The sequence below is a fragment of the Azospirillum tabaci genome, from assembly GCF_014596085.1.
Taxonomy (GTDB): domain Bacteria; phylum Pseudomonadota; class Alphaproteobacteria; order Azospirillales; family Azospirillaceae; genus Azospirillum; species Azospirillum tabaci.
On the sequence record NZ_JACCJY010000001.1, the window covers coordinates 56,265 to 498,884 of the forward strand.

A 442,620-nucleotide genomic window follows, 5' to 3' on the forward strand; every position below is an offset into this window, starting at 1 on the left:
AGGACCACGCAACGCCTCTGGACAGACCCGCGCCCGGCGCAACCCGCAATTGATGGGATTATCGTCCGGATGGTGCCCGACGAGTCCAAAGGACTCAGGGACGGGCACGCCCGAGCGTTATTCCCCCTCCGACGTGGTGGTGCGGCGGCGCAGTGGAACACCATACAATTCGAGCCTATGGCCGAGCAGTTCATAGCCAAGTTCGCGGGCTATGACTTCCTTCAGCCGTTCGAGATCTTCATTTTGGAACTCCACCACCTTTCCGGATTCGAGATCGATCAGGTGATGATGGTGCTCCGACCCGGCTTCCTCATAGCGGGCGCGGCCGTCGCCGAAGTCCAGCCGGTCGATGACGTTCGCATCCTCGAACAGGCGCATCGTCCGGTAGACGGTGGCGATGGAGATGCGCGGGTCGATGGAGGAGGCCCGGCGGTGCACCTCTTCCACGTCGGGGTGGTCGGCGGCCTCCGACAGCACGCGCGAGATCACGCGGCGCTGGTCGGTCATCTTCAGCCCTTTCTCGATGCAGAGCTGTTCGAGGCGCGAAGGCATGGAAGTCCCCTTGTTGTCGTCTCATTGGCGCGCGTGACCCGGCCCGTATGGCCCCGGCCGCGCGTTGGCCGCCGTCCCTCCCCGGCACGGCCACCCGAAAGCCCGAGCACCATACTGTGATTCGGAACCATTCACAAACGCCGACGTTTGGTGTCGGCTTACGGAAAGGGCGCGCGCCATGATGACCCTGGACATCCACCACACCACCGTCTACCGCTACGCCAACCCGGTGACCTTCGGCGACCATCGCCTGATGTTCCGGCCCCGCGACAGCCACGATCTGCGGCTGATCGAAACGGGTCTGGTGATCAGTCCGCCGCCGGCCTCCGTCCGCTGGCTCCATGACGTCTTCGGCAACTCCATCGCGGTGGCGAGCTTCGACCAGCCGGCGACGGAGCTGCGCTTCGAAAGCCACATCCGGGTCGATCACTACCCCATGGGCGAGTTGGAATTCCCGATCGAGGACTACGCGCGCTCCTATCCCTTCAGCTATTCCGCGGAGGAGGTGCCGGATCTGGCGCTGACCACCCAGCGGCACTACCCGGATCCCGATCATCTGGTGGACGAGTGGGCCCGGCAGTTCGTGACGCTGGGCGAGGGCGGGCCGCCCGACACGCAGGAGATGCTGGTGTCGATGACCCGCGCCATCAAGGAGACCTTCACCTATCAGGCCCGCGACCTGGAGGGTACCCAGAGCCCGGTGGACACCCTGACGTGGAAGAGCGGCTCCTGCCGCGACTTCGCGCTTCTGATGATGGAGGCGGTGCGATCGCTGGGCTTCGCGGCGCGCTTCGTGTCCGGCTACCTCTACGATCCCGCGCGGGACGGGCAGGAGGGTGCGATGACCGGCGGCGGGGCGACCCACGCCTGGGTCGAGATCTACCTGCCGGGCTGCGGCTGGGTGGAGTTCGACCCGACCAACGGCATCGTCGGCGGCAAGAACCTGATCCGCGTCGCCGTCGCCCGCGACCCGTCGCAAGCGGTGCCGCTCGGCGGCTCCTGGACCGGGGCGCCGGCGGATTTCCTCGGCATGACGGTGGATGTGCAGGTCACCGCGACCGGCGGGGCGGGTGCCGGAAACGCCCCGCAAAACCCGATGCCGGCGGCTGGCACCGCCTGATACGGCAACCAATTGCAAACGAACGTCTGACAGAATGGAGGGTCCGGGGCTGCTTCGGTTCCGGACCGACCGTCCCATCCGACAGACGAGGCTGCGTCACCCCGTGCTCGATTCCGATCCGACCAGTCCCGCCCCCAGCGGCACGCCGGAAGCGGAGGCCGCTCCTCTGGTGGCGGCCCTGCTGGCCGTCTATGAGCCGCCCGCCGGGCCGGATTCGCCCTGCCGCGCTCTGCGGGACCGGCTTGCCGCCCAACCCGGCCTGCCGGCGCTCGCCGTGACGGCGGAGGACGGGCGCGTTCTGGGACTGGTGGACCGTCTGACACTGGCGGGTCTGGCCGATCCGGAGACTCCGGCGCGGACGGTGATGGACACGGCGCCGCTGCTGGTCGATGCCAGCCTTCCACTCTGCGAGGTCGCGCGGCGGATCATGCAGGACAAGCCCGGCGCCTTGGCCTCCGGCTTCGTCGTGCTGGAGAACGGGCGTTACCTTGGCATCGGTTCGGGGCTGGACCTGCTGGCGCGGACGGACGAGCAGATCATCCAGCGGACCCGCCAACTCGACGAGGCCCGCCGCGTCGCGGAGCGCGCCGACCGGGCCAAGACCGCCTTCTTCGCCTGCATGAGCCACGAGATCCGCACCCCGCTGAACGCCATGATGGGCTTCGCGGAACTTCTGGAGAAAGAGGTCCTGGGGCCGATCTCCAACCCGCTCTACCGCGACTACGCCCGCGACATCGCGGAAAGCGGCCGCTACCTGATGGACCTGATCAACGACCTGCTCGACCTGTCGAAGGCCGAGGCCGGGCGGCTGGAACTGACCGAATCCGCGGTGGATGTGCTGCGCGTCGCCGTGGGCAGCGCCCGCCTGCTCTCCGACCGCGCCGCGCGGGCCGGGGTCGGCATCGACACGGACCTGCCGCCCGATCTGCCGCCGCTGCGCGCCGACGAGCGCAAAGTGCGGCAGATGCTGTTGAACCTCTTGTCCAACGCCGTGAAGTTCACGCCGCCCGACGGGGTGGTCACGCTGTCCGGCCGCGTGGCGGCGGACGGGACGCTGTGCCTGTCGGTGCACGACACCGGCATCGGCATGACCGCCGACGAGCTGGAAAAGGCGCTGGAGCCCTGGGGCCAGATCGACAGCGCGCTGGGCCGCAACCACATCGGCACCGGCCTGGGCCTGCCGCTGACCAAGCGGCTGGTGGAACTTCACGGCGGCCGGCTGGACATCGACACCGCCCCCGACCGCGGCACCACCATGACGCTGGTATTCCCGGCCGAACGGGTGGGCGGGTAGCGTTGCCCCCACCCCGGCCCTCCCCCGCTGCGCGGGAGAGGGAGATCCAGTCCCCTCCCCTGTAAAGCGGGGGAGGGTTAGGGAGGGGGCGGCCCTTACGCCAGCCCCTTCTCCATCGCGCTGGCCAGACGGCGGGCGAAGGCGGCGGGGTCGGGCAGGGCCTCGCCTTCCACGATGCGCGCCTGGTCGAGCAGCAGCCACGCCGCGTCGTCCAGCGAGGTCGCCGCCCCGCTCGCCTTCGCGCGCTCGGCGAGGCGCTTGATCAGCGGATGGGCGGGGTTGACCTCCAGGATGCGCTTGGCCGCCGGAGCGTCCATGCCGAGCTGCTTGTGCTGCTTGAGCAGGCGTTCCAGGTGCATGTCCATGTCGTTCTCGTCGGCGACGAGGCAGACGGCGCTGTCGGTCAGGCGCTCCGACGGGCGGACGTCCTTCACCGCGTCCTGGAGCGTCAGCTTCAGAAGCGCCAGCAGGTCGGTCAGCTCGCCTTCGGAGGCCTTCTCCTCGGCGGGCTTCTCCTCGCCGCCCTGGATCTTGCCGAGATCGGCGCCGCCGCGGGTCACCGATTTGAAGGGCTTGTCCTGGAAGCTGCCGACCGACGGCACCCAGAACTCGTCCACCGGGTCGGTCAGCAGCAGCACCTCGACGCCCTTGGCCTTGAAGCCTTCGAGCTGCGGGCTGCGCTTCAGCGTCTCGATGTCGTCGCCGCTGATCGTGAAGATGGCCTCCTGGCCCTCCTTCATGCGGCCCAGATACTCCTCCAGCGAGACCAGACCGTCACTGGCGGTGCTGCGGAAGCGCATCAGCTTCAGCAGATCGTCCCGGTGCTCGTAGTCGTCGTAGAGGCCTTCCTTGAGGACGGCGCCGAAATTCTCCCAGAAGGCCGCGTATTCCTCCGCCTTCTCGGTGTCGCGGGCCTTCTTGCCCAGCTCCGACAGGACGCGGCGGGTGATGCCGGCGCGGATCTTCGCCAGCATCGGGTTGTGCTGGAGCATCTCGCGGCTGATGTTCAGCGGCAGATCCTCGCTGTCCACCACGCCGCGCAGGAAGCGCAAGTAGGGCGGCAGCAGACCTTCCGCCGAATCGGTGATGAAGACGCGCTTGACGTACAGCTTCACCCGGTGGGCGCGCTTGGGGTCGAACAGGTCGAAGGGCTTGCTCGACGGCACGAACAGCAGGTTCGTGTATTCGATGGCGCCCTCGGCCCGCCAGTGCAGGGTCAGCCACGGGCTGTCGAAGGCGTGCCCGACATGGTGGTAGAACTCCGTGTACTGCTCCGCCGTGATCTCGTTCTTGGAGCGCATCCACAGGGCCGACGCGCTGTTCAGCGACTTGGCGTCCTCGCCTTCCCCGAAGAGGATCGGGATGGCGATGTGGTCGGAATACTTGCGGACGATGCCGGAGAGGCGGTGCTCCTCCAGATACTCGTCGTCGCCCTCGCGCAGGTGCAGCCGGATCTGCGTGCCGCGCGGCAGGTCGGCCACGTCGGAGATGGTGAACTCGCCCTTTCCGTCCGACAGCCAGCGCCAGCCCTGCGTCTCCCCGGCCTTGCGGGTCAGCACCTCCACCCGGTCGGCGACCATGAAGGCGGAATAGAAGCCGACGCCGAACTGGCCGATCAGGTTGACGTCCTTCTTGGCGTCGCCTTCCTTTGCGTTGTCCTTCAGGGTGCGCATGAAGGCGGCGGTGCCGGAGCGCGCGATGGTGCCGAGGTTCTCGACCAGATCCTCGCGGTTCATGCCGATGCCGTTGTCGGCCACGGTGAGGGTCCGCGCCTCCTTGTCCACGATCAGCCGGACCTTCAGGTTCGGGTCGTCGGCGGACAGTTCGGGCTGCGTCAGCGCGGCGTAGCGCAGCCGGTCGCAGGCGTCGGAGGCGTTGGAGACCAGCTCGCGCAGGAAGACTTCCTTCTCGCTGTAGAGCGAGTGCGCGACGATGTCGAGCAGGCGGCTGACCTCGGCCTGGAAGCTGAGCCGTTCCTCGGTCATGGTGTCATCCTTGATCGTTCTTGTTGGTGATGGGCTTGTTGGTGGGCTTGCCAATGGGTCCGAAGGACGGCGCAGATATGTGGGAGCGCGCCGCCCCATGCAAGAGCGATCGGCTGGCGTTGCCGTGGAGTTTCGCAACCGGAGTGGTGGGTTGAGGGAAGTAATGCCCCCACCCTGACCCTCTCCCGCTAAAGCAGGGGAGGGGACTAAGATTCCCTCTCCCGCGAAGCGGGGGAGGGAAGGGGCCCGCGGCGAAGCCGTGGGAAGGGTGGGGGCAAGACCCCCCAAGCCTCAGCGCTTCTTGCCCTGGATCGGCTCCGGCTCCGGCGCCGGCTGGCCCATGTTCATCATCGCGCTCATGTCCGCCCCGTTCAGCAGGAACTGGCCGGTCTCGGTCACGTCGATCTTGTAGCTGCGCACGTCGTTGCCGGCGTCGTCCTTGGACGCCTGCCCGAAGGCCTGGAGCATGGCGATCACGCCCAGCGCGTTCTGGGTGCTCTCGTCGGCCTTCTTGCCCGGCTTGGGCTGCATCGCCTTGGCCGCCGCGTCCAGACCGCGCAGCAGCACGGTGCTGCTGCCCACCGCGCCGAAGGCGGAGTTGGCCGCCATGCGCATGGCGCCGGTCATGGTGCCGGAAGCCGCCGGGGTGTTGACGACGAAGCGGTCGATGCGCAGTTCGGTCCCGACCTCCGCCATGGCGCCCATCAGTCGGTTGCCGATGGCGGCCACCGCCGCCTCGTCGGTCCCGTCATCCGCCAGGGCGGCTTCCTCCTCGCCCTCGCCTTCTTCCTCCTCCTCCTCGCCCGCGGCGGCCTGGGTCTCGGCCAGCGTGGCGAGGTCGGCGAAGGCCCGCCAGAGCGAGGCGGTCGGCAGCTTCGCGGTGCTGATCTGGATGTCCAGCTTGTCCGGCATGAAGGCCTTCGGCGCCACCTCCGGCTCCAGCGTCAGGCCGCTGGACTCGATCCCGAAGGTGGTGGAGGCCATCGGCTTGTCCAGGTCCTCCGCGCTGCCGCGCAGGACGAGCTGACCGAGGGCGAGGCGGGTGCCGTCCTCCGGGTTCAGGGCCGTCAGGCCGGACAGGCGGACGCGCCCGCTGGCGCCGCCCATGAGGCCCTGCATCAACGGGATCAGCTCGGCCGCCGGGGGCTGGGTGCCGGCCAGGGCGTGGGTCTGGGTGAGCCGCTGCATGGCGTCGGCGCGGGCGAGGTCGACGCGGGTGTAGGTGCCTTCCATCGTCAGGCCGCCCAGGTTCAGCACCTCCTTCTTCGTCTCGTCGAGGAAGCGCAGGTTGCTGACGGACAGAGCGCCGGGACCGCTCCACAGCGGGGTGCCGGCGGCGGCGGTGCCGTCCGGCTTCAGCTCTCCGGCGACGGTGATCGCGCCGATGGTCAGGGCGCTCTCGTCCTTCTTGCCCTTCTTGCCCTTGCGGTCGCTGGTGACCGACAGGTCGCCAAGCTCCGCGTCCATGGACAGCGCCGTCTCGTAGGCGCCGGACCACAGGGCGCTGATGCGCTGGCGGCCCAGCTTGACGGTGGCCGACGGCTTGCCGTTGTCCAGGATGGCGACGCGGTCGGGCAGGGTGGCGGTGACGGCGTGCGTGTTGCCGTCCTGGGGTTTCACCGTCAGGTGGATGGTGCCGATGTTGGCGGTGGTGCCGTCGTCCGACACCGCGGTCAGGGCGGGCAGCGCCACCTTGTAATGGTCGCCCGCCGGGGTCGCCACCGGCTCGCCGGTCCAACGCAGCTCGGTCGCGTCGCCCTCGCTCTTGGGGAACCAGCGGGCCAGCCCGTCCTTCAGCGCGGCGGCGAGCGCCCTGGCGCCATCCTCGGTCACCGGAGGCGCCTCCGCGCGGGCGGTGGCGGGCGGCAGCGCCAGGGTTGCGAGCATCAGCGCGGCGGCGAGCGGACGGGCGGGAATACGGCGCATGAGGAATCCCTTAGGGTGGAGCGCGCCAGGGTAGACGGGATAACCGGCGCCCGTCCATCGGCCCGAGGTTTTATACCATTCCCGGAAGAGTTTGGCCTTGGATGGGCATTGCAGCACGGCACGGCCGCCCTGACGCTTGCATTGCCGGTCCCCAGGCCCAAAACTTACGCTTATGACCTCTGTCCTTTCTTCGTCCGGGGGCGGTCTGGGTGCGGGTGGCCGGGTGGTCGCCGTGCTTGGGCCGACCAACACCGGGAAAACCCATCTCGCCATCGAGCGCATGCTCGGCCACCGGACGGGGATGATCGGCTTTCCGCTGCGCCTGCTGGCCCGCGAGAACTACGACCGCATCGTGTCGATCAAGGGCAGGAACGCCGTGGCCCTGGTGACGGGGGAGGAGAAGATCCTGCCGCCCAGCCCGTCCTACTGGGTGTGCACGGTGGAATCCATGCCGCTCGACCGGGCGGTGGACTTCCTGGCGGTGGACGAGGTGCAGCTCTGCGCCGATCCGGAGCGCGGCCACATCTTCACCGACCGGCTGCTCAACGCGCGCGGGCTGGTCGAGACGATGTTCCTCGGCTCCGACACGGTGCAGCCGCTGATCCGCCGGCTGGTGCCGCGGGCCGAGTTCATCAGCCGGCCACGCTTCTCGCAGTTGACCTACGCCGGCTACCGCAAGCTGACGCGCCTGCCGCCGCGCTCCTGCGTCGTCGCCTTCTCGGCGACCGACGTCTACGCGCTGGCCGAGATGATCCGGCGCCAGCGCGGCGGCACGGCGGTGGTGCTGGGGGCGCTGTCCCCGCGCACCCGCAACGCCCAGGTCGGGCTCTATCAGGCGGGCGAGGTGGACTATCTGGTGGCGACCGACGCCATCGGCATGGGGCTGAACATGGACGTCGACCATGTCGCCTTCGCCCGCATCGTGAAGTTCGACGGCTTCGCCCCGCGCCGCCTGCGCGCGCCGGAGGTGGCGCAGATCGCCGGGCGCGCCGGGCGGCACATGCGCGACGGCACCTTCGGCACCACCGACGAGGTGGGGGAGCTGGAGGCCGACGTGGTCGACCGCGTCGAGAACCACCAGTTCGAGACGATCAAGACGCTGATGTGGCGCAACAGCAAGCTGCGCTTCGACACGCCGGGCTTCCTGCTGAAGTCGCTGGAGGAGCGCCCGCCGATCCCCGAGCTGCTGCGCGCCCGCGACGCCGACGACCATCTGGCGCTCCAGGCGCTGGTCCGCGACCATGAGGTGATGGACCTCGCCAAGGGCCGCGACAACGTGCGCCTGCTCTGGGAGGTCTGCCAAGTCCCCGACTTCCGCAAGGTGCTGTCGGACGCCCACACGCGGCTGCTCGGGCAGATCTTCCGGCAGCTGCGCACCGGCATCGGGCGGCTGGACGAGGACTGGGCGGCCAAGCAGATCGCCCGGCTCGACCGCACCGAGGGCGACATCGACGCGCTGGTCGCCCGCATCGCCCACATCCGCACCTGGACCTACATCTCCAACCGGCCAAGCTGGCTGACCGACCCCGTGCACTGGCAGGCGCGCACCCGCGCCATCGAGGACAAGCTGTCCGACGCCCTGCACGAGCGGCTGACGCAGCGCTTCATCGACCGCCGCTCGGCCACGCTGGTGCGCACGCTGAAGGACGGGCGGGACCTGATCGGCGGCGTGCGCGCCGACGGCGAGGTGGTGGTGGAGGGCCACCCGGTGGGCCGGCTGGAGGGCTTCCGCTTCGTCCCCGACGCCCCGGAGCGCTCGGAGGAGGCCAAGTCCCTGCTGACCGCCGCCCGCCGCGCGCTCCGCGAGGAGGTGGCGTCCCGCCTGCGCGCCTTCGAGCAGGAGCCGGACGACGTCTTCGCCCTCGGTCCGGATGGGGTGCTGACGGCGGACGGGCTGCCGGTGGCCCGGCTCGGTCCCGGCCCGTCGGTGCTGACCCCGGCGGTTCTGCCCTTCGACGAGGGTCTGCTCGACCAGGGGCAGCTCGACCGCGTGCGCGTCCGCTTGGAGCGCTGGCTGAAAGACCGTGTCGCCGCCCGGCTGCGGCCTCTGCTGGCGCTGCGTGACGCGGACGATCTGACGGGAACGGCGCGTGGGCTGGCTTTCCAGCTCGTCGAGAACATGGGGGCGATGCCCCGCGCTCCGGTCGCCCCGCTGGTCGAAGGGCTGGAGAAGGCCGACCGCAAGGCGCTGTCCCGCCATGGGGTGCGGCTCGGCGTGTCGCACCTCTACCTGACGGCGCTTGCCAAGCCGGGGGCGGTGGAGTTGCGCGGGCTGTTGTGGGCGGTGAAGCACCGCCTGCCCCTGCCGGTGCCGATCCCGCCGCCGGGCCGCGTCTCGGTGGAGGCGACGGGCGCGCCGCCCGCCTTCTGGGAGGCCATCGGCTATCCGGCGGCCGGGCCGCGGGCGCTGCGCGTGGACATGCTCGACCGGCTGGAGACCGAGCTGCTGACCGCCGCCAAGGAGGGGCGGGCGGTGGCCGAGCCGGCGCTGGCCCAGATGATCGGCGCCAAGCCGGACGAGCTGGAGGCGGTGATGAAGGGGCTTGGCTACACCCGCTCCGTGGCGGAGGATGGGGCCGTCTCCTGGCGCCGCCGCCGCAACCCGCGCCACAAGCCCCGCCGCGAGGCCCCCGTCAACGCCGACCACCCCTTCGCCAAGCTGCGACAGCTTTCGGGAATTGGATGAGAAACGCGATTTTTCTGGTCACGATTGCCCCCGCCCTGACCCTCCCCCGCTTCGCAGGGGAGGGGATAACTCCCTCCCCTTCCCAACGGGGGAGGGAAGGGACCCATGCGCAGCATGGGAAGGGTGGGGGTCCCGCATGACCGACCTCGACGACGACGATCTCCCCGACTCCGGCTCCGACCCCACCCCGGCGGGCCGGCTGCGGATCGACAAGTGGCTGTGGTTCGCGCGCTTCTTCAAGACGCGCAGCCTCGCGGCGAAGCTGTGCAACGGCGGCGGCGTGCGGGTGTCCGGCACGGTGGTCGGCAAGGCGCATTACGCCGTGAAGCCCGGCGACGTCCTGACCTTCGCGCAGGGGCGGCACATCCGCGTCATCAAGGTGATCGCGCTCGGCAGCCGGCGCGGCCCGGCGCCGGAGGCGCAAGCCCTCTACGAGGACCTCGCCCCGCCGGTGCGCGAGGAGGCGATCCAGGATCCCTACCGCGCGCCACCGGCCCCGCGGGAGCCCGGCGCCGGACGCCCGACCAAGCGCGACCGCCGGGCGCTCGACCAGCTGTACGGAGAGGAGTAAGCCGGAACCGCCGGGGAAAGCGGCGGTGAAGCGTGGGCGGGGCCATTGCCAATCGGGGATCGCAACCTCATCTGCGCAAAATAATCCCGCAACGGCCGACTTTTTCGGAGCCCGCCGCCCCCATGCTCGAACTGTTCTCCGACCCGCAGGTCTGGGCCAGCCTCCTGACGCTCACCGCGCTGGAGATCGTGCTCGGCATCGACAACATCATCTTCATTTCGATCATGGCGGCCAAGCTGCCGGTCCACCAGCAGCAGAAGGCCCGGCAGCTCGGTCTGGCGCTGGCGCTGATCACGCGGCTGCTGCTGCTCGCCTCCATCTCCTGGGTGGCGACCCTGACGGAGCCGCTGATCAGCGTGCTGGGCATGGACTTTTCGGGCCGCGACCTGATCCTGCTCGGCGGCGGCCTGTTCCTGCTGGCCAAGGGCACCGTCGAGATCCACCACACCGTGGAAGGCCACGAGGAGGGCAGCGCCGCCCCCAAGGTCGCCAGCTTCGGCGCGGTGGTCGGGCAGATCATCGTGCTGGACATCGTCTTCTCGCTGGACAGCGTGATCACTGCGGTCGGCATGTCCAACGACCTGCCGGTGATGGTCACCGCCGTCGTCATCGCCATGGCGGTGATGCTGTTCGCCGCCCGCCCGGTGGGCGACTTCGTGAACCGCCACGTCACCGTGAAGATGCTGGCCCTGTCCTTCCTGCTGCTGGTCGGCGTGGCGCTGATCGCCGACGGCTTTGGCTTCCACATCCCGAAGGGCTATCTGTACTTCGCCATCGCCTTCTCGACGCTGGTCGAGGCGCTGAACCTGATGGCCGCCGCCCGCCGCAAACGGAAGAGGGCCGAAGCGCACTGACGCTCCGGCCCACTTGCCAAGGCTTGTCGACGGGCCGCCCCTTCGCGGGGGCGGCCCGTTCGCCGTTTGGGGTTCAGGTCCGCATCAGACCGTCGCGGAACTCCACCTCCTCCACCAGATGCTCGTAAGCGAGCTTGAACAGGTCGCGGATCGAGACGATGCCGACCGCGCGCTTGCCCTGGGTGATCGGCAGGTGGCGGTAATGCTTCGACTGCATCAGGGTCAGCGCCTCGATGGCGTCCGCGTCGGGCGGCAGGGTGTCCGGGTTGCGGGTCATGATCGCCGACACCTCGGTCTCGAAGGCGTCGATCTGGGTGGAGAGCACCTTGTTGTTCAGGTCGCGCTCGGTGACGATGCCGACGAGGTCGCCGTGGTTCACCACCAGCACGGCGCCGATGTTCTTCTCCGCCATCAGCTTCGACACGGTCAGGACGGAGGTGTCCTCCGTCACCAGGATGAGTTCCTGCGACTTCACCACGTCCGGAACCAGCTTCCGCTTCATCATTTCCCCCATTTTGTAATTTGTTTACAAACTTACGCTCTGTAGGGAAACAATAGCAAATATCGCGGTTGCAAAACTGCGGCAGAAAACCGCACCTCGGGCGAGGTGGTCCGGATTGGGGATCGGGCGGGGGTTCAGTTGCGGCGCAGGACGACGGTCAGGTTGTTGGCGGGCATTTCCACCAGCTCGGCCAGGGTGAAGCCGGCGGCGGCACGCTCCACCGCGTCGAGGTCGCGCACGCCCCAGGCGGCGTTGCGGGCCTTCAGGTCGGCGTCGAAGGCGGCGTTGCTGGGGGCGCTGTGCCGTCCGCCGCGCGTGAAGGGGCCGTAAAGCAGCAGCGGACCGCCCACCGGCAACAGGCGGGCGGCCCCGGCGAACAGGCCGAGCGCCGCCTCCCACGGGGCGATGTGGATCATGTTGATGCAGACCACCGCGTCGGCGCTGCCGACCGGCCAGTCGGCAGCGGCGGCGTCGAGGTCCAGCGGGGCGCGCAGGTTGGGCAGCGCCGCCGCGGCGGCCCAGGCGCGGATGCTGTCGCGCAGGCCCGGGTCGGGGTCGCTCGGCTGCCAGGTCACGCCGGGCAGCGCCGCGGCGAAGGCGGCGGCGTGCTGGCCGGTGCCGCTCGCCACCTCCAGAACCAGACCTTGGGGCGGCAGAACGCGGCGCAGCACCTCCAGGATGGGAGCGCGGTTGCGCTCCGTCGCGGGGGCGTGGCGGCGGGACTCCTCGGGGTGCAGCGGATCGAACATGGGGGGAGGCTACCCGCGCCCGGCGCCCAGGGCAACCGCGGCGGGGCCGGAGCGTCCGGCCATCCAGGCCCCGGCGGCGAGGAGAAGCGCACCGGCCAGCACCGCGGCGGCCGCCCCCAGTAGGGCGGAATCGAAGCTGCCGGTGCGCGCCACCACCAGCCCCGCCGGCACCGGCCCGATGATCTGCCCCAGCCCGTAGACGGCGGTCAGCGCGCCGATGACGCGGGCCGACGCCCCGCCCGACAGGTGCCGCCCCAGCGTGAAGGACAGGGTGACGATGCCGACGAAGGTTCCGCCGAACAGCACGGCCGACAGCACGGCCGCCGCCGGAGAGCCCGTGATGGGCAGCAGGATGCCCACGGCCTGCACGACATGGGCGAGGATCAGCGCCCGCCAGAGGCCGAGCTTCCGTCCCGCCGCCGCCCAGACGATGCCCGACGGCATGGCCGCCAGACCGGTGACCATCCAGGCCGCGGCGCCGAGCTGCGCCGTCTCCGGCATGGTCTTCAGGATGGCGACCAGGAAGGTGCCGGTGACGATGTAGCCGGCGCCCTCCAAAAAATAGGCCAGCGTCAGCAGGATCATGGGCGCGGAGGGAGGGGCGGAGGGGCGGGTCGACGATCGGGCGGCGACGGTGTGGCCGGGCTCGCGCGGCGGGTCGCTCACCCACAGCCAGGACAGGGTGCCGAAGCCCAGGCAGGCCAGCCCCAGCCACAGCCAGTCGCCCCGCCAGCCCAACCGGTCGCCCATCACGGCGACGAACAGGCCGCTCGACGCGATGCCGAGACCGACGCCGGTGTAGAGCCAGCCGGTCCAGGACTCCCGCCCGGCGCGGGCCAGTGCGTCCAGCGTCATGGCGATGCCCAGGATGAACAGGCCGGCGCTGGCCAGCCCGGAGACGAAGCGCAGCGCGGCCCAGGCCGCCAAGTCGTCGGTGAAGCCCATCCCGGCGGTGGAGGTGACGCTGGCGATCAGCGCGGTGCGGAAGACGGCGGTGCGCGCCGCGCCCTGCGGCACCAGCCCGACGCCCAGCGCTCCCAGGAAGTAGCCGAGATAGTTCAGCGAGGCGAGCAGCCCCGCGGCGTCGGCGCCCAGCCCGGTGGCCGCCTGCATCGCCGGCAGGATCGGCGTGAAGGCGAAGCGCCCCACCCCCATGGAGATGACCAGCACCAGCACGCCGCCGATCAGCACCCGGACCATGCTTTCCTCCCACAGGCTCGTGTTTTTCTGTGCGCTCATCCTCGCGCGGTGGAACCCTCATTTCTAATGATTTGTTTCGATGCTATGCTTCACTATGAGTGATGGGATGCGTCCGGATCGGGGGAGGGGAGCGATGGACCTCGCGGGCCTGCGGGTGGTGAAGGCGGTGGCGGACACCGGCAGCGTCAGCCGGGCGGCCGAGACGCTGAACTGCGTCCAGTCCAACGTGACGGCGCGGCTGAAGCGGCTGGAGGAGGATCTCGGCGTGCCGCTGTTCCTCCGGCTCAGCCGCGGCATGGCCCCGACGCCCGCCGGGCGGGTGCTGGCCGACTACGCCGACCGGGTGCTGCGCCTCGTCGCCCAGGCGCGCGACGCGGTGGCCGACGCGGCGGGGCGGGGCGGGCGGCTGTCCGTGGGCACCATGGAGACGACCGCCGCCGTGCGGCTGCCGCCGATCCTCGCCCGCTTCCACGCGGAGAATCCGGACGTCGATCTGACCATCGTCCCCGGCCCCACCGAAACCATGCTGGGGGAGGTGTTGGCCGGGCGCATCGACGGCGCCTTCGTCTCCGGAGCGGTGGAGCATCCGGAACTGGTCAGCCAGCCCGTCTTCGAGGAGGAGCTGGTGCTGGTCGAACCCGCCAGCGGCATCACCAGCGAGTCCGGACGGAACACCCTGCTGGCCTTCCGGCGCGGCTGCGCCTACCGCGCGCGGGCCGAGACGGCGATGCGCGAGGCCGGGCGGGTTCCCTACCGCGTGATGGAGTTCGGGGCGCTGGAGGCGATCCTGGGCTGCGTCGGCGCCGGCATGGGCGTCACCGTCCTGCCCCGCGTCGTGGTGGAGCGGGAGCCCTGGCGCGGTCTGTTCGCCACCCGCCCGCTGCCGCCGGAACTGGCGCGCATGCCCACCCGTTTCGTCCGGCGTGTGGATTCCATGGAGACGGTGGCGCTGCGCACCTTCCTGGAGGCGGTCATGGAGGGGAATTCGGAGGGTGGGGCTGCGTCGCTTGCGCCCACACAACCGGCGGGGTTGATCCCGTCTCGGGCGGCGTGCTAGGCAAGCGCCGCGGTCGGGTCATGGTCCATTCATGCCCTCAACCGCGCCCACGCGCGAGCACGTCAGTCGAAGCGTCCATCGAAGCGACTCGAACCCCGGCGCGTGAACACCGCCGGAACTGGCGAGAACAGCGGAGAACGAATCATGCCCTACGTCGTGACGGAAGACTGCATCAAGTGCAAGTACACCGATTGCGTCGAGGTCTGCCCCGTGGATTGTTTCTACGAGGGCGAGAACATGCTGGTCATCCACCCGGATGAGTGCATCGACTGCGGCGTGTGCGAGCCGGAGTGTCCGGCGGAGGCCATCGTGCCGGACACCGACGGCCGCGCGGAGAAGTGGATGGAGCTGAACCGCGACTACGCGGCGCAGTGGCCCAACCTGACCCGCAAGAAGGATGCCCTGCCCGACGCCGACGCCATGAAGGGCGTGGATGGCAAGTTCGAGAAGTTCTTCTCCCCGAAGGCCGGCGGCTAAGCTGAGTCGGGACTATTGCTGCGCATGGCGTTCTTTTGTCGCCATGCAAAAACGACAGGTCGGCCATCGGCGGGCAACGTCAGAATCCGGACGGCTGCCCGCGCGTAGCCTTTGTAACCCGGCCGTAACATCGCTATAATACGCGCCCGGAGCCGGCCTCAGCGTCATTGCCGGATTTCCCATCGACCAAGGGCTCAGTGCAACAGTGCGCGGCGTGGAGGACCCCATCCCCACGGTGTGTCGTTGTCACCGGGCCTTTTTCGCCCCCTCCACCGGGGCGGCAAAATGGCGCGATCGCGAGAAGTGAGAGCCAACCCAAATGTCGAACAAGCTTGACTTCGAGGCCGGTGACTTCGTCGTCTACCCGGCCCATGGCGTCGGTCGGGTCGAGGGAATCGAGACCCACAGCATCGCTGGCATGGATGTTCAGCTCTACGCGATCACGTTCGAAAAAGAGCGCATGACGCTCAAGGTTCCGGTCGGCAAGGCCAAGGCCGCCGGCCTGCGCCGCCTCAGCACGAAGGACCGCATCAAGGTCGCCCTGGAGACGCTGCAGGGCCGTTCGCGCGTCCGCCGCACGATGTGGAGCCGCCGCGCTCAGGAGTATGAGGCCAAGATCAACTCGGGCGACCCGGTGGCCATCGCGGAGGTCGTGCGCGACCTGTACCGCGGCGCCGACCAGTCCGACCAGTCTTACAGCGAGCGCCAGATCTATCAGGCCGCCCTGGAGCGTCTGGCCCGCGAACTGGCCGCCGTCGAGAAGATCGACGAGACCAAGGCCACCGAGCGGCTGGAGCTGGTCCTCAAGAAGGCCGCCTGACTTTGGATGAGAACCCTCTCCCGCCCCGGGAGAGGGTGCCTGCGAAGCAGGCGGGTGAGGGTCGCACGAGGATCGGGGTGCTTATCCTTGGTGGCACCCTCACCCTCCCACCGCTTCGCGGCGGGTCCCTCCCTCTCCCGGGACGGAAGCGGGAACCGGTTTCCGATTGTGATGTTGACGATGAAGGCGCGGCGCTTTGGCCGCGCCTTTGTCTTAAGTTTTCGTCTTTCGCCGGGTCCGCGCGGCGCCTACACTCCCGCCCCCGGCCTGTTCTGGGCCGGTCCGTGACCGCTGGATGGGGTGAGCGTCTCCGGCATGTCTGAAGCGCAGAAATTCATCGATCTCCGAAACCCGCGGCGCATCTGGGCCGTCGGCTCGATCCACGCGCAGACGGACCATCTCCACGCCGTGCACGAGGTGATCGCGGCGCGCTTCCTGCCCGGCGACCGGCTCGTCTATCTCGGCAACATGGTCGGCTGGGGCGAACGGGTTCTGGAGACGGTGGACGCGTTGCTGGCCTTCCGCACTTGGCTGCTGAGCTGGCGGGGCATGGAGGCCGGCGACATCGTCTATCTGCGCGGCGCGCAGGAGGAGATGTGGCACAAGCTGCTCCAGCTCCAGTTCGCGCCCGATCCGCAGCAGGTTCTCGACTGGATGACCCGCCACGGGGCGGGGGCCACGCTGGCCGCCTATGGCGGCACGGTGGAGCAGGGCATGGCGGCCGCCCGCGGCGGCACCATGACGCTCGGCCGCTGGACCCAGGGGTTGCGTCAGGCGATGCACGCGCAGCCCGGTCACGAAAATGTGTTCAACACCCTGCGCCGTGCCGCCTACTGCACCGGCCCGGAGCCTGGGGAGGGCGGCGTGCTGCTGGTCAGCGCCGGTGTGGACACCCGCCGCCCGCTGAACCACCAGGGCGACGCCTTCTGGTGGGGGGCTCCCGGTTTCGCCCAGATGTCAGAGCCTTATGGTGGTTTCGCCCGCGTCGTGCGGGGCTACGACCCGGCCCGCAAGGGTGTGGCCGTGACCGACCGCGTGGCGACCCTGGACGGCAATTGCGGGTTGGGTGGGCACCTCGTTTGTGGATGCCTGTCGCCTTCGGGTGAGATCCTGGACCTGTTCCAGGTCTGACCCATCTCCCTTTTTCCTTAACCGTCTTACCCATCCCTTCGGCCTCCGCCACCGAATCCCTTCCGGTGCGGATGATCCGAAACGTCTTGTGCTGCGTATGACGTGCAACAGGGCGAGGGGAACGGCTGTTGTCCCAACCGTCGGCAATCCGAGGCGAACCGGCCCCGGTGAACCGACGGATCATTGGACCTGAGGGGGCCTGTCCCTTCGGACTCCGCAGCACAGGGCACGAGCAGCCTGAAACGCGGCCGCCCAGACGGGAAGGAAGGGACGTATGGCTTACATCGACGATCCCGAGACTCAGCGCGCGAACCTGAGTTTCATCAAGGCCTCCATGCGTGAGCCTCTGCTGACGCGCGACCACGAATTCGATCTGGCCCGCAAATGGCGCGAGGGCGGCGACGAACGGGCCCTTCACGAGCTGGTCCGCGCCTACACCCGGCTGGTGGTGGCGACCGCCGCGCGGTTCCGCAATTACGGCCTGCCGATGGGCGACCTGGTGCAGGAGGGCAATGTCGGGCTGATGCAGGCGGCCAGCCGGTTCGAGCCGGACCGCGAGGTTCGTTTCTCGACCTACGCGGCCTGGTGGATCCGCTCGGCGATGCAGGACTACATCCTGCGCAACTGGTCCATCGTCCGCACCGGCACCACCGCCGCGCAGAAGTCGCTGTTCTTCAACCTGCGCCGCCTGCGTGCCCGCATCGAGAGCCTCAGCCAGGGCGGCACCGGTTCCGGCAACGGCCTGACCAAGGAGGGGCGGGAGTGGATCGCCGGCGAACTCCAGGTCGACGTGACCGAGGTGGAGGCGATGGAGATGCGCCTGTCCGCGTCCGACCAGTCGCTGAACTCCCCGGTCGCCGACGGCTCCGACGAGGATTGGCAGGACTTCCTGGCCGACCAGCGCCCTTCGCCGGAGGAGGTGGTGATCGGCATGCGCGACAGCCGCACCCGCTCGCAGTGGCTGGCCGAGGCGCTGGGCGAACTCAGCCCGCGCGAACGCACCATCATCCAGGAGCGCCGCCTGCGCGAGGAGGGCGCCACCCTGGAGGAGCTGGGCCGCGAGCTGGGGGTGAGCAAGGAGCGCGTGCGGCAGCTTGAACATCGCGCGCTTTTGAAGCTGCGCCAGTCGATGCTGAAGCGGGTGGAGGGGTTCGGGGATCTGCTGGCGGACGCGTAGCAGACCGCTTGCCCCCACCCTGGCCCTCCCCCGCTGTCGCAGGGGAGGGTTAGGGAGGGGGCAGGTTGCGGTGGGGCAAAGCCGCTCTACGCCTTCTCCTCCTCCCGAACCGCCCCCGCACCATCTCCCCCGCCATCGCCATCCAGAGTCACCCGCCACACCTCGGTCGTGCCGGTGCGTCCGCGGAGCGTGCGGTCGCCGACGCAGTCCAGCGGGGCGGCGCCGTCGCCCTGGAAGGCGGTGGCGGCGCTGGACAGGACGATGACCTCCTCGTCCCCCTGCAGGGCGGAGGCCAGCTCCTCGATGCGGGCGGCGACGTTCACGGTGTCGCCGACGATCGTGTAGTTGATCCGGCTCACCGAGCCGATGTTGCCGACCACCACCGGCCCGGAATGCAGGCCGATGCGCACGCGGATCGGCGGCAGCCCCTCCGCCGCGCGGCGACGGTTGCCCGCGCGCACGGCGCGGGTGATGGCGTGGGCGGCGCGCAGCGCGCGGGCGGCGTGGTCCGGCTGCTCCTCCGGCGCGCCCCAGAAAGCCATGATGGCGTCGCCGATGAACTTGTCCACCGTGCCGCCCTCCGCCTCGATGCAGTTGGCGAGCAGGGTGAAATGCTCGTTCAGCAGGGCGGCGGTGTCGGCGGCGCCCATATGCTCGGCCATGCGGGAGAAGCCGCGGATGTCGGTGAACATCACCGTCACCTCCCGCTCCTCCGACTGGAAACTGGTCAGGCCGCCGCGGCGGTGCATCAGCCGCAGCACCAGAGCCTTCGGCACATAGGTCTCGAACCAGCGCAGGCCGGCGACCATGGCGTTGAAGGCGCTGTTGGCGCGGGCCAGCTCGCGCAGGCGCGAATCGGGCAGTTCGGCGATCTCGCGGAACTCGAAGGTCCGGACGCGGTCGGCGGCCTCGGCCAGGTGGGCCACCTGGGTGCTGATGCGCCGCCCGACGATCAGCGCCACCGCCACCGAGATCAGCAGGATGCCCAGCCCGGCGAGGCCGGTGGTGTAGAGGCGGCGGACCTCCGCGCTGGCCTCGTTGGCGCGGAAGCTGATGCCGATGATCCAGTCCTGCTGGCCGTAGCCGGCCATGCTGCGCATCAGGAACAGGTAATCCTCGTCCAGCACGTTGACGATCCGGCCCTCCACCCGCTTCTTCAAGGCGTCCACCGGCTGGCCGGTCTGCCAGAGCGCCGCCAGCGCCGGGTCGGCCACCTGATCGATGCGCGGCAGGGGCGGGCCGTCGGTCTTGGTGGAGAAGTCGAACTTCATGCCAGCCAGCGACGGGTGGGCCAGCACATGCTGCCGGTCGAACAGGACGAAGGCGTTCAGCCCCTGCTCCACATAAAGCGTGGACAGGAAGCGCGACAGGTCGCCCAGCGACACGCCGACGACCACCTGCCCCAGATAGACGCCGTTGCGCCGCACCGGCTGGAACAGGGTGACGAAGCTGGTCCCCGCCTCCTTCGACCACAGCGGGTCGGCCCAGACGGCGGTGGTGCGGTCGGCGCCGTTGCGCAGCTCCGGCCCCAGTTCCGGCTCGTGGCGCAGATCCTCCCGCCCGATGTGGAGCTGGTTGCCCAAGCGGTCGGCGCGCAGGCCGGTGCGGTTGGGATGGAAGAAGGCGATGCCCGTGACGTCCGGCGCCCCGGCCAGCGCGCCGCGCAGCGTGTCCTGGAGCGAGCGGGAATCGGCGGGGTCCAGCTCCCCCCGCTCCATCAGTCCGGCCACGAAACGGGCCATGTCCCGCGCGGGGTTGAGCTGGTTGCGGATGCGCACCTCCACCCCCGACAGGGCGAGGTCGGCGCGGTCGTTCAGCAGCGTGAAGGTGTTCCGGCTGGCGCTGACGAGGCCGAGCACCAGAACGCTGGCCACCGCCAGCAGCATCAGCGACCCGAAGCCCGCCACCAGCACCGCCGCGATGGGCAGGCGCAGGCGCGGGCGGCCCAGCGCGGGCGGACGCGTCCGGCGCGCACCACCCTTTTTGCGCACGGCCTCCTTCAGCCCGGAGACGCGCAAGCCGGTTCGCAGAAAACGCCGTTTGGTGGGGTGGTCAGCCATGGCGAGAAGCCTACAGGACGCACGCGGCCATCGGCAATCGGCCATCGCGCCGCGTCCTGTAACGGTCACCCCGCCTTCAACCCGGCGTTTGTCAGCCGGTGATGATCTTCACGTGGCGTCCGGGCTCGATCGGCGTGCCCGGCGGCAGATCGTTGATGATCCGGAACAACTCCTCCGCGTAGGGCTCCCGCGGCATCTGGCGGACGAAGCCCTCCACGCTGTCGCCGGGGCGGGCGGTCAGCACACGGATTCGCCGGGGCTGGTAGGACGCGGCTTCCTGCCGGGTCAGCCGGCGGAAGCTGCCGGCGGTCTGGCGGAAGTCCGCGTCGAAGCGGGACAGCGCGCCGCCGGGGGCCAGGAAGGTGAAGCGGTAGAGGGTGCCGGAGTCGGCGCGGATGGCGACCAGCCGCACGTCCACCGCCCCGGCGTCGGTCTTGCCCTGGGTCAGTGCGGTGGCCGCCGGCATGCCGTTGACGGTGAAGGATTGCAGCCCCTGCAACGGCGCCCCCTGCGCCCAGGTGCCGGTCAGATAGGCGGCGGGATCGCGCCCGCCCGGCGCCTTGCCGCCGTCGAACACGATGGCGCCGCCGTTGGGACCCTTGGCGATCACCTGCTGCGCCCCATTGAGCAGGCTGTAGCCCTGCGGCACGTCGAAGGCGATGCCCAGCTGCGGGTGGGCGAAGGTCCGGCCGCGGACGAAGCCGTTCTCCGGGCTGTCGCCGTAGATCACCCCGTCCATCGCCGCCATGTAGGGATCGACGGGCCGCGCCCCGCGGGGCAGCTCGCGGGCGATGGCCGCCGCCTCGTCGACGCGCGACGCGGTCTGCGGGTGGGTGGCGAAGAAGTCGAAGCCGCCCTCGGCCGCGCCCTTGCCGGAACGCAAGCCGGAATATTGGGTGTCGCGGCGCATGGTCTCCAGGAAGGTCGCCATGGCGAAGGGGTCGTAGCCGGCGCGGTGCAAATACTCGATGCCCAGCCGGTCGGCCTCCGTCTCCTGGCCGCGGGAGTAGCGGGCGAGCAGGGCGGTGCCGCCGATGTTGGCGATCTGCGCCAGCTCCGGGCTGCCCAGCACGAGGCCGATACCGGCGGCGAGCAGACCGGCGATGGTCTGGTTGGTCTGACGCTCCTGGCCATGGTGGGCGATGACGTGGCCGATCTCGTGCCCCAGCACGCTCGCCACCTCGGCCTCGTCCTTGGCGAGCGCCAGCAGGCCGCGGGTGATGTAGACGTAGCCGCCGGGCAGGGCGAAGGCGTTCACCACGTCGCTGTCCAGAACGGTGAAGGTCCAGGGGCCGGAACGGTCGGTCTGGGCGGCCAGCCGGTTGCCGATGCCGGTGATGTAGGCCTGCAGCCGCTGGTCGGGATAGGCCCCGCCATACTGGGCGAGGATCTTGGGATGCTCCTGCGCGCCGATGGACTCCTCGCTGCCGCCGAGCAGCTGGGCGCTGGCCGGGGCGCAGGCCGAGGTGAGCAGCAGGACGGCCAGCCCCGCGGCGGCGATCCGGCGCAGCGGAGACAGGGAAGACGGCTTGCGTTCGGTCGTCGGTTCGGGCGTCATGAGTCGTCATATCGGAAAGGGGCTCGCAGAGATCAAACTCCCCGCCCGGCCCGCCTGTTCCACGGCTTCCCACCTTCCCCCGCCATGCCGCGCCGCATTCCTTCGCTGATGCTGTCCGCCCTGCTGCTGCTGGCGAATACCGCCGGGCCGCCGGAACTGCGCGTCGCCGCGGTGACCGACGGCGCCACGCTGCTGCTGGAGGACGGCCGCAGCCTGCGTCTGGCCGGCATCGAGCCCGCAGCACCGCCCATGGGGGCGGAGCCGGGCCAGAGCTGGCCGCTGGCCGAGGCGGCGGCGAGGGCGCTGGCGGAGCTGGCCCTCGGGCAGCGCCTGACGGTGCGGGGGGAGGCGCGGACCGACCGGCACGGGCGCCTGCTGGCCCAGGTGGTGCGCGGCGACGGGCTGTGGCTCCAGGGCGAACTGCTGGCGCGCGGCCTTGCCCGCGTGCACACCCGGCCCGACGCCCGCGCCCTGGCCCGCGAAATGCTGGCGGCGGAGGCCGGCGCGCGGGCGGCCGAGCGCGGCATCTGGCGGACCCGCGCCTACGCCGTGCGTGCCGCCGACCCGGACGCGCTGCGCCGGGACCGCGACAGCTTCCAGATCGTCGAGGGGCGGGTGCTGCGGGTGAGCAAGGCGGGCGGCGACGCCTATCTGGACTTCGGCGAGGATTGGAAGACCGACGTCACCGTGCACATCGGGCGCGCCGCGTTGCGCGAGTTCGTCGCCGCCGGCATCGACCCGCTGTCCTACGAGGGCCGAGTCGTCCGCGTGCGCGGCTGGGTGGGCTTGCGCGCCGGCCCGCTGATCGAGGCGACCCATCCCGAGCAGATCGAGCGTCTGGACGGCCATGGCCCACCCGTCCGCGCCGCACAGCATGATTCAGCCCCGCCGCCGGATGTCGCCGATGACGAGGATGAGGAGTGAGCCAGTGGCGGAGGCCGGACCGGCGCCCTACACTCGCTGCGGACCGGCACCGGGAATGATTGGGCCGGATTCCTTGGATCGGCTACTCTGTGGGCCGGACGATCCGGCCCGGACTGACAGGACCCCTTCATGCCCCGCAGCGAGCTTTTCCCGCCCATCGACCCCTACCAGACCGGCTTCCTGCCCGTGGACGAGATCCACACCCTCTATTGGGAGCAGTCGGGCAACCCGCGTGGCGTGCCGGTGCTGTTCCTGCACGGGGGACCGGGGGCGGGCGCCTCGCCGACGCACCGGCGTTTCTTCGATCCCGGCCATTACCGCATCGTCGTGATGGACCAGCGCGGGGCGGGCCGCTCCACCCCGCTGGGCGAGGTGCGGCGCAACACGACCGAGCTGCTGGTGGAGGACGCCGAACGGCTGCGCCGCCATCTGGGGATCGAGCGCTGGCTGCTGTTCGGCGGAAGCTGGGGATCGACGCTGGCGCTGGCCTACGGGCAGACCCATCCGGAACGCTGCCTGGGGCTGATCCTGCGCGGCATCTTCCTGATGCGGAAGGCGGAGGTCGACTGGTTTCTCTACTCCATGCGCACGATCTTCCCGGAGGCCTGGGCCACCTTCGCCGGCCACATCCCGCCGGAGGAGCGCGGCGACCTGCTGGAGGCCTATTGGCGGCGGCTCAACGCGCCGGATGCGGCGACCCGCATGGCGGCGGCGCGGGTGTGGAGCATGTATGAGGGCTCCTGCTCCTCGCTGCTGCCCTCGCCGGAACTGATCGCGACGAGCGCGGAGGACACCCACGCGCTGGGCCTCGCCCGCATCGAGGCGCACTACTTCCGCTCCAACCGCTTCACCCCGGAGGACAGGCTGCTGCGCGACGTGCACCGCATCCGGCATCTGCCGGGGGCGATCGTCCAGGGCCGCTACGACATCGTCTGCCCCATCGCCAGCGCCGACGAGTTGCGCCGGGCCTGGCCGGAAGCCGATTACCGCGTGGTGCCCGACGCCGGCCATTCCGCCATGGAACCGGGCATCCGCGCCGCCCTGGTCCAGGCGACGGAACGGTTCAAGGAGTACCGGTAACGAAGGGGCGCGCCGGACCCCTCATACCTCTCCCGCGTTCGCTCCCCCTTGCGTTGCGGCGTGGCCGCGCGTATAACCCTGCGCTCCAACGGGCGGCGAGGCCGGGTCCGAGACCCAGGGCATGCCCAACCGTCAGTCGGGAACATCCAACGCAAGGATTGAAAATGCCCAAGCTGAAGACGAAGAGCGGCGCCAAGAAGCGCTTCAAGGTGACCGCGTCCGGTAAGGTGCGCGCCCAGGCGGCCTTCAAGCGCCACTGCCTGGAGCAGAAGAGCCCGAAGATGAAGCGCAACGCGCGCGGCATGATGACCCTGGCCGAGCCGGACCAGAAGATCGTGCTGAAGAACTGGCTGCGCAACGCTTGATATCGTAAGGGAATCTGAACCATGGCTCGTGTTAAGCGCGGCGTCACCACGCACGCCCGTCACCGCAAGATCCTGAAGCTCGCCAAGGGCTACCGGGGCCGCAACTCCAAGAACTTCCGCATCGCGATCGAGAAGGTCGAAAAGGCCCTTCAATACGCGTATCGCGACCGCCGCAACAAGAAGCGCGATTTCCGCGGCCTGTGGATCCAGCGCATCAACGCCGGTGTGCGCCAGTACGGCCTGACCTACTCGCGCTTCATCAACGGCATCAAGCTGGCCGGCATCGAGATCGACCGCAAGGTCCTGTCGGATCTGGCCGCCCGTGAGCCGGAGGCCTTCAAGGCCATCGTCGATCAGGCCCAGGCCGCTCTCGCCTCCAAGGCCGCCGCCTAAAGGGTTCGCCGCGAAAGCGGAAACCCCGGTCCGGCGCCGGACACGAAAGAAGGGAGCCGTGCCTCTGGGCCGGCTCCCTTTTTCTTTACGCTCGCACTTCCTTATGGCTCGCGGGAAATGACATGCTCGATGCGCTGAAAGACGAACTCCTGTCGCAGGTCAACGCCGCTGGCGACCTCGCGGCCCTCGAAGAGGTGCGGGTCACCGCGCTCGGCAAGAAGGGGCGCATCACCGGCTTCATGAAGGAGCTGGGCGGCCTGTCGCCCGACGAACGGCGCGAGCGCGGCCAGCAGCTCAACGCGCTGAAGGACGAGATTGCCGCCGCCATCGACGGCCGCAAGGCCGACCTCGCCCGCGCCCATCTGGAGGCCCGCCTCCAGGCCGAGCGCATCGACGTCACCCTGCCGGTCCGTCCGGAGACCGAGGGGCGCATCCACCCGATCAGCCAGACCATCGACGAGATGGTGGCGATCTTCGCCGAGATGGGCTTCAGCGTCGCCGAGGGGCCGGACGTCGAGGACGACTTCCACAACTTCACCGCCCTGAACTTCCCGCCGGGCCACCCCGCCCGCGACATGCACGACACCTTCTATCTGCCGGATGCCGGCGACAAGAAGATGCTGCTGCGCACCCACACCAGCCCGGTGCAGGTCCGCACCATGCTGAACAAGAAGCCGCCGATCCGCATCATCGCGCCGGGCCGCACCTACCGGTCCGACTACGACATGACCCACACCCCGATGTTCCACCAGATCGAGGGGCTGGTCATCGACGAGGCGACCCACATGGGGCACCTCAAGGGCTGCCTGATCGAGTTCTGCCGCGCCTTCTTCGACGTGGACGACCTGCCGCTGCGCTTCCGCCCCAGCTTCTTCCCCTTCACCGAACCGTCGGCGGAGGTGGACATCGGCTGCTCCCGCAAGGGCGGCGAGCTGAAGCTCGGCAACTACGGCGACTGGCTGGAGATCCTGGGCTGCGGCATGGTGCACCCCAACGTGCTGGAGGCCTGCGGCATCGACAGCACCAAGTACCAGGGCTTCGCCTTCGGCATGGGGATCGAGCGCGTGGCGATGCTGAAATACGGCATCCCCGACCTGCGCACCTTCTTCGAAGCCGACCTCCGCTGGCTGAAGCATTACGGCTTCGTGCCGCTCGACGTTCCCAGCATGGCCCAGGGCCTGACGCGCTAAAGGAGCCGGACCCATGAAGTTCACGCTGTCCTGGCTGAAGGACCATCTGGAGACCGACGCCACGCTCGACCAGATCGTGGAGAAGCTGACCGCCCTCGGCCTGGAGGTCGAAGGGGTGGAGGACCGTTCGAAGGAGCTGAAGCCCTTCCGCGTCGCCCACGTCGTCTCCGCCGAGAAGCACCCGGACGCCGACAAGCTGCGCGTCCTGGTCGTCGACACCGGCACCGAGAAGCTCCAGGTCGTCTGCGGCGCGCCCAACGCGCGGGCCGGGCTGAAGGGCGTCTTCGCGCCGGAGGGGGCCTACATCCCCGGCTCCGACATCACGCTGAAGAAGGGCGTCATCCGCGGCGTCGAGTCGAACGGCATGATGTGCTCGGAGCGCGAGCTGAAGCTGTCGGAGGAGCACAACGGCATCATCGAGCTGCCGGAGGACGCGCCGGTCGGCGTCGCCTACGCCGACTATGCCGGCCTGGGCGATCCGGTCATCGACATCAGCCTGACGCCGGACCGTGCCGACTGCGCCGGGGTGCGCGGCATCGCCCGCGACCTCGCCGCCGCCGGTCTGGGCACGCTGAAGCCGCTGGCGGCGGAGCCGGTCAAGGGCGCCTTCGCCAGCCCGTTCGGCGTGACCATCGAGGCGCCGGACGCCTGCCCGATGTATGTCGGCCGCTATTTCCGCGGCGTGAAGAACGGCCCGTCGCCGAAGTGGCTGCACGACAAGCTGGTCGCCATCGGCCTGCGCCCGATCTCCGCGCTGGTCGACATCACCAACTTCATCACCTTCGACCTGTCGCGCCCGCTGCACGCCTTCGACGCCGACAAGGTCAAGGGCGGCATCGTCGTCCGCATGGCCCGCGAGGGCGAGACGCTGGCGGCGCTGAACGGCAAGGAATACGTGCTCGACCCGAGCATGACGGTCATCGCCGACCATGAGCGGGCCGAGGCGCTGGGCGGCATCATCGGCGGCGAGGCGTCGGGCTGCACCGAGACGACGGTCAACGTCTTCCTGGAGGCGGCGATCTTCGACACCGTGCGCACGGCGCAGACGGGCCGCAAGCTGGGCATCGAGTCGGACGCCCGCTACCGGCTGGAGCGCGGCGTCGATCCGGCGGCGGTGGTGCCGGGGATGGAGCGCGCCACCCGCCTGATCCTGGAGATCTGCGGCGGCGAGGCCTCCGACCTCGTGATCGCCGGCGAGGAGCCGCAGTGGCGCCGCACCCTGACCCTGCGTCCGGGCCGGGTCGCCGCGCTGGGCGGCGTCGAGGTGCCGCGCGACGAGCAGACCCGCATCCTGATCGACCTCGGCTGCGAGATCGTCGGCGAGGACGCCGACGGTGCTTTGCGCGTCGTTCCGCCCTCTTGGCGCGCCGACATCCACGGCGAGGCCGATCTGGTGGAGGAGGTGCTGCGCATCCACGGCTTCGACGCCATCCCGGCGACTCCGCTGCCGCGCGACAGCGTGCTGACCCGTCCGGCCCTGACCACCAAACAGCGCCGCGTCGGGCTGACCAAGCGCACGCTGGCCGTCCGCGGCCTGTCGGAAGCCGTCACCTGGTCCTTCATGGCCGGTCCGGTGGCGGAGCTGTTCGGCGGGGTTGGCGAGGGGCTGACGCTGGTCAACCCGATCAGCGCCGACCTGGACGTGATGCGCCCGTCGATCCTCGGCAACCTGATCCAGGCCGCCGGGCGCAACGCCGACCGCGGTTACGCCGACGCCGGTCTGTTCGAGGTCGGCCCGGCCTTCCGCAAGCCGTCGCCGGACGGGCAGGACATCGTGGCCGCCGGCATCCGCGCCGGCAACGCGGTGCCGCGCCACTGGGCGGAGAAGGCCCGCGGCGTCGATGCCTATGACGCCAAGGCCGACGCGCTGGCCGTGCTGGAAGCCGCCGGGGCGCCGGTGACCAACCTGCAGGTCACCACCGACGCGCCGGGCTGGTACCATCCCGGCCGCTCGGGCGTGCTGCGCCTCGGCCCGACGGTGATGGCCCGCTTCGGCGAGATCCACCCGACCGTGCTCGGCACGCTGGGCGTCAAGGGGCCGGTGGTCGGCTTCGAGGTCTTCCTCGACGCCATCCCGCTGCCCAAGAAGAAGGGCGGCACGGCGCGTCCGCTGGTCCAGCTCTCGCCCTTCCAGCCGCTGGAGCGCGACTTCGCTTTCGTCGTCGGCAAGGATGTCGAGGCCGACAAGCTGATCCGCGCCGCCAAGGGCGCCGACAAGGCGCTGGTCAAGGACGTGACGGTCTTCGACGTCTATCAGGGCGCGAACCTGGAGGAGGGCAAGAAGTCCGTCGCCCTCTCCGTCACGCTCCAGCCGACCGAGCGGACCCTGACCGAGCCGGAGATCGAGGCCATCGGCCAGAAGATCGTCGCCGCGGTCGCCAAGGCCACGGGCGGCAGCCTGCGCAGCTGACGCCGGCGCATCCAAAGGCTGCGGACCCGGAAAAGGGTTCAATTTCGTAAGACAAAGTTCGGGCCTCCGCCGCAAGGCGGGGGCCCGTTGTTTTTCTATATCCGGATGGAACGGCTCCCGATACGGACAGTTCAAAGGATTGTTCCGGAGTCGACACGTCTGGATTGGCAGAGGACGGTGTGGTCCAATGTTTGGGCCGCGTTTCGGTGCAGCATCCGGACGCGCCGCATATGCGCTTTTTCAGAGTTGAATGGAGTTGGTCCATCAGATAAAGCGAATGAACATAAGTTTGCAAATCATGCGTCCGTATTGTCCCGATGCTACACAGCGCGGGCTATAAATTTCAGAAATGGAATGTTTTCTTTCCACGATACATGACAGCATTCTAAAAAATTTGTCGGGCTGATATTTCGATTTTTTTAATATTTTTTCGTTCTTTTTTGAGTTGGTCATGTTGGAAACGGCGCGGGGTGCCCTGGCTCCGCCGCCCTCAGCTCTGGTGAAAAATCCAATGGTGAGCTTAACGAACGACAACGCCAAAACCGCTTCCGTCCTCGCCATGACCGGGGATACCGGCAATGGTCCGGTGGGAAGCGGCGGCGCGTTCCGCCGCGAAGACGGCGATGGAGGAGCCCCGGACGAGGCAAGCCGGCTCGTCATCGTGGTGGACGATGACCGGTCGATCGTGGAAGGTCTGGCGCTGCTTCTGGAGGCCTGGGGGTATGACGTGCTGACCGCCCTGTCGCTGAACGAGTTGGCGCAGCGGTTGCCGCAGGCGACGGGCCGTCCGGGGCTGGTCCTGGCCGATCATTTCCTGCCGGCCGGCGGCACGGGCGCCCAGGCGGTGGAGATGGTGCGCGCCCATGTCGGCGCCCCGGTGCCCGCCCTGATCCTGACCGGCGACACGATGCCGGAACGTCAGGCCGAAGCCGCTGCCCTGGGCTGCCGGCTGTTGCACAAGCCGGTGCAGATCGGTCCGCTGAAGGACATGGTGGACACGCTGATGAGCGGCGCCGGCTGACGACGCCCACCGGGATGGAGCGCCGGCGTCACTCCCGGCGCAGGCTGCCGGACACCGCCAGGAAGGCGTCGACCACCACCGGATCGAACCGGCTGCCGGACAGGCGCCGGATCTCCGCCACCGCCACGTCATGGTCCAGCGCCTTGCGGTAGGGGCGGTCGCGGGTCATGGCGTCGAAGCTGTCGGCCACCGCGACGATGCGGGCGCTCAGCGGGATGGCGTCGCCGCGCAGGCGGTCGGGATAGCCGGTGCCGTCCCAATTCTCATGATGCGACCGGGCGATCTCCGCCCCCAGATGCAGATGGGTCCGTCCGTCGGAGCGCCGGCTGGCGCGGTCCAGCAGGTCCCAGCCCATGGTGGTGTGGGCCTGCATGACGGCCCGCTCCTCCGGGGTCAGCGGCCCGGTCTTGCCGAGAATGGCGGGGTCCAGCGTGGCGTTGCCGACGTCGTGGAGGATGGCGGCCAGACCGACCGACTCCAGGAACACCGTGTCGAGAATGGCGGGATGGCGCCCCTCCTCGGCCAGCCGGCGGGCGATGCGGTCGGTCACCAGGGCGATGCGCGGGCCGATTTCGGCGTCCGCGCTTGGATGACCGGCGCGTTCCGCCAGATCGGCCATGGCGATGACCGTGTGCTCCTGGCTGCGCCGCAACTGTTCGTACAGATGCAGATTGTCGAAACCGACCGAGATCTTTCGGCAGAACACCTCGATCAGGTTGCGGTCGAGGTCCGACAGGGGCCGGTCGGAACTCAGATAGACCACGTTCTCGCGGTCGTTCGGCGTGCGGATGTAGAGCGTGCAATGGTCGGCGGCGTAGCGGTTGCCGCGCGACTCCAGGCAGCGCTTCACCTCCGCGAGAACGGCGGGCTCCACATGGTTGGCCGCCGGCTCGTCGATCAGCGTCTCGAACCGGCCGGAACCGGCCAGGACATACAGCCCATCCGCCGCGCCGCTGATGACCGGTCCGCGCTGCACGCACAAAATGGCGTCCGGCCCGACGCCGAGGATGCCGGACAGCTGCGTCAGCACGCCGGCGGCGAACAGCTTCATCGAGCGCGCCTGGAACAGCGACGACGACGCCTCGATGATCTTCTCCAGCCCGCGCCGGTTCATCTCGATCGCCATGATGTCCTCGTAGGAGCGCAGGGCGGCGACCGTGGTGGTGAACAGCTGCTGGGCGGTGAGCTGAGTCTTGGCCTTGTAGTCGTTGATGTCGTAGTCGAGGATCACCGCGCGCTCCGGCGCCTGGCCGGGCTGGCCGGTGCGCAGGATGATGCGGACGTGGCGGTTCTTCAGCTCCTCCCGGATGTGGTGGACGAGCTGCAACCCGGCGTCGTCGGTTTCCATCACCACGTCCAGCAGGATGATGGCGATGTCCTCCTCCCGCTCCAGGATCGTCCGTGCCTCCGCGGCGGAATAGGCGGAGATGAACTGGGCGGAGCGGCCCTTGTAGGCGAAATCGGCCAGGACGAGCTTGGTGATGGAGTGCACCTCCGGCTCGTCGTCCACGATCATCATCTTCCACCGGTTCCCGGTGGCCGGCGACCCGGTCTCGCCGTTGCCGTCGCCGTCCTGGTCGTCCAGAAAGAGGAACTCGTCGTCGGAGTCGGTCATGGGCAAAGCCTGGGGCGGAACGGGCGGGGAGCAAGAAAGATTAACACGGCACGGTCGCGCCCGCCTACCGCAACGATCGATGCATTTTCGACGAAAAATCCCAACAATTTACAAGGAACGCCGGGTTCCTTCCGCCTGATGGAAAGCGGCGCGGGGATCAGAAGGTTTCCAGCTCGATTACCCAGCAGTCCATGGAGCGCTGCGCCAGCGCGCCGCAGACATTGTCCACCTGCGTCCGGGTGAAGGGGCCGACGCCCATCTGGTAGGTGGTGCGGGCGCCGCGGAAGACCGGCCAGACCATCGGCGGCAGGTCGCGGTAGGCCGTCCCCGGGCCGTAGGTGAACTCCTGCCAGGCGCGCAGCCCCTCGGCGTGGCTGACATATTCGCCGAGCCGCGCGGCGAACAGCGCCCCCGGCTCGATCGGCGGCATGCCGGGCAGCGGGTAGGGGGCGACAACCCCGATCAGACCCTCCGCCGTGGCGACCGCGCGAGTCCGGCCGGGCATGCCCAGCGTCACCCGCCCGTTCGCGGAGTCGATCAGGCTGACCACATCGCCCTTGCGCAGGGTGAAGCTGCGCCGCTTCTTGTTGTCGAGGATCTCCGTCGCCTTGATGGCGTCCGCCGCGACGACATAGCCCTGGGCCGGCACCTGGGCGGCGATCTCCCACGCGCTGCGCGGCACCACGGCGGCGCTGCGGTGGATGACCGGCGGCTTGCCGGTCGAGGGGGGCGATCCGCCGGCGTTGGCCCCGCCAGCGGTAGCGCCCATGGCGGCGGTGATGGAGCGCGACACCATCAGCGCCGGGTCCAGCGAGTCGGAGGGGACGTAGCCGATGGGCTGGCCGCCGATGGCGACCTCCGTCCAGCTGGTGCCGCGGGGCGTGCCCAGCGCGTTCAGCGCCTTGCCGCGCGGCAGGGTCTGGATGATCCGGGCGTCGGCGTTGGGGCCGATGCGCACCTCGATGTCGCGGTTGAGGACCACCTCGCCGGTCAGCGGCGCGCCGATGGCGACGGGGCTCTGCGCCAGGGCGGCGTCCGGGGCGAACCACATCGTCGCCGCGGCCAGGATCAGCCGCAGCGCCAGGGCGCGGAAAGCGGTGGTGGAACGCGTGCGCACGGCGGTTGGCCCCCATGGAGGAGCGTCCATTTTGCATCGGTCCGGCCCGCCGGGGCAACCCGGCGCGTGCGCGCCGGGGCGGATGTCACGGAACGGACGTTTTGGAACGGCGGGGCCGCTCAGACCGCGCGATCCCCGCCCTGGCCCCCACCCTGCCCCCCGCCTACCAGATCGTGGATGGCCTCGGCCAGCAGGCGGACCGGCTTGGCGGCCATGCCGGGGGCGCGGTGCAGCGCGATGTCGATGTCCGGCAGGTCGGGGAAGCCGTCCGCCGCGGTCAGCCGGCGCAGGCTAGGCGGGACGGTGCACTCCTCCATGGCGGTGACGCCGAGCCCGCCCAGCACGGCACCGTGCACCGCCACCACGCTCTTGCTGATGAAGGCGACGCGCCAGCCGCGCCCGATGCCCTCCAACGCCGCCACGGCGAGGTCGCGCGCCACGCAGCCCTTGGGGAACAGGGCCAGCGGCAGCGGGTCTTCCCGCTCGATGGGGGTGGCGTCGGTGGAGCGCGGCGGGGCGACCCAGGCCACCGGTTCCCGCCGGACCAGCTCGCCGCTGCGGCTGTCGGGATGGCGGGTGACCAGAGCGAGGTCGTAGCGGCCCTTGTCGATCTCCGCCACCAGATCGGGGCTGTTGTCGCAGATCACCTCCACCGGCACGTCGGGGTAGGCGGCGGCGAAACGAGCGAGCACGCCGGGCAGCAGCATGGTGGCGTAATCGTCCGGCGTGCCGATGCGCACGCTGGCGATCGAGGCGGGCCGGCGCATCAGGGCCAGAACCTCGTCGTTCAGGGTCAGCATCCGCCGGGCGTAGGTCAGCAGAAGCTCGCCCTCCCGGGTGAGGTGGACGCTCTTGGTGTCGCGCTGGAAGACGCGGGTGCCCACGACCTCCTCCAGCCGACGGACCTGCTGGCTGACGGCGGCCTGGGTGCGCCCCAGCGTGTCGCCGGCACGGGTGAAGCTGCGCGCGTCGGCGACGGCGACGAAGGCGCGCAGAAGGTCGGTGTCGAGGTTGGCCGGCATGGTCACGCATTCAAGCAGAGGGGGCGCGCGGGTTCAACGCGCGGAAGGACCATCACGATCTGTGATGATCCTCATAAAGCCTATTCGTTTCCAAGATTTTTCCCGCGGGCGCAGGGTGCCCTCCGATCTTGGGAGGACGGAGCGATGGGCGTGTTCGACGCGATGAGGACGGTGGTGCTGGAGGCCGGACGGCTGGACCGCGAGGAGGAGCGCCGCCCGATGACGGTGACGGTGGCAGCACCGCCGCCCTGGCGCTTCCGGCTGCCGCGAATGCCGGCCATGCCGGTGCTGCTGCTGACGATCCTGGTGGTGTGAGCGCGGGTTCAGGTGGCGGGCGCGCCGTCGGCGGGCTTGTCCGCCGGGGCCTCGGCGGCCGGAGCAGGCGGGGTGAGGCGGATGGGCGCCGGCCCGCCGCTGTCGGGAGTCGAGGCCGCCGGAGCTTCCACAGGGGCCTCCGCGGGGGTCGGGGCGGGAAGCTCCTTCGCCTCGATCGCCTCGGCGGGCTTGGCGTCGTTTTGGGGGTCTCCCTTGGCCGCTTCCTTCACCGTGTCCTTCGCAGCGTCCACCGTGGTGGGGGCGGGCGTCGGGTCCGCGGAGTAGTCGGCGACGATGCGGGCTTGGCTGCCGGCGATGACCAGCACCTTCTGCCCGATCTCGATGGGCTTCTCTTCCCGCTGGGTGACCGACAGAAGCTCGCCGTCCGGCTTGCGGACGATGTACTCCCAGCCCGTGGTGTCGCCGGTCACATGCTCGATCGAGGTGCCGATCAGCCCGCCGATGGCGGTGCCGCCGACCGCGCCCAGCGCCGCATTGATGCCGAAGGTGCCGGACTGCGAGCCGAGCACGCCGCCCGCGGCCCCGCCGGTGACCGCGCCGACGGTGCCGTTGGTGCTGATCTTGACCTGACGGAACCCGATGACGACCGCACGCTCCACCTTGTTCGCCTGCTGCGTCGCGCTGGCGGCGTAGGTGTTCGGGGAGTAGTTCGGGGTGCAGCCTGCGAGGATGCCGGCGACCAGGGCCGCGGCGGGCAGGCCAAACATGACAGTGCGCGTCACGGGACATCATCCGTTTGGAAGCCTGATCGCGGTGATAGGCGATTCCGTGCGGGGAGTCATTCGACTTTTTGTGGGCTCTGGGCTGCTGGGCGGACAAAAAGAAAGCGGGCCTTCTCAGACCCGCCTTCCGTCATGCCGCCGCGAGGCCGTGGCTCACTCGTCGCCCATCTTGAGGGCGGCGATGAAGGCGCTTTGCGGGATTTCGACCTGGCCGAACTGGCGCATGCGCTTCTTGCCTTCCTTCTGCTTGTCCAGCAGCTTGCGCTTGCGGCTGATGTCGCCGCCGTAGCACTTGGCCGTCACGTCCTTGCGCAGCGCGCCGATGCTCTCGCGGGCGATGATCTTGCCGCCGATGGCCGCCTGCACGGCGATCTTGAAGAGCTGGCGCGGGATCAGCTCCTTCAGCCGCTCGCAGAGCTGGCGGCCGCGGCGCTCCGACTGGGAGCGGTGGACGATCATCGACAGCGCGTCCACCGGCTCGGCGTTCACCAGGATCGACATCTTCACGAGGTCGCCTTCCTCGTAGCTGTCCATCTGGTAGTCGAAGCTGGCGTAGCCGCGGCTGATCGACTTCAGACGGTCGTAGAAGTCGAAGACCACCTCGTTCAGCGGCAGGCGGTAGACCAGCATGGCGCGGGCGCCGGCGTAGGTTAGCTCGATCTGCTGGCCGCGCCGCTCGGTGCAGAGCTGGAGAATGCCGCCCAGATACTCGTCGGGCAGCATGATGGTGGCCCTGATCCACGGCTCGTCGATGCGGTCGATCTTCATCACGTCCGGCATGTCGGCCGGGTTGTGCAGATCCATCACCGTGCCGTCGGTCATGTAGAGCTTGTAGACCACCGACGGCGCGGTGGTGATCAGGTCCAGGTTGAACTCGCGCTCCAGCCGCTCCTGGATGATCTCCAGATGCAGCAGGCCGAGGAAGCCGCAGCGGAAGCCGAAGCCCAGCGCCGCCGACGTCTCGGCCTCGTAATGGAAGCTGGCGTCGTTCAGCTTCAGCTTGCCCAAGGAATCGCGCAGCCGCTCGAAGTCGGCGGCGTCGACCGGGAACAGGCCGCACCACACCACGGGGATGGAGGGCTTGAAGCCGGCCAGCGGCTCCGCCGCCGGGCGGCGGTCCTCGGTGATGGTGTCGCCGACCTTGGTCAGCGTGATGTCCTTGATGGCGGCGGTGATGAAGCCCATCTCGCCCGGCCCCAGCTCGCCGGTCAGCAGCGCCTTCGGGGTGAAGACGCCGACGCGGTCGACCTCGTGGGCGCTGCCGGTGGACATGAAGCGGACCTTCTGGTTCACCTTCAGCCGCCCGTCCACCACGCGCACCAGGATGACCACGCCCAAATACGGGTCGTACCAGGAATCGACCAGCAGGGCCTTCAGCTCGGCGTCGGCGTTGCCCTTGGGCGCCGGCAGGCGCTGCACCACGGCTTCCAGCACGGCGTCGATGTTCAGGCCGGTCTTGGCCGAGATTTCCACGGCGTCGGTGGCGTCCAGGCCGATCACGTCCTCGATCTGCTGCTTCACGCGGTCGGGCTCCGCCGCCGGCAGGTCGATCTTGTTGAGGACCGGGATGATCTCGTGGTTGTTGTCGATCGCCTGATAGACGTTGGCGAGCGTCTGCGCCTCCACACCCTGCGAGGCGTCCACCACCAGGATCGAGCCCTCGCAGGCGGCGAGGCTGCGGCTGACCTCGTAGGCGAAGTCGACGTGGCCCGGCGTGTCCATCAGGTTCAGCGTGTATTGCTGCCCGTCCTTGGCCTTGTAGAGCAGGCGGACGGTCTGCGCCTTGATGGTGATGCCGCGCTCGCGCTCGATGTCCATGCTGTCGAGCACCTGCTCGCGCATCTCGCGCGAATCGAGGCCGCCGCACTGCTGGATCAGACGGTCGGCAAGGGTCGACTTGCCGTGGTCGATGTGCGCGATGATCGAGAAATTGCGGATGTGCGAAAGGTCAGTCATCGGTGCCCGGAGCCCTGGTTTGGGGCGGAACATAGGGCGGACGGACGATGCGCGCAATGGAGAAGGGTGACGGCCCGGCTAGCCAACGTTGGTCGCGGCTTGCGGCACGGCTCCTCTCGCGTCCCTCTTCCGGGGGGCTGCCGCACGGCAACCATGCCGCGCGCCGGCCATGCATAGCGCCGCCAGGGGCGCAGTGCGGCGTCCGGCCTTTTCCCTTTACCGTCCCGCGCCGGCCATGGACTATGGCGGCGCGAAGCGTGCCCTTGGGGGATCATTCATGAAATGCGCGGTGATCATCCCGGTCGGGCCGGGGCACGACGGCTTGTCCGAAGAGGCGGCGGCCTCCGTCGAGGCGGCGTTCCGTAGCGACCAGGGCCCCTTTTCGGACGTGATGATCCTGCGCATTCCCGACCCGTACGGCGCGATCGGCCGCTCGCGGTGCCGGAACTTTGGCGTCGAACACGCCATCCAACACGGCGCGGAGTGGGTCTTCTTCCTGGACGCCGACGATCTGATGGATCGCAACGGCTTCGCGGCGGTCCGCACCCATGTGGCGGACTTCGACGCCGTCTTCGGGATGATCGCCGAGCAGTGGTACGGGTCGGACGCGGTGAGTCTGCGGGACAAGCAGGTGGGGGCGACCACCCTGCTGAGCGACATCCTCCTGAACGATCCGTATCTGACGCTGCAGATGGGGCATTTCGTCCGCGCGCGCGTCGCGCGATCCATCCCGTTTGACGAGGCCATGGATACCGGCGAGGACTTCAAATACTACCTGGAGCTCTGGCGGACGCACAAATGCTGCAAGATCGGGCAACCGCTCTTCATCAACCGGCGCGGGGCCCACTCCACCGGGCCGCGCTCGGCGGACGGCGGACGGTGGCGCCACGCCGTGACGCGGGTGTTCGGCGACTTCTTCCGCAACCACCCCATCGTGATCAACTTCGTGGTGTCCGGCGTGAAGGTCGGCTTCGCCATCGCCAATCCGTTCGACATGATCCACCGCCACTACCTGCGGCGCATGTTTTTCGAACAGGAGGAACTGAATTATCTGCGGGACCTCGTGCCTGCCGGATCGTCGATCCTGGAGATCGGCGCCAACGTCGGGAACCACGTCGTCTATTACGGTCTGTTCATGGCGCCGCGCCGCATCATCGCGGTCGAGCCCAACCCGGCGGCCCTGCATTTCCTGAAGAAGAACGTGGAGGTCAACCGGCTCGACCCGGCGACGGTCACCGTCCTGGAATGCGGCGTCGGGGACCGCGCCGGTTCCTTCGACCTGCACGTCGCCGACGAGGCCAATTTGGAGGCGGCGCGGCTGGTCCCGGCTGAGAGCGGGCGCGTCGCCGTCCACCCCATCGACGATCTCATCCAGGAGCGCGTCGACTTCATCAAGATCGACGTCGAGGGCATGGAGATGGAAACGCTGGTGGGGGCGCGGACGACCATCGCGCTCCACCGGCCCATCCTGTTCATCGAGGTCATGAACGCCAACAAGGACGCCTTCCTCGACTGGGCCGGACAGAACGGTTACCGCATCGCCGAAGAATTCCGGTACGTCAACGCCTCGAACTACGTGGCCGTGCCGGCGTGATGCCGATGGGAAAGGGGCGCCCTCACCCCACCAGCGCCGGCGCCACCGCTCGGTAAAGCTCCATGTACTCCTCGGCCGGGCCGTGCCAGCCGAAGTCGCGGGTCATCGCGTGCTGCTGCAGGACGTGCCAGCGCTCCGGCTTGCGGTAGAGGGCGGCGGCGCGGCGCAGCGTCCAGGTCAGCTCCTGGGCGTTGGCGTTGACGAACTGGAAGCCCGTCGCGCTGCCGTCGTTCACCGCGGCCGGGTTGGCGTCCACGATGGTATCGGCGAGGCCCCCGGTGCGGCGGACCAGCGGCAGGGTGCCGTACTTCAGAGCGTACATCTGCGTCAGGCCGCAGGGCTCCGACCGCGAGGGCACGAGGAACAGGTCGGCGCCGGCCTGGATGCGGTGGGAAAGCGCCTCGTCATAGCCGATGCGCACGCCGACCGACTTCGGGTACCAGGTGGCGAGGTGGCGGAAGCCGGCCTCCAGCGCCGGTTCGCCGCTGCCGAGAACGGCGAGCTGGCCGCCCCAGGCGATCCACTGCGACGCCGCCTCCAGCACCAGATCCAGCCCCTTGTGGCCGGTCAGGCGGCTGACCACCGCGGCCAGCGGGGTGTCCGCCCGGCGGTCCAGGCCGAAGGTCGCCTGGAGGTCGGCCTTGCACAGGTCCTTGCCGCCGAGGTCCGCGGCGCCGTAGCGCGCGGCGATGTGCGGGTCGGCGGCGGGGTCCCAGATTTCATAATCCACGCCGTTGAGGATGCCGGTCAGCGCCTCGGCCCGCGTGGCGAGCAGCCCTTCCAGGCCAGCGCCGTGCTCCGCCGTCTGGATCTCGTGGGCGTAGGTCGGGCTGACCGTGGTCAGGCGGTCGGAATAGAAGCAGCCGGCCTTGAGGAAGCCGACACCGCCGTAATACTCCACCCCGTCGATCCGGAAGGCGGCGGAGGGCAGGCCCAGGTCGCTCATCATCCAGGCGCCGAACAGGCCCTGGTAGGCGATGTTGTGGATCGTCGTCACCGTGCCCGGCCGGAACGGCCCGGCGAAGCGGTCGGGGCGCAGCTCCAGATAGGCCGGGATCAGGCCGGTCTGCCAGTCGTGCCCGTGCAGCACGTCGGGACGCCACCAGGGATCGAGGCCGTCCTCCGCCGCGAAGCCCGCCGCGCACCAGGAGAGGGCGGCGAAGCGTTCCGCGTTGTCGGGCCAGTCCTTGCCGTCAGGCCCCAGATAGGGGTTGCCGGGCCGGTCGTAGAGCGCCGGCGCGTCCAGCACGTAGGCCAGCACCCCGTCCGGCATCCGTCCGATCCGCAGCGTTGCCGGAGCGCCGCCAGGCAAGTCGGTGAGCGGCCCGCCGACCGGCTGCAGGTCGGTCAGCCCGTTCAGCACCGCCGGATAGCCGGGCAGCAGCAGGCGGGCCTCGGCTCCGGCGCGGTTCAGGGCGGGGGGCAGGGCGGCGGAAACGTCGGCCAGCCCGCCGGTCTTCACCAGGGGGTAGCATTCCGGCGTGACGAACAGGACGCGCATGGAGGCGGGGTCTTTCGGTTTCTTCTTGGTCTTGCTCATCGCCCCCTCGCCCCAGGGGGGCGAAGGGGGATGGGAAGGGTCAGTCCTTGGGCAGGCGGTCGATCATGTCCTGGGTGATCAGGCAGACGCCGCCCTCGCTGCGGTAGAAGCGCTTGGCGTCCAGCTCCGGGTCCTCGCCGACGACCAGCCCCTCGGGGATCACCACGCCGCGGTCGATCACCACCTTGGTCAGGCGGCAGTGGCGGCCGATGTCAACGTCCGGCAGGACCACCGCCTGATGCAGCTCGCTGAAGGAGTTGACGCGCACCTCGCTGAACAGCAGCGAGTTCTTCACCAGCGAGCCGGAGACGATGCAGCCGCCCGACACCAGGCTGTCCACCGCCATGCCGCGCCGGTTCTCGTCGTCGAAGACGAACTTCGCCGGGGGCAGCTGCTCCTGGTAGGTGAAGATCGGCCACTCGCGGTCGTACATGTTGAGCTGCGGCGTGACGTGGCAGAGGTCGAGGTTGGCCTCCCAATAGGCGTCGATGGTGCCGACGTCGCGCCAGTAGGGCTCCGACTCATGGCCGTTCAGGATGGCCGACTCGGCGAAGTCGTGGGCCATCACCCGCGCCCCGCTCGTCACCAGATACGGGATGATGTCCTTGCCGAAGTCGCGGGACGAGCCGGGTTCGTTGAAGTCGCGCTCCAGCTGGTCGTAGAGGAACTGCGCGTTGAAGACGTAGATGCCCATGCTGGCCAGCGACTTGTCCGGGTTGCCCGGCATCGGCGGCGGGTCGGCGGGCTTCTCGACGAAGTCGATGACGCGCTGCGTCTCGTCCACATGCATGACGCCGAACCCGGTGGCCTGGGCGCGCGGCACCTGGATGCAGGGGATCGTCACGTCGGCCTTCTTGGCGATGTGGTCGAGCAGCAGCGCGCCGTAATCCATCTTGTAGATGTGGTCGCCGGCCAGGATCAGGATGTATTCCGGCTCGTGGTCGCGCAGGATGTCCAGGTTCTGGTACACGGCGTCGGCGGTGCCCTGGTACCAGGCGGTCTCGCTGATGCGCTGCTGCGCCGGCAGCAGGTCGCAGAACTCGTTCATCTCGCCGCGGAAGAAGTTCCAGCCGCGCTGCAGGTGGCGCAGCAGGCTGTGCGACTTGTACTGAGTCAGCACGCCGATGCGGCGGAAGCCCGAGTTGATGCAGTTCGACAGCGCGAAGTCGATGATCCGGAACTTGCCCCCGAAATAGGTGGCCGGCTTGGCGCGACGGTCGGTCAGCTGCTTCAGCCGGCTGCCCCGGCCACCGGCCAGGACGAGTGCCACGGCGCGGCGCGGCGCCAGCCGCAGATCCCGTTTGTCGAGCATGTGTCTCCCCTTTCGGTTCTCTTTTTTGCGGTCGGCCATCCGGAAGCGTCCGGCGGACCCGTGTGGGCGGAGGCCGCTAGTCCCCGGCCCCGTCCGGCTCCGACGGTTGAGAGGGTGACCGTGCCACATTTCACGGGGGCGGGCCAATAGGCCGAGGGGAACAGGCCGGAAATAGAGGGGGGCTGCCCAACGGTTGTGCGGAATTCAGGCGCATCATTGTGCACAAAAATTAGGCAAGCGCGTGGGAAACGAGCGTGCGGCGCCTCAACAGGGGGCAACCGGCCTGCAATCCACAGGCGAATCATGCCAAGGCAAAAGGCTTTGGATGGTCTGACTTTCTGCTCAATTTCTGGGCAGCATAAGCCCGCGACTCGGGGCCTATGCTGCTTTGCGGTCATCCGAAAGGCCGCAACCACCGCGATTCCTAGCCCTTTTGGGTTGGCACGCTTCTTGAAAGCAAATCGGCCTACACGGCCCCCTCCCGCCGCCCCGTCTGTACCGGGGACGGGGCGAAACGGGCCAGAAGCATTCGAATAAAGAGGAGCCTCGATGAGCCGTCTCTTCACCCTCGCCGCGCCGACGATGGCGGCGATTCTGGGCTTGGCCGGTCTGCCTGCCGCCGCCCTCGCCCAGGAAGCGGCCGCCGCCGCGGCCGAACCCACCCTGAGCAGCGGCGACACGGCTTGGATGCTGGTCGCCACGGCGCTGGTTCTGTTCATGACCATCCCGGGTCTGGCCCTGTTCTACGGCGGCATGGTCCGCAAGATGAACGTGCTGTCCATCGTGATGCAGAGCTTCGCGATCTGCTGCCTGGTCAGCATCCTGTGGTTCTTCGCCGGTTACAGCATCGCCTTCACCGAAGGCACCCCGTATTTCGGCGGCCTGTCGAAGTTCATGCTGTCGGGCATCACCAAGGACGGCCTGTCGGGCGTCATTCCGGAGACGGTCTTCATCGTCTTCCAGATGACCTTCGCCATCATCACCCCGGCCCTCATCACCGGCGCCTTCGCCGACCGGATGAAGTTCTCCTCGATGCTGGTCTTCACGGGCCTGTGGTCGCTGATCGTCTACGCGCCGATCACCCACTGGGTCTGGGGTCCGGGCGGCTACCTGCTGGGTGACGGCGTGCTCGACTACGCCGGCGGCACCGTGGTGCACATCAACGCGGGCGTGGCCGGTCTCGTCGCCGCCATCGTGCTGGGCAAGCGCAAGGGCTACCCGAACGAGAACTTCGCCCCGCACAACCTGGTGCTCAGCCTGATCGGCGCCTCGATGCTGTGGGTCGGCTGGTTCGGCTTCAACGCGGGTTCCGCCGTGGCCGCCGACGGCCGTGCGGGCATGGCCATGCTGGTCACGCAGATCGCCGCCGCCACCGCCGCCATGTCCTGGCTGCTGGTCGAGTGGGCCACCAAGGGCAAGCCCTCGGTTCTCGGCATCATCTCCGGCGCCGTCGCCGGTCTGGTCGCCATCACCCCGGCCTCGGGCTTCGTCGGTCCGACCGGCGCCCTGGTCATCGGCCTGGTGTCCGGCGTGGTCTGCTACTGGGGCGCCACCGGCCTGAAGCGCGCCCTCGGTTATGACGACTCGCTGGACGCCTTCGGCGTGCACGGCGTGGGCGGCATCGTCGGCGCCATCCTGACCGGCGTCTTCGCCCAGGAAGCCATCGGCGGCACCGCCGGCGCCCTGGAGGGCAACGTCGGCCAGATCTGGACGCAGGTCTACGGCATCCTCGCCACCATCGTCTACTCGGCCGTGGGTTCCTTCATCATCCTGAAGGTCATCGACGTGGTGATGGGCCTGCGCGTGGACGAGGACGTCGAGCGCGATGGCCTGGACCTCGCCCTGCACGGCGAGACGATCCACTAAGCACCTTTTGCAGCCTGGTTGTTTCCTCCATGAACTTCCGCCGCCGGGGCCTCCCGGCGGCGGATTTTTCATGTCGGAGTCCGGGGACGGGTCCGCGGCGCAGGTACATCTTGCCCCCGCCCTTCCGCGCCGTGGAAAGCTGCGCGAACTGGGCCAGGAAGGCGTCCCAGGCCAGAGGACCGGCCTTCTCCGCCACCGCCTGGTGGATCGCGCCCAGGCTGGTCCGCCCGTCCACCCGCGCCAGGATCGGTCCGGCCAGACGGGGCAGGGGCAGGGGGATGACCGCGCCCATGAGTTCGGCCTCCAGCACGCCGCCGGGGGGCAGGCCCTTGGCGACCGCGCCGCCGTCCAGGTCGCGCAGCACCGGCACCATCTCCGGCCCGTCCGGGCGGGCGACCGCGCCCTCGGCGTCCTCGGGACGGACGAGATAGGCGATGTGCTTGGTCATGCTGCCGGTGACCTGCTCGGCCCAGGCGGCGCGCTCCAGCCGGGACAGGCCGTCCAGCCGCTTCAACACGCGGGGGTCCTTCAGCCAGACGGCGGGGTCGTAGCGGTAGGGATCCACTAGCGCGGCGATGGCCAGCCCGCCCGCCGCGGCCAGCTCCGCCAGTTCCGGAACGGTGAAGGGCCGGTCGCAGGAATGCAGCAGCAGGTCGTAGAGGTCGGCGTCGGCCTGTTTGTGGTCGTTGATGAAGGGGTTGCGCAGCAGCCAGTTGGACGGCGGCAGACGCTCGATCAGCCGACGGGCCAGCGCCACCTGCTCCTTGGGCGGCAGGTCGGCCGCGATGGTGCGCAGCGCCGCCTGCATGGGATAGACGCCGGTGCGCCCGTACGGCGCGTAGACCATCAGCCCGATCCCGCCGCCCGGCTTCAGCGCCCCGGCCAGCGAGCGGATGCCCGCCGCCGGCTCGTCCAGATGGTGCAGCACGCCGCAGCAGTCGATGTAGTCGAACGGCCCGCCCTCGTCCAACAGCCCGCCGAGGTCGAGCAGGGAGCCGCGGCGGAAGTCGATGTTGGTCAGCCCGCGCGCCCTGGCCCGCGCCTCGGCGATGTCCCGCGCGGCGTCGGAGAGGTCGAGATAGGTGACGCGGCCCGGATTGCCGGCGTCGGCCATCTGCTGGGCGATCATGATCGTCCCGTCGCCGGTTCCGCCGCCGGCCACCAGCACCGTGAGGGGTTTGGCGTGGTCGAGCCGACCGCCGAAGACGTTGTGGTTCACCTCGTCCAGATGGCTGGGCGATCCGGTGATCAGGCGCTTTTTCTCGTCGGCGGGGTTGCGCGCGGGATAGGGGAAGGCTTCGTACTGGGCGCGCAGGGTGTCGATGCTCATGGATCGGGCAACCGGTCAGGTGGACGGGTGCCGGACCATACCATCATCACGGGGTGGGGTGGGGAGGAAGGCCTCCCCTCCGCCTCTCATACGGCCAGCGCATGAACAGTTCCATGGTCGGCCGGCCGTATGACCCTTTCGCACATGGCTGCGCCATGTGCAGTCGGGTTTGGACCGAAGGCGTTTGATGGAAGCCATCAAACGCCTTCGGTATCACGCCAAAGGCAACCGGATCTCGGTCAGCCACTCCTCGGGGGGAAGGGTGCGGGGATTGTTCAGATATTCCTCGACACAGGGGCGGTCGGCCGGCGTGTGGCCGCTCGATGGCAGCCAGTCGCGGTAGAGCCAGCGGTAAGGGCGTTCCAGCTCCGCATAGGGACCCTTGTGGACCAGCACCGCGTGGCGGCCTCCGGCGACCTCCAGGGGATGGACGGCGCCGTCCTCGGGGATCGGTCCGTCGAGCAGCAAGGCTGCTTCGGAGCGGAGCTGGTCGGCGGGGACGGATTCCGGGTCGTCGTAATAGACCGCGAAGGCGCGCACCTGCGGCCCCATCAGCCCGCGGGCGGCGGCCCAGGCGTACAGCCGTTCAAAGGCCGTGCCGATGTCCATGTAGGGGCCGCCGTGGGCCATGGCCGCAAGGCGCAGCGGCGGCAGGTGGCGGATGGTGACGTCGTGCATGCTTCGTTCCTCGTCCGGTCGTCGATCGGGTGGAGGAACCAGACGGCCTTGCCGCCGGTAGGCGCCGGGGCTCAGGCCGTAGACCTGCCCGAAGGCGCGGGTGAACGCCTCCACGCTGCCGTAGCCGGCGCGCCGTGCGACCTGCGCCATGAGGTCGCCGCCCTGCACCAGATCCCCTGCGGCACGGTGCAGGCGCAGCCGGCGCAGCGTGTCCGCCGCCGTTTCCCCCGCCATGGCGCGGTAGATGCGGTGGAAATGATAGGGCGAGAAGCAGGCGACGGCGGCCAGCCGCTCCAACTCCAGCGTCTCGTCCAGATGGGCGGCGATGTGGTCGATGACACGCTCGATGCGGCGGCCGTAGTCCAGCAGGGTGTCGGGCTTGGTCATGGGTCCTCCATGCCGGACATCCTAGCCGAGGGCCGCTTGATCGCGCTTGCGGACCTTCAGCCCTCCGCCGGGCGGACCACGCCGACCTCCAGGCCGTTGCGGTTGGTCACCGGCTGGTTGATGAGCTGGCCGGCCCGCGCCCACTGCTCGTCCGACAGGACCTTGGTGGCGCGGATCAGGGCGGCCAGCGCGACCTCGCGGGCGCGCGGGGTGCCGTCGTCGATCTTCAGGGCGATGCCCAGCCCCTGCTTGGGCAGAACGGCGCAGCCCACGCCCTCGGCCCCGCCCTTGACCAGCACCAGACCGCCCGCCGCCTGCATCATGCCGGTGTCGAAGCTGTCCTTGCCGGCGATCAGGTGCGGGTGCGACCGCCAGGCGCGGCGGATGCGGGCCACCGCCTCGGCGCGGGAGTCGGGCAGATCCTTCGGGTCGCCGATGCGGGCCATGGCGTAGGCGATGGCGCCCAGCGGGATGCCGATGGTCGGGATGGCGCAGCCGTCGACGCCCCAGGGGGCCTGCGACAGGTCCTGGCCGGTCATCTGCTCCATCACGCCCAGGATGCGCTGCTGCACCGGGTGGTCGAAGCGGACGTAGCCCTTGGTCGGCTCGCCCTTGTGCAGGGCGGTGGTCAGGAAGCCGGCGTGCTTGCCGGAGCAGTTGTTGTGGAAGGCGGTCGGCGTCTCGCCGTGGCGGATCATCTCGTGGGCGGTCTCGGTGTCGGTCGGCAGATGCGCCCCGCACTCGTAATCGTCCACGGTCAGACCGATGCGCTTGATCCAGGCCTCCGCGATGCGGGTGTGGCGGATCTCCCCGTGGTGGGAGGAGCAGGCCAGCGCCAGCTCCTGGTCACCCAGCTCGTAGGCGTCGAGCGCGCCCGTCTCGACCAGCGGGATCGCCTGGATGGCCTTGATGGCGGAGCGCGGGTAGACCGGCGCCTGGATGTCGCCCCACTGGGCCAGCACACGCCCGTCGGAATCGACGATGCAGGCGCGCCCGCGATGGACGGATTCCACCATGCCGCCGCGCGTCACCTCGACGAGGATCGGCGCCTCCGGCGGTCCGGAGAGGTCGGCGTGTCCCTCGGCGGGGGTGTGCCCCTCGGCGGAGTTGTAATGATCGGCGTGGCCGTGGTGGTCACCGTGGCCGCCGCAGCAGGAGGAATGGTCGTGGCTCATGGGTGGAGAGCTTGCCTCTCTCGGGGGCGCGAGGCAAGGTGTCGCACCATCGGACCCGCCGGATCACGGCTGATTCGCGCTATGTGCGGGCCGAAACTACGAGTGATTGTGCAGCCATGCGTGGATATTTCGCCATCGGGGTGGAGCGGATCAGCAAGCCGGGCAACGTCGGCAACCTGATGCGCTCCGCCCATGCCTTCGGCGCCTCCTTCTTCTTCGCCATCGACCCGGAGCCCGACCTTCACGAGGCGCGCATCGTCGACACCTCGGGTGCCGCGGAGCATCTGCCGCTCTACGTCTACGACCGGGTGGCCGATCTGGCGCTGCCCAAGGACTGCCAGCTCGTCGGGGTGGAGCTGACCGAGGACGCGGTGGAGCTGCCCAGCTTCCGCCACCCGACCCGCGCCGCCTATGTGCTGGGGCCGGAGCGCGGCAGCCTGTCCGAACCGCTGCTGGAGCGCTGCGACTTCACGGTGAAGATTCCGATGAAGTTCTGCATCAACGTCGGGGTGGCCGGCGCGCTGGTGATGTACGACCGGATGATCAGCCTGGGCCGTTTCGCCGAACGCCCGGTGCGCGTCGGCGGCCCGACCGAGCCGTTGCGCGATCATCAGCATGGCCGCCAGATCATGCGCAACCCGGAACGCCGCCGCCGCATGCGCGGCATCCCGAAGCCGGTGGTCGTCCGCGACGACGAGTGATCCGGAGAGGCTTCACAGTCCAGGAACCGCCACGCCGCGAAGGAGACGTTCGATGTCCGACCCGCTCTACGACGACCGCTTCTACGACATCCAGGAGGAAGGGTCGCTCCGCTCCGCGCAGGTCATCGCGCCGCTGGTGCTGGGCTGGGTGGGGGCGGAATCGGTCCTCGACGTCGGGTGCGGGGTCGGCACCTTCCTGCGGGCCTTCGCTGAGACGGGGATCGCGGACATCCAGGGGGTGGACGGCGACTATGTGCGCCGCGACCGTCTGCGCATCGATCCGTCCCGCTTCCGCGCCCACGACCTGTCGCAGCCCTTCGATCTGGGACGGCGGTTCGGCCTCGTCCTGTCGCTGGAGGTGGCCGAGCATCTGCCGGAAGAGCGGGCGGAAGGCTTCGTCGACGATCTCTGCCGCCATGGCGACGTCGTGCTGTTCGGGGCCGCCATCCCCGGCCAGGGGGGCAAGGGCCACATCAACGAGCAGTGGCAGAGCCATTGGGCCGGGAAGTTCCTGTCCCGCGGCTACGAGGCGTTCGACATCCTGCGGCCAATCCTGTGGGCCGATCCGTCCGTCGAATTCTGGTACCGCCAGAACACGGTGATCTTCGCCAGTCCGGATGGCATCGCCGCCAACCCGGCCCTGGCCGCCATGCGGGGGCGGGGGCTGCCGCTGTCCTGCATGGGGCTCGTCCATCCGGAACTGCTGGACCTGCACGCCCGTCAGGCGGCCCGGTCGAAGCGGGTGGTGGAGGTCTTCAACCAGATGGCCGCGCAGGGCGGCAGCTACCGCTTCGACAGGGGGGCGGACGGGTCGGTCAACATCGTGCGCATCGAGTGACGCGGTTGGACAATGATCGCTTCCTTCGCTTTTCAGCCGTGAACCCTGCCCTGGGGCTCAGAACTTCACGAACGGGTTGAGAATCAGCCCCAGCGCGCCGGTGAAATGAAGCGGCGCATCGGTCACCGCCAGGCACAGGCAGCCCTCCTCGTCGGCCACCGGGCGGTGGCGCACGGAGTCGTCGGCGACGGACAGGTCGCCGCGGGCGAACTGGCCCAGATCGTCGGTGAAGCCGCCGTCCAGCACCAGAGTCAGTTCGATCCCCCTGTGGGTGTGGTGGGGCGGCCCGACGCCGCTCGCCAGCCGCATCAGCCGTGCCTTGCCGCGGCGTTCGGAGCCGGACGCCAGCGGGATGTCGTAGCAGTCCATGCCGCGCATCAGCCGCTTCCAGGGCAGGCGTGACAGGTCGTTGCCGACGTAGCGGCGCAGCGGTTCGGGCAGCAGCGGCACCTCGGCCGGCTGGCAGACCAGCTTCGGCCTGGGTGCGCGGGGCAGGGGCGGCAGGTCGTCCAGCCGGGCGAGAACCATCTCCAGGCAGGCAGGGTCGACCTCCTCCGGCTCGATGGTCTCCAGCAGGGCGCCGCCGACCGCCTCCATCTCGGCGACGTTCAGGCGGCAGCAGGGGCACAGCGCCAGATGGGTCGCCACGATCAGCGACGCCGCCTCGCCCAGAGCGCCGCCGGCATAATCGATCAGCAGGGTGTCGCCGGGATGGTGGGTGGGCACGGTCATCGGGAGTCCCTCATGGCCTTGCGCAGCCGTTCCATGGCCAGCCGCAGGCGCGACTTGACGGTGCCCAGCGGAATGCCCTGTTCGGCGGAGATCAGGCTGTGCGGCTTGTCCTCGAAATAGGCCAGCCGCAGCAGGTCGGCCTGCTCCGGCGGCAGGGTCTTCAGCGCGGCCTGCAGCCGCCCGGCGGTTTCCCGCGCCGCCACCCCGTCGTCGGCGCTTTCCATCGGGTCGGGCACCAGCGTGGGGTCGGCGGGGTCGATCTCAGGCCGCTGCTCCCGCCGCAGCGCGTCGATCCGCCGGTTGCGGGCGATGGTGAACACCCAGGTGGCGGCGGACGCCTGGGTCGGGTCATAGGTTTCCGCGCGGCGCCACACCAACAGCATCACGTCCTGCACCAACTCCTCCGCACCGCCCGCGTCGCAGCCCTGGCGGCGCAGATAGGCCTTCAACCGGGGGGCGAAATGCCCGAACAGGGCCGCGAAGGCCGTGCGGTCGCGGTCCCGCCCGACCGCGGTCAGCAGTTCTTCGAAGGTCCGGTCGGCGCCGGCGGCTGGGGAACCGAGATCCTGCATCCACGTCTTCGGGCACGTCTTCAGGGGCACCGTCTCTGCGCGCATGGGCTTTGCGCACAGGGGCAAGCCCCGCATCACATGGTGCGCGGGGCGCCCCGCTGCAAAGCGAGTTTGGCGCTCCCCCGCGTCGTTGGCACCGTCATGCGGTCGGGCGGCGAGTGGTGGCATGGGATTCTGCGGCGTTCGGTCCGGCGTTCGATGGGCCTTCTACGCGCCCCGTAGGGTATCGGATCACCGGCTTTCGATGCGAAATCGAGCGATCGATTGCAGGACCGGCTTGCGGAACAACCCGTGACTTCGCCACCGGGACGGGGCGGCGGCCCTGGAAAGGCTCACCGAATTGGGGTAGGGTCCGCCCACTCCCGAACCCGTCCGCGAAACCATTCGAGCCTTCGCCAACCGATGTTGCCCATCCGCACCATCCGTCGCACCGCCGGCGCCGCTCTGCTTCTGGCCGGTCCGATCCTCGCCGCCACGCTCGCCGTTGCCACGGTCAACACGGCCGCCGCCGCCGACCCGCGCCTGCTGGGGACCTTCAAGGACTGGAACGCCTTCGCCTTCGACGAGGGCGGGCACAAGGTCTGCTACCTGTCCAGCCAGCCCAAGAAGAAGGAACCCGCCGCGGCCAAGCGCGGGGACATCTATGTGCTGGTGACCCACCGCCCGGCGGAAAAGGCGCTGGACGTCGTCAGCGTCGTCGTCGGCTACCCCCTCAAGAAGGACAGCGAGTCCACGGTGGACGTGGCCGGCAAGTCCTTCAAGCTGTTCACCGACGGCGAGACCGCCTGGGCGCGCGACGCCGACACCGACAAGGCCGTCACCGCCGCGATGCGCGACGCCAAGGGCAAGTCCATGGTGGTGAAGGGTGTTTCGGGCCGCGGCACGAAGACCACCGACACCTACAGCACCGACGGCTTCGCCCAGGCTTACGACGCGATCAACCAGGCCTGCGGCGTGAAGCGCTGAGCAGCGCTGCTCTTTTCACTTGGTCGCTCCTCGTTTCGTCTTTTGACTCCGGACGCTCGTGGCCCTATTTAGGGGGCCATGAGCGCCTCCAACCATGCTGCTGCCTTTGCCCTGCCGGCGACCGACGCTGACGGGCGCAAGAACCTTGTCGGCCTGTCCCGCGACGAGCTGGAAGCCGAAATGCTGTCCGTCGGCCTGGAGAAATTCCGGGCCCGCCAGCTCTGGCACTGGATCTACCACCGCGGAGCCACCGACTTCGCGGTGATGACCACGCTCGCCAAGCCGGTGCGCGAGAAGCTGGCGGAGAGCTACGCCGTGGCCCGCCCGACGGTCGTGCGCGACCTGAAGTCGGTGGACGGCACGCGCAAGTGGCTGCTGCGCATGCCCGACGGGCAGGAGGTGGAGAGCGTCCACATCCCCGAGGAGGACCGCGGCACGCTCTGCGTCTCCTCGCAGGTCGGCTGCACGCTGACCTGCCGCTTCTGCCACACCGGCACGCAGCGTCTGGTGCGCAACCTCGACGCCTCGGAGATCGTGGCGCAGGTCATGCTGGCCCGCGACGCGCTCGGCGAATGGCCGGCGCCGCCGGACGGGCGGATGATCTCCAACATCGTCATGATGGGGATGGGGGAGCCGCTCTTTAACTACGAGAACGTCGCCAAGGCGTTGAAGATCGTCATGGACGGCGACGGGATCTCGATCTCGAAGCGCCGCATCACGCTCTCGACCTCCGGCGTCGTCCCGGCCATGAAGCGCTGCGGCGAGGAGCTGAACGTCAACCTCGCCGTCAGCCTGCACGCCGTGACGGATGAGCTGCGCGACATCATCATGCCCATCAACCGGAAATATCCGCTGAAGGAGCTGATGGACGCCTGCCGCACCTACCCCGGCCTGAACAACGCGCGGCGCATCACCTTCGAATACGTGATGCTGAAGGGCATCAACGACAGCCCGGCGGACGCCCGTGCCCTGGTCAAGTTGCTGGAGGGCATCCCGTCGAAGATCAACCTGATCCCCTTCAACCCTTGGCCGGGCGCCCCCTACGAGCGTTCGACCGACCGGGCGATCCAGGTCTTCGGCGACATCGTCAACAACGCCGGCTACGCCAGCCCCGTCCGCACCACCCGCGGCGAGGACATCATGGCCGCCTGCGGCCAGTTGAAGAGCGCGTCCGTCCGCCTGTCCGCCGCCGACCGCGCCGCCATCGAGAAGGTGCTGGCCGAGAAGGACGCGGCGCTGGCCGGATAAGGCCGGACCTATCCCTGGGAGTGTTCCGTGCCTGAGTTCGCCGTCGATCCCGGCCTGATCCTGTTCCTGTTCAACGCCGCGGCGGTCTGGCCGCTGATGCGCATCTTCCGCCGGGCGGGCTTCTCGCCCTGGTGGGCGCTGGTGATCTTCGTGCCGGTGATCGGGCTGGTCGGCGTGCTGGGGCTGCTGACGATGCGGCGCTGGCCGGCGCGGGTGCTGGTCGACGGGCCGGCGCGGCCGCGCAAGGCGCGGAGGGCCGCGTGATGGAGATGCTCGAGTCCGTCGTCGCCCTGCTCAACGCCGTCTACTGGCAGCCCTGGGCGGCGATCATGTCCACCGATCCGTGGACGGCGAACCTCGTCATGGCGATCCTGCTGATGCTGAAGCTGATCTTCGGCGGGTGGGTGCTGGCCAAGGGCGGGCGCAGCCCGCTGTGGGCGCTGGTCCTGCTGATCAACGGGGCGGACATCCTGGCGATGTGGCTCTACGCCTACATCCGCTGGCCCTTCGTGGACCGGGCGCCCGCCCGCCCCGCGGCGGAGAGCACCGTTGCGGCCGACGCCGGAACGGATTGAGTGCCCCAGCCCTCTCCCCTCTGGGGAGAGGGTGGCCCGAAGGGCCGGTGAGGGGGATGTGCGTTTCGGTACGTTCGGCAGAAGCGCAACCCCCTCACCCTAACCCTCTCCCCAGAGGGGAGAGGGGACTTATGAGCGGGACCGATTGATTCGCATCGATCGTAGGGCTACTGTCCGCCACCGATATTTTTCCCCACCCGCGTGAGTAGTCCCATGAGCGGTGCGTCCGGCAAACAGATCAAGAAAGTGGTGCTCGCCTATTCGGGCGGCCTCGACACCTCGGTGATCCTGAAGTGGCTGCAGGAAACCTATCAATGCGAGGTGGTGACCTTCACCGCCGACCTCGGCCAGGGCGAGGAGCTGGAGCCGGCGCGCAAGAAGGCCGAGCTTCTGGGCATCAAGCCGGAAAACATCTTCATCGACGACCTGCGCGAGGAATTCGTGCGGGACTTCGTGTTCCCGATGTTCCGCGCCAACACCCTCTATGAGGGCACCTACCTGCTCGGCACCTCGATCGCCCGGCCGCTGATCGCCAAGCGCCAGATCGAGATCGCCAACCAGGTCGGCGCCGACGCCGTGGCCCATGGCGCCACCGGCAAGGGCAACGACCAGGTCCGCTTCGAGCTGGGCTACTACGCGCTCCGCCCGGACATCAAGATCATCGCCCCGTGGCGCGAGTGGGATCTGAACAGCCGCACCCGGCTGATCGACTACGCCGAGAAGAACCAGATCCCGATCGCCAAGGACAAGCGCGGCGAGGCCCCGTACTCGACCGACGCCAACCTCTTGCACATCTCCTACGAGGGGAAGGCGCTGGAGGATCCGTGGGTCGAGCCGTTCGAGGACATGTACACCCGCTCCGTCGCCCCGGAGAAGGCCCCGGACACCCCGACCTACGTCGAGGTCGAGTTCAAGCGCGGCGACGCCGTGGCGATCGACGGCAAGGCCCTGTCCCCGGCGGCCCTGCTGACCGAGCTGAACCGCCTGGGCGGCGAGAACGGCATCGGCCGCCTCGACCTCGTCGAGAACCGCTATGTCGGCATGAAGTCGCGCGGCGTGTACGAGACGCCGGGCGGCACCATCCTGCTGGCCGCCCACCGCGCGATGGAGAGCATCACGCTCGACCGCGGCGCCGGCCATCTGAAGGATGAGCTGATGCCGCGCTACGCCGAGCTGATCTACTGCGGCTACTGGTTCAGCCCGGAGCGTCTGGCGCTCCAGGCGCTGATCGACCAGACCCAGGAGACGGTGAACGGCGTGGTCCGCCTGAAGCTGTTCAAGGGCAACGTCACGGTCGTCGGCCGCAAGTCGCCGAACAGCCTCTACCGCATGGACTATGTGACGTTCGAGGAAGACAGCGTCTACAACCAGAAGGACGCGGAAGGCTTCATCAAGCTGAACGCGCTCCGCCTGCGCCTGGGCGCCATGGCCCGCGCGAACGTCAAGTAAGCGCAAGCAGGCTCGGTGTCTTTTGGAACGGGGGGCTCTCGCAGCCTCCCGTTTCCTTTTGGGGAAAGGCTCAGCGGTCCCAGCGCATCGCGGCGATGCGGGCGTCGCTGGTGAAGGCGGAGCGGCCGAACTCCAGTCGGATGCCCGGGAACTCGCTCAGCGCCTGGATGCCGGAAGCGCGGAGATAGATCCGCCAAGTCTGGAACGTGGCCGGCTTCGGCTCCCGGAAGGCCGCGCAGGTCAACAGCGCCAGACAGGCTCCCTTGTCCGGATCGCGCACCGAAGCGTAGCGAATGGCCTGGATGCCGGCCTGCCGCGCCGTCTCGGCCAAGCTCTGGCAGGGATCGTAATGGGTCGGGTGCGACCATGTCGCTGTGTCCTGGTCCAGGGGCGGGGCGGTCAGGTCCAATCCTTGATCCGTTCCGTAGGCAGCGCAGAAAGCCGTGTACTCATTCGGATTGGCCGGCCACGGCGTGTCGGGCGACTCCGCGAAGAACAGCAGGCGGTAAAAGGAAAGTTCGGCGACCGCCGTGCGCACGCTCTCCGCGGCGTAATAGACCCCCGGCGTTAGGCCCGCCCGCCGGAAGCGGGAACCTGTAGGGTAGGGGGCGTTGTAGCGGAACGGCGTGGACAGGAGAAAGTGAAGCCCCTGGCACTTGTTGGGAACCGGGGGCTTCGTGCCTTCGATCAACCGTTCGAGAAGGTCCTGCTCGTCCAGGGTATCGACCAGCTTAAGGGTGGAGACCTTGTTCTGGGCCTCCACCAGACGCCAGCATTCGCCTGTCAAGGTGCGTTGGCTAGAGGACAGCTCGGCGGGAGTCCAGGTAATCGATGACATGCACCAGCCCGGTTATGGTCTGGACTTTATCCAGCGGCTTGCTGTCGTCCAGCGCTGTGTTGACGTTTCTAAGCCATGCGCGGGCAACGTTCGGATCGCCGCCAACAATGGCATCAAGCGACCGATAAAGACGAATGAAGAGAATTGCAAGTTCGAAAGACTTATCGCTGGTTGACAGTGTCAGCCCATGTTTGCGCATGCGCGACACCGTAGGCTCCGAGACGCCCAAAATTCTCGCTAGGACTGTGTTGGGGATCTCAAGCTGGTCGGCGGCACGGAGGACAGCCTTGGTGACAACCTGCGCGTTGGATATCGCAGTGTTTATCGTTTGATGCGTCAGCATGGCCACCTCCTTTCTTGCGAAATCAGGATATAGCATTCTTTCCAAAGAAAGCAATGATCCAGTCGGATGACGCTCCGCACCTCTCCTCCGAAGGAGGAGAGGTGCGGAGCGTCATCCGATAGAAGCGAGCATTGGCCTCTCTTGCTCCCCCCTTTAGGGGGGAGCAAGAGAGGCCAATGCTGCGGGTCGCAGAGCCCATCTCGAGCATAAAGAAAATTTGGCGACAAAAATGTCACACATCGGAAAATTTTAAATTCGTGATGGAAGGGATGGTTTGGAGCCGCATTCAGTGCAGAGAGGAGCTTAAGAATACGCGCCTTCACCCCTCCAACCGGAAACTCCCGTCCTCGCTCAGCGTGGCGAAGGGGTTCCAGGCGACTTCCCAGGGGTGACCGTCCGGGTCGGCGAAATAGCCGCTGTAGCCGCCCCAGAAGACGTCCTGCGCCGGCTTCAGGATGCGTCCGCCGGCCCGCTCCGCCTGGGCCATCACGGCGTCCACCTCCGCCTTGCTGCGCAGGTTGTGGGCCAGCGTGATGCCGCCGAAGCCCGACGTCGGTCCGGACTCCGCCAGATGCGCGTCCTCGGCCAGCGCCTCCCGCCCGAACAGGGCGAGCGCCACGCCGCCCAGCTGGTAGAAGGTGATGGCGTCCTGGCTGACCGGGGAGGGGGTCCAACCCAACCCCTCCTCGTAGAAGCGACGGCTGCGCGCGAGGTCGGCGACGCCCAGAGTGATCAGGCTGACTCGCTGTTCCATTCAGCTGTCCTTCCGTTCGGTGGCGGGCGGCATGGCAACGGGCAGCCCGGCCTCCTTCCAGCCCTTGAAGCCGCCCTCCAGGTGGCAGACGTTCTCCAAGCCCATCGACTGCACGGTGTCGGTGGCGAGCGCCGAGCGCCAGCCGCTGGCGCAGTAGAAGACGAAGCGCTTGCCCGACGCGAAGACCGGCTTGTGATAGGGGCTGTCCGGGTCCACCCAGAATTCCAGCATCCCTCGGGTGGCCGGAAAGGCGCCGGGAATCATGCCGTCGCGCGTCAGTTCGCGCGGGTCGCGGATGTCCACGAAAAGCACGTCGGGGTCGCCGTGCAGGGACAGCGCCTGCTGCGGCGTGATCGCCTGGATGCGGCCGTTCGCTTCGGCCAGCATCTCCTTGTAGCCCTTCTTCATCGGCATGGCGGTTTCCTCCTTTTGACGCTTTGGCCGTAGTCGAACCCTTGGCGGGACCGTTGGCGCGTCTGCGCTGTTGTCATTCCACGCAACTGTGCAACAGGCCGCCCCGCCCGGTCCACCGGGAAGGGCCGTGCGGCCGGGGGAGCCCAGGGGAAGCCATGCCGATCGCCACCGACGGAATCACCGAAGCCGCCGCTTTGCCCACCGTCATCGACCCCGTCCGTGCGGAGCGGAACGAGCGCTACGTCCGCCGCCGCTTCTGGAACACGCTGCGCGCCAACCTGCATCGCATTCCCTTCCTGGAGCAGGCGCTGGCCGCCTTCTTCTGCGCGACCGACCCGCAGACGCCTTTCAAGGCGAAGGCGATCCTGATGGCGGCGCTGGCCTATTTCGTGCTGCCCGCGGACTCCATCCCGGACTGGCTGATCGCGGTCGGCTTCGTGGACGACGCGGCGGTGCTGGCGACCGCCATCCAGACGGTGCGGACCAATCTGAAGCCCGAGCATGAGGACCGCGCCCGCGCCACCCTGCGCAAGGAACAACAGATGAAGCCCCCCGAAATGAAGCCCACGGCTGGCGGCGGCTGACGGTTCACGCCTTGGCCGCGGGTCCCCGCTCGGCCCGCGACTGGGCCGCGTCGCGATGGGCGGTGTAGAGGGCGGAGGCCGCGATCACCCCGGCGCCGACCCAGCCCCACAGGTCCATCGCCTCCCCGAACAGCGGCCAGGCGAGCAGGGCGGTGAAGGGCAGGCGGGCGTAGTCGTACGGCATCATCGCCGAGGCCGGCGCCAGCTTGAAGGCGCGGGTCATCGCCAGTTGCCCCAGGGTCAGGATGCCGCCCAGCAGAACGAGCCAGCCGAGCGCCGTCCAACTCGGCCACTCCCACACGAACAGCGCCGGCACCAGCGCCATCGGGGTCAGGAACAGCCCCATGTAGGCGACCACCACCATGACCCCGTCGGAGGTCGCCAGCGCCCGCACCTGGAGCGTGGTGACGGCGGCGGCGACGCAATGCAGAAGCATGACCAGAATGGTCGGGTCCAGGGTGGCGTCGGCGGGGCGGATGACGATCATCACACCGGCCAGCCCGACCAGAACGGCGGCCCAGCGCCGCGCCCGCACCGTCTCGTTCAGGAACAGCGCGGCCCCGGCGGTGACGAAGAGGGGAATGGTGAAGCTGAGCGCCGTGGCGTCCGGCAGCGGCATGTGGGTGACGCTGTAGAACCAGCACAGCATCGCCACCAGGCTGGTCGCCGAGCGCGAGGCGTAGAGCCCCGCCCGCCCGGTGCGCAGCCGCCCCAGCCCGACCGCCGCGATCCAGGGCAGCATGAACATCAGGCTGAACAGGTTGCGGAAGAAGACGATCTCGAAGGGGTGAAGCTCGCCGCTGACGTGGCGGATCATCGCGTTGCCGATGGCGATGAACAGGGCGGCCCCCAGCATCCAGAAGGCTGCCTCCAGCGGCTTTCCCGCCATGCCGGGGCCGGTGGCGGGACCTTTGGCGGTGAGCGCGTGGGTGGGCAATCGGTCGCGTCCCTGGCGGATCGGCCTGCGGGTGGCGCTCCGTTGCCGGAAACGCCACCCCAGCGTGCATCGCTATCCTGCTCTTCGGACCGGTCCGGGTGCAAGGGACATTCGGGAGAGGATCAGCCGCCGGCCTTCAACGACTCGAGGCGGGCGCGAATCAGCGTGTATTCCGGCTCCTCCGGCTTGAACTGGGCCAGCAGGCGGGACCACAGGTCGGTGGCCTCCGCGGTCTGGCCGATGCCCGCGGCGTTCAGGCCGAGCAGCCAGAGCGCGTCGCGGTTGTCGGGCTCGGCCGCCAGCGCCTGACGGAGCGAGGCGACGGCCTCCTCCGGCATCGGGCCGGGCTTGCTGCTTCGCGGCTCCGCCGACAGCAGGGCGGAGGCGTAGGCGACCAGCACGTCGGGCCGCTGGGGCGCCCGCTCCCTCGCCTTGCGGGCAGCGTCGATGGCCTTCGCCGATTCGCCCAGGACGCCGTAGGAGCGCGACAGCCGCAGCCAGCCGTCCACGTCGTCCGGGTTGGCCTCCAGCCGGGCGGCCAGCCCGTCGACCATGCCGCGGATCATCTGCTGCTGGTCCTCGCCTTCGGACTGGCCCTGCGCTTGGCCTTGGCCCTGGCCCTGATTCTGGCCCTGGTTTTGGGCGACCGGCGGCTGTTGCTGGGCGGGCAGGGGCTCCGGCGTCACCTTGGCCGGGTCGAGGTTCAGCGCCTTGGCGGCCTGCTCGATCTGCGTCCGGACGATCGGTACCCAGGGGGCGTCGGCGTGGGACTCGGCGAGCAGGGCGCTCCAGCGCTCCAGCGCGTCCTTGGTGTCGCCGGCCTGGAAGCGGGCCAGCGCGGCGTAGAAGCGGGCGCGCGGCTCTTTCGGGTCCTTCGCCAGCACGCGGTCGAAGGTCTTGCGCGCCTCGTCCGGCACGGTGCCGCCGTTGGCCGAGATCAGGACCTCGCCGTAGCTGCCGAGAAGCTCCAGATCGTCGCCGGCCAGGGCCACCGCCTTGCCCAGAGCGTCGGCGGCCTCGGGCAGGCGGCCCATCTTGGCGTAGGCCTGGCCGAGGATGGCCCAGCCCTGCGGGTCGTCGGGGGTTTCGGCGAGCTGGGCCTTCAGCTTGTCCATCGCCGCCAGCACGTTCTTGGGCGGCCCGCCGCGCTCATGGTCGAGGTTGCGGGAGGCCAGCGGCTGCGCCGGCAGTTCCGGACGGCCCAGCTTGCCATAGACGGCCAGCGTGCCGAGCGGCAGCAGGACGGCCAGCAGGGCGGCCAGCGCCATCGCGCTGCGCGGGGCGCGGGGGGCTGCCTTGTCCTTCGCGTCATCCTTCGCAGAGCCCTTGCCGCGGTCGGCGATGGCAAGCATGCGGCGGCCGATCTCGGCGCGGGCGGCGGCGGCCTGCGCCTCGCTGATCAAGCCGCGGCCCTGGTCGCGCTCCAGCTCGCCGAGCTGGTCGCGGTAGACCTCCAGGTCGTAGGCGGCGCGCTCCTCGGCGGCTCCCTCGGGCTTCCTCAGCAGCGGCGGCACGATCAACAGCACCACGGCCGCCGTCATCGCGGCGGCGACGATCCAGAACAGCATCAGACTTTGTCCTTGCGGAGCAGGGCGTCCAGGCGCCGCCGCTCGTCCTCGGTCAGCGGGGCGGTGTCGCCGCCCGCGGCAACGGCGGCTCCCTTCCGCCCGCGCAGGTACAGGGCCGTGGCGACGCCGCCGATGGCCAGGACCACGAAGGGGCCGATCCACAGGAACAGCGTCGTCGCCTTGAAGGGCGGGCGCAGCAGCACATAGTCGCCGTAGCGGTCGGTGACGAAGCTCAGCACCTGCTGGTTGCTGTCGCCGGCGGTCAGCCGCTCGCGGACCAGCACGCGCAGGTCGCGGGCGAGCGGCGCGTTGGAATCGTCGATCGACTGGTTCTGGCAGACGAGGCAGCGCAGATCCTTGCTGATCTCCCGCGCGCGGCCCTCCAGCGCCGGGTCCTTCAGCACCTCGTCGGGCTGGACGGCGGAGGCGGCGAGCGGCGTCAGGGCGAGCAGGACGGCGAGCAGAAGGGCTTTCACGACGCGCTCCGCAGATGCTTGACCATGGGGAGGATCTGCTCCTCGACCACCTGCGGGGTCAGGGGGCCGACATGCTTGAAGCGGATGCGGCCCTGGCGGTCGAGCAGGAAGGTCTCCGGCACGCCGTAGACGCCCCAGTCGATGGACACGCGGCCGTCCAGATCGACGCCGATGCTGGCGTAGGGATCGCCGTTGCGGTTCAGCCAGGCGATGGCGTCCTCCGCCTTGTCCTTGTGGTTGATGCCGCGCACCGTCACGCCCTGCTCGCGGGCCAGCCGGGTGATGATCGGGTGCTCGGCCTTGCAGGGGATGCACCAGGAGGCGAAGACGTTCACCAGCGTGACGTCGCCCTTCAGCGTCGCGTTGGACAGCCCTTCCTTGTGGCCCGGCAGCGGCGGCAGGGAGAATTCCGGCGCCGGTTTGTCGATCAGGGCGGAGGGGATGTCGCGCGGGTCGCGGTCGAACCCGCGCAGGAAGGCCACGCCGACTCCGACGAACAGCAGCAGCGGCAACAGATAGATCAGGCGGCGCATCGGAAGCGTGTCCTTGCTCGGCGGGCGGGCTTATTCGGCGGGTTGAAGGGTGCCCTTGGCGGCGCGGCGGCGCTCCGGGGCGCCGACGCGGAAGCGGCGGTCGGACAGGCTGACCAGCCCGCCCAGCATCATCCCCAGCGAGCCGATCCAGATCCACGGCACCAGCGGGTGATGGTACAGCCGCACGGTCCAGGCCGTGCCGTTCTGCGTCGGGTCGCCCAGCGCGACATAGACGTCGGACAGCCAGGTGGTGTGGATCGCCGCCTCGGTCGTCGTCATGCGGGTGACCGGGTAGCTGCGGCGCTGCGGCGTCAGGGTGGCGATGTGATTGCCGTCGCGGGTGACGGTGAAGACGCCCTGCTCGGCGTTGTAGTTCGGACCCTGCACCGTGCCGACACGGTCGAACTGCACGGCGTAGGCGCCGACCGTGGCGTTGTCACCCGGCTTCATCGCCTTGATCGTCTCGCTCTGCCACGCCGAGGTGCCGGTCATGCCGGCGATGGCGATGCCCATGGAGGCGTGGGCGATGGTCATCCCCCAGGCGCTGCGCGGCAGGTTGACCGCGCGGTTCCAGCTGTCCTTCGCCGGGATGCGGAACAGGCGGATGCGCTCCGCGAACTCGGCGATCGAGCCGAAGAAGGCCCAGGCGGCGAGCGCGACCCCAACCAGCGCCAGCAGCGGGCCGCCGCCGTTGGTGACGTAGGCGGCGACGGCGACGCAGGCCACGGTCGCCACGCCCGCCGTCCACAGCCGGGTCAGGGCGCCCAGCAGGTCGGCGCGCTTCCAGGCCAGGAAGGGGCCGACCACCATGGCGATCACCATCGGGATGGCGACGGGGATGAAGGTGGCGTTGAAGAAGGGTGGGCCGACCGACACCTTGCCGAGGTCGAGCACGTCGAGGAACAGCGGGTAGAGCGTGCCGATGAAGACCGTGGCCGTCGCGGTGGACAGCAGCAGGTTGTTCAGCACCAGCGAGCCCTCGCGGCTGACCGGGGCGAACAGGCCGCCGGTCTTCAGGCTGGGCGCCCGCACGGAGTAGAGCAGCAGCGAGCCGCCGGTGGCGATGGCCAGCAGGACCAGGATGAAGACGCCGCGCGTCGGGTCCACCGCGAAGGCGTGGACCGAGGTCAGGATGCCCGAGCGCACCAGGAAGGTGCCCATCAGCGACAGCGAGAAGGTGATGATCGCCAGCAGGATGGTCCAGGTCTTCAGCGCGTCGCGCTTCTCCACCACGATGGCGGAGTGCAGCAGCGCGGTGCCGGCCAGCCAGGGCATGAAGGAGGCGTTCTCGACCGGGTCCCAGTACCACCAGCCGCCCCAGCCCAGCTCGTAATAGGCCCACCAGGAGCCGAGCGCGATGCCGGCGGTCAGGGTCGACCAGGCGGCCAGCGTCCAGGGCCGCACCCAGCGCGCCCAGGCCGGGTCCACGCGCCCTTCGATGAGGGCGGCGACCGCGAAGGAGAAGGCGATGGAGAAGCCGACATAGCCCGCGTAGAGGAAGGGCGGGTGGAAGGCGAGGCCGGGGTCCTGGAGCAGCGGGTTCAGGTCGTTGCCGTCGAGCGGCGCCGGAACCACGCGGATGAAGGGGTTCGAGGTGATCAGGATGAACAGCAGGAAGCCGACGCCGATCATGCCTTGGACGGAGATGACGCGGGCCTTCAGCGAGGGCGGCAGGTTGCGCCCGAAGATGCCGACCGCCGCGCCGAACACCGTCAGCATGACGACCCACAGCATCATCGAGCCTTCGTGGTTCCCCCACACGCCCGACACCTTGTAGAGCATCGGCTTCATCGAGTGGCTGTTGGCGACCACGTTCGACACGCTGAAGTCCGACACCACATGCGCCCAGGTCAGGGCGCCGTAGGCGACCAGAACCAGCAGCATCTGGGCGATGGCGGCGGGGCGGGCGACGCCCATCCAGGCGGCGTTGCCGGTGGCGGCGCCGACCAGGGGGACGCCGGACTGCACCAGCGCCACGAACAGCGCCAGCACCAGCGCGTAATGGCCGAGTTCGGGAATCACGGGCCCGATGCTCCCTAAAAGAACGGAATGAGGAGGAGTGGAGAAGCCGTCAGCGTCACGAGCTGGGCTTCTGCTCCTTCGAGTTCGCCTTGAAGTGCTCCGCTTCCTTCAGCGCGTCGGCGACTTCCGGCGGCATGTAGTTCTCGTCGTGCTTGGCCAGCACCTCGCGCGCCTGGAAGACGCCGTTGATCATGCGGCCTTCCGTGATGACACCCTGCCCCTCGCGGAACAGGTCGGGAAGCTGGCCGCGGTAGGTGACGGCGACGGTGTGCACCGTGTCGGTGACGCGGAACTGCGTCGTCACCCCGTCGGGCATCTTGCTCACGCTGCCTTCCTCGACGAGGCCGCCCAGGCGGAAGTTGCGGTCGCCGATGTCCTGGGTCTGCAACTGCGTCGGGCTGAAGAAGAAGACGATGTTGTCCTCGAACGCCGTCAGCGTCAGGGCGGTGGCCGCGCCAAGGCCCAGCAGGGCGAGGCCCAGCATGTAGAGGCGCCGTTTCTTGCGGGTCATCCTTCACCAACCTCCGCCGCGGGCGACGCCGCGGCACCGTTGCGCGCCCGGCGCCGCCGCGGCGGGCGGCTGCCTTCCAGCGCCTTCAGGGTCGTCTCGGCACCGCGCAGCGCCTTCAGCGTGGCGACCAGAAGGCCGACCATCACCAGCGCCGCCAGCCCGTAGGACGACCAGACATACGCGGCGTAGCCGCCCATCGCGAAAAACTCTGCCATCTTTGCCTCCGGCCCCGCGCCGCTCCCTGTCCAGCCCGTGCCTCAGCCCTGCGCCTCGGTCAGGCGCATCGTCTGGATCTTGCGCTGCACGATCTCCGCCCGCAGGCGCAGCAGGACCACCGTGATGAAGTAGGCGGTGAAGCCCAGCGCCATGACCAGCAGCGGGACCAGCATGGACCCGTCGATGGTCGGCCCGCCCATGCGGATGACGCTGGCCGGCTGGTGCAGGGTGTTCCACCAGTCCACCGAGAATTTGATAATCGGCACGTTCACGATGCCGACGAGAAGCAGCACGTTGCCCGCCCGCGTCCCGCGCTGCGGGTCGTCGAAGGCGTTCACCAGCGCCATGTAGCCCAGATAGAGGAAGAACAGGATCAGCACGCTGGTCAGCCGCGCGTCCCACACCCACCACGTCCCCCACATCGGCGCGCCCCACAGCGAGCCGGTGACGAGGCAGATCAAGGTGAAGCCGGCGCCGACCGGGGCGGCGGCCTTGGCGAACAGGTCGGCCAGCGGATGCTTCCACACCAGCCCGCAGGCGGCGGCGATGGCCATGTTGACGTAGACGAACAGGCTCATCCAGGCAGCGGGCACATGGATGTACATGATCCGCACGGTGTCGCCCTGCTGATAGTCGCGCGGCGACCCGATCAGCGAGATGTAGAGCCCGACGATCAGCAGGATCACGGTCGCCCCCGCCGTCCAGGGCAGGATCGCCGCCGACAGGCGCTGGAAGCGGGCAGGATTTGCAAATCGATGCATAGGACCTATGGGCCTCTGGTCGTGCTGCGGACGATATAAGCTCAGTGATGCCCCAGCGCGAGGGGTTTCGCCTTGATCTTGGTCAGGAAACATGGCCGTACACCGTGGTGTTTTCAGGACGGTGCGGCGGCCTGTCGCACTGACGGTACGACGGGTTGACGCGGCCTTTCCATGCTACGTTGGTGCAGGACGGGTGAAAAAGTCCGGCTGGCCCGGGTGAGGGAGCGAAACCGCGCTCAGTGCCGGTGCGCGTGATGGGCGTCCGGAAAGTGGGCGTGCCGGTGCCGGTGGCTGTGCGGCTCGGGGCATGAGTGTCTTGCCCCCACCCTAACCCTCCCCCGCTTCGCAGGGGAGGGAACTGCCGCCGCTTCGCAAAATCTCCCTCCCCTGTGAAAGCGGGGGAGGGCCGGGGTGGGGGCCGGCAGCTACCCGCGCGCCCGCAGGTAGGGGGTCATGCGCCACTCGGCGTAGCGGATCAGGCGCGAGGCGAGGAAGTTCAGCAGCAGATAGATGCTGCCCGCCACGATGAACACCTCGAACACCGCGAAGCTCTGCGCGATGATCTTGCGGGCGATGCCGGTGATCTCAAGCAGCGTGATGGTGCTGGCGAGCGAACTGGCCTTCACCATCAGGATCACCTCGTTGCCGTAGGCCGGCAGCATCTGGCGGATCGCCACCGGCATCACGATCCGGCGGAACAGCAGCGTGCGCGACATGCCGCAGGCGCGCGCCGCCTCGATCTGGCCCTGCGGCACCGACAGGATGGCGCCGCGCAGGATCTCGCTGGTGTAGGCGCCGGTGTTCAGCGTCAGCGCCAGGATGGCGCACCAGAAGGGCTCGCGCAGATAGACCCAGAGGAAGCTGCTGCGCACCAGCTCGAACTGGCCCATGCCGTAATAGATCAGGAAGATCTGCACGAGCAGCGGCGTGCCGCGGAACACGAAGACATAGGCGGCCATCAGCCGCTCGGTGACGCGGTTGCCGTACAGCCGCAGCAGAGCCACCGCGAAGGCCACGGCGGCACCGAACAGCAGCGCCAGCCCGACCAGTTGCAAGGTCACCGGAACGCCGCGCAGGAGGGTGGGCACGCTGTCCCACATCAGTTCCCAATTCATGGGTCAGGCCCTCCGCACGCCGCGGTTGGCGTAGCGTTCCGCCCGCTCGAATGCCACCGTCGAGACGGTGGTGAGCAGGAGGTAGAGCACCGCCGCGGTGGTGTAGAACAGGAACGGCTGGCGGGTCGACCCCGCCGCCACATGCGACACGCGCATGATCTCGGCCAGCGCCGTCACGGAGATCAGCGCCGTGTCCTTCAGGGTGAGCTGCCAGACGTTACCCAGCCCCGGCAGGGCGTAGCGCAGGGTCTGCGGCACCAGGATGCGGCGCAGGATCAGCCAGCGCGACATGCCGCAGGCGCGCGCCGCCTCGATCTGGCCGTGGGGCACCGCCTGGACCGCGCCGCGGATCACCTCGGTCGAATAGGCGCCGGAGATCAGCCCGACCGCCAGAACGCCGATGGAGAAGGCGTTCAGCTCAATGTAGCCCTCGTAGCCGAAGATCCGGCCGACGGCCATGACCGCGCCGCTGCCGCCGAAGAACAGCAGGTAGATGACCAGCAGTTCGGGGACGCCGCGCACGACGGTGGTGTAGACCTCCGCCACGCCGGTGAGGGCGAGGTGGCGGCTGAGCTTCGCCGACGCGCCGAGCGATCCGAAGACGAGGCCGAGGGCGAAGGCCGACACCGACACGGCGACCGTCATCGCCGCCCCGCCGAGAAGCTGGCCGCCCCACCCGTTCGGGCCGAAGGAGAGAAGTTCGAACATGCGCTCCGAAATGGGCTCCGAAATGGGCTCCGAACCGGGTTCCCCTCTCCCCGCGACGGGGGAGAGGGGGACATCCCTTCACATGATGGCCGGTTGCTTGATCGACCGGTTACTTGATCGAGATGTCGTAGCCGAAGTGCTGGGTGCTCAGCTTCGTGATGGTGCCGTCCTGGTTGGCCTCGGCGATGGCCTTGTTGAACAGCTCCTTCAGGTCGCCGTCGGCCTTGCGCAGACCCACGCCCACGCCCTTGCCCAGCACACCGCGCGCGAAGGCCGGGCCGAACAGGGTCATGTTGTTGCCGGCGTCGGCCTTGAGGATGGCGTCCACCGCCGAACGGTCGCCGAAGATGGCGTCGACGCGGCCGGCGGCCATGTCGATGCCGGCGTTGTCCAGCTTGTCGTAGGTGCGGACCGCCACCTGCGGCAGAAGCTTCTCCATGAAGTTCGCCTGGATGGTCGAGGTCTGCACGCCGACCGTCTTGCCCTTCAGCGCGTCGGCCAGGGCGGCGATGGCGGCCTTCGGGTCGTCCTTGGACAGGTCGTAGCGCTCGCCGGGGAAGGTCGCCTTGGCGAGCGGCGAATTCTTCATGGTGCCGAACATCGACGGCTCGGTGCCGTAGGGGCCGGCGAAGGTGATGACCTTCTCACGCTCGTCGGTGATCGACATCGCCGCCATGATGGCGTCGTACTTGCCCTGCTGGATGGCCGGGATCATGCCGTCCCAATCCTGGGCGACGATCTCGCACTCGGCCTTCATCTTCTTGCACAGTTCCAGGGCGAGGTCCGGCTCGAAGCCGATCAGCTTGCCCGACGGGTCCGTCGCGTTCCAGGGGGCGTAGGCGCCCTCGGTGGCGATGCGGATCTTCTTCCAGTCCTTGGCTTCGGCGGCGGTGCCGGCGACCGCCACAATGGCGCCGAGCGCCAAGGCCGCAACGATCTTCTTCACGGGAAAACCTCCTCTGTTCTGATGCCCTTATGGATGGCTCTTATGCTCGGGCAGGCTCTGAGGTTTACGGTTTTACAGCGCCAGTCAAGGGAATTGAGCGGGCCGTCCTCGCGCGATCGATTCAGCCGGCGCCGGACAGGTGGCGCGACAGGAACTGTCGCACGCGGTCCGATTCCGGATTGACCAGAACCCGGTCGGGCGGCCCCCGCTCCTCGATCCGGCCCTGGTGGAGGAACACCACCTCCGACGCGACCTCGCGGGCGAAGCCCATCTCGTGCGTCACGAGAATCATGGTGTTCCCCTCCTCGGCGAGCTGGCGGATGACCAGCAGCACCTCGCCCACCAGTTCGGGGTCGAGCGCGGAGGTCGGCTCGTCGAACAGCATCACCTTGGGCTGCATGGCCAGCGCGCGGGCGATGGCGGCGCGCTGCTGCTGCCCACCGGACAGCTGCACCGGGTAGGACTCGGCCTTGGCCAGGATGCCCACCTTGTCCAGCAGCTTGCGGGCGCGGTCCACCGCCTCCGCCTTCGGGACGCCCAGCACATGGACCGGCGCCTCGATGACGTTCTCCAGGATGGTCATGTGGGTCCAGAGGTTGAAGCTCTGGAACACCATGCCGAGCCGGGTGCGGATGCGGTCCACCTGCCGGGAATCGGCGGGGACGGTCTGGCCGCCGCGCGCCCTCTTCAGGCCGATGGCCTCGCCGCCGATGACGATCCGCCCCTCGTCCGGCACCTCCAGCATGTTGATGCAGCGCAGAAGCGTGCTTTTGCCGGAACCGGAGGAGCCGATCAGCGTGATGACGTCGCCTTCGCGCGCGGTCAGGGAGACGCCCTTCAGCACCTCCAGCGGGCCGAAGCGCTTGTGGACATTCTCGACGAGGACGGCTTCGGGGGCGTTGGGATTCGTGGGCGGGTGTCGGTGCATGCGGGGCTTGCTGGCGGGGAACGGTCTGGACCGCCCAACCATGGACGGTGCCGCTAGGCTAGACCGCCGGACAAACTCCCGCAACGCGGATTTTACAGGCCCCGGGGCAACCGCGCGATGGGGGAAGCCGGCGGGTTTTTCACCACAGCATCAGCACCAGAAGCTGCGGCGCCAGGATGCGCAGGCACATGGCCAGCGGGTAGACGGTGGCGTAGGCCAGCGCCGGCGCCTCCGACGCGACCACCGCGTTGGCGTAGGCGAGGCCCGGCGGGTTGGTCTGCGCCCCGGCCAGCACGCCGCAGATGCTGAGGAAGTTCAGCTTCATCACGCCGCGCGCCAGAAGCCCGGTCAGCAGCAGCGGCACCAGCGTGACGAGCACGCCCCAGGCCATCCAGGGGAGCCCGGCGCCGCTCGCCATCGTCTCGACGAAGCGGTCGCCCGACGCGATGCCCAGAACGGCGAGGAACAGGACGATGCCGATCTCGCGCAGGGCGAGGTTGGCGGCGGGCGGCATGAACCAGACCAGCGGCCCGATGTGGCCGATGCGCGCCAGGACGATGGCGACGATCAGCGGCCCGCCGGCCATGCCCAGCCGCAGCGGCGCCGGCATGCCCGGCAGGAACAGCGGGATCGCGCCCAGCAGCGCCCCCAGCGTGATGCCGACGAAGACCGGGATCATCTCCACCGTCTGCAGCCGCCGTTCGGAGTTGCCGATGATGCAGGCCGCCGCCTTGAGGTCGTCGGGCTTGCCGATCACCGTCAGGATGTCGCCGAACTGCAGCTTCAGCGCGGCGTTGGGCACCAGCTCCACGCCGGCGCGGTTGACGCGGCTGACCACCACGTCGCACGCCCCCTTGAGGTTCAGCGCGGCGATGGACTTGCCCAGCACCGGGTTGGCGGTGACGACGATGCGCTCCCACCGCAGGTCGCTGCCCTTGGTGGTCAGCCGGACGTCGGCCTCCCGCCCCATCAGCAGGCGGACCTGCTCAAGCCTTGGGCGCGGGCCGACGACGTGCAGCACGTCGCCCTCCTCCAGCCGGGTGTCCTCGCCGGGCACGCGGAGCTGGCCGCCGCGCAGCAGCCGCGACGCGCAGACCCCCAGGCTCGGCAGCATGGTGAGGTCGCCCAGCCGCACCCCGCGCAGAGCCGGGTTGGTGACGGCGATGTCCATGGTGTCGAGCGCCGCGACCTCGGCGCGCCGGGCGGCCTCGAAGGCTTTGGCCTCCTCCTGCGGGTCGATGCGGAAGGCGATCCGCACCACCGCCATGGCCAGCAGGTTTCCGGCGATGCCGAAGGGATAGGTGACGGCGAAGGCCAGGCCGGGCAGGGCCATCACCGCGGCGTCGGCCCCGACCTCCTTCAGCACCTGCTGCGAGGCGGCCAGCGCCGGGGCGTTGGTCACCCCGCCCGCGAAGACGCCGAGGCCGGAGCCCAGCGGCACGAGGTCGAACAGCACCAGGATCGCGGTCAGCAGGATGCTCGACCCGACCATCAGCAGCGCCAGCCCGTTCAGCGCCAGTCCGGACTTCTTCAGCGCCGCGAAGAAGCCGGGGCCGACCTGGATGCCGATGGTGTAGACGAACAGGATCAGGCCGAAGTCGCGGATGAACTCCATCATCTCGGCGTTCAGAGTCACCCCGGCCTGCTTGGCGAAGTGGCCGACCGCGATGCCTGCGAACAGCACGCCGCCGATGCCAAGCCCCACGCCGCGCAGCCTTATGTGGCCGAGCGCCAGCCCGAGGGCCGAGGTGACGCCCAGCATGAACACCACGCGCGCGATCGGCGGCATGGCCAGGAAGAGATCGATGAGCGCGTGCATGGCCGCGTCTCCTCACGCGAGGACAGACCGCCCGCCGATCCCGTGGGAAGCGCTCCCGCCGGACCGCCTCCTTACCAGAGGAACAGGACGATCAACTGCGGCGCAAGGATACGCAGAAACATAACCATAGGGTAAACAGTGGCATAGGCGAGGGCGGGAGCCTCCGATGCGCTCATTGCGTTTGCAAAAGCGAGCGCGGGCGGGTCCGTCATGCTGCCGGACAGGAGGCCGCAGATCGTCAGGTAGTTCTGCCGGGCGAAGGCCCGCGCGACGACGCCGACGACGAGCAGCGGGATCAGCGTCACCAACACGCCGCAGCCGATCCACAGCAGCCCGTCGCCGTGCACCAGCGTCTCCACGAAACGATCGCCGGACATCAGCCCGACCACCGCCAGGAACAGGACGATGCCGATCTCGCGCAGCGCCATGTTGGCGGCCGGCGGCATGAACCAGACCAGCGGTCCGACGTGGCCGATGCGCGCCAGCAGGATCGCCGCCACCAGCGGCCCGCCGGCCAGACCCAGCTTCAGCGGCGCCGGCATGCCCGGAATGTAGAAGGGGATGGAGCCGAGCAGCACGCCGAGCAGGATGCCGATGAAGACCGGCACGAACTCCACCTGCTGGAGCCGCCGCGCCGAGTTGCCCATCAGCGCCGCCACCCGCTGGAGGTCCGATGGTTTGCCGATGGCGGTCAGGATGTCGCCGAACTGGAGGTGCAGGGCCGGGCTGGGCACCAGCTCCACGCCGGCGCGGTTGATCCGGCTGACCACCACGTCGTAGGCGTCGGCGAGGTCGAGCTGGCCGATGGCCTTGCCCAGCACATGCTCGTTGGTGACGACCAGCCGGTCCCAGCGCATGTCGGTGCCCTTGGTGGTCAGGGTGACCTCCGCCGCCTCGCCGAGCAGGCGCTTCGTCGCCTCCAGCTTGACCCGCGGCCCGACCAGATGCACCACGTCGCCGGCCCGCAGGCAGGTGTCCGGGTGCGGCACCTGGAGCCGCCCCTCGCGCAGCAGGCGGGACACCATCACCCCCTGATCGCCGAACAGCTCCATGTCGCGCAGCGGCAGCCCCATGGCCGACCGGTTGCGCACGGCGACGTCCAGCGTCTCCAAGGTTTCCACCTGGGCGCGGCGCTTGCGCTCGAAGACCTCGGCTTCCGCCGCCGGGTCGATGCGGAAGAGGACGCGGATCAGCCCCATGGTGATGAGGATGCCGACGATGCCGAAGGGATAGGCGACGGCGTAGCCGAGGCTGGGCGTGTTGATCTCCGCCGCCGAGGCCCCGACCTCGCGCAGCATCTCCTGCGCGGCGCCCAGCGACGGCGTGTTGGTCACGGCGCCGGAGAAGATGCCCAGCACCGCCGGCAGCGGCACCCCGCCGATCTCGTGGATCGCCACCGCCACCAGCACCCCCAGCCCGACCAGCGCGGCGGCCAGCAGGTTCAGCGTCAGGCCCGACTTCTTCAGGGCGGCGAAGAAGCCGGGGCCGACCTGCACGCCGATCGTGTAGACGAACAGGATCAGCCCGAACTCCCGCATGAAATGCAGGACGTGATGGTCGAAGGTCAGACCCAGCGCCTTGGCGGCGTGCCCCGCGGCGATGCCGGCGAACAACACCCCGCCGATGCCCAGCCCCACGCCGTGCACCTTGATCTGTCCCAGCGCCAGCCCCGACGCCGCCACCACGCTGAGCATCAGCATGATGCGGGCGATGTCGGGAAGGCCGTTGAACAGGTCGATCAGCAGGGTCATGGCAGGCACCCGGTCCGGTTGAGCAGCGAGGGGGCGAAGGTGCCTATGAATGCCCGCTCCGCTCCGCCCGGGCAATGCCCTGGAATGGGAAGGGACATTCGCCGGATCAAAATTTCGCCACTTTCTGGCCCTAAACCGGAGTGAGCCTTACGGCATGAAGTGGCTGGCCGGACCCGTGAACCCCTGCGGTCCGGCCCCTAAGCGACGATCAGGGCTCCGGTTTCCGGCGCCCCCAGCCAGGCCCCGGCTGGATCGGCGGCCATCGCAAGAACCCCCTTGCGATGGCCGTTTCTTTTTGGGCCGTTTCTTTTTGGCACCCGGGCGGGCTGTGCTATAGCTCCCACCGCCCCGACCACCGCAAGAGTCCGCCCGTCGCCATGCCCGTTTTCGCCGGTTCCGCGCTGACCTGCCTCCGTGGCGACCGGCTGGTCTTCACCGGGCTGGACTTCCGGATCGCGCCGGGGGAGGCGCTGTTCCTGCTCGGCCCCAACGGCAGCGGCAAATCCAGTCTGCTGCGGGTCATGGCCGGGCTGCTCAAGCCGATCCGCGGCCAGCTCTCCTGGGACGATGTGCCGGTCTCCGACGACCCCGACGCCCACCGCGGCCGCATCCATTACGTCGGCCATCTCGACGCGGTGAAGCCGGTGCTGAGCGCGGTGGAGAATTTGTCCTTCTGGGCCACGCTGGGCGGCGCCGCCGACCCGCGGGGCAACGCGCTGAGGGCGCTGGACCGGCTGGGCGTGCCGCACATCGCCAACGTGCCGGGGCGCTACCTGTCGGCGGGGCAGAAGCGGCGCCTGAACCTTGCCCGCATCATCGCCGCCCCCGCCGCCCTGTGGCTGCTCGACGAGCCGACCGTGGCGCTCGACCGCGCGGCCATCGCCCTGTTCGAGGAGATCATCGCGGAGCACCGGGCCGCGGGCGGCATGGTGGCCGTCTCCACCCATGTGGACATCGCCATGCCCGGCGCCCGCAACCTGCATCTCGACGACTTCACCCCCGTTCTCCGTGGCGTGGACGACGAGGTCGGAGACGAGGACGAGGAGCACGCGGCATGACCCGCTTCCTGCGCCTGATCGGGCGCGACCTGCGGCTGGCGCTGCGCCAGGGGTCGGACGCCAGCATCGCCGTGATGTTCTTCGTGCTGTGCGTGGTGCTGTTTCCCTTCGGCGTCGGGCCGGAGCCGAACATCCTCGCCCGCATCGCCGCCGGGGTGATCTGGGTGGCGGCCCTTCTGGCCTCGCTGCTGTCGCTGGAGCGGCTGTTCCAGAACGACTACGAGGACGGCTCGCTGGAGCTGCTGTCGCTGTCCACCCTGCCGATGGAGGCGGTGGTGCTGGCCAAGACGCTGGCGCACTGGCTGGTGACCGGCCTTCCGCTGATCGCCGCCGCCCCGCTTCTGGCGCTGCTGCTGAACATGGACGCGGAGGGGTTCGGGGTGCTGGTGCTGACCCTGCTGGTCGGCACGCCGATCCTCAGCCTGATCGGCAGCATCGGCGCGGCGCTGACTCTGGGCGCCCGGCGCGGCGGCGTGCTGCTGTCGCTGCTGATCCTGCCGCTCTACATCCCCGTGCTGATCTTCGGCGCCGGGGCGATCGACGCCGCGCTGAACGGCCTGACCCCGCGCCCGCATCTGCTGCTGCTGGGCGGCCTGTTGGCCGGCGCTCTGCCGCTGGCTCCCTGGGCGAGCGCCGCCGCCCTGCGTCAGGCGGTGGAGTAGGGGCGGCGCCTCACGGGCCGCCGAGACGATCCTGGCACGGTCCTGGATGTCGGCACGCCGGACGGCGACGCCTGGAACGGGCGAAGGCGGATTTTAAAAGGGATGGAGGCGATCAGGCCGAAGCCGTCGTGCGACAGGGCGGTGTCACACCGCGGGGAATTCCGCCGCTTCCGGGCAAATTCCTGTGTCGCATCATTGTCTTGGGGAAATTGGTGGAGCCGAGGAGGATCGAACTCCCGACCTACGCATTGCGAACGCGTCGCTCTCCCAGCTGAGCTACGGCCCCACGCACCGTTACCGGCGTGCGGCGGATAATGGTGATGCGGAGGGAGCCTGTCAAGCCCCCTGAACGCGCCCGATAACGGGCATCAGCGGTTGCGCGCAAGGGGATAGCGCGGCCCGCCGCGCGGCACTGGACAGCACTCGCCGCTTGTGCTTAGGGTGCCCCGCAAAATCGGACAATAAAGGGACGGGCCGGGCATGATTGCGCTCTACCTGCTGATCGACACCGTTCTCAGCCTCTATGTGTGGCTGCTCATCGCTTCGGCGGTGCTGAGCTGGCTGGTGGCCTTCAACGTCGTCAACACCCGCAACCGCGCGGTCTATGTCATCGGCGACTTCCTCTACCGCATCACGGAACCGGTCCTGCGTCCGATCCGCCGCGTCCTGCCGAACATGGGCGGCCTGGACCTGTCGCCGATCGCGTTGATCCTGCTGATCTTCTTCATCCGCAACCTGATGGCGGAATACTGGCCGCGCTTCTGATGCCGGGACCTTTGGAAGCCGTGCCGTTCGAGGCTGCGGCGGACGGTGTGCGGCTGGCGCTGCGGGTGACGCCCAAGGCGTCGCGCAACGCCATCGTCGGGCTGGCCGCCACGGCGTCCGGAGGAACGGCCCTGAAGGTGACCGTCACCGCCGTGCCGGAGAACGGCAAGGCGAACGAGGCGGTGGTGAAGCTGCTGGCCAAGGCGTGGAAATTGCCGAAGACCAGCCTGACGGTGGTGGCCGGCGCCACCGACCGGAACAAGATTGTCCATGTCGCCGGCGATCCGGCCGACCTCATGCGCCGGCTGACGGCGCTGGTGGAAACAGCGAAGCCTGATACGGGGAAGAGCGATGGCTGAGGCGAAGATCATCGACGGCAAGGCGTTCGCCGCGGGGCTGCGCGCCCGCGTGGCGGAGGGTGTGGCCGCGCTCAAGGCCAGCCACGGCGTCACCCCCGGCCTCGCCGTCGTGCTGGTGGGCGAGGACCCGGCGAGCCAGGTCTATGTCCGGTCCAAGGAAAAGGCCCTAGCCGACCTCGGCATGAACAGCTTCGACCACCACATGCCGGCCGACCTCGGCGAGGCGGAGCTGCTGGCCCTGATCGACCGGCTGAACGCCGACCCGGCGGTGCACGGCATCCTGGTCCAGCTTCCCCTGCCCAGGCACATCGACACGGCCCGGGTTCTGGCCCGCATCGTTCCGGAAAAGGACGCGGACGGCTTCCACGTCGTCAACGCCGGCCTGCTGGCGACCGGCGGCGCCGGCGCCATCGTGCCCTGCACCCCGCTGGGCAGCCTGCTGCTGCTCCGCGACACGCTGGGCAACGACCTCAAGGGCAAGCGGGCGCTGGTGCTGGGCCGCTCCAACATCGTCGGCAAGCCGATGGCGCAGCTTCTGCTCCAGCAGGACTGCACCGTCACCGTCGCCCATTCCCGCACCCAGGACCTGCCCGGCGAATGCCGCCGCGCCGACATCCTGGTCGCCGCGGTGGGCCGGCCGGAGATGGTGCGCGGCGACTGGATCAAGCCGGGCGCCGTGGTCATCGACGTCGGCATCAACCGCGTGCCGCACCCGACCGAGGCGGGCAAGACCAAGCTGGTCGGCGACGTCGCCTACGACGAGGCGGTCAAGGTCGCCGGCGCCATCACCCCGGTGCCGGGCGGCGTCGGGCCGATGACCATCGCCTGCCTGATGCTCAACACGCTGGCCGCGGCCTGCCGCGCCGCCGGCGCGCCGGTTCCGGCCGAGGCCCTTGCATGATCACGGTCCACGCCCGGGTGGGCGGCCGCGTGGTCGAGCAGCCGCTCGCCCTCGGCGAGCCGCTGCCGCCCAACACGGTGTGGATCGATCTTCTCCGTCCCGACGAGGCGGAGCGCGCGCATGTCGGCGCCGTCACCGGCTGCGACCTGCCGACGCGCGAGGAGATGAAGGAAATCGAGGCATCGAGCCAGCTCTACACCGAGGGGGAGGCCGTCTACCTCACCTCCTCGGTGATCGCGCGGGCCGATTCGCCGATGCCGGAGCAGGGCGAGGTCACCTTCGTCCTGACACCCCGGCACATGATCACGGTGCGCTTCACCGAGCCGCGCTCCGTCGCCACCTTCGCCGCGCGGACCAGCCGCCAGCCGGAGCTTCTGGCCAGCGCGGAGGACGCGCTGCTGGGCATCCTCGACGCGGTGATCGACCGGGTGGCCGATGTGCTGGAACTGATCGGCGCCCGCATCGACGGGCTGTCCGCGCGCATCTTCACCGACTCGCTGAACAGCGGCGGGTTCGGCGGGGGCGGGTCCGGCGGGTCCGGACGGGCCGCCAAGAAGCCGGACGAGCTGCAGGACGTGCTGCGCGGCATCGGGCGGGCCGGCGACCTGACGCACAAGGTCCGAGACAGCCTCGCCGGGCTGGACCGGCTGGTCGCCTTTCTCTCCTCCGTCGCCGCCGGGCGGCTGACCAAGGAGCAGAAGGTCGCGCTGAAGACCCTGACGCGCGACCTGCGATCCCTGAACGAGCATGCCGGCTTCCTGGCGCACGAGGCGAACTTCCTGCTCGACGCCACGCTCGGCCTGATCAACATCGAGCAGAACGCGATCATCAAGATCTTCTCGGTCGTTTCCGTGGCGCTGATGCCGCCGACCCTGATCGCGTCGGCCTACGGCATGAACTTCCACCACATGCCCGAGCTGGACTGGGACTTCGGCTATCCCATGGCCATCGTGATGATGGTGCTCTCCGCCGTGGTGCCGCTCTGGTACTTCCGCCGCCGCGGGTGGCTTTAACCGGAAAAAGGGGTCCGCCGATGATCGTCCTGTCCGATGCCGCGCTCGACGCGCTTCTCGCCCAGGACGTTCCCTACGGCGACCTGACCACCGACTCGCTGGGCATCGCCGCCGCACCGGCGCGCATCCGCTTCGCGGCGCGCGGCGCCATGGTGCTGGCCGGGACGGAGGAAGCCGCCCGCCTGATCGAGAAGGCCGGCGGCACGGTGGCGTCCGTCCGGCCCAGCGGCACGGCGGTCGAGGCCGGGGCGCCCTTCCTGGAGGGGCACGGCCCGGCGGGCGCCCTGCACCGCGGCTGGAAGGTGGCGCAGACCCTGGTCGAATACGCCTCCGGGATCGCCTCCCGCGCCCGCCGCATCGTGGAAGCCGCCCCCGGCGTGACCGTCGCCTGCACCCGCAAGAACTTCCCCGGCGCCAAGGACCTGTCCGTCAAGGCGGTGCTGGCCGGCGGGGCGGTGATGCACCGGCTGGGCCTGTCGGAAACGATCCTGGTCTTTCCCGAACACCGCGCCTTCCTCTCCGGATCGCCGGAGACCTGGATCGCCGATCTGCGCCGCCGGGCGCCGGAGAAGAAGATCGTGGTCGAGGTCGACACGGTGGCGGACGCCATCGCCTTCGCCCGGGCCGGGGCCGACGTGCTGCAACTGGAGAAGCGGACGCCGGAGGAGGCCCGCGCCGTGGTCGAGGCGACGCGCGGCCTGCCGCGCCCGCCGGTCGTCGCGGCGGCGGGCGGCGTGACGGAGGACAACGCGGCGGCCTACGCCGCCGCCGGCTGCCCGCTGCTGGTCACCACCGCCCCCTTCTTCGGGCGCCCGGCGGATGTGAAGGTGGTTCTGGAACCGGCGTGAATGTCGTTTCAGTCCCTCTCCCGCCCCGGGAGAGGGTGCCCGCGCAGCGGGCGGGTGAGGGTCGTACGAGGATTAAAGCGCTGTTCCTTGGCGGTACCCTCACCCTCCCACCGCTTCGCGGCGGGCCCCACCCTCTCCCGGGACGGGAGAGGGGAGTCTTCAGCGGTCGCGGTTCGGGGCGATCTGGTCCACGCGGTGGGCGAAGTCGACATCGGCCTGGGTCAGGCCGTCGGCGCTGCGGGTGCACAGGATGATCTCCACCCGGCCCATGTCGTTGAACCATTCCGGATGGTGGTTCGTCCGCTCCGCCAACAGGGCGACCTGGCTCATGAAGCCCCAGGCGGCGGGGAAGTCGGGGAAATGGTAGGTCTTGCGGATCGCGTCGCGCTCCAGCACCTCCGCCCAGCCATGCAGTTCCTTGAGCGCGGTCTGCCGCTTGGCACCCACCAGCTTGTCCGACATTTCTTCCCCCCGTTGTTGGTTGGCCTGTGCAAGGCGTAACGGACACGGATCGATCGTGGGTCAAATCCGTCTTCCGGTTTAGCGCCGCTTGGCCTGGGCGGCAAGCGGCGCTACCTTCCCCCGTATGATGCGCAAACCGGCACACACCCACACCGTTCCCCCCTCCACCCCCGACCTCGAGCGGATGGCCGAGGACGCGCTGGAGACGATTCCACGGGAACTTCTGGCCCCCATCGTCAATCTGTCGATCCATGTCGAGGATTTTCCCGACGAGGAGACCGAACGCGAGATGGAGCTGGAAAGCCCCTTCGACCTGCTCGGCCTGTACCGGGGCGTCGATATGACGCGGCAGAGCGTCGCCGACCTGCGCAGCGGGCCGGACATGATCTTCCTCTACCGCCGCCCGATCCTGGACTACTGGTGCGAGACGGGCGAGGACCTGTTCGCCATCGTCCGCCATGTCCTGATCCACGAGATCGGCCACCATTTCGGCCTGTCGGACGAGGACATGGAGCGCATCGAAGCCATGGAGGGGTGAGTCACCCGTCCAGAGCGCCCAGGACATCCGCCACGCGGCGGCGCAGCGCGGGCACCAGCTCCGCGTCGAACCAGGGATTCTTCTTCAGCCAGGCGGTGTTGCGCCAGCTCGGGTGGGGCAGGGGCAGGAACTCCGGCAGATAGTCGCGCCACGCCGCCACCGTGTCGGTCATCGTCCGCCGGCGGCGGTTTCCCAGATAGTGGGCCTGCGCGTAGCTGCCGATCAGCAGGGTAAGCCGCACCCCGGTCAGGGCGGCGCGCAGCGGCGGGTGCCAGAGCGGGGCGCATTCCGGACGCGGCGGGTAGTCGCCGCCCTTCGGCGCCGTGCCGGGGTAGCAGAGCCCCATGGGGACGATGGCGATGCGGCTCTCGTCGTAGAAGGCGTCACGGTCCATGGCCAGCCACTGGCGCAACCGGTCGCCGGACGGGTCGTTCCAGGGGATGCCGCTGGCGTGCACCCGCGCGCCCGGCGCCTGCCCGACGATCAGCAGGCGGGCGGACGGGCTGCCGCGCAGCACCGGGCGACAGCCGTGCGGCAACACCCCCGCGCACAGCCGGCAGGCGCGGGCCTGTTCGAACAGGGCCTTCAGGTCACCCGTCAAAGGCTCAGCAACTCGGTTACGAAGGCCGGGACCAGCTCGGTCGCCGGGCCGTTGACGGAATCCGCGAACAGGCTGGCGCCCGCCGACGGCTCCAGGTTCAGCTCCACCGTCAGGGCGCCGGCGTTGCGCGCCTCCGCCACGAAGCCGGCGGCGGGATAGACGTTGCCGGAGGTGCCGATGGAGACGAACAGATCGCAGGCGCCCAGCGCGCGGTAGATCCGCTCCATCTGGTAGGGCATCTCCCCGAACCACACGACGTCGGGGCGCATGCCGCCCCTGCGGGTGCAGGACGGGCAGACGTCCTCCACCGACAGGTCGCCGGTCCAGTGCTCCACCTTGCTGCGGCAGTGGCGGCAGAAGACCGCGTTCAGCTCCCCGTGCATGTGGATCAGCGTGTGCGACCCGGCGCGCTCGTGCAGGTCGTCGATGTTCTGGGTGACCAGCAGCAGCTCGCCTTTCCAGCGCTGCTCCAGCTCGGCCAGAGCGATATGAGCGGCGTTCGGCTGCACGGCGGGGTCGCGCAGGCCGCGCCGCCGGTCGTTGTAGAAGCGGTGGACCAGCACCGGGTCGCGGGCGAAGCCCTCCGGCGTGGCGACGTCCTCCAGATCGACCTTGGCCCAGATGCCGTCGGCGCAGCGGAAGGTGTCCAGGCCGGATTCCTTGGAAATGCCGGCCCCGGTCAGAATGACGATGGAGTCGGTCGGTTTCAGATGGTTGGCGATGGTCATGTTGGCGGCGGTCATATTGGCGATGGTCATGGCGCCCTGGCGGGTTCGGGGAACGGCTGCTAGATCTCGGACCGGGAAAGCAGAGACGGAAACCAGAGAGGAGGAGGCCGGGATGGTCAAGGTCCTGTTCGTGTGCACGGGCAACATCTGCCGGTCGCCCACCGCGGAAGGTGTGTTTCGCGACCGGGTTCGGCAAGCCGGTTTGGAGAGCCGCATCGGCACCGATTCGGCGGGCACCCACAGCTATCACGTGGGGGAGGCGCCCGACCCGCGCAGCCAGCGCGCCGCCAAGGCCCGCGGGGTGGACCTGTCGGACCTGCGCGCCCGCAAGGTGACCGCGGCGGACTTCGCCGACTTCGACTGCATCCTGGCGATGGATGGCGGGCATCTGGCGCAGTTGCGGCGCATGGCCCCGCCGGACAGCCGGGCGACGGTCGCCCTGTTCCTCGACTACGCCCCCGACGCGCCGAAGCGCGAGGTGCCCGACCCCTATTACGGCGAGGGGCTGCATTTCACCGAAGTCCTCGACCTCTGCGAGGCCGGTTCCAAGGGGCTGCTGGAGGCGATCCGGCGGGACCGGCTGTGACGCGTGCCATGACCGGCGCGCCGGACCTGCGGGCCGAGCTGGAACAGGCGCTGGGCAGTCCGGTCCGGTCGCTCGACCGGCTGGCCGACGGGCACAACACGGCGCTGTGGGCCGTCACCCTGGCGGACGGCCGGCGGCTGGTGGCGAAGGTCGCCTCCGGAAGCGGGACGGGGCTGGAGCCGGAAGGCTTCATGCTGCGCCATCTGGCCGAACGCTCCGCCCTGCCGGTGCCGGCGGTGCATCACGCGGACGACCGGCTGCTGGTGATGGACCGCATCGACACCAGCGGCGGCATCACCCCGGCGGTGGAGGAGCACGCGGCGGAGCTGGTCGCCGCCCTGCACGGCATCACGGCGGACCGCTATGGCTTCCCGCGCGACACGCTGATCGGGCCGCTGCCCCAACCGAACGGTGAGACGGAGGACTGGAACGCCTTCTTCCGCGACCGCCGCCTTCTGCACATGGGCCGCAGGGCGCTGGAGGAGGGGCGCATCGACGCCGGGCTGATGGCCGGTCTGGAGCGGCTGGCCGCCCGCCTGCCGGAGCTGATCGGGGAGCCGGGGCCGCCCTCGCTGATCCACGGCGACCTGTGGGGCGGCAACGTGCTGGCCCGCGGCGGGCGGGTGGCGGCCTTCATCGATCCGGCGCTGCACCACGCCGACGCGGAGATCGAGCTGGCCTTCACCACCCTGTTCGGCACCTTCGGGGACGCCTTCTTCCGCCGCTATGGGGAGATCCGTCCCCTCCGTCCAGGCTTCTTTGAGCTGCGGCGGGACCTTTACAACCTCTACCCGCTGCTGGTGCATGCGCGGCTGTTCGGCGGCTCCTACGTCGGGTCGGTGGAGCGGACGGTGCGGCGTCTTGTGGGGTGAGGGGCAATGCTGGAAAGGTCAGCGCCACAGGGATTTCTGCGCCTCGGTGACGGCGTCGTAGCGGGTGATGCCGATGTCCCGCAATTCGCGGTCGGACAGGGACAGCAGGGCGTCGCGCTGGCGGCTCTGTTCGCGGAAATGGACGATCCAGGCCAGCAGCGCGCGAAGGCGGCGGGCCGGTGGCGGCGCGGTGCGGGGAAGGACGTGCAGCGTCATGGTGGCCTCCGGCGGGTGCGATGAAGCACCAGCATCCGGCCGTCCCCGCCGGTCCGCAAACGGGACCTTTTCATCGTCGGGTGAGCGGCTTTCACCCGAAGCGGGTCACCGCCCCTGGGCGAACTCCGCCCGCATCCAGGCGCGGAAGGCGGCGACCTCCGGGCGGCGCAGGCTGTCTTGGGCGGTGACCAGCCAATAGGCGCTTTTCGCGCGCAGGCGCGGCCCCATCACCTCGACCAGCTGGCCGGACGCCAGCTCCGGATCGACGGTCGGACGCCGTCCGATGATGACGCCCAGCCCGCGCACCGCGGCGTCCACCGCCATGTGGATCGCGTCCAGCCGCAACCCGCGCTTCAGCCCGTCGTCCAGCGCCGACGGCGGCAGGCCCGCGGCCTCCGCCCAGGCGGTCCAGTCCTCCGACACGTCGGCGACGTGGAGCAGCGGGACGGTGGCGAGGTCGGCGGGGCAGGCGATGCGCGCCGCCAGGGCGGGAGCGGCCACCGGGACGAGGTCCTCCTCCATCAGCTTCAGCGCGGCCAGACCGGGCCAGTCGCCGCGGCCCAGCCGGATGCCGGTGTCGATGCCGTCGCGGGGGAACTCGACCACCCGGTGGGCGGTGTCCAGCGCCACCGTGATCGCCGGGTGACGCTCCTGGAAGGCGGGCAGGCGGGGAATCAGCCAGCGCAGGGCGAAGGTCGGGGCGGCGCTGACCGACAGCCGCCCGCTGGGCGCGCGGCCCGGCACGCTCTCCGTCGCCAGCGCCAGCGATTGCAGCGCGTCGCGCACGCGGGGCAGATAGGCGTGGCCGGCGGGGGTCAGCGACAGGCTGCGGTTGCCGCGCAGGAACAGTTCCACCCCCAGCCATTCCTCCAGCGTCTGGATGCCGTGGCTGACCGCGCTGGGGGTCAGGTGCAGCTCTTCGGCCGCCGCCTTGAAGCTCTGGTGGCGGCCGGCGGCCTCGAACAGGCGCAGGGTGTTGAGGGGCGGCAGTCGGTAGGCCATGGTCCGCGCAGTCTGCGGTGCTGGTGGGTTGGCCGCAAGGGGGATATCCCGCGACCACCGGAGCAAAGAGCCCTCGCCCCCCTGGGGAGGGTGAGGGGGCCGGTGCGCTTGCAGCGCACCGCCAAGGGGCATGCTGCCCCTTGGCAATCCCCTGGCGTGAGCTTGATGCCCACGCTGCCCCCTCACCCTGACCCTTCCTCCGGAGGGGAGAGGGGATTGGTCTTGCAGTGCCCAAACAAAAAGCCCCGCCGGAGCGGCGGGGCTTTTCGATCGTCCGGGGAGCGGGGCTCAGAGAGCCTCGTCGACCCACGTGAACAGGGCGGTCTTCGGCAGGGCGCCGATCTTGGTGGCGGCGACGTTGCCGTTCTTGAACAGCATCAGCGTCGGGATGCCGCGGACGCCGTACTTGGTCGGGGTGCCGGGGTTGTCGTCGATGTTCAGCTTGGCGACGGTGACCTTGCCGCCATACTCCTTGGCGAGGTCGTCGAGCGCGGGAGCAATCATCTTGCAGGGGCCGCACCACTCCGCCCAGAAATCGACCAGGACCGGACCGTCGGCCTTCAGCACGTCCTGCTCGAAGCTGTCGTCGGTGACCTTGATGGGATCGCTCATGTGACCTCTATGCCTGGGTTCAGGGGCACCGCCGCGCCGATTTTCCACCGGCGGCGGACCCATCCCTCATCGGTGGAATTTGGCAAAATGTATGACCGACCCCCCTCACCGGTCAAGCCGGGGCGCGAATGCGGTCTCGTCAACCCAATCCGCCGCCCCGTGCAACGCGGCCGGGGGTGAAAAGTTCCCAAGGCGGACTATCGCGCGCGCCTCACTCCGGCAACTCCATCAAAGCGGGGGTATCGGTCCACAGCAGGACGCAGCGCACCGCCTTGTCCGGGTAGATGGCGCGCAGCGCCGCGCGGTAGGCCTCCATCTGGCGGACATAGACGGGCGGCACGTCCTCCGCCCGGACGGGCGGCGGGCGGTTGGTCTTGTAGTCGACGATCCACACCGCGTCGTCCTCGATCACCAGCCGGTCGACCCGGCCCGATAGGGCGCGCCCGGTCACCAGACCGACCACCTCCACCTCGGCGCGGGAGTTGGGACCGAACAGGCGGGCGAAGCGCGGGTCGGTCAGGACGCGCATCGTTTCGGATGCGATCTCATCCTGCCGCTCCGCCGTCAGCTCATGGCCGGGACGGGCGAGGTAGCGGCGGGCGGCGGCCTCCCGCGCGTCGGGCGGCAGGTCGGGCAGGGTCTGCATCAGCCGGTGGATCAGCAGGCCGCGCTTGAAGCGCGCGCCGTCGTCCTCGCCGAGCGGAGAGCGCATCGCCGGCTCGTCCCCGTCCGGGCGGGAGGGGGTGAGGGGGCGCGACGGTTCCGGCTCCTCCGGCGCGGCGGCGGTCAGCCAGGGCGGGGCGGCCTGCGCCGCCAGCACACGGCCCGCCTCGGCGCCGTCCGGCTTGGGCACGGCGGTCTGCGGGTCGGCCAGCCGCCAGCCCTCGCCGCTCCAACCGTCCGGGCAGAGGGTGGAGAAGTCGAAGGGGTGCGGCACGCCGATCTCGCCCATCGCGGCCTCGACCAGCTTGTACCAGCAGGCCTCGGACGGCTCCTTCTTGCCCTGGTAGCCGCAGACGTACAGCCGGTCCTCCGCGCGGGTCAGCGCGACGTACAGCAGGCGCCTGTACTCCTGGTCGCGGCGGCGGTTGGCGCGGGCGCGCGCCTCGGCGCACAGCGCGTCCTCCTGCGAGCGGCGGGCGGCGAAGAGCGGCACGGCGCAGCCCTCGTCCGGCCAGAGGATCGGCGGGCTCTGGGTCGGCGTGCCCAGCGTGTCGGGCAGGAAGACGATGGGCGCCTGCAGCCCCTTGGAGCCGTGCACCGTCATGATGCGTACGCGTCCGCCGCCCTGCTCCAGCTCGCGCTTGATCTCCGCCTCGCTGGCCGCCAGCCAGGCCAGGAAATTCTGCAGCGAGGGCGGTTCGGTCTTCTCGAAGGCCAGGCATACGGCCAGGAACTCGTCCAGCGGGTCCTGGGCGTCGGGGCCGAGCCGCTTGAGGATGGCGCGGCGGCCCGACCCGTCCGGATCGGCGGGGCAGGGGGCGGCCAGCAGCCCGGCGAACAGCTCGTAGGGCGCCAGGAAGTCGGTGCGGGCGAGCTGGGCGCCCAGATAGCGGCGGGCCGGGCGGTAGGCCGGGTCGTCCTCCGCCTTCGCCACCAGCGCCCGCCACAGCGTGCCGCGCCGCCCGTGGGCGAGGTCGAACAGCTGGTCCTCGGTCAGGCCGATCAGCGGCCCCTTGAGGACGGTGGCCAGCGTCAGGTCGTCTTCCGGCAGCAGCAGGAACTCGCACAGCGCCATCAGGTCCATGACCGCGAGCTGCTCGGTCAGCACCATGCGGTCCACACCGGCCACCGGAACCGCGCGGTCCTTCAGGGCGCGCACCAGCTCCGTCACGAAGGCGGTGCGGCGGCGGACCAGCACCATCACGTCGCCGGGCTGGATCGGACGCCCCCGCGACTCGAGCGACTCGCCGCGCTGGGTCCAGTCGCGGATGGTGTCGGCGATGACCGCGGCCAGCCGGGCTGACGGTGAATCGGCGGCCTCGCGCTCCACCGGCGGCGCCCAGGCGGGCGGGTCGGCGGCCTCCGCCGGCTTCACCGGGGGCCACAGCTCGACCAGCCCGGCATGGCCGCGGCGGAAGGCACGGTGGCGGATCACCGGGCTCGTTTCGGAAGCGACACCATCCTTGGCGCCGTCCAGCCGGAACACCGCGTCCACGGTCTGCAGCACGGTGGCGGTGGAGCGGAAGGAGATGTCCAGTTCCACCGCGTGCCAGTCGCGTTCGGCGGCCTTGGCGCGGGTCTGGAAATGGCGGCGCATCCGCGCGAATTCGGCGGGGTCGGCACGCTGGAAGCTGAAGATCGACTGCTTCTCGTCGCCCACGGCGAAGACGGTGCGCGTGCCGTCGTTGCTGTCGCGGGCGCCATCGCGGGCGCTGAGGCCGGCGAAGAACTCCTCGGCGATGGAGCCGACGACCTGCCACTGCTCCGGGTTGGTGTCCTGCGCCTCGTCGATCAGGATGTGGTCCAGCCCGCCGTCCAGCTTGAACAGCACCCAGGGCACGGCGGGCACGCCGTCCTTGCCGCGCAGCAGGGCGTTGGCCGACAGGATCAGGTCGTCGTAGTCGAGCAGCGCCTTGGCCTTCTTCTTCGCCTCGTAGGCGTGCAGAAGCGCCTCGGCCAGGGTCAGCAGGGCGGTGGTGGAGGCGGCGACTCCGGCCGAGCGAACCCGTTTCATCAGCGAAACGAGCCGCTCCGCCTCACGCTCCAGCGCCGTCAGGGCGGCGGGGAAGGCGGTGGCCGGCTTCTTGGTGATCAGGGTCTTGCGCGCGCCGCCCTCCGCCGTCAGGAAATGGCGGGCGTAGATCTGGAAGGCGCGCACACGGTTTTCCGCGGCATCCAGCCAGCCCTGGATGCCGACCCCGCGCTCCTCGTCGGTCTTGCTGCCGGTGGACAGCGCGCGGCAGGCGTCGCGCAGGCCGGGCACGTCGAAGGCGTCGTCGGCGCAGGCCTCGCGCAGGATCGCGGCCTCGGTGATGCCGGGCGGCACGCCCAGCGCCTCGTGAACCGCGTCCACGGCACCTTGCAGCCCGTGGACGCTGTCGAACAGGCGCTGGATTCGCCCGCGCTCGCTGGCCAGTTCGGCCAGGATGTCGGCGAACTCCTCGGCGTTCAGGTCCGCGGTCAGGCGGGCCATCGCCTTGCCGAGCGGGCTGTCGGGCGCGGCGCGCCCGGCGTGCAGCACCTCGTCCCGCGCCTCGGTCAGCAGGCCGGCGGCGGTGCGCTCGTCCATCACCTCGAAATGCGGGGCGAGTCCGGCCTCCAGCGGGAAGCGGCGCAGCAGCGACTGGCAGAAGGCATGGATCGTCTGGATCTTCATGCCGCCCGGGCAATCCACCACCTGGGCGAACAGCCGGCGGGCGATGGTCCGGGTCTCGGCGCTGGGCCGCTCGCCGCAGAGGTCGGCGAGCCGATCCTCCAGCCCCTCGTCGGGCAGGGTCGCCCAGATGCCCAACGTGCGGTTGATGCGGATGGACATCTCCGCCGCCGCCGCCTTGGTGAAGGTCAGGCAGAGGATGCGCGCCGGCGCGGTGCCGGACAGCATCAGCCGCAGCACGCGGTCGGTCAGCACCTTCGTCTTGCCGGACCCGGCGGAGGCGCCCACCCACACCGACGACAGCGGATCGGAGGCGAGCCGCTGCGCGACGTTGGGGTCCAGCGGAAGCTCGCGGACGGGGAAGTCGAGGACGGTCATGGGCGGGTCGTCATGTGTGAGGCGTTGCCCCCACCCTCCCCATGCTGCGCATGGGTCCCCTCCCTCCCCCGCTCTCGGCGGACCGAAGGTCCGCCTGTCGCGTCAGCGCAAACCTTTGGTTTGCGCGAGAGCTGGGCAGGGGAGGGCCTTGATTCCCTCCCCTGCGAAAGCGGGGGAGGGTTAGGGTGGGGGTTATGACGTGTACTCATCATCCCTCACCCCCATCGCCGCCCGCCGACCATTCCTGCACCCGCGCGAGGTGGGCGTAGTCGGTGTAGCGCGGGGCCATGGCCGGGCGGGGGCAGGAGCGGTAGGGGGTGGCGGGGTCGTCGAAATGGCGGATCAGCTCCTCCAGCCCGGCGCGGGCCTCGGCCGCCAGCGTCGCCGGGTCGCCTTTCACCGCCTTCTCCTCGCCCGGCGGATCGCCGCCGGACAGGCGCCAGAAGGCCAGCTCGGCCACCCGGTTCTTCGCGACGCCGGCGAAGCCGCCGGCCTCGGCCATGGCGGCCTCCAGCGGCAGCTGCGGGGCGAAGCCCAGCTCGATCTCGCGGGTCGAGGGCGGGGTGCCGGTCTTGTAGTCGATCAGGATCAGCCCCTCGCCGCCCGAATCGATGCGGTCGGCCTTGGCGGTCAGCAGGAAGGGGCCGGCGGGGCCGCTCAGCGTCAATTCGCCCGACACCTCGGTGGCGAGCGGCTTCAGGGTGCGGCGGCGGTCACGCTCCTGCCCGACGAACCATTCGGCGATGCGCTCGAAGCGCGGCCACCAGAAGGCCCACACGTCGGGATGGCTGTGCAGCAGCGGGCCGAAGGACTCGCGGCCCATCGCCAGCAGCCGGTGCAGCGCATCGTCGGGCAGTTGGCCGGGGAACGCCTTGACGAAGGCGTCGAGTGCGGCGTGGATGAACTGGCCGCGGTCGGCGGCGCCGGGGTCGGCGGCGATGGGGTCGAGCTTGCGCAGGCGCAGCACATGCTCGGCGTAGATGGCGTAGGGGTCGCGCATCCACTTCTCGATCTTGGTGACCGACAGCTTGCGCGGGCGGGCGGACACCGGCGGGCGCGGCTCCGGCGGGGCGACGGGGCGCACGGCGTCCGGCTCGTCCAGCCCGCGCGCCCAGGCCAGCCAGGGCTCCCCGGCCAGCTCGATCCGCCCGTCCAGACCCAGCGCGCGCAGCACCGTTTCCAGCCGCAGCAGCCAGCGCGACGGGACGGTCGGTGTGCCGTCCACCCGCTCCGCGCGGGTCAGCACGACCTCCTCCGCGCCGCAGGCGTGGGTGAAGTCGTGAGCGGACAGGCCGACCATGCGTTCCGGGCTTGGCAGGCCGAAATCCCGGCGCATCGGGCGCGACATCCAGGGATCGGCACCGGGGTCGGGCGGCCAGGTCCCCTCGTTCAGCCCGCCGAGGACCAGCAGGTCGAAATGCTGAAGGCGGGCTTCCATGGGGCCGAGGATGTAGAGGCGCGGGTGCAGGCCGAAGCGCGGGCGCACCGGGCGCATCGCCATCAGCGCGTCGAGCAACGCCGGATAGTCCTTGCCGGGAACGGCGGGGAAGCCGTCCGCGGCCTCCAGCAGCTCATGGACGAAGGTCGCGGCCTCCTCGCCGTCGTCCTGCCGCCACAGGAATTCCGACCCCGGCGCGTCGGTGCGTGAGGCCAGCGCCTCCGCGAAGGCGACGTGCGCGCGGACGAGGTCGCTGAGCGGGGCCTCGCCGAACAGCACTTCCATGAAGGGGGCGGCGAGCGTTTCGAGATTTTCCAGCCAGCCGAGCAGGGCGGCCTGCTGGTCCGGGTGGTCGAAGCGGTCGGCGGCCTTCAGCGCGGCGATCAGCCCGGCGAAGCCCTCCGCCGGGCGGGGGCCGCGCAGGACGGTGCGTTCCAGCGCGCGGGCGGAGCGGCGGAACTCCGCCGGGTCGTGCCCGCCGGCGGCCAGCGGGTGCTTGGCCAGAGCCAGCAGGGCCAGCGGGTGGGCGCGGCTGGCGGCCAGTTCGGCGGTCAGCCGCAGATAGGTGCCGACCGCGGTGTGGACCAGCGGCTGGCCCGCCGAGTCGTTGACCGCGATGCCCCAGCGGGTCAGCGCCATGGCGACCCGGCGCGCGAGGTTGCGGTCGGGGGAGACCAGCGCCGCCGTCTTGCCCGGCGTTTCCAGCGCGTGGCGCAGCAGGAGGGCGATGACCGACGCCTCCTCCTCCGCGGTCGGGGCGTCGATGCGGGTCAGCCCGTCCAGGGCCGCGGCGTCCAGCCCGTCCAGCTCCCGCCAGCTTTCCGTCGTGGCGGCGGGGCGCATGGCCTCGGCCAGCAGGCGGGCGCGGGCGGCCCGCGGCTCCTCCGCGTCGTTCCAGCGGCGCACGGCGGCGCGGTCGACCGACAGCCGGTCCAGCAGATGGGCGAGGCCGTGTTGCGGGTGCGCCTCGTCGGCGCGGATGGCGTCCCAGCTCGCCTCGTCGGCCTCCAGGTCGAGGCCGGGCAGCACGACGGCCCCCTGCGGCAGGGCGGCGACCACCGCCAGCAGGTCGGCGGAGGCCGGGATGGAGCCGGTGGAGCCGGCGGCGATGACCAGCCCCTGCGGCGGCTCCGCCCGCCAGAGCGCGGCTTGGGTTTGGAGCACGAGGTTGCGGCGCTGCGCCGGGTCGGTCAGCGCGCTGGCGCCGAGGATGGCGGGCCAGTGCTCCGTGACGATCTTCAGGAACTCCAGCGTCACCTGCCAGTGCTGGGCGTAATCCTCCGGCACCAGGGAGGCCAGCCGGTCGAAGGCGACGTTCTCCGTCCACACCGCGTCGATCAGCCGCCCCAGGTCGGCGCCCAGCCGCACCGCCTGCGCGGTGGTGGCCGACACGCCGGTCGCCTGGAGGATCAGCCGGGCCAGCATCATCTGGCGCTTCAGCCCGCTGATCGGGTCCGGCAGCTCCAGCGGCACGCCGGGCAGCTCCTCCGCCGAGGTCAGGCTGAGGGAGGCGGCGTCCAGCTCGCCCAGCGGGCTCATCCGCGGCAGCAGCATCGGCTGCCCGCCGGAGCGGCGCAGGAAGGCCTCGCGCAGCGAGCGGCAGGAGCGGCGCGTCGGCAGCAGGACGGTCACCCCGGCCAGCGCCAGCGGGTCGTTCCCCACACGGTCCAGGATGCCCGCGGCAAGCTGGTCCACGAAGGACACGCCGGTGGGAATCGAATAGACCTTGGGCTCCGCCCTGCCGCTCATGCCTGCCCCGGAAGCTGTATCGTCAGACGCGCGAGGATACTAGATGTGGGGCAATGAGACCACAAAGCGTCAAGGAATACAAAAATTCTCACAAAGTGGCCGTCGGGCGGCGGTCGGACGGCCGGTCAGGTGGTGACCACCGACACGTCGCTCATCGACAGCATCTCCTCCGTCTCGGCCAGCGCGTCGGGGGTGCCGATGTGGAACCACAGCCCGTCATGGGCGAGGCCGAAGAGGCGCCCGGCCTCCTGCGCGCGGTCCCAGATGCGGTTGGTGGAAAAGGCGCCGTCGGGGGTGTCCTGCGCGAACAGCCCCGGCTTCACGATCTGGACGCCGGCGTAGACGAAGGGGGCGATCTCCATCTCGCCGCGCCGGATCAACCGGCCCAGCGGGTCCATGTGGTAATCGCCGCGCCCCTCGTAGCCCACCGCCTTGGTGGTCGCCATCAGCAGCAGAAGCGCGTCCATCTCGTCCGGGTTCCAGTGGCGGGCCAGCCGCGCCAGCGTGGGGGAGGGGCCGTCGAGCCACAGGATGTCGGCGTTGACCACATAGACCGGGTCGGTGCCCAGCAGCGGCAGCGCCTTCTTCACGCCGCCGCCGGTCTCCAGAAGCGTGTCCTCCGGCGACAGGGTGATGGCCGGGGCGGTCCGTCCCGCCAGATGCGCGGCGATCATCTCGCCCTTGTAATGGCTGTTGACCACGGCGGAGGCCACCCCGGCCTCCTCCAGCCGGTCGAGCGCGTGGTCGAGCATCGGCTTGCCCATCACCGGGATCAGGGGCTTCGGGCGCTCCAGGGTCAGCGGGCGCATCCGCAGGCCCAGCCCGGCGGCCATCACCATGGCCTTGGCGGGGGCGGTTGTCACAGGGGGCGTCTTGGTACGGGTCTTCTTCGAGACAGGCGACATAATCAATCCGGCTCCGGAACGACAAGCTCCGCGCGGGTTCCCGGCGGCAGATGACGGGCAAACCAGTCGGCGACCGGGGCCAGTTCGGGCTTGGCGAGCTGGCCTTCCAGAAGCCGCCAGACGCGCGGCAGGTGAAGGAGATAGCCGCGTCGGCGCTGCAACGCCAGACGCACGAAGATCGCGACGATGCGGGTGTGCCGGATCGCGCCCAGCACCGCGTAGGAGCGGCGGAAGGCGTCCCAGTCCCGATCCGGAAAAGCCGCCCGGTAGCGGTCGAGCAGCACGCCCTCCAGCCCGGCGGGCAGATCGCGGCGGGCGTCCTCCAGCAGCGACACCAGATCGTAGGCGACGGGGCCGACCCCGGCGCTCTGGTAATCGATCAGCCCCGCCGCCCGCAGGCCGGGCCGGGGCAGGCGCATCACGTTGTCCACATGGTAATCGCGCAGCAGCAGCGATTGCGGCCCGGCGCAGGCCTCCGGAACGACGGCGGTCCAGGCCGCGTCGAAGTCGGACCGCGCCTTGTCAGACAGCGGTTTTCCGGTCGCCGCGGGTAGGTAGACGTCGGCGAACAGCGCCACCTGCTGCGTGAACAGGGCCGCGTCGTAGAGCGGCAGGTTCAGGCAGGCCGCCTCCTCCACCGGGAAGCGGCGGTGCAGTTCGATCAGAACGTCGGTCGCCAGCTCGTAGAGCGGGCGCGGCTCCTCCCCCGCGTTCAGCAGGCGGGTCAGGGTGCCGTCGCCGAAATCCTCCTGAAGGGCGAGCCCCGCCTCGACCTCCGCCGCCAGGATGGCGGGGACCGAGAAGCCCAGCCGGTCCAGCGTCGCGCCGATGGCGATGAAGGGCACCAGATCCTCCGCCGGGGCGGGGGTGTCGACCAGGATCAGCGTCCCGCCGTCCGGAGTCATCAGGCGCTCGTAGCGGCGTGCCGAGGCGTCGCCGGCCAGCGGCTCCCGCTTGGCCCCCTCCAGCCCGTGGCGGGCGAGGAAGGCGGCGATCTGCGACGCGCGGTCGGTCACGGCTGCTCCAGTCCGGAAAGGCCCAGTCCGGAAAGGTCGAGCGTGGTCAGTCGCGAGCCCCAGGCGCCGTGGCCGGTCAGGGTGGCGCGGCGCTCGGTCGGCCCGGCGAAGCTCATCGCGACGTCGAGACGGTCGGCGGGCAGCAGCGGACCCAGCCGGTCCGGCCATTCAACCAGCAGGACGGCCTCGGCGCGGGCCTCGTCCCAGCCCAGCTCCGTCACCTCGTCGGGGCCGGACAGGCGGTAAAGGTCGAAATGCCAGACCGGACCGATGCCGGTGTCGTAGGTCTGCACCAGCGTGAAGGTGGGGGACGGCACCTCCGCGTCCTCCTCGGTCACGGCGCGGATCAGGGCGCGGCACAGGGCGGACTTGCCGGCGCCCAGGTCGCCGCGCAGGGCCACGAGGTCGCCGGGCGCCAGCGCGGCGGCCAAGCGGCGGGCCAGCGCAGCGGTCGCCTCCTCGCTCGGCAGCGTGACGGCGCGTGTGTTGGGGGAATCGGTCAGGGTCATGTCACTGGATGCGGTTCATATCTGCGGCGGCAATCAACGTCGCGAGGCGGCCTTGCGCGGCACCGAACCGGGAGCGGGGGCGGGCTCCGCCGCCTCGATGCGGTCCTCCACCAGACGCGGGGGCTTCTTGAAGTTCATGGTGATCATCAGCGTCAGGGCGCCGTTGATGAGGTACAGCATCTTGTCGGATTCGACGGGCAAAGGAATTTTGCGCCCCATGCAATAGGACACCAGCGCCGCCGCGACCTCGGACTCGTGCAGGGTCATTGTCCGGTCGTCGCCCTCGTCCCCGGTCACCTGGATCAGCGTCTCCACCCCGCCGCCGCCGGGCTGGCCAGCGCGGTAGGTGACCGTGCCGACCGTGCCGTTGGGCAGCGGCTCGCGCATCCGGCGGCGGCGGTCGAGCACGGCCTTCACGACCTCCTGGTCGGTGAACACGAGGCAGCGCAGCTCCTTCATCGCCAGTCCTTCATCGGGGCAGCTCCGGGACGGTGGAAACGGGCAAATCCTACCCCACGGCGACCGCACGCCCAGAAGGAAATCGGCGGGACCGCACCCATTTTGCGCGCGCCGTTCGCCCTCCCCGTGCAGGGCGGGGTTGACCGGGCGCGCGAAACCGGACAATTGAAGGCGTCATCGTTCCCCCCGTTTGCACAAGGCAGCGCGTCCCATGTCGCACACCGTCCATCGCACCGACGTCGTCATCGTCGGCGCCGGCCCCGTCGGTCTCTTCGCCGTGTTCGAATGCGGCATGCTGAAGATGCGATGCCATGTGGTGGACGCGCTGGACATGGTGGGCGGGCAGTGCACCGCGCTGTACCCGGAAAAGCCGATCTACGACATCCCGGCCCACCCGGCCATCGAGGCCGCCGACCTGATCGACAAGCTGGCGGAGCAGGCCGCCCCCTTCAACCCGACCTATCACCTGGGCCAGCAGGTCGAGAAGCTGACCCGGACGGACGAAGGGCGCTGGCTGGTGGAGACCAGCACCGGCACGCGGATCGACACCCAGGCGGTGATCATCGCCGCCGGCTGCGGCGCCTTCGGCCCCAACCGCCCGCCGCTGGACGGGCTGGAGCAGTATGAAGGCACCTCGGTCTTCTACATGGTCCGCCGCAAGCAGGACTTCGCCGGCAAGCGCGTGGTCATCGCCGGCGGCGGCGATTCCGCTGTGGACTGGACGCTGTCGCTGGCCGACGTGGCGGAGAAGGTCTACGTCGTCCACCGCCGGCCCAAGTTCCGCGCCGCCCCGGAGAGCGTCGCCCGCATGGACGCGCTGGTCCGCGAGGGCAAGGTGGAGATGGTGGTGCCCTATCAGCTCTCCGGGCTGGTGGGCGAGAACGGCCAGCTCTCCGCCGTGCGCGTCGCCACGCTGGACGGCGAGGAGAAGGACCTCCCGGCCGACGCGCTGCTCGCCTTCTTCGGCCTGTCGATGAATCTGGGGCCGATCGCCGAGTGGGGCCTGAACCTGGAGCGCAGCCACATCGGCGTCAGCCTGCCCGGCTGCGCCACCAGCGCGCCCGGCGTCTACGCCATCGGCGACATCGCGACCTATCCCGGCAAGCTGAAGCTGATCCTCTGCGGCTTCTCCGAGGCGGCGCAGGCGGCCCACGCCATCCACCCGCTGGTCCATCCGGGCGAGGCGCTGCACTTCGAATACTCGACCTCCAAGGGCGTTCCCGGCGCCGAGTAAAACGGAAACGGGCCGCCGGGGAAACCGGCGGCCCGCTCCGTCAGCGGCTGACGGGAGGCAAGGGATCAGCCGCCGCGGGGGCCCTTGTCGGGACCCGGACCGGGACCATGGCCGGGGCCGTGATGGCGCGGGCCGGGACCGCCCATGCCACCGCCCATCCCATGGCCGGCGCGGCTCAGGAAGCGGTCGGCCTGCTTCTGCTGGTCGGGGGTGAGCTGGGCGTAGAGGTCGGTCGCCGCCGGGCGCACCTGCTGAAGCTGGGCGAGGCGGGCCGACATCATGGCCTCCATGCGCTCAAGCCGGGCCGGTGCCGCGGCGGGCATCGGCTGGTCCTTGTACTTGGCGCAGAGATCCTGGGTGTGCTTCTGGCTCGCCTTCGCGGTGTCGGCGAACTTGGTCCAGGCGGCGCGCTGCTGCTCGGTGATGTTCAGCTTCTTCTCGGCGAAGGCCAGCATGCCGGCCAGCCGGGCGTCCTGATCCTCGCACATCCGGGAGAAATACCGGCCGCCGTCATCACCGCGGCCCGGACCGGCGCCGGGACCCGGCTGCTGCTGGGCGAAGACCGGCACGGCGAGGCCGAGGCCGAGAACCAGCGCGGCGGTGGTCATCATAGCGCGTTTCATGGGGATGCTCCTTGTTATCGACGGGGTCTTGCGTTCCCGATGACCCCGATGATGGGCCGGCAACGTATCCGGTTGATGTCCGGCCTTCCGTGAATTGGTAACGCTGTGTAACAGCCGGCCTCCCCGTAACGTGGCGTTACACATTTCTTCTTCACCCCGGCGCCCGCGCGTCGGATCATGCGTTCCATGGACCGCACACCTCACCTGCTGGTGGTCGACGACGACCGCGAAATCCGCACCCTCCTGTCGCAGTTCCTGACGCGGCACGGCTTCCGCGTGACCGGGGCCAAGGACGGGGTGGAGATGATGCGCACGCTGGACACCGCGCGCGTGGACCTGATCGTGCTCGACCTGATGATGCCGGGGGAGGACGGGCTGAGCCTGTGCCGCCGCCTGCGCGCCGCCCCCGAGACGGCGCAGACGCCGGTCATCATGCTGACCGCGATGGGCGAGGAGACGGACCGCATCGTCGGGCTGGAAATGGGCGCCGACGACTATCTGGCGAAGCCCTTCAGCCCGCGCGAGCTTCTGGCCCGCGTCAAGGCCGTGCTGCGCCGCGCCGCCGGCCCGCCGGCGGCCGGCGGTGCGGCGGGCAAGACGCTGGGCTTCGAGGGCTGGACGCTCGACCTCGCCAAGCGGGAGCTGCGCTCGCCCGACGGGGTGCTGGTGCAGCTCTCCGCCGGGGAATACGACCTGCTGGTCGCCTTCGTGGAGCATCCGCAGCGGGTGCTGACCCGCGACCAGCTGCTCGATCTGGCGCGCGGACGGTCGGCGGTGCCCTTCGACCGCTCCATCGACGTGCAGGTCAGCCGCCTGCGCCGCAAGATCGAGCCCGACCCCGCCGACCCCACCATGATCAAGACGGTGCGCGGCGGCGGCTATCTGTTCACCCCGGCGGTGACGGGGGCCTGAGATGAGCAATCCCGGCTTGGAGGTGGGCCGCAAGAGCCGCCTGTTGGTGGCCCGGCGCTGGCTGCCGGACAGCATCGCTTCGCGGCTGGTGCTGACCGTGGTGCTGGCGCTGCTGCTGACCCAGGCGGTCAGCGCGCTGGTCTATCTGACCGACCGTCCCCCAGGGCCGCCGGCCCACAGCATGCGTGTCCTCGTCCAGCGCGTGACGGCCATCGTCCAACTCGTGGAGAGCACCCCGCCGCAGGAGCGGCGGCGGCTGGTCAAGGCGATCGACGACCCCGTGCTGCGGGTGGACTGGACCTCCGAGACGCCGCGCTTCGCCAACCAGCGCGAGGGCTTTCCCTTCGACCGGCTGCGCCGCGCCATCCGCGGCGAGCTGGACGATCCCGACCGCGCCGTGGTGGTCGAGGTCCGGCGGGAGCGCCCCATGCCCGGCCCCTTCCCGGTGGACGAACACCGCTGGGGCGCCGACGTCCGGCTGTCGGTGGGGCTGAAGGACGGGTCCTGGCTGACCTTTGTCGGCGGCGACCCGCTGGAGGGGCCGTTCCGGCTGCTGCGCTTCGCGCTGTGGATGGCCGGCATCGTCGGGGCGGTGGCTCTGGTCTCGGTCTGGACGGCGCGCCGCATGACCGCCCCCATCGCGCGCTTCGCCGACGCGGCGGAGCGGCTGGGCGTGGACGGCGAGGCGCCGCCCCTGCCCGAAGCCGGCCCCCAGGAGCTGCGCGCCGCCACCCGCGCCTTCAACCGGATGCAGGCGCGTCTGGCCCGCTTCGTCGCCGACCGCACGCAGATGGTGGCGGCGATGAGCCACGACCTGCGCACGCCGCTGACCCGCCTGCGCCTGCGCGCCGAACTGGTCGAGGACCCGGAGATGCAGCGCAAGATGCTCGCCGACCTTGACGAGATGGCGGCGATGATCAACGCCACGCTCGCCTTCGCCCGCGACGACGCCAACCACGAGCCGCGCGGCCCGCTCGACCTCGCCGACCTGCTGCAGAGCCTGTGCGACGACCGGGTGGACGCCGGGCACGAGGCGGCCTACGAGGGGCCGGCGCACGCGACGGTGGACGGGCGCCCGGTGGCCCTGCGCCGCGCTTTCGCCAACCTGATGGACAACGCCATCGCCTACGGCGGCGGCTTCACCGTGCGCTTGCGGCCCGCGGAGGGGGAGTTGCGGGTGGAGATCGAGGACGGTGGCCCCGGCATCCCGGAGGAGGAGTTCGAGAAGGTCTTCGCCCCCTTCTACCGACTGGAGCGCTCGCGCTCCCGCGACACCGGCGGGGTGGGGCTGGGGCTGGCCACCGCCCGCACGGTGGTGCGCGGCCATGGCGGCGACATCGCGCTCTCCAACCGTCCGGAAGGGGGGCTTCGGGTGACGGTGACCCTGCCACGGTGAGCCTCATGGACCTCGCTTGGGCATCAATTCCGGAAGCTTTGCCCCCACCCTAACCCTCCCCCGCTTTCGCAGGGGAGGGGACGGACGCCGCTTCGCTTCTTTCTCCCTCCCCTGCGTCAGCTCTCGCGCAAACCAACGGTTTGCGCTGACGCGGTAGGCGGACCTTTGGTCCGCCGAGAGCGGGGGAGGGGCGGGGTGGGGGCAACCGTGGCCTCTGTTCAGGCTCCGGAATGCACCGCAACATCGGCGGGGCATCGGCGGTTATTGGTGCAGGATCGTCTTGACCGGAGACCGTCGCCGTGCCGCAGATCGACCGCACCCCCGCGCCCGTGGACAGCCGCCCCCATGTCGTGATCGTCGGCGCGGGGTTCGGTGGGCTGGCCTGCGCGGAGGCCCTGGGCGGGACGAACATCCGCGTCACCATCATCGACCGGAACAACTATCACCTGTTCGTGCCGCTGCTCTATCAGGTCGCGACCGCCGCCCTGTCGCCCGCCGACATCGCCGAGCCGATCCGCCGCATCGTCAGCCGCCACCCCAACATCGACGTGGTGATGGGCGAGGTGACCGGCGTCGACCGCGCCGCCAAGCGGGTGGAGCTGGCCGACGGCAGCTTCGTCCCCTACGACCGGCTGGTGCTGGCCACCGGCTCCTCCTACAGCTATTTCGGGCACGACGACTGGGCGGAGATCGCTCCCGGCCTGAAGACCATCGAGAACGCCCGGCGGATCCGCGCCCGGCTGCTGATGAATTTCGAGCAGGCGGAGATGTGCGAGGACCCGGCCCGGCAGAAGGCGCTGATGACCACCATCGTGGTCGGCGGCGGCCCCACCGGCGTGGAGATGGCCGGGGCGGTGGCCGAGCTGGCCCGCTTCGCGCTGGCCCGCGACTTCCGCCGCATCGACCCGCGCACCGCCCGCGTCCTGCTGGTCGAGGCCGGGCCGCGCATCTTGTCCACCTTCCCCGACGACCTCGGCCAGTACGCCCGCCGCAAGCTGGAGGAGCTGGGCGTCGTCGTGCTGACCGGGCAGGCGGTGGAGAGCATCACCCCGGAGGGGGCGACGGTCGGCGGGCGCTTCATCCCGGCGGGAGCCATCGTGTGGGGCGCCGGGGTCAAGGCGTCGCCCGCCGGGTCCTGGCTGGGGGTGGAGACCGACCGCAGCGGGCGCATCCCGGTCAACGCCGACCTGTCGGTGCCGGGCGTGCCGGACGTCTACGCGCTGGGCGACACGGCGGCGCTGGCCGGCGACGACGGCAAGCCGCTGCCCGGTCTGGCCCAGGTCGCCAAGCAGCAGGGCGAGCATCTCGGCGGCGGGCTGGAGGCCAGCCTGCTGCGCGGCCAGCCGCTGGAGCCCTTCCGGTTCCGCAACCGCGGCAACACCGCCATCGTCGGGCGCAGCGCCGCCGTCTTCGATTTCGGAACGCGCAAGCTGAAGGGCTGGTTCGCCTGGGTGCTGTGGGCGATCGTCCACGTCTATCTGCTGGTGAACTTCCACAAGCGGGTGCTGGTCACCATGCAGTGGCTGTGGCGCTGGGCCACCTACCAGCGGGGCGCGCGGCTCATCACCACGGACCGGCCGGTGTCGGTCGCGGAGTCCGTCACTTCACCCCACGGGCGGGAGGCAAAACCCTTTGACCCGCGCCCCTTTCCGGAAATGAAGCGCGGCCAGGGCTGAGTCGGGAGGTCAAGGTTCAGGAGGCGGGCGGGAGCGGCAGGACGCAGCGGAAGCGGGTGCCGTGGCCCGGCCACTCCTCGACCTCCAGCCGCCCGCCGTGCAGCTCCATGACGTTGCGCACCAGCGACAGGCCGAGCGCCGCGGCGCCGCGCGGGTCGTTGCGGTCGTAGCGCGAGGGCATGGCGGCCTCGCCCGGCCCGGCGCCGCTGCCCACGGTCAGCACGAGGGAACCGGCGGTCCGCTCCCCGGACAGCAGGATACGGCGGTCCGCCGGCGGATGACGGATGGCGCCGACGACCAGGGTGAACAGCGCCTGCTTCAGCCGCCGCTCGTCGCCCTCCACCTCGCCCAGCGACGACGGGGCGGTGAGGTCGAGGCGCAGCCCCTCGCGCCGCGCCCATTCGCGGGTCAGCTCGCCCACCGTCTCCAGCAGGTCGGGCACGTCCACGGTGCCGCGGTCCAGCGTGGTCACCCCGGCCCCCAGGCTGGTCATGTCGACCACGTCGTCGATCAGCTCCAGCAGCCGCTCGCCCGCGTTGAGGACGCCCTTCACATACTCGATCTGGCGCGGGTTCAGCTCGCCGAAATACTGGTTCGCCAGCACCTCGGCGAAGCCGATGATTCCGTTCAGCGGGTTGCGCAGATGGTGGGAGACGTTGGCGATGAACTCGCTCTTCAACTGGTCGGCGGCCTCCAGCGCGGCGTTGGAGGCGCGCAGCGCCTGCTCCAGCCGGGCGCTGTCGGTGACGTCCAGATAGCTGTTCAGCACCGCCCCGTCGGGCAGCGGCAGGGTGGAGAACTCCACCACCGACCCGTCCGCCCGCTCCAGCCGGCCCGAGCGCACGGCGCGTTCCAGCGTCGCGCCGATCATCTCGTCCTTCAGGCTGTCCCAGTCGCCGCCATTCTCCAGGAAGGGCCGCATCCGCTCGAACAGGCCGGAGATGTGCGGCTCGCCCAGCAGGTCGTCGTCGTCCAGGTCCCAGATGCGCGCGAAGGCCGGGTTGGACAGCTTCAGCCGTCCGTCGCCGCCGAACACCGCGATGCCCTCGGCCAGATTGTCCAGCGTCTCCTGCTGCACGGCGATCAGCGTGTTGTAGGAGGATTCCAGGGCCAGCGTGTTGGTCACGTCCTCCAGGATCTGCATCAGCCCGCCCAGCGGGTGGGGGGCGGCGAGGCTGCGCAGCGTCGTGCCGTCCGGCAGGTGCATCAGCTCCTCGACCGGCTCCAGCAGGCGGGTGTAGCGGCTCAGCCGCTCGCGCTTGTAGCTCTGGTAGTCGGCGTATTCGGGCAGGCGGCGGCGGGTGCGCAGCTCCTCCAGGATCTCGCCGTGGGTGGGCTGGCTGCGCAGCCAGGACTCCTCCAGGTCCCACAGCCGGGCATAGGCCTGATTGAAGAAGGTCAGCCGCGTGTCGGCGCCGAAGATGGCGATGGCGGCGCCCAGCCGCTCCAGCACCTCGGCATGGGCGGCGAGATGGCGGCTCAGCTCGCCGCGCATCTCCTCCACCGCCGTGACGTCCAGCGCGTAACCGACGACCAGCGTGCCGCCGCCGTCCGGGGCGGGCAGGGGAGCCTCGGTGACCTCCAGCAGGCGCCGCTCCGTGCCGATGACGGCGGAGACCCGTTCCGACTGGGCGACCCCGCTGTGCAGCGCCCGCTGCGCCAGGGAGCGCCCGGCGCCGTCCGCCGTCAGCTCCCGGCCGCTCTCCGTGACGGCGGCGGGATCGGAATCCACGGCGCGGGCATAGGCGCGGTTGCACCAGGACAGCGTCTGCCCGGCGCCGCGCAGCCACACCGGCAGCGGCAGGGCGTCCACCGCCGCGCGCAGCTCGGCCAGCGCCGCTTCGGCGTCGCGCCGCCCGCGGGTCTGCCCCTCCTGTTCAGCACAACGGTCGGTGATGTCCTCCAGCCAGACCACGTCCTGATGCCCGGCGTCCTGATGCCCGGCGCCACCCGTTCCGCTGGACGGCCCGGCGGCCCGCCGCCCGCTCAGCAACAGGCGCCGCCCGTTGCGGGTCGTGGCCTCGATTCGGAAGCCCTCGCCCCCGGCGCGCAGGCGGCGGACGGCCTCGGCGATCCGGGGGGCGTCGGCATCGGCGAAGGCACCCGCGATGTCCTGGCCCGGCGCCGCGCCAAGCAGCCCGGCGCAGCCCGGCGCCGCGCTGACGGCGCCTCCGGCGTCCCAGGCGCACCAGGGGTTGGGGGAGGCGGCCAGAAGGGCCTCCAGACGCGCCACATCGGCCGCCAGCCGGTCGCTGCGGCGGCGTTCCTTGCCGGTCCAGTACAGCCCGCCGAAACCGGCGGCGCCAAGGACGCCGGCAAAGCCCAGCATGGCGGGCGAGCCGGAGGGCCCGGCCATCAGGCCGACTCCCACCGCCAGCCCCAGCGCGGCAAAGGCATATGATCGGGTCAGGACGCTCACGCGGGTGAGACTAGTCCACGCCTCCCGGCGGAGCAAGGCGGGCCGGCGGTGGTGCCACTTTCGGGGTGGTGCGGCCCTTTCTCCCGGCTACACCGCCTCCCCGATCCGCAGGGCTCGGATCGCCGTTTCCACCGCCGGATAGGCGGCGCGCACCGCCTCCAGCGCCTCCGCCGCCCCATCCGGGTCGCCGCGGTGGGCGGCAAGCTCCAGGGTGGACGCGCTGCGGCCCAGCCACTCCGCCCCCGCCGTGCGGGCTGCCCCGGCCAGCGTGTGGGCGGCGCCGCGCAGGGCCTCCAGGTCGTTGCGTTCCAGGGCGGCGGCGGCCTCGTCCAGCAGCGGTCGGGTGGTCTCCAGGAAGAAATCCAGCATGTCCAGCGCCATCCCGTCGAGCGCGCCGAAGGTGGTGCGGACATGGTCGAGGTCCAGCGCCCGGTCCGCCGCCCCGGCGGCCTCCGCCGCGGGCGGCTCCTCGGGGGCCGCGGCGCTGCCCTCGCCGAACGCCCGGTTCAGGGCGGCGGCGAGCTGCCTCAGGGTCACCGGCTTGGCGATGTAGTCGTCCATGCCCGCGGCGGTGCAGCGTTCCATCTCACCGGCCAGGGCGTTGGCGGTCATGGCGATGATGGCGGTGCGCGGGCGGGAGCCGACAGCCGATTCGGCAGCCGAACCGGGGGCCGAACCGGGGACCGACTCGGCGCTGCGGATCTGGCGCGACAGCTCGTAGCCGTCCATGCGCGGCATGTGGCAATCGGTGATCAGCAGCCGGTAGGGCCGCGCCCGCCAGGCGGTCAGCGCCTCCAGCCCGTCGCCGGTCAGGTCGGCCTCGAAGCCGAGCTGGCGGAGCTGGCGCAGGATCACTTGCTGGTTCGTCGGATGGTCCTCCGCCACCAGGATCATCGGCGGGGCCGTGGCTTTGCCGGGCGCCGCCATATCGAGGGTGCCCATGTCGCGGGCAGCCGGACCGCCGTCCGCCGCGGGGGAAGGGGAGTCGGCGTGGCGCTCCGGGGGAACCGTGCGCCCGGCCAGGACGGCCAGACGGCGGAACAGGGCGTCGCGGCGGATCGGGCGGCCGAGATGGTCGTGGCGCGGCGGGTGTCCCATGGACGGCGCGCCGCCCTCGCCGTGGTCCGGTGGGCAGTCGCTGGCCTGCTCCCGCCCGTCCACCAGATGCAGCGTGGGCGGCGGGCGGACCCCGGCGGCGGCGATGCGGGCCAGCACCGCCGGCGCGGGCAGCCGCGGGTTGGGCGCGCCGGGCGCGTCCTCCGGATGGTGCTCCAGCAGGCCATCGGAGAGGACCAGCAGGTCGGCGTCGGCCATTGTCAGCAATTCCACCGCCTCGTCCGCCGTGGTGGCGTCGGCGACGGCGGCGCGCTTGTCCTCCAGCGCGCGGATCAGGACGGCGCGCTGCACCGGGTCCGGCTCGGCCACGATGATCGACAGGCCGGACAGGTCGGTGTCGTCGCCGGGGACCGCGCGCGGATCGCCCGGCGCCAGATCGACCGTGAACCAGAAGGTGGCGCCGCAGCCCGGCGCCGACTCCACCCCGATGCGCCCGCCCATCATCTCCACCAGACGGGCGCAGATGGCCAGCCCCAGCCCGGTGCCGCCGAAGCGGCGGGTGGTCGAGCTGTCGGCCTGGCTGAAGGGCTGGAACAGGCGGGCTTGGCCGGCGCTGCTGATGCCGATGCCGGTGTCCTCGACCGAGAAGCGCAGGCGCAGCCGGTCCGACCCGGCGATGGAGGGCTCCAGCCGGGTGCGCAGGACGACCCGGCCGGCGTCGGTGAACTTGATGGCGTTGCCGGTGAGGTTGAACAGGATCTGGCGCAGCCGCCCGGGGTCGCCGCGCACCGCCGTGGGCACCTTGCGGTCGAGGTCGCAGACGAGAAGCAGCGCCTTCTGGTGGGCCTGCGGGGCCAGCAGCTCGGCCACCCCCTCCACCAGTTCGCGCGGGTCGAGGTCCATCTCGTCGAGGTCGAGCTTGCCGGCCTCGATCTTGGACAGGTCCAGGATGTCGTCGATGATCCGCAGCAGCGCCGTCGCGCTGTCGCGCACGGTGGTGACGAGTTCGGTCTGCTCCGCGTCCAGCGGGGTCAGGGCGATCAGCTCCAGCATGCCCAGCACGCCGTTCATCGGGGTGCGGATCTCGTGGCTCATGGTCGCCAGGAACTCCGACTTGGACCGGGCGGCGACCTCCGCCTGGTCCTTGGCCTGGCGCAGGTCCTCCTCGGCGCGCTTGCGGCCGGTGATGTCGTAGCTCCAGGCGAGGATCGCCGGCTCCCCCTCGAACTCCGTGCGCTGCAGCGTCTGGAGCGCCCAGACGCGGCTGCCGTCGGGCCGGTCCACCGCCACCTCGACGTCGCGGGCGACCAGCCCGGCGCCGTCGTGCAGGGGCGCGCGTCCCCGCAGGGTGGCGCCGGGCAGGGCCAGCGCGTGGCGGCGCCCGACGAAGGCGTCCGGCGGCAGCCCGGCCAGCTCCGCGGCGCGGGCGTTGGCGAAGGCGACGGAACCGTCGGGCCGACCGATCGACACGCCGACCGGGCTCTGCTCCAGGATCGCGCGCAGGCGGCGCTCGCTGTCCGACAGGGCGTGCTCGCGCGAGCGGATGGTGGCGACGAAATAGTGCAGGGCGCGCGCCATGTCGGCGATCTCGTCCTGCCCGTGGGTGGGGATGGCGACGGACCGCCCGGCGGCCGACGCGGTCATGGCCGTCTGCAGCCCGCGCAGCCGCCGCACCACGTTGCGGTGGATGTAGAGGAAGATGCCGAGGGCACCCAGGATGGAGACCACGGCCATCGCCAGGATGGCGTTCTTGCCGTCGCGGATCACCCTCTCGAACTCGCCGGAGCGCGCGGCGATGTCCTGCTCGATGGCCAGGAAATGGTCGGACACCGCACCGACCAGCCGGTCGGAGACGTTCTGGTTGCGGGTGATCGATCCCTTAATGGCGCGGGCCAGCCCGATTTCCGTCAGACGGCTGGTGAACAGGTTGTGCTCCCCCAGCCCCAGCGCCTCCAGCTCCCGGTACAGCGGCTCCAGGTCGAAGGCGGGACCCGAAGGCAGACCGGAAACCGCCTCCGCCGCGCGGTCCATCGCGGCGCGGTAGTCCTGCCGCAGCCGGTCCACCCGCGCCTCGTTGTCGGCGCGTGAGGCGGCGAGCATCAGCAGGATGGCGTGCTGCGCCTCCGCCGTCCACCGGTCGACCCGCCGTTCGGTGTCCTGGGCCTCCTCCCATTCCGTCATGCTCCGGGCGGCGGGGGGCTTCCCCCGCAGCCATTCCTCGGCGTCGCGGATGCGCTCGGCGAGCTGGATCAGGCGGCCGACCAGCCCGCCCGTCTCCGCGGCGGCGGCGAGCTGGCGTTCCACCTGGGTGTTCAGCGTCATCAGGTTGGCGACCAGCTCGTTCTTGCGGCGCTGCAGCTCGGCCACGTCGGCCACGTCGGTGCCGCGGTCGCGCAGGCGGGTCATCAGGTCTTCCAGCAGGGCGATCTGGTCGCTCAGCCGGGCCATCACCGATTCGCGCACCGACTGGCTCTGCACCGCCACCAGCGCCGGGGCGTTGGCGGCCAGCGTGCCGCTCTGCTGGGCCAGCTGCGAGGCGTTGACGAGGCCCGGCACCTTGGCCGTGGCGATCTGCTCGAACCCCTGGTGGAAGCGGCCGAAGAGAGACACGGCCACCACGCCGGTGGCGGCGGTCAGGCCGGCGATCACGGTCAGACCCGCCAGGATGCGAAACGCCACGCCCAGACGGGGAAGCCGCATGCCCGTGCCTCGAATTTTTGTCGTCCGCTTGAGATAACACGGGCAATCGGCCGGGCGCAATTCACACCCCCTCGCCGCAATCGGACGCTGCGCAAGGGGGCACCGGGCGGGCTTGACCCGCGCCGGTTGCCGGACCAAAGCTGACCGTGGGTGGCAAAGAGGGGGTGGCCGATGGACGGGGTCCGGTCTTTCGCGCGGGGCGCGGTGGTCGCCGCGGTTCTGGCGGCGGCGTTGGGCGCGCCGTCCGGCGCTCCGCGGGCCGAGACGCTGGAGGACGTGCGCGAGCGCGGGCTGCTGCGCTGCGGCGTCTCGTCCAGCGGGGCCGGTCTGGCGACGGTGGACGACAGCGGGGACTGGCGCGGCTTCTTCGTGGACATGTGCCGGGGGCTGGCCGCCGCCGTCGCCGGCAAGGCCGACCGGGTGGAGTTCGTGGAAACCAACTCCGAGAACCGCTTCGCCATCCTGCGCAACGGCGAGGTGGACGTGGTGATGGAGGGGACGACCTGGACCCTGCAGCGCGACGCCACCTTCGGCATCGATTTCCCGGCGGTCTACCTGTTCGACGGCCAGGGATTCATCGCGCACCGCGCCCAGGGCGTCGCCCGCCTGTCCGATCTGCCGGCCGGCGCCTCCGTCTGCGTGATCGAGCAGACCACCACCCTGCGCAACCTGGAGGATTGGATGGCCCGCACCGGCCTGCGCTTCCGGCTGAAGCGGGTCCGCTCGACCGAGGGGGCGCTGTCCGCCTTCTTCAACCACCATTGCGACCTGTACACCAGCGACCGCATCGGCCTGCACGCCCAGCGCCTGCTGAAGGCCCCCGACCGCGACGATTACGTCATCCTGCCCGAGGCGATCTCCAAGGAGCCGCTGGGGCCGATGGTGCGCCCGGACGAGCGGCGGTGGTTCGACATCGTGCGCTGGGTGTTCCTGGCCACCGTCCTGGCGGAGGAGAAGGGCATCACCGCCGCCAACGCCCCGCGCCTGAAGGAGGAGTCGCAGGACCCGGAGGTGCGCCGGCTCCTCGGGGCCGCCACCGGGGTCGGCTGGGGGCTGGGGCTGGACGACGATTGGGCCTTCCGCGTGATCACGCAGGTCGGCAATTACGGCGAGATCTTCGATCGCCATCTGGGGGCCGCCTCGCCGCTGGGCATCGACCGCGGGATGAACGGGCTGTGGATGAACGGCGGCCTGCACTACGCCCCGCCGCTGGGGGGATGAGGGCGAACGGCGATGCTCTGCCATGCCGCCCTGCCGGCCATGCCGCATCGCCTCATTGCCTTCGCCCCGGCTTTTCCCATGTTGTGGGCATGTTCGGCGAAAGGTTCGGCGAACGCTTCAAATCCGGGCGAACCGCCGCTATGGTGGCGCCTTCCGGGCGCCGCGCGGCCCGCTTCAGGCAGTTTCCCAGGCCATGACCAGACCCAACACCTTCCGTTCCGGTCCCGACGAGCGCGGGCATTTCGGCATCTATGGCGGACGCTTCGTCGCCGAGACGCTGATGCCCCTGATCCTTGAGGTGGAGAAAGCCTACCGCGAGGCCCGGGCCGATCCCGCCTTCGAGGGCGCGATCCGCGAGCAGCTCAAGCAGTATGTCGGCCGCCCGAACCCGCTCTACTACGCCGAACGCCTGACGGAGAAGCTCGGCGGCGCGAAGATCTACTTCAAGCGCGAGGAGCTGAACCACACCGGCGCGCACAAGATCAACAACTGCATCGGCCAGATCCTGCTCGCCCGCCGCATGGGCAAAAAGCGGATCATCGCCGAGACGGGCGCCGGCCAGCACGGTGTCGCGACCGCCACGGTCTGCGCGCTGTTCGACATGCCCTGCGTGATCTACATGGGCGAGACCGACATCGCCCGCCAGCAGCCCAACGTCTTCCGCATGAAGCTGCTGGGGGCGGAGGTGGTTCCGGTGACCTCCGGCGCGCGGACGCTGAAGGACGCGATGAACGAGGCGCTGCGCGACTGGGTCACCAACGTCGCCGACACCTACTACCTGATCGGCACCGCCGCCGGCCCGCACCCGTACCCCGCCATGGTCCGCGACTTCCAGTCGGTGATCGGCGACGAGGTGCGCGTCCAGATGCAGGAGCTGGAGGGCCGCCTGCCCGACAGCCTCGTCGCCTGCGTCGGCGGCGGCTCCAACGCCATCGGCCTGTTCCACCCCTTCCTCGACGACCCGTCGGTGCAGATGGTCGCGGTCGAGGCCGCCGGCCACGGCATCGACAAGGGGCCGTTGGCCCACGCCGCCTCGATCACCGGCGGACGCCCCGGCGTGCTGCACGGCAACCGCACCTACCTGCTGCAGGACGAGGACGGGCAGATCCTGGAAGGCCACTCCATCTCCGCCGGCCTGGACTATCCGGGCGTCGGGCCGGAGCATTCCTGGCTGCACGACATCGGGCGCGTCGAGTACGTCTCGGCCACCGACCAGGAGACGCTGGACGCCTTCCAGCTCTGCGCCCGCACCGAGGGCATCATCCCCGCGCTGGAATCGGCGCACGCGCTGGCGGAGATCGTGAAGCGCGCCCCGAAACTGCCCAAGGACCACCTGATGGTGCTCTGCCTGTCGGGCCGCGGCGACAAGGACATCTTCTCCGTCGCCCAGCATCTGGGAGTGAAGCTGTGAGCGCCCTCAACGACAAGGCCGTCGACAATGGCCGCATCGCCCGGCGGTTCGCCGCGCTGAAGGCGGAGGGCCGCGCCGGCCTCGTCACCTTCATCACGGCGGGCGACCCGGATCTGGAGACCTGCCGCGCCGTCCTGCACGGCCTGCCCGCCGCGGGCGCCGACCTGATCGAGCTGGGGCTGCCCTTCTCCGACCCGATGGCCGACGGCCCGGCGATCCAGGCGGCCAGCCTGCGCGCGCTCCACGCCGGGACGACGGCGCGCAAGACGCTGGACCTCGTGCGCGGCTTCCGGGCGACGGACGCCGACACGCCGATCATCCTGATGGGCTACTACAACCCGATCCACGCCTATGGGGTGGACCGCTTCCTGGCCGACGCCATCGAGGCCGGGGTGGACGGGCTGATCGTCGTCGACCTGCCGCCCGAAGAGGACGAAGAGCTGTGCATCCCGGCGCTGAAGGCCGGGGTGAACTTCATCCGCCTGGCGACGCCGACCACCGACGAGAAGCGCCTGCCGGCGGTTCTCCAGAACACCTCGGGCTTCGTCTATTACGTGTCGATCGCCGGCATCACCGGCACGGCCAGCGCCGACAACGCCGCGGTGGGCGCCGCGGTGGACCGTCTGAAGAGCCGGACCGACCTGCCGGTGGCGGTCGGCTTCGGCATCAAGACGCCGGAGCAGGCGGCCAACATCGCCCGCGTCGCCGACGCGGCGGTGGTCGGCTCCGCCATCGTCACGCGGCTGGCCGACGGGCTGGACGCGGACGGCAAGGCCCGTCCGGGCCTGGCCGAGGATGTGCTGGGCTTCGTCCGGGAACTGGCCGGCGGCGTGCGCGGCGCGCGCGCCTGAGATCGCCGGGCTGAGAGCGCCGGCTGAGCGGGATATCAGGAAGAATTCGATGAACTGGCTTACCAACTACGTCCGCCCCAAAATCCGCGCCCTCTATGCCCGCAAGGAGGTTCCCGACAACCTCTGGCACAAGTGCCCGAGCTGCGAGGCGATGCTCTTCCACCGCGATCTGGAGGAGAACCTCAACGTCTGCCAGCATTGCGGCTTCCACATGCGGCTGGACCCGGTGAAGCGGCTGGCCTCGATGTTCGACGAGGGCGATTATCAGTCGGTCGAGCTGCCGAAGTCGGTGGTCGATCCGCTGAAGTTCCGCGACCAGAAGCGCTACACCGACCGCCTGAAGGAGGCCCAGACCAAGACGGGCCGCCACGACGCCATCGTCGTCGGCTCGGGCCTGATCGGCGGGCAGCCGGCGGTCGTCGCGGCCTTCGACTTCGGCTTCATGGGCGGCTCGATGGGCATCGCGGTGGGCGAGGGCATCCTGGCCGCCGCCCGCACCGCCATCGCCCAGAAGGCGGCGCTGATCGTCGTCCCGGCGTCGGGCGGCGCCCGCATGCAGGAAGGCATCCTGTCGCTGATGCAGATGCCGCGCACCACCATCGCGGTGGAGATGGTCAAGGAAGCGGGCCTGCCCTACATCGTGGTGCTGACCGACCCGACGACCGGCGGCGTCACCGCCTCCTTCGCGATGATCGGCGACATCCACATCGCCGAGAAGGGCGCGCAGATCGGCTTCGCCGGCGCCCGCGTGATCGAGAGCACGATCCGCGAGACCCTGCCGGAAGGCTTCCAGCGCTCCGAGTATCTCCAGGAGCACGGCATGGTGGACATGGTCGTCCATCGCCGCGACCTGCGCCCGACCCTGTCGCGCGTCCTGACCCTGCTGATGCAGCCGGTCCTGGCCGTGGCGCCGGAGGCGCTGCCGGTCCCGCCGGCCGCCGTCCAGACGGAGGAGCCGCGCAGCCAGGCCGAGGCCGCCGACGAGACGCCGGCCCAGGCCGGCGCCGAGAGGGCGGGCGCCGAAAGGGCCGGCTCCGAGCAGCCGGCCTGATCCCGCGATGTCGCTCGCCGATCCGGTTCTCGACCGGCTGAAGGGCCTCCACCCCAAGGTCATCGACCTGTCGCTGGACCGCGTGCACCGGCTGCTCGCCGCCCTGGACCATCCGGAGCGGCGCCTGCCGCCGGTGGTCCATGTGGCGGGCACCAACGGCAAGGGCTCCACGCTGGCCTTCCTGCGGGCGATGCTGGAGGCCGCCGGGCTGCGGGTGCATGTCTACACCTCGCCGCACCTCGTGCGCTTCCACGAGCGCATCCGGCTGGCCGGCACATTGATCGACGACGACCGGCTGGCCGCCCTGCTGGAGGAGTGCGAGGCCGCCAACGGCGGCGGACCCATCACCTTCTTCGAGGTGACGACGGTCGCCGCCCTGCTCGCCTTCGCGCGGGAGCCGGCGGACGTGGTTCTGCTGGAAACCGGGCTGGGCGGGCGGCTGGACGCCACCAACGTGGTGGACCGCCCGGCGGTCACCGCGATCACGCGCATCTCCTACGACCACCGCCAGTTCCTCGGCGACACGCTGGAGGCCATTGCGGGCGAGAAGGCCGGCATCTTCAAGCCGGGCGTCCCCGCGGTGATCTTCCCGCAGCCCGCGGAGGAGGCCGCCCGTACCCTGGCCGTTCGGGCCGAGGGGATCGGCGCGCCGGTTCATGACTGGTCGGTCACGCCGACCGACGGCGGTTTCCGCTTCGAAAGCGCCCGCCGCCGCATCGAGCTGCCGCTGCCGGGGCTGGCCGGGGCGCACCAGATCGTCAACGCCGGTGTGGCGCTGGCCTGCCTGGACCATCTTCCGGTCCTGGTGGACGACGCGGCGGTGCGCCGCGGCCTCGCCGCTGTGGACTGGCCCGCCCGCCTGCAGCGGCTGACCCGCGGTCCCCTGGCCGACGCGCTGCCCGCCGGCTGGGGCCTGTGGCTGGACGGCGGCCACAACGACTCGGCGGGCGAGGTGCTGGCCGTCCAGGCCGCGCGCTGGGCGGAGGAGGAGCCGGAGCGGCCCCTGCTGCTGGTCTACGGCATGCTGGCGAGCAAGGAGCCGCGGGAGTTCCTGGGGCCGTTGGCGCCCTTCGTCACCGCCGCCCGCACCGTCGCCATCCCCGGCGAGGAGGCGTCCCTGACGGCGGAAGACACCGCCGCGGCCACCCGCGCCTGCGGCATCGCCGACAGCGCGGCGGCGGCGGATGTGGCGAGTGCGCTGGAAAGTCTGAAGGGGCGGGTTGGTGGACCGGCCCGCGTGCTGATCTGCGGCTCGCTCTATCTGGCGGGCACGGTCCTGGCGGAAAACGGCTGATTCAAGGGGACGGGCAAGCGGGGCCTCAGCGCCCCTGCTTGCCGTCCAACTCCAGCATATTGCGCAGCGCGGCGAGGGTCTTGCCGAGCGTGCTCGAATCGTCCTTGGCGGATTTCTTGGCGGACCCGCTGCCTTCGGACCGCCTGCCATCGCCGGGCTTGGGCTTTTCCGGTTCATTCAGCGGGACCGGCTCCACGAGGTTCAAAGGTTCGTCGGCATCGTCCGGTTCCGATTCCGGCTCCGGCGCGCGGAGCGGCAGCGGCCTGAAGCCGGGCAAGCCGTCCGCGTCGGGGCGGGGGGGCGCCTCGCTTTTCCAGGCCGGGCTTGGCGGTTCGTCCAAATCGCCTTCCGCCTCGACGAGCGCGCGCAGGGCGCGCAACGCCTCTTCCATCTCCTGTTCCTGGGCGGACTTGCGCAGCACGGGGGCGCCATCCTCGTCCGGCTCGTCGTCCCGATCCGCCCTATCCGCGTCCTCGCGGTTCCAGAAGGCGTCGTCGGCGTCGGCTTGCCAGTCCTCCGCGCCGTCCTCCTCCGGACCGTCATCAAGATCAACATCGACATCGTCGGCCGGCTTGCGCGACCGTCCGAACAGCGGAGTCACCACGCCGCCGTCGCGGTCGTCCTTACCCTCGTCCTCGTCCTCGTCCTTGTCCTTGTCCTCGTCGCGGTCGGCGGCGGCCTTCTGGACCATGCTGCGCAGGGCGGCGATGGTGCGGTCCAGCGGTTCGCTGCCGGTGGGGGAGGGGTCGCGCTCCCGGGCGCGCTCCCAAGGGGGCGGGGTCTTGTCCGGGTCGCGGATGGCGAAGCCCAGAATGTCGTCGTTGGACGGCTCCGCCTCATCGGGGGCGTCGTCGGTATCGTCGCGAGGGGCGTCTTCGTCCGGATCGGCGTCCTGTGGGGTACCGATGGCCTCTTTGATCGAGAAAGCGGACAGCGAGGGAGGCGGCGGAGACGCAGCCTCCTCCAAGCGGGGGGCGTCGCCGCGGCCGTCCAGGATGCTGCGCAGCGCTGCGATGGTGCGGTCGAAGGAGCGGGAGGCGTCGTCGTCCGGATCGTCCGCAACCGCCGGGCGGCTCGTCCGGGTGGGTGGAGTCGGCGGTGGGGCGACGGCCTCGACCCGATCCGCTTCGTCGTTCTCGCCGTCATCCTGATCGGCGTCCCGGTCCAGAAGAGTCCAGCGGCGCGGGCTCCAGTCCTCGTCGTCGTCGAGATCCGTCCCGCCGTCGTTCCGCTCCGCGTCGTCCGCCGCGTCGTCGTCATGGCCGGCGAGATCGGCGAGCGACACCGGCTCCCACAGTGGGCGACGGCCCGACTCGGGAGCGGCGCCACCGTCCGCGGCCAGCCGCTCCAGTTCCAGATCCAAATCCAAATCCGGATTTGGCGCGACGGGTTCGACCCGAACGGTCGAGGGTGGGAGGGCAGGCGCCCGCAAGGCCGGGGCCGCGTCCTCCGCGTCCGGCTCGTCCATCGGTTCGCCGCGGCTCCGCACCGCGTCGAGCAGCCCCTGCAGGGCGGCCAGCGGTCCGGCGAAGGACGGCGCTTCCTCCATGGGCATCGCCGTCACGGGCGTGGCGAAGGGCGGGGGGGCCGGACGGCTTTCGGTGTCGCGGGAGTTGCAGCGCGAGCAGCGGTAGTGCGGGGCGATGGACAGGACGGGGTAATTGGGTCCGAACCGCCGGTTCATGTCCGCGCGCGGCAGCACGCCCTCGTGCCCGCAGGCGCGGCAGCGGACGTGCACATCGACCTCGATGTCGCGCAGGTAAAGCATGCGTGCCATGGGCGCAGTATACGCAGCGGCGTGCCCATGCCCAGCGGATTCGCCGGCCGCTCCACGCGCTGCGCTGGTGCCGGCGGTGACCTTTTCGGTCGGCCGTCCCGACGGGGTGCCGGAGACGGGCCGGAGACGGATGGTTGGCAAGTCGTGGCGGAGCCGCTATGTTCAGCGCCGTGGCCCCGTAGCTCATCTGGATAGAGCGACGGTTTCCTAAACCGTAGGCAGCTGGTTCGAGTCCAGCCGGGGTCACCACCTCCTCCTTCCGCGACCGGTTCCGCAGTCTGCTGAAGGGCTTTCTCATGACTGTACCCCTGTTGCAGGACGCCATCCTCGTCACCGGTGCCGGCCGCCGCGTCGGTTTGCATTTGGCCGAGCGGATGATGGCGCTGGGGCACCCCGTCATCGCCCATTATCGGACGCCCACCGACGAGCTGGAGCGGCTGCGCGCCGCCGGGACGGTCTGCCTGCAAGGTGATCTGGCCGATCCGGACGGCGGGCCGCGGCTGGCCGAGGCGGTGCGGGCCGTGGCGGGCAGCCTGCGGGCGGTGATCCACAACGCTTCCGCCTTCGAGGTGACGGCGGCGGACACCGCGGACGCGCTGCGGCAGCTCGACGTCTTCCACGCCGTGCATGTGCGCGCGCCCTTCGCGCTGAACCGCGAGCTGGCGCCGCTGCTGGACGCCTGTTCGGCGCGGCGGGCCGACATCGTCCACATCACCGACATCTACGCCGACAACCCCAACCCGGCCTTCGACGCCTACTGCGCCAGCAAGGCCGGGCTTCAGAACCTCGCGCTGTCCTTCGCCAAGCGGCTGGCCCCCAAGGTGAAGGTCAACGTCGTCCAGCCGGGGCCGATCCTGTTCAAGGAGTGGCACGGCCCCGAGGCGCGGGCGCGGGTGCTGTCAGAGACGCTGCTCGGCGAGGAGGGCGGGGTGGAGGCCATCGGCATGGCGGTGGAGGCCATCCTCCGGAACCACTATCAGACCGGCGCCGTCGTCGCGGTGGATGGTGGCCGGCGCCTCGCCTAACCGGGGCGAGCCGATGCGGCAGCCCGGCATGGCGGCGGCGCACAGGTCGCCCCGCGGCGGTGGAACCGGCTTCCCGGTCAGCAACGCGGCGATCTCCGCGAAGGGAGCGGCCAGATAGGGGTCCGGGCGCAGGGCCGTCAAGCCGTCCGCCGGGACGGAGCGGCCCACCCGCCCGATCAGGTCGATGTCGGCGGGCCGGTCACGCGTCTTGCAGCAGGGGTGCGCGCGGTCGCGGCCCAGCGCCAGCTCGATCCCCACGCACAGCCCCTTGCAGCAGGCGGGGTCCAGCGCGCTCGGCACATAAGCGCAGTAATTGACGAAGGGATGGGCGCTCGCCATGCCGACCGGTGCCGTGCGGTAGAAGCGGCTGAGCAGGACAGAGCCGAACAGATCGGCCAGACGGGCGGCGATCCGCGCCGCGTTCCGGTCCGGCTCCACGTTCGTTCCGATCCCCAGGATATAGCCGTCCGGCGGCAGAAGGGCGGATGGGACCGGAATCAATGCGTCCATAAGCGTTCCGTTGGTCGGGATGTGCATAGGAAAGATGTGAAAAGCCGGACAGAAACGATGATGCCGAGTCGGTGCGAGCTGATCATTTCGCGAGGCAAATATGAACGAATTTCGACGCACCTTTCTGTATGTGAAATTTCGATGGCTGATTTTTACAGAATTTTCGTTGGATCGTCCCTAGAAAGCAATCATGATAAAGGTTGCATGGCCGAATAGCGGACGGTTAGCCGATATGGTGGATAGAGTTGTTTGCCGTCTTGTCGCTCTGACGTTGTTTGTACTTGCCGGCGCGGCGAGCGCCGGGACGCTGCCGGAGCCGACGGAAAAGCCGATCCTGGTCGTGTCGGGCCAGATCGGGGCGACCAATCGCGATGGTATGGCGGTTTTCGACCGTCCCATGCTGGAAGCGCTGGGCATGGTGGCCTTCACCACCGCCACCCCCTGGTACAAGGAGAAGGTGACCTTCGAGGGCGTGCCGCTGGCCCGCCTGATGGAGCGTGTGGAGGCGCGCGGCGAAACACTGACCGCGACGGCGCTCAACGACTACACCGGTGAAATCCCCATGGACGACGTGCGGAACCGCAAGGTGATCCTGGCGATGAAGCGCGACGGGGCCTACATGCCGGTCAGCGACAAGGGGCCCCTGTTCATCGTCTATGATTTCGACCATGATCCGGAAGCCAACCGGCAGAAATATTTCGGACGTTCCGTCTGGCAGGTTGCCCGGCTGACCGTGAAGTGAAGGCACCCCCTGTGAGTTCGCCGATCGAGACCGCGCCGAAAGGGAGCACGCGGCTGTCCCGCCTGCTGGGCTGGGCGTCGGAGGACCGCGCGCGCCGCCTGGGGCTTTGGCTGGCCATCCTGACCGGCGGATTCGGACTGGCCGCCGCCTACCTGTCGCTGCTGGTGGTGAATTACGGCGAGGCGCTGCGCGGCGCCGCGCCGTACAACTTCGCCTGGGCCGCCGGCCAGACGGTGGGCGAGGTGACGCGCCTGGAGCAGCGCATCCTGGCCAGCGCGCTTCCGGGCACCAAGATCGATGCGGAGGAGGTGCAGCTCCGCCTGGACATCGTGCGCAACCGCATCGCCGTGCTGGGGCGGGGGCAGGCCTCCCTCTTTGTGGACCGCTACCCGCAGCATCGCCGCACGGTGGCGCGGCTGGAGGAGGCGCTGGACGCCGTCGCCACGATCCTGGACGGGCCGCTGCCGCCGGCGGAGAAGGCCCTTGCCGCCCTGGCGGTGCTGGAGCCCGTCGACCGTGAGCTGAACGCCTTCGCTTCCGTCGCCTCCCAGTTCGGCGGGGAGCTGGTGGATGAGGGGCACGACCATCTGCTCTACCTGCACGGGCTGTTCTCGATGCTGGCCGCCGGTCTGGCGGTCTGCGGCGTCCTGTTCATCACGGTGCTGCTGATCCAGAACCGGACCATCCGCCGCGCGCACGACCGGATGGAAGCGATGGCCGGCGCCCTGCAAACGGCCATCGCCCAGGCGGAGGAGGCCAGCCAGGCCAAGACCCGCTTCCTGGCCACCATGAGCCACGAGCTGCGCACCCCGCTGAACGCGATCATCGGCTTTTCGGAGCTGATCCGCGACGATGGCGGCGTCCCAGAGGACGATCGAACCGGCGCCGGCAGGAGCGCGCCGGGAGGCACGAAGGAAAACACCCGCCGGGAACACGCCCAGTATGCGGGCTACATCCTGGGCAGCGCCCGGCACATGCTGAGCCTGGTCATCGACATCCTGACGGTCGCCCAGATGGAATCGGGCCATGCCAGCCTGACCTTCGAATCGATGGACCCGCGCAAGGTGGTCGGCACTGCCATCGCCACGGTGCTGGGCACCCAGGCGGGGCGCGGCCGGACGATCCGGACGGCGGCGGGGGCGGTCTGGCCGGTGCTTCAGGCCGACGAGCGGGCGGTGCGGCAGATGCTGCTGAACCTGCTGTCCAACGCGGTGAAGTTCAGCTCCGCCCCTTCGGCGATCGAGGTGCAGGCGTGGCTGGACCCGCAGGGCGGCTTCGTCATCGCCGTGCAGGACCAGGGCATCGGCATGACGCCGGAGCAGATTGAAAAGGCCGCTCAGCCGTTCTATCAGGCGGAGGACGGCGCGACCCGGCGTTTCCAGGGGTCGGGTCTGGGGCTCAGCATCGTGAAGAGCCTGATGGAGGCGCATGGCGGCCGGCTGCTGCTGGAAGGCGCGGCGGGGGCCGGCCTGCGGGCGTCCCTCCATTTCCCGGCGGAACGGGTCGGCGGGCCGATGCCGCGTCCGGAGCCGGCAAGCCAGCTTTGAGATCAGTGTTGAGACCCGCCGGCGTCAACCTCGCCGGACACGGGAAGCCGGACATGGGAAGAAGAAAGAAGGGATCGGGTTTTATGACGGTGCAGGCAAATGTTCTCGCCCTCGTGCAGGAGGCGATGGAGGCGCGCCGGTCGAACGAGGCGCTCGACACGCCGCTGGACGCCATGGGCGAGGCGGCCATGATCGACGCCGCGGCGCGGAAGGTCGAGGAGTTGCTCGACGTGCTGCGGATCGACCACCGCAACGACCACAACACCCGCGACACGCCGCGCCGTGTCGCCAAGATGCTGGTGCGCGAGCTTCTCAAGGGCCGCTTCGCGCCGCCGCCCGAACTGACCGAGTTCCGGAACGCCGAGGAATTCGACCATCTGATCGTCACCGGCCCGATCGCCGTGCGCTCCACCTGCGCGCACCATCTGATGCCGATCTACGGCACGGCCTTCATCGGCATCCTGCCGGCCAAGGGCGGCAACATCCTGGGCCTGTCCAAGTACGACCGGATCGTCGATCACTTCGCCGCCCGCTTCCAGATCCAGGAGGAGCTGGTCAAGCAGATCGGCAACTTCATCGTCGAGGCCACGCGGCCCCGCGGGCTGGCCGTGCGGATCAGCGCCGTGCACATGTGCAAGACCCACCGTGGCGTGCGCGCCGGCCATGACAGCCGCATGGTCAACAGCTCCTTCCACGGCGAGATGCTGGAGTCGCGGGAGCTGCGCGAGGAGTTCCTGAGGGAGTGCGCGACGCTTGAGCGTTCCGCCCGCTGAGCGGACCGTCCGATCCGCCCGGAGGGGCGCGGAGCGCCTGCCCGCCATGACGGGCGCGGAGCGGCGGTCCGGCATCGCGGGGGCGGCGCTGCTGATGGCGGCGTCGCTCGCCCTGGTGCTGACCGCCGGGGCGCTGGCCCGCGAGCTGGGCGCCCGCTACGGAGCGGCGGAGGTGCTGTTCCTGCGCTTCCTGCTGTCTCTGGCGGTGGTCGCCCCGGCGGCCGTCGCGATGGCCGGGCGGCGCGTCCTGTCCGTCACCCGGCCGGGCGGTCACGTGGTGCGGGCGCTGAGCGGGGTCGGGGCGGCGCTGATCTTCTACGCGGCGACCCAGCATCTGCCCTTCGCCGACCTGGTCGCCCTGTCCTACGCGGCCCCGCTGTTCGTGGTGCTGCTGTCCGGCCCGGCCATCGGGGAGCGGGCGGGGGCGGCCTCCGCCGTCTGCGTCGTGCTGGGGATGGCCGGGGTTTTCCTGATCGCCCCGCCGACGCGGCTGGAGCCGTGGAGCCTCGCCATGCTCGCCATGGCCTTCCTGAACGCGGTCTGCATCCTGGCGACCCGGCGGACCGTCCAGGCCGACGGGCCGGCGGCCACCGGGCTGGTCTTCGTGCTGGCGGGGTGCCTTCTGACCGCCCCGGCGGCTCTGCTGACCGGCTTCCGGATGCCCGATGCGGCCGACCTGCCGGCCTTTCTGCTGTTGGGCCTCGCCGCGGGGGCGGCCATCCTGCTGAACGCCGCCGCCTTCCGCCGGGCGCCCGCGGCGGTGCTGGCGCCCATCGACTATCTCGGGATCGCCGCCTCGGCGGCCATCGGCTTCCTGTGGTGGGGCGAAAGCCCGTCGCCGGCGGTGCTGGTGGGCGGGGCGCTGATCGCCGCGGCCGGGCTGGGCACGCTGTGGGTCGGCGCGCGGCGGCCGGGCTGACGCCGCCTGTTCCATCACAACTCGATCAGCGCGTAAGGCCTCCCCGACTCCTTCTCGATGGTCTGGGCGACGTTGTAGACCGGCGTGCCGCGCAGGGTCTTGCCGGCGTAGCTGCCGTGGTGGGCGTGGCCGTGGACGACCGCCTGGACATGGAATCGGTCGATGGTCTCCGCCAGACGGGATGAACCGAGGAAGGGGTAGATCTCGGTCGGCTCGCCGCGCACCGTCTCGGCGATGGGGGCGTAGTGCAGGACGACCATCGTCCGCTCCGTCTCCAGCTGGCGCAGGGCGCTTTCCAGCCGCATCGCCTCGTTCACCGCCTCGTGCACGAACTGCTTGATCGCCGGTTCGCCGAAGGCGTCGAGCATGCGGTTCTCGAACCCGCCGCCGAAGCCCTTCACACCGGCGAAGCCGACGCCGCGGATCTCCACCGGGTTGCCGTCGAGGAAGCGGACGCCCGCCTGCTCCAGGATGCGCTGAAGCTCCTCGACATGGCCGCATTCGTGGTCGTGGTTGCCCAGCACGGCGACCACCGGGATGCCGATGGCGCGCAGGTCCTCGGCCAGCACCTCGGCCTCGCGCGGCTTGCCGTGGTTGGTCAGATCGCCGGCCAGCGCCAGCACGTCCGCCCGGTTGGCGATCTCCTGGAACAGCTCGCGGTAGGGGTGGGTGGAGGTTTCCCCCACATGGATGTCGCCGATGGCGGCGACCTTGATCGTTCCTTCAGCCCGAATGTGTTCAGCCATGCTTCGTTTCCTCGCCGACGACGTCGGCGAACCCCCAGTCCGTGACGTCGATCCGATAATCCTCGCGCGAGAAAAGCCGCCCCCGGCAGATGCGGGTCTGCGGCACCGGCAGCTTCGCGCGCTCGTTCAGCCGGTCCAGAAGCTCCTGCAACAGCCAATCCGGGATGTGGTCGCGCTCCGTCGGGTAGATGAAGCGGAAGTTCAGGACGTGCATCAGCAGCACCTCCCAATACTGCTCCATGTGGCCGAGCAGCCGTTTCCAGTCGATGTGGGCGTGCTGCTTCAGGATCATGTGGGCGACGTCGGGGCCGTCGTACTTGTGACGCATCTGCACGAACGCCTTGGAGAAGACCATTTCCGTCGGCGGGATGAGCTGCACGTCGGCGCCGCAGACCAGCGCGCGGTGATCCTCCTCGAACCAGCGGTCGTTGACCGGGTTGATGGCGGCCGCGGAGTTGAAGATCACGTCGAAGAACAGGTCGTCGTGCAGGACCTTGCCGATCCAGCGCTCGTCCTCGATCTCCGTCCCGAAGCCGCGGTCCTGGAAATGCGCGAGGATGCGCGGGAAGTCGCCGCCCCGGCAGAAGATGTCGATGTCCTTGGTGGGCCGGGTGATGCCGGTGTAGGCGCTGAGCGCGTAGGTGCCGCCCAGCAGGAAAGGAATGCCGGACTCCTTCAGGACCTTCAGGCTCTCCGTGTAGAAGGCTTCGGCCTCGGCCGAAACATTCGCACGGCCTTCGCGGTTGCCGTCCATCGCACCCCCTCTCCTCCGCTGTCGTCTTTCGCGCCTTCAACAGGAGGAGTGGGCGAAACGGCACCGACGAATGGTGCCGGTGGCGGGAAAAAAGCGGGCAAGGGCGGGCGGAACCGCCGCGCCGCTACACCGGTTGAGGGTGGTATTGCTGATGGGGAGGCAACCGATGGCACGACATCCGATCCCACAGGGGCTTTTGCTCGCCGCCGGCCTCGTGCTGTGCGGTGCCGGTCCCGCTCTGGCGCAGGGAAGCTGCGCCGCGCTGGTCGACCGCTTCGCCGCCGAGAACAACCTGTCGGCCAGCCCGCCGCCGGTCGCGACGCCGCCGGGAAGCTCCGGCTCCACCGCGGGGGACGGGGCGTTGCCCGATGGAGGTCTGGGCGGCAGTTCCGGGGCGACGCCGGACCAGCTCGCCCGCTCGGGCGGGGTGGTGGCGCCGCCGGCATCGGGCGATCAGGCGGTGATCGAGCCGCCGCGCACCGGCGCTCCCATGCCGACCGCCCCGGCGGTGCGGCCGGACGCCGCGCCGAACAGCGGTTCCTCGATGGAGGGTGGGTCGATGGGGCAGGCGGCGCGCAACGCCCAGATCGAGTCGCTGGTGACCGCCGCGCGCTCCGCCGCGAAGGACGGCAACGAGCAGCTCTGCATGGAGTCGCTGGACAAGGCGCGCGGGCTGACCCGTGCCGCGCCGGGCGCGACGGGTGGCACGTTGGGCGGGGGCGGCTGATGGCGACGGCGCGGATGATGGCCGAACCGATGGCCGCCGACTTGAGCGTTGCCGGCCCCCTTCCTCCTTCCCCGCCGACTCCCGACATGCCGGTGCCGCCGCCCGGCATGCCGGACATGCCCGGCGACCCGTCGCGCCCGCCGATCAAGGAGCCGCCGGACGCGATCCCCGTCCCGCCGGAGGAACCGCCACCCAATCCCGAGCGGCTGAACCCCGAGCGACTGATCTGAGGCCGCCCGTCCGGGAGAAAAATGGCACCAGGGCCGCGGGAGCGCGAAACGGCGCTCCTGCGGTCTTGTGATTCGCGCGGGGAAAGGCGATGTGTTCTGTCGGGCACCGGAGGCCGGTGCCGAGTCGCCTTTTGGAGTTCAGTGGGTCTCATGCACCGTCAACCCCCGCGCCAGCACGTCTACCGCCAGCCCGTCGTCCTCGGCACCCAGGTTCAGGCCACCGTCAAGTGGTACGATCCCAACCGCGGCTTCGGCTTTGTCAAATTCGAGGACGGGTCGCCCGACGCCCTGATCCCCGCCGCCATCGTCGCCACCGCCGGTCACGAGTCCCTGCCGGACGGCGCCACCGTCGTGGTGGACATCGTCGAGGGGCGCAAGGGCAACCAGGTCTCCGCCCTGCATTCCGTGGACACCTCCACCGCCGCCCCGGCCCGCCCGGCCCGTGCCCAGGGTCCGCGCCCGTCGTTCGGTGAGCGGGGCTTCGGCGACCGCAACGACCGTGGGGGTGACCGCGGATTCGGCAACCGTGGTTTCAACGATCGGGGTGGGGATCGTGGCGGTGATCGCGGCGGCGACCGCGGGTTCGGTGGCCGGGGCGACAGCCGTGGCTTCAATGACCGCGGTGGCGATCGCGGCTTCAGCGACCGGGGCGGCTTCGGCGGCCCGCGCCGTGCGGCGGGCGGCCCGGCCACCCAGACCGAGGGCACCGTGAAGTGGTTCAACGCCACCAAGGGCTTCGGCTTCATCGCCCAGGACGGCGGCGGCCAGGACGTGTTCGTCCACATCAAGGCGTTGGAGCGCTCCGGCCTGCAGGGGCTGAACGACGGCCAGCGCGTCCGCATCTCCGTCCGCCAGGGCGACAAGGGTCCGGAAGCCGTCTCGGTCGAAGAGGCGTAAAGCTTCAGCCCACCGAAGGTGGGCCTCCGAAGGTAAGGTGTCATTCGGCCCAGTTGAACGGCGGCGCAAAGCCGCGCATCGTGGCGGGGCCGGGACGGCGGTGCGACGGCGCGCCGCCCCGGCCCGACACGACCAAGAGAGGACGTCCAGTGGTTCCCGTCACCTGTCCGACCACGCCCTTCGATGGCCAGAAGCCCGGCACCTCCGGGCTGCGCAAGGCCGTGAAGGTCTTTGAGCAGCCGCGCTATCTGGAAAACTTCGTCCAATCCATCTTCGACTGCGTCGACGGCCTGTCCGGCGCCACGCTGGTGATCGGCGGCGACGGGCGGTATCACAACCGCACCGCCGTGCAGACCATCCTGCGCATGGCCGCGGCCAACGGCGTCGCGCGCGCGGTCGTCGGGCGCGGCGGCATTCTGTCCACCCCGGCGGCCTCCTGCGTCATCCGCAAGCGCGGCGCCATCGGTGGCGTGATCCTGTCGGCCAGCCACAACCCCGGCGGCCCGGACGGCGATTTCGGCATCAAGTTCAACGCCGCCAACGGCGGCCCGGCGCCGGAGTCGATGACCGACGCCTTCTTCGCCCGCTCCAAGGCCATCACCGAATACAAGACGCTGGAGACGCCGGACCTCGACCTCGACCGTCTCGGCGAGACGGCGCTCGGCGTCATGGCGGTGGAGGTCATCGACCCGGTGGCCGACTACGCGGAGCTGATGGAATCGCTGTTCGACATGGCGGCGATCCGCAAGCTGTTCGCGTCGGGCTTCCGCATGGTGTTCGACGCCATGCACGCGGTCACCGGCCCCTACGCCACGGAGATCCTGGAGCGCCGCCTGGGCGCCCCCGCCGGCACCGTGATCAACGGCACGCCGCTGGAGGATTTCGGCGGGCATCACCCCGACCCGAACCTCGCCCACGCGGAGGAGTTGGTCGAACGGCTGTTCGGTCCGGACGCGCCGGACTTCGGCGCCGCCTCGGACGGTGACGGCGACCGCAACATGATCCTGGGCCGCAACGTCTTCGTGTCGCCCAGCGACAGCCTGGCCGTGCTGGCCGCCAACGCCACCCACGTGCCGGCCTTCAAGGGCGGGCTGGCGGGTGTCGCCCGCTCGATGCCGACCAGCCGGGCGGTGGACCGGGTGGCGGCCAAGCTGGGCATCGCCTGCTACGAGACGCCGACGGGCTGGAAGTTCTTCGGCACGCTGCTCGACGCAGGGCGCATCAACCTGTGCGGCGAGGAGAGCTTCGGCACCGGCGCCGACCATGTGCGCGAGAAGGACGGGCTGTGGGCCGTCCTGATGTGGCTCAACGTGCTGGCCGCCCGCGGCCTGTCGGTGGCCGAGCTGATGGCCGAGCATTGGGGCACCTACGGGCGCACCTATTACGGCCGGCACGATTACGAGGCCATCCCGCAGGAGGCCGCCGACGCCCTGATCGCCGAATTGCGCGGCACGCTGTCCTCTCTGGCGGGCACGGCCCTCGGCGGGCGCACGGTCGCGGCGGCGGACGAGTTCGCCTACACCGACCCGGTGGACGGCAGCCGGTCGGAGCGGCAGGGCCTGCGCGTCGGGTTCGAGGACGGCTCGCGCATCGTCTACCGCCTGTCCGGCACCGGCACGTCGGGCGCCACGCTGCGCGTCTACTTCGAGCGGTACGAGCCGGTCGGCGGCGAGCATGGGCTGGACGCCCCGGTCGCGCTGAAGCCGCTGGCCGATCTGGCGGCGGAACTGGGCGGCATCGAGCGCCACACCGGGCGCACCAAGCCGGACGTCGCCACGTAACGGCGTGACCTGAAGAAAGGCCCTTCCTCCCGCGGCGGAGGAAGGGCCTTTTCTTTTTCAGAACACCGCCTGGAGCAGGCCCAGCGTGCGCCGCTTGGCCAGGGCGGCGCTCGCCGCGTCGTAGCTGGCGCGCTCGTCGCAGTTGAAGCCGTGGCCGGCCGGGTAGAGGTGCGTGATGGCGCCGGGGTGGCGCTGGCGCAGCTCCTCGGCCACCGTCACGGGAATGGCGTGGTCCGTCTCCCCGAAATGCAGCAGCACGGGCGTGCGCGGAACCTCGTCCAGCCGGTTGCCGATGCCGCCGCCGTAATAGGCGATGGCGGCGCGGACCGGCAGGCGCGACGCGGCGGCCCAGGCGATGGTGCCGCCCCAGCAATAGCCGGCGATGGCCGCCCCCTCCGCCCCGCCGAGATGGGCGAGTCCCGCCGCCACATCGGTCAGCGCGTCCTCGACGCTGACAGCACCCATCAGGTCACGGCCGCGCTGAACGCCGGCCTCGTCGTAGGGCAGCTCCACCCCGCGCTCCGCCCGGTCGAACAAAGCGGGGGCCAGCGTGCGGTAGCCGTCGGCCGCGTAGCCGTCGCAGACGCGGCGGATGTGGCCGTTGATCCCGAAAATCTCCTGGACGATCAGAAGCCGCCCCTTTTCCGCCCCGACGGGCCGGGCTTCGTAGGCGGTCAGCCGGTGCCCGTCGGACGCCGTCAGGTGCGTCCAGGCGCCGGTCGTTCCGGTGGTCGTTCCGGTCATGGCTGGTCTCTTCCTCCATTCGTTCCGTGCAGGGAAGATAGCAGCCTGACGCCGGGTGTCATCCGCGACCGACCGGCCCATATCCCCTAGGACCGTCATCCCGTCACTGGAGCCGCCCGATGTCCGCCCCCGCCGACCGTTCTCCGACCGCTGGACCCTTCGACCTGACGCCGCCGACGCCGGACCAGCGCGCGGTGCTGGTGGAGCGCCTGTCGGACGAAGAGCGGCACGTTCTGCTCAGCCACGGGACGGAGGCGCCTTTCTGCGGCGGCCTGCTCGACAACAAGAAGCCGGGCACCTACGCCTGCCGTCTCTGTGGTCTGCCGCTGTTCCGCTCCGGGACGAAGTTCGAATCCGGCACCGGCTGGCCCAGCTTCACCGCGCCGTACGAGAACGCCCACCTGAAGCTGGTGCAGGACAACAGCTACGGCATGGTGCGGGTGGAGACGCTGTGCGCCCGCTGCGGCAGCCACCAGGGCCACGTCTTCCCGGATGGCCCACCGCCGACCGGCATGCGCTTCTGCATCAACTCCGTCTCGCTGGCCTTCCTGCCTGAGGGGCAGGCGCTGGCCAGGAGCGTTCAGGATTGGGTGGAGGAGGGGGCGGCGTTCTAGCAGACGCTTGCCCCCACCCTAACCCTCCCCCGCCCAGCGGGGGAGGGGACTGCCGCCGCTTAGCGAGTATCTCCCTCCCCCGCCCAGCGGGGGAGGGCCGGGGTGGGGGTAAAAGCCTCCCCCGATCGTCCCGTTTCACTGGATACCCCCTTCATGCCAACCAACGACACATCCCACTCGCCCATCTCCGTCCTCGACCTCGCCCCTGTGCCGGAAGGAAGCACGCCGGGCGACGCCTTGCGCAACACGCTGGACCTCGCCCGCCACGCCGAGCGGCTGGGCTATCGCCGCTACTGGCTGGCCGAGCACCACAACATGACCGGCATCGCCAGCGCCGCGACCTCGGTCGTTATCGGCCATGTGGCGGCGGGCACCACGACCATCCGCGTCGGCGCCGGCGGCATCATGCTGCCCAACCACTCGCCGCTGGTCATCGCCGAGCAGTTCGGCACGCTGGAGGCGCTGTTCCCCGGCCGCATCGACCTCGGCCTGGGCCGGGCGCCCGGCACCGACCAGATGACGCTGCGCGCCCTGCGCCGCGACCCATCGGTGGCGGAGCAGTTCCCGCAGGACGTGCTGGAGCTTCAGGCCCTGCTCGGTCCCGTCCAGCCGGGCCAGCGCGTGCAGGCGGTGCCCGGCGCCGGCACCGAGGTGCCGCTGTGGATTCTCGGCTCCAGCCTGTTCGGCGCGCAGCTGGCGGCCGCCTTCGGCCTGCCCTACGCCTTCGCCTCGCACTTCGCGCCGGACGCGCTGATGCGGGCGCTGCAGGTCTATCGGGAGAATTTCACGCCCTCGGCGCAGCTCGACCGGCCCTACGCCATGGTCGGGGTGAACGTCGTCGCCGCCGAGACCGACGCGGAGGCGCGCCGCCTCTTCACCTCCGCCCAGCAGAGCTTCGCCCGTCTGGTCCGCGGCACCCGCGGCCAATTGCCGCCGCCCATCGACGACATCGAGAGCTTCTGGTCGCCGCTGGAGAAGGCACAGGCGATGAACATGCTGTCCCGCTCCATCGTCGGCTCGGCGGAGACGGTGCGGCACGGCCTGGCCTCCTTCCTCGCCGAAACCGAGGCCGACGAGATCATGGTGGCCTCGGCCATCCACGACCACGCGGCGCGGGTGCGCTCCTACGAAATCCTGGCGGAGGTCCACCGGTCGCTGCGGGCCGCGGCCTGACGCGCTCCAAATTGGGGGAGAGGCCCGGCGCAACCGCACAGCGTGCTTCGCGGACTGCGCCATGGACCGCGCCGGAGGAGAGCCCTATCGTCTGTGGCCCGGCGTCGCGTGACGCGGTTCACAGAGATGGAGAGGGGATATGGCCGAGTTTCCCCACGCCAGCAGGGTCAACGTGACGCTTGATCTGCCACTCGACGTCTATCGGCGTCTGGAACAGCGGGCGCGCTACATGAGCATTACCGTCGAGGCGCTGCTGAAGACTATTCTCGCGCAGCAGCTCTACGACTCCAGTCTTCGCAATATGGATTAGTTCATTGTTGTGAGGCGGCGCGCACGGCGGAGTCGAGGTCGCCGTGACTCTCCAGAAGCGCCGCCAGCCCGGCCTCCTCCAGCGCGCCGCGGATCGGGTCGGGCACCGCCGCCAGCACGATCCGCACCCCCGCCCGCCCGCCCGCGTTTCCCGCGCCCGGCCGCGCCTGCCGCACCGCCAGCAGCAGCGAGCGCAGACCCGCCGGGGTCAGCTGCGTCACCGCCGACAGGTCGAGCACCAGCCCGGCCGGCGCCTTTGCGGGCGCGTCCGGGGCGGCGGCATCCGATGCGGCGGGGGCCAGTGCCGCGATCAAACGCGCCTCGAACCGGGGGGCGGCGGCGCTGTCGATCGGACCCAGCGGGCGCAGGATCGTCACGTCGCCGCGGACCTCTTCCGCGATTTGCATCAAACCCTCCGATTTCCCCATCCGGCCGGGCCTGCTATACCTCCTCCGGCGGGGGATTTCCCATCACACGGATCATCATACAGCAGAGCGGCGGCGGGGGCATGGAATCGGACGGACGCTTCGGCGGCGGGGCGGGCCTGCGGGACGGCGGAGAGTTTTCCGCGGAGTCCGGCGGTGGGCCGCGCGCGCTCCCGGCCTTCCTCGCGGCGGGGCCCGCCGTGGCCCCGGAGGACCGCCCGAAGGCGGAGGCGCCGCCGGACCAGCCGGCGCGGCTGCGCGGCGCGCTGAATCCCCTGCTGGCCGCCGCCGGGCCGTTGCTCGACCTCGCCGGGGCGCTGCGTGAACGCTCGGGGCACGAGAACCCGGAGGGGCTGCGCGACGCCATCCTCGCCGAGGTCCGCCGCTTCGAGGAGGAGGCCGCCGCCATCGGCGTCCCGCCGGAGGAGGTGCGCGTCGCCCGCTTCGCCCTGTGCACCATGCTGGACGACGTGGTGCGGGCGACCCCCTGGGGGGCCCGCTGCCGCTGGGCGCGCGAGGGGTTGGCGGTGGTGGTCGATCCCGGCGCCGGCGGGCCGGACCGCTTCTTCGACCTGCTTGACACCATGCTGAGCGATCCGCGCCTGCACCGGCTGGAGCTGGAGCTGTTCTACGCCTGCCTGTCGTTGGGCTTCGAAGGCAAATTCCGCGACAAGCCGCGCGGCGCCCATGACCTGGCCCATCTGCGGGACGAGCTGTTCCGCGTGCTGCGCCGCCTGCGCGGCGAGCGGGAGCGCGCGCTGTCGCCGCAATGGCGGGGCGTCGCCGAACGCTTCCGCCCGCTGGGGCACGTCCTGCCGCCCTGGCTGGCCGCGGTGGCGGTGGCGACGCTGCTCGGCGGGCTGTTCCTGAACCTGTCGGCCTCGCTGGGCGGCCGGGCGGACGCGGTGGTGAGCCGGCTGGGCGCGCTGCTTCCCGACCGGCCGCTGGAGCTGGTCCGCGCCGTTCCGCCGCCGCCGCCCAGCGCGGGTCCGGCGCTGGCCGTCCGCGTCACCGCCCTGCTCCAGCCGGAGATCCGTTCCGGCGCCGTGGCGGTGCTGGCCGGCGACGACGGGGCGCTGGTCATCCGCATCGAGGGAGCGGGGATGTTCGCCACCGGCAGCGACGCGATCCGCGCCCGCTACCGCGCCGTGGTCGACCGCGTCGGGCAGGCGCTGGGTCCCGAGGCGGGGCGCGTGGTCGTGGTCGCCCACACCGACGACCAGACCCCGCGCGGCGGCGGGCTGCCGACGCCGGAGGCGCTGACCGAGGCGCGGGCGGTGGCGGTGCTGAAGATCCTGGAGCGCACGCTGGGCGCCGAGCGCCTGACCGCCGAAGGGCGGGGCGAGCGCGAACCGCTGGCCCCCAACACCACGCCGGCCAACCGGGGCGCCAACCGGCGCGTCGATGTCCGCCTCTACCCCGAATAGGCCGCGGCCCATGCGCGAAGCATCTCCGCACACCCGCTCCAAGACGTCCCAGGGCAGAGCCCGCCGCGCCGACCCGGCGATGGCGCCGCGCCTGCGCTGGTGGACCACGCTCGCGGTCGCCCTGTCGGTGGGGCTGCTCGGCTGGGCGGTGATGCCGCTGCTCGGGTTCGGCGGCCTGGCCCGCCTGCTGCCGGCGCTGGTCCTGCTCGGCCTGTGGTACGCGCTGAACCGGCACGAGGACGGCCGGCAGAGCGCCGCCAACGCCCGCTTCGTCGAGGCGCTGGCGGCGTCGCGCGACCCCGAGCTGAAGGCGTCGCTGGACGAGCTGGGCACGGTGCGCGAGCGGCTGGACGCGGTGATCGACCGGCTGAAGACGCAGCGCTTCGGCGCGCGCTGGGGCGGCCAGTACCTCTACCAGCTTCCCTGGTATCTGGTGATCGGCGCCCCCGGCTCGGGCAAGACGACCGCGCTGGCCAACGCCCGGCTGGGCGCGGCGCTGGGCGGCGGGCTGGACGGCATGCCGGTGCAGAATCTGGGCGGCACCCGCAACTGCGACTGGTGGTTCACCGACGAGGCGGTGCTGATCGACACGGCGGGCCGCTACACCACCCAGGACAGCCGCCGGGCCATCGACGGCCGTGTCTGGTCCGGCCTGCTCGACCTGTTGAAGGAGCACCGCCCGCGCCAGCCGGTGAACGGCGTGCTGCTGACCATCAGCCTGACCGACCTCGCCGGCTGGAGCGACGCGGAGCGGCACAACCACGCCATCACCATCCGCCAGCGGCTGGGCGAGCTGCGCGCCCATCTCGGCATCCGCGTGCCGGTCTATCTGCTGTGCACCAAGGCCGACCTCGTGGACGGCTTCACCACCTATTTCGACCCGCTGGACCGGGCGGAGCGCGCCCAGATCTGGGGCATCACCTTCCCGGTGGAGGACCTGCCGCCCGGCCCGCTGGCCAGCTTCCACGCGCAATACGCGGCGCTGCTGCGCCGGCTGGAGGAGCGGCTTCCCGAACGGCTGCACCAGGAGCCGGACATCCAGCGGCGCGGCGACGCCTTCGCCTTCCCGCTGCGCATGGCGGCCTTCGAGGCGGCGCTGGCCGACCTCGTCGACACCGCCTTCACCGCGGAGGCCGAGGAGGCGGTGCCGCTGCTGCGCGGCATCTACCTGACCAGCGCCACCCAGCCCGGCGCCTCCGCGGAATCGCCGGCCCAGACCTTCTTCCTGGAGCGGCTGCTGCCCGAGGTGGTCTTCCCCGAGGCCAACATGGTCGGGGTTGACCGCGCGCTGGAGCGGGCGCGGCGGCGGCGCCACGTCTGGGCGCTGGGCGGGACGGCGGCGGCGGGCCTGCTGCTCGGGCTGGCCGGGCTGAGCAGCCACCGCGCCAACGAGGCGCTGCTGGCGCGGGCGGAGGCCGCCGTGGCGGTGGCGGAGGAGCGGCTGCGCGTCCTCGACACCCCGCCGCGCTCGCTGACGCGGGTGGAGGATTCCGACTTTCTGGCGGTCCTGCCGGCGCTCGACGCGCTGCGCGCCCTGCCGGCCGGCTGGACCGAGCGGGCGGAACGGCGGGCGTCCCTGCTTGGCTTCGGCCTGTCGCAGGGGGAGCGCGTCGGCCTGCCCGCCGAGGACGTCTACCGGCGGGCGCTGCGCAGCGTGTTCCTGTCGCGCATCGTGCTGCGGCTGGAGGAGCAGCTGCGCACCGGCTGGGCGCGGCCCGACCTGCTGCGGCAGAGCCTGCGCGCCTACGCCATGATCGGCGGGCGGGAGCCGCTGGACCCGGCGGTTCTGGCCGAATGGCTGGCCGCCGACTGGCAGCGCACGCTCCCCGGCGCCGCCCATGAGGCGGAGCGCCGGGCGCTCGGCGATCATCTGGCCGCTCTGGTGGAGGCCGGCTTCGCCCCGGTGCCGCCGGACGAGGCGCTGGTGTCGCGCGTCCTCGACGTGCTCGGCCAGCCGGCCTCGCCGGCTCCCCGTGTGCTCAACAACGGCGGGGCCGGCTGATGAGCCCCGGTTTCGCGGTGGGCTTCCATGGAAAGGTGCCGGCGCGCGGCGATTTCGTGGGCTATGGCCTGCCGCGCGGCGTGTTGCTTCCCTGGGACGCCTGGCTGACGGAGGTTCTGGACGCGGCGGTGCGCCAGCTCGGCTCGCCCTGGGAGCGGCTGTTCCAGTCGGCCCCGGTCTGGCGCTTCGCCCTGTCGCCCGGCCTGTGCGGGGAACCGCCGCTCGCCGGCATCATGATGCCCAGCGCCGACCGGGTGGGGCGGCAGTACCCCTTCACCATCGTCGGCACGCTGCCCTACGGCACCGACCTCGCGGTGGTGCCGGTGGCCTGCCTGCACTGGTTCACCCGCGCGGAATCCATTGCTGCCGACGCCTGCCGCGCCGGGGCCGACGTGGACGCCCTGCCGGCGCGTATGGCGATTCTGGGCCGCCCGGAGCCCAACGGCGCCGACCCCACCGTCGCCACCGTGGTCGAGGAGCGCGTCGGCCCGTTGCCGCCCCGCGCCAGCCTGTGGTGGAGCCGCGGCGGCGGGCGGGTTCCGCCCTCGGTCCTGACCTGCTGCGGCCTGCCGCGCTCGTCCCGCGCCGCCGCCTTCATCGACGGCGCCTGGGAGCGGCGGGGCTGGGACGATCTGGACGGGTAGGGGATAAGGTTCAAGCGTCGAGCCCCCCTCCCGACCTCCCCCCGCTTCGCAGGGGGAGGAGAAGAGCCCTCACCCCCCCAAATTCACGATCTCCACCCGGCGGTTCTCCGCGGCCTTCGGCGTCTTGGGCAGCAGCGGTTCCCGCGCGCCCATCCCGGCGGTGTCCAGCCGGTCGCGGCGCACGCCGTGCCGTTCCGCCAGATAATCCGCCACCGCCTCGGCCCGGCGCTGCGAGAGCGCCCGGTTGGCCGCGTCGCCGCCCACCGCGTCGGTGTGGCCGACGATGCGGAAGCGGGCGGTTGCCGCCTCCGGCGCCGTCATCACAGCGCCGATGCGGTCGAGCACCGCCCGCGATTCCGGGCGGATGCGTGCCGAGTTGAAATCGAAGCCGATCCGGAAGGCGGCGCGCAGCCCGGCCTTCAGCGCCGCGACGGGCGGGTCCGGCGGCGTCCCCGGCAGGGCGGGCACGGCAACGGGGGCGGGAGTCGATGCGGAAGCCGATGCGGGAGCCGGTGGCGATGCCGCCGCGACGGGCGGGGGCGGCGGGCGCTTCATGACGATGGGCGGGCAGCCGGGTCCCGCGGCGCCGAACAGGGCGGCCTGGATCTCGCACTCGCTGGGGTTGGGGCCGAGCGGGACGGCGGGTCCCGCCGCCGATTGCGCCAGGGCCGCGCCCGCGGGAAGGGCCAGCCCCAACACCAAAAGCCCGATTGTTGGGAACATCCGCGTTTGCATGCCCGCATTGTCCCAGGCTTGGGGGCGGGGCGTCAAATTCCGCGTGGAACAGTCGTGCGTGCCTCTGTACGATCCCGGTCCGATCTTTCGTTTGCGGTATGCGGGAGGAAACAAGAATGAAGTCGATGAAGGCGCTGTTCGCCGGTCTGGCGCTGGCCGCCATGGTTCTGCCGGGCGTGGTCGCCAACGGCGCGGCGGCGGCCGACTACAAGGCCGAGTACAAGCTGTCCACCGTGCTGGGCAAGCCGTTCCCCTGGGGCATCGGCGGCGACCGCTGGGCCGAGCTGGTCAAGGAGAAGACCAACGGGCGCATCAATGTGAAGATGTATCCCGGCTCCGCCCTGGTGAACGGCGACCAGACCAAGGAATTCACCGCGCTGCGCCAGGGCGTGATCGACATGGCGGTGGGCTCCACCATCAACTGGTCGCCGCAGGTGAAGGAGCTGAACCTCTTCTCGCTGCCCTTCCTGATGCCCGACCACAAGGCGATGGATGCGCTGACCCAGGGACCGGTCGGCAAGCAGCTGTTCGACCTGCTCGCCACCAAGGACGTGGTGCCGCTGGCCTGGGGCGAGAACGGCTTCCGCGAGGTCTCCAACTCCAAGCACGCCATCAGCAAGCCGGAGGATTTGAAGGGCCTGAAGATCCGCGTCGTCGGCTCGCCGCTCTACCTCGACACCTTCACGGCGCTGGGCGCCAACCCGACGCAGATGAGCTGGGCCGACGCGCAGCCCGCTCTGTCCACCGGCGCCGTCGACGGGCAGGAGAACCCGGTCGCCGTCTTCACCGCCGCCAAGCTGCCGACGCTCGGCCAGAAGCACCTGACCCTGTGGGGCTACGTCGCCGACCCGCTGATCTTCGTGGTCAACAAGGAGGTCTGGAACAGCTGGTCCAAGGAGGACCAGGAGGCGGTGCGCGCCGCCGCCGTCCAGGCCGCCGCGGAGGAGGTCGCCATTGCCCGCAAGGGCATCACCGCCCAGGACGACAGCCTGCTGAAGGAGCTGGCCGGCCAGGGCGTGGCGGTCGTGCAGCTGACGCCCGAGCAGCAGAAGGCGTTCCAGACCGCCACCCGCGCCGTCTACGACAAGTGGGCCAAGACCATCGGCCCCGACCTCGTGAAGGCCGCCGAGACCTCGATCGCCGGCCGCCAGTAAACCCGCCCGGCGCCCGTCCGCTTCCGCTCCGGCGGCCAACGGACGGGCGCCATTCCTTTCCAAAGTCCGTTCCAGCCCGCCCGTCCCCGTCCAGAGAACCCGTTCATGACCGAAGACCCCGAACTGACGCGGCGCGAAGAGCCGCGCCCGCGCGTTCCCATCCGGATCGAGGAGGCGCTGGCGGCGCTGGCCATCGCGGCGATGGGGGCGATCACCTTCGCCAACGTGATCACGCGCTATCTGACCAACATCTCGCTCGCCTTCACGGAGGAATACGCCATCGCCCTGATGGTCGTGATGACCATGCTCGGCGCCTCGGTCGCGGTCGTGCGCAACCACCACATCCGCATCACCTACTTCGTGGACCGGCTGCGCCCGGTCATGCGCCGCCGGGCCGAACTGTTCGCCATCGCCGTGACGGCGCTGGTCTTCCTGGGGCTCGCCGTCTACGGCTCGCGGATGGTCTGGGACGAGTACCGGTTCGAGGAGACGTCGCCCGGTCTGGGCGTGCCGCAGTGGATCTATTCGATCTGGCTGCCGGTCCTGTCGGTGGTCATCGTGCTGCGGGCGCTGGGCCGCGGCATCCGCGTCGCGCGGGGGGACGAACAATGATCACCGCGCTGCTGTTCGGCGGTTTCTTCGCGCTGCTGATCGCCGGCGTGCCCATCGGCGCGGCGCTGGCGCTGGCCGGGGCGGTGGTGATCGGTGTCGCCGGCCTCGGCATCATGTCGCTGCCGACCACCGTCTACACCGGCATGGCGAAGTACCCGCTGCTCGCCATCCCCATGTTCGTCCTGACCGGGCTGATCTTCGAGCGGTCGGGCGTGGCGGAGCGTCTGGTCAAGTTCGCGCTGGCCGTGATCGGCAAGCGGCAGGGCGCCCTACCGGCGGTCGCCATCATCGTGGCGATGTTCATGGGCGGCATCTCCGGCTCCGGCCCGGCGACCTCCGCCGCGGTGGGGGCGGTGATGACCGCGGCCATGCTGCGCGAGGGCTACCCGCGCGCCTTCACCGCCAGCGTCATCGGCGCCGCGGCGGCGACGGACATCCTGATCCCGCCCTCCATCGCCTTCATCATCTACAGCGTGATGGTGCCGCAGGCGTCGGTGCCGGCCCTGTTCGCGGCGGGCATGATTCCCGGCATCCTGGCCGGTCTGGCCCTGGTCATCCCGGCGGTCTGGATGTCGCGCCGCAACGGCTTCGGCGAGGTCGCGCGGGAGGGCGAGACGCGCCCGTCGATCTGGAAGACCTTCAAGGAGGCGATCTGGGGCCTGATGGCGCCGGTGGTCATCCTGGGCGGCATGCGCGCTGGCCTGTTCACCCCGACCGAGGCGGCGGTGGTGGCCGCGGTCTACGGCCTGTTCGTCGGCTTCTTCATCTACCGGACGCTGACCCTGCGCACGGTCTACGACGTGCTGGTGGAGTCCGCGGAAATCTCCGCGATCATCCTGATGGTGGTGGCCCTGGCCGGCGTCTTCGCCTGGGCGACCGGGACGCTGGGCGTCATCGACCCCATCGCCCGGGGGATCGTCGATCTCGGCATCGGGCAGTACGGCGTTCTCGCCCTGCTGATCGCGGCGCTGGTGGTGATCGGGATGTTCCTGGACGGGGTGTCCACCTTCCTGATCCTGCTGCCGATCCTGGTGCCCATCGCCAACCACTTCAATTGGGACTTGGTGTGGTTCGGCGTGATCCTGACGATGAAGCTGGCCATCGGCCAATTCTCGCCGCCCATGGCCGTCAACCTGATGGTCACCTGCAAGATCGCCGGCACCACCATGGAAGCCACGGTGCGCTGGGTCGGCTGGCTGATCCTGGCGATGTTCCTGGCGCTGGCCGCGGTGGTGGTCTTCCCCGGGCTGGCGCTCTGGCTGCCGCGCAGCCTGGGCTACTGAGCGCGACGGACGCGGGGGCGCCTTCCGCGTCCCCGCGCCTCAGCTCTTCCGGCGGGTCGCCAGCAGGATGCCCGCCGCGATCAGGCCGATGCCGGCGGCGTGGTAGAGGTGGGGCTGCTCGCCGAGGAACAGGATTGCGAGGATGCTCCCGAACACCGGCATCAGATGGATGCACATCCCCGCCGTGTTGGCGCCGACCAGCGCCACGGCGCGGTTGAAGCAGAGATAGGCGGCGATCGACGGGAACAGCGCCACATAGGCGACCGCCCCCAGCGCCGTCGGGGTGATCGGCATGGGGTTTCCGCCGGCGCTTTCCCACAGGTAGAAAGGCAGCAGCATCGCCGCCCCGCCCGCGAAGGTAACGGCGATGAAGCTGAGCCCATGCACCGCCGGGCGGCGGCGCAGCAGGGCGGTGTAGGCGGCGTAGCCGAGCACCGCCGCCAGCACCCACAAATCCCCGGCGTTGAGCTGCAGTCCGATCAACACCGCCGGGTCGCCCCGCGCGATCAGCGTCAGGGCGCCGGCCAGCGACACGGCGATGCCCACCCCTTGCAGCGGGGTCACCCGGTCGCCGAACAGGGCCAGGCTCATCAGCACGATCAGCACCGGCATGGAGGACTGCATCATCACCGCGTTCAGCGCCGTGGTGGTGTGCAGCCCGACATAGAGGAAGGTGTTGAAGACGGCGATGCCCAGCGCCGACAGCAGCAGGACGACCGGCCATTGGGCGGCCAGCGCCCGCGCGTCGTGCCGCAGGTGCCGCCACGCGAAGGGCAGCACGAGCAGCATCCCCAGCGTCCAGCGCCAGAAGGCCAGCCCGACCGGCGGCACCTCGCCCGATACCGCGCGGCCCAGGACGGCGTTGCTGGACCAGAACAGCGGCGGCAACATCATCAGGAGCCACGCCTGATCGAACAGGCGGCGGCGGGCGGGGGTGGTGTTTTCGCTCACGGCTGGCGACTCATTGGACTGGACGCGTCAAGGCGGGTTCCGCGGCTCAGCCGCGGCGGCGCGGGGAGGCGAAGGGCGAAAGGGGAGCATCGCCACGCGGACCGTCGCCACGCGGGCCATCCGACCGGAAGCTCTCGCTGCGGAACGAGCCTTCGCGGCGCGGGCGGTCGCCGCGGGGACCATCACCGCGAGGACCATCGCCACGGGGGCCGCGCCCCTCGCCGCGGGGACCGTCGCCGCGGCCTTCGCGCGGCGGCTTCGGCGGCTGGCGCATTTCCACCTCCAGCTCGGCGATGCGCTTCACCAGCGCTTCACGGATCGCCGGGGCCGCGTGGGACTTCAGGGTGGCGAGCTGCTCCTTCAACTGCTGGAGCTGAAGCTGCTTCTGCTCCCGCGTGCGCTTGATGGCGACGTTGTCGGAATGCTGGCCGTCGAAGGCGCGCATGAAAAGGTCCTCGTTGCAGAAAATAAGACACCCGCCGTGGCGTCCCAGCGGACGCCCGGTCGGGGAGCGCGGAATATTGGAAAGGCACCGGCGCCAAAGCAAGCCGGGAGTTTGCTCCGCCTGTGCGATAAAGCGGTTGACGGCGGCGGCCCGGATCACTCCGCACCGATCAATCCACTGGTGAACGCCGGCTGCGGAACAGCGCCACCGCCTCATCGAGATAGCGCGACAGGTCGGCGGCGGCCTCCGCCGGCCCGGCGCGGCGCGACCCTTGCACGTGGGCCTCCGCGGCGGCGGCGGCCAGGGCGGCGGGATCGGTGGCCAGAGCGGCCAGCCGCTCGACGAAGGCGTCATAGTCGGGGTGGATGAAGCGCGGACCGACGACGCTGGCGACGTCGCCGCCGGGAAGCGACAGCGGCACCGCCCCCGCGGCCAGGGCCTCGGCGGCGCTGGCGCCCCCGCCGGTCCGCCGGGGATTTACATAGGCGTCGCAGACCGCCAGCAGGGCGCCCATGTCCGACACATAGCCCAGGCACCGCAGCCGTGCTGCATGGCGTGACGCGGCCAGCCGCCGGGGCAGGGCGTCGGAGTGCCCGGCGAAGACGGCGACGGCGCGCGGCACGCGGTCGAACAGCGCCTCCAGCATGGCGAGGAAGGCGCCGTCCACCTCCTTGTCCAACCGGTTGCTGACGACGGTGCAGACGAAGGCGCCCTCATCGAGCCCGAAGGCGGCGCGTGATCCTTCTTTCCTCGGGGTGGCCCCGGCCAGCGAATGCAGGAAGCGGAAGGGCCGCCAGGAGCGGGCCAGCAGCCCGTGGTTGGGTGCCGCTCCGCCACCGAAGTCCAGCACGATGTCGGCCAGCGAGAGGGTGGCCCCGCTGGTGGTGGGGATGCACAGGGTGGGGCGCGCCCCGGCCATCAGGTCGGCCACGACGCAGGACCCGCCGAGCGACAGCACCGCGTCCGGGTCGAGCGCTGCAATGGCCTCCAGGAACCAGGCGATCTTGCCGGGGCTGACGCAGGGCGCGACGGAGGACAGCATCCGATAGGCGCGCCCATCCGCCTCGATCCGCTGATCGCCGGTGAAGGCGGGCTCCACCGACGCCGCGAAGGAGGGCACGAACAGGCTGTGCACCTCCGCCGGCATGATGTTGGTGTTGAGGATCACCACCTCCCGCCCGCAGCGATCCTCCAGCAGGGCGGCGTAGGACAGCAGGTCCCGCGACGGCTGGTGGCGCAGCGACAGGAACTGGTTGGTCATCAGCACGACCCGCCCGGTGTCCGCTCCCCCGGCCCGGCGGGCTGGCGGGACGACGGCCTGACGGCGGCGGATCTCGTCGAGGATGCGACGGTAGAAGGGGAATTGCCGCTCCTCGAAGAAGCCGGGGCGGCTCGCCGGGTTCATGCGCATCAAAAAGAGCTGGCGCCCGATGCCGGCGTGGATGTGCAGCAGACCTTCCAGCCCGGATTGCGCGATGTTGCCCTCCACCGCGTCGAGCAGTTCGTCGTAATAGCGCAGGTCGCCGGAGACGGCGGCCATGGCCGACAGCAGCAGGACGGTGTCTGCTCCCCGCGCCAGCCGGGGCAATTCCCGCGCCGCCCGTGCCCGCTCGGCCTTGGGCCGGTCGAGAAAGGTCTCGCAGAGCGTCTCGATGGCCTTCAGGTCGTGCCCGCTCGTCACGGGCCGGCGCAAGGCGGCGGCGAGGTCGGTGAGGGTGGACGGTTGGGACATCGGCCTTGCTGCGGAAAGCGGCGCGATGAGTCATGCCACACATGGAAAGGCCCCGGAAGGCGTTACCTTCCAGGGCCTTAGAGTGGTGCCGCAGCAGGGATTTGAACCCCGGACCTACTGATTACGAATCAGTTGCTCTACCCCTGAGCTACTGCGGCGTCGACGTCGGTGCGTCGTGGGCGCGGAAATTAACCGGGGGGGCGGACCGGCGCAAGCGCTTTTTTGGGAGATGGATAAAATTATCCTTTCTGGCGGATGACGTCCAAAAAGGGGTCGGCATAACGCTCCAGTTTGCGGGCGCCGACGCCGGGCAGGCGGGCGAAGGCGGCGCGGTCCATCGGGCGCGTCGCGACCATCTCCAGCAACGTGCTGTCGTGGAAGATCACGTAGGGCGGCACCCCCTGCGCGCGGGCGAGTTCCGTGCGGCAGTCCTTCAGCGCGTGCCACAGCGCGTCGTCGGCGGGCGACAGGGCGCCGCGCGCGCCGGCCCGCGACACGCCCTCGCCGGACAGGCCGCCGGCCAAGCCGCCGGAAGGAGCGGAGCCGCCGCGGGAGACGTGGCGGCGCAGCGCGTCGTGGACGCCGCGGCGCTTCTCGACGACCGGGTCCTTGCGCAGCTTCACCGTCTGCTGGCCCTTGATGACCGGGATGCCCGCGTCGGTCAGCCGGAAGCCGCCATAGCCCTCCAGATCGACCGTCAGGTAGCCGGCGGCGACGAGTTGGCGGTAGACCGACTGCCATTCCGCCTTGGACAGCTCCTTGCCGCAGCCGAAGGTCTTCAGCGCGTCGTGGGCCTGCTGCGCCACCTTCTCCGTGGAATTGCCCAGCAGCACGTCGATCAGATGCCCGGCGCCGTAGCGCTGGCCGGTGCGGTAGACCGCCGACAGGGCCTTCTGCGCGGCGACGGTGCCGTCCCAGGTCTCCACCGGCTCCAGGCAGGTGTCGCAATTGCCGCAGGGCGCCTCCAGCGTCTCGCCGAAATAGTTCAGCAGCACCTTGCGCCGGCAGGCCGAGGTCTCGCAGAAGCCGAGCAGCGCCTCCAGCTTGGAGCGCTCGACGCGGCGGTGGGAATCGCCGGCCTCCGACTGCTCCAGCATCTGGCGCAGGCCCACCACGTCGGCCATGCCGTAGCTCATCCAGGCGTCGGCGGGCAGGCCGTCGCGCCCGGCGCGGCCGGTCTCCTGGTAATAGGCCTCCAGGCTCTTGGGCGGGTCGAGATGGCAGACGAAGCGCACGTTCGGCTTGTCGATGCCCATGCCGAAGGCCACCGTCGCCACCATGACGATGCCCTCGCCCTTGATGAACAGGTCCTGGTTCGCCTCCCGCACCTCCGACGGCAGCCCGGCGTGGTAGGGAAGCGCCTCCCGCCCCTGCTGATTCAGCCAGTTGGCGGTGTCCTCCACCTTCGCCCGCGACATGCAATAGATGATGCCGGCGTCCTCGGGGTGGTTCTCCCGCAGGAAGGCCAGCATCTGCTGGCGCTCGCTTTTTTTCGGGACGACGCGGTAGGTGATGTTGGGCCGGTCGAAGCTGGACAGGAAGACGCGGGCCTCGGTCAGGCCCAGCTTGTCCTTGATCTCCGCGCGGGTCTGCGCGTCCGCCGTGGCGGTCAGCGCGATGCGCGGCACGGTCGGGTGCCGCTCGTGCAGGACGGAGAGCTGGAGATACTCGGGCCGGAAATCATGACCCCACTGGCTGACGCAATGCGCCTCGTCCAGCGCGAACAGGGCGAGTTTGGTGCGGTCCAGCAGGTCGAGGAAGCGCGGGGTGACCAGACGCTCCGGCGCCACATAGACGAGGTCGATCTCGCCGCGGACCATGGCCCGCTCCACCTCGCGCGCCTCGGCGGCGTCCAGGGAGGAGTTGAGGAAGGCCGCCCGCACGCCCAACTCGCGGAGCGCCGTCACCTGGTCCCGCATCAGCGCGATCAGCGGGGAGACGACCACCGTCACGCCGTCGCGCACCAGCGCCGGCACCTGATAGCACAGCGACTTGCCGCCGCCCGTGGGCATGAGGACGAGCGCGTCGCCGCCACGGATGACGTGGGCGATGATGTCGGCCTGCTGCCCGCGGAAGGCGGAATAGCCGAAGACCGACCGCAGAACCTCCAGGGCGGGGTTGCCGTCAGGGTTCTGGGCCGGCTCCGACGGAGGGGCCTTGAGATTGAAGAGCGAGTCCACGCCGATGCGGTTCAGATGCGGGTCCGTCTCTGGACGATTCAGAATCTGGTGTTCGGGTCAAAATCTGGTGGCCGGGATGCGATCCCGAACGCGACGGCTATGATGTGGCACAGATCACCCGATTCGTGAAGTCGCAATCCGGAAAGAGCGTGGGGACAAGGGTGGCGCATCGCGTGACGCGGGAAAACGGTGGCGCGACTGCATCCGGTCGCGTGTAAGGTGAAAGCGGCGGGTGGAATAGGCCACCCGCCGTTTCGAAAGGAGAAAGAGGCATGTCAAAAATGCCCTTTTTCCTGGTGCTCCAGTGGCGGCGATGGCGGATCGAAATCCGCATCACCGTTGGCTAGGCACTAGGAGCGTGCCGATGGGTGTTCACAGCACCTGCCGGCCACTCCCGACAAGGTAGCGCAATTCCCCCGCGTTGCAAATCCCCAACCGGTTACAACAGGTCGCGCAGCATCGCCACCAGCGGCACGTCGGCGGGGGGCATGGGGTAGTCGCCCATGCGGTTCGGGTAGACCCAGGCGAGCTTTTGCCCCTCCCGCGCCATCACGTCGCCTTCCCAGACGCGGCAGACGAACAGCGGCATCAGCAGGTGGAATTTTTCGTAGCTGTGCGAGGCGAAGGTGAAGGGGGCAAGGCAACTCGCCGCGGTGTCGATGCCCAGTTCCTCCTTCAGTTCGCGGACCAGCGCGGCCTCCGGCGTCTCGCCTGCGTCGACCTTGCCGCCGGGAAACTCCCACAGCCCGGCCAGCGACTTGCCGGGCGGGCGCTGGGCCAGCAGGACACGGCCGTCGGCGTCCACCAGGGCCACCGCGACGACCAGCAGGGTCGGCAGGGAACCGGGGACCGGGGTGGAGGAAGGGTCGAAGCAGGCCGGCATCACGCGGTCTCCTGGGTGAGAAACCGCCAGCGTCCGGCGGTCAGTTCGTAATGGTCGGCGGCGCCCTGCGGCGTGAAGCCGACCGTCTCCAGCACGCGGCGGGAGCGGTGGTTGTCCGGGGCGATCCGCGCCCACAGGCGGGGCAGGCCCAGCGCGAAGGCGGCGGGAACGACGGCCCGCAGCATCTCCGTGCCATAGCCGATGCCCTGATGCGGCCGGCCCAGCCAATAGCCGACCTCGCCGTCCGCCAGGATCACCCCGATGCCGCCCACCGGTCGCCCATCGTCCTTAATAAGGACCGCAAGCAGGTCGAGCGACACACGCTCCGCCCGGTTGCGGGCGGCCAGGGCGACCCAGGCGCGCCCGTCCTCCGGGCCGTAGGGATGGGGAACGCGGGCAAGCCAGCGCGCCACCTCCCAGTCCCCGATCAGCGGCACGAAACGCTCCACATCCTCCATGCGGAAGGGGCGGAGCGTCAGCCGCGCCGTGTCGAGGCGGTCGGGCAGGGGCGCGCCGGTCATGACGTCAGGGTCGGTCTCGGCTCCGGTCTCAGCTGCGGTAGGAGCCGTTGATGTCGATGTAGCCGTGGGTCAGGTCGCAGGTCCAGACGCGGGACTTGCCGGTGCCGATGCCCAGGTCGATGTGCACGTCGATCTCCTGGCCCTTCATGTGGGCGGCGACCGGCGCCTCGTCGTAGCCCGGAACTTCCATGCCTTCGGCGCAGATCAGCGTGCCGCCGATGGTGATCTTGATGAGGTCGCGGTCGGCCCGCTCGCCGGCCCGTCCGATGGCGGCGACGATGCGGCCCCAGTTGGCGTCCTCGCCTGCGAGCGCGGTCTTGACCAGCGGGGAGTTGGCGACGGTCAGGGCGATGCGCTTGGCGGCGGCGTCGCTCTCGGCGCCGACCAGCGTGATGGAGACGAACTTGGTCGCCCCCTCGCCGTCGCGCACGATCTGCAGTGCGAGGTCGAGCATCACCTCTTCCAGCGCCTTGCGGAACGCGGCCAGCTCCGGCGCCTGGGCGTCGGTCACCGGGGCGTTGCCGGCCTTGCCGGTGGCGAACAGAAGCAGCGTGTCGCTGGTCGAGGTGTCGCCGTCCACCGTGATGGCGTTGAAGCTGCGTTCGGTGAACTCCGACAGCATGGACTGCAGCGCCGGGGCGGCGATGGCCGCGTCGGTGAAGATGAAGCCCAGCATGGTCGCCATGTCCGGGGCGATCATGCCGGAGCCCTTGGCGAAGCCGCTGATCGTCACCGTCGTCCCGCCGATGGCGACCTGACGGGTCGAGCCCTTGGCGAAGGTGTCGGTGGTCATGATGGCCCGCGCACCGGCTTCCAGCGCCGCCGAGTCGTCCTTCAGCGCCGGGACCATGCCCGGCAGGACCTTGGCGATGGCGTCGGCGGCCAGCGGGATGCCAATCACGCCGGTGGAGGCGACATAGACCTCGTCGGTGGCGCAGCCGGCGATCGTCGCCGCGGCCTCGACGGTCGCCTGGACGGTGGCGTCGCCGGCCTTGCCGGTGAAGGCGTTGGCGTTGCCGGCGTTGACCACGACCGCGCGGGCCGAGCCGCGGGGCAGGCTGTCGCGGCACCAGATCACCGGGGCGGAGCAGGTCAGCGACTTGGTCAGCACGCCGGCCACCGTCGTGCCCTCGTCGAGCACGGCCAGCATCAGGTCGTCGCGGCCCTTGTATCGGATGCCGCTGTTGGCGGTGGCGATGCGCACGCCCGCCACGGGCGGGAGCGTCGGGAAGCCGGCGGGTGCCAAGGGGGAGACGGTCGTGGCCATGGGGACGGGCTCGCGGTTCTGGTGGAGCGGGGGGTGTCGGGGGTGTCAGGTGCTTGCCCCCTCCCTTACCCTCCCCCGCTTCGCAGGGGAGGGGACCAAACTCCCTCCCCTGCGTCAGCGGGGGAGGGCCGGGGTGGGGGCAACCGGTGCCGGGCCTTAGTTCTTCTTCGGCTCTTCGGCCTTGGGCGCGGCCGGGGCCGGCTCTTCCTTCGGCATCGGCGAGCCGTCGAGCTGGAAGGTCTCGACCTTGGCGACCTTGCGCAGATCGTCGACGACGTTGGTCACGATGTCCTTGCTGAGCTGCTGCTCGAGCTGCGGCTTGACCTCGTCCAGGGACGGCTGCGGCTGGGTGCGCTTGTCCTCGACCTTGATGATGTGCCAGCCGAACTGCGTCTTCACCGGCTCCTTGCTCACCTCGCCCTTCTTCATGGCGAAGGCGGCGTCGGCGAAGGGCTCGACCATCGTGTCCTTGGTGAAGTAGCCGAGGTCGCCGCCCTGCTCGGCGGCCACCGGGTCCTTCGACTTCTCCTTGGCGAGCTTGGCGAAGTCGCCGCCCTTCTTGAGCTGGGCGATGATCGCCTTGGCCTCGTCCTCCTTCTCGACGAGGATGTGGCTCGCCTTCACCTCTTCCTGGGCCGGGTTCTGCTTCAGGAAGGCCTGATAGGCCTCGTCCAGCTTGGCCGGGGTGATGCGCGACTGCACTTCCTTCTGGATGTAGGCGCGCTGCACCGCGCGCTCCTCGGCGCGCTTGATCTCGTCCTTGACCTCCGGCGTGCCGGCGAGGTTGGCCTTGTAGCCGGCCTCGGCCACCAGCTTGGAGTTCACGAGCTGCTCGATCACCGCCGGGTAGATCATCTCCAGCGGCATCTGCTGCACCTGCGGCGGAAGCTGGGCGACCATGCGCTGGACGTCGGAGCGGTGGACCGCCTCGCCGTTGACGCGCGCCACCACCGGATCGGCGTCCGCTGGGGCCGGGGCGGCCTGCGCGGCGGGAGCGGGCGTGGCCGCGGGAGCCGGAGTCGGCGCCGGAGTCTGGGCGTGGGCGGCCAGCGCGAGGCCGCAGGCGGCCATCGACAGCAGGGCGGCGCGGAACACTCGATTCACCATGGAGTCTTTTCCTTCCGGCGGATGTGTCTTGTCACGGTCAATGGCATGACAGAACGTCTTATGATTGGCGGCGGCCGTTGATTGGCGGTGGCTGTGCGGACGATCCGGCCCCGCGCCCGAATCCGCGGGGGATTAAGCATGGGTTCGCGGCGCGGGGCAAGCGGTCGTGATGCGCGGCCGTGACGCCTTGCTTCGGCGTCTTGCTTCGACCGTGTTCAAGGCGATATGGCGGCGGAACGGTGGTGCTTCCAGGGCGCGCTACACGCCGATCCACATCCCCGGCAGGGCCGGCACCCCCGCGATGCACGCCGCAAAGGGCCGGGCAAAGGGGCGGGTCTCGTTGACAGAAACTTGCTTCGGGCCTATGTGAGACCGGTCAAAAAGCCGGCTTCACGACGTTCCACCCCCGAGGTTTTCATGTTCGGTGCTCTCGCCCGCAAGATTTTCGGCACCGCCAACACGCGCACCGTCAAGGCGCTGCAAAAATCCGTCCAGCAGATCAACGCGCTGGAGCCCGAGTTGGCGGCGCTCTCCGACGACGCGCTGCGCGCCCGCACCGACTGGCTGCGCGGCCGGCTGTCGCAGGGCGAGACGCTCGACGCCATCCTGCCCGACGCCTTCGCCACCGTGCGCGAAGCGGGCAAGCGCGTGCTGGGGCAGCGGCACTACGACGTGCAGCTGATGGGCGGCATGGTCCTGCACCAGGGCAAGATCACCGAGATGCGCACCGGCGAAGGCAAGACGCTGGTCGCCACGCTGGCCGTCTATCTGAACGCGCTGGAAGGCAAGGGCGTCCACGTCGTCACCGTGAACGACTATCTGGCCTCGCGCGACAGCGCCTGGATGGGGCGGATCTACGGCTTCCTCGGCCTGACCACCGGCTGCATCGTGCACGGGCTGGACGACGATGAGCGCCGCGCCGCCTACGCCGCCGACATCACCTACGGCACGAACAACGAATTCGGCTTCGACTATCTGCGCGACAACATGAAGTTCCGGCTGGAGGACATGGTCCAGCGGCCCTTCAACTTCGCCATCGTGGACGAGGTCGACTCGATCCTGATCGACGAGGCGCGCACCCCGCTGATCATCTCCGGCCCGTCCACCGATTCGTCGGAGATGTACGTGCAGGTGGATCGCCTGATCCCGCAGCTGACGCGGGACGACTATGAGATGGACGAGAAGAACCGCACGGTCAGCCTGTCCGAGGCCGGGCAGGAGCATATGGAGCAGCTTCTGTCCGAGGCCGGGCTGCTGAAGTCGGGCGGGCTCTACGACATCCAGAACGTGGCGCTGGTCCACCACGCCCAGCAGGCGCTGCGCGCCTACACGCTGTTCCAGCGCGACAAGGACTACATCGTCAAGGATGACAAGGTCATCATCATCGACGAGTTCACCGGCCGCATGATGGAGGGCCGCCGCTATTCGGAAGGCCTGCACCAGGCACTGGAGGCCAAGGAGAAGGTGACGATCCAGCGCGAGAACCAGACGCTCGCCTCCATCACCTTCCAGAACTACTTCCGCATCTACCCGAAGCTGGCCGGCATGACCGGCACGGCGATGACCGAGGCGGCGGAGTTCGCGGAGATCTACGGCCTTGAGGTCGTGGACATGCCGACCAACGTGCCGGTCCAGCGCAAGGACATGGACGACGAGGTCTACCGCAAGGCGTCGGAGAAGTACGACGCGATCATCGACCTGATCGAGGATGCCCGCAAGCGCCAGCAGCCGGTGCTGGTCGGCACCACCTCCATCGAGAAGTCCGAGCTGATCTCCGAGCTGCTGAAGAAGCGCGGCATCCCGCACAACGTGCTGAACGCCCGCCACCACGAGCAGGAAGCCTACATCGTCGCGCAGGCCGGGCGTCCGGGCGCCGTCACGGTCGCCACCAACATGGCGGGCCGCGGCACCGACATCCAGCTCGGCGGCAACGTCGAGATGCGCATCCAGATGGAGCTGGCCAACCTGCCGGACGGGCCGGAGCGCGACGCCAAGATCAAGCAGATCGAGGCCGAGGTGGCCGAGGCGCGCGAGCTGGTCAAGCAGGCCGGCGGCCTCTACGTCGTCGGCACGGAGCGGCACGAGAGCCGCCGCATCGACAACCAGCTGCGCGGCCGTTCGGGCCGCCAGGGCGATCCGGGTGCCTCCAAGTTCTTCCTGTCGCTGGACGACGACCTGATGCGCATCTTCGGGTCGGAGCGCATGGACGGCATGCTCCAGCGTCTGGGCCTGAAGGAGGGGGAGGCGATCATCCACCCCTGGATCAACAAGGCGCTGGAGAAGGCCCAGACCAAGGTCGAGGCCCACCATTTCGAGGTCCGCAAGAACCTGCTCAAGTTCGACAACGTCATGAACGACCAGCGCAAGGTCGTCTATGAGCAGCGCCGCGAGATCATGGACACGGAGGACATCGCCGAGACCGTCCTGGAGATGCGCCATCAGGTCGTCTCCAACATGGTCAATAAGGCGATCCCGCCGAACTCCTACTCCGAGGCCTGGGACATCGCCGGCCTGCACGAGGAGGTGAACCGCCTCCTGGGCATGGACCTGCCGGTCGCCGACTGGGCCAAGGAAGAGGGCATCGCCGAGCCGGAGATCGAGGAGCGCGTCCGCGAGGCCGCCGACCGCAAATACGCGGACAAGGTGGAGACCTACGGCGCCGAAACGATGCGCCACGTGGAGAAGAGCCTGCTGCTGCAGATCCTCGACCAGGAATGGAAGGATCACCTGCTCCAGCTCGACCATCTCCGCCAGGGCATTTCCCTGCGTGCCTACGCTCAGAAGGACCCGCTGAACGAGTACAAGCGGGAAGCCTTCGAGCTGTTCGAGACCATGCTGTCGACCCTGCGCGAGCAGGTGACCGCCGTGCTGATGCATGTCGAGATCCGCATCGCCCCGCAGCCGGAGGAGCTGTACGCCCGTCCGCCGCAGGAGATGCACGAGGGCCGCGACGATCCGGCGCTGGCGATGGCCGAGGCCGGAGCCGGGGCCGCTCAGGGCTACCCGCCCGCCGACGCGCCTCTGCCCGCCGGCATGGTCCGTCGCGAGGCCGCCGCCTCGGTGGTGCCGGGGGCCGACCCCAACGCCTGGGCGAACACGCCGCGCAACGCGCCCTGCCCCTGCGGCTCGGGCCAGAAGTACAAGCACTGCCACGGCAAGGTCGGGTAAGCGCCGCCGCGAAGAACGCCGTCCGGGACGTTCCGGAAGGGGCCGGGCCGCAGGGTCCGGCCCCTTTCCTTTTGCGGCCCTGGAAACTTCGGCTGGGCTGTGGCGTTCTTCCGATCGACAAGCGGGAGCGCAGCCATGTTGCAGGAATTCAAGACCTTCATCAGCCGCGGCAACGTCGTGGAACTGGCCGTCGGCATCATCATCGGCGCGGCCTTCACCGGCATCGTCAACTCGCTGGTTAAGGACATGCTGATGCCGCCCATCGGCTGGGTCATGGGCGGGATCGACTTCTCCAACTACTTCCTGAACCTGTCCGGCGGCCATTACGAGAGCCTCGCCGCGGCGGAGGCGGCGGGGGCGGCGACCATCAACTACGGGCGCTTCATCAATGCCCTGATCAACTTCTTCATCGTGGCGGGGGCGCTGTTCCTCATCGTGCGTCAGGTCAACCGCCTGCATTTCCTGAACGATTCCAAGCCGAAGGCGCCGCCCCGCCAGGAGGTGCTGCTGGAGGAGATCCGGGATGCGCTGCGCGCACGGCAGGCACCCGCCCCGGGGGACACAACTCGACCGGGGGCGTGAAAGAATCTTCTTGGATTGTGCAGCGCAACCCATTATGTAAGGCGTCTTGATCGCTGGAGGCTCGCGCGTCTCTTGAGCGAGACGCGCTTTGATATTGCGGGACGGCCTTCCTTGGGACCCGGTCGCCCGTTGCTTCGGACAGACGCCTCTCCCTCTTCCGACCTCCTCCCGGCGAAAACGCCGGCGTTCCACCGCTCACCATCCTGGTGCGGCGGCCGTGCGCCGTCTTGGTCCTGAGGAAAGGTTACCCTACTTGTCGTCCATCGAAATCACCGCCGCCGACGCCCTCGTTGTCGAGACCGTTGCCACCGAGGCCTCTGTCACCGAGACCGCCGTCGCCGACGAAACCGTGACCGACACCACTGAAACCGTCACCCCCAACGCTTTCGCCGGGCTGGGCGTCCACCCGCTCGTCGTGAAGGCGCTTGAGGCGTTCGAATACAACACCCCGACCCCGGTCCAGGCCGAGGCGATCCCGCCGGCCCTGGAAGGCCGCGACATCCTGGCGACCGCCGAGACGGGCACCGGCAAGACCGCCGCCTTCATGCTGCCGGCCCTGACCCGCACCGTCGAGCTGCCGCGCCTCGGCGTCGCCGCCCCGCGCGTGCTGGTGCTGGCCCCGACCCGCGAGCTGGCCAAGCAGGTCACCGACGCGGCGCGCAAGTACGCCAAGTTCATGAAGTACAACATCGTGGACGTGGTCGGCGGCATGCCCTACCGCGACCAGCTCCGCCTGCTGTCGCGCGCCGTGGACGTGATGGTCGCCACGCCGGGCCGCCTGCTCGACCACGTGTCGCGCAACCGCATCGACCTCAGCGCCGTCGAGGTGCTGATCCTGGACGAGGCGGACCGCATGCTGGACATGGGCTTCCTGGACGATGTGGAAACCATCGCCAAGTGCTGCCCGGACAACCGCCAGACGCTGCTGTTCACCGCCACGCTGGACCGCCGCATGGCCCAGCTCGCCGGCAACCTGCTGCGCAACCCGGTGCGCGTCGCCGTGGAAAGCGCGACCACCTCGGTGAACGTCGAGCAGCGCCTGCACCATGCCGACGACATGGACCATAAGCGCCGCCTGCTGAAGCACTTCGCGGACCTGCCCGAGGTCGGCAAGGCGATCATCTTCGCCGCCACCAAGCGCGACGCCGATGCGCTGGCCGAGGAGCTGAGCGACGCCGGCCACGCCGCCGCCGCCCTGCACGGCGACATGGACCAGTTCAAGCGCAACCGCACGCTCCAGCGCCTGCGCACCGGCCAGGTCCGCCTGCTCGTGGCGACCGACGTGGCGGCGCGCGGCATCGACGTGCGCGACATCACCCACGTCATCAACTTCGACCTGCCGCGCTCGGCGGAGGACTATGTCCACCGCATCGGCCGCACGGGCCGTGCGGGCGCCTCGGGCGTGGCGATCTCCTTCGCCGCCCGCGCCGACCGCGACGCCCTGTTCCGGATCGAGCGTTACACCGGCACCCGCCTCGACATCCACGTCGTTCCGGGCCTGGAGCCGCAGCGTCCGTTCCAGACCGGCGGCGGCGGTCGTCCGGCGGGTCGTTCGGGTGGCCGTCCGGGTGGCGGCAACGGCGGCGGCTACAACAAGAAGCCGTGGGTGCGCAACGCCAACGGCGGTGCCGAGGGCGGCAAGCCGAACGGCGCCCCGGGTGGCCGTCCGCAGGGCCGTCCGATGAACCGCAACGAGCATGGCCGCAGCGACCATGCCCGCAACGAGCACGGCGGTCATGCCCGCCGCGACTCCCAGGGCGGCAAGCCGGCGCACCGGGCGTCCAAGTGGTAACAGCGGTTCGCCGCTGACATGAAAAAGGCGCGGTCCCTCGGGATCGCGCCTTTTTTCTTGGGCCGGTGGTTTTCACGGGCAAGTCGGGGCATGGCGGGCAAGATTTTTCACGGATTTCACGGAATCTTTATTAACAATAATTAATAAAAACCACGCGTCCCTCGCGCGGAGCACCAAGGGGACGGTGGAACGATCAATAAAAATCCGTGCATTCCGTGAAATCGTCCGTGCAATCCGTGCGGCGTCTTGTCCCCCGCTCCCGCGCTTTACAGACCCGCGATCCCCCACAGCAGCAGCGCCACCAGCAACGCCAGGATCAACCCGGCCACGGCGTAGACCGCCAGCGCCCGCCCGATGTCGGCGGCGGTGGCGCGGGCGCGGCCCTCGCCGATCCAGGGTTCGGTGATGACCACGCCGCCGTCGCGGTGCGGCCCGCCCAGCGCCAGACCCAGCGCGCCGGCCATCGCGGCGGTCGGCCAGCCCATGTTGAGGGAGGCCGCCTTGCCGCCGTCCCGCATCATCGTGCGGAAGGCGCCGCCGGCCCTCGCCCCGGCGAAGGGCGCGGCCAGCGCCAGGAGAACCGCCGCCAGCCGCGCCGGAATGGCGTTCAGCGCGTCGTCCAGCCGCGCCGCGGTCTGGCCGAAGCGCGCGTGCCGCACGCCGGCGTGGCCAAGCGCGGTGTCGGCGCCGTCCACCACCGCCCAGACCAGCAGGCCGGGCACGCCCAGCAGGGCGTAGCCGAAGACCGGGGCCACCAGCTTGCGGGCGAAGCCCTTGGCAGCGGCTTCGATGGCGGCGCGGGCGATGCCGTGCTCGTCCAGGCTGAAGGCGTGGCGGCGGGTGAGGGGAGCGACGGCGTCCCGCGCCGGGGCGACGCCGCCCTTGTCCAGGGCACGGCGCACCGCGCGCACCCGCGCCCAGGCGCTCCGCCCGCGCAGGGTGGCGAGGATCACCGCCAGTTCCAGCAGCCAGCCGCGGCTCTGCGCGCCGATCCGCTCGACGATCAGGCCGACGGCGACGGCGGCCAGCACGAGGGCCAGCACGACGAGAGCGCCGCGCAGCAGGCGGGCGGTCTTGCCGCGCTCCATCCGGTTCAGCCGCCGGTCGGCCCAGGCGCAGACGCGTTGCGCCAGCGCCGTCGGGTCGGGAAGGACGCGTCCGATCCAGTCGCCGGCGGCGGCGTCGATGGCCAGGGCCAGCAGCAGCAGGAACAGCGGCCCCGGACCGTTCAGGGGGGCGGCGCCGAGGACGGAGGTGAGCAGGGCGTCGCCCATCGCGGCCTCAGCGCGCGCCGGCCTGGCGCAGCATGTTCGCCACGCGGGCGTTGCGGCTGTCCTGCGCCCAGCTCAGCGTCGTGCGGCCGGTGAAGTCGGAGCGGTCGGCCTGCGCTCCGGCCTTCAGCAGCCGCTCCACCAGATCGACGCGGCCGAAGCGCGCCGCGGTCATCAGCGGGGTGATGCCCTGGCGGTTGTCCTGGTCGACCTTGGCGCCCTTGGCCAGCAGAAGGTCCACCGCCTCCGGCGCGTCGGCCTCCACCGCGTAGTGCAGCGGGGTGTTGCCGGACTTGTCGGCGCGGTTGGGGTTGGCCCCGCCGTCCAGCAGAAGCCGCACCAGCTCCGGATGGCCGTTGCCGATGGCCACCAGCAGGACGGGGCGCCCGCTGGCGTCGACCTGATTTGGGTTCTCCCCCTTCAGCAGCAGCAGCCGCAGCGCGCTGGCGTCGTTGGACGTCACCGCCTTGACCATGGAGGGGCCTTCCAGGAGGTTGATCTGGGCCAGGGCCGGCGCGGCGACGGGGGCGGTCAGACCGAGGGCCAGCAGGCTGAGCATCAGCAACCGTTTCATGGCGCGTCCTTTTGTGCGATCCGTGTGTGATCCGTCTTTCGGCCGGGGATACTATCCAGTTTGGCCCGGTTTGGCGACGGAGACCCGCTGCAATGGAGCCGCCCATGGTCCGCAACCCGCTCGCCCGCCACATCGCCCTGTTCCTGGCGGTGAAGGCTGCGCTGATCGCGCTGGGCCTGTGGTGGTTTTTGGGGACCATGCCGGAGCCGCGGGGCGTGGTGACCCCGCCCGCCGCCGCGGGAAAGCCCTGACGCGGCTTGCTCTCCCGGTGGGAACCTCCGCTCGGCGCCCATGGTTGAAGCTCAACCGGGAAGCGCAACAGGGGACGACCGCCATGACCTTCGAAAACGATGTGAACGCGAACCGCTCCGGCGGCAATCTGCGCGGCGCCGTGCGCGAGGCCGTGGGCATCTTCGCCAGCCGCGACGCCCTGCAAAAGGCGGTCGACGAGTTGACCCTCGCCGGCTTCCAGCGCCATGAGTTGAGCGTGCTCGCCAACGACCAGACCATCCGCGACCATCTCGGCCATGTGCCGCAGCGGGCGGAGGACATCGCCCACGATCCCAACGCGCCGCGCCAGTCCTACGTCTCGCCGGAGGACGTCGGCAGCGTGAAGGGCGTGGCGGTCGGGTTCCCCGCCTATGTCGGGGCGATCCTGGCGACCGGCGCCGTCCTGGCGACCGGCGGCACGGCGCTGGCCGCGGCGGCGGCCGCGGCGGCGGCGGGCGTGGGCGGCGGGGCAATGGGCTCGGTCATGTCGAACTGGCTGACCGACAAGCGCAACGAGCCGATGCTCCAGCACCTCGACAAGGGGGGCATCCTGCTGTGGGTCAATCTGGCCGACGCCGGGCGGGAGCAGCAGGCGCTGGAGATCATGAACCGCCACGCCGCCCAGCCGGTGGAGGTGCATGAGGTGGCGCAGGCGGGCTCCGAGGGGTGAGCGAGGGGGCGTCCAGGCTCCGTTGACTCAGGTCATGGCCTTCGCGGCGGGCTTCCCCTATACACGGGCGGTCTTCCAACCGGAGGTCCGCCTTGGACGCCCATTCGGCCCTGTCGCTTCTCGAAGCCGGCCTCAACCAGTGCGCCGTCGTCATCGACCGCGACGGCGGGCTGCTGGTCGCGCTGCTGACCGCGGGGCTGGTCGGGGGATCGACCCATTGCGCGGGCATGTGCGGCCCCTTCGTCCTGGCCCAGGTCACCGCCCGGCTGGAGCAGGTCCCGGCCTCGCGGATGAGCGAGTTCCACCGGCTGGCCGGGGCGGCGGTGCTGCCCTACCATCTGGGGCGCGGCACCACCTACACGCTGATCGGCATGGCGGCGGCGGCGGTCGCCGGCCATGTCGGGGCGCTGCCGGGTCTGAAGTGGCTGTCGGTGGCGCTGCTGGCCTTCGCGGCGCTGTTCTTCCTCGGCTATGCGGTGAAGGGGCTGACCGCCTGGGTGCCGAGGCTCGACGGCGCGGTGCAGCGCTGGTGGGGCGACCGGGTGTCCCGGCTGGCCCGGCCGCTGTTCGGCAACCCCACGGGCTGGCGCGGCTACGCGCTGGGGCTGGCGCTCGGCTTCATCCCCTGCGGTCTTCTTTACGGTGCGGTGGCGGTGGCCGCGGCCAGCGGCAGCGCGCTGACCGGGGCGCTGGGCATGGCGGCTTTTGCCCTCGGCACGCTGCCGAGCCTGCTGGCGGTCGGCCTCGCCGGGCATCTGGCGGGGCGCACGTGGCGCTCCGCGGTCGCGCGGGCGGCGCCGGTCATCATGGTGGTGAACGCCGGGGTGCTGGGCTGGATGGCGATCCGGATGATCGGGTGAACGCCTTCCCGCTCTGGATCACTGAAGCCTGTCCGCCGACCCCTTCAGCGCCTCGCCCAGCGGGATCTCCCCACAACCGGGCTTGAGCGGCTGCTGCTGGCTCTCGTGCGGCGACCAGCCGGCCAGATAGAGGATCTGGAAGGTCGCCTCGATGCGCCCGTCCGGCTCGGCGTAGCGCTCGGCGTAGCGGCGGGCGGCGTCGAACAGCAGGGCGCGGGTGGCCGGCACCTTGCGGCGGGCGAGGACGGCGTTGGTCTCGCCCATGCCGCGCAGGTCGTGCATCAGGCGGAAGGCGTCGCTGTAGGTGACGGTGATGACGTCGCTGTCCACCACCGGCAGGGCGAAGCCGGCGCGCTGCATCAGCCCGCCGACGTCGCGGATCTCGGCGAAGGGCGACACGCGGGGCGACACGCCGCCGGCCACCTCCATCTCCGCCTCGTACAGGCAGCGGCGCAACTCCAGCAGCGTTTCCCCGCCCAGCATGGCCGCGCAGAAGAAGCCGTCGGGCTTCAGCGCCTGCCGCACCTGGACCAGCGCTCCCGGCAGGTCGTTGACCCAGTGGAGGCTGAGGTTGCTGACCACGAGATCGAAGGTCTCCGGCACGAAGGGCAGGAACTCCTCGTCGGCGGCGACGGCCAGAGGGCCGGCCCGCCGGGCGAAGCCAGGGGAGAGGTCGCAGGCGACCAGCGTCTCGACGCCCTTGCGCCCGCGCAGCGTCCGCCCCATCACCCCGTCATGGGCGCCGAGGTCGAGCACGGTGGGAAAGGGCCGGGCCACATCCTCCAGCCGGTCGACGAGGCGTTCGGCCACCTCCTCGAACAGGAAGGCGTGCTCGGCGAATGTGGGGACGGCGCGGTCGCGGCGGCGGCGGACGAGCGCGCGGTCGAAGACGGTCATGCTGTCGGGCGTGGTCATGCCCGCAATATAGCCCAGCCCTGGCGGGCTACAACCATCGGCGAGAGGGCGGGGCTGTGCTATGGTCGGCCCCGAACGTCGCGGGAGCTTGTCCATGGGCATCGAGGAAGCCATCGGAGCCACTTATGAGGCGCTGATCGTCATCATCAAGATCACCACCCCGGTCCTGGTGGTCACCACGGTGCTCGGCATGCTGATGACCATCTTCCAGCAGGCGACCAACGTCAACGAATCGACGCTGCAACAGGATCTGAAGATCTTTGCGACGCTGGCGCTTCTGTTCATCACCGGGCCGGCGATCTACATCGCGCTGCGCGACTACACCTTCGTCATCTTCGACCGCATCGCCGGTCTGAACTGAGGGACGCGCCGCCATGGCCCTTCCGCAGCGGCTGGCGACCAAGGTTTTAGGGGGAATTCTCGACACGCTGCTGCCGCCGCGCTGCCTGTGCTGCGGCGGGGCGGTGGACCGGCAGGGCGGGCTGTGCGCGCCGTGCTGGAGCGGACTGACCTTCATCGCGCCGCCCCTCTGCGCCTGTTGCGGCACGCCCTTCGACTTCGCGCTGGAGGGGGAACCGCTGTGCGGCGCCTGCATCGCCGAGCCGCCGGTCTTCGCCCGCGCCCGCGCCGTCCTGGCCTATGACGACGGCAGCCGCCCGCTGGTCCTCGGCTTCAAGCACGGTGACCGCATCCACGCCGCCGGGGCCTACGGCGCGTGGCTGGCCCGCGCCGGGGCGGAACTGCTGGCCGACGCCGACCTGCTGGCCCCGGTGCCGCTGCACCGCCTGCGGCTGTTCCGGCGCCGCTACAACCAGGCGGCCCTGCTGGCCCAGGCGGCGGGCCGGCAAGCCGGTCGCCCGGTGCTTCCCGATCTGCTGGTCCGCCGCCGCGCCACTCCGTCGCAGGGCGGGCTGGACCGCTCGGGGCGGCGGCGGAACGTCAAGGGGGCCTTCGCGGTCCGGCCGGGACTGGAGCCGCGGGTGGCCGGCAAGCGCATCGTCCTGGTGGACGACGTGCTGACCACCGGGGCCACCCTGTCGGAATGCGCGCGGGTGCTGCTGCGCGCCGGAGCGGAGCGGGTGGACGCGTTGACCCTGGCGCGCGTCGTCAAGACGTGAGCCGTGAACGTGAGCCATGAAAACGTAACGGGTGACGCCGTGCGGCGGTTGATCTTATAACCGTTCAAAACAGCCAAGGAGCCCACGCATGGCCGACGTCGTCATCTACACCACGCCCTTCTGCCCTTATTGCTCGCGCGCCAAGCGTCTGCTCGACAGCAAGGGGGTGGCGTATGAGGAGATCGACCTCTACATGCATCCGGGCCGCCGCGAGGAGATGGTGCAGCGGGCCGAGGGGCGCATGACCGTGCCGCAGATCTTCATCGACGGGAAGCCCTACGGCGGCTCCGACGATATCCACGCGCTGGACCGCGCCGGCAAGCTCGATCCGATTCTGGGAATCGGGGGATGAGCGGCGTCCTGAAGGCCGCCTGCGTCCAGGTCAACGCGGGCACGGAAATCCTTCCGAACCTTCAGGCGGCGGGCGATCTGGTCCGCCGGGCGCGCGACGCCGGGGCGGACTTCATCGCCCTGCCCGAGAATGTCAGCATGATCGTGCAGGGACGCGCCAAGGTGCTGGAGCGGGTGAAGCCGGCGGACGAGCATCCGGCGATCCCCTTCTTCGCCGATCTGGCGCGGGAGACCGGGGCCTGGCTGCTCGCCGGGACGCTGGGCGTCCTGCTCGACGACGGGCGGGTGGCGAACCGCAGCCATCTGTTCGACGCCGAGGGGCGGACCGTCGCCCACTACGACAAGCTCCACATGTTCGACGTGGACCTGAAGGGCGGGGAGAGCTACCGCGAATCCGCGACCTTCCGGCCCGGCGACCGCGCGGTCCTGGCCGCCACGCCCTGGGGCGGGGTGGGCATGACCGTCTGCTACGACCTGCGCTTCGCCTATCTCTACCGGGCGCTGGCCCAGGCGGGGGCGTCGATCCTCACCGTGCCGGCGGCCTTCACCGTGCCGACCGGACGGGCGCACTGGCACACGCTGCTGCGCGCCCGCGCCATCGAGACGGGCTGCTTCGTCCTGGCCCCGGCCCAGACCGGCAGCCACGACCAGGGGCGGCTGACCTACGGCCATTCCCTGATCGTCGCCCCCTGGGGCGAGGTGCTGGCCGACGCGGAGGAGGCGGTGGGCTTCGTCCTGGCCGAGTTGGACATGGCCCGCGTCGAGGAGGCCCGTCGCATGGTGCCGGCCCTGACCCACGACCGGACCTTCACGCTCGACCGGGTCGGCTTCTGAGCGGCCGTTACGTCGGCAGGGGGCGGGGCTCCGGGTCGCCGTCCAGGCCGTTCCCGGCCTCCAGGTCATTGACCGCACACAGCCGCTGCACCACCGCCGCCTTGGGCGAGGCGACCTCGCCATGCTCGTAGGCGATGACCTGGAGACGGCCGTGCGCGACCTCCAGAAGCTCGCCATTGCGCAGCAGGAAGGCGGGGGAGGCGGGGCGGCCGAAGCGGGCGTTGCCCAGCGCGAAGGTCTCGTAGAGCAGCAGGCCGCCCGGTTCCAGCGCGTCGAGGATGGCGGGGAACAGCGGGCGGTGCAGGTAGTTGGTCACCACGATCGCGGCGAAGCGGCGGTCGCGCAGCAGCGGCACGGGAGACCCGTTCTCCAGATCGGCCTCCACCAGCTCCACCCCCGCCGTCCCGGACAGGTCGGCCACCCCGCGCAGGTCGCGGTCCAGCCCGGCCACCGGGTGGTTGCGCGCCTGGAACAGCCGCAAATGCCGCCCCGACCCGCAGGCGAGGTCGAGGACCGGGCCGCCCGCCCGCACCAGCGGCGCGAAGCGCGCGACCCAGGGAGAGGGCGGGCTGATCGCGGCGTGGGGCGATCCGGCGGAGGACGGGGTGGACAAGGGATGGATGCTCCCGCTCATGTCGTGACGCGTGTTTGACCGCGACGCCGGGGTCGTGCTGAACTGGCAACCGGTCCCTGACCATATACCATGACCATCCGGTCTTCTCACCTTGGAGCATCCGACGGGGACATGATCCTCTTCGTTCTGAAATGCACGGCCGACCACCGGTTCGAGGCCTGGTTCCGCAACGGCGACGCCTACGAGACGCAGGCCGCCGCCAAAGCCATCGCCTGCCCGGTCTGCGGCGACACGCACATCACCAAGGCCCCCATGGCCCCGCGCATCGCCAAAGGCGGACGCGCCAAGGACGATGCGGCCCGGGACGGCGGCACGCCGGAGGCGGCGCCCACGGCGGGTGGCGCCGTGGCGGCCCCCAAGGCTTCCCCGACCCCCGAAACTTTGCCCGTGCCGGCGGAACTGCGCGAGCGCTTCGCGGCGGAGGTCATGCGTCAATTGACGGAAATTCGCCGAACGGTTGAAACGAACTGCGATTACGTCGGGGATCGCTTCGCCGAGGAGGCGCGGCGCATCCATTATGGCGAGACCGATCCGCGCGGGATCTATGGCGAGGCCACCGACAAGGAAGCGGAAGAGTTGAAGGAGGAAGGTGTGACCTTTGGTCGCATACCTTGGCTTCCGCGGACCAATTCTTAAGCCTAAGCCTCACGATATTTCGTGCATCCCTTGCCCTTTCGCTGCCATGGGTTTGTGAGCGAGCCTCCGGAACAACGGCCGCGGGCTGCGTCAAGCCGCTTTTTAGCGGTTGGCCTGCATCAAAGTTGTTGACGGGATAGTTCGTTACAAAGACCATATGGTCCGAGTGTCTAATATGACCTTGCAAAAATCGCTCGGCACTCGCGAGGGGACGCACTATGAAAGAAAACGCTCAGAGGATTCTCGCGAATCCTAAGTTTCAGGAGCTGGTGCAGAAGCGTAGCGCATTCGCGTGGACGCTTTCGATCGCCATGCTCGTCATCTACTTCGGCTTCATCCTGCTGGTCGCCTTCGGAAAGGGGTTCCTGGGTACCCCGATCGGCAATGGCGTGACCACCTGGGGTATCCCTGTCGGCCTCTTCACCATCATCTCGGCCTTCGTCCTGACCGGCATTTACGTGCACCGGGCGAACGGCGAGTTCGATGAGCTGAACCGGCAGATCATGGAGGAGTCGAAGTGATGCGTTCGCTGGTCAATCGTGTGGGCGTCGCGGCCGTCGCGGCCAGCGCGCTCATCCCCGCGTCGGTGCACGCGGCGGCGGTCGAAGGCGCGGTTCAGAAGCAGGCGACGAACTTTTCGGCGATCGTCATGTTCCTGATCTTCGTGCTGGCCACGCTCGGCATCACCTACTGGGCGGCGCGCCGCACGAAGTCGGCGAAGGACTTCTACGCCGCCGGCGGCGGCATCACCGGCTTCCAGAACGGCCTCGCCATCGCCGGCGACTACATGTCGGCGGCGTCCTTCCTCGGCATCGCCGGCCTCGTCTACACCTCCGGCTTCGACGGCCTGATCTTCTCGGTGGGCTGGCTGGTCGGCTGGCCGATCATCCTGTTCCTGGTCGCTGAGCGCCTGCGCAACCTCGGCAAGTACACCTTCGCCGACGTGGCCTCCTACCGCTTCCAGCAGACCCCGATGCGCACGATGGCCGCCTGCGGCTCGCTCGCCACGGTGACCTTCTACCTGATCGCCCAGATGGTCGGCGCCGGCAAGCTGATCCAGCTGCTGTTCGGCATGGACTATCTGTGGGCGGTGGTGATCGTCGGCGTCCTGATGATCGCCTACGTGACCTTCGGCGGCATGCTCGCCACCACCTGGGTGCAGATCATCAAGGCGGTGCTGCTGCTGTCGGGCGCGTCCTTCATGGCCTTCGCGGTGCTCGCCAAGTTCGGCTTCAGCCCGGAGGCGATGTTCTCCACGGCCGTGCAGGTCCACCCGAAGGCGACCGCCATCATGGCGCCGGGCGCCCTCATCACCGACCCGATCTCGGCGATCTCGCTGGGCATGGCGCTGATGTTCGGCACCGCCGGCCTGCCCCACATCCTGATGCGCTTCTTCACGGTGTCGGACGCCCGCGAAGCCCGCAAGTCGGTGTTCTACGCGACCGGCTTCATCGGCTACTTCTACATCCTGACCTTCATCATCGGCTTCGGCGCCATCGTGCTGCTGCTGGCCCCGGACGCCACCGGCGCCTATCCGTTCCTCGACGCGGCCAAGCTGGCGGCGGCGGGCGGCAAGCCCAACCCGGCGATGATCATCGGCGGCTCCAACATGGCGGCCATCCACACCGCGCACGCGGTGGGCGGCGACCTGTTCTTCGGCTTCATCTCGGCGGTGGCCTTCGCCACCATCCTCGCGGTGGTCGCGGGCCTGACGCTGGCCGGCGCCTCGGCCGTGTCGCACGACCTGTACGCCTCGGTGATCGCCCGTGGCCGCGCGTCGGAGCATGACGAGATCCGCGTGTCGAAGATCACCACGGTGGTCATCGGCATCGTCTCGATCTTCCTCGGCATCGCCTTCGAGAACCAGAACGTGGCCTTCATGGTCGGCCTCGCCTTCGTGATCGCGGCCTCGGCGAACTTCCCGGTTCTGCTGATGTCGATGTTCTGGGGCCGTATGACCACCCGCGGCGCCGTTCTCGGCGGCTGGATCGGCCTGATCTCCTCGGTGACGCTGCTGATCCTGGGCCCGACCGTGTGGAAGTCGGTGCTGGGCAACCCGGCCGCCATCTTCCCGTACGACAATCCGGGCGCCTTCACGATCCCGCTGTCGTTCCTGGCGATCTGGTTCTTCTCGATCACCGACAACAGCAAGGCCGCGCAGGACGAGCGCGAGGCTTACAAGGCCCAGTACATCCGGTCGCAGACCGGCCTGGGCGCCGAAGGGGCCTCTGCTCACTAATGCGAATGGTCGCACCCGCCTTCCGCAGATGAAGGGGCTGGTGTAATCTTCAAGGCGCCTCAAGACAGCGGTCTTGGGGCGCCTTTTTTATTCACCCGCCGGTTCGTGGAGCGGATTTTGTCCGACGCCTTCGATTTCTCCGTCCCACCTTTCGACCGCCTGACCCCGGACCAGCGGCAGCGGCTTTCCGCGGCCCTCGACCTCGGCGTCTACGCCCGGGACGGCGTGATCCTGAGCCGGGACGAGCCGGCGGACTGCCTGTTCGTGGTGCGGCAGGGGCTGGTCCACGAACGCCGGGGCGGCGAGGTGGTGGCGGTGCATGGCGCCCACGACAGCTTCGACCTCCAGGCGCTGTTCTCCGACGGGCAGGCGCGCAGCTTCGTCGCGGCGGAGGACACGCTGTGCGACTTGGTGCCGCGTCCGATCCTTCTCGAGCTGGCGCACGAGAACGCCGCCTTCGGCGCGGTGATTCAGCAGGAGTTCGCGGACCGGCTGAGCGCGCTGGCCAACGAGCGGTCCAACCGCGAAACCGCCGCGCTGACGATGGCGCGCATCCGGCAGGCCTATCTGCACCCGCCGGTCTTCGTCGAGGCCGGGGCGTCCTTGCGCGACGCGGCGGCGGCGATGAAGCGGCACCAGGCGAGCAGCGTGTTGGTCCGCGACGGCGGTCCCGGGAACGGGGACCCTGGGAACGGCGGGCGCGTCGGCATCCTGACCGGCACCGACCTGCGCGACCTCGTGGTGCTGGAGGGGCGCCCGGTGGACAGCCCGGTTGGGCCGCTCGCCCGTTACGAGCTGCTGGCGCTGGACCGCGACGATCTGCTGTTCAACGCGCTGATCCTGATGACCAAGCATTCGGTGCGCCGGCTGGTCATCACCGAGCAGGGCGAGGTCGTCGGCCTGCTGGAGCAGACCGACCTGCTGGCCGTCCTGTCCAACCATTCCCAGGTCGTCGCGCTCAAGGTCGACCGCGCCGCCACGCCGGAGGATCTCGGCCGGGCCAGCCAGGACATCGTCGGGCTGATCCGCACGCTGCACGGCACGGGCGTCAAGGTCTCCTTCATCGCCGACCTCGTGACCGAGCTGAACCGCAAGATCTTCCGCCGCCTGTTCGAGCTGCTGGCGCCGCCGGACCTGCTGGCCAATTCCTGCCTGATCGTGATGGGCAGCGAGGGGCGCGGCGAGCAGCTTCTGAAGACCGATCAGGACAACGGGCTGATCCTGCGCGACGGCTATGAATGCCCGACGCTGCCGCAGGTGACCGACGCCTTCACCCGCCATCTCGTCGAATTCGGCTACCCGCCCTGTCCGGGGCGCATCATGGTGTCCAACCCGGATTGGACGCGCCCGCTGGCGCTGTACAAGGATTCCCTCTTCCACTGGATTCACCGGCCCGACGAGGCGGCGCAGATGAACCTCGCCATCTTCTACGACGCGGCGGCGGTGGCCGGTGACGCCTCCCTGCTCGCGGAGGCGAAGGGCTATCTGCTCGGCCGGCTTCAGGACAACCAGATGTTCTTCACCGCCTTCGCCCGCCCGGCGCTCGCCTTCGACACGCCGTCGGGCCTGTTCGGCGGCCTGTTCGAGCGGCGCCGCAACGAGGCGGTGGACATCAAGAAGGCCGGCATCTTCCCCATCGTCCACGGCGTCCGCGCGCTGGCGCTGGAAAAGCACATGGCGGAGACCAACACGACCGAGCGCATCTGGGCGCTCGCCGACAAGGGCGTTCTCGACCGCGGCGTGGCGGGCGAACTGGCCGATGCCTTCACCTTCCTGTCCACGCTGCGGCTGAAGGCCGGCCTGGACGGCAGCGTCTCCGGCACCCAGACCGACAACCTCGTCCGCACGGAGTCCCTGGGCAAGCTCGACCGCGACCAGTTCAAGGACTGTCTGGCGTTGGTGAAGAAGTTCAAGGAACTGCTCGCCTACCACTTCCACCTGAACCATTGACCCGCCGGACGCGCGGGGAGAGGAGGCGGCATGCCGACCGAGACCATTGCCAGCGTGGTCGCCAACGGGGCGGTGGCTGCCGCCCCCTTCGCACCCCCCGTTGCTGAAACCGTCAGCCTGCTCGGCGAGCATCCTGACCGCGCCCTGCTGCGGTCGGGTGAGGAGAGCGGGGAGCGGGTGGCGATCCATTGCGAGGCCACCTCCTTCGACGCGGCCACGGCGGATCTGCGCAGCGTCGCCGCTCTGCGCATCCGCGGCAGCCGCGTCCTGACAAGCCAGCGCCTGATCCTTTCCTTCTGGCCCACCGAACCGGCGGAGCCCGCGCTGTCCCGCCTGCTGGCCTTCATCGGCAACCGGCCGCTGGTCGGTTACTACCTGGACTTCACCGTGGGGCTTCTGGACCGGCTGGTGCAGCCGATGGTGGGCATGGCCCTGCCGAACCAGCGCATCGAGGTGTCCAGCCTCTATTACGGACGCAAGGCCAAGGCGCCCGGCAAATACGCGGTCGACCTGAGGCTGGACAGCATCCTGCGCGATCTCGACCTGCCGCCGCGCGCCGGGGAGGACGCCTATGCCAGCGCGCTCGCCGCCGCCATGGTCTATCTGCGCCTGGAGCCGCCGCGGCCCTGACAGTTCATCAAGCCGCTTTTGTCTGGGCTTTGGAGAGGGTGGGCACCGACACGATGAAGCGGGTGCCCGGTCCGCCGTCCGGCTGGCGGTCGATGGTCACCTGCGCCCCGGCCTGCTGGGCCAGCGCCCGGACCAGAACCAGCCCCAGCCCGCTCTGGCGCTTGTCGTTCGCGCGGTTCTGGGAGGCGGACGGATCGGGCGGCAGGCCGGTGCCGTCGTCGCGCACCACCATTCGCATGCCCTCGCTCCCCTCCGGCAGCAGCTCCACGCTCACCGTGCCGGGATGGCCGAGGGGGAAGGCGTGGAGCAGCGCGTTGGACACCAGCTCGCTGGCGATCAGGGCGAGCGGGGTGGCCTGATCCACGTCCAGGCTCCAGGGCTGGGGGGCGTTCACCGTCAGCCGCGCGCCGGTCGGGTTGGTCGAGCGGACCAGCCCGTCGCAGAGCTGGCGCAGATAGTCGGCGAAGTCGATGCGCGCCGGCTGGTCGGAGCGGTAGAGCAGCTCCTGCATCAGGCTCATGCACTGGATGCGGCGCAGGCTTTCGTCGAAGGCGCGGCGGGCCGGCTCGTCGATGCGGGCGGCCTGAAGGCGCAGCAGGCTGCAAATGACCTGAAGGTTGTTCTTCACCCGGTGCTGCACCTCCTTCAGCAGGACCTCCTTGTCGGTCACCGCCGTTTCGAGCTGGGCGTTGGTCTGCTCCAGCTCCGCCGTGCGCTGGTGGACCCGCTCCTCCAGCGTGTCGTAAGCGTGCTGGAGCGCGCTCTCCGCCTGCCGCTCCCGACGCGCGCGCTGAAGGGCCATCCCGCCGATCACCGACACCGCGGCCAGCGCCGCCAGCGCGTAGGAGATGTAGGTCCAGAGCTGCCCGTGCCAGCGCTCCATGACGCTGCTCACCGGAATGGCCACCTCAGCGGTCAGGGGCACGCTGTCCACCCGGCGCAACGCGGTGATTTCCGGCTCCCCGGCAGCCTCCGCCGCGGCGCTGTCGGTGGCGTCCGGCCCCTGGGTCTCGTGCAGCAGCACCGTGCCGTCGACCCGGCGCAGGGTGATGGAGCGGGCGTAGTCGAAGTCGAAGCTCTTGTAGATGTCGCGGACGTAGCGCGGCGAGACGGTGACCAGGGCCACGCCGCGGAACTCACCCGGTGCGGCGGCCAGCGGGCGCGAGAGGAGGATCAGCGGCTCCTGGCTGTAGCGGCTGTTGTCCAGCGCGGTGATGAAGAGATTTCCCCCCGCCTCGCTGCCGCCCGTCCGCTGGGCCACGAAGTAATCGCGGTCGGCGACGTTCATCGCCGGGGTGGGAAAGCGGCGGGTGGTCAGGACGGGGTTCCCTTCGGCGTCGAACAGCCAGATCGACACCAGATAAGGCGTGCCCCGCACCAGCGCCGCGTAGCGTTCCCAGCCCGCCCGGTCGCTGGGCAGCGGGGCGCCCGCCGGCCCGGCGAGCTGGACCGCCTGCTTCAGGATCAGGTCGCTGGTCTCCACCAGCCGGGCCGCGTGCTCCGCCACCAGCAGGCTGGCGTTGCCGGCGGTGTCCTGGGCGTGCTGCAGGGCCGCCGCGCGGTCGCGCAACGCGAAGCTGGCCGACAGACCGAGCGTCAGCAGCAGCGCCACCGCGCAGACCATCAGGACCAGCGCCGACCCCGGCATCCGGTAGAGCAGAGGGGAACCTTTGGATCGCAGGGCGCGCAGGGGCATGGGGACGATGCTTCGGGGCATGGAAGGTGGTGGCTTTCGTGGCGGACCAACACTTTTTTGCAGGCTCCTGTTCCCTGGGTACGCCCGTTGAACCGCGCCGCGCCACCCCCTATTGTCGCGTCGGGCCGAAAGGCCGAAGCGGCATCGAGCGCGGGGAGTATGGCGTATGAAAATCGACGGCACGGCCTACCGCACCATCTGGCTGGCGCAGGACGGCTGGTCGGTGGAGATCATCGACCAGACGCGGATGCCGCATGATTTCGCCATCGCGCGGCTGACAGACCTCGATGAGGCCGCCCACGCTATCCGCGCCATGCTGGTGCGCGGGGCGCCGCTGATCGGGGCGACCGCCGCCTACGGCGTCGCTCTGGCCATGCGGGCCGACCCGTCCGACACGGCGCTGGAGGCGGCCCACGCGCGGCTGCTCGCCACCCGCCCGACCGCGGTCAACCTGCGCTGGGCGCTGGAGCGGATGCGCGCCCGCCTGGCGCCGTTGCCGCCCGCCGCCCGCGTGGAGGCCGCCTACGCCGAGGCCGCCGCGGTCTGCGACGAGGACGTCGCCATCAACCGCGCCATCGGCGAGCATGGCGCCGCCTTGATCCGCGAGGCCGCCCGCCGCAAGGCGCCGGGCGAGCCGGTGAACGTGCTGACCCACTGCAACGCCGGCTGGCTCGCCACTGTCGACTGGGGCACGGCGCTGGCCCCGGTCTATGTCGCCTTCGAGGAGGGCATCCGCCTGCATGTCTGGGTGGACGAGACGCGCCCGCGCAACCAGGGCGCCAGCCTGACCGCCTGGGAGCTGAACCGCCACGGCGTGCCCCACACGGTGGTGGTGGACAACACCGGCGGTCACCTGATGCAGCACGGCATGGTCGACCTGTGCATCGTCGGCACCGACCGCACCACGGCGACCGGCGACGTCTGCAACAAGATCGGCACCTATCTGAAGGCGCTGGCCGCCCGCGACAACGGCGTGCCCTTCTACGTCGCGCTGCCCTCGCCGACCGTCGACTGGGGCATGGCGGACGGGGTGAAGGAGATCCCCATCGAGGAGCGCGACGCCCGCGAGGTGACCGAGCTGACCGGCGTCACCACCGATGGGCGGATCGAGACCATCCGCGTCACCCCGGCCGGCAGCCCGGCGGTCAATTACGGTTTCGACGTGACTCCGGCCCGTCTGGTGACCGGTCTGGTGACCGAGCGCGGCGTCTGCCCGGCAAGCCGGGAGGGGCTGCTGGGTCTGTTTCCGGAGCAGGGTGGCGTGTCGCGCTGACGCCCTGCTGCTCCGAAAAGCGGCTCAGGCTGCGGCGACGACGAGCAGGGCGACGACCAGCGCCACCGCGTCCTCGATCAGCGCCGCCGGCCGGTCGCGGCCGAAGGCGGCGGCCATGCGCCGGCGCGCCTCGTAGCCGAGGAGCGTGCCGGCGACCGCGCCGAGCCCGCCGGCGAGCAATCCGGGGACCCACGCCCCCGCGTCCGCGCCGATGGCCGCGCCCGCGATGGCGCCGCTGGCGATGCGGCTGGCGAAGGGGAAGGGGCGTTTGCGGCTGGGGGTGTTCGGCAACTTGTCGGTGACCAGCTCCCCCACCGCCATCGCGGTGAAGACCCAGGGCGAGACCGGGTGGCCGAGGAAGAACAGCCAGCTTCCCGACAGGTCGAGCCAGCCGCTATAGGCGGCCCAGGAGACCGCCGCCGGCGCGAGCATGGTGCGCGAACCGGCGACGGCGCCGATCAGGACGGCGAGGATCAAAGCTATCGTCACGATGGTCTCCGGGTCAGTCGGTCCGGCGTTCGCGCAGACGGTGGATCAGGGTCCGGACCACCCCGGCGCGGGTGCCGGGACCGCCATGGAGGAGGCGGAGCGCCGCCAGCATCAGCGCCGCGTCGCCGTCGCGCGGCGGATCGGTGTGGGGAAGCCGCCGGCCGCGCCGCACCGCGACGGTCTTGACCCGCGTCATCTCCAGCAGCCCTTCGGCCCCGCGCGTGACCCCCCAGCCGCTGGCGCGGCGCCCGCCGAAGGGCAGGCGGGGGTCGGCGGTCGGCACGATCAGGTCGTTGACGGTCACCGTTCCGGCGTCCAGCCGCCCGGCCAGCGCGCGCGCCTCCTCCTCCAGCCCGAAGACCGAGGCGCCGAGCGCGTAGGGGCTCTCGGCGGCGGCCTCCAGCGCTTCCTCCATGTCGCGGACGGGCACCAGCGACAGGATGGGGGCGAACAGCTCCTCGCGCAGCAGCGCCATGCCCGGCCGCGCGTCGGCCACGATCAGCGGCGCCATCGCCGGGTCGGCGTCCGCGGGCAGCGAACCCACCGGGCGGGCGCCCTCCGCCATCGCCGCGCGGACCAGCCCGACCAGCCGGCGCCGCACCGGCAGGGGCACCGCCGCCGGCGGGATCGCCGCCACGCTGCGCGTCAAGCAAACCTCCAGTTCGGCCGCCAGGGCGCGCGGCACGAAGACCCGGCGCGGCGCGATGCAGGTGGCGGAGCCGTTGAGGCGCAGGCCGAAGGCGAGCGCACGGGCGACCGTGCCGAGATCGGCGCCCGGCAGGACGAACACCGGGTCGTTGCCCGACAGCTCCATGGTGGAGGGCACCAGCGAATCGGCGAGCTGGCGGGCCACCGCCCGGCCGGTGCCGGCCGATCCGGTCAGCACCAGCTTGTCGATGCCGGCGGTGATCGCGTCGGACACCGCGTCGGGGGATTCGTCCAACAACTGGAACAGGCCGTCGGGCAGACCGGCCTCGGCCAGCCAGTCCGCCAGCCGTTCCATCGGCGCGGAGCAGCTGGGCGCCGGCTTGACCAGCACCGCGTTCCCCGCGACCAGCGCCTGAAGCGCCTGCACTCCCGGCAGCAGCAACGGGTAGTTGGAGGGGCCGACGATCAGGACGGTGCCGAACGGCTCCCGCCGCACCTCCGCCGTGACGCCGAACAGCCAGACCGGACGGCCGCGCGCCCCCAAACGCCGCGGCGCCAGCAGCGCGGCGGCCTCGCGCTCCAGGAAGCGGCAGGCCTCGGCGAGCGGCAGGATCTCCGCGCTCAGGCTCTCGGCCGCGCTGCGTCCGGGGCGCGTCGCCAGCGTTCGCACGAGATCTTCGGCCTCCGCCCCGGTGGGGGGGGGGGTTTTGGGGATGATGGGGAGGCTTTCGGGTGTATTGCCGCCCGCCCCCCCCCCCCCCGCACGAGGAAATGGATCTCTGGTCCCGCTTGTCCGAGGGGTTACACCCGGAGGGGTGGGATTGTGGCTGTGATCCATTCCTGGTCCGTGTTCGTAACTGCCTTCACACAAGTCGGCAGCTTGGGAGCGTTTGGCAAGCGGATGGAACGGCAAGTCGTGATCATTGGCGCTGGGCCGGGTGGATTGGCATCCGCGATGCTCCTGGCGCTCACCGGGGCGAAGGTCACCGTGCTGGAGCGGCAGGACCGCGTCGGCGGCCGGTCGGCCGGCTTCGCTCTCGACGGGTACCGCTTCGACAGCGGACCGACCTTCTTCCTCTATCCCCGCATTTTGGAGGAGATCTTCGAGGCCTGCGGGCGCCGCCTGTCGGACGAGGTCGACCTGATTAGGCTCGACCCGCTCTACCGGCTGGTCTTCGAGGCCGGTGGGGAACTGCGGGTCCACGCCGAGATGAAGGCGCTGATGGCGGAGATCGCCCGCCTCGACCCGCGCGACGCCCACGGGCTGCCGCGTTTCCTGGCCGACAACCGGGCGAAGATGGAGCTGTTCCGCCCGATCCTGGAAACCGACTTCTCCACCCCCTGGGCGCTGGCGTCGCTGCCGATGCTGAAGGCGCTGGGGAAGCTCACGCCGCAGCGCTCGGTCGACCGCGACCTGTCCCGTTACTTCCAGGACCCGCGCGTCCGCCTCGCCTTTTCCTTCCAGAGCAAGTATCTGGGCATGTCGCCCTTCCGCTGCCCCAGCCTGTTCACCATCCTCTCCTTCCTGGAGCATGAGCACGGCGTCTTCCACCCGCGCGGCGGCACCGAGGCGGTGATGGAGGCGATGCGGCGGGTGGCCGAGGATCTCGGCGTCACCGTGCGGCTGAACGAGACGGTGCGCCACATCCGCTTCCAGGGCCGCCGCGCCGTGGGGGTGCGGACGGAGGCTGGCGAATACCCGGCCGACGCGCTGGTCATCAACGCCGACTTCGCGCGCGCGATGACGACCCTGGTGCCCGACGATCTGCGCCGCCGCTGGAGCGACGCCCGCATCGCCACCAAGAAATTCTCCTGCTCCACCTTCATGCTCTATCTCGGGATCGAAGGCCGGATGGAGGGGCTGGACCACCACACCGTCTATCTGGCGGAGGATTACGCCCGCAACCTCGCCGAGATCGAGGACGGCCGCGAGATGCCGCGCCGTCCGTCGATCTACGTGCAGAACGCCTGCGTCAGCGACCCGGACCTTGCCCCGCCCGGCGGCAGCACCCTCTACATCCTGGTGCCGGTCGGCCACCAGCGCGGCCACATCGACTGGACGGCCGAGGCGCCGCGCTACCGCCGCCTCGTGCTCGACCGGCTGGCCGGGTTCGGCCTGAGCGATCTGGAGCGCCGCATCCGGGTGGAACGCGTGGTGACGCCGGCCGACTGGGACCGCCAGTTCGCGGTGCACCGCGGCGCCACCTTCAATCTCGCGCACAGCCTGGACCAGATGCTCCACCTGCGTCCGCACAACCGGTTTGAGGATCTGGACGGCGTCTATCTGGTGGGCGGCGGCACCCACCCCGGCAGCGGCCTGCCGGTGATCTTCGAAGGCGCGCGCATCACGTCGCGGCTGTTGGCCTCGGAACTGGGCCTGCCGACGCCTTGGCGCAGCGAAACCATGGGACTGTCCGGCCTGCCCAAGCGGGCCGTAGCGGGGGGATTGGCATGACGGATCGGATCGCGGTGATCGGCGGCGGCCTGGGCGGGCTGGCGTCGGCGGTGGTTCTGGCGGCGCGCGGCCACAAGGTGGTGCTTCTGGAGAAGAACGGCTGGGTCGGCGGCAAGGCAGCGGTGCTGGAGGAGGGCGGCTTCCGCTTCGACATGGGGCCGACGATCCTGACGGTGCCGCGCGTCCTGCGCCGCATCCTGGCGGAGGCCGGCTGCGACCTCGACCGCGAGCTGGAGCTGGTTCGGCTGGAGCCGCAATGGCGCTGCTTCTTCGACGACGGCACCGTGCTGGACCTGTCGGAGAACATTGGCGCGATGGCCGCGGAACTCGACCGGCTGACTCCCGGCCGCGGCGCCGGGGAGGGTTACCGCCGCTTCCAGGCCTTGTCGGAGCGTCTGCACGGCATTTCCGAACGCTTCTTCTTCTGGAAGTCGGTGGAGGATTTGGGCGATACGCTGAAGTTCCGCGACAGCATGAACACCAGCACCCTGTCCGACGTGCTGGCGCTGCGCATGGGCAGCACGGTGGCCGGCACCATCCGCAGCCATGTCCCCGACGCCCGCGCCGCCCAGATGCTCGACCATTTCACCCAGTATGTCGGCTCGTCCCCCTACGGCTCCCCGGCGGTGCTCTGCGCCATCGCCCACATGCAGACCAACGACGGCGTCTGGTACCCGATGGGCGGCACCCGCGCCGTTCCGCTGGCTCTGGAGCGGGTGGCCCGGCGCCTCGGCGTCGAGATCCGCACCGGAACCGGCGTGCGCCGGCTGGAGGTGACCGACAAGCGCGTCACCGCCGTCGAGACGGAGGGTGGGGAGCGCATCCCGGTGTCGGCGGTGGTGTCCAACATGGATTCCGTCCGCACCTACGAGGAGCTCGTGGGCGGCGCCCCGGCCAAGCGCTTCCGCAAGCGCCGCCGCTACGAGCCGGCCTGCTCGGGCGTGGTCTTCTATCTCGGGCTCGACCGCTGTTACGAGCATCTGCTGCATCACGACTTCGTCTTCTCCCGCGACCCGGCGGAGGAGTTCGACTGGATCTACCGCCGCGGCGAGCCGGCGCCCGACCCGACCTGCTACATCGCCGCCCCCGCCCGCACCGAGCCCGGCGTGGCGCCGCCGGGGGGCGAGGCGCTCTACGTGCTGGTCCACACCCCCTACCTGCGGCCGCACCACGACTGGTCGCGGATGCTGCCGGACTACCGCCGCACCGTCTTCGACAAGCTGAAGCGCACCGCCGGCATGGCCGATCTGGAGGAGCGCATCCGCGTCGAGCGCGTCCTGACCCCGCAGGACATCCACGACCGCTACCGCGTGCTGAACGGCGCCATCTACGGGCTGGCCAGCCACGGCCGCTTCATGGGCGCCTTCAAGCCGGGCAACCGCTCGCGCGACGTCGAGGGGCTGTATCTGGCCGGCGGGGCCGCCCACCCGGGGCCGGGCATGCCGATGGTGCTGATGTCGGGCTGGATCGCCGCCGACAGCCTGGACCAGGACCTCCGGAGCGGAGCGCGCGACGGCGACCTGCGCGCCGTCGCCTGAGGGGTGGGCGGGGCATGGGGCCAGGGATGGGAGATGACGGGCTGAAGGACGATCCGGTCGCGCTGCGTTCGCCGGCGCTCTGCCGTTTTTTCGGCGCCGTCATGGGGCGGCGGATGCGGCGCGACTTCCACGCGCTGCGGCTGGCCCGGCCGGGCTGGCCGGACCTGCCGGCGGACCGGCCGGTGATCGTCTGCCTGAACCACCCGTCCTGGTGGGACCCCGCTTTGCTGATCGTGATGGGGACCACCCGCTACCGCGACCGGCCGGGCTATGGCCCCATCGAGGCGGCGATGCTGCGCCGCTACCGCTTCATGGCGCGCATCGGCCTGTTCGGGGTCGAGCCGGGCCGGGCCGGGGCCGCCGCCTTTCTGCGCCACGGCCGGCGCATCCTGGCCGACCCGCGCTCCATGCTGTGGATCACCGCGGAGGGGGCCTTCACCGACCCGCGCCGCCGTCCGGTCCGCCTGCGGCCGGGCATCGCCCATCTGGTCCGCCGCGCGCCGGAGGCTTTGGTGGTGCCGCTCGCCCTGGAATACCCGTTCTGGGACGAGAGCACGCCGGAGGCGCTGGCCCGCTTCGGCGAACCCGTCGCGGCCTCCGACTTCTCTGGCTGGCCGGTGCCGGACATCGCCGCCGCGCTGGAACGGCGGCTGGAGGCGACCATGGACGCGCTGGCGCTCGACGCGCAGAGCCGCGACCCGGCGCGCTTCCTGACGCTGGTCGACGGCACGGCGGGGGTGGGCGGCGTCTACGACCTGTGGCGCCGGGCGCGCGCCTGGGCCGGCGGGCAACGCTTCACTCCCAGGCACGGTGACGCGCCCGACACGAAAGGGGTTCCCCGCCGATGAGCGTCCTCACGATGCTGGCCGCTCTATCGCTGGCGCTCGCCCTGCTGCCGTTGGGGCTGGGCCTTGTGAATCTGTGCCTCTACCGCCGCCCGCGGGCCGAGCCGCCGCCGGGCGCCGCCGTCAGCATCCTGATCCCCGCCCGCAACGAGGAGGCCACCATCGCCGCCGCGGTGCGGGCGGCGCTGTCCAGCTGCGGCGTGACGGTGGAGGTGGTGGTGCTGGACGACCATTCCACCGACCGCACGGCGGAGATCGTCCGAGTCCTCGCCGCCCGCGACCCGCGCCTGCGCTTGGAGACCGCACCGCCGCTGCCGCCGGGCTGGTCGGGCAAGCAGCACGCCTGCCAAGCGCTCGCCGGGTTGGCGCGGCACCCGGTGCTGCTGTTCCAGGACGCCGACGTGCGGCTGGCGCCGGACGCCGCCCGGCGGGCCTGCGGCGCGCTGCTGGCGGGCAAGGCGGGGCTCGTCAGCGGCTTTCCCCGCCAGGAGACCGACACCCTGGCCGAGGCGCTGGTCATCCCGCTGATCCATGTGCTTCTGCTCGGCTATCTGCCGATGGTCGGGATGCGCTGGTCGTCCAGCCCGGGCTTCGCCGCCGCCTGCGGCCAACTGATCGCGGTGCGGCGGGACGCCTACGCGGCGGCCGGCGGCCACGCCGCCATCGCGACGTCGCTGCACGACGGGGTGACGCTGCCGCGCGCCTTCCGCCGAGCGGGGCAGGGGACCGACCTGTTCGACGCGACCGGCCTCGCCCGCTGCCGGATGTATCGCGGCTGGCGGGAGGTGTGGTCCGGCTTCTCGAAGAACGCGACGGAGGGGATGGCGACCCCCGTCGCCCTGCCGGTCTGGACCCTGCTGCTGTTCGGCGGCCATGTCCTGCCCTGGCTGCTGCTGGGCTGGGCGGCGCTGGCCCCGCTGCCGGATGCCGTGACCGTCCTGGCGGCGCTGGCCGCGGCGGCGGGGCTGACGTTCCGCTTGCTGCTGGCCGTCCGTTTCCGTCAGAGTCTTGCCGGCGCGCTGCTCCACCCCGTGGGCATCCTGATCCTGCTGGCGATCCAATGGTCGGCGCTGCTGCGCGCCCGCCGGGGCCGCCCGGCGGAATGGCGGGGGCGCGCCTATCCGTCCACCTCCAGCACGGGTGCACCATGACCCCTCGGCTGTTCCGGAACGCCCGTTGCGCCATTGTGGGCCGCGCCACCGTGGGCGGATCGCTGGCCGCTCTGGCGGTCCTCCTGTCAACCGCCCAGGCCGCCGCCGCCGACCTTGCCATCACCGTCGCCAACGTCGCGAACGCGCAGGGGAAGGTGCTGGTCGCGGTGTGCACGCCGGAGACGTTCCTGGGCCCCAACTGTCCCCACACCGCGGCGGAACCGGCGCGGCCGGGCAGCGTCACCGTGGTGGTGCACAAGGTGCCGCCCGGCACCTACGCGGTGCAGGCCTTTCATGACGAGAATCAGAATCTCGAATTCGACCGCAACTTCCTCGGCCTGCCGAAGGAGGGCGTCGGCTTCAGCAACGACGCCCCCATGCGCTTCGGTCCGCCGCGCTACGACGCTGCCGCGCTGGCCGTCGCCGAGCCGGTGACCCGCACGACACTCACTCTGCGCTATCTGGTCGAGCGCTGATCGTCAGATCACCGGCACCAAGCGCCGCCGCCGGGGCGGCGGGTTGCCGCCCTTGCAGGGGCTGTAGGCGCCCGGCGTCAGCTGTCCCAGCGTGATGCCGGTCGCCGCGGCGATGTCGGCCAGCCGCTCCAGCCCCAGAACGCGGGTGGCGGCGAGCGCGATGCGCCCGCAGGCTTCGGCGTCGCTGCCGGCGCGGTGGTGATCGAGCGCAATGCCCAGATGGTCGGCCAGATAGTTCAGCTTGTGCGCGGCCAGTTGCGGCCACGCCTTGCGCGCCAGCACCACCGTGCAGAGGTAGCTGCAGGCCGGCCAGGCCAGCCCGTAATCGTCCAGCGTGTGGCGCAGCACGCTGATGTCGAAGGAGGCGTTGTGGGCCAGCACCAGACGGCCTTCCAGCCGGCGGGCGAAGCGGAGCCAGACCTCGGGAAACTCCGGCGCGCCGGCGACATCCTCCGCCCGCAAGCCGTGGACGGCGGTGTTGAAGGGGTTGAAGCGCATCTCCCGCGGGCGGATCAGATGCTCCTCCGTCTCCACCACGCGCCCGTCCTCGATCCAGGCGACGCCGATGGAGCAGGCGCTGGTTCGTGACTCGTTGGCGGTTTCGAAGTCGATGGCGACGGCCTGCATGATGTCTCCGCCCCTCAGCCCAGGATCAGGCGGGTGACGTCCGCGGGCAGGTCGCCGTCGAGCGCCATCAGGCGGACCCGCATCAGGCAGGCCGCCGCGATGGCGTCGGTGATCTCCCCGCGCTTGACCATGGCGTAGGCCTCCGCGAAGGGGACATGGCGCAGCTGCAGCACCTCCGTCTCCTCCGGTTCGGCCTGCCCCTGCTCGATTCCCCAGGCGAGAAAGCAATGGGCGGTCTCGTCGGTGATGCTGTTGGACAGGTGCATGGTCAGGATCGGCAGCCAGTGGCGGGCGGTCTGGCCGGTTTCCTCCAGGAGCTCGCGCTTGGCCGACTCCACCGGTTCGACGCCCTTCTTGCCGCCGCCTTCCGGAATCTCCCAGCTGTATTGCTGCAAGGGAAAGCGGTACTGGCCGACCAGCGTGACGCGGCCCTGGTCGTCGATGGGAACCACCCCGGTCGCCAGATTCTGGGCGTGCATGACGCCGTAGATGCCGGGGTTGCCCAAGGGGGTCAGCACGTCGTGCTCCACCACGCGCATCCACGGATTCTCGTAGATCGGCTTGGTCGTCAGGACGGTCCAGGGGTTGCCGGTCTTGTGCGGCACGCCGGTGCTCCTCAAGCGGTGTGGGGGCAGTGTGGGGACAGGCTGCGGGGTGCTGGTGCGGAACTATAGGCATTGCGCCTCGATGCTGCAACGCGGCGCGCTTCGACCGCCTTGCCGCGCGTCGCCCTCGGGACCGCAAGCTGTGGGTGTTGCGGAAATATTTCACAGTTAGATAAAATTTTCGCGACAGTTCACGCAAGTCCTCTCCAACTGTTCGCGCCGGTTACTTGACTCCCCGACTGTTGAGGTCTACCTCTATATTGTGCGGTATCCGTGGATGCCGGCGGTGGCCGTCCTTCGTGGGGCAGCAATTTTGGAAACGCAGCGCCGGATGCGGCACAATTTTCAGGATAGGGAGCGCTGGCGCAATCCCGACTGGCGGACGAAATTCGTCGCCTGGTGGGAAGGCTACGACCTCGCCGCCCTGTCCCGTCTGGCCCGCTCCGCCCCGGCCTCCCGCCTGCCCCTGCGCGGCCCGGTGTCGGCGCTGGGGTCCGCCGCGCCCGCCGGCGCTCTGCCGCCCGAGACGCCGCGGCCCGATGCCGATCTGGAGCGGCTGGAGAACCTCCAACTGGACCGCCAAGGCGAACCGGTCTGGTCGGTCGCCCGCACGGAAGGGGCTCAGATGCTGTGGGGCCAGGACTGCGTCGGTCCCGGCGACGCGCAATGGATGGTCGAATCCGTCCGTTCCTTCGGGCTGAACCCGGCCAAGAGCGTGCTGGACCTGTCGGCGGGTCTGGGCGGACCGGCGCGCGGCATCGTCGACAGCTACGACACCTGGGTGACCGGGCTGGAGATGTCGCCCTTGCTGGCGAAGCTGGGGATGGAGCGCTCCAAGGCGCTGGGCGTGTCGAAGAAGGCCCCGATCGGCCATTACGACCCGGAGCATTTCAACCAGGCGGGCTCCTTCGACCTCGTGCTGGCCGACCGGGTGATGCACCGGGTGCGCGACAAGGAAGGCTTCCTCGACCGCGTCTGCGACTGCGTCAAGCCGAAGGGCGGCGTGCTGCTGTTCGATTACGTGATCGAGGGCACCCCGTCCTCCTGGGAAAGCTGGAACGGCTGGCGCGACTCCGAGCCGCTGGAGGTCTATCCCTGGTCGGCTACCCGCATGGCCGACGAGCTGACCCAGCGCAACCTGGACCTGCGCATTTCCGAGGACCTCACGCAATTCCACCGTCGGCAGGCCGTGGAGCGGGTGCGCCGGCTGGGCGAGGCGCTGAAGACCGCCGTTCCCGAACCCCGCGTGCTGAAGGCGCTGGCCCGCGAACTGGCGCTGTGGTGGTCGCGCCTGCGCGTGCTGGGCAGCGGGCTGCGCTTCTGCCGCTACGTGGCGATGCGCCCGACCTGAAGGATTCCTAATCGCAGGCGCGCGGTTCGATCTTGCGCTCCGCCGCGAAACGCCGGGCCGACTCCGCCACCAGCTTGCGGATCAGGGCGCGGCGCGGCTCGATGGGGCCGGAGACGTCCAGCCAGCGCTCCCCGTCCCACTGCTGCACATGCAGGGGCACGATCCCCTCATGGTCGGCGCAGGTGATGCGCAGCGGCTGCATGAAGCCGTCCAGCCCCAGATCGGTCAACCGTTCGACGGTCAGGTCCAGATGGTCGAAGCCCCAGGCGACCTGCGCCCCGGTCAGCGGCTTGCGCCCGTACTTGCCCTGCGCGGTGCGGATGGCCTCGACCAGGACGGCGGCGTTGAAGACCCCGCGGTTGTAGAGCACCGTGCCGATCTGGCCGGGATCGCCGGCTCCCAGCCCGCGGGCGTGGACCTGCTCGCGGATGGCGCGGATCACCGGCAGGTCACTCCCGGCGGCGTGGAAGGCGACCGCTTTATAGCCCACCGCCGCGGCGCCGACCGGCCGGACGTCCAGCTCCGACCCGGCCCACCAGACGCCGATCATGCGGTCGGCGGGATAGCCGGCGGCGGCGGCCTCGCGCAGGGCGGTGGAGTTCTGCACGCCCCAACCCCACAGGATCACGTAATCGGGCCGGTAATGGCGGGCGATCTGCGTCCAGACGGCGCGCTGGTCCAGCCCCGGCGGGGCGACGGGGAAGCTGCGCATCTCGAAGCCCAGCGGACCGCGCAGCGCTTCCAGCATGGGCAGCGGCTCCTTGCCGAAGGCGCTGTCGTGGTAGACGTAGGCGATCTTCCGCCCGCGCAGCTGATCCTGCCCGCTCAGCTCGGTTCCGCCCAGCTCCTTGGCCCCCAGCTCCTTGGCGATGTGGCTGACCGCGGCGTCGATGCCCGTCCAATAGCTGGCCGGGGCGTTGACAGCGTAGGGGAAGACCCGCCCGTCGGACACGTCCGCCCGCCCATAGCCGGAGGAGAAGACCGGGATGCGGTCGGCGGCGCCGCGCTCGATCAGCGCATAGGTGATGCCGGTGGACAGCGGCAGCACGGCGGCGGCGCCGGTCGGCCCCTTGGCCTTCAGCCGCTCGTAGCAGTCGACCCCACGGTCGGTGTTGTAGCCGGTGTCGCACTCCTCCCAGGCGATGGGCACGCCGCCGATGCCGCCGTCGCGCCGGTTGACCAGCGTCAGATAGTCGGCCACCCCGTCGGCCAGCGGGATGCCGTAAGGCGCGTAGGGGCCGCTGCGGTAGACGAGGTGCGGGAAGAACTGCGCCCCTTGCGGCGACTCCGAAGCGGCCTCGGCCGGGGCGCACAGCACCGCCATCGCCAGGGCCACCGCCGCCAAAGCTGGGGCGCGCCATGCCATTCCGTTTCCTCCACCCGTCGCGCGCCGGGCCGTTGCGCCCGTCCGCGCGGTTGTCATTTCTCGCGATTCTAGTACGGACCGGCCCCGTTTCGCACGAAGAGAGCGCAGCCCTCACGCTTCCGCTTGTCTGCCCTTTGCACGGCGCCGTTTGAAGGGGGGCGGGACCGGCACTAAATCAGGCGGTTGAGACATGCGGAAACCACGGCCGCCGCCCGGCCGGTCCGCCAATAACGCGAAGGAGGGGTACCGTGACGACGTTCACCGGTCAGGACTCGCTGAAAACCCGCCGTTCCCTGTCCGTCGGGGGCAAGAGCTATGATTATTTCAGCATCAAGGCCGCGGAGGACGCCGGGCTGGGCGACCTCTCCCGGCTGCCCTACTCGATGAAGGTGCTGCTGGAGAATCTCCTGCGCTTCGAGGACGGGCGCACCGTGTCCACCGACGACGTGAAGGCGGTGGCCCAGTGGCTTCACGACAAGCGGTCCGACCGTGAGATCGCCTATCGCCCGGCGCGCGTGCTGATGCAGGACTTCACCGGCGTGCCGGCGGTCTGCGATCTGGCCGCGATGCGCGAGGCGATGGCCGCGCTGGGTGGCGATCCCAAGAAGATCAACCCGCTGGTGCCGGTGGATCTGGTCATCGACCACTCGGTGATGGTCGACTACTTCGGCAACCCCTCCGCCTTCGAGAAGAACGTCGAGCTGGAGTTCGAGCGCAACCTGGAGCGCTATGCCTTCCTGCGCTGGGGCCAGAAGGCCTTCGACAATTTCCGCGTCGTGCCGCCGGGCACCGGCATCTGTCATCAGGTGAACGTCGAGTATCTGGCGCAGGGCGTGTGGACCGACACCGACCCGGCGGGCAAGCTGGTCGCCTATCCCGACACGCTGGTCGGCACCGACAGCCACACCACCATGGTGAACGGGCTGGGCGTACTCGGCTGGGGCGTCGGCGGCATCGAGGCGGAGGCGGCCATGCTCGGCCAGCCCATCTCCATGCTGATCCCCGAGGTCGTCGGCTTCAAGCTGACCGGGCGGCTGAAGGAGGGCACGACGGCGACCGACCTCGTGCTGACCGTCACCCAGATGCTGCGCAAGAAGGGCGTGGTCGGCAAGTTCGTGGAGTTCTACGGGCCGGGGCTGGACCATCTGACGCTGGCCGACCGCGCCACCATCGGCAATATGGCCCCGGAATACGGCGCCACCTGCGGCATCTTCCCGATCGACGCGGAGACCATCCGCTACCTGACCTTCACCGGCCGCGACGCCGACCGCGTGGCGATGGTCGAGGCCTACGCCCGCGCCCAGGGCATGTGGCGCGATGCCGGCACGCCGGACCCCGTCTTCACCGACACGCTGGAACTGGACATGACGACGGTCGAACCGTCGCTGGCCGGTCCGAAGCGCCCGCAGGACCGCGTGCCGCTGTCCCAGGCGGCGCAGAGCTTCGGCGGCGATCTGGTCGGCGCCTTCAAGGCGGAGGATGCCGACCGCTCCGTCTCCGTCCGGGGCTGCGGCTACAACCTCGACCAGGGGGCGGTGGTGATCGCCGCCATCACCTCCTGCACCAACACCTCCAACCCCGCGGTGCTGGTGGCCGCCGGCCTGCTGGCCCGCAAGGCGGTGGAAAAGGGGCTGAAGTCCAAGCCCTGGGTCAAGACCTCGCTGGCGCCGGGATCGCAGGTGGTCACCGACTATCTGGCCAAGGCCGGTCTCCAGCCCTATCTGGACCAACTCGGCTTCAACATCGTCGGCTACGGCTGCACCACCTGCATCGGCAACAGCGGCCCGCTGCCGGACCCCATCGCCGCGGCGGTGGAGGAGGGCAACCTCGTGGTCGCCGCCGTGCTGTCGGGCAACCGCAACTTCGAAGGCCGGGTGAACCCGCACACGCGGGCGAATTATCTGGCCTCGCCGCCGCTGTGCGTCGCCTACGCGCTGGCCGGCAACATGAAGATCGACCTGACCAAGGACCCCATCGGCACCGGCCATGACGGCCAGCCCGTCTACCTGAAGGACATCTGGCCGACCAACCAGGAGGTCCAGGACGCCATCGACGCCTCGCTGTCGGCGGAGATGTTCCGCAGCCGCTACGGCAATGTGTTCGAGGGGCCGGAGCAGTGGCGGGGGATCCAGACCGCCGAGGGCCAGACCTACGAGTGGCAGGCGGGCAGCACCTATGTGAAGCTGCCGCCCTTCTTCGCCGACATGCCGAAGACCCCCGACGCGGTGAGCGACGTGCGGGGCGCCCGTGCGCTGGCCGTGCTCGGCGACAGCATCACCACCGACCACATCTCCCCCGCCGGCTCGATCAAGAAGACCAGCCCGGCCGGCGAGTATCTGCTGAGCCATCAGGTGCGCCCGCAGGACTTCAACTCCTACGGGGCGCGGCGCGGCAACCACGAGGTGATGATGCGCGGCACCTTCGCCAACATCCGCATCCGCAACGAGATGCTGGCGGGCGTGGAAGGCGGCGAGACCCGGCACTATCCCTCGGGCGAGCAGTTGCCGATCTACACCGCGGCCATGCGCTACGCCCAGGAGGGCGTGCCGCTGGTGGTCATCGCCGGCAAGGAGTACGGCACCGGTTCCAGCCGCGACTGGGCGGCGAAGGGCACCAAGCTGCTGGGCATCCGCGCCGTCATCGCCGAGAGCTTCGAGCGCATCCACCGCTCCAACCTCGTCGGGATGGGCATCCTGCCGCTCCAGTTCAAGGACGGGCTGACCCGCAACGATCTGGCGCTCGACGGCACGGAAACCTTCGACATCGCCGGCATCGAGCAGGACCTGCGCCCGCGCAAGGACGTGACGATGACCATCACCCGCGCCGACGGGCAGACGCGGCAGGTGCCGCTGCTGCTGCGCATCGATACGGTGGACGAGGTCGAGTATTACCGGAACGGCGGCGTGCTGAACTTCGTCCTGCGCAACTTGGCGAAGTGACGGAAGCCGGCGCAGCGGGGGCGGCGGCACCGCCCTCCCGCTGTGCGGCGCCCCGGCCGGGCCTCACTCTCCATGGGACGGGTCGGGGGCGCGCAGAAACTCCTGGATGCTCTGCACGATCAGGGTGCTGCCATGGGCCGAGAAATGGCCCTGGTCCAGGAAGTAGAAGCCCTGGTCGTCCCTGATCCGGCAGAGCGGAAGGTCCTTGCAAGGGTCGGGGTCGCAGAAATAGTCGGAGGTGTCGACGAACCGCGCGCCCCGCGTCGCGGTGATGACCGGCTGGTCGGCGGCTTGGCCGGTGATCGAGTAAGCCCGCTCCGACTTCATGAAATAGGTGTGGTCGTAGGGGTTGCGGAAGCGGAACACCGGGCTCTGTCCCAGCACCACGATGCGGATGCCCCGGTTCAGCAGCGCGTCCACGGTCTCATGCAGGCGGCGGAGGTCAAGGGCGTTCGTGTCCATGTACCATTCCCACCGCGCCGCCATGATGACGATGCGGATGCCGTTCCGGTCGATGATCTCATCGACGCGGTTGTTGAACTCCTGGCAATTCGGGCGGGCGGTGACCGGCAGGTCCTTGATGGGCGGACAACCGGACGCCGTGTACTGGACGATGTTGAAGGGCAGGGTGTCGGCGACGTTCTGAAGCCCCGGCACGTAATGGGCGGCGAAGGAGTCTCCCCAGAGCAGGGCGGCGGGTGCGTCCGCCTTCAGGGAACCGATCCGGCAATTCTCCATGCCCGGCCACGCCTCGGGCGGCTGGTCGGTTTCGAGGAAGCAGGTGTGCTCCTTGTAGAGTTCCCGTCCTGAAATGTCCTGCGGCGCGTAGTCGGTGAAGCGCTGGGGCAGCCCGTTGGACAGATGGCCGAGCAGCCCGACCCCCGCCAGCCCCGCCATGACCCAGCCGGTCCGGGCGAAGACCCTGGACGGCCGGCGCCCCGACTCCGACCTGGGCTTGCGGAAGGGAACCTCGATCAGCCGCCAGGACAGCACGGACACCGCGGCGATGGCCGCGAGAAGGACCAGCGTCTCCTTGGTGGACAGATCCCGCCCCTTGTAGAACCGCGCGAAGACCATCAATGGCCAATGCCAGATGTACATGGAGTAGGAGATCAGGCCGATGAAGACCATGGGGCGCAGCGTCAGCACCCTCCCGACGGCCGTCGGACCGCTCCGCCCCGCATGGATGATCAGTGCCGCCCCCAGGCAGGGCAGCAACGCGGCGTAGCCCGGAAAGGCCGTCGCCTCCGTCAAGGCGAACACGCTGGCGAGGATCAGGGCGGCGCCGAGCGCGCAGGCCAGTTCCCGCACCCCGCGGCCGCGGATGTCCGGAACGGCGCCGAAGGCGAGAAGGGCGCCCAGCACCAGTTCCCACAGCCGGGGCGGCAGCAGGTAGAAGGCCGCCACCGGATGATCCCGGACCAGCGACACGCCCAAGGCGAAGGACGCCGCCGCCGCCGCCGCCAGCACGGCGATCCACACCCGACGCCCGTACGGGAGCAGAGCCAGCACGGCGAGGGGAAAGACGATGTAGAATTGCTGCTCCACCCCCAGCGACCAGGTGTGGAGAAGCGGATTCATCTCCGCTGCGTTCTCGAAGTAACCGGACTTCAAATAATAGACGATGTTCGACGAGAACAGAGTGGTCGCCGCGAGATTCTGGGAAAAGCTCTTCAACTCCTGGGGCGACAGCAGGAACAGGGCGAGCATCGCCGTGACCGCCAGCGCCGCGAACAGGGCGGGAAGGATTCGGCGGATGCGGCGGACATAGAAGTCGGCAAGGGAAAAGGTACCGCGCTGCGCATCGTTGAGAACGATCGAGCCGATGAGATAACCGGAAATCACGAAGAACACATCGACGCCGATGTATCCGCCGCTGAACAGGGAAAACTTCGCGTGGAACAGCAGAACCGAAAGGATCGATACCGCGCGAAGGCCGTCGATGTCGGGGCGGTACGTCATGGGACCCGCAAGGTTTGGGTGGAATGGAGACGCGGGTCGGCGGTCCCGAACCCGGTTTTGCGGCGGGAGACGAATGACGAGGGAGTAGGGGAGTGCCCGGCTATGCGAGGGAAAGCGGTAAGATCGCTCCCTGACAATTCAATGAAGACTGAAAGACTTGACGGTGTAGGCGTAAGGTTGGCGTTTTTATCGCCTGGATTGCTTTATTGTTTTCGCTGCCCTTGATAGGAAAATGCTGTGATTTCGATGGTATGGCATCGTGGCGGCGTTTTGAAGTGAATTATTGAATGAAAGCCTTAGGGTGTCGGCACTTTGAATGACCTAACAAGAATTCAACGGTAATGGTCGCCCAATGGTGATAGAGAAAACACCCGTTATTGCGTGGGGTGTCCGCGTCTGTTCGGGTTTTCACAGTGTCTTCGTGTGTGTTGAGAGGTCGCTGGTTACGGCCCCGTCTTCTCCGTCCAACCCGCCTCGCGAACCGCTGCCGCGTAACTGCGGCTGACCGGCACGCGCAGGCCGTTGCGCAGGACCAGCACCAGCTTGCCGTCCGGCTTGCGCTCCACCCCGGCGACGGCCGCGGCGGCGACCCAGTGGGAGCGGTGGACCTGCATGCCGTCCAGCCCGGTCAGTTCCGCGATGGCGTCGCGCAGCCGCATCAGGATCAGGTCGCTGCCCTCGGCCGTGTGGGCGCGGACGTAATGGTCCTCCATCTCCAGCGCCAGCAGGTCCCGGCCGAGCCGCACGGGCAGGCGGGCGAGGAAGGCGGGCTCCGGCCGCTCCGCCGGGGATGCCGTCGCGTTGTCCGGGACGGGCGGGGATGGAGGCGGCGTGGGGCCGGCGAGAAGCCCGCGGTCGCGCAGCTCAAGCCAGACCGGAATGGCGGACACCAGCAGGGTGACGAGGACGACGTAGACGAACAGCTCCGCCAACCCCAGCGGGTGCAGCATGTCCTTGCCGCGCAACGACTTCTCCAGCAGCGCCACGGCGAGCGTCATCGGCGCCGCCACCACCAGCGTCACCCCGGCCAGCATGGAGCGCCACGCCTCTGGCCTCTCCCTCCTCAGGCGGGTGGCGGCCAGGGTCAGAAGCTCGAAGGCAAGGCCGCCCAGCCCGATCAGGCCGACCCAATAGGCCAGCCGCTGCGCCAGCGTCAGATCCGCGAAGGTGCCGAACGGACCCAGCAGGGTCAGCACCAGCGCCGCGCCCAGCAGCACCGGCAGACGGCGGCCCAGCAGCCGGCGGCGATAGGGCGTGCGGGGGCGTCCCATCGCGGGCGTGGTCATGGTGTCACACAAGGTCACGCGCTGGCGGAGCGGGCGGACTGTTCCAGCGACTTGATGTGGGACAGGCCGGGCAGGATTTCCGACTTCACGAACTCCATGCGCCGGTTCGGGCCGCCGCCGCCGCGGGCGAAGCGGGCCTTCCACAGGTCCATCTTCACCGCCAGACCGCACAGCACGCCGCCGATGGTGACGTGGTGGGACGCGATCAGCTCGCGGATGGAATGGAAGGTCTCGGCGTTGATGTCGCGCCAGAAGTCCTTCGATCGGTTGTCGAAGCTCTCGAACCGTCCGGTGATCGAGGTGGAGATGTCGGTCAGGTCGCGGCTGATCTCGTCGAGCATCCGCATCTGCCGGGCGTCGCGCTTGACCTCGGTGGAGCTGCGGATCTCGGCCATCCAGGAGAGGAAGCGCTGGATCTCCGGGACGATGTCGTCCAGGCATTTCTTGAAATAGGCCAGCGACAGGAAGATGTCGCCGTATTCCTCAAGGAACTGCGGGATCTCCCCAAGCTCGATGTCCAGCCGGTCGGCCATCATGCGCAGGTTGCGCAGCGCCTCGTCCCGGTTGGGGTTGGAGAACATGCCGATGATGTCCTTCACGTCCTGGACCTGCATGTCCTCGGACCCGTAGACATATTCGACCAGCGGGCGCGTGAAGACGCGCATGTAGTTGGTCAGCTCCTCCTTCTTGCGGTCGGACAGGGTCAGCGACTCGACGCTGTTGACGTCGATGTTCAGCCGGCGCAGTTCGATGCGGGAGGTGTAGACGTCGAAGCTGGAGGCGGCGGCGATCTTTTCGATCTTGACGAGGTCGCGCTCCACCTCCTCCTTGTAGGATTCGAAATAGGCGGTGAGGTGGCGCGGCGAGACCTGCCCGCTGCCGGTCTGGACGTCGTGGAACATCTCCACGACGGTCTGCAACCGCACGTTCTTGATCAAACGGGCGTGCTGGAGTCCCGGCGTTTCCAGCGGGATGGCCGACAGCGGCATGATGTGCAGCGCGTCGCGGGCCTCGTCCTCCCACTGCCTGCGCCGTCCTCCGCCCTGGGGCCGGGCCGACTTGTCCCCCGCAACCTCGGCCACAGCCTCGCTAGTGTCTGCCCCGTCGCTCAATGCCATCTCCCCGCAAGCCGGCGCCCATCCGCCCGCTTGGCCACTTTCGCGGTCCCCCACAAGGATAGCGGGTTGAGGGGGGCAGGCAAGGGTTGAAGGGGGCGTCCCGGAGCAATGTCATAGCACCGGTCGTGCAGAAACGAAAAGGGCCGGTCCACGGCGGACCGGCCCTTTTGCAACCTCCCGTGAGGTTTCGGCGAGGAGACGCGCGGGCGTCAGTGGACGCTCAACGGCTCCATGTCGTTCTGGCGGACGGTGGCGAAGGCCACGTCGCGCTCGGCCAGCACCGTCAGCGGCGTGCCGTCGGCGGCGTGGACGGAAAAGGCCGGGGCGTCGTCGACGGTCACCGGCCGCACATAGGCCACATGGTCCAGACCGAAGGTGGCGAAGTCCTGGGGCGACAGTTGGCGCAGATAGGCCGCGGCCTTGTCGATGTCGAAGCTGTTCATGACGCAGTCCTTTGGACGAATCGGTCGAAAAAGTGTGAAGCGGCAGGTCGCCGATACCGGTCAGGCGTCGCCGCGGTCGGGTGCGACGTCGATGGTTTGCGGTCCGGCGGTGCCGCTGGCGGCCTGGGCGGGCTGCTCGATCTTGATGGTGCGGACCTTCGGTTCCGGCAGGGGGCGCTTCAGGTCGATGTTGAGCAGGCCGTTGTCGAGCGAGGCGCCGACCACCTCGATCCCCTCCGCCAGAACGAAGCTGCGCTGGAACTGCCGGGCGGCGATGCCGCGGTGCAGATAGATGCGCGAGCGGTCGTCGGTCTGGCGGCCCCGGATGACGAGCTGGTTGTCCTCGATCTGAACGGACAGGTCCTCGGAGGTGAAGCCGGCCACGGCCAGCGTGATGCGCAGGCCCTCGTCCCCGATCTGTTCGATGTTGTAGGGTGGATAGCCTTCCGCGGAATTCTTGGCGATGCGGTCCAGCGTGCGCTCGAACTGGTCGAATCCCAGGAGCAGCGGACTGTTGAAGAGCGAAAGACGTGTCGTCACGGCGCATCCTCCTCGAGAGGCGAGCGAGTTGCACATTGGGCCCGTTTCCGGCGCCCGGCTGGCTGGCGGCCCGAAAGGGGAGGATCGGCGCCGCTTCGTCATAGATTGGGGTAGGCCGCCCGGCGGTCAAGGTTCGCCGTTGCGGCAAAGCGCCCCCGCCCCTCGGCGGGTCCGCTTGCGCCGGGGAGTCAGACGAGGGGATTGGCGGCCGGCGTGGCGAAGACGAAGCGCCGGCTCGACCAGTAGTTCCAGGCAAAGGTGACGGCGGTCGCCGCGACCTTGGCGGCCAGCGGCGGCAGAGCGGGGACCAGCAAACCGACCACCAGCGTGGACAGCCCCAGCCCGACGAGGTTGAAGGCCAGGAACAGCGGCAGGCGGCGGGCCATGGGAGCCGCGTCGCGGCGCAGCCGGAAGGTCCAGCTCCGGTTCAGCAGGAAGCTGCACAGCACCCCGGCGCCGTAGCCGACGGCGTTGGCGGCCAGCACGGGCGCGCCGGCCAGCGACACCAGCGCCAGGAACAGCGCGAAATCCACCCCGGTGTTCAGCAGGCCGACCACGGCGAAGCGGATGGCCGTCCAGGGAACGGCCCGTCCCCGGCCTTCGGTGCGGCTCAACTGTTGGCCTCGCTGTTGGCTTCGATGCGGGAGAAGGCTCCGGCGGCGGCCGCGATGCCGGTTCCCAGATGGATCCCGACGGGGACCGGCGCGGCCTGCCCGCCGGCACCAGCGGCGGCGGTCTGGGCGGCCTGCTGGGCGGCGATGGCGTCGGGATGGCGGGCGATGCGGTCCACCACGAACAGCGGCCGCTGCTTCGTCTCCATGTAGAGCCGCCCCAGATACTCGCCCAGAACGCCCAGGATCAGCAGCTGGGTGCTGCCCAGCACCAGCGAGACGACCATCACGCTGGTCCAGCCGGGGACCGTCGCGTGCTGCGACCAGCTCACCAGCGCGTAGCCCAGCGCCAGCACCGCGCACAGCGCGAAGAAGAAGCCGATGTAGGAGGCGGCGCGCAGCGGCTTGATGGAGAAGCTGGTGATGGCGTCCACCGCGAAGCGGATCATCTTGCCCAGCGGGTACTTGGTCTCGCCGACGGCGCGGGCCTGTCGGTCGTAGGGCAGCGGCTCCTGCTTCAGCCCGATCCAGCTCACCATGCCGCGGATGAAGCGGTGCTGCTCCGGCATGGCGTTCAGCACCTCCAGGGCGCGCCGGCTCATCAGGCGGAAGTCGCCGGTGTCCTTGGGGATCTCGATGTCGACCAGCCGGTCGAGCAGGCGGTAGAACAGCGCCGCCGTGCCCTTCTTGAACCACGTCTCGCCGTCGCGGGCCATGCGGGTGCCGTAGACCACGTCGGCCCCGGCGTCCATGCGGGCCATCATGGTGGAGAGCAGTTCCGGCGGGTCCTGCAGGTCGGCGTCGATGATCAGGATGCGCTCGCCCCGGCAGACATGGAGGCCGGCGGTCAGGGCGAGCTGGTGGCCGTGGTTGCGCGACAGCCGCACCCCCGTCACCGCCGGATCGTCGCGCACCAGGGCGGCGATGCGGCCCCAGGTGCCGTCGCGCGACCCGTCGTCCACCAGGATCAGCTCATAACCCTCCCCGACCTCGGCGCGGCAGGCCGCGGACACCCGGCGGTGCAATTCGCCGATCCCCTCGGCCTCGTTGTAGCAGGGAACCACCACGGACAACCGCGGGGTCCCGGCAACGGCGTGCTGCATGAACCTTCTCCCGTCACCGCCTCCGGTCCGCGCCCCCCGGCCCGACGGCCGTCCTGCCGATGGTTTTCACAGCGTGATATCCAACGGAGGACCCCTTCGGGCGAGAGCGCAGGCTTCGCGCGACACCGGCGCGGTACCGCCGGCATCCCGCTTCCGCAACGGGATCGCAGGCCTTTTGCCCCGCCGGAATTCGGTACTAACCCGGTCATGCCCCTGCCGCGCCGGCCCGGCTCACGGAAATCCCCGGATCGTCACAGGCCTATGGCATTTGCGGCGATTGCCGGTGTGAAGGAGGTGCCCCGAAGGGCTTGGTGCGGTGCGGAACGCCGGGCCTTTCCCGCCATGGAGCGCCGCCGCTCCGCCACTCCGGATGGCGATGCCGGGCGGGTTGCCTCCTCCGGGGTGCCTATAACGGGCGACCACCTCCGGAGCGGCACGTCCATTGCGTGAAAAGAGCGAACGAGCGGGCCGAAACGGAGCGGCGTCCGCCCGTGTGCCGGGAATGCGTCGCAAGATGCGAATCCGCATCGCGCCGAACAGGCAAAATGCAAAACGGGACCGCCGGGGGGTTGCGATGGCCGGAGAGTTGCGATGAACCTGCTTTCCAGCGAACTGCTGCTTGGGCTGACGCAGAACATCGGGCTGTTCGCGGTCGTGGCGGTCATCTTCCTGCAGATCCGCGGTCGTGCGGCCGGCTGGCCGGCGTCGGCGGCCAACGCCCTGCTGGGCCTGATGTTCGGCGGGGTGGCGGTGCTGGGCATGGCCGATCCGGTGCAGGTGGCGCCGGGCCTGTTCATCGACGCGCGCAACGTGATGGTCGGGCTGGCCGGTCCGTTCGGCGGCGCTCTGGCCGGGGCGGCGGCGGCGGCGGTGTCCGGGGCCTTCCGCTTGTGGCTGGGCGGGCCGGGAGCGGTGGCGGGAGTGGCGTCGCTGGCCGGAGCGGGGCTGATCGGCATGCTGGTGGGGGCGGCGGCGCGACGGTCCGGGCGTTTCGGCAATTGGCATCTGACCGCGCTGGCCCTGCTGGTGACGGTGATGGCGCCCTTCAGTTTCCTCCTGCTGCCCCCTGATCTGGCGCATCGCCTGAAGGACACCGCTCTGCTGCCGCTGAGTCTGGGCAATTTCTTCGGCACGCTGGCGCTGGGCACCTTCCTGCGCAAGGAGCAGGAGCGCTGCGATCTCCAGACCGCCCTCACCGAAAGCCAGCGCCGCTTCGCCGCGACGGTGGCGAACCTGCCGGGCGGCGTGTATCAGCGGGTGCTGACGGTGGACGGCCGGCTGCGCTTTCCATACTGCAGCCCCGGCTTCTTCCAGGTGATGGGCCTGCCGCCGACGGGGCGGGTGACGCTGGAATCCCTGAACCGCATCCTCCATCCCGAAGACCGCCCGCGCGTCTACGCCTCGATCCACGCTTCGGCCGAGACGCTGGACCCTTGGAACCTCGAATATCGGATCGTCCGGTCCGACGGCGAAATCCGCTGGATCAGCGCCTCCAGCCGCGCCGTCCGGCGCGACCAAGGCGACATCGTGTGGGACGGCATCGTCACCGACGTCACCGAGGCCAAGCGCAACGAGCAGGCGCTGATCCAGGCCCGCCTGGAGGCCGAGGCGGCCAGCCGCGCCAAGGCCGAGTTCCTGGCGACCATGAGCCATGAGATGCGCACGCCGCTGAACGGCATCCTGGGCTTCGCCTGCCTGTTGCTGGACGAGGATCTGACGCCCCGCCAGAACCACCACGCCCGTCTGGTGCGCGACGCCGGGCGTTCGCTTCTGACGGTGATCGAGGATGTGCTGGACTTCTCCCGGATCGAGGCGGGGCGGCTGGTGTTGACCGACAGCCCCTTCGCCATCCGCGACCTGATCGCCAACTGCGCGACGGTGCTGCGTCTGGAGGCCGAGGCGAAGGGGCTGACGCTGCACGCCGCCGTGGGGCCGGACGTTCCGGACTGGCTGCGCGGCGATCCCGACCGGCTGCGGCAGGTGGTTCTGAACCTTCTGGCCAACGCGGTGAAGTTCACCGAGCATGGCGGCGTCGGCCTGACCATCGTGAAGACCGCCGACACCCCCGCCGGGCCGCATCTGACGATCAGCGTCACCGACACCGGGATCGGCATCCCGCCCGACCGGCAGAACCGACTTTTCCAGCGCTTCAGCCAGATCGACCGGTCGCGCGGCGGCACCGGCCTGGGCCTCGCCATCAGCCGGCGGCTGGTGGAGATGATGGGTGGGACGGTCGGGGTGCAGAGCCAGGCGGGCGTCGGCTCCACCTTCTGGCTGTCGCTCGTCCTGCCGGAATCCGCTCCACCCGCCCAGGGCTGCGCCCCTTGCGCGGTGGACCGTCAGATCCCGCGCCGTCCGTTGCGCATCCTTCTGGCCGAGGATCTGGCGATGAACCGGGAACTGACCGTCGCCATGCTGCTGGGAGCCGGCCACTGGGTGGACACCGTCATCAACGGGCGGCAGGCGGTGGAGGCGGTGCAACGCGGCGTCCACGATCTCGTGCTGATGGACGTGCACATGCCGGAGATGGACGGTCACGCCGCCACGCGGGCGATTCGTGCCCTGCCATCGCCGATCGGGACCATCCCGATCCTGGCAATGAGCGCCAGCGCGCTGCCCGACGAGGTTCAGCGCTGCCGCGACGCCGGCATGAACGGCCACATCGCCAAGCCGGTGGACCGTGCCGCCATGCTGGATGTCATCGACGACGCGGTGCGCAGAGGCGATCAGGGCGATCCGGCCGCCGCAATCCAGACCAAGCCCGGAACCGTGGCGGAGCCGAGTCCGCTCCGTCAGCCGCTCGATCTGGCGATGCTGCGCCAACTGTCCGACGATCTGGGGGAGAACGCCTGCGTCCGCCTGGCCGCCGCCTTTCTCGATGACCTTCCCGAGCGGATGAAGCGCCTGCGCGCGGGCAGCAATTCCGGAGGCGATTCCAGCGACATGGCGACGCACGCGCAGGCGCTGATCGCGCCGTCGGCCTGTCTGGGGCTGGTCCGTCTGGCGTCCGCCTGCCGCGCGCTCTGCGCCGCCCTCCGCGCGGGCCGCCGGGACGAGGCGGCGGGATTGATCGGCAGCGTCCGGGACGCGGCGGAGGAGGGTGCGAGCGCCCTGCGCGACGCGCTGCCCGCCGACCGGACCGAAGCCCTTTTCAAGTCTCTTGCGAAGGACATCGTCCGGACGCCATAATTACCATGCGCGGCAAATTTCTCTCCTCCGGCGTGCGCCGGACTGGGCGGGCACCGGTGATGGATGACGCTTTTCTGACAGCGGAGGGGGCCGCCGCGGCCCCCCGCACGCGGCTGCGGACCCTGCTGACGACCATCGTCGGGGTGATCACCCTGTTCGGAGTCGGCCTGTGGGGGGCTGCCACCTGGGCCGACCGCGAGGAGGCGGTGAGCCACGCCCGCGATCGGACGCTGAGCGCCGCCCGTCTGCTGCACGAGCATGCGCGCCGCACCGTCGCCACCAGTGATCTCGTGCTGCAGCGCGTGGACGACCGGCTTCGCGTGCGGGAGATGGAGGCGGTCGGGCGCGACCTGCCGTTGTGGCAGGAACTGCGCGCCATGGCCGACGCCATGCCGGAGGTCAGCGCCATCTTGATTCACGATGCCGCCGGCAACGGGCTGCTGACCACCCGCCAATTCCCGACGCCACCGATGAACAACGCGGATCGCGCCTTCTTCCAGGCCCACCGGAGCGGCGAGGCGTTCCACATCGGCGGGATGATCCGGGGCCGCCTGTCGGGCCGGCCGACCTTCACCATCAGCCGCCGCATCGGAACGGTGGAGAATTTCCAGGGCGTCGCCCACATCGCTCTGGATCTGGACTACTTCCGCTTTTTCTTCGAAGGGTTGAACATCGGCCGCGGGGGCGCCGTCGCCCTGTACCGACAGGACGGAACCCTGCTGTTCAGCCTGTCCGGCCAGGACCCCGGCGCGTCGCCGTCCGCCGCACCGCCGAACCTGGTGCCGGTCCCCCCACCGATGGACGAGGCGCCGCGGACCACCGGCGGCACGATCGTCAGCCGGTCGCCGGTGGACGGGTCGGAACGGATCGTCGCCAATCTGCGGGTTCAGGATCTGCCGCTGATCGTGCAGGTCGGCATGTCGCAGGACGAGGCGCTGGCGCCCTGGCGCGAGCGCACGCTCCACGGCGGCCTGCTGGTTCTGCTGGCGGTGGCCGCCTGTGCCGTGCTGGCGATGGCGGCGGCGCGCAGCCTGTCGCGCGAGGAGGTGGGCCGTCGCCGGCTGGCCGAGACGAACGCCGACCTGGACGCCACCGCCCGCAGCCTGGAACAGGCCAACCGCGCCTTCGCCGGGGCCAACCGGCGGCTGAACCTGATCCTGCAATCCGCGTCGGAAGGCATCTGCGGCGTGGACCGGGACGAGCGGATCACCTTCGCCAATCCCGCCGCCTGCGCGCTGACCGGCTACACCAACGAGGAGATGCTGGGCCGCAGCCTGCATGTGCTGCTGCACCACACCCGCGCCGACGGCACGCCGGCGCCGACCATCGACTGCCCGGTCTTCGAGGTGCTGCGCACCGGCGAGGCGCGGGGCGGCTCGGAGGACATCTACTGGCGCAAGGACGGCACCAGCTTCCCGGTGGAGTTCGCGGCCTCCCCCATGCTGGAGGACGGGCGGGTCGAGGGCGCCGTCGTCGTCTTCCACGAGATCGCCGAGCGCAAGCGGGCCGAGGAGGCGCTGCGCCAGGCCAAATCCGTGGCGGAGGCGGCCAGCCGCGCCAAGAGCGAGTTCCTGGCCAACATGAGCCACGAGATCCGCACGCCGATGAACGCCATCCTGGGTCTGGTCCATCTGCTGCAGCAGACCGACCTGTCGACGCGCCAGCGCGACTACGCCCAGAAGATCCGCGTGTCGGCGCAGTCGCTGCTCGGCATCCTGAACGACATCCTGGACTTCTCCAAGGTGGAGGCCGGCAAGCTGGAGCTGGAGCGGGTGGAGTTTCGCCTGGACGACCTGCTGCAGAACCTCGCGGTGATCGTCGGCGCGGCGGCCCAGGACAAGGACATCGAGGTTCTGTTCTCGGTCGGGCCGGAGGTTCCGCTCGACATCGTCGGCGACCCCTTGCGCCTCCAGCAGGTGCTCATCAACCTCGCCGGCAACGCCATCAAGTTCACCGAGGCGGGGGAGGTGGTGGTGTCCGTCCGCGCCGTCGAGGTGACGGAGGAGCGGGCGGTCCTGACCTTCTCCATCCGCGACACCGGAATCGGCATCGACGCCGAGCAGAAGGAACGGCTGTTCCAGGCCTTCAGCCAGGCCGACAGCTCCACCACGCGGCGCTACGGCGGCACCGGCCTGGGGCTGGCCATCTGCACGCGTCTGGTCGCCCTGATGGGCGGCGCAATGGATGTGTCGAGCGAGCCGGGCCGGGGCAGCGATTTCCATTTCACCGCCGTTTTCGGGAACGCCGTCTCCGGACAGGCGGGACGGGGAAGGGAACGTCCGCCGCGGTTCCGCGCCGTGCCGCGCGGCCTGTCCGTGCTGGTGGTGGACGACAACCTCACCGCGCGCGAGGTGCTGGGCGAGCTGGTCACCTCCTTCGGCTGGCGGGCCTCGCTCTGCGCGTCCGGGGCCGAGGCGATCGCGGAGCTGGAGCGCGCGACCGCCGCGGGGCAGCCCTACGACATCGTGCTGATGGACTGGAAGATGCCGGGGATGGACGGGCTGGAAACCTCCCGCCGCATCCGCGAGGACGGGCTGGTGAAGGCGCCGGTCATCATCGTGGTCTCCGCCTTCGGACGCGAGCGGATGGGCGCCGCGTCGGGGGATGCCGGGATGGCGGATCCGGGCCTGGGCGGCGCGCTGGTGAAGCCGGTCACCGCCTCCTCCCTGCTCGACGCGGTGATCGACGCCTATGGGCGCGGCGCTGAGGGCGACGCAGCGGAGGCGACGCCGCTGCACGCCTGCGCGCCGGTCCCCGCCGGCCTCCTCCGGCCGCAGCAGCGGCGCCCTCTGTTCGGGCAGCGCCTGTTGCTGGTGGAGGACAACGGCATCAGCCAGGAGGTTGCCCGCGAGATCCTGGAGCGCGCCGGCGCCCGCGTGACCCTGGCCGGCAACGGATACGAGGCCATCGCCTGCGTCGAGGAGGCGGACCCGCCCTTCGACCTCGTCCTGATGGACGTGCAGATGCCGGAGATGGACGGATTCGAGGCGACGCGCCGGCTGCGCGCCCGGCCCGCCGGGCAGGGGTTGCCGATCATCGCCATGACCGCCAGCGCCCTGCCGTCCGACCGCCAGCGCTGCCTGGACGGCGGCATGGACGACCACATCGCCAAGCCGATCGACGTGGAGCAGCTGTTCTCCGTGGTGACGCGCTGGCTCGGCCAGCCGGCGGCGGGCGGTCTGCCGGCGGGGGCGCCGCTCCTGCCCAAGCCCGTGCCGTCCGCGGCCCACGCGGCGCTTCCCGCCGAGCTGCCGGGCATCGACGTGAAGGACGCCCTGCATCGGCTCGACGGCGACGTGGGGCTGTTCCGCAGGTTCGTCTCCGATTTCGCCCGGACCTATGACGGTGCGGCGGACGGCATCGCCGTCGCCCTGGCCTCTGGGGATCTGCCGCGGGCCAAGGCGCTGGGGCACGAGTTGAAGAGCCTGGCGGGCAACATCGGCGCCCGCACCCTGTCCGCCGCCGCGGACGCCGTGCAGGTCGCCGCCTTCCGCGGGGACGGGACGGCGGCGGCGGCGCAGCTGCCGGTTCTCCGCGCGGAGTTGGAGGCGGTGCTGGACTCCGCCGCCCGGCTGGCCGTGGCGCCGGGGCACGCCACCGGCCACGCCCCTGGCGGTGATGGTCCGGCGATGGACATCGCGACCCTGGAGCCCATGCTGGAGCGTTTCGCGCGGCTGCTGCGCGACAGCAACTTCGCCGCCGCGGAGGAGTTCGCCATCCTGGCGCCGCCGCTTGCCGACTGGATCGACCCGGTGTCCATGAAGGCGCTTTCGTCGGCCGTCGATGGCCTCGACTTTACAAAGGCTCAAGGAATCTTGCGCAGGATCACTCAGAATCTCGGCCTGTCCCTTCCGGCCGACTGATCCGCTTCGCACCGAACACCGCCTTCCGGGAACCGTCCCCCAGGAACCGATCATGACCGATGCACGCTCCAAAATCCTGGTGGTCGACGACATCCCGTCGAACGTGCATGTGCTGAGCCGCATCCTGAAGGACGATCACGACATCTATTTCGCGACCGACGGGGCGAAGGCGCTGGAGCTGGTGCAGTCCCGGCTGCCCGATCTCGTTCTGCTGGACATCATGATGCCGGGCATGGACGGCTACGAGGTCTGCGCGCGGATCAAGGCCGATCCGATCACCCGCGACATCCCGGTCATCTTCATCTCGGCCAAGAGCGAGGTGGAGGACGAGACCTACGGTTTGGAGGTCGGCGCCATCGACTTCATCTCCAAGCCGATCAGCCCGCCCATCGTCAAGGCGCGGGTGCGCAACCATCTGCTGCTGAAGCGGCAGACCGACCTGCTGCGCACCCTGTCCTTCAACGACGGTCTGACCGGCATCGCCAACCGCCGCCGCTTCGACGAGGTGCTGCGGCGCGAATGGCGGCGCTGCGGGCGGGCGCAGCTTCCGCTGTCGCTCATCATGCTCGATGTCGACCAGTTCAAGCCGTACAACGACCATTACGGTCATCAGGCGGGCGACGAGTGCCTGCGCGCGGTGGCCCAGCTCCTGGCCGAGCAGATGATGAGGCCGGGCGATCTGATCGCCCGCTACGGCGGCGAGGAGTTCGTCTGCCTGCTTCCCGAAACCGATGAGGACGGAGCGGTTCAGGTCGCCGAGCGTTTGCGCGAGACGGTGGCCGAGCGGCGCCTGCCCCACGCGGTGTCCCACGTCGCCGACCACGTCACCATCAGCTTGGGCGTCGCCACCGCCCGGCCGATGCTGGACGACACGCCGGACCGGCTGACCCAGCTTGCCGACGGCCTGCTCTACGAGGCCAAGCGCGCCGGCCGCAACCGTGTGTGCAGCGGTGGTGTGGAGGTTGCGGTATAAAGGGGCCGACCTGAGGCATTACGGGTGCAGCCATGACCGCGGCCAGAGCCGGAGACGACAGCGCGACCAGGGACCGGCTTCCTTTTGCAGCGACTCCGTCCGACGTGCGCGGGCGCGGCTTTTCCAGTCGAGCCTCCCTGACGGTGATGGAAGGCTGGATCGACGCCGCCGTCACCCCTTTGCCGCCGCGCGCCGTGGCTCTCGCCGACCTCTCCGCCATGCTGGCGGAGGGCGTGGTTCTCGCCGCGCCGTTGACCGTGCCGGGGGATTGGCCGCCCGCCGACCGCGCCGCCCGCGACGGGGTGGCGGTGGCTTCCAGAGACACGCTGGGAGCCGGCTCCTACAACCCGGTTCCGCTGCCGGGCGCCGTGACGGTCGCGGTGGGCGAGCCGATGCCGCCGGGGACCGACGCGGTCCTGCCGGTGGAGGCCATGCTGGCCGACGGCCCCTTCGTCGAGGCGCTGGGCAGCGCCGCTCCGGGCGAGGGGGTGGAGCGGCGGGGCGACGGTCTGCGCGCCGGGACGGTGCTGATGAAGGCGGGACACCGGCTGCGCCCGCAGGACCTTGGGCTGCTCGCCGCGCTGGGGATCGGGACGTTGCGCGTCGGTGCCCGCCCGCGGGTGCGCGTCGTGCTGGCCGGGGGGCCGCGTTCCGGCCCCGAAACGCTGGGCGCCATGCTGACCGTGCTGGTGGCGCGGGATGGCGGTGTGGTGGAGCTGGTGGGGCCGCTGCCGGCGGACCGCGCCGCCCTGGCCGCCGTTTACGCGGCCCCCGGCGCCGACCTGCTGATCTCCGCCGGGCGCACCGGGGTGGGGGAGGACGACGTGGCCCCCCTGGCGCTGGCCGACGCGGGGCAACTCGCCCTGCACGGCGTGGCCCTGCGCCCCGGCGATTCGGCGGCGTTGGGGCAGGCCGGCGGCGTGCCCGCCCTGCTGCTGCCCGGCGAACCGATGGCCTGCCTGACGGCGTACGAGCTGCTGGCCGGGCGGGCGGTGCGCCGTCTGGCCGGGCGGGACCCGGCGCTGCCGCATCCGGCGGTCCCCGCCGTGGCGGTGCGCAAGCTGGTGTCGGAGATCGGCTGCACCGAACTGTATCGCGTGCGCCGGACGGCGGATGGAATGGTCGAGCCGGTCGCCTCCCCGCACCGGCCGGGTCTGGCCGGGGCGGTGCTGGCCGACGGTTTCGTGCTGATCCCGGCGGAAAGCGAGGGCGTCCCGGCGGGGGCGACGGTGACCCTGCGCTGTTTTGACGGTACAAGTCTCTGAACGGCATCGAGTAAGGGGGGAAGGGCGTGTCCAACCAGGACATCCGGCGATTTGTCGCCCAGGCGGCCCGGCAGGAGCAGTTTCTGGAGGTGGTGGGCCGCGACGAGGCCGAGGCGCGCTTCCGCCGCCATCTCGACCTGACGCCCAAGGGGGCGGAGACGGTGCCGCTGGGCGCCGCGCTGGGCCGCGTGCTGGCCGCCGACGTGGTGGCGGAGGTCGATGTTCCGGGCTTCGACCGTTCCTCGGTGGACGGCTTCGCGGTGCGCGCCGCCGACACCCAGGGGGCGGGCGAGGACACGCCGGTCGTGCTGCGCCTGAACGAGGAGGTGCTGTCCGCCGGGCGGGTTCCATCGCTGACCGTCGCCCCCGGCACGGCCACGGTGCTCGCCACCGGCGGCATGCTGCCGCGCGGCGCCGACGCGGTGGTGATGGTCGAGCACACCGAGTCGCATGAGGAGGGCGACGCCCTTCTGGTGGAGATCCGCAAGCCGGTGGTGCCCGGCGCCTTCGTCGCCGCCGCGGGGTCGGACATCGGGCGCGGCGAGACGGTGATGCGCCGCGGGCAGCTGCTGACCTCCCGCGAGATCGGCGTGCTGGCCGCCATCGGGCGGGCCGAGGTGTCGGTGGTCCACCGTCCCCGCGTGGCCATCCTGTCCACCGGCGACGAGATCGTCGCCCCCGGCGAGCCGATCCGGCCCGGCGCCGTCTATGACTCGAACGCCGCCATCCTCGCCGCCGCGGTGGAGGAGCTGGGCGGGGAGCCCGTCCGGCTGGGCATCGCCCGCGATGACGAGGCGGAGCTGGCCCCGCTGGTCGAGCAAGGCTTGGCCTGCGACGCGCTGTTGCTGTCGGGCGGCACGTCCAAGGGAGCGGGCGACCTGTCCTACCGCATCATCAGCCGCCTGACCGACCCCGGGATCGTTGCGCACGGCGTGGCGCTGAAGCCCGGCAAGCCTTTGTGCCTGGCCGTAACGAAGGGCAAGCCGGTGGTGATCCTGCCCGGCTTCCCGACCTCCGCCATGTTCACCTTCCACGAGTTCGTCGCCCCGGTGCTGCGCGCGCTGGCCGGCCTGCCGCCCGCGGCGAAGGAGAGCGTGGACGCGACGGTGCCGATGCGGCTGGGATCGGAACGGGGCCGGACCGAATATGTGATGGTCTCTCTGGTGCGCGGGGCGGACGGCGGGCTGGCGGCCTATCCGCTGTCCAAGGGCTCCGGCGCGGTGACCGCCTTCAGCGCGGCGGACGGCTTCATCGCCATCGACCCGCAGGCCGAGGCGGTGGAGGCCGGCACCCCGGTGTCGGTCCAGCGCATCGGCCGCGACACCCGCCCCGCCGACCTGATCGTGATCGGCAGCCACTGCGTCGGGCTGGACGCCATCACCGGCCATCTGGTCGGGGAGGGGCTGACGGTCAAGGCGCTGAACGTCGGCTCGATGGGCGGCCTCGCCGCCGCCCGGCGGGGTGAATGCGACGTGGCGGCCATCCACCTGATGGACCCGAAGAGCGGGGAGTACAACCACCCCTTCCTGACCCCGGCGCTCGGCCTCGTGACCGGCTACCGCCGTCTTCAGGGCATCGTCTTCCGCAAGGGCGATGTTCGTTTCGAAGGCAAAACGGCCGAGGAGGCCGGCGTGGCGGCGGCGCAGGACCCCGACTGCATCCTGGTCAACCGCAACGCCGGCAGCGGCACGCGCATCCTGACCGACCGGCTGCTGGGGGCCGCACGCCCCGCCGGCTACTGGTCGCAGGCCAAGTCGCACAACGCCGTGGCGGTGGCGGTGGCCCAGGGGCGCGCCGACTGGGGCGTCGCCATCGAAAGCGTCGCCACCCTCTACGGGCTGGGTTTCCTGCCCTTGCAGGCGGAGCATTACGACTTCGTGATCCCCAACGACCGCCGGAACCGGCCGGCGGTTCGCCGCTTCCTGGCGGCGCTGGCCGATCCGGTGGTGCGGGAGACACTGACGGCGCTCGGCTTTACCGTTCCGGAAGCGGAATGAACTCCGTCTCGCCGGGAACGGCGTCGAACCGACCGGCCTTCCATTCGGCCTTGGCCTGTTCGATGCGGTCCTGGCGGCTGGAGACGAAGTTCCACCAGATGTGGCGCGGGCCGTCCATCACGGCGCCGCCCAGCAGGATCAGGCGGGCGGCGGTTTCGGCCTCCACCGTCACCGCGTCGCCGGGGCGCAGCACCAGAAGACGCCCGGACTCGAAGCGGTCGCCGTGAATCGTGACGGTGCCGTCGGCGATGTAGAGCGCCCGCTCCTCCGTCTCCCGGTCGATGGGCAGGCGGGCGCCGGCGTCCAGCGAGGCATCGACGTACAGCGTGTCCCACAGCGTGTTCATCGGCGAACGTACACCGTACGCCTCGCCCGCGACGACGCGCAGCCGCTTGCCCTCGCCCTCGACCACCGGCAGCTCGTCCGCGCCAAGATGGACGAAGGCGGGGTCGGTTTCCTCATGGGTCTTCGGCAGGGCGACCCAGGACTGGATGCCCGACAGCAGCCGGTCGCGCCCGCGCTCGTCGGTGGCGGAGCGTTCGGAATGGGCGATGCCGCGCCCGGCGGTCATCCAGTTCACCGCCCCCGGCCGGATCGGCAGGACGGTGCCCAGGCTGTCCCGGTGCAGGATCTCGCCATCGAACAGGTAGGTGACGGTGGCCAGCCCGATGTGCGGGTGGGGGCGCACGTCGATGCCCGCCCCGGCCTTCAGGATGGCCGGCCCCATCTGGTCGAGGAAAACGAACGGCCCGACCATCCGCTTGCGGACGGAGGGCAGGGCGCGCCGCACCTCGAAGCCGCCGATGTCGCTGGTGCGTGGAACGACCACCGTTTCCAGCCAGCCGTCCGGAGACTCGGTCGATGTTGGCGCCGTCGTCATGCTTGTCCTCCCGTTCCCGAAGCCCGTTCCCAATGGTGGGTGCCACCAACAGGTGGGAACCGGCGCCGCGAATGGGAGGGGGGAAAGCGTTCAGTGCTTGGGGGTGCCGCAGCCGCCGCTTCCGCACCCGCAGCCGCCGGCCGGGGCGGTGACGTGGATGGCGCCGCGCGCCGTGGCCAGCAGCACGTCCAGCGGGATGCCGGTGGCCTTGGCGAGATCGCCCAGGCTGGCGCTGTCCGGCACGCCGACGCCGGGGTTGAAGACCGGGTGGATCTGCGCCAGACGGCCCACGGCGTCCGGATCGACGGCGTTCAGCGCGCCCAGGGTGGTGTCGCCCGTCAGGGTGTTGGCGATCAGGATGTCGGCCATGGCGTGTCCGAAGCGGGAGGGAACGGGAATCGGCGGAAGCCGACGGTGCCGCCCGACCAAAGAGCGTTCCTTGACGCCTGTCAAGACGGTGGCGGCGAGAGGGCGGGAAGGAAAACCAGAGCCGAAACGCCGAAGGGCCTGCGCGGTGCTGCGCAGGCCCTTCGGGTGTTTGGTGGAGCCAAGGAGGATCGAACTCCTGACCTCTACAATGCCATTGTAGCGCTCTCCCAGCTGAGCTATGGCCCCGAAACTCTGGGCGGCGAGCCTTGCGGCCAGCCTCGGTGGAGCGGGATATTGGTCAGGACGGGGGGCTGATGCAAGAGAAAAATTCAGCCCCATCCACCTTTTTTCCGCCCCGCCGCACCCGTCTTTCCTAGGGGAGCGCGATCAGCGCTCCTCCTCATCCTCGCCTTCGACGTCGACGACCTCGTCCATGTCGTCCTCGCCCAGTTCCGAGGTGTCCTCGATCAGGACATCGTCCTCGTCCTCGGGCGTCTCGTCGGTTTCCTCGATGTCGTCGACGGACACATCGTCCTCGACCTCGTCGAGTTCCGTCGATTCCTCGTCCTCGGTCTCGGTTTCGGTGTCCTCGTCCTCCGAGGAGACCACCGGGGCCTTCTTGACATCGTCAACCGGCGCCGGGCGCGCCTTGCGGGACTTCAGCAACGCCTCGGGATCGAACTGCGCTCCGCAGCTCGGGCACACCGGCGGGTCCTTGCGCAGATCGTAATAGCGCGCGCCACAGCTCGGGCAGATGCGCTTGACGCCCCATTCGGGTTTGGCCACGCCTCGTCCTCCGTCACGTTCCTAGGGAATGCCCAATTCGGGAATTACAAGCCGCGCCCTTTGCCACGCCAGCGGGCGCTTGTCAAAAAAAAGTTCGCTGAATGTCGCCGGCAAACTGGCGGGGCCGGCGGCCGGTGCCAAACTTCACCCTGCGGTGGTCCTCCGGGCCGCCGACAAGGATACCATGATGATGGGGGAGGAATCCGATGCCGATCCTGCTGTCCCGGCGCTGGCGGGCGCTGCTGTCCGCCGGCCTGCTGGCGGCGCTGCCGCTGGAGGCCCTGGCCCAGACGTCGCCCTCCACGTCGCCCTCCACGTCGCCCTCCACGTCGCCCTCCACAGCCGGTCCCTCCGCCGCGGGTGACGTGGCGCCGGAGCGCGCGACCGGACGCGGCAGCCGCAGCCTCGACACCGCCACGCGCCACATGGTGGCCGCCGCGAATCCGCTGGCGGCGGAGGCCGGGCGGGAGATCCTGCGCGCAGGCGGCAGCGCGGTGGACGCGGCCATCGCCGTGCAACTCGTCCTCAATCTGGTGGAGCCGCAAAGCTCCGGCATCGGGGGCGGCGCCTTCCTGGTCCATTACGACGCCGCAACGAAGGCGGTGACCTCGCTCGACGGGCGCGAGACGGCGCCGGCCGCGGCGACCCCTGAGCGCTTCCTGGGGGCGGACGGCAAACCGATGCCCTTGTACGACGCGGTGGTCGGCGGGCGGTCCGTCGGGGTGCCGGGCACGGTGATGCTGCTTGAGCACGCCCACCGGACGCATGGCAAACTGCCCTGGCCCCGCCTGTTCGAACGCGCCATCGCGCTGGCCGAGAACGGCTTCACGGTCAGTCCGCGGCTGAACGGCCAGCTGGCGATGGAGAAGCACCTGCCGGCCAACCCCACGGCGCGCGCCTATTTCTACCAGCCGGACGGCACGCCCTGGCCGGTCGGCCATGTGCTGAAGAATCCGGAGTTCGCGGCGACCCTGCGCGCCATCGCGGAGAAGGGCTCCGCCGCCTTCTACGAGGGACCGATCGCCGCCGACCTCGTCAAGGCGGTGACCGGCCACCCCACCAACCCCGGCGACATGACCGAGGCGGACCTGAAAGCCTACCGGGTCAAGGAGCGGGAGCCGGTCTGCGGCCCCTACCGCGCCTACACCTTGTGCGGCATGGGGCCGCCCAGCTCCGGCGGGGTCGCGGTGCTGCAGACGCTGGCCTTCCTGGAGGGCCGCGACATGGCCGCCACCCGCGGCGATCCGGCGCTGGCGGCGCACTGGATGTCGGAGGCCGGGCGCCTCGCCTTCGCCGACCGCGGGCTCTATCTGGCCGACCCGGACTTCGTGTCGGTGCCGGTGAAGGGGCTGCTCGACCGCGGCTATCTGGCGAGCCGCGCCGCCCTGATCGGCGAGCGGTCCATGGGCAAGGCGCAGGCGGGCGAGCCGCCCTTCCGGGAAGGCCGCGCCTGGGGCTTCGCCGAGGCCGAGGAGCACGGCACCAGCCACATCTCCGTGGTGGACGGGGCGGGCAACGCCGTCGCCATGACCACCACCATCGAGGACGGCTTCGGCTCCCGCCTGATGGTGCGCGGCTTCCTGCTGAACAACGAGCTGACCGATTTCGCCTTCACCCCGACGGAGGACGGCAAGCCCGTCGCCAACCGGGTGGAACCGGGCAAGCGGCCGCGCAGCTCGATGGCGCCGACGCTGGTCTTCCGCGACGGCGCCCTGGTGGCCTCGGTGGGGTCGCCGGGCGGCAGCAACATCATCAACTACGTGGGCAAGACGCTGGTCGCCCTGCTCGACTGGAGCCTCGACCCGCAGGCGGCGGTGGACGCCCCCAACTTCGGCAGCCGCAACGGCCCGACCGAGCTGGAGCAGGGCACCGAGGCGGAGGGCTGGAAGGCGGCGCTGGAGGCGCGGGGGCACACGGTCAGGGCGATGGAGCTGACCTCCGGCACCCAGGCGATCGTGGTGACCGGCCAGGGGCTGTCCGGCGGCGCCGACACCCGGCGCGAGGGGGTGGCGGTCGGCGACTGATCGCGGGAGCGGTCAGGGGCACGTTCGAACGGTTCGGTCGCGGCTTTGGGAGACAGGATCGACACGGATTTAGCGGATCTTTGCCGATCACGGGACGCTGCGCTGCGCCCACCCGCCCGGTTCCGGGAAATCCGGTTTCAATCCGTGAAATCCGTGTCGATTCTTGCCCGCATTGCCTGCGCGCGGCTTTCAGCCAATCGCCCTGCGGGAGCCGCGCGTCGCTCGCATCGCTGGTCCCGCTGTGCTAGGTACTCCGCCCTGGTCACATTCTTGTCTGGGGAGCCCTCCCATGCTGCAGGCGAAGCCGCTTCGCTCATCCTCCACCGGCGCGCTGGCCGGCACCATCCGCGTGCCGGGCGACAAGTCCATTTCGCACCGGTCGCTGATGCTGGGCGCCGTTGCGGTGGGCGAGACCGTCATCCACGGCCTGCTGGAAGGGGAGGACGTGCTGAACACCGCCGCCGCCATGCGCCTGCTGGGCGCCCAGGCGGAGCGCGGCGGGGACGGCGTGTGGCGCGTGCGCGGCGTCGGCCTGGGCGGTCTGGGCGAGCCGTCGCAGGTGCTCGACATGGGCAACAGCGGCACGGCGGCGCGCCTGCTGATGGGGCTCGTCGCGTCGCACCCGATCACCTGCGTCTTCACCGGCGACGCCTCGCTGAACAAGCGCCCGATGGCCCGCGTGACCGGCCCGCTGGAGCAGATGGGCGCGCGTTTCGTCGGACGGTCCGGCGGGCGGCTGCCGCTCGCCGTGGTCGGCAGCGACCGCACCGTGCCGATCATTTACCGCCTGCCGGTGGCCTCCGCCCAGGTGAAGTCGGCGATCCTCCTCTGCGGCCTGAACACCGCCGGCACCACCACGGTGATCGAGGCGGAGCCGACCCGCGACCACACCGAACTGATGCTGCGCCATTTCGGCGCCACCGTGACGACCGAGCGGATGGAGGACGGCGCGCTCGCCGTGTCTGTCACCGGCCAGCCGGAGCTGGCGGGGCGCACGATCGTCGTGCCCGCCGATCCCAGCTCCGCCGCCTTCCCGGCGGTCGCGGCGCTGCTGCGCCCCGGCTCGGAACTGCTGCTGCCCGGCGTCGGCATGAACCCGCGCCGCACCGGCCTCTACGACACGCTGGTCGAGATGGGCGCGAACATCGCCTTCGAGAACCGCCGCGACGAGGCCGGCGAACCGGTGGCCGACCTGCGGGTGAAGCACGGCCCGCTCAAGGGCATCGTCGTCCCGGCGGACCGCGCCCCCAGCATGATCGACGAGTACCCGATCCTCGCCGCCGCCGCCGCCTGCGCGGAGGGCACCACCGTCATGCTCGGCCTGAAGGAGCTGCGCGTGAAGGAGAGCGACCGCCTCGCCATGGTCGCCGACGGGCTGACCAAGTGCGGCGTGAAGGTGGAGGTCGGGGCCGATGACAGCCTGACCGTCTACGGCACCGGCAAGCCGCCGCAGGGTGGCGCCACCGTCGCCACCGCCATGGACCACCGCATCGCCATGAGCTTCCTGGTGCTGGGCATGGCCACATCCGAGCCGGTGCAGGTGGACGACGGCGCCTTCATCGACACCAGCTTCCCCGGTTTCGTCGCTCTGATGAACGGCGTCGGCGCCAAGATCGCGGGGGCGTGAGGACGATGGGTCTGGTCATCGCCATCGACGGCCCCGCCGCCGCGGGGAAGGGCACGCTGTCCAAGCGGGTCGCCCAAGCCTACGGCTTCGCGCATCTCGACACCGGCGCGCTTTACCGCGCGGTCGGCGTCGGTGTCCTGCGCGCGGGCGGCGACCCGGCGGACGCGGAGGCGGCGGCGCAGGCCGCCCGCGCGCTGCGGCCGGACGACGGCATCCTGAACGACCCGGCCCTGCGCAGCGACGAGGCGGCTCAGGCGGCCTCCAAGGTCGCCGCGGTGCCGGCGGTGCGGGCCGCCCTGCTCGAATTCCAGCGGACGTTCGCCGCGACTCCGCCCGGGGGCGCGCCGGGGGCGGTGCTGGACGGGCGGGATGTCGGAACGGTCGTATGCCCGAACGCCGATGCCAAGCTGTTCGTTACCGCTTCGGTGGAGGTGCGGGCCGAGCGGCGACTCAAGGAGTTGCGGGAACGCGGGATTCCGGCTATACCGTCCGACGTCCTGGAGGACATGAAGGCCCGTGACGCGCGCGACAGCCAGAGGACGGTAGCACCGCTCCTGCCGGCTGCCGACGCTTTTGTGCTTGATACCTCCGCCCTCGACGCCGACCAGGCGTTCGCAGCGGCGACCGCCTTTATCGGAACGAAAACCGGTTTCGGCCCCAAGGTCTGAGCATCAGGGTCCGGGCGCTTCGGCCCTCCAACGGAACGCATGTCAACCAAGTCGCCGGGCGTGGTGCCCGGCGCGGTGGTCCCATCGGGGGCCGGCCCGTTTTGCCGCGGGACGGACCATGGCGGGATCGCTTTCGGCCAACCTTAGGAGTTTCAATGGCACAAGCTATGGCCCGGACCGGCGAGAAGGAAAGCTTTGCGGCTCTGCTTGAGGAGTCGCTCGGCACGGCCGAGTCCCTCGAAGGCTCGGTCGTCAAGGGCCGCGTCGTCTCCGTCGAGAACGACATGGTCACCATCGACGTCGGCCTGAAGTCGGAAGGCCGCGTCGCGCTGAAGGAATTCGCCGTTGCCGGCCAGCCGCCCGAGCTGAAGGCGGGCGACACCGTCGAGGTGTATCTGGAGCGCATGGAAGACAAGAACGGCGAAGCCGTTCTGTCGCGTGAGAAGGCCAAGCGCGAAGAGGCCTGGGCGCTGCTGGAGAAGTCCTTCCAGGACCAGACCCGCGTCACCGGCGTCATCTTCGGCCGCGTCAAGGGCGGCTTCACCGTCGACCTGTCGGGCGCCGTGGCGTTCTTGCCGGGTTCGCAGGTGGACATCCGTCCGGTCCGCGACATCTCCCCGCTGCTGGGCACCCCGCAGCCGTTCCAGATCCTGAAGATGGACCGCTCGCGCGGCAACATCGTCGTGTCGCGTCGCGCCGTGCTCGAAGAGAGCCGCGCCGAGGCCCGTTCGGAGCTGGTGGCCAACCTCAAGGAAGGCCAGGTTCTGCAGGGTGTGGTCAAGAACATCACCGACTACGGCGCGTTCGTGGATCTGGGTGGCGTCGACGGCCTGCTGCACGTCACCGACATCGCGTGGCGCCGCATCAACCACCCGTCCGAGGCCCTGCAGATCGGCCAGACCGTCACGGTCCAGGTCATCCGCTTCAACCCGGAGACCCAGCGCATCAGCCTCGGCATGAAGCAGCTGGAAGCCGATCCGTGGGAAGGCGTGGAAGCCAAGTACCCGGTCAGCTCGCGGTTCAAGGGCCGCGTCACCAACATCACCGACTACGGCGCCTTCGTGGAGCTGGAGCCGGGGATCGAGGGCCTGGTGCACGTCTCGGAGATGTCCTGGACGAAGAAGAACGTCCATCCGGGCAAGATCGTTTCGACTTCGCAGGAAGTCGAGGTCATGGTCCTGGACGTCGATCCGCAGAAGCGCCGCATCAGCCTGGGCCTCAAGCAGTGCCTGGACAACCCGTGGGAGACCTTCCTCGACAAGTTCGGCCCGGGCACGGAGCTGGAAGGCGAGGTCAAGAACATCACCGAGTTCGGTCTGTTCGTCGGTCTGCCGGGCGACATCGACGGCATGGTCCACATGTCCGACCTCGACTGGAACAAGTCGGGTGAGGAGGCCATCGCCGAGTACAAGAAGGGCGACCGCGTCAAGGTCAAGGTCCTGGACGTCGACGTCGAGAAGGAGCGCATCTCCCTCGGCATCAAGCAGCTCGCGAACGATCCGTTCGAGGCTGCCACGGCCGGCCTGAAGAAGAACGAGGTCGTCACCTGCACCGTCACCCAGGTCACCGACGGTGGCATCGAGGTCACGGTCGGCGAGGGCTACACCGGCTTCATCCGCAAGTCGGACCTGTCCCGCGACCGTTCGGAGCAGCGTCCGGACCGCTTCGCCGTCGGCGAGAAGGTCGACGCGAAGGTCACCCAGATCGACCGCGGCTCCCGCCGCATCTCGCTGTCCATCAAGGCCCGCGAGATGGAGGAGGAGAAGCAGGCGATGGCCGAGTACGGTTCGTCCGACTCGGGCGCCTCGCTGGGCGACATCCTGGGTGCGGCTCTGAAGCGCAAGCAGCAGACCGGCGAGGAGTAAGGTCCTTCCCATCTCCCTCCCCTGCGTCAGCGGGGGAGGGTCGGGGAGGGGGCCCGTCTCCCGTACCTACGCCAAAGAAAAAGCCGCCGCGGGCATCCCCCGGCGGGTTTTTCCTTTTTTCAACCCCCCTCCCCCCCCCCCCCCCCCCCTTTTGGGGGCGCGGGGGGGGGGCCAACTCGCATGCCCGACCAGGGGCAGGGCGACGACCAGCCCGAGGAAGCCGGTCAACAGCCCGGCGCCGGTCACCAGAACGATCAGCCCGGCCCACAGCGCCATGACGCGCGGGTTGCGCAGCACCGCCATGGCCGAGGCCAGCGCCGCGGCGAAGGCGTCCACCGGGCGGTCCATCATCATCGGCAGGGCGGTGACGTTGGTGATGAAGGCGAAGGCGGCGAAGGCGAAGCCCAGCGCCGTGATGAAGGCGGTGAAGACCAGACCGTCCAGGCTGAACATCTGCGCCACGAAATGATCGAGCGCGATGGCCTCGTGCGGGAAGAACAGGGCGAAGGCCACCACGTTCATCCGCGCCCAGATCATCACATAGAGCATCAGGATCAGGCCGGCGGTCAGGATGTGGTAGGGGTTGGCCCGCCACGCGGTCAGCGCCCGCCACAGGCTGGGCCGGCGTCCCTCCTCGACGTCCTTGGAAATCCGGTAGAGTCCGAGCGCGAGAAGCGGGGCGATCAGCAGGAAGGCGCCGATCATCGGCGCGATCAGATAGGCCATCCCCGCCAGGACCAACCCGCCGGTCAGCGCGAATCCGATGGCGACGAACAGGGCGCCGTAGGCGAGGCTGACCCAGCCCGACGCCCGCAGGTCCATCCAGCCCGCCCGCAGCCAGCCCAGCGCCTGGGCGGTGGTGACGGTGCGGACGCGGTCCGCGTAAGGCAGGCCGGCCAGCGGATCGGCGGGGCCGGTGTGATGGGCGTGTGTCATGGCGAACCTCCAACCGTATCCGGCGACAGGGACCGTGCCAACCAACTCATCGGAAATGGTGCGCTCAAAGGCAATCCGTAAGACGGATTAATCGTATTTCGGGCCTTTTTCCGGGCGGCGATCGGGCAAGCCGGAGCGTTGCCGGGAAAAGGGTTCCGGCAGAAAGGCTTAGCTTGACGGTCACCGGACCCGGTGGCACGCTTGCGCGCAGGTCAAGGAGCGCGGTGCAGGGCGCTCGAACCGGGGGAAACGGAATCGCCATGACCAAATCAGAGCTGATTCAACGGCTCGCGGAGCGCAATCCGCATCTGTACCAGCGCGACATCGAAAAGATCGTCGGCACCATCTTCGACGAGATATCCGAAGCGCTCGCCCGCGGTGACCGGGTGGAACTGCGCGGGTTCGGCGCCTTCTCCGTCAAGCGCCGCGACGCCCGCACCGGCCGAAACCCGCGCACGGGCGAAGCCGTCGAGGTGGGCGAGAAGGCGATCCCCTTCTTCAAGACCGGAAAACAGTTGCGCGAGCGCTTGAACACCGACGAATGATGTCCGTTCATTGACAGCCCGTCGCTGATTCATCGGCCCGGACCCGGCGCTGCCCCGGCCACCGATCATGGATACGAGGACCACACCCGTGCGTTTCATCGCCCTCATCATCGCCGTTCCCATCGCGCTGGCCGCGGTGCTGTTCGCCATCTCCAACCGTGGCCTGGTCACGCTGTCGCTCTGGCCGCTGCCCTTCACGCTGGAGGTTCCGGTCTATCTCGCCACGCTGGTGGCGCTGGTGATCGGCTTCCTGGCCGGCGGAATCGTCGCCTGGAACGCCCAGCGCCGCCACCGCCGCCGCGCCCGCCGCTCGACCGACCGCGTCTCCTACCTGGAGCGCGAGCTGAAGGAGACGCAGGCCCGCGCCGCCGCCGCGGAGAAGCGTCTGGCCGAGATGAACCGTCCGGTGTCCGGCACCGCCGGTCTGCCCGCGGTGACCGGGTCCGGCGCCGCCCTGCCGGCGACCACGGTCCACTGACCGCCCGCCGGTAACCCCTTCGGCCCCCCGTCCGGCCGGGGGGCGGGAGGGGGTTCCGCTTTGCCGGACCTGTGGAGGGAGCCGCCGATGCGCACCGTCACCGGAGCCGAGCTGAAGTCCGTCCTGCACTTCCGCATGCTGATCGAACGCATGCGTCAGACCTTCCGCGCCGGGGTCGAGGTGCCGATGCGGCACCACCACACGGTCGGGACCTACGGCCAGAACGACGGCACGCTGCTGCTGATGCCGGCGTGGCAGGTCAACCAGTCCATCGGCGTCAAGGTGGTCACCGTCTTCCCCGACAACGGGGCGAAGGATCTGCCGGCGGTGCAGGGTCTGTACCTGCTGATGGACGGCAAGACGGGGATGCCCCAGGCGGTTCTGGACGGCACCGCCCTGACCAAGCGGCGCACCGCGGCGGCTTCCGCGCTCGCCGCCTCCTATCTCGCGCGGCCCGACTCGGAACGGTTGCTGATGGTCGGTACCGGGGCGCTGGCGCCCGAGCTGATCGAGGCCTTCGCCACCGTCCTGCCGATCAAGCATGTGCTGGTCTGGGGCCGCAGCCTCGAGAAGGCGAAGAAGGTGGCCAGCCGCTTCCACCGCCCGAAATTCCGCATCGAGGCCACGGCCGACCTGGAAGGGGCGGTGCGCGGCGCCCAGGTGATCTCCTGCGCCACGCTGGCGAAGGAGCCGCTGATCCGCGGCGAATGGCTTCAGCCGGGCGCGCATCTCGACCTCGTCGGCGGCTTCACCCCGGAGATGCGCGAGGCGGACGACGACTGCATCCGCCGCTCCCGCGTCTTCGTGGACACCCGCGAGGGGGCCTGCACGGAGGCGGGGGACATCGTGCAGCCGATGAAGGCCGGCATCCTGACCGACGCGGACATCGCCGGCGACCTCTACGACCTGACCCGCGGCCAGCGCGCCGGGCGCCGCTTCTACGACCAGATCACCCTGTTCAAGTCGGTCGGCACCGCGCTGGAGGACCTTTGCGCCGCCCAGCTGGCGGTGGAGATGGTGATCCACAACGACACGATCCGCTGAGGCGTTCTCCCATCATGACTCTCCGCATCACCATCGTCGGCGCCGGCATCATGGGGCTGTGCACGGCCTGGGCGCTGGCCCGCGCCGGACACGAGGTCGCGGTTTTCGACCAGGGCCAGGTGCCCAACCCCTTCGGCAGCTCCGTGGACCAGCACCGGCTGTTCCGCCACGCCTACGGCGCCAGCGCCGGCTACGCCCGCATGGCCGACACCGCCTTCCAGGCGTGGGAGCGGCTGTGGGGCGACCTGGGCGAACGGCTGCTCGTCCCCAGCGGCACGCTCTGCACCGCCTCGGCGGAGGACGGGCGGCGTTGGCTGGCCGACAGCGTGAATGTGCTGGAGTCGCTGGGCCACCCCTTCCGCCGCCTGACTCCGGCGCAGATCGCCGCGGAGTTCCCGCTGGTCGACGCCAACGCGGTGGCCGAGGGGCTGCATCTGGAGTCGGGCGGCGTGCTGCTCGCCGGGCGCATCGTGGAGCTGCTCAGCCACCATCTGAACGCGTTGGGGGTGACGGTTCACGCGCGTGCCCCCGTGACGGCCATCGACGCCGAGCGCGCCACCGTGACACTCGCCGACCGCCGGACCATCGGCGCGGACGCGCTGGTGGTCGCCGCCGGGGCCTGGGTGACGAAGCTGCTGCCGGAGACGGCGGCGCGCCTGACCCCGTCACGGCAGGTCGTGGCCTATCTGATGCCGCCGGAGGGCCTGCGCGGCGTCTGGGCGACGGCGCCGATGCTGATCGACGCGGACGGGGAGAGCGGGGTCTACGTCGTTCCCCCGGTGGCCGGCACGACGATGAAGGCGGGCGACCACCGCTTCTCGCGCGTCGGCGACCCGGATGCCGACCGCGATCCCGATCCGGACGAGGCGCGCGACGTGCTGGACCGCGCCCGCCGGGTGCTGGCGGACGGGCACCGCTACAGCCTCGCCAACGCGGCGACCTGCTTCTACACGGTGACCGACGACGAGCGCTTCGTGGTCGAGCCGCTGTCCGCCCGCTGCTGGCTGATGAGCGCCTGTTCCGGTCACGGCTTCAAGTTCGCCCCGGCGCTGGGCGAGGCCCTGGCCGCCGCGATCGTCAATCCCATCGGCGATCCGGCGCGGGCGTCCGAATTGCCGGACTGGGCGGCCGGGCGCTGAGCGATCTCCCGTCGCGGCCCCTCCGAGAGCCGGCGGAACGGTGCGGCTCCACCCCTGTTGAGAGGGCAATCAGCCTGTGTTGGCTGAAGCCTTACCGACAGGGAGTGACGCATCCATGGCCGACGAACCTCGCAAAGTGGGTGTCTATGACACGGACGGCAACCGGGCGGCGACGGGCGGTGCGGCCGGCTCCATGAACTGGTGGGTCATCGCGCTGGTCGTGCTGGTGGTTCTCGCCCTCCTCTATTTCTTCCTCTGAGTCCGGACCACGTCCGGAGCGGACCAGCACAGGAGCGGGCTCATGAACAAGAAGACCATTGTCGCGCTGTACGACGACCTGTCCGGCGCCGAACGCGCGCTGAGCGAACTCGAAACCGCCAATCTTCGGCAGGACTTCACCATGGTGGGCGCCGACAGCGCGAAGCTGGGCTCCTCGGCCAGTCTGGCCACCGAGAACCGGCTGGAAAGCTGGCGCCACGCCGCCGATTTCGGGCAGGACCCGAATTTCGACGCCCGCGACCGCCGCGTCTCCATGCTGACCGGCATCGGCGTGACGCGGGAGGACGCGGAGGTCTTCGCGGAGGGCGTGCGCCGCGGCGGCGTGCTGCTGGTCGGCCGGGTCGAGGAGGCGATGTGCGACTCCGCGCTGGCCGTCATGCAGCGCCATGGCTCGGTCGACATCCCCGGCCGGGCGAAGGGCTACCGCGAGGCCGGCTGGAGCGGCTATGACGCCGCCACCGCCGATTACGACAGCGCGCAGGTCGCCGAGGAGCGCCGCCGTGCCGCCGCCGCCTCGCTGCGCGACGTCAACACGCAGGGCGCTAATCCGGCAGCGGGCGCTCCGGCGGCGACGCCGACCGCGACTCCGATGGGCACCCCGGCGACTCCGCCGACCGGGCGCGTCGATGTGAACCGCGAATAGCGGGCCTGACCCCTTTCCGGCCCCGGAAGTCTGGTGATTGCCGCCCGCCCTTGTTAGGCTGCGCCCCGTCACCACCTTCCAGGGTCCGGAGAGCCGTTTTTCCATGAGCACGCCCAGCATCGCGCCCGCCTCGCGCATCTTCTGCGCCGTCGACACGACCGACCTCGACACCGCCCGCGACCTTGGCCGGCGGATTGCGGGGGTGGTCGGCGGGATCAAGCTGGGGCTGGAGTTCTTCATCGGCCATGGCCCGGCGGGCATCCGCGCGGTGATCGGCGAGGACGGCCCGCCGCTGTTCCTTGACCTGAAGCTGCACGACATCCCCAACACGGTGGCGGGCGGCATCCGGGCGGCGCTGCCGCTGAAGCCCGCCTTCCTGACCATCCACACCTCCGGCGGTCCGGCGATGATGCGCGCGGCGGCGGAAGCCGCGGCGAGTGCCGGCGCGGACCGTCCGAAGATCCTCGCGGTCACCGTGTTGACCAGCATGGACGCCGCCGACCTCCAGGCCGTCGGGCAGAGCGTTCCGGTGGCCGACCAGGTGAAGCGGCTGGCGCTGCTCGCCAAGGAGTCCGGGGTGGACGGCGTGGTCTGCTCCCCCGCCGAGGTGGCGCTGATCCGCGAGGCCTGCGGGCCGGACTTCGTCCTGATGGTGCCGGGCATCCGGCCCGCCTGGGCCGCCGCCAACGACCAGAAGCGCGTCATGACCCCCGCCGAGGCGCTGGCCGCCGGGGCGGACCATCTGGTCATCGGCCGCCCGATCACCGGCGACACCGACCCGGAGGCCGCCGCCCGCCGCATCGTTTCGGAACTGTAAGGACCCGCCCCCATGCCCGTCAGCGTGAAGATCTGCGGCCTCACCGAGCCCCTGTCGCTGCACGCCGCCGTGGCCGGCGGGGCGCGCTATGTCGGCTTCGTCTTCTACCCGCCGAGCCCGCGCTCCATCGCGCCGTCCATGGCGGCGGAGCTGGCGCGGCTGGTCCCAACGGGCGTGCGCACGGTCGGGCTGTTCGTCGATCCGGAAAACGACTTCCTGGAGCATGTGGTCAGCCAAGTTCCCTTCGACCTGATCCAACTCCACGGCAAGGAGACGCCGCGCCGCATCGCCGAGGTGAAGGCCGCCTTCAACATCCCGGTGATGAAGGCGATCAAGGTCGGCGGGCCGGAGGATCTGGCTGCCGCGCTGGAGGCCGCCGAGGTCGCCGACCGGCTGCTGTTCGACGCCAAGCCGCCGGCCAAGGTGTCGGCCCTGCCGGGCGGCAACGGCATCGCCTTCGACTGGACGCTGCTCGCCGGGCGGAGCTGGCCGAAGCCCTGGATGCTGTCCGGCGGGCTGAAGCCGGAGAACGCGGCGGAGGCCGTGTGGACCACCGGGGCCGGCGCGCTCGACGTGTCGTCGGGCGTGGAGGACCGGCCTGGTCACAAGGACCCGGCGCTGATCCGCCGCTTCCTGGACAGCGTGGCCGGGCTGTGACGTCTCGTCGCGGTGAGGTATTTGAGTAAAATTTGTTGTTGCCGCGGGGCTTTCCCTTTTGGCGGATGAGCACAACTTAATCGCACGACCGGGTTGCGGACCTGGGTTATGACTTCGTGCGATACTGTTGGCACCCGCTGGCCGCGACCGGTGGATGTGTCCGAAGGGAAGCCCTGCAAGCCCGATGACCAACTCGTCCGACACACGCTCGCCATCCGACAGCCTCGGCCTCGTGCTTGACGAGCATTTGCGATGGATCGGGCAGTGGCACCGCGCAGTCTTCTTCCGCGGCGGACAGGGGGGTGAGCGGGTGTCGGCCCCCGCCTCCTTCGCGGCGTGGTGCGTGGCGGTCAACGCCGACGATCTGGCCCACCAGCCCGCCGTGGAGAAGCTGGTCACCCTGCACGAGCAGATGCACCGCAAGGCCAAGCTGCTTCTGCTCAAGGCGGCCGGCGGCGAGAGCCCCAGCGAGGCCGACTATGAAGGGGTGATCGCCCGCTTCGAGGAGTTCGTCCTCCACCTGCGCCGGGTCGAGAGGGCCTTCGGTGCCGCGGCGAGCGGATTGGACCCGCTGACCGGCCTGCGCACCCGCCGCGGCATGCAGGAGGCGTTGGAGCGCGAGCACAACCGCTTCCGCCGGAACGGGCCCGCCTTCTGCGTCGCCATCTGCGACATCGACCGCTTCAAGGGCATCAACGACACCTATGGCCACGACATCGGCGACCGCGTCCTGGCCGCCACCGCCGCCGCCATCAGCCGAGGCATCCGCAGCTTCGACGAGGCTTTCCGCATGGGCGGCGAGGAGTTCCTGATCTGCTTGAAGGAAACCGGCCTGGGCGAGGGATTCCGGGTCATCGAGCGGCTGCGCGGCGAACTTGCGCGGACCCCGGTGACGCTGCCGGACGGTCGGAGGATCGCGGTCACCGCCTCCTTCGGGCTGGTCGAGGCGGCAGAGGCGCTGCCGGTCGACGAGATGATCGTTTGCGCCGACCGCGCCCTCTATCAGGCGAAGAACAGCGGGCGCAACCGCGTGGTCCGCTACGGGCTGGACCAACCCTTGGATGCGGCGCCGACACGCCGATGAGTCCTTTCCGTTTCGGAACAGGGGAATTGTGGGCGCATCCGGCGGCATCGCTTAAGGGCGGCTTGGCCGAAGCGGGTCCGCCGGGTTAGGATCGGGGCCTATACAGGCCGCGGCACGAGATCCATGCGCACCAATTCCGAATTTCCCAACCTGTTCATCCTCGACCACCCGCTGATCCAGCACAAGCTGACGCTGATGCGGGCCAAGGAACGCTCCACCGGCGGCTTCCGCACCCTGCTGCGCGAGATTTCGCTGCTGATGGGCTATGAGATCACCCGCGACCTGCCCTTGACGACCGAGCGGATCGACACGCCGCTCCAGCCCATGGACGCGCCGGTCATCGCCGGCAAGAAGCTCGCCATCGTGCCGGTGCTGCGCGCCGGACTCGGCATGGCGCAGGGCCTGCACGAGCTGGTGCCGTCGGCGCGCGAGGGGCACATCGGCCTCTACCGCGACCACGACACCAAGATGCCGCACGAGTACCTGGTGAAGCTTCCGGAGGCGGAAGGCCGCCTGTTCATCGTCGTGGACCCGATGCTGGCGACCGGCAATTCCGCCGTCCACGCCTGCGATGTGCTGAACCGTCACGGCGTGGACGACGAGAACATCCGCTTCATGGCGCTGGTGGCGGCGCCCGAGGGCATGCGCGTCTTCGCCGCGGCCCACCCGCGGGTGAAGGTCTTCACCGCCTCGCTCGACAGCCATCTGGACGAGAACGCCTACATCGTCCCCGGCCTGGGCGACGCGGGCGACCGCATGTTCGGCACCAAGTAACCACAAACAGCGGCCGCATCCCTGTCATACCCTCACGGGAAAGGGATGCGGCATGTTGTCATTGCGAGTTATTCGCACAGTGTGAGACCATAGGGCTCCCGTTCGACACATCCCTATGGGCGTATCCGGCCTTGACGACGGACACCTTTCAAACCCCCGCTCCGACACCGGGCGGCCCGGTTCAGGCCGCCGGCTCCTATTCCTCCCTGTGGCATCGCGTCGGTTTCAGCGGCTGGACGCTGGCGACGCTGGTGATCGCGGCGCTGGTCGCCCTGCCGGTGCTGGCGGTGATCAGCCGCGTCTTCGTGCCGACGGACGGGGTGTGGCAGCATCTGGTCGAGACGGTGCTGGCGGAGTATCTGCTGAACACCGTGCGCCTCGTCTTCGGGGTGGGGGTGGGCACGCTGGTCATCGGGGTGGGCACCGCCTGGCTGGTCACCATGTGCCGGTTCCCCGGCAGCCGGGTGCTGGAATGGGCGCTGCTGCTGCCGATGGCGGTTCCGGCCTACGTCATGGCCTACGTCTACACCGACCTGCTCCAGTTCGTCGGCCCGGTGCAGACCGCGCTGCGCGAGGTTTTCCACTGGTCGCGCCGGGATTACTGGTTTCCGGACATCCGTACGCTCGAGGGAGCGGCGTTGATGATGACGCTGGTGCTCTACCCGTACGTCTATCTGCTGTCGCGCGCCGCCTTCCTGGAACAGTCCGTCTGCGTGCTGGAGGTCAGCCGTACGCTCGGCCGCGGGCCGTGGCGCAGCTTCTTCACGGTGGCGCTGCCGCTGGCCCGCCCCAGCATCGTCGCCGGCCTCGCGCTGGTGCTGATGGAGGTGCTGGCCGATTTCGGCACGGTCCAGTATTTCGCGGTGAACACCTTCGTCACCGGCATCTACCGCACCTGGTTCGCCATGGGCCAACCGGTGGCCGCGGCACAGTTGGCCGCCGTGCTGATGATGTTCGTCCTGGTCTTGGTGCTGATGGAACGCTGGTCGCGCCGGCAGGCCCGCTACCACCACACCACCACCCGTTACCGCCGCCTGCCCAAGCATGAGCTGAAGGGGTGGCGCGCGGCGGCCGCCATGACGGCCTGCGGGCTGCCGCTTCTGCTCGGCTTCCTGCTGCCCGCCGGTCTGCTGGTCCGCATGGCGGTCACCGCGGGGGATCAGGCCTTCGGGCCGGTGTTCCTGACGCTGGCCCGCAACAGCTTCACGCTGGCGGCGCTGGCCGCGGTTCTGGCGGTGTCGCTGGCGCTGGTCCTGGCCTACGGGCAGCGGCTGCGCCCGACGCCGCTGCTGAAGGGCGCGGTGCGCGTCGCCGCCATGGGCTACGCCATTCCGGGTTCGGTGATCGCGGTCGGCGTGCTGATCCCCTTCGCCCATCTCGACAACGCCGTCGACGCCTTCTTCCGCCAGACCTTCGGGGTGTCCACCGGCCTGCTGCTGAGCGGCACCATCGCAGCGGTGCTGTTCGCCTATCTCGTCCGCTTCCTGGCGGTGTCCTTCAACACGATCGAGGCCAGCCTGGGCAAGATCCGCCCGACGATGGACTTCGCCTCGCGGGTGCTCGGCCACACGGCGGGGCGTACGCTGGTCCGGGTGCACGCGCCGATCATGTGGGGCAGCCTGCTGACCGCCGGCCTGCTGGTCTTCGTCGATGTGATGAAGGAGCTGCCGGCGACGATGATCGTGCGGCCCTTCAACTTCGACACGCTGGCCGTGCGCGTCTACACGCTGGCCTCCGACGAGCGGCTGACCGAGGCCGCCACCGGGGCGCTGGCCATCGTGGCGGTCGGCATCGTGCCGGTGATCCTGCTCAGCCTCTCCATCAGCCGCTCCCGCCCCGGCCAGACGGACGAATGACGCTGTTGCCTCCGCCGCAACAGTGTTGAGCGGCGGTGGGGCTTTATCCGGCGCTCCGGAAAGAATACCTCTCTCTCAGCGATGTTGCCTGAGGAGAGCGTCCGATGACCGCCGAAACCGTCCGCCCCGTCCTGACCGCCGTCGAAGGCATGGAAGCGTCCGACGGCGCCGGCGTGCGCATGACCCGCATGGTCGGCACCCCGCGCCTGCGCATGCTCGACCCCTTCCTGATGCTGGATTACTTCGGGTCCGACACGCCGCAGGACTATCTGGCCGGCTTCCCCGACCACCCGCACCGCGGTTTCGAGACGGTCACCTACATGCTGGCCGGCCGCATGCGCCACTGGGACAACCACGGGCATGAGGGTGTGATCGAGACCGGCGGCGTGCAGTGGATGACCGCCGGGCGCGGCGTGATCCATTCCGAGATGCCGGAGCAGACCGAAGGGTTGATGAAGGGTTTCCAGCTCTGGATCAACCTGCCGGCGCGGCTGAAGATGAGCGACCCCACCTATCAGGAGTTCGCCGCCGACCGCATTCCGGTCGAGACGCGCGAAGACGGAACCACGGTGACGGTGATCGCCGGCACCACTGGCAACGGCACCGCCGGCCCGGTGCGCAGCGGCCCCACGGAGGCCCGCTACTTCGACGTCACCCTGCCGGCCGGTGCGGCCTTCTCCGAGCCGGTGCCCGCCGGTCATGCGGCGGCGCTGGTGGTCTTCGAGGGATCGGTGGTGGCGCCCGGCAGCTCCGTCCGGCTGGGCGGCCCGCGGGTGCTGGTGCTGGGCGATGGCGACCGGGCGGAGATCACCGCCGGCCCTTCGGGTGCGCGCTTCCTGCTGCTCTCCGGGCGGCCGATCGGCGAGCCGGTGGCCTGGGGCGGCCCCTTCGTCATGAACAGCCGCGAGGAGGTGATGCAGGCCTACCGCGACTATGAAGAGGGCAAGTTCTAAACCGAACAAATGAAAAGGGCGCGTCTCCACCGCTGGGACGCGCCCCTTCGTTACGCCGGACGGTGGCTTACTTCCAGCCGGCGCGATCCATGATCTTCAGAGCCTCGGCGTTGTTCTTGCCGTAGACGGCGGCGTTCAGCGGGTCTTCCTTGAACTTGCCCCAGGAGATCAGCACCGGCGCGGTCTCGGCCCCGGCGACGATCGGATACTCGTAGTTCTTTTCCGTGAACATCCTCTGGGCCTCGGGGCTGACCAGATACTCGAGGAACTGGACGGCCTGCTCCTTGTTCGGCGCGTTCTTCATGACGCCGGCGCCGGAGACGTTCACGTGGGTGCCGCGGTCGCCCTGGTTGGGGAAGATCACGCCCAGCTTCTCCGCGATGGCCTTGTCCTCCGGCTTGGAGGAGGAGGCGATGCGGGCGAAATAGTAGGTGTTGGTCACGGCCACGTCGCCTTCGTTGGCGGCCACGCCCTTGATCTGGTCGGTGTCGCCGCCCTGCGGCTTGCGCGCCATGTTGGCGACGACGCCCTTGGCCCACTCCTCCGTCGCCTTCTCGCCATGGGCGGCGAGCAGCGAGCCGACGAGCGACTGGTTGTAGACGCTGGTCGAGGAGCGGACGAGGACGCGGTCCTTCCACTTCGGGTCGGCCAGTTCCTCGTAGGTCTTGATCTCGTCCGGCTTCACCGAGGCCTTGTTGTAGACCAGGATGCGGGCGCGCTTGGAGATGCCGAACCAATGGCCTTCCGGCTCGCGCAGGTGGGCCGGGATGGCCTCCTCCATGACCTTGGAGCGGGTCGGCTGGAGCAGACCGGCCTCCTGGGCGCGCCACAGGCGGCCGGCGTCGACGGTGATGAACACGTCGGCGGGGCTGTTGCCGCCTTCGGTCTTCATCCGCTCGATCAGCTCCTCTTCCTTGCCCTCGATGACGTTGATCTTGATGCCGGTCTTCTTGGTGAAGGCGTCGTAGAGGTCCTTGTCCACATCGTAATGGCGCGCGGAGTAGATGTTCACCTCAGCGGCGTTGGCGAGGCCCGTCATGGCCAGCAGCGTCGCGGCGAAGGTGGCGGCAAAGACACCGCGCGATCCGATGTGCATCCTCATGACTCCCGAATTCTTGTCTGTTCGCGCCCGCAATTGCGAAGCGTTCTCATGCGCCGACTTGACCATTCAGGAGCCAGGGTGTCAAGCGTGAACGATAACCGTTCTCAATATTCAAAAAGGATGCGGACCAGAGCGATCAATGGGGGCTAAGGCGCCAACCAAAGGTGTAAAGGCTTGTTCGTCTTTGGGGTATGCCTATAATCCCTTCGCAATACCCGCCGTCGGGCGGGATCGTGAGCGGCCGATCGGGGCGACAGATGGGGAGCGTCAGGATGCGTTGGACAGGTCTTTTCGCTTTTGGTGCGGCGCTGCTGTCCGCGCTGGCCGCCACGCCGGCCTCCGCCGTCGACTTCTCCAAATCCGCCGCCGAGTACGGCCCGGAAGGCGCCTGGACCAGCCGCTGCGAGATCGACCGTATGACCGACACCAAGGTCTGCCGGCTGATGAACTACCGGCTGTTCGACGACGGCAAGGAGGTCGGCTTCGTGGCGCTGAGCGTCATCCCGACCGGCAACGACTACCACCTGTTCCTGACGACCAGCCAGGGCATGATCGACAACTGCGCCATCCGCGTCGACCGCCAACCGCGCATCGAGACGCAGATCGCCACGCTCAACATGTGCATGTTCCCGAACTTCGTGTCGGGCCGCGTGGTCGACCAGTTCCGCAACGGCTCCACGGTGCTGGTCCGCGTGAACTTCCTGCGCGCCGGCAAGCGCGACATCGATTTCCCGCTGAACGGCTTCTCGCGCAACTTCGAAGAGATGCAGCGCAGCCTGCAGTGACCGGACGAACCGGACGGCATCGATAAAAAAAACGGCGCGGAGTGATCCGCGCCGTTGTCGTTTCCGGTCCGCGGTCCGGCCTCAGCGCCAGCCGCTGCGGCCCCGGCGGTCGTCTTCGTCGAACAGCTCGGCCAGCTTGTTCATCATGGTGCCGCCCAACTGCTCGGCGTCCACGATGGTGACGGCGCGGCGGTAATAGCGGGTCACGTCGTGGCCGATGCCGATGGCCACCAGCTCCACCGGCGAGCGGGTCTCGATGTACTCGATCACCTGCCGCAGGTGCCGCTCCAGATAGTTGCCGGCGTTGACCGACAGGGTCGAATCGTCCACCGGCGCGCCGTCGGAGATCACCATCAGGATGCGCCGCTGCTCGGGCCGCCCGATCAGGCGGTTGTGCGCCCACATCAGCGCCTCGCCGTCGATGTTCTCCTTCAGGATGCCTTCGCGCAGCATCAGGCCGAGATTCTTGCGGGCGCGGCGCCAGGGCTGGTCGGCGTCCTTGTAGATGATGTGGCGCAGGTCGTTCAGGCGGCCCGGGTTGGCGGGCTTGCCGGAGGAGATCCAATGCTCGCGCGCCTGCCCGCCCTTCCAGGCGCGGGTGGTGAAGCCCAGCACCTCGACCTTCACCGCGCAGCGCTCCAGCGTGCGGGCCAGGATGTCGGCGCTCATCGCGGCGATGGAGATCGGACGCCCGCGCATCGAGCCGGAGTTGTCGATCAGCAGCGACACCACCGTGTCGCGGAAGTCCATCTCCTTCTCCTTCTTGAAGGAGAGGGGAAGGACCGGGTTCACGACGATGCGGGCCAGTCGGGCGGCGTCGAGGATGCCGTCGTCCAGGTCGAACTCCCAGGACCGCTGCTGCTTCGCCAGGAGACGGCGCTGCAGGCGGTTGGCCAGCTTGGAGATCACTCCCTGGAGATGGACGAGCTGCTGGTCCAGCATGTGGCGCAGCCGGGCCAGCTCCTCCGGGTCGCACAGTTCGGCGGCGTCGACCACCTCGTCGAAGCGGGTGGTGAAGGGCTTGTAGGCGTTGGGGTCGGGCTCGTTGCGGCGGCTGGCCTCCGGGCGCCACGGCTGGCCGGGGCCGGCGGGCTCCTCCGCCCCTTCGCCCTGGCCCATCTCGGTGTCGCCCTCCTCGCCGGTGCCCTCCTCGGCCTGCTCGCCCTGGTCGGACTCCTGCGTCTCCTGCGAGGACATCGACTCGGCCTGGCTCTGGGTGTCGTCCTCGCCCTGGGTCTGGCCCTTGTTCGGCTCGTTCTCGTTCTCGCCGGAGTCGCGCTCGTCCTCCTCCGGCTCCTGCGGCTCGTCGGGGTCGTTGCCGACCTCCATGTCCAGCTCGGTCAGCAGCTTGCGCACGGCGCGGGCGTAGGCGTCCTGATCGGCCATGTGGCCGGCGAGCCCGTGCAGGTCCTTGCCCAGCCGCTCCTCGATCCAGCCGCGCCACAGGCTGACCGCGTGCTCGGCGGCGGGGGGCGGGGCGGCGCCGGTCATCGCCTCGCGGGCGATCAGGCGCAGCACCTCGGGCAGGGGAACCTGCTCGCGCTCCTCCAGCCGCTCGAAGCCCTGCTTGTGGTAGCGCTCGTCCAGCGCCGCCTCCAGGTTGGCGGCGACGCCGGGCATGTGGCTGGCGCCCAGGGCCTCGCAACGGGCCTGCTCCAGCGCGTCGTAGGCGGCGCGGGCGCTGTCGCCCAGCGGCATGCGCTGGAGATGGATGGCGTTGTCGTGGAAGCGCAGCCGCAGCGACACGGCATCCGCGGCGCCGCGCAGCGTGGCGACGTCGTGCGGGTTCAGGTCGCGCGCCGGGGTGGGGATGCGCACGCGCAGACCGGCGACGCCGGGCGGCTCGGTGGAGAAGCCCACCTGGACGTCGGCCCGGCGGGAGAGGGCCCGCACCGCGGCGGCGGTGGAGCGCTTGAAGGCCTCGACGGGATTTTCACGGTCGGTCATGGCGGGCTGTCAGCTCAAAATCTGGAATTCCGGCAGCCTGGCTGCCTTGCGGTCGAACGTCAGCGTGGCGGCGCAGCCGGCGTCCCGGTTGCGGAGGCCGAGCAGGGCGTCGGAAAAGTCGAAGCCTTGCCGGTGCAGGGCCAGGGCAACCCGCGCGGCGTCTTCGCTTTCCACCCGGATGTCCGCGTTGTCGAGGATGAGGTCCAGGATGCGCGCGATGGTCTCACGGTCCCGGCGCATGACGCCCTCCAGAACCCGGACGAACTCGCACAGGACGATGTCGCCGACGAAGCAAACCTCGCCGTTGGCAACCAGGGCACGAACGGCGGTCCGCGCCTTGGCGGCTTGGTCCGGATCGTCCTCCACCACCAGCCGAAGCAGGACGTTGGTGTCCAATCCGATCACGACGTCCGGTCCTGTGGTCCGGCATGCCGTTCCGCCATGCGCCGGCGGATCGCGTCGTCCATTTCTTCCTGGGACAGGACGCGCGTGAACGTGCCCCCGCTGCCGATGAGATCGTCCAGACTGTGGGGGCGGGGCCTGACCACGACGCTGCGGTCGTCGCGCAGGATCAGCTCGACGCGGTCGCCGGGCTTCACGCCCAGCCGCTCGCGCAGATCCTGCGGCAACGCCAGTTCCCCGTTCGGTCCGACCTCGATGTAACCCATTGCCGGCCTTTCCCTCGGCTCGCCCCCGTCACACCAGATTCGCCTGCACCCCGGTCTCCGGCAGCTCGGTGCCGAAGCAGCGCTGGTAGTATTCGGCGACGGTCGGCCGCTCCACCTCGTCGCACTTGTTCAGGAAGGTGATCCGGAACGCGAAGGCGATGTCGTTGAAGATGTTGGCGTTCTGCGCCCAGGTGATGACCGTGCGCGGGCTCATCACGGTGGAGATGTCGCCGTTGATGAAGCCGGCGCGGGTCAGGTCGGCCAGGCGCACCATCGACGCCACGGTCTTGCGGCCGGCCTCGCTGTCGTATTCCGGCACCTTGGAAGCGACGATCTTCACTTCGGCGTCCACCGGCAGGTAGTTCAGCGTCGCCACGATGTTCCAGCGGTCCATCTGGCCCTGGTTGATCTGCTGCGTGCCGTGGTAAAGGCCGGTGGTGTCACCCAGCCCGACGGTGTTCGCCGTGGCGAACAGGCGGAAGGCCGGGTGCGGGCGGATGACGCGGTTCTGGTCGAGCAGGGTCAGCTTGCCTTCCACCTCCAGCACGCGCTGGATCACGAACATCACGTCGGGGCGGCCCGCGTCATACTCGTCGAAGACCAGCGCGCAGGCGTGCTGCAGCGCCCAGGGCAGGATGCCTTCGCGGTATTCCGTCACCTGAACGCCGTCGCGCAGGACGATGGCGTCCTTGCCCATCAGGTCGATGCGGCTGATGTGGCTGTCCAGGTTGATGCGGATGCAGGGCCAGTTCAGGCGCGCGGCCACCTGTTCGATGTGGGTGGACTTGCCGGTCCCGTGATAGCCCTGGACCATGACGCGACGGTTGTAGGCGAAGCCCGCCAGGATCGCGAGCGTCGTGTCGCGGTCGAAGCGGTAGGCTTCGTCGATGTCCGGCACATGCTCCGTGCGCTGGCTGAAGGCCGGCACCTGCATGTCGCTGTCGATGCCGAACACTTGACGCACCGACAGGGTGATGTCGGGAACGTGATCGAACAGGGCCGAGCTGGCCTGGGTGGCTCCTTGAGAAGGCATGGGAGGTTCTTATCGTTCCAACGTGTCTGTTGTCGGGGCCGCCCGGCCAATCTGGTCCGGCCAACCGTCGGGGTTACGCACCATAGCAGGCTTTCAGCGTGTTGTAGGCCTGATTGATCTCCTTCAACTTTTCTTCGGCCGCCTTGTCCCCGCCGTTGGCGTCGGGATGGTGGATTTTCACCAGCTCGCGGTAACGCGCCTTGATGCGTGGGAAATCCACCGGCGGGGCGAGGTCGAGGACGACCAGCGCCTCCTCCTCCGCGCTGCGGGCGGCCTGCCGGCGCTGCTTGCTCTCCTCGGACTGGTCCTTGCCGGCCTCGCGCCCGAACTCGAAGCTGAAACCGTGCATCGCGCGGTCGCGCAGGAACTTCTCCTGCACCCCCCAGAAGCCGAGCGGCCAGCTCGGCCGCTGCCACGTGGTGTCGCGGCGGACCTCGGCCTCGATCTGCTCGGGCTTCATGCCGGCGTAATAGTCCCAGGCGCGGTTGTATTCGCGCACATGGTCCAGGCAGAACCAGTAGTAGTCGTTGAGCTGCCGGCGGCTCTTCGGCGCCCGGTACTCACCCTCGCCGGCACAGCCCGGATGATCGCAGGCGCGCACGGCGGTGCGCGGCTGGTCGTAGCGGCTGAAGTCGTAGCGGGTGCGTGGCTTGCTCATGTGCGAAGTATGGGAAGAGGCACCCATTCTGGCAAGCGCACGCAAGGGGGCGGTGCCGGACTGCGGAAAATGGCCGGTGTGCGGCATTGGCGTCTTGACGGGAGCGGGGCCGCGCCGTCACCTCAATCCAGGATCAGACCCAGCCCAAACCAGTGAGGCCCCCCAATGGAATACGCCACCCGCATGCGCCGGAAGCTGACCGACGCGCTGGCCCCCGAGCGGCTCGACATCCAGGATGACTCCGGCCGGCACGCCGGCCATGGCGGTGCCCACCCGGAAGGCGAGACGCATTTCCACATCACCATCGTCTCCGCCGCCTTCGCCGGCAAGTCGCGGGTGGAGCGCCAGCGGCTGGTCTATGGTCTGCTGGCTCAAGAAATGGCGGAGCGCGTTCATGCCCTCGGCCTGACCACGCTGACGCCCGAGGAGGCTCGCTGACAGCAACGCCGACTAGAACGCCCGGCCGCCGCCCGTGCAGCAAGGGAAAAGCGCCACCTGCAAATGCATACATACGCATGCAACTACTAGAGGTTCTTTTCCATCTTCAAACATAATTGGAGCGCTGCCGTGGTTGCAATTCTCGCTGTATTTAGTAGAGTGCAGCGCATGCAACCAATCAATGCGCCGTGGGCGATGCACTTTTCGCGCGTCGTCCGGCGGGTTCGTGGAAAGGGCGGCGTATGGCGAAGCGCGGGCCGAAGAAGCGGTTAACAGTGAATCCCAACGCGTGTGTGGAACCGCTGAAGAGCATGAACATCATGATTGCCGGGCGCCGCACGAGCATGCGTCTGGAGCCGACCATGTGGGACGCTCTGGAGGACATCGCCCGCCGCGAGGGACTGACGGTCAACGGCCTCTGCACCCTGATCAAGGACCGGCTGGACGAGCAGATCCGGCGGCGCGGCCCGGGCGCGGACAATGCGGAGGTCACCCTGACCTCGGCGGTCCGTGTCTTCATCGCGGCCTATTTCCGCCGGGCCTGCACCGAGGACGGCCATGTCCAGGCCGGGCATGGCGGTGGCGATCCCTTCGTCGGCACGCCCTTCGACCTGCCGCCGCTGGACGAACTGGACCAGCCGGAGAGTGGAGCGGTCACCACGGCCTCCGCCTTGCCACCGACGGCAAAGCCGGCCACACCCAGCGAGGGTCTGCGGTCCGCGCTGGAAGCGTGATGGCCTGACCGTTCCGATTCGGGAAGAGAAAAGGGCGCGTCCGCGGGGGCGCGCCCTTTGTGTTGCGTCAGGGGGTGCCGTGTTCGAAGCGGGTGGAGCCCGCTCGCTTCTGCTTGCGTCCCCGCCCAAATCGAGTGCTCCCCCCTCAGTCCGCGGCGTCGCGCGGGCGGTCGCCGGTGTAGTGGTCGGGCCAGTTCTTCCGCACGACCTCGCCGTTGCTGTCGAAGATGTGGCAGGTGTTCAGCAGCACCGGACGCTTGGTGCGCAGCATGTCCTCCTTGCTGCCCGCCTCGCCGCCGCCGGCCGCCCTGGCCTTCTCGGCCTGCTCGCGCGCCAGGATGGGGTAAATGGTCTGGAAGGCGGTGGTGGCGATCGGCCCCAGAAGCTCCACCAGATGCGTGCAGCCCTGGATGCCGCCCAGCCGCTCCTTCACCGCGCGGGTCCAGCCCGGCCCGATCTTCAGCCCGACCAGCCGCTGGAAATTGGGGGTGACGGAGCCGCAGGTGCGGTAGGGGCTCTTCTCCGTCACCGCCTCGACCGCTTGGACGGTCAGGTCGTTGTCCACCGTCAGGCGAAGCCACATGCCGTGCACCGGGTCGCCAGGCAGGATCTGGCCGCGCTGTTCGGTGTGGAAGGCGTAGCTCTTCACATCGGTCAGATGGCCTTCGACGTCCCACAGCCCATCGGTCCGCCGATAGCCCCGGCAGGTGACTTCCCGGGTGTGGATCGGTTCGCGCGCGGCGGGTTCGGACAGTGGCATGGGACTCTCTGACGTTCGGCCTAGTTCGGACGGCCGGTTTGTTGGGGTGTACCCGGGAATATCGGTGGGGCCAGCGTTCAGGTCAAGCCGGCTTCGCCGCATTGCAGCATTACGTCCCCTGTGGTTACGGGGGAACGCTGGCGGAGTAGTTCGACCCGAAGATGAAGGCCTCGCGGTCGCGGATCTCGTCTTCCAGATGGGCGCGGACCACGGCGAACAGATCGCGGATGGAGACGATGCCCATCACCATGCCGTCCGATTCGCCGTTCGCGGTGACGGGAAGGTGGCGATAGTGGTGGCGCTCCATCAGGTCCAGCGCCTCATAGGCGTGGGCGTCCGGTCCCAGCGTGTCGGGAGAAGCGGTCATGACCTCGGCCAGCCGGGTCGCCGCGGGATCGCGGCCCGCGGCGACGACGCGGCTGGCGAGGTCGCGCTCGGTGAAGATGCCCTTCAGCGACCGGCCCCCTTTCACTTGGGTCTGGGTGACCAGGACGGCGGCAACGCGGCGTTCCGCCATCAGAACGGCGGCGTCCTGGACGCTGGCCTCCGGGGGCAGGCAGACGAGCTGCTGATCCTTGATGACGTCGGGGATGAGCTTGCGGTTCGGCATGTCCATTCTCCCTTTTTGGGGCAGCGCTCCATCGCATCTTGGACGCGAATCGGAACTGTCGTGAACTCTGACAGTTTGCTGCCACAACGGTCAAGGGATTATGGTGCACCGCATCAGCGCGCGACGGCATCCTCCAGTAGCGCCCGCACCACCGCCGGATCAACGTCGCGCTGGGTGAAGGCGTCGCCCAGCGCGCGCACCAGCACGAAGGCGATGCGCCCGTCCTTCACCTTCTTGTCCTTGGCCATGGACAGGATCAGCCCGTCGACGTCCCACTCCACGCCCGGAATGTCGGTGGGACGGACCGGCAGGCCGACGCGGGCCAGATGGGCGCGCGCCTTCTCGGCGTCCTCCGCCGGGCACAGTCCCAGCCGCACCGACAGGTCGAAGGCGAGAACCATGCCGATCGACACCGCCTCGCCGTGCAGCAGGCGGGACCCGAAGCCGGTCGCCGCCTCCAGCGCGTGGCCGAAGGTGTGGCCGAGATTCAGCAGGGCGCGGTCCCCGCTCTCCCGTTCGTCCGCGCCGACGATGGCGGCCTTGGCGCGGCAGCTTTCCGTAACGGCGTGGCGGCGGGCGTCGCTGTCGCCGGCGACCACCCGCTCGCCGTTCTCCTCCAGCCAGGCGAAGAAGCCGGGCAGGCGGATCAGCCCGTACTTCACCACCTCGGCGTAGCCGGCCAGCACCTCGCGCCGCGGCAGCGTGTCCAGCGTGGCGGTGTCGGCGATGACCAGACGCGGCTGGTGGAAGGCGCCGATCAGGTTCTTGCCGTGCGGGCTGTTGATGCCCGTCTTGCCGCCGACCGAGCTGTCCACCTGGCTCAACAGCGTGGTCGGCACCTGGATGAAGTCGATGCCGCGCAGCGCCGAGGCGGCGGCGAAGCCGGTGATGTCGCCGATCACCCCGCCGCCGAGCGCCAGCAGGACCGCCGACCGCTCGATCCCGCGCGCCAGGACGGCGTCCATCAGCCGTTCGAAATGGGCGATGTCCTTGGTCTTCTCGCCCGCCGGCAGGACGATGGCCTGGGTCGGCTCGATGCCGGACTCGCGCAACGTGCGCTCAAGAGTCGGCAGATGCAGCGGGGCGACGTTCTCGTCGGTGACGACGATGGGGGCCTTGCCCCCGGTGATCGCCGCGATGCGCGGTCCGGCGCCGTCGAGCACCCGGTCGCCGACCAGGATGTCGTAGCTGCGCGGACCGAGGTCGAGGCGGACGGTGTCGATGGCGGTGGGGGTGTCTGAGGTGGAGGTGTCTGGGGAGGTCATGGCGGGATCAGGGCTTGTCGTGGTGGTGGTGCGCCGGGTGGCGGTGATGATGGTGGTGCGAGTGGGGCAGGGTGATGCCGAAATGCGCCTCCAGCGCCTCGATCACCTGCTCCACGGTCGCCTCCGGCGGGCGCTCGTCGCTGATCACCGTCAGGTCGGCCTCCGCATAGACGGGGTAGCGGGCGGTCATCAGCCGGCTCAGGATCTCCTTCGGATCACCGGCGTTCAGCAGCGGCCGGTGGGTGCGCCGCGCCGTGCGGGCCAGCAGCACGTCCAGCTCGGCGCGCAGCCAGACCGACAGGCCGTGGGCGCGGATGGCCGCGCGGGTCTCCGGGTCCATGAAGGCGCCGCCGCCGGTCGCCAGGATGTGCACCGGCTGTTCGGTCAGCAGCCGGGTGATGATCCGCCGCTCCACCGAGCGGAACACCGCCTCGCCGTCGCGGGCGAAGATTTCCGCGATGGTGCAGCCCGCCGCCGTCTCGATCTCCGTGTCGGCGTCGACGAAGGGCAGGTGCAGCCGCGCGGCCAGCCGCCGCCCGATCGCGCTCTTCCCGGCGCCCATCAGGCCGACCAGCACCACCGTCCTCGGAAGGGTCTTCGACGGGTTCGGCGGCTGTCCCTGCGATGGAAGGCGGGCGGTCATGGTGCTGTGGACTTTCCTGATGCGGTTCCGGCCTGGTGCGGTACCGGTGTGCCAGTGTTCGATTCGGTCGCAGGGGCCTCCGCATGTTGCGCAGCAGCGCCCCCGTGGCTAAAGTGGTACGTCCTGCGTTCATCGGCCATCGGGCCAGCGGTGCGGACGGTGTGCGATGATTAGCATGAAAGCGCACCCTTGTCCCAAGCCGCACGGACGCAGACCGTGATACAGCGCCGCCGTTCCTTCCACAGAAACACGACTCCGATCGCCATGAGCCGGGTTATTTCCATTCTTTTCGTCCTGTTCCTCTTCGTCATCGGGGGTGGCATGGCCTTCCTTGCCTCCTGGGACATGCCGGCGCCGTCCAAGACGGTGGAAAAGGTCATTCCGGATGAGCGGTTCCCCCGCTGACGCCGGGGACGCCGACGGGCGCCGCCGCCGGTTCGCCGCTCCGCCACGGGGCGGAAGGGCCGGGGCCGGCGCCGTTTCCATATTTGCCGCCGCTTCTCTCGGGCTGGCCCCTCTGTCCCTGGCTTTGTCCGGCGCCCTGATGGGAGCGGCAAGGCCGGCGCTGGCCCAAGCCTATGCCCAGGCCGTACCCTCCGGGCCGCCGATCCGCCTGTTTCCGCCGCCGGAAAGGATGGCCGTCCCCGATGTCGAGCGTGGGGCCGGGCGGGTGCTGGACGATCCGCTGGCGTCGCCGGGACCGTCCGCCGCTCCGCTGTCACCGACGCCGCCCGCCCATACGCCGTCCTTCGACGTGGTGCCCACCGTGGCGCCGCCCTCGGCCATCGCGGTGGAGACGCTGGGGCCGCTGGACCCCGACGGGGCCGGCCCGCTGGAGGGACCCGCCGGGCTGGGCGGTGACCCCTGGCGCGGCATCCCGCGCGCCGAGGTGCTGGCCCTGCTGCCGGAACTGCCCATCCTCACCCCGTCGCCCGCCGTGAAGGAACTGCAGCGCCGTCTGCTGCTCAGCCGCGGCTCGCCCGCCGCTGCGCCGGGCGCGCCCGAACCGGCGCGGCGCTTCGGCGCGCTGCGGGTGGAGAAGCTGGCGGCCATGGGCGACCCGCGCGGTGCCGCCGACCTCGCCGCGCTGCTGCCCGAGGCGATGATGGCCGACGAGGCCGCCGCCCGCGCCCTGACCGACGCCGAACTGCTCGCCGGCCCGCTGGACTGCGCCGCCGCGATGGAGCGCGCCAAGCCCTTCTCCGGTCCCTATTGGCAGCGGGTGGATCTGTTCTGCCGCCTGCGCGCCGGGCGGGTCGGCGGGGTTCCGCCGATGGAAGCCGGCGCCGGTCCGGCGGGGGACGACCTCGCCCTCGACATGCTGCGGGAGCAGCCCGGCGGCGATCCCGATTTCCTGCGGGTGGCCGAGGCGATGGCCGGCGGCCCGCCACCGCGGCTGCGCAGCCTGAAGGACCCCAGCCCGCTGACTCTGGCCGCCCTGCGGACGCTCCAGGCCGGGGTGCCGCCGGACGTTCTGTCGCTGGCCGATCCGGCCCGTCTGGCCGCCGTGGCGACCAACACCGCCGCCGACCCGGCCACCCGCGTGACGGCGGCGGAGCGCGCCGCCGTTGCCCTCTTCCTCGACTCCCGCCGGCTGGAGGAGGCGTACCGCGCCGCGCCGGCCAAGGGCGACGAGCTTCTGCGGCTGAAGGACGCCGCGGCCCGCGACCGCACCGCCCGCACCCGCGCGCTGGTGCAACAGGCCATGCTGGGCGCCATGGGCGGCGGGCGGCGGGTGGAGTTGGCCGGGCTGGCGCTGGAGCTTCTCGATCCGCCGATGCTGGCCGGGCCGGTGGGTGCGGTGGTGGCGGACATGCTCGACACCCTGTCGCCGACTCCGGACGCCGCCGCCCTGGCCCCCGCCGCCGCGCGGCTCTGCTTCGCGCTGGGCCGGGCCGACAAGGGCAAGCGCTGGTACGACCTCGCCCTGCGCAGCCGTCCCACGGCGGAGGTGGCGCGGCTGTGGCCGCTCGCCGTCATCGCGCTGGGTCCGCCGCCGGGCGGCGGGGCGCTGGGCCTCGCCGGCTGGCTGGACGAGTCGCTGCGCGGCGCCGATCTGGAGGCCCGTGGCCGTGTCGCCGGGCAACTGGCTCTGCTTCAGGCGATGGGTGTCGCCGTGCCGGACGAGGCGTGGCGCAAGACCGCCGACCCCGAAGAGACCGCCTCCACCCTCTCAGCCCCGACGCCTGCGGACGCCCGTCCTCCCACCGCCGACCCCGCCCTGTGGCAGCGATTGGTCGAGGCCGCCGCCGACCGGCGCGTCGGCGAGACGGCGCTGGCCGCCCTGCTGCTGCTCGGCAACGCCGGGCCGGCGGGCACGCCGCCCGCGGTGGTGGCGCGGGTGGTCGGCGCCCTGCGCGCCGTGGGTCTGGACAGCGATGCCCGCGCCATCGCCCGTGAAGCCGCTGCGGCCCTGGCCGGATGAGTCCCATGCCCAAGACACCCCTGCCGAAAGCCCAGCCGAAGCGGCGCGGGCGCCCCTGCAAACCGCGCCCGATCGCGGCCTCGCCCCATGTCGACGCCTTCCTGGACATGCTGACGGCGGAGCGCGGCGCGGCGCTCAACACCCGCATGGCTTACGAGCGCGACCTCGCCGACCTCGCCCTCTGGCTGGCCCAGCGCGGCCAGCCGCTGGACAAGGCGGGGACGGAGGATCTGCGCGCCTACCTCGCCTTCCAGTATGTCGAGGGCGGGCAGAAGCCGGCGCCGCGCACGCTGGCCCGCCGCCTGTCGGCGATGCGCCAGTTCTACCGCTTCCTGGTCTCGGAAGGGCGGCGGGCGGACGACCCGGCCTCGGCGCTCGACAGCCCCAAGCAGGGCCGCCCCCTGCCCAAGATCCTGACGGTGGAGGAGGTCACCCGCATGATCGACTCCGCCCAGACCCGCGGCGGGCCGGAAGGGCTACGGCTGGTCGCGCTGCTGGAGGTGCTCTACGCCACCGGCCTGCGCGTGTCGGAGCTGGTCGGCCTGCCGATGGCGGCCATCCTGCGCGACGGGCGCGGCCTGATCGTGCGCGGCAAGGGCGGGAAGGAGCGCATGGTGCCGCTGTCCGAACCGGCGTCCGCCGCTCTGGCCGCCTATCTGCCCTGGCGGAGCCACTTCATCCTGGCCGGGCGGGAAAACGGGCCGATCGCCTTCCTCTTCCCCTCGCGCAGTTCCACCAACGGGCACCTGACGCGCCAGCGATTCGCCCAGCTTCTGAAGGAGCTGGCCATCGAGTCGAACATCGACCCGGAAAAGGTCAGCCCCCACGTGCTGCGCCACGCCTTCGCCACGCATCTGCTCGACCGCGGTGCGGACCTGCGCTCGGTTCAGAAGATGCTGGGCCACGCCGACATCGCCACCACCCAGATCTACACCCATGTGGTGTCGGAGCGGCTGAAACAGGTCGTGCACGAGCATCACCCGCTGGCCCGGCGAAAAACCATTCGTACGCAATAGTGTTGCGTATGTGTGGGTTTTTCCTTTCGCATAATGCCGATGCGGCTTTGGCCGCTCCTCCCACTGTGGTATAGCCCTTGTTCCAATGGGGTGACCGGCGCGGGTGCGTCGGACCGCCCTTGCAGCGAACAGGGGGGAACCGCATGGCCACGACCATCTCCGGGCTTGAGATCCTGGGTCCGCTCACGCCGGGCTTCGAGGCGATCCTGACGCCGGAGGCGCTGGCCTTCCTGGCGGAACTGGAGGGGCGGTTCGGGGCGGAGCGGTTGCGCCTGCTCGACGTGCGGACCAAGCGGCAGGCGCTGATCGACCAAGGCCACAAGCCGGACTTCCTGCCGGAAACCCGCGCCATCCGCGAGGCCGACTGGACCATCGCGCCGCTGCCGCACGACCTGCTCGACCGCCGGGTGGAGATCACCGGGCCGGTGGACCGCAAGATGATCATCAACGCGCTGAATTCCGGCGCGAAGGTGTTCATGGCGGATTTCGAGGATTCGAGCTGCCCGTCCTGGGCCAACCTGATCGAGGGGCAGGCCAACCTGCGCGACGCCGTGCGCCGGACCATCGCCTTCGACGATCCCGCGTCGGGGAAGAAGTACCGGCTGAACGACAAGACCGCCGTCCTCAAGGTCCGCCCGCGCGGCTGGCATCTGACGGAGAAGCACGTCCGGTTCGATGGCGAACCGGTGTCCGGCGCGCTGTTCGACTTCGCCCTCTACGCCTTCCACAACGCGCAGGAGCTTCTGGCCCGCGGCTCCGGCCCCTACTTCTACCTGCCGAAGCTGGAAAGCCATTTCGAGGCGCGGCTGTGGAACGAGGTGTTCTCGGTCGCCGAGGATTATCTCAAGATCCCGCATGGCTCGATCAAGGCCACCGTGCTGGTGGAGACCATCCTGGCCGCCTTCGAGATGGACGAGATCCTCTACGAGCTGCGCGACCATTCCGCCGGTCTGAACTGCGGGCGCTGGGACTACATCTTCAGCTTCATCAAGAAGTTCCGCAACGATCCCGCCGCCGTCCTGCCCGACCGGGCGGAGGTGACGATGGCGACGCCCTTCCTGCAGTCCTACAGCCTGCTGGCGGTCAAGACCTGCCACCGCCGCGGCGCCCCGGCCATCGGCGGCATGGCCGCCTACATCCCGGTGAAGGACGATCCCGCGGCCAACGAGACCGCCTTTTCCAAGGTCCGCGCCGACAAGGAGCGGGAGGTGTCCAACGGCCATGACGGCACCTGGGTGGCTCATCCCGGCCTCGTCCCCGTCGCGCGGGAGGTCTTCGACGCCTACATGCGCAAGCCAAACCAGATCGACCGCAAGCGGGCCGACGTTAGCGTAACCGCCGCCGACCTGCTGGCCGTGCCGGAGGGGCCGAAGACCGAGCGCGGCCTGCGCAACAACGTGGCCGTCGCCATCGGCTATCTGGAGGCGTGGCTGCGCGGCGTCGGCTGCGTGCCGCTGTTCAACCTGATGGAGGACGCCGCCACCGCGGAGATCAGCCGCACCCAGCTCTGGCAGTGGGTCCATCACGGCGCCGCGCTGGACGACGGGCGACCGGTGACCATGGAACTGGTGGACGAAACCATCGCCGAGGAGCTGGCCGCCTGGAAGGCCCGCGTCGGCGACCGCGCCTTCGAGCGGGGGCTGTATGAGGACGCCGCGGTGATGCTGCGCGACCTCGTGGAGCGCGACGACTTCGTGGATTTCCTGACCCTGCCGGCCTACGACCACATTGTCGCGCAGGGGGCGTGAAGCCCTCTCTGGACTCTTACCTACGGGCTCCCACCCTAACCCTCCCCCGCTTCGCAGGGGAGGGGACGGACGCCGCTTCGCGTAAGGCACCCTCTCCCGCGATAGCGGGGGAGGGCCGGGGTGGGGGCAACACTCAGGCGCGTTTCCAGCCTGCCCGACCGGCTTGGCAAAAGGCGGGGGCTTCGCCATGTTCGCTGGCCTGCCCGCGTCCTGAGCCAGAGGTTCCGTTCCCGTGTCCACCCCCTCCACCGTCCCGCCGGCCTCGCGCGGGGCCGAGTCGTTCGCGCTGCTGCTTCTGGTCGGCGGCTTGATCGGGGTGATCTTTCCGGTCACCAAGATCGCGCAGGCGGCCGGCGTGCCGCCGCTGCCCTGGGCCTTCTCCATGATGCTGGGCGCCGGCGTGATCCTGGCCGGGCTGGCGCGTTTCAAACGGCAACCGATGTCCCTGACCGGGCGGTACCTGCGCTATTTCGCGGTGTCGGGGCTGCTGTCGATGGCGCTGCCCAACGTGGTGCTGTTCTTCGTCATGCCCTGGCTGGGGGCCGGGCTGTCGGCGGTGGTCTACACGCTGCCGCCGATTCTGACGCTGCTGATGGCCGTGGCGGTGCGGATCGAGACGCCCGACCGCGGGCGGGTGGCGGGCATCCTGCTCGGATTCGTCGGCGCGCTGATGATCGTCGGGCCGCGCGGCAGCCTGCCCTCGCCCGATCTGGCGGGCTGGATGGCGCTGGCCTTCGTCATGCCGGCCGCGGTCGCGGCGGGCAACGTCTACCGCACCGTGGCCTGGCCGCCGGGCGGCCAGCCGGTGGCGCTGGCCGCGGGGACCATGCTGGGCGGGGCGAGCTGGGTCGCGCTGGCCCTGCTCGGCACCGGGGCGGTGGCGGAGCTGCCGGCGCTGGGCCGGGCACCCGGGCTCGCCCTGCTCCAAATCGCGGTGACGGCGCTGACCTATGTGCTGTATTTCCGGCTTCAGGTCGTCGCCGGCCCGGTCTATCTCAGCCAGATCGGCTACGTGGCGACCTCCGTCGGGCTGGGCACCGGGACGCTGCTGTTCGGCGAGCGCTATTCCCCCTGGGTGTGGGGCGGCGCGGCGGTGATCGTCCTGGGCGTGCTTCTGGTCAGTTTTGGCCGGCGTTTCGCGCGATAAGCTGTGGCATCGCCGCCGCGCACCGTGGTACCAAGGCCGGTCCGCGACGTCCGCGTCCTATCCTATTCGGTCCGTGATCCTTCCGGCATGCAAACCTTCCTGGAATTCGAAAAGCCGATCGCCGAGCTTGAAGGCAAGATCGAGGAACTGCGCCACCTGACCAACGCCGGCGACATCAACATCGCCGACGAAGTGTCGAAGCTGCAGACCAAGGTCGACAAGCTCCTCCGGCAGACCTACGCGAAGCTCACCCCGGCGCAGAAGGTGCAGGTGGCCCGCCACCCGAACCGTCCGCACTGTCTGGACTATGTGAAGGGGCTGATCGACGACTTCACGCCGCTGGCCGGCGACCGCGGCTTCGCCGAAGACCGCGCGGTCATCGGCGGGCTGGGCCGCTTTCGTGGCCGCTCGGTCGTGGTGATCGGGCAGGAGAAGGGCCACGACACCGAAACGCGCGTGCGCCACAACTTCGGCATGGCCAAGCCCGAGGGCTACCGCAAGGCCCAGCGCCTGATGGACCTCGCCGACCGCTTCTCGCTGCCGGTCGTCTCGCTGGTCGACACCGCCGGCGCCTTCCCCGGCGTCCAGGCGGAGGAGCGCGGCCAGGCCGAGGCCATCGCCAAGAGCATCGAGCGCTGCCTGCGCCTGACCGTGCCCATGGTGGCCGCGGTGATCGGCGAGGGCGGGTCCGGCGGCGCCATCGCCATCGCGACGGCCGACCGGGTGCTGATGCTGGAGCACGCCATCTACTCCGTCATCTCGCCGGAGGGCTGCGCGTCGATCCTGTGGCGCAACCCCGACATGGCCGGGGAGGCCGCCGTCGCGCTGCGCCTGATCAGCCACGATCTCAAGGAACTCGGCGTCATCGACCGGGTGGTGAGCGAGCCGATCGGCGGCGCCCACCGCGACCCGGCGGAGACCGTCAAGGCGCTCGGCGACGCCATCGAGGAGTCGCTGGGCGATCTCGACGGGCTGGACGGCGAGGCGATCCGCGCCCAGCGCCGCCAGAAGTTCCTCGACATGGGCCAGAAGGGCCTGGGGTAAGGCGCCATGGCCGCCGGCCCGGAGACCCGTCCCTCCAAGACCCGTCTTCTGCGTCTGGCGGCCACCGTCAACCTCGCGGTGGTGGCCGTGGCCCTGCTGGCCCTGTGGCTGCTGCCCCCGCTGTTCGCGCCGCCGCCCGGCGTCGCCGATCCGGGCGCGCGCATGGCCTTCTGGGGGCGGCTCTCCCTGTGGCCGGCGCTGGTGCTGTTCCTGACGGTGGGCGGGGTGCTGGTCGCCCGCGCCCGCTCCGTCGCCCTGAACCCCATCGACGACGCCGAGTCGCGCTTCTACCGGGTCAGCCAGCGCGTGCTGACCAACACGGTGGAGCAGACGCTGGTCTTCGTGCCCGCCCTGGCGGCGCTGGTGGCGCAGATGCCGCTGCCCGACCTGGGCTTCGCCCGGCTGGCGACCGCGCTGTTCGTGCTGGGCCGCCTGCTGTTCTGGGCTGGCTACCTGATCCACCCCTATGTGCGGGCGCCGGGCATGGCGGTCACGCTGACCGTCAACCTCGTCGTGCTGGGCTGGGCGCTGGTGCTCGCCATCGTTTAAAGCCTCGCTTTTTTCACACCTCACCTCCCTGGCGCGTCGGGCTTATGGCATAGATGGCCTTTTGCCTTCCGACCGTTGGAGATGCCATGAAACTCCTGTCACGCTGCCCGTCTCTGCTTCAGGTCGCGCTGTCCGCGGTGCTTCTGCTGAGCGCGGTGCTCGAACTGTTCGACACCATGCTGGAAGATCTCGTCGGCGTGGAGATCACCACCGCGCACGGCCTGTTCCTGTTCGCCGCCGGCAAGATGCTCAAGGAGTGGCTTGAGGTGAGGAAGGAGTATTCCGAAGCACGGGAGAAGCTGGGCGGCGCGCGGGGCCGGGAGGCGGCCTCGCAAGCCGGTTGAGCGCTGAAGCGTCCTTTACAGCCAGCGCCGCCGCTTGAAGAAGATCATGGGCAACGCCGCCGACAGGATCATCAGCATCACCGCCAACGGATAGCCGAAGGTCCAGTCCTTTTCCGGCATGTTCGCGAAATTCATGCCGTAGATGCTGGCGACCAGGGTCGGTGGGAACAGGGCGACCGTCAGGATCGAGACGATCTTCACGATCTCATTCTGCTCGACGTTGATGCGTCCCAGCGTGGTGTCCAGCAGCAGGCTGACCTTTCCCGACAGGAACTGGGCGTATTCGCCGAGCCCCGTCACGTCCTGCAAGGCGGCGCGCGCCCAGCGCCGGGTCCGCTTGGCCGGGGTCCAGCCCTCGCCGCGGGCCAGGAAGGTCAGCAGGCGGTTGAGCGTCGACAGGCTGACATGCGCCTTGCCGATCAGGTGTCCGGTGTGGCCGATGCGCTTCAGCGTCCGGGTGTCGTTCCGCCGCTCCCCCTTGACCGGCAGGGCGCGCCCGCGGAAGGCGCGGCTGCCCATGGTGTCCAGCTCCAGCCCGACGCGGCGCAGGACGGCGGCGGTGCGCTCCACCACCCCATCCAGCAGGGCGGCCAGGACCGCCTCCGCCGTCAGCTCCGCGCCGCCGTTGCGGGTGACGCGGCGGCGGAAGGCCAGGAAGGGCTGCGGATCGACGGTGTGGATGGTGGCGAGCCGCCCGCCGGCCAGGACGAAGCTGACCGGCACGATGCGCGGCTGGTCGGTGTCGGCCCAGACCAGGACGAGCGCCGTCATGTGCACGGCGCCGGGGGTGATGCGCAGGCGGCTCGACTCCTCGATCTCGGCCATCTGCTCCCGAGTCGGCAGCTTGATGCCCATCAGCGCCTCGGCGCGGGCCAGCTCCTCCGGAGTCGGGTTCTGCAGGTCGAGCCAGACGGTTTCGGCGGGCAGCGGGGTGCGGACGCCCTCGGCCTCGCGGGCCCAGCGCAGCCGGTCACCGTCGCAGGCGAAGACGTGGAGCATGGCGGCCCGCCTTAGAGGAGACGGCCGAAGCGGCGCGGCTTGCGCGGCTGGGGCGGCTCGGCGGGGCCGTCGGTTTCCCCCTCCGGGAGGTCGAGCTGAGCGCCGTCCTGGCGCAGCGCGGCCTCCAGCTTGCGGCGGAAGGCCCCGCCGTCGTCTTTGGAGTCGAGGAAATGCCCGACGGCTTCCTTCGCCGAGTCGCGGTCGTAGGGGACCTTGCCGAAGACCGACAGCTTGGCGCGCTCCAGCAGCTTCGGGTCCATCCGTTCGCGGATGGCCTTCATCTGGCGGAGCAGGTCCTTGCGCACGTCGGACATGGCCGGTCCCCTCGCTTAACCCGGTTACTCGCGGCCGATCAGCGTGCCGGCCCCGCCCTCGGTGAAGATCTCCAGCAGCAGGGCGTGCGGCACCCGGCCATCCAGGATGACGGCGGCGTCCACACCCTGTTCGACGGCGTCGATGCAGGTCTCGATCTTCGGGATCATGCCGCCGGTGGCGGTGCCGTCGGCGATGGCGGCGCGCGCCTGGTCCAGCGACAGGCGCGGCACCAGCTCCTTGTTCTTGTCCAGAACGCCGGCGACGTCGGTCAGCAGGAAGAAGCGGGTGGCGCCCAGCGCCGAGGCGACGGCGCCCGCCGCCGTGTCGGCGTTGATGTTGTAGGTGTCGCCGTTGCGGTCGAAGCCGATCGGGGCGATGACCGGGATGATGTCCGACTGGGCGAGCGACGTGATGATCTGCGGGTTCACCTGATAGGGCTCACCGACAAAGCCGAGGTCCAGCACCTTCTCGATGTTGCTGTCCGGGTCGCGCTGGGTGCGGCGCAGCTTGCGCGCGGTGATCAGGCTGCCGTCCTTGCCCGACAGGCCGACGGCGCGGCCGCCCGCGTTGTTGATGGCGGCGACGATCTGCTTGTTGATGGAGCCGGCCAGCACCATCTCGACCACCTCGACCGTCTCCTTGTCGGTGACGCGCAGGCCGTCGATGAAGCTGGACTTGATGGCCAGCCGCTGCAGCATCTGACCAATCTGCGGGCCGCCGCCGTGCACGACCACGGGGTTGATGCCGACCTGCTTCAGCAGGACGATGTCGCGGGCGAACTTCTCCGCCAGGCTGTCGTCACCCATGGCGTGGCCGCCGTACTTGATGACGAAGGTGCGCCCGGCGTAGCGGCGCATGTAGGGCAGGGCTTCGGACAGGGTGCGGGCCTTGGCGAGCCACTCGTCGCGGGTCGTGTTCTGCACGGGATGGAGCCGTTCGTCGGGGTGGGCCAATCGGGTGAGATTCCGCCGACTCTTTAACGGAAAGCGCGGGGGGTGCCTAGGGGGCTTTTTCAGGCGGGCGCCGCGTCCGGGAACCCTTGCCGCGCCCGGCGGTTCGCCAAAGCAGGACGAACCGCCCAAGGACCCGGTCATGAACGACCGCATCATGCCGACGCCGCGCAACCCCTTCACCGAGGCCCACAAGGCCGAGATGGAGGAGACCGCCCGGCGGGCCGAGGAAATCTACGGCTCCCCCGACGCGCAGGAGGTGACGGAGGCCAACAAGGCGCTGAAGGAACAGGCCCGCGGGGACGGCAAGGCCGGGTCGGAGGGACCGGGCGCCGATCCGGTGGTGACCGGGAACGTGCGCAAGCCCGGTTGAGGGAGCCCGGCTGACGGGTCAGGCTGTGCCGGCGTGACCCGCCCGGCGGCCGGCGATCCGCCCGGCCAGCAGGGTCATCGGCTGGGTCAGCGCGGTGACCACCACCGCCATCAGCACCATGGCGGAGAAGCAGGCGTCCGACAGCACACCGGCCTCCAGCAGGATGGTCAGGACGATCACCTCCATCAGCCCCTTACAGGACATCAGCGTGCCGAGCCGCCAGGAATCGGCGGCGCTCTCGCCCGACAGCCGGGCGGGCAGGGCGGTGCCCAGAACCTTGCCCAGGATGGTCGCCACCGTCGCCAGAGCGAAGACCCACCATTGCGCCGCGGCGGCGAGGTCGAGATTGACCTTCAGACCGGTCAGGGTGAAGAAGAAGGGCAGCAGGATCAGCGTGGCGAAATGCTCCAGCCGGTCCAGGATGGCCGCCGCCAGCCGCCGCGGCATGACCGTGCCGGCGACGAAGGCGCCCAGGATGTAGTGCAGCCCGATCAGCTCCGTCACCGCGGCGGAACCGAGCAGGGCGGCGCAGGTGACCACCACCACCATGTCGCCGACATCACCGTCCGGGGCGATGCGGTTCATCAGCCGGGTCAGCAGGGGGCGCGCGAACAGCGCCGTCGCGGCCAGATAGGCGAAGCCCAGGACGGCGATCCACGCCACCCCGGCGAAGCCGCCGCTTCCCCCCGCCGCCAGGGCCAGCACGGCGGTGATGAGAATCCACAGCAGCGCGTCGTTGACCGCCGCGTAGCCCAGCGCCAACCGGCCGACCCGCTCCCCGAGCAGACCCATCTCGCGCAGGATGGCGCCCAGCACCGGCAGCGCGGTCACCCCGACGCAGATGCCGAAGCCCGCGGCGAACAGCAGCGGGTCGGCCTTCGGTCCGGCCATCTCCGGGAAGGCGCCGACGATCCACCAGCCGAGCGCCCCGCCGAGCAGGGTCGGCACCATCATGCTCGACAGGCTGATCCCGACGAAGGCGCGACCGCGGCCCTTGAACTCCTCCAGATCGAGATGCAGCCCGGTCAGGAAGGCGAAGAAGACCACGGCGAGCAGAGCCAGACCGGAGAGCGGCGCCAGCGATCCCTTGGCGAACAGCGGTTGCCAGAGTTCCGGGGCGGCCTGCCCGAGAACCGAAGGGCCGAGCGCGATCCCGAACAGGATCTGGATGACCACCATCGGGGCCACATGCTTCAGGCCGGACAGCCGCCACAACAGGAACGGACCGGCGATCAGCAGGATCGCCTGGAGGAGGAACAGCAGCGCCGGCGTCAGCTCGACGGGCATCGGGTCATCCCAGGCTGGCGAGCTGGGCGAGGCTGGCCCGCAGCTCGGCGATTCCCTGGCCCTTCTCGGAGCTGGTGACGTGGATCTCCGGGAAGGCGGCGGGGTGCTTCTTGATGGCCGCGACGGTGCGCTTGCTCACCTCGGCCAGCTCCTGCGACCGCACCTTGTCCGACTTGGTCAGGACGACGACGTAGGGCACCGCCGCCTGATCGAGCATCGTCATGATCTCCTCGTCGTTGGGCTTCAGCCCGTGGCGCGAATCGACCAGCACCAGAGCCCGGCGCAGCGTGACGCGGCCGCGCAGGAAGCGGCGGACCATGTCGTTCCAGATCTCGATCTTCTCCTTCGACTCCTTGGCGTAGCCGTAGCCGGGCATGTCCACCAGCTTCAGCCGGTTGCCGAGGTTGAAGAAGTTGAGCTGCTGGGTGCGGCCCGGCGTGTTGGAGGTGCGGGCCAGCGTCTTGCGCCCGGTCAGCGCGTTGACGAGGCTGGACTTGCCGACGTTGGAGCGCCCGGCGAAGGCGACCTCCGGCAGGTCGGCCTCCGGCAGCTGCTCCGCCGTCTGGGCGCCCCAGATGAAATCGCATTCCTTGGCGAACAGAAGCCGCCCCGCTTCCAGGGCCTCCTCGTCGAAACCGGAGATCGGGGAGCTGCTGGAAGAGGTCATGGACGGCGCTTTCGAAAGACACGGGGTACGGATGATCGTGACCGGCCCAAAACATAACCGCCGGCAAACGCCCGTCAAGGGAGGCGCTTGCCGGCGGTCGATGCCCTGATGTCAGGGAAGCCGGGTATCAGGCGAAGAGAACCCTCAGGTCACCTTCACACCGTCCTGCCGCATGATGATCCACTGCTGGGCGATGGACAGGGTGTTGTTCCAGGCCCAGTAGATCACCAGACCAGCCGGGAAGCTGGCGAGCATGAAGGTGAAGATGATCGGCAGGAACTGGAACACCTTCTGCTGCACCGGATCGGGCGGTGCCGGGTTCAGCTTCTGCTGGAAGTACATGGTGATGCCCATGATGATCGGCCACAGGCCCAGCATCAGGATGTGCGGCGGCTGCCACGGGATCAGACCGAACAGGTTGAAGATGGTGGTCGGATCGGGCGCGGACAGGTCGTGGATCCAGCCGAAGAACGGCGCGTGCCGCATTTCGATGGTCACGAACAGCACCTTGTACAGCGCGAAGAAGACCGGGATCTGGATCAGGATCGGCAGGCAGCCCGACACCGGCGAGACCTTCTCGCGCTTGTAGAGCGCCATCATCTCCTGGTTCAGGCGGACCTTGTCGTCGCCGAAGCGGTCGCGCAGCTCCATCATCTTGGGCTGCAGCTTCTTCATCTTGGCCATCGCGTGATAGGACTTGTTGGCCAGCGGGAAGAAGGCCAGCTTCACGATCACGGTGAAGACCAGGATGGCGACGCCGAAGTTGCCGAACAGGCGGCCCAGCAGGTCCAGCCCGTAGAAGAACGGCTTGGTCAGGAAGTAGAACCAGCCGAAGTCGATCGCCAGATCGAAGTTGGCGATGCCCAGCTTGTCCGAATAGTCGTCCAGCAGGCGGACCTGCTTGGCGCCGGCGAACAGGCGGTCGGTCAGTTCGATGGTGGCGCCGGGGGCGACCTCCACGGCCTTGCCGAGCGTGTCGACCTGATAGCGGTCGGCGGCGCCGGGGGCGGAGTGGACGAAGCGGGCGGTGATCGGGGCCTTCTGGTCGGGGACCAGCGAGACCAGCCAGTACTTGTCGGTGATGCCGATCCAGCCGCCGGTCGACTGGGCGGAGATGGTGCCGGCCTTGCGCAGGTCGTCGTACTTGTGCTCGTTCAGCTTGCCGTCGAAGACGCCGAGCGGGCCCTCATGCAGGATGTAGTAGCCGTCGGTGTGCGGCGTGCCGGCGCGGCTGACCAGGCTGTAGGGCAGCAGGCTGACCGGGGCGGAGCCGGTGTTGCGCACCTTCTGGGTGACCGTGAACATGAAGTTCGGATCGACCGCGATGGTGCGCTCGAACACCAGCCCCTTGCCGTTGTCCCAGGTCAGGACCAGCGGCTGGTCCGGCGTCAGCGCGGTGCCGGCGGCGGTCCAGCGGGTGTCGGCGCCGGGAACCGGCTGCGACTTGTCCTCCGGAACCCAGCCGAACTCGGCGTAATAGGCCTCGGGCGTGCCGGCGGGGGCCAGCAGGACGATTTCCGGGCTCTTGGGATCGGGGGTGACGCGGTAGTCGGCCAGCGTCAGGTCGTCGATGCGGCCCCCAACCAGATTGACCGATCCGTGCAGCGACGGCGTGTTGATCTTGACGCGCGTTCCGGCGGCCATCTGCTCGGCGAGCAGGCCGGCGCGGTCGCGGACCGTGGCGGGAGCCGCCGTGCCGGGGACCGAACCGGGAGCGGCGCCCGGAGCGGGCGCGGCGCCGGGGGCGACCGACTGCTCCGTCTGGGCGGCCTGCTGCGCAGCCTGCTGCTGCTTCACCCGGGGTCCATCGTAGAAATATTGGAATCCCAGGAGGATGGCGATCGACAGAGCGATCGCGAGGATGAGGTTGCGTTGATCGGTCATGGCATCCCGGTTGCCGTGGGCCTTCATCAAGAAGGGGGCCGAACGCCGGCTTTCAGGCCGGCATGCGAATTGCTGCATCGATGCGCCGCCTCGTCCGGCCCGTGCGAACAGCGGGTGGACCGCCCCGGTTCGGGCACGGGATCATATCCCCACCCGCCCCAGGGATGGCAGCGCAGAAGCCTCCGGACGGTCAGCCAACTGCCCCGGATCGCTCCGTGCTTAGATAGCGCATCCAGCGCATAGTTTGAACAGGTCGGCTGAAATCGGCAGTGCCACCCGATGAAGGGCGACAGGGTCCACTGATAGCCGACCACGAGCGCGCGCAGAAAATAGGCGAGCGGGCTCACGCGCCGGTCTCCCCGCCGCCGGAACCGTTGCCGGTCCCGCCGTTGGGTGTGACGGCGTTTGGCCCGCCATTCACCTCGTTCTTGGACGCATCGCGCCACAGACCGAGGCGTTTCAGCGCCGCGATCAGATCGCCCAGCAGCTCCGTCCACGGCCGTTCGGCCGTCGCGGCGCGGGCCACCAGCACGAAATCGTGACCGGGGGCCGCGTGGGCGATCAGAATTTGGCGGGCCGCTTCGCGAAGGCGGCGGCGTGCGCGATTGCGCACGACCGCGTTCCCCACTTTGCGGCTCGCCGTCAGGCCAAGACGAATCGGCGGCTCGCCAGGGGCGGGCCGCTGCCGTTCGTCGTGTCGGCGCACCTGCAGGATAAGGCCGGGAGCCACATGCTTGCGCCGTGTACCGGCCACGGCCAGAAACTCCGGCCGCCGCTTCAGGCGCCCGACCCTGGGGTCCGGCGCCGCCATGCGTATCAGGCGCTCAGGACCTTGCGGCCCTTGGCGCGACGGCGGGCAATCACCTTGCGGCCACCGACGGTCGCCATGCGGGCGCGGAAGCCATGCCGGCGCTTGCGCACGATTTTGCTGGGCTGGAACGTGCGTTTCACGGCACCATACTCCTCGATCTCAGGGCAAAAAATGAGCCCCGCTGTATAGAGGTCCCGCCCCCCGGAGTCAATCACGCGCTGCCACCCAAGCGTGGGAAATATTCTCCGTCCGGATGGAAGGTGGCGCAAAGGAGGGTGAAAAGGGGTAGGGGCCTGCCTCCCCCGCCGTGCGGCGTGTTTACCCCCTGACATCGCGAAAGGTCCGGGGGAAGTCGGCATGCTGCACCGGCGGCAATTCATCGTGTCCAGAAACGCCCATGCGCTCCGTCCGGATTGGGTGAGCCGTGACATCGGCGGGCTGGTCCTGTCCCATTGTCCCGATCTGCCGGTCCGGCGTGTGCTGGGCGCCGACAAGACGGTTTGGCACCTGCTGGGGCTTCCCGTGCAGACCGACCCGGCGCGCCCCGACCCGGTGGAGGCGCTGACCGCCGCGCGCGCCGGGGACATCGCGGAGCTGTGCCGTTCCTGGACGGGGCGCTGGCTTCTGCTCAACAACCGGGCGGTCCATCTCGACACCGGCGGGACCCTCGGCTGCTTCTACGGGATGGTGGACGGCGCGTTGACCCTCACCTCCAGCGCCGGGGTGATGGCGGAACTGCTGGGCGAGGAGGCGAGCTTCCGCCGTCCGCTGGCCCACGAGGCCGGGCTGGACTGGTACCCGCTGCCCGGTTCCGGGCTGGCGGGGGTGCGTCGGCTGCTGCCGACCCAGGTGCTCGACCCCGCCCGCCCGATGGACGATCCGGGCTTCCTGACCTTCCGCCGGCCCTTCCCGGCGGTGCCGCCGGGCTTTTCCGATTCGCTCGCCTATGAGCGGATGGAGTCCATCCTGGTCACCGCCATCCGCAACCTGCACCGAACCCTGTCGGGGCCGGAAGGCGGCAACCGCCCGCTGATGCTCCAGCTCACCGCCGGCTACGACACGCGGCTGCTGCTGGCGGCGGCGCACAAGGCCGAGGTGCCCTTCGCCACCTTCACCTTCGACCACCGCGACCTGACGCCGGGCGACCGCAAGCTGCCGCCGAAGCTGGCCCGGTTGGCCGGGGTGGAGCATCACCTGATCCCCTGTCCGCCGCTGGACGCCCAGCGGGCGCGCGACTACGCCGCCCACACCGGCGGGCACACCGCGGCGATGGACGGGGAGTTCTACGCCAACGGCGCCTGGGACGGTGTACCGGAGGGCGCGGTGGTCCTGCACGGCGGCGTCTTCGAGGTGGCGCGCTGCTTCTACTGGGGACAGATCCCGCCGGGACTCGCCGCGGACGGCGAGGACACCGCCGCGCGCCTGTTCGACGCCTTCCGCGGCAAGCTCTACAACCCGCCGTCCCACTGCGAGGCCCTGCGCGAGTGGCTGGCCTGGGTGGTCAAGACGCCGGACGTCCTGCCGGGGGGTACGATGGACCTGCGCGACCGCTTCTATCTGGAGCAGCGGGTGGCCGGCTGGCTGTCAGCCATCGACCAGGGGGTGGACCTGACCGGGCGGCAGCTCTTCCAGGTCGGCAACTGCGCGGACTTCCTGGCGATCGCCCTGGCCATGCCGGTGGATGTCCGCCGCTCCAGCCAGCATCAGGCGGAGCTGATCCGCCGCATGGCCCCCGACCTGCTGAGCGAGCCGATCAACCCGCCGCAGCCCGCCGTGCTGCGCCAGCTCCGCAAGCTGCCGCGCCGCCTGAACAAGCTGCGCACGGCGATCGGGCACCATTTGGCGCGAACGTCGGCGTAGGTGGTGGCGGCTTTAAGGGGGGCGGCTTGCCCCCACCCTAACCCTCCCCCGCTGGGCGGGGGAGGGGATTGTGGGCTGGCGCCGGGTCGGATTGGGGAAGGCCGGGTGCGGCCGTCTTGGAGAGGTGCAGCCAGCGGCGGTAGGCGTCCTCGCTGACGGGCACGCGGTGCTTCAGGCCGACGCGGAGGATCTCCGGCAGGGCCAGCAGGACCTTCAGGTCGGTCAGCCTCGGGCCGTGGCGCAGGTTCTTCCAGCTGTTGCCGATCCAGCTCCGCGCGAAGCGCCAGGGGAGCAGGCGGGCGGGGCAGCGGGCGATCTCTCGGATCAGGTCGTTGCGGTGGTTGTAGAAGCGCTCCAGCCCCGGCTTGCGGCCCTTCTCGCTCTTGTCGTGATAGACCATGACGCCGGGCAGCGCGACCACCCGGTGGCCGGCGCCGATCAGCCGCAGGCAGCGGTCCTTCTCCTCCCCCTGGCGGTACAGCTCCGGCATGTAGAGGCCGACGGCGGCGACCGCGCTGCGGCGCAGCAGATGGCCGCAGCCGACGTACCAGGGCGCGTCGAAGGGGTCGGCCCGCCGCGGGAAATAGACCAGACCGTCGCGCGTCTCGATGTTGCAGGCCACCGCCGCCACGTCCGCGTGAGTCTCCATGTAGGCCACCGCGCGGGCGAGGCCGTCCGGCTCGGCGAACCAGGAATCGTCGTCCACCGACAGCACGTAATCGCCCGCCGTGTTCACGAAGCCGAAGTTGCGGGCGTAGATCAGCCCGGCGTTGTGCGGCAGCCGGACGTAGCGGACGGTGGGGAACTCCCCCCGCACCATCGCGTCGGTGCCGTCCGTGGACCCGTCGTCCACCACCAGGATCTCGGCGACGGGGTGCGTCTGGGCCAGCAGGCGGGACAGCGCGGTGCGAAGCTCCGGCGCGCGGTTGAAGGTGGCGATGACGGCGCTGACGGTGGGCATCAGGCGACCTCGCTGGAGGACGACGAGGCGGCGCGCGGCCGCTCGGGCAGAGGCAGCCGGACCGGCGGGCGCTTCAGCTCCTCCGGATACTCGTCGCGCAGGCCGGACAGGTAGCTGTCCAGGAAGACGCGCAAGCCCCGGAAGTCCCGGTTCACCAGATAATGGGCGGTGTATTTGGCGATCATGCGCGGGATCACCCCCGCCTTCTCGTAGTTGGCGTGGATGTAGCCCATGTTGCGGAAGAAATGCGGCGCCCGGTCAGCCCGCATCGTCTCCACCGTGCCCAGCCGGCCGCCCAGCACCTTGTGCTCCGTCCGCGACATGCCGGGATGGATGTGGAGCGCCTTCACCGCCGTGCCGACCTTCAGCCCGGCGCGGCGTGCGCGCAGGGTGAACTCGTACTCGTCGCCCCAGATGAACATCTCGCGCTTCACGTTGCCGATCCGCTCGAACACCGCCCGCCCGATCAGCGTGCCGTTGAACAGGGCGATGGTGCCCGGCACCAGCCCGTCCACCGCCCGCGCCATCAGGCTGTCCGGGTCGCGGGTGCCCTGCATGGGGAAGGCCAGGGTGGAGCGGTCCTCCGCCGCCAGCACCAGCGGGCCGACCATGGACAGGCCGTGGTGCCGCGCCTGGACCAGCAGCTCGGCCAGCGAGCCCGGCTGCGGGATGCCGTCGTCGTCGGTGCTCCAGATCCAGCGGGCGCCGAGGCCGAGCGCCGTCTCGAAGGCGGTGTGGTAGGCGCCGGCGGAGCCGCAATTGGCCTGCCGCACCACGACCAGCGCGTCGTCCCACGCCTCCTTCTGCGCGGCCAGCCACTCCGGCGTGCCGTCGCTGGATCCGCTGTCCACCACCACCAGCCGCTCCGGTCGCGGGTGCTGCCCGAGGATCGCCGCGACGCAGGTGGCCAGAAGCGGCAGGCGGTTGTGGGTGACGACGATCGCCACGACGCCTTGGGCGATGTCCGCCGGGACGCTGTTTGCCGGGCCGTCGTCTGCCGGGAATATGTCCTGAGCCATGGCTGGGCGGTTCCTCCTGGTCCTGTCCATCAGTCGGTTTGGGTGCGCGTGGTGGCGCAGTCGCCCTGGCCCGGCCGGCAGGGCAGGATGGCGACGTCGGGCGAGGGATCGGTGGCGCCGGACAGCACGCCCAGCCGCCCCAGCGTGCGGGCGACCGTGCGCGCCGCGTAGAGCTGCCCCTCCAACCCCCAGCGGCTGCCGTTGGGAGCGTAGAGATCGCGCACCCCGCCGGCGGCCAGCGCCGTCAGACCGGCGGCCAGAGGCACCGCCTGAAGCGTCGGGTCGGCGGCCATGACCTCGTCCACCGCGGACCGGTGGGGCGGGGGGTCGAGCAGGAAATCGGCGTAGACCGTCCCTTTGTCGGGCGCGACCAGCAGCAGGAAGCGCGTCACGCCGTTGGCCTCCACCGCGTCCTGGATCGCGTGCAGCCCGGCGCGGCGCTCCTCCAGCAGGCGGTGGTCGGCGCGCCAGGGCTGGAAATCCTCCGCGCGGAAGAGGGTGGTCGTTGCGGCGGCGGAGCTGAACAGGCCCGCATAGGCCAGGGCCCGCTCTTCCACCGGACCGCCGGTCACGTTCAGAACCGTGCGCGGCAGCGCCTTGACCAGCAGGTCGAGCGCGTGGCCGACCGGCGGCGGGTTCCAGGCCTGCGCGCGGGTGCGCTCAAGGGACCGTGGCTGGCGGTTGAGGGGCTGGACGGCGAGGGGGCGCAGCGTCGTCACCCCGTGGGGGCGGGGAGCGGTGACGGTGGACAGGTCCAGCCCGCCGACGCGCTCCCCCAGGTCGCGCTCCGATAACTGCAGGATCACGACGCGCGGCGGGCGCTCCCGGAAGTCGGGGGAGGCCAGATAGGCGGCCAGCGGCGCGGCGCCCGCGGGCCGCACGCCCACGGTCAGGCCGGTCAGATTGCGCAGATGGTCGGTCCAGTAACGGCCGTAGCGGGCGTGGCGCTCCTCCGCCTCGGGCCGGGAGAATCCGTCGCCGAACACCAGCACGTCGTAACCGGCGCCGGTCCGCGCCGCCTCGGCCAGCGGAGGCACGAAGATCGCGTGGGGCGCCTTGGGGCCGAATCGGTTCTCCGCGTAGCCGCCCAGTTCCGTCAGGTCGCCGTCGGGCGGGTCCAGCACGAAGGCCAGCGGCAGGATCAGGGCCGCGGCCAGGGCCAGCCCGCGCAGAACGATCCTGTCCAATCCGCCCTTCACCGGTCGCCTCACGCCCGGTCCGCGGGGAACCGGAAGCCGGGCAGGCGGAAAATGGATATGCGGTTGTGGGTGAGCGGCGACCCGGCGGAGTCGCCGATCCACAGGCGCAGCGCCTTGGTCGCGCCGATCCACAGCAGGATGGGCAGCAGCGAGAAGAAGCCGAACTTGACGATGGTGATGTTGCCGTCGCGGTACCATTGCAGCGACAGCGGGATGAAGGCGCAATAGAACAGCACCGCGTAGCGGTTGGTGAAGCCCGACTCCCAGAACCAGCGGTGCAGCCGGCCCAGGATCAGCCCCACCACCACCATGGTGACGATCACGCCGATCCACCCCGCGCTCATCCAGCCGTCGCCGGCCAGCGAGGTGGTCAGGTTGGAGAAGTTGCCGAAATCATGCAGCGACACCCATTTGACCGGCGCGCCGATGGGCTTGTCCGGCCACAGCATGCGCGGGATCGGCTCGGTGAAGAGCTGCAGGTACTGGGTGAACCAGGTGTAGGTCCCCGACTGCTGAGGCACCGCCCACAGGATGAAGGCCAGGAAGTCGAAGTTGGCGATGTCCTGGTTCGACACGCTCTCCACGAAGGAGCCCTGGCCGCCCTGGAAGATGCTGAACAGCTTGCCCGGATTCTCGGTGCCGGCCAGCACGCCGCGCAGGAAGTCGCGGTTGTTGCCCAGCGTGTGGAACAGCAGCAGCACCGGGAGGCCGCAGGCGAGCTGCCACCAGCGGAACCACTTGGTGCGCGTGTGGTAGAGGATCAGCAGCACCATGCCCAGCACGCCCATGATGATCGCCCATCGCCCCCAGCCGAGATAGGCGCGGTAGCTGACGAAGGCGATGAAGGGGATGAAGGACAGCGGGTGGAAGCGGCTGACCCAGATGATGCCCAGCGTCAGCGGCAGCCCCATCGAATGGGCCTCGGCGATGTAGCCGGTGGTGTTGACGTAGACCGGCTGGCCGGTCAGCGGGTCGCGCTCCATCTGCACGTCGCCGGTGCCGGTGAAGTCGGCGCCGTCCTGGCGCAGAATGGCCGAATAGATGGCCAGCGGCCCCAGCGCCGCCACGGTCAGGGCGAAGGCGGTGATGTCCAGCCGGTCGAAGGTGAAGGTGGGCGCCCGGCTGAAATCCGGCTTCACCCGTCCGGCCCAGCCGCAGGCGACGGAGAAGGCGACCAGGGCGACCGAACTGACCGTCAGCGACTTCACGAACTCCGCCGCACTCGGCCAGTAGCCCATGAACAGCCAGGCGTTGTCGATGCCGAAGCCGTGGACCAGCAGCGGGCGGATCACGAAGACCAGCGTGTGGAAGATCAGATAGTAGGTCAGCGGGTGGAACATCGACGCGGTGCCGGTGCTCAGGAAGGCCACGATGACCAGGGCCACCACCAGCACCTGCGCGATCAACGCCGTTTCGATCATACCGGACTCCGCTTGGCCTCGTGAACGCGCGGCACCGCCGGCCACGGCCCGTGGTGACGGCCGGTGGGGCGGTGTCGTCGTGCCGACCCTCAAGAGCGAAGGCGGCGCATCCGGAAGCAACGCTGCCGGCCCCGGTCGGGTCCCCCCGTCCGGGAGCGCAGACGGCGAGGGCCTCCCGGTCAGGGCTATCCTTGCCGCGCCTTCGAGGCACCCCGTCCGCGCTTTTGCTTCATCCGCCCCCCGCCGCCAGTTTCGCTGGGTTGCGGAACGGAGGTGATATGACGCGCCGGATTTCTGGACTCTTCGCGGGCGGGCTGTTGTGGCTGGTCCTGTTGCTGGCTGGCCCCGACCCGTCCTTCGCGGCGGAGCCGGCGATCCACGTCTCTCCCCAGGGCGACGACCGCTGGTCCGGACGGGCCGCCGCCTCCACCCCGGACGGGCGGGACGGCCCGGTCGCCACGCTGGCCCGCGCGGTGGAGGAGGCGCGCAAGCGCGCCCTGCACCTGATCCTGCTGCGCGGCGGCACCCACCGGCTGACCGACACGGTGACGCTGGGTCCTGAGGATTCCGGGCTGCGCATCGCCGCCTTTCCCGGCGAGACCCCGGTCCTCTCGGGCGGGGAGGTGGTGACGGGCTTCAAGGTGGAGCGGGACGGCGTGGTCTCCGCCCCGCTGGCGCGGGAGCCGGGGCTGGACGTGACCGCCGGCGGGGTGCGGCTGCGCGCGGCGCAGAGCGGCGCCTTCGACCCGCATGACCCGATCCGCAGCGGCTGGTTCGTCGCCCAGCAGACCAAGGGCGGCGGCGACAAGCGGCAGTTCCGCTTTCCGCCCGGCACCGTCCAGGCGGCCTGGGCGGTCCCCGGCGTGCGCGTCCAGGCGCTCGACCGCGAGCGGCAGGCCGACGACATCCGCGGCATCGAGCGCATCGACCGCAACGGCACGCTGGTTCTGGACCGCGACGGCTGGTACCCGTTCCGCGACGGCAGCACCTTCCGCCTGCTCGGCCATCCCGACTTCCTGAAATTCCCCGGCCAGTTCGCCTGGAGCGCCAGGGACCGGCGCCTGCTGCTCCGCCCCCACGACCCGGCGGCCTTCGCCCGCGACGGCGAGGCGGTGGTGGCCCGAACCGCCCCGCTGATCCAGGCGGAGAAGGCGGATTCCATCACCATCGACGGGCTGTCCTTCGCCGATGTGCCCTACAGCGGGGCCGCGGTGCGGCTAGCGGGTGGCACGGGGCACCGCGTCCTGAACAACCGCTTTACCGCCGTCGGCACGGGCGTGCTGCTGGTCGGCGCGTCGGACAGCGAGGTGCGCGGCAACAGCCTGGAGCATCTGGGGCGCAGCGGGATCGAACTCACCCCGGGCAGCGCCGGCAACCGGATCATCGCCAACACCATCCGCCATGTCGGGGAGGTGAACCTCTACAGCGCCGGCATCATGACCGCCGGGGTGACCCGCACGCGGATCGCCCACAACGACATCCGGCACGCCGCGCGCTACGGCATCTCCATGAAGAACTGGAACCCGGAGACGAAGAACGTCGACAACGTGATCGAGTACAACCGCATCCGCGACGTCGGGCGGGAGACCGCCGACCTCGGCGCCATCGAGACGCTGGGGCGCAGCGACATCGACACGAAGCTGGTGATCCGCTTCAACGACATCCGGGGGACCGGCGGGCTGGCCACCGACGCGGCGGGGCGCTGGCTGACGCGCTACAAGGGCTTCGGCGTCTATCTGGACGACCAGACCAACGGCGTGCGGGTGGAAGGCAACTTCCTGGAGGACACCGGCTGGGCGTCGGTCTTCATCCATGGCGGCGACGGCAACCGCGTGGAGAACAACATCGCCGTCCTGACCGACGAGCGCGACCGCTTCCTGCGCTTCGAATGGGTGCCGAAGGCGGGGACGGCGGGCTTCCTGCGCGACAACGAGGCCAGCCGCAACCTCATCCACGCCCGCGTTCCGGTGGAGCAGCTGGTGACCGCGCTGACCGGCGGTGAGTACCGGCTGGAGAACAACATTTTCGACCGGCCGGGCCGCGGCCTGCGCGCGCCGGGGGCGGCCATGGAACGGACGCAGGCGCGCTCCGTTCAAGGAGGCAACCTGCCCGACCCCTATTTCATGAACCCAGCGAAGGACGACTACCGCCTGCGCCCGAACTCCCCCGCCCTGAAGATCGGCTTCCAGGAGCTTCCCTGGTCGCGCATCGGCCCGGAAGGGGCGCGCTGAGCCCGTGGACACCCGGATTCCCTCGCCCAACTCCTCTCCCGAGGCGCCGCCGTCCGCCACCGTCGGGCTGGCGCCGCCCCGCCTCGACCTGTCCGCCCTGCCGCCGCGCATCCTGCGCGAACTGCGCGCCAGCCATGTCGGCGAGACCGTGGCGGTGTGCCTATACGACGGGGTCGCGGGCGCCACCGCCGATCCTGAGGTCCTGCGCTTCGCCGCCTCCCACCGAAGGGTCGAGCGGCGGCACCTGCGGCTGTTCGAGGCGGTCCTGCCGCCGGAGAGGCGCAGCGCGCCGCTGGCCTTCTGGCGCTGGTCGGGCCGGATGATGGGCGGACTGCCGGCCTGGCTCGGCCCGCCCTATTTCTACGCGGTGGTCGCCGGGGTGGAGGCGTGGGTGGACGGCCATTACGCCCGGCAGATCGCCCTGGCGCGGCGGCTCGCCCCCGATCCGGACCTGCTGAACCTGCTGGAGGCCTGCCGTCTCGACGAGCGTCTCCACGCCCGCGATGCCGCCCGGCTGGATCCGGCGCCACCCTGGGCTGCCCGCGCGCTGGCGGGGCTGGCGGTGTTCCTGTCCCGCGTGGGGGTGAGGGCGGCGCGCTGGATATGAGGAGGACGGTCAGCCCATGGCGCGTTTCGGGCGGACGGCGGTTCCGGCGGCTTCGGGCAGCGGGCCGGCGATGCGGTCCAGGAGGGCGTCGAGACCGCTGTGCCCGGCCTCATGGGCGGCGCGGGCGCGGGCGTGGGCCTGTTCGGAGGCGAGCGCCAGCGCGTCGCGGTCCTTGGCCCAGAGGCGCAATGCCGGCAGCACCGCCTGGATGAAATCCCGCTCCTGGGGGACGAGACCGGGACGGGGAATGTCGCTGCCGATGCAGCCGCGGTCATAGGCCAGCACCGGCACGCCCGCCGCCATCGCCTCGAACAGCACCAGCGGCTGCGCCTCGTTGCGGTAGCGGGTGGGGAAGACGAAGACGTCGATGTCGCGGTAGAAGGCCGCCTTGGCATCGTCGTCGACCGGGCCGCGATACTCCACGTCGCCGTCGAAGGCCACCAGCCCCGCCGCGACCAGCGCGTTGTCCATCCGGCCAAGCCCCGGTCCGGCCAGCACGAGCTTGACGTCCACCCCCTCCGACCGCAGGGCGCGCAGCAAGGTGAACAGCGTGTCCAGGCCCTTGTCGGCGCACAGGTTGGACAGGTGGCCGATGCGCAGCGGGCCGGACTTGCCGTGGCGCGGGCGCGGTACCGGCGGGGTAAAGATGGCGTTGGACACGCTCATCGCCGTCCGCGCCGCCGGGTAGAGCGCCTGGAACCGCGCCTGCATGGCGGGGCAGAGCAGCACATGCATGCAGTCCGTGCCGGCGAGGCGGGTCAGCAGGCTCATCCGCCAAGTGGGTTTGGAGATGGTGGCGAAGGAATGGTGGTGCAGCGTGCGTTCATAGCCGAACAGCCGCGCCGTGCCGGCCAGCGCCGCCGTGTAGAAGATCCCCAGCCCTGAATCGACGGGCATGTAGAAGCGCCGTCCGGGGATCGTCGCCCCGGCCGCCAGACGCAGGCCCGCCAGCAGGACGCGCATGGCCTTGGCGGCGTGATAGCGCAGGCCGCCGCCGTTCCAGCCCGGCGACAGGTCCGCGACCTCCACCGTGGCCTCGACCGGACCGCGACTGCGCAGGCGATCCAGCACCAGGGCGGTGACCCGGCTCATCCCGTCCATGGGCGGGGGAAGGCGGCCCGAGACGACGATGTGAGGGGTGTTGCGGCGGTCGGTCATCAGGCTTCGCTTTCACGGGTGCCCTTTCGGGCGCTTTCATCAGTGCTTCGGGCAGCGTCTTTGCGGGCGCCCAGGCTGTGCAGGGCCTTCTCCACGGCCTCCGCGAAAAAGCCGGCGTCGGCCAGCGCCTGGAAGGGCCGTCCGTTGAGGCTGAGGCGGCGCCATTCCGCCTCGTCCGACGCGACGGACAGCATGTGGCGGGCCAATCCCTCCGGGTTGTCGGGCTCGACGATGTGGCCGTTCAGGCCGCTGCGGATCAGCACGTCGCGGGCGCCGCACTGGTCGGACAGGATCGTCGGCACGCCCATCGCCAGCGCCTCGTTCACCACCAGCCCGAACTGCTCCTCCAGCGAGGGCAGCAGCAGGCACAGGGTGGAGCCCAGCGTCTCCGCGATCCCCTTCTCCTGAAGGAAGCCGCGGAAGAGGATGTGCCCCTCCAGCCCGCGCCTGGCGACCTCCGCCCGCAGGTCGGCCTCCAGCGGGCCGGAGCCGCAGAGGTGCAGGGGCCGCGCCGCCTCTCCCGCCAGCCGGCGGTAGAGGTCGTAGGCCTCGACCGCGCGGAACAGGTTCTTCTTCGGCACGAAGCGGGCGATGATGGTGAAGTGCCGCTCGGCGAAGGGCACGCCGTCGGGCGCCGGGGTCATGCCGGACAGCCGGCGCACCCGCTCCAGCGACAGGGTGTCGTAGCCGATGAACAGCCGGTCCTTGGGCAGGCCGAGGAAGCGGTAGTAGTCGACGGTGCGGTGGCTGCCCCCGATCGCCGCCTGATAGGGCTTGTAGAGCAGGGACTTCAGCGCCTCGCGCCAGAGGACGCGCGGCTTGTCGTCGAACTTGGAGGCGTTCATGTTGACGACGCGCCGGCCCATCAGACGCATCGTCACCGCCAGGGCGAAGACGTCCGGTTCCTCGTAATGGCACAGGAAGACGTGGCTGGCCCCCGCCTTGCGGCACTCGCGCAGCAGGGCGCGGTAGACCTGGAAGGACGGGATGTCCGCCTTGGAGCGCCCGGGGAACAGCGTGACCTTGCGGAAATGCTGCCCCTCCCCGGTGGAGTCCCAGGCGTAGGTGTGGGACTTCGACCCGACCTCCAGTCCGACAACGTCGTAGAGATGGCCGAGCCGTCGGCCAACCGCCTCCAGCCGGTCCATGTGGTAGGGGCCGAACATTTCCCAGGAGAAGACCAGGGCGGGTTTCGTCATGCGTCGTCATTCCCAAGCAGCAGCGTGGCGTAGCGCGCCAGGACGGCGCTGCGGCTGGCGTTGCCCTCCACCCAGGCGCGGCCCCGGCGGCCCATGGCGGCGCTCCGGGCGGGATCGTTCAACAATTCGGCCACGGCCCGCGCCATGGCCTCCGGCGCGTCGGGCGGGGTGCGCAGGAAGGCATCGATCTCCGTCCCCAGCCGGTCGAGCGCCGAGCCCGGCAGGCAGGTGCAGACGAAGGGCCGCCCGGCGGACAGGATGGTCACCGCCTTGCCCGGCATGGCGAAGGCCGCCCCCTCCGGGCGCTGCGGCACCAGATGCACGTCGCCCGCCGCCAACCCCTCGGCGAGCTGGTCGGACGGAATCAGGGGGGCGAACTCCACGTTGGGCAGCGCCATCGCCTTGGCCTGGGCCTTCAGCTCCTCCTCCAGCCCGCCCTGGCCGCGCAGCAGCACGCGGGCGTCGGGGCGCAGCGCGTGCAGGTGGCGGGCCATCTCCAGCACTTGGTCCAGCCCCTGCTTGCGGGCGAAGGCGCCGCTGTAGAGCACGGTCGGCGGCTGGCCCTCCGGCCGGGGCAGGGGGCGGATGGCGTCGGCGTCGACATGGGGCGGGATCACCGTGATCGGCCGCCGCACGCCGAGATCGCGCAGCACGTCGGCCATCGCCTCCGACAGCACGACGATGCCGTCGGCGCGGTTCAGCGCGGTGCGCTCCACCGCCTGGATGGCCTTCAGCGCGGCCCCGCCGCCCATGCCCAGCGCGCCGGCGAGGCCCGACTGGATGTCATGCACGATGGCGATGTGCCGGCCGCCCGGCGCCCGGAAGCGGTCGGCGACGGCGACGCTGAAGATGGAGGGGCAGAGCGACAGCACCGCCTTGTGCCGCCCGACCCGTCCGCGGGCACGCGCCGCCAGGAAGCCGGCGTGCAGCACCCCCTCGTGGATCAGCCGGGCCTTCATCCCGCCGCCCTTCGGCGGGATGGTGAACAGCCGCTCGATGCGGACCCCATTCACGGTGCGGCGGTCCTCGCCCCCGTCGGCGTAGCCGTCGTAGATGGCCTGCCCCGGATAGTTGGGGCGCGCGGTCAGCACGGTCGTGTCCGTCCCCGCCGCGGCGAAGGCGGTGGCGAGGTCGGTCATCATCGGCGCGCTGCCGGCGGGTTCCGGCCAATAGCTCATCGCCACCAGCAGGACCGATGGCGGCAAGGCGGCCGGGGCCGCAATGTGGGTGCGCAGGGGTGTGGAGTCATCGGGCATCGGCGGTCACTCCGCGGCTTCGCCAGTGGCGTTGCCGATGGTCGCCTTGGGGACCGGCGGGGCGGCGTTCTCCAGGAACCAGCCGTAGGTGCGGCGCAGCCCCTCCTCCAGACCGACCTTGGGCCGCCAGCCGGTGGCGAACAGGCGCGACACGTCCATCAGCTTGCGCGGATGGCCGTCCGGCTTGCTCAGATCCTGGGTCAGCGCCCCCTCGTAGCCGACCACCCCGCGGATCAGCCGGGCCAGATCGCCGATGGCGATGTCCTCGCCCGGGCCGACGTTGATGATGTCCTCCCCGTCGTAGCGTTCCATCAGATGCAGGCAGGCGTCGGCCATGTCGTCCACATAGAGGAACTCGCGCCGCGGCGTGCCGGTGCCCCACAGGGTGACGCTCGGCGCCCGCTCCATCTTCGCGTCATGGAAGCGCCGGATCATGCCGGGGATGGCGTGGGAGCCCTCCGGGTCGAAATGGTCGCCGGGGCCGTAGAGGTTGGACGGCATGGCGCAGATGGCGTTGAAGCCGTACTGCCGCCGGTAGGCCTGGCACTGCGTGATGCCGGCGATCTTGGCGATGGCGTAGGGCTTGTTGGTCGGCTCCAGCGGGCCGGTCAGCAGCGCCTCCTCCTTCAGCGGCTGCTCCGCGAACTTCGGGTAGAGGCAGGAGGAGCCGAGAAACAGCAGCTTCCTCACCCCCGCCCGCCAGGCCGCGTCGATGACGTTGGTCTGGATCAGCAGGTTGTCGCGGATGAAGTCGCCGCCGAAGCGGTCGTTCGCCAGGATGCCGCCGACCTTGGCCGCGGCCAGGATCACGTAGTCGATCTTCTCCCGGTCGAAGAAGGCGCGCACCGCGGCCTGATCGGTCAGGTCCAGCTCGTCGCGGCCGCGAAGCACGAGGTCGCTGTGGCCGGCCTCCACCAGACGGCGGACGATGGCCGAACCGACGAGGCCGCGGTGCCCCGCGACGAAGATGCGGCTGTTTCGCTCCATGGATCTCGGTTCCCTTATTCGGCGGCGCTGGCGATCGGGGCGTCGCCGTCGCGGCTGCGGGCGGCGTACCAGTCCACCACGCCGGGCAGACCGTCCTTCAGCGGGATGCGCGGCGCGTAGCCGAGCGCGGAGAGGCGGGCGATGTCGGGGCTGCGCCGCTGGGTGCCGCCGGGGGCGGGCGGTCCGATCCGGATGTCCGCCACCCGCCCCAGCACGGCGACGATCTGCCGGGCGAGTTCGGCGATGGAGATCTCCTCGGGGTTGCCGACATGGTAGATGCCGAGGTGCGCGCCGCGCTCGATCACCGTCATGATGCCGTCCACCGCGTCGTCGATGTGGACGAAGGCGCGGGTCTGGGTGCCGTCGCCCTGGATGGGGAAGGGCACGAGGACGTCCGGGCTGCGGTCGATGGCGGCCACGGCGCGGCGCACGAACTCCGGCACCACATGCTCCCACCCCATGTCGGGGCCGTAGACGTTGTGCGGGCGGAAGATGGCGACGCGGTCGAAGCCGCTGCGGCCCCAGTTGACCGCCAGAAGCTCCGAGATCAGCTTCGACCCGCCGTAGCTGTAGCGCGGATTCAGCACGTCCGGCACGACCAGCGGGATGTCCTCCGGCGTCGGGACCATCGGCGGTGTCTGGTAGGCCTCGGAGGAGGAGGCCACCACCAGATCGCCCACCCCGTTCGCCCGGCAGGCGTCCAGAACGTTCAGCATGCCGCGCACGCCGACGTCCAGCACCACCTCCGGCTTCTCGTAGAAGTGCTTGGTGCCGTTGACGGCGGCCAGATGCAGCACGCCGTCGACGCCGCGCACCGCCTTGTCCACCGCCGCCGGGTCACGGATGTCGCCCGACACGAACTCGACCGCGTCCACCGCGTCGCCCAGCCGGCGCGGGTGGCCACGGGAGTTGTCGTCGAGAACGCGCACGCGGTGTCCGTCGCGCACCAGCCGGCGCACCAGGGCGGCGCCGATGAAGCCGCTGCCCCCGGTCACGAGATAATGTTTCGGCATTGGGTTTCCTCAGGCAGCAGCGTCAAGCGACATGGGCGAAGCGGGCGGCGCCGTGGCTGCCCAGCGCCACGTAGGCCGTCCCTTCGGGCAGGTCCACCTCGCGGCTGTTGAAGTTGTTCCAGAAGTCGTAGATGACCCCCGGCCGGTCCATGCGCCGCGCCAGATCCGGCAGCGGCATGGAGGTGAAGACCGGATGGTTGTTCAGGATGACGGCGAGGTTGGCGCCCTCCACCGCCTCGGCCATGCTGTTGGCGGGCTCCAGCCCGAAGCCGCGGATGTCGTCCGCCGCCACCACCGCGTCGAAGCCGCGCCAGCGCGCCTTGGGGAAGCGGGTGCGCAACTCCTCGAACAGCGGCTTGGCCATGGTGCCGCGCAGGTCGTCGGTCGCCGGGCGGCCCTTGAAGGCGAGGCCCATCAGGCTGATGGTCGGTTCCTGCGGGAAGCCCTGCATGGAGCCGGTCAGCCGCTCCAGGAAGTGGGAAACCTCAAGCGGCTGGCTTTCGTTGATGCGGCGCCCGGCGGCGGTGATGTCCATCTCCACCCCGAACTCGCGGGCGGATTCGATCAGGATGTGCGGGTCCTTCTCCAGGCAGGGGCCGCCGACCGGGCCGGGCAGCGGAAGCTGCGTGCGCGGGTAGCCCAGCTTGCCCGCCCGCGACACCTCCAGCGCCGACACCTCCATGGCGTTGCACAGCCGGGCGATCTCGTTGGCGAAGGCGAAGGTGACGTCGCGGTAGGTGTTGTCCACCAGCTTGATCATCTCCGCGGTCTCCAGCGTCGAGACCTTGACCGTCGTCGGGGTCAGCATGCCGAAGATCTGCGAGGCGCGGGCCGCCACCTCGACGCTTTCCGCGCCGATGATCTGGGGAAGCTGGTTCAGCTCGATCAGCGCCTGCCCCTCAAGCGTGCGTTCCGGGCAGAAGGCGATGTCGAATCGCTTGCCGGTGCGCCGCAGGATCGGCGCCACCACCTCGCGGGTCGTCCCCAGCTTCACGGTGGAGCGCAGGATGACGAGGTCGCCGTCGTGGATGCAGTCGGCCACCTGGCGGGTCGCCGCCTCGATCATGTCGGTGCGCACGCGGCCGTCGCGGTCGAGCGGGGTGCCCACGGTGATGATGAAGACGGAGCAGTCCCGGCTGCTCGCCGGCGTGCGGCCGAAGGTGAAGCGCCCACGCTCCATCACGCGCCGCAGCGTCTCGGCGAGGCCCGGCTCATGGAAATGGGGGACGCCGCGGGCCAGCTTGTCCAGCACCTCGTCCCGCACTTCAACGCCGTGCACCTGGAACCCCGCATCCGCCATGGCGACGGCGAGCGTCAACCCGACATAGCCGAGCCCGAGCACGCAGACGTTCCGGTCGGGAAAGGACTTTGGGAGCATAGTCTTTCGATCCTGCTTAGTGATTGGAGCATGCATCCAAAGGCGCCGCCATCCGCCACCCGCGCCATGCGCAATCCGAACGTCTTGCAACGCGGCATTGTTCCGGCCCTTCGGGGTGGCGTGAAATGGCTATGCCGTTGATCGGGCATTGTTTTGTTCGTGGTACCCCGGACCGGCGGCAAGGGTGCGTCCGGTCGGCATCCTTCGGGATTCGGGATGAGGCGGGCGCGTCATGCCGCCGCCACGATCAGCCGGCGCAACCGCGACGGGCGGACCAGCCCGGTCAGCAGCGCCGCAAGCGCGTAGACCGCGACCAGCACGCTGCCGCCGATCAGCAGCGCGGGCAGCGGGTGGGCGGGGGCCATCAGCTCCGGCAGCGCGTGGGTCAATCCCATGGTGACCCCCATGGCGAGCGCGCCGCACAGCGCCGCCCGTGCGGCAATCCCGAGATAGAGCTGGCCGACCGCCCGCCGGTGCTGCCAGGCGAGGCCGGTCATGGCGGTCAGCTCCGCGACGATGGTGGCGGCGGCGGAGCCCTCGATCCCGTAGCGCGGGATCAGGATCAGGTTCAGCGCGGCGTTGGTCAGCCCGCCGATCAGGATGGCGGTCATGTAGCCGGTCTGCCGGTGCCAGACGAGCAGCGGGTTGCCCATCGTCAGGTTGATGTGAACGATGGCGACCGCGATCATCAGCAGGCGCAGCGTGTCGGCGGCCGGCGCGTAGGCCGGGCCGAAGACGGTGCCCAGGATGGCCGGCGCCAGGGTGAAGCCGCCGGCCGCGATCAGCGCGCCGATGGACAGGATGGTGGCGGCGTAGTCGCGCATCCGCGCCCGCATCGCCTCGCGGTCGCCATAGGCGGCGGCGAGCTGAGGCATGAAGGCGCTGAGGATGATGTTCCCCGCGGTCAGCGACAGCACCAGCAGCTTGGTCACCGCGGCGTACCAGCCGACCTCCGTCTGCGGCGCCATGAAGCCGAGCATCACCAGATCGAGGTGGGAGAACAGCGCCCAGGCGAAGACGCTGACCGCCATCGGGGCCGAGGTCTTCAAAATTGCCCGCCACTTGGCGAGGTCCAGCCGCGGCCGAGGCATGCGGAAATCGCGGCTGAAGCGGGCGAGCATCAGGGCGGCGTTGAGGACGAAGGAGACGGCGGTGATCCCGGCGGCGATGGCCAGATCGTCCGGCCCGCGCACCAGCACCAGCACGGCCACCATGTTGCCGAGCGACGTGCCGATCTCGCGCACCGCGATGACGCTCATCCGCTCCGTCGCTTGGTAGACGAAGTCGAGCAGCAGCGCGTTGCCCAGCAGCTGCACCGCCTGGACCAGCAGCACCGCCTTGACCAGCGCCGGCTTGTCGAGCTGGAGCACGAACAGGGCGTAGAGTCCGCCGACCAGCACGGCCAGCAGCATCCGCAGGGTCAGCACATGGTCCGCGAGATCGCTCGCCTTCTCCCGGTCGCGGGCGATCTCGCGGACCGCGTAGGTCGACAGGCCCAGATTCACGAACAGCGCGGCGTAGGCCAGCATGGAGGTGCCGAAGCCCAGCACGCCGAACCCGTCCGGTCCGAGCGCGCGCGCGGTCCAGGCCGTGGTGATCAGCCCGCTCAGCAGGGTGGCGACGCGGGCCAGCCCCAGCGCGCGAATGTTCAGGAAGATGCGTCGTCCGGCGGTCATCGGGTCTTTTCGGGTGTGTGGGCGTGTCGTGTCGGAGCCCCCCTCCCGACCGCCCCCCGCTTTCGCAGGGGGAGGAGAAGAGCCCTCCCCTGCGAAAGCGGGGGAGGGTTGGGCGGGGGCCCGAAACCGTCGCTTCTCTCAAGCGCCGCCGTCAGTTCGCGTAATAGCGGCGGTAACCGTGGTAGCGCCCGCTGTCCGGGAACTCGTATTGGGCGTGGCGGCGGATATCGACCTGGGAGAACAGGACTCCGACGACCTCGCCGCCCGCCTCGACGATCTCCTTCAGCCCGGCCATGGCGGTCTCCCGCTTGGTCTTGCCCCAATGCACGATGAAGACCGTCTGGTCGGCCAGCGCCGCCAGCAGCTTGCCCTCCGACACCGCCAGCACCGGCGGGCTGTCCAGGATCACCCGGTCGTATTCCAGCGCCAGCCGCGAGATGAGCTGGTGCATCCGGCTGGATCCCAGCATGTCCTGGGGCAGGGCGGAGCCGCGCCCGGAGGCGATGAAATGCAGGCCGGTGCGCGGGTCGGTCTGGATCACCTCGTTCGGCGCGCATTCGCCGGACAGCACCTCGTACAGGCCGTGCCGGTTCTCCAGCCCCAGCATCGGGTGCAGCCCTTTGCGGCGCATGTCGCAGTCCAGGATGATCGTCTTCTGGCCGGCGTTGGCGCAGATGCGGGCGAAGGCCGCGGCGATCGAACTCTTGCCCTCGCCGGGGACGGAGGAGCTGAACAGGATCACCCGCTGGTGACCGTCCGGGTTGGCGAGCAGCAGGGTGGTGCGCAGGTTCTGCATCGCCTCCGCGAAGGCCGACATCGGCTTGTCGATGGCGTAGGCGGCGGGCGAGGTGCCGCGCCGCCGCCGCCCGATGGCCGGGACGATGCCCAGCGAGCGCACGCCGGTCGCCGATTCGAACTGGTGCGGGCTGCGGAAGCCGCGCTCCGACTGCTCGCGCAGCATCGCCAGCAGCACGCCCAGCGTGGCCGAGGCGACCAGGGCCAGAAGGACGATCATCTTCTTGTCGGGCTGCGACGGGTTCAGGGGGATCGCCGCCTCCGACACGATGCGGGCGTCGGGCTGCTGGATGTCGGTCTGGCCGGCGATCTCCTGGAAGCGGGTCAGCATCGCCTCGTACATGGTCTGCGAGGTCTCGGCGTCGCGTTCCAGCGTGCGCAGGGTCACGTTGGATTCCTGCTGCTGGTTGCGCTGGGCCTGGAGCTGGTCGAGGTTGGCCTTCAGGGCGGCCTCGCGCCCGCGCTCCAGCTCCACCTCGTTGCTCAGGTTCTGGACGATGCGGTTCACGTCGGCCCTGATCTGGCCTTGCAGGTCGCGCAGCTCGCTCTGCAGCGCGGTCAGCGTCGGGTGGCGGGCGCCGTACTTGTTGGCGGCTTCCGCGATCTTGCGCTGAAGCTCGACCTCCTGCTGGCGCAAAGCCTGGATCAGAGGGGAGCCGAGCACGTCGCCGATGGCCGACACGCCGCGCGGGCTCTGCGCCAGGGTGGACACCTCGCGCAGCTTGGCCTCCGCCTCCTGCCGCTTGGTGCGGGCCAGGACGTAGCTGGTGTTCAGCTCTGCCAACTGCTGGGCGATCAGGGTGGTTTCACCGTTGGCGTTGGTCAGGCCGCTTTCGGCGCGGTACTTCTCCGCCGCCTCGCCGGTTGTCTTGGCCTCGCGGCGCAGCTCGGTGATGCGCTCCTCCAGCCAGGCGGTGGCACGCTTGGCCGCCTTGAACTTCTCGTCGAGCTGGTCGACGAGGTACATCTCGCCGATGGTGTTGGCGATGAGCGAGGCCTTGCGCGGGTCCTCGCTGTCGAAATCCACGGCGATGACGTAGGACCGGCCCTGCGGGCGCACCGCCAGATTTTCCAGGAAGGTGTTGACGACCGAGGTCTTCTCATTGGCCGCCTTCTCCTCCGGGCTCAGCGCGATCTCGGGCCGGTCGCCGCGGGCGCTGTTCCACCAGGATTCGGGGATCCAGTTCTTCGGGTTCAGATAGTAGAACCAGTTGGTCTGCTCCGGCCGCAGCGCCGCGTTGAACTCCGGGTCGTTCATCAGGCCGAGCTTGTTGACCACCTTCTCCGCGAAGGCGGGGGATTTCAGGATCGCCACCTCGCTCTGCAGGGCGCCCAGCTCCGTCGAGAGGCCGGAGACGACCTCCTGGTAGTTCATCACCTGATTCTTGCGGTGCTCCACCATGATCAGGGTCTGGGCGGTGTAGAGCGGGGTCATGCGCAGGGCGACGAGACCCGCGATGCCCGTCCCCAGCACGATCACCGTCCCGATCAGCAGCTTGTGGCGCAGCAACATGCCGGTTGTGCGGCGCACCGCGCTGGCCGCCGCGGTCGACAGGTCGAAAGAGACCGGTGCCGCCTGTCGCCGCTGGGGTTGATCCTGAATGTCCTGGGTGGCCAAAGCGGGTTCCTCCTCGCATGCCGAACGGCACCCCGTTCGGGGCGTTACGGTTGCCTAGAACGCCATCGACCGTCAGGCCGTTTCATGCTGCCCGGAGGGCATATGGTGGGGAAGACACGCTCATTGGGTACCCTCCCCGGAGTCGCCATTGGGTGGGGTGGTGTGTGGAGAGGATCTCGGGGTGGACCGGGGAAGTCCCTTCGCGGATAATGGTCATGGTCGATCGAAAGGGGCGGGGATGCTGCCGCAACATCCTGAAAAGGCTGGCGCCGACTGGGCGGGCGCGTTTTCGGCGTTGTCCGCCCTGGAACCCGACGCGCTGGCCGTTCTGCGCACGCAAGGGGCGCGGATGGCGGTGCCGCGCGGCACGGTGCTGTTCCGCATCGGCAGCCTGTGCCACAATTTTCTCATGCTGCTGGACGGAACGGTGCGGGTCCAGATGACCGCCGAGACCGGGCGGGAGATCGTTCTCTACCGCGTCGGGGCGGGCGAAACCTGCATCCTGACCACCACCTGCCTGATGACGCGCGCCGACTACAGCGCCGAGGGGGTGGCGGAAACCGACCTGGACGCCATCGCGCTCGGGGCCGGGGCCTTCCATGAGCTGCTGGCGCGGTCCGCGGTGTTCCGCGACTTCGTCTTCGCCTCCTTCGGCACGCGTCTCCTCGGCATGATGATGCTGGTGGAGGAGGTCGCCTTCGGGCGCATCGACCTGCGGCTGGCCCGCTTCCTGGTCGACCACCGCGACGCGCGCGGCGGGCTGGACACCACCCACCAGACGCTCGCCGTCGAGCTGGGCACGGCGCGCGAGGTGGTCAGCCGCCAGTTGAAAGAGTTCGAGCGGCGCGGCCTCGTGGAGCTGTCGCGCGGCCGCGTCGGGGTGCGCGATCCGGACGCGCTGCTGGCGCTGGAGCGCACGGCCGGCGTGTGACGGAGTCACAGACCGGCGGGCGGAAAGAGGCTTGGATGGGCGCACCAACCGCCCACCCCAGTCCTCAAGGTGCATCCATGCCCATCAACGTCGGCACCATCGACCGCGCGCTGCGCGCCATCGTCGGCTTCGTCCTGATCGCCCTCGTCTTCGTCGGCCCGCAGTCCCCCTGGGGTTGGATCGGCCTCGTCCCGTTGCTGACCGCGGTGGTCGGCTTCTGCCCGGCCTACACCCTGTTCGGCGTGAGGAGCTGCCCGATCAAGAAATGAGGGGCCGGGGGCAAGGCGCATGGCGCCAAGCCGACCCCCCTCCGCCGCCCCTTTCGGCGGGTGGCCGGCGCGCCCGGTTTCGGTTATAGAAAGGGGATGTCCACATCGCCGCGCCTGAGCATCGATGTCCGCAGTTACGGGGCGGCGCACAGCGCCCACCGGCATGATTTCGCTCAACTCGTCCTGCCGTTGAGCGGCGCCCTGGACATCGACATCGCCGGAAAGGGCGGCCGTCTCGGGCCATGCCGGGCGGCGTTCGTCGAAGCCGGCTCCTCGCATTCTCAGACGAGCGACGGGCCGAACCGCTCGCTCATCCTGGATCTCGACCCCGCTATCCTGGAACCGGCGATCGGCGACCGGCTGATCAGCCATCCCTTCGTCGCGCTGACCCCGGTGGCCGGCAAGCTGATCGACTACATGGGCCTGATGGTGGGAAGCGGCGGCGTGTCGGCTCACAACCTCCGCCTCTGGGTGCCCTTGCTGCTCGACGCGCTCGCGGAGGAACCGGCGCGCTCCCGGTCGAGGCTTGGGAGCCTGCTGGCCGCGGTCGAGCCCGACCTCGCGAAGCCGTGGACCGCCGAGACGATGGCCGAGCGGGCCTGCATGAGCGTCAGCCGGCTGCATGCCCTGTTCCGCGCCGAACTGGACACCACACCGCGCGCGTGGCTCGCGGAGGCCCGGCTGAAACGGGCGTGCGGCTGGCTCGCGCGGTCGGACCTGCCGATCGCGGAGATCGCCTACCGCGCCGGCTACGCCGACCAGAGCGCGTTCACACGGGCGATGCGGCGGGCCACCGGCCTGACCCCGGCGGCCTACCGGCGCCAAAGCCGCGAGACCCGGCACAAAAGTCCGTAGCCTGGGACAAGAAGACAATCGCGTCCCATGGCATCCTTGCCCCGGAAACCAGTGAGGGTTGGGAGCAAGGATGGGCACGACGTGGTTGGGGATCGCCTGCGGCATCGTCGCGGGGGCCTTGTGGGGGCTGGTCTTCCTCGCCCCGGAACTGGCATCGGCCTTCACGCCGCTTCAGCTTGCCGCGGGGCGCTACCTCGCCTACGGCCTGTTCGCCGTCCTGCTCGTGCTGCCGCGCTGGCGCACCCTGCGCGCCGGGCTTGGCCTGCGCGAGTGGTGGGCGCTGGCGTGGCTGAGCCTGCTCGGCAACATCCTCTACTACGCCCTGCTGGCTACCGCCGTCCAAATGGGCGGGATGGCGATGACCTCGCTAATCATCGGCTTCCTGCCGGTCGCGGTCACCGTCATCGGCAGCCGGGATCATGGGGCGGTTCCCGTCCGCAAGCTCGTGCCGTCGCTGCTGCTCGGCGCGGCCGGCATCCTGGGCATCGGCTGGCAATCGGTGGGCGGCGCGCTGGGCGACGCGTCGGGCGATGGCCGGGCGGGACTGCCGATGGCCGGGATGACCGGTCTGCTCTGCGCGGTCGGCGCGCTCGTCTCCTGGACGGTCTACGCCGTGGGGAACAGCCGCTGGCTCGCCCGGCTCGGCCACGTCTCGGCGCATGACTGGAGCCTGCTGACCGGGGTGGTGACCGGCGCGCAGGCGCTGCTGCTCGCGGTTCCCGTCTTCCTGTTCGCCCGAAGCGGCCACGCCGCCGGGGAATGGCTGCACTTTGCCGCCGTGGTGACCGGCGTGGCCATCCTCGCCTCCATCGTCGGCAACGCCTTCTGGAACCGGATGAGCCGGCTGTTGCCGCTGACTCTGGTCGGCCAGATGATCCTGTTCGAAACCCTGTTCGCGCTGCTCTACGGCTTTTTGTGGGAGCAGCGGCTGCCGACGGGGATGGAACTCGCCGCCCTTGTCTGCGTGACCGGCAGCGTTCTGTCCTGCGTCGCGGCCCACCGTCCGAAGCCGCCGCACCCGGAGGCCGGGCGGCAGCCGGCCCCGGCGTGAGGATGGCCGGGACTTGAAACGACAACGCCCCCTCGCCGGCGTGGCGAGGGGGCGTTGTCATGTTGGGAAAGGACGGATCACCCCCGCGGGGCGTGCTTGTTCAGGATGCGCTGCAGGGTGCGGCGGTGCATCTTCAGCCGGCGGGCGGTTTCGGAGACGTTGCGGTCGCACTGCTCGAACACGCGCTGGATGTGCTCCCACCGCACGCGGTCGGCGGACATGGGGTTTTCCGGCGGGGAGGGCAGCGGGCGGCCGTCGGCCAGCAGGGCGGATTCCACGGCGTCGGCGTCCGCCGGCTTCGGCAGATAGTCCACCGCGCCGGCCTTCACCGCGGCGACCGCCGTGGCGATGTTGCCGTAGCCGGTCAGCATGACGATGCGGGCGTCGGGGCGGGCGTCGCGCAAGGTCTTGACCACATCCAGGCCGCTGCCGTCGGCCAGCCGGAGGTCGACCACCGCGAAGGCCGGCGCCGATTCCTGGGCGACGTCGATCCCGAGTTGCACGCTGTCCACGGCCACCACGTTGAAACCGCGCTTTTCCATGGCGCGCGCGAGGCGGGTTCGGAAAGGCGCGTCGTCGTCGACGATGAGGAGGCTGCGGGTAACGTCACCCGTGAACGTCAGCTTGGCGGTTTCGCCCGTTGGACTCTCGTCCGTGGTCATCGCGCTATCCACCACTAGTCCTCTGGTTCTAAGACACCACGGTCCCAACGTACGACAACTCGCGCGCCGCCGCTACGGTTATTGCTAAAGGCTACAAGGGCACCCGTTTTCTCTAGCAGCGTTTGTGCAATAAAGATTCCCAGCCCCATATGGCCCGACCGTTCGCTTCGCGCCGACAGGTAGGGTTCGCCGATACGGCTCAGCAGATGGGCGGGATAGCCCGGCCCGTCGTCCATCACCACGACGGTCGCGGACTTGGCGTCCCAGGAGGCGGCGACCGTCACGCGCCCGCCGGCGAACTGGTGGGCGTTCTGGATGAAGTTGCCCAGCCCGTGGATGATCTCCGGGCTGCGGCGGACGACGGGCTCCTCTCCCACGGAGCCGTCGCTGCGCTCGACCGTGAACTGGATATGGCCCAGCCGGTGCGGCGCGCCCGCCGCCTCCACCAGCGCGGTCAGGGGCAGACGCTCGAACGGGTCGCCGCCGTCGGCCTCCGGTTTGCGGGCCAGCTCCGCCAGGATCTCGCGGCAGCGCATCACCTGGCTTTGCAGAAGCGCCACGTCCTCGGTGTAGGGGCTGTCCGGCGGCATGTCGTGCAGCAGCTCCTTCGCCACCACCGCGATGGTGCCGAGCGGCGACCCCAGCTCGTGCGCGGCGGCGGCGGCCAGCGCGCCCAGCGAGGACAGCCGTTGCTCGCGCGCCAGCGCCACCTGCGAGGCCGACAGGGCGTTGGCGAAGCGCCGCGCCTCCTCCGCCACGCGGAAGACGTAGCCGCTGATGAAGCCGGCCGACACCGACAGCGACAGCCAGATGCCGAAGGCGTAGAGCGGGGCGACCGAGGGCATCGGCTCCGGCCAGGGCAGCGGGAAGTGCCACATCGCCAGCACGGTCAGGCAGACGAGGTTGAGCCCGGTCAGCAGCACCACGCTGTAGCGCGACAGGATCGCCGCGGCCACCGTCATCGGGGCCAGCAGCAGGATGGCGAAGGGGTTGGCGAGGCCGCCGGTCAGATACAGCAGCAGCGTGAGCTGCAGCATGTCGTAGCCGAGATAGAGCGCCGCGTCCCGGTCGGCCAGCCGCAGCCGCCCGCCGCGCTGGGCCATCGCCACGAGGTTCAGCAGGACGGAGGCCCCGATGGCCGCCAGCACCGGCCCCAGCGGCAGCGGGAAGCCCATGACGAGCTGCACCGTCGCCACGGTGGCGAGCTGCCCGATCACCGCGATCCAGCGGATCAGGATCAGGGTGCGCAGCGTGACGCGCCCGTCCAGGTTGGTCCACTGCGCCGGGCCCGGCCGGCCGGCGTGCGTCATGGCGTGGCGAAGGGAGGCGGCGGCGGTTGCGGAACCGACGGTCATGGGGACGGACTTTCCGGCAAGGCCGCTCTTCCCGCGGCGTCACATCGAATGGCTGGGTGCTGTTTTGCCACTCTGGCGTTTGCGCGCCAAGCGGCCATATTCTCCGCCTATGGATCAATGCGCAAAACAGCACGCCATCCGGGCCGTGAACCTGACCAAACGCTACGGCACCGCCCGGTCCGGCGCGGTCACCGCCGTGGACGGCATCTCCTTCACCGTGGCGGCGGGATCGGTCACCGGGCTTCTCGGCGGCAACGGGGCGGGCAAGACGACGACCATCTCCATGCTGCTCGGGCTGCTGCTGCCGACCTCCGGCACGGTCGAGGTGCTGGGGGTGGACATGGTGCGCCACCGCCACGCGGCGCTGCCCCGCATGAACTTCTCCTCGCCCTATGTGGAGCTGCCGCACCGGCTGACCGTGCGGGAGAACCTGACCGTCTACGGCCACCTCTACGGGCTGAAGGGAGTGAAGCGGCGGGTGGAGGAGCTGGCCGAGCATCTGGAGCTGACCCGCTTCCTGGAGCGCCCCTCCGGCGGGCTGTCGGCCGGGCAGAAGACGCGGGTGGCGCTGGCCAAGGCGCTGCTCAACCGGCCCGAGCTTCTGCTGCTGGACGAGCCGACCGCGTCGCTCGACCCCGACACGGCGGACTGGATCCGCACCTATCTGGAGCGCTACCGCTTCGAGTCCGGGGCCACAATCCTGCTCGCCTCCCACAACATGCTGGAGGTGGAGCGGCTGTGCGACGACGTGCTGATGATGCGGCAGGGGCGGATCGTCGACCGCGGGTCGCCGGCGGGACTGCTGGCCCGCTATGGCCGCACCTCGCTGGAAGACGTGTTCCTCGACATCGCCCGCGACCGCGCCAATGGGGATGATGCCCGCCGGGAGGCCGCCGATGCCGCCGAGTGACGCCGCCGTTCTGGCCCACACCAACCCCGTCTTCTCGCTGCGCCGGGTCGGGGCGATGGTGCTGCGCTACTGGTACCTGCTGCGCGGGTCCTGGCCGCGCTTCCTGGAGCTGGCCTACTGGCCGACCATGCAGATGATCCTGTGGGGCTACATCAACCAGTTCATGGCCTCCTCCAGCGCCTGGGTGGCGCAGGGGGCGGGGGTGCTGGTCAGCGCCGTGCTGCTGTGGGACGTGCTGTTCCGCGGCCAGCTCGGCGTGTCGGTGTCCTTCCTGGAGGAGATGTGGTCGCGCAACCTCGGCCACCTCTTCGTCAGCCCGCTGCGCCCCGGCGAATGGGTGGCGGCGCTGTTCGGGATGAGCCTGATCCGCACCGTCATCGGCGTCGTCCCGGCGGCGCTGCTGGCGATCCCGCTGTTCGGCTATTCGCTGTTCGACCTCGGGCTGCCGCTGGCCGGCTTCTTCGCCAACCTGATCGTCTTCGGCTGGTCGCTGGGGCTGGTCATCGTGGCGCTGATCCTGCGCTACGGCATGGGGGCGGAAGGGCTTGCCTGGATCGTCGTCTTCATGCTGGCCCCGGTCAGCGCCGTCTACTACCCGGTCAGCGTCCTGCCGGGCTGGTTGCAATGGGTGGCCCTGTCGCTGCCCTCCGCCCATGTCTTCGAGGGGATGCGCGCCATCCTGTTCGACGGCACGATGCGCTGGGACCATCTGGCCTGGGCGGTGGGGCTGAACGTGCTGTTCATGGGGCTGTGCACGGCGGCTTTCCTCTATTCCTTCCATCAGGCACGGGTGCGCGGGGCGCTGCTGCAGACCGGGGAATGACAAAAAGCGCTGGCCCTCGCCAGCACCGGCCCGCCGTGGTAGCGTCCCGGCCTCTTCGGACCGACAGCCAGAGCGCCGCCATGACTCCCGTTTCCCCCGCCGCCCCGGTCACCCTCGCCGAGATCGCCGCCGCCCTGGGCGCGACGCTGGAGGGCGACGGCACCGTCCGCATCGCCCGCGCCGTCCATCCGTCGGAGGCCGAGGGGCCGGAGGATCTGGCGCTCGCCATGGAAAAGGGCCTGACGGAGCTGCTGGCCAGCGGCAAGGCCATCGCCGCCGTGATCGCGGAAGGGGCGGAGGTGCCGGCCAACCTGAAGGGCTGGATCGTCGTGAAGCGCCCGCGCTTCGCCATGGCCGGCCTGACCACCGTCTTCGAGAAGCCGGTCCACGCCGAGCCGGGGGTCCACCCCGCCGCCTTCGTGGCGCCGGAGGCCATCCTGGGCGCGGGCGTGTCGGTCGGTCCCTTCGCCTATGTCGGGCCGAGGGCGGTGCTGGGCGAGGGCGTGATCGTCATGCCCCACGCCACGGTCGGTGCGGAGGCGGTGATCGGCAAGGACTGCCTGCTGCACCCCGGCGCCCGCATCGGCGAGCGGGTGGTGATGGGCGAGCGCTGCATCATCCACCCCAACGCCGCGGTCGGCAACGACGGCTTCAGCTTCGTGACGCCGGAGCCGGGCAGCGTGGAGTCGGCCAAAGCGACGGGCAAAGTGGTCGGCACCAACGTGCTGATCCACCGGGTGAACTCCATCGGCACGGTGATCCTGGGCGACGACGTGGAGGTCGGGGCGAACGCGACCATCGACCGCGGCACCATCACGGCGACCCGCATCGGCTCCGGCACCAAGATCGACAACCTCGTGCAGATCGGTCACAACGTGCAGATCGGCACCAACTGCATGCTGTGCGGCCATGTCGGCATCGCCGGCAGCACGACCATCGGCGATCGTGTGGTGCTGGCCGGCAAGGTCGGCGTGGCCGACCATGTGAAGATCGGCAACGACGCGGTGGTGGCGGCGAATTCCGGCGTGGGGACGGACATTCCGGCCAAGGCCGTCTACATGGGCTACCCGGCGGTGCCGCGCGACCGCGCCTTCGACCAGTACAAGGGGCTGGCCCGGCTGAAGCGGATGTTCGCGGACGTGACCGACCTGAAGAAGCGGGTCGGGGCGCTGGATGGCGGCGGGAGGCCGGTGGTCGAGGAGAAGTGAGAGGGATGGGGGACCGGTTGCCCCCTCCTTGACCCTCCCCCGCTTCGCAGGGGAGGGAAAGAGGTTCGCGGGAGATGACTCCCTCCCCTGCGATAGCGGGGGAGGGAAGGGGCCCATGCGAAGCATGGGAAGGGTGGGGGCAAACGCTGCCCCTGTGACGTGCTTACTGGAACGCGATCTTCGCGTGATCGCCCGGCTTCGGCGGCTCGCCGGTGATCTTCGCCTTCACGTAGCCGTAGGCGTAGACCATCGCGCTCGACGGGCTGTCCCAATATTCGGCCTGATCGACGCTGACCTTCAGCAGCGCGAGATCAGGATCGTCCACCCCCTGCGGGAACCAGGTGGACAGGATGTCCCGCCACAGGAAGCGGATCTTGTCGCGGTCGCGCACCGTCTCCGCCACACCGGACACCGACACGTAATCCTGCTCGTCGGGATCGGCGTAGGAGAGGTTGACGCGCCAGTGCGTCTTCAGTTCATGGACCTTCGGGGAGTCGGCCCGCGTAAAGAACCACAAGGTTCCATCGTCGAATCCCGCATGCGGCAGGGTGGCCATCGGGCGGGAATGCAAAATGCCGTTTTCGTCCAGCGTCGTCATCATGCAGATGCGGACGCCCTTGATCATGCCCCAAAGCTTCTCGGCGGCCTCGCGATCGTCAGCGCTTCTTGCCATGGTCTGACCCTCTATTGGTAGCCCAACGGAGTCCGGTCAACGTCCATGTCCCGAAAAGGTTCCGAGCGCGTTCAGGGCCGCGACCGACCAGGAACCGCCTCCCTCGTCACCGCCGTAATGGTCGATCCGCGACAGCGACAGCGGCGCCACCGCCAGCCGCAGCGCCGCCTGCGGGGTCAGGTCCAGGGCGAGTGCCAACGCCGCGCGGATCGAACCGCCGTGGATCACCGCCACGATGTCGCGCCCGGCGTAGAGGTCGGTCAGCCGGGCGACGGCGCCGGCCACCCGCTCCATCACCGCCGCGAAGCTTTCGCCGTCCGGCGGGGCCTCCGTAGCCGGGTCGCTCCAGAATCGGCGGGCCTCCTTGGGATGCCAGTCCGCCACGTCGTCATGGGACAGCCCTTCCCAGCGACCGAAATCCTGTTCGGCCAGCGCCCGCTCGACCAGCGCCATGTCGCTGCCGGGCAGGCGCAGCGCCGCCGCCGTCTGCCGCGTGCGGCGCAGATGCGAGGTCACCCAGACCGCCTGCGGGGGCAGCCGCGCCGCCAGCGCCACCAGAGTGTCGGAATCGCCGATGTCGGCGGGGGGATCGCTCCGCCCATAAATCACTTTTCCCGGATTCGGGACGGGGGCGTGGCGGATGAGCCACCAGCGAGTGTTCTTCATGCAACAGTCGCGGCCAGGGTGAGCAGAACGGCGGCCTCCGCCACCTGCTGCGCGGCGCCGAACACATCGCCGGTGTGGCCGCCGACCTGCCGCCGCGCCTGCCACGCCACCCCCGCGACCGCCAAAAACGCGGCAACAATCGCGGCGGGCGCGAATCCCTTCAGCGCCGCCACGGCCACGGCCAGCGCCAGGACGAGCGACAGGGCCACCGTGCCGCGCGTCGGGCGCCCCTGCCGGGCGGCGAGGCCGTCGGCGCGGGCCGGGTCCATGACGCGGGCGATCACCGCCATGCCGCCGCGCGACAGGGCGCCCGAGGCGAGCAGGGCGGGGATGACGATGCGCGGCTCGGCCAACGCCGCCAGCGCCGAGGCGCGAACGGCGACCGAGAAGACGATGGCGAGCACGCCGTAGCTGCCGACCCGGCTGTCCCGCATGATCTCCAGCTTGCGGGCCTTGTCGCGCCCGCCGCCGAAGCCGTCGGCGACGTCCGCCGCCCCGTCCTCGTGCAGGGCGCCGGTCAGCCAGATCATCGCGCCCAGCGCCAGCAGCGCCGCCGGCAGCGGCGGCAGATGGGCCATTGCGGCCAGCCCGTAGACGGAGCCGCCGAACAGCCCGACCCCGGCGCCGACCAGGGGGAACCAGCCCATGGCGCGGGCGTGGGCGTTGTCGGCCAGCGGGCCGGACAGGCGCAGCGGCAGCCGCGTCAGGAAGACGACGGCCAGCGCCAGATCGGCGGTCCAGCGGGAGACGGGCGGGGCGGGGGAGTCCTCAAGCATGGCGTTCCGGAGTACGGCAACCCCAAGCCCGCCGCAACGGATAACAGACCGGCAACGGATAACAGACAGGACGAGAGGCGCTTTGACAGCGGGTCGGGAATGGTCCAAGGTCGCGCCGCTTTTTTCATCGCTTCCCGATCACATCCTCTGCCGTCAGCGCCAGGACCCTTCGCCATGAGCAACACGCAGCCCGCCATCACCTTCGAGGAAATCCGTGCGCTGGTGCGCAACCTGCCGGGGCCGGACCTCGACGCCGGCACGGCGGCCCTCCAGCGCGAACGGCAGCTCACCAAGCCCGCGGGCGCGCTCGGCCGGCTGGAGGAGATCGCCCAGTGGATGGCGACCTGGCAGGGCCAGCACCCGGCGGAGGTGCGCCGTCCGCGCGTCGCCGTCTTCGCCGGCAACCACGGCGTCGCCGCCCGCGGCGTCTCGGCCTATCCGGCGGCGGTGACCGCCCAGATGGTCGCCAACTTCCAGAACGGCGGCGCCGCCGTGAACCAGCTCTGCGAGGTGGCCGACGCCGACCTGCGCGTCTACGAGCTGGACCTGGACACCCCCACCGCCGACTTCACCGAAGGCCCGGCGATGGGTGAGGAGGACTGCTGCCAAGCCATGGCCTACGGCATGATGGCCGTGGAGACGGGAGTCCAGCTTCTGGCGCTCGGCGAGATGGGCATCGGCAACTCCACCGCGGCGGCGGCGCTCTGCCACGCGTTGTTCGGCGGCGAGGCCAAGGACTGGACGGGCCGCGGCACCGGGGTGGACGACGAGGGACTGGCCCGCAAGGTCGCCGCCGTCGAGGCCGGTCTGGCCGCCAACCCGCAGGCCAAGGACGACCCGTTCGAGGCGCTGCGCTGCTTCGGCGGCTATGAGCTGGCGGCTATCGCCGGCGCCATCCTGGCCGCCCGTATGGCGCGGGTGCCGGTGCTGCTCGACGGCTACGCCTGCACGGCGGCGGCGGCGGTGCTGTTCAAGGCCGACCGCCGGGCGCTCGACCATTGCATGGTCGCCCACCGCTCGGTCGAGCCGGGCCACGACCATCTGCTGGCGGCCATCGGCAAGGAGCCGCTGCTCGATCTGGGGATGCGTCTGGGCGAGGGCTCGGGCGCGGCGCTGGCCATCAACATCGTGAAGTCGGCCTGCGCCTGCCACGCCGGCATGGCGACCTTCGCCGACGCGGGCGTCAGCACCCGCGGGGTGTGAGGGGGGCATTGTTGCCCCCACTCTAACCCTCCCCCGCTGGGCGGGGAGGGGACTGCTTCTCCCTCCCCTGCGAAGCGGGGGAGGGCCGGGGTGGGGGCAAACGCCGCTACAGCAGCCCGTCGGCGAAGTCGGTGATGAGCGCCGACAGGAACAGGTCGAGCAGGACCAGGACCGCCGCCGCGACGCCGGAAATGTCCAGCGCCGTGCGCATGACGAACCACTGGTAGGTCAGCATCGCCAGCATGATGCCGAACACCAGCCCTTCGGAGATCGGGCCGGGCAGAATTCCCGTGGCGGCCAGGATCACCACCGGCAGATAGACGCTCATCTGCACGACCGACGACCAGTTGTAGGCGCACAGGAAATCGATGTAGCGGTTCTTCCGGTCCAGCAGCCCGCTCACCCCGTGCATGACCACGGGGAAGGCCGTCCAGCTGATGACGTAGGCGATGGCCTCGACCACCACGAGCTGGAACAGCGGCGTGTCCGGCACCTGATTCCACAGCCGGATCGCCAGCAGCAGTGTCCAGGCCGGGGCGACGATCACCGCGGCGTAGAAGGACTTCCAAGCCCCTTCGGGGGTGCGGTCCAGATGCTGCAATCCGGTGGGGTCGAACCGGGCCAGGCGATAGGCGCCGAAGACGGAGGAGGCGACGTCCCGGGCGGTCAGCGGCATGTTGCGGTCACCGGAGGGTGGTGGGAACGGTCGGGGGAGGCCTTACGTCAACCGATCCGGTCGAAGACGTTCCGCAAAACCTCGCTGTAAATGTCGGTCAGGCGGGTCAGGTCGTCCAGCGCGGTGTGCTCGTCCACCTTGTGCATCGTCTGCCCGACGAGGCCGAACTCCACCACCGGGCAGAAATTCTTGATAAAGCGAGCGTCCGACGTGCCGCCGGTCGTCGAGTATTCGGGACGGCGCCCGGTGACGCGCTCCGCCGCCTCGGCGACCAGCTCGGTCAGCGGGCCGGGCGGGGTCAGGAAGCTGTCGCCCGAGACGAAATGGTCCAGCTCGTAGGAGCCGCCCACCCGGTCGAGCCGCTCGCGCAGCCACGCCAGCAGCGTGTCGGCGGTGTGCAGGTCGTTGAAGCGGATGTTCAGCGTCGCCTTGCCCTGCGCCGGGATGACGTTGTGCGCCGGGTTGCCCACGTCGATGGTGGTCAGCTCCAGGTTCGACGGCTGGAAATGCGGGGTGCCGGCGTCCAGCGGCTCCGCCGTGATGGCGGCCAGCATGCGGGCCAGCCGGGGCAGCGGGTTGTCGGCCAGATGCGGATAGGCGACATGCCCCTGCGCGCCGTGGACGGTCAGGAAGGCGGTCATGCTGCCGCGCCGCCCGATCTTGATCATGTCGCCCAGCGCCTTGGGGTTGGTCGGCTCCCCGACCACGCAGGCGTCGAGTTTTTCACCCTTGGCCTTCATCCAGTCCAGCACCTTGCGGGTGCCGTTGATGGCGACCCCTTCCTCGTCCCCGGTGATCAGCAGGCTGATCGAGCCCTTGGGCGCGCCGCCAGCCTTGACGTGGCGGGCCGCGGCGGCGACGAAGGCGGCGACCGCCCCCTTCATGTCCACGGCACCCCGGCCGTAGAGGCGCCCGTTGTGGATCTCCGCGGCGAAGGGGTCGATGGACCAGCCCTTCAGCTCGCCGGGGGGCACCACGTCGGTGTGCCCGGCGAAGCAGAAGTTCGGCCCCTCCGTGCCCAGACGGGCGTAGAGGTTGTCCACCGGCGCCGTGCCCTCCTCCTCGAACCGCAGGCGGTGGCAGGCGAAGCCCAGCGGCGCCAGCGCCGCCTCCAGAACGCCCAGAGCGCCGCCGTCCTCGGGCGTCACGCTGGGGCAGCGGATTAGGGCCTGCGCCACCGCGACGGGATCGCAGGGGTCGAAGGAGGGAGCGGCGGCGGTGGTCATCGTGTCGTCTTCCCCGGCGTCAGTCGCGCAGCAGGTCGTTGATGGAGGTCTTGGCGCGGGTCTGCTCGTCCACGCGCTTCACGATCACCGCGCAATAGAGGCCCGGACCCGGCGTGCCGTCCGGCAGCGGCTTGCCCGGCAGGGTGCCCGGCACCACCACGGAGTAGGCCGGGACGCGGCCGACGAAGACCTCGCCGGTGTTGCGGTCGATGATCTTGGTCGAGGCGCTGATGAAGACGCCCATCGACAGCACGGCGCCGCGCTCCACGATCACGCCCTCGACCACCTCGGAGCGGGCGCCGACGAAGCAGTCGTCCTCGATGATGACCGGGTTGGCCTGGAGCGGCTCAAGCACGCCGCCGATTCCGACGCCGCCCGACAGGTGGACGTTCTTGCCGATCTGCGCGCAGGAGCCGACGGTGACCCAGGTGTCCACCATCGTGCCGCTGTCGACATAGGCGCCGACGTTCACGAAGCTGGGCATCAGGATGACGTTCGGCGCGACGTAGGCGGAGCGGCGGACGACCGCGCCCGGAACGGCGCGGAAGCCGGCGGCCTGGAACTGCGCCTCGGACCAGCCTTCGAACTTCGGCGGCACCTTGTCGTACCAGGAGGCGCCGCCCGGCGCGCCGGGGATCGTCTCGTTGGCGTTCAGGCGGAAGGACAGCAGGACCGCCTTCTTCAGCCACTGGTTCACGACCCAGCCGGCGTCCGTCTTCTGCGCGACGCGCAGGTCGCCGGAGTCGAGGCCGGACAGGGCCTCCTCCACGGCGTCGCGGACGGCGCCCTTGGTCGAAACATTCAGGGTGTCGCGGGTTTCCCACGCGGCGTTGACGGCGGATTCGAGGCTGGCGTGGCTCATGGCGGCATTCGCTGGGCTGTCTGTTCGAGGGTTCGGAACATGGGCCGGGCCGCGCCGCCTTGTCAACGTTGCCTTGTTTTTAAAGGGTTCTTACGGGGGGTATGAAGGGCCTTGCGGTCGCCGCTCAGCCCGCGACCTCCTCCAGCCAGGCCGGCAGGTCGTCCACCGTGTGGTCGATGTGGCTGCCGGTGCCGACTCCGCCCTCGTCGGGGCGGGACCAGTCGGCCTCGCTGCGCACCCACACGGTCGTCATGCCCAGGGCGTGGGCGGGGACGAGGTTGCGGGCGATGTCCTCCACCATGCAGGCGCGGGCGGGGTCGATGCCGTAGTGGTCCACCAGGATGTCGTAGGGGCGCGGGTCGGGCTTGGGCACATAGCCGGCCTCGACGATTCCGAAGGTCGCCTCGAAGCAGCCGTCGATGCCCAGCTGCCGGGTCACATTCTCGGCGTGGCGGACGGAGCCGTTGGTGTAGATGATCTTGCGCCCGGGCAGCCGGTTCAGCGCGTCCGCCATGCTGGGGCAGGGGGCCACCGGGCTGACGTCGATGTCGTGCACATAGTCGAGGAAGGGCACCGGATCGACGTCGTGCTCCACCATCAAGCCGCGCAGCGTCGTCCCGTGTTCCCGGAAGAAGCGCTTCTGCATGACGCGCGCCTCGTCGTAGGTGATGCCGAAATGCCCGGCGATGAAATCGCCGATGCGCCGGTCCACCTGGGCGAACAGGTTGCAGGAGGCGGGATAGAGGGTGTTGTCGAGGTCGAAGATCCAGACCCCGGTATCGCGGAGGGAAGCCATCATGGGCTGAAGAATGGGGCTTCGCCGGCCCGCCCGCAAGCCGCTTCGCCGCATGGCCCGTTTCCGATCTGGGACGGACGCGGACTCAATGACAGGTTGCGTATGGCAGGTACCCGGACCGCCTGAAGAAAGATTCAGGAAGGAAGCGCATTTTTCCGGTATACTCCACCACGCGCAGTCTCAGGTTCGCACCGTGTCCGCAGACCCAATATCCAAAGCTCCCCCGGCCAACCCGTCCGGCGCCGTTTCGCCTCCCACGCTCCTGGCCGCATTCCCCGGTCCGGCGATCTGGCTTGATTCCGGCCACGGGGTCGTCGCCGCCAACGCCGCCGCGGAGGAGCTGCTGTCCGCCGGCGGGCGCTGGCTCGCGGACATCCAGGGGTGGCTGGCGACCTGCAGCGTGGCGCCGGGCCTGCGCTCCCTTCCGGTGGCGCTGCCGCGCGGCGTGATGATCGTCGAATGGGCGGCCACGCCGCTGCCCGACGGGGAAATCCTGCTGCTGGGACGCGACGCCACGCTCGAGCGGCAACTCCGCCAGACGCTGATCGAGTCGCGCCGCCGCTACAAGGATCTGGTCGAGGTTTCGAGCGATTTCGCCTGGGAAACGGGCAGCGACGGGCGATTCGTCTTCGTCACGCCCAAGGGCGCACTGGGCTACAGCGCCGATGCGTTGATTGGCCGCAGCCCCCGGGATCTGGCGGTGACCGAGTGGGGCGACCTGCCGTTGCCCTTCGACAGCCGCCGCCCCGTCGACCAGGCGGAGCTGTGGCTGAAGCGGGTGGACGATCTGCCCGCCTGCTTCGTCGTGTCGGCGGTGCCGCTGTTCGGCCCGCAGGGCGAATGGATGGGCGCGCGCGGCGTCTGCCGCGAAACGACGGAGCAGGTGCTGCGCTCCGCCGAACTGGCGCGGGTGCGCAACCGCGAGAAGATGCTCGCCCACATCGTCCACACGCTGCGCGACCAGCTCGACGCCCAGAAGGCGCTGCACGTCGCCGCGGCGGAGACCGCCCGCGCGCTGGGCGCCGACGGCTGCCGCATCTACCGTGCGACGGAAACGGGCGCCCTGCGTCCCGCCGCCGATTTCGCCGCGGAGATCCCGGAGGAGCTGCGCTCCGACCTGTCGCGCCCCGTTCTGGAGGAGATCGCCGGCAGCGAGGACCAGCATGAGCTGACCCTGGGGGGGAACCGGCTGCTGGCCGCCCGGACGGAGCACCGTCAGGCCGTCAACGGCGCCGTGGTGATCTGGCGCGGCGACGATTCCGATCCCTGGGACGAGGAGGACCGGATGCTGCTGTCCGGCGTGGCCGACCACATCGGCATCGCCCACGCGCATCTGGCCTATCAGGAGCGGCTGCGCCGCCTGTCGGAGCGCGACGGTTTGACCGGCCTGTTCAACCGCCGCACCTTCTTCGAGCGGCTGGACGAGGCGCTCAGCCGCCCGGACACCGGGCCGTCCGCGCTTCTCTACGTGGACCTCGACAATTTCAAGGCGGTGAACGATCTGCACGGCCACCAGCAGGGCGACGCCGTGCTGGTGGCCATCGGCGGGTTGCTGACCAACGGCGTCCGGCCGGGTGACCTGCCGGGGCGGCTGGGCGGCGACGAGTTCGTCCTGTGGCTGGGCCGCACCGACGAGGCGCAGGCGGTGACGGTGGCCGAGCGGTTGCTCGCCGGCATGGCCGCGCTGCGCCATCTCTCCGCCGGGCCGGACAAGCCGCTGGGCCTGTCCATCGGCATCGCCGTCCACCGGGTGGGAAGCGAGACCCTGCAGGAGCTGACCGACCGCGCCGACTCGGCGATGTACGACGCCAAGAAGCGCGGGAAGGGCCATTACGCCGTCGCCCCGGCGCCCAGGGAAACCGCTGCGGCGGAGGCGTCCCAATGACCGCCTGCGGCGATCCCCAGATTCTCGATCCCGCCGATTACGAGGCGGCCAAACAGATGGCGCGCAGCGCCGACCCGGCGGTCCGCCGCCGCGTCGCCGCGTCGCCCGAGACCCGGCCGGAACTGCTCTACTTCCTGGCCGCCGACGCGGTGACGGAGGTCCGTCAGGCCATTGCCACCAATGCGGGAACGCCGCGGCAGGCCGACCTGATGCTGGCCAAGGACCGCGAGGTCGCGGTGCGCGGCGCCCTGGCCCAGAAGGTCGCCCGGCTGCTGCCCGACCTGTCCGCCGACCAGGCGTCGCAGATCGAGCGGCTGACGCTGGAATGCCTGGAGGCGCTGGCCCGCGACCAGGCGACGGAGGTGCGCGGCATCCTGTCGGAGGCGCTGAAGGAGCTGCCCGGCGCGCCGCACGGCGTCATCAACACGCTGGCCCGTGACGTGGAGCTGTCGGTCTGCGCCCCGGTCCTGCAATTCTCGCCGATCCTGACCGACGAGGATTTGTCGGACATCATCATGCGCGGGCCGGTGGCCGGCGCCCTGTCGGCGATCGCCGGACGCAAGGAGATCTCGGCCTCCGTCGCCGACGCCATCGCGCGCTCCGACGACGAGGCGGCGATGACCGCGCTGCTCGCCAACCCTTCGGCCCAGATCCGCGAGGAGACGCTGGACCGCATCCTGGACCAGGCGCCGCAGCACGAGCCCTGGCACGCCCCACTGGTGCGCCGCCCGCGCCTGCCGGCCCGCGCGGTGGCGCGTCTGGCGAGCTTCGTCGCCGACAACCTGCTGAAGGTCCTGCGCGAGCGCACCGACCTCGACCCCGCCGCCGCCCACGCCCTGGCGGAGGGCGTGCGGGCGCGCGTCAACCGCGGGGGCGGGGGGCACGGCGGCGGTGGCCCCGGCGGCGCCCGCGGCCTCGTCGATTTCGGGGAGGAGGAGCTTGGCCACCTGCCGGGCGACAAGGACAAGGCGGCCGAACGCCCGACCGACAAGGCCGCCAGGCTGAACAAGGAAGGCAAGCTGACGGAAAAGCTGCTGGAAGGCGCGCTGGCGGAGGGCGACCGTGCCTTCGTCCTGGCCGGGCTGGGCGAGTTGGCGCAGCTTCCGATGCCGATCATCGACCGCATCATCGGCACCCACGCCCCGCGCGCCGTCACCTCCCTGGTGTGGCGCTGCGGCCTGTCGATGCGCTTCGCCCGGCAGGTGCAATTGCGCATCGCCCAGATTCCGCCAAAAACCGCGCTTATGGCAAGGGAAGGCGTCCTTTACCCGATGTCCGACGACGAGATGCGCTGGCAGCTCGCCTTCTTCGGAGTCGAGGAGAAAGTCTGACGCCGCGCCACCACACGGACCCGTTCATGCGCGCCCTGGCTCTCCTGCTGCTGTTCCTCGGTTTTTCCCTTCCGGCCTTCGCCGCCCCGCCGCCCGCCTCCCCGGAGGAGCGGGAGGTCGCGGCGGTCTTCGAAAGCGCCCGCACCGCCCTGGCGCAGAAGCGCGGCGCGGCGGTCGTTCCGCTGCTGTCCCGCGCGTCGCTGGACAAGCTGGAGCAGGTGCGCGGCGTCGCCCGCAGCGGCAACGACGCCGGCCTCGCCAAGCTGGAGCCGGCGGAGAAGTTCGCCGCCATGGGCTTGCGCCGCTACGTCAGCCCGGCGGATCTGCGCCGCATGTCGCTCGGCGAGCTGGCCGACCATGGCATGAAGAACGGCTGGCTCGGCCCCAACGTCATCGGCAGCAGCGGGCTCGGCCCGGTGCGGGTGCGCGGCGACCGCGCCTCCGCCCTGCTGATGGTCGACAACCGCCCGGCTCTGGTTCCCGCCGATTTCGTGCGCGAGGGCGGGGCTTGGAAGATCGACCTGACCGGCGTCTTCACCTTCGGCAGCCAGATGCTGAAGGGCTTCGCCGCCATGTCGGGCAAGAGCGACGAGGCCTACATCGAGGACATGCTGCAAAAGCTGCCCGCCAAACCGGCGATGATGCACCGCTGACCGGCCGGGTTTGACCGCCCCGATGGGCATGGCGCGGACGGGCAGGGGAGTGCCGCGTTCCGCGTTACACCTCCTGCGACGGGGTGGGCCGTTGCGTGAAATCCGGAGATTGCGTTAGAGTCGCGGCGCACGCACGACGCGTTGGTGTCCTCATGACCGCTCCGGATGGCTATCCCTTCGCCGCGCTGACCGACGTGGACACCGGGCTGTTCCCGTCCGCGACAGCCGGCACCGCTCCGGTGCGCGGCGCTCCGACCGCCATCCTCTACACGATTCCCTGCACCCCGGCTTTCGCGGCGGCGGCGATGCGTCTGGCCGCCGGGCGCGGCACCGACGTTTCCGCGCTCGCCACAGCCGCGCTTTTGCTGGCGCCCGACCGGACGCCCGATCCGGGGGCGCCGGACGATGGGGCGGAGCGGGCCGTGCTGGAGCTGCGGCTGCCACCGGGCCACAGCGACGCGGCGATCCGCCGGGCGCTGGCGGCGGCGCTGGCGCTGGCCGAACCCGGCTGCCGGCTGATGCCCGCCGAGGAGGCCGGGCGGCTGGAAGGCGCGGTGGAAACCCTGACCTACCGCAACAAGGCGCTGGCCCACGCGCTGGAGCGGGTGTCCTTCCGGCCGCTGGACGGCAAGCTGACCCAGGTGCGCGACGCCGCGCAGATGTTCGGCTTCGTCAACGAATGGTGCTTCGACGAGGACCGGGTGGTGAAGCGCTTCCGCGAGCTGGCCCCGGTCTATCACCCGGACACCGGGGTGGTCGCCTGCCGCGACCGCATGGCCCAGCTGATCGACGCGCGCAATCTGCTGATCAACCACGTCCGCACCGCTTACCGCTCCGGCCCCTGGACGCAGCGGCGTCCCTGAAGACGACGGCTCTGAGGCGGACTCGGTTTGAAGCCGGGATCAGGTCCCGGTCATCTCCTCGATCCCAATGGCGTCGGTTAGGCTGGTGCCGTCCAGCACCGTCCCATCGAGGTCCGCTCCGGTCAGGTCGGTGCCGGTCAGGTCGGCCTCGCTCAGATTGGCGCCGCGCAGGTCCGCCCCGGCGAGGTTGGCGCCGGACAGGTTCACCTTGCGCAGGTCGGCGTCCTTCAGAACGGCCATGCCCATGCGGGCGCGCTGGAGGTTGGCCCGCCAGACGTGGCTGCTCGATCCCTGGATGTGCACGGGGCCGAGCTGGGCCTCGGTCAGGTTGGCGCCTGTCAGGGTCGCCCGCTCGAAATTGACGCCGCGCAGGTCGGCCTTGGTGAAGTCCACCTTGCGCAGGTCCGACAGCGACAGATCGGCGATGGCGAGCGAGGTGCCCATCATCGAGGCGCCGCGCAGCGTGATGCATTGCAGGATGCCGGCGGACAGGTTGATGCCGTCGAGAGTGCGCCCCGACAGGTCGAGCGAGGAGAGGTCGGCGCGCTTGCCGTCCTTGCCGCCGCTGTCGATCCAGGAAAGGTGCAGCGTCAGGATGTTGCGCAGGTCGTCGTCCGGATTCTCGAGAACCTTCGCCATCATCGCGGCGGACAGGTTGGGCGAGCGGAGCTGGGCCGCGTCGAGGATGGCGCCGATCAGGTTGGCGTTGGTGAAGTTGGCGCGCCCGATGGCGCAGCCGGTCATCACCGCGCCGGACAGCCGCGCGCCGGACAGGTTCGCCTCCGACAGGTCGGCGTCGGTCAGGTCGCAGCCCGTCAGGTTGGAGTTCGTCAGGTTCGCGCGCATGAACTTGGTGCCGCGCAGGATCGCGTCGGTCAGGTCGGTCTGCATCACGAAGGCGTTCGCCACCTTGGCCCGCGACAGGTCGGCGCCGCGGATGACCGCCGCCGTCAGCTCCGAGGTCAGGACCGAATCCTCGAAATTGTGCGCCATCATCTCGCCCGACGGGGTGTAATGCAGCAGCGTGCCGTCGCGCAGGTCCACCTCCACCAGCATGGCTTCCGACAGCACGGCGCCGCGCAGGCAGGCCCCGCGCAGGTCGGCGCGGCGCAGGTCGGCCTTCTCGAGGTTCGCCAGCCGCAAGTCGGCGGCGTAGAGGTTGGCGTTGGTCAGGTTGGCCCGCGTCAGCCGGGCGCTGAACAGCTTCGCCCCGGACAGGTCGGCGTCGGACAGGTCGATGCCGGACAGGTCCAGATGCGACAGGTCGCGCATCTTCAGGTTCGCGCGCACACCGCCCGGCTGGCTTTTCCGGAAAGCCTGATGGCGGAGCAGGATCGTGTTCAGCTGACTTTGCGTCAGCTTCGTGCGCGGCGTGTTCGTTCCGAAGCCTTGCGCGGGGGGCATCAGGGAAATCCCGGGTTGGAGTCGCTGCCCACTCTAAAGGGGAGCCGCGAAGAAAAAGTTAACAGTCGGTAACGCTTTATTCAAGTACGCCTCGAATGCGTTCTATCGCTGGCGCCGCCCCCGGGCCGCAAAGCCCTTGGTTGTGTGTGGAAATAGTGGCCTTTCATGGGCCGTTGCGCAAGAGGCTCCAGTACGGCGCGCCGTCGCTGCATGGTTGACTCCGTCGCCCGTGATGCGTATGGTCCGCCGACCTGCATCCGTCGAGCCATCGACCGGGTACCATCGGCCTGTGTGCCGGGGACCTCCGCCAGTCCGCGAGTTTCGCGCACTGGCTCGTTTGTGCTTGAGCCGATCGCGTTCGAGCGGATGGAGACCGAAACTGAGGACCGCTGACCCATGTTCGATGGCCTGACCGGACGCCTGGGCGACATCTTCGACAAGCTGCGCCGCCGCGGCGCGCTGAGCGAGGAGGACGTCAACGCCGCGCTGCGCGAGGTGCGCGTGGCGCTGCTGGAGGCCGACGTCGCCCTGCCGGTGGTCAAGCAGTTCGTCAATCAGGTCAAGGAACGCGCGATCGGCCAGGAGGTCCTGCGCTCGATCACCCCCGGCCAGCAGGTCATCAAGATCGTCCACGACAACCTCGTGGAGATGCTGGGGCAGGGCGAGGAGATCAACCTCAACGCCGCCGCCCCCGTGCCGATCCTGATGGTCGGCCTGCAGGGCTCGGGCAAGACCACCAGCACCGCCAAGATCGCGCTGCGCCTGAAGAACCGGGACCGCAAGAAGGTCCTGATGGCCTCGCTGGACGTGCGCCGTCCGGCGGCCCAGGAGCAGCTGAAGGTCCTGGGCGAGCAGACCGGCGTCGCCACGCTGCCGATCGTTCCCGGCCAGGACCCCGTCGCCATCGCCCGCCGCGCCATCGAGACCGGTCGGCGCGAAGGCTACGACGTGGTCATGCTCGACACCGCCGGCCGCCTGTCCATCGACGAGGAGCTGATGGCCGAGGTCGCCGCCGTGCGCGACGCGACCAAGCCGGCGGAGACGCTGCTGGTCGCCGACGCCATGACCGGCCAGGACGCGGTGACGGTCGCCACCAACTTCAACGACAAGGTGGGCATCACCGGCATCCTGCTGACCCGCGTGGACGGCGATGCCCGCGGCGGTGCCGCCCTGTCGATGCGCCAGATCACCGGCAAGCCGATCAAGCTGCTGGGCATGGGCGAGAAGATCGACGCCCTGGAGGCCTTCCACCCCGACCGCATCGCCGGCCGCATCCTCGGCATGGGCGACGTGGTGTCGCTGGTCGAGAAGGCCGCCGAGACCATCGACAAGGAAGAGGCCGAGAAGCTCGCCCGCAAGATGGAGAAGGGCCAGGGCTTCGACCTCGACGACATGGCCTCCCAGCTCAAGCAGCTGCGCAAGATGGGCGGCATGTCCGGCCTGATGGGCATGCTGCCGGGCATCGGCAAGATCAAGAATCAGCTCAAGGACGCGAACATCGACGACGGGATGATCAAGCGCCAGGAGGCGATCATCTCCTCGATGACGAAGAAGGAGCGCAAGCACCCCGAGCTCATCAAGGCGTCGCGCCGCAAGCGCATCGCCGCCGGCTCCGGCACCAGCGTGCAGGAGGTGAACAAGCTGCTCAAGCAGTACGACACCATGCGCGGCATGATGAAGCAGGTTCAGAAGCTGGGGCAGAAGGGGCTGATGCGCCATGGGCTGCAAAGCCTCCTGCCGAAGAATTTCCGGGGACCGAACTGATCCCCGGCGACCGCACCGCGCGATGAGCGCGATCACCTTCAACCGCACACCAAGCGACTACACCAAGGAAGCGACTGTCCCATGTCCCTGAAGATCCGTCTGGCCCGTGGCGGCGCCAAGAAGCGTCCGTTCTACTCGATCGTCGTCGCCGACGCCCGCAGCCCGCGTGACGGCCGCTTCATCGAGAAGATCGGCACCTACAACCCGATGCTGCCGCGCGAGCACGAGCAGCGCATCGTCCTGGACGCCGAGCGCGCCAAGCATTGGCTGTCGGTCGGCGGCCAGCCGACGGACCGCGTCGCCCTGTTCCTGGCGAACGCCGGCCTGATCGCCAAGCCGGAAATCCGCGAGACCCCGAAGAAGTCCGCCCCGAAGGCCAAGGCGCAGGAGCGTCTGAAGGCCGAGGCCGCCGCCAAGGCCGCCGCCGAGGGCTGATAGGGATCGGCGTACCTGCCCCCACCCTAACCCTCCCCCGCTGGGCGGGGGAGGGGATAAAGCTCCTTCCCCCGCCCAGCGGGGGAAGGTTGGGGTGGGGGTAGAACGCCCGCAACGCACACGCTCAAGCCATGTCCACAAAAGTCTGCGTCGGCCAGTTCGCCGGGGCGCACGGCGTCCGCGGCCTCGTGAAGGTGAAAAGCTTCACCGAGGACGCGCAAGCCGTGGCGTCCTACGGCCCCCTCTCGGACGAGCGGGGCGCCCGGCGTTTCACGCTGACGCTTCAGGGCACCATGAAGGACCTGTTCCTGGTCCGCGTCGATGGCATCGCCACGCGCGAACAGGCGCAGGAGCTGACCGGTGTCCGGCTCTACGTGGACCGTTCCGCCCTGCCCGAGACGGAGGACGAGGACGAGTTCTACCACGCCGACCTGATTGGCCTGCGTGCGGAACTCGCCGACGGCACCGTCTGGGGCACGGTGAAGGCGCTGTACGACTTCGGAGCCGGTGACGTGCTGGAGATCCGCACGGAATCGGGGCCGCTGGAGATGCTGCCCTTCACCCGCGCCTGCGTTCCGGTGGTCGATGTGAAGGGAGGCCGCGTCGTGGTCGATCTTCCCGCCGTCATCGAAGCGCGCGAAGGCGAGGCGGAAAAGGATGGAGAGGACGCGCCGGACGGTGCGGATGACGCTGAAGGCGACGTTGAAAACAAGGGAACCCGCCCGTGAATCACGGCGCTTCCGGTTCTCTTGTCTGGACGGCCAAGGTTCTGACGCTGTTCCCGGAGATGTTTCCGGGTCCGCTGGGGCTCAGCCTCGCGGGAAAGGCGCTGGAAAATGGAGTCTGGGCGTTGGAATCAGTGGACATTCGCTCGTTCGCGCGCGATAAACACCGCTCCGTCGACGACACCCCCTTCGGCGGAGGGGCCGGCATGGTCATGCGGCCCGACGTGCTGGACGCGGCTCTGACCGCGACGGCGGGTCCTCCGGGCACTCCTGGACGCGGACGGGCGATCTACCTGTCGCCTCGCGGACGGGTGCTCGACCAGGAGCTAGTCAAGGAGCTGGCGGCCACCCCGGTGGTCACCCTGCTCTGCGGCCGGTACGAAGGGGTGGATGAGCGGGTGCTGGACGCGCACAGCCTTGAGGAGGTCAGCCTCGGGGACTTCGTGCTGTCCGGCGGCGAGACCGCCGCCCTGTGCCTGATCGACGCCGTGGTGCGCTTGCTCCCCGGTGTCATGGGCAATGTGGAGACGGCGGGCGAGGAAAGTTTCGAACGGGGGTTGCTCGAATACCCCCACTACACCCGGCCCGCGGTCTGGACCGACGGGCAGGGTGTGGAACGGTCGGTTCCGGACATCCTGTTGTCCGGCCACCACGAGAAGGTTCGCGCCTGGCGGCTCGCCGAGGCGGAGCGGATCACCCAGGCCCGGCGACCGGACCTGTGGGACCGCTACGAGGCGGGCAAGAAGGCCGAGGGTCAGATTGGGAAACGGGGTCGCCGGCGCGGCCCGAAACCAGAGTGACGGTCCGCCGCGAGGCGCACCGATGGAAAGGGGTAGTGTCATGAACCTGTTGCAGCAGCTCGAGCAGGAGCAGATCGAGAAGGCCCTCGGCGGCAAGACCATTCCTGAGTTCTCGCCGGGCGACACCGTCCGCGTGAACGTGAAGGTGGTCGAGGGCACGCGCGAGCGTGTCCAGGCTTACGAGGGCGTCGTGATCGCCCGCCGGAACGCCGGCGTGAACTCGTCCTTCACCGTCCGCAAGATCAGCTACGGCGAGGGTGTGGAGCGCGTGTTCCCGCTCTACTCCCCGCGTCTGGAGTCGATCGAGCTGGTCCGCAAGGGCGCCGTCCGCCGCGCCAAGCTGTACTATCTGCGCGACCGTCGCGGCAAGTCGGCCCGTATCGCCGAGCGCACGACCGGCCGCGGCATGAACAACACGAAGGCCGCCGCGGAGTAATCCGGCGCCCTTTCGTTCGGTACGCCTGAACCAGCACCCGCCCGGAGCGATCCGGGCGGGTGTTTGGCGTTGGGTGATCCGGATATGTTCGGCGATATAGGAGAAGCCCTCCCCTGCGTCGGCGGGGGAGGGTTGGGTGGGGGCCCACGTCAACCGCTCCCCGATCGGCGTCCCTACCGCGCCCGCATCGTCGTCAAAATCCCCGCGCCGATCAGCGCCACGGCGATCAGCACGCCGACGGTCAGCGGCTCGCCCATGAAGACCGCGCTCAGCAGCAAGGCGGTGACGGGGACGAGGCAGATGATCTGCCCGGCCTGGGCCGCCGGCATGGCGGTCAGCGACTTCGCCCACCACCAGAAGCACAGCCCGGTTGCGATCACCCAGTTGAAGGCGAGCACGGTGCCCAGCGCGGGCGTCCAGTGGATCGGCCGGGCGTGCTCCGCCGCCAGGGCCAGCGGCGCGGTCGCCACGGCGCTGACGGCGATTTGCCAGAAGGTCTGCGTCCAGAAGGGCGTGCGCCAGCCGCCGCGCCGACGGCGGTAGAGGGTGGCGCCGAGCGCCCAGCTCAGCGCGCAGGCGAGCAGCAGCCCGTTGCCGAGCAGAACCGCCGGATCGCCCCAGTCCATCAGTGCCGGGTTGAAGAAGACGAGGACGCCGGCGAAGGTCAGCAGCGCGCCGATCACCCGCCCGCGCGTGAAGCGTTCCCCGGCTAGCAGGACGCCCAGCGGCAGCGCCCACATCTGCATGGTGTAGGCCAGCACCGCGGCCCGTCCCGGCGGCACGACCCGCAGCGCGATGGAGCTGAGGTCCAGCATGCCGGCGATCTGCAGCAGCCCGACCAGGGCCAGCGGCCAGCGCTCCCCCGGCGGCGGCAGGAGGGGGAAGCGCAGCACCCGCGACAGCAGGGCCAGCACCGCCGCCGCCCCGGCGAAACGGAGAAAGCAGAAGGTCAGCGGCCCGATGTCGGACAGGGCCAGCTTCATCAGGGGCCAGTTGGCGCCCCAGAACAGAACGATTCCCGCAAGCTGCGCGTAGACCACGGTGCCCGGACCGCCCACGGGTCCCTGGCCGGCCGCGGCGCGTGGCATGGCCTGATCCGCCATGAGTCCTCCCAACCCTGAATTTTGCCGCATCCTACGGCGCGGGTGGGGGCGGGAGGTCTGCGTTCCCGGTGCGGCAGCCCCGCGACGGGACGGCGTTACGGGGCGCCGCCGGTGGAGAAGCCGGTGAGGACCTGGATGCCGAACCAGCCGCCGATGGCGAACAGCACCAGAAGGACCATGGTGGTGGCGATGGCGATGTTGGTCTGGCGGATGCGCCGGCAGTTCGGGCAGCCGGGCAGGTCGGCGGGATAAGGCCGTTCGCAGCGTTCACAGCGGACAGTGGGGTCCGTCACGGGATGACCCTTCGTCGAATGGGGGTGGTGCCGGACGCTACCATAAGGAGCGCCCTGCCCGCCAGCCGATGGGCGGGGCGGCGAAGCGGCGATTTTTCGCTGCGGGATGTGGGGTGTTTTCCACAGGCTCGGCCTTGTCCTGGTTGAAAGAGACGGCTATTGTGCGGCCCTCTTACCGCACGCTTCGTTCGTCCGGTCTGTGGTTTGCGAGAGAGAATTGCCGCGAGAGAGAGTTGCTATGTCCAAGCCGCGCACCCTGTTCGACAAGATTTGGGACAGCCACGTCGTCCACCGTCAGGACGACGGCACCTGCATCCTCTACATCGACCGCCATCTGGTCCATGAGGTGACCAGCCCGCAGGCGTTCGAGGGGCTGCGGCTTGCCGGCCGTCCGGTGCGCCGTCCGGAAGCGACCCTCGCCGTGCCCGACCACAACGTCCCGACCACCGACCGCTCCAAGGGCATCACCGAGGAGGAAAGCCGCATCCAGGTCGAGACGCTGGACAAGAACGCGCGCGACTTCGGCGTCCGCTACTTCCCGATGGACGACGTCCGCCAGGGCATCGTGCACATCGTCGGTCCGGAGCAGGGCTTCACGCTGCCCGGCGCCACCATCGTCTGCGGCGACAGCCACACGGCGACGCACGGCGCCTTCGGTGCCCTGGCCTTCGGCATCGGCACGTCGGAGGTGGAGCATGTGCTGGCCACCCAGACCCTGTTGCAGAAGCCGGCCAAGAACATGCTGGTCCGCGTCGACGGCGAGCTGCCGGCGGGCGTGACCGCCAAGGACATCGTGCTGGCGATCATCGGCAAGATCGGCACCGCCGGCGGCACCGGCCACGTCATCGAATTCGCCGGCGATGCCATCCGCGGCCTGTCCATGGAAGGCCGCATGACCGTCTGCAACATGGCCATCGAGGGCGGCGCCCGCGCCGGCCTGATCGCCCCGGACGAGAAGACCTTCGAGTATGTGAAGGGCCGCGCCCTGGCTCCGAAGGCCGGCGCCTGGGAGCAGGCGGTGGAGTACTGGAAGACTCTCCCGTCGGACGAGGGCGCGGTCTACGACACCACCGTCGTTCTGAACGCCGCCGACATCGTCCCGCAGGTCACCTGGGGCACCAGCCCGGAGGACGTGCTGCCGATCACCGCGACCGTGCCGAACCCGGCGGACGTGGCCGACGCCGGCAAGCGCGCTGCCGTCGAGCGCTCGCTGGCCTACATGGGCCTGGAGCCCGGCCAGAAGCTGACCGACGTGAAGGTGGACACCGTCTTCATCGGGTCCTGCACCAACGGCCGCATCGAGGATCTGCGCGCCGCCGCGGTGATCGCCCAGGGCCGCAAGGTCGCCGAGGGCGTGCGCGCCCTGGTCGTCCCGGGCTCCGGTCTGGTGAAGGAGCAGGCGGAGGAAGAGGGTCTGGACAAGATCTTCACCGAGGCCGGTTTCGAGTGGCGTGAGCCGGGCTGTTCCATGTGCCTCGCCATGAACGCCGACCGCCTGTCGCCGGGCGAGCGCAGCGCCTCGACCTCCAACCGCAACTTCGAGGGCCGCCAGGGCCGCGGCGGGCGCACCCACTTGCTCAGCCCGGCCATGGCCGCCGCGGCGGCGGTGACCGGGCACCTGACCGACGTGCGCAGCCTCTAAGCTCTCACGGTCCGCTGTGACGCCCGGAGCGGGGATGGCCTTCCAGCCGTCCCCGCTTCGTCCTTTTCGGGGCATCCTCCGCTGTCGCGCGCCGAACGCCTCATCGACCTGATCCAGTGCCTGCGGCGCCACCGCCGGCCGGTCAGCGGGCATGTCCTCGCCGACGAACTCGGCGTCAGCCTGCGCACGATCTACCGCGACATCGCCACCCTCCAGGCGCAGGGCGCCCGCATCGACGGCGAGCCGGGCGTCGGCTATCTCCTCCAGCCCGGCTTCCTGCTGCCGCCGCTGATGTTCGCGGAGGAGGAGATCGAGGCGCTCGCCCTCGGCATCCGCTGGGTCGCCGACCGGGCGGATGGCGCGCTGGGAGCGGCGGCGCAGAACGCGCTCGCCAAGATCGCGGCGGTGCTGCCGCCGGACCTCCGCGACCGTATGGACGCCTCGGCGCTGCTCGTCGGGCCGGGGGAGCCGATCGTCGGGGACGGCGTCGACCTCGCCGTGGTCCGGCGGGCCATCCGCGGCGAGCGCAAGCTGTCCATCGCCTACCGCGACCGCGACGGGGCCGCCAGCGAGCGCATCGTCTGGCCCTTCGCGCTCGGCTTCTTCGACCGGCTGCGCGTCATGGTCGCGTGGTGCGAGCTGCGCGGGGCGATCCGCCATTTCCGCGCCGACCGCATCGTCTCCGTGACGGCATTGGAGGCCCGCTACCCGCGGCGGCGGCAGGCGCTGTTGAAGGAATGGCGCGAGGCCGAGGGCATCCCGGTCCGATGAGCGCGTCCGCGCACGACTGCTGACAGAAACTGTCAGGGTGTTGCCCTAGCTTGGTCTTCGCCGGACGGGATCGCCCGTGCCGGAGACCAGCGAGGAAACCAGCCCATGTTCAGCGCCAACATCATCCTTCTCTATGTGGACAGCCCGACCGCCAGCGCCGCCTTCTACGCCGACCTGACCGGCAAGCCGCCGGTCGAGGCGTCGCCGACCTTCGCCATGTTCGCTCTGGACTCCGGCGTCATGCTCGGGCTGTGGTCGCGCCACACGGTGGAGCCGGCGGCCTCCACGGGACCGCTCGGCGGCAGCGGCGAGATCGGCTTCCGGCTGGCCGGTGCCGAGGCGGTGCAGGCCCTTCACGACGACTGGGTGCGGCGCGGCCTGACCATCGCCCAGCCGCCCACCGCCATGGATTTCGGCCACACCTTCGTCGCTCTGGACCCGGACGGTCACCGCCTGCGCGTCTTCGCCCCGACGGAAGCGTGAGGCCCGCCATGAGCCAGCCCATGAGCCGCAGCTGGATCGCCGTCGCCTCCGCCGAGCATGTCCGGCGGGGGCGGGCGGAGGGCTTCATGCAGGTCTGCCACGGCAAGGCGGCGCCGCTGCGCCGCATCCGTCCGGGGGACCGCGTCGCCTACTACTCGCCGACCGAGCGCTTCCAGGGGAAGGACCGCCTGCAGTCCTTCACCGCCGTCGGGGTCGTGCGGGACGGCGCCCCTTACCCGTTCGACATGGGCGGGGGCTTCGTTCCCTTCCGCCGCGATGTGCGGTGGCTGGACGGGCGGGAGACGCCGATCCTGCCCCTGCTCGACCGGCTGGACTTCTCCGCCGGGGTGCGGAACTGGGGCTATCCGTTCCGCTTCGGGCTGTTCACGGTCACCGACCGCGACCTGGACACCATCGCCGCGGCCATGGGGGCGGTTCTGTGCTGACCGGCTTCCGGCGCGGGGGCTTCAGTCCCCCCGCCCGCGGCGGCGGCCCATCAGCCCGTCCGGGCGGTAGATCAGGAAGAGGGTGAGCAGGCCGAAGGCGACGATGTCCTTGTAGGCGATGGCGAAATAGGCCGACCAGAAGGTCTCCACCAGCCCCAGCAGGGCGCCGCCCAACATGGCGCCGGGGACCGACCCGATGCCGCCGACCACCGCGGCGGCCAGCGCCTTGAAGCCCACGAGATAGCCCGTGTAGAAATTGACCCCGCCGTAATAGAGCGCGATCACCGCCCCCGCCGCCGCGGCCAGCGCGCCGCCCACCGCGAAGGTGGTGGCGACGGTGCGGTCCACGTCCACCCCGACCAGCTCCGCCGCCCCGACATCGTCGGCGCAGGCGCGGTGGGCGCGGCCGTAGGCGGTGCGCTGCATGATCGCCCAGAGCAGGGCGTAGAGTCCCCCGGTCATAAGCAGGATGACCGCCTGCGAGGTCAGGGCGGTGACGGTGAAGGCGCCGTCGCTGAGCAGCTCGTGCCGGTCGGCCAGGAACTGGGCGGGCCACCAGTCGCGGGCGCCGTGCAGAAGCCGCATCCCCTCCTGGTAGGCGATGGACAGGCCGACGGCGGCGATCAGCGGCGTGTGGTTGTGGGTGCGGCGCAGGCGGCGGAACACCAGCCGGTCCATGGTCCAGCCCTGGACGGCGGTGAAGGCCATCACCGTGGCGAAGACCCCAAGCACCGCCAGAGGCAGGCTGCCCAGCCCGGCCATGCCCAGCGCCGCCGCCCCCATGGCGGTCAGCATGGCGCCGATCATGGTCAGCTCGCCCATGGCGAGGTTGATCTGCCCGAGGATGCCGTAGACCAGCGTGTAGCCCAGCGCCAGCAGCCCGTAGACGCAGGCCACCGTGGCGGCGTTGATGACCTGCTGCAGGAAGAACAGCAACGGCGCCCAGTCCGTCCGCGGCCCCCGCTCCGGTTCGCCCGACTCCGGCGGCAGGCCGAGGCGGGCGGCGGGCAGGCCGGCCCAGATGCGCAGCATGGTGAATTGCATGGGCCTCAGCCGCCCCATGCGGTCGGTCGCCACCGCCACCAGCTCGTGCCGGCGCGAATCGAAGAAGCGCCCGCCAAAGCGGCAGGCGATCCAGTGGGTCCCGTTGTCCGCTCGGTAGGTCAGGCGCAAGGCCGGCTCCTCGCCCGCCATTTCGGCCGTGTCCAGGATGGTGACGGGGCCGGAGTCGAAGGCGGGGATCAGCTTGCGGCACAGCGCGGCCTGATCGCCGTCCACGCCGCAGCCGGTCAGCAGCAGGACGGCGATCAGCAGAAAGAGCGGCGGGAACAGGCGCGGCGGACGGCGGTGCACGGCGGAGGGAACCCGGCCGGTTGTGCTTCGTCCGTGAGTCTATCGGCAATCGGGGGCGAGCGCCAGACGCCGCCTTCCGAACCTGAAGCCGCCGTCAGTAGCGGGCGCCGACGAAGTAGAGACCGTCCGGCGGGGCGGTCGGCCCGGCGGCGGAGCGGTTGCGCGCCTCCAGCGCGCGGCGCAGGTCGTCGGCGCTCCATTTGCCGGCCCCGACCAATTCCAGCGTGCCCACCATGTTGCGCACCTGATGGTGCAGGAAGGAGCGGGCGGCGGCGTGCACCCGGACCTCCTCGCCGACCCGCTCCACGGTCAGCCGCTCCAGCGTCTTGACGGGAGAGTTGGCCTGGCAGAGCGCGGCGCGGAAGCTGGTGAAGTCGTGCTGGCCGACCAGGGCCTGCGCGGCCGCGTGCATCGCCTCGGCGTCCAGCGGGCGCATGACGTGCCAGGCGCGGCCCGTCTCCAGGGCCAGCGGGGCGCGGCGGTTGACAATGCGGTAGACGTAGCTGCGCCCCAGGCAGGTCATGCGGGCGTGGAACTCCTCCGGCACCGCCTCGGCCAGCAGGACGGCGACGGGGGCGGGCCTCAGGTGGAAGTTCAGCGCGTCGCGCAGCTTCAGCCCGGTGAAGGGCTTTTCCAGGTCGAAATGGCAGACCTGCCCCAGCGCGTGCACCCCGGCGTCCGTCCGTCCGGAGGTGTGGACGCGCACGGTTTCGCCGGACAGGCGCGCGATGGCCTCCTCCAGCGTCTGCTGGACGGAGGGGCCATTGTCCTGCCGCTGCCAGCCGACGAAGGGCCGGCCGTCATATTCGAGGGTCAGTTTCCAGCGCTGCATGCGGCGTCGCCGAGACGGGTGCCGACAGGCAGAGTGAAGCCGCGCAGCAGGGCGGCGCCATCCACCGGGGCCTTGCCGGGCCGCTGCACCAGGGTGAGGCGCACGGCGCCGTCGGCGCAGGCGACCGTCAGAAGGTCGTCCAGCAGCGTGCCGGGGGTCGCCTTGCAGGCGTCTGGGGCCGGTTCGGCCTTCAGCACCTTGATGCGCTCCACCCCGCCGGCCGGCGTCGGAGCGTCGAACCAGCAGCCGGGCCAGGGGGTGAGCGCGCGGACCTGCCGCTCCACATAGGCGGCGTCGCGCGTCCAGTCGAGCCGGCCATCCTCGCGCGTCAGCTTGGCGGCGTAGGTCACGCCCTCCTCGGGCTGCGGCTCGGCGGTCAGGCGGCCGGCGGCGAGGCCGTCGAGCGCCTCGACGATCATGCGGGCGCCCATGTCGGCCAGCGCGTCGTGCAGACTGCTGGCTGTGGTCTCGGCGGTGATCGGCACCGCGTCCTTCAGCAGCATGGCCCCGGTGTCCAGCCCGATGTCCATCTGCATGATGGTGATGCCGGTCTCGGCGTCGCCGGCCAGGATCGAGCGCTGGATCGGGGCGGCGCCGCGCCAGCGCGGCAGCAGGGAGCCGTGCACGTTCAGGCAGCCCAGCCGCGGCGCGTCGAGGATCGGCTGCGGCAGGATCAGCCCATAGGCGGCGACCACCGCGGCGTCGGCCCTCAGCTCGGCGAACTCCGCCTGGGCCTCGGCGTTGCGCAGCGACTTGGGCGTGCGCACGGGGATGCCGCGCTCCTCGGCGAAGCGGTGGACCGGGGATTTCTGGACCTGCTGCCCGCGCCCGGCGGGGCGGGGCGGCTGGCTGTAGACGCAGACCACCTCGTGCCCGGCATCGGCCAGGGCGCGCAGGCTGGGCACGGCGAAATCCGGCGTGCCCATGAAAACGAGGCGGAGCGGCGTCATGAAGAGTCGTCCAACGTCAGAAGGTTAGGCGCGCTGCATCTTCTGGACTTTGCGCAGGATCATGTTGCGCTTCAGCATCGACAGGTAGTCGACGAACAGCACGCCGTTCAGATGGTCGATCTCGTGCTGGATGCAGGTCGCCAGCATGCCGTCGGCCTCGATCTCGCGCGTCTCGTTGGTCTCGTCCAGATAGCGGACGCGGACCGACGCCGGGCGGGTGACTTCGGCATATTGGTCGGGCACCGACAGGCAGCCCTCCTCGCACACCGACGTCTCGTCCGACTTCCAGACGATTTCCGGGTTGGCGAGGCGGATGGGGTTTGGCTTCTCGTCCTTGTCGTGCACGTCCACGACGATCACGCGCTCCAGGATGCCGATCTGCGGCGCGGCGAGGCCGATGCCCTTCGCGGCGTACATGGTCTCGACCATGTCGTCCATCAGCTTGGCGATGCGGGCATCGACCTTTTCGACGGGCTTCGCCTTCTGCTTCAGGACGGGGTGCGGGGCGACGAGGATATCGAGAACGGCCATGGGAACTCAGCAACGGTGCGTGGAGGTGCGACAATCCGTCAAAATATGAGGGGCGGGCCACGAGGTCAAGGAAGGCGCAAGGCACAACCCGACGCGACCCGCCGATCCGGTCATGACGGCCGCGCCTCAGAGGGGCGAGCGGGTGATCGACTTGATGGGGCCGCGGGGATTGCCGGACATCTCGGCGATCTTGCGGTCCTGCTCCTCGATGAAGCCGCGGGCCGGCTCGTCGCCGTCCAGGCCGCCGACCAGCGTGCCGGGGACCTTGCGGTTGGAGGTGCGGGCGCCGTCTTCGTACAGCACGTCGAACAGCACGAAGGCGCTGTCCACCGGCTGCTTCTTCTTGGTCTTGGCCATGGGGGAAACTCCGAACGTCAGGGGGTGCTTGTAGAAGAAAAGCGCGCAACGGAAAAGGGCACCGGTTTCCCGGTGCCCCCTCCGATGCCGTGTCATGAGACGTGGCTCAGACGGCCTTCAGGTTCTCCGCCGAGGTCTTGCCGCGCTTCGGATCGCGCTGCTCCTCGTAGGACACCTTCTGGCCTTCGTTCAGGCTGCGCAGGCCCGCGCGCTCGACCGCGGAAATGTGGACGAAGACGTCCGCGCCGCCGTTGTCCGGCTGAATGAAGCCGTAACCCTTGGTGCTGTTGAACCACTTGACGGTACCGACAGGCATGATTGCCCTCCGATTAGTATGAAAGGCGCCGCATCGGCCGGTGCGGCGCATCAGACTGTGTCCAGGCATAGCGACGATCTGGGCACCCGAAGGCGTAGCAGGCCGGCAGTCCGAAGCAGAATGACAGGAGGGAAATTGGGACCGCTCCCGTCCTTTGCAAGGTGAAACAAGACGGGCAAATCTGGGTTGCAGACTTTGACCCTACGCCCTGGCTGCCGCTCGCAGTTCTGCCGCTCTCATTTCTGTTGCCCTTAATTCTGTTGCCCGGTGCTCGGCCGCGCGAAGCTCCGGCGCCTGGAGCGGGCGCGGGGCGTGGTCCAGCGGCTCCAGCAGGGGGATCTCCTCGGCGCTGTCCGGGGTGGCGTGCAGGTCGCGGAAGCGGCGGGCGGTGACCAGGACGCGGGACTCCAGGCTGCCGACCGCCCCGTTGTAGCAGCCCACCGCCTTGTCGAGCTGCCCGCCCAGCCGTTCCATATGGCCGCCCAGGTCGTGCAGGCGCTTGTAGAGTTCGGCACCCAGCGCGCTGATCTCGCGGGCGCTGTCGGTCAGCCGCTCCTGGCGCCAGCCATAGGCGACGGCGCGCAGCAGCGCGATCAGCGTCGTCGGGGTGGCGAGGATCACCCGGTGGTCGATGCCCGCTTCGATCAGCGCCGGGTCGTGCTCCAGCGCCGCGGAGAAGAAGTTCTCGCCGGGCAGGAAGAGCACGACGAATTCCGGCGAATCCGCGAACTGGTCCCAATAGGCCTTGGTGCCGAGCTGCTTCATATGCTCCCGCACATGGCGGGCGTGGCGCGACAACCCGTCGCGCCGGGCGCCGTCGTCGGCGGCCTGCACGCCGTCGAGATAACCTTCCAGCGGCGTCTTGGCGTCCACCACGATGGTCTTGCCGCCGGGCAGCTTGACCACGAGGTCGGGGCGCAGCCGCCCGCCGGCGGCCTCCACGCTCATCTGCTCCACGAAGTCGCAGTGGTCGAGCATCCCGGCCATCTCGCAGACCCGGCGGAGCTGGATCTCGCCCCAGCGGCCGCGCGCCACCGGGCTGCGCAGGGCACGGACCAGGTTCCCGGTTTCGGCGCGGAGCTGGGCCTGGGTCTCCACCAGCGACAGCACCTGCTGCTTCAGCCCCTCGTAGGCGCCGGCGCGGCTGCGCTCCATCTCCTGGATCTGGCCGTCCATGCGCTCCAGCGACTGGCGCACCGGGGCGACGATGTCGGCGATGGCGGTCTGCCGCTTCTCCAGGTCGCCGCGCGCCTGCTCCTGGAAGGTCGTCAGCGTCTCCTTGGCGAGGTCGAGGAAGCTCTGGTTGTTGGAGCGCAGGGCCTCCGCCGACAGGGCCTTGAAGCTGTCGGACAGGGTGGCCTGCGCGCGCTCCAGAAGGGCCAGCTTTTCCGCCGCCGACGCGCGCTCGCGGGCCAGCGTGGTGGACAGTTCCGCCTGCCGCTCGCGGGCGGCGGACAGCTCGCCGTTCAGTCGGGTGATCTGGTGGTCGCGGGCCTCCACCTCCTCCCGCAGGTCGCCCTCGATTCGCTCGGCGACGTCGAGCCGGGTGACCAGTTCGGCGTGGATGGCGGCAGCCTCCGCCTCGGCGCGTGCGGCGTACAGGCGCACGATCATGCCGGCGAGGATCGCCCCCAGAAGGGCGCCGGCAAGGCCGCCGAGAGCCACCGACTGTGCGTCGAACGCGAACTGCATGAAATTCCCCGAAGATCGCTGCAAATGCCGAGACTGCAGGCGAGACTACAGGAACGAATCAGGAAAGAGAACGGGCAATGAACAAAGACGAACCCAAACCACAGCTTCAACCTGTCTGCGATGTGGACTTGCCCGCCGTCCCCGTCTGCGCCATATCCGACGGATGCCCGACGATCCGCCCGCCCCATCCAGCTCCCCCCAAGGTCCCCTCAGAGGCCCCCGGGTCCGCACCATCCCGCCCGGCGAGGATCGCGAGCGGCTGACCTGTCCGGACTGCGGCTACATCGCCTACCAGAACCCGCTGATCGTCGTCGGCTCGGTGGCGACGTGGGAGGACCGCATCCTGCTGTGCCGCCGCGCTATCGAACCGCGCAAGGGCTACTGGACGCTGCCCGCCGGCTTCATGGAGGAGCGGGAAAGCACCATGGAGGGTGCGGCCCGCGAGGCGTGGGAGGAGGCGCGGGCCAAAATCGCCATCGACTCGCTACTGGCCGTCTACGACATCCCGCGCATCAGCCAGGTGCAGCTCATCTTCCGCGCCCGCCTGCTGTCGCCGGACGTGTCCGCCGGGCCGGAGAGCCAGGAGGTCGGGCTGTTCCGCTGGGAGGAGATCCCGTGGGACGATCTGGCCTTCCCGACCGTCCAGTGGGCCTTGCGTGAACACCGGTCGCGGCTGGGCCGCCAGGATTTCGCCCCGGCGGTGAACCCCACGCCGGATGTTTTGGCGCGGTGGGAGCGGATGCTCTAGCTTCCGGTCATTCCACAGCCGGCGAGGCGGGGAACTTCGCCACCAGCTCCGCTGTGCCCTGCTCGCGCTTCACGGTCAGCGGCAACCATGTGCCGGGCGCTTGGCGCTGCACCACCGCCGTCAGGTCGGAGGCCTCGCGCACCGGGGCGCCGGCCGCGGCGACCACGAGGTCGCCCGCCGTGAGGCCGGCGGCGGCGGCGACGCTGCCCTCGGTGACGGAGCGCACGCGCACCCCGTCCTGTCCCGGCTCCAGCATCACCCCCAGCCGGGGGCGGGGCGTCTCGGTCGGCGCTTCGCTCTCGCCCAGCCCATAGACCGCGTCGGCGATCCGCCCATCCAACTCGGTGCAGGGGCGGTCCTCATCCCAGGGCAGCAGGACGACGCTGTTCCGGATGCCCAGGTCGGCCAGCTGGTGGGGGACGCCATCACGCCCCTCGATGTGGCCCTGGCCCAGGATCGCGACGACGGTGCGGTTGGTCTGGCGGTGGGTTTCGGCGATCCGCTCGGCCATGGCGCGGTCCCAGACGGATTGCGCCTCGACGAATCGCTCGAAGCTGCCGGAGCGGCGCTCGGTCGGGCCGTGGGCGGCCATCACCTGGCGCAGCCGCTCGGTGTAGGAGGCCGGAGGAGGGGCCGGATCGCCCACGCCTTCCCGTTCGTTGGCCGGAACGGCGGCCCAGCCATCGCGCGCGGTGCGACTGACCAGCCCGCGGTCGACGTTCAGCGCGACCACCGGCAGCCGGTTCATCCGGGCGAAATGCAGGATCGGCAGGTAGAAGCGCGCGTCGTAGCCCCAGACCTTCGGCCAGTTGGTCTCGCGCAGCAGCTCCGCCTCGGTCAGTTGCCCGGCGCTCCAGCGGTCCAGGACCGGCTGGACGCTGCGCGGAAACATCTCCATGCCGACCGCCAGATCGGGGTTCAGCGCGTGCAGGGCCGCCAAGCTGTGAAGCTGCCAGCGGTGGTGGTCGGCGTTGTCGTGCCGCTCCCCCAGCAGCACGGCGGGCGACGCCGCGGCGCGGCGCATCAGGTCGGCGGCGTTCAGCGGGCGGGCGGCGGCGTCGGCCCAGCCGCCGGGCGGCACGCAGGCATTGGTCTGGGCGGCCTTCGCCGCGGTGGCGTCGCCCAGGCCGGCCAAGAGGCTGCCGGAGAGCAAAAGGACGGCCATCAAACGGGGGAGCACGTCGGCGGTCCTCCTGGACTAGGTGAAACGGTTGGGCGCAGGCTGAAGGTTGGGCGGTGGAGGGCGACCGTCAACGGTGCATGGTCCGACCGGCAACGGCCGCGCTGGCGCGGTGCGGCGAAGCGGGGTATCCTTGGACATCATGCCGCACCGTAAAACCGTCATTCTGACCGGCGCGAGCCGGGGCATCGGCCACGCCACCGTGCAGCGCTTCAGCGCCGAGGGCTGGCGGGTCATTTCCTGTTCCCGCGAGGAGGTGCCGGACCATTGCCGGCGCGATCCGAACTGGACCCACCACATCCCGACGGACCTGTCCGATCCGGACAGCCGCGCCCGCTTCCTGGAGGAGGCCAACCGCGCGCTGGACGGGGCGCCGCTGCACGCGTTGATCAACAACGCCGGCATCTCGCCCAAGACGCCGATCAAGGAGCGTCTCGGCTGCCTGAACGGGGCCATCGAAGGCTGGCACCGGGTGTTCGAGCTGAACTTCTTCGCCCCGCTGGTCCTGGCCCGCGGCTTCGCGGCGCCGCTGTCGCGGGCGAAGGGGGCGATCGTCAACGTGACCTCCATTGCCGGCCATTCGGTGCACCCCTTCGCCGGGTCGGCCTATTCGACGTCCAAGGCGGCGCTGTCCGGCCTGACCCGCGAGATGGCCGTGGAGTTCGCCGAGATCGGCGTCCGCGTCAACGCGGTGGCGCCGGGCGAGATCGAGACCGCCATGACCGGCCCAGAATACGACGTGCTGATCCCGCGCATCCCCCTGAAGCGCATGGGCACGCCGGAGGATGTGGCGGCGGTGATCTTCTACCTGTGCGGCCCCGACTCGGGCTACGTCACCGGGACGGAGATGTTCATCACCGGCGGGCAGCATCTGTATTGATGCGGGTGGTTGACCCCACGGATTGCATGGATTCCTCTAGGTAATTCCGTGTAATCCGTGAAGCCGCTGTTGCCCGCAACGGTGTTCAGGCACCTCAGCCGAGGTTGTGCTTCGCCACCACCGCCGCGAAGTCGTCCCCGAAATGCTCGCCGACGCGGATCACCGAGACGCCGTGCGGGATTTCCTTCAGGGCTGGGTTGTCCAGGCTCATCGAGGTCAGCAGCGCCATCGGCACGTTGTGGGTGACGCTCATCGCGCGCAGGCCGCGGATCAGGTCCAGACCGGACAGGCCGTCCATCACCATCGACGCGATCAGCATGTCCGGCGGGACGCGCACGGCGAGGCTGATCGACTCGATGGGGTCGCTGACCGTCACGGTGCGGAAGCCGCAGGCCGCCAGTTCCCCGCCCACCTTCTTGGCGACGACCTTGGACGGGGTGACCAGCATGATCTCGACGTTGCTGATCTGGATGTCGGTGATTTCGAATTGGTAGCGCACCGGCAGGGCGCGGATGATCCGGTTCGTTTCGGCCACCTGCGGCTGCTCGGCGCGATCCACCAGCTCGGCGATCCGGTCCACGAAGATCTGCGCGTCGTTCAGCTCGCGCGCCTCCAGCCGCTTCAGGCCCGACAGGTAATCCTCCAGGCGGTGCGCGACGAGGCTGACGGTGGGGTAGCCGAAGCTGGTGCCCATGCCCTTGAAATTGTGGGCTTCCAGGCGGAGCACGCCGATGGCCGCGGTTTCCTCCCGCGTGCCCTTGGCCACGCCTTCCAGGGCGGCGTTCATCACCTCCAGCCGGTCGCGGGCGTCGTCCATGAATTCGACGCGCAGGCGGTCTTCAAGATCGTCGGGCGACAGGTTGGAGGCCATGGCGGGGGTCCTGACTATGCTTTCGGGTTAGGCAGTATAGCCCCGAAAGTTACACCAGAACCCTAACGCGAAACAAACTCCCGCATGGAAGACGGCTAAAACGCCGCGCCGATCACAACCGGGACAGAAGATTGTTGAACCAGTTCAGCCGTTCCTCGGCCTGGGCGATGTCGTGCTCCAGCCAATCGGCGAAATGGCCGTCGGTCCCCGCACTCGCCCGCTTCAGATCGCCCAGACGCGCCAGCTCCGTCTCGCACAGGGAGGCGAGGTGATCGATCTGGTCGCGCTGCGACTCGACGTCCAGCAGGTGCAGGAAGCGGAGCTTCAGCGCGATGACGAGCTTGTTCAGCCCATCCGCCGAGGGGGCGCGCACGTTGGCGCGCATCAGCGTGTCGAACTCTGCCCGTCCGGCCTCGGTCGCGCCGAGCAGGGCGTTGTCTTCCATGCCGGTGCCATCCAGCGCCTCGATCAGCCCCTCGTAGCGCAGCATCTCCAGCGAGGTGCCCATGAGGTCGAGCGACGGGCCGACGATGCGGTCGAGGAAATGGCGGAGCGCGCCGGCCAGTTCGGCGTAACGCTGCGGCCCGTTCTGGATCAGCGTGCCCAGGACGGCGAGGCGCACGGCCTCCTTCGGCATCAGCGAGTTGTCACGGTACATGGCGAACCCCTGGGCGGTGGCTGTCGACGGTTGCGGACCGAACGTTGCGAAACGTTCTCATCAACGCCTAAAGGTAAGGCGCTCCGGCCCACAAGTCCAGAGCGCCGATGCCATCATCGCACGGAGATCACCGAATCCCCTCCCCCCGCGCTGCAAGACCGTGGGGGGGTGTGGTGGGGCTTACGCCGCCAGACGCAGGTCCAGGCGGCTCCACACGTCGAGCAGGGCGTCGACGAGACGTGCCATCTCGGCGTCGCTGTGCAGCGGGGTGGGGGTGAAGCGCAAGCGCTCACCGCCGCGCGGCACGGTCGGATAGTTGATCGGCTGGACGTAGATGTCGTGCCGTTCCATCAGCTCGTCCGAGGCGCGCTTGCAGCGGTGGGCGTCGCCGACCATCACCGGAACGATGTGGCTGGCCGACGGCATCACCGGCAGGCCGGCCTCGGCCATCATGCGCTTCAGCGTCGCCGCGCGCTCCTGGTGCCGGTCGCGCTCCGTCTGGCTGGTCTTCAGGTAGCGGATGCTGGCCAGCGCCCCGGCGGCCAGGACCGGCGACAGGGAGGTGGAGAAGATGAAGCCGGCGGCGAAGCTGCGGATGCAGTCGACCAGCGCGGTGGAGCCGGTGATGTAGCCGCCCTGGACGCCGAACGCCTTGCCCAGCGTGCCCTCGATGATGGTCAGCCGGTCCATGGCGCCGTCGCGCTCGGCCACGCCGCCGCCGCGGGGGCCGTACATGCCGACCGCGTGCACCTCGTCCAGGTAGGTCATGGCGCCGTGCTTGTCCGCGACGTCGCACAGGTCATGGATCGGGGCGACGTCGCCGTCCATGGAATAGACGCTCTCGAAGGCCACGACCTTCGGGCGGTCCGGGGCGATCTGCGACAGCAGCTCGTCCAGGTGTTTGGGGTCGTTGTGGCGGAAGATGTGCTTCTCGGCGCCGCTGTTGCGGATGCCGGTGATCATCGAATTGTGGTTCAGCGCGTCCGACAGGATCACGCAGTTCGGCAGCAGCTTGCCCAGCGTCCCCAGCGTCGCGTCGTTGGACACGTAGCCGGAGGTGAAGAGCAGAGCCGCCTCCTTCTGGTGGAGGTCGGCCAGCTCACGCTCCAGCAGCACATGGTAGATGTTGGTACCGGAGATGTTGCGCGTGCCGCCGGCGCCGGCGCCCACGCCGTCGATGGCGTCGTGCATCGCCTTCAGGACGACCGGGTTCTGACCCATTCCCAGATAGTCGTTGGAGCACCAGACGGTGACTTCCCGCTCCTTCCCGGCGGCATCGCGGAAGGTGGCTTTCGGAAAGTTCCCCGCATGCCGTTCGAGGTTGGCGAAGACCCGGTAGCGGCCATCCTGCTTCAGGCTGGCGATCTGGGTGCGGAAAAAGCTCTCGTAATCCATCGCGCGTTCCGTTCGCGTTCATCCGAAGGGGCGGGTGCCGTCCGGGTGGTCCAGCCACCGGGCCTAGCACGTTAGGAAGATGGCATGATCGTCGCCGCGTTGCCACCCGGCATTGACCGAAGTCAATAGGTCCGCCCCGTGAGATGGCAATTCTCACCGATCCGGCGCCGCGGGACCATTCGACCTATGGATGATCGTTGTGGCGAAGCGTCTCATGTCCGGGAACGGTCATGCCGTTGCCGAGGCCGGGAAACACCCTTTCGTCCCGCCATCCTGTTGATGATAACAAGTCTTTTTGAATGTTCGCAATGTATTGCCGACAGCAATAAGCCGGCTGTTTCCTGTCCAATAACGCCGAATACCTTTGGCGTGTTCTTTTACGAACAAGGTCGTATGGACGCTAACAGGGGGAAGTGAGAGGGTTCACTCAAGCCGTTGATGGGGAGTGTCGTGCAATGAATGCCATTCTGACGTTCGACAGCGCGCGTGGCCGGCGAATGTCCGGCACTGAGCCGAGCCGTGGTGCCATCGGTCCTGGCGGGAGCACGGTGATTCCCTTCCGTCCGGCCCCCGCTGCATTGGTTTCCCCGGCGGCGCCCCTGCCGCGGCCGGAGCGTCTGGCGCGGCTGATCTACATGGCGAGCGTGGGCGGCTATATGGCCGTGCGCGGGGACACGCTGGTGCAGTTGGACGGGCGCATGCTCTGGCCGACCGCCGATGCGCTGATCCGCGACGCGGCGGCGGCGGGCGTCCCGGTCTCGTCGCACGTCATCAACACCGCCCGGTCCTGACGCCTGCCTCAGCCCGAACGACGTCTTGGAACGAAAAGGGCCGCCCGCGCCGGATGGCGGAGCAGCCCTTCGTCGTCGCGGAGCCGGCCGTTATCCGCGCAGAACGGGAATCGCGGCGTTCAGCGCCGTGGTCAGGCGGTCGAACATCAGGTTGATGTCCTCCTCGCCGATGACCAGCGGCGGGCAGACCGCCACGCTGTCGCCCATGGCGCGGATGATCAGGCCGTTCTCCTGGCTCAGCCCGTTCACGACGGCGCCGGCCCGGCCCACCGGATCGAACGGGGCCTTGGTCTCCTTGTCGGCGACCAGTTCGAGGGCGCCGATCAGCCCGACGCCGCGCGCCTCGCCGACCAGCGGGTGGTCGGCCAGGGCCTTCAGCCGGCGCTGGAACAGCGGGGCGACGGCGCGGACATGGCCGACCAGATCCCGCTCCTCGTAGATCTTCAGCGTCTCGATCGCGACCGCCGCTGCCACCGGATGGGCGGAGTAGGTGTAGCCGTGGCCGAAGGTGCCGATCTTCTTGCTCTCCTCGACACAGGCCCGGTAGACCGCGTCCGACACCATCACGGCGGAGATCGGCAGATAGCCGGAGGACAGCTGCTTGGCGCAGGTCAGGATGTCCGGCTGCATGCCCATGGTCTGGCTGCCCCAGAAATTCCCGGTGCGCCCGAAGCCGCAGATCACCTCGTCGGCGACCAAAAGGATGTCGTACTTCTTCAGGATCGGCTGGATCTTCGCGAAGTAGGTCGCGGGCGGGACGATGACGCCGCCGGCGCCCATCACCGGCTCGGCGAACATGGCCGCGATGGTCTCCGGCCCCTCGGCCAGGATCAGCGCCTCCAGGCTTTCCGCCAGACGGGTCGCGAAATCCTCCTCGCTCTCGCCGGGCTCGGCGAAGCGGTAATGGTGCGGGCAGTCGGTGTGCTGGATGCGCGCGATCGGCAGGTCGAAATCGCGGTGGTTGTTCACCAGGCCGGTCAGGCTGGCCGTCGCCACGGTGACGCCGTGATAGGCCTTCACGCGCGACAGGATCTTCTTCTTCTCCGGGCGGCCCAGCGCGTTGTTGTAGTACCAGACCAGCTTGACGGCCGTGTCGTTCGCCTCCGACCCGGAGTTGGCGAAGAACACCTTGGACATCGGCACCGGGGCCAGCTTGATCAGCCGCTCGGCCAGATCGATGCCCGGCTCGTGGCTCTTGTGGCCGAACACATGGTAGGTCGGCAGCTTGCGCATCTGGCGGGTGGCGGCCTCGACCAGACGCTCCTCACCCCAGCCCAGCGACACGCACCACAGGCTGGCCAAGCCCTCGATGTATTCCTTGCCGCTGTCGTCGAAGACGCGCACGCCCTCGCCCCGCTCGATGATCAGCGGGCCCTGGGTCTCGTGCGCGTGCAGGTTCGTGTAGGGGTGGAGGAAATACGCCTTGTCGCGGCTGGCGGCTGAGTTTCCAGCCCCAAAACTTTCAGTCGCCGCGACGCCCTGTTCGGTCATGATCTCTATCCCTGTGTTCGCTGCCGGAGTCGGTCGTTGCCGATGCTGGTTCGCCGCTGTTGAAAATGTTAAACGGCGCCTCCGATCATAGGCATGGTTGGTCCTCCTGACAAAGCCGGAGAATCAGGGGGTGGGGCGGGCATTCCCATCCTGCATGACGCCCCGGCTCGTTGCACAAGCTCCGGAGTTTCGGAAGAGAAGGGGAAAGATGATCACCTTGTATGGAATGCCGAGCAGCGCGTCGATGGCGCCGCACATCCTGCTGCGCGAGATCGGGCTGCCCTTCGACCTGGTCCTGCTGGACCGCGCCACCGCCGCGCACAAGGCGCCGGACTATCTGCGCCTGAACCCCAACGGACGGGTGCCGACGTTGGTGGACGGCGATCTGGTGCTGTTCGAGGCAGCGGCGATTTGCCTGCATCTGGCCGAGTCGCATCCGGCCGCCCGGCTGGCCCCCACGCTCGGCACGGCGGAGCGCGCGCATTTCTACAAATGGCTGGTCTTCCTGACCAACACCGTCCAGGCCGACATGCTGGTCTATTTCTACCCGGAGCGCCACGCCGAGGGGGCGGCGGCGCAGGCCTCGGTCAAGGCCATGGCGGAAGCGCGGCTTCTGGAGCGCTTCGCGCTTCTGGACCGCGAGCTGGGAGACAAGGCGTGGTTCCTGGGCGACCGCTACAGCGCCGTCGATCCCTACCTGTTCATGCTGGCCCGCTGGACCCGCTTCATGGGAACCCCGGCACGCAGCCTGCCCAACCTCGGCCCGTACCTCGCCCGCGTGCTGGACCGCCCCGCCGTCCGGGCGACCTTCGAGGCCGAAGGGCTCGGCGATCCTTATTATTGAATGGACGAGGGGTGCCGCCTAGCGCGGCACCTGCCAGGGCAGATGCTCCGCGCCGACCAGCCGGTCGGCGTCGGCGGCGGGCATCGGGCGGGCGAAATGATAGCCCTGGCCATAGTCGCAGGCGAGCGCGCGCAGCAGGTTGGCGTCGGCGCTCGTCTCGATGCCCTCGGCGATGACGTCGAAGCCGAGAAGCCGTGCCAGATCCATGATGATGCGGACGATGGCGCGGTTTTCCTCCGACTGGTGCATGGCCATGACGAAGGAGCGGTCCACCTTCAGGCTGTCGATGGGCAGCTTGTGCAGGTAGGACAGCGACGAATAACCGGTGCCGAAATCGTCGATGGACATCTTGATGCCCAGCCCGCGCAAGGTCTGCAGCAGCCGGATCGACTGCTCGGCCTTTTCCATGACCGCGCTTTCGGTGATCTCCAGCTTGATCCAGGACGGCTCGGCCCCGGTCTCGCGCAGAACGTCGCGCACCAGCGAGACCATGTCGGGGTCGTTCAACTGGCGGGTGGAGAGGTTGATGCTCATGAACAGGTTGGCGGAGCCGGGCAGGCGCTGGTCCTGCCATGCGGCGATCTGCCGGCACGCCTCGCGCAGCACCCAGGCGCCCAGCGTGACGATCAGGCCGGTGCTCTCGGCGATCGGGATGAAGATGCCGGGGGGGATGTTGCCGCGCTCCGGATGGTTCCAGCGCACCAGCGCCTCGAAGCCGGCCAGCCCGCCGGTCACCATCTCGACGATCGGCTGATAGGCGACCCACAGCTCCTCGCCGCGCTCCAGCGCGCGGCGCAGGTCATGCTCAAGCCGCACCTGCTCGACGACGCGGGCGTGCATGGCCGGATCGAACCAGGCGTGGCGCCCGCCACCCTGCTCGCGGGCACGGCCGGTGGCGATCTCCGCGTCGCGCAGCACGTCCTCCGGACGCGTGTGGGTGTCGCAGGAGGCGGCGACGCCGATGCTGGCCGACAGGAACACCGAGGCGCCCGACGCCGTCTTGGCGGAGCGCACCAGCGACGCGATGGTGGACAGCCGCTCCTCCACCGCCAGCGGGTCCTGCGTGCCGCCGATCAGCAGCGCGAAGGCGTGGTCGCTGATGCGGGCGATCAGGTCGACCGACCCGGCCCGCACGCTCAGCCGCGTCGCGACGTCGGTCAGGATCTCGTTGGCGAAGCCCTGGCCCATGCTGGTGCGCACGTCGACGAAGCGGTCGAAATCCACGATCACCACCGTGAAGGGTTCCCCCATCGCGTGGAAATCGGCCATGTGCTTGACCAGCAGGAGCCGGTTCGCCAGCCCGGTCACCGGGTCGTAGTAGGCCAGCCGGAAAAGGTCGTCCTGGGTGCGCCGCCGCTCCGTCATGTTCTGCATGATGACGAAATAGCCGGCGATCGAGCCGTCCGGGTCGCGGTAGGGCGCGTGCACCCGCGTCACATAGTCGTTGCCGCCGCCGGACCGGGGAAGCCAGCCCTCCACCTGCACCGTCTCGCCGTCCAGCGCGCGCTCAACCGCAGCGCTGTTGTTGCGCAGCGTCTCCGGCCCGAGGATGTCGCCCACCGTCGTCCCGATGAGGGAGTCCAGCGTGCGGCCCATGTAGTCCAGATACGCCTGGTTGGCGTAGAGGTGCCGCCGCTGCGTGTCGAGCAGGCCGACCATCGCCGGCATGACGTCGAGAAGCTGCCGCAGGGTGTCGAGCGCCGGCGCCCCGGAAGCGGTGCCGGACAGGGCTGCGGCAAGCGAGGCGAGATGAGGGTCCGGCTTCATGGGCGGGAATGGTCGAGACACCGTTGGGAAAACCACGATCAACACTTACGCGAAAGAATGCCCGCCCGTCAAAACCAAAGCCGCCGAAGATGGCGGAAAGCATCGCCCCACTATAATTGCCGGACGACGGCGCCAACCATCATACTCGGGTATTCGTGCAAATCACGGTTGATGTTTCGATGGAAGTTGATTGGATTTGTGGCATCGGCGGTGTTCCGGGCTGGCGAGTCGTGTGCGGGTCCGCGCCGGACCACGGCAGGTTGCCGGCGCGAGCGCGGGCCATTGGCGGTTGAATCGTAGGCCGGCGACGGGGCCGAACGGGCGCGCAGATGCGGAATGCCAGCGTTCTCCATTCTGACCGTCGCCAGAACGGCCCGTGCCGGGCTATAATTTCGACCAATGCGCGAGAAGAGGTGGTGCACCACGATCGCCCACCCGCGCGAGCGAGGGAGAATCGCCATGGCACTCAAGGATTTGCTGGTGGTCGTCGACGACACCGACGCAGCAGCGGCGCGAATCGATGCCGCCGCCCAACTGGCCGCGCGCACCGACAGCCACATCACCGGCCTCTACTCCGTCGTTCCGCTGACCCTGCCCGGTTATGTCGAGGCCGAGTTGCCGAACGAGGTGCGCGCCATGCAGCGCGGCTTCACCGAGAGCCAGACCGCCAAGGCGGAAGCCCTCTTCACCGACGCGGTGCGCCGCAACGGCCTGACCGACCGCTCGGAATGGCGGGTGCTCTACGGGCATCCGACGGACAGGGCGGCGCTGCACGGGCGCTACGCCGACGTGGTGGTGGTCGGGCAGGCCGATCCGCACCGCGACCGTGACCGTCCGGTCACGCTGCCGCAGGATCTGGTGTTCGAATGCGGGCGCCCGCTGCTGGTCGTGCCCTACGCCGGCAATTTCCCCCACATCGGAGAGCGTGTGCTGGTCGCCTGGAACGGCAGCCGCGAGGCGGCCCGCGCGGTGGCCGACGCCATGCCCATCCTGACCGCCGCCAAGCGCGTGGTGGTGATGGCGGTCAACCCCAAGGCCGGCCCCGCCGGCATCGGCGACGAGCCGGGCGCGGACATCGCCAAGCACCTGTCGCGCCATGGCTGCCGGGTGGAGGCCACCCACATCGTGACCGACCAGATCGACCCGGGCGACACGCTGCTGAACACGGTCGCCGACGAATCCTGCGATCTTCTGGTCATGGGCGCCTATGGCCGGTCGCGGTTGCGCGAACAGGTGCTGGGCGGCATGACCCGCTACATGCTGGAGCACATGACGGTTCCGGTCCTGATGAGCCATTGAGGCCCTTGCCGCCGTACGGTCGCCGGCCCGTCCCGGAGCAGTCTGGCCGGGAATAGTCCGGCGGGGCCGCCTGTTCATTCCAGTGTGGCGGCGCCGGACTTCGGTCGACGGGCGCCGCCGGACCTGCGAAGGAAGGCCGGCATGAGCGCGCTGATCCCCACGTTCCTCCACCGCTTTCGTCCTCTGGGCACGGCCGGGGGTTTTCGTCCGGCAGCCCGCATGGCGGTGCTGGGCATCGCCGCGGCGCTGGCGCTGGCCGTTTCGCCGACGGCGGCGGACGCGCACGGCCCGCGCGACCGCGGGTCGTGGTACGGCGGTCCTCCCTATGGCGGGCCGACGGTGATCGTGCCGCCGCCGGGAAGCCGGGTGATCGTCGTGCCCGGCTACCGCCCGCCGCCACCCATCGTGGTCGCCCCGCCTCCCTATTGGGGGCCGCCGCCCCGTCACCATCACCATCGCGGGTGGCGGAACGATTGGGGGCCGCGTCCCTACCCACGGCCGAGCGTGCAGTTCTATGGCGGCTGGTCGTCGGGCCGGGGCTGGTGACGGCCCGATCCGCTTCAAGACGGTCCGTTTGGGCGCGGTCCGCTTGAAAGGAACGGGTCTCGCGGGAACGGCACCGCAATGACGTATTCTCGCATGGACATCGATCCGCTGCCCGGCCATGCTCGTCGCGGTGGCGCCCGGCTTGGGGTGCCGCGCTGTGCGTGCATGAGGGTGCGATGTCCTTCCTGAATCAAGAAACGAAACACCGGCAATCGATGAAGTGCGGCTTGGCCGCGGCGATTCTGGGCGTGGCGGCCCTGTCGCTTGGCGCCTGCGCCAGCCAGAGCCAGAACCGTTACAGCTACCGGGACGTCGGCCAGGCGACCTCGGTCGAGTTCGGCACCGTGATGGCGACCCGTCCGGTGGACATCACGGGCCAGAACACGGGGGCCGGCGGGCTGGTCGGTGGCGCTGCCGGCGGACTGGCGATGTCCAACGTCGGCAAGGGCTCCGGCAACGTGGCGGCGATCCTCGGCGGTGCGCTGGTGGGCGCCGTGGCCGGAGCCGTGGCGGAGCAGGCGATCTCGGACCGCACGGGGATCGAGTATGTGGTGACGCTGGCCACCGGCCGCACGATCACCATCGTGCAGGAACAGGCGGCCAATGAGCCGGTCTTCGGCCCCGGCCAACGCGTGATGGTGCAAACGAACGGCACCTACCAGCGAGTCCTGTCCGCCGACCATCTGCCGACCGAAACGAGCCGCCCGAAGGGCATCAAAGTGGTGGATTGAGGCGGACCGGCCGCGGGTCGCAGCCCCGGCACAGGACATCCCCCCACCTGTTGACCCGAGGGAGCGGCTTGCGGGAGGATGGTCCGATGACGGACGGAACGGTCGGCAAAGCAGCGTGTCTCCGGACCATTCAGCGGGGCGGAGCCATGGCGGCGGTGGTCCTCGTGGCCGCCTGCTCCGGGCTGAGCCCGCCGCCGCAGGCCGCCCCCGAACCCGGCGCGCTGAGCGTTCTGGATCGGATGAGCCCGAACCGCTGCAACGCGACCGTCGCCTCGTCCCTCGCCGGGGTGGGGATACCGGTGTCCGACGTCCGCTATCTCGCCTATGGCCTGTATCGCAACATACCGGGTGACATCGTCGGCTACGATGCCTGGATGGGCTTGAACAGCCAGCCCGGAGCCGTGGTGGTGCAACTCGACGAGTATTGCGCGCCGCGCCAGATCTACGCGCGCGAGGGCGCCCGTCTTCCCAGCGCCCGATGACGCGCTGGTCGCTCCCATCCGAACCATCCACCGCCCGGTCAAAAAAACTGCCGCTAACCCAATGGGCTAGCGGCGAGTTGAACAGGGAGGCTTCACGTCTGGGAGACGCTGGGTCCGAAGACCCAACCCCGGAAGCGGGCTTCCGGGACGAAACGCCGGATGCTGCGGCGCAACATCCAACGCCCAAGATTTGACCATTCTGCCCAAAGGATTCCATCCCCAAATATCCAATTCGGCCATGCGAGAACCGCATAGCTTGTAAGGGCTTGAACAAACGTGAAAAAATAGCGTGCGGGGGCGTATGGCGCTGAAGAACGGGTGGCCCCGCATGAAAAGCGGCAACCGGATTGCAAAGATGCGGGACGGGTTTCGGTACAATCCGTACAAAATGAAAGGCGCCCGGCATGGATTGCCGAGCGCCCGTGCATCAAAAACAGGCAACTGTCTTGCTTGCCCAAAGGCTGGGCTGGGTCAGAAGGCCGACTCCGCCACCTTCTTCACCAGGAAGTCGCGGAACACCGCGATGCGCTTGGAATGGCGCAGTTCCTCGGCGTAGACGAAGTAGGCGTCGACCTTCGGGCCGTCCACATCGGGCAGGACGCGGGTCAGTTCCTTGCTGCCGTCCACCAGGAAGTCGGGCAGGGCGGCGATGCCCAGGCCGCTCTCCACGGCGCGGTACATGGCGTAGATGCTGTTGACCTGCAGGATCGGCTTGCGCGCCCCCGGGGCCGGGTCGCCCACCTCGTTGATCCAATTGACGTTGGCGATCGGGGCGCGGACGTCCGGCGGATAGGCGACGATGTCATGCCCGTCCAGGTCGGCGGGGATCTTCGGGGCGCCGCGCTTCTTCAGATACTCCTGATGGGCGTAGAGATGGAAATGCACCGACATCAGGTGGCGCTGGATCAGGTCGGGCTGGCGCGGCGTGTTCATGCGGATGGCGATGTCCGCCTCGCGCATCGCCAGATCCAGCTCGTTGTCGTCGATCAGCAGGGTGAGCTGGATGTCCGGGTAGATCGACAGGAATTCGTTGACGCGCGGGGTCAGCCAAGTCGAGCCGAAGGCCACCGTGGTGGTCACGCGCAACGGACCCTTCGGATGCTCCCGGCTTTCGGTCAGCATCGCTTCGGTCATCGACAGCTTGGCGAAGACGTCGCGGGCGGTGCGGTGCAGAAGCTCGCCCTGCTCGGTCAGGATCAGGCCGCGCGCGTGCCGGTGAAACAGCGGCACACCCAGGCTCTCCTCCAGCGCGCTGATCTGGCGGCTGACCGCCGACTGGCTGAGGTTCAGCGTCTCGCCGGCGTGCGTGAAACTTCCAGCCTCGGCCACGGCGTGGAAGACCCGAAGCTTGTCCCAGTCCATCATGCCTGTCTTGCTGCCCGCGCCCTGGCGGGGAGCCTCCCGTTCATTCTTGAAGACGGCGCATAGCCGCCATGCTCATTTATACCGGGAACGCGCGGCGAACGCACCCCCAACCAAAGGCTCGCCGCATGAAAAAGAGCCAAGCTTGGTAAGAATTTTCCTTTGTGCTGCGAAGAGCGCACATTTGTTTATCCCGCATTGTGGGATTTTTGCCGTTCCCGCAACCGAAGGACGACGTCGCCGCGCTGGATTTGCTCGGACGACAATCGAGGCCCGGCGCAGCACCGGGAGACTCGGGGGAGGCGTATCCCCCTTGTTGCGGCGGGGCCTCCACCCTTGCGCCGTTGCGCGGGACGGCAGACGGGCCGCTAATCGGGTCTGACGCGGATTTGGGAAGGAGGGGGTCCGAATGCCCGATCAGCATCAGCCGGCGCTCACCCGCGATCAGGTGATCGACATCTGCGGGCGCCTGGACGACATGCGCATCGCCAGCATCATCGGCACGGGCGCCAGCCCCGCCGAACTGATGGAAGCCACCAGCTGGACCGGCGCCGACGATTACATGGGGGAGGCGACGCAGCATCCCCCCTCGGGTCGGGTCGCCCGGCTCCTGGAGCTTCTCAAGGCCGACGAACCGGACTGGGAGGACCGCTGATTCGGTTGCGTCTGGCCCGGTTGCGGCTCAATCGGCGGCTTCGAGCGCGCGCGGCGGCTCCTTGGCCCGCGCGCGGGCGCGGTGGCCGCTGATCTCCGCGCCGGCGTCTGGCGGCAACCGCAGGAAGAACAGGGCCGAGACGCAGGCCATCCCGCCGACCGTCAGGAAGGCCGGCACGAAGTCGGTGGGGGTCAGCGCGGCGCCGGGGCCGCCGGTGACGCTCTGCGTCAGGTGCAGCACCGTCGCCCCGACCGCGACGCCCAGGCTGAGCGAGACCTGCTGCATCACGCTGGCCAGCGTGTTGGCGCGGCTCAGGCACGCCTTGGGCACCTCGGCGTAGGCCAGGCTGTTCAGGCCGGTGAACTGCAGCGAGCGGAAGAAGCCGCCCATCAGCAGCGCGCCCAGGATGACCCAGTGCGCCGTCTCGGGCCGGAAGGCGGCGTAGCTCGCCAGGATCAGGCCGCTGAGCAGCGCGTTGGCGGTCAGCACGCGGCGGAAGCCCAGCCGGCGCAGGATGGGACCGGCCAGCGCCTTCATGGTCAGCGCCCCGGCGGCCCCGGCGAAGGTCAGCGCCCCGGACTCAAACGGCGTGCGCCCGAAGCCGACCTGGAGCATCAGCGGCATCAGGAAGGGCACGGCGCCGATGCCGATGCGGAACAGCGTGCCGCCCATGACCGAGGCGAAGTAGGTCGGCAGCCGCAGCAGCGAGGGGTCGAGCACCGGCCGCTCCATCCCGCGGGCGTGGCGCAGGTAGAGCCACGCGGCGGCGAAGCCCAGCCCCAGCACCCCGGCGACCGCGGCGGGCGGCAGAACCCCGCGCCCCACATTCTCCAGCCCGAACATCAGCGCGGCCAGGGCCAGCGCGCTCAGCATGAAGCCGCGGCCGTCGAAGGGGTCGCGCTCGCTCTCCCGCACGTTGGGGATCAGGGTCAGCACCAGCGCGATCCCGATCAGCCCGATCGGCACGTTGATGTAGAAGATCCAGCGCCAGGAGGCGTAGGTGGCGATGAAGCCGCCGACCAGCGGCCCCAGCGCCGGGCCGATCAGCGCCGGCAGGGTCATCTGGGCCATGGCGGCGACCAGCTTCTCCTTGGGCACCGTCTTCAGCAGGATCAGCCGCCCGACCGGCACCATCATCGCCCCGCCCAGCCCCTGAACGATGCGCGCCCCCACCAGTTCGTACAGCCCGTCCGACTGGCCGCAGAGGATCGAGCCGACGGTGAACACCCCGATGGCCGCCGCGAAGACCGTCCGCGTGCCGTAGCGGTCGGCCATCCAGCCGCTGACCGGCAGGAACACCGCCAGCGCCAGCATGTAGGAGGTCATGGCGAGGCTGAGGCGCAGCGGGTCCTCGCCCATCGACCGCGCGATCTCCGGCAGCGCGGTGGCGATCACCGTCGCGTCCAGATTCTCCATGAACAAGGCGCAGGCGATGATGAAGGGAATGAAGCGGGTGGCGCGGGGCATGGCGACTGCGGAGGATGGAACGACGGAGCGGGGATGGTGATCCCAATCTGGACTTCCGCCGTCCGGAAACCATCGCTATGGGGTGAACCCTGGCATGCGCGAGCGCTCAGCGCCCCGTGAACACCGGCTTGCGCTTCTCCAGGAACGCCCGGTAGCCCTCGCGGAAATCCTCCGTGCCGAAGCAGTGGTAGCATTCGGCGATCTCCGCCTCCGACAGCGGGGCGGGGTCGGACAGGCGGCGGACGAACTGCTTGTGCAGCCGGGCGGCCAGCGGGGCGCCCCCGGCGATGCGCTCGCAGGTCGCGGCGATTTCGCCCTCGAAGGCTTCGTCGGCCACGAGGCGGTGGACGAGCCGCTTGTCCTTGGCCTCCTCCGCGCCGAAGACGCGGCCCTCCAGCAGGATCTCCAGCGCCGCCGGGCCGCCCGCGATGTCGTGGAGCAGCTTCAGCTCGGGCAACGCCATGGAGATGCCGAGCCGGCTGACCGGCACGCCGAAGCGGCTGCCGGTGGTGCAGACCCGCAGGTCGCAGGCCAGCGCCACGGCCAACCCGATGCCGCAGCAGGCGCCCTGGATGGCCGCCAGCGTCGGGTGCGGCAAGTCGCGCAGCAGGGTCAGCCCCTCGTCCATCAGCACGCCGTAGTCGGCGCCCTGCTCAGGGCTGTTGCGCTCCGTCTCGAATTCGGAGATGTCGGCGCCGGGGCTGAAGGCCCGCCCGCCGGCGCCGCGCAGCACAACCGCGCGCACCGTCTCGTCGGCGCCGAGTTGGCGCAGCAGCGGGATCAGCGCCAGCCACATCGGCTTGTCGAAGGCGTTCAGCTTGTCGGGGTTGCTGAGGGTCAGCGTGGCGACGACGCCGTCGCGGGTCAGGGTCACGGTGCCGGCCATGGCCTGTCGGGCTCCCCATCCATTCGGTTGCGTATGGGGCAGACCACAAACACCGGCGGCCCCGTTCCGTCAAGGGCTTCCCTTGGGGCTTCCCTTGGGACGTCGCGAAAGCCGCATCGGCGCTGGACCGCAGGGCCGCGGGTCCCCATAGTTCGTAGCCGGGACTTCACCGGACGGAGATGACGCCGCGATGCGAACGGGATTGGCCGCTTTCACCCTGGCCGCCGCTCTGGCCGCCGCCCCCATCGCCACCCCGGCGCTGGCGGCGAAGGACGAGCTGGTGATCGGCATGACCCAGTTCCCGTCCAACTGGCACCCTTCCATGGAAGCGATGATGGCCAAGAGCTACGTCCTGTCCATGGCGCGCCGGCCCTTCACCGCCTACGATCCCGACTGGCGCCTGACCTGCCTGCTCTGCACCGAGCTGCCGGCGCTGGATAAGGGCACCGCGGAGTACGAGACGCGGGCCGACGGCAAGAAGGGCATCAAGGTCACCTACACCATCAACCCCAAGGCGACCTGGGGCGACGGCACGCCGGTGACGACCGAAGACGTGCTGTTCACCTGGACCGTCGGCAAGCACCCGCAGAGCGGGTACAGCAACTTCGACCTGTTCGCGCGCGACATCGTGGCGATCGACGCGAAGGACGAGCGCACCTTCACCATCCATCGCGACAAGGCGGTGTGCAGCTACGCCGAGATCAACGACTTCGAGATCCTGCCCGCCCATCTGGAGCGTGCGGTGTTCGAGGCCGACCCGGCGACCTACCGCAACCGCTCCAAGTACGAGACCGACACGACGAACCCCGGCCTGTGGTTCGGCCCCTACCGCATCGCCCAGGTCGAGCCTGGCAGCCATGTGGTGCTGGAGTCCAACCCGACCTGGTGGGGCGCGAAGCCGGCCTTCAAGCGGGTGATCGTGAAGTCCATCGAGAACACCGCCGCGCTGGAGGCCAACCTGCTGGCCGGGCAGGTCGACATGGTGCCGGGGGAGACCGGGCTGCCGCTCGATCAGGTGCTCGCCTTCGAGAAGCGGCACGGCAGCCGCTACAACGTCTTCTACAAGCCCGGCCTGTTTTTCGAGCATGTCGAGCTGAACCTCGACAACCCGGCGCTGGCCGACTTGCGGGTGCGCCGGGCGCTGCTCCACGCCATCGACCGCGAGGCGATCTCCAAGCAACTCTACGACGGGCGGCAGCCGGTCGCCCACAACGAGATCAGCCCGCTCGACCGCGTGCACGCGCCGGGCTACCCGACCTACGCCTTCGACCCGGCGCTGGCCGGCAAGCTGCTGGACGAGGCGGGCTGGAGCGAGCGGCGCGCCGGGGTGCGCCACAACGCCAAGGGGGAGCGGCTGTCGCTGGAGATCATGACGACCGCCGGAAACCGCTCTCGCGAGGTGTTGCAGCAGGTGCTCCAGGCGCAGTGGCGGCAGGCCGGCGTGGAGGTGCGCATCGTCAACGAGCCGGCCCGCGTGCTTTTCGGCGACACGCTGGAGAAGCGCCGCTTCAAGTCGATGGCGCTGTTCGCCTGGATCAGCGCGCCGGAGAACATCCCGCGCACCATCCTGCATTCCAGCATGATCCCGACGGAGGGCAACAACTGGGCCGGCCAGAACTACACGGGCTACCGGAACCCGGAAATGGACAAGGTTCTGGAAGACCTGGAGCATGTCTGCGAGCCCGACGCCAACCGCGCGCTGTGGGCGAAGCTGCAGACGCTCTACGCCCAGGACCTGCCGAACCTGCCGCTGTTTTTCCGCGCCGATCCCTTCATCCTGCCGTCCTGGCTGGAGGGTGTGGTGCCGACCGGGCATCTGGATTCCAGCACGCTGTGGATCGAGACGTGGAAGGCGAAGGAGTGAGGGTGTCGCGGGTGTTTGCCCCCACCCTCCCACGCTTGCGCGTGGGTCCCTCCCTCCCCCGCTTCGCAGGGGAGGGAATGGCTCCTCCCCCTGCGCAGCGGGGGGAGGTTGGGAGGGGGGCTCCGCTCAGCAATGCCCCCAACACTCCATGACCCGCTTCCTCGCCTCCCGTCTGCTCCAGGCGCTGGTCGTCCTGCTGCTGATGAGCTTCGTCATCACCGTCCTGATGACGTTGATGCCGGGCGATCCGGTGGACATGATGCTGGCCGGCAACCCGCGCGCCACGCCCGCCGACGCGGCGCGGCTGAAGGCGCTCTACGGCCTCGACAAGCCCCTGCTGGAGCGCTACGGACACTGGCTCCAGGCGGCGCTGACGGGGGATTTCGGCTTCTCGCGGCTCTACGCGCAGCCGGTGCTGACGATCCTCCTGCCGCGGCTGGGCAACACGCTGCTGCTGCTCGGCGCGGCGATGGCGCTGACCCTGTCGGTGGCGCTGCCGCTCGGCGTCTACGCGGCGCGGCGGCCCTACGGCTGGGCGGACAACGCCATCAACCTGTTCTGCTTCGCCGGCATCTCCGTCCCGGCCTTCTGGCTGGCGCTGCTGCTGATCCTGCTTTTCGCGGTGGAACTGCAATGGCTGCCCGCCTCCGGCCTCGGCCCGGTCGGCGGCGAGAGCTGGTGGGAGCGGCTGCCCTACCTCGTGCTGCCGGTGGCCTCGCTGACGCTGGCGAGCATCGGCGGCTACACGCGCTACGTCCGCGCCGCGATGATGGGCGAGCTTCGCCAGGATTACGTCCGCACCGCCCGCGCCAAGGGGCTGGAGGAGGGGCGGGTGGTCTGGCGCCACGCGCTGCGCAACGCGACCATCCCCATCGTGACCATCGTGGCTCTGGAGTTCGGCGCCCTCTTCTCCGGCGCGCTGGTGACCGAGACAATGTTCGCCTGGCCGGGCATGGGCAAGCTGATCTACGACAGCATCATGGGCAACGACCTGAACGTGGCGCTGGTGGCGCTGCTGTTCGCCACGCTGACGACGCTGGCCGGCAACCTGCTGGCCGACGCCGCCTACGCCGGGCTGGACCCGCGCATCTCCTTCAAGGGGGACGGGGCGTGAGGGCGGGGCGGTTCCTGCGGCGCTTCGCCCGCCACCGGCTGGCGGCGGTCAGCGCCCTGCTGCTGCTGGTCCTGGCCGTCGCGGCGGCGGCGGCGCCCTGGGTGGAACACTGGCTGGGGGTGGAGGCCACGGGCATCAGCCTGCTCGACCGCTTCGGCCCGCCTTCGGCCCTGCATCCGCTGGGCACGGACGAACTGGGGCGCGACTTGCTGGTGCGGCTGCTCTACGGCGGGCGGGTGTCGCTGTTTGTCGGCGTGGCGGCGGCGCTGGCCTCCGCCGTCATCGGCACGGGGATCGGGCTGCTGGCCGGCTATTTCGGCGGGCGGCTCGACGATCTGCTGATGCGCGTCACCGACGGGCTGATCGCCTTGCCGCTGCTGCCGCTGCTGATCGTGCTGGGCGCCATCGACCTGACGCGGCTGGGCATCCCGCCGGAGGTGGCGGGGGCGGAGGACGCCAGCCTGCTGCGCATCGTCGTTCTGGTAGCGCTGTTCGGCTGGACAACGGTGGCGCGGCTGGTGCGCGGGGCCACCCTGTCGGCGCGGCGGCGCGACTATGTGCGGGCGGCGGTGGCGATGGGGGCGGACAGCCGCCGCATCATGCTGGCCCACATCCTGCCGAACGTTGCCGCCCCCGCCGTTGTGGCGACGACGCTGACCGTCGGCAACGTGATCCTGCTGGAGTCGGTGCTGAGCTTTCTCGGACTGGGCATCCAGCCGCCGCTGCCCTCCTGGGGCAACATGCTGACCAACGCGCAGGAGCTGGTGGGAACCGCGCCTCTGCTGGCGGTGTGGCCGGGGCTGTTGATCTTTTTGACGGTGATCGCCGTCAACCTGCTGGGCGATGGGCTGCAGGACGCGCTGGATCCGCGGGTGGTGGGGAAGCGCTAGTTGTTGGTGCCCCCACCCTAACCCTCCCCCGCTGACGCAGGGGAGGGGATCATGTTCCCTCTCCTGCGAAGCGGGAAGGGTGGGGGCAAGTGCCCCCTCACTTCTCCCTTTGAAACTTCGCCGTCCCCGCCGCCATCGGGATCAGCCGCACCGCATAAGGCGACGTCTGCATCTGCGCCACCGCTTGGGCCGGACCCGGAACCCGCTCGCGGTAGCCGACGACCACATCGCCGCCCGCCGCCCGCGCGCTGACGATGGACACGCCGTAGCCGCCGGTGTCGCGCGGGCCGAGGAAGACCGCCGCGGCCATGCGGTCGCCGGGCAGGGGACCCGGCGCCGCCTCGCCGACGCGGGCCCAGAGATCGGTCCATTCCTGCGGGTTGCGGGCGACCACATAGGCGCGCTCGTAGGCCTGGCTGCGGTCGCCCTGCCAATAGGTGCCGGGATCGGCGTCGGTGGGAAGCAGGGCCTGCGCCTCCGTCCCGTCCGGTGCGGTCTGGCAGGCGCCCAGCAGGGGGAGCGTGGCGAGGGTGAGAAGGATGGCGGCGGTGGGGCGGCGCATGAGGCGGCTCACTCCGGCACCGCCATGCCGCGCTTGACCGCCGGGCGCTCCGAGACCGCGTCGTGCCAGCGCTTCAGGTTGGGGTAGCGGTCCAGCACGTTGCCTTCCGCCTTGGCGGCCACGGCCACGAAGGGGAAACAGGCGATGTCGGCGATGGAGTAGGCGCCGCCGGCCAGATACTCCGATGCGCCCAGACGCTCCTCCATCGCGGCGTGGATGCGCTGCAGCTCGCCTTTGAAGTAGTCGATGGCGTAGGGGATCTTCTCCGGCGCCATGACCGCGAAGCGGAACTTGCTCAGCCCCGAGGGGCCGAGGTCGCTGACGCCCAGCATCAGCCAGCTCATCGCCTCCGCCCGCTCGTCCTCGTCCTCGGGCAGCAGGCGGCCGGTGCGCTCCGCGTAGTGCAGCAGGATGGCCCCCGACCCGAACAGGCGGCGCTTCCGGCCGCCGGGCAGATCCTCGACGACGGCCGGGATCTTGCCGATCGGGCTGACCGCCAGATAGTCGGGCTGACGGCCTTCGCCGGCCACGAGGTCGACCTTGTGGACCTTGTAGGTGAGACCCAGCTCTTCCAGCAGGATCGAAGCCTTTTGCCCGTTCGGCGAGGCGAAGGTGTAGAGCGTGATCATCGGTGCCCGTCCCTGGAACCTGTTCCTTTGCCGCGTCCGCAAAGATGTTCAACAGGCGCCAGTTTCGCCGATTTGCGCGCGGAAGGCCAGAGGCAGGCAAAAAGCGTCCTTTTTCCTGCCGATCCCAGGGTGCGGCCCCTCACACCGCGCGGCTGTGCTTCCCGGCGCCGGTGGACAGGTAGGTGTCGAAGCGCGCGGCGACGATGCGCATCAGCGGACGGGCGGGCTCCGGCACATGGACGCGGCGGCCCTCCACCACGGCGACCCCGTCGGCCACCAGATCGGCCATGGCCTCCAGGTCGGCGTCGAAGGTCCCGGCGGCCAGCCCATGGGCCTCGGCCACCGCGCCGACGTCCACCGACAGGTCGCACATCAGCCGCACGATCAGGTCGCGGCGCAGCCGGTCGTCGGCGGTCAGCGTCAGCCCCTTGCCGGTCGGGAACCGTCCGGCCTCGACGGCCTGGGCGTACTGGTCGAAGGGAACGGCGTTCTGCACATAGCCCTGCGGCAGCGCCCCGATGGAGGAGGCGCCGAAGCCCAGAAGCACCTCCGCGTCGTCGGTCGTGTAGCCCTGGAAATTGCGGCTGAGCCGCCCCTCGCTCTGCTGCACGGCCAGTTCGTCGTCGGGCCGGGCGAAATGGTCGAGGCCGATGGGCTGGAAGCCGGCGTCGGTGAGCACCCCGGCGATGGCCGCGAACTGCTCCCACCGGCCGAGCGTGCCGGCGAGCGCCGATTCGTCGATCTTTTTCTGGTGCGTCTTCATCCACGGCACATGGGCGTAGCCGAAGACCGACAGCCGGTCCGGCGCCATGGTCAGGGCGATTTCCGCGGACCGCGCGACGCTCTCCACCGACTGGCCGGGCAGGCCGTACATCAGGTCCAGGTTGATGTGGCGGATGCCGTTGGCGCGCAGCCATTCCAGCGCCTGCTCGGTCTGCTCCCGCGGCTGGATGCGGTTGATGGCGGCCTGCACCCCGGCGTCGAAGTCCTGCACGCCGAGCGAGGCGCGGTTGACCCCGGCGCGGCCCAGCGCCTCCGCCATGTCGCGGGTCAGGGTGCGCGGGTCGATCTCCACCGCGATCTCCGCGTCCGCCGTCACGTCGTAGCGCTCGCGCAGCAGGGCGATCAGCGATTCGAAGTCGTCCGGCGCCATCATGGTCGGGGTGCCGCCGCCGAAATGGATGTGCCGCACCCGCAGCCGTCCGGAAATGCGGTCGGCGACCATGCCGATCTCGCGCCGCAGATGGCCGAGATACTCGGCGATGGGTGCATAGCGGGCGACGATCTTGGTGTGGCAGCCGCAGTACCAGCACATCTTCGCGCAGAAGGGCACGTGCAGGTACAGCGACCCCGTGTGGGCCGCCGTGTCCAGCTCCGCCAGCCAGCCCGCGTATCGCTCCGCCCCCACGGCGGCCGTGAAGTGTGGCGCCGTCGGGTAGCTGGTGTAGCGGGGCACCCGCAGCCCGTCGTACTTGGCGAGCAGGGCGGCGTTCAGCGGGGCGGTCGGGGCGGCGGTGGCGCAGGCCACGGGGGAGATCGCGTTCATGGCGGGGAGGATCGTGCAGACCGCCTCCCGCCGCTTTGACACAAGTCAAGCGTTCGAGCGCCCGTCCGTCAGGCTTGCCGGTTACGTGGGGGCGGCCAGCCGGTTCTCCAGATGCTCGAGCAGCAGGTTCAGGTTGCGGCGGTTCGCCTTGAAGCCGATGTCGAAGAGGGTGCCGATCACCGGGACCGAGCCACCGGCCCAATCCACGGCCATGTTGGCGATCATCCGGGCGATCAGGCTTTTCGGAAGGTCGAAGCGGGCGGCCTCCATGACGATGTAGGCGGCCACCACGGTGGTCGCCGTGCTGCCGGCGACCGGGACCAGCGCGGCGATGCCGTCCAGCCCGAAGGGGATGCGCGTGCCGGGAACGCGCCAGCGCGTGTCCATCAGCCGGCTCAGCCGGCGCAGCCGCTCCAGCCGTTCCAGATCGATGTGGATGACCGGCGCCGCCGTGGCGACGCCCGAGAGGCTGGTGGCGGGCGCGGGGCGCGTGCGGATGTCGCTCATGGGGCTTCACCGGAGCAGGAGAGCCGCCGTGGGGAGCCGCCGGCGGATGAAGCCGTGGGCGGAGCCGGTCGGGCGTGACGGGTGAGCAACCCGCGGCTGTGCCCGGCGGTTCCCGGCCTATCTCCATCGGGTGCCCGGCACCACGGACGCGCTCACGGTCCGGGCGGGGGCGTCGTCATACGGATGATCGGGCGGACGCAGGGTCATCGTCCAAACGGAGAGGGGGGATGACGCCCGGATGCGGCGAATGGACGCGCGATCCGGATCTGTCGGAAGCCAAGCGATTGTTGTTCCGGCGATTTTCCCAGAATCGCCGGGTTGTCGGGCGGCCATATGCCGAAGGCCTCTCTGGTCTGGGGCGTCCTTAGGCACAACAATGGTGCGCGCAGGTCGAGACTTTAGACCGAAAAGAACCGAACGGGCACCCGCTCCACAGGGTGATGGGCGGGGCACCAGTCATCGGAAAAACAGGTCGGAAAAAACAGGGAGGATCATCATGACCACGCTTTATTGCGCCTGCTGCGGACAGCCGTTCCGCCGCAGTTCGCCGCGCGGGCCGGCGCCGCTCTATTGCTCGCGCGACTGCCGCCGCCAGATTGAGGTCCGCCGCCGCGTCTGGACGTCGCTTCAGGCGGCGGAACGGACGGCCGCCGTGCCGCCGCGGGTCGTTCCGACCGGTGCGGGGTCTTTCCATAGGGTGGAAACAGTGTGGGAGCGCGCCTCCGCCTGATCGGGCGCCACGCGCGGTCTGCGTATTTTTTGGCCGGTTTGGTTGCCGCCCCTCTAAAACAGCAGGGCTGCCATACCATATAGGAGGACGCTACATGATTGAGCGTCCCCCGAACCGAGGGCTTTTCCGAACACGGCCATGACCCAGAACACGCGATCCCCCCGCACCGTTACCCGCACTCCGGCCCGCGCCTTCGGCGCCGTCGCTCTGGCGCTGGCCGTGGCGCTGACCGCCGGCACCGCCGACGCCCGCGCGGGCAAGAGCAGCTCCGTGGGCAGCCGCGGCTCGCGCACCTACGAGGCGCCGGCCCAAACCAACACTGCTCCGCGCGCCGCCCCGATGGAGCGCTCGGCCGCCCCGACCCAGACTCCGGGCGCGCAGCAGCCGGGCATGCAGCAGCCGGGCATGGCGTCCCCGGCGGCGGCGCAGCGCGGCGGCTTCTTCTCGCGCGGCGGCTTCATGCCGGCCCTGATGGGCGGCCTGATCGGCGCCGGCATCGGCGGGCTGCTGTTCGGCGGCGGCTTCTTCGACGGGCTGGGCAGCTTCGCGGGCATCCTGGGCTTCATCCTCCAGATCCTGCTGGTTGTTTTCCTGGTCCGGCTGGCCATGCGCTTCTTCCGCAACCGCTCGGCGGGCGCGGCGCGGCCGGCGGGCATGGGCGCCTCCAACACCGCCTATGCCGGCCCGAATCCGGGCGCCATGAACTCCGGTGCCCAGAACCCCGGAGCGATGAACCGCGACGCGGCGGACGTGCGCTACAACCCGCTGGGCGGTGGCGCTCGCGGTGGTGCTGCCGCTGGTCCGGCCTCGTCCGGCCGTCCGGGCGTGCGCCGTGACGACGTGGGCATCGGCCCGGCCGACTACCAGGCGTTCGAGCAGACGCTGGTCACGGTCCAGACCGCCTACGGCAACGAGGACCTGATGGCCCTGCGCAGCGCCGTGACGCCGGAGATGGCCTCCTACTTCACCGAGGAACTGGCGGCCAACCACAACCGCGGCGTGGTCAACCGTTTGTCCGACGTCCGCCTGCTCCAGGGCGACCTGGCCGAGGCGTGGCGCGAGGGCAACGTGGAATACGCCACCGTGGCGATGCGCTTCTCGCTGACCGACGTGACGGTGGACCGCGCGAGCAACCGCGTGGTCGAGGGCGACCCCAACCGTCCGGTCGAAGCCACGGAAATCTGGACCTTCACCCGTCCGCGCGGCGGGCGTTGGGTCCTGTCGGCGATCCAACAGGCCGGCTGATCCACTCTCCACTCCTCAACCGGTCTTGCGAGGGGGTGTCCGAAAGGGCACCCCCTTTCATTTTGGGATGCATTTCCCGACTCCCCTGGACGGTTTGGGCATGATAGAACATGTCAGGAACAAATACCTGACCAGCGGAAGTGAGTCATGCCCGAACTTCCCATGCCCAACCTCCAGAGTTTTGAAGCGCCCCCGCCGGACCGGGCGACCGTTCTGGCCGATCTGCGCGCCCGCATCCGGGGCCTGGAAGGGCTGGGCGGGGAGGGAACGCGGGTGCTGCCCTTCGGCCTGCCGGACCTTGACGGGGCCTTTCCGGCGGGGGGACTGCCGCTCGGCTGCCTGCACGAGGTGGCGGGGGAAGAGCCGGGGGCCGGCACGGCCTTCGCCGCGCATCTGCTGGCCCGCCTCGCCAGAGAGGCGGCGCCCGCGCTGTGGGTCGTGCGCGGGCGCGACCTGCACGCCGCCGGGCTGGCCGCCTATGGGCTGACCCCGGACCGGCTGATCGCCGTGCGCGCGACCCGCGACACCGACGCCCTGTGGGCGATGGAGGAGGCGCTGCGCTGCAAGCGGCTGTCCGCCGTGCTGGGGGAGGTCGGGGGGCTGGACCTGACGGCGAGCCGACGGCTGCAACTGGCCGCCGAGTCGTCGGGTGTGACGGGATTCCTGCTGCAGAGCACCGCCCGCCGCTCGGCGGCGAGCGCGGCGGTCACCCGCTGGCGGATCGCGCCGGCTCCCAGCCGGACGGAGGAGCCGGGCGTGGGCGATCCACACTGGCGCGCCGAACTGGAGCGCTGCCGGGGCGGTCGCCCGGGGGCGTGGCTTCTGGAATGGCGTGACGGTGCCCTGGTCCCGGCGCAAGCACCGGAGCGGGCCGTTCCCACGCCTGCATCCACATCCACCCCGGTTCGGCGTCCGGCTCCGACGGGCGGAAACGGAGCGTCCTGGGCCGAGGTGGCGTGATGCGGACGGACGTACGGGCGGTGATGTCGCTTACACGACAGCCGCCCGTCGTTTTCCGGTCAGTAGTTGGTGGCCCAGTCGGGCAGAGGATGCCCGGTTTCGCCATCCGGATCGGCGTCGGGCGGAAAGGGCGCGTCGTCCGCGTAGAGCGGCAGTTGCCGGGCGAATTCCGCCGATTCCTGGGCCCGGCGTTGCTCCAGCAAGCGGGCGGCCAAATGAGCGGGCAGCATGGCAAGCCTCCTTCTGAGCGTCGGGAGAGCCTGGGGAGCGGTCCTGTCGGCCGCCCTCGGCCCAACCCGTCCTGTGTGTCTGGACGCTATCATGCAAGGTCCAGGCCTCTAAGTGATGCAGATCACGCGTTATGCAAACTTTAATGCGCCCGGTTTCTTTTTCCGGCCCCGTTTCTTTTTTCGGGCGGCAGGCCCATAGTCCCCGCCTCCCGTTTTTTTCCGCCGATGTTCCTTCTTCGAGACCGACCATGCACGCCGAACCCTGCCCCGCCTGCCTAAAACCTATGCATTTGTGCGTTTGCGAGGCGGTGGAGCCGATCGACAACGCCGTCTTCCTGCTCATCCTCCAGCACCCGCAGGAAAAGCGCGAGACTCTGGGCACCGCGCAGATCGCCCATCTCCAGTTCAAGAACTCCGCGCTGAAGGTGGGGCTGAGCTGGTCGAACCTGAAGCGCATCCTGGGGCGCGAGGTCGATTACAAGCGCTGGGGCGTGCTCTATCTCGGTCCGGTCAAGCAGGGTGCCGGCCCCCTGCCGGAGGTGTCCGTGGTGGACAAGGGCGGCGTCCCGCAGAAGGACAGCGAGCTGGTGCTGGGCGACCTGGAGGGCGTCATCGTCCTGGACGGCACCTGGAGCCAGGCCAAGACGCTGTGGTGGCGCAACCCGTGGCTCCTGAAATGCCGCCGCATCGTGCTGAACCCGCAGTTCCGCTCCCTCTACGGGCAGGCCCGCAAGGAGCCTCGGCGCGACAGCGTGTCGACCCTGGAGGCCGCCGCCTTCCTGCTGTCGCGGCTGGAGGCCGAGCCGGCGATCCTCGACCGCGCGCTGAAGCCCTTCGCGCTGCTGCTGAAGAAGCTGCGCGCCCCGCGCCCGCGCCCCGTGGCGCCGCCCCGCGCGGAACCGGCCGCGGAGCCCGCTCCGGATCAGGACGGGGCGGAATAATCCGCGTTTCTTCCGGGATCGCCCTTTCCGGGTAAGCCCCCCTCGACCGGGTCGGCCGCGGCAACCAACGCGCTGTTGTGCTGTTGGGGATTGCATCGGCCGTTCCGGCCTCAACCAAGGGAGCGATCCATGAAGGGCGTTTTGCTGTGGCTTGTCGGGATTCCCATTCCGATCATTCTTCTGCTGTATCTGTTCAACGTCCTCTGATTGGGCCTCTGATCAGCTTGACGGCACGGACCGGCGGCGCCACATGCGAACCGCGCCGCCCTCCGCGCGCACGGCAAGAGACGAGGACCATGGCCCGCGATTTCGTTCCCTTCGGACTGACCGTCTGCGGCATCGAGGAGCTGAACGGCTTCTGCGAGGCCGGCGTGACCCACGTCCTGTCGATCCTCGATCCCGGCCACCCGGAGCCGACCGCCTTCGGTTCCTACGGCGAGCACAAGCGGCTGGAACTGCGCTTCCACGACATCATCGACCCCTACATGGGCCAGTCCCTGCCGCAGCGCGCCGACGTCGAGCGCATCCTGGCCTTCGGGCGCGACCTGATGACCGAGCCGACCGGGGTGGGTGGGCTGCTGGTCCATTGCCACGCCGGCATTTCGCGCTCGACCGCCGCCCTGACCATGATCCTGGCCCAGGCCAGCCCCGACCGGCCCGCCGCCGAGGCGATGGCCGCCGTGGTCAACATCCGCCACAAGGCGTGGCCCAACCTCCGCATGATCGAGTTCGCCGACGAGATCCTGGAGCGCCGGGGTGAACTGGTCGATGCCGTCCGCGCCCGTCACCGGAGCTACGGCCGGGAGCGTCCCGATCTGGTCCAGTTCATGATCGACAACGGCCGGGTGCGCGAGGTCGCGGACCTGATCGACTGACCGTTCCTTTCGACCCCCTGCTCAGCGGAAATTCCGGCCTTCCGGGAAGACAGCGGCGGCGGAGCGGCTGGGCAGCGCGTCGGGGTCGGTCAGGTCGCGCAGCCGGTGCGTCAGGTCGGTCAACCGTTCGACGCGCAGGTGGATGACCTCGCCGCCCTCCTCGTTGGGCTTGCCGGTGCGCTCCACCCGGCCGGTGGCGGCGATCAGGCGGGCGCCGAGGATCGTCTTGCGGAATGTCTCGAACACGTCCGGCATGATGACGAGGTTGGCGATGCCGGTCTCATCCTCCAGCGTGATGAAGACCACGCCCTCGGCGCTGCCCGGCCGCTGCCTGACCAGCGCCAGCCCCGCCACGGTCAGCCGCGTCCCGGCCCGCACCCTTCCCAATCGCTCGGTCGGGGCCACCCCGGCGAAGCCGTCGCGCAGCAGCGCCATGGGATGCGCCTTCAACGACAGGCACAGGCTGCCGTAGTCCATCACCACATGCTCGCCCAGCGCCATGGCGGGCAGGAGCGCTTGTGGCTCCTCCCGGGCGGAGTCGGCGAGGCCGGCAAACAGCGGCAGCGGCTGCGCCCCCAGCGCCTTCACCGCCCACAGCGCGGCCCGCCGGTCCAGCCCGACGGAGCGGAAGGCGTCGGCTCTGGCCAGCCGCTCCAGCCCGGCCACCGGCATGCGGGCGCGGCGCCACAGGTCGTAGGGATCGCGGTAGCCCGCCCCGCGGCACAGCACCAGCCGCCGGGCGTCCTCCTCGTCCATCCCCCGGACCAGCCGCAGGCCGAGGCGCAGGGCATGCCTTATTCCCTCTCCCGCCCCGGGAGAGGGTGGCCGCGCAGCGGCCGGGTGAGGGTGCATCCAAGGATTGGCGCGCTGATTCTCGGCGTTACCCTCACCCTCCCGCCTTTGGCGGGTCCCTCCCTCTCCCGGGGCGGGAGAGGGCAACAGGGGTTCCAGCGTGCAGTCCCAGTCGGAGGCGTTCACGTCCGGGGGAAGCACGGTCACCCCGTGCTCGCGGGCGTCGCGGACGATCTGGGCGGGGGCGTAGAAGCCCATGGGCTGGCTGTTCAGCAAGGCCGCGGCGAAGACGTCCGGATGATGGCACTTCATCCAGGCCGACACATAGGCCAGCAGGGCGAAGCTCGCCGCGTGGCTCTCGGGGAAGCCGTACTCGCCGAACCCCTCGATCTGCTGGAAGCAGCGCTCGGCGAAGGCGTGGTCGTAGTTGCGGGCGACCATCCCCTTGATGAAGCGGTCGCGGAAGGTGTGGACCAGCCCGGTCTTGCGGAAGGTCGCCATGGCGCGGCGCAGCCGGTCGGCGTCCTCCGGGCTGAAGCCGGCGCCGACAATGGCGATCTTCATCGCCTGCTCCTGGAACAGCGGCACGCCAAGCGTCTTCCTCAAAACCTTCTCCAGCTCGGGAGACGGGTAGTTGACCGGTTCCTCGCCGGTGCGGCGGCGCAGGTAAGGGTGGACCATGTCGCCCTGGATCGGGCCGGGACGCACGATGGCGACCTCGATCACCAGATCGTAGAAGGTCTTGGGCCGCAGGCGAGGCAGCATGGACATCTGCGCCCGGCTTTCCACCTGGAAGACGCCCAGGCTGTCGGCCCGGCACAGCATGTCGTAGGTCGCGCGGTCCTCTTGCGGCACCGTCGCCAGCGTCAGGTCGCTGTCATAGTGCCGCTTCAGCAGGTCGAAGCCGCGGCGCAGGCAGGTCAGCATCCCCAGCGCCAGAACGTCCACCTTCAGGATGCCCAGCGCGTCGATGTCGTCCTTGTCCCACTCGATGGTCGTGCGGCCCTCCATGGCGGCGTTGGCGACGGGGCAGAGGTCGCTCAAGGGGCCGCGGGTGATGACGAAGCCGCCGACATGCTGCGACAGGTGGCGGGGGAAGCCGATCAGCTCCTGCGCCAACTCCAGGGTCTGGCGCAGCCGCGGGTCGTCGGGGTCGAAGCCGTACTGCCGGGCGCGCTCCTCGTCCACGCCGTGGCGGCTCCACCCCCAGACGGAGCCGGACAGCCGCGCCACCAGATCGGCGGACAGCCCCATGGCCTTGCCGACCTCGCGGATGGCGCCCCGCGCGCGGTAGCGGATGACGGTGGCGGTCAGCCCGGCCCGCTCGCGCCCGTATTTCCGATAGATGTACTGGATGACCTCCTCGCGCCGCTCATGCTCGAAATCCACGTCGATGTCCGGCGGCTCGTTGCGGGCGGCGGAGATGAAGCGCTCGAACAGCAGGTCGAAATGCACCGGGTCGACCGCGGTGATGCCCAGGCAATAGCAGACGACCGAATTGGCCGCCGAGCCGCGGCCCTGGCACAGGATTTCCTGCGAGCGGGCGTAGCGCACGATGTCGTGCACCGTCAGGAAATAGGGCGCGTAGCCCAACTGCCCGATCAGCGCCAGCTCGTGGTTCAGGGCCTTCGCCACCGTCTCGGGAACGCCGTCCGGGTAGCGGCGGGCGGCGCCGGCCCAGGTCAGGTCGGTCAGCGTCTCCTGCGGGCTGCGCCCGTCCTCGGCCACCTCGTCCGGGTATTCGTAGCGCAGCTCCTCCAGCGAGAAGCGGCAGGCGGCGGCGACCTCCACCGTGCGGGCAACCGCCTCGGGGTGGCGGTGGAACAGGCGGGCCATCTCCACCCCGGCCTTCAGGTGCCGCTCGGCGTTGGCGGACAGGCGCCAGCCCGCCTCGTCGATGGTGGTGCCGCTGCGGATGCAGGTCATCACGTCGGCCAGCGGGCGGCGGGCGGGCGTGTGGTAGAGCACGTCGTTGGTCGCCACCAGCGGCACCCGCTCCGCCTCGGCCAGCCCGGCCAGCCAGGACAGCCGCCGCTGGTCGTCGCCGCGGTAGCGGTGGCTGGCGGCGAGGTGCAGGCGGTTCCCCAGATCGTTGCGCCAGCCGCGCAGCGCGTGGATGAAGGCGGGGTCGCGGTCGTCCGGCGGCACCAGCAGGAACAGCATTCCCTCCGCATGGTCCAGCACATCCGCGCGACCGATGAAGCAGGCCCCCTTGGGCGCCCGCCGCTTGCCCAGCGTCAGCAGCCGCGACAGCCGCGCGTAGGCCGCCCGATCGGTGGGGTAGGCGAGCAGGCTGTCCGCGTCGGTCAGGTCCAGCCGGCAGCCGACGATCAGGCGGAGGCCGTGCTTGCGTGCGGCGGCGTGCGCCTGCACCACCCCGGCCAGCGAGTTGCGGTCGGTCACCGCCACGGCGGCGTGGCCGAGGCCGGCGGCGGTCAGCGCTAGTTCGTCCGGGTGGGACGCGCCCTCCAGGAAGGTGAAGCTGGTGGAGACCTGGAGTTCGGCGTAGGGGGTCATGGCGGCCCCCTCACCCGAAGAAGCCGTGCAGGAACCACAACGCCGCCACGCCGGGCCGGTACAGCCCCTGGCGGAAGACCCAGAAGCGGCGGCCGGCCTCGTCCTCGACGCGGTAATAATCGCGGGGCTCGCCGCTGCGCCGCCACCATTCGGCCTCGATCCGCTCCGGCCCGTCGGCTCGTCGGATGCGGTGCTGGACGCCACGCCAGCGGAACATCGCCGGCGGGTCGTCGGGAACCAGGGCCATGGCTTCGATGGGCTCCGGCGGGGTGAGCAGCCGCACCGGGCGCGGGCGGTCGGCGGGCCACAGCGCACCGCCGGGGGCATCCGTGAAGGCGGGGGCGGGGGCCACGCTGCGCTCCGGCAGCCAGCTTTGCCGTGGGACCAGGCGCAGCACCGCCCGCTCCCCCAGCCGGTTGCCCAGCCGGTCCATCAGCTCGCCCAGCTCCGGCTGCCCGTCCATGCCCCCATCCGTTGTGCCATCCAGCGCGGCCTGCGCGGCGGCGAGCGGGCCGGCCTCGGTGGCCGACAGCACCATCAGCTCCAGGCCGGGGCCGGGCTCCACCCGGTCGAGCTTCTGGACGAACAGCCGCATCAGCGCGTCCGGGCGGCGCACCGGGCGGCCGGTGCCGATGGCGAGCGTCTGGGGCGCGTCCTCCAGCCGGCGGTCCACCCGGTGCAGTTCCAACCGCAGGCGGCGGGCGCCCTCGCCGGTTTTCTCCAGCCCGGCGCAGAGGGAGGCCAGCAGGCGGCGCAGCGCCTCGGCGATGGCCTCGGCGGTGGTGAGCGGCTCGGGCAGGGCGAGGCGGGCGCTGTGCGGCGGCACCGGCAGGCGGGGAGACAGCGGCTCGTCCAGCCGCCCGTAGGCCTGGTCGAGCCGCCGCAGCGGCTCCGGCCCGAAGCGGGCGGCCAGCGTGGCGCGGGGAATGGCGTGCAGATCCCCGATCCGCCGCAAGCCCACCGCGGCCAGCCCCTCCACGGTGGCGGCGGGCAGACGCAGCGCGGCGACGGGGAGGGGGGAGAGGAGGGTGTCGGCCCGGTTGCCCCTACCCTCCCGCTTCGCGGGTCCCTCCCTCCCGAACCGCGCCAGCGCCCAGGCCGCCGCGGACGTGTCCGCTACCGCCAGCCGCGACTCGAAGCCCGCCGCGGTCAGCCGGGCGGACAGGTCGGCGGTCAGGGCCGCCTCCCCGCCGAACAGGTGGGCGCAGCCGGTGATGTCGAGCGCCACCCCGTCCGGGCCGTCCGGGGAGGTCCACGGGGTGTAGCGCGTGCACCAGCCGGCGATCCGCTCCAGCAGGCGGGCGTCCGACTCGGGATCGGCGTCGAAGACGGCCAGGGCGGGTTCGATGGCGCGGGCGTCGGCCAGACTCATGCCGGGCCACACCCCGGCCTCCTCCGCCGCGCGGTTGACGGCGGCGACGCCCAGCCGCCCGCGCTCGGCCAGGATGGCGGCCAGGGGGTGCCCGGGCCGCTCCGGATGGCGGCGGCTGTGGGCGTCGGTGGGCAGGCGCGGCAGCCACAGGGACAGGATGCGCCGTGCCGTCCGTTCCGCCATGCCCAGCCCTCCCTTCGCCGATGTGAATGCCAACAGTCTCGGTTCGAACAAAACAAGAACATTCTAGCGGCAAAAGCCGGCGGTTGGGAGTCTCCTTACGGCCTCACCAAGAAGAGGGAGATGGGCAGGGGGCCTTGTCCCGCCTTCGCGGGACACGACATGGTTGGTATGACACCGATCCGCCCCACCGCCGTGTTCCTGCCCGTCGCCGTCGCGTTCGCCGTCCTCACGCTGGGGGCGTGCGCGACGGAGGTGCGCGACGAGATGCCGGGACGGGCCCAGGCGGCACCGCCGGTGTCCGCGCAAAGCGGCGGCCTAAAGACGCTGCGCCAGATCCAGGCGGAGGAGAACGCCCGCCCGACTCCCGCACCGCGGCCAGAGCCTGCACCCGCTCCGCCGCAAAAGCTCTCCGACGCCTCGCAGACGCCCAACCAGCCGCCGCCGGTGCGCCGCCGCGGCAGTTCGTCCCCGCCGCCGCCACCCATCGACCAGCCGGCCACGCCCGCCCTGCCGGCGCCGGGGTCCACCCAGGGGCTGACCGACCGCGCCAAGCGCGACCTGATGAGCCCGGAGGTCGACCGGCTGCGCACCGACGACGCCATGGGCCGGCTCGACCCGCTGCAGCAGCGCGACCTGCTCCGCAAGCAGCAGGACCTCCGCCAGTACGGCCCCGGCCCCCTGGGTTACTGATGTCCAGCTTCTGAAAGCCCTCGGCTCTGGTCACTTGACCCCACCCCGCGCAGCGGCCATACCGGCCCGGTGCTGCGCGAAGTCGTTGGGGAAAAGGGGTAGGGGATGGTGGCGATCCGGTCGGTTCTTCTGGCGCTCATATTGATCGGTGCCGGGACCGCGCCCGCGCTGGCGCGGATGACGGTGACCGGGCCGTTCGGCACCGGCCTGACCGAACCCGTGTGGGTGCTGCAGCATCTGCTCGGATTCCTCGCCATCGGGCTGTGGAGCGGGCAGAACGGCGGCGCCTCCGTCTGGCAGCTTCCGGTGGCGGCGCTGACCGCGGTGCTCTCTGCCGGGCTGGCCGCGCAGATCGGCATCCGTCTTCCCTACGCCGCGGAAGGGCTGTCGGCGTCGCTGATCCTGATGGGCGGGCTGGTCGCCTTCGGGCTGAAGGCTCCCCTGGCCCTGGGTGTGCTGACGGTCGCCGCGGCGGGGGTCTTCCACGGCTATGTGCATATGGGCGGGCCGCTGTTCTGGGCGGGGCTGTCGTCCGGCGTGATGCTGGTCATCTGCGCCGGGCTGGGCCTGTCGGTGGCGCTGGGGCAGGCGGCGTCGGGCCGCGTGGTGCAAATGTGTGGCGGCGCGGTAGCACTCGCCGGGGTTCTTGATCTGACGGGCGTCTTTTAAGCCCCCGACGCCTTGAAAAAGCCCGGCTGCGGGTATTCTTGTAAGAGCGTGTCCAACACACGCCGCCGGGACGGCTGGCCAGCAGGAAAGGTGGACCCGCCGGTGCCGCGCGCAGGAGCCAACCCCCGCCTTTCCGCCGAAGGCCCCGCCGGTCCTTCGCCCAGCCGCCGCCCATGCCGCCGTCAGGTCCTCGCCGGTGTCGCGGGGGCCGCTCTGCTCGGCCTGCTGCCAAGGGGCGCGGCGGCGCAGGACATCCGCTATTTCCGGATCGGCACGGGCACCACGTCGGGCACCTATTTCCCGATCGGCGGGCTGATCGCCAACGCCATCTCCAACCCGCCCGGCTCCCGCCCTTGCGACCGCGGGGGAAGCTGCGGCGTGCCGGGGCTGATCGCGGTGGCGCAGGCCACGCTCGGCTCGGTGGAGAACATCGAGCTGCTGCGCTCCGGCGCGGTCGAGGCCGGGATGTCCCAGGCCGACATCGCCTATTGGGCCTACACTGGCTCCGGCATCTTCCACGGCAAGGCGCCCTTCGAGGGGCTGCGCTCCATCGGCATGCTCTACGCGGAGGCGATCCAGCTCGTCGTGCGCGCCGACAGCGACCTGCACAGCGTGGCCGACCTGAAGGGCAAGGCCGTCTCGCTGGGGGAGGAGGGCTCCGGCGTGCTGGTGGAGGCGCGGGCGATCCTCGACGCCTTTGGCGTGAAGGAGGCGGAACTGCGGCCCTCGGCCTACCTGAAGCCCGGCACGGCGGCGGACCGGCTGGCCAAGAAGGAGCTGGACGCCTTCTTCATGGTCGGCGGTTTTCCGGTGGCAGCGGTCACCGACGTGGCGAACCGTGAGCCGATCCGTCTGATCCCGCTCGACGGCGAGATGGCCGACCGGCTGCGCATCCGCCAGCGCTTCTACATGGACCAGACCATCCCCGCCGACACCTACCCCGGCGTCCCGGAGATTCACACGCTGGGGGTGGGGGCGGAGCTGCTGGTCCGCGCCGACCGCGACCCCGGCCTGATCCACGGCGTCACCAAGGCGCTGTGGCACGAGAACACCCGCCGCCTGCTGATCGAAGGCCACCCCAAGGGACGCAGCTTCGACGCCACCAAGGCGGTCGCCAACGTCTCGGTGCCCCTGCATCCGGGCGCCGAGCGCTACTACCGCGAGGTTGGGCTGATCGGCAACGCCGCCAACGAGCCGACGGGAGGGGCGACGCCCTGACCCCTTTCGGCTGTCAGATGGTCCGTTCGTCGGCGTAGATGTCCCATGGCTCGGCCTTGGCGGCCTCCACCCACTCCTTCATGGCCGGCAGGTCCATCACCGCCCGCGCGTAGTCGCCGCACAGCCCGTCCATCTCCACCCCGTAGGTGAGGAGGCGCGTCACCACCGGCGCGTACATGGCGTCGGCGATGGAGAAGTCGCCGAACAGGAAGGGGCCGCCCGCCCCGAAGCGGGACCGCGCGTCGCGCCACAGGGCGAAGACGCGGGCGATGTCGGCCTCGCTTTCGGCGTTGCGGCCCACGCCGGGGCGGAAGGCCTTCAGGTCCATGGACATGTGGGTGCGCAGGCCGGCGAAGCCCGAATGCATTTCCGCCGAGACCGACCGTGCCACCGCACGGGCATGCGCGTCCGCCGGCCAGAGGGCGGCCTCGGGGAAGGACTCCGCCAGATACTCGCAGATCGCCAGCGAATCCCAGATCACCCGGTCGCCGTGCCGCAGGCAGGGCACGCGGCCGGAGGGCGAATGCTCCGCGATGCGGGCCGCGGTGTCGGGCTGGCGCAGCGGGATCACGATCTCCTCGAAGGGTTGGCCGGTCCGCTTCAGCGCCAGCCAGGGCCGCAGGGACCAGGAGGAGAAGGCCTTGTTGCCGATGACCAGGGTCAGGTCGTCCATGGGTGCGCCTCGGTTGCGAAGGGAGGGGGGCGGAGCATGCCTGCCCCGCACCGATCCGGCAAGCCGGCCCGCAATCCCCCTTTTCAGGGGCGCCCCGGCGCGCCATGCTTTCCATACTGTTTCCGTTTCCTGACGAAGGACGCCCGTCTTGCTCGCCACCCTGCTCGCCACGGCCGGCCCCGGCACCGTGACCATCACCCCGCTGAACAAGGCCGGCCTCGCCACGTGGCTGGAAGGCCAGCCGCCCGCCACCGCGGCCTGGGTGAAGGCCGTGAACTTCACGGCGGAGGCCGGCTCCACCGCCTTCATTCAGGGGGAGGGCGGGGCGGTCGCCCGCGTGCTGGCCGGCGTGTCGGCGCTGGACGACCTGTGGGGCCTCGCCGGGCTGCCCGCCGGCCTGCCGCCGGGGAACTACCAGCTGGACGAGGCGGTGGACGCCGCGCTCGACCGCCGCGCCGCCACTCGCTTGGCGCTGGGCTGGGCGCTCGGCAGCTACCGCTTCGGGCGCTACAAGGCGTCGGAGAAGGCCTTCGCCAACCTCGTCTGGCCGAAGCACGCCGACCAGGGCGAGGTGCAGCGCACCGCCACCGCCACCACCCTGCTGCGCGACCTCGTCAACACGCCGGCCAACGACCTCGGCCCGGCGGAGCTGGCCGCCGCCGCCGCCGCGCTGGCGTCGGAGTTCGAGGCGGGGCTGGACGTCATCGTCGGTGACGGGCTGCTCGACCGCGACTATCCGGCCATCCACGCGGTGGGCCGGGCCAGCCCACGGGCGCCGCGGCTGATCGACCTGCGCTGGGGCAACCCGACGCACCCGAAGGTGACCATCGTCGGCAAGGGCGTCTGCTTCGACAGCGGCGGGCTGGACATCAAGCCATCGTCGGGCATGCTGCTGATGAAGAAGGACATGGGCGGCGCGGCGCACGCGCTGGCGCTGGGCCGCATGGTGATGATGGCGGGGCTGCCGGTGCGGCTGCGCGTTCTGATCCCGGCGGTGGAGAACGTCATCTCCGGCAACGCCTTCAAGCCGATGGACGTGCTGAAGACGCGCAAGGGGCTGACCGTGGAGGTCGGCAACACCGACGCCGAGGGCCGGCTGATCCTGTGCGACGCGCTGGCCGAGGCGGATTCGGAGAAGCCCGCCCTGCTGATCGACTTCGCCACCCTGACCGGGGCCGCCCGCGTCGCGCTGGGGCCGGACCTGCCGGCGCTGTTCGCCAACGACGACGCCCTCGCCAACGACCTGCTGGCGGCCGGAGAGGAGCAGAGCGACCCGCTGTGGCGCCTGCCGCTGTGGGCGCCCTACCGCAAGGGGCTGGACAGCAAGGTGGCCGACCTCAACAACGTGACCAGCAACGGCATGGCCGGGGCGATCACCGCCGGGCTGTTCCTTCAGGAGTTCGTGTCGAAGGACACGCCCTGGGCGCATCTCGACACCTTCGCCTGGAACAGCGGCGCCCGCCCCGGCCGCCCGGAAGGCGGCGAGGCGCTGGGTCTGCGCGCGGCCTATGCCGTCATCGCCAAGCGGTTCGGGTGACAAAGCGCTCCAACATCCGGCATATGGTTAAAATTGTCACCCCCGCGGGCGTCGCGGGGGTGGCGTGGCGATTCGGAAAGGACTAAAACCTTCGGGTAGGACCGGTGGACTCGGGTGCCGGCCGGGTTTTTGGAGGCGGATACATGGCGCTGAAGGTTCGTGAGGATTATCGCACCCTCACCGGTCCGGAGAAGGCGGCCATTCTGATGCTGGCGCTGGGCGACGAGCATTCGTCCAAGTTGTTCGCGATGATGGACGACGAGGAGATCAAGGAGCTGTCGCAGGTGATGGCGAACCTGGGCACCGTCTCCGCCAACCTGATCGAGCGCCTGTTCGTCGAATTCGCCGAGCAGATGTCGGCCACCGGCTCGCTGGTCGGCTCCTTCGACTCCACCGAACGCCTGCTGTTGAAGACGCTGCCCAAGGACAAGGTCGACTCCATCATGGAGGAGATCCGCGGTCCCGCCGGCCGGACCATGTGGGACAAGCTGGCCAACGTCAACGAATCGGTCCTGTCCAACTATTTGAAGAACGAGTACCCGCAGACCGTGGCGGTGGTGCTGTCGAAGATCCGCCCGGAACACGCCGGCCGCGTGCTGACCCAGCTGCCGGAGAGCTTCGCGATGGAGGTCATCATGCGCATGCTGCGCATGGAGGCCGTGCAGAAGGAGGTGCTGGACGACGTGGAGCGCACGCTGCGCACCGAGTTCATGACCAACCTCGCCCGCACCAGCCGCCGCGACAGCCACGAGATGCTGGCGGAAATCTTCAACGGCCTGGACCGCACGACCGAGCACCGCTTCATGGCGGCCCTGGAGGAGCGCAACCGCGACAGCGCCGAGCGCATCAAGTCGCTGATGTTCACCTTCGAGGACCTGTCCAAGCTCGATCCCTCCGGCGTCCAGGCCCTGCTGCGCAGCGTCGACAAGCAGAAGCTCGCCACCGCCCTGAAGGGCGCGTCGGAGACGCTGAAGGACCTGTTCTTCTCCAACATGTCCGAGCGCGCGGCGAAGATCCTGCGCGAGGATATGGCCGCCATGGGTCCGGTCCGCGTCCGCGAGGTGGACGAATCCCAGATGTACATGGTCCAGCTCGCCAAGGATCTGGCGGCCCGCGGCGAAATCGTCATCTCCGAAGGCAGCGGCGAGAACGAGTTGATCTACTGATCGGGTTCCCGACGAGGCGCCCCCACCCTCCCCATGCGGTGCATGGGTCCCCTCCCTCCCCCGCTTCGCAGGGGAGGGCGTTGTCCGAAGCCAGCGGAGTTCCCTCCCCTGCGCAGCGGAGGAGGGTTAGGGTGGGGGCAAAGCTCCGTCATCCGATACACTCCTCCACCTGCGACACCCTAACCGATCAACAGGAATCTCCATGGCCCTTGAAAGCCATATTGGAGCCGCATACCCTTTCCCCAACATTCACCCCAGCGGGGCGCACCGATGTCCGAACCGGTATCCGTGACCATTCGCGTGGATGGAAAGATAGCCGAAGCGCTCGACCGACTTGCGCGGGCGACGGCGCACGATCCGGCTTGGCATGTCGAGCGCGCGGTCGAGAGTTACCTTGCCGACCAGTGTGAGGCGTTCGAGGACATCCGCCGGGCTGTCGCCGATGCCGATGAGGGTGACTTCGCCAGTGACGACGAGGTCGAAAAAGCGTTTGCCTCTTTCGGCCAGCCTTTGAGGGCGCAGTGAAGGTCCGCTATCTGCGCGGTGCCCTTCGAAACATCGACGACATTTCCCGTTACGTCCGCGAGCACAATCCCGCCGCGGCGGTGCGCATCGCGCAGCGCATCCGTCAGTCTGTGGCGTTGATCGCCGAGCGGCCCAACATTGGCAAGCCGGGCATTTTTCCCGGCACGCGGGAACTGAAGCTGTCCGATCTTCCTTATCGGATCGTCTATCGGGTGACGGTGTCCAATGACATGGATGCCCAGCTGGAGATCCTGCGGGTGCACCACATCCGCCGCCAGCCGCCTCCGCCCGACTGGGCGTGAGCCTTCCGCGACGAACTGACCGATCGATCCGGTTGCGAAACGCTTGCTTGTCCGAGCCGGGTTGGGGGACACTCCTTCGCCGCGCGTTCCGAATGCGGGGGCCTTCGGGGCAAGGGACGCGGCACGCGGGGGGAAAACATGGCACGGAACCTGAAAGCGCTCGGCCTGTGGCGGACGGCTCTGATCGCCAGCGTCCGGCAGGACGGGCCGGACCTGTCGGCGCGGCAGATGGCGATCATGCTTCAGGTCTATTTGAGCGATCCGCCGCACACCGTGCGCGGGCTGGCGGCGACGCTGAACATCTCCAAGCCGGCGGTGACCCGCGCGCTCGACCGGCTGTCGCTGCTCGGCTTCATCAAGCGCAAGCGCGACGCCGAGGACAAGCGCAGCGTGCTCGTCCAGCGCACCGTAAAGGGCAGCGTCTTCCTGTCCGACTTCGCCGAGCTGGTGGTCGCCGCGGGCGCCGTGGCGCCGGAAGACATGGCCGTCATCCGCGCCGAGGAGGAGGTGGCCGCCTCCGCCAAGGCGCGGCTGGAGGCGCAGTTGAGCGCCTCCGGCCCTGTGGTGGTGCCCGCCTGACCGCCACCGTTTTCAGTAGCCCTGGCTGCGGTCCACGAGGTTCGGCAGGGGGCGCCCCTCGCGGAAGGCGGTGATCGCCTCGGCCACCACCGCGGCGGAGCGCGACGGGTGGGTGACGGCGGCGACGTGCGGCGTCACATGCACCTTCGGGTGCGTCCAGAAGGGATGGCCGGCGGGCAGCGGCTCCTCCGCGAACACGTCCAGGCTGGCCCCGGCGATGTGCCCGCTCTCCAGCGCCGCCAGCAGATCGTCCTCCACCAGATGCCCGCCGCGCGCGGCGTTGACGACCACCGCCCCCTTGGGCAGGGCGGCGAACAGCTTGCGGTTCAGCAGGCCGCGCGTCTCCGCCGTCAGCGGCAGCAGGCAGACCAGCAGGTCGCATTGCCCGAGCATCGCCGCCAGCCCGTCGGGTCCGGAGAAGCTCTCCACCCCCGGCAGCGTCTTCGGCGTCCGGCTCCAGCCCAGCACGCGGTAGTCCATGCTCAGCAGCGTCTTGGCCGAGGCCATGCCCAGCTCGCCCATGCCGAGGATGCCGACACTCACCTCCGACGCCGGACGGTGGTCCAGCGGCTCCCACCGCCCGGCTTGCTGGAGCGCCTTGTACTCGTCGAGAAGCCGGTGCCAACGCAGCACCTGGAGCGCCACATAGCCGGCCATGTCCACGGTCAGCCCCTCCGACACCATGCGGACCAGTGGCACCTCGGGCAGGGTGGGGTCGAGCAGCAGCGATTCCACCCCGGCGCCCAGCGAGACGATCAGCTTCAGGTTCGGCAGGGTGGCGAGCAGCCCGTGCGGCGGCTTCCACACCAGCGCCATCTCGATGTCCGCCGGGTCCCCCATCTCGGGCCACACCCGCACCTCCAGCCCGGGCAGGCGGGCGTCCAGCTCGCTCAGCCAGCGGTCGGAGCGGTCGGTGGTGGAGCAGAAAAGCAGCGTCACGGCGCAAACCCCTGTAATGTTGTCGTTGTTCGTCTCAAAACCCGTTCGAGCCAACCGTGCCCCGTCTGATCCTGCTGAACAAGCCCTATGGCGTGCTGCCCCAGTTTACCGATGAGCAGGGGCGCCCGACGTTGGCCGACCATGTGCCGGTGAAGGGAGTCTACGCCGCCGGGCGACTGGACCGCGACAGCGAGGGGTTGCTGGCGCTGAGCGACGACGGCGCGCTGATCGCCCGCATCGCCTCGCCCAAGCACAAGCTGCCCAAGACCTACTGGGTGCAGGTGGAGGGCGTCCCGACCGAGGAGGCGTTGCAGCGCCTGCGCGACGGGGTGACGCTCAACGACGGCCCGACCCTGCCCGCCGAGGCCCGCCGGATGGCGGAGCCGGACGGCCTGTGGCCGCGCGACCCGCCCGTGCGCTTCCGCGCCGCCATCCCGACGAGCTGGATCGCCCTGACCCTGCGGGAGGGGCGGAACCGTCAGGTGCGCCGCATGACCGCCGCGGTCGGCTTCCCGACCCTGCGGCTGATCCGCTGGTCCATCGGCGACTGGACGCTGGACGGTCTGGCGCCCGGCCAATGGCGCGAGGTGACGGTGCCGGGGCGGGACTCCCCGAAGGCGCCGCCGGTCAGGGCGAAGGCGCCGCCCAACGCGAAGGCGAAGCGCCCGCGGACCGCTACATCCGCACGGCGTCGGACTTGACGGCTTCCAGGTTCAGCGCGGCGGCGAGCAGGGCGCGGGTGTATTCCTCCCGCGGCTCCTCGAAGATGCGGCGGGTGGGTCCCTGCTCCACCACCTTGCCGTCCTTCATGACGATGACGTGGCTGCTGAGCGCCCGCACGACCCGCAGGTCGTGGCTGATGAAGAGGTAGGCGAGGTTGTTGCGCGCCTGGATGTCGCGCAGCAGGTCGACGATCTGCGCCTGAACCGACATGTCGAGCGCGCTGGTCGGCTCGTCCAGGACGACGAATTTCGGCTTCAGCACCAGGGCGCGGGCGATGGCGATGCGCTGGCGCTGGCCGCCGGAGAACTCGTGCGGGTAGCGGTGGCGGCTGGACGGGTCGAGCCCCACCTCCTCCAGCGCCTTCGCCACCATGGCGTCGCGTTCGGCGCCGGAGCCGATGCCGTGGATGGTCAGCCCCTCGCCGATGATCTGGCCGACCGACAGGCGGGGCGACAGGCTGCCGTAGGGGTCCTGGAAGACCACCTGCATCTCCCGCCGCAGCCCGCGCAGCTTCTTGGCCTGCCAGCCCTGGATGTCCTTGCCGTCGAAGCGGATCGCCCCCTCGCTGGCGTGCAGGCGCAGCAGGGCCAGCCCCAGCGTCGTCTTGCCGGAACCGGACTCGCCGACCACCCCGACGGTGTGTCCCTGCCGCACGTTGACCGACACGCCGTCCACGGCGCGGACGTGATCGACGGTGCGGCGCAGCAGGCCCTTCTTGATGGGGAACCAGACCTTGAGGTTGTCGGCGGCCATGACCTCCGGCGCGTCGGCGGGCGGGGTCAGCGGGTCGCCCTTCGGCTCCGCGGCCAGGAGCTTGCGCGTGTACGGGTGCTGCGGGCGGGCGAAGATGTCGGCCACCTCGGCCTGCTCGACGATCTCGCCCTGGTTCATCACGCAGACCCGGTCGGCCATCTTGCGCACCACGCCCAGATCGTGGGTGATGAGCAGCAGCGCCATGCCGAAGCGGCGCTGAAGATCCTTCAGCAGCTCCAGGATCTGCGCCTGGATGGTGACGTCCAGCGCGGTGGTCGGCTCGTCGGCGATCAGCAGGTCCGGCTCGTTGGCGAGCGCCATGGCGATCATCACGCGCTGGCGCTGGCCGCCCGACAGCTCGTGCGGGTAGGCGTTCAGCCGCTTTTCCGGGTTGGGCAGACCGACCAGCCGCAGCAGCTCCAGCGTGCGCTTGCGCGCGGCGGCGCGGGACAGGCCCTTGTGCAGGAACAGCGTCTCGTTGATCTGCCGCTCAATGCTGTGGAGCGGGTTCAGCGAGGTCATCGGTTCCTGGAAGATCATGGCGATGCGGTCGCCGCGCACGTCGCGCAGCACCTTCTCCTCCGCCCCCACCAGCTCGGTCCCGCGGAAGCGGATGGAGCCATGCGGGTGGCGCGCCATGGGGTAGGGCAGCAGTTGGAGGATCGACAGGGCGGTGACCGACTTGCCCGACCCGGACTCGCCGACCAGCGCCAGGGTCTCCCCCTTGGCGATGTCGAAGGACACACCCTTCACCGCGTGCATCGCCCCGCCGCCCGAGCGGAACTCGACATGGAGGTTGCGGACCTGGAGGAGATCGTCGGTCGCGGTCATGGTTTCCATCCTAGGAGGCCGGCTTGCCGGCGAGCAGAGCCGACAGCAAGGGGTGCGGCGTGGCGGAGAACGGGTTGACAACGGTCAGGCCGCGCCATGTGAAGCCTTCCTGCATGTCTTCCGACAGCATCAGACGGCAGCCGGACTCCGCAGCCGCCGACAGGACGACGCTGTCCCAGATCGACAAGCGATGGATCGCGGCCAGATCGATGGCCGCCATCATCACGGCGGCGGTCGTGTCCACCGGCGCGTAAAGATCGCACCAGTTCAGGATCGCGGTGCGCACCTCGGTCGCCGGGCGTTTGGCCTTTCCGGTGAGCACGCGGTACAGCTCCCCCAGAACCTGGGCTGGAACAACGACGTCCTCCGCGGGCACGGCGTCCAGCAGGTCGTGAACCACCGCCGGCTTGTGCGTGTCGGACGGCAGGAAGGCGACGCCCTCGGCGTAAACGAGCAGGTTCGTGTCGAGGGCGACGCGCATGCTCACTCCTCGTACAGCTCGTCGCGGCTCCAGCGCGGACCGACGATCTGCACGGGCTGCGCCCTCAGCCGTGCCATCAAGGTCGCCTTGGCGGCGTCGGACAGGGCACTGCTCCGCTTGGTGGGGACGATCCGCGCGACCGGCGTGCCATGGGAGGTCACGACATAGCTGTGCCCTTCCTTCACACTGCGAAGGATCTGGGAGAAGTTTCGGTTGGCCTCCGCGGCGGAGACAGCGTCTTCCATGGGACTCGCGCCCAATGTAGTGAATTTGCCTACAAGATGGCCGCGAACAGCCGTTCCGTCAAGAACGCCGGTCATTCTGCGGCCTTCTGCGCCACCGCGCCCGCCTCGTTGGCGGTTCCGGTGGCCGTGGAAAGCTGACCGATGGTTTTGCGCGGGTCGAAGGCGTCGCGCACCGCCTCGCCGATGAAGATCAACAGGCTCAGCATGATCGCCAGCACGAAGAAGGCGGTCAGGCCCAGCCAGGGCGCCTGGAGGTTCGCCTTGCCCTGGGCGAGCAGCTCGCCCAGCGAGGGGGAGCCGGGAGGCAGGCCGAAGCCCAGGAAGTCCAGCGCCGTCAGCGTGGTGATGGAGCCGTTCAGGATGAAGGGCAGGAAGGTCAGGGTCGCCACCATCGCGTTGGGCAGCACATGGCGCACCATGATCGTCGCGTCGGTGGCGCCCAGCGCGCGGGCCGCGCGCACATAGTCGAAGTTGCGCGCCCGCAGGAACTCCGCCCGCACCACATGAACCAGCGAGGTCCAGGAGAACAGCAGCAGCAGCCCAAGCAGCCACCAGAAGTTCGGCGTCACCACGCTGGACAGGATGATGAGCAGGAACAGCGTGGGCAGGCCCTGCCAGATCTCGATGAAGCGCTGGAACAGCAGGTCGGTGATGCCGCCGAAGTAGCCCTGTACCGCCCCCGCCATGATGCCGACGACCGAGGAGAAGGCGGTCAGCACCAGCCCGAACAGCACCGAGATGCGGAAGCCGTAGATCAGCCGCGCCACCACGTCGCGCCCCTGATCGTCGGTGCCCAGCCAGTTGTCGGCCGACGGCGGGGCCGGGGCGGGGACCGGCAGGTTGTAGTTGATGGTGCGGTAGCCGTAGGGGATCGGCGGCCAGACGATCCAGCCCTTCTCCTCGATCAGCTGGCGCACGTAGGGGTCGCGGTAATCGGTCTCCGTCTCGAACTCGCCGCCGAAGGTGGTCTCCGGATAGGCGGTGAAGACGGGCCAGTAGAGCGCGTTGTCGTATTTGATGAGCAGCGGGCGGTCGTTGGCGATGAACTCCGCGCCCAGCGACAGGGTGAACAGCACCAGGAAGATCCAGAAGGACCAGAAGCCCCGCCGGTTCGCCCGAAAATTCGCCAGCCGCCGCCGGGTAAGCGGCGTCACGCGCAGGCCGAGGAAACGGTCGCCGCTCATGGTCGCGTCTCCTGCGTCCAATCCCTCTCCCCCCCGGGGAGAGGGTGGCGCCGAAGGCGCCGGGTGAGGGTCCGCCGAGGATCAGCCCCGTGATCCTCGACGGTACCCCCACCCCAACCCTCCCCCGGGGCGGGGGAGGGAGAGTGCCAAAAGCTCGCCATCACACCCTCCGCGCTTCGAAGTCGATGCGGGGATCGACGGCGACGTAGGTCACGTCGCCGACGAGGTTCATGATGAGCCCCAGCAGCGTGAAGAAGTACAGCGTGCCGAACATCACCGGATAATCGCGGTTGATCGCCGCCTCGAAGCCCAGCAGCCCCAGCCCGTCCAGCGAGAAGATCACCTCGATCAGCAGGGCGCCGGTGAACAGGATGCCGATGAAGGCGCCGGGGAAGCCGGCGATGACGATCAGCATGGCGTTGCGGAAGATGTGGCCGTAGAGCACCCGCCGCTCCGCCAGACCCTTGGCGCGGGCGGTGACGACATACTGCTTGTTGATCTCCTCCAGGAAGGAGTTCTTGGTCAGCATGGTCAGCCCGGCGAAGCCGCCGATCACCATGGACAGCACCGGCAGCACCATGTGCCACATGTAGTCGAGGATCTGCCGCCACCAGGGCAGGCTCGCCCAGTTGTCGGAGACCAGCCCGCGCAATGGGAACAGGTCGAAATAGCGCCCGCCGGCGAAGACGACGATCAGCAGCACGGCAAACAGGAAGCTGGGGATGGCGTAGCCGACGATGACCACGCCGGAGGTCCAGACGTCGAAGGGCTGGCCGTCGCGCACCGCCTTGGCGATGCCCAGCGGGATCGACACCAGATAAACGATCAGCGTCGTCCAGATGCCCAGCGAGATCGACACCGGCATCTTCTCGATCACCAGATCGACGACGCTGCGGTCGCGGAAATAGCTCTTGCCGAAGTCGAACATCAGGTAGTTCGACATCATGTGGATGAAGCGCTCGTGCAGCGGCTTGTCGAAGCCGAATTCCTTCTCAAGCTGCTTGATGAATTCCGGGTCGAGCCCCTGGGCGCCGCGGTAGCGGCTGCCGGTGTCGCCGCCCTGGGCCTGCTGCGCCGCCGGGCCGCCGGTCTCGCCGCCGCCGGTGCCGCCGATGCGGGCGGTCGCCTCCACCGCGGTGCCCTGGACGCGGGCGATCATCTGCTCGATGGGACCGCCGGGCGCGATCTGCACGATCAGGAAATTGATGACCATGATCCCGAACAGCGTCGGGATGATCAGCAGCAGACGGCGGATGATGTAGGCCAGCATCGCGCGGGTTCGCCTTTCTGTTTGCCGTCTCACCCCGGCGGCACTTTCGTGCCGCCGGGGTGCCCCTCTCGATCAATGCTAACGCATTGATCTGCCGGGTTCTACGGTTGGAAAATGATGGAAGCGTCCATTTCCCAACCGTCTCAGGGCGCCGCGCGGCGGGCCGTGTTGGCGAGCTTCGCGTTCTTGTCGGGATCGACCCACCAGGTGTCGGTGAAGGCCAAGCCGTATTTGGGCGCAACCGCCGGATGGGAGAAACGGTTCCAATAGGCGACGCGCCGCACGTCGTCGTGCCATTGCGGGATGACGTACCAGCCCCACAGCAGCACGCGGTCGAGCGCGCGGGTCGCCGTGACCAGGCTCTCGCGGTCGGGGGCCTGGATGACCTTGTCGATCAGCGCGTCGACCACCGGGTCCTTGATGCCGGCCAGATTGCGGCTGCCCGGCTGGTCGGCGCGGGCGGATTGCCAGTAGTCGCGCTGTTCGTTGCCGGGCGAGGTCGATTGCAGGATGCGCTGGATGACCATGTCGAAGTCGTAGCGGTCGATCCGGTTCTGATACTGGGCGGTGTCCACCACGCGGATGGCCGCCTCGATCCCGGCGCGCTCCAGGTTGCGGACGAAGGGCTGGACGATGCGGTCCATGTCCGGCTGCACCAGCAGGATCTCGAAGCGCATCGGCTCGCCGGTCTTCGCGTTCAGCAGCTTGTTGCCCTTCAGCTCCCACCCGGCCTCCTTGAGCAAGGACAGTGCCGTGCGCAGGTTCGGGCGGATGTTGCCCGACCCATCGGTCTGCGGCGGCGCGAAGGGCTTGGTGAAGACCTCCTCCGGCACCTTGCCGCGGAAGGGCTCCAGAAGCTTCAGCTCCTCCGGCGAGGGCAGGCCGGCGGAGGCCAGTTCGGAGTTGGAGAAGAAGCTCTTGGTGCGCTGGAACAACCCGTAGGACAGGTTGGCCCGCGTCCATTCGTAGTCGAACAGGTAATTCAGCGCCTCGCGCACCTTGCGGTCGGCGAAGACCGGGCGGCGGCTGTTGAACACGAAGGCCTGCATGCCCTGCGGGTCCTGGTGCTTGATCTCCTCGCGGACGATGTGGCCGTCGCGCACGGCGGACACGTCGTAGCTGGTCACCCAGTTCTTCGACGAATGCTCCACCCGGAAATCGATGGCCCCGGCCTTGAAGGCTTCGAACACCACGTCGAGGTCGCGGTAATAGTCGAAGCGGATGCGGTCGAAGTTGTAGCGCCCGCGGTTGACCGGCAGGTCCTTGGCCCACCAGTCCGTCACCCGCTCGAAGACGAGGGAGCGGCCGGGCTGCACCTCGACGATCCGGTAGGGGCCGCTGCCGACGATGGGGTCCAGCGTCGTGCTGGCGAAGTCGCGCACCCCGGAGCCGTTTCCTTCGAACACATGCTTCGGCAGCACCGGCAACTGGCCCATGATGACCGGCAGCTCGGGGTTGCCGCCGTCGCGGAAGGTGAAGGTGACCGCACGCTCTCCCGTCTTCTCCGCCTTCACCACGTCGGCGTAGTAGGTGCGGTAGAGCGGGTGGCCCTTGTCGCGCAACGTCTCGAAGCTCCACACCACGTCCTCGGCGGTCACCGGGGCGCCGTCGTGGAAGCGCGCCTGCGGGCGCAGCGTGAAGCGGACCCAGCTCCGGTCTTCGGCGACGGTGATGGTCTCGGCGAGCAGCCCGTAGCGGGTCAGCACCTCGTCCCCGCTCTCCACCGTCAGCGTGTCGAAGGGCAGGCTGGCCCCGGCGGCGGTCGACCCGCGCAGGATGAAGGGGTTCAGGCTGTCGAAGCTGCCGTAGGTCGCCAGCTTGATCTCGCCGCCCTTGGGGGCGTCGGGGTTGACGTAGTCGAAATGCTGGAAGTCCGGCCCGTATTTGGGCGTCCCATGGGCCGTGACGGCGTGCCGGGCGGCTCCCTGCGGGTTGGATTGGGCATGGGCCACGGCGAAGGGTTCCGCCAGATACAGGCACATGACCGCGGCCAGGATCGCTTTACCGGTCTTCCTCATGCCCCTCTCGGTCCTTTTGTTTCCGGTAAGGTAGGGGTCCGTCTATGGCACATTCAAGGCGGATGCGGGCTCGGCGGCGTCCAAGCTTGCGGCGGGCTGGGGGGACGGCGCGGCGATTGGCGCCTGGAGCGCCGCGGAAAGCCCGTCCACGACCCGCGTCAGCGTGTCCAACTCCTCCAGGAAACGGGCGAACAGGGCGGGGGTCATCCGCTCGTCGAGGGCCGCGATCCCTTCGAACAGGTCGCGCCCGGTGTCGATCGCCAGGATGAAGCGCAGCCCGTCGGTGGTCAGCCGGACCTCGCGGGCGCCCGCCAGGGCGGCCAGCCGGGCGGCCAGGGCCCGCACCTCCGGAGGGAACCGCTGCTCGGCCTCCGCCACCGCGCCGTTCAGCGGGGTCAGCACCGGCTCGGCGCCCCGGACGCCGAGGGTGAGCGTGCAGGACAGCGGCGACCCGCCCGGTTGCGGCAGATCGATGCAGAGAAGCCAGCCGCGGAAAATCCGCTCGGGTCCCTTCAGAAGCCCGGCCGATTTGTGAAGCTCGACCTCGTTGAACCAGAAGGTCAGGCCCCGGCGCACGCCGGTGATGCCATCCTCGGCCTGGGCGCCGCTCGGCTTCAGGTCGCTGAACAACTGGCGCAGTCGGCGCCGTCCGAGGCAGCCGCCGGGCGCGTAGGTAAGGTCGGCGTGGCGGCAGGCGGCCAGCACGAGCGCGACGAAGAAGCGCTTGCGGCGGCGGCGGAAGAGAACGAACGGGACGGTGAAGACGGCGAAGGTGAGGGCGCCGTAGAGCTTTCCGCCGTGCTTTAAGGTCTTCAGGAGGAAGGGCAGCTTCACCAGGGCAAGCACCGTCCCGCCGATCACGGCGAAGACCAGCAGCACGATGGCGGCGCGGGTTCCGGTCCGCTGGCGCTCCAGCCGGTCCAGCAGCGGCCGGATCTCCCGGTCGAAGAGGTCCTGGGGATCGGGCGCCGGTAAAGGGGTGGGTGTCTCCGGGGGCATGGGACGGCGGCCTCAGCCTTCCTTGCCCGGCTTCACCCACCACGCCTCGGGGAAGCCGCTGTTGCGGAAGCCCAGATCGTATTTCGGGGTCTTCTCCGGGAAGCCGAGAGTCGTCCGGTGGGCGATCCAGTTGTCCGGGTTGTACCAGTGCGGCACCATGTAGAAGCCCCACAGCAGCACGCGGTCGAGCGCGCGGGTCGCCGCCTGGACCGACGCGAGATCCTTCGCCGCCAGCGCCTTTTCGATCATCGCGTCGGCCGCCGGTTCCTTGATGCCGGCGTAGTTGGCCGATCCCCGGACGTCCGCGGCGGCGGAGCCGAAGTAGCTGCGCAGCTCCGTTCCCGGCGGGGTGAAGAAGTTGAAGTTCGCCACCACCACGTCGAAGTCGAACTCGTCGGTGCGGGCCTGGAATTGAGCGGTGTCGACCACCCGCAGCACCGCGTCGATGCCCGCCTTGCGCAGCGCCTCCACATAGGGCTGGATGACGCGGGTCAGCGCGCCGGTGCCGTCAAGGAACTCGATGCTCAGCACCTCGCCAGTCTTGGCGCTGGTCATGCGACCGTTCTTCAGCTCCCACCCGGCCTCGCGGAACAGGCGCATGGCCTCGCGCAGGTTGTTGCGGTTGTTGCCGCTGCCGTCGGTCCTCGGCGGCTCGAAGGGGGTGGTGAAGACGCGCTCCGGCAGCTGGGCGCGGAAGGGCTCCAGCAGAGCCAATTCCTCCGGCGTCGGCGGCCCCTTGGCGCCGAAGTCGGAGTTGGGGAAGTTGGAGGTCGTGCGGAGATATTGGCCGTACAGAATGTTCTTCTGAATCCATTCGAAGTCGAACAGATAGCCCAGCGCCTCGCGCACCCGCGGGTCGGCGAACTTGGCGCGGCGGGTGTTCAGGCGGAAGCCCTGGGCGCCCAGCGGCAGGTCGCTCTTCACCTCCACGCGGTTCACCCGGCCGTCCTTGGCGGCGGGAAAGTCGTAGCCGGTGGTCCAGCGCTGCGCCCGGTGCTCGGTGCGGAAGTCGTAGGCGCCGGCCTTGAAGGCCTCGAACATCACGTCGTCGTCGCGGTAGTAATCGACCTTCACACTGTCGAAGTTGTAGAAGCCCCGCGCCGTGGGCAGGTCGCGGCCCCACCAGTCGGCCACCCGCTCGTAGGTGATGGAGCGGCCCGGATCGACGGCCTTGATGCGGTAGGGGCCGCTGCCCAGCACCGGCTCCAGCGTCGTCTTGGAGATGTCGCGCCCATTGGCGGTCCACCAATGCTCGGGCTGGGGGGCTATGCTGGTGGCGAAGTCGATGATCGGCTTCATCTCCCCGGTGGTCTTCAGGGTGATCTTCAGCCGGTGCTCGTCCAGCGCCTCCACCGCGGCGACGCGGTCGAGGAAGGATTTCAGGAAGGGGTTGCCGTGCGCCTGGATGGAGTCCCAGGCGAAGACCACGTCGCCGGCGGTGACCGGCACGCCGTCGTGCCAGCGCGCCTCCCGGCGCAGGTGGAAGACGGCCCAGCTCCTGTCGTCGGGCAGTTCCACCGACTCCGCCAGCGACCCGTAGGCGGCGTCCATCTCCCAGCCGGAGCCGACCATCAGCGAATCGGCGATCAGCCCCAGCGTGCGCGGGGTGACGCCGCGCAGGATGATCGGGTTCAGGCTGTCGAAGCTGCCCTGTGCGGCCAGGGTGATCTGTCCGCCTTTCGGTGCGTCGGGGTTGGCGTGCGGGAAATGGGTGAAGCCCGGCTTGAACTCCGGCTCGCCGAACTGCTTCAGGGCGGGAACGGTGACCGTCTGCGCCTGGACCCCTTTCGCCTCGATTGGCGCCGACAGCGCGAGTAGGGCCAAAACGGCCGTCGTCCGGGCGGCAGCGAGAATTCGGCGCATCGTCGGTCCTGACATGGTTGGCCTGAAGTGGTTTGGCGGATCAGCCTTAGCATGTACGCGCCTTGCGGCGCGTCAAGTCCGCGTACGCAACGGTATCTTACGCCCGTTCGCTGGCGCCGGCCCGTCCGGGGGCGCAAAAAAGGCGGAAATGCGGCAAGCCCGACGAGGTGGTGACATGTCGATGTTCCGGCGTACGAGCGCGGAGTTTCTCGGCACCTTCTGGCTGGTCTTCGGCGGCTGCGGCAGCGCTGTCCTGTCCGCCGCCTTCCCGGAGGTCGGGATCGGGCTGACCGGCGTGTCCCTGGCCTTCGGTCTGACCGTGCTGACCATGGCCTACTCGGTCGGCCACATCTCCGGCTGTCACCTGAATCCGGCGGTCACGGTGGGGCTGTGGGCCGGCGGGCGCTTCCCGGCCAAGGACATCCTGCCCTACGTCATCGCCCAGGTGGTCGGCGCCTTCCTGGCGGCGGTGGTGCTGTACGTCATCGCCACCGGCAAGGCCGACTGGTCGCTGGCCGCCAAGGGGCTGGCCGCCAACGGGTACGGGGAGCATTCGCCGGGCGCGTACAACCTCACCTCCGGCCTGCTGGCCGAGGTGGTCCTGACCTTCATGTTCCTGATCGTCATCCTGGGCTCCACCGACCGGCGGGCGCCCGCGGGCTTCGCGCCGCTGGCCATCGGTCTGGCGCTGACGCTGATCCACCTCATCAGCATCCCGGTCACCAACACGTCGGTGAACCCGGCGCGCAGCACGGGTCCGGCGCTGGTCGTCGGCGGTTGGGCGCTGCAGCAGCTCTGGGCCTTCTGGGTGGCGCCGCTGGTGGGCGGGCTGCTCGGCGGGCTGGCCTACCGCGCGCTGGCCGAGGAGATGCCGCCGAAGCCCGCCATCACCGGCGAGGCCCGGCCGTCGGCCTGAGTCCTTCCTGACCGTTTCCCTTCGGGTCCCTCCCGACTCAGCGGACCGTGCCCCTCCGGCGCGGTCCGTTTTTTATGGGGATGTTCACCCTCCACCCGGCCCCACCCGACGGAAGTCACGGGCTTGTCGCGGGAACTTCGCGGTCGTCAACGGTTATTCTGAGCATCCGTTGACGCACCGGGAGTATATCATGCGGCAGTTCGACCCCGATTCCAACCCGATGACCGACGAGGATTACGGGATTGTCCTCGGCCTGTTCATCGGCATCTACCTGGGGCTGCTGGCCGTCTCGCTGCTGCCCTGACCGGCTCGGGTCTTCCGCCAATGGTCGGCCATGCGCTCCATGAGCTGACGGTAGCGGCGGTCGGACCGCATCATCCGGCGCACCGCCTTGCCGTTGCGCGGATCGGCGAGCATCCATTCCTCCGCGGCCATCTGGTGCTCCGGATGGATGGACAGCATGTAGATCGCCGCCTGCTCCGGCCCCGTCACGGCCTCTTCCTTCAGCCCCTCCAGGATCGCCCCGACATAGAGCGGCAGGACGTTGCGGAAGTCCTCCGGCCCGGTGCCATCCTGGGCGGGGGCACCGTCCTCGGCGCCCATCAGGGCGCGGCGCTCCTCAGCCGGCAGGGCGAAGAAGGCGTCCAGCCCCAGCAGCAGGTCGCAGACCGTCTTCTTGCGGACCATCCAGTTGGCCCCGCCCGACACCCGGCCGGCCAGCGAGTGCAGGAAGGGGCGCAGCTTCTCCGGCGAGGTCTCGAAGACGGAGCGGGCGGGCGTGGCGATGGTTGCCATGGGCATGCTCCTCGGTCTCAGCCGGCCAGGGCGGCCAGCGTCTCACGGTGGGTGCGGGCGTCGCCCGCGGCGACCACGCGCCCGCTGGAGTTGGCGTCGAGCGGCCGGCCGTCCCAATCGGTCATCAGCCCGCCGGCCCCGGTCACCACCGGCACCAGCGCCGCGAAGTCGTAGAGCTTCAGCCCCGACTCGACGACGAGGTCGTAATAGCCCGCCGCCAGCAGGCCGTAGCTGTAGCAGTCGCCGCCATAGACAGACACCTTGGCCGCTCCCGCCACCCGGCGGAAGGCGTCCTGGTCCGCTCCGGGGAACAGGTCGGGCGAGGTGGTGCCCAGCGTCGCCGCGGCCAACCCCCCGGCGCAGGCGCGCACGTGGGCCGGCTGGCCGTTGAACAGGGTGGGGCGCCCCTCGACTCCCAGCCAGCGGTCCTGGACGATGGGCTGATCGATGATGCCGAGCACCGGGCGCCCGCGGTGAAGCAGGGCGATCAGCGTGCCGAAGATCGGGCGGCCGGTGATGAAGGACTTGGTGCCGTCGATGGGATCGATCACCCACACCCATTCGGCGTCCAGGTTCTTCGTCCCGAACTCCTCGCCAAAAATGCCGTCGTCGGGGCGCTCGGCCTCGATGATGGCGCGGATGGTCCGCTCCGCCTCGCGGTCGGCGATGGTGACGGGGGAGGCGTCGGCCTTGTCGTCCACCGCCACCGGCGTGCGGAAATACTGGCGGATGACCGGGCCGGAGGCGTCGGCCAGACGCTCCGCCAGGGTCACCAGGGGGGTGGGGCAGGGTTCGGTCATGGTCGCTCCGCCGGATCGCGCGTGGTTGGGAAGAGGGCGGCATCCTAATCGGGCGTTCCGTCGGCGCAAACCATCAATGAGGGAGCCATCATCAGGAGGGGAGGGTTGCGCGGGACGCCGCTTCCCCGTTCCGCGGGCTTGTGGCAGCCTCTTCGCCATGCACGACCGCTCCTCCCCACCCGACCGCCCGAACGCCGGCCCGAACGCCTATGCCGGCATTCCGCTCGACCGCGCCGCCGTGCGCCGCAAGGACAAGGACTGGCTGAAAGACGCCTGGGCCTCACCGAACGCGCGCCTGCTGCCTGTGGCGAAATCGCGCAACTTCGTGACCGGCGACGCCGACTCGGCCCACGCGGTCGCCATCGCCTGCGGCGGCGACTGGGGAGTGGAGCCGGTCTTCCTCGGCCTGCTCGACGGCGTTCCGCACTTCACCGTGGACCTGACCGGCCTGGAGGCTCCGGAGGAGCATCCTGCCCTGGCCGGGCTCGGCCGCTTCGAGGATCTGCGCGCCGTCGGCCCGGTGATGGAGGCGACGGAGGCCGGGCTGTGCGCCTACGCCCGCGGCATCACTTGGTGGAACGCCCGGCACCGCTTCTGCGGCGTCTGCGGCTCCGTCGCGGCGGGTGCGGAGGGCGGGCATGTGCGCGTCTGCACCAACCCGGACTGCGCCACCCACCATTTCCCGCGCACCGACCCGGCGGTCATCATGCTGGTCCATGACGGGGCCGGGCGGATGGTGCTGGGCCGCAACTCCCGCTTCCCGCCGGGCATGCATTCGGTGCTGGCCGGCTTCGTCGAGCCGGGCGAAAGCCTGGAGGACAGCGTGAGGCGCGAGGTGCTGGAGGAGGTGGGGCTGGAGGTCACCGACATCCGCTACCACTCGTCCCAGCCCTGGCCCTTCCCGTCCTCGCTGATGCTGGGCTTCAGCGCGCGGGCGGTCACGCTGGACATCCAGACCGACCTGGAGGAGCTGGAGACGGCCCACTGGTTCGACCGCGATTTCCTGCGCACGTTTACTCCCAGCGAGGAATTCCGCCTCGCCCGTCCCGACAGCATCGCCCGCCGGTTGATCGACGAGTGGATCGCCGAGGGGGAGTGAGGGAGATGGCGGATCGCTTGCCCCCTCCCTGACTCTCCCCCGCTATCGCAGTGGAGGGGATGGCTCCCTCCCTTGCGAAGCGGGGGAGGGAAGGGGCCCGCGGCGAAGCCGTGGGAAGGGTGGGGGCAAGGGCGTCCCTCAATCCTCGCCGATGCGCTGGCTTTCCTGATAGCGGAAGGGGTTGGCGGGGTAGACGCCCAGGATCTTCACCTCGCCCGCGCGGGCGAAGAAGGCCAGCTCCTCCAGCGCCAGACGCAGGGAGCGCTCCTCCGGATGGCCCTCCACGTCGGCGTAGAACTGGGTCTGGGTGAAGTGCCCGCCGACCATGTAGCTTTCCAGCTTCGTCATGTTGATGCCGTTGGTGGCGAAGCCGCCCAGCGCCTTGTAGAGGGCGGCCGGCACGCTGCGCACGCGGAAGACGAAGGTGGTGATGATCTTGGCCCCGGTCCCCTCGGTGGGCAGCGGCGGGGTCTTCGGTTCGCGGGACAGGATCAGGAAGCGGGTGGTGTTGTGCTCCGCGTCCTCGATGCCGCCCTTCAGGATGTCCAGCCCGTAGATGTCCGCGGCCAGCGAGGAGGCGATGGCGGCGTGCTGCGGGTCGCCCAGCTTGGCGATCTCCGCGGCGGCGCCCGCGGTGTCGGCGTGGGAGATCGCCGTCAGCCCCAGCTCCCGCGTCATGTTGCGGCACTGGGACAGCGCCTGGATGTGGCTGCGCACGGTCTTCAGCCCGGCCAGCGTCGCGCCCTTCGGGGCGAGGAGCTGGTGGTTCACCCGCTGGAAATGCTCGCCGATGATGTGCAGGCCGCCTTCGGGCAGCAGATGGTGGTTGTCGGCCACGCGCCCGGCGATGGAGTTCTCCACCGGGATCATGGCGAGCGCCGCGCGCCCCTCGCGCACGGCGGCGAAGGCGTCCTCGAACGTGGCGCAGGGCAGCGTCGTCATCTCCGGAAAGACCGTCCGGCAGGACAGGTCCGAATAGGCGCCGGGCAGGCCCTGGAAGGCGATCACGTTCGAGGTCGTCATCGGGAGGTCTTCTTTTAGAGGGAGGTGCGCTTGGCAAGGATCGCGCGGGCGCGCTCCAGGTCGGCCGGAGTATCGACGCCGAGCGGAACCGCGTCAACGACGGCGGCGTCGATGCGCATCCCGAAGGCCAGGGCGCGGAGCTGCTCCAGCCGCTCCCGCTGCTCCAGCGCCGAGGGCGGCAGCCGGACGTAGCGCTCCAGCGCGGCGCGGCGGTAGGCGTACAGCCCGATGTGGTGGAACAGCGGTCCGTCGCCCCAGGGGGCGGTGGCGCGGCTGAAATACAGGGCGCGGCCCCGCCGGGCGCCGGGCGGCAGCTCCAGGACGGCCTTCACCACGTTGGGGTCGGTGCGCTCCTCCTCCCGCGTGATCTCCACCACCAGCGTGGCGATGTCCACCTGCGGGTCGGACAGTGGCGCGAAGGCGGCGCGCACCACGGCGGGCTCGATGGTCGGCAGGTCGCCCTGCACGTTCACCACCGCGTCGTACTTCCCCTCCGGGTCGAGCAGGCTGACCGCCTCGAAGATGCGGTCGGAGCCCGAGGGATGGTCGGGCCGGGTCAGCACGGCGGTGCCGCCCGCCGCCTCCACCGCCGCGGCGATCTCCGGCTCGGCGCAGGCGACCACAACCGGGCCGATCTCCGCCTCCATGGCGCGGCGCCACACCTGCACGATCATCGGCGCGCCGCCGATGTCGGCCAGCGGCTTCCCCGGCAGGCGGGTGGAGGCCATGCGGGCGGGAATCACCACGATGGGATTGGACGGTGGCGGGTTCGGCGTCGTCTTGCTGTCTGCGTTCATGTCGGCGTTCATGATGGAACGGCCCCCTGTCGCGTCGGAAAGGTGGCGCGGGTGAACCATGGATCGCCCTTTGCGTCAAGCGGCGTCACTCCAATATTCAGGTGGCCAACAGTCGGAGTGCCGACATTCCTGTGGCAAGGGAGGGGGCCGAAGCGGTGACAAGCCGCCGCGGTCACGCTATCGTGCGGCGGAGAACCAGCCAGCTTGGCGACGGACCCGCGGCACGACAAAAAAGGGGAACAAGACGTTATGAGCATGGAGTGGAACAAGATTTTCGGCGCCGTGCTGCTGGCGGGTCTGATCGCCATGCTGGCCGGCTTCGCCGCGGAAGTTCTGGTGCACCCGAAGACGCCTGAGAAGCCCGGCTATGTCGTGGCCATGCCGGAGGGCGCTGCTCCGGCCCCCAGCGGTGGCGCCGCCCCGTCCGGCCCCGCCGAGATCGCCCCGCTGCTCGCCAAGGCGGACGCCGCCGCCGGCCAGTCCGCGGCCAAGGCCTGCGCCGCCTGCCACAGCTTCGACAAGGGCGGCCCGAACAAGGTCGGTCCGAACCTGTACGGCATCGTCGGCGCCGCGCACGGCCACATCGACGGCTTCGCCTATTCCGACGCCATCAAGGGCAAGGCCGGCCCCTGGAACTACGACGAGCTGAACCACTTCCTCTACGACCCGAAGGCCTACGCGCCGGGCACCAAGATGACCTTCGCTGGCGTCAAGAAGGACCAGGAACGGGCGAACATCATCGCCTATCTGCGCTCCCTGTCCGACAGCCCGGCGCCGCTGCCGCAGTAACGCGCACCGGTCTTATCTGAGAATGAGGCAAAAGCCCCGCGTTCCATCGGACGCGGGGCTTTTTCGTTCCGCGTCAAACGGAAAGCCGGCAGATTGGCCTTGCATATGACGGCCCTATCGCCGATATAAGGCGCGGGAGGCTGGCGGCGGACGAGTCCCTCGCCAACCCGGTCAGGTCCGGAAGGAAGCAGCCGTAACGAGTTTCGGCTCGGGTCGTTCGTCCAGTCTCCCACCCTTCCCCATAAATTCCTGCAGCGAATTGAAACGGCGACAGCCCCGTGCCGTGACGCTATTCTGCGCTCCGTCGTGAAGCCGATTACCGGGCCAGCCGCGTGACCGATACCACCGTTGCCGATATGTCCTCTTCCGTTTCCGGCATGTCCGGGGGCCTCGCCTACCGGGTGCTGGCGCGGAAATACCGTCCGAAGAGCTTCGCCGAGCTGATCGGGCAGGACGCGCTCGTCCGCACCCTGACCAACGCCATCAATTCGGGCCGCATCGCTCAGGCCTTCATGCTGACCGGCGTGCGCGGCGTGGGCAAGACGACCACCGCCCGCATCATCGCCCGCGCGCTGAATTGCACCGGGCCGGACGGCACCGGCGGGCCGACGGTCACGCCCTGCGGCGTCTGCGACAATTGCCGGGCCATCGCCGAGGACCGTCACGTTGACGTGATGGAGATGGACGCCGCCAGCCACACCGGCGTGGACGACATCCGCGAGATCATCGACGGCGTGCGCTACGCCCCCGTCTCGGCGCGCTACAAGCTCTACATCATCGACGAGGTCCACATGCTCTCCAAGAGCGCGTTCAACGCGCTTTTGAAGACGCTGGAGGAGCCGCCGGCCCATGTGAAGTTCGTCTTCGCCACCACCGAGATCCGCAAGGTGCCGGTGACGGTGCTCTCGCGCTGCCAGCGCTTCGACCTGCGGCGTGTCGACGCCCAGGTGCTGAAGGAGCATTTCACCCGCGTCACCGGCCTGGAGGGGGCGGGGATCGAGCCGGACGCCGCCGCGCTGATCGCGCGCGCGGCCGACGGCTCGGTGCGCGACGGATTGTCGCTGCTCGACCAGGCCATCGCGCTGGCCGCCGGCACCGTGACCGCGCAGCAGGTGCGCGACATGCTGGGTCTGGCCGACCGCAGCAAGGTAATCGACCTGTTCGAGGCCGCCGTCTCGGCCAAGCCGGCGGAGGCGATGGACCTGCTGTCCGACCTGCACCGCGTCGGCGCCGATCCGGTGGTGATCCTCCAGGACCTGCTCGACCTCGTGCACAACCTGACGCGGTTGAAGGTCGTGCCGGACAGCGCCAACGACCCCGGCCTGCCGGAGGCGGAGCGCACCCGCGGCGCCGCCCTGTCGGCGAAGCTCGGCATGCCGGCGCTGACCCGCGCGTGGCAGCTCCTGCTGAAGGGGCTGGGCGAGGTGCAGGCGGCCCCGGTGCCGCAGCAGGCGTTGGAGATGGTCATCGTGCGGCTGTCCTACGCCGCCGATCTGCCGACTCCCGGCGACCTGATCCGCCAGTTCCAGAATTTGCAGAACGGCGGCGGGCAAGGTGGCCAGGGTGGCGGTGGCGCCCCGCGCGGTCCCGGCGGCGGGCCGGTGGCGGTTGGCGGCTCCGCCGTGCGCGCCGTCGCCCAGGCGCAGCCGAGCCCGCAGTCGAACCCGCAGCCTGTGCAGACCGTTGCCGTCGCCGTGGCGGACGAGGAGCGCGTGGCGATGCCGCGCGACTTCCGCACGCTGGTCCAGGTCTTCGCGGAGAAGCGCGAGGGTGCGCTCTACGGCCATCTGACCGGCAGCGTCCATCTGGTGCGCATGGAGCCGGGGCGGCTGGAGCTGCGTCTGACGACCCTGGCCCCGGCGACCCTGCCGAATCGCGTCGGCCAGCTGTTGACGGAATGGACCGGCCAGCGCTGGGTCGTCATCGTGTCGGACGCGCCGGGCGAGCCGACGCTGATCCAGCAGGAGCAGGCCGCCCAGAGGCGCGCGCTGGAGGAGGCGGAGGCCCATCCGGTGGTGCGCGCCGTTCTGGACGCCTTTCCCGGCGCGAAGATCACCGATGTCCGCGACCTCAAGGCGGCGGTCGAGGCCGAGCCCCAGGTTGCGGATGACGGGGAGAATCCCGACCTTATGGTCATGCAGCAGGACGACGGGGTTTATTACCCGCTCGACGATGAAGGAGATTTCTGACCCATGAAGAACCTCGGCCAGATGATGAAGCAGGCCCAGCAGATGCAGGCCAAGATGCAGGAGATGCAGGCCCGCCTGGGCGAGGTCGAGATGACCGGCCAGTCGGGCGCCGGCATGGTCAACGTCACGGTCAACGGCAAGGGCGAGATGAAGAAGATCAAGCTCGACAAGTCGATCGTCGATCCGGAGGACATCGAGGTCCTGGAGGACCTGATCATCGCCGCCTTCAACGATGCCAAGGCCAAGGTGGAGCAGCACGTCGCCCAGGAGACCCAGAACCTGATGGGCGGGATGAAGCTGCCGCCGGGCATGAAGCTGCCGTTCTAAAGCGTTTGCGGCCGGGCCGAACCCACGGCCCGGCCACCCTTTGACACCAACGAAGTCGTGCCAGCGAAGCCGTGAATGATCGGACCTGAAATCGAGCGCCTGATCCAGCTCCTGTCCAAGCTGCCGGGGCTGGGGCCGCGGTCGGCGCGGCGGGCGGCGCTGCACCTGATGAAGCGCCGCGACAGCCTGCTGGTGCCACTGTCCGAATCCATGGCGCTCGCCGCGGAAGCCATCCGCAACTGCTCGGTCTGCGGCAACCTCGACAGCCGCGACCCCTGCTCCGTCTGTTCCGACCACAGCCGCGACCGCTCGACCATCTGTGTGGTGGAGGATGCCGGCGACCTCTGGGCGCTGGAGCGCACGCGCGCCTTCCGCGGCACCTACCATGTGCTGGGCGGCACGCTGTCGGCCTTGCAGGGGGTGGGGCCGGACGATCTGAACATCCCGTCCCTGGTGGAGCGCGCGAAGGACCCGGCGGTGACCGAGGTCATCCTGGCGCTGAACGCCACGGTGGACGGGCAGACCACCGCCCATGTGGTGACCGACCGCCTGTCGGGCAGCGGGGTCTCCGTGTCCCGTCTGGCCCATGGCGTGCCGGTGGGCGGGGAACTGGACTATCTGGACGACGGGACGCTGACCGCGGCGCTGAAGGCGCGGCGGCCTTTGTAGCTGTAGCAAGGTGTTTGTGAAGGGAGGTCTTGCCCCCTCCCTAACCCTCCCCCGCTGACGCAGGGGAGGGGATAAAGCTCCCTCTCCTGCGAAGCGGGGGAGGGAAGGGGCCCGCGGCGAAGCCGTGGGAAGGGTGGGGGCCGGCCTCGACCACCCACCCGACACATAAACTTTACTTCTTCTTCAGCGCGGCGACGCCCGGCAGGTCCTTGCCTTCCAGCCATTCCAGGAAGGCGCCACCGGCGGCGGAGATGTAGGTAAACTTCTCATCCACGCCTGCATGGGCCAGCGCCGCCACGGTGTCGCCGCCGCCGGCCACCGACAGAAGGCCGCCTTCCGACGTGCGCTCGGCGACGAGGCCGGCGACGGCGTTGGTGCCGCCGTCGAAGGGCTGGATCTCGAAGGCGCCCAGCGGACCGTTCCACACCACCGTCTTGGCACCCTGGAGCTTCAGGCCCAGGAACTCGACCGTCTTGGGGCCGACGTCCAGCGCCATCTCGTCGGCGCCGATGCCGTCCGCCGGGACGGCGCGGTTGGCCGCACCGGCCTTGAACTCCTTGGCGACGATGAAGTCCTTGGGCAGCAGCAGCTCGCAGTTGGCGGCCTTGGCGGTCTCCATGATGGCGCGGGCCTGATCGGCCATGTCCTTCTCGCAGAGCGAGGCGCCGACATCCACGCCCTGGGCGAAGAGGAAGGTGTTGGCCATGCCGCCGCCCAGCGCCAGCATGTCGACCTTCTTCACGAGGTTGCCGAGCAGGTCCAGCTTGGTGGAGATCTTGGCGCCGCCGACGACGGCGGCCACCGGACGCTCCGGCTTCTCCAGCGCCTTGGTCAGCGCCTCAAGCTCGGCCTGCATCAGGCGGCCGGCGGCGGCCGGCAGATGCTGGGCGACGCCCTCGGTCGAGGCGTGGGCGCGGTGCGCGGCGGAGAAGGCGTCGTTGACGTAGAGGTCGCCGAGTTCGGCGATCCGCTTGGCGAAGGCCGGATCGTTCTTTTCCTCTTCCGCGTGGAAGCGGGTGTTCTCCAGCAGCACGATGCCGCCCGGCTGGACGCCGTCGATGGCGGCCTTGGCCTTGTCGCCGACGCAATCCTCGCCGAAGGCGACGGTCTGGCCGACGGCGGCGCTCAGCGCATCCAGCACGTTGCGCAGCGAGTTCTTGGCGTCCGGACCGTTCTTCGGGCGGCCGAAGTGCGACAGAACCACGACCTTCGCACCCTTCTTCGCCAGCTCGGTCAGAGTCGGCGCCAGACGGTCGATGCGGGTCGTGTCGGAGACCTTGCCGTCCTGCATCGGGACGTTGAGGTCGGCACGCACCAGCACCGTCTTGCCGTTCACGTCGAGGTCGTCGATGGTGTTGAACTCGGTCATGGCTGCTGTCCCTACGGGTTGAACTTTTGCCGGGCAATCCAGCACAGGGACGCCCGCTTTGCAACGGCCCGCGTGGGCGACCGGTTGCCCCATGCGGCGAAAAGACGGGGCTCTGGGCGGGCGGGACCGCCGATCCCATCTCTATCCCCATGAACAGGATCACCCCGCAGTCCTCCGCCCAACTGGCTCCCCGGCTGGCCCCACGGCTGGTTTACGCGGCCAGCCAGTCCGCCCGCGTCGCCTGGTTCCTCGGCCAGTACATGATGGCCGCGCGGATCGGCCGGCGGATCACCGGACCGCCGCGGACACCCCCGCCCGGCGGGCGCCCGGTGCCCGGCACCCGCGCGATTCTGGAGGAGTTGCGCGCCCTGCTGGTCCGCGACCTCGCCAACATCGAGGCAGGCTACTACCGCCTGCCGCACGACCTGATGCCCGACCCGCGCCGGCTGTTGGCCGACGCCGCGGCCTTCTTCCGCGACGTGCCGGAGGTGTCGCGCCGCCGCCGCGACCATGCGGCGGTGGAGGTGCGCGCCAACCCGCCGCCCGGCAGCGGGGGGCTGCCCGCCTACTACCGCCAGAACTTCCATTACCAGACCGGCGGCTACCTGACGGAGGAGAGCGCCCGCCTCTACGACCATCAGGTGGAGGTGCTGTTCGGCGGCGGCGCCGACGCCATGCGCCGTCAAACCCTGGTGCCGATCTTCGAGCATCTGAAAACGCGCCGCAGCGCGGATTGCCGCCTGCTCGACGTGGCCGCCGGGACGGGGCGCTTCCTGACCTTCGTGAAGGACAACCACCCGCGCCTGCCGGTGACCGCGCTCGACCTCTCCCCGGCCTATCTGCGCGAGGCGCGGCGCAACCTCGCCCCCTGGGCGCGCAGCAGCGCGCTGGTCCAGGCGGCGGCCGAGGCGATCCCGCTGACCACCGGGTCGCAGGACATCGTGACCTGCATCTACCTGTTCCATGAGCTGCCACCGAAGGTCCGCGCCCAGGCCGCCGCCGAGATGGCCCGCGTGCTGAAGCCCGGCGGCATCCTGGTCTTCATGGACAGCGTGCAGTACGGCGACAACCCGATGATGGACGGGCTGATCGACCGCTTCCCGCAGTCCTTCCACGAACCCTTCTACGCCCATTACGCGCGCGACGACCTGCCCGCCCTGTTCGCCGCCGCCGGGTTGCGCCTGCGGGAGACGTCGCTGGCCTACATGTCCAAGCTCCTGGTGCTGGAAAAGGCGGACCCCTGATTGCGGGGGCCGCAACAAAAGCGTCATGGTTCTGTAACTTGACCGTGGCTGGGGCCTGTGCAACACGGGGACCCACCGGAAACGACGGGGCACGAATGGTGGTCGAAGCGGAGTCCAACCGGGAAACCGAGCTGAAGCTGGCCGTCAGGGCCGAAGACATGGCGAAGCTCCGGTCCTGCCCGGCGGTCGCATCCCGCGCCAAGGGAAAAGCCGGCACCAAGACCCTGGAAAGCACCTATTACGACACCGCCGACCGGCGTCTGGCCGGGCGGCTGGTGACGTTGCGCGTGCGCAAGGTCGGCAACCAGCATCTCCAGACGGTCAAGGGCGCGCCGGAGCGCGGCGAGCTTGGCCGGGCGGAGTGGGAGCACCCGGTCGCCGGCCCGGTCCCCGACCTGTCGGCCATCGAATCGCAGGAGGCGCTGGACCTGCTGGGCTCCGTCAGCGCGGCGGAGCTGCAGCCGCTCTTCACCACGCTCGTCCAGCGCACCGTGCGCGTGGTGACGATGGGCGAGGGAGAGACCGCCAGCCGCATCGAGGTCGCCTTCGACAGCGGCGAGATCCGCAGCCCCGACGGCGCCTCCATCCCCGTGTCGGAGGTGGAGCTGGAGCTTCTCGAAGGCTCCGCCGCCGCCCTCTACGATCTGGCGCTGGAGCTGGCCCAGGCCGCCCCGCTGCGGCTCGACCCGCGGACCAAGGCGGAGCGCGGCTACGCTCTGGCCGACGGGACGGTGGACAAGGTGGTCAAGGCGGGCAAGCTGGAGCTTGACGCCGACACCACGGTGGAAGGCGCGCTGGCCCGCATCCTGCGCTCCTGCATCGGCCACATGCTGGCGAACGAGGCGGTCACCCTGATCGGCGAAGACGCGGAGGGCGTCCATCAGATGCGCGTGGCGCTGCGCCGCCTGCGCTCGGCGCTCGCCCTGTTCAAGGATTTCATCCCCGCCGGGTCCTACGCCTGGCTGGTGGGCGAGGTGAAGTGGCTGGGCGGCAGCCTCGGCCCGGCGCGCGACTGGGACGTCTTCCTGGCCGAACTGCTGGAGCCGGTGAAGGACTCCTTCCACCGCGCCGACGGCCACGGCAAGCCGCTCCAGGAGGACATCGACGCGCTCGCCGCGGCGGCGCGCGCCCGCCGCGACCGCGCCTACGAAGGGGTGCGCGAGGCCATCCGGTCCGAGCGCTACACCACCTTCCTGCTGAAGTTCGGCGCCTGGGTCGAGGCGCGGGGCTGGCGCGACCAGCCGGTCAGCGAGCATTCCGCTCGCCTGTTCGACCCGGTGGTGGATCTGGCCGACCATCTGCTGTCGCGCCGCGCCAAGAAGGCCCGCCGCGCCGGCCACGGCTTCGCCGGGCTGTCGGTGACCGAACGGCACGAGCTGCGCATCGCCCTGAAGAAGCTGCGCTACGCGGCGGAGTTCTTCCGCAGCCTCTACGACGACAAGCCGGCCCGCCGCTACATCCAGGACCTGTCGGCCTTCCAGGATGCGTTGGGCCACCTGAACGATGTGGCGACGGCGACCCGCCTGCTGCACGAGCTGCACGACGACGGCAGCCGCCCCGAGCCGGGCGAGCCGCGCGCCGCCGGCATCGTCATCGGCTGGCACGCCCGCGGCGTGGCGGAGTCCGAGACGGCGCTCCGCGGCCTGTGGGAGGAGTTCGCCGACGCGAAAGCCTTCTGGTCAAAGCCCGACCGGGAGGGGTAATCTTCCCACCCATGCGGACCATCCTCGTCGCCAACATCAAGGGCGGTTGCGGCAAGACCACGATCGCCACCCACCTCGCCGCTGCCTGCGCCGCCGCGGGTCACAGCACCGCGTTGGCCGACGTGGACCGCCAGCGCTCCTCGCTCGGCTGGCTGGCCCGCCGCCCGGCCACGGCCTCTACTCTGGTGGGGCTGGACTGGGCGAAGGACCTGTCCGACGCGCCGAAGGGCATCCAGCGCCTCGTCATCGACGCGCCGGCCGCGCTGAAGACCAAGCAGATCGAGGATCTGGTGCGGATGGCCGACGTCGTCGTGCTGCCGGTGCTGCCCAGCGCCTTCGACGAGCAGGCGACTCAGCGCTTCCTCGGCAAGCTGGAGGAGCTGAAGTCGATCGCCAAGAACCGCAAGTCGGTGGCGGTGGTCGGCAACCGCCTGCGCGCCCGCACCAAGGCGGCCGACCGGCTGGACCAGTTCCTCGGCGGGGTCGGGCACAGCGTGGTGACCCGCCTGCGCGACAGCCAGATCTACGCCGACGCCGCGGCCTCCGGCCTCAGCCTGTTCGACCTGACCGGCAAGCGCGCCGCCGAGCACCGCGCCGACTGGGAACCGCTGCTGGCCTACATCGAGAAGGCGTGATCCAGCTCCCTCTCCCGCCCCGGGAGAGGGTGCCCGCGGAGCGGGCGGGTGAGGGTCGCACGAGGATCAAGGCGCTGCTTCTTGGCGGTACCCTCACCCTTCCCGCGCTCCGCGCGGGCCCCTTCCCTCTCCCGAGGCGGGAGAGGGACTTTTCCATGATCACCGTCCGACCGGAATGGCGACGGCGAAGCGGGTTCCCGGGTCGAGGCGTTCGGCGTCCACCGTGGCGTTGATCTGCCGGACGGTGTTGACCAGCAACCGCATGCCGAGGCTCTTCGTCGGCGCGGACAGGTCGAAGCCGGCGGGAAGCCCGACGCCCTGGTCCATCACCTCCAGGATCATCGCGTCCTCGCCGTTCCGGCGCAGGGTCACGCGGATCGGCCCTCCGCGGTCGTCGGGATAGGCGTATTTCAGGGCGTTGGTGACCAGTTCGTTGACCACCAGCCCGATGGGGACGGCCTGATCGGTGGGCACCATCACCCGGTCGCCGGTGAAGCTCAGGTCATGGCCCGGCGCGGTTTCCTGGAGCTTCAGGCAGAGGCCGTGCAGGAAGCCGGACATGTCGATGAAGCTCGCGTCGTACTGCCGCCACAGATGGTCGTGCACCCCGGCGATGGTCAGGACACGGCTTAGGCGTCCATCAGGACGGTGCGGGCGTCGTCGTTGTCCGACGCGCGGGCCTGGAGCGAGAGCTGCGCCGCCACCAGCGCCAGACTGTTCTTCACCCGGTGGCTGACCTCCTGGGTCAGCAGCCGCTGGCGCTCCTGCGCCTCGCGCTGCTCGTTGATGTCGGTGCTGGTGCCGAACCAGCGGGTGATGGTGCCGGCGGCCTCGTCGCGGATGGGCACGGCGCGGAACAGGTGCCAACGGTACACGCCGTCGCGGCGGCGCGGTGTACTCCCAGGACCGGCCCTCCGCCCGCGCGGCGGTGACGGCATCCAGCATCAGGTCGGCGTGGTCGGGATGGATGACCGTCCACCAGCCGTCGTTCTGCATCTGCTCCATCGAGGTGCCGGTGACGTCGAACCAGCGTTGGTTGTACCAGATGCTGTAGTCGGCGGGGTCGCGCATCCAGGCGATCTGCGGGATGGCGTTGGCCATGGTGCGGAAGTTGGCCTCGCTCTCGCGCAGGGCGGCCTCGGCGCCGCCCTGTCCGGTGTAGTCGCGCCATTCGCGGTTGAAGAACTCGACCGTCCCGTCGGTGCGGGCGATCCACATCTTGCGCAGCGCGTTTTCGATGAAGGCGCGCAGGTGCTCCTCGCTCTCGTCGCGCCACCCTTCCGGCTGTTCCTGCGTGCCCATGAACCGGAAGCCCCGACGGTTGCACCACGATCATGCACTGGGATCACGCAGTCATCTGGACCGTGGGGCGGTCAAGCGCGCGGGCGGCGATGGGCGCCGTTACACTCTGTAACGTTCGGCGTCGGCGCGGGACATCAAGCGGTTACAATCCGGCCTCACTTTGGCCGCATTCCGTTCAACCCGCGAGCCGTCTCCCAATGCCTTCCATTTCCTCCACCATCACCCGCCAGATCGTCACGCCGGTGACCATCGTCCTGTTCGTCGTCTCGACGGTGACGGGAATCATGCTTCTGCTGCACTGGAACGGCAATCTGGTGCGCTTCTCTCACGAATGGCTGAGCGTCGGCTTCTCGGCCATCGGTGTGTGGCATCTGGCGCGCAACTGGACCGCCTTCCTCCAGTACTTCAAACGCAACGTGGCCCTGTCGGCCTTCGTGGTCAGCGTTGCCGGATCACTGGTCTTCACGGCGATGACCGGAACCCCGGCCTCCACCGGCGGGCCCGGCGCGATGATGCGGGCGGTGGCGAACGCCCCGCTGGCGACGGTGGCGCCGGTCTTCGGGCTGGACGCCGACAAGGCGGTCCAGGCGCTCAAGGCCGCCAACATCGAGGCGCAGCCGGGCGAGTCGCTGTCGGCCATCGGCACCCGCGCCGGTATGAACGCGGTGGGCGTGGCGAACATTCTCACCGCCGCGAAGCAGCCCAGGCCGGCGTCGTAACGTCCGGAAGCCGTCCGTCTACACCCGCGCTACGAGGAACAGCCGCTTGAAGGGAAACAGCGTGCGGCCGTCCGGGCGCCGGGGGTAGGCGGCGTCCAGCCGGGCGCGGTAGGCCGCCAGGAAGGCGTCCAGCTCCGCGCCCGTCAGCGTGTCGAGGACCGGCAGCAGCGTCGTGCCGCGCGTCCAGTGCAACACCGGATCGTCGCCCTCCAGGACCTGGAGATACTCCGTCTCCCAGAGATCCAGGCGGCGGGTGAGCGGGGCGAGCCAGCCGTAATAGACGTCGGGCGCGTGCACCGGTGCGGTGCGCAGGACCGGCGCCAGCCGCTCGGCCCACGGGCCGTCCGCCGCCGTCTCGTACAACAGGCGGTGCGAGGGCGCGTCGAAGTTGCGGGGCATCTGCACGGCCAGCACCCCGTCCGGCGCCAACGCCCGCAGGAGGTCCGGGAACAGCCGCTCGTGCCCGTCCAGCCAGTGCAGGGCGGCGTTGGAGATCAGCAGATCGACCGGCTGATCGGGGCGCCAGACGCGCAGGTCGGCCTGGAGCCAGCGCACGCGGGACGGCGTGCCCTGCGCGCGCTCCAGCATGGCCGGGGCGTTGTCCACCCCCAGCACTTCGGCCTCCGGCCAGCGCTCGGCCAGCCGGCGGGCGAGTTGCCCGGCCCCGCAGCCAAGGTCCACCACCCTTCGCGGGGTCAGGGAGGGCAGGGCCGCCACGAGGTCGTGGGCCGGGCGGCGGCGCCAGGACTCGAACCGTGCGTATTGCTCGGGGTCCCACGGCATGCCCGGCCTCCACCGGTTGAAGGGGTGTCGCGGTTAGTCCTGCTCGCGCCGGCGGGCGATCTGCTCATCCATGCGGTTGTAGTGCTTCGTCACCATCATGAAGATGGTCGCGATACAGCCGATGGCCAGCAGCCAGCCGCCGTAATAGAACGCATCGTCCGACGCGCGCGACGCCGCCAGCAGGCCGATGAACGCCATGAAGCCCAGGACACCCCCGGTGATCCACTTGCCCGTGCCTTCCAAAGTCCCGTTCCCTTCCTTCGCTGCCGGTCCCGCGCGGGGCGTCCGCCCGGCGGGATGCCGACGGGTTGACCGTGCCGCGAATTCTGGTGGAGCGGGCGCCGGAAATCAATGCGGGATGGGCGAATCCGATATGGGCATTTCGCCCAATCGGCCGGCACCCTCCACGACGATCCCCGGGGGAAGCTCCAGCGCGAAGACAGTGCCCGCCGCGGTGCTCTCCACCAGCCGCAGGTCCCCGCCATGGGCGCGCAGCACCTCCCGCGCGATGGCGAGGCCCAGCCCGATGCCGCCCGCCCGCGCCGAGCCGGCGAAGGGCTGGAACAGGTTGTCGCGCGCCCGCGGCGGCAGGCCCGGCCCGTCGTCGGCGACCAGCAGGACCAGCCCGCCGCCCTCCCGCTCCCGCGCCGTCACCGTCACCGCCTCGGCCCCCGCCTGCGCCGCGTTGCGCCCCAGATTGACCAGCGCGCGGGAGAGCTGGGCGGCGTCGGCGCGCAGGGTCAGCCCCTCCGGCACGCGATTTTCCCAGCGCAGCTCCGCCCGCTCCCCATCCGGGCGCAGGGAGGCCAGCGCCGCGGCCCCGGCCTCCTCGACCAGCGGGCGCAGCGGCACCTCGGCCCGCGCCAGGGGCAGCAGGCCGTCGCGGGTGTAGGTCATGGTCTGGCCGCACAGCTCCACCGCCCGGTCGATGGAGGCCATCAGCCGCGGCGTGACCCGCCGCACCTCCGGGTCGGCGCTCTCGGCCAGCCGTTCCGACAGCAAGGCGGCGGTGGACAGGATGGCGCGCAGGTCGTGGTTGATCTTGGCGACCGCGGTGCCCAGCGCGGCCAGCCGCTCGCGCTGGCGTAGCGCGCTGCGGATGGTGGCCTGCATGTCGGCCAGCTCACGCTCCGCCACGCCGATCTCGTCGGTGCGGGCGCTCGGCTGGAAGGGCGGCGTGCCGTCCGGGTCGCGGCGGATGGCGACCAGCCCCTCGGTCAGGCGGCGCATGGGCCGCACCAGCAGCCGGGTCAGCGAGACGAAGACCAGAACCGCGGCGATCAGCGAGATCGCCACCGACAGCGCCAGGATACGGCCCGAGAAGTCGACCATCGCCCGGATCATCGGCCGCTCGTCGATCACCATCTCGACCTGGAAGGCAGGGTCCTTGGGCGACGGCCCGATCACCCGGATCACCCGGTCGCGCCGCTGGGCCAGCGCCATGAAGGCGTCGGCGGCCAACCGCGGCGCCATGGTGGCGCGAAGGTCGAAGACGGCGTCCACCGTCGGCGGCATGGAGCGGGACAGCATATAGACGCGGCTGTCCGGCCGGATCAGCTCCACCGCGTGGGCGCCGACATGGGCGAGCAGTTCGTTCTGAAGCTCCATCGCCACCATCATGTCCGGCGTCGCCTCCACCGACAGGGCGGCGAGATGGGCGGCGGCCAGCCGCTCCTCCAGATAGGTCAGGCGGTAGCGCGCGATGGACGGCGTGTAGATCAGCACCTCCGCCAGCAGGACGAACAGCACGGTCAGCACCAGCAGTTTGGCCGACAGGCTGCGCGTCACGGAGGGCAGGGGCATGGGCGGCGTCCGGGGGCGAATGTCTTTGGGGGAGGGGATGCCGGAAGATAGGACAGGCGGGGGCGGCTGCCTAGCCAACGCGGGGCGGCTGCGGGGTTTTGTCCGGTTGAGGGCGCCGTGCCGCCGGCCCATACTGGGATCTCCGAGCAGCCCGAAAGGAGGGCAAGCCATGTCCATCCTGAGATTCGAAGCGGTTTTGCAGACCGACCGGACCGCCGCTCTGATGGCGGCGGCCGACGGCATCACCGGCAGCGGCGGGTGGATCGTCGGTCACACGCCGTTCTCCGGCGTGATGGCGGGCATCGCCTTCTGTGTCCCCCCCCCCCCGACGGCGGGGCCCGGCGACGCGCTGGCCGCCGCCGGCATTCAGGTCAGCCCGCCGCTGCCGCCCTCCGTTCCGGGGACCGGTGAGGTGGCGGAGCGGGAGGTGCAGGGGCAATTGACCCTGACCTTCGCCAAGGGCACCGGCGACCTGCGCCACGAGGTCCCGGCCTTCGAATAGCGGTCGCGTTCCGTCCGGGGCCGCGCTCTCCTCTGGCGCGCCACTCCCAAGATTGGTAGTAGAACCGGCATGAGCGACCTTGCCCGTCACATCGACTCCCTGTCCCGCGCCAGCGTGCTGTGCGTCGGCGACGTCATGCTCGACCGATTCATCTACGGGTCGGTCGACCGCGTGTCCCCCGAAGCGCCGATCCCCGTGCTGCGGATCGAGCGCGAGACGGCCATGCTCGGCGGCGCCGGCAACGTGGCCGCCAACCTCATGGCGCTCGGCGCCGGCTGCCGCTTCGTGTCGGTGGTGGGCGAGGACGCGGCGGGGCTGGAGCTGGTGCGCCTCGTGGCGAAGGAGACGGGCGACGGCGGCGGGCTGGTCGCCGAGACGGGGCGCCAGACCACCGTCAAGACGCGCTTCATCGGCGGTCGCCAGCAGCTTCTGCGCGCCGACGCCGAGACCATCGCCGCCATCGGGTCGGAGGAGGAGGTGATGGTCGCCGCCCGCACCGGCATGCTGACGGTCGGCGCGGTGATCCTGTCCGACTACGGCAAGGGCGTGCTGACCGACGGGCTGGTGACTCAGCTCATCCAGGCGGCGCGGGAAGCCGGGCTTCCGGTCGTGGTCGATCCCAAGGGCGACGATTTCGGGCGGTACCGCGGGGCCAGCGTGATCACCCCCAACCGCAAGGAGCTGATGCAGGCCACCGGCATGCCCGCCGACACCGACGCCGAGGTCGAGGCCGCCTGCCGCTTCCTGCTGGACAGCTGCGGCATCGACGCGGTGGTCGCCACGCGCAGCGAGCGCGGCATGTCCGTGGTCACCCGCGACGGCGCCACCCATCTGCCGGCCAACGCGCGCGAGGTCTTCGACGTGTCGGGCGCCGGCGACACGGTGGTGGCGACCCTGACCTCCGCCCTGTCGGTGGGGGTGGACCTGACCGACGCGGCGCGGCTGGCCAATCTGGCCGCCGGGATCGTGGTGGGGAAGGTCGGCACCGCGGTGGTCCGCGCGCCGGAGCTGCTGTCCGCCCTGCACGAGCAGGAATGGCGCAGCGGTGAGGAGAAGGTCGACACGCTGGAACAGGCCGTGGAGCGGGCCGAACGCTGGCGCGCCCGCGGCAAGCGGGTGGGCTTCACCAACGGCTGTTTCGATCTGCTGCACCCCGGCCACATCTCGCTGCTGAACCAGGCCAAGGCGGCCTGCGACGTGCTGGTGGTGGGGCTGAACAGCGACGCCTCGGTGAAGCGGCTGAAGGGCGAGACCCGCCCGGTGCAGACCGAGACGGCGCGGGCGACGGTGCTCGCCTCGCTGGCCTGCGTCGATCTGGTGGTGATCTTCGGCGAGGACACGCCGGAGGACTTGATCCGCGCCCTGCGGCCCGACGTGCTGGTCAAGGGGGCGGACTACACCGTCGCCACGGTGGTCGGCGCCGGGTTCGTGCAGAGCTACGGCGGCAAGGTCGTGCTGGCCGACCTCGTGGACGGCCAGAGCACGACCAACACCATCAAGCGCATGCAGCGCTGAACACTGGGACGCGGAAATCGGGGCGCTGAAACCCCGGAGCCGAAGCTCCGGGGCGTCCGCGCCGCGCGATCACATCTTCTTCTGGACGCTGTCCGACGAGCGCTCCATGGCGCGGCCGCCGGCCTGCACGTCCTCGCCCATGCCCCCGATGGTGTTGCAGGCGGCGAGGCTGGTGGTCAGGGCGGCGCCCAGGGCGGCGAAAAGGACGAGCTTCTTCAGGCTGCGCATGGCATTTTCCTCTTGAGGTCGAAAACAATCGGCTGAAAAACGCGAGAAACCCACCAAGGGTTTCCGAAGACCCGCGATGCGGAAGGACAGTTCTCCACACTCAAACGGATAGGGGAGGGCGCGCATGTTCGAAGGGTTCACCCGCCACCGCATCGCCGCCGACGGCGCCGAGATCCACACGCTGGTCGGGGGCGAGGGGCCGCCGCTCCTTCTGCTTCATGGGTTTCCGCAGTGCCACGCCCTGTGGAACCGGGTCGCGCCGCGGCTGGCCGAGCGCTTCACCGTGGTGCTGACCGACCTGCGGGGGTACGGCCAATCGTCGAAGCCGCCGGGCGATTCCGCGCACGAGACCTACTGCAAACGCACCAACGGGCGCGATCAGGTGGCGGTGATGGCGGCGCTGGGCTTCGACCGCTTCCGGCTGGCCGGGCACGATCGCGGCGCGCGGGTGGCCCACCGGCTCGTCCTGGACCATCCCGAGCGGGTCGAGCGCGTGGCCTTCCTGGATGTGGTGCCGACGCTGGAGGTCTTCGCCCGCATCGACCAGCGCATGGCGACCGCCTATTACCACTGGTTCTTCCTGATTCAGCCGAACCGTCTGGCGGAACGGCTGATCGGGGCGGACCCCGACTTCTATCTGGGGCAAGTGCTCGGCTCCATCGGCAGCAGCGCCGACATCTTCGAGCCGGAGGCGATGGAGGCCTACCGCACCGCCTTCCGCGATCCCGCCACCGTCCACGCCATGTGCGAGGACTACCGCGCCGCGGCGAGCATCGACTTGGAGCACGACCGGGCGGACCGGGCGGCGGGCCGCAAGGTGGCGTGCCCGGCCCTGTTCCTGTGGGGCCGCAACAGCGCGGTCGGACGCCTCTACGACGATCCGCTGGGCATCTGGCGCGCCTACGCCCCGGCCATCGAAGGCCATGTGATGCCCGCCGGCCATTTCATCCCCGAGGAGGCGCCGGAGGAGACGGCGCGGGCGCTGCTGGATTTCTTCTCCGGCTGATCCTCACGCCGCGCATCGCGGAACCGTCCCTTTGCCGAGGCCCGGACCCTCGTTCCGGCCCGGCATCAACGAAAGGGACATCGCCATGCGTTGCCAGCAGCTTCTGACCACCATCCAGGGGTGCATCGCCAACGGCACCACCAACGGCGCGCGCGCCGCCGTCTTCGCGCAGAACGCCAACATCCGCGGCGGCTGGGAAGTCTGGCTGCAGCTCGAGATCGCCCACGGCTTCCTGAACATCGCCGGCAACTGGACCTGCGAGCGGGAGCGGCCCTATCCCTCCACCAACGCCGCGAATCCCTACCTGACCTACGCGGCGGGCGGCCCGGCCTGGGGGGTGACCAACAACATCAACGCCGCCGCCCGCGCCGATTTCTACCTTCACCGCAACGCGGCCCCGACCGACGACAGCTACATCGAATTGAAATGCATCAACCCCAACCACGCCACGCCCCTTCAGGACGCCTGGAACCGCTTCAACGCGGACGTGGTCAAGCAGCAGACGCTGCGCGGCGGCAACGCCGGGCTGAATTACGTCTCCCTCCTGGCGACCTTCGGCACGTTCCAGGCGGCGGAGGTGGCAGGTCCCAATCCAACCCTCGGCTGGTACTGGGCCGGTGGACGGTCCGCCTACGTGTACGACATGGCCAACAACCAGGTCACCACCCTGGCGAACGTCGCCCAGGGCGGCGCCCCGCGCTTCTTCCTCGTCGCCGTTTCGGTGTGATGCGGCCGGGAAAGCGGTCCCGGTCCCCCTCATTCCGGCATGGGTTCCGGCCGTTCCCATGCCGGTCCTTCAACCCGGCATCCCTCCCCCCGGACGAACTGTCCCGTTGCCAGTTGGCGTGAGCGGCGGCATAAATCGGCGCGCGGCCCTCCCCGCTGGACGGGAAGGCTTTTGGCAAACACAAAAATGGCGGAAGGAAAGCCCCCAATGGCTGAAAGCACTTTCGACGTCGTCGTGGTCGGCGGCGGTCCCGGCGGGTATGTCTGCGCGATCCGTGCGGCGCAGCTCGGTTTCAAGGTTGCCTGCGTCGAGAAGCGCAGCGCGCTGGGCGGCACCTGCCTGAATGTGGGCTGCATCCCCTCCAAGGCGCTGCTCGCCGCGTCGGAAAAGTATGAGGAGGCCAAGCACGGCCTCGCCAAGTTCGGCATCAAGGTCGACGGCGTGGAACTGGACCTGCCGGGCATGCTGTCCCACAAGGACAAGGTCGTCAAAGAGAACACCGGCGGCATCGAGTTCCTGTTCAAGAAGAACAAGATCGCCTGGCTGAAGGGTGCGGGCCGCATCACCGCCCCGAACACCGTTGAGGTCGAAGGCATCGGCACCGTCACGGCGTCCAAGGCCATCGTCATCGCCACCGGCTCGGAAGTCACCCCGCTGCCGGGCATCGAGATCGACGAGCAGAAGATCGTCTCCTCCACCGGCGCCCTGGAGCTGCCGGAGGTGCCGAAGCGCCTCGTCGTCATCGGCGGCGGCGTGATCGGTCTGGAGCTGGGTTCGGTCTGGGGCCGCCTCGGCGCCGAGGTCACGGTCGTGGAGTTCCTGGACCGCATCCTGCCGACCATGGACGGTGAAGTGTCCAAGCAGATGCAGCGCATCCTCGGCAAGCAGGGCATGACCTTCAAGCTCGGTTCCAAGGTCACCGGCGCCAAGGTCACCAACACCGGCGTCACCCTGTCGGTCGAGCCCGCCGCCGGCGGCACCGCCGAGGAGATCGAGGCCGACGTCGTGCTGGTCGCCATCGGGCGCCGCGCCTACACCAACGGCCTGGGCCTCGACACCGTCGGCGTGGAGATGGACAACCGCGGCCGCGTGAAGATCGGCAAGCATTTCGAGACCAACGTGCCGGGCATCTACGCCATCGGCGACGTGGTCGAAGGTCCGATGCTGGCCCACAAGGCCGAGGAGGAGGGCGTCGCGCTCGCCGAGCTGCTGGCCGGCCAGGCGGGCCACGTCAACCACGACCTCGTCCCCGGCGTCGTCTACACCTGGCCGGAAGTGGCCGCGGTCGGCAAGACCGAGGAGGAGCTGAAGGCCGCCGGCACCGCTTATAAGGCGGGCAAGTTCCCCTTCACCGCCAACGGCCGCGCCCGCGCCAGCGGCACGACCGACGGCTTCGTGAAGATCCTGGCCGACGCGCGCACCGACAAGGTGCTGGGCGTCCACATGGTCGGCCCGAACGTGTCGGAGATGGTGGCCGAGCTGGCCGTGGCGATGGAGTTCAGCGCGTCCGCCGAGGACATCGCCCGCACCTGCCACGCCCACCCGACCCTGTCGGAAGTGACCAAGGAAGCCGCCCTCGCCGTGGACGGCCGCGCCCTGCACATCTAAGGCGCGTCTCTTCTCCCTCCCCTGCGAAAGCGGGGGAGGCCCCTTTTCCCCCTCCCCTGCGAAGCGGGGGGGGTCGGGGAGGGGGCAAAGCACCTCCCGCCCTCCGACCCTACGGCGTCTTCTTCGCCCGTGGGTGCGCCGAGCGGTACACCTGCATCAGCTGCTCGCTCTCCACGTCCGTGTAGCGCTGCGTCGTCGATAGCGAGGCGTGGCCGAGCAGATCCTGGATCGCCCGCAGGTCCCCGCCGCCCGCCAGCAGATGCGTGGCGAAGCTGTGCCGCAGCGCGTGCGGCGTCGCGGTCTCCGGCAGCCCCATCAGGCGGCGCAGGTCGCGCATCCGCCGCTGCGCGATGGCCGGGGCGAGTTGCCCGCCGCGCACCCCGACGAACAGCGGCGCGTCCGGCCCCTGGCGGTAAGGGCAGGCATCCATATAGGCCAGCACCGCCTCCGTCACCGCCGGCAGCACCGGGACGATCCGTTCCTTGTTGCCCTTGCCGGTGACGCGCAGCGTCTCGCCCAGCGGCGCCTCGCGGCGCGTCAGGTTCAGCGCCTCCGAGATGCGCAGGCCGCAGCCGTAGAGCAGGGTGAACAGCGCCCGGTCGCGCTTGCCGACCCACGGCTCGTCCGGCTCCTTCTCCGATTCCTCCAGCAGGCGATCGGCGTCCAGAACGGTCAGCGGCTTGGGCGCCGGGCGCTTGATGCGCGGGCCGGAGAAGGTGTTGATCGCCGGGTTGTGCAGGCGCCCGTCGCGGTCCATCCAGCGGAAGAGGTTGCGCACCGACGACAAGGCGCGCGACCGGCTGTTGGAGCCGATCCCCTTCATGGCGAGGTGGGACAGCCAAGAGCGGAAGTCGGTAACGGTCAACGCGGCGAGGTCGTTCATCGACGGCGGCTTCGCCTGATAGCCGGTGATGAACTCCAGGAAGGTCGCGACGTCGCCGATGTAGGCGGTCAGCGTGTGGGGCGAGACGTTGCGCTCGCTCTCCATCCAGCGGCGCCAGTGGCCCAGCACGTCCTGCACGTCGGGCTGGGCGGCGAAGCCGAGGACGGGGTTCTGTTTTCCGGTCATTCGCTCTTGCGGTTCAGGCCGGCAGTTCGAGCCAGCCGCGGATCACCCGCTCGACCACACGGGCGAGGAAGCCGACCAGCTCGGTGCCCTGGCCGCTGTGGAAGGTGTCCGGCTCGCGGCTGCCGAAGGCCAGCATGCCGTCCGGCGTCTCGCTGGACACCTGGAGGCGGATCAGAATTTCCGACCGCACCAGCCCGGCGCCGGGGCCGTACAGCTCCGGATCGCCCTGGATGTCGGCGTTCAGCGCCACGTCGGCCTTGCCCAGCCAGCGGTCGACGGTTCCGGGCTCGACCACCCGGACCCCAGAAGTCTGGACATGCGGGGTGTCCTGGCCGTTCGACTCGACGATCAGGCAGGCGACGTCCAGGTCGAGGAGGACCGCCAGATCGGTGGTGATGGTCTGGATGAGCTGCTCGAAGCTCTGCGCGTCGAGGAGGAACAGCACCGCCGCGTGGATGCGGTTCTGGCTGTTCATGTTGGCGCGCGAGGTGCCGATCAGCTCGCGCTGCTGGTCCTTCAGCAGGCGGACCTCGCCGCGCAGCCGCTCGACCATGTAGGCCTGCAGGTCCACCACCCCGCGCCCGCGGTCCTGCGACGGCGGGGTCAGGTGGTGGACCAGATCACCGTGATGGACCAGGAAGTCGGGGTGATCCCGCAGGTAGGCGCACACCTCCTCGGCGGTCGGCGCGTCCTTCCGGTGGGGGGTGTGTCCCGGCTCCCGGCCCATGCTGCTGTCCTCAGAGGATGGACTGGCCGGTCTTCTGCCAGTCCGCCACGAACTGGGCCAGGCCCTTGTCGGTCAGCGGGTGGTTGAAGAGCTGCTTCAGCACCGACGGCGGGGCGGTGACGACGTGGGCGCCCAGGCGGGCGGAGTCGACGATGTGGATCGGGTTGCGGATCGAGGCAACCAGCACCTCGGTCTTGAAGTAATCGTAGTTGCTGTAAATCTCCACGATGTCGGCGATCAGGCCCATGCCGTCCTGCCCGATGTCGTCCAGCCGGCCGACGAAGGGCGACACGAAGCTGGCGCCGGCCTTGGCGGCCAGGATCGCCTGGGCCGGGGAGAAGCACAGCGTGACGTTGACCATCGTCCCTTCGGAGGACAGCGCCTTGCACGTCTTCAGGCCGGCCTGGGTCAGCGGAACCTTGACCGCGACGTTGTCGGCGATCTTGGCAAGCTTCTTTCCTTCCGCCAGCATGGTCTCGAAGTCGGTGGACGCCACCTCGGCGCTGACCGGGCCGCTCACCACATCACAAATTTCGGCCACGAGGTCGAGGAAGCTGCGACCGGTCTTGGCGACGAGGGAGGGGTTGGTGGTAACACCGTCCAGCAGGCCGGTGTCGGCCAGATCGCGGATCTCGGCGATGTCGGCGGTGTCAACGAAGAACTTCATGACCAGGAATCCATGCTTGCTGAGGAAGAGCGCGCCCTGTTGCCCGGGATTCGGTGCCCGGCGTCGCGGCCAGGGGGCACTTTAGCCGATGCGTGAAAATTCCGCCAGATCCGGGGGGCCGGCACAGGCCCTTCTGCCGGGCACCACGCTGCCGGACCCGGACCCGCGCGTCCGCGTGCTGCTGCCGCTGCCGCTGCGCGAGGCCTACGACTACCGCGTGCCCGCCGGGATGACCCTCGTCCCCGGCGACTACGTGGAGGTTCCGCTTGGGCCGCGCCGCGTGCTCGGGGTGGTGTGGGGCGACGGCGCCGGAGTCGTGGAGGCCGCGCGGCTGAAGCCGGTGGTCCGCCGCTTCGACGTGCCGCCGATGCCCGAGGTCGAGCGCAAGTTCGTGGAGTGGGTCGCCGCCTACACCATGACGCCGCCGGGCCATGTGCTGCGCATGGCGATCAGCGTGCCGTCGGCGCTGGAGCCGGCGAAGGCCATGCTCGCCTACCTGCGCAAGCCGGACGCCGAGCCGCCCCCCGGCTTCAAGATGACCGACCCGCGGCGGCGCGTGCTGGCCCTGCTGGACGATGGCCCGCCGCGCACCCCGGCGGAGCTGGCGGAGGAGGCCGGCTGCGGCGTCACCGTGGTGCGCGGGCTGGCCGAGGCGGGGATGCTGGAGCCGGTGCTGCTCCAGCCGACCAAGCTCGGGCGGCCGGACTGCCACCGCCCCGGCCCGACCTTGTCCGCCGACCAGGAGGCCGCGGCGGCCGACCTGCGCGCCCGCGTGGAATCCGGCGTCTATTCCACCGTGCTGCTCGACGGGGTGACCGGCTCCGGCAAGACGGAGGTCTATTACGAGGCGATCGCCGCCGCCCTGAAGGCGGGCAAGCAGGCGCTGGTGCTGCTGCCCGAAATCGCCCTGTCGGCGCAGTGGCTGGAGCGCTTCGCCCGCCGCTTCGGCGCGCCGCCGGCGGAATGGCATTCCGAACTGACCGGGGCGCAGCGCCGCGACACCTGGAGGGCGGTGGCGAACGGCGAGGTGCCGGTGGTGGTCGGCGCCCGCTCCGCCCTGTTCCTGCCCTACAAGAATCTCGGCGTGATCATCATCGACGAGGAGCACGACTCCGCCTACAAGCAGGAGGAGGGGTCGATCTACCACGCCCGCGACATGGCCGTCGCCCGGGCGCATCTCGGCGGCATCCCCACCGTGCTGGTCTCCGCCACGCCGTCGCTGGAGACCAAGGTCAACGCCGACAGCAACCGCTACGCCCGCATCGAGCTGCCGGGCCGCCACGGCGGCGCCGTGCTGCCCGATGTCGAGCTGGTGGATCTGCGCAAGGACCGGCCTCCGGCGCGTCATTGGCTCGCCCCCTCGCTGAAGAAGGCCATCGAGGAAACCCTGGCGGACAAGGAGCAGGTGATGCTGTTCCTCAACCGCCGCGGCTACGCCCCACTGACGCTGTGCCGGGCCTGCGGGCACCGGCTGCAATGCCCCAACTGCACGGCGTGGCTGGTCGAGCACCGGCTGGCCCGCAAGCTCCAGTGCCACCATTGCGGCCTGTCCCAGCCGCTGTCCCCGACCTGCCCGGAATGCGGCGAGGAGGGCACGCTGGCGGCCTGCGGTCCCGGCGTGGAGCGCATCGCCGAGGAGGTGGCGGAGCTGTTCCCCGACGCCCGCGCCGCCATCATGGCGTCGGACACGCTGTTCGGCCCCCGCGCCATCCAGGAGATGGTCCGCCGGATCGCCGACCACGAGCTGGACATCCTGATCGGCACCCAGGTGATGGCGAAGGGCCACCATTTCCCCATGCTGACCCTGGTGGGGGTGGTCGACGCCGATCTGGGGCTGGCCGGCGGCGATCTGCGGGCGGGGGAGCGGACCTACCAGCTCCTCCATCAGGTGGCCGGGCGCGCCGGGCGCGGCGAGCGGCCGGGCCGGGTGATGCTGCAGACCTACATGCCCGAGCATCCGGTGATGCAGGCGCTGGCCGCCGGGGACCGCGACGGCTTCTACCAGTTGGAGGCGGAGATGCGGCTGGAGGCCGGAATGCCGCCCTTCGGGCGTCTGGCCGCCCTGATCGTGTCGGGAGAGGACGCCGCGGCGGTGGAGAAGCTGTCCATCGCGCTGGGTCGCGCCGCGCCGCGCAGCGACACCGTCGCCGTGCTGGGTCCGGCCCCGGCGCCGCTGGCCCTGCTGCGGGGACGGCATCGGCGGCGCCTGCTGCTGAAGGCGCCGCGCACCGTCCAGGTGCAACCCCTGATCGCCCAGTGGCTGGAGCAGGTGGACATTCCGCCCAACGTGCGCGTGCAGGTGGACGTTGATCCCTACAGCTTCCTGTAGAGATGCGGTGCCCGTTAAGAAACGTCGGACTCCTGTAAAGGGGGGCTGCGACTGATTGTCTCTGCGCGCTCCGCAAGGCACCTGTGACGTTTGGTCCGTTGCGGCCGGCGGGTCATGGTATTACCAGAGTATGGAAGTCATCTTTCGCCGAGCGATCTCATGTCCAGGCTGCGCGGTCGTTTCCACCTCCACACCTTGCTGACGGTTCTTCCGGTTCTCGCCTTGCTGGCGATCATCGCGCTGGCGGCGGGCGTGCCCGCCCAGACCCGCGGAACGGAATCGGACGCCAAGGCGCTGCTCGACAAGACCAGCGGCTATCTGCGTCAGCACGGCGCGGACGCCGCACCGGACGCCTTCGCCCAGCGGGACGGCGCGCTGATCGACCGCGACCTCTACCCGATGCTCATCGACCGCGACGGCGTGATGGTGGCCCACGGCTGGACGCCGTCGCTGAACGGCGTGAATCTCAAGGACCTGAAGGACGTCGACGGCAAGCCCTTCATCCAGGAGGCGCTGGACATCGTGGCGGAGCGGGACTCCGGCGCCGTCAGCTACAAATGGACGGACCCGCTGTCCGGCCAGATCGCGCCGAAGACGATGATCGTGCGCCGCATCGTTCTGGGGGGCGAGCCCTATCTGCTGTCGGTCGGCGTGTATCGCTGACCGGAGCCGCTGAGGGGACGCATTGACCGGTCGCAGGACGGCCGAATCGGACTTTTCCGGAGGGTGAAAAAGACGTTCAGAGCACCGATACGGACCGGTCGTTCCGCGGGCGGGGGCGCCAGATCGACAGGCATTCGGCGGCGCTGCCTCCCGACCCGATGCCGTACCAGCCGGAGCGGTCGTTGAAGGACAGGCTGTAGCGCCCGCGCCCGTCGCGCTCGAACCGGAAGACGGGACGGTCCACGCCGGGCAGAAGAACGAGGAGCCGGTCATGCTCCCGGCCTGTTTCGCGGATGACCCCGGCCCAATGGCCAAGGCGCAGCTTCGGCTCGGCCACCGCCTCGAATTCGTTGAGGTCGGCGGGGGTGAAGCGGGCGCAGGAAAAGGCGACGACGGTCATGATTGGCCTGGGTTTGTCCTGTCAGACGGGCTGTGGGGCGACCGTGCGCGTGAATGGTTAAACGGGTGTTAAACAGGGCGTTAGGTCACAGTCTGGTCCCTGGACCACCGCGGAACGGGACCCGGAAACATGGACCTTGAAGAGGGCCGGACCTTCGGATGGAGAGGTGATCCGCTGCGGTTGTGAAGTGGTATGCCCATTTCCAGCCCCTGCCGCCAAGAACGGACCCCACGCCGCAGGGGCGCAAAACGCCGCACGCAAGCCGCGTGCAAATTGTCCAGACCCCGTTGCGCAGGGCCTAATCCTGTGATATTGGACCGCTCGCTTTCGCGGGCTGGGCCACCGCGATGTGGGTTTTGCCCTATTTAAGGCCCTGAAAATTCACCGTCTACCGAACTCAATTCGAGGGATCAGGTGGCAATCGAAGGTACAGGCGTTTCCGAACTCGCTACGCGCTACTCCATCGCGCTGTTCGAGCTTGCGGACGAGAACAAAGCGTTGGATCAGGTCGCGAGCGATCTGGTTGCGCTGAAGCAAATCCTGGCTGAGAGCGCCGACCTTCGCCGCCTCGTCCGCAGTCCCGTGATCAGCCGCGCCGACCAAGGCCGGGCGATGGCCGCGGTTCTGGACCGCGCCGAAGTGTCCGATCTGACCAAGCGCTTCATCGGGCTGGTGGCCAAGAACCGCCGCCTGTTCGCGCTGGAAGGCATGATCGAAGGCTATCTCGCCGAACTGGCCCGCCGTCGTGGCGAAGTGACCGCCCAGGTCACCTCCGCCCAGCCGCTGAGCGACGCTCAGCTGGCCGCGGTCACCGACGCGCTGAAGGCGTCGATCGGCTCCAAGGTGTTGGTCAACACCTCGGTCGATCCCGCGCTGATCGGGGGCATGATCGTTAAGTTCGGCTCGCGCATGGTCGACACCTCGGTGCGCACGAAGCTGAACAAATTGCAACTCGCCATGAAGGCCTCAGGGGGATCAGTCTGATGGATATCCGCGCCGCAGAAATCTCTGCGATCCTCAAGCAGCAGATCGCGAATTTCGGGACCGAGGCGGACGTCGCCGAGGTCGGCCAGGTCCTCTCGGTGGGTGACGGCGTCGCCCGCGTGCACGGCCTGGACAATGTGCGCGCCGGCGAGATGGTCGAGTTCCCCGGTGGCATCAAGGGCATGGCGCTGAACCTCGAGACCGACAACGTCGGCGTCGTGATCTTCGGCACCGACAGCGAGATCAAGGAAGGCGACACCGTCAAGCGCACGGGCACCATCGTGGACGTGCCGGTCGGCAAGGGTCTGCTGGGCCGCGTCGTGGACGGCCTGGGCAACCCGATCGACGGCAAGGGCCCGCTGGTGGACGTCACCCGCACCCGCGTCGAGGTCAAGGCCCCCGGCATCATCCCGCGCAAGTCGGTGCACGAGCCGATGCAGACCGGCCTGAAGGCCGTCGACAGCCTGGTTCCGATCGGCCGCGGCCAGCGCGAGCTGATCATCGGTGACCGCCAGACCGGCAAGACCGCCGTCGTCATCGACACCTTCCTGAACCAGAAGCCGATCAACCAGGGCGACGACGAGAGCAAGAAGCTCTACTGCATCTACGTCGCCGTCGGTCAGAAGCGCTCCACCGTCGCCCAGATCGTCAAGACCCTGGAAGACGCCGGCGCCCTGGAATACTCCATCGTCGTCGCGGCCACCGCGTCGGAGCCGGCCCCGCTGCAGTTCCTGGCGCCCTACACCGGCTGCACGATGGGCGAGTACTTCCGTGACAACGGCATGCACGCCCTGATCGTGTACGATGACCTGTCCAAGCAGGCCGTCGCCTACCGTCAGATGTCGCTGCTGCTCCGCCGTCCGCCGGGCCGCGAAGCCTACCCGGGCGACGTGTTCTACCTCCACAGCCGCCTGCTCGAGCGCGCCGCCAAGATGGGCGACGCCCACGGCAACGGCTCGCTGACCGCCCTGCCGGTCATCGAGACGCAGGCCGGCGACGTGTCGGCCTACATCCCGACGAACGTGATCTCGATCACCGACGGCCAGATCTTCCTCGAGACGGGCCTGTTCTATAAGGGCATCCGTCCGGCCATCAACGTCGGCCTGTCGGTGTCGCGCGTCGGCTCCGCCGCCCAGATCAAGGCGATGAAGCAGGTCGCCGGCACCATCAAGATGGAGCTGGCCCAGTACCGCGAGATGGCCGCCTTCGCGCAGTTCGCCTCGGACCTCGACGCCGCCACCCAGCGCCTGCTGGCCCGCGGCGCCCGTCTGACCGAGCTGCTCAAGCAGCCGCAGTTCCAGCCGCTGCCGGTCGAAGAGCAGGTCGTGTCGATCTTCTCGGGCGTGAAGGGCTATCTCGACAAGATCAAGGTCGAGGACGTCAACCGCTTCGAGCAGAAGTTCCTCGCCGAGATCCGGTCCAAGGGTGCCGACATCCTGGCGACGATCCGCAACGAGAAGCAGATCACCTCTGCGACCGAGGAGCGCCTGAAGGCTTTCCTCGACAACTTCTCCAAGGTGTTCGTCTGATCGACGGCGGGGGCGGTTCGGCCGCCCCCGCTTTCCTACCGATCGACCCCGAGCGGAATGAAGGGCCGGCATGCCAAGCCTTAAGGACCTAAAAAACCGGATCGCCAGCGTCCAGTCGACGCGCAAGATCACCTCGGCGATGAAGATGGTCGCCGCTTCCAAGCTCCGCCGTGCGCAGGAGCAGGCGGAAGCCGGTCGTCCCTACGCCGAGCGCATGGGCCGCATGCTGGCCTCTCTCGCGGCCAACGTGCAGGACTCGGGCAACGGCCCGAAGCTGATGACGGGCACCGGTTCCGACCAGGTGCACCTCCTCATCATCATCAGCTCCGACCGCGGCCTGTGCGGCGCCTTCAACGGCTCCATCGTCCGTGAGTCCCGCCGCCAGATCCAGCGCCTCCTGTCGGAAGGCAAGACGGTCAAGCTGCTCACCGTCGGCCGCAAGGCCCGCGACCAGCTGCGCCGCGAGTACGGCTCGCTGATCGTCGAGACCTACGAGGATGTGGGCCGCCGCAAGCTGTCCTTCGCCGACGCCGACGTGATCGCCCAGAAGGTGCTGTCGCTGTACGAGGCCGGCGAGTTCGACGTCTGCTCGGTGATCTTCAACAAGTTCAAGTCGGCGATCGCCCAGATCGTGACCGTCCAGCAGCTCGTTCCCTTCGCCGTCGAGGCGCAGGCGGACGAGGAGGCGGCCGGCACCGAGGTCAAGGCGGTCTACGAGTTCGAGCCTGACGAGGAGCAGATCCTCGCCGAACTGCTGCCGCGCAACCTGTCGATCCAGGTCTACCGGGCTCTCCTGGAGAGCGCCGCGTCCGAGCAGGGCGCCCGCATGACCGCGATGGACAACGCGACGCGCAACGCCGGCGACATGATCAACAAGCTGACGATCACCTACAACCGCACGCGCCAGGCCTACATCACCAAGGAGCTGATCGAGATCATCTCCGGCGCCGAGGCGGTTTAACGGCGCAGCGTTCGCGGTCGATACGACGGCACATCCGACAATTATCGAGTTCCGAGGGAGCTTTACTCCATGGCCACCACCACCCAGGCGACGAACGCCGTCGGCAAGATCACGCAGGTCACGGGCGCCGTTGTCGACGTCCAGTTCGACGGCGAGCTGCCGGCCATTCTGAACGCTCTGCACACCCAGAACGACGGCAAGGTCCTCGTGCTCGAGGTTGCCCAGCACCTCGGCGAGAGCACCGTCCGCGCCATCGCCATGGACAGCACCGACGGCCTGGTCCGCGGCGCCGAAGTGACGGACACCGGCGCCCCGATCGCCGTGCCGGTCGGCCCGGCCACCCTCGGCCGCATCATCAACGTGATCGGCGAGCCGATCGACGAGCGCGGCGACCTCGGCGCCGAGCGCACCCTGCCGATCCACCGTTCGGCCCCGGACTTCGTCGAGCAGTCGACGGACGCCGAAGTGCTGATCACGGGCATCAAGGTCATCGACCTGCTGGCTCCCTACGCCAAGGGCGGCAAGATCGGCCTGTTCGGCGGCGCCGGCGTGGGCAAGACCGTGACCATCATGGAGCTGATCAACAACGTCGCGAAGGCGCACGGCGGCGTGTCCGTGTTCGCGGGCGTGGGCGAGCGCACCCGTGAGGGCAACGACCTCTACCACGAGATGATCGAGTCGGGCGTCATCAAGCTCGACGGCCCGGGCTCCAAGGTGGCCCTGGTGTACGGCCAGATGAACGAGCCGCCGGGTGCGCGCGCCCGCGTCGCCCTGTCCGGCCTCACCCTCGCGGAGTACTTCCGCGACGAGGAAGGCCAGGACGTGCTGTTCTTCGTGGACAACATCTTCCGCTTCACGCAGGCCGGTTCGGAAGTGTCGGCTCTGCTGGGCCGCATCCCGTCGGCGGTGGGTTACCAGCCGACGCTGGCCACCGACATGGGCGCCCTGCAGGAGCGCATCACCTCCACGAAGAAGGGTTCGATCACCTCGGTGCAGGCCATCTACGTGCCCGCCGACGACCTGACCGACCCGGCCCCGGCCACCTCCTTCGCCCACCTGGACGCCACCACGGTGCTGTCGCGTTCGATCGCCGAAATGGCGATCTTCCCGGCGGTGGACCCGCTGGACTCGACCAGCCGCATCCTGGACCCGCGCGTCGTCGGTGAGGAGCACTACACCGTCGCCCGTTCGGTGCAGCGCGTTCTGCAGACCTACAAGTCGCTGCAGGACATCATCGCGATCCTGGGCATGGACGAGCTGTCGGAAGAGGACAAGCTGGTCGTGGCCCGCGCCCGCAAGATCCAGCGCTTCCTGTCGCAGCCGTTCCATGTCGCCGAGGTGTTCACCGGCACCCCGGGCGTGCTCGTCAGCCTGGAAGACACCATCAAGGGCTTCAAGGGCATCGTGAACGGCGACTACGACCACCTGCCGGAAGCGGCCTTCTACATGGTCGGCACCATCGACGAAGCCATCGCCAAGGCGAAGAAGCTGGCCGCCGAAGCCGCCTGATAAGGGTCGGCTGAGGTTCGGTAACGAGGCTAACCCTCTCCTTCGCCCGCGCGGGGGAGGGGGTTCTTATGAAGAGGCACCAGGAAACCCATGGCCGATAAAGTCGAATTCGAGCTGGTCTCTCCGGAGAAGCTGCTGACCTCGCAGCCCGTCGACATGGTCGTGGTGCCGGGTTCGGAAGGTGACTTCGGCGTCCTCGCCGGCCACTCGCCGATGATTTCGACCGTCCGTCCGGGCGTGATCGACGTCTACGAGGCCGACCGCGTGGTCGACCGGGTGTTCGTCGCCGGCGGCTTCGCCGAGGTGACCGAGACCCGCTGCACCGTCCTGGCCGAGGAGGCCATCGCGGTCGCCGAGATCGACCGCGCCAAGGTCGAGCAGGAGATCCGCGACCTGGGCGAGGATCTGGAAGACGCCAAGACCGACGACGAGAAGGCCCGTGTGGAGGCGAAGATCGCCGTCGCCCGCGCCAAGCTCGACGCGACCGGCGCGACCACGCACTGACACCGGGGCCGGCCCGGCGGCGAACGCCGGCTGGGCCGTTTCCGTTGCATTGCGCCATCGCAGCCATACATAGTATCCCCCAGGGGATCGAACGCCTCCCGGCCCGTCCGTCGAGGCGTTTTTGTTTTTATCGTCCTATTCTCCGTCAGAGCGTGGAACAACCGGCCCGGAACGGCGGCCAGCAGCGGGAGTGGAGTGTGGCGTTGCACTGGAAATACGAAGAGCTTCCCTGGGATCAGTTGGACCACAGCAAGGTCGATCCCGATCTCGTCCCGCTCATCAAGGCGGCGGCCCTGGTGGAGTTCAACGCCGACGATTACACGGCCTATCTCTGCAACGTCTTCCACGACGACCCCGAGTTCCAGGAGGTCGCGCACGGCTGGGCGGTCGAGGAGGTCCAGCATGGCCGCGCGCTCGGCAAATGGGCGGAGCTGGTCGATCCGACCTTCGACTTCGACCGGGCCGTCGAGCGCTTCCGCGCCGGCTACAAGGTGCCGATCGACCTCAACGCCTCGGTCCGCGGCTCGCGCACCGGCGAGATGATCGCCCGCTGCATGGTCGAGACCGGCACCAGCAGCTACTACGCGGCCATCGGCGATTCGACGGACGAACCGGTCCTCAAGCTGATCTGCAAGAACATCGCCGCCGACGAGCTGCGCCACTTCAAGCTCTTCTACACCTACACGAAGAAGTACCTGGAGCTGGAGCAGCTCAACAAGTTCCAGCGGCTCAAGGTGGCGCTGTCGCGCATCGGCGAGTCGGAGGACGACGAGCTGGCTTACGCCTATTACGCGGCCAACGCGCCGGAGGGCGAGGCCTACGCGCACAAGACCTACAATCAGGCCTACATGCGCCGTGCCTATGGCCGCTACCGGCCCAAGCACGTGGACCGCGCGGTGGCGATGGTGTTCAAGGCCTGCGGGCTGAAGCCGCACACCCGCTTCTACAGCGTCGCCGCCCGCGGTGCCTGGTGGCTGATCGAAAGCCGCGCCAAGCGGCTGGCCAAGGTCGCCTAAGCAGACCGGACGCGGCGGGGATCAGCCCCGCCGCAGCCCCGTGATCACCGGGGCGAATTCCGCCAGCACCGACTCGTAGACCGGGCGCTTGAACGGCACGATCAGGTCGGGCAGATCATCGGCATCGACCCATTTCCAGGCGTCGAACTCGGGATGCTCGGTGGCAAGGTCGATGTCGGAGTCCGTGCCGGTGAAGCGGGCGGCCAGCCAGACCTGCTCCTGGCCGCGCCAACGGCCCTTCCAGACCTTGCCCAGCAGATGGTCGGGCAAGTCGTAGCGCAGCTTCTCCACGGTCTCTCCGAGGATTTCGGCCTTGTCGGTGCCGATCTCCTCCTTCAGCTCGCGCAGGGCGGCCTCATGCACGCTCTCGCCCTCGTCGATGCCGCCCTGGGGCATCTGCCAGGCGTCTTTGCTGTCGCAGCGCCGGGCCACGAAGACCTGCCCGCGGTCGTTCAGCAGCATCACCCCGACGCAGGGGCGGTAGGGGAGGGACTCGCGGTCGATGACCTTCTTGCTCATGCGCCTTATTGCTTCTGCATGTTGGCCACGGCGGAGACCGGCACGATGGCGATGCCACGGTCGGCCAGCCCGGTGAGCCACAGGTTGATCCGTTCGATGGTGCTGGGGTAGGGCGCGCCGACGCCCACCGCGGCGCCGTTGGCCTTGGCGATGGCCTCCAGCTCGGCGAGCTGGTCGTCGATGGCGCCGCGCGACAGGTCGCGGTCGATCACCCGGTCGGCGAAGGCCCGCGGCACGCCCGCCTGCCCCGCCAGGGTGCCGGCGACGCTGCGCGGGTTGGCGCGGGCGTCGAGCACCATCAGGCCGCGCGCCTTCATCGCCGCGATGACCGGGTTCACCGCGTCGGGGCTGGCGGTGAACTTGCTGCCCGTGGTGCTGGTGATGCCGACATAGCCGACCGCCTTGCCCAGCGACCATTCCAGCCGCTCCATGTTGCGCTCCGGCGCCAGCATGGTGAGAAGGGCGTTGGGGCCGGGATCGTTGCGCGGGTAGTCCTGCGGTTCCATGGGGACGGAGAGCATCACCTCGTGCCCCTTGCCGCGGGCGCGCTCGACCCAGTTGTCCAGCCGCTCGGCGTAGGGGACGAAGGCCAGCGTGATCGTCGGCGGCAGCTTCTGCAGGGCGTTGCCGGTGGTCACGCCGGAGATGCCCATCTCGGCCAACACGATGGCGATGCGCGGCCGGCGGTCGGCGGCGGGGAAGGGGCGGGCGTAGACCTGCCAGGGCTTGCGCCCGTCCTCGGCGATGCGCGGCAGCGGGCCGTTGCGCGAATCCTCCACCAAGCCTGGGACCGGCGCCGGCGTCAGGGTGACCGGCTCGTTCACGGCCACGGCGAGCGGCGGCGGAGGCGGTGCGACAGCGGCGGGGGGCGGAGCCATCGCCGGAGCGGGAGCCGGAGGGACCGGCTGGACGGGAACGGGCCCCCCCGCGGCGGGCGGGGCCGCCGCCGGCGCCGGCGCCTGCGCGCCCTTCACCGCCACCTCGACGCGGGGAATGGCGGCCTGCCACGCCTCGGTCGTGTGCTCTCCGTTCATCGCCAGCCAGCCGCCCAGCCCACCCAGCCCGAGGGCCAGCACGGCGTAGGCGCCGAGCAGCCTCTTGGCGAGGGGCGACAGCGGGCGGCGCTCCTTGCGTGCGCGTGGAGTGTCGTCCGAATCGCCGCCGGACTTTCGGCGCCGGAGGCGCGCCAGCAGGCCGGGTCCGGAACGTTCCCGTTTCGCGGGCTTCAGGCGGCCCAGCAGGGCGGCAGCGTTCACGGACCCGTTCCCTTCCCTCAGTGCGCGCGGGCCTGGAACAGGGCGACGCCCCGCAGCAGGTCGAGCGCGCGGGCCAACTGGTAGTCGAAGGGCGGCTGGTTGGGCGCGCCCTCGCCATTCTCCGCGGACGGCGCCGCCGGAGCGTTGCCGTTGGCGGGAGCCGCGCCCGGCGTAGCGCCCGGAGCCGCTCCGGGAGCCGGAGCGTTGCTGGCGCCCGGCGCCGGGGCCGGCTTGGTGGTGGCCGGACGCGGGGCGTCCGGGTTGCGCAGCGCGCCGCGCAGGTCACTCTCGCGGCGACGGATCAGACCCTGGTCGGTTTCCTCGACGCGGGCCGGATGCACCTCGATGTCCGGGGCGATGCCGAGCGCCTGGATCGACTTGCCCGACGGCGTGTAGTAGCGCGCCGTGGTCAGGCGCATGGCGCCGTGGCCGGGCAGCGGGATGATCGTCTGGACCGAGCCCTTGCCGAAGGACTGGGTGCCGAGGACGAGCGCTCGCTTGTGGTCCTGCAGCGCGCCGGCGACGATTTCCGACGCCGAGGCCGAGCCGCCGTTGACCAGCACCACGACCGGCAGGCCCTTGGCGAGGTCGCCGGGCTTGGCGTTGTAGCGCGTGCCCTCCTCCGCCTTGCGGCCACGGGTGGAGACGATCTCCCCCTTCTCCAGGAAGGTGTCGGAGACGGAGACCGCCTGGTCGAGCAGGCCGCCGGGGTTGTTGCGCAGGTCGAGGACGTAGCCCTTCAGCTTGTCACCCAACTGCTGCTGGATCGAGGCGATGGCCTTCTCCAGCCCCTGCTGCGTCTGCTCGTTGAAGCTGGTGATGCGGACGTAGCCGATGTCGCCCTCGGTGCGGTAGCGGACCGACTGCACCTTGATGACGGCGCGGGTCAGCGTGACCTCGAACGGTTCGCCGGCCTCGCCGCGGCGCACGGTGACTTTGATGTCGCTGCCCACCGGGCCACGCATCTTCTCCACCGCCTCGTTCAGCGACAGGCCCATCACCGCTTCGCCGTTGAGCTGGATGATCAGGTCGCCCGGCTGGAGCCCGGCGCGGAAGGCCGGCGTCTCGTCGATGGGGGACACGACCTTGATCAGGCCGTTCTCCATCGTCACCTCGATGCCCAGCCCGCCGAACTCGCCGCGGGTCTGAACCTGCATGTCCTGGAAGCTCTTGCGGTTCAGATAGCTGGAATGCGGGTCGAGCGAGGTGAGCATTCCGTTGATGGCGGACTCGATCAGCTGCTCGTCCGTCGTCGACTCGACATACTCGGCGCGCACGCGCTCGAACACGTCGCCGAACAGGTTGAGCTGGCGGTAGGTCTCGGAACTGTTGCCGGTGCTGTTCACCTGCGCGGTGACGGTGGCGACGCCGGCCCCCAGAAACACCAGGGCCGCGGCGGTGGCGGCACGCTTGACTATCCTCATCTACCCTTGTCCTTTCCCCTCCGGGGCGCCGAAACCGCGCTGTGGATTGATCGGCTGTCCGTGACGTCGAAGCTCGAAGTAAAGATCGGGTGACCCGTCGGCGGGCATCAGGCCGATGGGTTCCCCCGTGGCCACGCGCCGTCCGACGGCCGTGTCGATGCGGCCAAATCCAGCGATGAGACTATGATATCCGTGGCTGTGTTCCACGATCAAGATTTGGCCATAGCCGCGGAACGGCCCGGCGAAGACGATCGTTCCGGCCTGCGGTGACACCACCGTCGAGCCGGCACGGGCCTGGATGGTGACGCCCCGGCTGGTCGCGCCGTAGCGGTCGGCCTCGCCGTAGCGGACGGTCACCCGGCCGCCCACCGGCAGGCGTTCCCCGGCGGGCGCGCTGGGCGCGGCGCGGGCGGCTTCCGCCTCGGCCCTGGCCCGCTGTTCGCTGGCCCGCTGTTCGCTGGCCCGCTGCTCGGCGAGTTTCTGTTCGGCCTGCCGTTGCTCCGCCGCCTTCTGTTCCGCCAGCTTCTGCTCGGCCTGTCTCTGCTCCGCGGCCCGTTGCTCGGCGAGCCGGCGTTCGGCTTCGCGGCGCTCCGCCTCCAGCCGTTCGGCCTCGCGCTTGGCCGCCATGGCGGCGGCGGCGCGGCGTTCGGCCTCGATGCGCTCCATCAACTGGCGCAGGTCGGCGGCCTGACCGGTCAGGCGGGCGGTGCGCTGGGCGACCTGCTGACGCTCCTCCTCGGTCTGGCGCGACAGCTCCTCGCGCCGGGCGACAAGCTGGCCGATTTCCTTCTGGCGGTCGATCAGGGTGAGGCGGGCGGCGTAGGTGCGGCTGCGCTGGGCCTGCAGCGTCTCGCGCGTCTCGGCCAGCCGGGTCAGCGCCTGGGCCAGCGCGTCGGCGCGGGCGCGCAGGGCCGGCACCGTGTCGCGCAGCAGCAAGGCGGAGCGCAGCGTGTCCACCGGCCCGTCCGGGCGGGCCAGCGCCGCTTCCGGAGGGATGCGGGCGACGCGCTGCAGGGCGGCGAGCAGGGCGGCGATCTGCTGCCGCTCGCCCTCCAGCTTTTCGGCCTGGTTGCGCTCCTGCGTCTCCAGGGCGGTCAGGGACTCTTCGAGATGGGCGAGTTCGTCCTCCTGCGCCCGTTCCTGGTCGGCCAAGCCGACCAGCCGGTCGCGCAACTCGTCCAGCTCCTTCTGGAGCGTCTGGGACTGGCGGTCGAGCTGCTTTTGCAGGGCCTTGTCGGCCTGGAGGTCCTGCTCCACCCGCTTCAGCGTCTGGCCAGGAGACTCGGTCTGCGCCGTGGCAGCGGTGGAGATGACGAAAAGGGTGGCGGTCAGCAGGGCCGGCCGCCAGGGAAACGCCCGTCTCCGTCCGGCACCTTGCGGAACGGAGACGGGGAGGGGGAGCAGAGCAACACCCGCCGGATGATCGCGCCCTGCGCCCATGCCCGGTCCCGCCTTATTCCGCGGCGGCCCGCGCGCTGGCGCGGTCGATCAGGCTCTTGCCGGTCATCTCCGCCGGCTGCGGCAGCTTCATAAGGTCGAGCAGCGTCGGGGCAATGTCGGCCAGACGCCCGCTGCGGATCGCGGACACCCCGGCGGGGCCGTTCACCAGCACCAGCGGCACCTTGTCCAGCGTGTGGGCGGTGTGCGGGCCGTTGGTCTGCGGGTCCTTCATCAGCTCGCAGTTGCCGTGGTCGGCGGTGACCAGCATCACGCCGCCCTGGGCGCGCACGGCGGCCTCCAGCCGGCCCAGGCTGAGGTCCACCGCCTCCACCGCCTTGATGGCGGCGGACAGGATGCCGCTGTGGCCGACCATGTCGGGGTTGGCGTAGTTGATGACCACCAGATCGTACTTTCCGCTGTCCACGGCGGCGACGACCTTGTCGGTCACTTCGGCGGCGGACATCTCCGGCTGGAGGTCGTAGGTCGCGACCTTCGGCGACGGCACCAGGATGCGGTCCTCGCCCGGATACACGCGCTCCTCGCCACCGTTGAAGAAGAAGGTGACGTGCGGGTACTTTTCCGTCTCGGCGATGCGCAACTGGGTCAATCCGGCCTCGCTGACCACTTCGCCCAGCACCTTGGTCAAGGATTTCGGCGGAAAGATGGTCGTCATCAGCTTGGCGAGCGTCGACGAGTACTCGACCATGCCGACGGCGGCGGCCAGCTTCGGGACCGAGGCGCGCTCGAACCCGTCGAAGGCCGGGTCGACGAAGGCGGCCAGGATCTCGCGGGCGCGGTCGGCGCGGAAGTTCGCCATCAGGATGGCGTCGCCGTCCTTCATGCCGGTGTAGCCGTCGATGACGGTCGGCAGGATGAACTCGTCGTGGGTGCCGGCGGCGTAGCTCTGCTCGATGGCCTGGATCGGGTCGGCGGCCTTTTCGCCCTGGGCGCTGACCAGCGCGGCGTAGGCCTTGGCGACGCGGTCCCAGCGCTTGTCGCGGTCCATGGCGTAGTAGCGCCCGCTGACCGTGGCGACGTTCACACCGGGCAGGGCGTGCACGTCGGCCATGAACTCGGCCATCTGGTCCTTGGCGCTCTGCGGCGGCACGTCGCGGCCGTCGGTGAAGGCGTGGATCTCGACCGGGACGCCCTCATGGGCCAGCACGCCGGCCAGCGCCGCGATGTGGTCCTGGTGCGAATGGACGCCGCCCGGCGACAGCAGGCCCAGGATGTGGCAGCGCCCGCCCGACGCCAGCAGCGTCTTGGCGAGGTCGTTCAGCGCGGCGTTGCGCTCCAGCTCGCCCTCGACGATGGCGTGGTCGATCATCACCAGATCCTGGCGGACGACGCGGCCGGCGCCCAGGTTCATGTGACCGACTTCGGAGTTGCCCATCTGGCCCTTGGGCAGCCCGACCTCCTCCTCGCTGGCCTCCAGGAAGGCGCGCGGCTCCGACGACCACAGCCGGTCCCAGTTGGGCGTGTTGCCCTGCGCGATGGCGTTGTCCTCGCGCTCCTCGCGGTAGCCCCAGCCATCCAGGATGCACAGCACTACGGGTCGGGGACGATTGGTCTCGGTCATCACGCTCCTCATACGCCTGTCACGGTCGGGTTGCGGGTCTCGGTCGAACGGTCTGATGCCAATCTTCTTGTGGCCGGGTTCTTATTGCCTTGGGCCGGATCAGAAAATGGCACGCCCTCGCAGCCGCGCAATGGGAGTCATGCACGGTGATAGGGGTGTCCGGCCAGAATTTGCTGGGCACGGTAGATTTGCTCCGCCAACATGCCTCGCACCAGCATATGCGGCCACGTCATGGCGCCCAAGGCCAAAAGAAAATCGGCGCGCGCCCGCACGGCGTCGCCGTGGCCGTCGGCCCCGCCGATCAGGAAGGCGATGTCGCCCGCACCCTGGTCCCGCCAGCCGCCGATCTTGGCGGCGAAGGCTTCGCTGGTGATGGTCTTGCCACGCTCGTCCAGCGCCACGACGATGGCTCCGGCGGGGATGGCGGCCAGAAGCAGCTCGGCCTCCTGCCGCTTCAACTCGTCGGAGGCGAGGCGCTTCTTCACCTCGACCTCGCGCAACGTCAGCGGCCAGGACAGGCGGCCGGCATACTCGTCATAAAGGTCGCGCGCCGGACCGGTCCGTGACCGCCCAACCGCGGCAAGCCACAGACGCATCGGTCCGACTCCCGTTCGCCACCCGTCCTAAACAGTCAACCGTCAGGCGCTCATGCGCTCGGCGGAGGGCCGCGGCGTCTCCAGACCCCACATCTTCTCGATGTTGTAGAAGGTCCGGACTTCCGGGCGGAACAGGTGGATGATGACGTCCCCGGCATCGACCAGAACCCAGTCGCACTGGCTCAGGCCCTCGACCTCGACGCCGCGCAGGCCGGCCTGCTTCATGCGGTCGGCCAGCTTCATGGCCATGGCGGCGATGTGCCGGGTGTTGCGGCCCGACGCCACGATCATGTAGTCGGCGATGCTGGTCTTGCCGGCAAGGTCGATGACGACGACGTCTTCGGCCTGATCGTCGTCCAGGGACTTCTCGACGAGCGCCTTCAGTTCGTCCGGCTGGGGAACGGGAACGGGCGCGGGCCGCACAACGGGCGCGGCCGGTTCGATGAACGTGTTGATGGTACCTACCTCGCGATACAGGGTCACGACCCGCTGGCGCGTGCCCGGCGGATCGCCGTCGCCGAAGCCGGATGCAGCGGGTTGCGGAGGAAAATCCAGGCCGGTGTTTTCGAACCGGCCAACCCCTTGGCCTTGTGCATGCTGACCCGGCGACGGGCATAGCGCTGAGCGGCTATGCCACCAAGCGCCCCTATAGAATAAGTTGGGCGGGCGAGAACTGCAACCGGCACCAGCCGGAAGATTCGCGTCCACTGCCGCCAGCGGGGGATTTGCCGAAGATTGTCCGCCCCCATCAGCCAGACGAAGCGCGTTTTGGGAAAGCGACGCTTCAGTTGGGCCAGCGTGTCGGCGGTGTAGCGGGTGCCAAGCTCCCGCTCGATGGCGGTGATGCAGATGGCCGGATGGCGGGCGGTGCGCTGGGCCTCCTCCAGCCGCTCAGCGAGCGGCGCCATGCCCCGCACGGGCTTCAGCGGGTTCTGCGGGCTGACCAGCCACCACACCTGATCGAGCCCCAGCGCCTTCAGCGCGTACAGGCTGATGTGCCGGTGCCCGGCGTGGGCCGGGTTGAAGGACCCGCCGAGCAGCCCGACGCGCAGGCCGGCGTGGAGCGGACCGGCGTAGCGGTGGGGGGGTGGTTTCACGGTGCCCCCTCCCTAACCCTCCCCCTGCGAAGCGGGGGGAGGCTGGGAGGGGGGCTCGTGGATGGACGTGTTACGGCCGCGTCTGGCCATCGCCGCGCACGACATACTTGTAGCTGGTGAGCTGCTCCGCGCCGACCGGGCCGCGGGCGTGGAACTTGTCGGTGGAGATGCCGATCTCCGCGCCCATGCCGAACTCGCCGCCGTCGGCGAACTGAGTGCTGGCGTTCCACAGCACGATGCCGCTGTCGATGCGCTGCAGGAACCGCTCCGCCGCCGCCGCGTCCTCGGTCACGATGGCGTCGGTGTGGTGGGAGCCGTGGCGGTTGATGTGGTCGATCGCCCCGTCCACCCCGTCCACCACGCCGCAGGCGATGATGGCGTCGAGATACTCGGTGTCCCAGTCCTCCGCCGTCACCGCCGTCACGCGCGGGTCCGCGGCCTGGGCGGCGGCGTCGCCGCGGACGGCGCAGCCGGCGTCCAGCAGGTCCTTCACCAGCACCGGCAGGACGGCGCCGGCGATCCTGCGGTCGACCAGCAGCGTTTCGGCGGCGCCGCAGATCGAGGTGCGGCGCATCTTGGCGTTCATCACCACCTTGCGGGCCTTCTCCAGCTCGGCCCCGGCATCGACATAGACGGTGTTGTTGCCGTCGAGATGCTTGATGACCGGGATGCGGCTCTCCTCGGCGATGCGCTGGATCAGCGACTTGCCGCCGCGCGGGACGATCACATCGATGAAGTCGCGCATGGTCAGCATGTGGCCGACCGCCGCCCGGTCCGTGGTGGGGACGAGTTGGATCGCCGCTTCCGGCAGCCCGGCGGCGCGCAGGCCGTCGGCCAGACAGGCGGCGATGGCGCGGGATGAGCGGATGCTCTCCGAGCCGCCGCGCAGAATCGCCGCGTTGCCCGACTTCAGGCAGAGGCCGCCGGCGTCGGCGGTCACGTTGGGGCGGCTCTCGTAGATGATGCCGATCACGCCCAGCGGCACGCGCACACGCTGGATGGCCAGCCCGTTGGGGCGGGTCCATTCCGCGATGACGCCGCCGATGGGATCGGGGAAGTCGGCGATGTCCTCCAGCCCCTTGGCCATCGCCTCGATGCGGGCGTCGTTGAGGGCGAGACGCTCGATCATGGGGCCGGCGAGGCCGCGCTCCCTGGCGGCGGCGACATCCGCGTCGTTGGCCGCCTGGATCTCCGCCTTGCGGGCGCGGATCGCGGCGGCCGCCGCCCGCAAGGCCTGATCCTTCGACGGGCTTGGCACGGTCGCCAGCTCCGCCGCGGCGGCGCGGGCGGCGCGGCCGAGGGCGAGCATCTGATCGTGCAAGGCGTCGGTGGTCTCAAGCAGGGCGGACATCGGTCTCACTCCAGTGGCGTTCGCCAAACAAAAAGGGCCGGAACCATAGCCCATCCCGCGGCTCCGCGAAAGCCATGGCGGCTAAGCCGAATTGCTGATCGGTGTACTCAACAATCCGTCTGTGCCGCGGCCGATTGCGGGCGTAGCGTGGCTTTTCGCATCATCGGTGAGGGAGAACCCCATGGTCCGGCTTGTCCGCCGCGGCAGCGTCGCCGCGTGCCTGATGCTGTCCGGCATGATCGCGACGGCGCGGGCCGAAACGCCGCCGGAATCGCCTGTGGAGCGGGGGCGCGCCCTGGTCAACGGCATCGTCGCCTGCGGCAACTGCCACACGCCGCAGGGGCCGAACGGCCCGGTCGCGGGACGCGAGCTGGCCGGCGGGACGCCCTTCGTCGAGGAGCCCTTCACCGCCTACGCCCCCAACATCACGCCGGACCCGGAGACGGGGGTCGGGCGCTGGACCGACGAGCAACTGATCACCGCGATCCGCGAGGGCAGGCGCCCCGACGGCAGCCTGATCGGCCCGCCGATGCCCTTCGGCTTCTACCGCGGCCTGTCGGACGGCGACCTGCGCGCCATCGTCGCCTATCTGCGCAGCGTGCCCCCGGTGCGGCATTCTGTCCCGAAGTCCGAGTACCGCATGGCGCTGCCCGCCGCCTACGGTCCGCCGGTCGGGTCGGTGGCGGAGGTGCCGCGTACGGACCCGGTGACGTACGGCGCGTACATGGCCGGCCCGCTCGGCCACTGCATGGAGTGCCACACGCCGATGCTGCCGGACGGGCGGCTCGACATGACGCGCATGGGGGCCGGCGGGCGCACCTTCACCGGGCCGTGGGGCAACGCCGTGTCCCGCAACATCACACAGGACAAGGAGCACGGGCTGGGCGGCTGGACCGACGCGGAGATCCGCAAGGCCATCACCGAGGGTGTACGTCCCGACGGCAGCCGGCTCAGCCCGCCCATGGGCTATCACTATTACAAGTCGATGAGCGACGGCGAGCTGGGCGCCCTCATCGCCTATCTCCGTACGCTTCCGCCGACCCGCTAAACCCACAACGGCCGCATGTGAATTACCGCACCGCCGAAAACGCAGTACCGTAAGCTTTGCCGAGAGGGCATAGTCCGCGGGCTTTTCCACCCGCCGGACCGTGTTCCCATGCTGATCCTGCTGCTGATCGTTTCCGCCTTCTTCGCGGGCGTGCTCAACGCCGTGGCCGGTGGCGGCAGCTTCCTGACCTTTCCGGCGCTGATCATGGCCGGCGTGCCGCCGCTGAACGCCAACGCGACCAGCACGGTGGCGGTGTCGCCGGGCGCGCTGGCCAGCGCCTATGGCTACCGGCGGGAACTGGGGCGGATCAAAGAGGTCAGCCTGCCGGCCTTCCTCGGGGTCAGCCTGATCGGCGGGCTTCTGGGGGCGCTGCTCCTGCTGTGGACGCCGCAGCGCGTGTTCGAGGCGGTCATCCCCTGGCTGCTGCTGTTCGCAACGGTGCTGTTCGCCTTCGGCCCGAAGGTGTCGGCCTACATTCGCCGCAACTTCAAGGTCGGCCACGGCACGGTGCTGATCGTGCAGTTCTTCATCGCCATCTACGGCGGCTATTTCGGCGGGGGGATCGGCATCCTGATCCTGGCGACGCTGGGCGTCTTCGGCCTGACCGACCTGCACGCGATGAACGGGCTGAAGGCGCTGGTGTCCGGCTGCCTGAACGCGGTGGCGGTGGTGGCCTTCGTCTTCGGCGGCGCGGTCTATTGGAACGAGGCGCTGATCATGCTGGTCGCCGCCATGGCCGGCGGCTACGCCGGGGCCGCCGTCGCCCGCCACATCCCGCCGCCGGTCCTGCGCAAGTTCGTGATCCTGGTGGGCGTGGCGATGACGGTCTATTTCTTCGTCGTGAAGGGCTGAGGCGTCCAGGGAGCGGCGGTCAGTCCGCCGCCATGCGCTCCGCCAAGCCGCACAGGCCGTCCCAGTCCAGCTCCGCCGGGTCCGCCACCACATGGTCGGCGGCGTCGAACAGCAGGTCGGCGTGCTGCGGCCAGGCGATGGTCAGCATGCCGGCGGCCTTGGCGGCGCGGGCGCCGGTCGGGCTGTCCTCGATCACCGCGCAGGCCTCGGGCGCCACACCGAGGCGGGCGGCGGCGGTCAGGTAGGGCTCGGGGTCCGGTTTGCCCTTGGTCACGTCGTCGCGGCTGAGGCCGAACAGGAAATGCGGGCTGCCCATGTGGCGCAGGTTGGCCTCGACCACCCGGCGCCCGCTGTTCGACACGCAGGCCTGCAACAGCCCCCGCTCCGCGAAGGCGTCGACCAGCGCCAGGGCGCCGGCCCGCGCCTCGACCTCGGCGATGCGCTCCAGATAGAGGTCGGTGATGGCGTCCGCCCATTCCCGGAAGGTCAGGGCCATGGGCCGGGCGGCGTGCAGCCGGGCGTACAGCTCGGGGAAGGCGACGCCCAGCGTGGCCGCGTAGTCCGTGTCGGACAGGGCATGGCCGTGCAGCCGGCAGACCGCGATGGTGGCCCGCTGGTGCCAGGGTTCGCTGTCCAGCAGCGTGCCGTCGATGTCCCACAGGATGGCCTGGAGGGGCGGGCGGGCCAGGATCGAAGCGTTCACCGGGCCGCTCACCGCACCACCAGATCGTCGCGGTGGATCATCTCGTCGCGGCCGCGGTAGCCGAGGATCTCCTCGATCTCGTGGCTCTTGCGGCCGGTGATGCGGCGGGCGTCCTCGGCGGCGTAGGCGGTCAGGCCACGCGCCACCTCGCGCCCGTCGGGCGCCTTCACCACCACCACGTCGCCGCGCTCGAAGTCGCCCTCGACGGCGCGCACCCCGGCGGGCAGCAGGCTGGCACCCCGGGCGAGCGCCGACAGCGCGCCGGCGTCCACGGTCAGCGCGCCGTGGGCGTTCAGGTTGCCGCCGATCCACGCCTTGCGGGCGGAGGAGGGGGAGGCGGCGGGCAGGAACCACGTGCACAGCGCGCCGCCCTGCTCGGGCCGCTGCTCCAGCGCGGCCAGCGGGTTCATGCGCTTGCCCTTGGCGATGACCATGCGGCAGCCGGCGGCCAGCGCGACGCGCGCCGCGACGATCTTGGTCACCATGCCGCCGGAGCTGTAGCCGGGCGGCGGCTCGCCCGCCATGTTCTCGATGTCGGAGGTCAGTTCCTGGACGACCGGGATGTGCCGGGCGTCGGGGTCCTTGCGCGGGTCGGCGGTGTAGAGGCCGTCGATGTCCGACAGCAGGACCAGCGTGTCGGCGCTGATCATCTGGGCGACGCGGGCGGCCAGACGGTCGTTGTCGCCGAAGCGGATCTCCGCGGTGGCGACCGTGTCGTTCTCGTTGATGACGGGGACGGCGCCGAGCTTCAGCAGCGTGTCGATGGTGGCGCGGCCATTGAGGTGGCGGCGCCGCTCCTCGGTGTCCTCCAGCGTCACCAGCACCTGGGCGACGGTCAGCGCGTGACGGGCCAGCGTCTCCTGATAGGCGGCGGCGAGCCGGATCTGGCCGGTGGCGGCGGCGGCCTGCTTCTCCTCCAGCCGCAGGGCGCGCCCGACGAGGCCGAGATGCTCGCGCCCGCAGGCGACGGCGCCGGAGGTGACGATCACCACCTCCTGCCCGCGCTTGCGGCAGGCGGCCACGTCGTCGGCCAGCGCGTCCAGCCACTCGCGGCGCATCTGGCCGGTGGCGCTGTCGACGAGCAGGGCGGAGCCGATCTTGACGACCAGCCGCCGCGCGTCGAGCAGGGTGGGAAGCAGGGAGGGAGCCTCAGCCTTTGGCGTTGTCGTCGTGGCCGTCGCTGTGTTCGGTGTCGTCACCGTCATCGTCGCCTTCATCGTCCCAGTCATCCCCATCCGAGTCGGAGCCGTCGTCCGCCTCCTCGGGGAGATCGTCGTACTCGCCCGTCTCCTCGTTCCAGCCCGCATACTCGTCGTCCATCTTCTGGCCAACCGGGGGCCGGGGGATGGAGCGCGTGACCGGAGCTTGGATGACGTCGGGCTCCTCTTCCTTGGACTGTTTGATGAGCGTGAGCAAGCGGTAAAGCACGGCCTGGACGCCCTGACCGGTGGCGCCGGACAGAACCATCACCTCCGCACCCGACGCCGCCTCCAGCGCCGCCTTCTTCTCCGCGACCTCCTCGTCGAGCAAGGCGTCGGCCTTGTTCAGGCCGATGATCTCCAGCTTGTCGGCGAGGTTGCCGCCATAGGCGACCAGCTCGTTGCGGATGGTGGTGTAGGACTGCACCACGTCCTCCGCCGTGCCGTCGATCAGGTGGAGCAGCACGCGGGTGCGCTCGACATGGCCGAGGAAGCGGTCGCCCAGCCCGTGCCCCTCGTGCGCGCCTTCGATCAGGCCGGGGATGTCGGCGATGACGAACTCCTCGTCACCCGCGCGGACGACGCCCAGGTTGGGGGCCAGCGTGGTGAAGGGGTAGTCGGCGATCTTCGGCTTCGCCGCGGTGGTCGCCGCCAGGAAGGTGGACTTGCCGGCGTTGGGCAGGCCGAGCAGGCCGGTGTCGGCGATCAGCTTCAGCCGCAGCCAGACCCAGCGCTCCTCGCCCGGCCAGCCGGGGTGCGACTTGCGCGGGGCGCGGTTGGTCGGGGTCTTGTAATGGGCGTTGCCGAACCCGCCGTCGCCGCCCTTCAGGAAGACGACGCGCTGGCCGGGCTCCGTCAGGTCGAGCAGCACGGTCTCCTGATCCTCGTCCAGGATCTGGGTGCCAACCGGCACGCGCAGGACCACGTCCTCGCCCCTGGCGCCGTTGCGGTTGGCGCCCATGCCGTGGTTGCCGCGCTGCGCCTTGAAATGCTGCTTGTAGCGGTAGTCGATCAGCGTGTTGAGGCCGTTCACGACCTCGATCACGACGTCGCCACCACGGCCGCCGTTGCCGCCGTCCGGTCCGCCATACTCGATGAACTTCTCGCGGCGGAAGGCGATGGCGCCGGGGCCGCCGTCGCCGCTTTTCAGATACACCTTGGCTTGATCGAGGAACTTCATCGGGGACCGTGCCGGCCAATCTACCGTTTGCGCACCGTCCTCCAACCGTGGGAAGGGGGCGGTGACCACCACATCAACAAAAGAAAATCGGGGGCCGGTTGCCCGAACCCCCGATCATCCGAATACACCGTACGGGCCGGACGAGATTACTCGGCCGCGACCGCCGGGACCTCCACCGCCTCGATGGCGACGTAGGTGCGCCCCTGGGCGCTGTGCTTGAAGGCCACCACGCCGTCCGTCTTGGCGAACAGGGTGTGGTCCTTGCCGATGCCGACGTTCTCACCGGGGTGGAACTTCGTGCCGCGCTGGCGGACGATGATGTTGCCGGCGACGACGTTCTCGCCACCGAAACGCTTCACGCCGAGGCGGCGGCCAGCGGAATCGCGGCCGTTGCGCGAAGAGCCGCCTGCTTTTTTATGGGCCATGGGGAGTTACTCCTGTGACTGGTCGGCGGCCGTTCAGGCGGCGCCGTTGATCCCGGTGATGCGCAGGACGGTGAGGTCCTGGCGGTGGCCGTTCTTACGGCGGTAGTTCTGGCGGCGCTTCTTCTTGAAGACGATGATCTTCGGACCGCGATCCTGGGCGACGATCTCGGCGGTCACAGCAGCGCCGGCAACCGTCGGGGTGCCAAGGGTGGTGCTGCCGCCGTCGCTGACCATCAGCACGTCGTTGAGCGTGATGGAAGCGCCGGCCTCGGCCTCGAGCTTCTCAACGCGGATCACGTCGCCATTGGCGACCTTGTACTGCTTGCCGCCGGTGCGGATCACTGCAAACATCGTCGTCACTGCCTATCTCAAAACAAACGGAAGGGCCGCTCGCCCACCGTTTGAGGTGCAAGCCCGTTCGTGAGAGCGGGGATTTAACCGATGGGCCACCGGGAGTCAACAGGCATGGTGGCATTTTCCCGTTCATTTTCTTGCAAACAAGGGCTTGCATCCCCCCAGGCTTTTGGGTAGGTTCCGCGCCACCCCGGAAACGGGGCAGCGGATGGGTGGCAGAGCGGTTGAATGCACCGCACTCGAAATGCGGCATACCCGCAAGGGTATCGGGAGTTCGAATCTCCCCCCATCCGCCACTCTCATTCGAGCGAACGCTCAAACGGAGAAGCCTTCCCGACCGGGAAGGCTTTTTTCGTTTCCGGCCTCGGGCTTCCCTCAGCTGTCCTTGAGCATCGCCAGCGCCGCCTCGAACAGCAGGCTGCCCGGTTCGGCGAAGCGGTCCACCACGCTGAAATGGTCGGCGCCCGGCTCCACGATCTCCCGCACCGCGTTGCCCTGCGCGGCCCAGGCCAGGGCGTAGTCGGCCTGCTGGCGGTGCATCGCGTCGGTCTCAAGGCCGCCCAGCGCCGGCATCAGCAGCGGGGCGGGGGCGGGAACGGCGTGGATCGGGCTCAGCCGCCGCGCCGAGTCGGGATCGAGCCGCAGCTGCTCGTTCACCTCGAAGCCGAGCATCGGCTCCAGGTCGTAAAGGCCGCTGATCGGGATGCCGCCGGCCACGCGGTCGCGGTTCCCGGAGACCAGCTTGGCCGTCAGGTGGCCGCCCGCCGAATGGCCGGACAGCACCACCCGCCGCGGATCGCCGCCGAAGCTGGCCGCGTTGGCGAACACCCAGTCCAGCCCGGCCTGGGCGTGGCCGCACAGCTCGTCCATCGTCACGTCCGGGCACAGGCCGTAGCCGAGCAGGACGACCGCCACCCCGCGCTCCGCATAGGGGGCGGCGATGAAGGAATGCAGGTCCTTCGACAGGGCCCGCCAGTAGCCGCCATGGATGAAGACCAGCACCGGCGCGCCCTCTCCGGCGGGAAAGACGTCGGCGCGCTGGCGCGGGTGCGGGCCGGTGGGGACGTCGTAGCGGCCTCCGAGCCGCGCGCGCACCGCCTCGCTCTCCGCTTGCCAGCGGGCGAAATAGGCCGGGTGCTCCGGCACGCGCTTGCGGAAATTGTACTGGCGGTCGATCTCGGCGGCGGTCATGCCGCCAAACAGGGCTTCAGACGCCAAGATAACGCTCCTTCAGGGTGGGATCGGCCAGCAGGGCGGCGGAACTGCCCGACCACACCAGCCGCCCCTTCTCGATGACGTGATGGCGGTCGGCCAGGGCGGCGAGGGCGTGGACGTTCTTGTCCACCACCAGGATCGCCTGCCCCTCCTCCTTCAGGCGGGCGAGGCAGTCCCAGATCTCCTGGCGGACCAGCGGGGCCAGCCCCTCCGTCGCCTCATCGAGGATCAGCAGCTTGGGATTGGTCATCAGGGCGCGTCCGACGGCGAGCATCTGCTGCTCCCCTCCCGACAGGTTGCGGGCGAGGTTGCCGGCGCGCTCGGCCAGCCGGGGGAACAGGGCGTGCACCCGCTCCACCGTCCAGGGGTCGGACCGCCCGAAACGGTTGGCGGCGGTGGCGATGAGGTTCTCGCGCACGGTCAGGGTGGGGAAGACCTGCCGCCCCTCCGGCACCAGGGCGATGCCGGCCCGCGCGATGCGGTGCGGCGGCCGGCCGGCGATCTCCTCCCCCTCGAACGTGATCGAGCCGCCGGTCGGCGCCACGAGGCCCATGATGGCCTTGATGGTCGTGGTCTTGCCCATGCCGTTGCGGCCCATCAGGGTCACCGCCTCGCCGGCGTCGACGGACAGCTCCATGCCGAACAGCGCCTGGCTGGAACCGTAGGCGGCGGTCAGGTTGGCGACGCGCAGCATCAGGCGACCTCCAGCTCGTCGCCCAGATAGGCCTCGCGCACCGCCGGGTCGTTGCGGATCTCGGCCGGGGTGCCGCTGGCGAGATCCTTGCCGCGCACCAGAACGGTGATGCGGTCGGCCAGCGCGAAGACGGCGTCCATGTCGTGCTCCACCAGCAGGATCGTCACGCCGCCTTTCAGCTCCTGCAGAAGCTCGACCATGCGGGCGGAGTCCTCCGGCCCCATGCCGGCCATCGGCTCGTCGAGCAGCAGCAGCCGCGGCCTGGTCGCCAGAGCCATCGCCAGTTCGAGCTGCCGCTTCTCGCCATGGGCCAGCGCGTCGGCGCGGGTGTCGGCGCGCGCGCCCAGCCCCACCCGCTCCAGCACGGCGCGGGCGGGGTCGGCCAGCCGCCGGTCGCGCCCGGCGTCGCGCCAGAAGCGGAAGCTGTGCCCGGCGTGGGCTTGCACCGCCAGCGCCACGTTGTCGAGCGCGGTGAAGCTGGGAAAGATCGAGGTGATCTGGAAGCTGCGCGCCAGCCCGCGCTGCGCCCGCTTGTGCACGGGCAGGCGGGTCACGTCGCGCCCGTCGAACAGGATGGTCCCGGAATCGGGGGTCAGCTCCCCCGACAGCTGGCCGATCAGGGTGGTCTTGCCGGCCCCGTTCGGGCCGATCAGGGCGTGCAGCTCCCCCTCCGCGACGGACAGCGAGAGGCCGTCGGTGGCGGCCAGACCGCCGAAGCGCTTGACCAGCGAGTCGGTGCTCAGCAGGGGGGTGCTCACGGGCGCCTCCCCGCGACGACGCCCCACAATCCTTTGCGGGCATACAGCACCAGAAGGATCAGCACCGGCCCCAGCACGATCTTCCAATGCTCGCCCAGCCCGGCGTGGGCGAGGTCCATCAGCTCCGGCACGAACTCCTCCAGCAGCAGGAGCGCGGCGGCGCCCAGCACCGGGCCGATCAGCGTGCCGATGCCGCCCAGCACGACCATCACGATCAGGTCGCCGGAGCGGCTCCAATGCAGATATTGCGGCCCGACGAACATGGTGGCGTTGGCGAGCAGCGCCCCGGCGAGCCCGGCCAGCGCCCCGGCGATGACGAAGGCGACGAGCTTGTAGCGGGTGACCGGGTAGCCGAGCGCGGCCATCCGCCGCTCGTTGTCCTTGGCGCCGCGGATCACCCGCCCGAAGCGGGAGTTGACCAGCCGCCAGCCCAGCGCCAGCGCCGCCACCAGAAGCCCCAGCACCACGTAATAGAAGGTCGTGTGGTCGTTGATGTTGAGAGGAGCGGGCAGGGTGGAGCGGCTCCACAGCGCGATGCCGTCGTCCCCGCCATAGGCCTTCAGCCCGGTCATCAGGTAGAACAGCATCTGGGCGAAGGCCAACGTGATCATGATGAAGGGCACGCCGGTGGTGCGCAGCGAGATCGCCCCCACCGGCAGCGCCGCCAATGCTCCGGCCAGCATGGCCAGCGGCCAGACGATCAGCCCGTTCACCGTGCCGGGAAAACCGAACAGCGTCGATCCGTCCGACTGGTGGGCGAACAGGATGCCGACGGCATAGCCGCCGATCCCGACGAAGGCCGCGTGGCCGAAGCTGACCATTCCCCCGAAGCCCAGGATCAGATCCAGGCTCACCGCCGCCAGGGCGAAGACCAGGATGCGCGTCGCCAGCCGCACGTAGAAGGGTTCCCCCATCCAGTCGGCGACGGTGGGCAGCGCCAGCGCGACGGCCAGCAGGACCAGCAGGGCGATGCGGGGGCGGGTGAGCAGGGCGGTTCGGGGCGCGGTCGGGGGCATGGAGGGCCGGAAAAGAGGGGTGGTCAACCAATCGCCAGGCCAATCGGCAGGCCAATCGGTAGGCCCGTCTTTTCGCACAGTTGTGCGGGCTTGAACACAAAAGGTCGCGCCGGCCCGCTTGGCCCCGCCCGCTTAGCCCCAGGGCGTGTCGTGGTGGTGGCGCCGCCGCGACCGCTGGAGGAGCTGGCGCTCGGTGCAGCGCTTCATGTGCTCCGGCACCTCCGAATCCTCGCCGACGATAGGGCCGCTCAGATAGGCGGCGCCCGCGGCCTCCGCCGCTTCCAGCTCCGCCGGATTGCGCACGCCGTCGACATAGGCGAACATGCCGAACTTGCGCGGTCCGGGGCAGAAGGCCTGCACCCGTTCGAGGATGCGCGGCTCGTCCTCCCGCCCGTCCAGCCGCAGGCCGACCCCCTTGACGCCGGCAGTGGCGTAGACCGAGAGGTCGCCTGCGTCGTCGTTCAGGATGACCATGGCGGCGCGGGCGAAGGGGCGCAGCATCGCCACGATCTCCGCCAGCCGCCCATAGGGAACGCCGGCCGGCAGCCCGTCCAGCTCGAAGGCCAGGAAGGGCATCAGCACGCGCGGGATCATCCGGCAGGCCTGGATGTATTCCCGCCGCCGCCGGCTGGAGGCGAGCGTGCCGAAATGAACGGGGATGGTCTGGGCGTAGCGAAATTTGTTGGCGTACAGCTCGTTGTAGGTGCTGACCGCGAGGCTCAGCGTCTCCATGTCGAGGTCGAAGACGGCCTCCTCGCGCTCCGGGTCGAAGGAGTCCATCAGGTTCAGATAGCGGGCCGTGTCCGCGTCGGTGCGGCAGCAGTGGGTCGACACCACCTTGTGCTTCACGTCGAAGACCGGACGGAACAGCACCTTGGGCCGATGTTGCGGCGTGATGGTGTCCGCCGGCATCTCGGTCCAATGCGGGCGCCGCGCCTCCGCCACCGGAACGGCACCGTCCGCCGCCGGGGGAGAGGCCGCGGCGGCGCCCTTCGGCCCATGGGCGGCGTCCTTGAGCAGGTCGGCCAACCGCGCCGTGTCCAGGGCGACTCCGCCGCCGACATCGACCACCGCGGTCTTGACGGTGATGCGCCGGGTGTCGGCGTGGCCCAGCAGCGCCTGGTGCAGGCTTTCCATCACCTTGCTGCAGGTCAGCTGCGCCGACCTGCGGTCGGCCTGGGCGAAGACGATGATGTAGTGGTCCTCGCCGTAGCGGAACCAGACGTCGCGCGGCGACAGCACCTTCTTGAACATGCGCTCGGTGTAGACGTGCACCCGCTCGTTCACGCTTGCCCAGCGGTCGCCCAGCTCCTTGCGGATCTCGTCGAGGCCGATCAGGTGAACGGACCCCGCGGTGACGGTCTGGCTGTGCGACAGGATCTGCCGGGCGCGCTCCTTGAACGATTCGTCGATCGACTGGCTGGGGGAGGGGCTCAAGGATGGGGCGGAGCCGTCGTCCTGTTCCGGCAGAGCGCCGTCCGGACCGGAGGGATGGTGTGTGAGCATGGCCGAGCTTCCCTTTCCGGTTCTGGGGAGCGCGAACCCAAAGGCAGGGCAGCCGCCTGGAATGGGTGCGAACATGAGCGGATCGACTGCACAAACAGAATGATCCTTGCGCCCTTGCTGATACGTTAACGGAGGCGTCGCGCCCGCCCTTGCAGACGGTCTATGCGAAAAGAAGCGTCACTTTCCCGAAAGTGCCTACGCCGACTCGCGCCGTGCCTTTACTCTGGCCCTCAGCAGCATCTGTTTCTCGGTGCAGCGCCGCATGTGTTCGGGAACGTCGGAATCCTTGCCGACCACGGCCCCGCCGACATAGGCCGCTCCGGCCTCGATCGCGGCTTGGAACTGCTCGACATTGCGGATGCCGTCCAGATAGGCGAACAGGCCGTGCTTGCGCGGAACGTGGCAGAAGGCGTTGATCTTGTCGATGCAGCGCTGATCGCCGTCCCGGAAATCCATGGACAGCCCCACGCCCTTGATGCCGGCGTTGGCGTAGGTCGCGATGTCGGCGTTCTCTTCTCTTAGGATGACGATTGTGGCGCGTCCGAAGGGGCGCAGCAGGGTGACCATCTCGGCCAGCCGGCCGTTGGGAATGCCCTGCGGCAACCCTTCCAACTCGAAGGCCAGGAACGGAACCAGGCAATTGGGGATCATCCGGCAGGACTGGAGATACTCCCGCCGCCGCCGCACCGAGGCGAGGGTCTCGAAATGGACGGGGATGGTCTGGGCGTAACGGAATTTGTTCTTGTACAGCTCATTGTAGGTGCGGACGGCATGGCACAGGGTCTCCATGTCATAATCGAAGATGGCCTCCTCCTGCAGGACATCATCCGCGGTGATCTGGTTGATGTGCCGGCAGGTGTGGAGATCCGGCCGGCAGGTGTAGGTGGAGATCACCTTGTTCCGCACGTCATAGACCGGGCGGAAGAGCACCTTGGGCCGCGGCGGCGGCTCGCCGTTGCCGAGCGCGACATCCATCAGCGATGGCCGTTGTCGCTCTTCGGGCCGCTCCTCGGGCCGTTCCTTGGGCCGCTCCTCGGGCTGTGGCTTGGCGGACGGTCGATCCGAGGGGTTGGCCGCGTGGAGCAGCAGGTCGTCCAACCGTGCGCTGCCGACCGCGACGCTGCCGTCGACTTCCACCAGCGCGGTCTTGACGATGATCTGGCTGGTGTCGCTGTGCCCCAGCAAGGCCTGGTGCAGGGATTCGACGACCTTTCCGCAGATCAACTGGGCCGCCTGGAGGTCCGCATGGGCGAACACGATGATGAACTGGGAATCGCCGTGCCGGAACCACACGTCGTGGGACGACAGCATCTTTTCGAGAAGGCGGTCCATGTAGACGTGGACCCGCTCCTTCACCCGTTCCCAGCGGTCGCCGAGCTGGTCCCGGATGTCCTCCAGGCCGATCAGATGCACCGCCCCGGCGGTGATGACCCGTCCGCTGAACAGGATTTTCCTGGCGCGGTCCCGGAAGGCCGCGTCGTTCAGATGGCAGGAGGCTTGGCAATCCGCCGCCTTGGCGGCGCCGGTGCAGTCACAGGTGGGACGAGTGCAGGGCGATTCCGCGTGTTCGTCCTGGGCGCTGGGCGGCGGTTGGACTGCGTTCACGGCGATGTCTCCCATGCAACCGGCGGACGTCGCGATGCCGGTCCTGAGCCTGCTTTCTGAGAGTTCGTTGCGCAAACAACCATGCTTTACGGGTAATTTCAGAAGCGTTAACAGCCCGGGGTTTTTTCGGTCCGGCCATGCGATCGTTGCCCACTGTCCGTCTTGGGCGTTGACCCATGGTATGGACCGGATTATGCCGGGCCGGCCTGCGGTCATGGGAAAGGGCAAGGACATGAACGGGAAGAATGCGGTGGTGCTGGTCAGCGGCGGTCTGGATTCCACGACGGTGCTGGCCATCGCCCGGGAGCAGGGGTACCGGCTGAACGCGCTCAGCTTCCGCTACGGGCAGCGCCACGCGGTGGAGCTGGAGGCGGCCAAGCGCGTCGCCTCGGCCATGGCGGTGGACCGCCACGTCATCGCCGACATCGACCTGCGGGCCTTCGGCGGCTCCGCCCTGACCGACGCCATCGACGTGCCCAAGCACGCCAGCGCGGCGGATCTGGGGACGGGCATCCCGGTGACCTACGTCCCGGCGCGCAACACGGTGTTCCTGTCCTTCGCGCTGGCCTGGGCGGAGACGCTGGAGGCGTCGGACATCTTCATCGGCGTGAACGCGCTGGACTATTCCGGCTATCCGGACTGCCGGCCCGAATACATCGCCGCCTTCGAGACCATGGCGAATCTCGCCACCAAGGCGGGGGTGGAGGGCACCAGCCGGTTCAAGATCCACGCCCCGCTGATGACGCTCGACAAGGCGGGCATCATCCGCCGCGGGCTGGAGCTGGGGGTGGATTACGGCCTGACCCACTCCTGCTACGACCCGGCGCCGGACGGCACGGCCTGCGGCTCCTGCGACAGCTGCCTGCTGCGGCTGAAGGGCTTCGCCGAGGCCGGGCTGGCCGATCCAGTGGCCTACGGGGGCCGGGCCTGATGCGCGGCGCCAACCCGGTCCGCCCGCAGGAGGGGGGCGACGGCCAAAGCCTGTGGATACAGGAGGTCTTCTACACCCTTCAGGGCGAAGGCCCCTTCGTCGGGGAGCCCAGCGTCTTCGTGCGGACCGGCGGCTGCAACCTGCGCTGCCACTGGTGCGACACCGACTTCGAAAGCTCGCCCTGGCGCCCGTCCCTGGACGAGCTGCTGGCCCGCATCGGGGAACTGCGCCCTGCGGTCTGCGACCTGATCGTACTGACCGGCGGGGAGCCGCTGCGCCAGAACGTCGTCCCGCTGATCCGCGCCCTGCTGGAGCGGGGCCTGCGCGTGCAGATCGAGACGAACGGCACGCTGTGGCTGGACGGCATGCCGGACGACCCGCGGCTGACCATCGTGTGCAGCCCGAAGACGCCCGGCCTGCACCCGGACCTCGTGCCGCGGGTGTCGGTCTACAAATACGTGCTGGCGGCGGGGGAGAGCGATCCCGGCGACGGGCTGCCCACCCTGTCCACCCAGTTGCCGGGGCAGGCCGCCCGGCTGTTCCGCCCGCCGCCCGGCGCCGCCGTCACGGTGATGCCGCGCGACGACGGCGACGAGGAGCGGAACTTCGCCAACCGGCAGGCCTGCACCGCTGTGGCGCTGGCCCACGGCTACCGGATGAGCGTCCAGCTTCACAAGCTGCTGGGGATCGCCTGAAGACGGTGCCCGTTACAGGTCGTTGATGCTCATGTCCCCGCGCAGCCACCACGGCGCGCCCGACAGGCCGAGGTGGCCGGCGTCCAGGTGATGCTCCGGCGCGCCGCGGAAGATCACCGTGTTGGTCGGCGTCTCCTCGATCTCCACCTCGACGCAGCGCAAGGGTGAGGTCTCCGCGGCGAACAGCGCGTTGGCCTTGGCCATCATGCAGGCGGCCAGCGCCTCCGTCGTCGGGTCGCCGGGGGTGATCAGCAGCATGGGCAGCTTTTCCGGCTCGTGCTCCCGGAAATAGCCGATCAGCGGGTCGCGGTGGGACAGCTGGAGCGCGTGGTCGACATGCCCGTCGATCCAGCGGTGCCAGGTCGCCTTGGCCCGCGCGAAGGACTCCACCATGTTCGCCGCCCCGTCGAGCGGTGCGGGGTCCACGGCCTCCAGCTTCACCGAAACGGTCTCGTTGTGGCCGTGCGGCACGGCGCATTTGACGGAGTCGCCGGCGATCAGGCGATGGGCCATGCTGAAGCGCCGCCGGAACAGCAGCGTGAACTCGTTCGTGGTCATAAAGTGAACCTAGCCGTTCCTCAATGCGCTGGGAACAGGCCCTTGGGCCTGATCGCCAGAACCACCGCCATCAACACGTAGATCGCCATGGAGGCAAGCGCGGCCCCGGCGGCGCTGGCGTTGGCGGCGTCCATCACCAGACGGAAGGCGGCTGGCAACAGGGCGCGGCCCAGCGTGTCCACCATGCCGACCAGCAGGGCGCCGGCCAGCGCCCCGCGGATCGAGCCGATGCCGCCGATCACGATGACCACGAAGGTCAGGATCAGGATCTGTTCGCCCATCCCGACCTGCACGGCCAGGACCGGCCCGGCCATGGCGCCGGCCAGCCCGGCCAGCCCGCAGCCCAGCGCGAAGACCAACCCGAACAGCCGCCGGACATCCACCCCCAGCGCCATCACCATCTCGCGGTTGGTGGCCCCGGCGCGGATCAGCATGCCGACCCGCGTGCGGGCGATCAGCAGCCACAGGAACACCGCCACGGCGATGCCGACGGCGAGGATCGCCAGCCGGAAGGCCGGGTATTTCAGCCCGAACAGGTCCACCGTCCCGGCCAGCGCCGCCGGCGGGTTCAGGAAAATGGGCACCGGGCCGAAGACGATCTTCACCAGCTCGTTGAAGAACAGGATCAGCCCGAAGGTCGCCAGCACCTGATCGAGATGGTCGCGGCGGTAGAGCGTGCGCAGCGCCACCGCCTCCACCACCAGCCCCAAGAGCGCCGTCAGCAGCACCGCCGCCGCCAGCGCCAGCGGGAAACTGTCCAGCACCGGCACCAGCGCCGCCGTCAGGTAGGCGCCGACCATGTAGAAGGTGCCGTGGGCGAGGTTGATGAGGTCCATGATGCCGAAGACGAGCGTCAGCCCGGCGGCCATCAGGAACAGCATCACGCCGAGCTGAAGCCCGTTCAGACCCTGTTCGACGAGGAGGAGCGCGTCCATTCTCCGGCGTCCTGCCTGCGCCTCACTTCATCGCGCAGTCTTTGACGTAGGCGTCGGCGTGGTTGGTGAAGACCGTGGCGACGGTCTTGTTGGTCACCGCACCGTCCGCACCCGTCACCACCTCGCGCAGGTAGATGTTGTGGATCGGGTAGTGGTTGGTGTTGAAGGCCACCTCGCCGCGCAGGCTCTGCAGCTTGGCTGAGGCCAGGGCGGCGCGCAGCTTGTCCTTGTCCTTCAGGTTGCCGCCGACCGCCTTCACCGCCGTGTCGATCAGCAGCGCCGTGTCGTAGCCCTGGGCGGCGTACATGGACGGGATGCGCCCGTACTTGGCCTTGAAGTCGGCGACGAACTTTTTGTTGGCGGCGTTGTCGAGGTCGGGGCTCCACTGCGCGGAGTTCTTGACGCCGAGCGCGGACTCGCCGACCGCCGCCAGGATGTCCTGGTCGAAGGAGAAGCCGGGACCGAACAGCGGAACGGCGCCCTTCAGCCCGGCCTGCTCATACTGCTTGATGAAGTTGATGCCCATGCCGCCGGGGTAGAAGACGTAGACGGCGTCCGGCGCCGCGGCCTTGAGCTGCGCCAGCTCCGCCGCGTAGTCGAGCTGCCCGACCTGGGTGTAGACCTCGCCCACGACCGCACCCTTGTAGTAGCGCTTGAAGCCGGCCAGACCGTCCTTGCCCGCCGGGTAGTTGGGGGCCATCAGATAGACCTTCTTGAAGCCCTCGTCCTGGACATGCTTGCCCACGGCCTCGTGGATCTGGTCGTTCTGGTAGGCGGCGTTGAAGAAGTACGGGTTGCACTGCGCGCCCGCCAGCTGCGACGGGCCGGCGTTCGGGCTGATGAAGAAGGTCTGCCCGCCGGCCAGAGTCGGAAGCATCGCCAGCGCGAGGTTCGACCAGACCACGCCGGTCACCACCTGCACGCGGTCGCGCTCGACCATGCGGTTGGCGAGGCCGACGGCGACGTCGGGCTTCTGCTGGTCGTCCGCCTCGATGACCTGGGTGTCCTGCCCGCCCAGCTTGCCGCCCGCATGCTCCACCGCCAGCGCGAAGCCGTCGCGGATGTCGATGCCCAGACCCGCACCGGGGCCGGACAGGGTGGTGACCATGCCGATCTTCAGCGTGTCCGCCGCCGCCGGGGTGGCGAGCAGGGCCAGCGCGGAGGCCAGCGTAAGCAGGTTGCGGGTCATGACGGTCCAGCCTCCAGGGGTATTATGATTGATTTATGGGCAGTGCAAAGTTCAGGCAGCCCGCATCCGTTCGTCCGCCCGCTTGTCCGCCCAGGCGCGCGCCGTGGACGGGCGGCCCTCGGCGTCGATCAGGCCGCGGGTGAAGAGTTCCTCGACATGGCGGATGAAGAAGGCGGCGGTGCTTTCCCGCTCCCAGCGTTCCATCCAGTTCTGCTCCAGGAAGGCGAGGATCGCCGGCTGGCCCAGCTCGGCCTCCCACAGCACGCCCAGCAGGGAGGTCTGCTGCTCCTCGTGCATGCATTCCTCGAAGGTCAGCTTCTGCTGGCTGCGCGCTTCCTTGCGCAGCGTCGTCTCTGGCCCCGGCCCCAGGCCGAAGTCGTAGAGCGCGCGGCGCTCGGGCGCTGCGACCAGCCAGTGGGCGACCTCATGCACGATGACCGTCGATTCCACGTCGGTGCGGATGACCTCGCCGTCCCACATGAAGGAGGCGTTCGGCGGCTCGTCCAGCGTGCCGATGCCGTGAGCGTGGGCCAGCCGCACCGCTTCGGCGCGCTGCTCCGGCGTGTCGACGCCGCCGGGCACCGGCCATGTCGCGGCGATGCGCCGGAAGGCGGCCAGGGGCAGGGGCTTGCCGGCCAGCAGGCGCTCGAAGGTCGCCAGGGCCTCCGGCATCGTCTCGGCCGGGATCGGGGTCAGGATCATGATGGGGAGAGCAGTCCGGGGTGCGCAATGCCCCTATTTGCCCAACAGGGCCGGCGCGGCGCAAGAAAAACCCCTCTTCCATCGCAATCGGATGGGAGAGGGGGGAGGAAAAAAACCGTCAGGCGGCCCGCATGTCGGTCAGGAAGCGGGAGACGAAGCCGCGCAGCCCCTCGGCTTCGCCGCTGAGCCCGTCGGCGGCGTCGAGCACCTGGCGGGAGGCGTCGCCGGTGGCTTCCGCCGCCTGGGTCACCCCGGCGATGTTGCCCGACACCTCCTGCGTGCCGCGGGCGGCCTGCTGGACGTTGCGGCTGATCTCCTGGGTGGCCGCACCCTGCTCCTCGACCGCGGCGGCGATGGTGGTGGAGATGTGGCTGATCTCGCCGATCACGCGGCCGATCTCGGCGATGGCCCCGGCGGCCTCGCGGCTGACCTGCTGGATGCCGGCGATCTGGCCGGAGATGTCCTCCGTCGCCTTGGCGGTCTGGTTGGCGAGGCTCTTCACCTCCGACGCCACGACGGCGAATCCCTTGCCGGCCTCGCCGGCGCGGGCCGCCTCGATGGTGGCGTTCAGCGCCAGCAGGTTGGTCTGGCTGGCGATGTCGTTGATGAGCTGCACCACCTCGCCGATGCGCTGGGCGGCGTCGACCAGGCCGCGCACGGTGGCGTCGGTCCGCTCGGCGGTGCTGACCGCCTGCCCGGCGATGCTGTTGCTCTGGGCGACCTGCCGGCTGATCTCCTGGATCGAGCTGGACAGCTCCTCGGCGGCGGCGGCGACGGTCTCCACGTTGGCGGTCGCCTGGGTGGAGGCGGCGGCGACGGCGCTGGCCTGCCGGGTGGTCTGCTCCGCGGTGGCCGACATGCCCTGGGCCGTGCTGTTGAGCTGGGTGGCGGCGGAGGAGACGCGGCCCAGCACCTCCATCACCATGCGGTCGAATTCGCGGGTCAGGGCGTCGATGCGCTCCGACCGCTCGCGGCGGGTCTGATGCTCGGCGGCCTGCTCGGCGGCCATGCGGTCGGCCTCGATCAGGCTGTGCTTGAAGACCTCGACGGCCTTGGCCATGCCGCCGATCTCGTCGCCACGGTCCAGGCCGGGCACGTCCACCCGGCGGTCGCCGCCGGCCAGACGGGTCATGGTGTCGGTCATCGACACGATGGGCCGCGACAGGCCGCGCCCGATCAGCAGGGCGGTGATCAATCCGAGCAGGACGGCGACCGCGGCGGCGGCGGTGGTCATCGTCCGGGCGCGGTCGATGTTTTCCGTGGCGGTGGTGCCGAGCGCCGCCTGCTGGCGGGCGCTGGCGTCGCGCAGCTGCTCGACCCGCGCGTTGACGGTCGGGCCGAGCGTCTCCAGCACCTGCGAGACCAGCTCGTCCCGCTTGGTGGTGGCGACGACCGCCTTCTCGAACTGGGTGGCGAAGACGCGCTGGTAGGCCAGGAAGGACGAGGCGCCCCGGCGGCGCTCCAGCTCGGTCAGCTTGGCGAGCATCGCGTTGCCGCGCTCGCGGGCGTTCTGAAGCTCCTTGCGGAAGATGTCGGCGCTTTCCGCCGAGCCGTCGGTCAGGAAGCGGTTGACGTTGTTGCGGGCGGCCAGGAAATGGCGGGCCGCCATGCCCGCCTGATAGGCGGCCTCGGTGTCGCCGTCCGCGTAGGCGCTGTCCATGACGCCGCTCAGCGCCTTCTCCATCTTGACCCCGAGGTCCAGAAGCTCCGCCGCCGCCTCGTTGCGGGTCGCCTGGAACTCCATGATGCGGGCGAAAGCCTCGCGGTACTGCCCCAGCTCATTGTCCATCTGGGTCACCGTGCGGCTCAGCGTCGGCTCGCTGAACAGCGTCTTGGCGTCGTCGATCCGCCCGTCGAGGTCCGCGGCCAGCGAATCCACCGTTTGGGCGGCCTCCTCGCTGCCGGTCAGCAGGAAGGTCTTGGCCTGGAGCTGGACCTCCAGCATCGTCGCCTGGATGCGCCCGACCTCCGTGGTCTGGCGGGCCAGCGTCTGATAGGTCGCGAAGCCGTCCTTCGCGTCCGTCAGGGCGTACACCCCGACGCCGCCGATGGCGACCAGGAAGAGGAGAACCCCGGCGTTCGCCGCCGTGATCTTGGTGCCGACCCGCAGATGGTTGAACAGGCTCATGGTCGGGGAAACTCCGGATGAGGCTGATTGGTTTAGGTACAAAACATGGCAGTGTCCGCTTACCAATTCATTAAGTGTGCCAACTGATTTCCAATCCCCGAAGACGGGCGGTCAGAGCCGTGCGCGCACCCTTGGGGACGTCCTTATCCTTCCGGGTTCTGGCGGTTTCGCTCGGGCTTGGAATATTTGTCCTGCCCGCGGCGTTAGCCCATAGCGACGGGCCGTTCCGGCACCGGTTCCAGCGGCGTGCTGGTCACGGCTTAGGCCGTGGATGGTCACAATAGAGGCGTTTTGCTCATCCACATGTATCGTGCTATATGCCAAAGGGCGAAGCGCCCCGCCGGGGACGCCTGCCTGGACCCCTCCGACCCGGCTCGTGATGATCTTACCCAACGGCCGGCCATGTCCCTGACCGACGCGCCCACTCTGGCGGCTTCCGCCAACCCTCCCCGCAACACCGCGCCCAGCCCAGGCGACGCCGCTTCCGCTCCGAAGCCGTCGCGCTCCGCCCGCACGAAGCGGGGGCGCCTGTCGGTGGTGATCCCCTTCTACAACGAAGGCCCCAACATCGCGGCGCTGTTCGAGCGGCTGGTGCCCGTTCTCGACCGGCTGGACGCGGAATGGGAGGTGGTCTGCGTCAACGACGGCAGCCGCGACGACACGCTCGACCGCCTGCTGGACGTCCATGACGCCGACCCGCGGGTCAAGGTGGTCGACCTGTCGCGCAACTTCGGCAAGGAGCTGGCGCTGTCGGCCGGGCTGCGCCACACCACCGGCGACGCCGTGGTGCCGATGGACGCCGACCTCCAGCACCCGCCGGAGCTGCTGCCGCAGTTTCTCGCCAAATGGCGCGAGGGTTATGACGTCGTCGTCGCCGTGCGCCACGCGCGGGTGGGGCAGAGCCTGAAGCACCGGATGTTCGCCCGCGCCTTCTACTGGATCTTCGACAACCTGTCGGAGGTCAAGCTGCCGCGCGAGGTCGGCGACTTCCGGCTGATGGACCGGCGGGTGGTCGACGTCATCAACCGCATGCCGGAACGCACGCGCTTCATGAAGGGCATCTTCGCCTGGGTCGGCTTCCGTCAGGCCAGCATCCCCTACCAGCAGGGGGAACGCGCCGGCGGCGAGACCAAGTGGGGCTTCCTGAAGCTGCTCAGCCTGTCCTTCGACGGGCTGACCGCCTTCTCCACCTTCCCGCTGCGGGTGTGGAGCCTGGTGGGCGTGGCGATCTCCGGCTTCGCCTTCGTCTATATCCTGCTGCGCCTGCTGCGCACCCTGATCTACGGTATCGACGTACCCGGCTATGAATCGCTGCTGGCCGCGGTGCTGTTCATGGGCGGCATCCAGCTCGTCACGCTGGGGGTCCTCGGCGACTATCTCGGCCGCGTGTTCAACGAGGTGAAGGGGCGCCCCCTCTACATCGTCCGGTCCGCGCACGGCTTCGAGGACGAATCCGCGGCTCTGACAGCCAATCTGGGGGCCAATCCGGGCGCCTACCGCCGGCCCGGAAGCGAGGACCGCCTTTCATGAGTCTGATGCCGCCGATCGGCTTGAATCCCCTGGGGACGACGCCCGCCGCGGGCCTGCTCTCCCAGCGCCGTACCGGCGCCCTGTGGGACGACATGGCGCGCGCGCTTCTGCTGTGCCTGATCATCCTCGCCGCGCTGACCTTCCGGAACTACGGGATCAGCACCGACGAGGAGGTGCAGCACATCTACGGCAAGAAGCTGCTGTCCTTCTACCTGTCCGGCTTCACCGACCGGTCGGCCTTCCATTTCAAGGACCTGTACCTGTATGGCGGGCTGTTCGACCTGGTGACCGCGCTGCTGGTCCCGATCTCGCCGTTCGAGGAGTACGAGACGCGCCACCTGCTCTGCGCGCTGGTCGGGGTGCTGGGCATCGCCGGCTGCTGGCGCTACGCGCGGCTGCTGGCCGGGCCGCGGGCGGGGTTCCTGGCGGCGGCCCTGCTGGCGCTGTCCGGCGTCTATTACGGCGCCATGTTCAACAACACCAAGGACGTGCCCTTCGCCGCGGGCATGGTGTGGACGCTCTATTTCGCCACCCGCATCATCGGCCAGATGCCGGCCCCGCGCCGCAGCGCCGTGCTGAAGTTCGGGCTGGCGCTGGGCCTGACCCTGTCGATCCGGGTTGGCGCGGTCCTGGCCGGCTTCTACCTCGCGGTGGCGCTGGCGCTCTATGTGGTGCTGGTGGCGTGGCAGGGCGGGCTGCGGCCGGCGCTGGGCGTCGTGCGGCGGGCCGTGCCGCCGCTGCTGCCGGCCATTCCGCTGGCCTATGCGGTGATGGCGCTGTTCTGGCCCTGGGCGGTGCAGAAGCCGCTGAACCCGCTGGAGGCGCTGCGGGTCGTCTCGCACTTTCCCATCGACATCCAGACGCTGTTCATGGGGCAGATGGTCAGCTCCGCCGCCCCGCCGGCGCTCTACCTGCCGGTCTATCTGGGGGTGAAGCTGCCGGAGGCGGTGCTGCTGGGCACCCTGGCCGCGCTGGCGCTGGCCGTCCTGTGGGCGGTGCGCGGCGGCTGGCGGAGCGTGGACGGCGCCTTCGGGACGGTCCGCTGGGTGCCGCTGGCGCTGGCGGCCTTCCTGCCGGTGATCCTGTTCATGCTGATGCGCCCGTCCGTCTACAACGGCATCCGCCATTTCCTGTTCGTGGCGCCGCCGATGGCGGTGCTGGCCGGCATCGCCTTCGACCGGCTGTGGTGCGGGGCCGAGGCGCTGGGCCGGCGTACGGGGCAGGCGTACGGGGCTGCGGCCATCGCGGTGGCCGTTCTGTACGCGTGGCAGCTCGGCGCCATGCACCCGAACCAGTATGTCTACTACAACCAGTTCACCGGCGGGTTGAAGGGCGCCGAGGGCCGGTTCGAGCTGGATTACTGGGGCAACTCCCAGCACGAGGCGCTGGCCGAGCTGATCGCGCTGGTGGAACGCGAGAATGGCGGCAAGGCGCCGCCGCGCCAGTACACCCTGTCGGTCTGCGGCAACACGCTGGCCGTGCGCTTCGAGCTGCCGCCCTGGCTGAAGCTGGTCAACGGCACCGGGCTGGACTGGCGCAAGGCGGATTTCTTTATGGCCTTCACCCAGGTGAAGCAGTGCCCCAGCCTGCTGGGCGGCCAGCCGATCATCGAGGTCGCCGCCGACGACGTCCCCCTGACCATCGTGAAGGACCGCCGCGCTCCGCTGGCGGAAATCCCGACCGAGTAGACCTTCCCTCACCGGTCTAATCCGCCCGGCGCGGCCTGCTCCGTTGGCGTGATGTCCGTCCGCGGGCGTACCGGCGGGCGGACCCGCTTCCCACTCTTCCCTCAGCGCGCCCATTCCGCGCGCCGATGACGGAGGCTGGGAATGCGGGGGCCGGTGCTCGGTGTCGTGTCGTTTCTTGCGCTCACCGTCTGGGCGACGGCGCCGGCCCCTGCGGACGCGGTGCCCCCGGACCGTCTTCGGGAGGCGGTGACGGCGTTGGCCGACCGCCGTCTCGAGGAGGCGGGAGCGGGCAGCATCGTGGTCGGGGTGATCCGCGACGGGCGCAGCCTCGTCGTCGGGCGCGGCGACAGCGGGCGGCCCGACGGCGGCCCGCCGGACGGGCGCACCCTGTTCCAGATCGCCTCGCTGACCAAGCCCTTCACCGGCACCATCCTGGCGGAGTTGATCCGCGCCGGGCGCGTCGCTCCCACCGACCCACTGGCCCGCCATCTGCCCAAGCCGGTCCACGCGCCCGACTTCGACGGCACGCCGATCCGCCTGCTCGACCTCGCCACCCACACGGCGGGGCTGCCCAACGTGCCGGAGACGCCGCGCTTCTCCTGGAGCCGGCTGGAGGACCCGCGCAACCCCTACAAGCCGCTGACGCGGGAGGAGGTGGGGGCGTGGCTGTCCGGCTTCAGCCTGACGGTGCCGCCCGGCACGCGCTTCCGCTACTCCAACGTCGGCATGGCGGTGCTGGGGGAGGCGCTGTCCGCCGCGTCGGGCATTCCCTACGAGACGCTGCTGAAGCGGGTGGTCACCGACCGCTTCGGGATGACCGACACCACCCTGGCGCCCAACGCCGGGCAGCGCGCCCGCAAGGCGGTGGGCCACGCCCGTGGGCAGGTGGTCCCCGACTGGGAGGCGCCGGCCATGCAGCCTTCCTTTGGCCTCTATTCCACCGCCGACGACCTGCTGCGCTGGCTGCGCGCCAACATGGGCGACTGCACCGGCCTGGGAAAGGCCGCCTGCGACAGTGAGACCGCCGCGACGCTGGCGCTCGCTCAGTCGGTGCAGGTGGACGGGCGGGCGTTGCGCGATCCGGGGGCGCTGGGGCAGGGGGCGATGGCGCTGGGTTGGTTCGTCGCCTGGGCGGCCGATGGCACGCCGATCCTCTGGCATTCCGGCTCCACCGGCGGCTTCAACGCCTACATCGCCTTTTCACGCGCCCACCGCTGGGCCGCGGTGGCGCTGACCAACAGCGACCCCGAGCGCATCGCCGCCGACCGGGTGGTGGGCGATCTGATCTGGCAGCTGGAGAGGGCGGCGGAGCGCCGCTGAACGCGCGGGGAGGAAGAGGGGCCGCGGTCAGTGCAGCAGGCCGCCGGGCGGCAGACGGTCGGGAGGCGTCAGGATCTGCGAGGCGGGCTCGGCGACCGGTCCGGCCTGATGGTGGGCCAGCCGCCATTCGCCGTCCTCGCGCGCGAACAGGTTGGTCGCGGCCAGGACGGCATCCCCGACGATCTCCTCGCAGAGGACAACGGCGGTGTCGCCGTACAGGCTGACGCGTTCGTTGCGCGCCTGCACCGCCGGGCCGCGGGGGGACCGCAGAACGTCCTGCCAGCTCGACACCACCGCCTCCCGGCCGAACAGGATGGTCCAGCCGGGATGGATGCAGGACACGGGCAGGCGGGAGGCCCACAGCCGGTCCATGGCGGGGAAGTCACGCCCGGTGAAGGCTTGGTAGAAAGCCCGGTTCGCGGCCAGCACGGCGTTGCGGTCGGTCATGGGGAAGCGAATCTCCGATACATCGAAAGCCGCTTCTATACAGGGAGCCGGCTCGACGGCAAGCATGGGCCCCCGTTATCACAGACCGCACCCCTTTTGCGGACCGAACCGAGCCACCTCACGCCGTGATGTCCACCTTCTGGGACGCTTCCGCCGCGGCGCCGCCCTTGGCGCTGCTGCCCTCGGTCAGGCCGGCGATGGGCTGCGACAGGTCGAGGTTCAGGTGCATCACGCCATCGGCGCTCTTGGTCGGGGTCAGGGCGCCGAGGCCGTTCATCCCGCCCTTCGCGGCCATGCCGTTCAGCTTCTCCAGGACGCCCTTGATCTCATCGTCGCTGAAGCCGTTGGCACGGACGATCATGCCGGTGGCCTTGCCGGACACCTTGGTCGTTGCGGCGGAGAACATGGCGCTGCCCGAGCCGTCCGCGTTCAGCGTGGCCGCCAGCCCACGGTCCTCGCGGGTGAAGTCCAGGGTGGACTTGGCGAAGGAGATGCGGACCGACTTGTCGCCGTCCTGGATGGTCAGCTCCATGCCACGGGACTCGATGGACCACTGCGAGCGGGCTTCCTCCATGCTCATGCCCATCTGGCTGAAGTCCATGGACTTCAGCTTGTCCTTCATGGCGCTGCCGAAATCGCCGACGGCACCCTTCACGTCGTCGTCCGACATGCCCAGCCCGCCGAGCAGGCTGCCGAGGTCGCCGGCCATGTTGTCGATGGCCTTCTCGAACAGGCCGGCGAGGCCCTTGGACTGCTCCAGGGCGTTGCTCATGATCCGCTCGGCTTCCTTGGCCCGGTCGGCCATGGCCTGGGCGCCGGTTTTGCCGCCGCCGGCCGCGTCGCCCGCAGCACCGGCGTTCGCGCCGTCGGCACCCGCCGCGGGCTTCTTGCCCGACAGGCTGTCGAGCAGGTTTTCCATCGACTGGCTGATCGTATAGGCCGGGCTGGCGCTTTTCGCGGGAGTCGCGGCGTCGGCGGTGGTGGTCGTGGCGGCGGCCTTGGCACCGTCCGCGGCCTTGCTCTCGGTTGCCTTCTTGGCGTTGTTCGCCTGTTGCAGGACCGTGCTGGTGGTTCCTGTCGGTCCGGACATTTCCGAGTAATACATCGCCGCCTCCCGCGCGTGATCGTTTCGCCGTAAGGGTATGATCGTACCGGAGTCCTTTACCACAGGTTAATTCGTCGCAGGGCTCCTGCAACGCCCGGTCGAAACTCTTCAGTCTCGAAGGATTTTATCAGTTTTTGCTTGCGGAGTCCTCGATGGGCGCAAGGGGCTGGGTGGCCGGACCGTTCAGAACCGTCCCGTCCACGGCGAAGCGGGAGCCGTGGCAGGGGCAGTCCCAGCTCCGCTCGCCGGGATTCCAGCGCACCACGCATTTCAAATGAGGGCAGATGGCCGAGCGGCGGTGCAGCGTCCCCGACTCGTCCCGGAAGACGGCGACGGGCCAGACGCCCGATTTCAGGACCGCGCCCTGGCCGGGCTCAATGCGCTCTTCCCCCTCCAGTTCCGGCCCCTGGACGTAGGGCAGGAAATGGCGGGCCACGTCCAGGTTCTCCCGCAGGTAGGTGCCGAGCTTGCTCGTCATCTTGCGGCCGGGATCATAGAGCGCGGCCCAGGGGCTGCCGCTGCCGTGAATCAGCTCGCACAGGACCAGCCCGGCGATGGTGCCGTGGGTCATGCCCATGCCGCTGTCGCCGGTCGCCACGAAGACCCGCCCGCCATAGGCCGGGTCGGGGCCGATGAAGGCCAGCCCGTCGAAGGGCTCCATCACCTGCCCGGACCAGCGGTGCTCGACCGCCCCGGCCTGGGGAAAATGCTCGCGCGTCCAGGCCTCCAGTGCGGCCCAGCGTTCGGCCATGTCGCGGGCCTCGCCGGTCTTGTGGTCCTCGCCGCCGACGATCAGCCGGTCGTGGTCGGCCTCCGGCTGGAGCCGCACATAGTGATAGGTGTCGAGCGTGTCCCAATAGAGGGCGTCGGGCACGCTGCCCTTCGGCACCCGCAGGGAGATGGCGTAGGTGCGGTAGGGCGCCTGCTTGGAATGGATGGCGAAACGGTCGCTGATCGGGGAGTTGGTGGCGACGACCACCGCATCGGCCTCGACCAGCGCGTGGTCCGGCCCGGCCTCGACGCGCACGCGCTCCCCGTCCTGCCGGACCGTGGAGACATGCGCTCCGGTGGCCAGCGCGCCGCCGCGCGCCAGGAAGGCGCGGGTCAGCCCGGCCAGATAGTCGAGCGCGTGGATGCGCGCCTGCCGGGGGAAGCGCAGGCAGGGGCCGGGATGCGGAATGGGCGGGGCGTCCAACCGCTCCACATCGTCCAGTCCGGCGCGGCGGGCGGCGTCGCGCTCGCGGTCCAGGCTGGCTGGGTCCTGCCCCGGCGCCAGCATGAGATAGCCGTCGAGCCGGGCGAAGCCGCAGTCGATGTTTTCCTCGCGGGCGATCCGCTCGATGGTGTCGATGGCGGCGCCGTGGCTGTCCGCGGCCATGCAGGCGCCGGATTCGCTGTGCAGCCGTTCGATCTCGGTGAAGCGGTCGTCGATGACGTTGGAGAGATGCGCCGTGGTGCGCCCGGTCTCGCCGCCGCCGGGTGGCCCGTCGTCCAGCAGCAGCACCGACTTGCCGGAGCGCTGGAGCAGATAGGCCGTGGTGACTCCGGCGATGCCGGCCCCGACGACGATCACATCGGGTTGCAGGGCGCCCAGCCCCGCGGCGGTGGGGGCGACCGTCCCGGCGGGCATCGCCGCTCCGCCGCGGTCCATCCAGACGGAGGTCGTCGCACCGGAACTTTGCCGGGATCCTTGCATGACCGGTCATCCTTCTGTTGGCGTCCTGTCCTTCCGGCAACACAGGGTGCGGTGATGCGGTTCCTGTGCGGCCGTGCGCCGCTTCCGCCCCCGGCCTCCGGCTGTTACGGTGTCTCGGATCCGCCGCTTCACCGGACGACGCCGCCATGACCGACCACCTTTCCATCGCGCTGGCCCAGATCAACCCGACCGTCGGCGCCGTCACCGCCAACATCGACCGCATCCGCAACGCGCGGGCGGAGGCCGCCGCGCGCGGCGCCGATCTGATGGTCTGCCCGGAACTGGCGGTGACCGGCTACCCGCCGGAGGATCTGGTGCTGAAGCCCTTCTTTCTGGACGTGGTGGAGCAGGCGGTGCGTGAACTCGCCGCCGAGACGGCGGACGGCGGCCCGGCCCTGCTGGTCGGCGCGCCCTGGCGCGACGGCGACAAACGCCACAACGCCGCCCTGCTGCTCGACGGCGGGCGGATCGCGGCGATCCGCTTCAAGGTGGACCTCCCGAACTACGGCGTCTTCGACGAGAAGCGCGTCTTCGTCCCCGGCCCGCTGCCCGGCCCGATCAACGTCCGCGGCGTGCGGCTGGGCGTTCCGATCTGCGAGGACATGTGGTCCACCGACGTGATCGAGACGCTGGCGGAAAGCGGGGCAGAGATCCTGGTGGTCCCCAACGGCAGCCCGTTCGAGCTGGGCAAGCACGACCAGCGCGTGCAGCTCGCCGTTCGGCGGGTCACCGAGTCCGGCCTGCCGCTGCTCTACGTGAATCAGGTGGGCGGGCAGGACGAGCTGGTCTTCGACGGCGCCAGCTTCGCGCTGGGCGCCGATTGCCGGCTGGTCGCGCAGGCCCCGGCCTTCGCCGAACATCTGCTGATCACCCGCTGGGAGCGCGGCGAAGACGATGTCTGGAGCTGTGCCGAAACGGAATGCGTGGCCCCGCCGGACGAGCTGGAGGCGATCTACGCGGCGCTGGTGCTGGGCTTGCGCGACTATGTGACCAAGAACCGCTTTCCCGGAGTCATCCTCGGTCTGTCCGGCGGCATCGATTCGGCGCTGTCGGCGGCCATCGCGGTGGACGCGCTGGGCGCCGGGCGGGTGCATGGCGTGATGATGCCATCGCCCCACACCGCTCAGGAGAGCCAGGACGACGCCGCGGAGTCGGCGGAACTGCTCGGTTGCCGACTGGACACCGTCCCCATCGTGCCGGCGATGGAGGCGTTCGAGCGGATGCTGCGGCCGGCCTTCGCGGGGCGCGATCCGGACGTCACGGAGGAGAACATCCAGGCCCGGTCCCGCGGCGTGACGCTGATGGCGCTGTCGAACAAGTTCGGCCCGATGGTGCTGTCCACCGGCAACAAGTCGGAGATGTCGGTCGGCTACGCCACGCTCTACGGCGATCTGTGCGGCGGCTTCGCTGTTCTGAAGGACGTCTACAAGACGACGGTCTACGCGCTGGCGCGCTGGCGCAACGCGCATGTGCCGGAGGGGGCGCTCGGCCCGGCGGGCCGTGTCGTGCCGGAGCGGGTGCTCGTCAAGGCGCCGACCGCGGAGCTGAGCCCCGGCCAGACCGACCAGGACACGCTGCCGCCCTACGACGCGCTGGACGACATCCTGCGCTGTCTGATCGAAGAGGATCTGGGCGTCGCGGAGATCGTCGCCCGCGGCCACGCGCCGGAGGTGGTGAACGCGGTCTGGCGCATGCTGCATCTGGCCGAATACAAGCGCCGCCAGGCGCCTCCCGGCCCGAAGATCACCCGGCGGCAGTTCAGCCGCGAGCGGCGCTACCCGATCACCAACGGGTTCGGCAGCATCCTGTGAGGGCGGTGGCACCCGCCCCAGGGTCCTCCTACTCTCCGCCGGTCTTCCGCGCCAGGAAGCCCTGCGCCGGGTTGTAGCCGTAGACCGCGCCGCCCAGGAACACCGCCAGCGCCAGCAGCGTCCAGCCCAGCGCCGGCAGGTTCACCTCCCGATACAGCGCGAAGCGGATCAGCTCGACCGCCTGGCTGAAGGGGTTGACGGTGCACAGAAAGTGCAGAAGCTCCCCCGCCTCCTGCATCTTCCACAGCGGATAGAGCGCGGTGGACAGGAAGAAGGTCGGGAAGATGACGAAGTTCATCACGCCCGCGAAATTTTCCAGCTGCCGGATGGCCGAGGACAGCAACATGCCCAGTGCGCCCAGCATCAGCCCGCTGACCACCAGGGCCGGCAGAACCGTGAGGTAGCCGAGCGGCGGCGCCTGCACCCCGTAGAGCCAGGCGACGGCGAGGAAGGCATAAACCTGGAGGATCGACACCGCCGTCCCGGCCAGCAGCTTCGCCGTCAGCAGGAACCAGCGGGGCAGAGGGCTGACCAGCAGCATCCGCATGCTGCCCATCTCGCGGTCGTAGACCATCGACAGCGAGCTTTGCATCCCGTTGAACAGCTGAACCATCCCGGCGAGGCCGGGGACGATGTAAACCTCGTAGGGGATGTAGGTCTCGTAGGGCGGGGTGATGGCGATGCCCAGCGCCGCGCGGAAGCCCGCCGCGAAGACGAACAGCCAGAGCAGTGGGCGGACCAGCGCCGACAGGAAGCGCTCCCGCTGGTGGACGAAGCGCAGCACCTCGCGCCCGACGATCCCGCCGAGCGCGCGGGCGTAATGAGCAAAAGCCGTCACGCCGCCTCCTTCGCGGTCAGCCGGGTGAAGCTCTCGGTCAGCGAGTCCGCCCCGGTCGCGCGGTTCACCTCCGTCACCGGCCCGGCGGCGCGGACCCGGCCGCGGTGGATCACCACCACTCGGTCGCCGTCGCCGATCTCGTCGATCAGGTGGGTTGCCCAGAGCACGGCGATGCCGCGCTCCCGGCACAGCGCGTGGACATGCTCGACGATGGCGCGCCGCGCCGGGACGTCCAGCCCGACGGTCGGCTCGTCCAGCACCAGCAGGGCCGGCTCGTGCAGCAGGGCGCGGGCCAGCTCCACGCGGCGGCGGTGGCCGCCGTTCAGCGCCCGAACCGTCTCGCCGATGCGCTCCGCAATGCCCAGCCGCTCCAGCGACTCGCGCGCCCGCGCCTCGGCGGTGCGGCGGGGGATGCCGTGCAGGGCCGCGAAATAGAGCAGGTTCTGCCGCACCGTCAGGTCGAGGTCGAGCGTCGGCTGCTGGAACACCACCCCCATGCGGCCCAGCGCCCTGGCCGGCTCCCGCCGCAGATCGACGCCGCCGATGCGGATGGTGCCGCCCGGCGATTCGAACAGGCGGGTGACCAGGGCGAACAGCGTCGTCTTGCCCGCCCCGTTGGGGCCGAGTAGGGCGGTGAAGGACCCCGCCCCGACCGCCAGCGACACGTCCTTCAGCGCGAAGGCCCCGCGCCCGTAAGCGTAGCTCAGCCCCTCGATGGACAGCGCGGGCGTTCCCATCCCATCAGCCCTTCACCGCGACGCCCCAGGGGTAGCGCCCGACCTTGATCGACTTGACGACCTTCAGGCTGTCCACGTCGACCACCGACACGTCGCCCGACACGCCGTTGGTGGCGTAGAGCCGCTTCTGGTCGGGCGACAGGTCGAGTTGCCAGACGCGGCGGCCGACCAGCAGATAGTCCTTCACCGCGAAGGTCTGGGCGTCCACCACCGCGACATGGTTGGCCGGGCCGAGCGCCACGAAGGCGTAGCGCCCGTCGTCGGTCAGCTTGATGCCCACCGGCTGGATGCGGTCCTGGGGCACGCCCTTGATCTTGAAGCGGATGGTCTGCGCCACCTTGCGGTTGGCCGTGTCGATCACCGACAGGGTGCCGCCGATCTCCGCCGACACCCACAGGCGGCCGCCGTCCTTGCTGAACTGGGCGTAGCGCGGGCGGGAGTCGACCAGCGTGTTGTCGACGACGGCGCGCTTCTCCGTGTCGATCCAATGGACCATGTTCGTTGTCTCCGACGTGTTCACCGCCCATTTGCCGTCGGGGCTGACCGCCATGCCTTCCGGCTCGACCCCGACATCGACCTGATAGGCGACCCGGCGGTTGGGCACGTCCACGATGGTGACGACGTTGCTCTCCTCGTTGGCGATGAACAGCTGCCTGCCGTCGGGATGCAGGGCGAACAGCTCCGGATCCTCGCCCGAGGGCAGGTTGTGCAGGATCTTCTTCGTCGCGAGGTCCATCACCTGCACCGTGTCGTCGTCGCTGGCGCAGATGTAGAGATGCTTGCCGTCCGCGCTCAGCGTGATGCCGCGGGGGCGCCGCCCGACCTTCACCGTCTCCGTCACCGTCAGGGTCGCGCCGTCGATGATGGAGAGGGTGTTGTCCTTCTCGTTCGAGACATAGACGGTCTCCGCCAGGGCGGGCAGGGTGCCGCCGGCCAGCAGCGCGGCGAGGAGAAGGGAGCGGGCGGTGGTCATCTGGGCGGCGTCCTTATCGGCGGAAGCGGTTGGGGAAGGTCAGCGGCGGCAACCCGTTTCGGGCTGGTCATGGCCCAGCGTGTCGAGTTCGGTCCTAGGATGCAGGAAGCCGTCCTGCGGCGAGACGGACACCAGCGAGCGGTCGGCGGCCAGAAGCACCGGCTGGCGGAGCTGTCCGTCCCAGCTGCGGAAGGACAGCGGCACGCCCTTGAAGGCGGCCAGCGTGAAGTCCGGCCCGCGGATGTGGGCGGCCAGCGCCGCGGGATCGGTGGAGCGGGTGCGCGTCGCCGCCTCGCCCACCGCGCGGATGGCCGCCCAGACCGCGTGGTCGCGGGGCAGCATGGTCCGCTGGGCGGCGGCCTTGAAGCGGGACTGGAGCTGCGCCGCTCCCCACGCCTCGTGGGCGCGGTGCCAGTTGGTGGGCACGAGGCCCTGCGTGCCGGCGACCGGGCGCGGCTCCCAGGTGCGGTACAGGACGTAGTCGCCGAAGTCGCCGATCTCGTCGGCGACGATCACCACGTCGTGCCGCTTGCCCTGGGTGAAGACCGGCATTTCGGCCTGGGCGGTGCGGCGGGCGTCGTGGTCCTCGCTCCAGGTCTTCTCCTCGACCACCTCGGCGCCGAAGCGCTTGGCCGCCCGCTTCACCGCGGCGGCGTAGAGCCGGTCCTCGGGTCGGGTGCCGACGATCAGCAGCCATTTCGTCCAGCGCTTGACCGCCAGATACTGGGCCAGCGCGTCGGCGAGCATGGCGCGGTCGGGTGCCGTGTGCAGCAGGTTGGGCGCGCACAGCGCGTTGCGCAGGCTGTCGTCGGTCGAACCGGCGTTGAACAGCAGCAGGTTCGCCGCCTCGGGCAGGCGGGCGAGCGCTCCGGGCGTCTCGCCGGGCAGATCCAGAACGACGATGCGGTGCCCGGCGGCGGCGAGGTCGCGCAACGCCTGCGCCGGGTCGCCATCGATGGGGACGGTCACCGCCTCCAGCTCGAAGCGCTGCTTGAGGAAGCGGCCCGTGGAGTTGTTGTCGGCCACGGCGAGGTTGGCGCCGGCCAGCCCTTCGTCGGCGGGCGGTTCGTCGAGGTTGGACAGGGCGGGGGGATGCTCGACCTCCTGCGTCAGGTAGGCGATGCGGACGGTCGCCATGTTCGACGTGGGCAGGTCCACGGGCGCCGCCTCCTGCGAAAAGGCGGCCGGCGAGGCGCACAGCCCGCCGGCCAGCAAGGCGATCTGCATCAAGGAGGGTAACCAAAGGCTGAAACGCATCGCGGGTTTGCACTCGCTTGGTTTCGGGAGGCCAGGGTATCCCCGCCGGGCGGCGTCCCGGAATGCAACTTTGGTACGATTGCGCGGGCGGAAAATGGCGTTTCGGTCCGATCGCGGCGGGCTCCACGCACGGTTGCTACCAAAGTCCAATTATTGGCGGCACGGACCGCCCGCTATGCTCCGGGGCAACGGACAACGCTCCCTTCGCATCTTCTCTGAATGAGGACGCCCCTTATGAACGCACGGCTTCTCCGGCTTGCGATGGCCGGTATCCTGACCGGCGCGGCCGCCGTCGCCTCCACGGTTGTCCCCACGGCGGCCTTCGCCCACGGCGACGTGACCCCCCAGGCGGTGGACACCACCGGCCTCGACAAGCTGGGCGAGGAATGGCGCGACGCGAACCCCTACCGCGGCAACCCGCGCGCGATCGAGATCGGCTCCTCCGCCTTCAACCAGAACTGCGCGCGCTGCCATGGGCTGGGCGCGGTGTCGGGCGGCATCGCCCCGGACCTGCGCTATCTGGACAAGGGCGACACCGGCGACGAGTGGTTCAAGGAGCGGGTGATCAACGGTTCGATCCGCAACGGCGTCACCTACATGCCGCGCTTCGGCGAGGCGCTGGGCCAGGAGGCGCTGTGGGCCATCCGGTCGTGGCTGGAGACGGTGCACGAGGAATGACGGCGTTTCCGACGCGGCGCCACCTGCTGTCCTTCGCCGCCGCCGCGCTGGCCGCCGGGGTTCTCCCCCGGCGCGCCGGCGCGCGCCCGTTGGACGACGTGGTGGCCGCCGGGCGGCTGATGGTCGCGGTCTATCGCGACAACCCGCCCTTCTCCCACCGCAAGGGCGGCGCCCTGGTCGGTGTGGACGTGGACATCGCCCGCGCCATCGCCGGGCGGCTGGGCGTCGGCGTCGAGTTCATGGAGCTGACCGCCGGGGAAACCGTGTCGGACGACCTGCGCAACGCGGTGTGGCGCGGCCCGGTCGTCGGGGGTGGCGTGGCCGACGTGATGATGCATGTGCCCTATCAGAAGGAGTTCGGGCTGCGCAACCCGGAGGCCGTGCTGTTCGGCCCCTACCAACGGGAGGGCTTCGCGCTGGCCCGCAACCCGATGCGCATGACCCAGCCGATGCTGGCCTCCCTGCCCGACGAGCCGGTGGGGGTGGAGATCGACAGCATCCCCGACTTCTACCTGCTGGGGGCCTTCGGCGGGCGGCTGCGCGACCGGCTGGTCCATTACATGACGATCCCCGAGGCGGTCGAGGCCCTGGTCAAGGGCGACGTCGCCGCCGTCGTCGCGACGCAGAGCCAGGTGGAGGCCGCGCTGGGCGACCGCGCCGCCGGCTTCCCGATCACCCCGGTGACCTTCCCCGGCATGATGGCGTCGAACTGGGACATCGGCATGGCGGTGAAGGAGAACTCCCGCGACCTCGCCTACGCGGTGGGCGACGCGGTGACCGCGATGCTGGAGGACGGGACACTGCCGGCGATCTTCCGGACGCATGGGGTGACGCACAACGCGATCCCGGTGGAGTGACAGCACTTGCCCCCCTCCCAACCTCCCCCCGCTTCGCAGGGGGAGGAGCTTGATTCCCTCCCCTGCGAAGCGGGGGAGGGTCAGGGTGGGGGCAGAAGGGCGCGCAAGAACAACGACGCAAGGGGGGAAAGCCGCCATGAACCGCCATCTCGCCGCTGCGGCGCTCCTGGCCGCGCTCTCCAACCCAGCCCTGGCCGGCCCGCCGGACCCCGCTGACCCGCTCGCCTCCGTCATGTGGGACGTGCTGCGGCCGGAGCTGTTCGGAACGGCCCCCGTGCAGTTCGACGACCGGGTGACCGTCACCGCCCCCGACAACGCCGAGAACGCCGCCGCCGTCCCGGTGATGGCCGACGCCACGGCGCTCGGCGCGGTGGAGGAGATGGTGCTGTTCGCCGACCTCAACCCCTTCCCGGTCATCCTGCGCTTCCAGCCGCTGGCGGCGAGGCCGGTGATCGCCACGCGCTTCAAGGTGCAGCAGGCCACACCGCTGCGCGCCGCCGCCCGCACGCCGGACGGCGTCTGGCACATCGGCGGCAAGCTGCTCGACGCGGCGGGGGGCGGCTGCACCGCGCCGCCCGCGACCTACGCCGCCGCCGACTGGGCCGACCATGTGGGGGAGGTGCAGGGCCGCGCCTGGGCGCCTGTCGGTGAGGACAAGGCGACTCGCGTCCGCTTTCTCGTCCGCCACCCCATGGACACAGGGCTGGTCGCCGGCATCCCCGCCTATTTCATTGAGGCGCTGACCCTGCGCGACGCTGACGGGCGTGCGCTGGCCCGGCTGCAGACCGCGGAGCCGCTGTCGGAGAACCCCGTCTTCACGCTGGAGGTGCAGCCCGGAGCAGGCGCGCGCAGCCTGACGCTCGACGGGCGCGACAACCAGGGCGGCGAGGTCAAGGCGGCCATCCCGCTTCCCTGGGTCCAAGGAGCGCTGCCATGAGAGCGCTTGTCGCCCTTCTCCTGCTGATCATCTCCGCCGCGCCCGGCTGGGCCGCCGGCCCGCTGAGCTATCACCTGAAGCCCGTCGCCATCGCGCCGGACACCTGGGTCTTCGAAGGCACGCGGGAGCATTTCACCCGCGGCAACGGCGGCAACATCCTCAACCCCGGCTTCATCGTGACCGACGACGGGGTGATCGTGATCCAGACCGGCCCGTCGCGCCGCTTCGGCGAGGAGATGCGCGCGGCCATCGCCACGGTCACCGACAAGCCGATCCGCAAGGTCTTCGTCAGCAACCTGCACCCCGACTATTGGCTGGGCAACCGCGCCTTCGCCGACGTTCCCATCGCCGCCCTCCCCGGCACCATCGAGGGCATCAAGACCGAGGGACAGGGGATGACCGAGAACATGTACCGCCTCGTCGGCGACTGGATGCGCGGCACCGAGCCGCTGGTCCCGACCGAGACGGTCTACGGCTCCACCGTCGTCTTCGGCGCGCACCGGCTGCGGCTGATCCCGCTGGAGGGCCACACCGCCGCGGACCTCGCCATCCTGGACGAGACGACGGGCGTTCTGTTCGCCGGCGGGGTCGTCTTCTCCGACCGGACGCCGACGACGCCCCACGCCGACATCGGACAATGGCTGGAGGCGCTGGATGCGTTGGACGCGCTGGAGGTGACGGTTCTGGTGCCCAACCACGGGCGCATCCGCACCGACAAGGCGGCCATCGCCCAGACCCGCGACTGGCTGAGCTGGCTGGACCGCAGCCTGCGCGAGCGGGCGGAGGCCGGGGCCGACATGGCCGAGCTGCTCGACGCGCCGATCCCCGAGCGGTTTGCCGGGATGGGCGTGCTGCGCGAGGAGTACCGGCGCTCCGTCTCGCATCTCTGGCCACGGATCGAGAAGGCCGTGTTGCCGCGGGTGAATTGAGGCCGTTCGTAATGAAACGGTTCTCGTCCACCAGCAGAACGCTCCGCCCATCCTACTATTTGCCAATGGACCCCATCCGGGACGCCGGTAAACTGCTTTACTGTCAAAAGGATACGGGCTTCGCTTTACCGCGTCGCCCCGCGTCGAACCCCTGAATGTTCCGAAAAGAAGCCGAGGCCGGGCGGACGAAGCAGGCGGGTTCCGCCAATTCGTCTGCACATGATCTCTGCCCACGACTCCGGCTGTCCATTCCCCTGGGAGGTATCCGCACCATGAAGCGTCTCTTCCGCACCTGCCTGCTTGCGAGCGCCATGGCCGCCGGCCTTGGCCTGAGCGGCCCCGCATTGGCCGCTGAAGGGCCGAGCAACGACGACCTGCTGAACGACGCCAAGTCGACGGGCGACGTCCTGACCTACGGCATGGGCCTCCAGGCGCAGCGCTTCAGCCCGCTCGACAAGCTGAACCCGGACACGGTCAAGGGTCTGGTGCCGGTGTGGTCCTTCTCCTTCGGCGGCGAGAAGCAGCGCGGGCAGGAGTCGCAGCCGATCATCCATGACGGCACGATCTACGTCACCGGCTCCTACTCCCGCCTCTACGCGGTGGACGTGAAGACCGGGCAGAAGAAGTGGCAATACGACCACCGCCTGCCGGAAGGCATCATGCCCTGCTGCGACGTGGTGAACCGCGGTGCCGCGCTCTACAAGGACAAGATCTACTTCGCGACGTTGGACGCCCGTCTGGTCGCGCTGAACAAGGACACCGGCAAGGTCGTCTGGTCGAAGAAGATCGAGGACTACAAGGCCGGTTATTCGGCGACCGCCGCGCCGCTGATCGTCGACGGCAAGGTCATCACCGGCAATTCCGGCGGCGAGTTCGGCATCATCGGCATGGTCGAGGCGCGCGACGCCGAGACGGGCGAACTGGTCTGGCAGCGCCCGACCATCGAGGGCAACATGGGCACCCTCAATGGCAAGGAATCGACCATGACCGGCGTGATGAACGCCAGCTGGTCGGGCGATCTCTACAAGACCGGCGGCGGCGCCACCTGGCTGGGCGGCACCTACGACCCGGAGACCAAGACGCTGTTCTTCGGCACCGGCAACCCGGCCCCCTGGAACTCGCACCTGCGTCCGGGCGACAACCTCTACACCTCCTCGACCCTGGCCATCGACCCGGCCAACGGCGACATCAAGTGGCACTATCAGACCACGCCGCACGACGGCTGGGACTTCGACGGCGTGAACGAGCTGGTGTCCTTCGACCTGAAGAAGGACGGGCAGACCATCAAGGCCGGCGCCAAGGCCGACCGCAACGGCTTCTTCTACGTGCTCGACCGCACCAACGGGAAGCTGCTCAGCGCCTCGCCCTTCGTCACCAAGATCACCTGGGCCAAGGAGATCGACGTGAAGACCGGGCGGCCGGTCTACAACGACGACAACCGTCCGGGCACCCCGGTCGGCGCGGAGAAGGGCAACTCGGTCTTCGCCGCCCCGGCCTTCCTCGGCGCCAAGAACTGGATGCCGATGGCCTACAGCCCGGCGACCGAGCTGTTCTACGTCCCGGCCAATGAGTGGGGCATGGACATCTGGAACGAGCCGATCACCTACAAGAAGGGTGCGGCCTATCTGGGCGCCGGCTTCACCATCAAGCCGCTGTATGACGATTACATCGGCGCGCTGCGCGCCATCGACCCGAAGACCGGCAAGATCGTCTGGGAATACAAGAACCCGGCGCCGCTGTGGGGCGGCGTGCTGACCACCGGCGGCAACCTCGTCTTCACCGGCACGCCGGAGGGCTATCTGAAGGCGTTCGACGCCAAGTCCGGCAAGGAGGTCTGGAAGTTCAACACCGGCTCCGGCGTCGTCGGCTCCCCCGTCACCTGGGAACAGGACGGCGAGCAGTATGTGGCCGTGGTCTCCGGCTGGGGTGGTGCGGTGCCGCTGTGGGGCGGCGACGTCGCCAAGCTGGTCAAGGACATCAACCAGGGCGGTTCCCTCTGGGTCTTCAAGCTGCCGAAGGCCTGACGGGGAAACCCTGTGCCGTGACCGGACCAGGACAGGGCGGCCCGAAGGGTTCGGGCCGTCTTTTCTTGCGGACCGCTTGAAGCGGGATTTGAAGCGGGATTTGGAACGGAATTGCCTACGATCGGCTGTTTTGGAGAATACCCGTTCCCGTCCTTGCGCATTCTTGAGCGGTCCGGCATGATCACACCCGGAAACGCCCCGAAACGATGAGCGTGGGAACCACGCCATGAGCCGAATTCTGATTGCGGACGATCATCCGCTGGTGCGCGACGCCCTGCGCAGCGCCGTCCTCTATTCCTGCCAAGCGCAGGAGATCCACGAGGCCGGTTGCCTGGACGAGACCATCTCCATCCTCGACTCCATGCACGGCGGCAAGGGGGAGCCGGACCTCGTCCTGCTCGACCTCAACATGCCGGGCATGAACGGACTGACCGGGCTGATCGCCCTGCGCCGCCGCTTCCCGGCCATCCCCGTCGCCGTCGTCTCGGCGCACGAGGACCGCAAGGTGATGCTGGAGGCGGTGCGCTGCGGCGCCGCGGGCTTCATCCCGAAATCGACGCCGCGGGACGCCATCGCCGGCGCGCTGCGCCAGATCCTGGCCGGGGAGGTCTATCTGCCGGCCTCGGTCGAGGAGGGCGCCGCGGCGGAGGACGAGGAAACGGCGGAGATCGCCCGTCGCCTGTCCACCCTGACGGCGCAGCAGCTCCGCGTGCTGGAGATGTTGGGCACCGGCAAGCTGAACAAGGAAATCGCCTATGAGCTGAGCATCACGGAAACCACCGTGAAGGCCCATGTCTCGGCGATCCTGCAAAAGCTGAAGGTCTACAGCCGCACCCAGGCCGTGGTCTTCGCCAACCGCCTGCAACTGGAAAAGGCCCGCTTCGGCATCTGAGGCTCCCTCTCCCGCCCCGGGAGAGGGAAGGGGCCCGCGCGAAGCGCGGGAAGGGTGAGGGTGCCGCCAAGGATTGGGGGGTTGGTCCTCGCACGACCCTCACCCGCCCACTGCGTGGGCACCCTCTCCCGGGGCTCTCGGCGGCCAAGGGCCGCCTGACGCCGGCAGGGCCCGCATCCCGGCGCGGGGGGGGGGGGAGGGGGGGGGGGCCCATGGCGGTAGCCTTGCGGGGGCTTGGCTCTCGGTTCCGCATCCGCCGCGCGTCCGCGGCGGCGCGCGCCGCCTCCTGTCCCGGGTCGCCCCGCCCGAAGCCGAGCGGCACCGGGCCGTCGAGCCACCCGAAGCCATCCAGGGCGTGGCCGTCGAACTCTCCCCAATCCGACCAGTCCTTGTCCTTGCTGCGCCGCTTCGCCTCCGCCTTGCGCACGGCGCGCCGGGCCTCCAGGCCGGGGTCGCGCCGCCCGAGTTGTTCGTCGCGCGTCGTCCGTTCGATGATGACGATGGAGGACCCGGTGACCGAATCGCCGATGATCGCCAGATCGCGCGTCCGGTCGGCGTGGTTGGGGCCGTGGCCGTGCGAGTCGAGGATCACGATCTCCCCGCCGTGCGCTGCGCCGGACAGGAGCGCCAAGCCGGCGCCCAGAAGGAACAGGGGCAGGAACAGGGGCAGGAACAGGGTGGGCATCGTCGTCTCCGCCGGTTTCACCTCAGCGGGACAGACTGCGCCGGGTGGACGGCGGCGGGTGTGAGCCGCTTCACAGTTTCGGCGAAAGAGTCAGGCCAGCAGCCGGAAAGCCGGATCGGGCCGGGCCAGCAGCTCCGCCCGCACGCGCTCGACCAGCGCGTCGTCGCGTCGGGCGCGGGGCGTTTCCAGCGGCACCTCCGCCGCCACCCGCGTCGGGCCGGGGGCCATCACCAGGATGCGGTCGGCCAGTTGGATGGCCTCGCGCAGATTGTGGGTGACGAACAGCACCGTGGCCGGGGACCGCTCCAGCATCGTTGCAAGGAGGGCGCGCATCCGCTGCGCCGTCGGCTCATCCAGCGAGACGAAGGGCTCGTCCATCAGCAGCAGGCCCGGCTCCACCGCGAAGGCGCGGGCCAGGGCCACCCGTCGCGCCATGCCGCCGGACAGGCGGGCCGGGTATTCGTCGGCCACCGCTTCCAGTCCCATGGCGGACAGCCAGCGCTCCACCGTCCCGTCGCTCCGCCGGGCCTTGGGCAGCACCAGCGCCACGTTCTGCCGCACCGTGCGCCAGGGCAGCAGGCGGGGTGTCTGGAAGACGCAACCGAGCACCGGCTCCGGCCCGCCGAAGTCGAGGGTTCCTTCGAAATCCCGGTCCAGCCCGGCGGCGATGGTCAGCGCGGTCGTCTTGCCGCAGCCGGACGGGCCGACCAAGGCCAGGAACTCCCCCGGCGCGGCCGTCAGCGACAGGCCGCGGATGACTTCCCGCCCGGCGAAGCGCTTGGAGCGGATCTCAAGCCTCAGCGCGCACCGGCCGCCACCGGGTGAGCCGGTGCTCGACGGGCTGCAGGACGCAGAGTTCGAGAAGTTGGACGACGGCCACGAAGGCGACGGTGTACGCAAGAATGCCGGCCACATCGAACATCTGGAAGTAGAGGTGGATCTGGAATCCCACCCCGTCGCTGCGGCCCAGAAGCTCGACCACCAGCACGATCTTCCAGATCAGCGCAAGGCCGGACCGCGCCGCCGCGGCGAAGTAGGGGGTGAGCTGGGGCAGCAGCACGTGGCGCAGCACGTCGGACCGCGCCATGCGGAAGGTCCGCGCCATCTCGACATACTGCTCGTCAATGGCGCGCGTCCCTTCGCGCAGGACGACCACGACGTTGGGGATCTTGTTGACGGCGACCGCGCCGATCGCCGCCGCCTCGGTCAGGCCGAACCAGACATAGGCGAGCACGATCACGACCAGCGCCGGGATGTTCAGGAACACGGTCAGCCACAGCCCGAACAGCCGGTCGGCGGTGGCCGAGCGGCCGAGCAGGATGCCCAGCGCCGACCCGATGGACATGGCGATGACGAAGGCCGCGGCCATGCGCGCCAGCGTGATCCCCAGGTGATGGAACAGCGCGCCGTCCGCCGCCTCGCGGACCAGGACCGACAGCACGGCGGCGGGGCCGGGCAGGCTGCGGCTGGCCGCCAGCTCCGCGGCGACGGCCCACAGCCCGACCAGCAGAGCCAGCGACAGGACCGGGGCCAGCCGCCGCCACGGCATCAGAAATGGACTCCCGGCCAGAAGGTGCCGTCCGGCAGGGCCATGGCGTTGCCCACCAGCTCCCGCCCGCCGAGCTTAGCCATCAGCCCGTAGAGCTTGGCGGCGGCCTCCCGCTCCTCCTCCGTCCAGCGCGTGGGGATGCCGGCGCGGAACTGGTCGCGCAGCGCCGCCCAGGTGGCCTCGTCCTCCGCCTTCATCAGCGGGCGCAGCCGGTCCCATTCCGCGTCGGATCGCGCCATGATCGCCTTGGCCTTGCGCGAGGCGGCGACGAAGGCGTCGAGCGCCGCCGGGTTGGCCCTGGCCCAGCCCTCATGAAAGACGAAGCCGACCGCCGGCACCTGGGCCGACAGGCCGAGGTCCCGCATCATCCCGTCCACCCCGATGACCGTCCGCATCCCCGCCGCCTGGAGACGGGCGGCGTAGGGCCAGAAATTCAGCACCGCGTCCAGCTCCCCCGTCGTGGCCATCTGGTTCAGCAAGGGCGGGGCGGCGAAGACCGGCGTCGCCGCGGCGTCGAGGTCGAGCGCGTAGCGGTCGCGGGCCAGCGCCTTCAGCAGCAGCCAGCTCTTGTCGATGGGGGTTCCGGCGACGCCGATGCGCCTGCCCTTCAGGTCGGCGACGGAGGCGATGGGAGAGGCCGCCGGCACCATCAGCGCGCCGACCGCCGCGGAATGGGGGATGAAGGTCAGGTCGGCCCCCGCCGCGCGCTGGCGGGCCACCCACAGCCAGTCGCTGGCGATCATGTCAACCGCCCCGCCTTGCAGGGCGATCTGTGCCGCTTGGCCGCTCGCCAGCTCCATCAGCTTCAGCTCGAAGCCGGCGGCCTCGTCCAGCCGGTGGTGGCGGATGACGTCCAGCTCCCAGCTGACCGTGCCGAATTTCAGCACCCCGATGGTCACCGCGGGCCGGTCCGCCGCACGCGCCACGGAGGCGATGCAGACCAGCGCCAGGACCAACAGGAGCCGGACGAGGGACATCAGGCGCATGGCTCCGCCCCTGCGTCAAAAATTGCATTTGTGTGAAGGTTGGGCCGCGTCATGGTTGCGCGGTGGACTGGGCGGCGGATCGGCCACCGCCCGTGTCCCATCATAACGTGTCCCATCACAAGGAGGCGTCGAGGATGGAGAAAATCCTCACTCTCCTGATCCTGCTGCTTCGGGTGATCAAGGACATCCTTGATCTCCTGAACCGCTAAGGATCGGGCCGGGAGACAGGAGGGGCAAATCTCCTGTCTCCCTGGCCTGATGATGATGCGTCCTGCGGTCGTTTGCAAGGCAGGCCTCTGCGGTGCGGTGGCGCAGCGGAACGCGGGAATCCCACGATGGCGAACACTGAGCTTAGGCCCCGTCCACCGGTCCCCGGTATTCGACTATCGGGCAACTTGACCCTGTCGGGCACGGGGGGATTTCGTGGATGCCACAGAACAATGGGGGAGGGAACGTGGTGCGCGCAGGATGGCTGGGCGCCGCCGGGCTGGCGCTCCTGCTGGCCGGGCCGGCGGGAGACGCCGCGGCGGACGCGGTCCCGGTGCCGGACGGCTACCGGATGACCGAATACCGGTCGCCGACCCCGGCATCGCTGCCCGGGGCCGAGACGGTGGACACGGTGCAGGCCCGCGCGCTGGTGGAGTCGGGTGCGGCTCTTCCCATCAACGTGATGAAGCTGGACCGCAGCACGTTGCCCGGCGGTCCCTGGCTGGTGCCGAAGCCCTTTCCGCAGATCCCCGGCAGCGTCTGGCTGCCCAACGTCGGGCTCGGCGCGCTGACGCCGGAGCTGGACGGCTATTTCCGGTCCAACCTGGAGCGGCTGACCGGCGGCGACCGCGGGCGCGGCCTGCTGTTCTACTGTCTGGCGGATTGCTGGATGTCGTGGAACGCGGGCAAGCGCGCCCTGGAGATGGGCTACCGCCGCGTCCTCTGGTACCGCGACGGGGCGGACGGCTGGGCCGAGGCGGGTCTGCCGATCGAGGAGGGAAAGCCGGTTCCGGTCGCCGCACCGTAACCGGCTTGCCGGTGTTTACTGCTTCAGCGACTTCAGGAAGGCGATCAGATAGTCCTGTTCCGCCGGGTCGGTGATGGCGACGTGCCGCATGCGAGTGCCGGGCACGAAATTGTCGTTGCCGGCGATCCAGTGGCGCAGGTTGTCCTCGGTCCAGGTGATGTTGGACGTCTTCAGCGCGTTGGAATAGTCGAAGCGCGGGATCGAACCGGCCTTGCGCCCGACCACGTTGTACAGGCTCGGGCCGAAGGCGTTTTTGCTGGAATCCAGCGAGTGGCAGGCCGCGCATTGGTGGAAGATCTGCTTGCCGGCGGCCTCCTCGGCCGTCTTGGGCTGCGGCCCGCTTTCGGCGTTGGCCGTGCCGGCGGCGAGCAGGAGGGCGGCGGCGATGACGAATCTGGAAACGGTCATGTGAGATGGCTCCCCAGCCAAAACTCCGCGGCGCCGGTCGCGGCGGCGGTCGATGCCGCGCATTTTAAGTGGCTGGGTCGGGCCGCCGAATTGGACTTTGGAACAAGCCCGCAAACGCAATGAGGTTTTGGGCGCGGAACGGAGTGGTCCCGCCGCCTCACGCCCCGTACTGCTCGTCGGTGACCTTTTCCATCCAGTCGACGGCCTTGCCGTCCAGCTGCTCCTGGATGGCGATGTGGGTCATGAACATGGTCGGCGACGCGCCGTGCCAGTGCTTCTCGCCGGGGGGGAACCAGACGACGTCGCCGGGGCGGATTTCCTCGATGGGGCCACCTTCGCGCTGGACCCGGCCGAAGCCGGCGGTGACGATCAGGGTCTGACCCAGGGGATGGGTGTGCCACGCCGTGCGGGCGCCGGGCTCGAAGGTGACGCTGGCCGCCGCCGTGCGGGCCGGAGCGTTGGCCTGGACGAGGGGGTCGATGCGGACCGTGCCGGTGAACCAGTCAGCCGGTCCGGTGACGGATGGCTGCGCGCCAACCCGAGTGATCTGCATGGTCTATTCCTCCGGTCATCATCCCCGGTCCGGGGCTGCTTGTCAGAAACTGGATCTGGCAGAAACAGGAGGGGAGGGCGGATGTGACCCCGCGGCGGTCCGGAGAGGCGGTCCGGAGAGCAAGCACATGAGAAAGGGTGGTGCGGGCGGTCGGACTCGAACCGACATATCCGTGAGGACGGCGGATTTTGAGTCCGCTGCGTCTACCAATTCCGCCACGCCCGCACGGTGCCTGCCGGACCCGGCGCTCGCGGCGACCGGTGCCCGCTATATAGAGGGGAAATGGCCCTGGGACAAAGTGTTTTGTGCGGATGCGTCGGCGTGT

Annotated in this window: 425 protein-coding genes, 6 tRNA genes, 1 other RNA gene and 2 pseudogenes; 213 read left to right on the forward strand and 221 right to left on the reverse strand. The window is 69.8% G+C overall.

From position 1 onward, the window contains the following. Positions 1–117 precede the first annotated feature (117 nt). The gene (locus H0B54_RS00275; protein ID WP_014238753.1) at positions 118–552 is read right to left on the reverse strand and encodes a Fur family transcriptional regulator; all 435 of its coding nucleotides are present in this window, start codon (positions 550–552) and stop codon (positions 118–120) included. Between the two features lie 178 nt (positions 553–730). Here H0B54_RS00275 and H0B54_RS00280 point away from each other — a divergent pair, with 178 nt between their 5' ends. Then, positions 731–1,672 carry a transglutaminase family protein gene (locus H0B54_RS00280; RefSeq protein WP_188258799.1) on the forward strand — a complete coding sequence of 314 codons (942 nt, stop codon included), beginning with the start codon at positions 731–733 and terminating at the stop codon, positions 1,670–1,672. Between the two features lie 103 nt (positions 1,673–1,775). Continuing rightward, complete coding sequence (locus H0B54_RS00285) at positions 1,776–2,966, forward strand: ATP-binding protein (protein ID WP_188258800.1); 1,191 nt, start codon at positions 1,776–1,778, stop codon at positions 2,964–2,966. Between the two features lie 95 nt (positions 2,967–3,061). On the opposite strand, the gene htpG is transcribed toward H0B54_RS00285, so the two are convergent. After that, positions 3,062–4,951 (reverse strand): molecular chaperone HtpG, encoded by a 1,890-nt coding sequence (htpG, locus tag H0B54_RS00290; RefSeq protein ID WP_188258801.1) that lies wholly within the window; start codon positions 4,949–4,951, stop codon positions 3,062–3,064. 291 nt (positions 4,952–5,242) lie between these two features. Further along, entirely contained in the window at positions 5,243–6,877 is a 1,635-nt protein-coding gene (locus H0B54_RS00295) for a hypothetical protein (RefSeq protein ID WP_188258802.1), read from the reverse strand. Positions 6,878–7,049: 172 nt separating this feature from the next. On the opposite strand from H0B54_RS00295, the gene H0B54_RS00300 reads away from it, so the two are divergent. From H0B54_RS00300 to H0B54_RS00310, 3 genes are all read left to right on the forward strand, one after another. Then, the gene (locus tag H0B54_RS00300) at positions 7,050–9,563 is read left to right on the forward strand and encodes a helicase-related protein (RefSeq protein WP_188258803.1); all 2,514 of its coding nucleotides are present in this window, start codon (positions 7,050–7,052) and stop codon (positions 9,561–9,563) included. A 136-nt stretch (positions 9,564–9,699) separates the two neighbouring features. Beyond that, on the forward strand, positions 9,700–10,134 hold the full coding sequence (locus H0B54_RS00305) for an RNA-binding S4 domain-containing protein (protein ID WP_188258804.1): 435 nt from the start codon (positions 9,700–9,702) through the stop codon (positions 10,132–10,134). 122 nt (positions 10,135–10,256) lie between these two features. Continuing rightward, positions 10,257–10,988, forward strand: coding sequence for a TerC family protein (locus tag H0B54_RS00310; protein ID WP_094301516.1), 732 nt, complete (start codon positions 10,257–10,259; stop codon positions 10,986–10,988). Positions 10,989–11,061: 73 nt separating this feature from the next. On the opposite strand, the gene H0B54_RS00315 is transcribed toward H0B54_RS00310, so the two are convergent. The 3 genes from H0B54_RS00315 to H0B54_RS00325 all read right to left on the reverse strand — a co-directional run bounded on the left by H0B54_RS00315 (position 11,062) and on the right by H0B54_RS00325 (position 13,478). Beyond that, positions 11,062–11,493, reverse strand: coding sequence for a CBS domain-containing protein (locus H0B54_RS00315; protein WP_246472179.1), 432 nt, complete (start codon positions 11,491–11,493; stop codon positions 11,062–11,064). 131 nt (positions 11,494–11,624) lie between these two features. Next, the gene (locus H0B54_RS00320; protein WP_188258805.1) at positions 11,625–12,239 is read right to left on the reverse strand and encodes a DUF938 domain-containing protein; all 615 of its coding nucleotides are present in this window, start codon (positions 12,237–12,239) and stop codon (positions 11,625–11,627) included. A gap of 9 nt (positions 12,240–12,248) precedes the next feature. Next, positions 12,249–13,478, reverse strand: coding sequence for a YbfB/YjiJ family MFS transporter (locus H0B54_RS00325; protein ID WP_246472180.1), 1,230 nt, complete (start codon positions 13,476–13,478; stop codon positions 12,249–12,251). A gap of 94 nt (positions 13,479–13,572) precedes the next feature. On the opposite strand from H0B54_RS00325, the gene H0B54_RS00330 reads away from it, so the two are divergent. The 5 genes from H0B54_RS00330 (at position 13,573) to H0B54_RS00350 (ending at position 18,101) form a co-directional block, all read left to right on the forward strand. Then, positions 13,573–14,496, forward strand: coding sequence for a LysR family transcriptional regulator (locus tag H0B54_RS00330; protein ID WP_188258807.1), 924 nt, complete (start codon positions 13,573–13,575; stop codon positions 14,494–14,496). A 144-nt stretch (positions 14,497–14,640) separates the two neighbouring features. Further along, positions 14,641–14,973 carry a ferredoxin FdxA gene (gene fdxA / locus H0B54_RS00335; protein WP_094301519.1) on the forward strand — a complete coding sequence of 111 codons (333 nt, stop codon included), beginning with the start codon at positions 14,641–14,643 and terminating at the stop codon, positions 14,971–14,973. Positions 14,974–15,292: 319 nt separating this feature from the next. Then, on the forward strand, positions 15,293–15,793 hold the full coding sequence (locus tag H0B54_RS00340) for a CarD family transcriptional regulator (RefSeq protein WP_014238739.1): 501 nt from the start codon (positions 15,293–15,295) through the stop codon (positions 15,791–15,793). A gap of 315 nt (positions 15,794–16,108) precedes the next feature. Continuing rightward, a complete protein-coding gene (locus H0B54_RS00345) occupies positions 16,109–16,924 on the forward strand; it encodes a hypothetical protein (protein WP_094301520.1) in 816 nt (271 codons plus the stop codon). Between the two features lie 274 nt (positions 16,925–17,198). After that, on the forward strand, positions 17,199–18,101 hold the full coding sequence (locus H0B54_RS00350) for an RNA polymerase factor sigma-32 (protein ID WP_094301521.1): 903 nt from the start codon (positions 17,199–17,201) through the stop codon (positions 18,099–18,101). Between the two features lie 86 nt (positions 18,102–18,187). Here H0B54_RS00350 and H0B54_RS00355 read toward each other — a convergent pair whose 3' ends face one another. Continuing rightward, the gene (locus tag H0B54_RS00355; protein ID WP_188258808.1) at positions 18,188–20,161 is read right to left on the reverse strand and encodes an adenylate/guanylate cyclase domain-containing protein; all 1,974 of its coding nucleotides are present in this window, start codon (positions 20,159–20,161) and stop codon (positions 18,188–18,190) included. A gap of 91 nt (positions 20,162–20,252) precedes the next feature. Further along, positions 20,253–21,719: a M48 family metalloprotease gene (locus H0B54_RS00360; protein WP_246472181.1), complete on the reverse strand. Its 1,467-nt coding sequence runs from the start codon at positions 21,717–21,719 to the stop codon at positions 20,253–20,255. Positions 21,720–21,803: 84 nt separating this feature from the next. Between H0B54_RS00360 and H0B54_RS00365 the strand changes: the two genes are divergently transcribed. The 7 genes from H0B54_RS00365 (at position 21,804) to H0B54_RS00395 (ending at position 29,102) form a co-directional block, all read left to right on the forward strand. Further along, positions 21,804–22,643, forward strand: a complete 840-nt coding sequence (locus H0B54_RS00365; protein WP_188258809.1) for a thermonuclease family protein — start codon at positions 21,804–21,806, stop codon at positions 22,641–22,643. Between the two features lie 129 nt (positions 22,644–22,772). Continuing rightward, positions 22,773–23,723, forward strand: coding sequence for a prolyl aminopeptidase (pip, locus tag H0B54_RS00370; RefSeq protein ID WP_188258810.1), 951 nt, complete (start codon positions 22,773–22,775; stop codon positions 23,721–23,723). Between the two features lie 164 nt (positions 23,724–23,887). Continuing rightward, a complete protein-coding gene (gene rpmI, locus H0B54_RS00375; RefSeq protein WP_094301526.1) occupies positions 23,888–24,088 on the forward strand; it encodes a 50S ribosomal protein L35 in 201 nt (66 codons plus the stop codon). Between the two features lie 21 nt (positions 24,089–24,109). Continuing rightward, positions 24,110–24,481: a 50S ribosomal protein L20 gene (gene rplT / locus H0B54_RS00380; RefSeq protein WP_014238729.1), complete on the forward strand. Its 372-nt coding sequence runs from the start codon at positions 24,110–24,112 to the stop codon at positions 24,479–24,481. 122 nt (positions 24,482–24,603) lie between these two features. After that, a complete protein-coding gene (gene pheS, locus H0B54_RS00385; protein ID WP_014238728.1) occupies positions 24,604–25,671 on the forward strand; it encodes a phenylalanine--tRNA ligase subunit alpha in 1,068 nt (355 codons plus the stop codon). 13 nt (positions 25,672–25,684) lie between these two features. Further along, complete coding sequence (gene pheT, locus H0B54_RS00390; RefSeq protein WP_188258811.1) at positions 25,685–28,081, forward strand: phenylalanine--tRNA ligase subunit beta; 2,397 nt, start codon at positions 25,685–25,687, stop codon at positions 28,079–28,081. A 511-nt stretch (positions 28,082–28,592) separates the two neighbouring features. Then, complete coding sequence (locus tag H0B54_RS00395; RefSeq protein WP_246472182.1) at positions 28,593–29,102, forward strand: response regulator; 510 nt, start codon at positions 28,593–28,595, stop codon at positions 29,100–29,102. Positions 29,103–29,130: 28 nt separating this feature from the next. On the opposite strand, the gene H0B54_RS00400 is transcribed toward H0B54_RS00395, so the two are convergent. The 3 genes from H0B54_RS00400 to H0B54_RS00410 all read right to left on the reverse strand — a co-directional run bounded on the left by H0B54_RS00400 (position 29,131) and on the right by H0B54_RS00410 (position 32,856). After that, entirely contained in the window at positions 29,131–30,717 is a 1,587-nt protein-coding gene (locus H0B54_RS00400) for a DUF3369 domain-containing protein (RefSeq protein WP_188258812.1), read from the reverse strand. A gap of 157 nt (positions 30,718–30,874) precedes the next feature. Next, positions 30,875–31,834, reverse strand: a complete 960-nt coding sequence (locus tag H0B54_RS00405) for an SH3 domain-containing protein (protein ID WP_188258813.1) — start codon at positions 31,832–31,834, stop codon at positions 30,875–30,877. A 119-nt stretch (positions 31,835–31,953) separates the two neighbouring features. Continuing rightward, a complete protein-coding gene (locus tag H0B54_RS00410; protein WP_188258814.1) occupies positions 31,954–32,856 on the reverse strand; it encodes a LysR substrate-binding domain-containing protein in 903 nt (300 codons plus the stop codon). 144 nt (positions 32,857–33,000) lie between these two features. Between H0B54_RS00410 and H0B54_RS00415 the strand changes: the two genes are divergently transcribed. Beyond that, a complete protein-coding gene (locus tag H0B54_RS00415) occupies positions 33,001–33,171 on the forward strand; it encodes a hypothetical protein (RefSeq protein WP_188258815.1) in 171 nt (56 codons plus the stop codon). Between the two features lie 8 nt (positions 33,172–33,179). On the opposite strand, the gene H0B54_RS00420 is transcribed toward H0B54_RS00415, so the two are convergent. Both H0B54_RS00420 and lepA read right to left on the reverse strand, forming a co-directional pair. Continuing rightward, the gene (locus tag H0B54_RS00420; RefSeq protein WP_343068871.1) at positions 33,180–33,914 is read right to left on the reverse strand and encodes an outer membrane lipoprotein; all 735 of its coding nucleotides are present in this window, start codon (positions 33,912–33,914) and stop codon (positions 33,180–33,182) included. Between the two features lie 153 nt (positions 33,915–34,067). Beyond that, complete coding sequence (gene lepA / locus H0B54_RS00425) at positions 34,068–35,870, reverse strand: translation elongation factor 4 (protein ID WP_188258816.1); 1,803 nt, start codon at positions 35,868–35,870, stop codon at positions 34,068–34,070. A gap of 277 nt (positions 35,871–36,147) precedes the next feature. Between lepA and H0B54_RS00430 the strand changes: the two genes are divergently transcribed. Further along, positions 36,148–37,464 (forward strand): FkbM family methyltransferase, encoded by a 1,317-nt coding sequence (locus tag H0B54_RS00430; RefSeq protein WP_188258817.1) that lies wholly within the window; start codon positions 36,148–36,150, stop codon positions 37,462–37,464. Between the two features lie 22 nt (positions 37,465–37,486). On the opposite strand, the gene glgA is transcribed toward H0B54_RS00430, so the two are convergent. Further along, positions 37,487–38,965, reverse strand: a complete 1,479-nt coding sequence (gene glgA, locus H0B54_RS00435) for a glycogen synthase GlgA (protein WP_188259174.1) — start codon at positions 38,963–38,965, stop codon at positions 37,487–37,489. Between the two features lie 79 nt (positions 38,966–39,044). Further along, a complete protein-coding gene (gene glgC, locus H0B54_RS00440) occupies positions 39,045–40,316 on the reverse strand; it encodes a glucose-1-phosphate adenylyltransferase (RefSeq protein WP_094301534.1) in 1,272 nt (423 codons plus the stop codon). Positions 40,317–40,865: 549 nt separating this feature from the next. Between glgC and H0B54_RS00445 the strand changes: the two genes are divergently transcribed. After that, complete coding sequence (locus H0B54_RS00445) at positions 40,866–42,182, forward strand: ammonium transporter (RefSeq protein ID WP_094301535.1); 1,317 nt, start codon at positions 40,866–40,868, stop codon at positions 42,180–42,182. Here the strand turns inward: H0B54_RS00445 and H0B54_RS00450 are convergent. The 3 genes from H0B54_RS00450 to H0B54_RS00460 form a co-directional block, all read right to left on the reverse strand. Next, entirely contained in the window at positions 42,094–43,512 is a 1,419-nt protein-coding gene (locus tag H0B54_RS00450; protein ID WP_246472183.1) for a class I SAM-dependent methyltransferase, read from the reverse strand. The two genes, H0B54_RS00445 and H0B54_RS00450, sit on opposite strands and share 89 nt — an antisense overlap. 213 nt (positions 43,513–43,725) lie before the next feature. Next, positions 43,726–44,577, reverse strand: coding sequence for an AraC family transcriptional regulator (locus tag H0B54_RS00455; RefSeq protein ID WP_188258818.1), 852 nt, complete (start codon positions 44,575–44,577; stop codon positions 43,726–43,728). 56 nt (positions 44,578–44,633) lie between these two features. Then, positions 44,634–45,752 carry an asparaginase gene (locus H0B54_RS00460; protein ID WP_188258819.1) on the reverse strand — a complete coding sequence of 373 codons (1,119 nt, stop codon included), beginning with the start codon at positions 45,750–45,752 and terminating at the stop codon, positions 44,634–44,636. 116 nt (positions 45,753–45,868) lie between these two features. Between H0B54_RS00460 and H0B54_RS00465 the strand changes: the two genes are divergently transcribed. Further along, the gene (locus tag H0B54_RS00465) at positions 45,869–46,453 is read left to right on the forward strand and encodes an RNA methyltransferase (protein WP_094301539.1); all 585 of its coding nucleotides are present in this window, start codon (positions 45,869–45,871) and stop codon (positions 46,451–46,453) included. A gap of 52 nt (positions 46,454–46,505) precedes the next feature. Further along, the gene (locus tag H0B54_RS00470; RefSeq protein ID WP_188258820.1) at positions 46,506–47,291 is read left to right on the forward strand and encodes a class I SAM-dependent methyltransferase; all 786 of its coding nucleotides are present in this window, start codon (positions 46,506–46,508) and stop codon (positions 47,289–47,291) included. A 57-nt stretch (positions 47,292–47,348) separates the two neighbouring features. Here H0B54_RS00470 and H0B54_RS00475 read toward each other — a convergent pair whose 3' ends face one another. Both H0B54_RS00475 and H0B54_RS00480 read right to left on the reverse strand, forming a co-directional pair. Then, the gene (locus tag H0B54_RS00475) at positions 47,349–48,023 is read right to left on the reverse strand and encodes a ChrR family anti-sigma-E factor (RefSeq protein ID WP_188258821.1); all 675 of its coding nucleotides are present in this window, start codon (positions 48,021–48,023) and stop codon (positions 47,349–47,351) included. Next, positions 48,020–48,595: a sigma-70 family RNA polymerase sigma factor gene (locus H0B54_RS00480; protein WP_094301542.1), complete on the reverse strand. Its 576-nt coding sequence runs from the start codon at positions 48,593–48,595 to the stop codon at positions 48,020–48,022. The genes H0B54_RS00475 and H0B54_RS00480 overlap by 4 nt, the downstream gene beginning before the upstream one ends. Positions 48,596–48,997: 402 nt before the next feature. Between H0B54_RS00480 and H0B54_RS00485 the strand changes: the two genes are divergently transcribed. The 5 genes from H0B54_RS00485 to H0B54_RS00505 all read left to right on the forward strand — a co-directional run bounded on the left by H0B54_RS00485 (position 48,998) and on the right by H0B54_RS00505 (position 52,833). Continuing rightward, a complete protein-coding gene (locus tag H0B54_RS00485; RefSeq protein ID WP_094301543.1) occupies positions 48,998–49,561 on the forward strand; it encodes an invasion associated locus B family protein in 564 nt (187 codons plus the stop codon). A gap of 78 nt (positions 49,562–49,639) precedes the next feature. Next, on the forward strand, positions 49,640–50,809 hold the full coding sequence (rlmN, locus tag H0B54_RS00490) for a dual-specificity RNA methyltransferase RlmN (RefSeq protein ID WP_188258822.1): 1,170 nt from the start codon (positions 49,640–49,642) through the stop codon (positions 50,807–50,809). A 27-nt stretch (positions 50,810–50,836) separates the two neighbouring features. Continuing rightward, positions 50,837–51,073 carry a DUF805 domain-containing protein gene (locus tag H0B54_RS00495; RefSeq protein WP_094301545.1) on the forward strand — a complete coding sequence of 79 codons (237 nt, stop codon included), beginning with the start codon at positions 50,837–50,839 and terminating at the stop codon, positions 51,071–51,073. Beyond that, the gene (locus H0B54_RS00500) at positions 51,073–51,384 is read left to right on the forward strand and encodes a hypothetical protein (RefSeq protein ID WP_174440474.1); all 312 of its coding nucleotides are present in this window, start codon (positions 51,073–51,075) and stop codon (positions 51,382–51,384) included. Before H0B54_RS00495 ends, H0B54_RS00500 begins: the two co-directional genes overlap by 1 nt. Before the next feature lie 213 nt (positions 51,385–51,597). Next, complete coding sequence (locus H0B54_RS00505; RefSeq protein ID WP_188258823.1) at positions 51,598–52,833, forward strand: argininosuccinate synthase; 1,236 nt, start codon at positions 51,598–51,600, stop codon at positions 52,831–52,833. Between the two features lie 70 nt (positions 52,834–52,903). On the opposite strand, the gene H0B54_RS00510 is transcribed toward H0B54_RS00505, so the two are convergent. The 4 genes from H0B54_RS00510 to H0B54_RS00525 all read right to left on the reverse strand — a co-directional run bounded on the left by H0B54_RS00510 (position 52,904) and on the right by H0B54_RS00525 (position 55,182). Beyond that, positions 52,904–53,671 (reverse strand): RES family NAD+ phosphorylase, encoded by a 768-nt coding sequence (locus tag H0B54_RS00510; RefSeq protein WP_188258824.1) that lies wholly within the window; start codon positions 53,669–53,671, stop codon positions 52,904–52,906. Continuing rightward, complete coding sequence (locus tag H0B54_RS00515) at positions 53,631–54,014, reverse strand: antitoxin Xre/MbcA/ParS toxin-binding domain-containing protein (RefSeq protein WP_188258825.1); 384 nt, start codon at positions 54,012–54,014, stop codon at positions 53,631–53,633. Before H0B54_RS00515 ends, H0B54_RS00510 begins: the two co-directional genes overlap by 41 nt. Before the next feature lie 319 nt (positions 54,015–54,333). Then, the gene (locus H0B54_RS00520; protein ID WP_188258826.1) at positions 54,334–54,768 is read right to left on the reverse strand and encodes a VOC family protein; all 435 of its coding nucleotides are present in this window, start codon (positions 54,766–54,768) and stop codon (positions 54,334–54,336) included. Next, on the reverse strand, positions 54,769–55,182 hold the full coding sequence (locus H0B54_RS00525) for a rhodanese-like domain-containing protein (RefSeq protein WP_211109097.1): 414 nt from the start codon (positions 55,180–55,182) through the stop codon (positions 54,769–54,771). It lies immediately after the preceding gene. Positions 55,183–55,337: 155 nt separating this feature from the next. Between H0B54_RS00525 and H0B54_RS00530 the strand changes: the two genes are divergently transcribed. Further along, the gene (locus tag H0B54_RS00530; protein ID WP_188258827.1) at positions 55,338–55,766 is read left to right on the forward strand and encodes a YkvA family protein; all 429 of its coding nucleotides are present in this window, start codon (positions 55,338–55,340) and stop codon (positions 55,764–55,766) included. Positions 55,767–55,770: 4 nt separating this feature from the next. Here H0B54_RS00530 and H0B54_RS00535 read toward each other — a convergent pair whose 3' ends face one another. From H0B54_RS00535 to H0B54_RS00600, 14 genes are all read right to left on the reverse strand, one after another. After that, positions 55,771–56,703, reverse strand: a complete 933-nt coding sequence (locus H0B54_RS00535; protein WP_094301552.1) for a DMT family transporter — start codon at positions 56,701–56,703, stop codon at positions 55,771–55,773. Positions 56,704–56,825: 122 nt separating this feature from the next. Beyond that, positions 56,826–58,271 carry a c-type cytochrome biogenesis protein CcmI gene (ccmI, locus tag H0B54_RS00540; protein WP_188258828.1) on the reverse strand — a complete coding sequence of 482 codons (1,446 nt, stop codon included), beginning with the start codon at positions 58,269–58,271 and terminating at the stop codon, positions 56,826–56,828. Continuing rightward, positions 58,271–58,747 (reverse strand): cytochrome c-type biogenesis protein CcmH, encoded by a 477-nt coding sequence (locus H0B54_RS00545; protein WP_188258829.1) that lies wholly within the window; start codon positions 58,745–58,747, stop codon positions 58,271–58,273. The genes ccmI and H0B54_RS00545 overlap by 1 nt, the downstream gene beginning before the upstream one ends. Next, positions 58,744–59,280, reverse strand: a complete 537-nt coding sequence (locus H0B54_RS00550) for a DsbE family thiol:disulfide interchange protein (RefSeq protein WP_014238694.1) — start codon at positions 59,278–59,280, stop codon at positions 58,744–58,746. Before H0B54_RS00550 ends, H0B54_RS00545 begins: the two co-directional genes overlap by 4 nt. Positions 59,281–59,310: 30 nt before the next feature. Beyond that, positions 59,311–61,302, reverse strand: a complete 1,992-nt coding sequence (locus H0B54_RS00555; protein WP_188258830.1) for a heme lyase CcmF/NrfE family subunit — start codon at positions 61,300–61,302, stop codon at positions 59,311–59,313. A 55-nt stretch (positions 61,303–61,357) separates the two neighbouring features. Next, complete coding sequence (gene ccmE / locus H0B54_RS00560; protein WP_094301556.1) at positions 61,358–61,813, reverse strand: cytochrome c maturation protein CcmE; 456 nt, start codon at positions 61,811–61,813, stop codon at positions 61,358–61,360. After that, positions 61,810–62,028, reverse strand: a complete 219-nt coding sequence (ccmD, locus tag H0B54_RS00565; RefSeq protein ID WP_094301557.1) for a heme exporter protein CcmD — start codon at positions 62,026–62,028, stop codon at positions 61,810–61,812. Before ccmD ends, ccmE begins: the two co-directional genes overlap by 4 nt. A gap of 42 nt (positions 62,029–62,070) precedes the next feature. Next, positions 62,071–62,790 (reverse strand): heme ABC transporter permease, encoded by a 720-nt coding sequence (locus tag H0B54_RS00570; protein ID WP_094301558.1) that lies wholly within the window; start codon positions 62,788–62,790, stop codon positions 62,071–62,073. 425 nt (positions 62,791–63,215) lie between these two features. Next, the gene (locus H0B54_RS00575) at positions 63,216–63,905 is read right to left on the reverse strand and encodes an ABC transporter permease (RefSeq protein WP_188258831.1); all 690 of its coding nucleotides are present in this window, start codon (positions 63,903–63,905) and stop codon (positions 63,216–63,218) included. A 3-nt stretch (positions 63,906–63,908) separates the two neighbouring features. After that, positions 63,909–64,613, reverse strand: coding sequence for an ABC transporter permease (locus H0B54_RS00580; RefSeq protein ID WP_188258832.1), 705 nt, complete (start codon positions 64,611–64,613; stop codon positions 63,909–63,911). 109 nt (positions 64,614–64,722) lie between these two features. Continuing rightward, entirely contained in the window at positions 64,723–65,559 is an 837-nt protein-coding gene (locus H0B54_RS00585; protein ID WP_188258833.1) for a transporter substrate-binding domain-containing protein, read from the reverse strand. Positions 65,560–65,680: 121 nt separating this feature from the next. Continuing rightward, a complete protein-coding gene (locus tag H0B54_RS00590; protein ID WP_188258834.1) occupies positions 65,681–66,487 on the reverse strand; it encodes an ABC transporter ATP-binding protein in 807 nt (268 codons plus the stop codon). Between the two features lie 139 nt (positions 66,488–66,626). Then, positions 66,627–68,306 carry a putative transporter gene (locus tag H0B54_RS00595; RefSeq protein WP_211109098.1) on the reverse strand — a complete coding sequence of 560 codons (1,680 nt, stop codon included), beginning with the start codon at positions 68,304–68,306 and terminating at the stop codon, positions 66,627–66,629. A 71-nt stretch (positions 68,307–68,377) separates the two neighbouring features. Beyond that, on the reverse strand, positions 68,378–70,057 hold the full coding sequence (locus H0B54_RS00600; RefSeq protein WP_188258835.1) for a putative transporter: 1,680 nt from the start codon (positions 70,055–70,057) through the stop codon (positions 68,378–68,380). Between the two features lie 377 nt (positions 70,058–70,434). On the opposite strand from H0B54_RS00600, the gene ccmA reads away from it, so the two are divergent. After that, positions 70,435–71,115 carry a heme ABC exporter ATP-binding protein CcmA gene (gene ccmA / locus H0B54_RS00605; RefSeq protein WP_188258836.1) on the forward strand — a complete coding sequence of 227 codons (681 nt, stop codon included), beginning with the start codon at positions 70,435–70,437 and terminating at the stop codon, positions 71,113–71,115. After that, positions 71,112–71,777: a heme exporter protein CcmB gene (ccmB, locus tag H0B54_RS00610; protein WP_014238686.1), complete on the forward strand. Its 666-nt coding sequence runs from the start codon at positions 71,112–71,114 to the stop codon at positions 71,775–71,777. The genes ccmA and ccmB overlap by 4 nt, the downstream gene beginning before the upstream one ends. A gap of 210 nt (positions 71,778–71,987) precedes the next feature. On the opposite strand, the gene H0B54_RS00615 is transcribed toward ccmB, so the two are convergent. Next, positions 71,988–72,063: transfer RNA gene (locus H0B54_RS00615), tRNA-Ala, on the reverse strand. A gap of 194 nt (positions 72,064–72,257) precedes the next feature. Here H0B54_RS00615 and H0B54_RS00620 point away from each other — a divergent pair. From H0B54_RS00620 to modD, 5 genes are read left to right on the forward strand one after another with little or no spacing between them, the layout of a single operon-like run. Further along, positions 72,258–72,542: a YggT family protein gene (locus H0B54_RS00620; RefSeq protein WP_014238675.1), complete on the forward strand. Its 285-nt coding sequence runs from the start codon at positions 72,258–72,260 to the stop codon at positions 72,540–72,542. Next, entirely contained in the window at positions 72,542–72,901 is a 360-nt protein-coding gene (locus H0B54_RS00625; RefSeq protein WP_188258837.1) for a DUF167 family protein, read from the forward strand. Before H0B54_RS00620 ends, H0B54_RS00625 begins: the two co-directional genes overlap by 1 nt. Further along, positions 72,894–73,802 carry a bifunctional methylenetetrahydrofolate dehydrogenase/methenyltetrahydrofolate cyclohydrolase FolD gene (folD, locus tag H0B54_RS00630; protein ID WP_188258838.1) on the forward strand — a complete coding sequence of 303 codons (909 nt, stop codon included), beginning with the start codon at positions 72,894–72,896 and terminating at the stop codon, positions 73,800–73,802. The genes H0B54_RS00625 and folD overlap by 8 nt, the downstream gene beginning before the upstream one ends. Further along, a complete protein-coding gene (locus H0B54_RS00635) occupies positions 73,799–74,815 on the forward strand; it encodes a magnesium transporter CorA family protein (RefSeq protein WP_188258839.1) in 1,017 nt (338 codons plus the stop codon). Before folD ends, H0B54_RS00635 begins: the two co-directional genes overlap by 4 nt. 20 nt (positions 74,816–74,835) lie before the next feature. After that, on the forward strand, positions 74,836–75,663 hold the full coding sequence (gene modD, locus H0B54_RS00640) for a ModD protein (protein WP_188258840.1): 828 nt from the start codon (positions 74,836–74,838) through the stop codon (positions 75,661–75,663). Positions 75,664–75,822: 159 nt separating this feature from the next. Here the strand turns inward: modD and H0B54_RS00645 are convergent, their stop codons facing one another. Next, complete coding sequence (locus H0B54_RS00645; RefSeq protein ID WP_014238670.1) at positions 75,823–76,125, reverse strand: 4a-hydroxytetrahydrobiopterin dehydratase; 303 nt, start codon at positions 76,123–76,125, stop codon at positions 75,823–75,825. A gap of 124 nt (positions 76,126–76,249) precedes the next feature. On the opposite strand from H0B54_RS00645, the gene H0B54_RS00650 reads away from it, so the two are divergent. Continuing rightward, positions 76,250–76,663 (forward strand): metallopeptidase family protein, encoded by a 414-nt coding sequence (locus H0B54_RS00650; protein ID WP_246472184.1) that lies wholly within the window; start codon positions 76,250–76,252, stop codon positions 76,661–76,663. 1 nt (position 76,664) lies between these two features. On the opposite strand, the gene H0B54_RS00655 is transcribed toward H0B54_RS00650, so the two are convergent. Together H0B54_RS00655 and cobB are read right to left on the reverse strand one after the other, a co-directional pair. Then, complete coding sequence (locus H0B54_RS00655; RefSeq protein WP_188258841.1) at positions 76,665–77,264, reverse strand: uracil-DNA glycosylase family protein; 600 nt, start codon at positions 77,262–77,264, stop codon at positions 76,665–76,667. Further along, entirely contained in the window at positions 77,261–78,022 is a 762-nt protein-coding gene (gene cobB / locus H0B54_RS00660) for a Sir2 family NAD+-dependent deacetylase (protein ID WP_246472185.1), read from the reverse strand. The genes H0B54_RS00655 and cobB overlap by 4 nt, the downstream gene beginning before the upstream one ends. Before the next feature lie 82 nt (positions 78,023–78,104). Here cobB and H0B54_RS00665 point away from each other — a divergent pair, with 82 nt between their 5' ends. Further along, positions 78,105–78,578, forward strand: coding sequence for a low molecular weight protein-tyrosine-phosphatase (locus H0B54_RS00665; protein WP_188258842.1), 474 nt, complete (start codon positions 78,105–78,107; stop codon positions 78,576–78,578). An 8-nt stretch (positions 78,579–78,586) separates the two neighbouring features. Further along, positions 78,587–79,450 carry a fructosamine kinase family protein gene (locus tag H0B54_RS00670; RefSeq protein WP_188258843.1) on the forward strand — a complete coding sequence of 288 codons (864 nt, stop codon included), beginning with the start codon at positions 78,587–78,589 and terminating at the stop codon, positions 79,448–79,450. An 18-nt stretch (positions 79,451–79,468) separates the two neighbouring features. Here H0B54_RS00670 and H0B54_RS00675 read toward each other — a convergent pair whose 3' ends face one another. The 9 genes from H0B54_RS00675 to H0B54_RS00715 form a co-directional block, all read right to left on the reverse strand. Further along, positions 79,469–79,666, reverse strand: a complete 198-nt coding sequence (locus H0B54_RS00675; RefSeq protein WP_188258844.1) for a DUF1127 domain-containing protein — start codon at positions 79,664–79,666, stop codon at positions 79,469–79,471. 105 nt (positions 79,667–79,771) lie between these two features. Then, positions 79,772–80,668, reverse strand: coding sequence for a transcriptional regulator GcvA (gene gcvA / locus H0B54_RS00680; RefSeq protein WP_188258845.1), 897 nt, complete (start codon positions 80,666–80,668; stop codon positions 79,772–79,774). Between the two features lie 288 nt (positions 80,669–80,956). Next, positions 80,957–81,280 carry a thioredoxin TrxA gene (gene trxA, locus H0B54_RS00685; protein ID WP_014238663.1) on the reverse strand — a complete coding sequence of 108 codons (324 nt, stop codon included), beginning with the start codon at positions 81,278–81,280 and terminating at the stop codon, positions 80,957–80,959. A 211-nt stretch (positions 81,281–81,491) separates the two neighbouring features. Further along, complete coding sequence (gene addA, locus H0B54_RS00690; protein WP_188258846.1) at positions 81,492–84,974, reverse strand: double-strand break repair helicase AddA; 3,483 nt, start codon at positions 84,972–84,974, stop codon at positions 81,492–81,494. A gap of 208 nt (positions 84,975–85,182) precedes the next feature. Beyond that, positions 85,183–88,161, reverse strand: a complete 2,979-nt coding sequence (gene addB / locus H0B54_RS00695) for a double-strand break repair protein AddB (RefSeq protein WP_188258847.1) — start codon at positions 88,159–88,161, stop codon at positions 85,183–85,185. A 125-nt stretch (positions 88,162–88,286) separates the two neighbouring features. Next, on the reverse strand, positions 88,287–89,066 hold the full coding sequence (locus H0B54_RS00700; protein WP_188258848.1) for a nucleotidyltransferase family protein: 780 nt from the start codon (positions 89,064–89,066) through the stop codon (positions 88,287–88,289). Between the two features lie 2 nt (positions 89,067–89,068). Next, a complete protein-coding gene (locus tag H0B54_RS00705; RefSeq protein ID WP_188258849.1) occupies positions 89,069–90,082 on the reverse strand; it encodes a phosphotransferase in 1,014 nt (337 codons plus the stop codon). Continuing rightward, on the reverse strand, positions 90,079–90,591 hold the full coding sequence (tsaE, locus tag H0B54_RS00710; RefSeq protein WP_188258850.1) for a tRNA (adenosine(37)-N6)-threonylcarbamoyltransferase complex ATPase subunit type 1 TsaE: 513 nt from the start codon (positions 90,589–90,591) through the stop codon (positions 90,079–90,081). Before tsaE ends, H0B54_RS00705 begins: the two co-directional genes overlap by 4 nt. A 33-nt stretch (positions 90,592–90,624) precedes the next feature. Further along, positions 90,625–91,050, reverse strand: coding sequence for a hypothetical protein (locus H0B54_RS00715; protein WP_188258851.1), 426 nt, complete (start codon positions 91,048–91,050; stop codon positions 90,625–90,627). A 211-nt stretch (positions 91,051–91,261) separates the two neighbouring features. Between H0B54_RS00715 and H0B54_RS00720 the strand changes: the two genes are divergently transcribed. Further along, the gene (locus tag H0B54_RS00720; protein ID WP_188258852.1) at positions 91,262–92,284 is read left to right on the forward strand and encodes an NAD(P)/FAD-dependent oxidoreductase; all 1,023 of its coding nucleotides are present in this window, start codon (positions 91,262–91,264) and stop codon (positions 92,282–92,284) included. Between the two features lie 65 nt (positions 92,285–92,349). On the opposite strand, the gene H0B54_RS00725 is transcribed toward H0B54_RS00720, so the two are convergent. Continuing rightward, a complete protein-coding gene (locus tag H0B54_RS00725) occupies positions 92,350–92,907 on the reverse strand; it encodes a Spy/CpxP family protein refolding chaperone (protein WP_188258853.1) in 558 nt (185 codons plus the stop codon). 186 nt (positions 92,908–93,093) lie between these two features. Between H0B54_RS00725 and H0B54_RS00730 the strand changes: the two genes are divergently transcribed. The 3 genes from H0B54_RS00730 to H0B54_RS00740 all read left to right on the forward strand — a co-directional run bounded on the left by H0B54_RS00730 (position 93,094) and on the right by H0B54_RS00740 (position 96,891). After that, on the forward strand, positions 93,094–93,819 hold the full coding sequence (locus tag H0B54_RS00730; protein ID WP_188258854.1) for a response regulator: 726 nt from the start codon (positions 93,094–93,096) through the stop codon (positions 93,817–93,819). Between the two features lies 1 nt (position 93,820). Further along, complete coding sequence (locus H0B54_RS00735) at positions 93,821–95,215, forward strand: ATP-binding protein (RefSeq protein WP_246472186.1); 1,395 nt, start codon at positions 93,821–93,823, stop codon at positions 95,213–95,215. 299 nt (positions 95,216–95,514) lie between these two features. Continuing rightward, positions 95,515–96,891 (forward strand): FAD-dependent oxidoreductase, encoded by a 1,377-nt coding sequence (locus H0B54_RS00740; protein ID WP_188258855.1) that lies wholly within the window; start codon positions 95,515–95,517, stop codon positions 96,889–96,891. 16 nt (positions 96,892–96,907) lie between these two features. Here the strand turns inward: H0B54_RS00740 and H0B54_RS00745 are convergent, their stop codons facing one another. Beyond that, positions 96,908–99,310 (reverse strand): PAS-domain containing protein, encoded by a 2,403-nt coding sequence (locus tag H0B54_RS00745; protein WP_188258856.1) that lies wholly within the window; start codon positions 99,308–99,310, stop codon positions 96,908–96,910. An 87-nt stretch (positions 99,311–99,397) separates the two neighbouring features. Then, complete coding sequence (locus H0B54_RS00750) at positions 99,398–103,066, reverse strand: ATP-binding protein (protein ID WP_188258857.1); 3,669 nt, start codon at positions 103,064–103,066, stop codon at positions 99,398–99,400. A gap of 171 nt (positions 103,067–103,237) precedes the next feature. Between H0B54_RS00750 and H0B54_RS00755 the strand changes: the two genes are divergently transcribed. From H0B54_RS00755 to H0B54_RS00775, 5 genes are all read left to right on the forward strand, one after another. Continuing rightward, positions 103,238–104,287, forward strand: coding sequence for an amino acid ABC transporter substrate-binding protein (locus H0B54_RS00755; protein ID WP_188258858.1), 1,050 nt, complete (start codon positions 103,238–103,240; stop codon positions 104,285–104,287). Positions 104,288–104,480: 193 nt separating this feature from the next. After that, the gene (gene trpB, locus H0B54_RS00760) at positions 104,481–105,698 is read left to right on the forward strand and encodes a tryptophan synthase subunit beta (RefSeq protein ID WP_094301589.1); all 1,218 of its coding nucleotides are present in this window, start codon (positions 104,481–104,483) and stop codon (positions 105,696–105,698) included. Beyond that, positions 105,695–106,549: a tryptophan synthase subunit alpha gene (trpA, locus tag H0B54_RS00765; protein ID WP_188258859.1), complete on the forward strand. Its 855-nt coding sequence runs from the start codon at positions 105,695–105,697 to the stop codon at positions 106,547–106,549. The genes trpB and trpA overlap by 4 nt, the downstream gene beginning before the upstream one ends. Positions 106,550–106,598: 49 nt before the next feature. Then, positions 106,599–107,600: an acetyl-CoA carboxylase, carboxyltransferase subunit beta gene (gene accD / locus H0B54_RS00770; protein WP_094301591.1), complete on the forward strand. Its 1,002-nt coding sequence runs from the start codon at positions 106,599–106,601 to the stop codon at positions 107,598–107,600. Positions 107,601–107,607: 7 nt separating this feature from the next. Continuing rightward, entirely contained in the window at positions 107,608–108,894 is a 1,287-nt protein-coding gene (locus H0B54_RS00775; protein ID WP_188258860.1) for a bifunctional folylpolyglutamate synthase/dihydrofolate synthase, read from the forward strand. Between the two features lie 25 nt (positions 108,895–108,919). On the opposite strand, the gene H0B54_RS00780 is transcribed toward H0B54_RS00775, so the two are convergent. Continuing rightward, complete coding sequence (locus H0B54_RS00780) at positions 108,920–110,671, reverse strand: hypothetical protein (RefSeq protein ID WP_188258861.1); 1,752 nt, start codon at positions 110,669–110,671, stop codon at positions 108,920–108,922. Between the two features lie 172 nt (positions 110,672–110,843). Here H0B54_RS00780 and H0B54_RS00785 point away from each other — a divergent pair. Both H0B54_RS00785 and H0B54_RS00790 read left to right on the forward strand, forming a co-directional pair. Then, positions 110,844–110,920 (forward strand) — tRNA-Arg (locus tag H0B54_RS00785). Between the two features lie 47 nt (positions 110,921–110,967). Continuing rightward, positions 110,968–111,696 carry an SDR family NAD(P)-dependent oxidoreductase gene (locus H0B54_RS00790; protein ID WP_188258862.1) on the forward strand — a complete coding sequence of 243 codons (729 nt, stop codon included), beginning with the start codon at positions 110,968–110,970 and terminating at the stop codon, positions 111,694–111,696. Positions 111,697–111,843: 147 nt separating this feature from the next. On the opposite strand, the pseudogene H0B54_RS29600 reads toward H0B54_RS00790, so the two are convergent. Further along, positions 111,844–112,233: pseudogene (locus tag H0B54_RS29600) on the reverse strand (2-amino-4-hydroxy-6-hydroxymethyldihydropteridine diphosphokinase); the annotation flags it as partial. Positions 112,234–112,477: 244 nt separating this feature from the next. Between H0B54_RS29600 and H0B54_RS00795 the strand changes: the two are divergent. The 4 genes from H0B54_RS00795 (at position 112,478) to H0B54_RS00810 (ending at position 116,187) form a co-directional block, all read left to right on the forward strand. Next, a complete protein-coding gene (locus H0B54_RS00795; protein WP_246472188.1) occupies positions 112,478–112,948 on the forward strand; it encodes a putative pterin-binding protein in 471 nt (156 codons plus the stop codon). 11 nt (positions 112,949–112,959) lie between these two features. Further along, the gene (locus H0B54_RS30375; protein WP_188258864.1) at positions 112,960–114,495 is read left to right on the forward strand and encodes an ATP-binding protein; all 1,536 of its coding nucleotides are present in this window, start codon (positions 112,960–112,962) and stop codon (positions 114,493–114,495) included. Between the two features lie 83 nt (positions 114,496–114,578). Continuing rightward, on the forward strand, positions 114,579–115,268 hold the full coding sequence (gene folE, locus H0B54_RS00805) for a GTP cyclohydrolase I (RefSeq protein WP_172428301.1): 690 nt from the start codon (positions 114,579–114,581) through the stop codon (positions 115,266–115,268). Next, positions 115,249–116,187, forward strand: a complete 939-nt coding sequence (locus H0B54_RS00810) for a DMT family transporter (RefSeq protein WP_211109100.1) — start codon at positions 115,249–115,251, stop codon at positions 116,185–116,187. Before folE ends, H0B54_RS00810 begins: the two co-directional genes overlap by 20 nt. Positions 116,188–116,201: 14 nt before the next feature. On the opposite strand, the gene H0B54_RS00815 is transcribed toward H0B54_RS00810, so the two are convergent. Both H0B54_RS00815 and H0B54_RS00820 read right to left on the reverse strand, forming a co-directional pair. Next, positions 116,202–116,933 carry a metallophosphoesterase family protein gene (locus tag H0B54_RS00815; RefSeq protein ID WP_094301600.1) on the reverse strand — a complete coding sequence of 244 codons (732 nt, stop codon included), beginning with the start codon at positions 116,931–116,933 and terminating at the stop codon, positions 116,202–116,204. Next, a complete protein-coding gene (locus H0B54_RS00820) occupies positions 116,926–117,687 on the reverse strand; it encodes a nucleotidyltransferase family protein (RefSeq protein ID WP_188258866.1) in 762 nt (253 codons plus the stop codon). The genes H0B54_RS00815 and H0B54_RS00820 overlap by 8 nt, the downstream gene beginning before the upstream one ends. A gap of 166 nt (positions 117,688–117,853) precedes the next feature. Here H0B54_RS00820 and H0B54_RS00825 point away from each other — a divergent pair, with 166 nt between their 5' ends. The 4 genes from H0B54_RS00825 to H0B54_RS00840 all read left to right on the forward strand — a co-directional run bounded on the left by H0B54_RS00825 (position 117,854) and on the right by H0B54_RS00840 (position 121,322). Beyond that, a complete protein-coding gene (locus tag H0B54_RS00825; protein WP_188258867.1) occupies positions 117,854–118,414 on the forward strand; it encodes a hypothetical protein in 561 nt (186 codons plus the stop codon). After that, positions 118,414–118,644, forward strand: coding sequence for a hypothetical protein (locus H0B54_RS00830; RefSeq protein ID WP_188258868.1), 231 nt, complete (start codon positions 118,414–118,416; stop codon positions 118,642–118,644). Before H0B54_RS00825 ends, H0B54_RS00830 begins: the two co-directional genes overlap by 1 nt. 150 nt (positions 118,645–118,794) lie before the next feature. Further along, entirely contained in the window at positions 118,795–119,541 is a 747-nt protein-coding gene (locus H0B54_RS00835) for a cold-shock protein (RefSeq protein WP_188258869.1), read from the forward strand. 149 nt (positions 119,542–119,690) lie between these two features. After that, a complete protein-coding gene (locus tag H0B54_RS00840; protein ID WP_188258870.1) occupies positions 119,691–121,322 on the forward strand; it encodes an alpha-D-glucose phosphate-specific phosphoglucomutase in 1,632 nt (543 codons plus the stop codon). A 57-nt stretch (positions 121,323–121,379) separates the two neighbouring features. Here H0B54_RS00840 and H0B54_RS00845 read toward each other — a convergent pair whose 3' ends face one another. Beyond that, positions 121,380–122,066 (reverse strand): dienelactone hydrolase family protein, encoded by a 687-nt coding sequence (locus tag H0B54_RS00845; protein ID WP_188258871.1) that lies wholly within the window; start codon positions 122,064–122,066, stop codon positions 121,380–121,382. A 119-nt stretch (positions 122,067–122,185) separates the two neighbouring features. Between H0B54_RS00845 and msrB the strand changes: the two genes are divergently transcribed. From msrB to H0B54_RS00860, 3 genes are all read left to right on the forward strand, one after another. Beyond that, positions 122,186–122,680, forward strand: a complete 495-nt coding sequence (gene msrB, locus H0B54_RS00850; RefSeq protein ID WP_094301607.1) for a peptide-methionine (R)-S-oxide reductase MsrB — start codon at positions 122,186–122,188, stop codon at positions 122,678–122,680. A 153-nt stretch (positions 122,681–122,833) separates the two neighbouring features. Continuing rightward, on the forward strand, positions 122,834–123,853 hold the full coding sequence (locus H0B54_RS00855) for an LLM class flavin-dependent oxidoreductase (RefSeq protein WP_188258872.1): 1,020 nt from the start codon (positions 122,834–122,836) through the stop codon (positions 123,851–123,853). Positions 123,854–123,992: 139 nt separating this feature from the next. Next, the gene (locus H0B54_RS00860) at positions 123,993–124,163 is read left to right on the forward strand and encodes a hypothetical protein (RefSeq protein WP_172428302.1); all 171 of its coding nucleotides are present in this window, start codon (positions 123,993–123,995) and stop codon (positions 124,161–124,163) included. Position 124,164: 1 nt separating this feature from the next. Here H0B54_RS00860 and H0B54_RS00865 read toward each other — a convergent pair whose 3' ends face one another. After that, positions 124,165–124,569, reverse strand: coding sequence for an STAS domain-containing protein (locus H0B54_RS00865; RefSeq protein ID WP_188258873.1), 405 nt, complete (start codon positions 124,567–124,569; stop codon positions 124,165–124,167). A 101-nt stretch (positions 124,570–124,670) separates the two neighbouring features. Here H0B54_RS00865 and icmH point away from each other — a divergent pair, with 101 nt between their 5' ends. From icmH to tagF, 3 genes are read left to right on the forward strand one after another with little or no spacing between them, the layout of a single operon-like run. Continuing rightward, positions 124,671–126,014, forward strand: coding sequence for a type IVB secretion system protein IcmH/DotU (icmH, locus tag H0B54_RS00870; protein ID WP_188258874.1), 1,344 nt, complete (start codon positions 124,671–124,673; stop codon positions 126,012–126,014). A gap of 10 nt (positions 126,015–126,024) precedes the next feature. Beyond that, on the forward strand, positions 126,025–128,016 hold the full coding sequence (gene tssM, locus H0B54_RS00875) for a type VI secretion system membrane subunit TssM (RefSeq protein WP_246472190.1): 1,992 nt from the start codon (positions 126,025–126,027) through the stop codon (positions 128,014–128,016). Continuing rightward, positions 128,016–128,660, forward strand: a complete 645-nt coding sequence (gene tagF / locus H0B54_RS00880) for a type VI secretion system-associated protein TagF (RefSeq protein WP_014239131.1) — start codon at positions 128,016–128,018, stop codon at positions 128,658–128,660. The genes tssM and tagF overlap by 1 nt, the downstream gene beginning before the upstream one ends. Positions 128,661–128,729: 69 nt before the next feature. Here tagF and H0B54_RS00885 read toward each other — a convergent pair whose 3' ends face one another. Then, positions 128,730–129,395 carry an OmpA family protein gene (locus tag H0B54_RS00885; protein ID WP_246472192.1) on the reverse strand — a complete coding sequence of 222 codons (666 nt, stop codon included), beginning with the start codon at positions 129,393–129,395 and terminating at the stop codon, positions 128,730–128,732. Between the two features lie 116 nt (positions 129,396–129,511). Between H0B54_RS00885 and H0B54_RS00890 the strand changes: the two genes are divergently transcribed. The 3 genes from H0B54_RS00890 to H0B54_RS00900 all read left to right on the forward strand — a co-directional run bounded on the left by H0B54_RS00890 (position 129,512) and on the right by H0B54_RS00900 (position 132,444). Then, the gene (locus H0B54_RS00890; protein WP_172428304.1) at positions 129,512–130,549 is read left to right on the forward strand and encodes a DctP family TRAP transporter solute-binding subunit; all 1,038 of its coding nucleotides are present in this window, start codon (positions 129,512–129,514) and stop codon (positions 130,547–130,549) included. A gap of 105 nt (positions 130,550–130,654) precedes the next feature. Continuing rightward, positions 130,655–131,161: a TRAP transporter small permease gene (locus H0B54_RS00895; RefSeq protein WP_094301612.1), complete on the forward strand. Its 507-nt coding sequence runs from the start codon at positions 130,655–130,657 to the stop codon at positions 131,159–131,161. After that, the gene (locus H0B54_RS00900) at positions 131,158–132,444 is read left to right on the forward strand and encodes a TRAP transporter large permease (protein ID WP_188258876.1); all 1,287 of its coding nucleotides are present in this window, start codon (positions 131,158–131,160) and stop codon (positions 132,442–132,444) included. Before H0B54_RS00895 ends, H0B54_RS00900 begins: the two co-directional genes overlap by 4 nt. Positions 132,445–132,483: 39 nt before the next feature. Here H0B54_RS00900 and H0B54_RS00905 read toward each other — a convergent pair whose 3' ends face one another. From H0B54_RS00905 to H0B54_RS00945, 9 genes are all read right to left on the reverse strand, one after another. Beyond that, the gene (locus H0B54_RS00905; protein WP_188258877.1) at positions 132,484–133,395 is read right to left on the reverse strand and encodes an EamA family transporter; all 912 of its coding nucleotides are present in this window, start codon (positions 133,393–133,395) and stop codon (positions 132,484–132,486) included. A 46-nt stretch (positions 133,396–133,441) separates the two neighbouring features. Further along, positions 133,442–133,840 (reverse strand): hypothetical protein, encoded by a 399-nt coding sequence (locus tag H0B54_RS00910; RefSeq protein ID WP_188258878.1) that lies wholly within the window; start codon positions 133,838–133,840, stop codon positions 133,442–133,444. Positions 133,841–134,009: 169 nt separating this feature from the next. Then, positions 134,010–135,572: a glycosyltransferase gene (locus H0B54_RS00915; protein ID WP_188258879.1), complete on the reverse strand. Its 1,563-nt coding sequence runs from the start codon at positions 135,570–135,572 to the stop codon at positions 134,010–134,012. An 83-nt stretch (positions 135,573–135,655) separates the two neighbouring features. Next, a tRNA-Thr gene (locus tag H0B54_RS00920) sits at positions 135,656–135,730 on the reverse strand. Between the two features lie 81 nt (positions 135,731–135,811). Beyond that, positions 135,812–137,752: a DNA helicase RecQ gene (gene recQ, locus H0B54_RS00925; protein WP_188258880.1), complete on the reverse strand. Its 1,941-nt coding sequence runs from the start codon at positions 137,750–137,752 to the stop codon at positions 135,812–135,814. Between the two features lie 439 nt (positions 137,753–138,191). Next, on the reverse strand, positions 138,192–138,635 hold the full coding sequence (locus H0B54_RS00930; protein WP_188258881.1) for a (deoxy)nucleoside triphosphate pyrophosphohydrolase: 444 nt from the start codon (positions 138,633–138,635) through the stop codon (positions 138,192–138,194). Next, positions 138,635–139,156 (reverse strand): GNAT family N-acetyltransferase, encoded by a 522-nt coding sequence (locus H0B54_RS00935; protein ID WP_188258882.1) that lies wholly within the window; start codon positions 139,154–139,156, stop codon positions 138,635–138,637. Before H0B54_RS00935 ends, H0B54_RS00930 begins: the two co-directional genes overlap by 1 nt. 28 nt (positions 139,157–139,184) lie before the next feature. Next, positions 139,185–140,423 (reverse strand): bifunctional glutamate N-acetyltransferase/amino-acid acetyltransferase ArgJ, encoded by a 1,239-nt coding sequence (gene argJ, locus H0B54_RS00940; RefSeq protein WP_188258883.1) that lies wholly within the window; start codon positions 140,421–140,423, stop codon positions 139,185–139,187. A 156-nt stretch (positions 140,424–140,579) separates the two neighbouring features. Then, positions 140,580–141,530: a peptidylprolyl isomerase gene (locus H0B54_RS00945; protein WP_188258884.1), complete on the reverse strand. Its 951-nt coding sequence runs from the start codon at positions 141,528–141,530 to the stop codon at positions 140,580–140,582. 417 nt (positions 141,531–141,947) lie between these two features. Between H0B54_RS00945 and secA the strand changes: the two genes are divergently transcribed. The 3 genes from secA (at position 141,948) to H0B54_RS00960 (ending at position 147,072) form a co-directional block, all read left to right on the forward strand. Then, positions 141,948–144,698: a preprotein translocase subunit SecA gene (gene secA / locus H0B54_RS00950; RefSeq protein ID WP_188258885.1), complete on the forward strand. Its 2,751-nt coding sequence runs from the start codon at positions 141,948–141,950 to the stop codon at positions 144,696–144,698. A gap of 135 nt (positions 144,699–144,833) precedes the next feature. Beyond that, the gene (gene mscL / locus H0B54_RS00955) at positions 144,834–145,280 is read left to right on the forward strand and encodes a large conductance mechanosensitive channel protein MscL (protein ID WP_188258886.1); all 447 of its coding nucleotides are present in this window, start codon (positions 144,834–144,836) and stop codon (positions 145,278–145,280) included. 253 nt (positions 145,281–145,533) lie between these two features. Continuing rightward, the gene (locus H0B54_RS00960) at positions 145,534–147,072 is read left to right on the forward strand and encodes a DEAD/DEAH box helicase (RefSeq protein ID WP_246472194.1); all 1,539 of its coding nucleotides are present in this window, start codon (positions 145,534–145,536) and stop codon (positions 147,070–147,072) included. A 266-nt stretch (positions 147,073–147,338) separates the two neighbouring features. Here the strand turns inward: H0B54_RS00960 and H0B54_RS00965 are convergent, their stop codons facing one another. Together H0B54_RS00965 and H0B54_RS00970 are read right to left on the reverse strand one after the other, a co-directional pair. Further along, complete coding sequence (locus H0B54_RS00965; RefSeq protein WP_188258887.1) at positions 147,339–148,346, reverse strand: cobalamin biosynthesis protein; 1,008 nt, start codon at positions 148,344–148,346, stop codon at positions 147,339–147,341. Between the two features lie 7 nt (positions 148,347–148,353). Further along, complete coding sequence (locus H0B54_RS00970) at positions 148,354–148,917, reverse strand: ankyrin repeat domain-containing protein (protein ID WP_188258888.1); 564 nt, start codon at positions 148,915–148,917, stop codon at positions 148,354–148,356. Positions 148,918–149,021: 104 nt separating this feature from the next. Between H0B54_RS00970 and H0B54_RS00975 the strand changes: the two genes are divergently transcribed. The 3 genes from H0B54_RS00975 to H0B54_RS00985 all read left to right on the forward strand — a co-directional run bounded on the left by H0B54_RS00975 (position 149,022) and on the right by H0B54_RS00985 (position 150,717). Then, the gene (locus tag H0B54_RS00975) at positions 149,022–149,168 is read left to right on the forward strand and encodes a hypothetical protein (protein WP_172428305.1); all 147 of its coding nucleotides are present in this window, start codon (positions 149,022–149,024) and stop codon (positions 149,166–149,168) included. An 83-nt stretch (positions 149,169–149,251) separates the two neighbouring features. Beyond that, entirely contained in the window at positions 149,252–149,857 is a 606-nt protein-coding gene (locus H0B54_RS00980) for a general stress protein (protein WP_188258889.1), read from the forward strand. A gap of 92 nt (positions 149,858–149,949) precedes the next feature. Continuing rightward, positions 149,950–150,717: a sulfite exporter TauE/SafE family protein gene (locus H0B54_RS00985; protein WP_188258890.1), complete on the forward strand. Its 768-nt coding sequence runs from the start codon at positions 149,950–149,952 to the stop codon at positions 150,715–150,717. Between the two features lie 18 nt (positions 150,718–150,735). Here the strand turns inward: H0B54_RS00985 and H0B54_RS00990 are convergent, their stop codons facing one another. Further along, positions 150,736–151,632, reverse strand: coding sequence for a methyltransferase domain-containing protein (locus tag H0B54_RS00990; protein ID WP_188258891.1), 897 nt, complete (start codon positions 151,630–151,632; stop codon positions 150,736–150,738). A 94-nt stretch (positions 151,633–151,726) separates the two neighbouring features. Between H0B54_RS00990 and H0B54_RS00995 the strand changes: the two genes are divergently transcribed. The 4 genes from H0B54_RS00995 (at position 151,727) to H0B54_RS01010 (ending at position 153,935) form a co-directional block, all read left to right on the forward strand. Beyond that, a complete protein-coding gene (locus H0B54_RS00995; RefSeq protein WP_094301628.1) occupies positions 151,727–151,993 on the forward strand; it encodes a flagellar biosynthetic protein FliQ in 267 nt (88 codons plus the stop codon). 13 nt (positions 151,994–152,006) lie between these two features. Continuing rightward, complete coding sequence (locus H0B54_RS01000; protein ID WP_188258892.1) at positions 152,007–152,750, forward strand: ComF family protein; 744 nt, start codon at positions 152,007–152,009, stop codon at positions 152,748–152,750. 88 nt (positions 152,751–152,838) lie between these two features. Then, entirely contained in the window at positions 152,839–153,102 is a 264-nt protein-coding gene (gene grxC / locus H0B54_RS01005) for a glutaredoxin 3 (RefSeq protein ID WP_188258893.1), read from the forward strand. Next, positions 153,099–153,935, forward strand: a complete 837-nt coding sequence (locus H0B54_RS01010; protein WP_188258894.1) for a carbon-nitrogen hydrolase family protein — start codon at positions 153,099–153,101, stop codon at positions 153,933–153,935. The genes grxC and H0B54_RS01010 overlap by 4 nt, the downstream gene beginning before the upstream one ends. Before the next feature lie 7 nt (positions 153,936–153,942). Here the strand turns inward: H0B54_RS01010 and H0B54_RS01015 are convergent, their stop codons facing one another. Continuing rightward, positions 153,943–154,569 (reverse strand): class I SAM-dependent methyltransferase, encoded by a 627-nt coding sequence (locus H0B54_RS01015; RefSeq protein ID WP_188258895.1) that lies wholly within the window; start codon positions 154,567–154,569, stop codon positions 153,943–153,945. 111 nt (positions 154,570–154,680) lie between these two features. On the opposite strand from H0B54_RS01015, the gene H0B54_RS01020 reads away from it, so the two are divergent. From H0B54_RS01020 to H0B54_RS01040, 5 genes are all read left to right on the forward strand, one after another. Continuing rightward, positions 154,681–155,205, forward strand: coding sequence for a DUF1178 family protein (locus tag H0B54_RS01020; RefSeq protein ID WP_188258896.1), 525 nt, complete (start codon positions 154,681–154,683; stop codon positions 155,203–155,205). 218 nt (positions 155,206–155,423) lie between these two features. Next, positions 155,424–155,726 carry a DUF485 domain-containing protein gene (locus H0B54_RS01025; protein WP_094301634.1) on the forward strand — a complete coding sequence of 101 codons (303 nt, stop codon included), beginning with the start codon at positions 155,424–155,426 and terminating at the stop codon, positions 155,724–155,726. Continuing rightward, positions 155,726–157,444 (forward strand): cation acetate symporter, encoded by a 1,719-nt coding sequence (locus tag H0B54_RS01030; protein ID WP_188258897.1) that lies wholly within the window; start codon positions 155,726–155,728, stop codon positions 157,442–157,444. The genes H0B54_RS01025 and H0B54_RS01030 overlap by 1 nt, the downstream gene beginning before the upstream one ends. A 117-nt stretch (positions 157,445–157,561) precedes the next feature. Beyond that, entirely contained in the window at positions 157,562–159,394 is a 1,833-nt protein-coding gene (locus H0B54_RS01035; protein ID WP_211109101.1) for a putative nucleotidyltransferase substrate binding domain-containing protein, read from the forward strand. Between the two features lie 30 nt (positions 159,395–159,424). Beyond that, positions 159,425–160,024: a 3'-5' exonuclease family protein gene (locus H0B54_RS01040; RefSeq protein WP_246472196.1), complete on the forward strand. Its 600-nt coding sequence runs from the start codon at positions 159,425–159,427 to the stop codon at positions 160,022–160,024. A 7-nt stretch (positions 160,025–160,031) separates the two neighbouring features. Here H0B54_RS01040 and H0B54_RS01045 read toward each other — a convergent pair whose 3' ends face one another. Then, positions 160,032–161,720, reverse strand: coding sequence for a sensor histidine kinase (locus H0B54_RS01045; RefSeq protein WP_188258899.1), 1,689 nt, complete (start codon positions 161,718–161,720; stop codon positions 160,032–160,034). Positions 161,721–161,886: 166 nt separating this feature from the next. Between H0B54_RS01045 and mtnA the strand changes: the two genes are divergently transcribed. Then, positions 161,887–162,993 (forward strand): S-methyl-5-thioribose-1-phosphate isomerase, encoded by a 1,107-nt coding sequence (gene mtnA, locus H0B54_RS01050; RefSeq protein ID WP_188258900.1) that lies wholly within the window; start codon positions 161,887–161,889, stop codon positions 162,991–162,993. 24 nt (positions 162,994–163,017) lie between these two features. On the opposite strand, the gene H0B54_RS01055 is transcribed toward mtnA, so the two are convergent. Then, a complete protein-coding gene (locus tag H0B54_RS01055; protein WP_343068873.1) occupies positions 163,018–163,482 on the reverse strand; it encodes a DUF4126 family protein in 465 nt (154 codons plus the stop codon). A gap of 13 nt (positions 163,483–163,495) precedes the next feature. Continuing rightward, positions 163,496–164,968: an aldehyde dehydrogenase family protein gene (locus H0B54_RS01060; protein WP_188258901.1), complete on the reverse strand. Its 1,473-nt coding sequence runs from the start codon at positions 164,966–164,968 to the stop codon at positions 163,496–163,498. Between the two features lie 63 nt (positions 164,969–165,031). On the opposite strand from H0B54_RS01060, the gene crtI reads away from it, so the two are divergent. From crtI to H0B54_RS01085, 5 genes are read left to right on the forward strand one after another with little or no spacing between them, the layout of a single operon-like run. Further along, a complete protein-coding gene (crtI, locus tag H0B54_RS01065; RefSeq protein WP_188258902.1) occupies positions 165,032–166,585 on the forward strand; it encodes a phytoene desaturase family protein in 1,554 nt (517 codons plus the stop codon). Beyond that, entirely contained in the window at positions 166,582–168,123 is a 1,542-nt protein-coding gene (locus H0B54_RS01070; RefSeq protein ID WP_188258903.1) for a phytoene desaturase family protein, read from the forward strand. The genes crtI and H0B54_RS01070 overlap by 4 nt, the downstream gene beginning before the upstream one ends. Positions 168,124–168,149: 26 nt before the next feature. Then, complete coding sequence (locus H0B54_RS01075; protein WP_188258904.1) at positions 168,150–168,971, forward strand: lysophospholipid acyltransferase family protein; 822 nt, start codon at positions 168,150–168,152, stop codon at positions 168,969–168,971. Beyond that, positions 168,968–170,119: a glycosyltransferase gene (locus H0B54_RS01080; RefSeq protein WP_188258905.1), complete on the forward strand. Its 1,152-nt coding sequence runs from the start codon at positions 168,968–168,970 to the stop codon at positions 170,117–170,119. Before H0B54_RS01075 ends, H0B54_RS01080 begins: the two co-directional genes overlap by 4 nt. Beyond that, complete coding sequence (locus H0B54_RS01085; protein ID WP_188258906.1) at positions 170,116–170,595, forward strand: DUF2141 domain-containing protein; 480 nt, start codon at positions 170,116–170,118, stop codon at positions 170,593–170,595. Before H0B54_RS01080 ends, H0B54_RS01085 begins: the two co-directional genes overlap by 4 nt. A 3-nt stretch (positions 170,596–170,598) precedes the next feature. Here H0B54_RS01085 and H0B54_RS01090 read toward each other — a convergent pair whose 3' ends face one another. Together H0B54_RS01090 and H0B54_RS01095 are read right to left on the reverse strand one after the other, a co-directional pair. After that, the gene (locus tag H0B54_RS01090) at positions 170,599–171,222 is read right to left on the reverse strand and encodes a 3'-5' exonuclease (protein ID WP_188258907.1); all 624 of its coding nucleotides are present in this window, start codon (positions 171,220–171,222) and stop codon (positions 170,599–170,601) included. 14 nt (positions 171,223–171,236) lie between these two features. Beyond that, on the reverse strand, positions 171,237–171,827 hold the full coding sequence (locus tag H0B54_RS01095; protein ID WP_094301647.1) for an NUDIX domain-containing protein: 591 nt from the start codon (positions 171,825–171,827) through the stop codon (positions 171,237–171,239). 331 nt (positions 171,828–172,158) lie between these two features. Here H0B54_RS01095 and H0B54_RS01100 point away from each other — a divergent pair, with 331 nt between their 5' ends. Further along, positions 172,159–173,178, forward strand: a complete 1,020-nt coding sequence (locus tag H0B54_RS01100; RefSeq protein ID WP_188258908.1) for a class I SAM-dependent methyltransferase — start codon at positions 172,159–172,161, stop codon at positions 173,176–173,178. A 7-nt stretch (positions 173,179–173,185) separates the two neighbouring features. Here H0B54_RS01100 and H0B54_RS01105 read toward each other — a convergent pair whose 3' ends face one another. After that, a complete protein-coding gene (locus H0B54_RS01105; RefSeq protein ID WP_188258909.1) occupies positions 173,186–174,544 on the reverse strand; it encodes an ABC transporter substrate-binding protein in 1,359 nt (452 codons plus the stop codon). A gap of 248 nt (positions 174,545–174,792) precedes the next feature. On the opposite strand from H0B54_RS01105, the gene acnA reads away from it, so the two are divergent. Further along, the gene (acnA, locus tag H0B54_RS01110; RefSeq protein ID WP_188258910.1) at positions 174,793–177,483 is read left to right on the forward strand and encodes an aconitate hydratase AcnA; all 2,691 of its coding nucleotides are present in this window, start codon (positions 174,793–174,795) and stop codon (positions 177,481–177,483) included. A 63-nt stretch (positions 177,484–177,546) separates the two neighbouring features. Here the strand turns inward: acnA and H0B54_RS01115 are convergent, their stop codons facing one another. The 7 genes from H0B54_RS01115 to H0B54_RS01145 all read right to left on the reverse strand — a co-directional run bounded on the left by H0B54_RS01115 (position 177,547) and on the right by H0B54_RS01145 (position 184,546). After that, on the reverse strand, positions 177,547–179,445 hold the full coding sequence (locus H0B54_RS01115; RefSeq protein ID WP_188258911.1) for an acyltransferase family protein: 1,899 nt from the start codon (positions 179,443–179,445) through the stop codon (positions 177,547–177,549). Positions 179,446–179,888: 443 nt separating this feature from the next. Continuing rightward, a complete protein-coding gene (locus H0B54_RS01120) occupies positions 179,889–180,731 on the reverse strand; it encodes a LytTR family DNA-binding domain-containing protein (protein WP_188258912.1) in 843 nt (280 codons plus the stop codon). A gap of 14 nt (positions 180,732–180,745) precedes the next feature. Continuing rightward, positions 180,746–181,843, reverse strand: a complete 1,098-nt coding sequence (locus tag H0B54_RS01125; RefSeq protein WP_094301652.1) for a hypothetical protein — start codon at positions 181,841–181,843, stop codon at positions 180,746–180,748. 215 nt (positions 181,844–182,058) lie between these two features. Beyond that, positions 182,059–182,292: a DUF1150 family protein gene (locus H0B54_RS01130; protein WP_094301653.1), complete on the reverse strand. Its 234-nt coding sequence runs from the start codon at positions 182,290–182,292 to the stop codon at positions 182,059–182,061. Between the two features lie 60 nt (positions 182,293–182,352). Continuing rightward, positions 182,353–182,832, reverse strand: a complete 480-nt coding sequence (locus H0B54_RS01135) for an Hsp20 family protein (RefSeq protein ID WP_014239222.1) — start codon at positions 182,830–182,832, stop codon at positions 182,353–182,355. Between the two features lie 188 nt (positions 182,833–183,020). Beyond that, the gene (locus tag H0B54_RS01140) at positions 183,021–183,446 is read right to left on the reverse strand and encodes a GtrA family protein (RefSeq protein WP_188258913.1); all 426 of its coding nucleotides are present in this window, start codon (positions 183,444–183,446) and stop codon (positions 183,021–183,023) included. Beyond that, on the reverse strand, positions 183,443–184,546 hold the full coding sequence (locus H0B54_RS01145) for a glycosyltransferase family 2 protein (RefSeq protein WP_188258914.1): 1,104 nt from the start codon (positions 184,544–184,546) through the stop codon (positions 183,443–183,445). The genes H0B54_RS01140 and H0B54_RS01145 overlap by 4 nt, the downstream gene beginning before the upstream one ends. A gap of 591 nt (positions 184,547–185,137) precedes the next feature. On the opposite strand from H0B54_RS01145, the gene H0B54_RS01150 reads away from it, so the two are divergent. Genes H0B54_RS01150 through H0B54_RS01170 form a run of 5 tightly spaced genes read left to right on the forward strand, consistent with a single transcriptional unit; the run spans position 185,138 to position 195,833 of the window. Next, entirely contained in the window at positions 185,138–187,735 is a 2,598-nt protein-coding gene (locus H0B54_RS01150; RefSeq protein WP_188258915.1) for a hybrid sensor histidine kinase/response regulator, read from the forward strand. A 59-nt stretch (positions 187,736–187,794) separates the two neighbouring features. Next, complete coding sequence (locus H0B54_RS01155; RefSeq protein ID WP_188258916.1) at positions 187,795–191,598, forward strand: response regulator; 3,804 nt, start codon at positions 187,795–187,797, stop codon at positions 191,596–191,598. 52 nt (positions 191,599–191,650) lie between these two features. Next, positions 191,651–192,571, forward strand: a complete 921-nt coding sequence (locus tag H0B54_RS01160) for a diguanylate cyclase (RefSeq protein WP_188258917.1) — start codon at positions 191,651–191,653, stop codon at positions 192,569–192,571. Positions 192,572–192,603: 32 nt separating this feature from the next. Beyond that, positions 192,604–193,836, forward strand: a complete 1,233-nt coding sequence (locus H0B54_RS01165) for a molybdopterin molybdotransferase MoeA (RefSeq protein ID WP_188258918.1) — start codon at positions 192,604–192,606, stop codon at positions 193,834–193,836. Positions 193,837–193,862: 26 nt separating this feature from the next. Beyond that, complete coding sequence (locus H0B54_RS01170) at positions 193,863–195,833, forward strand: molybdopterin biosynthesis protein (protein ID WP_188258919.1); 1,971 nt, start codon at positions 193,863–193,865, stop codon at positions 195,831–195,833. On the opposite strand, the gene H0B54_RS01175 is transcribed toward H0B54_RS01170, so the two are convergent. The 4 genes from H0B54_RS01175 to H0B54_RS01190 all read right to left on the reverse strand — a co-directional run bounded on the left by H0B54_RS01175 (position 195,811) and on the right by H0B54_RS01190 (position 197,868). Next, complete coding sequence (locus tag H0B54_RS01175; protein WP_014239231.1) at positions 195,811–196,713, reverse strand: pirin family protein; 903 nt, start codon at positions 196,711–196,713, stop codon at positions 195,811–195,813. The two genes, H0B54_RS01170 and H0B54_RS01175, sit on opposite strands and share 23 nt — an antisense overlap. Before the next feature lie 90 nt (positions 196,714–196,803). Further along, entirely contained in the window at positions 196,804–197,082 is a 279-nt protein-coding gene (locus H0B54_RS01180; protein WP_094301662.1) for a hypothetical protein, read from the reverse strand. 170 nt (positions 197,083–197,252) lie between these two features. After that, positions 197,253–197,328: transfer RNA gene (locus H0B54_RS01185), tRNA-Ala, on the reverse strand. A gap of 141 nt (positions 197,329–197,469) precedes the next feature. Then, on the reverse strand, positions 197,470–197,868 hold the full coding sequence (locus H0B54_RS01190) for a TIGR02300 family protein (RefSeq protein WP_014239233.1): 399 nt from the start codon (positions 197,866–197,868) through the stop codon (positions 197,470–197,472). A 206-nt stretch (positions 197,869–198,074) separates the two neighbouring features. On the opposite strand from H0B54_RS01190, the gene ggt reads away from it, so the two are divergent. From ggt to rpsA, 4 genes are all read left to right on the forward strand, one after another. After that, positions 198,075–199,892 carry a gamma-glutamyltransferase gene (ggt, locus tag H0B54_RS01195; protein ID WP_188258920.1) on the forward strand — a complete coding sequence of 606 codons (1,818 nt, stop codon included), beginning with the start codon at positions 198,075–198,077 and terminating at the stop codon, positions 199,890–199,892. Between the two features lie 289 nt (positions 199,893–200,181). Continuing rightward, entirely contained in the window at positions 200,182–201,519 is a 1,338-nt protein-coding gene (aroA, locus tag H0B54_RS01200; protein ID WP_188258921.1) for a 3-phosphoshikimate 1-carboxyvinyltransferase, read from the forward strand. Between the two features lie 5 nt (positions 201,520–201,524). After that, the gene (cmk, locus tag H0B54_RS01205) at positions 201,525–202,187 is read left to right on the forward strand and encodes a (d)CMP kinase (protein WP_188259182.1); all 663 of its coding nucleotides are present in this window, start codon (positions 201,525–201,527) and stop codon (positions 202,185–202,187) included. Between the two features lie 155 nt (positions 202,188–202,342). After that, positions 202,343–204,052, forward strand: coding sequence for a 30S ribosomal protein S1 (rpsA, locus tag H0B54_RS01210; RefSeq protein ID WP_041810874.1), 1,710 nt, complete (start codon positions 202,343–202,345; stop codon positions 204,050–204,052). Between the two features lie 66 nt (positions 204,053–204,118). Here rpsA and H0B54_RS01215 read toward each other — a convergent pair whose 3' ends face one another. Beyond that, positions 204,119–204,988 carry a DUF2189 domain-containing protein gene (locus tag H0B54_RS01215; RefSeq protein WP_246472200.1) on the reverse strand — a complete coding sequence of 290 codons (870 nt, stop codon included), beginning with the start codon at positions 204,986–204,988 and terminating at the stop codon, positions 204,119–204,121. A 260-nt stretch (positions 204,989–205,248) separates the two neighbouring features. Here H0B54_RS01215 and ihfB point away from each other — a divergent pair, with 260 nt between their 5' ends. The 12 genes from ihfB to H0B54_RS01275 all read left to right on the forward strand — a co-directional run bounded on the left by ihfB (position 205,249) and on the right by H0B54_RS01275 (position 215,257). Next, complete coding sequence (gene ihfB / locus H0B54_RS01220; protein WP_014239239.1) at positions 205,249–205,533, forward strand: integration host factor subunit beta; 285 nt, start codon at positions 205,249–205,251, stop codon at positions 205,531–205,533. 88 nt (positions 205,534–205,621) lie between these two features. Beyond that, positions 205,622–206,011: a lipopolysaccharide assembly protein LapA domain-containing protein gene (locus H0B54_RS01225; protein ID WP_094301702.1), complete on the forward strand. Its 390-nt coding sequence runs from the start codon at positions 205,622–205,624 to the stop codon at positions 206,009–206,011. A gap of 87 nt (positions 206,012–206,098) precedes the next feature. Further along, positions 206,099–207,055 carry a bifunctional Delta(1)-pyrroline-2-carboxylate/Delta(1)-piperideine-2-carboxylate reductase gene (lhpI, locus tag H0B54_RS01230; RefSeq protein WP_188258922.1) on the forward strand — a complete coding sequence of 319 codons (957 nt, stop codon included), beginning with the start codon at positions 206,099–206,101 and terminating at the stop codon, positions 207,053–207,055. Between the two features lie 14 nt (positions 207,056–207,069). Further along, on the forward strand, positions 207,070–208,194 hold the full coding sequence (locus H0B54_RS01235; protein WP_188258923.1) for an NAD(P)/FAD-dependent oxidoreductase: 1,125 nt from the start codon (positions 207,070–207,072) through the stop codon (positions 208,192–208,194). 115 nt (positions 208,195–208,309) lie between these two features. After that, a complete protein-coding gene (locus tag H0B54_RS01240) occupies positions 208,310–208,453 on the forward strand; it encodes a hypothetical protein (RefSeq protein ID WP_172428316.1) in 144 nt (47 codons plus the stop codon). Between the two features lie 42 nt (positions 208,454–208,495). Further along, the gene (locus H0B54_RS01245) at positions 208,496–209,116 is read left to right on the forward strand and encodes a hypothetical protein (RefSeq protein WP_188258924.1); all 621 of its coding nucleotides are present in this window, start codon (positions 208,496–208,498) and stop codon (positions 209,114–209,116) included. Between the two features lie 103 nt (positions 209,117–209,219). Beyond that, complete coding sequence (gene pyrF / locus H0B54_RS01250) at positions 209,220–209,933, forward strand: orotidine-5'-phosphate decarboxylase (protein WP_188258925.1); 714 nt, start codon at positions 209,220–209,222, stop codon at positions 209,931–209,933. A 12-nt stretch (positions 209,934–209,945) separates the two neighbouring features. Then, positions 209,946–210,590 carry a phosphoribosylanthranilate isomerase gene (locus H0B54_RS01255; RefSeq protein WP_188258926.1) on the forward strand — a complete coding sequence of 215 codons (645 nt, stop codon included), beginning with the start codon at positions 209,946–209,948 and terminating at the stop codon, positions 210,588–210,590. Between the two features lie 184 nt (positions 210,591–210,774). Then, complete coding sequence (locus H0B54_RS01260) at positions 210,775–211,674, forward strand: diguanylate cyclase (protein ID WP_188258927.1); 900 nt, start codon at positions 210,775–210,777, stop codon at positions 211,672–211,674. 123 nt (positions 211,675–211,797) lie between these two features. After that, positions 211,798–212,448 carry a uracil phosphoribosyltransferase gene (gene upp, locus H0B54_RS01265; protein WP_094301708.1) on the forward strand — a complete coding sequence of 217 codons (651 nt, stop codon included), beginning with the start codon at positions 211,798–211,800 and terminating at the stop codon, positions 212,446–212,448. Positions 212,449–212,579: 131 nt separating this feature from the next. Then, positions 212,580–214,304 (forward strand): ABC transporter permease, encoded by a 1,725-nt coding sequence (locus H0B54_RS01270; protein WP_188258928.1) that lies wholly within the window; start codon positions 212,580–212,582, stop codon positions 214,302–214,304. 104 nt (positions 214,305–214,408) lie between these two features. Then, entirely contained in the window at positions 214,409–215,257 is an 849-nt protein-coding gene (locus H0B54_RS01275) for a pirin family protein (RefSeq protein WP_188258929.1), read from the forward strand. Positions 215,258–215,324: 67 nt separating this feature from the next. On the opposite strand, the gene H0B54_RS01280 is transcribed toward H0B54_RS01275, so the two are convergent. Then, positions 215,325–216,353, reverse strand: coding sequence for a Fe(3+) ABC transporter substrate-binding protein (locus H0B54_RS01280; RefSeq protein WP_188258930.1), 1,029 nt, complete (start codon positions 216,351–216,353; stop codon positions 215,325–215,327). A gap of 278 nt (positions 216,354–216,631) precedes the next feature. Between H0B54_RS01280 and H0B54_RS01285 the strand changes: the two genes are divergently transcribed. Continuing rightward, positions 216,632–217,144 (forward strand): invasion associated locus B family protein, encoded by a 513-nt coding sequence (locus H0B54_RS01285; RefSeq protein WP_094301712.1) that lies wholly within the window; start codon positions 216,632–216,634, stop codon positions 217,142–217,144. Between the two features lie 81 nt (positions 217,145–217,225). On the opposite strand, the gene cobT (H0B54_RS01290) is transcribed toward H0B54_RS01285, so the two are convergent. The 5 genes from cobT (H0B54_RS01290) to H0B54_RS01310 form a co-directional block, all read right to left on the reverse strand. Then, positions 217,226–219,091, reverse strand: coding sequence for a cobaltochelatase subunit CobT (gene cobT / locus H0B54_RS01290; RefSeq protein WP_188258931.1), 1,866 nt, complete (start codon positions 219,089–219,091; stop codon positions 217,226–217,228). A 9-nt stretch (positions 219,092–219,100) separates the two neighbouring features. Beyond that, complete coding sequence (locus H0B54_RS01295) at positions 219,101–219,496, reverse strand: PIN domain-containing protein (protein ID WP_188258932.1); 396 nt, start codon at positions 219,494–219,496, stop codon at positions 219,101–219,103. Further along, positions 219,493–219,759 carry an AbrB/MazE/SpoVT family DNA-binding domain-containing protein gene (locus H0B54_RS01300; RefSeq protein WP_188258933.1) on the reverse strand — a complete coding sequence of 89 codons (267 nt, stop codon included), beginning with the start codon at positions 219,757–219,759 and terminating at the stop codon, positions 219,493–219,495. Before H0B54_RS01300 ends, H0B54_RS01295 begins: the two co-directional genes overlap by 4 nt. A gap of 28 nt (positions 219,760–219,787) precedes the next feature. Continuing rightward, positions 219,788–220,792 carry a cobaltochelatase subunit CobS gene (gene cobS / locus H0B54_RS01305; RefSeq protein ID WP_014239256.1) on the reverse strand — a complete coding sequence of 335 codons (1,005 nt, stop codon included), beginning with the start codon at positions 220,790–220,792 and terminating at the stop codon, positions 219,788–219,790. Between the two features lie 73 nt (positions 220,793–220,865). Continuing rightward, positions 220,866–221,450: a J domain-containing protein gene (locus H0B54_RS01310; protein ID WP_038525925.1), complete on the reverse strand. Its 585-nt coding sequence runs from the start codon at positions 221,448–221,450 to the stop codon at positions 220,866–220,868. 165 nt (positions 221,451–221,615) lie between these two features. On the opposite strand from H0B54_RS01310, the gene H0B54_RS01315 reads away from it, so the two are divergent. Both H0B54_RS01315 and H0B54_RS01320 read left to right on the forward strand, forming a co-directional pair. Then, entirely contained in the window at positions 221,616–221,888 is a 273-nt protein-coding gene (locus H0B54_RS01315) for a BolA family protein (protein ID WP_094301716.1), read from the forward strand. 311 nt (positions 221,889–222,199) lie between these two features. Next, positions 222,200–222,622, forward strand: a complete 423-nt coding sequence (locus tag H0B54_RS01320) for a ribbon-helix-helix domain-containing protein (RefSeq protein WP_246472202.1) — start codon at positions 222,200–222,202, stop codon at positions 222,620–222,622. A 145-nt stretch (positions 222,623–222,767) separates the two neighbouring features. Here H0B54_RS01320 and H0B54_RS01325 read toward each other — a convergent pair whose 3' ends face one another. From H0B54_RS01325 to H0B54_RS01340, 4 genes are all read right to left on the reverse strand, one after another. Then, positions 222,768–223,382, reverse strand: coding sequence for a DUF2889 domain-containing protein (locus H0B54_RS01325; RefSeq protein WP_094301718.1), 615 nt, complete (start codon positions 223,380–223,382; stop codon positions 222,768–222,770). 124 nt (positions 223,383–223,506) lie between these two features. Beyond that, positions 223,507–223,992: a CBS domain-containing protein gene (locus H0B54_RS01330; RefSeq protein ID WP_094302010.1), complete on the reverse strand. Its 486-nt coding sequence runs from the start codon at positions 223,990–223,992 to the stop codon at positions 223,507–223,509. Between the two features lie 113 nt (positions 223,993–224,105). Further along, on the reverse strand, positions 224,106–225,257 hold the full coding sequence (gene aroB / locus H0B54_RS01335) for a 3-dehydroquinate synthase (protein WP_188258934.1): 1,152 nt from the start codon (positions 225,255–225,257) through the stop codon (positions 224,106–224,108). Positions 225,258–225,264: 7 nt separating this feature from the next. After that, complete coding sequence (locus H0B54_RS01340) at positions 225,265–225,900, reverse strand: shikimate kinase (protein WP_188258935.1); 636 nt, start codon at positions 225,898–225,900, stop codon at positions 225,265–225,267. A gap of 216 nt (positions 225,901–226,116) precedes the next feature. Between H0B54_RS01340 and H0B54_RS01345 the strand changes: the two genes are divergently transcribed. The 8 genes from H0B54_RS01345 to H0B54_RS01380 all read left to right on the forward strand — a co-directional run bounded on the left by H0B54_RS01345 (position 226,117) and on the right by H0B54_RS01380 (position 234,173). After that, positions 226,117–226,305: a hypothetical protein gene (locus H0B54_RS01345; RefSeq protein ID WP_237904351.1), complete on the forward strand. Its 189-nt coding sequence runs from the start codon at positions 226,117–226,119 to the stop codon at positions 226,303–226,305. Further along, positions 226,286–228,325, forward strand: a complete 2,040-nt coding sequence (locus tag H0B54_RS01350) for a hypothetical protein (RefSeq protein WP_211109104.1) — start codon at positions 226,286–226,288, stop codon at positions 228,323–228,325. Before H0B54_RS01345 ends, H0B54_RS01350 begins: the two co-directional genes overlap by 20 nt. Then, positions 228,322–229,341, forward strand: coding sequence for a site-specific tyrosine recombinase XerD (gene xerD / locus H0B54_RS01355; protein ID WP_188258936.1), 1,020 nt, complete (start codon positions 228,322–228,324; stop codon positions 229,339–229,341). The genes H0B54_RS01350 and xerD overlap by 4 nt, the downstream gene beginning before the upstream one ends. A 143-nt stretch (positions 229,342–229,484) precedes the next feature. Further along, positions 229,485–231,089: a malate synthase A gene (aceB, locus tag H0B54_RS01360; RefSeq protein WP_188258937.1), complete on the forward strand. Its 1,605-nt coding sequence runs from the start codon at positions 229,485–229,487 to the stop codon at positions 231,087–231,089. Between the two features lie 232 nt (positions 231,090–231,321). After that, a complete protein-coding gene (locus tag H0B54_RS01365) occupies positions 231,322–232,236 on the forward strand; it encodes an EamA family transporter (protein WP_188258938.1) in 915 nt (304 codons plus the stop codon). Positions 232,237–232,323: 87 nt separating this feature from the next. Further along, positions 232,324–233,280 (forward strand): acetyl-CoA carboxylase carboxyltransferase subunit alpha, encoded by a 957-nt coding sequence (locus H0B54_RS01370; protein WP_188258939.1) that lies wholly within the window; start codon positions 232,324–232,326, stop codon positions 233,278–233,280. 6 nt (positions 233,281–233,286) lie between these two features. Further along, the gene (locus H0B54_RS01375) at positions 233,287–233,829 is read left to right on the forward strand and encodes an MAPEG family protein (protein ID WP_188258940.1); all 543 of its coding nucleotides are present in this window, start codon (positions 233,287–233,289) and stop codon (positions 233,827–233,829) included. Positions 233,830–233,915: 86 nt separating this feature from the next. After that, positions 233,916–234,173, forward strand: a complete 258-nt coding sequence (locus tag H0B54_RS01380) for a hypothetical protein (RefSeq protein ID WP_188258941.1) — start codon at positions 233,916–233,918, stop codon at positions 234,171–234,173. A 15-nt stretch (positions 234,174–234,188) separates the two neighbouring features. Here the strand turns inward: H0B54_RS01380 and H0B54_RS01385 are convergent, their stop codons facing one another. Genes H0B54_RS01385 through argB form a run of 3 tightly spaced genes read right to left on the reverse strand, consistent with a single transcriptional unit; the run spans position 234,189 to position 236,410 of the window. Beyond that, entirely contained in the window at positions 234,189–235,172 is a 984-nt protein-coding gene (locus H0B54_RS01385) for a magnesium transporter CorA family protein (RefSeq protein WP_188258942.1), read from the reverse strand. Between the two features lie 11 nt (positions 235,173–235,183). Next, complete coding sequence (locus tag H0B54_RS01390; protein WP_188258943.1) at positions 235,184–235,486, reverse strand: hypothetical protein; 303 nt, start codon at positions 235,484–235,486, stop codon at positions 235,184–235,186. A 24-nt stretch (positions 235,487–235,510) separates the two neighbouring features. Then, the gene (gene argB, locus H0B54_RS01395) at positions 235,511–236,410 is read right to left on the reverse strand and encodes an acetylglutamate kinase (protein ID WP_094302012.1); all 900 of its coding nucleotides are present in this window, start codon (positions 236,408–236,410) and stop codon (positions 235,511–235,513) included. A gap of 169 nt (positions 236,411–236,579) precedes the next feature. On the opposite strand from argB, the gene H0B54_RS01400 reads away from it, so the two are divergent. Beyond that, positions 236,580–236,810 carry a hypothetical protein gene (locus tag H0B54_RS01400; RefSeq protein ID WP_137103558.1) on the forward strand — a complete coding sequence of 77 codons (231 nt, stop codon included), beginning with the start codon at positions 236,580–236,582 and terminating at the stop codon, positions 236,808–236,810. An 18-nt stretch (positions 236,811–236,828) separates the two neighbouring features. On the opposite strand, the gene H0B54_RS01405 is transcribed toward H0B54_RS01400, so the two are convergent. The 6 genes from H0B54_RS01405 to rpmH form a co-directional block, all read right to left on the reverse strand. Beyond that, positions 236,829–238,097: a cation:proton antiporter domain-containing protein gene (locus tag H0B54_RS01405; protein WP_188258944.1), complete on the reverse strand. Its 1,269-nt coding sequence runs from the start codon at positions 238,095–238,097 to the stop codon at positions 236,829–236,831. Between the two features lie 4 nt (positions 238,098–238,101). Beyond that, positions 238,102–238,764 (reverse strand): ribosome biogenesis GTP-binding protein YihA/YsxC, encoded by a 663-nt coding sequence (yihA, locus tag H0B54_RS01410; protein WP_094301733.1) that lies wholly within the window; start codon positions 238,762–238,764, stop codon positions 238,102–238,104. A gap of 144 nt (positions 238,765–238,908) precedes the next feature. Continuing rightward, positions 238,909–240,648: a membrane protein insertase YidC gene (gene yidC / locus H0B54_RS01415; protein WP_188258945.1), complete on the reverse strand. Its 1,740-nt coding sequence runs from the start codon at positions 240,646–240,648 to the stop codon at positions 238,909–238,911. Positions 240,649–240,674: 26 nt separating this feature from the next. Further along, on the reverse strand, positions 240,675–241,094 hold the full coding sequence (gene yidD / locus H0B54_RS01420) for a membrane protein insertion efficiency factor YidD (RefSeq protein ID WP_343068883.1): 420 nt from the start codon (positions 241,092–241,094) through the stop codon (positions 240,675–240,677). Further along, positions 240,992–241,459 (reverse strand): ribonuclease P protein component, encoded by a 468-nt coding sequence (gene rnpA, locus H0B54_RS01425; protein WP_188258947.1) that lies wholly within the window; start codon positions 241,457–241,459, stop codon positions 240,992–240,994. Before rnpA ends, yidD begins: the two co-directional genes overlap by 103 nt. A 5-nt stretch (positions 241,460–241,464) precedes the next feature. Continuing rightward, positions 241,465–241,599: a 50S ribosomal protein L34 gene (gene rpmH / locus H0B54_RS01430; protein WP_149468452.1), complete on the reverse strand. Its 135-nt coding sequence runs from the start codon at positions 241,597–241,599 to the stop codon at positions 241,465–241,467. 277 nt (positions 241,600–241,876) lie between these two features. Between rpmH and H0B54_RS01435 the strand changes: the two genes are divergently transcribed. Beyond that, entirely contained in the window at positions 241,877–243,319 is a 1,443-nt protein-coding gene (locus H0B54_RS01435; RefSeq protein WP_188258948.1) for a hypothetical protein, read from the forward strand. A 37-nt stretch (positions 243,320–243,356) separates the two neighbouring features. On the opposite strand, the gene H0B54_RS01440 is transcribed toward H0B54_RS01435, so the two are convergent. From H0B54_RS01440 to H0B54_RS01455, 4 genes are read right to left on the reverse strand one after another with little or no spacing between them, the layout of a single operon-like run. After that, complete coding sequence (locus tag H0B54_RS01440) at positions 243,357–244,280, reverse strand: glycosyltransferase family 2 protein (RefSeq protein ID WP_188258949.1); 924 nt, start codon at positions 244,278–244,280, stop codon at positions 243,357–243,359. After that, the gene (locus tag H0B54_RS01445; RefSeq protein ID WP_188258950.1) at positions 244,280–245,299 is read right to left on the reverse strand and encodes a glycosyltransferase; all 1,020 of its coding nucleotides are present in this window, start codon (positions 245,297–245,299) and stop codon (positions 244,280–244,282) included. The genes H0B54_RS01440 and H0B54_RS01445 overlap by 1 nt, the downstream gene beginning before the upstream one ends. Before the next feature lie 29 nt (positions 245,300–245,328). Continuing rightward, positions 245,329–246,486, reverse strand: coding sequence for an alginate O-acetyltransferase AlgX-related protein (locus tag H0B54_RS01450; protein ID WP_188258951.1), 1,158 nt, complete (start codon positions 246,484–246,486; stop codon positions 245,329–245,331). 20 nt (positions 246,487–246,506) lie between these two features. Then, entirely contained in the window at positions 246,507–247,919 is a 1,413-nt protein-coding gene (locus H0B54_RS01455; protein WP_188258952.1) for a hypothetical protein, read from the reverse strand. Positions 247,920–248,197: 278 nt separating this feature from the next. On the opposite strand from H0B54_RS01455, the gene H0B54_RS01460 reads away from it, so the two are divergent. Beyond that, the gene (locus H0B54_RS01460; protein WP_188258953.1) at positions 248,198–250,150 is read left to right on the forward strand and encodes a right-handed parallel beta-helix repeat-containing protein; all 1,953 of its coding nucleotides are present in this window, start codon (positions 248,198–248,200) and stop codon (positions 250,148–250,150) included. A gap of 4 nt (positions 250,151–250,154) precedes the next feature. Further along, on the forward strand, positions 250,155–250,757 hold the full coding sequence (locus tag H0B54_RS01465; RefSeq protein WP_343068874.1) for a demethoxyubiquinone hydroxylase family protein: 603 nt from the start codon (positions 250,155–250,157) through the stop codon (positions 250,755–250,757). A gap of 9 nt (positions 250,758–250,766) precedes the next feature. Here the strand turns inward: H0B54_RS01465 and H0B54_RS01470 are convergent, their stop codons facing one another. From H0B54_RS01470 to H0B54_RS01505, 8 genes are all read right to left on the reverse strand, one after another. Then, the gene (locus tag H0B54_RS01470) at positions 250,767–251,915 is read right to left on the reverse strand and encodes a glycosyltransferase family 4 protein (protein ID WP_188258954.1); all 1,149 of its coding nucleotides are present in this window, start codon (positions 251,913–251,915) and stop codon (positions 250,767–250,769) included. Beyond that, on the reverse strand, positions 251,915–253,114 hold the full coding sequence (locus tag H0B54_RS01475; protein ID WP_188258955.1) for a glycosyltransferase: 1,200 nt from the start codon (positions 253,112–253,114) through the stop codon (positions 251,915–251,917). The genes H0B54_RS01470 and H0B54_RS01475 overlap by 1 nt, the downstream gene beginning before the upstream one ends. Beyond that, complete coding sequence (locus tag H0B54_RS01480; protein ID WP_188258956.1) at positions 253,111–254,370, reverse strand: glycosyltransferase family 4 protein; 1,260 nt, start codon at positions 254,368–254,370, stop codon at positions 253,111–253,113. Before H0B54_RS01480 ends, H0B54_RS01475 begins: the two co-directional genes overlap by 4 nt. A 6-nt stretch (positions 254,371–254,376) precedes the next feature. Further along, positions 254,377–255,357 carry a GDP-L-fucose synthase family protein gene (locus H0B54_RS01485; RefSeq protein WP_188258957.1) on the reverse strand — a complete coding sequence of 327 codons (981 nt, stop codon included), beginning with the start codon at positions 255,355–255,357 and terminating at the stop codon, positions 254,377–254,379. Between the two features lie 14 nt (positions 255,358–255,371). Beyond that, on the reverse strand, positions 255,372–256,370 hold the full coding sequence (locus tag H0B54_RS01490; RefSeq protein ID WP_188258958.1) for an NAD-dependent epimerase/dehydratase family protein: 999 nt from the start codon (positions 256,368–256,370) through the stop codon (positions 255,372–255,374). A 22-nt stretch (positions 256,371–256,392) separates the two neighbouring features. Further along, entirely contained in the window at positions 256,393–257,748 is a 1,356-nt protein-coding gene (locus H0B54_RS01495) for a nucleotide sugar dehydrogenase (protein ID WP_188258959.1), read from the reverse strand. Between the two features lie 230 nt (positions 257,749–257,978). After that, a complete protein-coding gene (locus H0B54_RS01500; protein WP_188258960.1) occupies positions 257,979–259,424 on the reverse strand; it encodes a flippase in 1,446 nt (481 codons plus the stop codon). Positions 259,425–259,575: 151 nt separating this feature from the next. Then, a complete protein-coding gene (locus tag H0B54_RS01505; protein WP_188258961.1) occupies positions 259,576–261,837 on the reverse strand; it encodes a GumC family protein in 2,262 nt (753 codons plus the stop codon). Between the two features lie 238 nt (positions 261,838–262,075). On the opposite strand from H0B54_RS01505, the gene H0B54_RS01510 reads away from it, so the two are divergent. The 4 genes from H0B54_RS01510 to H0B54_RS01525 all read left to right on the forward strand — a co-directional run bounded on the left by H0B54_RS01510 (position 262,076) and on the right by H0B54_RS01525 (position 264,943). Continuing rightward, a complete protein-coding gene (locus H0B54_RS01510) occupies positions 262,076–262,768 on the forward strand; it encodes a Crp/Fnr family transcriptional regulator (RefSeq protein ID WP_188258962.1) in 693 nt (230 codons plus the stop codon). A gap of 77 nt (positions 262,769–262,845) precedes the next feature. After that, a complete protein-coding gene (locus tag H0B54_RS01515) occupies positions 262,846–263,037 on the forward strand; it encodes a YgaP family membrane protein (protein ID WP_188258963.1) in 192 nt (63 codons plus the stop codon). Between the two features lie 96 nt (positions 263,038–263,133). Then, positions 263,134–263,892 (forward strand): helix-turn-helix transcriptional regulator, encoded by a 759-nt coding sequence (locus H0B54_RS01520; protein WP_188258964.1) that lies wholly within the window; start codon positions 263,134–263,136, stop codon positions 263,890–263,892. Between the two features lie 70 nt (positions 263,893–263,962). After that, positions 263,963–264,943 carry a DMT family transporter gene (locus tag H0B54_RS01525; protein WP_188258965.1) on the forward strand — a complete coding sequence of 327 codons (981 nt, stop codon included), beginning with the start codon at positions 263,963–263,965 and terminating at the stop codon, positions 264,941–264,943. Between the two features lie 77 nt (positions 264,944–265,020). Here the strand turns inward: H0B54_RS01525 and H0B54_RS01530 are convergent, their stop codons facing one another. Then, positions 265,021–265,605, reverse strand: coding sequence for an ActR/PrrA/RegA family redox response regulator transcription factor (locus H0B54_RS01530; RefSeq protein ID WP_014239303.1), 585 nt, complete (start codon positions 265,603–265,605; stop codon positions 265,021–265,023). A gap of 14 nt (positions 265,606–265,619) precedes the next feature. Beyond that, positions 265,620–266,960, reverse strand: coding sequence for an ActS/PrrB/RegB family redox-sensitive histidine kinase (locus H0B54_RS01535; protein ID WP_188258966.1), 1,341 nt, complete (start codon positions 266,958–266,960; stop codon positions 265,620–265,622). 109 nt (positions 266,961–267,069) lie between these two features. Between H0B54_RS01535 and H0B54_RS01540 the strand changes: the two genes are divergently transcribed. The 3 genes from H0B54_RS01540 (at position 267,070) to lpxD (ending at position 269,901) form a co-directional block, all read left to right on the forward strand. Beyond that, positions 267,070–267,870, forward strand: a complete 801-nt coding sequence (locus H0B54_RS01540; RefSeq protein ID WP_188258967.1) for an ABC transporter ATP-binding protein — start codon at positions 267,070–267,072, stop codon at positions 267,868–267,870. Beyond that, complete coding sequence (locus H0B54_RS01545; protein ID WP_094301755.1) at positions 267,857–268,693, forward strand: ABC transporter permease; 837 nt, start codon at positions 267,857–267,859, stop codon at positions 268,691–268,693. The genes H0B54_RS01540 and H0B54_RS01545 overlap by 14 nt, the downstream gene beginning before the upstream one ends. A gap of 80 nt (positions 268,694–268,773) precedes the next feature. Further along, the gene (gene lpxD, locus H0B54_RS01550) at positions 268,774–269,901 is read left to right on the forward strand and encodes a UDP-3-O-(3-hydroxymyristoyl)glucosamine N-acyltransferase (RefSeq protein WP_188258968.1); all 1,128 of its coding nucleotides are present in this window, start codon (positions 268,774–268,776) and stop codon (positions 269,899–269,901) included. A gap of 163 nt (positions 269,902–270,064) precedes the next feature. On the opposite strand, the gene H0B54_RS01555 is transcribed toward lpxD, so the two are convergent. Genes H0B54_RS01555 through cobS (H0B54_RS01565) form a run of 3 tightly spaced genes read right to left on the reverse strand, consistent with a single transcriptional unit; the run spans position 270,065 to position 272,016 of the window. Further along, positions 270,065–270,574 carry a pyridoxamine 5'-phosphate oxidase family protein gene (locus H0B54_RS01555; protein WP_188258969.1) on the reverse strand — a complete coding sequence of 170 codons (510 nt, stop codon included), beginning with the start codon at positions 270,572–270,574 and terminating at the stop codon, positions 270,065–270,067. A 36-nt stretch (positions 270,575–270,610) separates the two neighbouring features. Beyond that, the gene (locus H0B54_RS01560) at positions 270,611–271,240 is read right to left on the reverse strand and encodes a histidine phosphatase family protein (RefSeq protein ID WP_188258970.1); all 630 of its coding nucleotides are present in this window, start codon (positions 271,238–271,240) and stop codon (positions 270,611–270,613) included. Beyond that, positions 271,237–272,016: an adenosylcobinamide-GDP ribazoletransferase gene (gene cobS / locus H0B54_RS01565; protein ID WP_188258971.1), complete on the reverse strand. Its 780-nt coding sequence runs from the start codon at positions 272,014–272,016 to the stop codon at positions 271,237–271,239. Before cobS (H0B54_RS01565) ends, H0B54_RS01560 begins: the two co-directional genes overlap by 4 nt. 174 nt (positions 272,017–272,190) lie before the next feature. On the opposite strand from cobS (H0B54_RS01565), the gene cobT (H0B54_RS01570) reads away from it, so the two are divergent. Continuing rightward, positions 272,191–273,219 (forward strand): nicotinate-nucleotide--dimethylbenzimidazole phosphoribosyltransferase, encoded by a 1,029-nt coding sequence (gene cobT, locus H0B54_RS01570; protein ID WP_188258972.1) that lies wholly within the window; start codon positions 272,191–272,193, stop codon positions 273,217–273,219. A 106-nt stretch (positions 273,220–273,325) separates the two neighbouring features. Here the strand turns inward: cobT (H0B54_RS01570) and H0B54_RS01575 are convergent, their stop codons facing one another. The 4 genes from H0B54_RS01575 to H0B54_RS01590 all read right to left on the reverse strand — a co-directional run bounded on the left by H0B54_RS01575 (position 273,326) and on the right by H0B54_RS01590 (position 276,782). After that, positions 273,326–273,895, reverse strand: a complete 570-nt coding sequence (locus H0B54_RS01575; protein ID WP_094301760.1) for a hypothetical protein — start codon at positions 273,893–273,895, stop codon at positions 273,326–273,328. A 47-nt stretch (positions 273,896–273,942) separates the two neighbouring features. Continuing rightward, on the reverse strand, positions 273,943–275,121 hold the full coding sequence (dapE, locus tag H0B54_RS01580; protein ID WP_188258973.1) for a succinyl-diaminopimelate desuccinylase: 1,179 nt from the start codon (positions 275,119–275,121) through the stop codon (positions 273,943–273,945). Positions 275,122–275,140: 19 nt separating this feature from the next. Then, the gene (gene dapD / locus H0B54_RS01585) at positions 275,141–275,983 is read right to left on the reverse strand and encodes a 2,3,4,5-tetrahydropyridine-2,6-dicarboxylate N-succinyltransferase (RefSeq protein ID WP_014239316.1); all 843 of its coding nucleotides are present in this window, start codon (positions 275,981–275,983) and stop codon (positions 275,141–275,143) included. A 124-nt stretch (positions 275,984–276,107) separates the two neighbouring features. Beyond that, complete coding sequence (locus tag H0B54_RS01590) at positions 276,108–276,782, reverse strand: pyrimidine 5'-nucleotidase (protein WP_246472205.1); 675 nt, start codon at positions 276,780–276,782, stop codon at positions 276,108–276,110. Between the two features lie 190 nt (positions 276,783–276,972). On the opposite strand from H0B54_RS01590, the gene H0B54_RS01595 reads away from it, so the two are divergent. From H0B54_RS01595 to H0B54_RS01610, 4 genes are all read left to right on the forward strand, one after another. Beyond that, on the forward strand, positions 276,973–278,664 hold the full coding sequence (locus H0B54_RS01595; protein ID WP_343068875.1) for a sensor domain-containing diguanylate cyclase: 1,692 nt from the start codon (positions 276,973–276,975) through the stop codon (positions 278,662–278,664). Next, a complete protein-coding gene (locus H0B54_RS01600) occupies positions 278,661–279,995 on the forward strand; it encodes a DUF2336 domain-containing protein (protein WP_094301763.1) in 1,335 nt (444 codons plus the stop codon). Before H0B54_RS01595 ends, H0B54_RS01600 begins: the two co-directional genes overlap by 4 nt. A gap of 26 nt (positions 279,996–280,021) precedes the next feature. Beyond that, positions 280,022–280,648: a hypothetical protein gene (locus tag H0B54_RS01605; RefSeq protein WP_094301764.1), complete on the forward strand. Its 627-nt coding sequence runs from the start codon at positions 280,022–280,024 to the stop codon at positions 280,646–280,648. Between the two features lie 152 nt (positions 280,649–280,800). Beyond that, positions 280,801–281,511, forward strand: a complete 711-nt coding sequence (locus H0B54_RS01610) for a hypothetical protein (RefSeq protein WP_188258975.1) — start codon at positions 280,801–280,803, stop codon at positions 281,509–281,511. A 39-nt stretch (positions 281,512–281,550) separates the two neighbouring features. Here H0B54_RS01610 and H0B54_RS01615 read toward each other — a convergent pair whose 3' ends face one another. Next, positions 281,551–282,915 carry a pentapeptide repeat-containing protein gene (locus H0B54_RS01615; protein WP_094301766.1) on the reverse strand — a complete coding sequence of 455 codons (1,365 nt, stop codon included), beginning with the start codon at positions 282,913–282,915 and terminating at the stop codon, positions 281,551–281,553. Positions 282,916–283,311: 396 nt separating this feature from the next. Here H0B54_RS01615 and ffh point away from each other — a divergent pair, with 396 nt between their 5' ends. The 5 genes from ffh (at position 283,312) to rplS (ending at position 287,075) form a co-directional block, all read left to right on the forward strand. Beyond that, positions 283,312–284,679, forward strand: coding sequence for a signal recognition particle protein (gene ffh, locus H0B54_RS01620; RefSeq protein ID WP_094301767.1), 1,368 nt, complete (start codon positions 283,312–283,314; stop codon positions 284,677–284,679). Positions 284,680–284,760: 81 nt separating this feature from the next. Then, entirely contained in the window at positions 284,761–285,114 is a 354-nt protein-coding gene (rpsP, locus tag H0B54_RS01625) for a 30S ribosomal protein S16 (RefSeq protein WP_014239325.1), read from the forward strand. Positions 285,115–285,245: 131 nt separating this feature from the next. Next, positions 285,246–285,842 carry a ribosome maturation factor RimM gene (rimM, locus tag H0B54_RS01630; RefSeq protein ID WP_188258976.1) on the forward strand — a complete coding sequence of 199 codons (597 nt, stop codon included), beginning with the start codon at positions 285,246–285,248 and terminating at the stop codon, positions 285,840–285,842. Then, entirely contained in the window at positions 285,839–286,639 is an 801-nt protein-coding gene (gene trmD / locus H0B54_RS01635) for a tRNA (guanosine(37)-N1)-methyltransferase TrmD (RefSeq protein ID WP_188258977.1), read from the forward strand. The genes rimM and trmD overlap by 4 nt, the downstream gene beginning before the upstream one ends. Positions 286,640–286,679: 40 nt before the next feature. After that, positions 286,680–287,075 (forward strand): 50S ribosomal protein L19, encoded by a 396-nt coding sequence (gene rplS / locus H0B54_RS01640; protein WP_094301769.1) that lies wholly within the window; start codon positions 286,680–286,682, stop codon positions 287,073–287,075. A gap of 173 nt (positions 287,076–287,248) precedes the next feature. Here rplS and H0B54_RS01645 read toward each other — a convergent pair whose 3' ends face one another. Further along, a complete protein-coding gene (locus tag H0B54_RS01645; RefSeq protein WP_211109106.1) occupies positions 287,249–288,163 on the reverse strand; it encodes a DMT family transporter in 915 nt (304 codons plus the stop codon). A 110-nt stretch (positions 288,164–288,273) separates the two neighbouring features. Then, positions 288,274–288,471, reverse strand: a complete 198-nt coding sequence (locus H0B54_RS01650; protein ID WP_094301771.1) for a hypothetical protein — start codon at positions 288,469–288,471, stop codon at positions 288,274–288,276. 238 nt (positions 288,472–288,709) lie between these two features. On the opposite strand from H0B54_RS01650, the gene leuC reads away from it, so the two are divergent. The 5 genes and pseudogenes from leuC (at position 288,710) to H0B54_RS01670 (ending at position 291,813) form a co-directional block, all read left to right on the forward strand. After that, entirely contained in the window at positions 288,710–290,113 is a 1,404-nt protein-coding gene (leuC, locus tag H0B54_RS01655; RefSeq protein ID WP_094301772.1) for a 3-isopropylmalate dehydratase large subunit, read from the forward strand. Positions 290,114–290,221: 108 nt separating this feature from the next. Continuing rightward, positions 290,222–290,359, forward strand: a pseudogene (locus tag H0B54_RS30145) (helix-turn-helix domain-containing protein); the annotation flags it as partial. A 45-nt stretch (positions 290,360–290,404) separates the two neighbouring features. Further along, positions 290,405–290,884, forward strand: a complete 480-nt coding sequence (locus tag H0B54_RS01660; protein WP_246472207.1) for a helix-turn-helix transcriptional regulator — start codon at positions 290,405–290,407, stop codon at positions 290,882–290,884. A 105-nt stretch (positions 290,885–290,989) separates the two neighbouring features. After that, entirely contained in the window at positions 290,990–291,367 is a 378-nt protein-coding gene (locus H0B54_RS01665; protein ID WP_188258979.1) for a VOC family protein, read from the forward strand. Between the two features lie 8 nt (positions 291,368–291,375). Continuing rightward, positions 291,376–291,813: an EVE domain-containing protein gene (locus H0B54_RS01670; protein ID WP_211109107.1), complete on the forward strand. Its 438-nt coding sequence runs from the start codon at positions 291,376–291,378 to the stop codon at positions 291,811–291,813. A gap of 21 nt (positions 291,814–291,834) precedes the next feature. Here H0B54_RS01670 and H0B54_RS01675 read toward each other — a convergent pair whose 3' ends face one another. From H0B54_RS01675 to H0B54_RS01705, 7 genes are all read right to left on the reverse strand, one after another. Beyond that, complete coding sequence (locus tag H0B54_RS01675) at positions 291,835–293,166, reverse strand: ABC transporter permease subunit (protein ID WP_188258980.1); 1,332 nt, start codon at positions 293,164–293,166, stop codon at positions 291,835–291,837. A 94-nt stretch (positions 293,167–293,260) separates the two neighbouring features. Continuing rightward, positions 293,261–293,998 (reverse strand): tRNA pseudouridine(38-40) synthase TruA, encoded by a 738-nt coding sequence (truA, locus tag H0B54_RS01680; protein ID WP_188258981.1) that lies wholly within the window; start codon positions 293,996–293,998, stop codon positions 293,261–293,263. Further along, a complete protein-coding gene (gene fmt / locus H0B54_RS01685) occupies positions 293,980–294,948 on the reverse strand; it encodes a methionyl-tRNA formyltransferase (protein ID WP_188258982.1) in 969 nt (322 codons plus the stop codon). The genes truA and fmt overlap by 19 nt, the downstream gene beginning before the upstream one ends. A 24-nt stretch (positions 294,949–294,972) precedes the next feature. Continuing rightward, the gene (gene def, locus H0B54_RS01690) at positions 294,973–295,479 is read right to left on the reverse strand and encodes a peptide deformylase (RefSeq protein WP_094301779.1); all 507 of its coding nucleotides are present in this window, start codon (positions 295,477–295,479) and stop codon (positions 294,973–294,975) included. A gap of 126 nt (positions 295,480–295,605) precedes the next feature. Beyond that, positions 295,606–295,836 (reverse strand): hypothetical protein, encoded by a 231-nt coding sequence (locus H0B54_RS01695; RefSeq protein WP_014239339.1) that lies wholly within the window; start codon positions 295,834–295,836, stop codon positions 295,606–295,608. 106 nt (positions 295,837–295,942) lie between these two features. Then, positions 295,943–296,152, reverse strand: coding sequence for a cold-shock protein (locus tag H0B54_RS01700; RefSeq protein WP_014239340.1), 210 nt, complete (start codon positions 296,150–296,152; stop codon positions 295,943–295,945). 201 nt (positions 296,153–296,353) lie between these two features. Beyond that, a complete protein-coding gene (locus H0B54_RS01705) occupies positions 296,354–297,844 on the reverse strand; it encodes a DNA recombination protein RmuC (RefSeq protein ID WP_188258983.1) in 1,491 nt (496 codons plus the stop codon). A 163-nt stretch (positions 297,845–298,007) separates the two neighbouring features. Between H0B54_RS01705 and H0B54_RS01710 the strand changes: the two genes are divergently transcribed. After that, a complete protein-coding gene (locus tag H0B54_RS01710) occupies positions 298,008–298,592 on the forward strand; it encodes an NUDIX hydrolase (RefSeq protein WP_188258984.1) in 585 nt (194 codons plus the stop codon). A 7-nt stretch (positions 298,593–298,599) separates the two neighbouring features. Here the strand turns inward: H0B54_RS01710 and H0B54_RS01715 are convergent, their stop codons facing one another. Continuing rightward, positions 298,600–299,772, reverse strand: a complete 1,173-nt coding sequence (locus H0B54_RS01715) for a ChaN family lipoprotein (protein WP_188258985.1) — start codon at positions 299,770–299,772, stop codon at positions 298,600–298,602. Between the two features lie 142 nt (positions 299,773–299,914). Between H0B54_RS01715 and H0B54_RS01720 the strand changes: the two genes are divergently transcribed. After that, a complete protein-coding gene (locus H0B54_RS01720; protein WP_014239345.1) occupies positions 299,915–300,652 on the forward strand; it encodes an SDR family NAD(P)-dependent oxidoreductase in 738 nt (245 codons plus the stop codon). A gap of 94 nt (positions 300,653–300,746) precedes the next feature. On the opposite strand, the gene H0B54_RS01725 is transcribed toward H0B54_RS01720, so the two are convergent. The 3 genes from H0B54_RS01725 to hemA form a co-directional block, all read right to left on the reverse strand. Then, positions 300,747–301,523: an Hpt domain-containing protein gene (locus tag H0B54_RS01725; protein ID WP_188258986.1), complete on the reverse strand. Its 777-nt coding sequence runs from the start codon at positions 301,521–301,523 to the stop codon at positions 300,747–300,749. A 112-nt stretch (positions 301,524–301,635) separates the two neighbouring features. Then, complete coding sequence (locus H0B54_RS01730; protein WP_035671311.1) at positions 301,636–302,181, reverse strand: transcriptional regulator; 546 nt, start codon at positions 302,179–302,181, stop codon at positions 301,636–301,638. A gap of 180 nt (positions 302,182–302,361) precedes the next feature. Continuing rightward, a complete protein-coding gene (gene hemA / locus H0B54_RS01735; protein ID WP_188258987.1) occupies positions 302,362–303,576 on the reverse strand; it encodes a 5-aminolevulinate synthase in 1,215 nt (404 codons plus the stop codon). A 548-nt stretch (positions 303,577–304,124) separates the two neighbouring features. Here hemA and H0B54_RS01740 point away from each other — a divergent pair. Then, the gene (locus H0B54_RS01740) at positions 304,125–304,367 is read left to right on the forward strand and encodes a hypothetical protein (protein ID WP_211109108.1); all 243 of its coding nucleotides are present in this window, start codon (positions 304,125–304,127) and stop codon (positions 304,365–304,367) included. Between the two features lie 90 nt (positions 304,368–304,457). Here H0B54_RS01740 and H0B54_RS01745 read toward each other — a convergent pair whose 3' ends face one another. Continuing rightward, a complete protein-coding gene (locus tag H0B54_RS01745; RefSeq protein ID WP_094301786.1) occupies positions 304,458–305,858 on the reverse strand; it encodes an aspartate aminotransferase family protein in 1,401 nt (466 codons plus the stop codon). A gap of 208 nt (positions 305,859–306,066) precedes the next feature. Here H0B54_RS01745 and H0B54_RS01750 point away from each other — a divergent pair, with 208 nt between their 5' ends. After that, positions 306,067–306,702: a glutathione S-transferase family protein gene (locus H0B54_RS01750; protein ID WP_188258989.1), complete on the forward strand. Its 636-nt coding sequence runs from the start codon at positions 306,067–306,069 to the stop codon at positions 306,700–306,702. An 18-nt stretch (positions 306,703–306,720) separates the two neighbouring features. Here the strand turns inward: H0B54_RS01750 and H0B54_RS01755 are convergent, their stop codons facing one another. Next, on the reverse strand, positions 306,721–308,469 hold the full coding sequence (locus H0B54_RS01755; protein WP_188258990.1) for a putative bifunctional diguanylate cyclase/phosphodiesterase: 1,749 nt from the start codon (positions 308,467–308,469) through the stop codon (positions 306,721–306,723). A 459-nt stretch (positions 308,470–308,928) separates the two neighbouring features. Between H0B54_RS01755 and H0B54_RS01760 the strand changes: the two genes are divergently transcribed. The 4 genes from H0B54_RS01760 to H0B54_RS01775 all read left to right on the forward strand — a co-directional run bounded on the left by H0B54_RS01760 (position 308,929) and on the right by H0B54_RS01775 (position 311,527). Then, a complete protein-coding gene (locus tag H0B54_RS01760) occupies positions 308,929–309,768 on the forward strand; it encodes a universal stress protein (protein WP_188258991.1) in 840 nt (279 codons plus the stop codon). 141 nt (positions 309,769–309,909) lie between these two features. Beyond that, positions 309,910–310,314: a hypothetical protein gene (locus H0B54_RS01765; RefSeq protein WP_188258992.1), complete on the forward strand. Its 405-nt coding sequence runs from the start codon at positions 309,910–309,912 to the stop codon at positions 310,312–310,314. A 227-nt stretch (positions 310,315–310,541) separates the two neighbouring features. Further along, positions 310,542–311,045 carry an outer membrane lipoprotein gene (locus tag H0B54_RS01770; protein WP_246472209.1) on the forward strand — a complete coding sequence of 168 codons (504 nt, stop codon included), beginning with the start codon at positions 310,542–310,544 and terminating at the stop codon, positions 311,043–311,045. A gap of 146 nt (positions 311,046–311,191) precedes the next feature. Continuing rightward, on the forward strand, positions 311,192–311,527 hold the full coding sequence (locus H0B54_RS01775) for a hypothetical protein (RefSeq protein WP_211109109.1): 336 nt from the start codon (positions 311,192–311,194) through the stop codon (positions 311,525–311,527). Positions 311,528–311,998: 471 nt separating this feature from the next. On the opposite strand, the gene H0B54_RS01780 is transcribed toward H0B54_RS01775, so the two are convergent. Beyond that, a complete protein-coding gene (locus tag H0B54_RS01780) occupies positions 311,999–312,889 on the reverse strand; it encodes a LysR family transcriptional regulator (protein WP_041811445.1) in 891 nt (296 codons plus the stop codon). A gap of 409 nt (positions 312,890–313,298) precedes the next feature. Here H0B54_RS01780 and H0B54_RS01785 point away from each other — a divergent pair, with 409 nt between their 5' ends. Continuing rightward, positions 313,299–313,544, forward strand: a complete 246-nt coding sequence (locus tag H0B54_RS01785; RefSeq protein ID WP_094301800.1) for a hypothetical protein — start codon at positions 313,299–313,301, stop codon at positions 313,542–313,544. A 27-nt stretch (positions 313,545–313,571) separates the two neighbouring features. Here H0B54_RS01785 and H0B54_RS01790 read toward each other — a convergent pair whose 3' ends face one another. Next, positions 313,572–315,011 (reverse strand): DHA2 family efflux MFS transporter permease subunit, encoded by a 1,440-nt coding sequence (locus tag H0B54_RS01790; protein ID WP_188258993.1) that lies wholly within the window; start codon positions 315,009–315,011, stop codon positions 313,572–313,574. 106 nt (positions 315,012–315,117) lie between these two features. Beyond that, complete coding sequence (locus H0B54_RS01795; protein WP_188258994.1) at positions 315,118–315,897, reverse strand: enoyl-CoA hydratase-related protein; 780 nt, start codon at positions 315,895–315,897, stop codon at positions 315,118–315,120. A gap of 190 nt (positions 315,898–316,087) precedes the next feature. Here H0B54_RS01795 and H0B54_RS01800 point away from each other — a divergent pair, with 190 nt between their 5' ends. From H0B54_RS01800 to H0B54_RS01810, 3 genes are all read left to right on the forward strand, one after another. Next, on the forward strand, positions 316,088–317,761 hold the full coding sequence (locus tag H0B54_RS01800) for a peptide ABC transporter substrate-binding protein (RefSeq protein ID WP_188258995.1): 1,674 nt from the start codon (positions 316,088–316,090) through the stop codon (positions 317,759–317,761). A 148-nt stretch (positions 317,762–317,909) separates the two neighbouring features. After that, positions 317,910–318,875, forward strand: a complete 966-nt coding sequence (locus H0B54_RS01805) for an ABC transporter permease (RefSeq protein WP_188258996.1) — start codon at positions 317,910–317,912, stop codon at positions 318,873–318,875. Then, on the forward strand, positions 318,872–319,765 hold the full coding sequence (locus tag H0B54_RS01810; protein ID WP_188258997.1) for an ABC transporter permease subunit: 894 nt from the start codon (positions 318,872–318,874) through the stop codon (positions 319,763–319,765). Before H0B54_RS01805 ends, H0B54_RS01810 begins: the two co-directional genes overlap by 4 nt. A 97-nt stretch (positions 319,766–319,862) precedes the next feature. Here the strand turns inward: H0B54_RS01810 and H0B54_RS01815 are convergent, their stop codons facing one another. The 4 genes from H0B54_RS01815 to H0B54_RS01830 form a co-directional block, all read right to left on the reverse strand. Further along, a complete protein-coding gene (locus H0B54_RS01815) occupies positions 319,863–320,327 on the reverse strand; it encodes a protease complex subunit PrcB family protein (protein ID WP_188258998.1) in 465 nt (154 codons plus the stop codon). An 8-nt stretch (positions 320,328–320,335) separates the two neighbouring features. Then, positions 320,336–320,956, reverse strand: a complete 621-nt coding sequence (locus H0B54_RS01820) for a glutathione S-transferase family protein (protein ID WP_188258999.1) — start codon at positions 320,954–320,956, stop codon at positions 320,336–320,338. Between the two features lie 139 nt (positions 320,957–321,095). After that, positions 321,096–322,502, reverse strand: a complete 1,407-nt coding sequence (gene hemN / locus H0B54_RS01825; protein ID WP_211109110.1) for an oxygen-independent coproporphyrinogen III oxidase — start codon at positions 322,500–322,502, stop codon at positions 321,096–321,098. Between the two features lie 81 nt (positions 322,503–322,583). Continuing rightward, the gene (locus H0B54_RS01830; protein WP_188259000.1) at positions 322,584–323,009 is read right to left on the reverse strand and encodes a DUF4112 domain-containing protein; all 426 of its coding nucleotides are present in this window, start codon (positions 323,007–323,009) and stop codon (positions 322,584–322,586) included. Positions 323,010–323,505: 496 nt separating this feature from the next. On the opposite strand from H0B54_RS01830, the gene H0B54_RS01835 reads away from it, so the two are divergent. The 3 genes from H0B54_RS01835 (at position 323,506) to H0B54_RS01845 (ending at position 325,944) form a co-directional block, all read left to right on the forward strand. Beyond that, positions 323,506–323,739, forward strand: coding sequence for a hypothetical protein (locus H0B54_RS01835; RefSeq protein ID WP_188259001.1), 234 nt, complete (start codon positions 323,506–323,508; stop codon positions 323,737–323,739). Positions 323,740–323,877: 138 nt separating this feature from the next. Next, positions 323,878–324,984: a TIM44-like domain-containing protein gene (locus H0B54_RS01840; protein ID WP_188259002.1), complete on the forward strand. Its 1,107-nt coding sequence runs from the start codon at positions 323,878–323,880 to the stop codon at positions 324,982–324,984. Positions 324,985–325,131: 147 nt separating this feature from the next. Beyond that, on the forward strand, positions 325,132–325,944 hold the full coding sequence (locus tag H0B54_RS01845) for an ImuA family protein (protein ID WP_188259003.1): 813 nt from the start codon (positions 325,132–325,134) through the stop codon (positions 325,942–325,944). A 59-nt stretch (positions 325,945–326,003) separates the two neighbouring features. Here H0B54_RS01845 and H0B54_RS01850 read toward each other — a convergent pair whose 3' ends face one another. Further along, complete coding sequence (locus tag H0B54_RS01850) at positions 326,004–326,174, reverse strand: hypothetical protein (RefSeq protein WP_188259004.1); 171 nt, start codon at positions 326,172–326,174, stop codon at positions 326,004–326,006. Between the two features lie 248 nt (positions 326,175–326,422). Between H0B54_RS01850 and H0B54_RS01855 the strand changes: the two genes are divergently transcribed. Continuing rightward, a complete protein-coding gene (locus H0B54_RS01855; protein WP_188259005.1) occupies positions 326,423–327,115 on the forward strand; it encodes a tRNA-uridine aminocarboxypropyltransferase in 693 nt (230 codons plus the stop codon). A gap of 296 nt (positions 327,116–327,411) precedes the next feature. Next, positions 327,412–327,990: a tyrosine phosphatase family protein gene (locus H0B54_RS01860; protein ID WP_188259006.1), complete on the forward strand. Its 579-nt coding sequence runs from the start codon at positions 327,412–327,414 to the stop codon at positions 327,988–327,990. A gap of 21 nt (positions 327,991–328,011) precedes the next feature. On the opposite strand, the gene H0B54_RS01865 is transcribed toward H0B54_RS01860, so the two are convergent. Both H0B54_RS01865 and H0B54_RS01870 read right to left on the reverse strand, forming a co-directional pair. After that, positions 328,012–331,299 carry an error-prone DNA polymerase gene (locus tag H0B54_RS01865; RefSeq protein ID WP_188259007.1) on the reverse strand — a complete coding sequence of 1,096 codons (3,288 nt, stop codon included), beginning with the start codon at positions 331,297–331,299 and terminating at the stop codon, positions 328,012–328,014. A 10-nt stretch (positions 331,300–331,309) separates the two neighbouring features. After that, entirely contained in the window at positions 331,310–332,854 is a 1,545-nt protein-coding gene (locus H0B54_RS01870) for a Y-family DNA polymerase (RefSeq protein WP_188259008.1), read from the reverse strand. A 159-nt stretch (positions 332,855–333,013) separates the two neighbouring features. Here H0B54_RS01870 and H0B54_RS01875 point away from each other — a divergent pair, with 159 nt between their 5' ends. The 3 genes from H0B54_RS01875 to H0B54_RS01885 all read left to right on the forward strand — a co-directional run bounded on the left by H0B54_RS01875 (position 333,014) and on the right by H0B54_RS01885 (position 335,431). Beyond that, a complete protein-coding gene (locus tag H0B54_RS01875) occupies positions 333,014–333,544 on the forward strand; it encodes a hypothetical protein (RefSeq protein WP_246472213.1) in 531 nt (176 codons plus the stop codon). A 105-nt stretch (positions 333,545–333,649) separates the two neighbouring features. Continuing rightward, positions 333,650–334,213: a HupE/UreJ family protein gene (locus tag H0B54_RS01880; protein WP_094301816.1), complete on the forward strand. Its 564-nt coding sequence runs from the start codon at positions 333,650–333,652 to the stop codon at positions 334,211–334,213. Positions 334,214–334,315: 102 nt separating this feature from the next. Continuing rightward, a complete protein-coding gene (locus H0B54_RS01885; RefSeq protein ID WP_188259009.1) occupies positions 334,316–335,431 on the forward strand; it encodes a TAXI family TRAP transporter solute-binding subunit in 1,116 nt (371 codons plus the stop codon). Between the two features lie 13 nt (positions 335,432–335,444). On the opposite strand, the gene H0B54_RS01890 is transcribed toward H0B54_RS01885, so the two are convergent. Next, a complete protein-coding gene (locus H0B54_RS01890) occupies positions 335,445–336,104 on the reverse strand; it encodes a glutathione S-transferase family protein (protein WP_188259010.1) in 660 nt (219 codons plus the stop codon). Positions 336,105–336,252: 148 nt separating this feature from the next. Here H0B54_RS01890 and H0B54_RS01895 point away from each other — a divergent pair, with 148 nt between their 5' ends. From H0B54_RS01895 to H0B54_RS01915, 5 genes are all read left to right on the forward strand, one after another. Further along, a complete protein-coding gene (locus tag H0B54_RS01895) occupies positions 336,253–337,641 on the forward strand; it encodes a leucyl aminopeptidase family protein (RefSeq protein WP_188259011.1) in 1,389 nt (462 codons plus the stop codon). A gap of 143 nt (positions 337,642–337,784) precedes the next feature. After that, positions 337,785–338,807, forward strand: a complete 1,023-nt coding sequence (gene fliG / locus H0B54_RS01900) for a flagellar motor switch protein FliG (RefSeq protein ID WP_035670918.1) — start codon at positions 337,785–337,787, stop codon at positions 338,805–338,807. Between the two features lie 270 nt (positions 338,808–339,077). Further along, entirely contained in the window at positions 339,078–339,332 is a 255-nt protein-coding gene (locus tag H0B54_RS01905; RefSeq protein WP_188259012.1) for a CopG family ribbon-helix-helix protein, read from the forward strand. After that, a complete protein-coding gene (locus H0B54_RS01910; protein ID WP_188259013.1) occupies positions 339,329–339,634 on the forward strand; it encodes a type II toxin-antitoxin system RelE/ParE family toxin in 306 nt (101 codons plus the stop codon). The genes H0B54_RS01905 and H0B54_RS01910 overlap by 4 nt, the downstream gene beginning before the upstream one ends. 138 nt (positions 339,635–339,772) lie before the next feature. Further along, positions 339,773–340,213, forward strand: coding sequence for a MarR family transcriptional regulator (locus H0B54_RS01915; protein ID WP_188259014.1), 441 nt, complete (start codon positions 339,773–339,775; stop codon positions 340,211–340,213). A gap of 12 nt (positions 340,214–340,225) precedes the next feature. Here the strand turns inward: H0B54_RS01915 and H0B54_RS01920 are convergent, their stop codons facing one another. Then, on the reverse strand, positions 340,226–341,152 hold the full coding sequence (locus H0B54_RS01920) for an NAD(P)-dependent oxidoreductase (RefSeq protein WP_188259015.1): 927 nt from the start codon (positions 341,150–341,152) through the stop codon (positions 340,226–340,228). A gap of 56 nt (positions 341,153–341,208) precedes the next feature. Here H0B54_RS01920 and H0B54_RS01925 point away from each other — a divergent pair, with 56 nt between their 5' ends. Beyond that, positions 341,209–341,853 carry a pseudouridine synthase gene (locus H0B54_RS01925; RefSeq protein ID WP_188259016.1) on the forward strand — a complete coding sequence of 215 codons (645 nt, stop codon included), beginning with the start codon at positions 341,209–341,211 and terminating at the stop codon, positions 341,851–341,853. Here H0B54_RS01925 and H0B54_RS01930 read toward each other — a convergent pair. The 8 genes from H0B54_RS01930 to H0B54_RS01965 form a co-directional block, all read right to left on the reverse strand. Then, positions 341,828–343,459: an ABC transporter ATP-binding protein gene (locus H0B54_RS01930; RefSeq protein WP_188259017.1), complete on the reverse strand. Its 1,632-nt coding sequence runs from the start codon at positions 343,457–343,459 to the stop codon at positions 341,828–341,830. The genes H0B54_RS01925 and H0B54_RS01930 overlap by 26 nt on opposite strands. Before the next feature lie 10 nt (positions 343,460–343,469). Next, a complete protein-coding gene (locus H0B54_RS01935) occupies positions 343,470–343,940 on the reverse strand; it encodes a PIN domain-containing protein (protein WP_188259018.1) in 471 nt (156 codons plus the stop codon). A 2-nt stretch (positions 343,941–343,942) separates the two neighbouring features. Continuing rightward, the gene (locus H0B54_RS01940; RefSeq protein WP_014239394.1) at positions 343,943–344,185 is read right to left on the reverse strand and encodes a type II toxin-antitoxin system Phd/YefM family antitoxin; all 243 of its coding nucleotides are present in this window, start codon (positions 344,183–344,185) and stop codon (positions 343,943–343,945) included. 71 nt (positions 344,186–344,256) lie between these two features. Next, positions 344,257–345,369 carry an ABC transporter permease gene (locus H0B54_RS01945; protein WP_149648333.1) on the reverse strand — a complete coding sequence of 371 codons (1,113 nt, stop codon included), beginning with the start codon at positions 345,367–345,369 and terminating at the stop codon, positions 344,257–344,259. Positions 345,370–345,529: 160 nt separating this feature from the next. Beyond that, on the reverse strand, positions 345,530–346,639 hold the full coding sequence (locus tag H0B54_RS01950) for a microcin C ABC transporter permease YejB (protein WP_109070514.1): 1,110 nt from the start codon (positions 346,637–346,639) through the stop codon (positions 345,530–345,532). A gap of 143 nt (positions 346,640–346,782) precedes the next feature. Continuing rightward, on the reverse strand, positions 346,783–348,657 hold the full coding sequence (locus tag H0B54_RS01955) for an extracellular solute-binding protein (protein WP_188259019.1): 1,875 nt from the start codon (positions 348,655–348,657) through the stop codon (positions 346,783–346,785). Between the two features lie 42 nt (positions 348,658–348,699). Then, positions 348,700–349,656: a hypothetical protein gene (locus H0B54_RS01960; protein ID WP_188259020.1), complete on the reverse strand. Its 957-nt coding sequence runs from the start codon at positions 349,654–349,656 to the stop codon at positions 348,700–348,702. 12 nt (positions 349,657–349,668) lie between these two features. After that, the gene (locus H0B54_RS01965) at positions 349,669–351,519 is read right to left on the reverse strand and encodes an extracellular solute-binding protein (protein WP_188259021.1); all 1,851 of its coding nucleotides are present in this window, start codon (positions 351,517–351,519) and stop codon (positions 349,669–349,671) included. Between the two features lie 175 nt (positions 351,520–351,694). Between H0B54_RS01965 and aqpZ the strand changes: the two genes are divergently transcribed. Next, the gene (gene aqpZ / locus H0B54_RS01970; protein ID WP_094301826.1) at positions 351,695–352,435 is read left to right on the forward strand and encodes an aquaporin Z; all 741 of its coding nucleotides are present in this window, start codon (positions 351,695–351,697) and stop codon (positions 352,433–352,435) included. Positions 352,436–352,702: 267 nt separating this feature from the next. Here the strand turns inward: aqpZ and H0B54_RS01975 are convergent, their stop codons facing one another. Together H0B54_RS01975 and hisN are read right to left on the reverse strand one after the other, a co-directional pair. After that, the gene (locus tag H0B54_RS01975) at positions 352,703–353,230 is read right to left on the reverse strand and encodes a hypothetical protein (protein ID WP_094301827.1); all 528 of its coding nucleotides are present in this window, start codon (positions 353,228–353,230) and stop codon (positions 352,703–352,705) included. A gap of 17 nt (positions 353,231–353,247) precedes the next feature. After that, on the reverse strand, positions 353,248–354,030 hold the full coding sequence (hisN, locus tag H0B54_RS01980; protein WP_188259022.1) for a histidinol-phosphatase: 783 nt from the start codon (positions 354,028–354,030) through the stop codon (positions 353,248–353,250). A gap of 157 nt (positions 354,031–354,187) precedes the next feature. Between hisN and nudC the strand changes: the two genes are divergently transcribed. Further along, a complete protein-coding gene (gene nudC / locus H0B54_RS01985) occupies positions 354,188–355,129 on the forward strand; it encodes an NAD(+) diphosphatase (RefSeq protein ID WP_188259023.1) in 942 nt (313 codons plus the stop codon). 138 nt (positions 355,130–355,267) lie between these two features. Here the strand turns inward: nudC and H0B54_RS01990 are convergent, their stop codons facing one another. Next, a complete protein-coding gene (locus H0B54_RS01990; RefSeq protein ID WP_137115037.1) occupies positions 355,268–356,152 on the reverse strand; it encodes a prephenate dehydratase in 885 nt (294 codons plus the stop codon). A 14-nt stretch (positions 356,153–356,166) separates the two neighbouring features. Further along, a complete protein-coding gene (locus H0B54_RS01995; protein WP_094302024.1) occupies positions 356,167–356,949 on the reverse strand; it encodes a 3-deoxy-manno-octulosonate cytidylyltransferase in 783 nt (260 codons plus the stop codon). 249 nt (positions 356,950–357,198) lie between these two features. Between H0B54_RS01995 and H0B54_RS02000 the strand changes: the two genes are divergently transcribed. From H0B54_RS02000 to recR, 5 genes are all read left to right on the forward strand, one after another. Further along, positions 357,199–357,738: a c-type cytochrome gene (locus H0B54_RS02000; protein WP_094301831.1), complete on the forward strand. Its 540-nt coding sequence runs from the start codon at positions 357,199–357,201 to the stop codon at positions 357,736–357,738. Positions 357,739–357,873: 135 nt separating this feature from the next. Next, positions 357,874–357,971, forward strand: an RNA gene (gene ffs / locus H0B54_RS02005) — signal recognition particle sRNA small type. A gap of 99 nt (positions 357,972–358,070) precedes the next feature. Next, positions 358,071–359,927, forward strand: coding sequence for a DNA polymerase III subunit gamma/tau (locus H0B54_RS02010; RefSeq protein WP_188259024.1), 1,857 nt, complete (start codon positions 358,071–358,073; stop codon positions 359,925–359,927). Positions 359,928–359,930: 3 nt separating this feature from the next. Then, positions 359,931–360,254: a YbaB/EbfC family nucleoid-associated protein gene (locus tag H0B54_RS02015; RefSeq protein WP_149468575.1), complete on the forward strand. Its 324-nt coding sequence runs from the start codon at positions 359,931–359,933 to the stop codon at positions 360,252–360,254. A gap of 75 nt (positions 360,255–360,329) precedes the next feature. Continuing rightward, a complete protein-coding gene (gene recR / locus H0B54_RS02020; protein WP_094301833.1) occupies positions 360,330–360,923 on the forward strand; it encodes a recombination mediator RecR in 594 nt (197 codons plus the stop codon). Between the two features lie 172 nt (positions 360,924–361,095). On the opposite strand, the gene H0B54_RS02025 is transcribed toward recR, so the two are convergent. Beyond that, positions 361,096–362,292 (reverse strand): phosphoglycerate kinase, encoded by a 1,197-nt coding sequence (locus tag H0B54_RS02025; protein ID WP_188259025.1) that lies wholly within the window; start codon positions 362,290–362,292, stop codon positions 361,096–361,098. A gap of 149 nt (positions 362,293–362,441) precedes the next feature. Between H0B54_RS02025 and H0B54_RS02030 the strand changes: the two genes are divergently transcribed. The 3 genes from H0B54_RS02030 to H0B54_RS02040 all read left to right on the forward strand — a co-directional run bounded on the left by H0B54_RS02030 (position 362,442) and on the right by H0B54_RS02040 (position 365,874). Further along, entirely contained in the window at positions 362,442–363,536 is a 1,095-nt protein-coding gene (locus H0B54_RS02030; RefSeq protein WP_188259026.1) for a class I SAM-dependent methyltransferase, read from the forward strand. A gap of 95 nt (positions 363,537–363,631) precedes the next feature. Continuing rightward, positions 363,632–365,239 carry a CYTH and CHAD domain-containing protein gene (locus H0B54_RS02035; protein WP_188259027.1) on the forward strand — a complete coding sequence of 536 codons (1,608 nt, stop codon included), beginning with the start codon at positions 363,632–363,634 and terminating at the stop codon, positions 365,237–365,239. Positions 365,240–365,250: 11 nt separating this feature from the next. After that, positions 365,251–365,874, forward strand: coding sequence for a ParA family protein (locus H0B54_RS02040; RefSeq protein ID WP_188259028.1), 624 nt, complete (start codon positions 365,251–365,253; stop codon positions 365,872–365,874). Between the two features lie 159 nt (positions 365,875–366,033). On the opposite strand, the gene H0B54_RS29425 is transcribed toward H0B54_RS02040, so the two are convergent. Then, complete coding sequence (locus H0B54_RS29425) at positions 366,034–366,480, reverse strand: sensor histidine kinase (protein ID WP_211109113.1); 447 nt, start codon at positions 366,478–366,480, stop codon at positions 366,034–366,036. A 23-nt stretch (positions 366,481–366,503) separates the two neighbouring features. Next, positions 366,504–366,749 carry a histidine kinase dimerization/phosphoacceptor domain -containing protein gene (locus H0B54_RS29430; protein WP_211109114.1) on the reverse strand — a complete coding sequence of 82 codons (246 nt, stop codon included), beginning with the start codon at positions 366,747–366,749 and terminating at the stop codon, positions 366,504–366,506. 624 nt (positions 366,750–367,373) lie between these two features. Between H0B54_RS29430 and H0B54_RS02050 the strand changes: the two genes are divergently transcribed. Then, the gene (locus H0B54_RS02050; RefSeq protein WP_188259029.1) at positions 367,374–367,895 is read left to right on the forward strand and encodes a DUF4405 domain-containing protein; all 522 of its coding nucleotides are present in this window, start codon (positions 367,374–367,376) and stop codon (positions 367,893–367,895) included. Positions 367,896–367,913: 18 nt separating this feature from the next. Here H0B54_RS02050 and H0B54_RS02055 read toward each other — a convergent pair whose 3' ends face one another. From H0B54_RS02055 to H0B54_RS30150, 3 genes are all read right to left on the reverse strand, one after another. Then, positions 367,914–368,678, reverse strand: a complete 765-nt coding sequence (locus H0B54_RS02055) for a methyltransferase domain-containing protein (protein ID WP_188259030.1) — start codon at positions 368,676–368,678, stop codon at positions 367,914–367,916. A gap of 33 nt (positions 368,679–368,711) precedes the next feature. Beyond that, the gene (locus H0B54_RS02060) at positions 368,712–368,921 is read right to left on the reverse strand and encodes a hypothetical protein (RefSeq protein ID WP_211109115.1); all 210 of its coding nucleotides are present in this window, start codon (positions 368,919–368,921) and stop codon (positions 368,712–368,714) included. A gap of 105 nt (positions 368,922–369,026) precedes the next feature. Next, positions 369,027–370,481, reverse strand: a complete 1,455-nt coding sequence (locus H0B54_RS30150; protein ID WP_188259032.1) for a sensor histidine kinase — start codon at positions 370,479–370,481, stop codon at positions 369,027–369,029. 169 nt (positions 370,482–370,650) lie between these two features. Here H0B54_RS30150 and H0B54_RS02070 point away from each other — a divergent pair, with 169 nt between their 5' ends. Both H0B54_RS02070 and rfaE1 read left to right on the forward strand, forming a co-directional pair. Further along, the gene (locus tag H0B54_RS02070) at positions 370,651–370,983 is read left to right on the forward strand and encodes a hypothetical protein (protein WP_188259033.1); all 333 of its coding nucleotides are present in this window, start codon (positions 370,651–370,653) and stop codon (positions 370,981–370,983) included. A 69-nt stretch (positions 370,984–371,052) separates the two neighbouring features. Next, positions 371,053–372,498, forward strand: a complete 1,446-nt coding sequence (rfaE1, locus tag H0B54_RS02075; protein WP_188259034.1) for a D-glycero-beta-D-manno-heptose-7-phosphate kinase — start codon at positions 371,053–371,055, stop codon at positions 372,496–372,498. Positions 372,499–372,567: 69 nt separating this feature from the next. Here the strand turns inward: rfaE1 and H0B54_RS02080 are convergent, their stop codons facing one another. After that, complete coding sequence (locus tag H0B54_RS02080; RefSeq protein WP_094301845.1) at positions 372,568–372,726, reverse strand: entericidin A/B family lipoprotein; 159 nt, start codon at positions 372,724–372,726, stop codon at positions 372,568–372,570. Between the two features lie 124 nt (positions 372,727–372,850). Here H0B54_RS02080 and H0B54_RS02085 point away from each other — a divergent pair, with 124 nt between their 5' ends. From H0B54_RS02085 to lpdA, 3 genes are all read left to right on the forward strand, one after another. Continuing rightward, on the forward strand, positions 372,851–373,732 hold the full coding sequence (locus H0B54_RS02085) for an alpha/beta fold hydrolase (protein ID WP_188259035.1): 882 nt from the start codon (positions 372,851–372,853) through the stop codon (positions 373,730–373,732). Positions 373,733–373,817: 85 nt separating this feature from the next. Continuing rightward, positions 373,818–374,459, forward strand: a complete 642-nt coding sequence (locus H0B54_RS02090; RefSeq protein WP_188259036.1) for a hypothetical protein — start codon at positions 373,818–373,820, stop codon at positions 374,457–374,459. Positions 374,460–374,666: 207 nt separating this feature from the next. After that, positions 374,667–376,067, forward strand: a complete 1,401-nt coding sequence (gene lpdA / locus H0B54_RS02095) for a dihydrolipoyl dehydrogenase (RefSeq protein ID WP_188259037.1) — start codon at positions 374,667–374,669, stop codon at positions 376,065–376,067. A 109-nt stretch (positions 376,068–376,176) separates the two neighbouring features. Here the strand turns inward: lpdA and H0B54_RS02100 are convergent, their stop codons facing one another. From H0B54_RS02100 to fsa, 3 genes are read right to left on the reverse strand one after another with little or no spacing between them, the layout of a single operon-like run. Beyond that, positions 376,177–377,136 (reverse strand): tyrosine recombinase XerC, encoded by a 960-nt coding sequence (locus H0B54_RS02100; RefSeq protein WP_188259038.1) that lies wholly within the window; start codon positions 377,134–377,136, stop codon positions 376,177–376,179. Between the two features lie 13 nt (positions 377,137–377,149). Further along, positions 377,150–377,863: a DUF484 family protein gene (locus H0B54_RS02105; protein WP_094301850.1), complete on the reverse strand. Its 714-nt coding sequence runs from the start codon at positions 377,861–377,863 to the stop codon at positions 377,150–377,152. Positions 377,864–377,873: 10 nt separating this feature from the next. Then, entirely contained in the window at positions 377,874–378,530 is a 657-nt protein-coding gene (gene fsa / locus H0B54_RS02110; RefSeq protein WP_094301851.1) for a fructose-6-phosphate aldolase, read from the reverse strand. 88 nt (positions 378,531–378,618) lie between these two features. Here fsa and H0B54_RS02115 point away from each other — a divergent pair, with 88 nt between their 5' ends. Both H0B54_RS02115 and H0B54_RS02120 read left to right on the forward strand, forming a co-directional pair. Beyond that, positions 378,619–380,859, forward strand: coding sequence for a primosomal protein N' (locus H0B54_RS02115; protein ID WP_246472215.1), 2,241 nt, complete (start codon positions 378,619–378,621; stop codon positions 380,857–380,859). Between the two features lie 159 nt (positions 380,860–381,018). Next, positions 381,019–381,522, forward strand: coding sequence for a cache domain-containing protein (locus H0B54_RS02120; RefSeq protein ID WP_246472217.1), 504 nt, complete (start codon positions 381,019–381,021; stop codon positions 381,520–381,522). A gap of 76 nt (positions 381,523–381,598) precedes the next feature. Here the strand turns inward: H0B54_RS02120 and H0B54_RS02125 are convergent, their stop codons facing one another. Then, on the reverse strand, positions 381,599–381,922 hold the full coding sequence (locus H0B54_RS02125; RefSeq protein WP_094301854.1) for a hypothetical protein: 324 nt from the start codon (positions 381,920–381,922) through the stop codon (positions 381,599–381,601). A 414-nt stretch (positions 381,923–382,336) separates the two neighbouring features. Here H0B54_RS02125 and H0B54_RS02130 point away from each other — a divergent pair, with 414 nt between their 5' ends. From H0B54_RS02130 to H0B54_RS02155, 6 genes are all read left to right on the forward strand, one after another. Beyond that, positions 382,337–382,906, forward strand: a complete 570-nt coding sequence (locus H0B54_RS02130; protein ID WP_094301855.1) for a F0F1 ATP synthase subunit delta — start codon at positions 382,337–382,339, stop codon at positions 382,904–382,906. Beyond that, positions 382,906–384,435, forward strand: a complete 1,530-nt coding sequence (gene atpA / locus H0B54_RS02135) for a F0F1 ATP synthase subunit alpha (protein WP_094301856.1) — start codon at positions 382,906–382,908, stop codon at positions 384,433–384,435. The genes H0B54_RS02130 and atpA overlap by 1 nt, the downstream gene beginning before the upstream one ends. Before the next feature lie 70 nt (positions 384,436–384,505). Further along, complete coding sequence (locus H0B54_RS02140; RefSeq protein WP_094301857.1) at positions 384,506–385,396, forward strand: F0F1 ATP synthase subunit gamma; 891 nt, start codon at positions 384,506–384,508, stop codon at positions 385,394–385,396. A gap of 69 nt (positions 385,397–385,465) precedes the next feature. Further along, positions 385,466–386,905, forward strand: coding sequence for a F0F1 ATP synthase subunit beta (gene atpD, locus H0B54_RS02145; RefSeq protein WP_094301858.1), 1,440 nt, complete (start codon positions 385,466–385,468; stop codon positions 386,903–386,905). A 90-nt stretch (positions 386,906–386,995) separates the two neighbouring features. Next, positions 386,996–387,409 (forward strand): F0F1 ATP synthase subunit epsilon, encoded by a 414-nt coding sequence (locus tag H0B54_RS02150; protein ID WP_188259040.1) that lies wholly within the window; start codon positions 386,996–386,998, stop codon positions 387,407–387,409. A gap of 197 nt (positions 387,410–387,606) precedes the next feature. Then, positions 387,607–388,425, forward strand: a complete 819-nt coding sequence (locus H0B54_RS02155; RefSeq protein WP_188259041.1) for an acyl-ACP desaturase — start codon at positions 387,607–387,609, stop codon at positions 388,423–388,425. 21 nt (positions 388,426–388,446) lie between these two features. Here H0B54_RS02155 and H0B54_RS02160 read toward each other — a convergent pair whose 3' ends face one another. The 9 genes from H0B54_RS02160 to H0B54_RS02200 form a co-directional block, all read right to left on the reverse strand. Continuing rightward, complete coding sequence (locus tag H0B54_RS02160) at positions 388,447–388,944, reverse strand: RNA pyrophosphohydrolase (protein WP_188259042.1); 498 nt, start codon at positions 388,942–388,944, stop codon at positions 388,447–388,449. A gap of 5 nt (positions 388,945–388,949) precedes the next feature. Continuing rightward, entirely contained in the window at positions 388,950–390,200 is a 1,251-nt protein-coding gene (locus H0B54_RS02165; RefSeq protein ID WP_188259043.1) for a divergent polysaccharide deacetylase family protein, read from the reverse strand. Between the two features lie 17 nt (positions 390,201–390,217). After that, on the reverse strand, positions 390,218–391,624 hold the full coding sequence (locus tag H0B54_RS02170) for a S41 family peptidase (RefSeq protein WP_188259044.1): 1,407 nt from the start codon (positions 391,622–391,624) through the stop codon (positions 390,218–390,220). Further along, a complete protein-coding gene (locus tag H0B54_RS02175; protein WP_188259045.1) occupies positions 391,625–393,064 on the reverse strand; it encodes a murein hydrolase activator EnvC family protein in 1,440 nt (479 codons plus the stop codon). A 13-nt stretch (positions 393,065–393,077) separates the two neighbouring features. Next, a complete protein-coding gene (gpmI, locus tag H0B54_RS02180) occupies positions 393,078–394,643 on the reverse strand; it encodes a 2,3-bisphosphoglycerate-independent phosphoglycerate mutase (protein ID WP_188259046.1) in 1,566 nt (521 codons plus the stop codon). Positions 394,644–394,780: 137 nt separating this feature from the next. Beyond that, positions 394,781–395,239, reverse strand: a complete 459-nt coding sequence (gene rlmH, locus H0B54_RS02185) for a 23S rRNA (pseudouridine(1915)-N(3))-methyltransferase RlmH (RefSeq protein WP_014239449.1) — start codon at positions 395,237–395,239, stop codon at positions 394,781–394,783. Between the two features lie 42 nt (positions 395,240–395,281). After that, complete coding sequence (gene rsfS, locus H0B54_RS02190) at positions 395,282–395,722, reverse strand: ribosome silencing factor (RefSeq protein WP_149468601.1); 441 nt, start codon at positions 395,720–395,722, stop codon at positions 395,282–395,284. Beyond that, positions 395,719–396,336 (reverse strand): nicotinate-nucleotide adenylyltransferase, encoded by a 618-nt coding sequence (locus H0B54_RS02195; RefSeq protein WP_188259047.1) that lies wholly within the window; start codon positions 396,334–396,336, stop codon positions 395,719–395,721. The genes rsfS and H0B54_RS02195 overlap by 4 nt, the downstream gene beginning before the upstream one ends. Positions 396,337–396,406: 70 nt before the next feature. Next, complete coding sequence (locus H0B54_RS02200) at positions 396,407–397,687, reverse strand: glutamate-5-semialdehyde dehydrogenase (RefSeq protein WP_188259048.1); 1,281 nt, start codon at positions 397,685–397,687, stop codon at positions 396,407–396,409. Between the two features lie 181 nt (positions 397,688–397,868). On the opposite strand from H0B54_RS02200, the gene H0B54_RS02205 reads away from it, so the two are divergent. Both H0B54_RS02205 and H0B54_RS02210 read left to right on the forward strand, forming a co-directional pair. Next, complete coding sequence (locus tag H0B54_RS02205) at positions 397,869–398,735, forward strand: c-type cytochrome (protein ID WP_188259049.1); 867 nt, start codon at positions 397,869–397,871, stop codon at positions 398,733–398,735. A 108-nt stretch (positions 398,736–398,843) separates the two neighbouring features. Next, entirely contained in the window at positions 398,844–399,587 is a 744-nt protein-coding gene (locus H0B54_RS02210) for a sulfite exporter TauE/SafE family protein (RefSeq protein WP_188259050.1), read from the forward strand. 19 nt (positions 399,588–399,606) lie between these two features. Here the strand turns inward: H0B54_RS02210 and H0B54_RS02215 are convergent, their stop codons facing one another. The 5 genes from H0B54_RS02215 to rplU form a co-directional block, all read right to left on the reverse strand. Further along, positions 399,607–400,290 carry an HAD-IA family hydrolase gene (locus H0B54_RS02215; RefSeq protein ID WP_188259051.1) on the reverse strand — a complete coding sequence of 228 codons (684 nt, stop codon included), beginning with the start codon at positions 400,288–400,290 and terminating at the stop codon, positions 399,607–399,609. A gap of 8 nt (positions 400,291–400,298) precedes the next feature. Further along, a complete protein-coding gene (gene proB / locus H0B54_RS02220) occupies positions 400,299–401,507 on the reverse strand; it encodes a glutamate 5-kinase (RefSeq protein WP_246472219.1) in 1,209 nt (402 codons plus the stop codon). After that, positions 401,440–402,669: a GTPase ObgE gene (obgE, locus tag H0B54_RS02225; RefSeq protein WP_188259052.1), complete on the reverse strand. Its 1,230-nt coding sequence runs from the start codon at positions 402,667–402,669 to the stop codon at positions 401,440–401,442. The genes proB and obgE overlap by 68 nt, the downstream gene beginning before the upstream one ends. A gap of 146 nt (positions 402,670–402,815) precedes the next feature. Continuing rightward, a complete protein-coding gene (gene rpmA / locus H0B54_RS02230; protein WP_038526273.1) occupies positions 402,816–403,094 on the reverse strand; it encodes a 50S ribosomal protein L27 in 279 nt (92 codons plus the stop codon). A 33-nt stretch (positions 403,095–403,127) separates the two neighbouring features. Beyond that, positions 403,128–403,445 (reverse strand): 50S ribosomal protein L21, encoded by a 318-nt coding sequence (gene rplU / locus H0B54_RS02235; RefSeq protein WP_014239459.1) that lies wholly within the window; start codon positions 403,443–403,445, stop codon positions 403,128–403,130. 209 nt (positions 403,446–403,654) lie between these two features. Here rplU and H0B54_RS02240 point away from each other — a divergent pair. Continuing rightward, positions 403,655–403,744: transfer RNA gene (locus H0B54_RS02240), tRNA-Ser, on the forward strand. A 79-nt stretch (positions 403,745–403,823) separates the two neighbouring features. On the opposite strand, the gene H0B54_RS02245 is transcribed toward H0B54_RS02240, so the two are convergent. From H0B54_RS02245 to H0B54_RS02270, 6 genes are all read right to left on the reverse strand, one after another. Beyond that, positions 403,824–404,666, reverse strand: coding sequence for an alpha/beta hydrolase (locus tag H0B54_RS02245; protein ID WP_188259053.1), 843 nt, complete (start codon positions 404,664–404,666; stop codon positions 403,824–403,826). Further along, the gene (locus tag H0B54_RS02250; RefSeq protein ID WP_188259054.1) at positions 404,656–405,357 is read right to left on the reverse strand and encodes an ABC transporter ATP-binding protein; all 702 of its coding nucleotides are present in this window, start codon (positions 405,355–405,357) and stop codon (positions 404,656–404,658) included. The genes H0B54_RS02245 and H0B54_RS02250 overlap by 11 nt, the downstream gene beginning before the upstream one ends. Further along, positions 405,357–406,115, reverse strand: coding sequence for an ABC transporter ATP-binding protein (locus tag H0B54_RS02255; RefSeq protein ID WP_343068877.1), 759 nt, complete (start codon positions 406,113–406,115; stop codon positions 405,357–405,359). Before H0B54_RS02255 ends, H0B54_RS02250 begins: the two co-directional genes overlap by 1 nt. Further along, on the reverse strand, positions 406,112–407,158 hold the full coding sequence (locus H0B54_RS02260; RefSeq protein ID WP_281389924.1) for a branched-chain amino acid ABC transporter permease: 1,047 nt from the start codon (positions 407,156–407,158) through the stop codon (positions 406,112–406,114). The genes H0B54_RS02255 and H0B54_RS02260 overlap by 4 nt, the downstream gene beginning before the upstream one ends. A gap of 105 nt (positions 407,159–407,263) precedes the next feature. Further along, positions 407,264–408,637: a nucleotidyl cyclase domain-containing protein gene (locus H0B54_RS02265; protein ID WP_188259056.1), complete on the reverse strand. Its 1,374-nt coding sequence runs from the start codon at positions 408,635–408,637 to the stop codon at positions 407,264–407,266. Between the two features lie 195 nt (positions 408,638–408,832). Further along, complete coding sequence (locus H0B54_RS02270) at positions 408,833–410,242, reverse strand: hypothetical protein (protein ID WP_188259057.1); 1,410 nt, start codon at positions 410,240–410,242, stop codon at positions 408,833–408,835. A gap of 232 nt (positions 410,243–410,474) precedes the next feature. On the opposite strand from H0B54_RS02270, the gene queC reads away from it, so the two are divergent. Both queC and H0B54_RS02280 read left to right on the forward strand, forming a co-directional pair. Continuing rightward, entirely contained in the window at positions 410,475–411,173 is a 699-nt protein-coding gene (queC, locus tag H0B54_RS02275) for a 7-cyano-7-deazaguanine synthase QueC (protein WP_188259058.1), read from the forward strand. Beyond that, positions 411,173–411,868 (forward strand): 7-carboxy-7-deazaguanine synthase QueE, encoded by a 696-nt coding sequence (locus H0B54_RS02280; RefSeq protein WP_188259059.1) that lies wholly within the window; start codon positions 411,173–411,175, stop codon positions 411,866–411,868. Before queC ends, H0B54_RS02280 begins: the two co-directional genes overlap by 1 nt. Before the next feature lie 12 nt (positions 411,869–411,880). Here H0B54_RS02280 and H0B54_RS02285 read toward each other — a convergent pair whose 3' ends face one another. The 5 genes from H0B54_RS02285 to H0B54_RS02305 all read right to left on the reverse strand — a co-directional run bounded on the left by H0B54_RS02285 (position 411,881) and on the right by H0B54_RS02305 (position 417,380). Further along, on the reverse strand, positions 411,881–412,426 hold the full coding sequence (locus H0B54_RS02285; RefSeq protein ID WP_188259060.1) for a 6-pyruvoyl trahydropterin synthase family protein: 546 nt from the start codon (positions 412,424–412,426) through the stop codon (positions 411,881–411,883). 20 nt (positions 412,427–412,446) lie between these two features. Continuing rightward, a complete protein-coding gene (locus tag H0B54_RS02290; RefSeq protein WP_188259061.1) occupies positions 412,447–413,361 on the reverse strand; it encodes a branched-chain amino acid ABC transporter permease in 915 nt (304 codons plus the stop codon). A gap of 22 nt (positions 413,362–413,383) precedes the next feature. Beyond that, positions 413,384–414,550: an ABC transporter substrate-binding protein gene (locus H0B54_RS02295; RefSeq protein ID WP_188259062.1), complete on the reverse strand. Its 1,167-nt coding sequence runs from the start codon at positions 414,548–414,550 to the stop codon at positions 413,384–413,386. 51 nt (positions 414,551–414,601) lie between these two features. Beyond that, entirely contained in the window at positions 414,602–415,252 is a 651-nt protein-coding gene (locus tag H0B54_RS02300; protein ID WP_094301879.1) for an elongation factor P hydroxylase, read from the reverse strand. Positions 415,253–415,370: 118 nt separating this feature from the next. After that, positions 415,371–417,380: a HAMP domain-containing methyl-accepting chemotaxis protein gene (locus tag H0B54_RS02305; protein ID WP_188259063.1), complete on the reverse strand. Its 2,010-nt coding sequence runs from the start codon at positions 417,378–417,380 to the stop codon at positions 415,371–415,373. A 402-nt stretch (positions 417,381–417,782) separates the two neighbouring features. Between H0B54_RS02305 and H0B54_RS02310 the strand changes: the two genes are divergently transcribed. The 3 genes from H0B54_RS02310 (at position 417,783) to H0B54_RS02320 (ending at position 421,918) form a co-directional block, all read left to right on the forward strand. Then, positions 417,783–418,910 carry a glycosyltransferase family 2 protein gene (locus H0B54_RS02310; protein ID WP_188259064.1) on the forward strand — a complete coding sequence of 376 codons (1,128 nt, stop codon included), beginning with the start codon at positions 417,783–417,785 and terminating at the stop codon, positions 418,908–418,910. Further along, a complete protein-coding gene (locus H0B54_RS02315) occupies positions 418,907–420,598 on the forward strand; it encodes a glycosyltransferase family 39 protein (RefSeq protein WP_188259065.1) in 1,692 nt (563 codons plus the stop codon). The genes H0B54_RS02310 and H0B54_RS02315 overlap by 4 nt, the downstream gene beginning before the upstream one ends. Positions 420,599–420,739: 141 nt before the next feature. Then, complete coding sequence (locus H0B54_RS02320; RefSeq protein WP_188259066.1) at positions 420,740–421,918, forward strand: serine hydrolase domain-containing protein; 1,179 nt, start codon at positions 420,740–420,742, stop codon at positions 421,916–421,918. Positions 421,919–421,945: 27 nt separating this feature from the next. Here H0B54_RS02320 and H0B54_RS02325 read toward each other — a convergent pair whose 3' ends face one another. The 3 genes from H0B54_RS02325 to H0B54_RS02335 form a co-directional block, all read right to left on the reverse strand. Then, entirely contained in the window at positions 421,946–422,365 is a 420-nt protein-coding gene (locus H0B54_RS02325; protein ID WP_188259067.1) for a nuclear transport factor 2 family protein, read from the reverse strand. A 118-nt stretch (positions 422,366–422,483) separates the two neighbouring features. Further along, positions 422,484–423,470: a hypothetical protein gene (locus tag H0B54_RS02330; RefSeq protein ID WP_188259068.1), complete on the reverse strand. Its 987-nt coding sequence runs from the start codon at positions 423,468–423,470 to the stop codon at positions 422,484–422,486. A 127-nt stretch (positions 423,471–423,597) separates the two neighbouring features. Next, positions 423,598–425,166 carry an FAD-dependent oxidoreductase gene (locus H0B54_RS02335; RefSeq protein WP_211109117.1) on the reverse strand — a complete coding sequence of 523 codons (1,569 nt, stop codon included), beginning with the start codon at positions 425,164–425,166 and terminating at the stop codon, positions 423,598–423,600. A gap of 146 nt (positions 425,167–425,312) precedes the next feature. Here H0B54_RS02335 and H0B54_RS02340 point away from each other — a divergent pair, with 146 nt between their 5' ends. Beyond that, positions 425,313–426,977 carry an NAD+ synthase gene (locus H0B54_RS02340; RefSeq protein WP_188259069.1) on the forward strand — a complete coding sequence of 555 codons (1,665 nt, stop codon included), beginning with the start codon at positions 425,313–425,315 and terminating at the stop codon, positions 426,975–426,977. A gap of 28 nt (positions 426,978–427,005) precedes the next feature. On the opposite strand, the gene H0B54_RS02345 is transcribed toward H0B54_RS02340, so the two are convergent. From H0B54_RS02345 to H0B54_RS02360, 4 genes are read right to left on the reverse strand one after another with little or no spacing between them, the layout of a single operon-like run. Continuing rightward, positions 427,006–427,815, reverse strand: coding sequence for an ABC transporter permease (locus H0B54_RS02345; protein WP_188259070.1), 810 nt, complete (start codon positions 427,813–427,815; stop codon positions 427,006–427,008). Beyond that, a complete protein-coding gene (locus H0B54_RS02350; RefSeq protein ID WP_188259071.1) occupies positions 427,812–428,552 on the reverse strand; it encodes an ABC transporter ATP-binding protein in 741 nt (246 codons plus the stop codon). Before H0B54_RS02350 ends, H0B54_RS02345 begins: the two co-directional genes overlap by 4 nt. Positions 428,553–428,556: 4 nt before the next feature. Next, complete coding sequence (locus H0B54_RS02355; protein ID WP_188259072.1) at positions 428,557–429,525, reverse strand: PQQ-dependent catabolism-associated beta-propeller protein; 969 nt, start codon at positions 429,523–429,525, stop codon at positions 428,557–428,559. 39 nt (positions 429,526–429,564) lie between these two features. Further along, positions 429,565–430,752, reverse strand: coding sequence for an ABC transporter substrate-binding protein (locus H0B54_RS02360; protein ID WP_188259073.1), 1,188 nt, complete (start codon positions 430,750–430,752; stop codon positions 429,565–429,567). 264 nt (positions 430,753–431,016) lie between these two features. On the opposite strand from H0B54_RS02360, the gene pedF reads away from it, so the two are divergent. The 6 genes from pedF (at position 431,017) to H0B54_RS02390 (ending at position 437,099) form a co-directional block, all read left to right on the forward strand. Beyond that, on the forward strand, positions 431,017–431,460 hold the full coding sequence (pedF, locus tag H0B54_RS02365; RefSeq protein WP_137139197.1) for a cytochrome c-550 PedF: 444 nt from the start codon (positions 431,017–431,019) through the stop codon (positions 431,458–431,460). Further along, positions 431,457–432,317: a substrate-binding periplasmic protein gene (locus H0B54_RS02370; RefSeq protein WP_188259074.1), complete on the forward strand. Its 861-nt coding sequence runs from the start codon at positions 431,457–431,459 to the stop codon at positions 432,315–432,317. Before pedF ends, H0B54_RS02370 begins: the two co-directional genes overlap by 4 nt. Positions 432,318–432,453: 136 nt before the next feature. Beyond that, positions 432,454–433,254: a quinoprotein dehydrogenase-associated SoxYZ-like carrier gene (locus H0B54_RS02375; RefSeq protein ID WP_188259075.1), complete on the forward strand. Its 801-nt coding sequence runs from the start codon at positions 432,454–432,456 to the stop codon at positions 433,252–433,254. Further along, positions 433,251–434,183, forward strand: a complete 933-nt coding sequence (locus H0B54_RS02380) for a quinoprotein relay system zinc metallohydrolase 1 (RefSeq protein WP_188259076.1) — start codon at positions 433,251–433,253, stop codon at positions 434,181–434,183. Before H0B54_RS02375 ends, H0B54_RS02380 begins: the two co-directional genes overlap by 4 nt. Before the next feature lie 272 nt (positions 434,184–434,455). After that, positions 434,456–436,207 carry a methanol/ethanol family PQQ-dependent dehydrogenase gene (locus H0B54_RS02385; protein WP_188259077.1) on the forward strand — a complete coding sequence of 584 codons (1,752 nt, stop codon included), beginning with the start codon at positions 434,456–434,458 and terminating at the stop codon, positions 436,205–436,207. Positions 436,208–436,433: 226 nt separating this feature from the next. After that, positions 436,434–437,099 carry a response regulator gene (locus H0B54_RS02390; RefSeq protein ID WP_014241328.1) on the forward strand — a complete coding sequence of 222 codons (666 nt, stop codon included), beginning with the start codon at positions 436,434–436,436 and terminating at the stop codon, positions 437,097–437,099. A 775-nt stretch (positions 437,100–437,874) separates the two neighbouring features. Here H0B54_RS02390 and H0B54_RS02395 read toward each other — a convergent pair. From H0B54_RS02395 to H0B54_RS02405, 3 genes are read right to left on the reverse strand one after another with little or no spacing between them, the layout of a single operon-like run. After that, a complete protein-coding gene (locus tag H0B54_RS02395; RefSeq protein WP_094301897.1) occupies positions 437,875–438,684 on the reverse strand; it encodes an ABC transporter ATP-binding protein in 810 nt (269 codons plus the stop codon). Then, complete coding sequence (locus H0B54_RS02400) at positions 438,575–439,333, reverse strand: ABC transporter permease (protein WP_188259078.1); 759 nt, start codon at positions 439,331–439,333, stop codon at positions 438,575–438,577. Before H0B54_RS02400 ends, H0B54_RS02395 begins: the two co-directional genes overlap by 110 nt. Further along, positions 439,333–440,319: an ABC transporter substrate-binding protein gene (locus H0B54_RS02405; RefSeq protein ID WP_188259079.1), complete on the reverse strand. Its 987-nt coding sequence runs from the start codon at positions 440,317–440,319 to the stop codon at positions 439,333–439,335. The genes H0B54_RS02400 and H0B54_RS02405 overlap by 1 nt, the downstream gene beginning before the upstream one ends. Before the next feature lie 427 nt (positions 440,320–440,746). Here H0B54_RS02405 and H0B54_RS02410 point away from each other — a divergent pair, with 427 nt between their 5' ends. Further along, positions 440,747–441,334 (forward strand): PQQ-dependent catabolism-associated CXXCW motif protein, encoded by a 588-nt coding sequence (locus H0B54_RS02410; protein WP_211109118.1) that lies wholly within the window; start codon positions 440,747–440,749, stop codon positions 441,332–441,334. A 15-nt stretch (positions 441,335–441,349) separates the two neighbouring features. Here the strand turns inward: H0B54_RS02410 and H0B54_RS02415 are convergent, their stop codons facing one another. From H0B54_RS02415 to H0B54_RS02425, 3 genes are all read right to left on the reverse strand, one after another. Next, positions 441,350–441,742: a c-type cytochrome gene (locus tag H0B54_RS02415; protein ID WP_014241321.1), complete on the reverse strand. Its 393-nt coding sequence runs from the start codon at positions 441,740–441,742 to the stop codon at positions 441,350–441,352. 157 nt (positions 441,743–441,899) lie between these two features. Then, positions 441,900–442,295, reverse strand: coding sequence for a (R)-mandelonitrile lyase (locus H0B54_RS02420; RefSeq protein ID WP_188259081.1), 396 nt, complete (start codon positions 442,293–442,295; stop codon positions 441,900–441,902). A 138-nt stretch (positions 442,296–442,433) separates the two neighbouring features. Then, positions 442,434–442,520 (reverse strand) — tRNA-Leu (locus tag H0B54_RS02425). Positions 442,521–442,620: the final 100 nt, after the last annotated feature.

Excerpts from the sequence above, each read along its gene's own strand:
- H0B54_RS01730 (WP_035671311.1), bottom strand. The coding sequence starts at position 302,181 with ATGTACCGTGACAACTCGCTGATGCCGAAGGAGGCCGTGCGCCTCGCC.
- H0B54_RS02400 (WP_188259078.1), bottom strand. The coding sequence starts at position 439,333 with ATGCCGTGGCGGCGGCTGGCCCCGGTCCTGTCGCTGGCTCTGCTGGTC.
- folE (WP_172428301.1), top strand. The coding sequence starts at position 114,579 with ATGACGGTGCAGGCAAATGTTCTCGCCCTCGTGCAGGAGGCGATGGAG.
- H0B54_RS01660 (WP_246472207.1), top strand. The coding sequence starts at position 290,405 with ATGTTCGCGGAGGAGGAGATCGAGGCGCTCGCCCTCGGCATCCGCTGG.
- H0B54_RS01070 (WP_188258903.1), top strand. The coding sequence starts at position 166,582 with ATGACGGATCGGATCGCGGTGATCGGCGGCGGCCTGGGCGGGCTGGCG.
- H0B54_RS01800 (WP_188258995.1), top strand. The coding sequence starts at position 316,088 with ATGCGAACGGGATTGGCCGCTTTCACCCTGGCCGCCGCTCTGGCCGCC.
- H0B54_RS01105 (WP_188258909.1), bottom strand. The coding sequence starts at position 174,544 with ATGGCATGGCGCGCCCCAGCTTTGGCGGCGGTGGCCCTGGCGATGGCG.
- H0B54_RS00915 (WP_188258879.1), bottom strand. The coding sequence starts at position 135,572 with ATGTCCCAACCGTCCACCCTCACCGACCTCGCCGCCGCCTTGCGCCGG.
- H0B54_RS01165 (WP_188258918.1), top strand. The coding sequence starts at position 192,604 with ATGACCGCGGCCAGAGCCGGAGACGACAGCGCGACCAGGGACCGGCTT.
- rplU (WP_014239459.1), bottom strand. The coding sequence starts at position 403,445 with ATGTTTGCAGTGATCCGCACCGGCGGCAAGCAGTACAAGGTCGCCAAT.
- H0B54_RS01400 (WP_137103558.1), top strand. The coding sequence starts at position 236,580 with ATGAACGACCGCATCATGCCGACGCCGCGCAACCCCTTCACCGAGGCC.
- H0B54_RS02265 (WP_188259056.1), bottom strand. The coding sequence starts at position 408,637 with ATGCTCACACACCATCCCTCCGGTCCGGACGGCGCTCTGCCGGAACAG.
- H0B54_RS01255 (WP_188258926.1), top strand. The coding sequence starts at position 209,946 with ATGCCCGTCAGCGTGAAGATCTGCGGCCTCACCGAGCCCCTGTCGCTG.
- hemN (WP_211109110.1), bottom strand. The coding sequence starts at position 322,502 with ATGAACGCGATCTCCCCCGTGGCCTGCGCCACCGCCGCCCCGACCGCC.
- H0B54_RS00600 (WP_188258835.1), bottom strand. The coding sequence starts at position 70,057 with ATGACCCTGCTGATCGACCTGTTCAACGGCCTTCCCGACATCGCCCGC.
- rpmA (WP_038526273.1), bottom strand. The coding sequence starts at position 403,094 with ATGGCCCATAAAAAAGCAGGCGGCTCTTCGCGCAACGGCCGCGATTCC.
- H0B54_RS01390 (WP_188258943.1), bottom strand. The coding sequence starts at position 235,486 with ATGTCCGACGTGCGCAAGGACCTGCTCCGCCAGATGAAGGCCATCCGC.
- trpB (WP_094301589.1), top strand. The coding sequence starts at position 104,481 with ATGACCAGACCCAACACCTTCCGTTCCGGTCCCGACGAGCGCGGGCAT.
- H0B54_RS00445 (WP_094301535.1), top strand. The coding sequence starts at position 40,866 with ATGAGCCGTCTCTTCACCCTCGCCGCGCCGACGATGGCGGCGATTCTG.
- H0B54_RS00700 (WP_188258848.1), bottom strand. The coding sequence starts at position 89,066 with ATGTCGCCTGTCTCGAAGAAGACCCGTACCAAGACGCCCCCTGTGACA.
- H0B54_RS00525 (WP_211109097.1), bottom strand. The coding sequence starts at position 55,182 with ATGCCGATGAAGAAGGGCTACAAGGAGATGCTGGCCGAAGCGAACGGC.
- H0B54_RS00935 (WP_188258882.1), bottom strand. The coding sequence starts at position 139,156 with ATGACCGGCGCGCCCCTGCCCGACCGCCTCGACACGGCGCGGCTGACG.
- glgC (WP_094301534.1), bottom strand. The coding sequence starts at position 40,316 with ATGCTCGACAAACGGGATCTGCGGCTGGCGCCGCGCCGCGCCGTGGCA.
- H0B54_RS01955 (WP_188259019.1), bottom strand. The coding sequence starts at position 348,657 with ATGAGGAAGACCGGTAAAGCGATCCTGGCCGCGGTCATGTGCCTGTAT.
- H0B54_RS02405 (WP_188259079.1), bottom strand. The coding sequence starts at position 440,319 with ATGCGCCTGATGTCCCTCGTCCGGCTCCTGTTGGTCCTGGCGCTGGTC.
- H0B54_RS01780 (WP_041811445.1), bottom strand. The coding sequence starts at position 312,889 with ATGGACTGGGACAAGCTTCGGGTCTTCCACGCCGTGGCCGAGGCTGGA.
- dapD (WP_014239316.1), bottom strand. The coding sequence starts at position 275,983 with ATGAGCCACGCCAGCCTCGAATCCGCCGTCAACGCCGCGTGGGAAACC.
- H0B54_RS01155 (WP_188258916.1), top strand. The coding sequence starts at position 187,795 with ATGGATGACGCTTTTCTGACAGCGGAGGGGGCCGCCGCGGCCCCCCGC.
- H0B54_RS01845 (WP_188259003.1), top strand. The coding sequence starts at position 325,132 with ATGCCCGAACTTCCCATGCCCAACCTCCAGAGTTTTGAAGCGCCCCCG.
- H0B54_RS00360 (WP_246472181.1), bottom strand. The coding sequence starts at position 21,719 with ATGACGCCCGAACCGACGACCGAACGCAAGCCGTCTTCCCTGTCTCCG.
- fsa (WP_094301851.1), bottom strand. The coding sequence starts at position 378,530 with ATGAAGTTCTTCGTTGACACCGCCGACATCGCCGAGATCCGCGATCTG.
- H0B54_RS01935 (WP_188259018.1), bottom strand. The coding sequence starts at position 343,940 with ATGCGCGTCGCCCTCGACACGAACCTGCTCGTTTACGCCGAGGGCGTC.
- H0B54_RS02085 (WP_188259035.1), top strand. The coding sequence starts at position 372,851 with ATGTTCGAAGGGTTCACCCGCCACCGCATCGCCGCCGACGGCGCCGAG.
- H0B54_RS01605 (WP_094301764.1), top strand. The coding sequence starts at position 280,022 with ATGCGCGCCCTGGCTCTCCTGCTGCTGTTCCTCGGTTTTTCCCTTCCG.
- ggt (WP_188258920.1), top strand. The coding sequence starts at position 198,075 with ATGCCGATCCTGCTGTCCCGGCGCTGGCGGGCGCTGCTGTCCGCCGGC.
- H0B54_RS01975 (WP_094301827.1), bottom strand. The coding sequence starts at position 353,230 with ATGGCAACCATCGCCACGCCCGCCCGCTCCGTCTTCGAGACCTCGCCG.
- recR (WP_094301833.1), top strand. The coding sequence starts at position 360,330 with ATGATCGGACCTGAAATCGAGCGCCTGATCCAGCTCCTGTCCAAGCTG.
- H0B54_RS01965 (WP_188259021.1), bottom strand. The coding sequence starts at position 351,519 with ATGCGCCGAATTCTCGCTGCCGCCCGGACGACGGCCGTTTTGGCCCTA.
- H0B54_RS01590 (WP_246472205.1), bottom strand. The coding sequence starts at position 276,782 with ATGATGGCTTCCCTCCGCGATACCGGGGTCTGGATCTTCGACCTCGAC.
- def (WP_094301779.1), bottom strand. The coding sequence starts at position 295,479 with ATGGCCGTTCTCGATATCCTCGTCGCCCCGCACCCCGTCCTGAAGCAG.
- H0B54_RS01030 (WP_188258897.1), top strand. The coding sequence starts at position 155,726 with ATGCGTTCGCTGGTCAATCGTGTGGGCGTCGCGGCCGTCGCGGCCAGC.
- H0B54_RS00480 (WP_094301542.1), bottom strand. The coding sequence starts at position 48,595 with ATGCAGGATCTCGGTTCCCCAGCCGCCGGCGCCGACCGGACCTTCGAA.
- rplS (WP_094301769.1), top strand. The coding sequence starts at position 286,680 with ATGAACCTGTTGCAGCAGCTCGAGCAGGAGCAGATCGAGAAGGCCCTC.
- dapE (WP_188258973.1), bottom strand. The coding sequence starts at position 275,121 with ATGACCACCGCCGCCGCTCCCTCCTTCGACCCCTGCGATCCCGTCGCG.
- H0B54_RS02170 (WP_188259044.1), bottom strand. The coding sequence starts at position 391,624 with ATGAGGATAGTCAAGCGTGCCGCCACCGCCGCGGCCCTGGTGTTTCTG.
- ffh (WP_094301767.1), top strand. The coding sequence starts at position 283,312 with ATGTTCGATGGCCTGACCGGACGCCTGGGCGACATCTTCGACAAGCTG.
- H0B54_RS02330 (WP_188259068.1), bottom strand. The coding sequence starts at position 423,470 with ATGTATTACTCGGAAATGTCCGGACCGACAGGAACCACCAGCACGGTC.
- H0B54_RS01380 (WP_188258941.1), top strand. The coding sequence starts at position 233,916 with ATGAAACTCCTGTCACGCTGCCCGTCTCTGCTTCAGGTCGCGCTGTCC.
- H0B54_RS00595 (WP_211109098.1), bottom strand. The coding sequence starts at position 68,306 with ATGCACGCGCTCATCGATCTCTTCCTGGCCATGCCGCCGATCGCGCGC.
- H0B54_RS01710 (WP_188258984.1), top strand. The coding sequence starts at position 298,008 with ATGCCCGACGATCCGCCCGCCCCATCCAGCTCCCCCCAAGGTCCCCTC.
- rplT (WP_014238729.1), top strand. The coding sequence starts at position 24,110 with ATGGCTCGTGTTAAGCGCGGCGTCACCACGCACGCCCGTCACCGCAAG.
- H0B54_RS00645 (WP_014238670.1), bottom strand. The coding sequence starts at position 76,125 with ATGTCGGACAAGCTGGTGGGTGCCAAGCGGCAGACCGCGCTCAAGGAA.
- truA (WP_188258981.1), bottom strand. The coding sequence starts at position 293,998 with ATGCAGCGCTGGAAACTGACCCTCGAATATGACGGCCGGCCCTTCGTC.
- H0B54_RS01905 (WP_188259012.1), top strand. The coding sequence starts at position 339,078 with ATGTCCGAACCGGTATCCGTGACCATTCGCGTGGATGGAAAGATAGCC.
- H0B54_RS01215 (WP_246472200.1), bottom strand. The coding sequence starts at position 204,988 with ATGACACACGCCCATCACACCGGCCCCGCCGATCCGCTGGCCGGCCTG.
- H0B54_RS02070 (WP_188259033.1), top strand. The coding sequence starts at position 370,651 with ATGTCCATCCTGAGATTCGAAGCGGTTTTGCAGACCGACCGGACCGCC.
- H0B54_RS01120 (WP_188258912.1), bottom strand. The coding sequence starts at position 180,731 with ATGACCACGCCCGCGATGGGACGCCCCCGCACGCCCTATCGCCGCCGG.
- H0B54_RS01310 (WP_038525925.1), bottom strand. The coding sequence starts at position 221,450 with ATGAGCAAGCCACGCACCCGCTACGACTTCAGCCGCTACGACCAGCCG.
- H0B54_RS01460 (WP_188258953.1), top strand. The coding sequence starts at position 248,198 with ATGACGCGCCGGATTTCTGGACTCTTCGCGGGCGGGCTGTTGTGGCTG.
- H0B54_RS02140 (WP_094301857.1), top strand. The coding sequence starts at position 384,506 with ATGCCAAGCCTTAAGGACCTAAAAAACCGGATCGCCAGCGTCCAGTCG.
- mscL (WP_188258886.1), top strand. The coding sequence starts at position 144,834 with ATGTTGCAGGAATTCAAGACCTTCATCAGCCGCGGCAACGTCGTGGAA.
- pheT (WP_188258811.1), top strand. The coding sequence starts at position 25,685 with ATGAAGTTCACGCTGTCCTGGCTGAAGGACCATCTGGAGACCGACGCC.
- H0B54_RS00855 (WP_188258872.1), top strand. The coding sequence starts at position 122,834 with ATGCCAACCAACGACACATCCCACTCGCCCATCTCCGTCCTCGACCTC.
- H0B54_RS00580 (WP_188258832.1), bottom strand. The coding sequence starts at position 64,613 with ATGTTCGAACTTCTCTCCTTCGGCCCGAACGGGTGGGGCGGCCAGCTT.
- gcvA (WP_188258845.1), bottom strand. The coding sequence starts at position 80,668 with ATGGCCTACCGACTGCCGCCCCTCAACACCCTGCGCCTGTTCGAGGCC.
- H0B54_RS01665 (WP_188258979.1), top strand. The coding sequence starts at position 290,990 with ATGTTCAGCGCCAACATCATCCTTCTCTATGTGGACAGCCCGACCGCC.
- H0B54_RS02390 (WP_014241328.1), top strand. The coding sequence starts at position 436,434 with ATGAGCCGAATTCTGATTGCGGACGATCATCCGCTGGTGCGCGACGCC.
- H0B54_RS01880 (WP_094301816.1), top strand. The coding sequence starts at position 333,650 with ATGGTGGCGATCCGGTCGGTTCTTCTGGCGCTCATATTGATCGGTGCC.
- rpmI (WP_094301526.1), top strand. The coding sequence starts at position 23,888 with ATGCCCAAGCTGAAGACGAAGAGCGGCGCCAAGAAGCGCTTCAAGGTG.
- H0B54_RS01670 (WP_211109107.1), top strand. The coding sequence starts at position 291,376 with ATGAGCCAGCCCATGAGCCGCAGCTGGATCGCCGTCGCCTCCGCCGAG.
- H0B54_RS01545 (WP_094301755.1), top strand. The coding sequence starts at position 267,857 with ATGCCGCCGAGTGACGCCGCCGTTCTGGCCCACACCAACCCCGTCTTC.
- tsaE (WP_188258850.1), bottom strand. The coding sequence starts at position 90,591 with ATGACCCTGACCGATTCCCCCAACACACGCGCCGTCACGCTGCCGAGC.
- H0B54_RS01235 (WP_188258923.1), top strand. The coding sequence starts at position 207,070 with ATGACTCTCCGCATCACCATCGTCGGCGCCGGCATCATGGGGCTGTGC.
- H0B54_RS02320 (WP_188259066.1), top strand. The coding sequence starts at position 420,740 with ATGCGGGGGCCGGTGCTCGGTGTCGTGTCGTTTCTTGCGCTCACCGTC.
- H0B54_RS01790 (WP_188258993.1), bottom strand. The coding sequence starts at position 315,011 with ATGCCCCGCGCCACCCGCTTCATTCCCTTCATCATCGCCTGCGCCTTG.
- H0B54_RS02025 (WP_188259025.1), bottom strand. The coding sequence starts at position 362,292 with ATGACCGAGTTCAACACCATCGACGACCTCGACGTGAACGGCAAGACG.
- H0B54_RS01010 (WP_188258894.1), top strand. The coding sequence starts at position 153,099 with ATGAGCGGCGTCCTGAAGGCCGCCTGCGTCCAGGTCAACGCGGGCACG.
- pyrF (WP_188258925.1), top strand. The coding sequence starts at position 209,220 with ATGAGCACGCCCAGCATCGCGCCCGCCTCGCGCATCTTCTGCGCCGTC.
- H0B54_RS00465 (WP_094301539.1), top strand. The coding sequence starts at position 45,869 with ATGCGTGGATATTTCGCCATCGGGGTGGAGCGGATCAGCAAGCCGGGC.
- H0B54_RS01515 (WP_188258963.1), top strand. The coding sequence starts at position 262,846 with ATGCCCATCAACGTCGGCACCATCGACCGCGCGCTGCGCGCCATCGTC.
- H0B54_RS02150 (WP_188259040.1), top strand. The coding sequence starts at position 386,996 with ATGGCCGATAAAGTCGAATTCGAGCTGGTCTCTCCGGAGAAGCTGCTG.
- H0B54_RS02250 (WP_188259054.1), bottom strand. The coding sequence starts at position 405,357 with ATGCTGCGCGTCGCCAACCTGACCGCCGCCTACGGTTCCAGCCAGGCG.
- H0B54_RS00450 (WP_246472183.1), bottom strand. The coding sequence starts at position 43,512 with ATGAGCATCGACACCCTGCGCGCCCAGTACGAAGCCTTCCCCTATCCC.
- H0B54_RS01350 (WP_211109104.1), top strand. The coding sequence starts at position 226,286 with ATGAGCGGTTCCCCCGCTGACGCCGGGGACGCCGACGGGCGCCGCCGC.
- H0B54_RS02050 (WP_188259029.1), top strand. The coding sequence starts at position 367,374 with ATGCCTTCCATTTCCTCCACCATCACCCGCCAGATCGTCACGCCGGTG.
- H0B54_RS00275 (WP_014238753.1), bottom strand. The coding sequence starts at position 552 with ATGCCTTCGCGCCTCGAACAGCTCTGCATCGAGAAAGGGCTGAAGATG.
- H0B54_RS00500 (WP_174440474.1), top strand. The coding sequence starts at position 51,073 with ATGGAGATGCTCGAGTCCGTCGTCGCCCTGCTCAACGCCGTCTACTGG.
- H0B54_RS01015 (WP_188258895.1), bottom strand. The coding sequence starts at position 154,569 with ATGAGCGGGAGCATCCATCCCTTGTCCACCCCGTCCTCCGCCGGATCG.
- H0B54_RS01080 (WP_188258905.1), top strand. The coding sequence starts at position 168,968 with ATGAGCGTCCTCACGATGCTGGCCGCTCTATCGCTGGCGCTCGCCCTG.
- H0B54_RS01280 (WP_188258930.1), bottom strand. The coding sequence starts at position 216,353 with ATGCACATCGGATCGCGCGGTGTCTTTGCCGCCACCTTCGCCGCGACG.
- H0B54_RS00670 (WP_188258843.1), top strand. The coding sequence starts at position 78,587 with ATGACCGGCGCGCCGGACCTGCGGGCCGAGCTGGAACAGGCGCTGGGC.
- H0B54_RS00505 (WP_188258823.1), top strand. The coding sequence starts at position 51,598 with ATGAGCGGTGCGTCCGGCAAACAGATCAAGAAAGTGGTGCTCGCCTAT.
- H0B54_RS00410 (WP_188258814.1), bottom strand. The coding sequence starts at position 32,856 with ATGCCGGCCAACCTCGACACCGACCTTCTGCGCGCCTTCGTCGCCGTC.
- H0B54_RS02200 (WP_188259048.1), bottom strand. The coding sequence starts at position 397,687 with ATGTCCGCCCTGCTTGAGACCACCGACGCCTTGCACGATCAGATGCTC.
- aqpZ (WP_094301826.1), top strand. The coding sequence starts at position 351,695 with ATGTCGATGTTCCGGCGTACGAGCGCGGAGTTTCTCGGCACCTTCTGG.
- atpD (WP_094301858.1), top strand. The coding sequence starts at position 385,466 with ATGGCCACCACCACCCAGGCGACGAACGCCGTCGGCAAGATCACGCAG.
- proB (WP_246472219.1), bottom strand. The coding sequence starts at position 401,507 with ATGAAGGCGACGATGACGGTGACGACACCGAACACAGCGACGGCCACG.
- H0B54_RS01870 (WP_188259008.1), bottom strand. The coding sequence starts at position 332,854 with ATGGCGGAACGGACGGCACGGCGCATCCTGTCCCTGTGGCTGCCGCGC.
- cobT (WP_188258972.1), top strand. The coding sequence starts at position 272,191 with ATGAGCAACACGCAGCCCGCCATCACCTTCGAGGAAATCCGTGCGCTG.
- H0B54_RS01020 (WP_188258896.1), top strand. The coding sequence starts at position 154,681 with ATGATCCTCTTCGTTCTGAAATGCACGGCCGACCACCGGTTCGAGGCC.
- H0B54_RS00650 (WP_246472184.1), top strand. The coding sequence starts at position 76,250 with ATGATGCGCAAACCGGCACACACCCACACCGTTCCCCCCTCCACCCCC.
- H0B54_RS01835 (WP_188259001.1), top strand. The coding sequence starts at position 323,506 with ATGACCACGCTTTATTGCGCCTGCTGCGGACAGCCGTTCCGCCGCAGT.
- H0B54_RS00825 (WP_188258867.1), top strand. The coding sequence starts at position 117,854 with ATGGCACGACATCCGATCCCACAGGGGCTTTTGCTCGCCGCCGGCCTC.
- H0B54_RS02090 (WP_188259036.1), top strand. The coding sequence starts at position 373,818 with ATGCGTTGCCAGCAGCTTCTGACCACCATCCAGGGGTGCATCGCCAAC.
- ccmB (WP_014238686.1), top strand. The coding sequence starts at position 71,112 with ATGACCCGCTTCCTGCGCCTGATCGGGCGCGACCTGCGGCTGGCGCTG.
- ihfB (WP_014239239.1), top strand. The coding sequence starts at position 205,249 with ATGACCAAATCAGAGCTGATTCAACGGCTCGCGGAGCGCAATCCGCAT.
- H0B54_RS01315 (WP_094301716.1), top strand. The coding sequence starts at position 221,616 with ATGGAATACGCCACCCGCATGCGCCGGAAGCTGACCGACGCGCTGGCC.
- H0B54_RS02000 (WP_094301831.1), top strand. The coding sequence starts at position 357,199 with ATGAGCATGGAGTGGAACAAGATTTTCGGCGCCGTGCTGCTGGCGGGT.
- H0B54_RS02420 (WP_188259081.1), bottom strand. The coding sequence starts at position 442,295 with ATGCAGATCACTCGGGTTGGCGCGCAGCCATCCGTCACCGGACCGGCT.
- folD (WP_188258838.1), top strand. The coding sequence starts at position 72,894 with ATGGCTGAGGCGAAGATCATCGACGGCAAGGCGTTCGCCGCGGGGCTG.
- H0B54_RS00475 (WP_188258821.1), bottom strand. The coding sequence starts at position 48,023 with ATGACCGTGCCCACCCACCATCCCGGCGACACCCTGCTGATCGATTAT.
- ccmA (WP_188258836.1), top strand. The coding sequence starts at position 70,435 with ATGCCCGTTTTCGCCGGTTCCGCGCTGACCTGCCTCCGTGGCGACCGG.
- H0B54_RS00900 (WP_188258876.1), top strand. The coding sequence starts at position 131,158 with ATGATCACCGCGCTGCTGTTCGGCGGTTTCTTCGCGCTGCTGATCGCC.
- H0B54_RS01720 (WP_014239345.1), top strand. The coding sequence starts at position 299,915 with ATGCCGCACCGTAAAACCGTCATTCTGACCGGCGCGAGCCGGGGCATC.
- H0B54_RS00930 (WP_188258881.1), bottom strand. The coding sequence starts at position 138,635 with ATGCCGGCCTGCTTCGACCCTTCCTCCACCCCGGTCCCCGGTTCCCTG.
- rnpA (WP_188258947.1), bottom strand. The coding sequence starts at position 241,459 with ATGGCGGCGCCGGACCCCAGGGTCGGGCGCCTGAAGCGGCGGCCGGAG.
- H0B54_RS00780 (WP_188258861.1), bottom strand. The coding sequence starts at position 110,671 with ATGGCACGCATGCTTTACCTGCGCGACATCGAGGTCGATGTGCACGTC.
- atpA (WP_094301856.1), top strand. The coding sequence starts at position 382,906 with ATGGATATCCGCGCCGCAGAAATCTCTGCGATCCTCAAGCAGCAGATC.
- H0B54_RS02380 (WP_188259076.1), top strand. The coding sequence starts at position 433,251 with ATGAGAGCGCTTGTCGCCCTTCTCCTGCTGATCATCTCCGCCGCGCCC.
- H0B54_RS01500 (WP_188258960.1), bottom strand. The coding sequence starts at position 259,424 with ATGACCGCCGGACGACGCATCTTCCTGAACATTCGCGCGCTGGGGCTG.
- H0B54_RS01745 (WP_094301786.1), bottom strand. The coding sequence starts at position 305,858 with ATGACCGAACAGGGCGTCGCGGCGACTGAAAGTTTTGGGGCTGGAAAC.
- icmH (WP_188258874.1), top strand. The coding sequence starts at position 124,671 with ATGGAATCGGACGGACGCTTCGGCGGCGGGGCGGGCCTGCGGGACGGC.
- H0B54_RS02035 (WP_188259027.1), top strand. The coding sequence starts at position 363,632 with ATGGTGGTCGAAGCGGAGTCCAACCGGGAAACCGAGCTGAAGCTGGCC.
- H0B54_RS02310 (WP_188259064.1), top strand. The coding sequence starts at position 417,783 with ATGTCCCTGACCGACGCGCCCACTCTGGCGGCTTCCGCCAACCCTCCC.
- H0B54_RS30150 (WP_188259032.1), bottom strand. The coding sequence starts at position 370,481 with ATGCCCCTGCCCTCCGTGACGCGCAGCCTGTCGGCCAAACTGCTGGTG.
- H0B54_RS00980 (WP_188258889.1), top strand. The coding sequence starts at position 149,252 with ATGACCTTCGAAAACGATGTGAACGCGAACCGCTCCGGCGGCAATCTG.
- H0B54_RS01130 (WP_094301653.1), bottom strand. The coding sequence starts at position 182,292 with ATGAACAGCTTCGACATCGACAAGGCCGCGGCCTATCTGCGCCAACTG.
- H0B54_RS02280 (WP_188259059.1), top strand. The coding sequence starts at position 411,173 with ATGCGCGGCGCCAACCCGGTCCGCCCGCAGGAGGGGGGCGACGGCCAA.
- H0B54_RS01060 (WP_188258901.1), bottom strand. The coding sequence starts at position 164,968 with ATGGATCACAGCCACAATCCCACCCCTCCGGGTGTAACCCCTCGGACA.
- H0B54_RS01750 (WP_188258989.1), top strand. The coding sequence starts at position 306,067 with ATGATCACCTTGTATGGAATGCCGAGCAGCGCGTCGATGGCGCCGCAC.
- H0B54_RS02355 (WP_188259072.1), bottom strand. The coding sequence starts at position 429,525 with ATGACCACCGCCCGCTCCCTTCTCCTCGCCGCGCTGCTGGCCGGCGGC.
- H0B54_RS02305 (WP_188259063.1), bottom strand. The coding sequence starts at position 417,380 with ATGAGCCTGTTCAACCATCTGCGGGTCGGCACCAAGATCACGGCGGCG.
- H0B54_RS01540 (WP_188258967.1), top strand. The coding sequence starts at position 267,070 with ATGGATCAATGCGCAAAACAGCACGCCATCCGGGCCGTGAACCTGACC.
- H0B54_RS01150 (WP_188258915.1), top strand. The coding sequence starts at position 185,138 with ATGAACCTGCTTTCCAGCGAACTGCTGCTTGGGCTGACGCAGAACATC.
- H0B54_RS00715 (WP_188258851.1), bottom strand. The coding sequence starts at position 91,050 with ATGAAGGAGCTGCGCTGCCTCGTGTTCACCGACCAGGAGGTCGTGAAG.
- H0B54_RS00945 (WP_188258884.1), bottom strand. The coding sequence starts at position 141,530 with ATGGTGAATCGAGTGTTCCGCGCCGCCCTGCTGTCGATGGCCGCCTGC.
- H0B54_RS02055 (WP_188259030.1), bottom strand. The coding sequence starts at position 368,678 with ATGCCGTGGGACCCCGAGCAATACGCACGGTTCGAGTCCTGGCGCCGC.
- trxA (WP_014238663.1), bottom strand. The coding sequence starts at position 81,280 with ATGAGCGATCCCATCAAGGTCACCGACGACAGCTTCGAGCAGGACGTG.
- H0B54_RS01285 (WP_094301712.1), top strand. The coding sequence starts at position 216,632 with ATGCGTTGGACAGGTCTTTTCGCTTTTGGTGCGGCGCTGCTGTCCGCG.
- H0B54_RS00305 (WP_188258804.1), top strand. The coding sequence starts at position 9,700 with ATGACCGACCTCGACGACGACGATCTCCCCGACTCCGGCTCCGACCCC.
- H0B54_RS00820 (WP_188258866.1), bottom strand. The coding sequence starts at position 117,687 with ATGGACGGCAACCGCGAAGGCCGTGCGAATGTTTCGGCCGAGGCCGAA.
- H0B54_RS01340 (WP_188258935.1), bottom strand. The coding sequence starts at position 225,900 with ATGACCGCCCGCCTTCCATCGCAGGGACAGCCGCCGAACCCGTCGAAG.
- H0B54_RS01820 (WP_188258999.1), bottom strand. The coding sequence starts at position 320,956 with ATGATCACGCTCTACACCTTCGCCTCGCCGAACGGGCAAAAGGCTTCG.
- H0B54_RS01530 (WP_014239303.1), bottom strand. The coding sequence starts at position 265,605 with ATGACCACGGACGAGAGTCCAACGGGCGAAACCGCCAAGCTGACGTTC.
- upp (WP_094301708.1), top strand. The coding sequence starts at position 211,798 with ATGCGCACCAATTCCGAATTTCCCAACCTGTTCATCCTCGACCACCCG.
- H0B54_RS02350 (WP_188259071.1), bottom strand. The coding sequence starts at position 428,552 with ATGGGAACGCCCGCGCTGTCCATCGAGGGGCTGAGCTACGCTTACGGG.
- H0B54_RS01300 (WP_188258933.1), bottom strand. The coding sequence starts at position 219,759 with ATGGGTTACATCGAGGTCGGACCGAACGGGGAACTGGCGTTGCCGCAG.
- H0B54_RS00340 (WP_014238739.1), top strand. The coding sequence starts at position 15,293 with ATGTCGAACAAGCTTGACTTCGAGGCCGGTGACTTCGTCGTCTACCCG.
- nudC (WP_188259023.1), top strand. The coding sequence starts at position 354,188 with ATGCACGACCGCTCCTCCCCACCCGACCGCCCGAACGCCGGCCCGAAC.
- H0B54_RS02340 (WP_188259069.1), top strand. The coding sequence starts at position 425,313 with ATGACCGACCACCTTTCCATCGCGCTGGCCCAGATCAACCCGACCGTC.
- H0B54_RS00455 (WP_188258818.1), bottom strand. The coding sequence starts at position 44,577 with ATGACCAAGCCCGACACCCTGCTGGACTACGGCCGCCGCATCGAGCGT.
- H0B54_RS01370 (WP_188258939.1), top strand. The coding sequence starts at position 232,324 with ATGCAAACCTTCCTGGAATTCGAAAAGCCGATCGCCGAGCTTGAAGGC.
- H0B54_RS00775 (WP_188258860.1), top strand. The coding sequence starts at position 107,608 with ATGTCGCTCGCCGATCCGGTTCTCGACCGGCTGAAGGGCCTCCACCCC.
- yidC (WP_188258945.1), bottom strand. The coding sequence starts at position 240,648 with ATGACCGATCAACGCAACCTCATCCTCGCGATCGCTCTGTCGATCGCC.
- H0B54_RS01320 (WP_246472202.1), top strand. The coding sequence starts at position 222,200 with ATGAACATCATGATTGCCGGGCGCCGCACGAGCATGCGTCTGGAGCCG.
- fliG (WP_035670918.1), top strand. The coding sequence starts at position 337,785 with ATGGCGCTGAAGGTTCGTGAGGATTATCGCACCCTCACCGGTCCGGAG.
- H0B54_RS02100 (WP_188259038.1), bottom strand. The coding sequence starts at position 377,136 with ATGACCGGAAAACAGAACCCCGTCCTCGGCTTCGCCGCCCAGCCCGAC.
- obgE (WP_188259052.1), bottom strand. The coding sequence starts at position 402,669 with ATGAAGTTCCTCGATCAAGCCAAGGTGTATCTGAAAAGCGGCGACGGC.
- H0B54_RS00355 (WP_188258808.1), bottom strand. The coding sequence starts at position 20,161 with ATGGCTGACCACCCCACCAAACGGCGTTTTCTGCGAACCGGCTTGCGC.
- grxC (WP_188258893.1), top strand. The coding sequence starts at position 152,839 with ATGGCCGACGTCGTCATCTACACCACGCCCTTCTGCCCTTATTGCTCG.
- H0B54_RS02360 (WP_188259073.1), bottom strand. The coding sequence starts at position 430,752 with ATGCAGATCGCCTTGCTGGCCGGCGGGCTGTGCGCCTCGCCGGCCGCC.
- H0B54_RS01090 (WP_188258907.1), bottom strand. The coding sequence starts at position 171,222 with ATGCAGGCCGTCGCCATCGACTTCGAAACCGCCAACGAGTCACGAACC.
- H0B54_RS02210 (WP_188259050.1), top strand. The coding sequence starts at position 398,844 with ATGCTGATCCTGCTGCTGATCGTTTCCGCCTTCTTCGCGGGCGTGCTC.
- H0B54_RS01045 (WP_188258899.1), bottom strand. The coding sequence starts at position 161,720 with ATGCCCCTGCGCGCCCTGCGATCCAAAGGTTCCCCTCTGCTCTACCGG.
- rpsP (WP_014239325.1), top strand. The coding sequence starts at position 284,761 with ATGTCCCTGAAGATCCGTCTGGCCCGTGGCGGCGCCAAGAAGCGTCCG.
- H0B54_RS01875 (WP_246472213.1), top strand. The coding sequence starts at position 333,014 with ATGGTTGGTATGACACCGATCCGCCCCACCGCCGTGTTCCTGCCCGTC.
- H0B54_RS01555 (WP_188258969.1), bottom strand. The coding sequence starts at position 270,574 with ATGGCAAGAAGCGCTGACGATCGCGAGGCCGCCGAGAAGCTTTGGGGC.
- ccmE (WP_094301556.1), bottom strand. The coding sequence starts at position 61,813 with ATGACCCGCAAGAAACGGCGCCTCTACATGCTGGGCCTCGCCCTGCTG.
- H0B54_RS00310 (WP_094301516.1), top strand. The coding sequence starts at position 10,257 with ATGCTCGAACTGTTCTCCGACCCGCAGGTCTGGGCCAGCCTCCTGACG.
- H0B54_RS00995 (WP_094301628.1), top strand. The coding sequence starts at position 151,727 with ATGGGCATCGAGGAAGCCATCGGAGCCACTTATGAGGCGCTGATCGTC.
- H0B54_RS00830 (WP_188258868.1), top strand. The coding sequence starts at position 118,414 with ATGGCGACGGCGCGGATGATGGCCGAACCGATGGCCGCCGACTTGAGC.
- H0B54_RS02160 (WP_188259042.1), bottom strand. The coding sequence starts at position 388,944 with ATGAGCAAGAAGGTCATCGACCGCGAGTCCCTCCCCTACCGCCCCTGC.
- H0B54_RS01480 (WP_188258956.1), bottom strand. The coding sequence starts at position 254,370 with ATGCCCGATGACTCCACACCCCTGCGCACCCACATTGCGGCCCCGGCC.
- H0B54_RS01455 (WP_188258952.1), bottom strand. The coding sequence starts at position 247,919 with ATGATCGAAACGGCGTTGATCGCGCAGGTGCTGGTGGTGGCCCTGGTC.
- pip (WP_188258810.1), top strand. The coding sequence starts at position 22,773 with ATGCCCCGCAGCGAGCTTTTCCCGCCCATCGACCCCTACCAGACCGGC.
- pedF (WP_137139197.1), top strand. The coding sequence starts at position 431,017 with ATGAACGCACGGCTTCTCCGGCTTGCGATGGCCGGTATCCTGACCGGC.
- H0B54_RS02175 (WP_188259045.1), bottom strand. The coding sequence starts at position 393,064 with ATGGGCGCAGGGCGCGATCATCCGGCGGGTGTTGCTCTGCTCCCCCTC.
- H0B54_RS01440 (WP_188258949.1), bottom strand. The coding sequence starts at position 244,280 with ATGCCCACCGTCAGCGCCGTCATCGCCACCTTCAACCGCGCGCCGGAG.
- H0B54_RS00520 (WP_188258826.1), bottom strand. The coding sequence starts at position 54,768 with ATGGAACAGCGAGTCAGCCTGATCACTCTGGGCGTCGCCGACCTCGCG.
- secA (WP_188258885.1), top strand. The coding sequence starts at position 141,948 with ATGTTCGGTGCTCTCGCCCGCAAGATTTTCGGCACCGCCAACACGCGC.
- H0B54_RS00530 (WP_188258827.1), top strand. The coding sequence starts at position 55,338 with ATGCCGATCGCCACCGACGGAATCACCGAAGCCGCCGCTTTGCCCACC.
- H0B54_RS01495 (WP_188258959.1), bottom strand. The coding sequence starts at position 257,748 with ATGCTCCCAAAGTCCTTTCCCGACCGGAACGTCTGCGTGCTCGGGCTC.
- H0B54_RS01445 (WP_188258950.1), bottom strand. The coding sequence starts at position 245,299 with ATGGCTCAGGACATATTCCCGGCAGACGACGGCCCGGCAAACAGCGTC.
- cmk (WP_188259182.1), top strand. The coding sequence starts at position 201,525 with ATGGGTCTGGTCATCGCCATCGACGGCCCCGCCGCCGCGGGGAAGGGC.
- H0B54_RS01330 (WP_094302010.1), bottom strand. The coding sequence starts at position 223,992 with ATGCCGAACCGCAAGCTCATCCCCGACGTCATCAAGGATCAGCAGCTC.
- H0B54_RS01025 (WP_094301634.1), top strand. The coding sequence starts at position 155,424 with ATGAAAGAAAACGCTCAGAGGATTCTCGCGAATCCTAAGTTTCAGGAG.
- H0B54_RS02105 (WP_094301850.1), bottom strand. The coding sequence starts at position 377,863 with ATGGGCCGGGAGCCGGGACACACCCCCCACCGGAAGGACGCGCCGACC.
- aroA (WP_188258921.1), top strand. The coding sequence starts at position 200,182 with ATGCTGCAGGCGAAGCCGCTTCGCTCATCCTCCACCGGCGCGCTGGCC.
- fmt (WP_188258982.1), bottom strand. The coding sequence starts at position 294,948 with ATGACGCCGCTCCGCCTCGTTTTCATGGGCACGCCGGATTTCGCCGTG.
- H0B54_RS01510 (WP_188258962.1), top strand. The coding sequence starts at position 262,076 with ATGCTGCCGCAACATCCTGAAAAGGCTGGCGCCGACTGGGCGGGCGCG.
- H0B54_RS00890 (WP_172428304.1), top strand. The coding sequence starts at position 129,512 with ATGAAGTCGATGAAGGCGCTGTTCGCCGGTCTGGCGCTGGCCGCCATG.
- H0B54_RS00345 (WP_094301520.1), top strand. The coding sequence starts at position 16,109 with ATGTCTGAAGCGCAGAAATTCATCGATCTCCGAAACCCGCGGCGCATC.
- msrB (WP_094301607.1), top strand. The coding sequence starts at position 122,186 with ATGTCCGCCCCCGCCGACCGTTCTCCGACCGCTGGACCCTTCGACCTG.
- lpxD (WP_188258968.1), top strand. The coding sequence starts at position 268,774 with ATGACTCCCGTTTCCCCCGCCGCCCCGGTCACCCTCGCCGAGATCGCC.
- H0B54_RS00725 (WP_188258853.1), bottom strand. The coding sequence starts at position 92,907 with ATGAAACGCGCTATGATGACCACCGCCGCGCTGGTTCTCGGCCTCGGC.
- queC (WP_188259058.1), top strand. The coding sequence starts at position 410,475 with ATGAACGGGAAGAATGCGGTGGTGCTGGTCAGCGGCGGTCTGGATTCC.
- xerD (WP_188258936.1), top strand. The coding sequence starts at position 228,322 with ATGAGTCCCATGCCCAAGACACCCCTGCCGAAAGCCCAGCCGAAGCGG.
- H0B54_RS00350 (WP_094301521.1), top strand. The coding sequence starts at position 17,199 with ATGGCTTACATCGACGATCCCGAGACTCAGCGCGCGAACCTGAGTTTC.
- H0B54_RS02375 (WP_188259075.1), top strand. The coding sequence starts at position 432,454 with ATGAACCGCCATCTCGCCGCTGCGGCGCTCCTGGCCGCGCTCTCCAAC.
- H0B54_RS00845 (WP_188258871.1), bottom strand. The coding sequence starts at position 122,066 with ATGACCGGAACGACCACCGGAACGACCGGCGCCTGGACGCACCTGACG.
- modD (WP_188258840.1), top strand. The coding sequence starts at position 74,836 with ATGATCGTCCTGTCCGATGCCGCGCTCGACGCGCTTCTCGCCCAGGAC.
- hisN (WP_188259022.1), bottom strand. The coding sequence starts at position 354,030 with ATGACCGAACCCTGCCCCACCCCCCTGGTGACCCTGGCGGAGCGTCTG.
- H0B54_RS02295 (WP_188259062.1), bottom strand. The coding sequence starts at position 414,550 with ATGACCCGCAACCTGCTTACGCTGGCCTCCGCGCTGGCCCTGCTCGCC.
- fdxA (WP_094301519.1), top strand. The coding sequence starts at position 14,641 with ATGCCCTACGTCGTGACGGAAGACTGCATCAAGTGCAAGTACACCGAT.
- accD (WP_094301591.1), top strand. The coding sequence starts at position 106,599 with ATGAACTGGCTTACCAACTACGTCCGCCCCAAAATCCGCGCCCTCTAT.
- H0B54_RS01075 (WP_188258904.1), top strand. The coding sequence starts at position 168,150 with ATGGGAGATGACGGGCTGAAGGACGATCCGGTCGCGCTGCGTTCGCCG.
- H0B54_RS01805 (WP_188258996.1), top strand. The coding sequence starts at position 317,910 with ATGACCCGCTTCCTCGCCTCCCGTCTGCTCCAGGCGCTGGTCGTCCTG.
- H0B54_RS01700 (WP_014239340.1), bottom strand. The coding sequence starts at position 296,152 with ATGCCTGTCGGTACCGTCAAGTGGTTCAACAGCACCAAGGGTTACGGC.
- H0B54_RS01240 (WP_172428316.1), top strand. The coding sequence starts at position 208,310 with ATGGCCGACGAACCTCGCAAAGTGGGTGTCTATGACACGGACGGCAAC.
- H0B54_RS00365 (WP_188258809.1), top strand. The coding sequence starts at position 21,804 with ATGCCGCGCCGCATTCCTTCGCTGATGCTGTCCGCCCTGCTGCTGCTG.
- H0B54_RS01960 (WP_188259020.1), bottom strand. The coding sequence starts at position 349,656 with ATGCCCCCGGAGACACCCACCCCTTTACCGGCGCCCGATCCCCAGGAC.
- tagF (WP_014239131.1), top strand. The coding sequence starts at position 128,016 with ATGAGCCCCGGTTTCGCGGTGGGCTTCCATGGAAAGGTGCCGGCGCGC.
- H0B54_RS01100 (WP_188258908.1), top strand. The coding sequence starts at position 172,159 with ATGCGGCACAATTTTCAGGATAGGGAGCGCTGGCGCAATCCCGACTGG.
- H0B54_RS02080 (WP_094301845.1), bottom strand. The coding sequence starts at position 372,726 with ATGCGCAGCCTGAAGAAGCTCGTCCTTTTCGCCGCCCTGGGCGCCGCC.
- H0B54_RS01175 (WP_014239231.1), bottom strand. The coding sequence starts at position 196,713 with ATGACGACGGCGCCAACATCGACCGAGTCTCCGGACGGCTGGCTGGAA.
- rlmH (WP_014239449.1), bottom strand. The coding sequence starts at position 395,239 with ATGCGTCTGTGGCTTGCCGCGGTTGGGCGGTCACGGACCGGTCCGGCG.
- H0B54_RS01525 (WP_188258965.1), top strand. The coding sequence starts at position 263,963 with ATGGGCACGACGTGGTTGGGGATCGCCTGCGGCATCGTCGCGGGGGCC.
- argJ (WP_188258883.1), bottom strand. The coding sequence starts at position 140,423 with ATGGCCACGACCGTCTCCCCCTTGGCACCCGCCGGCTTCCCGACGCTC.
- H0B54_RS01775 (WP_211109109.1), top strand. The coding sequence starts at position 311,192 with ATGGCGGCGGTGGTCCTCGTGGCCGCCTGCTCCGGGCTGAGCCCGCCG.
- lpdA (WP_188259037.1), top strand. The coding sequence starts at position 374,667 with ATGGCTGAAAGCACTTTCGACGTCGTCGTGGTCGGCGGCGGTCCCGGC.
- H0B54_RS00400 (WP_188258812.1), bottom strand. The coding sequence starts at position 30,717 with ATGACCGACTCCGACGACGAGTTCCTCTTTCTGGACGACCAGGACGGC.
- H0B54_RS02410 (WP_211109118.1), top strand. The coding sequence starts at position 440,747 with ATGCCACAGAACAATGGGGGAGGGAACGTGGTGCGCGCAGGATGGCTG.
- H0B54_RS01470 (WP_188258954.1), bottom strand. The coding sequence starts at position 251,915 with ATGACCGACCGCCGCAACACCCCTCACATCGTCGTCTCGGGCCGCCTT.
- H0B54_RS02205 (WP_188259049.1), top strand. The coding sequence starts at position 397,869 with ATGGTCCGGCTTGTCCGCCGCGGCAGCGTCGCCGCGTGCCTGATGCTG.
- H0B54_RS01760 (WP_188258991.1), top strand. The coding sequence starts at position 308,929 with ATGGCACTCAAGGATTTGCTGGTGGTCGTCGACGACACCGACGCAGCA.
- H0B54_RS00590 (WP_188258834.1), bottom strand. The coding sequence starts at position 66,487 with ATGCACCGACACCCGCCCACGAATCCCAACGCCCCCGAAGCCGTCCTC.
- H0B54_RS00895 (WP_094301612.1), top strand. The coding sequence starts at position 130,655 with ATGACCGAAGACCCCGAACTGACGCGGCGCGAAGAGCCGCGCCCGCGC.
- leuC (WP_094301772.1), top strand. The coding sequence starts at position 288,710 with ATGTCCAAGCCGCGCACCCTGTTCGACAAGATTTGGGACAGCCACGTC.
- H0B54_RS01940 (WP_014239394.1), bottom strand. The coding sequence starts at position 344,185 with ATGGAAGACGCTGTCTCCGCCGCGGAGGCCAACCGAAACTTCTCCCAG.
- H0B54_RS01990 (WP_137115037.1), bottom strand. The coding sequence starts at position 356,152 with ATGACGACCTCGAACGTGATCGCCTTCCAGGGCCTGCCCGGCGCCTAT.
- H0B54_RS01325 (WP_094301718.1), bottom strand. The coding sequence starts at position 223,382 with ATGCCACTGTCCGAACCCGCCGCGCGCGAACCGATCCACACCCGGGAA.
- H0B54_RS00295 (WP_188258802.1), bottom strand. The coding sequence starts at position 6,877 with ATGCGCCGTATTCCCGCCCGTCCGCTCGCCGCCGCGCTGATGCTCGCA.
- H0B54_RS00755 (WP_188258858.1), top strand. The coding sequence starts at position 103,238 with ATGGACGGGGTCCGGTCTTTCGCGCGGGGCGCGGTGGTCGCCGCGGTT.
- H0B54_RS01275 (WP_188258929.1), top strand. The coding sequence starts at position 214,409 with ATGACCGCCGAAACCGTCCGCCCCGTCCTGACCGCCGTCGAAGGCATG.
- H0B54_RS00860 (WP_172428302.1), top strand. The coding sequence starts at position 123,993 with ATGGCCGAGTTTCCCCACGCCAGCAGGGTCAACGTGACGCTTGATCTG.
- H0B54_RS00675 (WP_188258844.1), bottom strand. The coding sequence starts at position 79,666 with ATGACGCTGCACGTCCTTCCCCGCACCGCGCCGCCACCGGCCCGCCGC.
- H0B54_RS01930 (WP_188259017.1), bottom strand. The coding sequence starts at position 343,459 with ATGACCGCGACCGACGATCTCCTCCAGGTCCGCAACCTCCATGTCGAG.
- H0B54_RS00550 (WP_014238694.1), bottom strand. The coding sequence starts at position 59,280 with ATGCGCCGCCTGATCTATCTGTTGCCGCTGCTGCTGTTCGTCGGAGTC.
- H0B54_RS01485 (WP_188258957.1), bottom strand. The coding sequence starts at position 255,357 with ATGGAGCGAAACAGCCGCATCTTCGTCGCGGGGCACCGCGGCCTCGTC.
- lepA (WP_188258816.1), bottom strand. The coding sequence starts at position 35,870 with ATGACTGACCTTTCGCACATCCGCAATTTCTCGATCATCGCGCACATC.
- H0B54_RS02040 (WP_188259028.1), top strand. The coding sequence starts at position 365,251 with ATGCGGACCATCCTCGTCGCCAACATCAAGGGCGGTTGCGGCAAGACC.
- H0B54_RS00485 (WP_094301543.1), top strand. The coding sequence starts at position 48,998 with ATGTTGCCCATCCGCACCATCCGTCGCACCGCCGGCGCCGCTCTGCTT.
- rfaE1 (WP_188259034.1), top strand. The coding sequence starts at position 371,053 with ATGAGCGACCTTGCCCGTCACATCGACTCCCTGTCCCGCGCCAGCGTG.
- addB (WP_188258847.1), bottom strand. The coding sequence starts at position 88,161 with ATGAGCGGCAGGGCGGAGCCCAAGGTCTATTCGATTCCCACCGGCGTG.
- glgA (WP_188259174.1), bottom strand. The coding sequence starts at position 38,965 with ATGCGCGTCCTGTTCGTCACGCCGGAATGCTACCCCCTGGTGAAGACC.
- tssM (WP_246472190.1), top strand. The coding sequence starts at position 126,025 with ATGCGCGAAGCATCTCCGCACACCCGCTCCAAGACGTCCCAGGGCAGA.
- cobS (WP_188258971.1), bottom strand. The coding sequence starts at position 272,016 with ATGCTTGAGGACTCCCCCGCCCCGCCCGTCTCCCGCTGGACCGCCGAT.
- H0B54_RS01890 (WP_188259010.1), bottom strand. The coding sequence starts at position 336,104 with ATGGACGACCTGACCCTGGTCATCGGCAACAAGGCCTTCTCCTCCTGG.
- H0B54_RS02125 (WP_094301854.1), bottom strand. The coding sequence starts at position 381,922 with ATGACCGTCGTCGCCTTTTCCTGCGCCCGCTTCACCCCCGCCGACCTC.
- H0B54_RS01260 (WP_188258927.1), top strand. The coding sequence starts at position 210,775 with ATGACCAACTCGTCCGACACACGCTCGCCATCCGACAGCCTCGGCCTC.
- mtnA (WP_188258900.1), top strand. The coding sequence starts at position 161,887 with ATGAAAATCGACGGCACGGCCTACCGCACCATCTGGCTGGCGCAGGAC.
- cobB (WP_246472185.1), bottom strand. The coding sequence starts at position 78,022 with ATGACCATCGCCAATATGACCGCCGCCAACATGACCATCGCCAACCAT.
- H0B54_RS00395 (WP_246472182.1), top strand. The coding sequence starts at position 28,593 with ATGGTGAGCTTAACGAACGACAACGCCAAAACCGCTTCCGTCCTCGCC.
- H0B54_RS00625 (WP_188258837.1), top strand. The coding sequence starts at position 72,542 with ATGCCGGGACCTTTGGAAGCCGTGCCGTTCGAGGCTGCGGCGGACGGT.
- H0B54_RS00300 (WP_188258803.1), top strand. The coding sequence starts at position 7,050 with ATGACCTCTGTCCTTTCTTCGTCCGGGGGCGGTCTGGGTGCGGGTGGC.
- H0B54_RS00515 (WP_188258825.1), bottom strand. The coding sequence starts at position 54,014 with ATGCTGACGCATCAAACGATAAACACTGCGATATCCAACGCGCAGGTT.
- addA (WP_188258846.1), bottom strand. The coding sequence starts at position 84,974 with ATGACCGTCCTCGACTTCCCCGTCCGCGAGCTTCCGCTGGACCCCAAC.
- gpmI (WP_188259046.1), bottom strand. The coding sequence starts at position 394,643 with ATGACCGAGACCAATCGTCCCCGACCCGTAGTGCTGTGCATCCTGGAT.
- H0B54_RS02285 (WP_188259060.1), bottom strand. The coding sequence starts at position 412,426 with ATGACCACGAACGAGTTCACGCTGCTGTTCCGGCGGCGCTTCAGCATG.
- H0B54_RS01840 (WP_188259002.1), top strand. The coding sequence starts at position 323,878 with ATGACCCAGAACACGCGATCCCCCCGCACCGTTACCCGCACTCCGGCC.
- H0B54_RS00325 (WP_246472180.1), bottom strand. The coding sequence starts at position 13,478 with ATGAGCGCACAGAAAAACACGAGCCTGTGGGAGGAAAGCATGGTCCGG.
- H0B54_RS01600 (WP_094301763.1), top strand. The coding sequence starts at position 278,661 with ATGACCGCCTGCGGCGATCCCCAGATTCTCGATCCCGCCGATTACGAG.
- H0B54_RS01385 (WP_188258942.1), bottom strand. The coding sequence starts at position 235,172 with ATGCTCCACGTCTTCGCCTGCGACGGTGACCGGCTGCGCTGGGCCCGC.
- H0B54_RS01815 (WP_188258998.1), bottom strand. The coding sequence starts at position 320,327 with ATGCGCCGCCCCACCGCCGCCATCCTTCTCACCCTCGCCACGCTCCCC.
- H0B54_RS00620 (WP_014238675.1), top strand. The coding sequence starts at position 72,258 with ATGATTGCGCTCTACCTGCTGATCGACACCGTTCTCAGCCTCTATGTG.
- H0B54_RS00965 (WP_188258887.1), bottom strand. The coding sequence starts at position 148,346 with ATGGGCGACGCCCTGCTCACCTCCGTCCTCGGCGCCGCCCCCCTGAAC.
- H0B54_RS01865 (WP_188259007.1), bottom strand. The coding sequence starts at position 331,299 with ATGACCCCCTACGCCGAACTCCAGGTCTCCACCAGCTTCACCTTCCTG.
- aroB (WP_188258934.1), bottom strand. The coding sequence starts at position 225,257 with ATGACCTCCCCAGACACCTCCACCTCAGACACCCCCACCGCCATCGAC.
- H0B54_RS00575 (WP_188258831.1), bottom strand. The coding sequence starts at position 63,905 with ATGAATTGGGAACTGATGTGGGACAGCGTGCCCACCCTCCTGCGCGGC.
- H0B54_RS02120 (WP_246472217.1), top strand. The coding sequence starts at position 381,019 with ATGTCCAGGCTGCGCGGTCGTTTCCACCTCCACACCTTGCTGACGGTT.
- hemA (WP_188258987.1), bottom strand. The coding sequence starts at position 303,576 with ATGGATTACGAGAGCTTTTTCCGCACCCAGATCGCCAGCCTGAAGCAG.
- H0B54_RS02290 (WP_188259061.1), bottom strand. The coding sequence starts at position 413,361 with ATGGACGCGCTCCTCCTCGTCGAACAGGGTCTGAACGGGCTTCAGCTC.
- rpsA (WP_041810874.1), top strand. The coding sequence starts at position 202,343 with ATGGCACAAGCTATGGCCCGGACCGGCGAGAAGGAAAGCTTTGCGGCT.
- H0B54_RS01915 (WP_188259014.1), top strand. The coding sequence starts at position 339,773 with ATGGCACGGAACCTGAAAGCGCTCGGCCTGTGGCGGACGGCTCTGATC.
- H0B54_RS01785 (WP_094301800.1), top strand. The coding sequence starts at position 313,299 with ATGCCCGATCAGCATCAGCCGGCGCTCACCCGCGATCAGGTGATCGAC.
- H0B54_RS02300 (WP_094301879.1), bottom strand. The coding sequence starts at position 415,252 with ATGATCCTGACCCCGATCCCGGCCGAGACGATGCCGGAGGCCCTGGCG.
- H0B54_RS00460 (WP_188258819.1), bottom strand. The coding sequence starts at position 45,752 with ATGAGCCACGACCATTCCTCCTGCTGCGGCGGCCACGGTGACCACCAC.
- H0B54_RS00865 (WP_188258873.1), bottom strand. The coding sequence starts at position 124,569 with ATGCAAATCGCGGAAGAGGTCCGCGGCGACGTGACGATCCTGCGCCCG.
- H0B54_RS01560 (WP_188258970.1), bottom strand. The coding sequence starts at position 271,240 with ATGAAGAACACTCGCTGGTGGCTCATCCGCCACGCCCCCGTCCCGAAT.
- H0B54_RS01520 (WP_188258964.1), top strand. The coding sequence starts at position 263,134 with ATGTCCACATCGCCGCGCCTGAGCATCGATGTCCGCAGTTACGGGGCG.
- H0B54_RS00570 (WP_094301558.1), bottom strand. The coding sequence starts at position 62,790 with ATGCATCGATTTGCAAATCCTGCCCGCTTCCAGCGCCTGTCGGCGGCG.
- H0B54_RS01795 (WP_188258994.1), bottom strand. The coding sequence starts at position 315,897 with ATGGCCGGCACCGTGACCCTGACCCGCGACGGCGTCGTCGCCACGCTG.
- cobT (WP_188258931.1), bottom strand. The coding sequence starts at position 219,091 with ATGACCGACCGTGAAAATCCCGTCGAGGCCTTCAAGCGCTCCACCGCC.
- aceB (WP_188258937.1), top strand. The coding sequence starts at position 229,485 with ATGGCCACGACCATCTCCGGGCTTGAGATCCTGGGTCCGCTCACGCCG.
- H0B54_RS00885 (WP_246472192.1), bottom strand. The coding sequence starts at position 129,395 with ATGCAAACGCGGATGTTCCCAACAATCGGGCTTTTGGTGTTGGGGCTG.
- H0B54_RS01115 (WP_188258911.1), bottom strand. The coding sequence starts at position 179,445 with ATGACGTACCGCCCCGACATCGACGGCCTTCGCGCGGTATCGATCCTT.
- H0B54_RS00815 (WP_094301600.1), bottom strand. The coding sequence starts at position 116,933 with ATGGCTGAACACATTCGGGCTGAAGGAACGATCAAGGTCGCCGCCATC.
- H0B54_RS00665 (WP_188258842.1), top strand. The coding sequence starts at position 78,105 with ATGGTCAAGGTCCTGTTCGTGTGCACGGGCAACATCTGCCGGTCGCCC.
- H0B54_RS00970 (WP_188258888.1), bottom strand. The coding sequence starts at position 148,917 with ATGAAACGGTTGCTGATGCTCAGCCTGCTGGCCCTCGGTCTGACCGCC.
- H0B54_RS01725 (WP_188258986.1), bottom strand. The coding sequence starts at position 301,523 with ATGGCCTCCAACCTGTCGCCCGACGATCTTGAAGACCGCCTGCGCGTC.
- H0B54_RS00790 (WP_188258862.1), top strand. The coding sequence starts at position 110,968 with ATGACTGTACCCCTGTTGCAGGACGCCATCCTCGTCACCGGTGCCGGC.
- H0B54_RS00470 (WP_188258820.1), top strand. The coding sequence starts at position 46,506 with ATGTCCGACCCGCTCTACGACGACCGCTTCTACGACATCCAGGAGGAA.
- H0B54_RS00835 (WP_188258869.1), top strand. The coding sequence starts at position 118,795 with ATGCACCGTCAACCCCCGCGCCAGCACGTCTACCGCCAGCCCGTCGTC.
- cobS (WP_014239256.1), bottom strand. The coding sequence starts at position 220,792 with ATGCCTTCTCAAGGAGCCACCCAGGCCAGCTCGGCCCTGTTCGATCAC.
- H0B54_RS00330 (WP_188258807.1), top strand. The coding sequence starts at position 13,573 with ATGGACCTCGCGGGCCTGCGGGTGGTGAAGGCGGTGGCGGACACCGGC.
- H0B54_RS01945 (WP_149648333.1), bottom strand. The coding sequence starts at position 345,369 with ATGAGCGGCGACCGTTTCCTCGGCCTGCGCGTGACGCCGCTTACCCGG.
- rimM (WP_188258976.1), top strand. The coding sequence starts at position 285,246 with ATGTCCACAAAAGTCTGCGTCGGCCAGTTCGCCGGGGCGCACGGCGTC.
- H0B54_RS01705 (WP_188258983.1), bottom strand. The coding sequence starts at position 297,844 with ATGCAGTTCGCGTTCGACGCACAGTCGGTGGCTCTCGGCGGCCTTGCC.
- H0B54_RS01645 (WP_211109106.1), bottom strand. The coding sequence starts at position 288,163 with ATGCCACGCGCCGCGGCCGGCCAGGGACCCGTGGGCGGTCCGGGCACC.
- crtI (WP_188258902.1), top strand. The coding sequence starts at position 165,032 with ATGGAACGGCAAGTCGTGATCATTGGCGCTGGGCCGGGTGGATTGGCA.
- H0B54_RS00750 (WP_188258857.1), bottom strand. The coding sequence starts at position 103,066 with ATGCGGCTTCCCCGTCTGGGCGTGGCGTTTCGCATCCTGGCGGGTCTG.
- H0B54_RS01160 (WP_188258917.1), top strand. The coding sequence starts at position 191,651 with ATGACCGATGCACGCTCCAAAATCCTGGTGGTCGACGACATCCCGTCG.
- H0B54_RS01145 (WP_188258914.1), bottom strand. The coding sequence starts at position 184,546 with ATGCAGCACGCCGTTGCCGGGACCCCGCGGTTGTCCGTGGTGGTTCCC.
- H0B54_RS01995 (WP_094302024.1), bottom strand. The coding sequence starts at position 356,949 with ATGAACGCAGACAGCAAGACGACGCCGAACCCGCCACCGTCCAATCCC.
- H0B54_RS00430 (WP_188258817.1), top strand. The coding sequence starts at position 36,148 with ATGAAATGCGCGGTGATCATCCCGGTCGGGCCGGGGCACGACGGCTTG.
- H0B54_RS01040 (WP_246472196.1), top strand. The coding sequence starts at position 159,425 with ATGCCGACCGAGACCATTGCCAGCGTGGTCGCCAACGGGGCGGTGGCT.
- H0B54_RS01000 (WP_188258892.1), top strand. The coding sequence starts at position 152,007 with ATGGCCCTTCCGCAGCGGCTGGCGACCAAGGTTTTAGGGGGAATTCTC.
- H0B54_RS00315 (WP_246472179.1), bottom strand. The coding sequence starts at position 11,493 with ATGATGAAGCGGAAGCTGGTTCCGGACGTGGTGAAGTCGCAGGAACTC.
- H0B54_RS00735 (WP_246472186.1), top strand. The coding sequence starts at position 93,821 with ATGAGCAATCCCGGCTTGGAGGTGGGCCGCAAGAGCCGCCTGTTGGTG.
- H0B54_RS01830 (WP_188259000.1), bottom strand. The coding sequence starts at position 323,009 with ATGAGCGACATCCGCACGCGCCCCGCGCCCGCCACCAGCCTCTCGGGC.
- H0B54_RS00635 (WP_188258839.1), top strand. The coding sequence starts at position 73,799 with ATGATCACGGTCCACGCCCGGGTGGGCGGCCGCGTGGTCGAGCAGCCG.
- H0B54_RS01180 (WP_094301662.1), bottom strand. The coding sequence starts at position 197,082 with ATGGCCGACATCCTGATCGCCAACACCCTGACGGGCGACACCACCCTG.
- ccmI (WP_188258828.1), bottom strand. The coding sequence starts at position 58,271 with ATGCTGTTCTGGATCGTCGCCGCCGCGATGACGGCGGCCGTGGTGCTG.
- H0B54_RS00975 (WP_172428305.1), top strand. The coding sequence starts at position 149,022 with ATGGTCCGCAACCCGCTCGCCCGCCACATCGCCCTGTTCCTGGCGGTG.
- H0B54_RS01615 (WP_094301766.1), bottom strand. The coding sequence starts at position 282,915 with ATGCCCCCCGCGCAAGGCTTCGGAACGAACACGCCGCGCACGAAGCTG.
- H0B54_RS01755 (WP_188258990.1), bottom strand. The coding sequence starts at position 308,469 with ATGAAGCCGGACCCTCATCTCGCCTCGCTTGCCGCAGCCCTGTCCGGC.
- H0B54_RS02370 (WP_188259074.1), top strand. The coding sequence starts at position 431,457 with ATGACGGCGTTTCCGACGCGGCGCCACCTGCTGTCCTTCGCCGCCGCC.
- H0B54_RS02015 (WP_149468575.1), top strand. The coding sequence starts at position 359,931 with ATGAAGAACCTCGGCCAGATGATGAAGCAGGCCCAGCAGATGCAGGCC.
- H0B54_RS01850 (WP_188259004.1), bottom strand. The coding sequence starts at position 326,174 with ATGCTGCCCGCTCATTTGGCCGCCCGCTTGCTGGAGCAACGCCGGGCC.
- H0B54_RS02030 (WP_188259026.1), top strand. The coding sequence starts at position 362,442 with ATGAACAGGATCACCCCGCAGTCCTCCGCCCAACTGGCTCCCCGGCTG.
- H0B54_RS01765 (WP_188258992.1), top strand. The coding sequence starts at position 309,910 with ATGAGCGCGCTGATCCCCACGTTCCTCCACCGCTTTCGTCCTCTGGGC.
- H0B54_RS01475 (WP_188258955.1), bottom strand. The coding sequence starts at position 253,114 with ATGACGAAACCCGCCCTGGTCTTCTCCTGGGAAATGTTCGGCCCCTAC.
- H0B54_RS02385 (WP_188259077.1), top strand. The coding sequence starts at position 434,456 with ATGAAGCGTCTCTTCCGCACCTGCCTGCTTGCGAGCGCCATGGCCGCC.
- yihA (WP_094301733.1), bottom strand. The coding sequence starts at position 238,764 with ATGACCTCTTCCAGCAGCTCCCCGATCTCCGGTTTCGACGAGGAGGCC.
- H0B54_RS00415 (WP_188258815.1), top strand. The coding sequence starts at position 33,001 with ATGGGCGTGTTCGACGCGATGAGGACGGTGGTGCTGGAGGCCGGACGG.
- H0B54_RS02115 (WP_246472215.1), top strand. The coding sequence starts at position 378,619 with ATGCGTGAAAATTCCGCCAGATCCGGGGGGCCGGCACAGGCCCTTCTG.
- H0B54_RS00720 (WP_188258852.1), top strand. The coding sequence starts at position 91,262 with ATGTCGCACACCGTCCATCGCACCGACGTCGTCATCGTCGGCGCCGGC.
- H0B54_RS01375 (WP_188258940.1), top strand. The coding sequence starts at position 233,287 with ATGGCCGCCGGCCCGGAGACCCGTCCCTCCAAGACCCGTCTTCTGCGT.
- H0B54_RS01535 (WP_188258966.1), bottom strand. The coding sequence starts at position 266,960 with ATGACCGTCGGTTCCGCAACCGCCGCCGCCTCCCTTCGCCACGCCATG.
- H0B54_RS01245 (WP_188258924.1), top strand. The coding sequence starts at position 208,496 with ATGAACAAGAAGACCATTGTCGCGCTGTACGACGACCTGTCCGGCGCC.
- H0B54_RS01085 (WP_188258906.1), top strand. The coding sequence starts at position 170,116 with ATGACCCCTCGGCTGTTCCGGAACGCCCGTTGCGCCATTGTGGGCCGC.
- lhpI (WP_188258922.1), top strand. The coding sequence starts at position 206,099 with ATGCGCACCGTCACCGGAGCCGAGCTGAAGTCCGTCCTGCACTTCCGC.
- H0B54_RS02415 (WP_014241321.1), bottom strand. The coding sequence starts at position 441,742 with ATGACCGTTTCCAGATTCGTCATCGCCGCCGCCCTCCTGCTCGCCGCC.
- H0B54_RS01610 (WP_188258975.1), top strand. The coding sequence starts at position 280,801 with ATGACCGCTCCGGATGGCTATCCCTTCGCCGCGCTGACCGACGTGGAC.
- H0B54_RS01855 (WP_188259005.1), top strand. The coding sequence starts at position 326,423 with ATGCACGCCGAACCCTGCCCCGCCTGCCTAAAACCTATGCATTTGTGC.
- H0B54_RS00990 (WP_188258891.1), bottom strand. The coding sequence starts at position 151,632 with ATGACCACGCCCGACAGCATGACCGTCTTCGACCGCGCGCTCGTCCGC.
- H0B54_RS01490 (WP_188258958.1), bottom strand. The coding sequence starts at position 256,370 with ATGCCGAAACATTATCTCGTGACCGGGGGCAGCGGCTTCATCGGCGCC.
- pheS (WP_014238728.1), top strand. The coding sequence starts at position 24,604 with ATGCTCGATGCGCTGAAAGACGAACTCCTGTCGCAGGTCAACGCCGCT.
- H0B54_RS02315 (WP_188259065.1), top strand. The coding sequence starts at position 418,907 with ATGAGTCTGATGCCGCCGATCGGCTTGAATCCCCTGGGGACGACGCCC.
- H0B54_RS00280 (WP_188258799.1), top strand. The coding sequence starts at position 731 with ATGATGACCCTGGACATCCACCACACCACCGTCTACCGCTACGCCAAC.
- H0B54_RS01695 (WP_014239339.1), bottom strand. The coding sequence starts at position 295,836 with ATGGCCAAGACCAAGAAGAAGCAGCCGGTGGACAGCGCCTTCGTGCTG.
- H0B54_RS00730 (WP_188258854.1), top strand. The coding sequence starts at position 93,094 with ATGGACCGCACACCTCACCTGCTGGTGGTCGACGACGACCGCGAAATC.
- H0B54_RS00910 (WP_188258878.1), bottom strand. The coding sequence starts at position 133,840 with ATGCGCGCCTTCGACGGCCAGCATTCCGACAACGTCGCCATCAAGCGC.
- ccmD (WP_094301557.1), bottom strand. The coding sequence starts at position 62,028 with ATGGCAGAGTTTTTCGCGATGGGCGGCTACGCCGCGTATGTCTGGTCG.
- H0B54_RS01860 (WP_188259006.1), top strand. The coding sequence starts at position 327,412 with ATGGCCCGCGATTTCGTTCCCTTCGGACTGACCGTCTGCGGCATCGAG.
- htpG (WP_188258801.1), bottom strand. The coding sequence starts at position 4,951 with ATGACCGAGGAACGGCTCAGCTTCCAGGCCGAGGTCAGCCGCCTGCTC.
- H0B54_RS02325 (WP_188259067.1), bottom strand. The coding sequence starts at position 422,365 with ATGACCGACCGCAACGCCGTGCTGGCCGCGAACCGGGCTTTCTACCAA.
- H0B54_RS00320 (WP_188258805.1), bottom strand. The coding sequence starts at position 12,239 with ATGTTCGATCCGCTGCACCCCGAGGAGTCCCGCCGCCACGCCCCCGCG.
- H0B54_RS02335 (WP_211109117.1), bottom strand. The coding sequence starts at position 425,166 with ATGCAAGGATCCCGGCAAAGTTCCGGTGCGACGACCTCCGTCTGGATG.
- H0B54_RS00510 (WP_188258824.1), bottom strand. The coding sequence starts at position 53,671 with ATGTCATCGATTACCTGGACTCCCGCCGAGCTGTCCTCTAGCCAACGC.
- H0B54_RS01950 (WP_109070514.1), bottom strand. The coding sequence starts at position 346,639 with ATGCTGGCCTACATCATCCGCCGTCTGCTGCTGATCATCCCGACGCTG.
- H0B54_RS01405 (WP_188258944.1), bottom strand. The coding sequence starts at position 238,097 with ATGCCCGTCGAGCTGACGCCGGCGCTGCTGTTCCTCCTCCAGGCGATC.
- rlmN (WP_188258822.1), top strand. The coding sequence starts at position 49,640 with ATGAGCGCCTCCAACCATGCTGCTGCCTTTGCCCTGCCGGCGACCGAC.
- H0B54_RS01575 (WP_094301760.1), bottom strand. The coding sequence starts at position 273,895 with ATGCCGCTGACCGCCCGGGACGTCGCCTCCTCCGTCTTCGGCGCCTAT.